Source organism: Parasphingorhabdus sp. NYA22 (genome assembly GCF_976973735.1).
Genome location: NZ_OZ333477.1, coordinates 2,289,183 through 2,750,555, shown reverse-complemented (window position 1 = coordinate 2,750,555; position 461,373 = coordinate 2,289,183). Strand labels below are relative to the sequence as shown.

The window sequence follows — 461,373 nt, the reverse complement described above, 5'->3', positions numbered from 1 at the left end:
AGGCAGGGGAGACGCCGGAAGCAGCATTGGTTCGCGAATTAAATGAAGAGTTGGAAATTGATGTTGACGAGGCGGATATCGAGCCAGTTGCTTTTGCCAGCGAAGCAATCGGGAGCAAGCATCTGGTCCTGCTCCTTTATATATGTCGCAAATGGAGAGGTCCTGTTATCAGCACGGATTCACTGGACCTCCAGTGGTTGCCGGTCGATGCACTTCAAGAACTTCCGATGCCACCGGCCGACGGCCCTTTGGTTCAAAAGCTGTCGTGTAGCCTATAGTGAGCCCGTCTAATTACGCGGTTCGTCCTCACCATTGGCCGACAGCGTCGTAGCGAGGGATATCTGTCCACTCCCCCGGCGCGCAGGTTTCGGCTGGTCGGGATGAGGAGCCCACGCGCAAAGATAGGTAATGGTGACGCTTTCCCGAAATTTGCCGTCGGCCCTTGCTCGAGCGTCGAATAGCATTTGAATGATACGATAGATATCCCGCTTTATCGAGGAGAGGCCGCCGGTCATGATATTGCTACCCCCCACGTCTCTGATGTCTGAAATCAACCGCTGGAGGCTTGAATATCTTAGATTCAAGTTGTCGCTGTCAGCCACTGGCAACGTCAAGCCAGCGCGTGTCATAAGATCGCCAGCCGTCCGCACATCGATCTGCGGATGAATATGCGCAGAAACACGGTCTCCCTCGGCTTCCATGATGACTGATTTGAGCGACGGGAAGCTTTCAGCGCTGACCAGAGCGGCCAGCAGCAATCCGTCGGGAATCAATATCCTGCGACATAAAACCAGTGCGCCCGGCAGGTCGTTGATGGTGTCGAGCGAGCCTATATTGATTATCAGATCGAAGCTGTGATCGGCGAACGGCAGCCGGTCATCATCACATAACACACCGCCGAGGGCCTGAACCATTCGAGGGCCGGAATCAGCGATAACGACGGTCATACCGCGAGTTTCAAGCTCGCTACGGAGCCTGTGTGCCGGTAAACCGAGTATCAGCGCCCGTCGAAATGTGCGTTTCACGACATCCAGTCGTTCCAGGATCTCCTCGACCATGATCTGAGAGAGGAAATCCTCACCATTGGCGCGCCCATAGGCTCGGTCACGGACAAGCCGTCGTCTTTTGCGGTCGAAAACTTCGGGAACATTGACTGTATCGGTCATAAGGTCTTGTGGCTTTAGGGGCGCTGGACAAAAAGATCAAATGACCTTGCCAGCTATCTTCAAGCCCCTGACCGATTTTGCTTTGCCGCCGAGATGTCCCATATGTGGCGTTACAGTAGAGATGGACAATCGCTTTTGCCTGTCTTGCTGGCAGCAGCTGGATTTTCTGGCAAAGCCCTGGTGTGCTGGCTGCGGCTTGCCCTTTGCCTTTGATCGTCCGACCGATAGTCTTTGTGCCAAATGTCTTGCAGAGCGGTCAATCCACGATGGGGTGAGGGCAGTGGTGCGCTATGATGATCAGAGTTCGTTGATCGCGATGCGTCTGAAATATGGCACTCGTTTGGGGCTCGCCAGATTAATCGCTGAACATTTGCAAAAATTCGTTCCGGAATGTGCAGACAAAACGATCATCGTGGCGGTGCCGCTTCATCGATGGCGGCTTTGGAGCCGTGGCTTCAATCAGTCGGTTCTAATTGGCAGAGAGCTGGCCCAAAGAACTGGCATCAAAATGGATTATCGCGCGATTATCCGTAGCAAGGTAACCCCGCCGTTGCGAGGAATGTCCGGAAAGCAGCGACGGAAAACTGTTGCTTCAGCGTTCGCACTTCGTGCTGGTGCCCGATCGCGTCTCGCCGGGAGATTGGTTTTGTTGGTCGACGATGTCTACACAAGCGGCTCGACCAGCAATGCCTGCGCGCACCTTCTTAAAAAAGCGGGGGCCGAACAAGTGCTCGTTTTCTGCTGGGCACGGGTTATAAGCGACATCGAAAATGGCTAGTGTCTTGAAGTGATAGCGATTGCTTGAAAATCTGCTGCTAACCGCCCATTTGAATGGTGATGGCTGAAAGAGTGAAATATGTCGAAAGTTGAAATATACACAAAATTTACCTGTGGCTTCTGCTTCCGGGCAAAAGCTTTGCTAGAAGGCAAAAATGTCAGTTTCGAGGAAACGGACATTTCCATGGGCGGTAAGAAACGCGAGGAGATGATCCAGCGCTCCGGGGGAAGAATGACGGTACCGCAGATATTCATTGATGACCGCCATATCGGCGGTTCGGATGATCTCGCTGCCCTGGACCGGTCGGGCGAACTCGACGCGCTTCTGGCGGGCTGATTCGATTTGAAAATCGCGCTGGCCCAAATGAGCAGCGGCATTGTTCCGGAGGAAAATGCCAACCAGCTCTGTTCGCTCATAGCTGAAGCTGCCGCGGGCGGGGCGACAATGATTTTCACCCCCGAGATGAGCGGGCTGCTCGATCGGGACCGTTCACGGGCGGCAACAGCGATCCGCAGTGAACCGGATGATGTCGTTCTGTCGGCAGTCCGGTCTGAAGCGGAAAAGGCCGGGATATGGGTTCAGCTTGGCTCTCTGGCAATCAGGGATCTCGGAGATCCTGGCGCAAAATGGAAAAACCGGTCCTATCTGATCAACCCTCAGGGTGACATTACCGCGCGCTACGATAAGATTCATCTGTTTGACGTCGATCTGGGGCCCGATGAATCGCAGCGGGAATCCTCAGCCTATGCAGGCGGCCATAATGCAGTGGTGGCGCCGGTCCCTGAAGCAACGCTCGGCTTGTCAATTTGCTATGATCTTCGTTTTCCAGCGCTTTACGAAGCCCTGACCAATGCTGGCGCCGACATATTGTCGGTTCCGGCGGCATTTACCGTTCCCACCGGAAAGGTCCATTGGGAGATATTGCTACGGGCTCGCGCAATCGAGGCTGGTGCCTTTGTTGTCGCGGCGGCGCAATATGGCAGACATGAAGACGGCCGTGCTACTTATGGCCACTCGATGGTAGTCGATCCCTGGGGCGAAATCTTGCTCGACATGGGAGACGGGGCAGGACTGGGCTTTTGCGATCTGGATATGGCAAAGGTACAAGAGGTGCGTTCGCGCGTTCCTGCTGTCGCCAATCGCAAGAGCTTTGAAATGCCGGTAAAAACCTCGTGATAATTTTTGACTTGATCTGCACCGATGGCGAGCATCGATTCGAGGGCTGGTTTGGATCGTCAAATGACTATGCAGATCAACAGCATCGTGGATTGCTGGACTGCCCGGTTTGCGGCAGCGCCAATATTGCCAAGGCCGTTATGGCCCCGAACCTGGGGAGAAAAGGCAATCAGCAACCCGTCGTATCCAGAACAGTGGACGATCGGCCCGAACCCCCGACTGTGGCAAAGCCGGTCATCAACAAGGTGGCCGTGCCGGCGGAATATCAGGAAATGATCGGTAAATTGGTCAAGGCACAAGAAAAGATGCTGGCCAATTCCGAATGGGTTGGCGATAAATTTGCTGATCGGGCGCGCGACATCCACTATGGCGATGCGGACGAAAAGCCGATTCATGGCACGGCATCAAAAGAAGAAGTCGCAGATTTGGCGGAAGAGGGCATCGCAGCGCTTCCTCTGCCTTTACCGGTTTTACCGCCCGAATCGAAAAATTGACTGTGGCATGCGCCCGCCGATGGGGCTAAACCCGTCCTACTACGCGCCCGTAGCTCAGTCGGATAGAGCATCAGATTCCTAATCTGGGGGCCACAGGTTCGAATCCTGTCGGGCGCACCAATTATTCATATTTTTTCTATTATCGCGCCGATTTACTCTCGTTCGGTCAATCGCAGTCATCGCCTCCAAGCGGACGAGTTCGCGAAATTGAAAGGAAATGTCTGCGCCCTTTGCGGCTATTCGTCGGAACAACTCAATGTCTGGTTAGGGCGCAAACGCGAATATGGTGCTGGTTTGTTGATGTTGGTCATAGCTTTAGCCGATGGCTTCTCTCTGCTATGCAATGTCGCGCAAGGAGGTTTCCGTGGAAATTGATGAGGTCATTTCTTTTCTAGAACGACATGCGCCCTTTGATGGTCTGTCGGCGGATATAATCGCTTCGCTCGCCCGCAAAATCGAAATTCGCTATTTCCCGCGCGGAACCGTGATTATCGAGGCAGGCATAGAAAATCTGGCATTGAGTATCGTGCGGTCCGGCGCGGTTGAACTGCGATTGGGTGGCACCGAACTTAATCACCGGTTGGGCGAAGGCGGTGTCTTCGGTTATCCATCGCTTCTGCATCATGAAGTCACCCGCAACAAGGTGATCGCGCTGGAAGATTGCCTGATCTATCAACTTCCCAAAACAGATTTTCTCAAGTTGCTGGAACAGCATGCGGCATTGAAGTGTTTCTTTGCCAAAGATGAAGCTGAACGGCTGCGCCGGGCGGTGGAAGGTCTGCGCCAATCTGAAAATGGTTACGGCGATGCGGCGATGATCGCGGTGAAACTGAAAACCCTGCTGCGCCGCAAACAAGTGGTGACTGCCCGTCCTGACGACACGATCCGTGATGCGGCTAAGCTGATGACCCAGGCTGATGTTTCGACTTTGCCCATTACCGATCAGGGCAGGCTGACGGGTATATTGACCGACAAGGATCTGCGCCGCCGGGTATTGGGTGAGGAGGTTTCTCCGGATGGGACGGTTTCCAGTGTGATGACTCCGGATCCGATAACCATGTCTCTGGACGATGATTTGCTGTCCGCGATGCTGGTTATGTCCCAGAAGAATATCCACCATTTCCCGATCGTTGACGACGCCAACCGGATTGTCGGTGTGATCAGTGCCAGCGACTTGCTCAATCGATTCGGTATGAATGCCCTGCAGGTGGTGGCGGAGATCAAGGCAGCCCCCGATGCGGCGACGGTCGCCATAGCGGCGCAGCGCGTGGGTGCGGTCCTGACCAATATGATCGAGTCCGGGGTCGATGCTGATCATACCGCGCGCTTTGTTTCCAATATCGGAGAGACTACCCATCGCCAGTTGCTCAAATTGGCGCAAGAACAATTGGGGCCGCCTCCGGTTCCCTACGCTCTCGTTGTCTTCGGATCGCTCGCCCGGCAGGAACAGGCTGGCGGATCAGATCAGGACAATGGTTTCATTCTTGATGACAGCTATGACCCCGCCAAGCACGCGACCTATTTCGAACAGCTCGCCACATTATTATGCGATGGACTGAACAGCGCGGGCTATGTCTATTGCCCTGGCGATATTATGGCGACCAACGAGAAATGGCGGCAACCGCTGGCCGTCTGGAAAGCGCGCTATCGGGACTGGATCGACAAACCTGATCCCGAAAATGTCCTGAACACGACGATTTTCTTCGACATGCGATGCGTCGCTGGTGACGAGGATCTCGTCGATGCCCTCCGTACCCGGATTTTTGAATGGAGCAGCGCCAACAGAATTTTTCTGTCTTTCATCGCCCGGGCAGCTTCGAGCACAAAGGTTCCGTTGGGATTCTTCCGTAATTTCCTTCTGCAACATGATGAAAAGGAAGGGGAGGTGCTTGACCTGAAGCATCAGGCGATAACGCCTGTGGTCGACATCGCCCGCGTCTATGCGCTCGCGCTTGGACTGGCAGAGGTGAACAGCAAAGAACGTCTGAAAATGGCAGTCGAACGGAAATGTCTGAGTGAGGAGGCGGCCTCCGACCTCATTGACTGCTTCGAATTTATCCGCAGCGTCCGCTTCCGTCATCAGTCCGATCAGGTCAAACGCGGAGAGGGCCCCACCAATAACCTTCCACCCAAGTCACTGTCCCGGTTCGAGCGGGAGCATCTGAAAGATGCTTTCCGCATAATCCGTAATCATATGGACATTATCAGCCGCAAATATGCCGGCGGGATCCAGTGAAACTGGATTGGCAGAACTGGTTCCATAAAAGGCGCTTTGCGCAGGATTGGGAGCGCGCAAAAAAGGCTGCCATATCCACACCGCTGGAAGCTTATTATGATGTCTTGTTGCCAGAGCAAGTGTCGCTTGATGACACGCCCCTGGTCGCGCTTGATTTTGAAAGTGACGGGCTGGAGAAAGACGCTCAGTTGCTGGAGGCCGGCTGGGTGCGCATCATTGACCGGGCGGTAAAACTGGAAACGGCACAGAAACTCCGCATTCGGGCAGATAACCGACTACAGGAATCATCTGTAGTCATTCACCGCATTACCGATGATGCGGCAGCAGACGGGCAACTGGAGCCAGCAGTTCTGGCCTTGCTGCTGGATGAGCTGAAGGGGTCTGCGATTGTTGCGCACGCGGCGGCGATTGAACAGTCATTTCTGAACACCGTCTGTTTGCGGAGTTTTGGCGTTCCCTTTGTCGGGCGGTTTATTTGTACCATGCAACTTGAGGAACGATGGTTCCCAAAGCAGCGGACGGCAGATGGTCTGCGTCTCGGCAAATTACGCTCACAATATGGCCTCCCTGCATATCGCGCGCATGATGGTCTGACCGATGCGATTGCTTGCGGTGAATTGTTTCTGGCCCAATGCGCGCGCCGCAAAGTCGAAAATCTGTTGCTTAAAGACGTTCTTATGAAGGGCTAGGCTTTCTTCGCGCGCCTATTAGACGAAAGTCTCTCTATCAAATTTCTCCATCCTCTTTAGCCTTGCAGGAGAATGGTCAGAAACCGGCCATGACGTGAAAAAGAATAGGGGAGGATAAGCATGACGGACAAAGACATATCCATTCCGGAGCCGAAGGGTAATCCGGAATCGGACGGCGAAGCCAATGCAAATGAAAAGGCCTATTGGTCGGAAAATATCAGGCTGCTTTGCACATTAATGACGGTATGGTTCGTCGTGTCATTTGGCGCAGGCATCCTGTTCCGTGATTTCCTCGATCAGTTTTCGCTGGGCGGATATCCTCTGGGCTTCTGGTTTGCCCAACAGGGTTCCATCTACGTCTTCGTCCTTCTCATTTTCTACTACACTTGGAAAATGAAGAAGATCGAACGCAAATATGATCTTGATGATTGAGGGAGGTTGACATGGATACACAAACATTAATCTATCTTTTCGTCGGTCTCTCCTTCTCCCTCTATATCGGCATTGCGATATGGACGCGGGCCGGATCGACCAAGGAATTCTATATTGCCGGCGGCGGGGTGCACCCGATCGTCAATGGTATGGCAACGGCGGCTGACTGGATGTCGGCGGCCAGCTTTATCTCGATGGCGGGTATCATCGCCTTTTCCGGCTATGATGGCTCGGTCTACCTGATGGGCTGGACAGGCGGCTATGTGGTGCTGGCATTATTGCTGGCGCCCTATCTGCGCAAATTTGGACAATTTACGGTGCCCGATTTTATCGGCACGCGCTATTATTCAAAAACTGCGCGTGTGGTTGCGGTGATCTGTCTGATCTTTATCAGCTTCACTTATATTGCCGGACAAATGCGTGGCGTGGGTATTGTTTTCTCCCGCTTCCTCGACGTACCGATTACGCTCGGCGTGATTATAGGCATGGGTATTGTGTTCTTTTATGCCGTGCTCGGCGGGATGAAAGGTGTCACCTATACGCAAGTCGCACAATATTGCGTGCTGATCTTTGCTTATATGGTGCCGGCGTTTTTCATCAGCTTTCTGGTGACCGGTAATCCGATACCTCAATTGGGGCTGGGATCGACGGTCAACGACGGCTCGGGGTTATACGTACTGCAGAAACTGGATCTGGTGCTTCAGGACATGGGCTTTGGCGCCTATACTGACGGCTCAAAATCGATGATCGACGTATTCTGTATCACGGCTGCGTTGATGGTCGGTACGGCCGGATTGCCGCATGTGATCGTGAGGTTCTTCACCGTGCCCAAGGCATCAGATGCTCGTAAGTCGGCGGGTTGGGCACTGATCTTCATTGCGCTGCTTTATACCACGGCCCCTGCGATTGGCGCGTTTGCGCGGATCAACTTCATCGAAACGGTTGACCAGACCGAATATGCAGAAGCGCCGGAATGGTTCAAGAACTGGGAAGCCAATGACCTGATCGCCTGGACCGATAAAAATGGCGATGGCAAGATGGAATACCGCGCGGGTGACGCCTTTGCCGGCAGCCCCGAGTTTACCGGTCAAACCGGCAAAAGCGGAGAACGATTGATTGCCAATACAATCAATGTCGAAAGCGAGAATGAGGTCTATGTTGATAAAGACATCATGGTGCTCGCCAATCCGGAAATTGCAAATCTTCCCGGTTGGGTGATAGCTTTGGTGGCCGCTGGTGGCTTGGCGGCAGCGCTATCGACGGCGGCGGGCTTGCTGCTGGTGATTTCATCGTCGATCAGTCATGACTTGCTGAAACAGACCTTCCGTCCGCAAATTACAGAAAAAGGGGAGTTGATGGCGGCACGTCTTGCGGCAACAGCGGCGATCGTGGTGGCGGGTTACCTCGGCATCTATCCTCCGGGATGGGTGGCGCAGGTTGTGGCCTTTGCCTTCGGTCTTGCGGCGGCATCGCTATTCCCGGCCATTTTCATGGGTATCTTCTGGAAATCCATGAACAAGGAAGGCGCGATTGCAGGCATGGTAAGCGGACTGGTATTTACCTTCAGCTACATTGCCTATTTCAAGCTGGTCGCGCCGGAGGCCAATGTAGCAGCGAACTGGCTGTTCGGTATCTCTCCCGAGGGGATTGGTGTGGTTGGCATGGTCATCAATTTCGCTATCGCAATTGCAGTATCCAGAATGACCGCCTCGCCGCCGGTGGAGGTACTCAAGATGATCGATTCGATCCGCGTACCACGCGGAGCTGGAGATGCGGCGGTGCATTAGACTCTTCCAATCCTAAGAAAAAAGGGCGGCGCTTGGCGTTGCCCTTTTTTTTTGCTTAAAGAGAAACAGGAGAAGAAAATGATCTTGTGGATCGCGCTGGCCGCTTCGGTGCTCTATGCTGCCGGTCTCTTTTGGCTTGCGCTAAAGGGGGACAGCGGGCGCTTTCCTTTAGGGCCGCGCGCTCAGTCCTGCGTTTATGGGCTTTCTCTCGGTGTTTATTGCACCAGTTGGACGTTTTACAGCGCGGTCGGAACGGCAGTGTCGAATGGCTGGCATTTTCTGCCAATCTATCTCGGGCCGATATTATTATTCACCATCGGCTATGGTCTGGTTTCACGCACCTTGCAGCTGGGCAAAGCGCAACACAGCACCTCGATCGCGGATTTTCTGTCGACCCGATATGGCAAAAGCGGTTCGGTGGCCGCTCTGGTCACCATCATCGCCACTATCGGAATCCTGCCTTATGTGGCTCTGCAATTAAAATCCGTCGGTCAGACGTTGTCGGCGCTATCGCCCGATATTGGTGGCGTGATCAACTCCGAAGATGTCGTGTTGGGAGTGGCCGCTGTAATGGCGATGTTCGCCATATTGTTCGGCGCCCGGCAGGTCGATCTTACCCAACATAACAGGGGACTGGTGCTGACCATTGCTGTCGAAGCCGTGGTAAAAATGTTCGCTTTGCTGGCAGTCACGTTGTTCGCGGTTCTTATGCTTGCGGGAACAGATGCTACACAAATTGAGGGTGCGCGCAGCTTTGGCGAGATTTTCAAAGTGGAGCAGTTTGATGCCCGCTTTGCAACATTGACCCTAATATCCGCATGTGCGGCCTTATGTTTGCCGCGGCAATTTCATATGACCATTGTCGAGGCACAGAAAGATCGCCCGGACAGGCTGATGCGCTTCGTTTTTCCTGCTTATCTTGTCGCCATTGCCCTGGTCGTATTTCCGATAACGATGATCGGTACATCGATGATGCCGGCGGGCCAGGCAAATCCCGATATGCTGATGCTTGCCTTTCCGCTGAGCACCGGTGCGGATTGGCTAGCGATACTGGTATTCATTGGCGGTTTTTCGGCGGCCACCGGCATGGTGATTGTTACAACCGTGGCGCTGTCCGGTATGATTACCAACGACCTGATCATTCCGCTTTTCTATCGTCGCAGGACCAATCACGCCATATTGAGCCAGTCGCTGCTATGGATCAGACGTCTGACGATCATCGGTCTGCTTTTCCTCGCTTATCTTTATTACCGGACAATCAATAGCGCCACCACACTGGCAGGTGTGGGAATAATTTCTTTTGCAGCCGTTTCGCAATTCGCTCCGGCACTCATCGGCGGACTGTTTTGGAAGACGGGCAATCGTAAGGGGGTCAATGCGGGGCTTTCATTGGGCTTCGGCGCCTGGTTAATATTATTGATAATACCAACCTATCTTGACACAAATCCGGTTTTCCAGATTGCGGATGATATGCTGGTGTCAGCGGTGATCATCAGTCTTTCCCTCAATATTGCCGGGTATCTTATATTCTCCCTGAACACACAGACAAATATCATCGATAAAGCGCAGTCGGCCGCCTTTGTCGGCATGGAATACCGCACAGTTGGTGGTAGCCGTACGCTGGAAAAAATGCGCGTGGCGGATTATCGTCTGCTGTTGCGGCAATTTGTCGGGGATGAGCGCAGTCGTGCAGCGATGAAGCAGCTGGGCGCGCAGCTTGATGGCCGCGCCTACAGCGATCTGGACGTTGCCGACGACGCCTTGATCGAAATGGTCGAGCGACAGCTTTCCGGCGTGCTTGGTGCATCGTCGGCCAGGGCGATTATTGGTTCTACCATGGAGGGCGACCCGATACCGTTGGAACAGGTTGTCGCCATGTTTGACGAAACTTCACAGCGTCTGCAATTTAGCGGGGAATTGCTGCAAACAGCGATCGAGAATATTGATCAGGGCGTTGCTGTTGTCGACAATGAAATGCAACTTGTTGCCTGGAATAGCCGCTATGTCGAGATGTTTGGCGTGGGCGATGACCTGATAGTGGTCGGGCGCCCGATAGCTGATTTGATAGGCAATAATTTGCGCCGCAACGGTTTGAATGATAATCAAATAGAAGCGGAAGTTTCGAAACGGCTCAATCATATGCGAGCTGGTCGTAAACATGGTCAAGAGCGCGAGCAGGCTGACGGCCGAATATTGCGGATATTGGGCAATCCGACCGCGACCGGCGGCTATGTGACCAGCTATACAGATATCACCGCAGACAGGCGGTCAGGGCAGGCATTGGAGGCAAAGGTTGCAGAACGCACTCGACAACTCACCGAAGTCAATATCGCGCTGGAAAAGGCAACCCGCTCGAAAACCCGTTTTCTGGCAGCAGCCAGCCATGACCTTGTACAGCCACTGAACGCCGCGAGGCTATTCACTTCGGCGCTTCATGAAGAAATTGGGGCCGAGCAACCCAAGGCGAGAAAACTGGCGAACGATATTGACCGTTCTATTGAAATGGCGGATCGCCTGTTGCGCGCATTGCTCGACATATCCAAGCTGGATGGCGGCGGTTTGCAACCCGAGATTACTACATTCCCGTTAGCACCGATATTCGATGATCTGCGTTCGGAATTTAACCGTGCCGCAAAGAAAAAGGGGCTGGTTCTGAATGTACAAGAATCGGATGTCTGGGTTAAAACGGACCGTAATCTCCTTCTCAGCATTCTCCAGAATCTAATTTCCAATGCCGTTCGATATACCGAAGCGGGATCGGTTTCACTCGGAGTGGAAATCAAGGCCGGTAAAGCGAAAATCCGGATCGACGATACCGGGCCAGGCATTGATCCTAAGCACCATCAACGCATTTTTGAAGAGTTTCAGCAAGTCGGCACGCAGGCCGATAGGGAAGGTGCCGGGTTGGGTTTGTCCATATCCCAGCGGATTGCACGCTTGCTCGAAACGGAGATTGCTGTGGCATCGACACTTGGGGAGGGGAGCAGCTTCTCTCTCTCCCTGAGACGTGGAAAAGCAAAAATAGCTGACAGAGAGGTACCCAAAGCACGACAAACACGCGCTTCCGATCTGATTGGTAAAACGGTCCTCTACGTCGATAACGATCAAAGTGCTCTGGACAGTCTTTCCGCCCTGTTGGAGGGCTGGGGGTGTGACATACGGACAGCTTTGTCGCCAGAGCAGGCCTTTGACGCTTTTTCAAAGCCGCCTGAACTGGTGATTTTTGACTATCAACTGGACGATGGCTGGACCGGTGACCAACTTTTTGAAAAGCTCTGTGAAAATTGGGGCCAGCGCCCGGCCGGTATATTGGTAACCGCAGAGGATTCCGGCCGGACAAAAGATGCTGCGGTGCGATCGACAGTCGAGCGCTTGCTCAAGCCGGTGCCGCCCGCGGCGCTTCGTGCGCTGGTGAGCCAGACTTTCCGAAAAAGCTGATCTCAGGCCGGTTTAACTTCTGGCAGGTTAACATCCAATTGTTTCGCCACCAGAACCGCTTGCGTACGGCTGATGACATCCAGCTTGCGGAAAATTGCCGTGATATGGGCTTTGACCGTCGCTTCGCTAATCTCCATTTGATAGGCAATCTGTTTGTTGAGCATCCCCTGGCTGACCAGATTCAATATCCGCCGTTGCGCCGGTGTCAGGCTAGCCAACTTATCGAATAATGCCGTATCATCTTCGCTTTCTGTGACATCAGTATCAAACCATATATCGCCATCACGAATTCGGGACAGAGCCCCGCGCATGACATCCAGATCGACCGATTTGGGAATGAAACCCGAGGCGCCCAGACTTTGACACGCCCGCACCACCCGACCTTCTTCACTGGCAGAAACCACTACCACAGGTAAGGCGGGAAATTCGTGACGGAAATCCAGCAGCGCCGTCAGCCCGTCACTGTCCTTCATATGCAGATCAAGGAGTAGAAGATCGGCCGGGCCAGCCGCCGCCGCTATATTGGCCTGCGCCACAGTCTCGGCTTCCACGATATCCGCTTTCGGCCAGACTTTCTGCACCGCCTGACATAATGCACCCCTGAACAGCGGGTGGTCATCAGCGATGATGATGCGGGCCATGGCTTACCTGTTTAACCTTCCTTCGATCAGACTATCAACAACGTCGGGATCTGCAAGAGTGGAAGTATCACCGAGCGCAGCATAGTCATTCTCGGCAATCTTCCGCAGTATCCGCCGCATGATTTTTCCGGAACGGGTCTTGGGGAGGGTCGGCGTGAGGTGGAGATGATCGGGCGTGGCGATGGGGCCAATCTCGATGCGGACATGGCCACGCAGTTCGGCTGTCAATTCGTCCGATGATTCCACTCCGGCGTTCAGGGTGACATAGCAATATATGCCCTGTCCCTTTATGTCGTGCGGATAGCCGACCACCGCCGCTTCTGCGACTTTGGGATGAGAGACCAGCGCCGATTCCACTTCCGCCGTGCCCATGCGATGGCCGGAGACATTGATCACATCATCAACGCGGCCGGTGATCCAGTAATAATCATCCTTGTCGCGCCGGCAGCCGTCACCCGTGAAATATTTGCCCTTATAGGTCGAAAAATATGTCTGGATGAAGCGTTCGTGATCGCCATAGACGGATCGTGCTTGCCCCGGCCAGCTGGCAATGATGCACAGATTTCCACTGGTCGCACCCTCTAGCACAGCGCCCTCGTTATCGACCAGCTGCGGTTTAATGCCAAAAAATGGCTTGCCTGCACTGCCGGGTTTCATAGCATGTGCGCCGGGCAGAGTGGTGATCATGATGCCGCCGGTTTCGGTCTGCCACCATGTGTCGACAATGGGCGAGTTTCCTTCGCCAACTACATCATAATACCAGCGCCACGCTTCGGGGTTGATCGGTTCACCAACGGTACCGAGCAAGCGAATGGACGAGCGGTCGTGCGCCTTCACCGGCGCATCGCCTTCACGCATCAGCGCACGGATCGCGGTAGGTGCGGTGTAGAAAATATTGACCTTATATTTGGCGACTATTTCCCAGAAACGGCCAAAGTCAGGATGATTGGGAATGCCCTCGAACATGACTTCCGTAGCCCCGTTTATGAGCGGACCATAGACGATGTAACTATGCCCGGTGACCCAGCCGATGTCGGCGCTGCACCAGAATATTTCGCCCGGTCTATAATCAAACACATAATGAAAGGTGGTCGCCACCCAGACGGCATAGCCACCGACAGTGTGTAATACACCTTTCGGGGTGCCCGTTGATCCTGATGTGTAGAGTATGAATAACGGATCCTCGGCATTCATCGGTTCGCAAGGACAGTCAGCTTCTACATCTGTGCCGATCTCGTGATACCAGTGATCGCGGCATTCGCTCATCGCTACATCGACGCCAGCATGGCGCACGACCAGCACCGCATCCACCTCCACCCCGTCATGGTCCAGCGCGGCATCAACATTGGCCTTGAGGGGCACGGTCTTTCCTCCGCGCAGGCCTGCATCTGCCGTAATCACAAAACGGCTTTCGCAATCCTCGATCCGCCCCGCCAGCGCTTCCGGAGAGAAGCCGCCAAACACCACTGAGTGGACTGCGCCAATCCTGGAACATGCCAACATGGCAACCGCGCCTTCTACAATCATTGGCATATAAATTGTGACCCGGTCACCTTTTTTGACGCCCATTTTTTTGAGAGCCCCGGCCATTTTGATGACCTCAGCCAGAAGCTCGGCATAGGTCAGTGCGCGCCCGTCCGACTGCGGATCATCGGGCTCAAAAATCAGCGCCGTCACATCTCCCTTGCCAGCTTCGACATGGCGATCGACGGCATTATGGCAGATGTTCAGGGTGCCATCTTCATACCATTTAATATCGACAGGATCGAAGGACCAATTGGATATCCTGGAAGGCTTGGCAATCCAGTCCAGCCGCTCCGCTTGCTTCGCCCAGAATGCATCGGGATCGGATATGCTTTCTGCATATAAGCGGTTATAATCCTCGGATGTGCAATGCGTTGGAGCACCTTCCTGCGGTGAGGAAATGATAGTCTTGCTATCTGCCTTGGCTTTTATATCCAAGCTATCCGACATGATCATCTCCCCATTTCCTATAATATTGAGCTCCATCTATCCGAAAGGTACATAGGATTTGAATGCGACATTGGTCGTATAGACCATTGGCTAATTTCCCTTTGCCAGTTCGCCTGTCATTCTTGCTGAAATATAAGCGAAGGGGAGGATGGCGCATGGCCAAGGCTGCAAGATTTCTGATCAAGGGATTATTACTATCCGCGACGATGCTGAGTTCATCATCTGCATGGGCTCAAAAGAGCGATGTCGATGGCCGGCTGGATCGGTTGGAAACTTTGGTTGCCGGTCTGATTGAACGCTTGGATGCAAAAGAGGGTGCGCCGGCGGCGAGCGATGTCGCCGTTGCGCAACAGGCCCGGCAAGCAATCTCGGAGACGCGGGCCCTCGCTGAAAGAACGTCAGCGGTAGAAACCAAAGTGGCCGAACAATCCTCTGGCGGTAATGGCTTTAATGTTGGCAAAACGCGTGTGACTTACGGCGGCTATGTAAAAATAGACGCCATCTCGCAGCGAACCAGCGGCGGTCAGGTTGAAACGGGTAGCATCGTGCGTGACTTTTTGATTCCCGGTGCCATTCCGGTTGGCGGAACATCTTCCGGATTTGATACTGATTTCAGTGCGCGCCAAAGCCGCTTCATTCTTGAAACCAGCACCGATGTCGGTGACGGACATAAGCTGGGTTCGAAAATCGAGATGGATTTCATGGTCACCAGCGGCGGTGACGAGCGTGTTTCAAACAGCTATACACCGCGTCTGCGGCAGGCCTATATCACCTTCGACAACTGGCTGTTCGGTCAGGCCTGGTCGACCTTTCAGGATGTAGGCGCGTTGCCCGAAGCGCTCGACTTTATCGGACCGACACCCGGTACCGTTTTCAACCGTCAACCAATGGTCCGTTACACAAATGGCGGTCTTCAATTAGCAATTGAACAGCCAGAAACAACAGTGACCAGCCCTACGGGTGGCCGCGTTGTGGCAGGTGACGACAGTTTGCCGGATGTCGTTTTACGCTACAATCATAGCGGCGATTTCGGCCATCTGACCGCAGCCGCTATCGGTCGGGTCCTTCGCGTGAAGCCGGATGATTTCGGGCTGATTTCCGACAGTGCCATTGGCTATGGCCTAAGCCTGTCAGGTAAAGTGAATATTGGTTCGCGCGATGACATTCGTTTCATGGCAACAGCCGGGCAGGGGCTGGGACGCTATATCGGCCTTAATATCGTCAATGATGCCGCATTGCGCGTCGATGGCAGCCTTGATCCGATAGCCACTTATTCCGGATTTCTTGCTTATCGTCATATGTGGACCGACAATCTCCGATCGACAATTTCCGGCAGCTATTTTAAAGCTGATAATCCAGTGGCACTCACGACCAGGGTCGTTACGGATGAAAGCTGGAATGGTTTCGCAAATATAATCTATTCGCCCGTCCCGCCGCTCGATCTGGGAATAGAATATATGTACGCCAATCGTGAACTGGAAAATGGCACAGCGGGCAATCTGCAAAAGGTGCAGGTGTCAGCAAAATATAAATTCTGAATATCCATTTGTCAGAGCGATTGAGATTTTCCAATGATTGGAGCGCCCATGCTCATCATCTCGGGCGCGCCATGATTTCATTGATTCCGATTGATGGATCAATTTATTTGCTAATCGTTTGCGGCTATACTGATCGACACCGCAGTGCCGATAGGGTCCGAACCGGAGCTTGCAAAGGTCAACAACAGATCCGCTCCCTGGGCCTCCAAAGTCACTGGACTGTCGTCGGCAAGGCGCCGTGCAGTGCCGACAATGGACAGGTTTTTTACCAGCAACTGTTTGGACGTAATCGGCCCCTTGAAAATCAGGTTCAACCGTCCCGGCGAGGCGGTGAAGCGGACGGCTTGGCCGTCGTCGGTCTCTCCATCCGAGCGAGTCCACGGCCGCGTTCCATAAATCGCATCACCATTGGCTCGCAACCATGTGCCAAATTGCTTCAGGCGCTTCAATTGTTCGTCCGGGATGGTGGCATCAGTCCCGCGGGGGCCGACATTTAACAAAAGATTGCCATTGCGCGAAACGGCATCGATGAAATCATGAATGAGTGTTTCGGCGCTTTCATAATCAGCATCCGTATCATTGCGGTTGAAACCGAATGAATGGCTCATGCCGCGCGTGGCTTCCCACTTCTTGATCTGGATTTCGGCAAAGGCGGCATATTCGGGCGTACGGAAGTCGCTGTGCGGCACTGGCGGCGGGATGATACCCTCCGATTCCTTGCCACTGCGTTTGCGCAATGACGCCTTGATTTTGCGATCAATCAATTTCCGGACCAACGGAATTTTAAGCAATTCTCGTGGAACGCTCGCCGCAACCCAGCGGTCGTTGACCACGCCATCCGGCACGGCAGAATAATAGTCGGAAAATAGCTGATAGAGCGATTTGGAACGGGTTGGCCAAGATATGTCATTCCAGAGAACCGAGGGTTCGTATTTCTCGATCAATTCGCGAACCTGAGCCATAGCATAGGCTGGATAGTCGCCGCCGGGCGTTGACGAAATGAAGTCGCCGAGGGTGCGCATCGGCCGACGATTGAAGGTCCAGTCGATCCCTCCCGAATAATAGACCCCGAACCGCATCCCGGCCGCGCGTACGGCTTTCGCCAATTCGCCGACGATATCACGGCTTGTGCTCCAGTTCTCTTCGTGCGGATTGGCAATGTCGGACGGCCAAAGCGAAAGTCCGTCATGATGTTTCGTCACAAGCACGACATAGCGGGCGCCTGCATCGCGAAAAGCCTCGGCCCAAGCCGAGGGGTCCCATTGCTTAAGCCCTTCTTCGAATGGCTGTTTGAAATCTGTATAAGGGGCGTCACCGTAATGCGTCTTATGGAACTCGGCCGAGGGCGTTCCCGGCACCTTGGTCGCGTTCCAGTACCACTCAGTATAGGGCACCATCGCAACCGCCCGATCATAGTCTTTGGCAAAAGCTTCGCCAATCGAGCCGAGGCGCGGTGCAAAGCCGGGAATAGCGAAAGCTCCCCAATGGATGAAGATTCCAAACTTGGCATCATTATACCAGTCAGGCACATCGCGTTTAGAAAGTTCCTTAAGGGTAGAGGACGAACTCATTTGAAGGCCCCCCATATTCCCATAGAATAATTCCGTTCGCGCGCGGGAGGCGGCCCGTTTCTTCTTCCCAGCAATATCTTTGGCCAATCCATCAGGCGCAATTGTCGAGCCATTATTTTCCTCCCCATTTCTGCCTCCATCTTCGTGGTGGCTTAATTGTTGTCGGCGTGGCGAGCCACGTCGAGGTACTTTATTCTATTGTCATAGAAAAATCGATAAGACAATTATTATGTAGCTCGAATTTGAAATCACAGGCACCCTCTTCGACAGAACGATGTGCGGCTCCGGGGGGCACCGACCTCGCTCGACTTACCGGAGGTCAGTGATACTAATCCGGCAGCAAGTATGCAGGGACATCGTGATTTCACCATGCATCAGACGCTGGGTATCTGGCTGTATTCCGCTATCTTTCTGATTATCTATACCGATAATTATATGATTATAGACTAATCTATAAATCTCCTATAACATCCGATTCAGGAGATGCTGAAAAGGCATTCCGGATACTAATGATGTGAGACCCGTATAAGCGGGATCACTGTTCTAATTATCGACCAGCAGATCGCTGGCGACGGGAGAGGATGGGTATGCGAAACATTTCATGGATGCTTGCGAGTGTTGCATTTGTAGGGGCGCCGGTTGCGGCACAAACTCAGGATTCGGTGCCGGCGGCAGATCAGCCACCTAGCGCGAAAGCCGATAGCGGACTTGCCGAAATTGTCGTCACGGCTGAAAAGCGTAGTGTCAATCTTCAGGACGTGCCGTTGCCGATTTCCGCCTATACGGCTGATGCACGGCAAATCGCGGGAATAAACACCCTTCAGGATTTTGCGAATTTTACACCCGGCCTCAGCTATTCGGCCAGTAACGACCGTGTTTTTATCCGCGGTATCGGCCGTCAAACGAATACCAACGGCAGTGATCCAGGCGTCTCGACCTACACGGACGGAATATATGATTCCTCGACCAACTCGATCGCCGCATCTGATTTCTTTATCGAACGCATTGAAGTGTTACGTGGCCCACAAGGTACGCTTTACGGACGGAATTCAATCGGAGGTGCCATCAATGCGATCTCCAAGAGACCGACCGAAGAACTGACAGCAGATCTGCGGGGCACGGTGGGCAATTACGGCGTCTATAGTCTGGAAGCTTCAGCATCAGGCGAGGTCGCGAACGGACTTCGGGCGCGATTGGCGGGCGCGTTTTATAACCAGGATGACGGCTATTTCAAAAATGATGCTGGCAAGGGCAGTGAAGGGGGGCGGGGCGAGCGCCGGTATCTTGAGTTGCAACTGGAAGCCGATCTGGGGCCGGACGTGGTTGGCTGGCTCAAACTGTCAACCGGCAGCACCGATCTTAATCCTCGTACTATCAACCGTATCGGCGGCTATGATTTTGCGCCTTATCCTTTTGGAGCAATTATCCCGGGGGCTGCCTTTGGCTATTTAATCCCGGGAGTGGTTACGCTGAACCCGAATCCCCAGCCGCCCGGCGCAGCCGATATCAGGCACTTCAGTGCCGACACGACCCAGACCGAACGTATGCGTGACAATTTCGGTGCGACCGGCGACATAAAATGGACATTGCCAACGTTCGATGTTCGCCTGCTCGGCGGCTATCAGCAATATCGTGCAGAAAATACCTATGAGCTCGATGATACCAGCGTGATTTCCTATACATTCCCGCTTGCTGCCGGTGGAGGGGTTTGCGCTTTCATTCCCGGCTGTGGGCCGTTGACAGTATTTCCTTCCTCACAAGTTGACCTAGGCACCGACAAATCTTTTGGTAGTGGTGAAATCAATCTGACGTCAAACACCAACGGACCGCTGCAATGGGTCGCCGGTGTTTATTATTATCAGGAGACGTTGACGCAGGAAACGCACTTCCGCGCTCCCGATCAGTTGCAACTTCAAACGCCGGCCAATGGTCCCGCCAACCCGTTCAGCGATTTCGTATATGCCGCTTCGACGCTGACCACCAAGTCGATGGCTGCGTTCGGCCAGGTCGACTATCAAATCTCCGACGAGTTCAAAGTGACAGGTGGATTGCGCTATACCCGTGACAAGAAAAGTGGTGACGAATCCTTCCGCATCCTGTGTTTCGGATGCGGCGGTTTCTCTCCCGATCTATACGGTACGGCGACACCGGCGCTCGACATTACGGCGTCGCAAATTTCTACAGCCGCAGCGCCGGGCGTGGCGTCTGCTGTTACGACTGACCCGGCGACAGGTATCGCCAGTCGTGACTTGTCGAACAGTTGGGATGCCGTAACCGGCACGGTCGCTGTCCAATGGCAGCCTACAGACGATGAACTGGCATTTGCGCGCTACAGCCGGGGATATAAATCGGGTGGCTTCAACGCGGGCGGTATATCGGCGCTACCACAAACCGGAGCGGAGCATGTCAACGCCTACGAGATAGGGTATAAACGGACACTTGGGGCAAGGCTTCGGGTTAATCTGGCCGGTTTCTATTACGACTACCAAGGGCTCCAGGTGCCATTGACGGTATCACAGCCGGGAGGCGCACAGCTTACCCAGTTTTTCAATCTCGACAGTTCGAAAAGCTATGGAGTCGAAGCCGAACTGGCCTGGCAGCCGACGGATGCTCTGCAAATGGCGTTCAATTACGGTTATGGCCATTCGCGCGTCGACAGCGGATGCTGTTTTGTCGATGGCGAAGATCCATTGGCTATCCAGCCGGAAGCCCAGCCATCGGGCGCTGCTGTGGCAGGGCAGCAACCGCAAAGTGTTGACGGCGCGCGACTACCCAACGCTCCGCGTCACAAGGTTGCGTTAAATGCCGTCTATAACATCGACTTCGACCCTGGTACGTTATCTTTGTCAGGCAATTATGTTTGGCGCAGCTCCGCATATAGCAACATCTTCAACCGCGAATATAACCGTATGCCGTCTTATGATCAGGTTGACCTGCGCGCGATCTGGACTGAACGTAACGACCGTTTCCGGGTTATCGCATTCGTAAAGAATGTGTTCGACAGCGTGGGTTATGACAGCGCTACCGGCGATCTTCTCGCTTCCTCGCCTACTCTGGAGGTGGCGCAGTCATATTCGCTTACGCCGCCCCGGACGTTCGGTGTCCAGTTCGAAATTCGTTTCCGATAGGTAACGGCGCATGTCGCAATCCCGATCGGCGGCCCGAGAGGAGCTGTCATTTAAAACACGGCTTCTTTACGGCTCGGGTACGATAGCGTTTGGCGTCAAGGATCAGGGCTTCAATGCTCTTCTGATGCTATTCTACAATCAGGTCATCGGCCTCCCGGCTGCCTGGGTAGGGTCGGCGATCATGATCGCGATGATTGCAGATGCGCTTTTCGATCCCTTGCTCGGACAATATTCAGATAATTTCCGCTCCCGTCTGGGGCGGCGGCACCCTTTCATGTATGCAGCGGCTTTGCCTATCGGGATTTTCTACCTGTTGCTCTGGTCGCCGCCCGACGCCTCAGATGCCGTGCAATTTGCATGGCTGGTAGTGACCGCAATTTTTGTGCGCTTTTCTATCAGCCTCTACGAAATTCCGTCTACGGCTCTGCTGGCCGAGTTCACCAGCGACTATGATGAACGCACAAAGCTCGTCGCCGCGCGATTTTTCTTTGGCGTATGCGGCGGCCTTGGAATGACAATCGTGACATTTGGCTATTTTCTCCAGCCGACGCCAGAGCAACCGGTCGGCCATCTAAACGCCGGGGGCTATGGGGTCTACGCCTGGGTAGCGGCAGCCATCATGATGGTATCGGTCCTCATATCGTCGTTTGGCACGCAAAAAGAAGTGCTGAAGCGACCGGCACCGCCACCTCGCGTAGCGATATCGACGTCACAAATGCTGAAGGAAATGCTCGGCATATTGGTGCATCCTTCTTATGTGTCGGTCCTTCTCGCCAGCCTGTTTTTTGCCATCGCCTCCGGAATTAACATGGCTCTGCAAATGTACTTCTCAACCTATTTCTGGGAACTGAGCGCAAGCCAGATCGCCATGGTCGCATCTACCAGCATCGTCGGGATATTCTTCGCTTTCGTCGTGGTCCTGCCTCTGTCCGCGCGGTTCGGCAAAAAGCTGTCTGCGTTGATGATGTTCAGCTTGGCGCTGGTTTCTAACGTAACGCCATTGGTCTTGCGGCTGACCGATCTGTTTCCAGAAAATGGCGAACCGATGTTGTTGTACCTTTTAATGGGTCAGTTCGCGTTTACGATCATGACAACCATCGCAGGCGGAATTCTGGCGGTGTCGATGATTGCGGACGTCACTGACCAAATTCAGCTGGAAACCGGGCACCGGTCCGAGGGGCTGCTCTTTTCCGCATCAACGATGGTCAACAAGGCGGTCTCGGGCATGGGAATTCTGCTAGCGGGTCTATTGCTTGCTTTCGTTAATTTCCCCGACAAGGCACAACCCGGACTTGTCAGCGGTGACGTTCTGCAAAGACTTGCCAGCATCTATATCGGCACAACAGCGCTAGCGACGGTGCTCGCGATTATCTGTCTCGCTTATTACCCAATCAACCGGCTGCGGCATATCGAGAATATCCGGCAACTCAGCGAGAAAACGCTCTGATAACGCCTCAGTACGTGCCGTTAAGCCGAGTCCACTGAGTCCGCGGTATCGGTTTTGATCAACGGCAAGCCGTTGGCGAGTACGGCTTCGGCAGCGTCTAACAACCGCTCGTTCTCAGCGACGAGATCACCGGCTCGGCCGCTTTCGATCCAGCTGTCGAATGCCATACGGCCACCCGCGACCAGCATCGCAGCAACCATTTGCGCGCGACGATCCTCCAAGGGGTCAATCCCAAGCTCGTCAGCAATATAATCCGTCAGCAAAGATATCTGCAGGCGCTGATGATCGAACCAAACCGGTAAGAGATCGGGTTCACCGGCAATGGCTCGCCCGAGATTAATCTGTCCGTCGCCATCGCGCTCATAAGCATGCGCAATTCGAGCGACCTGGTTCCGCCAAAATGTCAGCACCGGTACACCCTGTTCGCGCTGCGTCTTGACTACGGTTTCAAACCGTGTGCCAGCTGTGACCGCGATCTCTGCCGCGAGTTTGCGCTTGGACGAAAAATGCGTGAACAGCGTTGTTATATGGATATCGGCTGCTTCCGCGATCGCAGCCATTGTCGCGTCGGCATAGCCGTGGGTAACGAAAAGGCGCCGGGCGGCATCGACGATACGCTGGCGTGTGCGCGCTTTTGTCGCAGTGCGCCTCGGAAAACTGGTTTTAGATGGTTCGGACATGGGTCCATTATAGTCAATAAACGAGGAAGCGCCAGTTCTAACTTGATCATTCTATCTTTATAGTGTTATCTCCAAAAAAGGGGATTTTAGGAGAGTGATTATGACGATGGATCTGGCGATGCAGAATGAATTCGAAACATGGGTCGAGACAGGCCAGCCGCCGCTCGAGGAGCAACCTATACTGGGGATTGCTGCGCTAATGACGACAGCTGCGTTTGTCGATCCGGTGGCCCAGGTGCCGATCTTCGACGCCATCGCCGCGGCGACTTTGGCCAGCAACGACAGCGCCCAGCGCGCCGCTGAAATTACCGAGGCGTTGCCATGGGTAAAAACCGGAAAGCCGCGTATCGCATTGCCCCGGCCATTGTGGGACGGGTTCTGGAATATTGTTCAGGCGCCGCCGTTGCCGACCGATGGCGAGCTGGATTTGACATTGCAAGTTGTCGCGCTGGGCGACCTTTACGACGATCGGATATTGGATTGCTGCGAAGAGGCACTTCTTGAATTTGACGGGGTGCACGACCTGATTGCCCAACCCGAAGTGCGGCTCACCACTGCCGATCTGGAAAAATACCCGACGGATACGCTGGCGACCGAATTGCTAACGATGTTGAATTCGAACGGATATGATATCGAGGTGATTGATGCCGATAATGTGGTTCTGCCGGGAGACTATCCGGCGCAAAACAGGACCAACCGCCGTATCCTTCAACTTCACGATATCTGGCACCTGGTAGGAGGATATGGGTTTACGGGACCCGGCGAAGTGGCGATTTCGGGCTTTCAGATGGCTCAGTTCGGACAAAATTACTCGACGCGCTTTTTGGCGACTGTCGCGACCAAGTTTTCCAACCATACGCCTGCGGTGATGGATATGTTCCTGTCCGTTACGTTCGATGGCTGGCGTCATGGCCGCGCCACGAAACAATTGATTGCAGTACCATGGCACGAGCGCATTGCCGATCCGATTAGTAAAATCCGCACGGATATGGGAATTCATCCGATCGACAGTAACGCAATGCGGATGATGGACGCCCTTATGCCGGCCGCTTGAATAGCGATTGCCGGAATGATTGAATGAAAGAAGCCGTCCGGCTGCGGATTAATCCGCAGCCGCCGGTGTAGTAGTCGGGCGATATTGCCGAGCGTCGGTCGTAAACTCTGCATGACCATAATCAGCCAGCTGGGCCTTAAGCTTCGCGACCAGTCGGCGATCGGCTATCCCGCGCAGGCCGGGAATATGTGCGGCAAGCGCGTAGAGGCGCATTCTGGCATAGATAAACAGACCCGCCAGAGCGGCCAGAAAAATATCGAAGGACGTAAGCTTCACCCCGATCGACGCGGCTTTCTCCTTGTCGTTGCCCATGAAGCTCTTGACGAAGAACAGCTTCGCGAAAGCACGTTCGAAAGTTTCGTGGGTGCGTGCGCGCAACGAATTATTCGGCCGTAAATCTGCAGCCATGGTCGCCCGCAATAATTCCCCACATGTTTCATCATCATATCCGCTAAGCAGGGTCCCGCTGCGCGCGTTCATGAGGTCTACGATCCCCTGAGGCGTGTCGGCGAGCAGATCTTCGGGAAGGCCGAGAAGAAAGCATCGATAACGCGCCAGTTCCACCATCGCACGTTCCGAGTCCGTGAATTGGTTCCGTCCCTCCGCGATCATTTTATAGGATAAAAGAAAGATCGAAATGAGTCCGGCAGGCATCTGATCGACTTGTGGAATTGGGATGCCGTAAACGCTGACATCCCATTCACCGGGCCGGCGCAAGACGTTTGCACGCACCATCGAATGCATCAATCGCACCATGGCCGCCGCTTTGAAGCCCGGGCCAAAGCGTTCGAGCGCGCCCGGCAGCAGAGAAGTGGTGAAGAAAGTCGCGGTATCCTTGACGCGTCTGGCGGCCGTCTGGGTCGTTAATGTGCCAGTGATCGCCATCGGCAACGCAGCATATTTGTTCATGAAGGTTGCGATGAACGCGCCGCGAATGATGAATGGACCGAAATTTGCGGCTGAATTGCGATCTATACGTGCGCCTTCCTCGACAAGTTTCATGTCCACCCAGTTGGGCGTTCGCTCCATCTCGCGGATCAATTCAACCAGTTCGGGCGGCGCGTCCGGCACATTTTCCACGCCTTGGTCGCAAGCGAGGGTCAGCATGTCGACCAAGGTGCGAAAGCTGTAATCGCGCATCAGGCTTGCATAGGCGTCGGCGGCCACATCCCCGGTCATCGTATAGGCGCGGATGAAATCCAGGCGCTCTGCGTCGGCAAGCAGCGCGTCACGTTCCGAGGCATATTCGCCGGAAAGCGCAGTTGGATCGCCAGCCGTAGCGGTGAAACGTTCGGGAATGATGCGAAAATCGACGTTGCCATACATGGCCGGTGCGCGCTCGCGTTGCGCTTCTACCTTTGTCCAAAGGCTATTCTGTCCCGCGTGCGTCATCAGACTGTTCCTCTCTCGACTTGTTGCCCTTTGGCATATATATCAATTGATATAAATTCAAGCAAAACGGATGAGCATTGACTGATGACAAAAGCCAAACCCTCGGCTCCACCTCTCCGCGCTGCCGTCGATGGCTATCGCAAAGGCGAGGAAACGCGCGCGCGCATTCTTAACGTTGCGCTCACAGAATTTGGTAACAGCGGTTTCTCCAGCGTCACAACACGGCAAATTGCGAAGAAGGCCGGGGTCAACTTGCCTGCGCTAACTTATTATTTTGGAAACAAGCGCGGCCTTTATCTGGCATGTGCACATGCTATCGTCGCACGCTACCGGGACGGGCTGGCCCCGGTTGCCGAGGTCTATTCCGCGACATTGCGGGCACCACTGGTGCCGGATGAAGCCCGCACATTATTAAAGCGTCTGTTCGCGGAACTGGCCCGCTTCCTTCTCTCGACCGCAGGAAACCAAAACCCAGCATTGTTCGTCCAACGCGAGATTGCGAGCCCGGGCCCGGCATTCGAGATTCTTTATGCGGAGCTTTGGCGTCCCGGTATCGAACTGGTGACGAACCTGATCATACAGGCATCGAACGGTCTACTTTCCGAGAAAGAGGCTCAAGTGCGCGCGGTTCTGATGATCTCCAGCCTGACAGGTTTTTTATCGGGACTACCGGTGATTGCGCGTACGGCAGGTAAGGCAGATTACTCGGGGCTCGTAATCGCGGCCTTGGACGGGCAGATTGAGGCGCTCGAGCGAAGGGGCTAGCATTTTCCTTGATGAACCGCTGTTAGGCGTCCCTGTGGAGGACCGCCCTTATTTGCCGTTGGTTGCAGCTTATTCATTACGGACTGGCCGCGCTTCGCCTTCAGGCCAGTGCCACGATGCTCGCTAGTATAAGACGAACAAGATCTGCTTGGCCGCGCGTTCCGGTCTTGGCATAAATCCGCTTTGAATAAAGGCGCGTGGTCTCATGGGTGAGGCCCAGCAGGGTTGCCGCCTCCCTGATCGTCACACCGTGGCTGATATGCAAAGCCAGGCGCGCTTCCTGCAGCGTAAGGCCAAACAGGTTGGCCAAATGCTGACTGCGTTCGGCGCTGCTCGATCGCTCGCCATGAACAAAGGCAATGGCAACGGGCTGGAGCGCACCGGGCAGGTCGGCTGGCGGGTTGGTGAGGAGCATATCCAGCCATGGTTCGTCAGACAGATGTACCGTCCGCACAACGCTTTCTCCCGCCTGCCGCATTTTCAGGAATTTGCGCAAGATGCCTTGTGCATCAGCCTGCTCGGCAATCAGGCGCCCGTCTGGCGATTTGCGCAGGGTTTGCGCTTCCTGCACCAAAGCTTCTGCCTGCTCACTCATGTCAATGATCCGGCCGGACGCGTCGAGCATGAACCAGCCGAAATTGAGCCGCATGATCGCATCGGCCGAGATCCCCGCCTTCAGCCGTTGCCGTTCCAGCTCGGCATGTGTGCCGGCAGCAATCGCCAGATGAGTGGCAAGAGAGCCCAGCAAAGCCCCGTCACTCGCCGAAAAGTCACTCTTTGTCCGCCCAAGCGAAATCCAGATTTGTCCGCCATTGGGCTCGGAAACCCGCATGTTACGAGCAAAGCGGATATCGGCATCCTGCATGAATAATGTCTTGAAGCGACTGTGACGGGGATCGTTTGAGTCGAGAAATTCGTCGAGAGAATAGACCCGATTGAGCCGCATGGCCTGATGCGGGAGCGCCTGGGAGTTTCCGAATTCCTGCCGGTAGATTTCATTTATATCGTCCGAACCACTTTGGAGTGCCGGAATCCGGACAGATTGCAGCCAGTCATGATCGCCCTGAAACAGCAGTCGGGCATAATCAGCGCCGGTTCTGCGGCGCAATTGCTGCAGAAAATCTTCCCAGGGTGGCGCGCCAAGCGTTCCGCGATGCAGAGCTGCGATAAGATCATGTTCTTCGCTGAAAATGATAGCCATTTGCGGCTAATATCCCATTTGGGAACTACATGCCAGTCGAAAGCGGCTATGACCGCCGAGAACGATCAAGGATGGAATAACAAGTGACCCGTATCTTAACCCATTTGGAGCGGCTTGAGGCTGAAGCAATCCACATCATGCGAGAAGTCATGGCTGACGCGCAAAAGCCGGTGATGATGTACAGCGTTGGCAAGGATAGCGCAGTGTTGCTGCATCTTGCCAAGAAAGCATTTTATCCATCTCCCCCGCCGTTTCCTCTATTGCATGTCGATACGACCTGGAAATTCAAGGATATGTACGCGTTGCGCGAAAAGGCCGCCCAGGACGCGGGAATGGAACTGATCGTCCATCACAATGCAGAAGCGAAAGAACGCGGCATCAACCCGTTTGACCACGGTCCGCTACACACCGACATGTGGAAGACCGAGGGATTGAAGCAGGCGCTTGATCTGCACGAATTTGATGTCGCTTTCGGCGGAGCGCGCCGCGATGAGGAAAAAAGTCGCGCGAAAGAGCGTATCTTCTCGTTCCGTACGGCCAGTCATGGATGGGATCCCAAAAACCAGCGACCCGAATTGTGGAATCTCTACAATGCCAAAAAGGCAAAAGGGGAAAGCATTCGGGTCTTCCCGATCAGTAACTGGACCGAGCTGGACATCTGGCAATATATTATGGCCGAGAATATCGAAATCGTTCCGCTTTACTTCGCAGCGCCGCGCCCGACCTACATATATGAAGGCGGCCTGTTCATGGCGGATGATCTGGACCGGCTCGAGAAGGTGATGGGCTACAAGCCTGAAATCACCACTCGTTCTGTCCGTTTTCGCACCTTGGGTTGCTCACCGTTGACCGGTGCCGTCGAAAGCACAGCGTCGACACTTTCGGAAGTGATCCAGGAAATGCTGCTGACCACCACCAGCGAAAGACAGGGCCGCGTCATCGACAAGGATGAAGGCGGTGCCGGCATGGAGAAAAAGAAGCAGGAGGGCTATTTCTGATGACCGAACAGACCGGAAATGATCCGATTTATAAAACCGATGCGCTTATCGCCGAGGATATTGACGCCTATCTTGCCCAACACCAGAACAAGGAGCTGCTGCGTTTCATCACATGCGGCAGCGTGGACGATGGCAAGAGTACACTGATTGGCCGGCTTCTATACGACAGCAAGATGATCTTTGAAGATCAACTGGCTGCGCTGGAAGCGGACAGCAAGAAGTCCGGTACGCAAGGGCAGGAGATTGATTTCGCCCTGCTGGTCGATGGTCTCGCTGCGGAGCGCGAGCAGGGTATCACCATTGATGTTGCCTATCGTTTCTTCTCCACCGAAAAACGCAAGTTCATCGTCGCCGATACACCAGGTCACGAACAATATACTCGCAACATGGTCACGGGTGCATCGACCGCCGATGCTGCTGTCATATTGGTCGACGCGCGCAAGGGGATATTGGTCCAGACGCGGCGCCACTCCTATCTGGCTCATTTGCTTGGCATCAAGAATCTGATCCTGGCGGTAAACAAAATGGATCTGGTCGACTTCAGTCAGGAAACCTTTGACTCGATCGTCAAGGAATATGGCGAATTTGCAGCCGAAATTGGCATAGATAGCTTCACCGCGATCCCGATTTCCGGCTTCAAGGGCGATAATATTACCGAGGCGCCATCGGCAAACACGCCGTGGTACGACGGTCCGGCGCTAATTGCTCATCTGGAGAATATCGAAATCACGGCTACCGTAGCACAGGAAAAGCCGTTCCGTATGCCGGTGCAATGGGTCAATCGGCCCAATCTCGACTTTCGTGGTTTCTCGGGTCTTGTGTCCGGAGGTACGATCAAGCCGGGCGATCCTGTGCGGGTCGTGCCGTCGGGCAAGAACAGCCGGGTGAAGAGCATCGTGACTCTGGATGGCGAACTCGACGAAGCGGTGGCCGGCCAGTCGGTCACGATCACGCTGGAAGACGAAGTGGACTGTTCTCGTGGCGATGTAATCGCTGCGGCGGGGGATCCGCCCGAAGTTTCAGACCAGTTTGAATCCACGATCGTGTGGATGAGCGATGAAGCGCTGAAACCCGGTCGCGGTTACTGGCTCAAGCTCGCCACACAAACGGTCAGTGTGTCGGTGCAGGAGCCGAAATATGAAATCAACATCAACACCATGGAGCATCTTGCGGCCAAGACGCTGGAACTGAACGGCATTGGCGTAACCGAAATCCATACCGACAAGCCGATTGTGTTTGAGGCTTATGCCGACAGCCGGCAGCTTGGCGGCTTCATTCTGGTCGACAAGATTACGAATGCGACCGTCGCCGCCGGCATGCTGCATTTCAGCCTGCGCCGGGCCGACAACGTCCACTGGCAGCCGACAACAATCACGCGGGAAGAGCATGCGTCGCTCAAAAACCAGACTCCGCGCGTCTTATGGTTCACCGGCCTTTCCGGCTCGGGCAAATCCACCATAGCCAACGAGGTCGAGAAAAGTCTCAATCTGATGAATCGCCATACATTCCTGCTCGACGGCGATAACGTGCGCCACGGGCTGAACAAGGACCTTGGCTTTACCGAAGCGGACCGGATCGAGAATATCCGGCGGGTCGGCGAAGTCGCCAAATTGATGACAGACGCCGGGCTGATCGTGCTGACTGCCTTTATCAGTCCATTCCGCGCGGAACGGCAAATGGTGCGCGAAATGCTGCCCGATGCCGAGTTTGTCGAGATTTTCGTTGATACGCCGCTCGAAGTTGCCGAAAAGCGCGACGTGAAAGGCTTGTACAAGAAAGCGCGCAGCGGCAAGCTGAAGAACTTCACTGGTATTGATAGCCCCTACGAGTCTCCGGAAAGTGCGGAAATTCGGGTTAATACCGTAGAGATGACTCCCACAGAAGCTGCCGAATATATCGTCCGGCAGATCATGCCACTGAAATGAGAGATATTATGACCGACGCCGATCTCGCCGCCCATCTTGCGCATGTTGCCGGGCGGATTCTGCTCGAAGTTCGCGACAGTGGAATGTTTGAAGGCAAAGCTCTCGGCAAAGCCGGGGACCAGACCGCCAACGAGTTTCTCGTCCATGCCTTACGTCAGCAGCGGCCCGATGACGGCCTGCTGTCGGAAGAAAGCAAGGATACCGACGAGCGGCTCGGTAAATCGCGCGTCTGGATCATCGATCCGGTCGATGGCACGCGAGAATATGGTGAGGCGCGCTCGGACTGGGCGGTACATGTCGCACTGGCGGTTGACGGGGTTGCCTCGATCGGCGCTGTTGCGTTACCGGGGCAGGATGGCGGCGTTGTACTGCGCAGTGACAAGGTCGGCGACCTTCGCACGCATGAAGGTTCGCCGCGTCTGGTTGTCAGCCGCACCCGCCCGGCAGCAGAAGCGCTGTCCGTAGCAGAACGATTGGGTGGCGAACTGGTACCGATGGGTTCTGCCGGCGCGAAGGCCATGGCGGTGGTGCAGGGGGAAGCGGAAATATATCTCCATTCCGGTGGTCAATATGAATGGGACAGTTGCGCGCCTGTAGCAGTCGCATCGGCCTATGGCCTGCACTGCTCGCGGATCGACGGTTCGCCGCTGGTCTACAATCAGCAGGACACCTATATGCCGGACCTGCTGATCTGCCGAAAGGAATGGACGGAGGCTGTTTTCGATGCGCTCAGCAACTGAATGGCGTGATAACCCGGAGGACCCGAAGGCAAACTTGTCGTTGTGAGTAATTCAGGGGATTATCGTTAGTCACACATTCATGTGGTTTTATTGAGGCGTTGCATCGTCCCGAGGATGGATCAATCAAATTCAGTCAGCGTTCGTCTTCTCACGCTGCTTTCAGAAGCTCGTCCAGCGCATTCCGCATTTTCTGAGGCCGGTCTTCCATTTTCCATAGCCCGAGGCCATCCTCGATCAGCTTTGCGTGACTGCCCAATTCCCGTTCACCGAACATCGCCGCAGTCCCTGCAAGCTTATGCAGCTGTTCCCGGATTTGACGGGTTTCGCCATCGGAAAAGGTGCCTTGTTTTACGAAGCTGACGACACTGTTGATCGCTTCCTCCCGGCGCAATCGGTAGCGCTCGAACAAGTCATCGGAAATCTCGCTTTGGAGCTCTTTCGCGGGGGATTTTTCTTCTTCCGGCTGCTGGGGCGCAAGCCAGTGCTGCAAAACTGATTTCAGATTCGAGATATCAACAGGTTTCGAAATATGAGCCTGCATTCCGGCCTCCAGGCAATTTCGAATATCATCGCCAAATGCGTTTGCGGTGATTGCAACTATCGGCAGGATTTCAGCCGATATTCCGCTTGTCCGGATTATTCGGGTAGCTTCATATCCGTCCATAAAAGGCATCTGGATATCCATCAATACGAGATCGAACGGATTCCCTTCGGATATGGACCGAGTTATTTGTGCGACGGCTTCGGTTCCATCCGACGCCAGTTCGGTGTCATAGCCCAATCGCTTGGTCATGGCCTGAATAAGAATCTGGTTCACATCATGATCTTCCACCAATAGCAGGCGCGCTTTCGCAGAAGATGAATCGATAGCATTGGATTGGCGATGAAGAGGCGTGGGAACGCTTGCCCGGCTGATGTCCTGATCGTGCTTCATGCTTTTTCCTTTCTTTCCGGACTCTCGCCAATTGGTACCCAAGGCTGTCAGGACGGTACTTGGGCCATAATGGAAGACGGTGATTATGAGCTTTGGTTAAGTGCCAATATTTTTGGCAGTTATTGGCAATGGTACCTTCGACGATCGACGCTCGCTGCTTTGCCAGCAATGCCCTGCCGTGAAGTGGGGCTCGAAAACGGACGGCTTGCTTGACGGAACTATCGGGAGAGGGGAGGCCAAATTCCTTGGAATTCCGCCCGTAATGGCTGCTGCACATGTTTTAGTTCGAACTAGAATGGTTAATTATCGAGTGTTTGGTCCGTAATTACATCGAGACATGATCAGGATCGGTTTGATCCAACTCTATCTGTTTCAATTTCTCGCGCCGGGTTGGGTGAGAAATTCAATGGCAAAGGAACTGAAATTGGCGACTATCCTGTTTGCAGATGATGATGCGCTTCTGGGCGATTTGGTTTATCACAAGCTCGAGTCTTGCGGTCATCGGGTCGTGGTAGTGGACAATGGGTATAGCGTCCTGTCCGCTGCGCTCCGAACTCATCCTGATCTCATCATTCTGGATAACCGTATGCCTGGACTTAGAGGTCCGGAGGTCCTGCCCGTTCTAAAGAGACAGGCGAGAACCACGGCAATCCCGGTGCTGGTTTTGACAAGCCAGACGGGTAAAAATGCAATGGCCGAAGCTTTTCGTGCAGGCGCTGCAGACTATATGGTGAAGCCATTTTTGCCACAAGATTTGGCCGACCGTATATCTTCTTTGTTGGGTTCACGGGAAACCTTGCAACAGGTTGGGCAACGCTCATGAAATTCGTTGTGAACCGAATAGCTCGTAAATTGCGGGACAATGAAACCTTTCCAATGAACGTCACGACCGGTGCCACATTATTGTTCGGAACTATTGTTTTGTTGGGAGTGACAATATTTGCATGGAACCTAACCAGGACAACGACATATGAGCGTAATCTTGCGGCCTTTGAAACTCTATCCAAAGATAGCGAACTCGCGCTTACGCACAGAATAGAATCTTACCGGCAAGCGCTGGATAGCGGCGCGGCTTTGTTCACATCGTCCGATCGGGTAGTGAAAAGTGACTGGGAGACTTTCGTTGATATCTTGAAGATTGAAGAAACGCTGCCAGGTATCAACGGAATCGGTTATATCGAGCAAGTATTGCGTTCCCAAGAAAGCGCATTTCTAAACGATCTTTCCGCTCGCGGTGTTACCGGTTTTACGGTCTATCCGCGGACACAATGGTCTGAAATTTTGCCAATCACCTATATCGAACCAATGTCCACCAACAAAGAAGCCGTGGGTCTGGATATCGGCTTCGAGGCCAACCGCCGCTCTGCTGCTTATCAGGCAAGAGATACCGGAAAAGCGACAATCACAAAGCGCATATTCCTGGTGCAGGACAAGGAAAAAAGTGCAGGATTCCTGCTGCTTCGACCGGTGTATGAAAAGGGACGTCCGCTGAATTCCGTATCGCAACGCCGCGCTGCGTTTCGGGGTTGGGTTTACGCACCATTTATCGCATCCCGGTTTATGAAAGGGCTGACCGCAAGCCAGGGCAGCAACTTCGGGATCACGGTTTATGACGGAAAGTCGACGAATGAATCCGAATTGATTTTCGGAAACGAATCTGAACCCAACGAATCTCGTCCGGCTCGATATTCTGTGACAAAAGTGCTGCCGATGATGGGGCAGCAATGGACTGTTGCATGGCACAGTACGCCGGAATTCGAGGCCAATGTCGGAACGCAGGAGCCGAAATTCGTTCTTATTGGCGGACTGGCTCTGGTTCTGGCCTTTGCCACACTTGTGATGTTCTACGCTCGACGTGAAGCTTATGTGAGACAAGAGGTCAAAAACAAGACCCAGATACTGGTCGACAAGGAAAGAGAAATCGTGACCGCATTGGAAGTTGCCGAAGCCGCAACGGGTGCCAAGTCCAAATTTCTTGCCAATATGAGCCACGAAATTCGAACGCCGATGAATGGTGTTATCGGTTTTACGCAATTGTTGGACGATGGTACGCTGAACGAGACACAAAAGAAATACGTCGAGCTGATATCCAATTCCGGTTCGGCGATGATGACACTACTGAATGATATTCTGGATATTTCCAAAGTCGATTCCGGCGCGATGACAATCGCACCCGAACCCTTCGATGTCCGCCATTTGCTGAACAGTTGCGTGAAGATTTTCTCCCCCAATGCGGAAGAAAAACACCTGACAATCCTGGTTGAGGTGGACAAGGATCTGCCACAATGGGTTCAGGTGGATGGTTTCCGGCTGCGGCAGATAGTGATGAATCTATTGGCCAATGCCATCAAATTTACGGAAACCGGATATATAACAATATCTGCCTCGTTCACCGAAACCGATAAGCCCGAACTGGCTATAGCCGTTGCCGATACCGGAGTAGGTATTGCACCTGACCGGCGGGAAGCAATTTTCGAACCGTTCATCCAGGAGGATGATTCAACCGCAAGAAAACATGGTGGCAGTGGATTGGGTCTGACGATCAGCAAACAGTTGGTCGAGCTGATGGGAGGGGAAATACTGCTGGAGAGCTATGTCGGACGCGGTTCGAAATTCACGATACAAATACCCGTGGAGCGGCTTGAGCAGGAAGCATCCAAAAACCTCATCAAATTTCCGATACCACCGGAAACTGAATATAAAAACGGCGTGAATGCAATGCGCATCCTCGTGGCGGAGGATCACGATGTAAATCAGGTGCTGATCGGGGAAATGCTGAGCAGGCTTGGCTATGAATATGAACTGGCAATCGATGGCGCCGAGGCGGTCGCCATGATCAGAAAAGCTGAGTTCGCAGAAAATCAGTATGATCTGGCATTGATGGATTTGCAGATGCCATATGTGGATGGCTTCAAGGCTACCCGAATGGTTCGAGAGCAGGGAATTGATGCAATAACGCTTCCGATCATTGCGCTAACCGCAAATGCTTTTGAGCAAGATATCGAACGTTGCTTCGAGGCCGGAATGCAAGCGCATCTTGCAAAACCACTGGCTATCGAAGCGTTGCGCAAGACAGTGCTCGACTGGGCGGCCTGATGATATGGCTTATGTCGGAACCGTCTAGAATTTAAACCTCGGTAATGTGGGTGGCAGGAAGATTTTTGGGATATTCTGAACCAAGGCGCGCTGGAGCGATGGTTAGGTTTTGGGCTCAGTCAGGCCGGAACAAATACCGTTTCTCCAATGATTAAAGCATGTTCGCGTCGCACCGGGATTTTAGGACGATAAATTCCAGCCGTTACATAATCATACCAGATCAACTTGGGTGTCATTCCTTTTGGTCCCGCACGAAAAAGGATGAACAGGTGCCTCACGTTTTTAACAATGCGGCCGAAAGTGAAGCTATTTTCCCACAGACCGGTTTTGAAACCGGTCAGGGCACCGGCTTTCGCAGCAACATCAAATCGAATATGATCTGGAAACTTGTGCCATCCTTGGTGGTGCTGCTGACGGCTCTTCTGGTACTGGTTTTCGGCTGGGGCCTTGGAATTGCGGAGTTGACGAGCCTTCATCCCTCCTTTGCAGCCATGGTTCCCAGCACTGCGATACTGTTCTCATTATCCTCTGCCTGTCTTGTCCTCTGGGCGATCTTCCCGGGGCAATGGTTCGCAACGGTCTTGATGCGACTTATTGCACTTGTGTCGATGGCGGTTGCTGCAATCAACATCGGCATCATTATCGGCTCGACGGCTTCCGGGATAGATGCCGTCATATGGCGCAGCAATCCGTCTTTTCTAGTAGAGCATATGTCTGTTTCCACATCGCTCTGCTTTTTCCTTTTGGGAATTGCGCTGCTCAGAGTGCCGAAGCAGAGTGGCGGCGACCATCTTTTCAATTATTCGACCACCTTGGGGGCAGGGATCGCCCTGTTGGCATTGATTGCCTATGCTTTTGGCGCGTCCTCTCTTTATGCAGTGGCTTTGTTCACAACGATGGCAATCCATACCACGATCGCATTCGCGATACTTTTTGCCATGGTTCTGCTTGCTCGCCCCGATCGTGGCTGGGTCGCAATATTGCTTGCGGACGGACGTGGAAGCGCCAGCGCCCGGCGGATGATGCCATTTCTGCTTGGTGTACCGTTTTTGCTGAGCCTGTTGGTGAACTGGGGACTCAAGCTCCAGCTTTTCGACGCAAATTTTCAATTGAGTTTACTGGCCGTTGTGACGATGTTGCTTCTTGGGGCTGTTTCAATCCGCGATGCGCGCGCCGATAATCACGCAGAGCGCCTGCAGATAGATACCAGTATGCGACTGGCCTCATCGAAAGCTGCCATCAAGGCCAAATCCAATTTTCTTGCCAATATGAGCCACGAGATACGGACGCCTATGAATGGTGTCATGGGATTTACCCAGTTGCTGCTGGATAGCGATCTGGATGCCGAACAACGTCAATATGCCGAGCTGATCTCGGAGTCGGGCCATTCGATGGTAGCATTGATCAATGATATTCTGGATATATCGAAAATCGATGCCGGGCAGATGACTCTGGCTAGCGATCCGATTGATATTCGGCATGCGATCGAAGGCTCTGTGCGCTTGATGAAGGCCGCCGCAGCACAAAAAGGTCTCAAGCTGGAATCGCAATATGATGAATCATTGCCTCAAACAATCCTCGGTGACCAACTAAGAATCCGCCAGATTCTTTCGAATCTGATAGGTAATGCGGTCAAATTCACGCAGGATGGTGGGATATCGGTTCATGCCAGAAAAATTGGGCTTGGAAATCACGAATTGATTGAATTTGCGATCTCCGACACGGGCATCGGGATTGCTCAGGAGCGTCAATCTGCAATCTTCGAAGAATTTAGCCAGGCAGACGAGTCCACCGCTCGAAAATTTGGAGGCACCGGCCTGGGCTTGGCTATCAGTCGGCAACTTGCGAAATTAATGGGTGGCACGATCAGTTTGCAGAGCGGAATCGGGAAAGGCACCACATTTTTTGTCACGCTGCCGGTCCAGTCTGTGGGAACCGATAAGGAGACAATAGTCGAAAACCGGCTCGATCAGCCAATCGACCAAATCTCGGCTGCAAACCCGCGGAAAATTCTTGTGGTGGAGGACAATCAGATAAATCAGCAGCTCATAAAATCCGTACTGGAAAAATATGGCCATGAATATGTCGTGACGCAGGATGGGCTTGAAGCAATCGAGGCTCTGGAAAAAGCGCGAAACTCGGAGCAACCGTTCGAACTTGTGCTGATGGATATCGAGATGCCGAACCTCGACGGCATCGAAACAACGAAACAAATACGCGCAAAGGGTCTTGTATCCAGTCGCCTGCCGATCATTGCGATGACCGCCAATGCCTATGATCAAGATATTCAAGATGCATTAGCCGCAGGGATGCAAGCGCATTTGGCCAAGCCGCTTAATGTCGTTAAACTTCTCGCGCTTCTCGATGAATGGATGCCTTCAAGCGCCGTGCCTCATTGATATAGTCGCCATTTGGTCGACGGATCGCCGTGCAGAGTATCAGATCTTGCGATTGTCTTTTTGCTGTCAGGATAATTCTTTCCAACAGGGCGCTTCGACTATTCTCGTAACCTCCGAGTCAGTTGCGTTACATGGATCAAATCAGTATGAAGAAACGGAATTAATGGGACTTAACCTTGGACGATATCGAGCTAGAGTCATCGCGCGTGGCAAATTTAACTGCAAAGCAGCGGGAATGCTTGCATCTCGTGGTGCTCCGAAAATCCTCCAAGGAAATCGCCCGAATTCTCGAAATTTCCAAACCGGCAGTAGATCAACGCCTGGTGAGTGCCCGACGGGTGCTCGGTGCGGCAACCCGGGATGAGGCCGCTCTAATATATGCGAGGGCCTCCGGCACCTATGACCGGATACTATATGATCCGGTAGGTGTTCCCTTCGATGGCGATTTCGGTCCAGAAGGATCTCAGGACGAGCGATCAAGTTCATCTATGCTCGAAGAAGTATCAATCCCTTATGAGTTTGATACCGAACATGAATTGAATGTCTGGCCGCAAATCTTGAAGGAGTCGGAAGGTAATTGGGGAACCGCCCAAAGAATAGCCATTATAGTCATTTTGACTATCGGAATTTTGGCGATTGTGTTGATCGGTTTGTCAGTTTCCCAGTCTCTTTCTAGTCTGTTGACAGCCTAGCCACCGACTAGGCTCTCATTTTTTGAAACAGCATGAATCCGTGTTTTACGGAAAGGAAAAGCTATGTCTTATCAAATCAGAATCGCAACCGATCAACTCAAGCAAGATATGCCGCACACCGAGGCCTCCATTGATCAGGCCCTGATTTCGGTGTCCAGCTTGATGGCCACTTTGGTGCAAGCGCGGGTGGACACCGGTGTTCCAGCGGCAACGGGGCAAGTTGCCGTTCGCAGGTTGGCAAAAGCACAAATGGCGCTCGTAGAAGCCAGCAGCGATGTTTTGCGCGTACATGGCGAATTGCAGAAGGTCGGAAGAGAATTTGCTGGCATGGATGTGCATGAATCCTGTCCAGCGGTTCAAGCTGCTGTCGGGTCCGGCAATTTGCGTTCTGTTGCAGCATAAGCCAACAAAGGTTGACTGGAATGCATGGGAATGGTCCATCTAGAGAATGCGAACTCTTGTTTTTTTACTCTTCCTCGGTGCAATCTGCATTTACGCATTGTATCGGGGAGGAGGGCCAGAGCGCTGGGTCGCCTGTATCGTTATCGGCATGGTGGTATTGGATCCGGCCGTTCATATCTTTACGCCGCTTGAATATGCCACACTGGACCCGGGACATCTGGTTATCGATATGGCCGGGTGGCTCGGTCTGCTCGCTGTCGCACTTCGTGCAAACCGCTTCTGGCCGCTATGCGTAGTATCACTCCAAACGATCGCGCTGGTGGCTCACGCCACAAGGCTACTCGATGTGACGATTCATCCAAAAGCCTATATGATCATGCAAATCGCTTCTTCCTATCCTTTGTTGGTTCTGCTGATGATCGGCACGTTTTATCATCAGAGGAGACTGAAAACCATCGGGACCGACAGGTCCTGGCGCAGCTGATCGGGATTATCGAGCCAGATCAGGCCTTCAGGCTATCGGGCGAGCTTCTGGCAGAATTCGGATCAATTGGCCGTATGCTGGGCGAGTCCGACGCCGCGCTCCACCGGGTTCTGGATAGCAATAACGCCGTGGTGAAACTGCTCAAGGCAACCGAAGAATTTATGCTCGCCAAATTGCGTAACGAACTGCCACGCAGGCTCATTTCGGCCACCGATCAGCGGCTCGTGAAATATCTGCAGGCGCGTATGGGCTCCCGGACCACAGAGTTAATGCGCATATTGTTTCTGGATAGTTCACACCATTTGCTGAACGATCAAGAGTTTGGCGAAGGTTCTCCGCAAAGAATATATATTCAGCCCCGCACTATTCTGAAACGTGCTCTGGAACTCGATGCGAGCGGAATCATTCTCGCTCACAATCACCCTGGCGGGAGCGTGACGCCAAGCAAATCAGATATAGAGTTTACAAGGTCCATCAAAGCATTGTGCCTGGAACTGGATATATGCTTGCTTGATCATATTATCATCACGAGCGATCGCTGGGCCAGTTTTCGAAAGCTAAAAATAATATGAGCCTTGAAGGGGAAGCGGATTATGCCGCACTTGCAGCAATCGAACTTCAGACAAACCGGCAGCGGAATTTATACTTCTCGAATTCGCAAATTTTTGGCGATCCCGCCTGGGAGTTGATGCTGGAAGCCTATGTCGCGACCACTGAAAATCGCTGTGTTGACCTGTCTGATCTGGAAAATGATCTGCGTCGGCCGGTTTCGGTTATAACCAGATTGGCAGCAATTCTGGAAGCCGAAGGCTATTTGGAACGATGTCGATCTCACAAAAATCAGCGTCTTGGCTATGTGAAGCTGACAAATGACGCTATTGCCTGGTGCGAGCAATGCTTCGACTTGAAACGTGCTGGACGTTAAGGCCAAGCGGATCAGCGCTAAAAAACTTTCAAATGACGAATTCTCATCAGCATAGTTTCCAGGACGCTAATTAGCCGGTCGTTGAGCAACAATCTGGCGCAGTTTGTCAGCTTATACCGTCTTTGCGATCTCCGTTTAACGGTAAGCTCCCAAGCCTTGGACGTTGAAGGGTGGGACGCCAGGTTAAAGGCCCCCGGATTTTACCGTCATCTTCCCTGAGTTCCTGATATTTCGTCGGGACCGGAGGAGATCACCCCGATCGCACAATATTCAGTATCACATGCGGTTGTGCCGGCACTCAGATTGACATTGGTCATTGGGTTTTCGATGATCATTGGCGCCTATGGCTCAAATGGTCGAGGAACGGCCGGTGAAAGGGCGAACGCGGCTTCCGCTGTGCTGTCCGACGCCAAAGTCCTGATCCATCGCCGTATTGAACTCAAGAGAGATGGATCGATCAAGTCCGATGACTTGCAACTACCCGGTCTTATGCAGGTAAATGAGCAGGAATGTGATGCCGAACTGCGTCAGCAAGAAACGGAATGTGTTTTTCTGATTTACGAAATTCAATAAGGTTGGGGACGATTTGATTGAGGGCTACTGCACACAGCAGGTGACCCAGAGCTTTTTCACGTCATCAGTCCGGTCTTGAGCACTCCGGTTTGTCCATTTCTAGCATTTTCAAAGCGTTGATCGCTTCTTCGACCTTTATCGCAGGAATTGCCAAATTGTTCTCATCGAGAAAATTCAGCACATCGTGGAGCTTTTCAATAAGCCTATGCAAATCAATATTCCTATTTGTTATTCCGCGCGACATTGATCGATTGGAAAGCTAGTGTGCGACATCATATTTCCAGTATCAGTCATTGGGTAAGGATTTGGTTGGCTGGCAAACTCAAGCGAAATATTAGAGGTCAGCGACCAAAAATTCAATATAAACTATACGGTAGCAAAATTATCCACAGAATCTTGTTATATTATTTCAAGGTGGCGTAAGTAATTTATTGCCAATGTACGATAGAACGCATTAATATTTGCAGGTTAGAATTCTATCAAACTTATTGTCTTCGCAATATATTCAGGAAGCAATGCGAAACGCTGTTTGCTTGTCCCGATGTGATGGTTCTCGAAGGATCAGGCCACGGTTGATTCAGGACCGCGGAACTCGTGTTGTCCACCATCACGGTCAATCTGATCGACAGGACAAGCTGTAAGAGACCGATATAGATCGCCAACAAGAGCCTCTAAGGTCAATTGGGTAGGACGAGATAAATCGTCCTACCCAAACTGAGAGCGCATACCAGGTGCACTACGTTCACCAAGATTGAGGCCTGCGGGGGCTGATCAACCTCGGAGGAAAGTATTCAAGCTTTCCTGATGCTATCTATCCGGATTGAAGCGCTATAGATCAATTGATATCCAACCCGATTTGGTGGGATACTGTGATATTAGATCCAAAGTGGTGAGAGTATAGAAGCGTCGTCTGTTACCCATCCGGATTCTATACGGATCATAAGGGCATTCACCGCAACTTGATTGAATATGTTCGGCGGATCGCATTCACTGGTTTGATGCCGCAATAAATATGCCTTTGCAGTCGTTGAGCACAGCGCTGCTACGCGATCACGAAGATCATCTTTCGTCCGAACCGACCAGCCCGGATCACGAGCTAATAGCGAGCTTTTCCGGGACGGGAGAGGTCCAGGCGATGAGTTAAAAAACTCTGCAATGAGACCTTAATTTTGTCCTAACGGACCGTAAATGTCTGTGAAAGAAGTTATGCACGCCGCCGAGCACGGTACAGCAGAACGCAAATTGCTATTTTGGCGCAGTAACGATGGAATGATATGAAACCAAATGAAAGCTATTCGGTCATGATTAGACGGCTGGAACGTTCGGGTTTGACACAAGCTGCTCCCAAGGGCGGTGCCGGCAAGGAAGCTGCTAACAATGGAACGTGGACGGCTACCAACCCGGTGTCTGGCATAGGACTGTCGACCGAAAGGCCGACATTCGACGCGCAGAAGGTAGACAGGATAAAATTGCAAATTGCCTTCGGTATTTATCATATCGACATGGACAGGCTGGCGGCGAAGTTGCTTGATGATGGTGCGGTCTGCGCAAGTCCAGAATGATCTCCGCAAGATTTCGAAATCCCCAAAGCTGACTGGCATTCGCATTGGATGGATGCGGCTATTGTGCGAAATCTCCGGCGAGCGCACCAATCGGCCAGCGTCTGGAGAATGCCGTCCGTCGCATAATTGCGAAATCGGGTATTAATTCACAGAAATTCTGAAAACAAAATTATTGGCACGATGATTGCTTGTCTCTCAGCAGGAGATTTTGAGCAATATATGTTACATCGATCAATCATAGAAAACCGCGCATGGTGCAGTTCACGAAATGTGGACCTGCTATCTGCGCTGCGCAACGAGGAAGATTCCGATTTTCCAATGGTGCAAACGCGGCAGGGATGCGCATCCGCAGGGGCAGGGAACGGTAAAATTTCGCCACTGCCCGGCAACGGCGTGCCGAAATCACAAGACCTGCTGTCCCGCGTACCGCCAGCGGACTGCCTCACCATCACAACCAAGAGCGTCAACGGCCAGATCCATCTGGAAAAATCCGACCCGCTTAATCAGCCGGTCGCATTTGCCCCTTTGCCGCCCGTTCTGCTGGGATTGTAAATGAACATTATCCCAAATATTTCCGCTCTGAAGAGAATTTCAGTCCATGTAAAAGCCGGTGTTCTGCCGTTGGTGACGCTTTTTCTGCTTATCTGCTTGGTCGCGCCGGCCATGGCGCATGTAGCAATTTTTTCGGCATTGGCTTTTGCTGGCGGGTTCGCCTTGCATCTGTTCCGTGCCCCCAAATCTGCGGAAACGGTATTCGAACCGAACGGCGAGAAGCATCCGGTATCCATCGACCGCGAAGAAGTGCCCCAAAGGCCGGGTCTGGCGATCAAAATCGGATACGGACTGTTTCCGCTGGTTGAAGATCGCAAGGGCGCGCCGCTGATGAGCCGGGTAGCCGAAATCCGGCACCAGGTTTGCCGGCAACTCGGCTTCGTTGTCCCGCATATTCCTATCAAAGTGGACCTGTCTCTGGAACCCAACAGCTACCGCATATTGATGGGTGGCATGGTGCTGGGCGAGGGCGTGGCTTGGCCTGATGATATTCTCGCGATTGACGATGGCGGCGTGGATATAGTGATCGCGGGTCGTTCTTGCAAAGACCCGACATTCGGGATGAATGCATCCTGGGTGTCCGCGGGACAGCGCGCTTTGGCAGTCACCAAAGGCTATATTGTGGTGGATGCGCCCACAGTGGTTGCAACCCATCTGAACGATGTCGTGCAGCGCAATGCTGCGAAGCTATTCGGGACCGATGACGCTCAGCAGTTGCTGGATTTCCTCAAGCAATCGTCGCCTCAATTGGTGGACAGCCTCACCCCCGAACCGCTGTCACTCGACGATATTACCGCCATTTGCCGCGACCTTCTCGCTGAGAGGGTGCCGGTCAAAGACTTCGGCAGAATTTCCCTCGCATTGGCGCAGGTCTGCGGTCTGCACGACAAAACCGCTGATGTGGCGGAAGCTATCCGGTCACATATTGGGGATTTGATCGTCCAGCGTCTGGTGCCGGCCGGTCTGCCTCTGCCGGTTATGACGCTGGATGCATCGCTTGAAAACCTGCTTGTCAAGGCGCTGCAGGCCGATGAGGGCGCCAGTTACCCTATCGCCCCGCTGCTGGCGCAGAGAATGATCGGGGCGGTCTATATTGCCATGCGCTCCTTGCCTTCGGAGGTCCGTAACGTCGCGCTGATTAGCTCGCCGATGGTCCGGAAACCGCTCAGCGCTTTGCTGAGGCAGCGCTTCCCGGACCTGTTCATCTTGTCCGACGCTGAATTGCCCGAAGGCAAACCGATCGAACTACTCGCCAGCATCGGCGCTCCGTCATCCAGCCAGACGATGGCTGCCACAGATGCAAATCAAACTTAATGACCAGTCGGGAACATGATATGTTGAAAACAGAAAGCCGCACATTGCAAGCTTATGGGGCAATGCAAATCGACGAGAATAGACTGATTGAAGAAAATCAGTCTTTGGTCACGAAAATCGCCTGGCAGGTAAAATCATTCGCACCCGATCAGATGGAGATTGAGGATCTGATTCAGGTCGGTCTCGTTGCAATGGTAGAGGCGGCAAAAAAATATGTAGATCAAGGACATAGCTTCAGCACCTATCTCTATGTGCGTGTCCGCGGCGCCATGATTGACGACCTCAGATCTACCTGCAATTTGCGCAGAACATCAGTCGACTGGCATAAGAAAGTCCGGCGGTCCCGGGCGAAGCTTTTGCAGGAACTCGGCCATGAACCGACTGATTCAGAACTGGCGCTGGCGATGAATATGGAGCCGGGCGAATTCCGCAAGAATACGGACCGGGCGATCGCTGTCCACGTGGGTTCGCTCGATGAAATTTACTGCGATTCAAGCAGCTGGTTTACCGATGAGGAGGATGATCAGCATGAGAAACTGGAAAAGTCTCAAATGTCTGAATTGCTGTCCTCGAAATTGAAGCTGCTAAACAAGCGCGAGCAGCTTGTGCTCAATTGCTACTTCGTCGAGGAACTGCAGCTTGACGAGATCGGGGCGATCCTTGATGTTTCCGCCGTGCGCATCTGCCAGATCAAAAAACGCGCATTGGAGAAACTTCAGGCCTCAATGACAACAGCCTGAGTATCGCATATGGTCTTCGCCGATAGAACAAGACCTACGCTGTAAGCCAGGATATGTCAGTTTCCCGACAGCGAATATCGAAAATGTCGGTTTTTCGACAGATGTGATGGATTCCCGACGACCCTGTCGACAATTACCGCCTGATATAGCCGTCCATCAAACTGGCACGCCCCTTGCTACGTAGAAGGCGAACACGGAATTTCGGTTCCGGCGTTCAGCCGATAGCGTGAGGGAATAACAATGATCCGCAAACAACTGAATTTTAGTCTGGTCACTAGATTTCGGGAACTTGCTGATCTGCTGGCGGGTGATGATATGATTCACTCGCACCATCAATGCTCGCCTTCTGCCATGCAAATATCCCCCGATATGAGCAAGGCAGGAGGTGAGGTTGAAGGCATTATGGATATCGTCTTGGTTTACCGCGATGGCCCATTTCCCTTCGTTCCGGCTTCCCATACTTAGTCACCCCGTGTCGCATTCGGCGAAGCAGGCAGAAATTTTGGCCTGTCCTGCTTTGTTGAATGGGATGCGAGGTGAATTAGGTTCCGGCCAGGCCGATGAAAAGACCAGTCTCTCTTTATGAATGTCCGAGCGGTGCGCAGTGATGCAATCGTCATTATCAACGGCGGAATCGTCGATGTTTGCGAACTTGCCTATGTCTGATGAGCCTCGATGCGCCGTCGACAGTGCGTGCCTGGCGTGAATTCAAACGGATCATAATCCTTAATCCATCGCCACATCTGCCGTAAAATATCCAGAGGACGTTTATCCTGTTCGGAGAATTTGCAGATGATCTTTTGTTGGGTTCGGAAGCTGATGTCGCAAATTTCTTTACCGGCTTGTCGTCGGCCTCTCGAGATTCCACGCGCTATAATTTCAATTGTGGACCAGCACTTTTCTTCTTCTGACAATCATGAAAACTGATCTGGAAAGCAATCGAATATGACGTTCCCATGCCGCAATCACCGAACCTCCGGTTCCAGAGACTTTGTGAAGACAAGCAATGATTCAGCGGCAGACCCTCATGGTCGGGTTGCAGGGCTTCTGGAAGAACTCGGTGAAACGCTGGGTCTGATCATCAAAAGCGCCCGCCGCGGCGAAGATATGCATGTTTTTCAATATCGGGCGAGCGCACGTAATATTCTCAGCGGTCTGGACAAGGAATTGAACTTCGAGCTAGCCGGAGACCTTTCGCAGACCTTGCGCGTCATGTATAACGAGGCGGCAAAGCGCATTCAGCTGGAAGGAATGGACGCATATGTCGAGCGTATCGAGTCAGCGCGGGAGATGATCCTGGAAATCGAGAAAGCCTGGACCAAAATCATCGCATTTAATTGATAGACAATCTGCCCGGTTAAACTGCAATCCGGCAATCAACAGGCTCTTCCGCTCGCTGGTGGATATTATGCTTGCGCATCTTGTCGATGAGCGTGGTTCTTTTGATGTTGATCGAGCGTGCCGCTCGAGAAACCACGCCGTGCGATCCGTCCAGTGCTGCCATGATAATCCGGCGTTCTTCGTGCTGAAGATGGACATTCAGGTCACGGACAATATTCCCCCGGGGTTCAAAGACCGGCGAAGGCGCTGCGCCATGATAGGGAGTAGGTTGTTCTTGCTCGCGGCTGCTGGACTGACCGGATGCCATGCCGGCAACATCAGGAATGGCCGGTGCGATATCTGATTGGATCAGTTTGGCCACGTCTGCGGCGACAACCTGCTCTCCGGAAAAGAAAACACAGGCCCGTTCAATGACGTTGCGCAATTCGCGCACATTGCCCGGCCAATCGTAATTTTGCATCGCGGCAAATGCTTCTGCGGTAAAAATGGGGAGGGGGCGGCCGTCTTCCTGGTTTTTCAGGAAATGGGCAACCAGAGCAGGAATGTCTTCCGAGCGCTCGTTGAGTGCCGGCACTTCAATCGGAACAACGCAAAGACGATAGTAGAGATCTTCGCGGAAGGCTTTGCTTTTGATGCAATCAGCGAGATTTTTATGCGTCGCAGTGATCACTCTGATGTCGACAGCTATGTCGCGATTGCCACCCACGCGGTTGACGATCCGGGTTTCCAATACGCGCAGCAGTTTGACCTGCATGTCAATCGGCATGTCACCGATCTCGTCAAGGAATATCGTTCCACTGCTGGCTTGTTCAAACAGGCCGACGTGCCGACTTACTGCGCCGGTGAAGCTGCCTTTTTCGTGACCGAAAAGCTCGGACTCGATCAGCTGTTCAGGTAGAGCACCGCAATTGACGGCAATATTGGGGGCGTTTTTGCGGTCTGAAATGGCGTGAATGGCTTCGGCAACGACTTCCTTGCCGCTACCCGAAGGGCCGGTGATCATGATCGAGCTATTGCAGCGGCCGGCAAAGTTGACGATTGCGCGCAACTGTTGCATTTTCGGACTGTCGCCGATCAGCTTCGCAGCAAGCAATGTCTCTATTTTTGAATCGGTCATTCAACTACCCAGATAACAATACACACATATCTCCGAATCGCCGGAGAAGGGTGGTTCGAAGATCCCGCAATCGTCGAACCGTCACCTGGTAAGGTCCCAAATGGACAGAGAACGTTAAATATAAGTTAATGGGGCGTTGCTGGATTAACGACATTCATGCTGATTGGTGCCGATATCGAGCGCTTATCAAGGCCTGGTGTGATGGAAGGGAGCGGTCATCAAACCGAAAGTGCGGGTCGATGAACGCGGTTGGAGAACATGTGGCGGGGATATGGTCTGCCGAGTTCTCAGAACGGAGCGTTGGACAACAGCTTTTCTATCTTGGCTTGGCATTCCTCCGAAACCGCAACGAAGACCATACGCTGATCGGCCGGATTGGAAGACTTCTGCAGCAAACCCTGTTCGGCCATGACGTTGATATACCGCATTGCCGTCGTCATCGGGATGCCGGAGCTGTGCGCGATTGCCGAAACCGTCACCTGCTGGTCTTTGAGGCCGCAGAGATATATGTCGAGACACATATTCCAGCAAGAGTCGGTAAATAGTCCGTTTCCGGTATCCAGTGCGCCGGACTTTAATCGTCCCCATTCCAGAAACTTCTCGGCCCGATCGATCAAATCAGCACTGTCCAGATCTTTGCCATTGGTGAATTGATTGTTGCCGGGCTGATCGCCGGAGTTTGAAATCCGTTTATCGAGAATTTCGAATTTCTCGTTTGCCTGCTTTATCGTCAAGCGAAGCTCATCTAATTCGGCTTTAACACTATTCATTGCTATTACGCTGCAATTTTAGAGTCCTCCAGTCTTGACTACCTTAATAAAGAACAGGCGTACTCGTCTCTTCCCTTGCTCGCCATTACACGCGTATATTCGTGAAATTAGCCAATTCACCGGGAGAGGTAGTGTAGCCTTGTAGCTTATCCACTCTGCAGTCAAATTGTCAACTTGGGCGGTTTGGTGGGCCGCGATATTTTACATCTCCTACAGCCTTAGAGTTTGGCCAAATTTCCCCGGCATGGATGGGAATTGGCAGCGTTGACAAAATATGCTGGGCGATTGCCGACAAGCGGTAGCCGATCCAGGTCTTGGGAAAGTCCAAAAAATAGGCTGAGGTTCCCCGAAAATCTGCTTGCGAGGGGCCACTTGTCGCACCCATGAATTCCCTTTCGCGCCTAGTCATGCGCCAGTCCCAGAAATATTCGAGGATATCCCTTAGTTTTTTGCGAGATTAACCGTCTGTCAACTTATGGTCTCGAAATCGGATGGAAAATCGCGCAATGAAAAGCGCTCGCAGTTCGAGGCTGAGGCTGCGCGTCAATTTGCCTTGGAGCGGTATGATATTCTGGACACGGCTGAAGAGGACAGTTTTGACCATATTACGATGGCGATGAAAATGGCTCTGGACGTCCCCTTCGCCGGGATTTCGTTCATGGATGGAGACCGGCTGTGGTTTAAATCCAAATCCGGCGCGGCGACAACTGATATCCCGAGAGATATTTCTTTTTGCGATTTCGCGATCGCTGAACGGGGGCCGACGATTGTCGAGGACACTCTGCAGGATGAACGTTTTAGCGAGAACCCTGTTGTTATCAACAGCCCCTTTCTCCGTAGCTATATCGGCGTCCCGCTAGTCACGCCGGACGGATATAATATCGGAACGCTATGTGCTGCCGATATTATCCCCAGACAATATAGCGACGAAAAAATCGACCGGATGAAACAGCTGGCAGAGCTGGTTATTCACGAACTGGAATTGCGTCAACAAGCGGAAAAGGATCGGCTGACTGGCGCTCTGACACGGAGCGGGTTTTCGGTAGAAGTGCAAAAGGCAATGTCCCTGTACGAACGGCAGGGGATAAAGAGCACGCTCGTGATCTTTGACGTGGACCTGTATAAAATGGTCAGCAAGCGTTTCGGACGTCCCTCGGGCAACGCATTATTACGATCGATCATCCAGCCTCTGGTCCGGCGGCTGCGGCGGTCGGATTATATCGGCCGTCTGGGTGGGACGCAATTCGCCGTGCTCCTGACATGCACCGTTGAAGAGAAAGCCCGGGAAGCGACGGAAAAAATCCAGAGAGAAATGGAGAAGACCAATACCGAAATCTATTTCGATGTCGGTTTCTGCGAAATAACACCTGCTATGGGCGTTTGTGACGACTGGCTCGATCAGGCGAACATCAACCTTCTCGCCGACAAGCCGGCGGCCGGCAGCGTCATTTGCGAAGAACCAGACAAGCAATATAATATGGCCGGTGGCGCCATCTGATATCCGGGGAACGGGGCAGGGCGGAGTGGCGCTCTTCCATCTCCAAAGCTCACACGAGATCAGGCGATCGACGGGCGATATGACATTGATACCCGTACGATAGTTTGGTTGCCAATTCAGACAATGCATGCCAATTTGCATCAAAGGCGAATAGGCAAGCAAAGGAACTGACCATGGCGACCGCGATCCAGACCAATGAATCCGCAATGGGCGTTGGCCCCGGATTTTCGATCCCCGACCCGCATGATATACCCAGTCTCAAAGGCAAGGTCTCCGATGTCGAATGGCAGCTGCGCTGCGATCTGGCTGCGACCTATCGGCTCTGTGCCATGCACGCCTGGACCGATCTGGTGTTCACCCATATTTCCACGCGGCTGCCCGATGAAGACGGCGAGGAGCGGTTCCTGATCAATCCCTATGGCGTGCTGTTTGACGAGATGACCGCATCGGCATTGGTCAAGATCGATCTCGAGGGCAATATCAAGCAGGACACGCCCTATTTCATCAATCCCGCCGGTTTCACCATTCACAGCGCGGTCCACAGCGCCCGAGAGGATGCGGGATGCGTGATCCATGTCCACACGCCCTATGGCATCGCCGTATCGGTGCAGAAGGCCGGCCTCCGCCGCTACACACAATTTGCGATGCAGGTCCATGATGACCTTGCCTATCATGATTATGAAGGCATCGCGCTCGATCTCGACGAGCGGGACCGATTGATCAATGACCTTGGCGAGAACAACCTGCTGATCCTGCGCAACCACGGTACCTTAACCGTCGGCGAGAATTGTGCGATCGCCTTTCTGCGCATGTATATCCTCGAAAATGCCTGCAAAACGCAAATATTGGCGCAGTCGGTTGGCGGGGCAGAGCATCTACACGAGGATAGTGAAGACATGGGGCATCGCGTGTTTCAGCAAGCGTCTCCCGCATTCCAGAGAGGGTTGGGCGACAATCTGATCTGGCCGGGCCTGATGCGCAAGCTGAAGCGCACCAATCCGGGGCATGATCACTAGGCTCTGACTTTATAGATCAAAGGGAAGGCGGGAGAGTATCTCGACCTTTTTATCCGCGAACACGGCGGACCCCAGTTCCTGTTTCTTCTCCTTCAGGAAGACATCGCGCCTGCGCATCATTTCGATGATCGGGTCATGAAAATGGTGGACGGCTGCGGTGAGCCAGTCGTTGACCAGCGGATCGCCCGGCGCTCCGCTCATGTCGAAATGACGCAGTCGCGAAGCAATGGCTTCTGCCGGCATCATATATTCATAGGTGACCCAGTAATTGGTGGTGAACCAGCTGAGCGGCATGCCGTCGAGCCCGAAACTTAACGCTCCGAAATGGACGACGCCTTGCGTATTCTTGCCATTGGGCAGCTTTGCGGGTGGTTGATAATAAGGTTCGACATCATCGAAGATGTCGAGTGGCAGGAACATGTGAAAATGGCCATGTTCGCCGTCTTCGCGTTCTTCCGGCTTGTGCGCATGGTAGAACCAGCGCGACTTGGTGCCGGGCGCGATACAATCCCCCTTGGGGTAATGTTGATATTGAACGAAAGGGGCGTCTGCCGGTACCACTCTGGGTACTAGCGAGACGCCCTCTTTAGCTATCTGGCCGGTAAGCTCAAATAGCCTTTCTAATGCATTTTCCAATGCGAAATAAGCTGTGCTTACTCGGTAACAGCTTCTTCAGCTGCACAAGTGGCATCGTCAGCTGCACAAGCAGCATCAACAGCAGCGCCTTCAGCAGCACATGTTGCTTCTTCAGCAGCACATGTTGCTTCTTCAGCAGCACATGTTGCTTCTTCAGCAGCACATGTTGCTTCTTCAGCAGCACATTCAGCTACAGCAGCAGCGTCGTCAGCCTGTTCTGCACATGCAGAAAGAGCAGGAACAGCGAGTGCGAGGCCGCCGGCTACAGCGAGCATTTTGCGGAAGTTGGTTTCGGTAGTCATTTAAAATATCCCCTTTGGATGAACTAGACTTTTCCCTTTATCTGGAAAGATACGGGCATGGCAAGCCTATTTCGTAAATATTGCATTAATCTGCAATATTCTGAGCCATTCATCCGGTTTTGGGACGCTCAAGGCTACAAATTGGTTGTTTCAACAGGATATTTTCGCACCCTCAGCTTTCTGAACCACGAATCTTTCCCCACTGTCTGGCGACGGTATAGCCCAGATAACCGGTGCCGAAGAGCGCATAGAGCGGCTCCGGTATGCCGGAGAGATAGGCGTTCATGCCAGCGGAAATGTCGCGCGCCGCCTCTGGGCGGAATGCAGCGATCAGTCCCATCGGGATAGACCAGAGCAACAGCAAATACATGACGTAGAGGAAGCTTGGACGTGCCCGGCTGGTCCAGGGATCGGCCGATTGCGCCTCTGCCAGTATCGCTGACATTTGCACCCGGACTTCTTCCAGTTCCTGACTGCCTTCCAGTTTTAGCAGTTCGAGCTTGGCCCGGTCACGCGCTTCCTTGTCGGGAATGATCTTGTCGATAATCTTGGTTACGGGGCCGATGAGTGTCGAGAGAACGGACATTTTTCTGGTTTCCTTTCGGTGTGTCGGATTTCAAACTTTGTCAAAGTTGGGGCCAAGAACGGGTTTTTGCGGCGGAAGGGAAGTTAAGAAAGAGTCTGAAAAGTTCGGCCGTTCTTGGCAAAGTTTACACTGTTATAGGCAAGATGGTTCTGGCGGAAATCAGCCGATCCGGTTGGCCAGCCAGCCGTACAGGAAGGCCTCGTTGGCAGGACGGTTTTCCGCGAGTTTGATATAGCGGGCGCCCTGCAGGGCCTCGATCGCCTTAAGCAGCACGGTCTCCCCCTGGCGTCCCCGCTTGCGGAGAAATGCGTCCAACGCAGTCACCGTCTTCGCGCCAATCACGCGATCAACCGCAATATCGGGAAAGTCGCCTCCATTGCGGTTCAGCGCATTCAGCGCGCGTTGCAGGAAGCCGCTCGCCGTTCCGGTTCCCATGTTGATCCCGGTGTCGAAAAGTTCGGCTGCTATATCCGGTGCATATCTCGCGATCTGGTCAAAGCCGGGGCGATGCCAATATTTGCGTTTGTAGATCACCGCCGCTTGTGCGCGGGGGAAATGGCGCATGTCGCCGGTATAGCCGTGAGCCCGCGCGACAGCCTCCGTTACGCCCCATCGCGTGGGGCCGCCACGATCGGCGGGATGATCGGAAAAATCGCCTTCAAGCATGATGACCTTGTCGATCAGCCTGTCGATATCGTGAATATTGAACATGGGGGAATCTCCTTTCGGGTTGGAAAGGGTTATATAACCTATTTGGTTAGTTGTAGGAAAGGGGGGCGTTTACCGATTTTTCTTGCGCGATCATACGGGCTGAAAAGCCTGCTATTGCCAGATTTACGTAGGTTTACGGAGTTATTCGGGTTCTGCCAAAGCCTATAAAACGGCAATTGTTGAGATAATTGCAAAGGACCACAGAGATGTCATTACATATTGGCGATACCGCTCCAGACTTTACCACAGACAGCACAGTCGGAACGATTAATTTCCATGAATGGGCAGGGGACAGCTGGGTCTTCTTTTTCAGTCACCCTGCCGACTTTACCCCGGTATGCACCACCGAAATGGGCCGGACGGCGCAACTGGCGGACAAGTTTGCCGCGCGCAATACGAAGCCGCTCGGGCTATCCACGGACACGGCTGCCGAACATCTGAAATGGATCGCCGATGTCAACGAGACGCAGCATACCAACCTGGAATTCCCGATCGTTGCAGACCCGGACCACAAGGTCGCCAAGCTCTATGACATGATCCATCCGGAAGAGAGTGATACAGCGGCGGTGCGTTCCGTATTCATCATCGATCCCGAGAAGAAAATCCGGCTGACGATGACCTATCCGATGAACGTCGGCCGTAATTTTGACGAGATATTGCGGGTGATCGACGCACTGCAACTCTCGGATGCGAAACGCATAGCGACACCGGCAGACTGGCGTCCCGGCAGCAAGGTCATTATTCCTCCGTCGATCTCCGATGATGAAGCGAAAACGCTCTTCCCGCAGGGATGGGATGAACTGCGCCCCTATCTGCGCCTGACCGATATCAGCTGAGGAAAATGAAGATGGAAGACTCCAGTAAAGCCGAGATTCGGGAAGCGGTCGGCATATTCGACAGCGAGAAGCAATTGCAGGCGGCGATTGACGATCTGCTGAGCCACGGATTCAACCGTGCGGAGATTAGCGTGCTAGCGCCCGTGTCGGCCGTCGAGGAAAAGCTCGGCCACCGCTTCAAATCCGTTGCGGAGATCGAGGATGATCCGGAGGCGATGTCAAAAGCCTATGTCCCGGTCGAAACGATCGGCGATGCAGAGGGGGCCGTCATCGGCAGCCTGCTTTATGTCGGCGCCTTTGCCGGGATTGTGCTCGTGGCATCGGGCGGCGCTCTGGCGGCGGCACTGGCGGCGCTCGCCTTGGGCGGAACAGGTACAGCTGTTGGCGTCGCTCTGGCGCGTTTCATCAAGCAGCATCATGCCGATTATATTGCTGATCAGCTGGAAAAAGGCGGCCTGTTGCTCTGGGTGCGGACGTGGGATCAGAAGGACGAGGCAAAGGCTGTAGAACTGCTGTCCGCCCATTCTGCTCACGACGTTCATATTCACGCGCTTCCTGCGTAAATCATCTCTCCGACTACGCAATATTGCGTATCGCGCGGACTATCTTACTCGTCCAGACATGATGCATGACCTGGAAAACAATCCGCCTTGAACTGGCAAGAACCGCTGACCATCCCAATGGCTCGTCAGCCCATGCATATGTCTTTCGCGTTCCCTTGACCGATGAAGGCTTCATTGAACCGGAGGCGCTCAAACAGGCTGAGAAACGGCCTGTCGTGCGTCGGTTCTGGCCGGGGGAAGCCGATCAGAGCGGCGTTGTGATCGCTTCGCCCAAGGGATGGGTCTTCTCCTACAAAGTCGGCGATGACGACGATGAAAGCATTTTCCGGCTGAAGGATCATCCGCTGAAAGTCGGCGAATATCTGACGATCACCGAAACCGATGGCAGCGAGTTGCCGTTTCGCGTCATCAGCTGTCACGAATAGACGGAAAAATCCGATCGTAGGGGGAAATAATATGCTGACGAAATTGAAATTGACCGGATTTATGTCAGCCGCTGCGCTGGCCCTGACTCTTGCAAGCAGTCCTGCCGCAGCGGAATGTGTGATCGGCTCTGCGCCGCTGTTCGATCCTTTTGCGCCCTATAAGGAGCCCGGGGCTATCATTCACGAGGAAAGTGGCTTCATATTTCCGGCGGACATCGCCGGCTTCCGTCGCCAATGTGAAATGACAACAGATTTCTCCGGCAATAATTTCGAGATTGGCTATCTGCGCGATTTCGAAGGTCATGAAATCGAGATTAAAATCGCGATCATTCATCTCGAAGAGTTGAACGCTGAAGATCATTACAAGATCGTAAAACCCGATCTGCTTGCCCAATATTCGAGTGCGGCAGTCGTTTCGGAGGGGGAGTATTTCCTCTCGGGACGCCCCGAAATTGACGGCTATCAAGGCATTTTTGACGGAGACAAGGATTCCGTTCCCTGGCATTTCAGCGTCACCGCGCTGGACTATGGTTACTGGGACGCGCGCTTGACGGCCTCCTATCCACAGGAAATCGATAGCGCTGCGCAAGAGGCGATCATGGAATTGATCACCGCGTTCCAGTGGCAGACTCCTGACGCCGTAGAGACTGAGGAATCAGCGCCATGACACGCATTGCGGTAATCGATGGTCATCCCGATCCAAGCCCCAGTCGCTTCGGTCACGCCATCGTTTCCGCTTATGCCGACGCCGCCATCGCTGCCGGTCATGATGTACGGGTGATCCGGCTTGCCGGCCAGAATATCCCGATCCTCGAAAGCCGCAAGCAATGGCTTGAAGGGGATGTGCCTGAAGCCGTCAGGCCGGGGCAGGATGCGATCAAATGGGCAGAGCATATTGTCTTCTATTATCCGCTCTGGATGGGCGATATGCCGGCGATGCTCAAGGCGTTTATCGAGCAGGCCTTCCGTCCCAATTTCGCTCTCGACTATGGCGAAGAGGGCAGCAAGCAATTACCAAAGAAGCTGCTGCGCGGTCGCTCGGCGCGCCTGATTGTCAGCATGGGCATGCCGGCGCTTTTCTACCGCGCCTATTTCGCCTCGCACAGCGTCCGCAGTTTCGAGCGCAATATTTTGAAGCTGACTGGAATCGCTCCGGTCACCACATCCCTGATCGGAAATGTGGACAGCAGCGACAAGCATCGCACCCGCTGGCTGAAGAGAATCGCGGCCCATGGTGCGGCCGGGAACTGATCAAACGCCTTTTATCCGTATAAACCCTTATACAGGCCCCGTTTGGGTCCCGCTACGCTCCGTCCAACAACATTTCTTCAAAGCGACTGATTTGGGAACAGGAGACAGTTTATGAAATCCGTGCTGCTATATATTGCCGATGACGCAGGCCTCGAGGCCCGGCTTCAGGCGGCGCTTGATCTAACCCGTTCGCTCGGTGGCCACCTCCATTGCCTGCGCGCAAATCCGTATAATTCGCAAGTCGCTTTTGACGGCGTAACCGGCATGTCGGTTATGTATGATGTCACCGAAATGGCGCGCGAGCAGGACAGGAAGCTGCGCGCCGAGATCGAAAAGCGACTGGCTGGCGAAGATGTTTCCTGGGATTATCGCGAAGAAAATATCGATCCCGCGCGCGGTCTGTCGAAAAATTCGGCGCTGGTCGATATCATTGTCCTGAGCTCTGCCGGCGGCGACAAGGAAAATGCGCTGCCGCTCGGAATATTGGGCGACGTATTGCTCAACGCGACGGCTCCGGTCGTGGTCCAGCCCGACGATGTGAAGAAATTTGATGCCTGCGGTCCTGCGCTGGTTGCCTGGAACGGCAGCTTCGAAGCCGGCAATGCGTTGCGTGCCGCGGTGCCTTTGCTGAAAATGGCCAGCGACGTCCATATCCTGACGGTCGAGGAGGACAAGGATCACGATCTGCCGCAGCTCGCCGCGTCGGAATATCTCGCCTATCATGGCATCAAATCCGAAATTCACGCGCCGTCGGCGGGCAAGCAGCCCGTCGATGTCAGGCTTGTGTCGGAAGCGAAAAATGTGAAGGCGGAATATATCGTCATGGGTGCCTATGGGCACAGCCGGGCAAGGGAATTCCTGTTTGGCGGCGTAACGCGCAATCTGCTCAAAGGCTGTGATATTCCACTTGTCGTCTCGCACTGAATGAGAACGCGCGCCGCCAGAGACAGATCAAATTTCCTTATGGCAATCCACGCATTTTGTGTAGGGTCTGTCCGTTCGCAAGCTGCGAATGGACAGTCGAGGGATAGACAGAACAGGTGCGCAAAACGATCGTTCATGGCGCGAACCGGGCATTCGATCCGGATTCTGCCCTATCCGCTCTCCCGAATTGCGTCATGATAGTCGATCGCAACCTGCAGGCAATCAATTGCAGCGCGGTCGGGTTGAAGATATTCGGAGTTACCAGTCTGGCAGACCTGCCGGAAGGCGCGCCTGCGGCGTGTGTGGCACCCGACCATCGCCCGCTGTTCGAAAAAACAATGGATCGCGCATTTGAAGACAGCGTCATTGACCCGTTCGACGTGCACCTGCATCTTCCGGACGGGCGGCTGATATTTGCAGAATGCAATATCGCTGCCTTGGCCAGTCCGAAGGGCGAGATTGATGCCGTCATGGTGTCTTTTCAGGATGTGACGGCGCTGAGGAACACCGAAGGCAAACTGGATCAGGCCAATTCGATATTGAAATCGATCCTGACGACCATACCCGACGCCATGGTGGTGATTGATGAAGACGGGCTGGTCAGTTCGTTCAGCGCCACAGCGGAAAAAATGTTCGGCTATGAGCAAGAAGAGATCATCGGGCAGAATGTCAAAATCCTGATGCCGGAGCCCTATCGGGCCGCGCACGATGGTTATATCGAGCGCTATATCCGGACCGATGAAAAGCGGATTATCGGCATCGGCCGGACCGTTGTCGGGTGCCGAAAAGACGGCACGACATTCCCGCTGCAGCTGGAAGTCGGCGAAGCAAAAATTGGTGAGGAACGCTATTTTACCGGTTTCATCATCGATCTGACCGAGAAAAAGCAGACGGAAGCGGAGCTACAGGCGCTGCAGGCGGACCTGGCCCACGCCTCGCGGCTGAGTGCTGTAGGCACATTGGCTTCTTCGCTCGCCCATGAAATCAACCAGCCATTGACCGCGATCGCCAATTATCTGTCGGCGGCCCGGGACATGATGGATGGCGATTTGGGCGAGAACCGGGAGTTTTTCCGGGAAGCGCTGCAGGAAAGCGTGTCCGAGAGCCTGCGGGCAGGGACGATTGTCCGGCGGCTGCGGGAATTTGTCTCGCGCGGCGAGATCAACCGGCGGGTTTTGTCGATTGCTCAGGTGGTAGAGGATGCAACCGTGCTGGGGATGATCGGCGCGCAGGAACGGGGCGTCGAATTTTCGATCGATATCGCTCCCGATACCGATCATGTGTTTGCCGACCGCGTGCAGATCCAGCAGGTGATGGTCAATCTGATGCGTAACGGGATCGAGGCAATGGCCGACAGCGCCGTGAAAAATCTGCATATCGGCGTGACATCGATTGATGATGGGCGGGTGGAAATTGCCGTATCGGACAGCGGCACAGGCATTGATCAGGAACTGGGAGAACGGATTTTCGATCCCTTTGCCAGCACCAAGGGCGACGGCATGGGGCTCGGTCTGTCCATATGCCGGACGATCATAGAATCGCACGGAGGAACAATCCGTGTCGAACCCAATCCTGAAGGGGGCACGATATTCAGGATCACGCTGGAAAAAGCGGAGCAGGAGCAGAATGATGAGCAGTGAGCGGCTGGTCTATATTGTCGATGATGATGATTCCGTCCGGCGATCGGCGGCATTCATGTTGCGGCATGCCGGATTTAAAGTCGAACCGGTCGAGTCCGGCGTCGACTTTCTCAAACTGGCGAAAGGCGCCGAGCGGGGCTGTGTGCTGCTCGATGTGCGGATGCCGGAAATGGACGGCCTGCAGGTGCAGCAGCAGATGATCAAGGACGGTATCGATATGCCGGTGGTGATCCTGACCGGCCATGGCGATATCGAAATCGCGGTTCAGGCAATGCGGGCCGGGGCAGTCAACTTCCTCGAAAAGCCCTATGAGAAAGAAGCCCTGATCGCGGCTATGGAAGAGGCCTTCGTGCGGCTGGAAGACAGCAATTTGAAGGAAATGGCGGCTTCCGAAGCGAAAGTCCGGCTGGCGTGTCTTACCGGCAGGGAACAGGATGTGCTCGATGGTCTTTTGGCCGGACTGCCCAACAAGACCATCGCTTATGATCTCGGCATTTCACCGCGCACGGTGGAGATATATCGCGCGAATATGATGGAAAAATTGCGGGTGCGCAGTCTGGCCGAGGCCTTGCGCATCGGCTTTGCGGCGGAAATTGGCGAGAATCACGATATCCCGGCGAAATAGCTGATATCAGCTTTTCGGGGTTTTCTTGCGTGACAGGCAGGCATGGCATGGCTTGGCGCAATCATTCTTGCCATCCTCCTGCTCGACCGGAATCGACACATTTCGCACCTCACCATCGGCAGAGCATAGCTGGATCGTCATCACGTCCGATCTTGCCGACAAGGGCGTGGCCGCCATCGGCAGTGCAATCACCGCGATCGCGAACTGGCTGAGCCTGAATGCTCTGATCCGGCCTATCATGATGGCTCATCCTCGTCCTCGTCGATCAATACCCGCTGGGCGGCGCCGTCGAGATCGTCGAACTGGTCGTTGCGGATCGCCCAGAAAAAGAACACAAGACCGCTAAGCCCCATCAGCAGGGCTACCGGTATCAGGATGGCCAGACCGCTCAATTGGCCGCTCCGTTGAGGCGCAGGGCGTTGCCGACAACGATCAGCGACGAAAGCGACATGGCGATCGCCGCGATTAGCGGCGTGACCATGCCGGTCAGCGCCAGCGGTACGGCGATGATATTATAGCCGATGGCAAGCGCGAAATTCTGGTGGACGATCTGCATGGTGCGCCGCGCGACCTTGATCGACAGTGCCACCGGCATCAGCGATTCGCTGGTAAAGACGGCATCGGCGGCCTGTTGGCCGACATCGCTGGCGGAACCCGGCGCAATCGAGACATGGGCCGCGGCAAGGGCAGGGCCGTCGTTGAGGCCATCGCCAACCATCAGCACCTTGTGCCCGCTTGTCGTCAGGCGGGTGATCGCTTCGACCTTGTCCTGCGGCGAGGCACCGGCCTGGCCGGGAATATCCAGAGTGCGCGAAACCAGCGACACCGAGCGGATATTGTCACCGGATATGATCGAAGCGGGCAATCCCAGCGTCTGCAATTTTGCGATTGCTTCTGAAGCATCCGGCCGGATTTCATCTTGCAGTTGCAGAACGACACTCTCGCCGCCCACGGTTAGCTGGCTGGACAAATGGTCCTCGGACTTCTCGGGCTTGCCGAGCATGACTTTTACACCATCCCAGTTTGCGGTCATGCCTTCGCCGGGCAATTCCTGAATGTCGTCCAGAACGGCGGGTTCGATATCGAGCGCCAGCAATCCGGAGCGGATACCCTTGCTGATCGGATGGCGGCTGGCTTGTGCCAGCGCCAGCGTGATTTGCTTTTGGCTGAGGCTCAAGTCATCGAGATTGACCGGTGTCGGCCGGCCGAGGGTGAGGGTGCCGGTCTTGTCGAACAGCGCATAGTCGACGTCTGCCAGACGCTCCAGTGCGCTGCCGTCCTTGACCATCACGCCTTTGCGCAGCAGCGCTCCCGAAGCCACCACCTGTGCTGCTGGTACCGCAAGGCCGAGTGCGCAAGGGCAGGTGATGATCAGCACGGCGACCGCGATGAGCAAGGATTGATGCCAGCCTGCACCGGCAAACATCCAATAGGCGAATGCGAGTAGCGCGAGGCTGTGAACCGCTGGCGCATAGAAGCGGGCAGCCCGGTCGGCGACGCGGACATAGAAAGAGCGATGCTGTCCGGCCTCGTCCATTAGTCGGGCGATGTCAGAAACACTGGTATCTTCACCGGTGGCGGTGACCCGGACTATGACCGGAGATGACAGATTCAGCGTTCCGGCGAGCGCGATATCGCCCTTGCCCCGGGGCTGCGGTTCGCTTTCACCGGTCATCAGTGAACAGTCGAAACTGCTTGAGCCCGATATTATAACGCCGTCTGCTGCGAGGCTTTCACCGGCCGCAACCATCATCCGCATTTCGGGAAGCAGGTCCTTTGCCGCGACCCAGCGGGTTTTGTCATCATCATCCAGCACCATTGCGCCCGGCGCGGTCTGTTTCAGCAGCGCGCCGATGCCTTCGCGCGCGCGGTCCCGCATCATGCCGTCCAGAACCCGCCCGGCGAGCAGGAAGAACAACAGCATCACCGCGCCATCAAAATAGGCATGGGCACCGCCAGTGGCGGTTTCATAAAGGCTGAGACCGGTTGCCAGCAATATGCCGATCGAGATCGGCACGTCCATATTGGTCCGGCCGTAGCGCAGTGCCATCGCTGCAGACGCGAAGAACGGACGCCCGGAATAGGCAATCACCGGAACGGCGATTAGCGCCGAAAGCCAGTGGAACAGATCGCGCGTGACGCCGGTCGCGCCGGACCAGACGCTGACCGACAACAGCATGATATTCATCATCCCGAAACCGGCTACGGCGAGCGCGCGGATCAGCTTGTCGGTGCTGCCCTTTTCTTCGGACAAGGGATTGTCGGCGAGAATCTGCGCTTCAAAACCGAGTGTCTCGATCTTGCGCTTGAGCTGATCGTCATCCAGTTCCGGCAGATGGGTTATTGCCACTTGCTTGGTCGAGAAATTGACCCGCGACGAAATTATGCCGGGCACGTCGCTCAGGCCGTTCTCGATTTTCGAGATGCAACCGGCGCAGCGGATTGCCGGCACCGCAAAGCGGGATACAATCGACGGCGACTGACTGGCGCTGATAGGCGCGATGGCGTTCACCAGATGTCCCGAACCACGCGCATGTTCTTGTCATCCTGAGTGATGATGATCTTCAGTTTCCAGCGGCCCTCGGGCAGGGGCTGCACGCTCTGATATTCGCCCGAGGCTCCCTGGGTGAAGCTGATCTCGAACGGATCGGATTGACCGATCGGATGTTCTGCAATGGCCTCCATTGTCGCTCCTTGTAGGGGAGCGCCATCACCTGTCGTGATCGCGATGCTCGCCTTGCCAGCCTTGCGAAGCGCTGGGGATACCGTCCAGCCGTGCTCTTCCTGATTGCGCGCCTGTTCCAGCCAGTCATTATATTTCTGGCTCGCGACATAGCTGTTGTCGACGACCGTGCCGCTGAATGTCGACAGGGCAAATTGCGCCATGACCAGATTGACAACGACAACCACGGCGAAAAAGGCAACGATGATCGCCGTTGCATGATAGCCGGTGAATTTCTTCACCGCGGGAGTTTTCTCGCTCATTCGCCTGTCTCCGGTCTTTCGAAAAATACTTCGTCGACATCCTTTGCTTCGGGATCATCGGCAGCGGTGACCGTCAGCGCGAATTCTTCCCGTGCCGGTCCTGTGCCGGGGGCTGCAACGTAAAGCCGCAATCTTGCGATGCTATCGGGCGCGACTTTGGTTATCAGAGTCTGTCCCGCGCCTTCCCGCGATCCGGCGTTGGACCACATCACAGCACCTTTAAGTTCGGTCATGCCGATGACCATGTCGCGCGGACGGGCCTCCATATTGCGCAGATTAATCGTGTAACTGTTGCGGACATGGCCGTCGGCAAGCTGGACATAGACCGGGTTGCGGTCATGATTGGCGCTGATGTCGATACGGGTGCGATTGCCCACCGCAAACAGCATTGCCAGTCCGATCGCACCCCAGATCGTCGAATAGAGGATGGTACGGGGACGAAACAGCGTTTTCAGGATCGGATTGTGCGGTTTGCCGGCCTTTTCCAGCTCGGCATCTTCCAGCGTGGCATAGTCGATCAGTCCGCGCGGACGTCCGACCTGATCCATCACGTTGTCGCAGGCGTCGATGCAAAGCGCGCAGGTGATGCAGCCGATTTGCGGTCCTTCGCGGATATCAATCCCGGTCGGGCACACCGCCACACATTGATTGCAGTCGATGCAGTCGCCGAAGCTACCCGGCTGGGCTTCCGCTTTTTTCACGCTGCCACGCGGTTCGCCGCGCCAGTCCTTATAGGTAACGGTCAGCGATTTCTCATCCATCATCGCGGTCTGGATGCGCGGCCATGGGCACATATAGATGCAAACCTGCTCGCGCATGAAACCACCGAAAATGAAAGTCGTCAGGGTCAGCACAGCGACCGTGGCATAGGCGACAAACGGGGCCTCGCCGGACCAGAAGTCGACAACCAGAGTGGGCGCATCGGCAAAATACATGATCCAGGCGCCACCGGTCCAGAAACCGATGAACAGCCAGATCGACCATTTCAGCAGGCGCTTGCCAATCTTCTTTGGTCCCCAGGGCGCATCCTGCAGCCGGAACTGGGCGTTGCGATCGCCGTCAATCGCGCGTTCGACATGCTGAAACAGGTCGGTCCAGACGGTTTGCGGGCAGGAATAGCCGCACCATGCCCGACCGACAGCCGAGGTGACCAGAAACAGCCCGATCCCCGCCATAACCAGCATACCGGCGACATAGTAAAATTCATGCGGCCAGATTTCGATGCCGAACATGTAAAAGCGCCGGTTGGCAAGGTCGACCAATACGGCCTGGTTCGGTGCGTAAGGCCCGCGATCCCAGCGGATCCATGGCGTGACATAATAGATGGCGAGGGTGATCGCCATGATCACCCATTTCAGCCGCCGGAATGTGCCATTGACCGCCTTGGGAAAAACACTCTTGCGCGATTCATAGAGCTTCAGTTCTGGATCGAGAATTTCTTTAGGATTGCTCATTGCTTGTGACCTGTTCGATCGTATCCTGTTGGATGCTTTCCAGCGCGGGTAGCGTCTCGCCACCGCCCAGAGAATGGACATAGGCGGCGAGCATGCGGATCGTTGCCGGATCAAGCCTCTGGCCCCAGCGTGGCATCACGCCGTAGCGGGCATTGGTGATCGTGTCGGTAAGCGAAGCACGGTCAAGCCCGTAGAGGCTGATCGCATCGGTGAGATTAGGCGCGCCCTGAGTGCGGTCGCCGGTGCCATCGACGCCGTGACAGACAGCGCAATTGGCTTCGAACAACGCCGCTCCACGCGTCGCCGCCTTGCTTTGCTTCTCACGACCGGACAAAAGCCGGACATAAGAGACGAGATCCTGGATTTCATTCGGCTGCAATATACCGTCTCGGCCAAAAGCAGGCATTTGCGAGAAGCGGGTCTGGTCATGATCCGGATTACGGATACCGTGGATCAAGGTATATTCGATCGTTTCGAGATCTCCGCCCCAGAGCCAGTCATCGTCATTGAGATTGGGATAGCCCTTGGAACCCGCAGCACCGGAGCCGTGGCATTGCACGCAATGGACCTTGAACGCCGACCGGCCGCCTTCAATCGCCTGTTGCATAAGTTCGGGACTGCCGTTCAGTTTGCGGATATCGGTCGAAACCAGAGCCTGCCGGATCGGTTCGAGCTGCTTTTGCCGCTCCGCTACCTGCATTTCATAATCGCCGCGGCTGCTCCAGCCGAGCAAGCCTTCGCTGGCCGAGTTGAGCATCGGTATCGCAGGATAGAGAATGACATAACCGATTGCCCAGACGATCGTGGCGTAGAGCGTCAGCAGCCACCAGCGTGGCATTGGCGTGTCGAGTTCCTCGATGCCGTCCCATTCATGGCCTACGGTTTCGGTTCCGGTCGGTTGATCGACGCGTCTTTTATCCGACATCATTCTTGTCCTCGTCAAAAATCATATGGGCGGCTTCTTCATGATTGCGTCCGGCGCCGGGACGAAAGGTCCATCCGACCAGGGTCAGAAAAACCAGTGTCATGAACAAAAGCCCCCAGCTATCGGCGAAATGGCGCAGCGCTTCGTAGTTCATCGGGGCAGCTCCTGCGCTTCACCCGCCTCGAAATCGACCAATGTGCCGATCATCTGCAAATAGGCGACCAGAGCGTCCATTTCGGTGAGCTTGTCCGGATTGCCGTCAAAGTCGCGGACCTGTACCTTGGGATAGCGTTTCTCGAGTTCGGTCGAACTGGCCATCGGGTCGGCCTGAGTTTGCAGGTCTTCGTCCGCTTTCTCGATTGCTTCCTCGGTATAGGGAACGCCGACCCGCTTCATGGCGCGCAAATGGTCGGTCATGTCGCCTGTTTTCAGCTTCTTTTCGGCTAGAAAAGCATAAGGCGGCATGATCGATTCCGGTACAACAGCGCGCGGGTCGGTCAGATGCTGGACATGCCATTCATCCGAATAGCGACCGCCCACCCGGGCGAGATCCGGCCCGGTGCGTTTGGAGCCCCATTGGAACGGATGGTCATACATCGATTCCGCCGCCAGCGAATAATGACCATAGCGCTCCACTTCGTCGCGGAACGGCCGGATCATCTGGCTGTGGCAGGAATAGCATCCTTCGCGGACATAGATATTGCGTCCGGCTAGTTCCAGCGGGGTGTAAGGCCGTACCCCGTCGACTTTCTCGACCGTATTGTCGATCCAGAAAAGCGGGGCGATTTCCACGATCCCGCCGATCGCCACGGTGACCAGAGAGAGTACCGCCAGCAAGGTAATGCTGCGCTCGATTTTCTTATGCTTTTGCGTGAGTGTGGTCATGTTCCTGTCTCCCTCACTCTGCCGGGGCCGCAACGAGCGGCTTGTCAGCGAATTGGTCATAAGGCGTTTCGGTCATCGACTTTTCATCGCGGACCCTGCCTGCAATGGTCATCCAGACATTGTAGACCATGACCGCAGCACCTGCGAGATAGAGCACGCCGCCCGCTGCGCGGATCAGATACATCGGGAACATTGCCGAGACGACTTCGCTGAACGCGTAGACGAGATAGCCATCGTCACCATATTCGCGCCACATCAGGCCCTGCATGATACCGGCGACCCACATCGAAGCGACGTAGAGCACGATACCGATAGTCGCGAGCCAGAAGTGCCAGTTCACCATCCGCAGGCTGTACAGTCTTGGCTTGCCCCAGAGTCGCGGCACCATGAAGTAGAGTGCGGCAAAGGTGATCATGCCGTTCCAGCCGAGTGCACCACTGTGCACATGGCCGATGGTCCAGTCGGTATAATGCGACAGGCTGTTGACCGACTTGATCGACATCATCGGACCTTCGAAGGTGCTCATGCCGTAAAAGGCGAGGGCGAGGACCATCATCCGGATGATTGGATCGGTGCGGATCTTGTCCCATGCGCCGTTCAGCGTCATCAGGCCGTTGATCATGCCGCCCCAGCTTGGCATCCACAGGACGATCGAGAAGACCATGCCCAGCGTCTGCGCCCAGTCGGGCAGCGCGGTATAATGAAGGTGATGTGGACCGGCCCAGATATAGAGGAAGATCAGCGACCAGAAGTGGATGATCGACAGGCGATAGCTGTAGACCGGCCGTTCTGCCTGTTTCGGCACGAAATAATACATCATGCCAAGGAAGCCGGCGGTCAGGAAAAATCCGACTGCGTTATGGCCATACCACCATTGCGTCAGGGCATCCTGTACACCGGCAAAGGCGCTGTAGCTTTTTCCCCCGAGCAGGCTGACCGGCATGGCCAGGTTATTGACCAGATGCAGCATCGCTATGGTTAGAATGAACGCCAGGAAGAACCAGTTGGCGACGTAAATATGCGGCTCGGAGCGTTTGACGATCGTGCCGATAAATACGGCTGCATAGCTGACCCAGACGATGGTGAGCCAGATATCGACATACCATTCGGGCTCGGCATATTCCCTCGACTGGGTGACACCCATCAGATAACCGGTGGCGGCCAGCACGATGAACAGCTGGTAGCCCCAGAAAACAAAACGGGCGAGGCGGGGGAAGGCCAGCCTCGCCCTGCAAGTGCGCTGGACGACGTAGAAACTCGTCGCAATCAGCGCATTGCCTCCGAAAGCAAAAATAACGGCAGATGTGTGAAGCGGGCGGAGACGCCCGAAGGTGGTATATTCCAGACCCAGATTGAGCACCGGAAAGGCAAGCTGCAGAGCTATGAACAGTCCGACGGCAAAACCCGCCATGCCCCAGAACAGGGTGGCGATAACCCCCCAGCGGATCGGATCGTCGTCATATTTGCCGGGATCGGCGGGCGCTTTCAATATCCCGCGCCCGATGGCGGCATAATCCGCCTTGCTGACTGTAACCCAAAGCGCAATCAGGCAGGCGATCATGATGATCGCCATATGCACGGCAAATCCTCCATCCACCGCCAATACCATCGCAACGAATGCCAAAAATACGAGCAGGAACCACCCGCCGGCTTTCACCAATAATTTGTCCATAACGACCTTCCCCGTTTAGTCGGAATGCCGCTACCAGCCCACTGCAGAACGCGACATAGGTAGAGTTACGTATACGGTTCGGCGAAAAGGAACAAGATGTCAGTCGACCGCGATTTTTGCCCAGACCGGTAAATGGTCGGATGCCTTGCGCGCCGAAGGGCTGTCGTGGACCCCCGCCTCGAACGACCGTATGCCATCCGAGTGCATGATCCGGTCGAGTGTCGCGATCGGGCTGCGGGAATGAAAACTCCGGCCGCATTCCACCATCTCGAACGCCTTGCCAAAATCCTTCAGGCAGCCGCCGGCGGCGCTCCATTCGTTGAGATCACCCATCAGCAGCACCGGCACATCTTTCTGCTTTTCCTGTGCCAGCCTGATGATCGCAGCGGCCTGTCGTCTGCGCCACAGGCCGGATAAGTCAAGATGCATGCCGAAAACCGCCAGCTGCTGGCCCGCCAGTTCGAAATGCGCCATGATCGCACCGCGCGGCTCGAGGCAGGGGATATGCATGATATCATGGGCGATCACCGTCGCGGATTTGCGCACCAGTATCGCATTGCCGTGCCAGCCCATGGAATCGGTCTGGACGTCGAGCGGAATGGCGCGAAAATCGCTGTGCATTTCCAGCAGGTTTGTCGGAATGGCTGCTGCCCGCGCGCCAAAGCGGCGATCAGCCTCTTGCAGTGCGATGATATCGGCATCGATTTCGTTCAGCACATCGATGATCCGGCGCGGGTTGCGCCTTCGATCCGTACCTATGCCCTTGTGAATATTGTAACTTGCGACCTTCAACATCTCGGCTTGCTTGTCCGATCAGAAGGGATTGATGGTGAAGCCTTGCTGTTGCAGCAAAGCATGGGCGGTCATCGCGGAGAGGGACATTTTTACGCCCGGGAGAAGATCGGCGTTGGTAATGCCGTGGGCCGCCGCGCTTTGCCCGCAGAGGTAAAATTCCACGCCATGTTGCTGTAATTGCGCGATGGCGGCGGCACTGGCATTCTCCTTGCCGTCTTTGTGCGCCGCGAAAAATTCCTGATTGGTCAGGTCGATGGAAGCTCCGCCATGGACGACGATAGCGAGATGGATGTTCTCCTGCGGAACGCCGGCAGCCACGTGCATGTTGATGAAACGGGCAGCGCTTTCGATCGTGCGGTTGATCTTGTCCGGATCAGCAGCAGTGGAAACGTCGAAACTGATCTTGAATATCGCGTCTTTCGCTACCGGCTCGCTTTGCTGAACCGGCGCGGTCGGACCGAAATCCGCGAACACCGGTCCGGGCTTGAAATTTTCCATCTGGGCCGATGCGGGCTGGGCGAGTGCCAATAGTGGCAGCAGGGCGAGGCGGGATATTTGCATTCTGGTTCCTATTCATTCCGGATGTGAGGCATTCTTGACGTCGCGTCAGTAGCCAATCGCCTGACCATCTTTGCGCATTTCGGTTGCGCCCGTGTAGACGCCGGTTGCGGCGTCACGGGTGATGGCCTGATAGCCGCCAAACATAATGCCGTCGTCAACGATTTTGACAACATGACCCATGGACTTGAGCCGCTCGACGGTTTCGGTTGATATGCCCGGCTCGACATAGAGTATACCCAGAAGATCGGCTTCGGTTCCCGCCAGATCGTCAGTCGGCTGGCGGCCGCCGTCATGGTTCAGGCGCGCAGCATCGCCGGCTTCCTGCAGGTTCATGTCATAATCGACCAGATTAACCATCACCTGGACATGACCCTGGGGCTGCATGCCGCCCCCCATCAGGCCAAAGGACATGAACGGTTTGCCGTCTTTCTTCATGAAGGCGGGAATGATCGTCTGGAACGGGCGCTTGCCCGGCGCATAGGCGTTGGGGTGCTTGGCATCGAGCGAATAGAGTTCGCCGCGATCCTGAAACATGAAGCCGAGGCCGTCGGCAACGAGTCCGCTGCCCATGCCGCGATAGTTTGACTGGATCAGCGACACCATCATCCCGTCCTTGTCGGCAACGGTAAGATAGGTCGTGTCGCCTTCGCCTTCGAGCTTGGGCTCGCCAGGGCCGAAGCCGGGCGTGGCTTTCGCCGGATCGATCAGCGCGAAACGCTCCTTGCCATAGGCGTCCGAGAGCAGCCAATCCAGCGGGGCAGGGGAGACATCCGGATCAGCGTAAAAGCGCGCGACATCCTCAAAGGCGAGGCGTTTGGATTCGGTGATATAATGCAGCACCTCGGCGCTTCCCCGCGGCCATTGGGTCAGGTCGACATTCTTGAGGATATTGGCCATTTGCAGCGCCGCGAAACCCTGAGAGTTTGGCGGCAGCTCGCACAGTTCATAGCCTTTGCGATAGGTAACACAGCCGGGTTCTACCCACAGGCTGCTGTGCGCGGCGAAATCCTCGTAACGCAGATTGCCGCCAATCCGCTTGAAATAGCTGTCGATGGTTTTCGCAATGTCACCCTTGTAAAAGGCATCGCGGCCGCCGGTGGCGATTTTGCTCAGCGTATTGGCGAGATCCGGGTTTTTGAAAATCTCCCCCGCTTTGGGTGCGCCATTCTTGAAATAGGTGTTCCGCGCATTGTCGAAATCACCGATCATATCGAGGCTCTGTTCAAACCGATCGAGATTTCTTTCGAGATAATGACCGATCACGGGCGCGACCGGATGGCCTTCCTCGGCATAGGAAATGGTCGGCGCAAGGATATCGGCCATGCTCAGCTTGCCGAACTTGCCGTGCATTTCGAACCAGGCGTCGACCGTCCCGGGAACGGTGATCGGCATCGGACCGAATGGCGGAATCGTCTTGCTACCCTCGAGCTGCTTGATGAACTGCTTGTAGCTGGTTCCCATCGGGCTTTTGCCCGACCCGTTCAGGCCATATAATTTCTGCGTCTTCGGTTCCCAGATGATGGCAAACAGATCGCCGCCAATGCCGTTGCCGGTCGGCTCCATCAGGCCCAGCGCCGCATTGGCGGCAATCGCCGCATCGACCGCAGAGCCACCTTTTTTGAGAATATCGATAGCGATCTGGCTGGCCAGCGGATGGGCGGTCGCCGCCATACCATGCTGGGCATAGACCGGACTGCGCGACCATGCCTCGCCAACCGGCCTTCCGCCTGCGCCAATATCAAGCGCCGGCTTCTCCGGAGCCGCTGTTTCCTGCGCGGCGGCAGGACTGACCGTGAAAGCAGCCAGGGCAATGGTCGAAAGAAATAGGTTGCGCATGTTATCATCCGTCTTGAAGGGGCACGTGCCTTGCGCGGTGCGAGGCCAATGAGATACCCACTCTAACCAGTCTGCTTCCCGCATCAAGTAGGAACGATCACCAGTGTCTCAATTTGAATATCCACTTCTGGATATTGGCGGGAATTTAGCTTGATTAAACCCAACGCTCGACCAGAAGCGCAAAAAGGCGGGCACTGGAAAGGTAAATCAGCCAATCAGCTTCCTCCGCCGTAACGCAGTATTAACCATATTTCGATAGCCCTTACACCCAGAGCGCGAGGCTTTTTGCCGAAGCGCGTGCGGGGGGCATCATAATGCAGCCATTGAATCGCTTGCTTCATCATGAAGAAAAGCAAAGCGCCGACTCAAACCCATGGACAGGCGGTTATGTCGCTGACGGCTTTGAACCGGTGGCCGATGCTTTTCAGGCATCGATCTTGTCGGGCGCGGCGCTCGGCGCTGCGTGCACCATCATGCATGGAGGCGAAACAATTGTAGATCTGCATGGCGGTTGGAAAGACCGGTCGCAAAAGCAGGTCTGGAGCAGCGATGATATCGCGATGGTCTATTCGCTGACCAAGGGCCTGACCGGGATGGCCGCAGCCGTTGCCGTCTCGCGGGGGCTTTTTGCTTACGACGAACTGGTCGCTGATATTTGGCCCGAGTTTGCCGCCGAGGGCAAAGAGGCGGTCACGGTGGGCGAAGCGCTGTCCGAGCAGGCGGGTCTTGCCGCGATCGATTATAAACTCAGCCTCGAGAATATTGGCGATGAAGCGGCGATCTGCGCCGCCATCGCACGCCAGAAACCCAATTGGACGCCGGGCGACTATTCCGGCAACCACGCCTATACACTCGGTTGGATCGCCAGCGAGCTAATCCACCGCCGCGATCCCGAAGGACGGCGCCTACCCCAGTTCTTCGCCGAGGAAATTGCCGGAACGCTCGGTGAGGACGTCTTCGTCGGCTTGCCCGATAGCTTCGACCGCAATCGCATTGCACGGATTGAAGGGTTCGGCATGCAGGATCTTTTTATCCATCACACCACCATGCCGTGGCCGCTCACCTTCGAGATGTGCCTGCCGGGTATGCTGGCATTCCGCACCCTGAATAACCCTCTGATCCTTGAAGGTCCGGGGGCGCTGGATTGTGAAGCGTTCTGGGGCGTCGGACAAGGGGCTGCCGGCGGCATGGCTTCGGCGCGCGGATTGGCCGCGCTGTACAACGCTTTTGCTGAAGGCGGTGGAAAACTGGGCATCACGCCCGAGGTGATGGATAGCCTTGCCAAGGGCCATCGCCCCCCACGCAAAGGGTTAAAGGACCAGGTGCTGACCGCCGACATGTATTATTCCTATGGCTTCGAAAAACCTTTCAAAGAGTGGGAATATGCTCGCACTCGAAGCGCTTTCGGTAGCTTCGCGGTGGGCGGATCGCTTGCCTTTTGCGATCCTGACGACGGGGTTGCCTACGCCTGGATAACCAACAAGCTCGGCACCGGGAAATGGGACGATCCCCGCGAGAAGATGGTCCGGGATGCATTTTACGCCTGTTTGGAGAACCGCTCATGAGCATTCGACACGTCGTTTTATCCGATCTTCACCTGGGCGCGCGCGACAGCTTGCTGACGCATGTCGATCATAGCGGAGCCATTGCCGAAGGCCCATCGGACGTTCTGGCTGCCTTTGCCAATGGTCTTAGCGAAACGCTGGGTGATCAGGAAAAGCCGCAGCTCGTCCTGCTGGGCGATGCCCTTGACCTCGGCCTGTCGCCTTTCGGCGACGTTTCAAAGAGTTTTCTGCAGCTTTTGGACGCTTTTTACCCTGCGGACGGCCCCGATCTGTTTGATCGCGAGATCATTTATGTCGCCGGCAATCATGACCATCACCTGTGGCGCATTGCGCAGGACAATAGCTTTATTTCCGCGCTAGAGAACGGGGAAATGCCCGGCGATCTGGAAGCCGTCACCAGAATCTTTGGCACACCATCGCACCATTGCCGCTTGATGGAATCCCTGTTCATGCACCGGCCGCATTTGCATGATGCGTCGGTCAGAATAGCCTATCCAAACTGGGGGCTCTGGGACAGCGGAACCAAGCGTGCGGTAGTCATGCATCATGGGCATTATCTCGACGGGATGTATCGTGCGCTTTCGAATATGCGCGCGTTCATCGGAGATGGTGAGGCGCGTCCCGCCACAATGCGTCAGCTGGAGCAGGAGAATGGTCCGTGGATTGACTTCCTGTGGTCCGACCTGGGCAGTGCCGGCGAAATCGGCAGCGACGTGGGCTCACTTTACGAGGTGATGCTGAGCGCAGGGGCCAGCCATGATTTTGCCGAATCTATAGCGCGGCGGATCACGGGCGGTTTGCACGCAAAGCTTGGTCTCAACCCGAAAATGCCGCTTAAATATGGAGTCACGCTGGATAATTTGATCCGGGCCGGCGTCGATCTGACGGCAGGTCGCGCGGCTGAGCGGCAACGCTACGGTTACGGGAATGTGCTGGGTGAAGCCGCGATCGAGGATCTAGGCTGGTATCTCGGCACGCCGCTGGCGACCGAAATGCAACAAGAATTGCCGGACATGCCGCACGAACTTTCCTTCATTTTCGGGCACACGCACAAGCCGTTCCAGGACGAGCTGCTGGTCGATGGCTATAAAGTACCGGTCGGTATTTTCAACACGGGCGGCTGGGTATTGGACGAGCCGACCCTTATGCCTGTGCAAGGCTGTGCCGCGATGCTTGTATCTGATGAGCTGGAAGTCGCTTCGCTGCGGCTGTTCAACGATCCAACCGACGGTGAAATTGCGCCGGTGCGTGTCGAAGGCAACGGCCGCGTGAATCATCTGGTCGACTATGCCGCCGAACGGGTGGAGCGTGCTTCCGCACATTGGGAAGGCTTTTCCCGCATCGTCCACGCCCGCATTGTGGAAGAGGCTGATAATCGGGCCCGCCAATTGCTGGAGCGATCCAGTGAACAGTTGCTGGAGGCAGCAGAATGACCATGCAAAACCGTATCGCACGCAGCCTGGATCAGGCGAAATCGCATTATACCGTTCTCGTCGTCGGCTCGGGTTATGGCGCAGGTGTTGCCGCCTCGCGACTGGCAAGGGCAGGGCAGGACGTGTGCATTCTGGAACGAGGCAAGGAAATGCTTCCCGGTGAATATCCGGACAAGTTATCGGATGCGCAGGGAGCCATGCAATTCAACGTCAAAGGCGGGCGGATCGGGTCGCCGGACGCGCTGTTCGAAGTGCATGTAAACGACGATCAATATGCGCTCGTCGGATGCGGCCTCGGTGGCACATCGCTTATCAACGCAAACGTATCACTGGAGTTGGACAAGCGCCTGCTCGATCAGGAGCATTGGCCCGCCGTCTTCCGGGAAAATCCCCACGCAATCGATCCCTATTACGAGCGCGCGCGTGAGATGCTCTCGCCAAATGTCTATCCTGAGACGCACCCGACACTGGGCAAGCTGGAAGCACTTGAACATTCGGCCCGCGCAATGGACAAGCGCTTCTACAAGACTCCGATCAACGTGACGTTTGAGGACAAGACCAATAAATTCGGCGTGCCTCAGCCAGCCTGCACCAATTGCGGCGACTGTGTTTCGGGCTGCAATGTTGGCGCCAAAAACACCACGCTGATGAATTACCTGCCCGATGCCGTCAATCATGGAGCGGAGGTCTTCACGCAAGCCAACGTGCTATGGATCGAGCGCGATGGAGATGTCTGGCGCGTGCATGTCCAGCACAATGGTGAGGACACAGCTGATACGCCACTGAGCATTACCGCCGACCATGTCGTTCTTGGCGCAGGTTCGCTCGGCTCTACCGAAATCCTGTTGCGGTCACGAGCAAAGGGGCTGTCGCTTTCGGACCGGCTCGGGGCAGGTTTCTCGGGCAATGGCGACGCACTCGGCTTCGCCTATGACAGCTATTTCAAGTCTGAACAGGACGGCGATAGCATTACCGCTGGCCCGATTTACGCAATGGGCGTCGGCACATCGGATGCCGCACCAGAAGCCTATCCCGGCCCATGCATTACCGGTGTCATTGACATGCGGGACAATGACGATCCCGCCAAGGGGCTGGTAATCGAGGAAGGCGTGGTTCCCGGCATCCTTGCAGCCGCATTGGGCCCGGCTTTTTTCTTCGGTGAAGCGCTGGCCGACGGTTTTACCCGTTTTGGTTTCGATCAGATCAAACCGCGCCTGCTGGACGCAAAGGCAATGGGTGAAGCGGTTCAGACCGATCCCGCCAGTATCGCAGAGTGGGCCTATAAAGGCCCGATGGCGCGTACCCAGACCTATCTGGTGATGAGCGTAGATGATAGCGGTGGCGGCCTCGCTCTCGAGGATGACCGCATTGTCATTCATTGGTCCAAGGCGGGCGAACAGCGAGCCTACCGCCGGGATGACGACAAGATGCGCGAAGCGGCTGAGGCGATCGAGGCGCAATATTTCTCCGACCCGCTCTGGTCCGAACCGATGGGACGCAAGCTGATCACAGTGCACCCGATCGGCGGATGCGGCATGGGCGATGATGCCATGTCAGGCGTTGTCGACGACAGCTGCCGTGTTTTCGCGGGCACCAGCGGGACTGACGTCCATCCGGGTCTTTACGTGTGTGACGGTGCCGCGCTCCCCGCGGCAGTTGGGGTCAATCCATTGCTGACGATCACAGCAGTGGCCGAACGCGCGGTGGAGAAGCTGGCTCTCCGCCAGGGTTGGACCATCGACTATGCGCTAGACGCGGAAACACCCCTTGCGCAGGAGATACCTGCGAAAGCCGAGGTGGCTGCTGAGACGCAATTGGTTGTGCATGGTGACGGTCTGAAGCTGTCCATCGCCAAATGGGTAGGTGGCTATGCCATCGGGCCGGTCACCGATGCGGTTACCCAAGCGTCCAGGCATTTCGAAAGCGGCGCCATCGATGATGGGAAAGCCGCTATCCGCAAGCTGGTGCAAGAACATCCCGAGGCCATGAGCCCGGGTTTGGCCTTCACCGAGACCATGGCGGGCCATATCAGCGCTACCGGTTGTCACCATCGGCCCTGCGGACATTCTGAACGAATTCGAGACGATTACGTCAACGGCGCGGCCTGGGGACAGGCGGAAAGCGGTGCATGCAGCTTCCGGTTGACGGTCACGACTGACAATCTCCACCGCATGATCGACGACCCGCAGCACCGTTCACGGATAACGGGCGAAGTGCTGGTTAGCGCAATCTCGCCGGATCCGTTGCCGGTGCGTGAAGGTGTTTTCCGCCTGCTTGTTGCCGATCCGGACAAGGCAGAGAGCTGGAAAATGCTCTATGACATGGTGCTCGAAGGACCAGATGGTCCGATCCATTTCCACGGTTTCAAGACATTGGAGCAGCGCGGAAAGTCGGATCCCTGGACCGACCTGACGACTTTGTTTATCACTCTCCGCCGCGGCGACGACGCGAATGGCGAGTTGATAGGGCGCGGCGTGTTAAAGCTCGGAATTGACGAGTTCATGCAGCAATTGAATACGATCACTGTCCATGATGCGGACACGTTGGTCGGCCATGTCATCAATCTCATCCCCCGCGCCCGCAAGGCCATAGAAGCCTATTTCGTCGCCAAATTTGGCGGTTTCTTCGCGATGACCATATTCCGCGCCTATGGCGGGATGCTGGCGACGCTCAACGATTTTGCGAGCACGGACGCTGAATCCTTGTTGCCGCGGACAATGCACCTGCCGCCGCCCGAGCGCCATGTCGTTGCAACCGGTGACGGCGTAAATATCGGCCTGACCCGCTATCGCGGTGGATCACGAGGTCCGCTGGTGCTGGCACCGGGATTTTCCGTGCGGGCGTCCAGCTTCGCCACCCCGACGGTTGACGAGAACCTCACAGAGAGCCTTGTTGCGCAAGGCTATGATGTATGGTTGTTCGACTATCGCGCCAGCGCGGATTCGGGCAACGATACCGAACATCCTCCCGAATTCACTATCGACGATATAGCCCGCCACGATTGGCCTGCGGCGATCGCGGAAATACGTTCGGTGACCGGGGCCGATAGCGTCCAGGCATTGGCGCATTGTGTCGGTTCGATGAGCCTGTTGATGGGCATAGGCGCTGGCTGGGTAACGCACGTCCGCTCGCTCATCGTTTCGCAGCTCACCCTGCATCCGGTGACCGATTGGCTTAACTATATGAAGGCTGATCTTGGCGTAGCGGGCATGCTCGGCCAGATTTCTCTGCTGGACGGGCACATCGATTTCGTTAGCCAAGGCACAGAGACCGACTACGAAATTGATGCGATCGCGTACCAGATGCCCGTCCCTGAAGGCCAGGCATGCAAGAACCCGACGTGCCGCCGCGTTTTCGGTGTCTTTGGCCCAAGCTGGGACCATCGCCAACTGGGCCATGATACGCATCTAGCGCTAGGCAGCATGTTCAGCCGCGTCTCGCTGTCACCATTCAAACAGTTGCAGGAGATCATGCGCAAGGGGTTGGCCGTCGATGCGGATGGCAAGCCGGCTTACACCGATGACGACGCCGCGCGCCGTCTGGCCTTGCCAATAAGCTTCCTCTCGGGGGCTACCAACCAGATCTTCTATCCCGAAAGCGGACAGCGCACGCGGGCCTGGCTGTCGCAGCACAACGGCAAATCCTTGTACCGCCACCGGATAATTCCCGATTATGGCCACATGGATCTATTCATCGGCAGGAACGCGCATCGCGATGTGACCCCGTGGATTCTGGAAGAACTGGAAAGGCTTGATCAACAGGCCGCACCCGGAGCAGATCGCAAGACCGGCTGACGCGGTCCCATTTCGGTTGTGAGACCTTCGGTTAAATCCGGTGCGATGATCATATCGCCTTCGCGAGTTTCCTCACTGCCCCGTTCGAGCGCAGATGACTCCCATGAACCTGATGTAATTTGGGTTAGCGCAGTCGCGCGAAGCGACAGCCCAGCGATTTCGAGAATATATTGTTTAGGCGCAGTCCGCTAAGTAGGGTGTCCAGCAGTGTCCAGCGGACTATCGATCAGCTCAAGGCGCGCTTGAATTCGATCAGTTCCGATTTTGGTTCGGGCGTGGCCGCTTCCGGACGGCGTTCCGCTTCCAGATGGCGTTCCTCGGCATTCTCGACACGGTTTCGGCCACTCGACTTGGCCCTGTAGAGCGCAGCATCGGCTCGTCCGAACATCTGCTCGTAGGTCTCCCCATCACGCGCTGTGGCCACACCAAAACTCGCAGTCAGACGGACATCATTGCTCAGGCCGGAATGCTGGAGACCTTCGAATGCCTGCCTGATTCGGTCGGCCAACTGTTCAGCAGCGTTATTAGGGCAATTCCAGATCGCGATGCAGAATTCCTCCCCGCCGATTCGGCCGGCCGTGTCGCATCCACGCACCATCTTTCGAATGAGTTTGCCAATGCCCGCGATCGCCTGATCGCCCGCCTGATGGCCCCAAATGTCGTTTACCTTCTTGAAGTGGTCGATATCGACCACCACCAAGCTGAGCGGGCGTCCTTCCGTCTGCGCACGTGGGAGAAGATTCCGCATCGAGTCTTCAAACGCCCCCCGGTTGCGTAGCCCGCTTAGGGCATCGCGCTCACTGCTTTCACGCAGGACGGTAGTCCATTCGGCGATCGTCGCACCCATCAGAACCATCGCGGTGGCAATGGATTTTATCCCGAGCACGAGCCCGATCAGCGAATAGTAGATCGAGTCCCGGTAGATGTCCGCAGAGATCGATTGCTCGAACATCAGGGTCGTGACGGGTCTGATGAAGAAATCGGCTGCTTGAAATGCCATGACCGCTATAATCGCGACATCGATCAAATTACGGCGGGGTGCCATAAGGAGCGTCGTCACTCCCATGGTGAACATGGCCCCATAACCCATATTGACCAGGACCAGTCGGGGACCGACATCGTCGGAGAGGCTCACCATCAGCCCCAGCACCAAGGCGCTGATCACGTAAACGACTGCAAAGCTGCCCAGATGGATCCGCAGCCCGGCGCGCTCACACACCGATGCCACAAATATAGTCGTGCCAAGACTGTAGAGCGCCTGCGTCGTGTGAAAGAGGTAGAACGCGTCGCGGGGAAGGAAATGGGTGGCCAAGAACCCCAATGTGAACAGGCCACTGGAAATGGCAAAGCCAAGCACGTGACGCTTCATTCGTCCCATACGCCAAAAAACCGCGAATGTCGCTGCGAAGAACAGCGACATGAGCGGAGTTACCAGTCCAAGAATTTGCGTTTGCATTGACTCGTCGTGCTCCTTGCGCTGCGGCTTAGACCAATAAGGTTAATGACGCGTTTCGGAGACTCACGTCGTCCACGGATTTTTGGCTGTCTCATGCAATTGACTGTTGCGACGAGCCCAATTTGCCTCGCACCCTCCAGCGCTCTATCCGCGCGCGGTTATTCTAACTCACGTGGGATACGTTCGAAGGACATGCCCGAGGGCCGCATAATAGGCCTATAGCATGAAGAGCATTTCCAAGGCTTCTCCGGCAAACGTCCGCTTTCCAACCACTTGCGGTCAATCTCCATCAAAGCCGATGTCCGCTTTCGGAGGCGGTTTCAACCGGTCAGGCACGTCCCGGTATCGGGTTGAAGCAGCGGCGCGAAAATAACTGCGCAATTTTACTCCGAACGGATCAACCCCGCCTCGCGCATCAGCGTCTCCAGCTTTATGCCGCTAAAACCATAAGCCGTTTTATAGGCTTCATATTGCTCGAGATATTTGGGGGACGGTTTGTTCTTCTTGATGGCTGTAATCAGCGTGTTTTTTTGTGTGTGCTCGGTAGAGACGAAATCGATGACATCGACCTGATAGCCCTGTGACCGGAGCAGCATCACGCGGCTGTTGTCGGTGATCAGGTCCGCCTGTTTTTGCAGAAACAGGCCGTGGGAGATGAATTTGCGGTTCGCGGTCTCGCTCTTCTGCAGGTCGACCAGAACCTCGTGCTGGCAGCAGGGGGCGCAGACGATCAATTTGGATTTCGACCTTATGCCATAGAATAAGGCGTCATCCGTCGCCGTGTCGCAGGCGTGCAAGGCGATGATTGCATCATAATAGCCCTGAACAAAATCCTCCGCTTTCATATTGTGAAAGGCCAGATTTTCAAAGCCGGATGCCTGCGCCGCTTCATTGCAGAGATCGACCATCTCCGAGCGCGTATCGACGCCGTCGATCTTGGGATTGAGCCCGGCTTTTGCGAGCTGATCATACATCGCGAAGGTCAGATAACCTTTGCCCGAACCGATATCCAAAACCTTGACCCGCTTCTGCTTTACCGCCTGGGTCCGCTCGATCCGCTCGATGAAAATCTCGACAAAGCGACAGATCTGACGATATTTCGCATATTTATTGGGCTTGATCTCACCGGCGTCGTTTGAAACGCCGAGCGCCTTCAGAAACAGGCTGTCGCTTTTGATGAGGTAGTTCTTGTCGCGGTTATGGGGTTTTGTGTCGGTCATCGGCTTGGCCATAAATAAATCTGCCGGAATTGATAGTATTTTGGTGGATGATCGATTTCGGCATTTCGGGCCGCCGGTCGAGGGTGGCTGTCGTCGGCTGGAAAGCGATGCTTGGTCTGTACCGGCTAGCCCTGACGAAGACAAATGTTTCGAACAAGCCGGTCAGCCTGTCTTGCGCACCGGCTCTCGATTGAGGATAGGATCTTCGTTTTGGAGCTGGATTGCTTTCCTCAGGGGGGCAAGGCTGACTGGTCTGCTGAGCAGAAACCCCTGCAATGCATCGAATCCGAGTGTCCCGGCGAGTATCTTTTCCTCTTCGGTTGCGATGCCCTCGCATACCGTGCTGGCGCCGAGAGCTTTGGCCATATGGATGATCGAGACAAGGAAATCGATCAGGTGCGGCCTTTCATTGATAGTGTTGATCAGAGAGCGATCTACTTTCAGGACATTCACAGGAAGATCCAGCAACGTCCTGTAATTCGCATAACCACTGCCAAAGTCGTCCAACGCAATTTTGATGCCTGCTGCGCTCAATTCTTCGAGGTTGCTGCGCGCAGTTTGCGACTTGTCCATGACTGCAGTCTCGATAATCTCGATCAGAACCGCGCTGGGGTCGATTTTATATTCCTCCAGAATATCGAGAAGGTTCCTTGCATATCCAAGCGAAGCGACATCACTCGGACTCGCATTTACCGAGAAATAGTCGATGCTCCCGTTATCCAAAAACTCGGCGAGCTCGGTGCATGCCCGTCTGAGTACGATTTGGTCCAGATGGACCAACAGGCCCAATCGCCCGGCAAGCAAAATAAATTCGTCCGGCAAGATGGGGCCCAGTTCCGGATGCGTCCAACGCGCCAAAACTTCTACACCCCGGATGCGTCCTTCGCGAGCATCGAAAATCGGCTGGTATACAGCCGATATCTTGCCATGCTCGATTGCCGTTCTCAGGCCGGCTTCCAGCTGTCGCAACCGCAAGTCATCTGCATGGTCCGAAGCCTCGAATATTCGAATACGCCCTTTGCCGGCTTTTTTGGCCTTCATGAGAGCAAGATCGGCATAATGCTTCAACTCGCTGAGATTCTTTGTGTCGAACGGGTAGCGTGTAAGACCGAGAGAGCCCGATGCATCTACGTCTCGTTTAAATTCACTGATGGGACGAAAGACATGATCGGCCATTCGCTGAAGCTGTTCTTCAACCTGCTCTGTTGACTGCCCGGCGCACTCCAGCAGCACTGCAAATTCGTCACCGCCCAGACGGGACACGGAGAAAATGGAGCCCATGGCTTTCAACCTGTCAGCCACTTGGCACAGCACCCGATCGCCCATTCGGTGTCCGAATGTATCATTTATATGCTTGAAATCGTCGAGATCGATATAGGCGAGCGTAAATGAGCCGGACCGCTCGTCATAGCGCTTGGAAAGCAACTGCAGGTCGGACTGGAAGCCGAGACGGTTTCCGACTTTTGTCAGCGGATCGGTCTGGGCGAGACTTTGGGCATCTTCGCGATCACGTTCAAGATCCCGCAACCGCTTTTCATATTGCTTGGCGTGGCCGTCTGCCTTGCTTTGCAACTGAGACAGCAAGAGGTTGTTCGTTTCCTGGGCCGTCTTGTGTTCTAAACGCGCTTTCCTGAGATCTTCCGGGCTCGCCACGGCTTCGATAATCACCCCGATCAGGCCGGGCTTTCCATCTTCAAGCGTTATGGGAAATTTTCGTGTGAGTGCGAATGTACCTTCGCCAATTTCTTCGAAACTCGTACTTGTCTGCCCGCTGAACACGAGATCGTCTTCTCTCCAGAAGACGTCGATTTGTTCTTCATCGAAAAGGCTCGTGTCGTCCCGCCCGATGAAGTCGTCGATACCGATCAGAGTGACGAAAGCCTGATTGCCGTAAATCCAGGTATGGTCCGCAGCCTTGGCGAAAACTGGCAGCGGCAGCGCATCCAGCATCTGTTTGATTTCAGTTGCGGGCAGCATCGCTCAAGATGATCCTGTGATCGCTGCCGTGCGACAGGCCGAGGGCCGGAGGAACCGGAATCTTTCATCAATCACGACTTGGGTGTTTTTCGACCGTGTTGAAGCTGGCTTTGCAATCGCAATCAACCTCTTTGCGATTATACTGGAAGAAAAGCCGCACACCCGTTCTGTTAGCGGGCCGGGTTTACGTTGCTGCTTCCTTGTCGGCTCGAACTCCATTCAACTCGCCCCTCTCTGCACAATCCCCTTCTGAAAGTACGGTCATAAGCTCAAGGAGTTAAACTGAAATAAATATAGAGCCAACGGCCATGGTGATTAGATAATCAAATGACAGCTTGGCCCCCTTTTCACCGAAATAGACTGAACTCGATTTCGACAACTATCCGGGGATGGCAAGCTTCCATTCCCGGATCGGCGGCAGAATGTCCGGTCTGGCCGGTCCACCGCCTCGAAGCAGACTGGCCCTCGCGACCCCGTTGCTTGCCTCAGGATATGACGGATTATGTGCGTCTGCTGTCGGGATGAAGCGGATATTGCTATTGCAGGCTTGCAGCGTGAAGATCACGGACCAGGTAGAAACCGTCATTGCGATATCACCGAGCCATCACAACGCTTGACTTAATCCCGAACCCACCTATGTTGCATTGCAGCAAGGGCGGCAATATCGATTGACCGTCTGGCGGAAGTTCTGCGTGAGAGATGACAAGATCATCTCGAACCTATCGCCTTTATTGCTTCTTTCTTTCCGGCAGCCTGATCACGCGGGTCGTCTTAACAGACGGCGAACACGCGTATAGCTTCCATGCTGTGCGCTGGAAACTTGCTGCTATTACAAGGTATATAAAATTGACTAAATTTTCTGATTTCGCATTGGCGGAACCTATTCAAAAACGCGTGGCCGAAGGCGGCTACACCACTCCTTCGCCGATCCAGCAGCAGGCCATTCCGCCAGCGCTTGAAGGCAAGGATATTCTCGGCATCGCACAAACCGGTACCGGCAAGACCGCAGCTTTCTCGCTGCCGGCCATTCACCACCTGTTGACCGATAAACGGCGCGCTGGTCGCTTCGAATGCCGGATGCTGGTACTGGCGCCAACCCGCGAACTCGCTCGGCAGATTGCCGACAGCATGACCGGCTATTCCAAAGGTCTCGGCCTTTTCGTAACCTCCGCTTTCGGCGGCGTGCCGATCAACCGGCAGAAACGCATCCTGGAACGCGGCGTCGATGTATTGGTCGCAACCCCCGGTCGTTTGCTTGATCTGATCGATCAGCGCTATCTGACTCTGTCCAAGGTCGAAATCCTGGTGCTCGACGAAGCCGACCAGATGCTCGATCTCGGCTTCATTGTTCCGCTGAAGAAAATTGTTCCGATGCTGCCAAAGCAGCGCCAGAGCCTGTTCTTCTCGGCAACCATGCCGAAGACCATCTCGCAGCTGGCCGATCAGTTCCTGACCAACCCGGTCCAGGTATCGGTTGCACCGCAGTCGACAACGGCCGAGCGGGTTGACCAGAAGGTCACCTATATCAATCAGGACGACAAGCAGCGCTTGCTGAAGGATTTCATCAACAATGAAAATCCCGACCATATGCTGGTGTTTACCCAGACCAAACATGGTGCCGACAAGGTTGTGAAAAACCTGATGGCCGTCGGTATCCACTCCGCTGCTATCCACGGCAACAAGAGCCAGCCACAGCGCGAACGTGCTTTGGGTGACTTCAAGAAGGGCAAGATCAACATTCTTGTCGCCACCGATATTGCCGCGCGCGGTATCGATGTCGATGGCATTACCCATGTCATCAACTTCGACATGCCGAATGTGTCCGAGCAATATGTCCACCGGATCGGCCGGACAGCGCGGGCAGGGGCAAGCGGTATTTCCTACTCGCTGGTGGCTCCGGACGAGCGCCAGTTCCTGCGCGATGTTGTCAAACTGACCGGCGTGAAGCCCGACGTCATTCCATTGCCGGAAGGCTATGACGAACCGCCGCGCGAAGAAGTTGCTTCGCGTATCTACGGCCAGAAGCCGAAGAAATATGGCGCGACGCCAAGCCGCAACGGACCTCCGAAGAACAAGCATAGTGCCCGCAAGGGCCGTCCCGGTGGCGGTGGTTCGGGTCGCGGTGGACCAGGTTCGAGTGCGGGTGCCGGCGCCAAGAGCGACGGACCGAAGCATTGGAACAATGGAGCAAAATCGTTCAAACGCCGTCAGGCGCGCAACGCCGACGCCTAGGCTTTCAGGAAATTAGCGCCTTGCTTTCGGCAAGTGCGCTGATTTCCTCATCACCCATATCCAACCAATCCCGAAGCGCGGCGACATTATGTTCGCCGCGTTTTGCGGTTTTGGCATCGGCGTCAATACCGCTTTTCGATTTCGAGAAGCGATAGGGCGACTGGACGGTGCGGCGGGCATTGCCGTCATCGTCGGTCACATCGACCACGACTCCATTGGCTTTGACGCTGGGCTGTTCATAGATACCCGGACCAAAGGGAAACACTTCACCCCAGGCGAGGTTAAGCCGGTCGAGGGCGGCGGTCAGCGCATCGAAACTGTCGTAAGACAGGATGTGCGTCTCCATCGCTTCATTGCGCAGCCGCACTTTTGTGGGAATGTCCGCACTTTTTGGCGTTGGATCCTGCAAGCCGTCTTTCGTCGAAAACATGATCCACAGCCATTTCATGTCACCGGTAATCAATATCTGGCGCTTTTCAGGCGCTTCCCAGACCAGAGTCTCAGGCGCTTTCGGCCAGATATCGTCGAGCGCAAAATGCGCATAGTCATCAGCGGAGTGCAGCACGTTGACCATGGCAAGATCGATATATTGGCCTTCACCGGTCTGGTCGAGTGTGCGCAAAGCCGACAATATCGCGATAATCCCGTGCAGAGAACTGTAACTGTCGGCCATTGCAAATTGCATGTCCGTCGGTTTGCCGCCGCTCATCTCTGCTTGCCGGGCGATTATGCCACTTTCGGCATGTAGCACCGGTGCATATGCTGCGCGCCCGCGTTCTGGACTATTCTGGCCGTAACCCGAAATGGAGAGCATCACCAAGCGGGGATTGACCTTCGACAGGTCGGCCCAGCCGATGCCGAATTTGTCCATGACGCCGGGACGGAAATTCTCGACGACAATATCGGCCTGCGCGGCCAGCTTGTGGATCAAGTCGCGAGCGCCTTCGGCTTTCAGGTCGACGCAGATATTCTTCTTGCCGATATTCAGCTGCAGATAATTGCCGCTGACCCCGCTGTCGCGTTTGGCAAGCTTGCGCGTCACATCGCCTTCGGGCGGCTCCACCTTGAGCACTTCCGCGCCGAGATCGGAGAGCATGCGCGTGGCATAAGGTCCCGCCACAACGCGCGAAAAGTCGAGGACTTTGAGCCCCGCTAAAGGAAAATCTGCCATTATTGCCTGACGTTAGAGTTTCATCTGCTGTTTCATGGTTTTTTCCGTACCCGCGCCATATGGGGGAAGGAAACCAGCAATTTTGGCAATGTTGATCTTCGGCTGACGATAGACCGCCTTGGCGTGACTGAATTCCTTGAAGCCATCCGGGCCGGTATAAGCGCCCATACCGGAGGGGCCGACCCCGCCGAACGGCAGGTCATGCTGGGCAATGTGGAAGATCACGTCGTTAACGGTGACACCACCGGAGATGGTGCGGTCGAGTACTCTGCGCTTGTCGCTCTCGGTCTCTCCAAAATAATAGAGTCCCAGCGGCCGGTCGTGATCGTTCACATAGTCGATCACTTCATCAAGATTGCGATAGGTTTTGACCGGGAGGATCGGGCCGAAAATCTCTTCCTGCATCACCCGCATGTCGTCGTTGACATTTTGTAGCACGGTCAGCGGCATCTTGTTGCTGTTGGTATTGGAAAAGTCCTCGTCACCGGGATTGACGATCGTCTGCTTTGCGCCCTTTTGGACCGCATCGTCGATCAGCCCCTGCAGCCGTTCCTTGTGGCGGCCGTTGATCACCGAGGTATAATCGTCATTGGCGATCAGGGTCGGATATTGATTCGCTACATTCGATACAATACCTTCGACAACGGCATCTTCCTTGTCCTGCGGGACGAGCAGATAGTCCGGCGCTAGACAGATTTGCCCTGCGTTCATCATCTTGCCCATGGCGATGCGCTGGGTTGCTTTCTGGATATCCGCATCCGGTCCGATGATCGTCGGCGATTTTCCGCCCAGCTCCAGCGTCACGGGTGTGAGATTTTGTGCGGCGGCCGCCATCACATGTTTGGCGATCCCGCCACCGCCAGTGAAGATCAGATGATCCCACGGAATTTCCGAGAAGGCCTTGCCGGTTTCCGGTCCGCCGGTGATCACGGTCATTTCCTCTGGCGCGAAATATTCGGCAACGAGTTTCTTGACCAGCTCGCCGGTCTCGGGACAGAATTCGGAAAATTTAATGATCACCCGGTTGCCGGCGCCAAAGGCACCGATTGCCGGATCAAAGGCAAGATTGATCGGAAAATTCCAGGGGGCAATGACACCGACCACGCCCTTGGGTTGAAATTCAACCTGGCCGCTGGCACCCAGCAGGCCGAGCGGGAAATCCATCTTGCGTTTCTCGGGGCGCATCCATTTTTTCAGGTTTTTCTTGTGATCCTTGGCATGGCCGACAATCGACATCAGGTCGGTCATCACGGTCTGGACGCTGCTGCGATGGCCGAAGTCATTGGATACGGCTTCGCAAAGCGCATCCTTGTTTTCGATGATCATCCTGGCCGTGCGGTTGATCCGGTCCATCCGGGAATCATAGCTCACCGGCAATTCGGCATGAAACGCATCGCGCTGTGCCTGAAAAAGCTTCATGATCTCGTCTTTGCTGACTTCGCCTGCTGCTGCTTCCAATGCTTCCATATCTGCTCTCCAAAGGGCAGGGCTTCAACGCCCCGTCACAATCCATTTCAATTGACCACTTAAACTTTTTTTTGACGGCTTGTCGAGAGCGAACCGTCTATTTTGCTAGCGCGTCGATTGCTGCCGCCGTCTCTACGAGCTGTTTTGCCTGTTTGAGGTGCAGCAGTTCGGTCATCTTGCCGTCGACAACGATGACGCCCTTGCCGGCGTTGACCGGATCCTTGAACGCCGCGATGATAGCCTCGGCTTCGGTAATTTCCTTTGCATGAGGGGCAAAAACCCAGTTGGCGGTTTCAATCTGCGCCGGATGGATCAGTGACTTGCCGTCAAAGCCGAGTCTCTTGGCTTCGAGACATTCTGCCTCGAGGCCGCCGGGATCACTGAAATCATTATAAACGCTATCGATGACATCGAGACCATAAGCGCGCGCTGCGATAACCGTCTGGGTCATGACGGAGCCAAAAACGGCGCGATCATGGTCAGCGTGCATTTCTTTTGCCAAATCGTTGAAACCCATGACGAAGCCGGTCAGCCGCTGGTGCGCGCCAAGCGCCGCAATTTCCGCGAGATTGAGTATGGCCAGCGGCATTTCGATCATCGCCCATAATTTGGTGTCTAGGGCAGCGTCGCATTCATCCATTAAAGCGCTGATCTGGATGATATTATCTGCGCTCAATATTTTTGGTACAAGCACGGCGTCAGCCTTGGCGAGACAGGCCTGTTTGAGGTCCTGGGCAAACCACGGCGTGTCCGTTGCGTTGATGCGGACGACAAGCTCCCGTTTGCCATAGTCGCCGGATTGCAGCGCGGCGCAAGCGTTCGCGCGAGCCTCTTCCTTGGCATCGGGTGCCACGGCATCTTCCAGATCGAAGATGATCGTGTCGGCGGCCAGGGTTTTCGCCTTTTCCAGCGCCCGCGTATTGGATGCGGGCATGTAGAGGCAGGAACGGCGCGGGCGATATTTGATTTGGAGCATGGAACATCCGTATCATTTCGCCAGCCAGACGCAAAGCTAGTTAATCTGAGCATATATACGCTTTGTTAACCATAGGCTTTTAGGACATTTTTAACCCAATTTGAAGACCCGCCAAGACAGGCGATGACTAGAGGAACCGGCGTATCATGAAGCTGATTATCCAGATCCCCTGCTATAATGAAGCGGAAAGCCTGCCTGAAACGCTGGTCGCCCTGCCGCGCCAGATCGACGGGATCGATAGTATCGAAATTCTAGTCATCGACGACGGCAGCAAGGATAATACCAGCGACGTCGCGCGCCGGTTCGGCGTTCATCATATCGTCCGGCACCGGACCAACCGCGGTCTGGCGGCCGCTTTCCAGTCCGGGATCAACAAGGCGCTGGCCGAAGGCGCAGATATTATCGTCAATACAGATGCCGATAATCAATATGAAGGCCGCGATATCTGCAAGCTGGTCGCGCCGGTTCTGGCCGGTGAAGCCGATATCGTCGTGGGAGACCGCGGCGTACGCGACAATGCGCATTTCGGGCCTTTCAAACGGCTGCTGCAGATGTTCGGCAGCGCGACGGTCAAGAGATTGTCCAACACCCATATCACCGATGCGGTCAGCGGCTTCCGGGCGATCAGCCGGGCAGCGGCGCAGAAGATAAATATTACCTCCAGCTTTTCCTACACCACAGAAATGCTGATTCAGGCAGGACGCAAACGGATGGCGATCGTGTCGGTCCCGATCCGGACCAACGGGGCCATCCGGCCATCGCGGCTGTTCAAATCGGTGCCGCAATTCATCACCAACACCGGCGCGACCATGATCCGCTCTTATGCGATGTATAATCCGCTGAAAGTGTTTGTGATGGCTGGGGCGGGACTATTCTTGCTCGGTGCCATGCCGATCGTGCGCTTCCTGTGGTTTTTCATCAACGGCGAAGGGCAGGGGCATCTGCAATCGATTGTGATCGGCGGATCGCTGATGACACTTGGCGTGGTCGCGATCATGTTCGGCGCGGTCGCCGATCTGATCGGGCGGAACCGGCAGTTGCTGGAGCAGACTCTGGAACGGTTGCATAATTTGGAAGATAAGTTTGACGGCAAGGCCCGTCATACCGAGACTGTCGCGACGAATATGGAAAATGATGCAGTAGCCAAGAAAAAGCGGGCCTGATATGGCTTTGGTGCTTCCAGATCTTCCAAATTGGCGCAATCGGCTTCAGCCGGTTCAGCAGTGGTTGCAGCGATATCGCAAGTCACTCACCATATTGGCGACCATCATCTTCTTTGCTGGAATCATCTGGTCCATCCGCGACCTGAAACTCAACATCGATGATTTAGCCATCGGCCCGCTGGCGCTGCTCGCCTTCATTCTTGTTCCGCTGTCACTTCTATACGGCGGGGTCGGATTGCAGCTTCTGGCCAAGGTCTCGGGATTGAAAATGGCAGCCTCTTTTGCATTTCGTCGGTCGGCTTTGGCCCAGCTTGCCGAGATATTACCCATACCAGGTGGCGCCATCGTTCGTGCCGGCGCGCTTGTGTCGATTGGCGCCAAAGTGGGCGAGGGGGCGATCCTGGTTCTGGCGGCGGCGTTGCTCTGGATCGCGATTGCTGCGACTGGTGCTGGCTTTGCCATATATGCCAACGCAGAATCTTGGGGCTGGGCGATCATAATCTCAGGATTGTTCGTCACTGCTCTGATTATAATCTGGATCGTCAAAAAAGCTGGCTGGTCTGCTGCATTGCAAATCCTGGTCCACCGGCTTTTCGGCATAGCGCTGACCGCCCTGCGGATCGTTTGCGCGTTTGCGATTATTGGAGCTGTGCTTCCCGTTGAAAGCGGACTGATCTTCGCCTTTGCCACGATTGCAGGATCGGCTGCTGCTATCGCACCGGCCGGACTTGGTGTCAGCGAAATTCTTTCAGCAGCTCTGGCTCCGATTGTCTCCGTCGGTCCGGCAACCGCATTTCTCGCCGTAGCCTTGAACCGCATTATCGGATTGTCGGTCACGGCATTGTCGGTTCTGGCCACAGGCGGATTCACCAAGGCCAAGGCAGGGGGCAAAGTCGTTGGATAAAAATCTTGTCTTCATTGCTTCCGGCGGACGGACCGGAACCCAATTTCTCGGTGATCTTCTGGCGACGATTATCGATGACTGCTGGTCGGAACATGAAGCGGATATGTTCGCCGGCTTTACCGCAAAATCCTGGCAACGGATTCAGGATTTCGGTTTGTGGCATATGATCGTTGGTCGCGCTTTTGGTCAAACCGGATTGCGCGCAGCAGGCACGAAATTCCTGTTGGGAAAGGGAGACATTGAATCCCAAGCAGGAAAACTGCGCCGCCAGCGTGTCAATTATCATAGCCGGATCGAGCAATCCCTGATCATTGAAAGCTACTGGCGCTGGTGGATGTTCTCCGGACAGATGGGGAAAATCTGGCCTGGTGCAAAAACCGTTGGAATCATCCGCGACCCAAAAAGCTGGATCAGTTCTTGGCTTGCGCATGATAAATCTCATTCTGGAACGCCGTGGACCTACTATTTCCCGCCAGGCCCGGTTACGCCGGCCCGGATCGGAGATGTTGATTGGACCGATCGCTGGGACAGTCTCAGCCCGGTCGGCCGTTTGGCATGGGAATGGCGCGAAATTTACCGACGTCTGGATGCGGCATCACAATTAGATCAAAATACGCAGTTGTTCCGCTTTGAAGATCTGTTTGATCCAAAAACCGGAGCGATGCAAAAACTGGTCGATTTCGCATCTGCGCACCCGGGCAAACAATATGTTACCGGCAATATTGACGATATAATGCCGCTGGTCCGCAATGCCAGCAGCAACCGGAAAGATGCTTGGAAAAGCTGGTCCCAGCAGGACAAGGCTATCGTTGACGAGCTTTGTGGTTCGCTGATCGACAAATATGGCTATACTTCAATGGATAGCGCTTTGTCTGCCAAGGAAATCTCCTTTGTCCAGTGACTATTCCCAGACAAAACTGTGGATCGAGAAATCCAAATGAGTGCTGCCAATATGCATGATTACCAAAGTGCAAACCGGACGCGCCTGATTTCGGGAGTATTGATTGCGGTTATAGCCTGCCAAGGCTGGCTGATCTTTCAAAAAGCGATCAACTGGGACGAGTTCCTGCACTTCGGGCAAATCTATGAACTGGCCGACGGCCGGCTCAGCGGAAGCCTGCAATCGCTACACAGCCGTTTGTTCGGCTGGGCGGTGATGGTCTCGCAAGACGTCATCACTCAAATTCAGGCGGCCCGTATCGCCATGCTGACCTGCGCGGTGTTGACGGCCGCATTCGTCGTCGTAATGGCCGGCCGGCTGGTCAATAAAGAGACCGCGCTGTTGTGCGGGCTTGTCTATTTGACAGCCGGTTTTGTATTCACCAATTCCATTACCTATCGCCCCGATCCTGTGGCAGCGGCGGCCTTGATGGGCGCACTCTCTCTGGTCGCATTTGGTTCCTTTTCGTGGAAGCGTGTCATTCTGTCCGGCCTGCTTGTCGGTTTTGCTGGCGCCCTGACGATTAAAAGTGTGTTCTATGCACCGTGTTTTGCCGCTGTCGTTTATCTGCAGTGGCGTAATGCCGACAGCGCTCGCGCCAATATCGTTTATCGGGCGGCAGCGCTACTTGCGGTTGCCATGGTCTTCTTTGTCCTGATAATCGGATTGCATGGGTCCACCTTGTCAGCTGCTCCGGTCCAAGGGAGCGGTCTGGGTAGCAAAGTGCTTAGCTTTTTGCGCTTTTTTGAGTTTGAACAGGTGCGTTACGTTTTTGCAGAGATGGCGTTGGCACCGTTAGTAACCCTTGGCCTCATTCTGCTTGTCCCGGTCGCACGCGGATTGTCGGGCAATGTAAAAATTCTGTTGCTGGGCCTGTGCGGACCACTGCTGTGCATATTCTTCTATCGCAACACCTATCCCTATTTCTTTACGTTTTTACTGCCGCCCATTTGCGTTGCGATCGCACCGGTGCTTGACAGGCTGGTCGGGCGTTATGGTGTCTTATCGGTCATCTGCATTGCGTTATTCGGCCCGGTTCTTTTACTGACTCAGGAGCCGTATGGGACGCTTGAACGACAACACGCGGTTATAAAGGAAATCGAAAGGTTGTTTCCTGAACCAACGCCGTATTTGTCTTTTTCTAGCTATGTTCCACAATATCCTCGGCAATTTCGATCGCTCTTGTCGGGCCCCGGTTTGCGAAACTATCGGAAGCAACGTAATGGCGAGATCACACGTGACATCGAAGCTGGCCATATCGCATTCGTTATCGTCACGGATGAGGTGCTCGACTCAGTCTATAAAAACGAGAGGTTAGGCGAATTTTTGCCTGAACGAGATGTCAGGGCGCTCCAAACAAATTTTCTGAAACATAGTGAAAATATATACATACTGGGGCGCGAAATCTGTCCGCAGCGCAAAGAGCAACTAGTTCAAATCTATCGCAGAGGGTCTTATTCGCTGGAGGGTGGTGATTTGGTGATCAACAAACAACATCTTTCCGACGGCAATAGTATTTTTCTATCTGCGGGGACATATGCCGTAAACTATGGGCAGGGTGGCTGCATCAAATTGTGGGGATTGAACCATGTCCCGGTGCTACCGGAAAGCTTCTTGTCAGGACCGATAGGTGGAGGGTACTGATTTTGGTAGGACACTCTGTATCTCCCGACATTCGGTTCATTACCCGCAAATGGGCGCCGGCCATGGGCGGGATGGAAACCTATTGCATCCGTCTGACCGGGGAACTTTGCAAGACGCATCGGCTGGACATAATCGCTTTACCCGGAAAGCCGGATGGCGATGTGCCGGCACCGGGCGCTTTGATCGGTTTTGGACTGAAGACGGCGATACGCCTGTTGTTCGCTAAACCTGCAAAAATCGTCCATCTCGGTGATGTAGCGATCTGGCCGTTGGGTTGGATTGCGTCGCTGCGCCATCCGAAGAGCCGCATCGTTTTGTCTGCGCACGGATCGGATTTGAACTATGCGACAAAAGATACACTTTTGGGGCGCCTTTATGCTGCATATATCAAGATTGGCGCGCGGCTGCTGGGGCGCTCGCGGCTGATTGCCAATAGTGACTGGATCGCCGAATTGGCTCGGCAATTGGGGTTTCAAGATGTCACTAAGGTCGCGCTGGCCACAGACATCCGATCAAACATTCCCGCCGGTCCGCATAATGAAAGTCTGTTTTTTGCTGGCCGGATCACGCCTAGCAAGGGCTTGTCCTTCATCGTCAACCAAGTACTCCCTCGGATCGAGAGCCCGCCCAGAATTAAGGTTGCCGGCACAATCTGGGATGAGGAGGAAGCCAAGATACTCGAATCACCATTGGTCGATTATCTGGGCAGTCTCGGCCGCAATCAGCTAATCGCTGAATATGGACAATCGATGGCCGTCATCGTTCCCAGTCAGGGTAAGGAAGGCTTCGGATTGGTTGCAGCAGAAGCCGCCGCTTGCGGGGCTATTGTCATCGCCTCCGATCATAGCGGCCTGGCTGAAGTGGTAACGCCCGATATCGGCCTGCTCGCCGACAGCGATTCTCCGGAGCAATGGGCCGCGGCGATCGAGAAAGTCCGCTCCTGGACAGATGAAAAACGCTCTGCTTTCACCAACGGTTCGCAGTTGATTGCAAGCACGCGTTATGGTTGGGACCGGGTGGCGAGGGAAACAGCCGCCGTTTACGACAAAGTTTAAGGACGTTGTTCAACTCGCCAATCTTATTTCGCTAGCCGCCTGCCGATTATCCGGCTGGTCCGGCCAGATCCCGCGTGTGTCATAGACCACCTTGCTCGCGCGTTCGTCGAGCGGGATGGATTTGAACATGTCGTGATCGGTGAGGGTGATCATGACCGGGCAGGTTTCGAGCGCCTGGTCGATATCGATCAGCTCGGCACCGGTGCCTTCAAAGGCTGCCGGTAGCTCGCTGGCATAAGGCTCGACAATTTTTACGCGCCCGCCATAGCGCCGCGCCAGCTTGGCGGCGATCTTGAGGGCGGGGCTCTCGCGGAAATCATCGATGTTGGCTTTGAATGCCAGGCCGAAGCAGGCGATCGCTACGCCGGGCAGTTCGTCGATCATCAGCGAAGCCTGTTCCAGCACATGACCGGTCTTGCCGTCATTCACTTCGCGGGCGATGCGGATCAGCGGCGATTGTTCGGGCGCGCTGTGGATGATGAACCAGGGGTCGACGGCAATGCAATGGCCGCCGACGCCGGGGCCGGGTTGCAGGATGTTGACGCGGGGATGCCGGTTGGCGAGGCGGATAACCTCCCATACGTCGAGGTCCATATGATCGGCGATGATCGAAAGCTCGTTCGCAAAGGCGATATTGACGTCGCGATAGCTGTTCTCGACCAATTTGGTCATTTCCGCAGCGCGCGCCGAGGTTGTCACCAGTTCGCCGCGGACAAAGCGGCGGTAAAAGCCGAGCGCCTTGCGCGCGCAACGGGGCGTGACGCCGCCGATGCTGCGGTCATTCTGGATCAGTTCCTCGAGGATTTTCCCCGGCAGCACCCGTTCCGGGCAATAAGCGATGGCAATGTCTGGGATGTCATTGGTCAGACCCGGAACCTTCAGGTCCGGACGCAATTTCGCGATCAGGTCCCGCATCTTTTCGGTGGTGCCGACAGGGCAGGTCGATTCAAGAATGACTGTGTCGCCCGCTTTCAGCGCAGCGGCGATATTGGTGGCCGCTTCCATGACATAGCTGGTGTCGGGAATATGATTGTCGCCAAAGGGTGTCGGCACCGCGATGACGAAGACATCGGACGGTTCCACTAGCAGCGAAGCGCGAAGTGTCCCGCGGGAGACAACGCCTTGCACCAGTCCGTCCAGATCGACTTCTTCGATATGGATGCGGCCCGAATTGATCGTGTCGACGACCTGCTGATTGACGTCGATGCCAAGCACCGGGCAGCCGGAACGGGCAATCACGGCTGCGGTGGGCAGTCCGATATAGCCGAGACCCATGACGCAAACGCTTGGTTTTTCTTCCGATAACATGTGAGAAGCCACTCCGCAGTGCGCCAATCTGGCGCGGTTTACCTCCCGATTCATTAGCCGATCATCGTAAATATTTTGGTAAGATGGCGGCTTGCCCAGAAATATTCAGGCGGAGAGGCTTTTATCGATGATGTCGGCGATTTGCTGGCTGGCCGTGCCATCGCCAAAGGGATTGTGGGCGCGTGCCATGGCAAGATAATGCGCCTCATCGTCCAGAAGCCGGGTGGCTTCCGCCAAGATGACGTCCTTGTCCGTCCCGACCAGTTTTGCGGTGCCGGCTTCCACCCCTTCGGGGCGCTCCGTTGTATCCCGCATCACCAGCACCGGCTTGCCAAGCGCTGGCGCCTCTTCCTGTACGCCGCCACTGTCGGTCATCATGAAGTGGCAATGGTTGAGCAGACTGACGAAATTCGGATAATCCAGCGGCTCGATCATCGCGACATTGTCGAGGTCGCCCAGGGCATCCTGCATGATCGCCCGTACTTTGGGATTGAGATGAACGGGGAAAATCAGTGCGACGTCCTTTCGCTCGGCGATTGTCCGGAGCGCCTTGGCAATATTGGTCAGCCCGTCACCCAGATTTTCCCGCCTGTGACTGGTAACCCCGATGATTTTGCGATCAGAAAACTTCTCGTATAATCCAGCAAGCTTGGTATCCAAACGGCTTGGATCATTGAATTTATCTACCGTAGCCAGAAGGGCATCGATCACCGTATTGCCGGTGATATATATCTGCTCCACCGGAATATTTTCCTTTTTGAGCGCGTCTGCAGACGTCTGGGTCGGGGCAAAATGCTGATCGGCAATCGTGCCGATGATCTTGCGGTTCACCTCTTCCGGCCAGGGATGGTATATATTGTAGCTGCGCAGACCGGCTTCGACATGGCTGACAGGAATCTGACGGTAATAGGCTGCCAGCGCACCGCACATGGCGGTAGCCGTATCTCCCTGAACCACGACCCGCCGCGGCTTTGTTTCATCCAGTATTTTGCCGATACCGGTCAGGAGCCTGGCTGTCAGATCGTCGAGGTTCTGGTTAGCCTTCATCAGGTCCAGATCGAAATCCGGCTGGATGTCGGCAATATCCAGAACCTGGTCGAGCATTTCCCTGTGCTGGGCTGTCACGCAGGTGAATGTTTCCAGATTGTTTCGTTCTGACAGCGCCTGAACGACCGGGAACAGCTTGATCGCTTCCGGTCTGGTGCCAAAAATGGTCAGGATTTTCGGTTTGCTCACGGTCTTTTTTGTCATTCCGGCTGCTTAATCACTTTTGGCTAAAATTTTCATAATGATATCATCCGCAAAAAGCGTTGACCCTTACGTTCGGCTAGCCCAATCGCACTTTTATGGATTGGTTTGAAATCAAAAACTGGCTGGAACTGTCAACCGGACTGGCTCGCGACTCTCTGCACGTTTATGCGGGCGTAGGGGTCCAGCTGTTTGTTGCGCTCATTCTTCGTCGTTCATTGGCCAGCCCGGTGCCGTGGCTGTTTGTAGTCTTCGCTGCCTTCGCCAATGAATTTTATGACTATAGCGTGGTGCAAGCGCCACAAAATCGCGAGCCGGTATATTTTGACGAAGCCGTCAGTGATATCTGGAACACCTTGTTGCTGCCGACATTGTTCCTGGTGATTGCCAGATTCCGGCCGAATTGGCTTACTGGCAGCGTTGCAAAGAATAGAAAGCCGGTTAGCGCGGACGGCGACCGTCAGTCCAGCTAGCCTTCACCCTCAAGCGTCTGCGCGATTTTTTTGACATTTTGCGATTGTCCGCGGGGCAAGATCATGACTTTGTTTTCATGAGTGACAATGATCAGGTTTTCCACGCCGTGAACCGCGACTTCCAGCGCGTCGCTGTGGATCAGATTGTTGCTGGAATCGATTGTCACGGCTTTGCCGATTATTGCGTTTGACTGTTCGTCCTTGCTGGAGATTTCGAACAGGGCATCCCAGCTCCCGACATCCGACCAGCCGGGGTTGACGGGAGTCACCGCGACCCGGTCCGATCTCTCCATGATCGCATAATCGATCGAGTCAGAAGGCGCCGATGCAAATGCGTCCGGGTCAGGATGACAAATTCCTTTATCTGTCTGTTGGCTATCCATGGCGGCCCGACAGGCGACAAGAATCTCGGGTGAATATTTTTCCATCGCCGCCAGATAGCTGTCGGCTCGGAACAGGAATATTCCGGCATTCCAGTGATAGCCACCTTCGGCGAGCATTTTTTCGGCATTTTCGAGATTTGGTTTCTCGACAAATCTTTTTGCCGACAAGCTTCTGGTGCTTCCGACGATAGCATCGCCTTCCTGGATATATCCATATCCGGTAGCTGGCCCGGTGGGTTCGATTCCGAATGTCATCAGCCAGCGGGATTGTGCAACCGGTATAGAAGCCAGAACGGATTTCTGGAAGGCCGCGAGATTCTTGATGATATGGTCGCTGGGCATCACCAGCAACAAATCCGCCGGGTTTTTAGCAGCAAGCGCGGCCAAGGCGATTGCCGGAGCGGTATTGCGAGGGCAGGGCTCGAGGATGATCTCGCCTCCTGTTGCGCCGACTTCCTGCATCTGTTCCTGCATGATCTCGATATGTCTGGCAGACCCTACGATGACCGGCTTGCGATAGAGACTCTGTTCCGCACAGCGCTGGAGCGTCAACTGGAACATACTCAGCGGGCCAGACAGATTGAGGAACTGCTTGGGCTTCTCCGGTGTCGAAAGCGGCCATAACCGCGTTCCGGAACCACCGGACAGGATGACGGGAGTAATCAGCGGATTTTGCTGCATGTTCAATATCTCACGTCATCGTACAAGCGATGAGCGACCTTCCGTTTTTGGCAAGATCGATATCGGCAAATCGCGGACAGATTCCGCATTCCCCCGCCTTGATCAATTTGCCACGTACAGTGACCGACCCTTCCAGGGGTATGACTTGCCATTCCTTGCTCGCGATCTTCGAAATGATCGCGTCGTCTGTGCCGACAATCTGGAACAGACCAAAGGGCGAGGTGCCAGAGAGGCTAACGGTCTCGTCCGGCGGGATCTCGCTTGCGTATTTCATATTATAAGGTGCCAGCTTGGCAACCCCGATCGCTTCCTCCAGATGGAGTTCGCGCGGGCGACCATAATCGTACAGGCGATAGGTGATATCCACGTTTCCCTGGACCTCGATGAGCGAGATGCCAGGGCCAATGGCATGAATGGTTCCCGCGGGCACATGAAAATAATCACCCTTCTTGACTGGCTTCCAGTCAATGAGTTGCTCAATTTCGCCCAATATCGCTGCGGTTCTCAGTTTCGTGGCGCTGACGGTTTTTTTCAGGCCAAGACCCAGAACGGCATCCGGTTCCGCATCAAGAATATACCAGGATTCTTCCTTGCCATGGGGAAGTCCAATTCTGCGCGCCTGCCGGTCGTTGGGATGGACCTGGATGGACAGCTTTTCACTGGTGAAAAGATATTTGACCATGAGCTGCGGGCTGATGCCCTTCGGCGCTTCAAACCAGATTTCGCCGATTTTCTTTCCGCTTCCGCCATCAAAGATGTCCGGTAGAACTTCCTGACCCCAGGGTTTCTCTATGAATTTCCTCTTTAACTTCATGGTCTGAAATTAGGGCTCACTGGTTTCTCCTGACACTGGTGTGTGATAATCCTGTCTGCGCAATTTCTGGCGGATTGTAAATGTTTCGCAAATTGACGGGCCGGCATAGCGAGTATCTATCAATGCCAATCTCATTCAAAGCCCTCGAATATCAGATCCCATAAGATGAAGAATCTCGCGGCTTGTGGCTGGTTGGCTGGCACAGGTCAAGTTTACATAAATTGCGCCATATCCATCTGTCTCATGCAACCGATTATGCATATGCATCGTTTGGCACGGATCGCATATCTCCGATTTTCTGGCTTAAACGTTGCCAGTTTCGGGACAATCTCCATTAATAATCGATTTTAAAGTAGTTGGCTAAACAGCTCCTGTTCGGTAAACGCCTAATTCGGCGTCGCAGCTTTGAGAATCTAAAGCCAGCTTTGAGAGCCAAATGATCAAGAATATCACTGCCGTCATCGCATCGTTGCTAGAAAAGATTGCCCAGCTATCTCGCTGGAAAAAGAGAGCAATCGTATTGCTACTGGATGTTCTGCTGTGCGTGCAGTCGATCTGGATAGCTTATTCCCTGCGCATTGGCGTTTGGGTCTTGTGGGATATCGCTATCCAGAAAATCGTGCTGGTTTGCCTGCTGCTGATGATTCCCATCTTTATCCTGAGCGGGGTATATAACGCCATTTTCCGCTATGCCGGCACTGGCATGATGAAAACTCTGGTGCGTGCTTTCGCAATCTATTCCGTAATGATCGGGTTTGCTTTCGCTGTCGCGGGTATCGACGGCGTGCCCAGGACCATCGGGCTTATTCAACCAGTGGTATTCTTCATCCTGGTCGGCTTTTCAAGAGTGTCCGGACGATATCTGATGGTCGATATTCTCGGCAGGAACAGTTTCGCTGGCGAGGTGAAAAATGTCCTGATCTATGGTGCCGGCAGCGCGGGTCAACAGCTCGCGGCATCGATGCGTTCAGAACCCGCCATGCGACTATGCGGCTATATTGATGATGATCATCGGCTCGACGGCCAGAGGCTGGACGGAGATAAAGTCTTCTGGAGCGGGCATCTGCCAGATCTGATCAGAAAACAGAAAATCACCGATATCCTGTTGGCTTTGCCACGGATCAACCGCCGGAAACGCCGCGCCATTGTCGATCAGGTCAGCGAATTTAAGGTGCATGTTCAAACATTGCCGAACATACAGGAAATTATTTCCGGCAAGATTGCATTCAGCGATATTCGCGAGCTGGAGATCGAAGATTTGCTTGGACGTGAACCGGTTCAGCCGAATGAACTGCTGTTTGGCAGGACCATTGTCGGCAAGACCGTATTGGTGACCGGTGCCGGAGGATCGATCGGAGGGGAGCTTTGCCGGCAGATCGCAAAATCGGGTGCCCATCGTCTGGTGATGCTGGATATTACCGAATATGCGCTTTACGAAATCGAGAAAGAATTGCGAAAAACGGTCGCCGGTCAAGCTGCAACGAAGCTCGAACTGATCCCGGTTCTGGGTTCGGTCGTTGATGCGGAAAGGCTGGACGAGATATTCGCAGCGTGGAACCCCGACACGGTATTTCATGCCGCTGCCTATAAGCATGTGCCGCTTGTCGAGGCCAATCCGATAGAGGGCATCCGCAACAACATATTGGGAACGAAGACGCTGGCTGCTGCGGCTCAGGCGGCAGAGGTCAAGGATTTCATCCTGATCAGTACCGATAAGGCGGTTCGTCCAACCAATGTCATGGGGGCAACCAAGCGTGCTGCCGAGCAGATAATCCAGAATTTCGCAAATGCTGCCGGCGAAACCAGATTTTCCATGGTGCGATTTGGCAACGTCCTCGGGTCCAGTGGTTCCGTGGTGCCGCTATTCCGTAAACAAATAGAGCAGGGTGGCCCGATCACCCTGACGGATCGCAAAGTAACGCGCTATTTCATGACTATTCCCGAGGCGGCGCAACTGGTCATCCAGGCCGCCGGCATGGCCAAGGGCGGTGAAGTGTTTGTTTTGGACATGGGCAAATCGGTGAAAATCCTGCACCTGGCTGAAACACTGGTCCGGCTGTCCGGACTGACTGTCCGAAATGACGCCAACCCGGATGGCGATATCGAAATTGTTGAAGTCGGCCTGCGCGCGGGCGAGAAGCTCTATGAAGAACTGATCATCGGCAATGATCCGCAAAAGACCCTGCACCCCCGGATAATGAAGGCTCATGAATCTTATCTTGCGGAAGATATATTGAACGACCTGATCGCGGACTTGCTCGATTGTCGCGATCCGAAGCTTGCCGTGACGACGCTCAAGTCGCTGGTGCCGGAATTTGATCACGGCCGGGACAATGATGATAATCTGGAAGAAGCTTCCTGAAATCAGGCTCGGCGGTGGTCCGGAGCCGAGTTATTCCGATCGATAGATCAGGTCTTTAACAGCCCGAACGGCACAATCCGGTTCTGGGCATCATGCCCGATTTCCGCGCGGCCCAGATAGGCGATAGCATTGCTCCCGGCCCATCGCTTGATAATCGCCTCGGGATCCTCGCCGAATGGCCGGTCGTTTTCGGGAATGTCGTCGACTCTGCCCAATTTTATGCCGGTCAGGCCGATATCAGCCAGATTGCTGCAAAGGTGAAACATCGCGCGATCAAAGGCGTAGAGATATTCGGATATCTCCTCGACGATGAGAATATGATCGCGCAGATCCGGTATCAGTTTTGTGCCGGTCATCATGGCGAGCGTCATTAAATTGAAAGCGGCGTATTTCTGGCCGCTGATCAGGCCGGGATCGAGCGCATCCGCCTTCCTGTGGACAATCCAGTCCAGCGCTCTGGCGACGGCTTGCTCGCCGTCAGCTCTGCCAATATCGGATGGCATGGGGCCATGTGCAACTTCCCCGATACCAGCGCGGTAGAGTGCGCCAAGCAGGTTGCCGGCATCGCTATATCCCAGATAGATCTTGTTGTTGGCGACGCTGTCCAGCCGTTGGACGGCCGCTTCCGCGATACGGGCGGCACCATAGCCGCCGCGGGCAAACCATATCGCATCGATGTCCGGATCATTGGCCAGAGCGAGGAAACTGTCGGTGCGTTGCTTGTCGCTGCCGGCAAAATGGCCGTCTTCAAAGAAACATTGTTCATCAAAGACCAGCTCGGCGTGCGGATGGGTCCGGGCCGCGAGCGCGATGACGCGACTGGCAGCGTCCTTGGTGAATGGGGTCGACGGCGCACAAATGCCGATGCGGACTGGTGAGGAGATCGATTTTGTTCCTTGCGCCATTGCCAAATAGAGAGAGAAGCAATAGCGCGAAAAAATGACTGAAGACAAATCCTATTATTTTTGCGGTATCGGCGGCTCCGGAATGCTGCCTTTGGCAATGATCGTCAAAGCGGCTGGCGTGCAGGTTGCAGGATCGGACCGGGCGCTGGATCAGGGCCGGTTGGCGGACAAGTTTCAATGGTTGCAGGACAGGGGGATCAAGCTGTTCCAGCAGGATGGCAGCGGCCTGGTTGATGGTAGTCAGATATTGATCGCCTCCGCCGCCATCGAAGAGACCGTGCCCGATGTGGCGCGTGCCATTGCACTGGGTTGCAAGCGGATGACCCGCGCCGAATTGCTGGCCGGGCATTTCAATGCCGTGCCACGCAGCATCGCCGTTGGCGGTACCAGCGGTAAATCGACGGTCACCGGGATGATTGGCTGGATATTGACCGAAGCCGGCCGTGATCCGACGATCATGAACGGCGCAGTGATGAAGAATTTCGTCAATGCCGACGCGCCCTTTGCCAGCTCTCGTGTCGGGGCCGGCGGGCTGATGGTGAGCGAAGTTGACGAAAGCGATGGTTCCATTGCTTTGTTCGATCCTGAAATTGCGGTGCTCAACAATGTCAGCCTCGATCACAAGAGCCTCGAAGAGCTCAGAATATTGTTCGGAGACTTTGTCGCGAAATCGCGCCATGCGATCTGGAATCATGACGATGCAGAATCACGCGCGCTGATTGACGCGGGCAAACTGGCGAAAGCCAGCAGCTTCGGATTTCTAGAAGGTGCGGACTATCAGGCTGTGCAAGTCGAGGAAAAATCGCTGGGTAGCGCTTTTGTGATGCGGACCGGCGGGAAGGAATATCCGGTTTCGCTGCAAGTGCCCGGCAGGCATAATATTGCCAATGCTCTGGCGGCGATCGCGGCCTGTTCTGCAATCGGGGTGCCGATCGAAGCTGCGGTAACGGCAATGGCGACGTTTCAGGGGCTGGCCCGACGTTTTGATATCGTGGGGAGCACGGGCGATATTACCGTGATCGATGATTTTGGTCACAATCCCGATAAAATCGCTGCCACTCTTCGGACTCTGAAGGCTTTCCCCGGCCGGGTCATAGCCTTCTTCCAGCCGCATGGTTTTGGACCGATACAAAAAATGGGTGCAGAGCTGTCTACCGTTTTTTCCGGGCATCTTGATGGTGATGACCGCGTCATTCTATGCGATCCGGTCTATTTTGGCGGCACGGTCGATCGATCGCTGGGCAGCAAATCGATTGTCGATGCGATAAATGCTGGCGGCGGCAGGGCAGAATATATCCCCGCCCGGCCGGATTGTGGTGATAAAATGGTGGAGCTCGCCAAATCGGGTGACCGAATCGTCATCATGGGCGCCCGCGACGACACATTACACGGCTTTGCCGAGTCGATTCTGGCCGAGATTGCCCGGGATTGATCTGACTGGCAGAGAGACGGATGTCCCATATATGGAATTGATCTCGTCTGTTTCAGAATGATCTAAAATATTATCCCGGTGGCATATCGCCAATTCCCGCGGCTGGAAGTTCTATCGTTGCCCAATACACCGGCTGTCTTCGTGCCTCGGCTGCGATTGGACTTTGCCCCACGTTGCCGATGCTGTATATTCAACCATATCGCGAGTCACAGGGTCGCAAATCTGTGAAATCCGCCCTTTGAGGTCCTCAATTGCCGTGTCACGCCACGATAATTGGCAAGGATTTTGTTAACTATTATTTAGAAACAGTTAAGCTTCCCGCCCCGCCATCGCGTGTGGTTTGGAAAAATGCTTTAATTACAGCGACTTAAAAATCTGCAACCGTAACATACTGTAACATTAGCCGTGTCTAACTGCCTTTTGCCGCCATGCTCCGCCACAAAGGATAGGCAAGTGGGGCAATACGGCTTTTGCCTGTGGTAACCCAATTAAGCGCCACAGTTGCCCTGGCATCGGTGCGATATTCTGGTCAATATCGTACCGATTGTTCCCGATGGAGCGGGTAGACTTTCTACCCGCTCCATTATCGGACAAACGCCTCACGGTCTCCCTCTTGCAGATTAGTGGTTGGGATGCGTCATGCAGTTAGTTGGTACGATATTGTGGAAAGTGACAACCGATTATTCTCGGTTGCTCCGTTATTCCAGCATAATGCCACTATCCATCTTGGCCGTCATGATAATCATCATATTGCCTGCGCTGGCTTCCGAAGCATTCGCGACCGATCCGACAGCAGCTTCACAACATGGCCGCGCCACGGCAGTTGCCAGTGCGCAAGTGATCAAGCCATTCACAATGACCCCGACGGTGCAGGGCGAGACCAACGCGCAGGTTTCCGCGATCACCGTGTCGCGCCGCACGACGTTTCGCGATTGCGAAATTCTTCTGGGCGCCGATGCCAACAGAGGTCCCGGTGAATCTTGTGAACTACGCCTGATCGAATTGCATTGATTAGACAAACGACACGAATGGTTATGCCGGCAGATAAAATGAGCAATAACGCCCTTAATTATGAAGTTGAATTGCAGTAAACAGTTTATAACGGGAAAAGACGATGCAGACATCCAATGCGAAATATGAGGCTTTTGCGGTCCGAAGCGACCGCCGGGGCCATCGCGCTACCGCAAGGCCAAGTGCCATGTCGTGCGCCATTGCATTGGCGCTTGTCGCAATTCCGCTGCCGGCATTTGCCGAAGCTGACCCGGGCGAGAATATCGCCATCGCACTTTCGAGCAACATTGTTGGAAGTCCTGCCGGAAATGGCGGGGCACTCGCAACCGTTCCAGGAGCCGTTGTCGACTTCTTCGTATCCGTTACCGGGCCCGGGAAGAGCGGATCTCCTGCCGCGTCCTTTGCTGTCACCGATAAAGTTCCCGAACATCTTTCCCTGTTTGTCGGTGATCTGGGTCACAGTGGCACTGGTCCTGCAGTGTTTAAGGACAATGACAGCGGTCTGGAATTCAGCTTTGACGGTCTTTCCAGCGCAAAGGATTCTATCGAATTTTCCAGCGATGGCGGCAGAACGTTCGATTATATTCCCGTCGCAGATACCGATGGATTTGATGCGAATGTCACGCATATCAAACTCCGGCCGAATGGCGCTCTGCTGCCGACGGTTGGTAAGTACGAACGGTTTTCCCTACGTTACCGAATGAAGGTCAAGTAAATGACAAATATGATCGAATCTGGTACTTCTTCCGCTCCCCCATCGGACAATATCGTCGTGGACGAGGACCGCAGAAAACAAGACCGGCATATTGCCATGTTGAGGCTTGCCAAGATCAAGGCAGAAGCGGGAGAAGGCTGGGGCTTCATAAAAAACCTTTCGGCCACCGGCATGATGGTCGAAATCCATCCCAATTTTGAACTCGGTGACACGGTCTCCGCCCTTTTGACCGAGGAGCAGGAATTGACCGGCACGGTACGTTGGCGCAAAAAGGCGCTGGCTGGCATCGAATTTTCTACGCCGATCGATATGGCCAAGGTGCTTTCCAAACCCAATGATGCAAAGCAAGGCCGGGTTTCGCGCCTGCCGCGGATCGAGATGAAGCATCCGATCAACATCTATCAGGGGTCTCGTCTGGTCCATGCCGATATTTGTGACATTTCCCCCGCAGGCATTTGCGTCAGAACAGAACATATTTTTGAAATCGGCAAAAACCTCCGGCTTTCGGTGCCCGATCTGCTGGACATAAGCGGCACTGTGCGCTGGCAATCAGGCGCGCGTGTCGGGATCGTATTTTCTCAGCGACTTCCGCTTGATGACCTGATGGTCTGGTTGTCCACCTTCTATCGTGCGGCCCGTATCGATACCGGTGAACTTGCGGTGCTCAACAAGGGTTCCGATACGGTCGGCTCGGTGAACTCCGGCGTAGATTGTCTTCCCTTCCAGGTCATTGGCCACGATGATCTCGGGAAAGAGATTTTGATCGATACACTATATTCAGCGACCGAAGCCCTGACCCAGTTCAAAGCGACATCGAAATTTTTCTACCGGGTGAGCATCAGAAATGCTGACAATGAAGAGCTGTCAATCGGCACTATTGTTCTGCGCGCTTTTGATGAAGAGCGGGCGGCTGCCAAGGCTTAGCCAAATCAGGTAATGCTAAGGCCGGACGGCGGCAAAGCCCCATAATTGGCGGGGCCAGTTCCTACCTAAAATAGTGCGTGACGGCCTGGGTGACCTGGTCGGATATCGCTGCTGCGCTTTCGGGGAATGTGCGAAGCATACTGGTTCTCGGCTGCATGCCCGTCGATAATATCCGGGATCGCACAAGCCTTGCTTCATCTTCGGAACCCAGATGATGGAATACGGTCATTGCCGCAAGCAAAGCCAGCGGACTGTGTTGCGAAAATTCGGTGAGCTTGCGCGAAAGCGCGAGCGCTTCTTCGTCCTTGCCCAGATTAAATGCCGCGTAGGTTTGAGTGGTCTCGGCTTCGAAGCGCATCGGACAATTCGGACTGAGCTTCGTGGCAAGCTTCGCAGCTTCATGGGCGGCGGCAAAGTCACCTTTCAGCAATAGAACAACGGCCTGTGAATTATAGGCTTCGGCGTAGTTCGGACAAAATGCGATGGCTTTGGCATAATGGTCCAGCGCGCCATCGATATTGCCGCTGAATCGTTCCGCCCGGCCACTTACAAGATGGGCGAAGGGATCGAGGGGATCACATCGCAATGCCTGTTCTCCGAGTATCAGCATGTTATGAATAGCGGCATTCTCGTTCCCGCCTTGCGCAAGATGGTACAGGCCCAGGCCGTGAATATAGGCGGTGCCGGCATGGGCGCGTGCGAATGCGGGGGCTCTCGCACGGGCAAATTCAAAATGGTCCAGCGCCATTTTCAGGTCCATTCTGGCCCCGTTTACGGTCGACATCCCCAGATGATAGGCTTCCCATCCGGTCAGCTGATCAGGAGCCGTCAGTTTCGCATATGCCGCTTCGGTATCGCTGATCGACAGATCGATCGCGGCAATGATATCACGCACCATTTGGGCCCGCAGATCATGAATATTTGTGAGCCGTGCATCATAGCGCTCTGCCCAGACGACCCGATGCTGTCTGGTTCCGGTGAGCTCCACGCCGACCAGCATCTGACCGTCGACCAGTTCGACCCACCCGGTAAGAACATAGTCGACACCAAGTTCTTCGCGCATTTTTGCAAGATCGGGAAGATTGGCGTCGAAGCGAAAGCTGGATGCGCGCGCGATCACGAAAAGCCATCGTAACTGGGATAGCGCGGTCGTGATGTCTGCGGGCAGGGCCTCGGGCAAGCAGCTATGTTCTGCCATGTCACCGATTTTGTAAAACGGTAGCACGGCGATGACAGGCGGCTTTCCGGCTTGATCAATCAGCGCATCCGTCACTTTCGGACGGGCTGCTGCAACGAGCGAATTTGTCGGGGACGAGACCGTCTCGACGCGGGCAGCAAAGCGAAATCCCCGGCCATAGACAGTCTGGATTATCCGCTGCTCCTGGCCGTCATCGTCCAGAATTCGACGCAGGACCTTGACTTGGCTGGAGAGGGCGCTGTCCGAAATATTTCGGCCGTTCCATAGATGCTGGACCAATTCCTCTTTCAGCATCAATTTGTCATGATTGTTTACTAACATGGACAATATAGCCAGAGTTTGTGGTTGAATAGCGACTTTCTCGCCTTTCCGGAGCAGGTCGAAACGCTCGGCATCCAGTTCGAATTCTAGGAAACGATATTTCATGTCATTACTTCAAACTTCCTTTTCCATCCTAGAATCCAGACTCTATCCAGATTTGATGGTTTGAATAGTCCCCCATCCCAAGCTATGTTACAATATGTTACGCCCAGTTTTAGGGCCGAATTGTGTATCAATAATAACCCGATGCCTATAGACTGATCTAGGTAAGGACAATAATCAACCTATGGATGATGCCGCTGCATTGCAATTATGTCTGGAACGCGACCGGCTGTTGAGCGACGCCGAATTTGCACGCTCACCGAGCATGTGCAAATTATTGCGGTTTCTGGTGGACTATAAATTGTCCGGGAACAGCGTCCCGCTGAAAAGCTATACAATCGCTACCGATGCACTCGGCCGTGATGCGGATTTTGACACGCAGACCGATAGCTATCCGCGTGTCCAGATGGGGCGGCTGCGCCGGATGCTCGACAATTTCTATTTGCGCAAGGGGGGTGAAAACCGGCTTGCCATCGCTCCCAATAAATATGAAATCATCCTGGAGCCCAATGTGGCACCTTCGGGTCATGAGGGACATCTGATCGGACAGGGTACGGATTCGTCCGCGCCGGATGGCAAGAAATCGAAACGCCCCGAAATCGAAGCGCGTCCTCCGGTTGAAAAACAGACCGAAAGTCAGCGTGGTTGGTACAGGGGCTTTTTGACAATTCTCGGCGTCTCCATCCTGTTGGTAGCGATCGGTATCCCGGCTTATCTTCTTTGGCCTGCTCAGGTTGAGGATGAGATCGCCTATCCAAGAATTGCACTGGATTTGCCCGATGGGGCTTCCGGCGTGCGTGCATCGGAACTCTCCGAATCCGTCGGCAACCAGCTGGTCCGTGGCCTGAACGGGTTTAGCGGGTTACGGATATTTGATGCCAAATCCGGCCAGCCGGAAAAATCCGACTATGTGCTGCGGCTGCGCTTTCTGGAGGCCACAGCAGATAAAATAGAATTGCGTTTGCTGGATGGGCAAAGCGGTGAGATATTGTGGTCGAGAGAGTTGAATACATCGAATGAACGAGCCTTCAGGCTGGAACTGGATCAGGCCATCATCGCATTGGCAGGCCCTTACGGGGAAATCGCGCAGACGGAAATTTCCAAACTGGAAAACGACTATTCTGCAGGATATCCCTGCCTGCTCCAGTTCGACCTTTATATCCGCTATCGCGAACCGCGAAAACTGGAGCCTCTGAAAAAATGTCTGGAGAAATCGGTCGAGCGCTTCCCCAATGATGCCCATCTTTTGAGTGTGTCGGCCTTCGCGCGAAATATGTCGGAACGTTCCAACCCGGGCATCGGAGGCAAGGGCGCCGGCATGCTGCTCGCCAGACAGGCCGAGGCGCTGGATCAGAATAGCGCTGCCGCGAATTTTGCTGTGGCCCAGTCGGCCTTTTTCGCCGGAGATTGCGCGACTGGTCTGGCCTGGGGCAAGAAGGCCGTTGCACTAAATCCTCTGAATTCCCGGATAAGCGGATATCTCGGCCTCTATATGATCGGCTGCGATTATCCGGAAGGTGAAAAATATGCAGCGCAAGCGTTGGAGCTGGATCCCAATGCCGATCTGGCGATTGCAGCAGCTGTAGCCCTGCAAATGTTGAAGAGGGGTGATGCAATAGCCGCCCGCGAATTAACCACAGAATATCTGGCTTCATCGCCGAGAAAAGAGCCGGCACTTGAGCTAACTTATATGCTGTCTTCGGCTATGCTGAATGACAAGGATGAGGCGCGGCGCGTTTGGAAAACGATGGCAACAGACTATGGGTTATCCGAAAACAGCCCGCCGCGGGAAGTGCTTGACCAATGGATAGATAGTCCGACACTGATCAATGAAATCATGACGATCATGAATCGCTCGGGCATGTTTGAAAAGTAGCAACGTTCGACCGGTGTCTGAAATCCCGGTGATGGATTGCATCGAGTGTGTTTCTTTTCCGGCCTGTCACCGCTTTCCGCGGGTCACCATTCCATCAATATATTTTATCATTATTGATCAGCCCCGGTTGTTTATCAGCTCCCTGTAAAAATGAATCGAAATTATGTGATCGATTTGTTACTAGTTTTGCCACGTCAAATTTGGAATATTTGGCATGCGTTTAGGGAAGCAGTTCCCAACGACAGGAGGGGACGTAATGCCGGGGGTGTTATTGGCGTATTTATCTTATATTTTGGCATTTTTCCTAATATTGGTGATTGCCTATCTGGTTTTTAGACTGCGAAAACTGCGCATGGACTTGCAGGCCGTCCAGACAGAACTTGAGGGTTGTCAGCTGACGCTTGAAATATCGGAAGATGTCGGACGCTTTGGATCTTGGCATGTGGATGCGAGGTCCAATACCGTCAAATGGTCAGACTATATTTTCGACATGCATGAACGTCGCCATTCGCTCGGCCACCCGCTTCTGGAAAATGCGATCCATTATTATCATCCGGATGACCGGCCGATGGTTCAGGAAGCAGTTTCGCGTGCGCTGGATGAAGGCGCGGATTTTGAATTTCGCGCAAGAATTCTCACCGAGAATGGCAACGACCTTCCGGTGCTGGCGAGAGGCACATGCCAGATTGGCGGAGACGGGGAGGTATTGGGCATTTTCGGCTGCTTTGTCGATCTAAGCACCCCCGAGGAACGAAAACTCAAATGATTTCCGCCATTTAATTGCGAACTACTCGCAACTATCTTATAGGATACGGGTTTATATAACAGAAGCGTCCCGCTTGCCCCTGAAAGTTTTTCCTGGAGCAAGGCGCCGTATCGATGGAGGAATCTTGCCAATTTTGACCGAAGCGGAAAAGCTTCAACTTTGTTTGGAGCGCGATCGGCTGCTGTGCAGTTCCGAATTTGCACGGTCCCCGACCATGAGCAAGCTGCTTCGTTTTCTCGTCGATCACAAGTTGCTGGAAGAAGGCAAGCCTTTGACGGCTTATGCCGTTGCCGTGGATGCGCTTGGCCGCGACGACAGTTTTGATACCCAGATTGACAGCTATCCGCGGGTGCAGATCGGACGGCTGCGCCGCATGCTCGATCATTTTTACCTGCGTGAGCAAAGCGCAAACCGCCTCTATATTCCCTATCAAAACTACGAAATCATGCTGGGATCGAATGAGGCAGTCAAAGCGTCCGACCTTCCACCAACCGAAAGCCTCCCGGCCGGGAACTTGCCAGTCGATCCGGAGCAGAATGACGAGAGACCCGGAGATCCGTCCATAGAACCCGATATTGCCACTGGGAGTTTTACCGAGCGGTTGGCTGCCATAAATCGCGGTTATATTGTGGCGATTTTTGCAGCTCTGGTGCTCCTGGCCACCGCGGCATTTTTCTATCTGCAAAAGAGCGATAGCGAACCGGAGGTCGCCATTGTCTATCCAGCGGTCATTGTGAAATCGACGGAAGGGATCACCAATTCTGCATCCCGCGCCACATCGGAAAGCATTCACAGCCATCTCGTCGGAGCGCTGGAAAAGTTCGATCAAGTACGCGTTTTTGATGAAAATTCTGATCCCGCCAACTCCTCGCAATATCTGCTCGAATCCTCGAGCTTGGATGATGCGGGTGATCGCGTTCAGCTTCGCCTTGTCGACAGCGTCACCAGAGAAGTGATCTGGTCGAACCGAATCGAGGCTACCAGTAATGAAGAACGCGAGGCAGGTCTGGACCAGGCCGTGATCAATATCGCTGGCCCCTACGGAAAGATCGCCCAGCACGAATTGTCGAAATATCGTGTCGATTTTACGCCGGGCTATCCGTGCCTGCTGCAGTTTCATCAATATATGCGTTACCGCGACGAAGTGCTGCTGGAGCGCGTATTGAAATGTATGAACGCATCGGCGCAAAAATTCCCCAATGATTCCTATTTGATGAGTGTGTTGGCTACGGCCAAAAATGTAGCAGAAAAATTCGACCTTGCTGACGCGATTGACGGCTCGCGGGAAGATTTCGCTACAAGAGCCGCAAAAATCGACAATAATAGCGCATCCGCCACTTTTGCTGTGGCGCAGAGCGCTTTTTATGAAGGTGATTGTCGCAGAGGAGCATTGTGGGGAGAGCGGGCTGTCGATCTCAATCCGCTAAATTCCCGCATCATGGGTTATCTGGGCATGTATATGCTGGCCTGTGACATGCCGGAAGGGGAAGCCTATGCAGTCAAGGCTTTGCAAATGGATCCGAACGCGGAACTGGCGATCGCAGCGACGGTGGCGATGCGAAAATTGGGCCTTGGGGATGCCAAGGCAGCGCAGGAATTGTCTTCAAGATATCTGGATTCGATACCGGGAGCCGCGCTTGGGCTGGAAATTAGCTATATATTGTCGTCAGCGATGCTGGGTGAAAAAGAGGATGCGCGACAGGTATGGCGGCAGTTGGCAGAGCGTTCCGGTTTCCCGGAAACCGCAGAACCGGGCGACGTCCTGGGCAAGTGGATCACCGATCCAGACGTTCTCCGCAAGCTTGAAGCGGAGTTCAAAATTGCTGCGCTTTACTAAGAGTTAGAGGCCAAACTTTCGATATAATGGCAAGCCGGCGATCGGAGATATATCCGGAATCGCTAGACGCTTTCCAGTGCCCGCTTGAGCGCCGCCAGCATTTTTTCGCGGTCCTGATTGGTCCGTTGCTCGGATAGTTTTTCTTCTACCTCTTCGCGCAACGCTGCAAGTTTGGAAATCCAGTCACGCGAAGCGGTCAGCTCGCCAGCATCGGGCCGACCGGCCGTCAGGCGGGTTGCCGCTGAGCCTGGCTGCAATTCCCAAGTCTCGCCCAGTTTCGGGATGATCGTTGCCGGCAAATCCGGAATGCTGCCGAGAGCTTCGGCGAAACCCGCGAGAGCGCTCTGCTCTCCATGGACCAGAAAGATCGACCCTCTGATCGGTGTGCGATCCTTAACCCATTCCACCAGACCGCCACGGTCGGCATGGTTGGAATAGCCTTCAAGCGTGGCGACCTGCGCCTTGACCATGACATCATTGCCGGAAATACGGACGCGCTTTGCGCCATCCCGGAGCACCGCGCCCAAGGTTCCGGCAACCTGAAATCCGGACAGCAGCAGCCGGGACTGTCTTCGCGGCAGGTTGCGGATCAGGTGATGCCTGATCCGGCCGCCGGTGCACATGCCCGATCCGGCGATGATAACGACCCCGGTCATCCGGTTGAGCTTCTTGGATTCCGCTGTATTCTGGATGAATCGAATATTGGTTCGTTTCAACATGTCGGTACCGCTGTCGCGATAGCGCATCACCGCCATCGTGACTTTCTGGGCCAGAGGAGAATCCAGAAACACATTTATCGGGGGCAGGCGCCCGGATTCGAACAGGGCATCGAAATCCTCGAGTATCGCCTGGGTGCGTTCGAGCGCGAAAGCGGGGATCAGCACGTTGCCGCCCGCCGCCATCACTTCCTCGACATGGCGCGCCAATGTTTCGCGGCGCTCGCTGACTAATATAAGCTCGCGGTCCCGGTCACCATAAGTCGATTCACAGATCACATGATCATAGCCACCGATTTCCGAGCTTGTACAATTGATCGATCGACCGGGCCCGATATCGCCGGAGAAGAGCAACCGCTGTCCGGCGATGTTGATCTCTATCGAAGCCGATCCGACGATATGCCTTGCATCCCAGAAGCGAAAGGACACGCCATTGCCGAGATCATTTTCTGCACAAAAGGTAACCGCACGGACATTCTTGTGCAGTTTCGCGATATCCTTGCCATCATAGAGGGGAATGAACGGTGGCAGGCCAGCGCGGTCCGCCCGGCGGTTGCGACGCTCGGCATCGGCGGCCTGCAACTTGGCCGCGTCCTGCAGAAGCGGTTTGATAATGTCGGCGCTCGGCGCAGTGCAATAGGTCTTCGCCTTGCAGCCACTGGCGTAGAGATAGGCTAGCCGGCCGCTATGATCGAGATGGGCATGAGTCAGCAGCACCGCATCGATTTTTTCCGGATCAAAGGGAAGCTGTTCATGGTTCAGCGCTTCGAGCGAACGGGTGCCCTGAAACATGCCGCAATCGACCAATATGGTCTTGCCGGCACCGGTGACTTCGAAACAGGAGCCGGTGACGGTTCCCGCCGCACCATGAAATTTAATCGTTACACCACTCATCTTGATATTCCTCTGAGAAAGCGGTTTCCAAGATTAGTGCGCGACGAATAGCGGGATCGGGCAGTCGCGGAACAGATTGCGCGTCACGCCGCCAAACAGAAACTCGCGCGCCCGGCTGTGGCCATAGGCGCCCATCACCATGTAACCGGCGTTCAGCGTATCGACCGTGGATAGCAGGACGGCCTGTACCGAAGATTTGTCGGCCGCGAGTTCGTGAATCTTCGACTTGATGCCATGTCGTGACAGATATTCCGACGCTTCCAGAGGCGGTAAATCGTGATCCTTTTCTTCCTCGACGACGACGATGTGCACATCACTGGCGAGTTTGAGCAGAGGCACGGCCGCACGCAGGGCGTTTCCGGCCTCGAAACTGCCATTCCAGGCAACCACCACCGGACCGGCCGCATCGAATTTCTTTACACTGTCCGGCTGGACAACGACCGGAATATTGGTGCTGAAAATTACGTCACCCAATATGCCGAGGGGCTGGGTATTGTCTTTCATGCCGCTACAGGAACTGAGCACGATCAAATCGGTCAGGGCCGAGTGGCGTGACAGCCCTCTGGCTGGTTCTGCATTGGCGATCTGATAGTCCCACGGAACGTCTTCGCCCGCCAACCGCTTTTCGATTTCCGCCTTGAGCAGCGCATCGGCTTCCTCTGCATATCTGCTTATGTCGTACATGACCGACATGCCGGTAACGCCATCGAAAGCCATCTGCGGTTTATAGGGATTGGCACGCAGGCAATGGAGATGCCCGTCCAGAGCGCGGGTCAAATCCAGCGAAGCCTGATAACGTGCATCAAGTCCGGAATCATCATTTACAAAAAGCAGAACGGATTTCATGTTGTTTCTCCTAATTCGAAAATCTTGTCTGCGAAGGCCATCTGGAAAAATGATTTCTTCTCTGAAAGCTATCGCTAAATCACTGTTGTCGTGAATGCAGGAAGCGCGGCCTGCCAACCATCCGTAGTGTTACCTAGCGGCGGCATGAAATTCCTCACCGAGATATAAATGGCGTACGAGCTTGTCCTCCAGCATGGCCTCCGGTGTACCGTCAAACACGATCTGTCCTTCGTGGAGGACATAGACCCGGTCCAGAATATCGACCATCTCGCGCACATTCTGATCGGTGATTAATATGCCGACATCATGGCGTTCGAGATTGGCAATCATCGCCTTGATATCCCGCACCGACATCGGATCAATCCCGGCAAAGGGTTCGTCGAACAGCATGATACTCGGATTGGCCGCCATCGCCCGGGCGATTTCACATCGGCGTCTTTCGCCGCCCGAAAGCGCCCGCGCCGGCGTGTTGCGGACATAGTCAATATGGAATTCTTCTAGCAGGGCATCCAGTTTCTGCGTTCGCGAAGCCGGATCGTGCTCGAAGAGCTCGAGCACAGTCCTGACATTCTGCTCTACCGTCAGGCCGCGGAAAATCGAAGCTTCCTGCGGCAAATATCCCAAACCGCGAAGCGCACGCTGATCGAGAGGCAATCTCGTTATATCTTCACCATTTAGAAAAATATGCCCCGAGTTTATCCGCAATAATCCGAGAATCGAATAAAAGGTCAAGGTCTTGCCCGCGCCGTCGCGGCCAAGCAGGCCGACAACCTCCGATGGCCGGACTTCGATCGAAACATTGTTCAGGACCGTCTTCTTTCCGAATTTTTTGGTGAGCGAGACGACCGATAATCCGGTGCCTTCCAGCGCTGCTGCTTCCGGAAAATGTGGCAAAGTTGGTAGAATGATTTGCTTCAATGGCTCGCATTGCCCCGGTTGGAAAGCGGTTAGGGTAGGAGGCGAGGGGGTGTAACCATATCAGGGAGATTACGTATCTTTCCATGGAACGAAGGCAAAGCAGGGCAGGCCGGTTTTCCGCACTCTCCGTACAGGCTTTAATCTTACAGACCGTCGGCCAATTCATCCCTGAATTTCGGATGGGCCAGGCCAATCAGTGCATCTGCCCGCTGATGAAGTGATTTGCCCTTCAGGTCGACCGAACCATATTCGGTGACCACTATATGCGTATCGTTGCGGGGGGTCGTGACCGGCCCGTCCAGCCGGGGAACGATGCGCGAGACTGTGCCGTTGCGCGCCGTCGACTGGCAGGCGATAATCGACTTGCCACCTTTCGATGCGTTGGCGCCGCGTACGAAGTCGAGCTGACCGCCCGAACCGCTATATTGCCGTCCCATCATATGTTCCGAATTGCATGCGCCACCGAGATCGATCTGCAACGTTGCATTGACCGAGACAACGTTCCTGTTCTTGGCAATATGGCGGGGATCGTTGACGATATTCACCGGGGCGCTGTGGAACGCCGGATTGTCATCGAGGAAATCATAAAATGCCCGGTCACCCATGGCGAAAGTGAAGACGCTGAGACCACGATAGGTGGTCTTCGCCTGATTGGTGACCGCGCCGCAATGGATAAGCCCGGCCAGGGCAGGGGTCATCAGCTCCGAATGGATGCCAAGATCCTTGCGATCGTGGAGTAAGGCGCAAACCGCGCCCGGAAGCGCCCCTATGCCCATTTGCAGACAGGCTCTGTCGTCGATCATGTCCGCGATAATGGCAGCTACCTTTGCGTCTACCGCCGATATTTCGGGCGGATGAACCTCGGTTATTGGCGTGCTGTTTTCGACAATCGCATCGACTTCCGACACATGCAGCAGGGAAGCGCCGAACACGCGCGGCATATTGGGATTGACCTCGACCACCAGCTTTTTTGCGCTGCGAGCGGCGGTGGTGGAATAGTCGTTGCTGGTGCCAAAGGTGAACCAGCCATGCTTGTCCATCGGCGATACGGTCGTCACAAAAAGATCGAGCGACACTTCTTGTTCAAATAGCTGGGGGGAGTCGCTGAACGCGACCGGAACAAATTCGAGCGGACTTTTCTCGCCCGGCTGCTTTGTGCTGAGCAATTTCCGGTCAACAGAACTCAGAAACATGCAGCGTGGACGGATACGGCCCAATAGGTCAGGCCGCAGCACCGTATCACCGGCATGATCCATTGAATGGAAATACCATAGTTTTAGATCCTCTACAGCGCCATTTTCCGCCATGTCGGCGATTGCGCCGAGCAGTGCCGGCGGCTCAGCAGTCGCCATGCCCATTGCCATATGCGCTCCGGACTTTAATCCTTGCACAGCCTCGGCGGCGGTCCTGATCCGGGATTTATATGCTTCTATATGCGTCATTATCAATGCCTCGGATGGAGAGAAAACTGCCGGAACGGCCGGCTGCTGACAGACCGGATAAACGCCACTCGAGTCAATAGGGACCATTACGGATATTTGCAGAGATACGTTGGTTTACGGATGGCGAGCGTATCGCGACACCGGCTAGATTAGCTTCATCAAATTTCAAATTCCCCCTGGTTCCTTGAAAGGAAATCCCATGTCCGATGCAGAATCATCTGCCACGCAACCGACTCCCGCAGAACCGATCCGCCCTGACCATGCGGTGGTCGTGAGTAACAGCATACCGCTGACCACCCGCACCGGCTTCGAGTTTCATGTCCGGCCCGTCGAACCATCTGACAAGGAAGCTCTGGCAGAATTTTTCACGCACGTTTCAAAAGACGACCTGCGGTTCCGCTTTCTCTCCGCGATCCCGGAAGTTCAGGGTGCCTTGCTCGACGATCTGGTAGACGTCGATCATGAACACAAGGAAGACTATCTCGCCTTCGATATTGATGACAAGACCATCATCGCCAGCGCGATGGTGGGTGCCAGCGAAGACAAGTCGGAAGCGGAGGTCGCCCTTGCCGTGCGCAGCGATTATAAGCATCGCGGGATGAGCTGGACCTTTCTGAAATATGCGATTGACCAGTCACGCAAAAGCGGAATCAAGAAACTTCAGTCGATCGAAGCCCGTGAAAATCATGCGGCGATCGAACTGGAAAAGGAAATGGGTTTTTCTGCGCGATGCTTCCCGGGCGACCCCACGCTCATGCTGCTGGAATTTGATCTTACGGCTGATCGTCCCGCAGCCTGACGCGAGTCTTATCGCAAATTTGCAAACGGGCGGAGATTAGTTTCTCCGCCCGTTTGCAAGCCCGTTCACTTTGGCGAGCGCTTCATTCGATCAGTGATTCTGAATATAATTCCGGCAGCGCTGAAATATCTGTCAGGCTTCATGTTTGGTGAGCATTTTTGCCAGCGGTTCTTTGTCTTCCGGCCCAAAGTCCTTGGGAATCTCCGCCAGCAGGCGCGCGCTCGTTTCGGTGTTCATATGCTTCCGGATAACGCCCAATGCGCGCGGCGCGGCAACCAATATGATGCCTGCGTCTGATCCCGACATGATTTGTTCGATCCGCTGGGTCATCTCCAGAACAAAGCGGTCTTCTTCCTGTTGTTGCAGGTCTGTCTGCTCATGTGCGCCGCGGCTGGGAGATTTGCTTTGAAAACTCCGTCCAGGCCTGTCCGTACCGAGTTCCGAAGTGCGCAAAGAGGGGTTTTTATGCTCCTCGATTAGCTCCAGTGCCGGGGCAAAAGCCTCCCCGATGTTCTTGAACATCGCCATGCGGGAACCGTCTACTGCGATTACCTTGCTATCCTTGCGCACCAGCATTTCAATCTCCCGTCGGCTTATTGCCTGCTGACTTTCTAGGATGGAGAGAGTTTGGCGGCGATAGGTATTGTTACGGACCGGCCTGACTGGCCTTACGAATAATTACGTAAAGACAAATCAACGCCCCACTCCGAGAATGACATCTTACCAGCCGCTGCAGCGGCCACATCAGGAGAACCGACCATGACGGATCATGCAACGATTACCAAAGCCGCTGCCAGGGCAAGCGCGCTGCTGATGACTTTGTTGTTGTTCGCCTGTGCCACCGCAACTCCCTATCAGCCCCAAATCGCCGGACAGCGTGTCTCCGGTGGCTATTCGGAAAATCGCATAGACAATACGCATTATCGTGTGCGTTTTGCCGGAAATACGCTGACTTCGCGCGATACTGTAGAAGGCTATCTCTTATACCGGGCAGCGGAACTCACGGTTCAAAACGGATATGACTGGTTCCGGATCACCGACCATACGACGGAAACCGATCGCCAAACCTATATCGAGCGTTCCCCTCGCTACGAACCCTATTACGGGTCGATCTATCTGAACTGGCGTCCGCACTGGCGCTATTATCGCAGCGGCGTCTGGTCGACATGGCATCCTTATGGCCGTGATCCTTTTTGGTCCTTCGATACCGATGTACGGACGGTCGAGCGGTACGAAGCCGAAGCGGAAATTGTGATGAGCCGTGGTTCGATGCCCGCTGACGCCACGCGCGCGTTCGATGCCCGCAAGGTTCTGCAGGATCTCGGACCCTCGATCAAACGGCCCGAAGAGAAATAGAAAAGAGGAAGTCTTCCGACCGCGCGAAAATGCTCCGTAACGAGCACGCGCGGGCAGGGACAGCGAGGCGGCGATGCAAGGTCGCGTTCGGTGGAAAAGCTAGGGGATTTCCAAGTGCGCAGTCAGCTTTGTAAAAAGGACTGCAAAGGAACCGCCCAGATTATCCGTTATACCTTGTCGGCATAGAGCAGACGGCCCGGTCCCAGTCGTTCCAATATGACCGGGAGATCGCCTTCGGAAAAGGCAAAGCAGCCTTGGCTGCGGCCCAGTTTTCCGTGGGCGTCCACCATTTCCGGTTCTGCATACCAAGCGCCGTGGATCACAATCGCGCGCGGTTCGGCCAAGTTATTACTCGGGTCGAGACCTTTCAGGCGACGGGATGTACCGTGTTTGCCGACATAGGACTCGCTGGTCATATAGCTGCCACCGGATGAGGCTTCGGACCCCGGCACGTTGGAAAATTCCTGCAGCCAGCCGGTGTGACGGAGATCGGAACCCTTGCCATGCGCTACCAGAAAGGACTGTGTCGTTCCGTTTGTCATGTCGACAATATGGAAACGCTCCTTCGCCGAGTGCAGCGAATAGTCGGCAATTCCGATTCTGTCGGTGTGCAGCAAGGATGACTCATGAGCCGCCATTGCTGCCTTGGCGCGGTCGATCAAACCGAGCGGACCGGTCTGCGGGGAGATCTTCGGACGCGCCGGTAACGGCGTGACGATCTTGCTTGCTGCTTGCGATCGGGAACTGAGCCCATAAGCCGCGCCGGTTAAGCCAACGAGACTGGCGGTGATAAAATTTCTTCTGTTCATCGTTCGTCCATAGCAGATTTTTCCTGTACCCAGGATTAAGTATCAATACTTATTGTAGTGCCTGCCAATAGCCTGAAGAGGAATCGTATGAGAATATTTATAACAATATTGAGCGGATTTCTGCTCTCCGCCTCCGCCGTTGCGCAGCCAGTAGATCAAGCAGTAGAAGATATCCGGGATCATCTGATCTGGACCGAACCGCAAATTGTACAATTGCAGCAACTCGTGGATGCACGCGCATCAGAGGGGCTGGGAAACTGCACGATCAGCGATTTTAGCCAGCCGAATTCCGCCAGCGATCCCTATCGGCGATCCAGGCTGGCTTCGGTCGCTGCGAACGAGTTGATGAAAGCCTATCTCGAGGGATGTTCTCCAGCTTCGGCCAGGGCAAAGTGGAATATCAGTAGCGATGACCGCTATATCGATACGCAGCAATTGCTGCTGAAGGCTCTGGTTCGCAATGACCTTGTCGGCTATTTTGAAGCGCTTCGACCGCGCAATCCGCATTATCAGGCGCTGCGCGAAGCCTATGCGACTGAAGTTGACGCAGAGAAGCGCGCGACATTGGCGTTGAACATGGAACGATGGCGCTGGATGCGGCTGGCCATGGGTCAGAAATATCTGTTGGTAAACGCCGCGAGTTTCGAAGTGACTTTGTGGGAAAATGATCAGAAACTCAAAAGCTGGCCGGTTATCGTCGGCAAGACCAAGTCCCCGACGCCGATTTTTGAAGCCACGGTCAGCGGCGTGATCCTGAATCCCTGGTGGGAAATCCCGACATCGATTGTCGCGGAAGGCATCGGATCAATGGTGCGCAACAACCCGGCGGCGGCGCGTCGGAAAGGCTATGTCTTGCAAAACGGCCACTATCGCCAGCGCCCCGGACCCGGCAATGCGCTCGGGCAGATGAAGCTGGTCATGCCCAACTCGTACAGCGTCTATTTGCACGATACGCCTTACAAGAACCGTTTTTCCGAACCGGTGCGGACCTTTAGTCACGGCTGTATCCGGGTTGGCGGCGCCATCGATCTGGACAAGACATTGCTCGAAGGAGCGGCGACGCCAGAGCAGATTGACGAAATATTGGCGAGCCGGAAAACCACCAAATTGTCGCTGACAAAAGCGATCCCGATCTACATCGCCTATTTCACGGCAGAGGGAGCGGAAGACGGCACGATCCGCTATTTTCCCGACATTTATAAAAGGGATGATTTGAAACTGGCGCAGAACGAGCCCCGCCTGGATTGCGCCGCATAGGTGCATTTTATGATCGGTCGAGGCATCTTCATTCCGTGAGATAAGAGCATTTTGGTGTAATCATCCTCGAGCGCGTTGCTCGGATAGCCATTACGTCCGCATTATTCAGAGTTACATTCATCGCCCTTGCGCGTCGCCCTTGTTCTGATGAACAGGGTATCGGCGCTCGCGTCGGGTCAAGCTGCCGATCAACGCGCCCGTCGCCAAGCGAGACCAACGGCAGCTTGATCCGGGCATTCGCCATAATAACCGTTTTTGTCATCTTCCTATCGGCGCTTGTAACAAGCTTATGGCGTCTGGCTGCCCTATCCAATTTTCATATTCAATGAAGTTACAGGGGGCCTGAATGCGCTTTTCCAAAGTCGTCGCGATGTCGACAATCGCCTTTAACACCTGCTTGCTCGCGCTCGCTTCTGCGCCGGCAGCGGCGCAAGGTGACCAGGATGTCAAAAATGCCATGGATCAACTGAGTGCAGGGCAGGCCGAAGCGGCCTATTCCGCACTCAAGCTCCGGGAAGCCAATCGCGCCGGGCAACCGGATTATGATCTCGCGCTTGGTCTGGCCGCACTGGAGAGCGGTCGCCATGGCGAAGCAATTATAGCGTTCCAGCGGATATTGGCACAGCAACCGGACAATGCGCGAGCGCAAGCCGAACTGGCCCGGGCCTACGCTGTGGCCGGTGACATTGATACGGCACGCGCTGAATTCGCAACGGTTCGCGGTGATCCCTCGATTCCTGATCCGGTGCGTAACCGGATTGATGGTCTGGTCAGGACATTGGACCAACAGATCGCCGGCGGGGCAGCGGAGATTACCGGCTATCTCGACGTTGAAGGCGGGTATGACAGCAACATCAATACCGCGACCGACGCGATTTCGATCACCTTGCCGCTCTTCGCATTTCTCGGACCGGCCACGCTCAACGGGCCAGCCCGCGAACAGGATGCCGGATTTTACCAGATCCAGGGCGGCTTGTCCGGCTCGACACCGCTTAGTCGCCAGACGCGCCTGTTCGGCTCGGTTCTGGGCAACTGGCGAGACAATGTCGACACACGTTTTGTCGACCAGGCATCTGCCGTCGGCACAATCGGAATTGCCCATAGCCTTGCCAACGGGGATGTCATTTCCCTGTCCGGACAGGGCCAGAGATTCTGGCTTGGTCATAGCGGCTACCGAACCAGCGTCGGCGGCGATATACGCTATACCAAGCGGCTGTCGGACAACCGCGCCTTGTCGTTCAGCGGGCAATATTTCCGGCTGAACTATGACGGCAACCCGCTGCAGGATGCCGAGCGTTTCTCTGGCAGTATCACTTATGCTGACGACAATATTTACGGCGGCATTGGCGGCGGCAAGGAGGAAACCCGCCGTGCCGGTGCCGACCAGCTCAGCTATGCCTTCGTCAATGCCCAACTCGGCGGCGAATTCGATCTGGGCGACAAGGCGGCAATTATCGCCGGGGCCAGCGTCGAGCACCGTGACTATGATGCACGCGATCCGCTCTTTCTCAAAGGCCGCAAGGACACGCAATATGATGCGTCGCTTGGTGTCCGGTACAAATTTACCGACGCCCTGAGTATCCGCCCACGCGTTACCTATACCCGCAACGACAGCAATATCGGCCTCTATGATTACGACCGCTGGACCGCTTCGGTCGGCGTTCGGCTGAGCTTCTAGTTTCAACAGAATATTCATTGGGAGACAAACCATGACCCAGATTAACCAGAGAAATACCAGCTTGCTGACCGACGTCAAACTGGCCGGTGCGAGCGCCTTGGTGACCACCCTCGCTGCCCTTCTTATCCCCTGTTCGCCGGTTTGGGGTGCCGAGATGGTTTATGTCTCCGCCAATGCCGGGAACCCCTCCGCCCAAAATGGCACGGGTGACCAGCAAATCTCGTCGGGTATGGTGCAGTTGAAGCTTGATGACGGAACAATGGTGAGCATCGTCGGGCCGGCGCGCTATTCGATTGATGCAAGCGGTCAGCTGGAAGTTGCCAGTGGCAGTTTTACGGCATCTGCTCCGAAAGGCGGATCTCCAAAACCGATATTGGCTGGCACTGGCAGCCAGATTACCCTGCGCTCCGGCAGCAGTGCCAGCGGCAAGATCGCTTCCGATGGCAGCTTCTCCGGCTTTGCGCTTTCGGGATCGATGGCGATTGCCAGTAACGGCAAGAGTCGCGATTTCAGGGCCGGAAATGCCTTCCGTGCCAGCACCGGTTCGGGACCATCGGCCACGGTGACCGCAGGCGCACAGCCCAACCGCAGCAGCGGACGCACCGCTTTGCAGCAAGTCCGGCAAGCGCAGCAAACTGCCGCTCAATATCTGGCTAATGCCAGCCAGACCACGCCGACGTCGCTGGGCTTTGCCGGCGTGCCGCAAACCCAGGCCTTCACTCCGGGAACGTTGCAGTCGGCGACCACGCCTGCTCAGTTTCAGGCCATTGTCCAGGCCCAGACCGGCGCACTCGATCCTGCAATTGCCTTGCAATTTATCACAGAGATTTTGGCTGCCGCCAGCAATGGCAATCTGGGGACTTACAGCGGGCTGACGCCAGCGCAAATCCAGGCGTTGCTGTTCAATCTGCAGAGTTATGGCGCACCGTCCGGTATTTCACAGTTCCAGCTGGAAGAATTCTTGCGCGCTTTGGGCGCCGCCGGATATTCTGTCACCGGGATTAGCGGCAGTGGTCCCAGCTTCGGATCGCTTGCCGATTTGCTGGCTCTGGTATCATCGGGTGGCATGATCCCGCCCGGTGATGCGACGGTCCAGGCACTGGTGGATCTGCTGTTCGCCAACGCCTTTCCTCCAGGCCTCGATGTCGACGAGATTGCCCGGCTTTTCCGTCTGGCAGGCTATACTGTTCCGCCGCAATTTGGTGGCGGTACGGGCGGCACTCCTACGCCTTCTCCGACACCTACCCCCACACCTACTCCAACTCCAACACCCACACCCACACCTACCCCGACACCGGGGCCGACGGAGACGCGTAGCAACCAGCTGACCTATGCATTCGGTGCCACCGGACTGGTCGACTTCGGACTGGGGGATATCGATTTGGCCGACGGAAAGATCGAGAAATTCACGAGTATTTTTAACGGGACCACGGCTCTGGGTGACGCGGAAGTCGCGGAATTTGGCTCCTTCGATGATGTGGCATTTGCCCGCTGGACGAATGGCACGATCAACGGGATCACTTATGGCCCCAATCAGGGCTTTCACGTCATGTCGGGTACGGCGTCAACATCGTTCAACCGATCCGGCATGCTGACCTATGATCTGGCAGGATCGACGCGTGTGACCTTGTCCGACGGCAGCGCCGCACCCGGTACATTTTCCGGAATGCTTGCGATATCGGCGGGAGGGATAAATCCAATCGGCTGGGATCTGGAACTGAATGTCGGCAACTATATGTGGCAAACTTCTACGGTTGGCGGGGCAGCAGACCCCTCCCAATCCAACTATGTTATCCAATCCGATTTAACTTTTGGCGGTGCTGTAGCGATCACAGGGTTTGGCGGCGATGCTTGCAAGGGCACTTGTAACGGCAATGTGAGCGGCCAGCTTTATGGGGCCGACGGCGCCTATGCCGGACTTGCATTCAACGTGAATGACAGCTCTTCAGACGGTTTCGTGCAAGCTATCGGGCTTGGTATATTTGCGCTGAACGGCAGCGGAACAGGTGTTTCTCCGCCGGCAGGCTCCGTCCGCGAGAGCCAGTTTATCTCTTACGCGGCAGGAGAGAAAGTCGGAATTGACCGCCGGCTGGGCCAGGTAACCTATGGCGCCAGCGGTGCCCCGATCGGCTATGTTTCCAGCGCGGAGGAAAATCCTGACATTGGTACCGCAAAAGAATTTGAATCGGGCGCAGCCGGCGACATAATCGCCTGGACACGTTGGGCAGACGGCAAGACCGGCGGAAAATTCTATGCGTTTGAAAACGGTTTGGATTATATCGACCGCAATGGCTTCCACATCGTAACCGGGACGCCAGCAACCAATTTGCCCACATCTGGCAAAGTCGATTACAGCTTGATTGGCGCGACCAAACCAAGCGTTCGCGCCGGGGGACTGGGAAGCTTTGAAGGCAGTCTATCCGTCGCTTTCGGTGCGGAAACCCTGGTCGGGGTCAGTGCGCAAGTGGACATGCATGGCAACAGCTACACCTTCGGTACGGCGGGTGGGAGCGCGGATCCGACCAACGGTGGCATGGTGGTCGGCATGGATGCGGACGCCATCGGGCGCTTTTCATCCTATAATCTGAAGGCAAACGGTTCGGGTTCGATCTGCAATGGTGAATGCAATGCGGTCATCACCGGGTTCTTGGCCGGTGTGGGCGGTAAGCACGCGGGCTTCAGCTATACTTTCGGCTCCGGAGGGGCATTTTCGCAAGTGGATGGTGTGGCGGCTTTCGCGGCCCCCGGCGCAGCAGCGACCGTTAACAGTACCAAGATGGACTGGGCTGGCTGGGCCAATCCTGCAGCTAATATTGGTCGTAACTTCAATTTCGGCGATCCGGTCACAGCGAGATTAAACGATATTTCCGACCTCAAGAAAAATCTCGGTTCGCACTTCTCGTTCAAATAGTCGGATGGTCAGCGACCCAGATACCGGCCCGTCGATAAAGATTGCGAGATCATTCGACGGGCCGGTTCAATTTCCAAGCGACCTTAACAGCCTTTGTCATCTCTCTAACAGGAGGTGTAACTGGCACATCCAGCGCTTCTGCGTATTTTTGATCGGGCATCGAGCGGACCACCGCTCATTTTCTTGATAGAATGCGAAGGGGATTATCATCATGACCACGAAGCCAATATTTTCCACAGCACTGACTGCAATTGCCATGGCATCCATTGCCGTTTCAACAGCGCCTGCCGCCGCGAAAGAACAGAGCGTCGAGGTTGTAAAATGCGATGCATCCTATGGAACGATTGCAATCACCGATGGCGACACTCAGGGCTGGAGCAAATTCGGCCTGTCCAGTCCGCGCGGCATGCTGGGCGCAATCGTTCAGGAGTCAGGATGTTTCACTCTCCATACCGGAGCTGACGGCCAACCCACCAATTATCTGATGTCTGCTATTGCCGGTTCCCAGGAAGAAGTGGACCAGACAATGAATGTTGCAAAAACTGCGCTGACCGAAGGTCTGGTCCGGTCTGGAGCAGCGAGCACGGTCCTCAGCAAGGTTCCGATGGGCGGCGCGCTGATGGGGATGTTCGGCGGTCTTGGCGGCAAGAAGAAAACCATCACAGCCGGCCTGCGACTGATGAATCCGGCCAATGGCCAGACATTGATTGCCGGAAGCGGGCAAAGCAAGAAATCGACCATCAAGGTTTTGGGCCGAAGCGACTGGGTGTCAGCCAGCCAGGGGCAGTTCGGACAATATGGCAGCTCGAAGGATGGCAAGATGGTCACCAGTGCTTTTATCGAGGCGTTCAATGGCCTGGCATCGCAGGCCGGAGCCCTTGCTGCGGTACAGCAAACCGCCACTCCAGCCGCGACCGCCAGTACAAGCTATACAGTAGCCGTCGAGACAAAGATGCTTGCTAGCGCTTCGGACTCTGCCGCTGAGGTCCGCGCCCTGCGCGCCGATACACAGCTGGTTCCCACCGGCAACAAAGCGGGGCTGTTCGTCGAAGTCACCGACAATTACGGCACCAAGGGATGGGTTTCAGTCGAGGACCTGCGCTAAAGCGACCCGAGCGCAGGAACGTCGCTGATTGGGAAGGGCGTCCTCCACCCCGGAGGGCGCCCTTTTGCTATGGTTCTAATCGCCGATCAGAATGAACGGTGCCCAGACGGCGGGATGGGATGCCCCCGGTACGCTCGGATCATCCATCAAATCCAGTTGTGCCTGTCGCAGAGCTTCGGCGCGGTCCATGCCTCCGGCAGCATTTTTCACAGTGTCCACCGTTAGCCTGGCCGCGGCATCGTCACGAACGCGCCAGTGTGAAAGAAGCAATGATCTGGCCCCGGCATAGGCGAATGATTTGGCTAGTCCTGAATAAGTCGGCGTTCCAACGCCGGAACCGGAAGCCGAGTTGCAGGCCGACAATATCACCCAATCGGCGTCCAGCCTCAACTGCCCTATTTCCGATGCGGTCAGCAGGCCATCATCCGTGCCTTTATCCGTTTGCGGTGGCGTGAATACCAAAGCGGGCTCACCCAATCCCCGCAACTCTCCATTCACCAGCCCGTGGGTCGCAAAGGCGAGAACAGAATAAGGACGCAGGTCCATCGACTTAATCAGCTTTTCGGTCGCTTCATCACCGGTAATGACCCGAGACAAGTCCCTGCCGAGAGCTTCACTGATATTTGATAGTTCAAGCGTTGCGGAGGGCAAGCTGGGAAGATCGCGCACTTCGCTGACATCGACATTTCCGCTCCGCAACAGATTGGCGAAGACAACCGGACCGTCTTTGGCGCCAGAAAGCGACGGCGCGCCAAACCCTGCAAAACGGATTTCCCGTTGCCGGGAAACCGGGGGCTGGACGAGGTCATTCACACTCATCGGATTGCTGACAGCAAAGCGCTTTATCAGCCATGTGATATCAGTATTGGCCGTCTGCTCGGATACCGGCTCCATGATCAACAGCGATGCAGGAAGCGCCGCCAGAATACCCGCGCTGATCAGGTGTATCTCGTTCTTGTCCTGCAAAAGTTTTTCGACTTTGGGAGGAAAATAATACCGATATAGCGCGTGGGCGCTTTCCATCGCAAATGGCGTTGATTGCCCGGCATCTTGCGAGACGCTTTTCCGGATATCCAGCACCCACTGGTTCAGTTGTCCGGGAGTGGCGGACGTTTTCTGCCAAACATAATCATTCTGCGTGACAGCTGCGACATAGACTCCGTCCAATGCGGGCGTCACCATCACCAGCGGCGCGGATTTGAGCGCGGACTGTACCTTCTCCAGAGCGACGGGTTCCGGCTTTACCAAGGCCCAATATTGGGGGAGGGCGGTCTCGATCCTGGCTGACAGCTCGGCAATTGCTTTGCTGTTTTTCTCCCGTTCGAGAAGAAGAGCGGCTTGCTTCGGCTGATCGCCTTCTGTCGTTGCCCTAGTAAAGCTGGCATCGATTTTCTTGCCGTTTTGCACCAGGTCCTGAAGCATTCGGACCTCGTCCCCGAAACCGGCTTTCTCCGCCACAGACCTTGCCGTCAAACTGCCCGAGACGCTGCTCAGATCGGCAAACTGGGAGAGTTGCATGGCGTCGAAACTCTCCGCCATATTATCCTGGCGGGCCATGATGCCGGCAAATCTTGCAAATTGATCCGTCAGTCCTGTGTCATCCGCAAAATATTCATCGATCGACACCGCGCGATCCAGTATTTTCCGGCGGACTTCCCGATATGCGGCAATTGCCTCGGATGATTTGTTTTCCGGACGTTCGAACGCATTTGCCAGTTCGGTTCTCATAACCGCGAATTTGAATTTCTCCGCTACCGGAAATTTGGCAACCACATCCGCCTGTGCTTCGATCTCGGTCATTATAATTTGTGCTGAATCGTAATTTTCGTTCAACAGATAGTTGTTTACAAGTTCCAGGCGCAATTCGGCGACCGCCGGGTGATTGTCCGGGAGCGCGGACAGAGTCAGTTCCAGCGCTTTTTCAAGATAGGCCTGGCCTTCTTTCAACTGTCCCAGACGGGTGCTGAGCAGTCCGGCCTTGGCAAGGCTATTGCCGGTAAAGCGGCTTTGACTGTTGCCGGGGCTGTTGCCAAAAATACGGGCCGCTTCATCAAACATCGCAACCTGGTCCAGACTGGGCTCGGACTTTGACAGGCAGTCGGCAAGGTTGGTCAGCGTGATCGCCGTATCACGTTTGTCGCGACCCAGGATTTCGGTTCGCAGGTCCAGCGCCCGGCGGAGCAGCGGTATCGCCTCGCCGCAGCGTCCAGCGCTGCTCAGGGCCGAGCCGAGATTATTCAAGGCACCGGCATAAACCGAATGCTGGTCTCCCAGTCGATCCTCGGCATATTGGGTGGCCAGCCGGTTTTCCTTGAGTGCCAATTCGGTATTGCCTGTGGTATTGACCACGGCGGCGAGAGACATCCAATAGGTCACGGCCAGCGTATTATCCGCATCGGTTGGATCCTGAATGGCGGTCGCAATGTCGACCGCCTGCCGGATTTCAACCACGGCTGATTCATAATCGCCGAGCCGGAACTTGGTGCTGCCGATATTGAACAATGCCGCCGCATAGCCTGAGCTTTCTGTGCCATCGGTTTCCCGCCGGATATCCAGAACTTTCTGCTGGATTGCGAGTGCCTCTTCGGCTTTTCCGGTCATGCTCAGAACAACACTGATGTTGTTCAGCGTCGAGATCATCTGCTTGTGGTTATTTAAATTTGCTGCGTCCAATGCAGTCTCTGCTGCACGGAAATTTGCGAGGCTTTGATCAAAGTCCTGGAGATAAAAATAGGCGCCGCCGAGTGCCCCCAATGCCGTGGCTTTGCCGAGTGGACCAACCGCATCATCCGATGTTGCTTCTTCGAGCATAGTCTGGATTTCTGCAATGGCAACTTTCGGTTCCCGGGAAACATCGCGATCCGCCAATGCGATCATTCTGTTGTTTAACGTCTCGCCATTCTCGGCTTGCGCATGGACGGGAGAAAACCCGGTGAAGAGCAAAAAAGCGAACCCCAAAAATCTAGATGCCATTTTGTGCAACCTATCCCAGCATTGCTGATTATCGCCTGGCCATTGCTGGCAAAGTGCAAATCTATTAGCGCCCATGCCAATCCTATGAAAGAAATTACATGTTTGCAAACTGTTGCTTCCGGTTTTCTAACAGCATTTGTCACTGCATTATCTTGAGATGATAATGCTAAGAGCCTAGCTATGATTCAACAGCACTTGAGAACGAGCCAAATTCATGCCGGGTCTTAATATTTTGCACATCGAGGATGACGCACAGACGGCGGAGATGGTTTCTGTCGCGTTGGCCAAGACGGGTGCGAAAGTCATTTGGGCAGCCGACGGGAGCGATGGCCTGCGCCTTGCTGCCGGTTCGAAATTCGATCTTGTGATTCTCGACCGGATGCTGCCGGATATGAGTGGCATTGATATCATTGGTAAATTGCGAGAGGCGGGCGTTGATGTTCCGGTGTTGATGCTGTCGGCTCTGGGCCGGACGGAAAACCGGATCGAGGGGCTGGACGCCGGGGTTGATGACTATCTTGCTAAACCCTTTGAACAGGAAGAGCTGATCGCACGGGTCCGCGCTCTGCACCGGCGGGCCAGCGGCCAATCCCATAGCGCTGTGATCATTTTCGGTGACATGGAATGCCATATAAAGGCGCGCACCGCGCACCGGCAGGGCAGGCATGTCGCGCTCAGTCCCAAAGAATTCGAGCTGTTCAGATATTTCATGCAAAATGCCGGGGAAATTGTAACCCGCGAAATGCTGCTACTCAATGTCTGGAACCTGAAATTCGATCCGCAGACCAATGTCATAGACGTCAACGTCGGACGGCTTCGGCGCAAGCTGGAAGAGGATTTTGACAAACCGGTACTGGAGACGATCTGGGGCGCAGGCTATCGGCTCCACGCGGTTTGAACATGGGCATTTTCTCTTCCTTGTTCGGGCGCTTGAGTTTGATCGTCATCATCGTGTCGATCTTGTCGTCGGCTGCCTTGTTTGTGATGACCGAATGGATCGTGCGAACGGAATCTCAAGAGCAGATTGCGCGCAGCGTCGACACGGATATCGCCGGTCTCGCTGACATTTACATAACCAGCGGTCCGGCTGAGCTCCGACAGCGGATCACGGACCGGCTGCAATTGCAGTCGTCTGATGACAAGCGCTATTATCTGCTGGCTTCGCCAAGCGGCCTCGTAATCATCGGCAACGTCGGATCCTGGCCGGAATTGTCGTCGGAAAATTCCGAGGCAGGGTTTATTCAACTGGAAGACGGCACGCAAATCTTCGCTCGTGCCACGCAGTTGAACCCGGATCTAAAGCTGCTTGTTGGCCGGGACACATCGGCCCAGTCGGCTTTGCTCGGGCGGGTCAGAACCGCTTTTCTCATCGCGGGCCTTTTGCTGGTCCTTATCTTTTTTGTAATCGGTTATTATTCTACCCGCCGGCTGAAGAACCGGCTCGGAACCATAAATGATGCATTCCGCGAAATTGGTGCAGGGAACCTGGCCGTCACTATACCGGTCGACAGACGGGGCGACGAACTTGACCAGCTATCGCAACACAGCAATGCCATGACCAGGCGTCTGGCTTCCCTGCTCGCCGCGCACCGGGATATTTCAGACCATACGGCGCATGAATTGCGCACGCCGCTCATGCATCTGGATAACCGCTTGGTAGCGGCGATGGGTCAGAGCAGAGACCCTCTGCACGGCGAAACACTCGGTCGGGCAAGACAGGATATTCGCGATATTATCACCATGCTGGACTCCCTGCTCGACATAGCATCCAGCCGCGCACAAAAAGGCGACCGGAGCGGCTTGTCACAATGCGATATCTCGGAGATTGCAACCGAAATCACGGAGCTGTTTGCCGAAAGCGCCGAGGATTTGGGGATAAGGTTCAGTACTGACATCAGCCCCGGGGTCAATATGATGGCCAATCCCGCCCATATTCAGCGGATATTGTCCAACCTGCTCGACAATGCCCTGAAATATACCCCCAAAGGCGGCGAGGTGGAACTCGTCCTGAGGCCAGGGCCTGTCATCACGGTGCGAGATAATGGTCCCGGCATTCCAGAGAATATGAGAGAGAAAGTTTTCGAACGCTTTGTCCGTGTTGATGTTAGCGGGGCGAGGGGGCATGGCCTTGGCCTTGCTCTGTCACAGGCACTGGCCGAGCGGAACGGGTTGGTCATTGACTGCCGGGATGCGCAACCTGGAGCGTTGTTCGAGATCAGACCGGAAGGGAGTGATTGATCTAATGTACCGATATTGTTCGATAATTGCACTTGCCGGGTCGGTTTCGATCCTGTCTGCCTGCACCGGCGTCGCTTCGGGCGCGGCTGCACAGACATCTCCCGGTCAGGCTGATGTCGCCAGGCCTGCGGCTGATGCTAGCGCGGTGATGCGGACGGCCGATGCAATCATTGCAGGGCAGGCGGGCGAGAAAAATTCCGATGCAGCGGTGCTCCGCATTGCTGCACAAACGCTCGAAAGCCTTGGAGCCAGGCCCGACGGGGATCAGGAAAACAATCTCTCGAAAAGCTGGAGCGAACAGGCGAGTCTGATCGATCCTTCGACCACGCCACCGGTCTACCGCGGCCGGGCGCTTGGGCCATCCTATAAAAAGGGGATTGTCTCGGCAGGATCGCGGGTCAGTATCGACCAGATTTTTCTCGCAGGAAAAAAGGCATCGGTGGCCCTGGTATCAGCTTCACCCAAACCGATGTCGATCGAGATTAGCGATGGCCAGGGCAAGAATATTTGCACCCGACGCACTTCATCAAAACCGGCAAATTGCGAATGGCTGCCCCTTTTTACTGAGAGATATAAGATAAATATCCGGACCAGCGAGAGCCGGCCGGTAACCTATTATCTGGTATCGAACTAGGCTGGCATCGAACAGCGTTGCGAGAAGTTGTTCCGGACCAGGAGTGAGGTAGAAGCACTTGGTGCCGGTATGAGCATTCATCAGGAGTTTTATTTCTGGTATCGTCGGCGTTGGTGTTCCAGCCTGTCTCGGCATCGCCTGAGGACAACGCAACCCGCATAGTAAATCAACGGGATCGGGATGCCGAGCACTTGCGGTTCATTCTATTGGATCGCAAAACCAATAATTATCCCAGAAAGCCCGATATTGACGGAGAAGTAGAGAGATTCGTCGAGAGCGAGGGACTGGATGTAGCCTTTTTCCTTTGCTCGAATTCTTAAAAGTTACGTTTCAGATTGCGTCAATTCTGCACGGAAAAACCTATGCGCGGGAAATGAACAACGACCTGGCCGGTCAGGGGATCTTCGCGGCTGATCGAGACATGATGATCGGACGAGCCGACAAGCACTCCATTGACCGCGTCGCGCCCGTAGTCGTCGGCGGCAACGGCCACCCGCTTACCTTCGAGTTTGGCGTCCCGAGGCGCAACCTCCCCGGCCATCGGCTCGGATGCCTGCGCGATATCGAGTGCGTCCTCGCGGCTCATCTCTGATCTCTCGCCATGACCGATCGCCTCTACCCGATCCAGCCACTCTGGCACGTGAGTCATGCTCTCGAACAGGCTTGCCGCTGGGGGAAAGGCAGACCGGATGAACCACAGGTTGTAATAGCCATTCGCATCCACCAGGCCGGCGCGGTCACCGGTCAGGAACCTGCGTCCATCTGCAAGCTGGTCGGACAGCAAGGCGACATGTGCCCGCAATTGCGCTTCCATGTGGGGAATAGCTGCCTGCATGGCGGCTGGGTCAAACGGGCGCCCGGAAAGGGCTGCGCGGTCGTTGATAAAAGCGGCCGGGACTTTGTCGCCGAGCCCGCCGAAGATGATCGCGACCGCTGCCTGGAATAGCGCGCGGTCTGACCACATCGCATTGGCATGTGCCAGGCCGTGGTCGCCCTGCGGAAACAACGTCGGTTCAGGAAAACGCCGTTCAAGTTCCCGGACGATTAGCTGGCTGTCACAATATATGTCTGCACCGATCTGCATGACCGGAATACGGCGATATCCGCCGGTCAGTGCAACAAGTTCAGGCTTGGGCATGATGACCGGTTGATCGACCGCAGCCCACGCGAGATTCTTGATGCCAAGGCAAACGCGCACTTTCTCTGAAAATGGCGAACTATCATATTGATGAAACAGAATGTCAGGCATCGTGGACCTTTCCGGTATTGCCACCAATCGATGCAGGATTTAACCGAAGCGGTCAACTTGGTCCCCAAGGCGAGGGTGAAATTAGTCGCTGCCGGGTTTTAAACCTTCGCCTCAGGTCGTACCGGTAATCGGATTTTAGGCCCTGCCTGCGCCAGCGAGTGCGTGCGGGCGCAACGCAGAGAAAGAATTGCATGAGCGCTAAAGTCTGCGATTGGGTCGCTGGCATTACCGCAAATCTTTTGATCGCTCATGGGAGAGGGCCGGAGATGGTAAAAGCCCGACATCGGCTTGTGCCGGTGTTGTTGGCAGGGCTGTCGGAATGCTTAAAACTAGCGCCACAGATGGTCAGCCGAAGGCCGATGCGCTCACGGCGCTAAACGCCTGTTATGTCCTGGCGATGGAGCGCTATGTCGATACGAGGATTTCTTCCGATAGCCAGGGATTGGAGCTATGTATTGATTTGCTGAAGGCATTGCCGGTTCATCATCGTTCTCTGGGCGGTTTTCTGGAGAATGTGGGGGAAAATAGGGCTGCCTATGATCGCGGCCTTAATGACCAGATAGGCAACAAAGTGCGAGCGGCATGTCCCGACGCCGCGACGGTTCGTCTTGGCGCATATGCATATTTTGCTTGGTTTCACGCAGGGTTCGCGAAAACGGACCATAAGGTCAACAACAGCATACCGGCCGATGAAGATTCTTGACGATAGTCATCGGTCGGGCCTATTGTAAAAATTATCGGGTGGAGATTGTCCGTCGTCAGATAATTTGAGACATATGCCGGTTTAAAATAGGCGAGTATTTGGTTCCATCTGGTTGGTTGATATTAGGCGGCTTGTCTGCGGTATTGCAAGCGCCGATGTTCGATGGTTTTTCGTTTGATCCTTTCTCGCTGTTTGATGATGGATTCCGCTCTGCCAAAGTAGGCATCGGCGGGTGTGACGTTTTTCAGGCTTTCGTGATAACGCTGGTGGTTATAGTGCTCGACGAACGCCTCGACCTGCGCTTCGAGATCGCCGGGCAGATAATAATTTTCGAGCAGGATGCGGTTTTTGAGGGTCTGGTGCCAACGCTCGATCTTGCCCTGGGTTTGCGGATGGAACGGTGCACCGCGAACGTGGCGCATCTTCTTGTCGGCCAGATAATCAGCGAGCTCTCCAGCAACATAGCTGGGCCCATTGTCCGATAGCAGACGCGGTTTATGCAACACATGCGCCGACGCACAGCCTGATGCCTCAAGAGCCAGCTCCAGCGTATCGGTGACATCTTCTGCGCGCATGGTCGTGCACAGCTTCCAGCTGATAATATAGCGGCTGTAGTCATCGAGGATCGTCGACAGATAATACCAGCCCCAGCCAATGATCTTGAGGTAGGTAAAATCAGTCTGCCACAGCTGGTTGGGCGCCGTGGTCTTGTCCTTGAACTCGCTGGCGGCTTTCATGACGATGAAGTTCGGGCTGGTGATCAGGTCATGGGCCTTGAGCAGGCGGTAAACACTGGCTTCCGACACGAAGTAGCGCTGTTCATCAGTAAATGTCACAGCCAGCTCTCGCGGGCTCAGCTCGCAGCGTTCCAGCGCCATATTCAGGATATTGTCCTGCACCTCCTCCGGGATCCGGTTCCATGCCCGGCGCGGGCCGGGACGCCGATCTTCCAGCGCCTCTTCGCCGAACCGCTGGTACAGATCATACCAGCGGTAGAAGGTAGGCCGGGCGATGCCCAGCCTGTCGAGCGTCTGCTTGGCAGGCAGATGTGACCGCTCGACGATGCGGATGATCTCCAGCTTTTCGGATGCGGGATACCTCATTCGTCGTCGCCCCCATCCCCGATCATGCTTTTTTTCAGCAGGCGCATCTCGAGCATCTGTTCAGCGACGACCTCCTTCAGATCGCGGGCTTCCTTCCGAAGATCACGGACCTCGTCGCTATTGGCAGCGCGCGCCGTATCGCCAGCGAGCCTGCGCTTGCCGGCTTCCATAAAATCCTTCGACCATTTGTAATACACGCCCTGCGCAATACCTTCGCGGCGGCATAGCTCGGCAATGCTATCCTCGCCGCGCAGACCTTCCAGCACGATCCGTATCTTTTCTTCCGCGCTATATTGTTTGCGCGTTGCTCTGCGGATGTCTTTCACCACCCGCTCCGCGGGGGCTTTTGAGTGTTTTGCTTTCATCTTCGTTCCTTACAGTCACTGCGATGAAACCAAAACACTCACTTATTTTATGCAGCCAGTCTGTCTATTGAATGCTGACGGCGGACAGTCTTGCATTTAAGTGGATCGATAAAACGCACCTTCGCCTGCCATCTAACCGACCGGCGGGTTCAAGCGATTTAGCGCACCTATGATTTCACAATGCTCGGCAGAACCTCCCGAGCATGAGGTTGCAAACAACTTAAGAGCATCCCGTAGCGATGTCAGTTGAACTATTTGGGTATCAATCTTTTCCAAATGCTCTTGCGCAATTTTTGCGGCCGCTTCGCAGTCTTGTTTTGGGCTATCTGATATTTCCAGAAGTGATCGTATTTCATCAATAGAAAACCCAAATCCGCGACTGTGACGGACGAATGACAATCTCCGAACATCGCTTTCCGCATATGTCCGCCTACCCGATGCCGTTCGTGCAGGTTCGGGTAACAGTCCTATATCTTCGTAATAGCGTACTGTGTTTACCTTGGTGCTGGTTTTTTGCGCTAGGTCACCGATCATCATATTGGTCAAATCATTTTCCTTATACGGCCTATTTAAATTAATGCTTGCTTCTACAGTAACTGGAGGTTGTAAGGCAAGCTCATGAGCATGGAAGAAACAGATGAATGCGGCTGCACGGGCGATCCAAAAAGAGCACAGGATGACCCGGCATATCGGCGGGCATTATGGATTGTCATTATCCTCAATATCGGCTTCGGCCTGTTCGAGATTGTCGGTGGATTTATCGCTGACAGCCAAGCACTGAAGGCCGATGCCCTTGATTTCCTGGGCGATGGATCGATAACCCTTGTTGGACTGTTTGCACTTGGCTGGACTGCGGTCCTACGGTCACGTGTGGCATTGATTCAAGGAATTTTCCTTGCCCTTTTGGGTATGGGCGTCATCGGCTTTGCCCTCTTGCGGGCGATTGACCCGGGGGTTCCCGAGGCCGGAATTATGGGAGCACTGGGGTTTTTAGCGCTTGGCATAAATGTGGTGTCTGCCTTTGTTCTTTCGCGCTTTCGCGAGGGCGATGCGAATGTCCAAGCAGTCTGGCTTTTCAGCCGAAATGACGCGATTGCAAATGTCGCCGTAATCTGTGCAGCGGGTCTTGTGGCGTGGACCGGGAAATCCTGGCCTGATATTGCGGTGGCCGCGATCATCGCTTTGATTTTTATCCATTCCGCTTACCAGATTTTGCAAAATGCGTTAATCGAACTTCAAGATCATAAAACGTCGGCGGACAATCCGGCGTGATGCATCTCATCAATCTTCGCACCGCTTCATTGTCCTTGCTGTTTCTAATTGCGGCATGCCTGCCATTCTCTGCCCAAGCCAATGCGGGAGATGTCCAAACCATATGGCGCCTCCTGGACTATATCGCCGTTGATTATCCCGGCGCGGTTGAAGACGGGAAAGTGATCAGCGAGGCGGAATATGCCGAAATGATTGAATTCTCAGAATCGGCAGCCAAGCGTATTACGGAGTTGCCAGCAGCCAGCGACCGTGCTGCGTTGATCGCACAAGCCAATGACATGAAAATCGCCATTGCCGACAAGGCACCAGCGGACAAGGTTGCGCAAGATGCCCGCTTGCTGGCGAGCAATTTGTTGCGCGGCTATCCCGTCCCGCTGGCGCCTCACAATACGCCTGACTTGCAGAACGGCGCACGATTATACGCGCAAAATTGCGCGAGCTGTCATGGGCTTTCGGGCAACGGGCAAGGGCCTGATGCGCGGGGCCTCGATCCGGCACCAATTGATTTCACGGATGCAGAACGCGCGCGTCAGCGCAGCCTGTTTGGTTTGTATCAGGTGATCGGACAGGGCCTTGATGGAACGGCCATGCAAAGCTTTTCCGATCTGCCCGCGCAGGACCGTTGGGATCTGGCAGCATATACTGGCAGCTTTGCGTTCGATGATGTAGCGCGAGGAGAAAAGATCTGGGAAAGTGATGCCTCCATTCGCGCGCAATTCCCCGATCTGACAGCATGGTCAAGCATGACTCCTGTCATACTTGCTAGCAAGGTCCGGCCAGACAAGGCCGACGCTGTTTTCGCGTTCTTGCGCCGCCATCCAGAGGCGATTGCAAAAGCTTCTGGTGGATCGCTTGACCTCGCTCGCACAAAACTGGACGAAAGCCTGGCCGCGTACCGCGCCGGTCAGAAAAGTGCGGCTAAGGATTTGGCACTTTCTGCCTATCTGGATGGTTTCGAGCCATTTGAGGCCTTACTCGGTACGCGCGACGCAGACTTGCTCAGCAGTATTGAGCGATCAATGGCCCAGCTTCGCGATGCCATCGATAAAAACCGGCCCGTGTCCGACGTCGAAAGTCAGATCAAAACTCTCAAAGTGCAATTTGCACAGGCGGAGGCTATCCTTGTTCCTGACAATGCAAGCGGCGCATCGGCTTTTGTCGGGGCATTCACCATCTTGCTGCGTGAGGGACTGGAAGCGATCCTTATCATAGTCGCTATGATAGCATTTCTTCGCAAGGCTGAACGCCCAGAAGTCATGTCCTATGTTCATGGTGGTTGGATCACGGCCCTCATTGCTGGCGGAGTGACCTGGTTTGCCGCAACCTACATCATCGGGATTAGCGGAGCCAGCAGAGAGCTCACCGAAGGTTTTGGGTCACTTTTTGCCGCTGCCATCCTTCTGTTCGTCGGACTCTGGATGCATGGTAAATCGCGAGTTGATGAGTGGCAGCGCTATATCCGCGAAACAATGAACAAGGCTCTGTCGCGAGGCTCGGCCTGGTTCCTATTCGGCCTTGCATTTCTGGTTGTTTATCGGGAAGTTTTTGAAACAATCCTGTTTTTCGCGGCGCTTTGGAGCGATGACACTGGCGTATCGATTATTGCCGGTTCGGGAGCAGCCCTACTTCTGCTGGCTGCCCTCGCCTGGGCTATGCTGCGCTACAGCCGCAAACTGCAGATTAGAAAATTCTTCGCTTATAGTTCGGCATTGATGATTGTACTGACCGTGGTGTTGACAGGAAAAGGCATTGGCGCTTTGCAGGAAGCCGGTATGCTTGATGTTACGCCGCTTAAGGATTTTCCGCGAATATCGATGCTTGGCATCTATCCAGCACTCCAGCCCATTTTGGCTCAGGTTTTGGTTGTCGCTGTTATTGGTCTGGGATTCTGGTTGATCGGCAAGGGACATGATGGTGAGCGGCCAAAGGATAGGCATACGGTATGAATGCCCTTCAAGCCGATAACATTATTATTAGGAATGTTTAACATGGTGAATAGACGGTCTGTGATTGGTGCCGCTGTGCTTGGCGGTGGAGTTATTGCAATTGGAGGCATGGCGACCCGCCAATTCATCGGAGGCCAGGGGGCCGCATCTGTGCGAGCGACTTCAGGTCGCTCTTTACTTATACCGCCGCTTTACTCGGGAGAACGGGAAAATGGCATCCGCGTATTCGATCTGAAACTGCAACGCGGTGTTTCTCAGTTTCTCGAAGGTGTGCAAACTCCGACGATAGGCATCAACCAATCCTATCTCGGCCCAACACTTGAAATGTATGCCGGGGAAACCGTTCGCATGAACGTCAGTAGTGACCTTTCCGAAACGGCTACCGTGCATTGGCACGGCTTTCACTTGCCTGCCCGTGCCGATGGCGGGCCGCATCAACCGATAGCGCCCGGCAGCACATGGTCGCCAAGCTTCGTGGTGAAGCAGCGGGCATCAATGTTCTGGTATCATTCCCACGCGCACCGTCGGTCCGGTCCGCAGGTCTATCAGGGACTGGCCGGGGCCATCTATGTTCGCGATGACGAAAGCGAGCGGCTCGACCTGCCGAATGACTATGGCGTCGATGATATTCCACTGATCGTTCAGGACCGCGCCTTCAACCGCGATGGCAGTTTTGCTTATTCTACATCGATGCGCGATGTCATGATGGGGATGATGGGTGATACTCTGCTTGTAAACGGGATCGTCGATCCGGTTTACGAAGCCCGCAGCGACTTGTTGCGGATACGCCTTCTCAATGGCTCGAACGCGCGGTTCTATCGCTTTGGATTTGATGATGGGCGTCCTTTCATGCAGATAGGAAGCGATGGCGGTCTCTTCGAACAGCCTTATCGTACAAACAATGTCGTTCTCGCCCCGGGTGAGCGAGCGCAAATTGTCGTCGATCTGAGCGATGGCAGGCCAACTATCCTCCGTGCAGATAGCCTTGAAACCATGGGAATGATGGGGATGATGGGCGGCGGTATGGGAAACCGCGGTATGCGCGATAGTGGCGACCGGATGGGAGGAAGCGGCGGGCGCCGGGAAGGCATGATGGATGAACGACGACGCTTCACCGTGCTTAACATTCGGCCTGCAGCTCAAAGACGGCAGACCATCGTAATGCCAAGCCGACTGATTGCACTGGCACCGGTTGAACCGGAAACTGCCATCAAGACGCGACGATTTATGCTTCAAATGGGCATGGGTATGAACATGATGCGCGGTGGCGGCTTTACGATCAACGGCAAATCCATGGATATGCAGCGCATCGACGAGACGGTAAAAGTCAACACGACAGAAATCTGGCAGATAGAGAATGCTTCGATGATGGCGCATCCCTTTCACATTCATGATGTGCAGTTTCGTGTGCTGGACCGCGATGGTCGTCAACCAGGTCCGCAGGATCGAGGGCTGAAAGATACAGTGGTGGTTGCGCCGCGTGAAGTCGTTCGAGTACTATTGCGCTTTGAAGAATATACCGATTCAGAACTACCCTACATGTATCATTGTCATATTCTCGAACATGAAGATGCCGGAATGATGGGGCAATTTTTGGTTAAGGCGTGAACTTTCGTGCTCTGTCCCCCGTCAGCATTCAATAGACAGACTGGCTGCATAAAATAAGCGAGTGTTTTGGTTTCATTGCAGTGACTGTAAGGAACGGAAATGAAACCAAAACACTCGAAAGCCCCCGCGGAGCGGGTGGTCAAAGATATCCGCAGAGCGACCCGCAAACAGTATAGCGCGGAAGAGAAGATCCGGATCGTGCTGGAGGGTCTGCGCGGCGAAGATAGCATTGCCGAGCTATGCCGCCGTGAGGGTATCGCGCAGGGCGTGTATTACAAATGGTCGAAGGACTTCATGGAGGCTGGCAAGCGCAGGCTGGCTGGCGATACTGCCCGCGCTGCCAATACTGATGAGGTGCGCGACCTTCGTAAGGAAGCCCGAGATCTGAAGGAGGTTGTCGCTGAACAGATGCTTGAGATGCGTCTGCTTAAAAAAAGCATGATCGGGGATGGGGAAGGCGAAGAATGAGATATCCTGCATCAGAAAAGCTCGAGATCATCAGGCTGGTCGAGAAAAGCCATCTGCCTGCCAAGCAGACGCTCGACAGGCTGGGCATCGCCCGGCCTACCTTCTACCGCTGGTATGATCTGTACCAGCGGTTCGGCGAAGAGGCGCTAGAAGATCGGCGTCCCGGTCCGCGCCGGGCATGGAACCGGATCCCGGAGGAGGTGCAGGACAAGATCCTGGATATGGCGCTGGAACGCTGCGAGCTATCGCCCCGCGAGCTGGCGGTGACGTTTACCGATGAACAGCGCTACTTCGTGTCGGAGGCCAGCGTTTACCGCCTGCTCAAGGCCCACGACCTGATCACCAGCCCGAACTTCATCGTGATGAAGGCCGCCAGCGAGTTCAAGGACAAGACAACGGCGCCCAACCAGCTGTGGCAGACTGATTTTACCTACCTCAAGATCATTGGCTGGGGCTGGTATTACCTGTCGACGATCCTCGATGACTACAGCCGCTATATAATCAGCTGGAAACTGTGCACGACCATGCGCGCAGAAGATGTCACCGATACGCTGGAGCTGGCTCTTGAGGCATCAGGCTGCGGGCAGGCGCATGTGCTGCACAAACCGCGCCTGCTATCGGACAACGGGCCAAGCTACGTTGCGGGTGAACTTGCGGATTATCTGGCCGACAAGAAGATGCGCCACGTTCGCGGTGCACCGTTCCATCCGCAAACCCAGGGCAAGATCGAACGCTGGCACCAGACCCTCAAAAACCGCATCCTGCTCGAAAATTATTATCTGCCCGGCGATCTCGAAGCGCAGGTCGAGGCGTTCGTCGAGCACTATAATCACCAACGTTATCACGAGAGCCTGAAAAACGTCACACCCGCCGATGCCTACTTCGGCAGGGCAGAATCTATCATCAAACAACGAGAAAGGATCAAACGAAAAACCATCGAACAAAGGCGATTGCAATACCGCAAGATCGCCGCCTAATATCAACCAACCAGATGGAACCAAATACTCGCCTATTTTAAACCGCCATATGTCTCAAATTATCTGACGACGGACACCTGTCGACGATCCTCGATGACTACAGCCGCTATATAATCAGCTGGAAACTGTGCACGACCATGCGCGCAGAAGATGTCACCGATACGCTGGAGCTGGCTCTTGAGGCATCAGGCTGCGGGCAGGCGCATGTGCTGCACAAACCGCGCCTGCTATCGGACAACGGGCCAAGCTACGTTGCGGGTGAACTTGCGGATTATCTGGCCGACAAGAAGATGCGCCACGTTCGCGGTGCACCGTTCCATCCGCAAACCCAGGGCAAGATCGAACGCTGGCACCAGACCCTCAAAAACCGCATCCTGCTCGAAAATTATTATCTGCCCGGCGATCTCGAAGCGCAGGTCGAGGCGTTCGTCGAGCACTATAATCACCAACGTTATCACGAGAGCCTGAAAAACGTCACACCCGCCGATGCCTACTTCGGCAGGGCAGAATCTATCATCAAACAACGAGAAAGGATCAAACGAAAAACCATCGAACAAAGGCGATTGCAATACCGCAAGATCGCCGCCTAATATCAACCAACCAGATGGAACCAAATACTCGCCTATTTTAAACCGCCATATGTCTCAAATTATCTGACGACGGACACTCATCCTTCGGATATTCTCATATCTACGGCACAAAATCTGCAGGCCGGTGTTATGGTCGCCGGGGCTTTCGGGCGGAGCCGAACCCATGAATATCTGTTCGGCGGTGTTACCCGAAATTTGCTTCTAAATTGTCCACTCCCGTTATTATTGGTCTCTTAGCTTGATCTGATCGCTCTTGGAAGCAGGGTTTTACCTTGCTGGATGGGTAACAACCAAAGACGATAGTGTTAAAAAACCTTCGATAACCGCTCATTGCTGGTTCACTACTCTAAAATTGACGGCATGGCTCTTTCAATGATGGACCGCGTGTCAATGACCGCGGTGGAAGCACCAAAAAGATTACTGGGTCGATCAAATCTTAACTTGCAAAAAGCTTCAGCAACGGGATTGTCCGCATTTATGATTACTGCTGCCTGAGCGGTCATTGCAAGACGTTCGACGATGTTTCGGGCATCATGCTCCACCAGGCTACCAAATTCCAGAGTTTTCAGGTGATCGTCATAGGAAGGATAGCGCCCGCTTGCAGAAAACAGAAATTCCCGCAGACTGTCGAGCGCTTGGGGTTCGCGTTCCATTGCGCGCAAGACATCCAGCGCGATCACATTTCCCGAGCCTTCCCAGATCGCGTTCAGCGGAGACTGACGGAAAAGGCGCGGCATCGGACCAGTTTCGACATAGCCTGTTCCGCCCAGACATTCCATTGCTTCATACACCATCGCGGGCGCACGCTTGCATACCCAATATTTTGCAATAGGCGTAAGCAGACGGGATAGCGGGTCCGCCATATCAAATGTTGCAGCGACCTGGAAGGCGAGAGCGGTGGCGGCTTCGCTTTCTACAGCGAGATCGGCCAGCACGGACATCATTGCCGGTTGCTCGATTAACCGGCGCTGCATGACGGTGCGATGAGCGGTATGCCACAGCGCTTCGGTAATTGCGGCACGCATTGTGGAAGCTGAACCCACTATGCAATCAAAACGGGTATGCTGAACCATCTGAATAATGGTTTTCACGCCTTGACCCTCTTCGCCAAGACGCTGCGCATAAGCACGATGATACTCGATTTCCGCAGATGCGTTGGAGCGATCACCAAGCTTGTCCTTGAGCCGGATTACGCGAAACCCTGCGTTACGCTGGCCATCAGGCGTCCAGCGCGGAACGATAAAGCAGGTCAGACCATTATCTGTGTAGGCTAGCGTCAGGAATGCGTCGCACATGGGCGCAGAACAGAACCATTTATGCCCAGTTAGTTGATAAGCACCATCTGCATATTCCGCCCGTGTCGTGTTCGCGCAGACGTCCGATCCCCCCTGTTTTTCGGTCATCGCCATTCCGATTGTGACACCCTTTTTTTCAGGTGCTGGTCGGACAACGGGATCGTAAAGTGACGATGTGATCCGCCCGATCCACTCATTTCCGACATCTGGGTCACGTTTCAAGGCGGCGACGGCGGCGTAGGTCATGGTCATGGGACACCCGGTGCCAGCATCAACTTGCCCGAGCAGGAAACTCAACGCTGCGTGAAGAACATGGCCTGCTTCGGTTCCATTCCAACCGGCGGCGGCCACGCCTTCGCCGAGGCCAAGCGTCATCAGTTGATGGTAGGATGGGTGGAATTGCACTTCATCGATCCGTCTTCCTTGACGGTCATGGGTGTCAAGCACGGGCGGGTTTCGGTTGGCCGCTTCTCCCCAGCCAATGACTTCGCTGGAACCAGTGCGTATGCCAAAGCTGGTAAGTCGTTGCTTGTGAACTTCGCCTCCCGCCATTTTGACTGCATCGACCAGCGCCTGATCTGAGCCAAACCGGTCAAATGCTTCTAGCGTGGGCGGTTGGTTTGTAACCTCATGGCTTTCAAGACTGTCTATGGGGCGTAGAGAGGTCATGACGATATCATTTCTTTGCAGGTTTTTTGCTGGTTTCGCGGCGACCTGGGTTTCTTTGCACATCATCTCCTTGGTCAATGCCGAGCGTCCATGCCGGCGGGTCGCTGGCAGGGAAGCTTTCACGCAGCGCTTCATCAACCATATCGCTCTTTTTTTGTAACGCTATTTTCCGTCGACTATTTACCACTTTCAGCTCCTCAGATGAGATCATACCGATGTCAGCCATCATGGCCCAAGCTTTTTTGTACGGCCCATTGGGGTATAACAAGATCGCCAATCCCCAGAGATTCGTTCGTTTTGGCGATTGATACGGCAGGGTCCTGCTCATTGCCCGCAAGTGCGCGTATAGCATCAATAGTCTCCGGGATCACGATGGCTTGGTTATCAACCATATAGCTAAAATATAGATCGGTTCCGTCAACTGTCAGCAGATCACGCCATATCGCCACTTCATAGAGATTGGCGTGGCGACGTCCATTTTCAGCCATCCACTCCTTCACCACATTTATTGCCGATAGTCCCGTGCGGCTGTCGATTAGCAGTATCCGCGATGATTGGGATAGCGCGTCAAGAACAGCCGCTTTTGTGGCCGCTCTCGCCATTTCGACGTACCAGGTGTGAAGATGAGCGAGCGTTTCGGGCACCCGGACTGCGATCGTTGTGACATCGAGATCCGGATCAACAAGTCTGGCATCAGGCCCCTGATGGCTCGGGACTTCGGGCTCAGGAACAAGCGTATTCATGATGCCGCCAAGATGGCTTTCCCATGGGTCGGTTGCGCGACGCATCAGTGTTCCGCGCGCTTTCTTCAAGAGGCCCGCGTTCTTGAGGGTTCCCAATGTGCGAACGATAGACGTTGTATTGCAGCTAACCACGCGCGTTGCGCTGCGTCCGATCGTACTGGAATAGCTTGATTCTGCTACAAAGGAATGGCCGGTTACATCATGTTTTTCACCGCCTTGAACGATGAAGGGCCGCTTAAGTTTGCGATATAATTCGGCATTCTCAGCGCCTCGGTGCTTGGGCGTACAATCGACAATGATGTCGCTTGATTCCACAAGATCGGTCAATAGTCCGTTAGTGGGTAAGCCTGCCGCCTCCATAGCTGCGCTGGCTTCTGCTGTGGCCGCGAAAAGCGGGATGCCCTGGCTTATAATCTGGGCAATGCGCCAATCTGTCGCGACATCAGCCACGCCCGATAGTATCATGTCGGACTGTAGTCTTATTGCGGTGGCCGTGCGGCTACCGATCACGCCATATCCGACAATTGCGACTTTGATCTTATGATCGTCTGCCATTTCTCTGTCTCTTTCCAATCCAGTTAAAAATGTTGCCCATGCCTTGAGCTACAAGAGCAGTTCTGCAATCCCGATCCGGGATGTTTCGTGCGGAACGGCGTCTGTCGAGATGATATCTTTGGCAAGTTGGTTTAGCTGCCAATAGGTGCTGCCGGTAAACAGGGCATGCACAGTCAATATATAGGGTCTACGGAAACCCCGCGCGATCAGGGCTTCGGCGGTTTCGATCATCGTTCGCCCTGATGAAATAATATCATCGACAAGCACCGGAGCCAGGCCTGCATAATCGCTCAAGTCCGGCACCAATATCTCGACCTCGTGATCACCGAGGCGGTTTTTATTGAGAACGAGGCGCTGTGCGCCTGCTCGTTCTGCAACAGCCTCAACCCATTGCTGGCTTTCGGAATCAGGGCCCACCACGAGAGCATTCTCGACATTGTCCCTGATCCAGTCGGCTAAAAGGGGCGCAGCATGTTTGACCTTGGTTGGTATGGTGAATATTTCTCCCAGATCCGCTATTCGGTGCAGATGAGGGTCAATCGTGATCAAACTGTCGAAGCAATCTGATAGCAGCTTGGCAAAATGCGTGGAGGATATGGATTCCCCCTCCTGAAATCTCTTGTCTTGCCGCATATAGGCCAGATAGGGCGCAATGAGGCGCACGGTTTTTGCGCCCAGTTCACGCGCGGTTTTCGCCGCAAAAATAAGCTGCAGTATCTGATCATCGGGGCGAGCGAGGGTGCAAACAAAATCCACATCTTTCCCCGTCACATCATCGGTCAAACGAATATAAGATTCCCCGTCAGGGAAGTGACGGGTTTCCAATGTACCCAGCGCGGAGGAGGATAGTCTGGCAAGATCGGCCGCCAAGGTTTCATTGCCCGGCAAGGGGATAAAAATGCGCATGGTTACTCCTCTATTTTCAATATATCTGGATTGGCAGCAGCATATTCCAGCGCATAATCCAGGGCGCCCTTGGCTTCGGCATGGACCGTGAGTAATGGCTGACCGTTCGTAACACGCTCGCCGAGGCGGACCTGCATGACAATCCCTGCGGCCTTTTGGCGCGGGGCTCCGGCCAATTTTGCTAATCGCGATAATTTACGATTGTCGATGGAGGATATCTTGCCGCTGCTCTGCGCCAACAGGGGGCAGGTCAATGGAGCGACCGGGGGCGTGCGCATGCCGCCTTGCGCCTCGCAAATCGCCTGAAATTTGTTCCATGCCCGGCCATCAACCAAGGCGGCCTCCGCCGCAGCAAGCCCGCCACCATCGTCCACGTGATTTGCCAGCTCCAGAGCCTGTGCGGCAATTAATATTGCCCGCTTCCTCAGGTCTTGCGGTGCATCCGGATTGTTTTGCAGGACAGATAAAATGTCATGCGCCTCAAGGGCAGGGCCAATGCCGCGTCCCACAGGTTGAGAGCCGTCTGTAAAAACACATCGTGTCTCCAACCCAAAATTGGCCGCGACAGCGGAAAGATGCTCACCCAATATTTTGGCCTTGTCCAGCGAACGGACTTTGGCAGTCAGACCAACCGGTAAGTCAAGGACGACATGGGTGGCACCGGCAGCAATTTTTTTAGATAAAACAGATGCGATCAACTGTCCTTCTGTATCAATATCAAGAGCCCGCTCGATGCGGATCAAAATATCATCTGCCGGGCTGAGATTGACGGCGCCGCCCCAGGCAATACAGGCGCCTTGCTCTTCCACCACGCGGCGCATTTGATCGATATCCAGATCAACCGGGGCGAGCGTTTCCATCGTATCGGCAGTACCTGCAGGAGATGTAATGGCGCGCGATGACGTTTTTGGCATTGTGAAGCCCAGACTGGCAACTATCGCCACGACAATCGGTGTGGTGCGGTTGCCCGGCAATCCGCCGACACAATGTTTGTCCAGAATCATCGGAGCGTCCCATGACAAACGTTCTCCTGCGCCCACCATTGCCTTGGTTAAATGGCATATTTCTTCAATGTCGAGCGGGAGAGCCGAACATGTTGCGATAAACGTTGCCAAATGGATATCTGCGTAGTGTCCAGCGGCAATATCGCCAATAATTCCCTGAAAGGCCGGTTCGTCTAAGCGCCCCCCATAAATTCTGCGTCTTATATCTGCCAACGATCCTACAGTTGGTGCATGGCTAACCGAAATAAAAGTTCCGTCGTCAACCCCAAGCTTCGTCCAGGCGGCCTCGGATAATCCAGCTTCTCCGGTTGTTAGCCAGTCATTCTCGACTTGAAAAAGTGTTGCGAGAATTTCACGTCCCGAGACAGACGTTAGACGCACGCGCGATCGGGAAGTCAGGCCTTCCGATATGCAAACCGGACAATCGGTGCGCATAAGCACGATCACCTCATCCTGGGTGTAGAGACTGAGACGCTTTGATTTCAGCAAATTATGGGCTTCAATGTGGTTGCCGGTCGACATGACATTTAACCTTCCAAAAAATAACGATCAGTCGAATCAACGACGGTGCTGTTCCAGCCCAACTCTTCTCCAATCCGCATCCGCAAAGCATCTGAGGCCTTAGGTTCTCCGTGCACCACAAAAGTTCGGGCAGGAGCGTGCTTGAATCCGGACAGCCATTTCAGGATTTCGTCTGAATCTGCGTGGGCCGATAACGCCGGAAGGCTTGCAATTTCAGCGCGAATCGGGAGCCACTGACCGAACATTTTGACGCTTTCAGCGCCATTCAGCAGTTTTTCGCCGCGCGTTCCCCCCGCCTGATAGCCTGAAAACAGGATTGTGTTTCTGCTGTCCTGGCCAAAGGCCTTGAGATGATGGAGAACGCGTCCGCCGGTAAGCATGCCGCTAGCGGCGATCACTACCTTGGGCGTGGTATCACGCGTTATGCGTTTGGAATCATCGACTTCGCGCAGATAGGTTGCAATATCGCAAGACTGCTTGCAAACGTCTGGCGAGAGGCGATGATCATCCAGATGGCGGCACAGCAAATCTGTTGCGTTAATCGCCATGGGACTATCGAGGAAAATCGGAACGATTTTTATTCTTCCGGCCTGTTTTAGTTTCCATAGGTAATACATGATCAATTGGGCGCGCCCGACAGCAAATGCCGGAATAATGACTGTTCCGCCCCTTCGGACCGTTTTTTCGATGACGTCTCCAAGAGCTTCCATTGGGTCATTTTTGGGGTGGGTTCTGTCTCCATAGGTCGATTCCACAAGCACATAATCGGCCGCCGCGACGGGCTCGGGATCGAGCATGAAGGGATCACCGTAGCGCCCAATGTCCCCCGAAAAGACGATTGTCTTACCGCCCCAATGAAGCTCGGCATTGGCCGCTCCCAAAATATGCCCGGCTCGGCGCAGCTTGACCTGTCCGCCACCCGGAAGTTCAATTTCCTTGTGGAACGGGATGGGCCGCAACTGTTTCAGGGCAGCTTCGGCATCTTTGATGGTGTACAGCGGCAGCGCGGGCGCATGTTTGGTATATTTGTGCTTGTTCGCCAGAAACGCATCTTTCTCCGCAATGAAAGCGCTGTCTTTTAAAAGTATTTCGCAAAGATCAACGCTTGCTGATGAACAGAAGATTGGGCCTTCAAACCCCTCGCGGACTAATTTCGGAAGATAGCCGCTATGATCGAGATGCGCGTGGGTGAGAATAATGGCATCGATGCTTTTTGGAGAAACCGGAAACGGTTTCCAGTTGCGCTCGCGTAAGGGCTTATATCCCTGGAAAAGTCCGCAATCGACCATGATCCGGCGTCCGTCATTTTCGATAAGATGGCGAGATCCGGTTACCGTCCCGGCTCCGCCAAGACTATGCAATGTGAGCGTCATACGATTTTCTCCTCATTTTTTGAGCCCGATGAGTCTCTCCGCAATATCTGCGGGTCACCCTGCTCGTCGACGGCATCCAATTCTTCCTGTGATAGGAGGGAACCCCGATCGATTTTGAGCAAACCTGCAGCGGAGGCGACCGCATGCGCCCAAGTGCAACGATTGGCGAACAACATGCCAAAAACATCCAATGTGCCGCCTCTGGACAAATATCCCAACGCTTTGGTTTGGCTCGGCCCGCCATCAAGCCGCCTCAATAGACCCAACATTGGCTCCGGTCTCGTGTGCGAGATTATTATCCGCGGAAGATTTGTGGGAAACAGCACATGCAAATCTTTGTCTAAAACAGCATATTTCCATTCGATCTCGTCGCGCGCCTCCCGAAACCGCCCCGGTTCCAAAATGACCGTAATTGAGCAGTTTATCCCGCGTTGCCCGAGCCGTTCGCGCGCCTGTCTTGCTTGTTGCAATTGATAAGCGCCGATAGCGACCAGTTGTACCTGCGCGTTTGTAGCATCGCCCTCAAATTGTATTGCGCCCTTCGCCATCGCAAATTCAGCCTGTTCACCTGAAAAGAGGATTGGCACATCGCGCTTGGCGGTTACCAGGCACGCAATTTGGCCATGCGTTCGGTAGACCGAGCGCAGCGCTGCAACCGCGCTATTGGGATCAACAGGGAATATAACGCGAGATACATCTGACATTTCCCCCAGCAATGCTTCGGGCAATGTCGGGTCTTGATGCGACTGCTCATTTTTTGCGTTTTCCCAAGTGTGGGAGGTTGCAATGAGTGGAACGCTGATCCAGCCTGGTGGCTGGAGCAGTTCGTGCTGGCGGCGCGAGAAAATTATTTCCTGTCGCAATGCGCCAAGCATTTTCATCGCAAAAGCTTCGTAGCTCACAGCGATATTGATCCCGCCTTTGTTACCCAAGGCCGCACTCATAACCGCTTCTTCGTTGAGTGCCGTTATGACGGCTCCATCAACCGCCTCCGGAGTCCCAGATTCAGGCAAGTTCACGCGGTGGTGCAGAAGCTCAAGCGCGCGCGGCATGTGGTTGCTTCTTAGCTCGTCTGGATTGCCAATACGTGGTCGTAGCTTCGGGTTGGCGCGGACAATATCGACAAAATATTCATCGATCGCATCCATCGCGCAGCGTTCGCGCTGACTATTGACATCGGTCCAATTTGGCACGGGTAGGCTGGGCAGTTCGACGATCCGGCGTGCTAGTGAATTCTGACTTTCTCTTGGCCGAGACTGCTTTTCATGGACCGCCAAAGCATTAACGGCTGTTTCCAGCGTGTCAGCCGGGACAAACAGCTTTCTAGCGCCTTCGTGAAATTCAGCTCGTGCGGCTGCATTTTCGGACGGGTTTCCCGAAAGTGGCAGGTTATGTGATCTGTTGGTTCCAGCTCCCGGAAAGCCAAATCCTTTTGTGCAGCGCGCGATAATATAGGGAAGGGGAGCTGGATAGGCCTGCTTTGATCTAATAAATCGGCTGAGCCTTTCTTCCGCTTCCAATATCGCCATCGCATAGGCGAGAGGGTCATGACCGTCGATCAGTATTGGATCATATCCAGCGAGGCGAAGATGAGCTTCAAGCCATTCAGCCCCGCCTTCCTGGCCGATTTCGGTTCTCTGCTCAATCCGCCGGCCATTGAGGACCATGATCGGCACCGCCAAACCGCTATCTTCGGCTCGCCACCAGCGCGGAGACCAGTCGGACCCGCGCTGTTCTTCAAATGCGCCGTCACTCAAAAAGGCAACAAGTCGCTCTCCCGGCAACGGCATATGGACATATTGGAGTTCGGAAAAGCCCAAATAGCCGCCTTCTGAAACACCGCCGGCAGTGTTTGGGCCGACATGGCTCCCCAGCGGTACCGCGGGTCTTCCATCAGCGCTCATCGCATAGCTGTAAAAGTCTGAAACGAGACGGGAAAGCCCGGTCTCGCTGCGCTCATAACGACCGATTTGTGCAGGGGACAAGTCCCCGGTCAGCGTGTTGATTGCCTCTATTGCAGCAACACAGTGACCCTGACCAAGCGTCCAGGCACGCGTGTGTCCAGACAGGGCGTTGGCAAGTAAATAGCCAACAAACCCGATGGCAACATTGAGGGCGCCGCCAGTATGACCTTCAGGGTTTCGTTTAAATGCGTCTGCCGGCAAATCGGTACCGCTCATATCAACCCGGGAGGCATAGGTCATATGGGCGGTGAGCCACATCGCGGCGTTGGCCAATCGGTCGACCGCTACAATCAATGTCTCTGCTTGGGCGGAATCCGTAAATCCTTGCCAGTACTGACGTTTTGCGAAAAATTCATCTGTACGCGCAATTGTTGCAGCGCTGTGCTTGATGACGCCAAATCCTGTGCGCCAGTCGTTTGATATGTTTTTTGTCAATGAAAACCCTCCTCAAACGTCACGGTTGCCGTATGTGAACGGCTTAAATGGAACAGCATTGTGAATGTTTATCTGGAATCGAGAAGGTGCAAAAATGGTGTCGCCACCACAGTTAAAAGTGGAGCGACCGCGCTGGGTTGGAGGAGGAGCCCGGCCGCCCCTGAAGAGTCGGTTTTCGAAACTGCTAATAAACATGCTCTAAACCAACCTCCAAATTGTTTGCCGTACCCTATTCGACTGCACTATTCTGGCTTGGCATATTCGTTCGCTCACCAGCAAATGCCGCTTATGAGCGCTGAAAGTCACCCCGCACTCTTGCCTGCAGAGAGCGTGGGTTCATTGGCCGCATTCCCAGCCAGCTTTTTGCTGTCTTGACTAGCAAACCCGTTGAAAAATTTTTCAAATTCAACAGGGAAAGGAAATACAATTGTGGAACTGCGTTCTCCAGCGATTTCGCCAAGCGCGCCAAGATAACGCAGTTGCATCGCTTCAGGGTGACCGGATAGCGTTTCTGCAGCTTCCAAAAGCTTTTGCGCTGCCTGCTGTTCTCCTTCAGCATTTATCACTCTTGCCCGGCGCTCACGTTCGGCTTCAGCCTGTTTCGCCATCGCGCGAACCATGGATTCATCTATATCGACATGCTTGATTTCAACATTGGCAACTTTGATGCCCCAGGAGGTTGTTTGGGTGTCGATTATCTCTTGGATATCCTTGTTGAGTTTGTCTCGCTCCGTGAGCATCTCATCAAGCTCATGTTTTCCAAGTACCGATCGCAAGGTGGTTTGTGCGAGCTGGCTGGTTGCATCGATAAATTGCTCCACCTGAATTATCGCGCGTTCAGGATCAACAACCTTAAAATATATGACAGCATTGACATGAACCGACACATTATCGCGTGAAATAAGATCTTGCGTTGGTACATCAAGGACGATGGTTCTTAAATCCACGCGGGAAAGAGTTTGAACAAAGGGAATAATAAAAATCAGACCGGGGCCTTTGACTCCTGTGAAGCGGCCTAGCGTGAAGACGACCACGCGCTCATATTCGACCACAATGCGGATAGCGCTAGCGCCAACTGCAAGCAGGATGAACAGCAAAGCGGAAAACGTAATAAGATTGTCTGTCATGGTTTTCTCCTGTTCTTCGGAGTAATCAGCGCCGGGTGATGATCGATATCAACCGGTTTATTGTTAAGGACGCACTGCGGCGCTTAATGTTACAGTTGATCAGAACTCGCCAGACGGTTTGAAGCTAAAAAAGGCTACTACGACGCAGCTGGGCTTTGAGGAGTGGGGCGACCGCTGGGGAAGGCAGTGCGCGATCGCCCCTAAAGATACGGTTGTCGGAATTGTTGGCCAACATCCCGCCAACCGATCTCTATATTTGTGCCAATGCCGTTTTTATTCGCTCATCTCGCCATTTTAAGGATCTGAATATAACGGCGCTGGGCCGTTGGCAAAAGTTGTGGGAGATCCAATGAATATATTCTGACATTCTGTGCTACAGAAGAAATAAGTCCAGCCCTCATATTCTTCAGCGGCGACCGCTTTTTCCAACGTAAATTTGCGTTTGCAGACCGGGTCTTCAACGGTGATATCCATCAGCTGACCTTTTCAAGAAGTGCAGCGATATTGCGGTGTGGGAAACAAGATATCATGATAATTCTCTCCCATTTTGGTAGGCACCAACAAGTTCGGCCACGTGACGTGCAATCATTAATTCTTCATCCGCCGAACTGATCTCCACGGTAACTGAGCCATGTTTTGGAGATAGCAGTGGCTTATTGGCTTTATTTTTTTTCGGATCGATTATGGTTCCAAAGCATTGCTCCAATGGTTTGCAGATCTGGTACCGTATTTCTGGAGAATGTTCACCAATTCCGCCGGTAAAAATCAAACGATCAATGCCGCCCATGGCGGCTACCAATGCGCCGAAGTGACGGCGCGCTTGATAGCAAAAAAAAGCTATCGCTTCTTCGGCAGATTTACCGGCATTGGTTGCAACAAGAATTTGGGCATCACCGCTTGTTCCTGATTGTCCAAGCAAACCCGATCTGTTGTTTAGCAGATCGGCCAGTTCATCGGACGTCCAGCCCTCTTCCTTTAAGAGATAAAGGATAAGTCCAGGGTCAATATCGCCGCTTCTGGTGGCCATTGGAAGACCTGATAACGGGCTAAAGCCCATGGATGTATCTATCGTCCGCCGGCCATGCACTGCCGCCATACTGGCGCCCGCACCAAGATGGGCGACCACAATACGGTCCTTCAGAGCTGCTGCTCCTTCTCGCCGCTCTAGTTGGTAGAGCGTAGATTCATAGGAAAGGCCATGGAAGCCGTACCGGCGAATAACACCGTCGTCCATATTTAGCGGCAGACCAGTTCGTGCTGCATTTTCCGGCATGTTGGAGTGAAAAGCAGTATCAAAGCACGCAAATTGTTCTGCGCGGGGTAGCCGTGTTCGAACCGCTGCAATAGCAGCAAGATTTGCAGGTAGATGCAGAGGAGCTAGCGGTATTAGGCGCTCCAGTTCAGCTTCGATAACTGAATCCAATGCGAGAGGCGAAACAAAATCTGGACCGCCATGTACTATTCGATGACCAACAAGCGATATTTTCCAAAGTTCTGCGTAATTTTCCAGCTGATTGAGAATATTTTCAATGGCTGAGCCATGGTTTTTGCTCGAACTTTTTGCATTCCAAAGAGATGCGCTGTCAGCCAAGCGCGCGGATGAATGGCCCTGTGCCTTTCCAATTTCCGTGACCTTCCCGCGCAATACCGGTTCGATGTTATTACCCAAACGAAAGACTGCAAATTTGACGCTTGATGAACCACAATTGATCGTCAACAGATGCGGCAGGGGGCTAGGCCGGGTTTGTTGTTGTCCTTCCGCGTAGGGCGCTTTTTTGCGAATAGTTTTTATCATCTTTCCCTTTGCTCCTGCACGACCCGCTAATCGCAAGGTCTTCCCGGGAGATTGGCAATCTCCGGAAATTATAGGTGTGACAGGTTTGTGGCGCGCGATATCTGCCGGAAAGCGCTATACGCTTCGGACCAGAGAAGCCGGCCACGCTTGGATCACAAGACCCTTCAACCGGCGATTAGCTCTTAGAACAGCACGATTTTGAACTAACCTCGGGCTTATCTTCCATAACTTGTTCCTTACCGGAACAGCAGCACCCTTTGCTCTGGGGTTCGACCGGATCGGTAGGTTTAATAATGGGTTTGAGTATTTTTCTCGGCGCGGAGGTTTTGGGATCAGTTGTTATATTGTTCATGGCTTTTCTCCTTTGCAAGTCTTTCAAACAGTTTGATTTGTTCGATCAGCGCCAAAATAATTGGTGTCGTTAGTAATTAGGACGCACATGGAGCCATCGCGTTACACAGCCGAGGAAGAAGTCAGGCTGTTTCCATGCTCGGCTTCTTCCCCTCTAATGCGCCTCAGTTATCGTGGCTATTTTTCAGGGTCCATCATAAGTTCCTGCTGTAGCATCAGCCGCTCCATCATTTGATGCATCATGCCCATATGCTGCTTCATCTTCTGCATATGTGCCGGGTCCATAGCCATAGGTCCTTTGCCCTGCGCCATCATGCCGCCTTCGCTCATTTTAGCTTTCATGGAAGCCATATGGGCCTTCATTTGGGCCATATTCTCTGACATCAGCTTATTGCGTTCAGCCGGTGTTTTTGCCGTTGCAGCCTTGTCTTTCATCATTTGCATTTGTGCGCCATCTTTTGACATTGGCATGTCATGTTTATGTGCAGGTGCTTGCGGTGTCTGGGGCGCTGCATAGGCAGCGGAACTTGCCAGCAAGGCGAAGGCCGCGATTGAAATAATAGTGGGGGATTTCATGTCTATTTTCCTTTTTTACGTTGTGGTTAGAATGACGGGTTTGGTCGTGAAACGTTACACTTGGATAGTCAGTTGTTGGATCATGGACGCGGTGCTCATCGGCGGCTACCGCCCCGCCGCTCCATGCACCCGGGCACTCGCCCGCTCCCACGGCCAGCAGCCATCCAGCTCCACATCAATAGAGAAGCTCAGAAAGGTCCGGATAGTGACAAGGGCACCAAGAACTGCGATGTTCGTCAGCGATGGTTCGAGCACAAGAGAACGCAGGATGTCCGCAGCTACTAAAAGCTCAAGCGCAATCAATGTGCTGCGGCCAAGTTCACGGCGGAACGAAGTATAACGATCTTCCATATTGTGACGAACAACTGAGGCAATTGCCTTCACTACGCTCCAGACAAACCCGCCCGCGATCACGGCCAGCGCCGCCATCTCAAGGCCTATGATGGTCCAGGTGACCAAGTCGTCAATAGCAATCCCGATCATGTCATATCCTGTCCAATAATCAGCCTGCCGCTGATGAAAACGATCCAGCAATCGGGTGTCATTTGATTGCCTTCGTGATTTGGCGTAGGCGCAGGCACGTGGCTTCGGTGACAGCGGTGCCGAACGCTTAAAAATGGCGGGGTTGGTAACGAAGCTGTTACACAGCGCCCGTTGGTAGTTGGGTTAGCCAAAGGGCATCCCGGCACTCATTGCTGGTTTCGCTTGAAGCGCGCTCGCCTGACAAATCGTCTGCAAATCACATTCATGGACACAGCTTGCATGAGCGAGACTAATTTTACGGCCCAAGGCCTTCCGCGAGCGGTGCAATTTCACACGAAGCGTACTTGCTGACAAACCAATGTCTTTCGATATCTTCGTCCGGCCTTCTGCGCATAGATCAGCCCGTTCGATCAATTTTTTATAATTTGGATTAAGCTTGGGTAGATTTTCCTGGATGCATGGAAAGTCTGTTTCAGGTTCCTCCTCTGCCGGCCCCCAGAGCGTCAAGAATGTGGTATATTCGTTTAATTTCCTAGTCTCTTGACTCCGCTTTCTGAAATGATCTGAAAGAACGGAACGCAATATGCTGGAGAGCCATCCGCGAATTTTCCCGCAGTTTTGAAGGTCATCTGCCCGCGTCAAAACTCGGACGAAAAAATCCTGCAAAACATCCTGTGCATCTTGTTCATTCCGGATGTGTCGCAGGAGAAAATGATAGATACGATCTTTGGATTCCACCAGCGCCTCGTTCACTAATCTTCGATTTTTCGAAATGGAACTCGTGATCTGGGTAGACATGTTTATTCCTCCTCAATTGCAGTCAATTTCTTGGTGTCTGTTCGCCTTAAAATTAGTGTTTCTATTGATTTATACGCTTGGGAGATGCCGCCCCCTCAAAAAAAACGGCTGATTACGTATAATTACTGAGGGGTGAAGCGCAGTGGGCCGTATGAGTAAATGGTGGAAAGCGAAGAATATTAGCCGACGTAAACTCGTCAGGATGCAAACATCTTGATTGCGGTTTCTCGCAGCTGAAGGAGAGAATCTATGTGTTTGTCAGCAGAAGTCAGTTTTGGTGCGGCCGCCCTCCTCATCCCAGCGGGGGCGCTTTGCATCCATCGGGCTTACAGAACGGACAAAAGTTACTTGCCAATTGCGGCTTTGCCGCTGCTTTTCGGACTCCAACAATTTTCAGAAGGAATTGTTTGGGTTGCTGGCGCGCAAAATAATATTGCGCTTATTACGCAGGCATCGCTGGTCTATATGTTTTTCTCTTGGCTCGCATGGCCAGTCTGGATCCCGGTTTCGACCTATTTCCTGGAACCTGCTCGGCGCAAACCGCTTTATCTGGGCTTTGCTATATTGGGCGCAATGCTGGGCGGGCTGCAATATTTTCCATATTTTGCTCATCAAGGATGGCTGGAAACGAAGTTCCTCGATCATTTGATTGTGTATCAAGGCAAGGAGTTGCTCGATTTTGTCGCTGGCCGAGAGATTACCTATTTGATCTATGTAACAGTCGTGATTGGCCCGCTTTTATTGTCCTCTATTCGTGATGTCCGTATCTTTGGAGCACTCGCAGCCCTGGTTCTAGCAGTCACATTCATATTTTTCTCCTATGCCTATGTGTCGGTATTTTGCTTTGGTGGCGCGTTGATGTCGGCTTATCTTGTCTGGATGATATTCCGCGGCCGCGAGCGTCCCGGCTTGGCCGAGAATTTAGCGCACGGAGATTCCCAGGACAGCAATATTGTTGATAAAGTACCAATATAATCAGGAGCTGTTGATCTCTGCGATTGGCTCCAGCTCTAGCTTGCCAGATGTATGGTTTGTTTCACTTTGCGGTTCCATGAAGAATGCCTCGCGTGCGATATGTTATCGTAAAAATTGGTGTTCGATAGGAGCGTGGGTGGTGTTGACCAAAATGCTTCATCAACTCAATAGGCAGCGATTTAAGAAAATAGTGTAATATCGTACCGCCGCTCGCGTCCTTGTTTTTGTCCAGCTGATGCCGTGAAATATGTAACGCGGCTGACTTGATCGAAGGGAAAGCAGAATGGTTAAAGATAAAAAAGCGTATCTTGTTGGCGGCGGGATAGGGTCTCTTGCTGCTGCTGCATTCATGATTAGGGATGGCGGCATGCCAGGCGCAAATATAACCATCTTTGAGGCAATGGCTGTTTTAGGAGGAAGCCTAGATGGCGCTGGGGATCCAGAAAAAGGGTATGTAATACGTGGCGGCAGAATGCTCACAACCGATAATTATGAATGCACATGGGAACTTTTCAAAACGATTCCCTCAATTCAAGATCCGGACGTATCGGTCTATGATGAAACTATCGCCTTCAACTTGCGGATGAAAGCGCATTCCAAGGCACGACTGGTCGATCATAATCGCTCGATTTTGGATGTCAGTTCCATGGGCTTTAGCATGTCAGACCGGATGGAGCTGCTAAAACTGACGCAAGCAAGCGATGAAACGCTCGGGACCAGCATTATAACAGACTGGCTTTCCCCGGCGTTTTTTACGACCAATTTCTGGCACATGTGGCAGACGACTTTTGCTTTTCAACCTTGGCATAGCGCTGTTGAATTTCGGCGGTACCTCCATAGGTTTATGAAAGAATTTTCAAGAATTGAAACGCTCGCGGGCGTGAAGCGCACCGAATATAATCAATATGACTCACTCGTCCTCCCGCTTTTAAATTGGCTTGAGGCAAAAGATGTGCGGTTTCTTCACGACACTATGGTGACAGACGTCTCGCTCAAAACTGACAAATCCATGATCACAGTTACTGATATCAAGCTAAATCAAGACGGCGCGGAGAAATCCATCGCGGTCAATGAAAATGACATCGTCATCTTCCAAAATGGCTCAATGACCGATGCCTCCAGCCTTGGCTCGATGACAAGCGCTCCCGATAAACTAACAAAAGCCGATAGTGGCGGCTGGGCCCTTTGGGAAAAACTGGCCGAAGGCCGACCGGATTTTGGCAATCCTGCGGCATTTAATTCGAGTATTCCGGAGTCCTATTGGGCTTCCTTTACCGTGACGCTGAAAGACCCATCATTTTTTGATCAGATGGAGGCTTTTTCTGGCAATAAGGCTGGCACCGGTGGTTTGGTTACGTTCAAGGACTCCAATTGGCTTATGTCAGTTGTGTTGGCCCATCAGCCACATTTCATCAATCAGCCGAATAATATTCAGGTGTTTTGGGGTTATGCATTGCACCCTGATCGGATAGGCGATTTTGTAGCGAAACCCATGTCCGAGTGTACCGGAGAAGATATACTTCGGGAACTTTGCGGTCATCTCAACTTTGATATGAATACGACTTTCCAAAACGCAAACTGTATTCCGTGCCGGATGCCCTATATTACCAGCATGTTTATGCCGCGGGCGTTGACCGATCGTCCGCTCCCAGTCCCGAAAATATCCAGCAACCTCGGATTTGTAAGCCAGTTTGTAGAAGTACCTGAAGATGTAGTTTTTACAGTTGAATATTCTATCCGAGCTGCCCAGATGGCCGTGTACCAACTCATGGATATAGAGATGGAAATCCCGCCAATCCGCCACCACGATAAATCTCTGAAGGTCAATATTGATGCCGTAATCAAGTCCTTCAAATAGGGCCGGATATCCAGGATTGCCTGGTTAAACTCTGATATGCATTGAACATTCCAAACCAGTCCTGTTTGTGGGCAGTAATTCAGTCCAAAATTGCTTGACCTATAAACTAAGATCATTGGGATGATTGCCTTTATTCAACCGCTGTAGGAATGAGCCAAATCATTGGGCATCTTAACCAGCTGGCTAGCTTCGGAAAGCCTCTAGGCCTTCAACTTCATTGGATCGGCGCAGACGGACTGTAATGAAACGCATTTCTTCGCGTCCTTCATAGTATTGTTCGAAGAATGTTTCCGCAGCCGCTGCTTCGCAGCTGCATGTCCGCAGTCTATAAGGAAATGGCTCAATATGTATCCATTAGCCCATCATGTCGTCGTTCCACTACGCTCTAGCCGACGCTCAGGTCCAAAAAGCCATTCGCGAGGCTCATCCAAGACGGCCTTCATTTGCAGTTTACCATTCCTGTTGGCAGGTTTGGTTATCAATTCTGCATCTGCCGCTGCGCAAGTGAACGTCTATGACTCCGAAGAATTATCGGTTGATGTTGCCATTGATGCCTCTTCGGTGTTGTTTGTTCAGAGCAATTCCTGGTTTGGCGAGCCCGAAGCCAATATTGGTGTTGATAGCAAAAACTGGGCGGAATTTGCGATCGAACCGCAAATATACTTCAAAGTGAAAGATATTTTTGGAGGAGAGCTGTCTGCTGCGGCTTCCGTGGTCAGCACAAAAACCTATGGGGAAAGTGCGGACGGTTTCGCCGCAGGCCTCAACGATCCGGGTAAGACAACATTGGAGAAGCTCTATGTTGGATGGAAAACTGAATTGGGCGTCGATGACTTTATCGAGGTGATCGGCGGCGATTTTGACTATCAGATTGGTACCGGATTTCTGGTCAAGGATGGGGGGCGCGACGGCGGCGATCGAGGCGGTTTTTATCTCGGCGCGCGGAGTGCTTCCAGAAACAGTGCATTGGTGCGGGTGAAATATGATAACCTGCAGGTAGAGGGTTTTTATCTCGGCAACAATCCTGGCCGTGGCGGAATTAAGGCCCATGTCGGAGGGGTTAATGCTGAATATAGCATCCCGGACCGTTTCTCGATTGGCGCGACATACATCCAGGTGGCTCACTTTGATGACCCTCTTTTAGCAAACACAGCTGAAAACCTGAAGACTTATGACGTTCGCGGTTCTGTCAATGTCAACGATCAACTCAAGCTGTCCGGTGAATATGCGAAGCAGCGCGGCGCCGCTTTTTACCGCGGCCAGGGTTGGTATCTACAGACTGATTATACGGTCGATAGTCTGCCGTTCACGCCGACAATTACATATCGCTATGCGGTTGTTAGCGGCGATGACCCCAACACCCCTCAGAACGAAGAATTTATTCCGCTGGCATATGGCTTCACCGATTATGGCCAATGGTATCAGGGTGAAATTGCCGGGAATTGGATATTCGGAAACTCAAATCAGAAAACTCACATGATAAAGGGCTCTGCGGCGTTAAGTGACAAGGTTTCGCTGACTGGATCATGGCTGAATTTCACACTGGACGAACCTGAAAAACTAGGTGTCACAGACAGCGCTTTTGGTAACGAATTTGACCTTTGGCTCGATTGGCAAGCCTCAGAACGATTGTTCCTGTCGGCTGCTGCTGCGGTGCTGGTGCCACAAGACGGGGCCAAGCAATTTACTGGCGGCAGCAAAACATGGGCTCATTTCATGCTCTATGCGAGTGTTTCATTTTAAAAAAATAGGCGGCTTCAACATGACCGACAAGACCGATAGAGCTCCGACAAAAACCAGATCTTTCAAATTCCCAACCGCATATACGATCCTCTTCGCCCTGATTGCCCTTGCCGCAGCTGCAAGTTGGGTCGTTCCAGCGGGCCAGTATGACCGAATTGAAAGCGTTGAACTGGGACAGGAGGTTCCGGTTCCCGGTTCCTACAAGCCTGTTGAGGCCAACCCCCAAGGCGTCGTTGATGTTTTTCTAGCCCCAATTGGAGGCTTTTACGATTCTGATACCGGGAAAGCCCGTGCGATTGATGTCGCCCTATTCGTGCTAATAATCGGTGGATTTCTAGGCGTCGTGAACAGCACAGGGGCAATTGAGAAAGGCATTGCACGAGCCATGCAGCGACTAAAGGGGCATGAAATTTTGATGATCCCCATATTGATGGCGCTGTTTGCTGTAGGGGGCACGACGATTGGGATGGCTGAAGAGACGCTCGCATTTTATGCGCTGCTTATCCCGGTGCTGATTGCTGCGGGCTATGACAAGGTCGTTGCGGTTGCGGTGATATTGTTGGGTGCCGGCATTGGCGTTCTGGGCTCAACCATCAACCCATTTGCCACCGTGATTGCATCCAATGCCGCTGGTATTCCGTTCACAGATGGCTTGGCCTTGCGAGCCATATTGCTTGTCCTAGGTTGGACAGCGTGTGTGGCCTATGTCATGCGCTATGCTGCCCGTGTCAAAAAGGATCCGTCAAAATCGATTCTGGCAGACTTGGCTTCGCCAGTTGATACGCCTTCAACAGACGAAGTGACGGAAACCGACAGCGACAATCTGTCGTGGTCTCAATTCGCTGTTTTGGGCATCTTCATATTAACATTCGCTGTGATGATCTGGGGTGTATCCTCCCAAGGTTGGTGGATGGACAAAATGTCTGCCCTGTTTCTGTTCGCTGCCATTGTTGTGGCTTTGGTCACCTGGATGGGTGAAGAAAAATTCACCGGATCGTTCGTCAGCGGCGCCCGCGATTTATTAGGTGTGGCGCTTATCATCGGCATCGCCCGGGGCATTGTTGTGATCATGGACGCCGGAAAGATAACTGACACGATATTATTCGCTGGCGCGGACCTTCTCAGCGGCCTTTCCCCCGTGGGCTTTGTGAATGTGTCGTTTGGGATAGAATTGGTTTTATCCTTTTTTGTTCCGTCATCCTCAGGTCTCGCGGTGCTTACAATGCCCATTATGGCTCCTCTGGCAGACTTTGCCCAAGTTGATCGCTCATTAGTGGTGACAGCGTATCAATCGGCCAATGGCCTTGTAAATCTTATCAATCCAACCTTTGCAGTTGTTATGGGCGCGCTGGCCATTGGCGGGGTCCCCTACAACCGGTGGCTTCGTTTTATGTGGCCGCTTTTGGTTCTGCTAACTGTACTCATCATGGCAGGGCTCAGCATTTCCGTGATAGCCGCTTGATGTTGGTCCATTCTGGACAAACAGATGCCGTCAGTTGGTTTTCTGAAGACTTTGAGAACGGCTTTACGAGTTTCGCGGTACTTTCTGATTCTCAAACGAATAGTTTTAGGATTGAATTTTTGCATTTTCAAAAAACGAAAAAAGGAAATTAGTCATGACCGGATTTGGTGTTCACTCAGAGATTGGTAAGCTTCGTAAGGTGATAACCTGCCAACCAGGTTTAGCGCATTCGCGGCTAACCCCGGAAAATGCTGAAAGGCTGCTGTATGATGATGTATTGTGGGTTCAAAAAGCGCGAACCGATCACGCCGATTTCAGAATGAAAATGACTGATAGAGGCGTCGAAGTCTACGAATTCAGCGAGCTTTTACGGGATATATTGAAGAAGGTTGAGGCGCGCGCGTGGGTCCTTGATCGTCGCATTACAGAGGATCAGGTGGGAATAGGTCTGATTGGCGAGCTTCGGGCTTGGTTGAACGAGCTTGCCGCTGATCAGCTGGCCCAGTTTCTAATTGGAGGCATCGCTGTTCATGATGTTCCTTTTGCAGTGCACGGTATGTTCGGAAGCTATTTGGGCGTTGACGGATTCATAATACCGCCCTTGCCAAATACGCAATTTCCGCGCGACAATAGCTGCTGGATAGGAAAGGGATTGACTCTGAATCCAATGTATTGGCCAGCCCGCCGACCCGAAACCCTTTTGGTCGCAGCGGTTTATCGTTTTCATCCAGCTTTTTCAGAGGGAGACTTTAAAATATGGTGGGGAGACCCTGACACCGACCACGGTCCGGCAACTCTTGAGGGAGGTGATGTCATGCCTTGGGGTGACGGAACGGTTCTTATTGGAATGGGCGAGAGGACATCCCCACAAGCAGTCGGGCAAGTTGCGCGTTCCTTATTTCAAAATGATGTCGCTACACGCGTTGTTGCCTGCCAGATGCCGCGATCGCGCAGTTCAATGCATTTGGACACTGTTTTTACCCATTGCGACAGAGACGTCGCGACTGCCTTTGTTGAAGTCTGCGATCAGATTCAATGCTACAGTTTGAGGCCTGGCGACAAGCCGAATGAAATCGATTTCAGGACAGAAGATAAGCATCTCTTCGAAATCGCCGCCGAAGCCCTTGGCATTAAAAAGCTAAATATCGTGCAAACTGGAGGCGATGCCTATCAGCAAGAGCGAGAACAATGGGACGACGGTAACAATGTAGTGGCAATCGAGCCAGGGGTCGTCATCGCTTACGACCGAAACACTTCGACCAATACTTTGCTTCGCAAAGCAGGCGTCGAAGTTATCACGGTGAAAGGTTCTGAACTTGGCCGCGGCCGCGGCGGCGGACATTGCATGACCTGTCCGGTTTGGCGCGACCCAGTAGAATTTTGAACAGGTTGATCACTTAACTCCATTTTGAGGACACTATAAATGCCATATAATTTAGCAGGTCGCAGCTTCCTGAAGTTGCTCGATTTTGACGAAAAAGCAGTCCAGTATTTGCTGGATTTGGCACGCGATCTGAAGCGTGCGAAATATGCGGGGACTGAGCATCAACATCTCAAGGGTAAGAATGTATGCCTAATTTTCGAAAAGAGTTCGACAAGGACAATGTGCGCATTTGAAGTTGCTTTGATGGATCAGGGCGCCGGATATACCTATCTCGGGCCATCAGGTTCTCACATCGGCCATAAGGAAACAATGAAGGACACCGCCCGTGTGCTGGGCCGCATGTATGATGCGATAGAATATCGCGGCTTTGGTCAAGATACAGTAGAAGTGCTTGCCAAATTTGCCGGTGTACCAGTGTATAACGGATTGACTGATGAGTTTCATCCAACCCAGATGCTTGCCGACCTCATGACGATGCTAGAGCATGGAGGTAAGCCGTTGAATCAAATTTCCTATGCGTTTGTCGGAGACGGGCGCAGTAATGTTGGGCATTCGCTCATGATTGCAGGATGCATGATGGGCATGGATGTGCGGATTGGCGCACCGAAAGCGAATTGGCCGACCGACGAATATGTCAAACCGGCACGAGAGTTTGCCGAAAAATCGGGCGCCCGGCTGACTATTACGGAGGATCCGGTTGCGGCCGTTGCGGGTTGTGATTTTGTCAGTACTGACGTCTGGGTCTCAATGGGAGAGGCAGAGGATGTCTGGGCCGAGCGCATCAAGCTGCTCATGCCCTATCAGGTCAATAAAGCTTTGATGGACGCCACCGGCAATCCCGCCGCCAAGTTCATGCATTGCTTGCCCGCTTTTCATAATGATGAGACCGAAATCGGCAAAGACATATTCAAAAAATTCGGGATCACTGAAATGGAGGTTACAGACGAAGTTTTTGAGTCACCTGCAGGCATCCAATTTGATCAGGCTGAAAACCGGCTTCATACCATCAAGGCAATCCTTGTCTCGACGATCGGAGCATAGGTCATGCGCATAGTAGTTGCCCTAGGCGGGAATGCACTGCTCCGGCGAGGACAGGCCCTTACAGCAGAAAATCAACGTGAAAATGTCAGGATTGCCGCCAATGCGCTTGCCCCGATCGCCGCTGAACATGAGCTAGTTATAACTCATGGTAATGGGCCTCAAGTGGGCCTTCTCGCGTTGCAAGGCTCGGCTTACAAGCCTGATGAAGTTTTTCCATTGGACGTGCTTGGCGCGGAAACAGAGGGAATGATTGGCTATATGATTGAGCAGGAGCTGGCCAATCTTATGCCCAACGGCAAGCAATTTGCCACCGTTTTGACGATGATTCAGGTTAATGCGGATGATCCAGCATTTGCAGAACCAACAAAATTTGTTGGCCCTGTATATGCAAAGAGCGAAGCGGACCAGCTTGCTGCTGAGAAAGGTTGGCGGGTAAAGAAGGACGGGAACGGGTGGCGGCGAGTTGTGGCGTCCCCCCGGCCTGTCAGAATCCTCGAGATTGAACCTATTAGCTGGTTGATTGAAAAAGGTGCTATTGTGATATGTGCCGGTGGGGGAGGGATTCCTGCTGTGCAAAATACCGAGGGCAAGCTTGAAGGCGTTGAGGCCGTAATTGATAAAGATTATGCGAGCGAACTTCTGGCAAGGAAGCTCAATGCTGATCTCTATATAATGGCAACCGATGTCGAGGCCGCCTATTCAGATTGGGGCGGGCCGACACAACGCGAAATCCGTCGTGCGACGGTCGATGGAATTGGGGCTTACGATTTCCCTGCTGGCTCAATGGGACCGAAAGTCGATGCAGCTCAGATGTTTGTGAGCGCGACCGGACGAAAGGCGGCCATAGGCGCTCTCAGTAATTTAGCGGCAATTGTTGGAGGATATGCAGGGACAACTATTGCTGCCGATGGCCCTGCACTTGAATGGGGTGACACAGACAAAAAAGGGAAATACTCATGAAGATACTCATAGTTCTGACCTCACATGATACGCTGGGCGAAACGGGCAGAAAAACTGGCTTTTGGCTTGAGGAGTTTGCCGCCCTCTATTATGTTTTTAAGGATGCCGGCGCGGATATTATCCTGGCCTCGCCTAAGGGCGGACAGCCGCCGATTGATCCAGTAAGTGATGAAGAAGATGCACAAACCGCGGCGACCAAGCGATTTAAAGCCGACAAGGATGCGCAAAAAGCACTGGCTGAGACCGAGATCTTGGCTCAGGTCAGCGATACGGGTTTTGACGCCATTTTTTATCCGGGCGGACATGGCCCGTTGTGGGATTTGGTACAAGACGCCGACAGCAAACGCCTGATCGAGAGTTTCGCCGCCAGCGGCCTGCCCATCGGTGCCGTCTGCCATGCGTCCGCTATATTCAAGCACACCAAAAGCGTGGATGGTACACCGCTGGTTATGGGCAAACGTGTTACTGGTTTTAGCAACACAGAAGAGGCGGCTGTTGGCTTGACTGATATCGTACCGTTCCTCGTCGAGGATATGCTTGCTTCAAATGGTGGCCGCTATGAGAAAGGCGACGATTGGGAGTCATTTGTAGTGATCGATGAGAAACTCGTGACCGGCCAGAATCCGGCCTCTTCCGCAGACGCGGCCCATAAGTTGTTGTCGCTGCTGTAAGATAGACAAGCTTGCAAAGTTCACTGCAGCTAATATTTCGATTGTTTCAAAATGCAAAAATGTACTGGAAATCGATCTGGCTTTCCGTCTGGAACTTGCAACCGATTATACAAACGAGACAATTTTTCACAGCAAATGTGTTTGTGTCCACGGTGACTACAGCTCCGGAAAATTATCTGCCAATGTCGGGCATAAAAGTTTTCCATTCCCGTTGGCTCTCCCGGTGTAACGAAAGTTTCGCTGCGGCGTCTTTAGGGCATGAGGGTTGTAACCTCGGTTAATGCCAAAGGTTTTATATGGGTACCGTGCGTTCTATCATATTTTATATAGCATGGGCGCTATGGACCGCCCTGTTTGGATTAGCTATTCCCTTCCTCTGGCTGAGCGGCTCACCTCCCAAAATCATCCGGATGCTTTCAAGGTTCTGGGCGCGCGGTATACTTATTATGCTTTCTGGTATTGTGGGACTAAAATACGTATTATGGAACGGAAAGAGCGGTCCATCAGGGCCTAGCCTGATCATTTCAAACCATCAATCGATGTGGGAAACCCTAGCCGCGTTGGTTTTATTTCCAGATGTCGCAATTGTTGCCAAGCGCGAGCTCCTGCGTATCCCTGTTATGGGCTGGTATTTGCGGCGTTCACCGATGATACTGATCAATCGTGACGCCGCCGCCAATGCTCTACGCCAGATGGTGGATCAAAGCCGGGCAGCTGTAGCCGCGGGGCGCTCCGTGCTCATCTTTCCTGAAGGGACACGCAAGCGCGTCGGTGCGCCCATCGAGTTTAAACGCGGCGTCGAGCTGCTTTACAAGATGCTTGACGTGCCTTCTATCCCCATGGTTGTAAATTCTGGCTCGTTCTGGGGGATTGGCGGTGGCCCGTTGCGGCCGGGCGTCATCACTGTAGCCTTTGCGGCACCCGTCGATCCCAAACTAAACTCGCGAGATTTCATGAAAACGACCACCGCTTTGATGGAGTCAGAGAAGGCCATCATCGACTATCATTTTGACATCAAATAAGAAACGAGACAGTTAAATAACCAGCAAAACCCAAATTTCCATCTAGAAAAAGCTATGCTGTAATATTGTGTAGTTCCGATACTAATAGCCTTAAGGCCTCCGTCTAGCGAACCTTTTGCAATGAGTTCCTGTGGTACTCTGGACGGCCAGTACAGCATATTTGTGCAGGAGCCTGGCCACTCGTCATGGAAAATGTCATAGTCTATGGGCCACCAAATTCACCATCAAACGAAGGAATGGAATGAAAACAGGGTCGGAGATACGCAATGGTGCTCAGCATGCAAATGCGGCCTGTTCATGCATTACGCTTGACCAAGAAATGTTGGTAAAAATACTAGATGAAAACGCCGGCTCGGAAGGTTTCGGCGTTAGCTTGGCGGCCTCGCACCCCTATCTTTTTGCGAACTCGCCGGTCTTCATGTCACTCGAAACAATGGCGGCAATGAAGGCGGTCGTCGAGGCTGTTGAAGCGGCTGTCGCGCTGCCGCCGTTTCGTGCTGCAGCACTCGAATGGGCGCCGGATATCTCTGCCGCAGACTTTGGGCCCGCTGGCGCGCTGATGGGCTATGACTTTCATCTCACCGAAGCCGGGCCCGTTCTGATTGAAGTCAATACGAATGCGGGTGGTGCGTTTCTCAACGCTATTCTCGCCAAGGCCCAACGGGTCTGTTGCTTCGAGGCGGGTTTGGGTATCGATCCATCCCGGCCAAAGCAGGATTTTGATCTCGAGATCGTCGCCATGTTTGAGAGTGAGTGGAAGCACCAGAGACGCAGCGGGCGTCCGGCGGTAATTGCCATCGTCGATGATGAGCCCGAAACGCAGCATCTCTATCCAGAATTGTTGCTGGCAAAGGCGGTGCTAGAAAAGCACGGTTTTTCAGCAATCATTGCCGACCCGAAAACGCTAGTGGGTTCTGATGACGGACTATCAGTTGACGGGGTTCATATCGATCTTGTCTATAATCGACTGGTCGATTTTACGCTCGACGAACCGGACCATAGAGCGCTCAGGAACGCTTATTTGCACGGAAAGGTTGTCGTCACACCTAACCCGCATGTGCATGCTATGTTTGCCGACAAACGCAATCTTGCGCTGCTTTCCGATGCCCCGTTACTTGCTCAAGCGGGATTGGTGGCAGGGGAGGCTAAGATTCTCAAGTCTGCCGTTCCAAAAACTGTGCTCGTCACTGGTGATAATGCGGACGCACTTTGGGCCGATCGCCGCAATTTGTTCTTCAAGCCGGCGCGCGGCTATGGCAGTAAGGCCGCCTATCGTGGAGCCAAGCTGACCCGCAAGGTTTGGTCCCAAATCATCGCTGGAAACTATATCGCTCAGACCTATGCCCCGCCGAGTTTCCGCCGTGTCGAGCGCGATGGCAAAATGCTGGAGATGAAGATCGATGTGCGGCTTTATACTTATGAGGGAAACGTGTTGTTGATTGCGGCGCGCTTGTACCAAGGGCAAACGACCAATATGCGGACGCCGGGCGGCGGGTTCGCGCCTGTACTGGAGACACCAAACTAACGACCATATTATAACATAGGAATTTCAACCTCCCGGCAGATATTTGCAGCATACGTGATGTACAATTGACAATTACGATATACCCGGTGGTTGAATATAACCTAATCGTTGTTGATTTCCGGGATAATGACGCTGGTTCGGTCAACCCCTGCATTTCCGGTCCGCGTGTTTCGTGCTGATACGATCAGCTCATAGACGCCGCTTGTAGGCAAGGTAAAATCGCCTCCATAACGGCCCGGTGCTTCAATGAAATCAAGCTTGCCGCTGGCGATTTTGCGGCCGACTTGATAGGCCGTGACTTCAACTTTATAGTCTTTAGCATCCCAAAGGCCACCGCTGGTAATCGGACAGCCGCACATGAGCATGGTTGAACTCATAACCTCGATTGTTCGGCTACCCTTAGCGCTGTGCGTATTAGGTTGTGGTGCGATAATGTTGACGGCCAAACCGGGTAACTCGACTACCCAACCATCTCCGCTGGTAACGGGCTGTCCGGGAACAATCCAGCGTTGTGACGTGACCCGACTGCTGGCTTGCATCTGAGCCAAGGGACCAAAGACTTCCGCCGTTACGCGCGTGGGTTGCGACAGATCAAGCTGCGTGGAGAACGCTGCGGCGTCTGGCGTGGCGCGCATCGGGCTTCGCCCCGTCGATTCCATAATTTGTCTGGTATTCCCCGTGCCGCCGGCCGTTATCCAATCGGCCAGTACGTTCCCGCTTTCTGCATCGCGCAACACAATCCGGGCTCCGCCCATCTGATCACCGACAAATTTGGCGTCCTGACTTATAACCCGCACCACCACTTCCGTCGGTTCGGCAAGGGCTGGCGCTGACATACCCAAAATGCCGACTGTGATAATCTTGTATAGTTTTGCAAATTTCGTTTTTGCGCTCTCTTTCCATCCATAAAGGCACTTTGTTATTTGCCCTAACGGTCAATTGCAAATTGGCCCGGCCCTTTGTCATAAAATTAAAGCGATGCGCCCATGATAGCGATATTCTTGAATAGCGGTTGGGTTTGTGGTTCATGGCATAGCCCGTTAGGATGCGGTCCCCCGCAAGATCGAGATAGAGCCAGTGACTGAGTTGAAGCATGCCAGTTCTTCGACATTCGCAAATCCGGCCTCGGTCATCAGAGGGATGAGCGCACCATCCGCATTGGGTTGGGTGTCCAACACGCCATCAAGCTTCTGGATAGTCATCCTGAAAAGCTTGCGCATGAACCATGAACGCTGTTCACCATAATCGGCGATGAAAAGCAGTCCGCCAGCACCGAGCACGGAACGTATCTCCCGAAGCAGGCGCTTTTTTTCGCCCAACGGAACCTGGTGGAGGACAAGACACAAGGTGGCCTTTGTTGGGATCGGCCAGTCTGAAACCTCGGCTCTTGAGAAATGTGCAACTTTGAAGGTCGGATGGATGTTTTCGCGCACAGCCTTGGTTTGCGCTATGTCGATAGCTGCTTTATCGGGGTCGATACCGAAATAGCTTGTAATGGGATTGTGTTGCGCAAGAAGTATGGCGAGACTGCCTGTTCCTGCTCCAATATCGAGGACAATATCGTTATTTTGAGGGGAAAGGAATTCGATAAGCTTGTTGCGCCAGAGCGTTTCACGTGTGGTTAGTGCAACGCCTAGATCATAAAGCGGTGTAAGCAGATGATGGCCTGCAGCTGGCGTATAGTTCTGATCCGGACTTTTTTGCTGGTTGGTCATTTGGGCTCTCCCCCATCTACCTTCACGCGGGTCGGTGCGGGCGGCAGAGTGCGAAACGGTTCGGCAAGTTGCGCCAGATAGTCTGTCGGATAATCCGCGCGGCCGTCTATCCCGACCGCACCTGCCCGAATTTCGTTGCTGCTCCGAAAGCGCGCGGTGCCGAGCACGATGTCCCAAATCGTCAGGAACAATCCAAAATTGACATCGCCATGCTTTTCGGAGGCAAGATGGTGATGCCGATGCACGGGTGACACAGCCCAGAGAAACCTGAGCGGACCTACGCGCATGTCAACATTCGAATGCTGCAAGTGAAGCTGGATTGCCACGGCGAATGCGCCAACTATTGCAATGTCTCCGGGAATACCAAGCAGCAGCCACGGAAGCGCTCCCGCCGAAATCTCAATCAGCTGGTGTACTGGGTGTTTCAATAGACCATTGAAACCGTAAAGCCGTTGAACCGAATGATGGACAGCGTGAAAGCGCCAAAGAAAAGCAAGACGATGGCTCGCAAAATGCGCGAGCGAGATACCTGCATCCAACAAGAAAACCGCCAACATCAACTGCGCCCAGAACGGTAAGGCTGAGGGCCACAGCGAAGGCCATGGGACAAGACTCGCAAATAACGGCAGTATGAGCACCAGAACGATGATCGAAACCTCATTCACGACCGCATGGGCGATGTCCCGCGCGCCATCGTCATGAGCGCGATTCCAAACAGGTTCAAACGGCGCAATCCTTTCAGCCACGAGAGATGTTGCAATCGCTAAGAGTAACAGGACAATTAGCCACAGCGGAGAGTGATTCGACGTAATGACCCAGATGGCACCCCCTAGGAAACTAAGAAAATATGTGGGAGCATAGAATATTTTGAACAGGAACATGGGCAGAACTCCATCAAGTTGGAGCCTTTTTCTGGCATCAGTGAGATGCAAAGTCTTGAACGTTTCAACGGACGTATTCCGCGAATGATTGTCCTTCAGCGAACTATCGTTATGTCCAACGAACTAAGGCCTGCGGACGGTGTAACGCCGAACCATTCTACAAGGCGGCGTGTGAAATGCGCTTGATCGGCAAAATTGCCTGCGGCCGCAGCATCGGCCAGATTATTTGATGTGCTCAGTGCATCGATAGCACGCTGCAGCTGAAGCCATTGAACGAGCTTTGTAGGCGGGACGCCAAAATCGTGGACAACTATTTCTCGCAAGCGCGATGCAGAAAGCCCCAAGGCTTTTGCTAGCATGCGCGGCGAGGTGATCGCTTCATTGCCCAGAAGTGCGTTCGCCAATCTCCCGTCGATCGGACCAGCTTCATTTCGGCGGCTATATTTCATAGCCCACAGTTTAGCCTCCTCGGAGTTTTTGATTGCCACTAATTCCCGCGATTCATCGTTCAGCAGTCGCCTGAATTCGCGCCCAGCATCAAGGTCGAAAATTCCTTCCAACAGCGGGTCGAAATAAATCGTTCGGACGGCAGTTCCAACAGGTCCTATGCTGTGCCACATACTGGCAGGGATCAACATGGCCTCACCGCATGCTAGGTGAGACACCATGCTCCCTTGGATCTCCATTTCGTCGTCAATCGCAACGCTGATTTGATGGGCAATGTGCCGGTGCGGACGATTGTCACCGATCCGGGCATCAAGCCAGGCCCATCCAACCCCAAGCGTCATCGCGCCAGACCAAGATGCAGCCACACGGTTCACCGTACGTCCATTGCTATCGATTTCGCAAATATTCGCCACGGTGGAATCCACTCACGGGCTGCAACGTCGTCGTGCCATTGAATGAGCCATCCCGTATGAACAAATTTTCTTATTTCGCGTATCACCTGAATAGCACCCTTTCGTCAAAGCCAAGTCGGATATAATCTATATCCGTCGTCTGAACAGCCATGCGCCTGAACTAAGCGTAGTGATGGCGATCAGCGCCATGGGCCAGCTATGATCAAAAATAACTGGCAGCGGCGCATCCTTGAGAAACACAGCTTTGCAAATAACGATGAAATGACGGATGGGATTGGTTTCTGCGATCCATTGGAGAAAATCCGGCATATTTTCCACTGGTGTTGCATAGCCAGAAATTAGAACAGCAGGCACCATATAAACAAACAAGCCGACGATAGCCTGTTGCTGCGTGGCGGCGAGAGAAGAGATAAACAGGCCGATACCGATGATGGAGGCCAGATAGATGATCATCGATAGATAAAGCAGCACCAGCGAACCTCTTACCGGAACGTCAAGAACGAGCGTCCCAAGGACTAACATGGCAGTTGCGCTTGTAATAGCGATGAGCAATGCTGGCGCAGTTTTGCCAATGAGTATTTCTAGCGGCTTGAGAGGAGATACCAGCAATTGTTCAAAAGTACCCATTTCGCGTTCTCGCGCAATAGTGAGAGCTGAGATCATAAATCCGACAATGGCGGTCATTACGGCGAAAAGGGAGGGAACTGCGGACCAAATTGGTTTTAGATTTGGGTTGAACCAGATGCGAGAGACGATCCTGGTCGGAGATACAAACCCGCGATCGGCCAACCGTTCTCTATTATAGTTTTCCAATATCTGTGAAACATAACCGATCAAGATCTGTGCCGTGTTCGAACGCCTACCATCCAGAATAATTTGGATATTTGCCTCTTCGCCCGCCCCCAGTTTACGCGAGAAGTCTGGACCAAACTGAATAGCCATCGCCGCACTTTTGGATTCTATCGTGGAGATGATTTCCGCTGAGCTTTGTAGATATTCAATCTTGCTGAAGGTGTTAGAACCTTCCAGCCTGCCAATGAGTTCTCGTGATTCAACGCCAGTATCCTGATTATATATAGCAATCGGCACGTTGCTGACATCTTGCGTTATGGCAAAAGCATATATGAGCAACAAAAAGGGAGGGGAGAACAGAACCACCCAGCGGGTTTTGGGATCGCGCGCGTTGGTCCACAATTCTTTGATGATTAGAGCCAAAATACGGTGCCACATCTGCTCTAATCCAACGTCGTTCGTGTGACGCGTGCCGTTATGGCAAAGATTAGCACGGCAAAAAGCCCCAGACCAATGAGATCAGGCCCAATGACGGACCAGACATCGCCTGACAGAAACAAAGTTTGCAGGCTTGAAACGAAATAACGCGCCGGTACGGCATAACTGATCATGCGCAGGGCCCAGGGCATGCTGTCAATTTCGAATACAAAGTTTGAAAAATAGAAAGCTGGAAGAAACGCGCTCAATATCGACACTTGTGCCGCTACCAGCTGATTGCGGGTTATAGTCGAAATCAAAAGCCCTTGCCCTAGCGAGCAAAGCATGAATACGGATGACGTAAGAAGCAACAGCAAGAATGACCCCCGGAAAGGAACGTCGAAAACCAAAATTGCAGTTATCACCGACAGGACCATCGAACCCAGTCCGAGTAGAAAATAGGGAATAATTTTTCCGATGATGAGTTCAGTAATGCCAATGGGCGTGGCCAATAATGCTTCCATGGTCCCCCGTTCCCATTCGCGCGCAACTACCAGCGCTGTCAACAATGCCCCTATCATCGTCAGCGTGATTGCCACCGACCCCGGGACTAGATAATTTTTGCTGGAGACTTCAGAATTATACCATATTTGCGGTTCAAGACTGGCGAGAGGAGGCCCGCGCGACTGACCGCTGCTGATAGACACCTGCTCAAGCCAGTTCGCCCAGAGGAGTTGTACATAATTATTAACAAGATAGGCGGTGTTGGGATCACTACCATCGACAATGACCTGTATCGGCGCTGTATCGGCACGATAAACAACCCGCGCAAAATCTTCTCTTAGTATAATGATTCCATTGAGACGACCGGCGACGAGATCTTGTTCGAAGAAGCGCCGATCACGGCTGGTTTCCACTTGGAAAAATCGTGAATTTTCTAGAGACGCCTTAAAACTTCCTGTTTCAGCCGTTGGTTGTTCGATCACTAAGCCAACATTAAATGATCGGGGGTCAAATGTTACGCCATATCCAAATAGAAACAACAGCAGGAGAGGTAATATGACTGCAATCATTATCGTGCTGGGATCCCGCAAAACTTGAAGAGTTTCCTTCCGGGTTAGCCCGACCATCCGTGTCATGGAGACTGGCAGAGGGAAAAAACGTCGGCTCAAGTCTGTTCTCTCTGGCGGTCGTCTTTTTCCACCAGCGCGATGAAAGCATCTTCTAGTGTCGGCTCTGGAATATCTTCTGAACGTGCACTGGCTTTCAGCTCATCGGGAGCGCCAGCAGCGATCATTCGTCCGCGATAAATTAGCGCCATGCGGTCGCAATATTCTGCTTCTTCCAAAAAATGTGTGGTTACAACGACGGTAACGCCATTTGCGACCATCGCATTAATGTGTGACCAGAATTCCCGGCGCGTCAGGGGATCAACGCCGGACGTCGGTTCATCCAGAAACAACACGTCAGGTTCGTGTAAGACGGCACATGCCAAAGCAAGTCGCTGCTTATAACCCAATGGCAACATGATTGCGTTTGTTTCCAAATAGGAATCCAGGCCAAAAGTCGAGACGAGCCTATCGATCGCCTCACGGCGCTTCTTCCCAGTCAACCCATAGATTCCAGCGAAAAAGTCCATATTTTGGCTCACACTCAGATCACCATATAAGGAAAATTTCTGCGCCATATAACCCAGGCGTGCGCGGGCTTTGCTCGGTGCCTTCTGCAAGTCCATACCGGCAACACGTGCAAGACCTTCCGAGGGACGTAAGAGACCGCATAGCATCTTGAAGGTGGTCGATTTGCCAGCTCCATTGGGTCCTATCAAACCATATATTTCCCCGCGTTTCACTTCGAAACTTATGTTGTCTGTGGCCGTAAAATCACCGAAACGGCGGGTTAGTCCCATTGCTTCAACGGCAATTTCGTTTTGGTGCACATTAGTCGATTGTAATTTCAAAAAGGGCGAGGGCTGTTTTTGGCCGCCGCCCATGAGGTCCATGAAAGCATCTTCAAAGCGAGGCGGTGTGGAAGCCATAAAAGCGGCTTCGCCTGCTGATAAATCCGATGGCAAAGGCGTTATCGCTCCCTTTGCAGTTACGATACGAATATTTCGCCCCTGAATGACGCCGTCCAAAACAGCTCTGTTTTCCAGAGCGCGGGCTAGTACTAACCTTCTGTCTCCTCCTATGTTGCTTAAGAGAAAGGCTCGTCCTTGAACTCGGTCCGTAAGTGCGTCCGGCGGACCATCATATATAAGTTTTCCTTCATTGAGCAGCATGACTGAAGTGCAGCGTTCCGCCTCGTCCAGATAGGCTGTACTCCAGATCACACCAATTCCCTGATCGACCAATTCGTAGACCATTTGCCACAATTCCCGCCGTGACAAAGGATCGACACCAACACTTGGCTCGTCGAGCAAAAGCAGGCGAGGCGTTTTGATCAAAGCACATGCGATCCCAAGTTTCTGTTTCATTCCCCCAGATAATGCGCCTGCCAGGCGCTTTGTGAACGGCCTCAGACCAGTAAACTCCAACAGTCGCTCAAAAGTGGCAGCGCGCTGCGGCCCGGTTACTGACCTCAAATCAGCGTACAAATTGAGATTTTCAAAGACAGTAAGATCGTCATAGAGGCCAAAGCGCTGGGGCATATAGGCAACAACCTCGTGAACCGCATTGGGCTCCTTTAAAGGATCAAAGCCGCAAACTTCCAGTTTGCCTTCACTCGGCCGCAAAAGACCAGAAATGAGGCGCAGGAGAGTTGTTTTCCCGGCACCATCTGGTCCAACCAGACCCGTCACTCTTCCCGGTTTAATTTGACTCGTAAGATCCGAAATCGCGGGAATATTAGCGTTCTCAAATTGCTTGGAGAGATCGCTTATCGTAACGAGTGCTGTGTCATGCTTCACTGTCTGGCCGCAGGTTTTAGAATGACCGTGACGGGCATGCCCTGTTTGAGACGTGAGCCGGGATCTTCAACAATGATTCTGACACGGTATACCAAACTCGTGCGCAGTTCTGGCGTTTCCACCGTTTTGGGCGTGAATTCAGCAACTGGGGAAATAAATCCGACTTTTCCAGTATAAATTCCGCCGGAATCCGTTTGGACTTCTGCTTTCATTCCAGGTTTGACGCGGTCCAGGTCTGGCTCCGCCAAGAAAGCGCGCACCCAGACCGGCGAAACCAAAGATACCGAAACTATTGTTTCGCCGGCTCCGATTATCGAACCGGGTTCTCTGACCCTTGTCAATATGCGTCCGCCTGAAGGCGCAATGAGATTGGCATCTTTTAGCCGTCGTTCAGATAGGTTGAGCGCCGCCTTTTCCGCGTTAAGCGCAGCCTGGGCTCGTTCAATGTCTTCGGAGCGGGGCCCTATGCGCGCCAATTTATATGCCTTTTCCGCAACCTCTTTTGTGGCAGCGGCGCGGGCTCTTTCGGTCTGGGCTGTTTCAAGGCCTTGCGGGGAGACAAAATCACGGTCCGCCAAAAACTGCTGACGTTTCAGGGTGTTTTCGGCAAGCGAGAGGGAGGCATTTGCTTCGGCTAGAATGGCAGCGGCTTGATCAATTTCTTGAGGACGGGTTCCCGTTTGCAGTGCTGCCAATTGTGCCGCCTGACCGCGGACTCTGGCTTGCGACAAACTCACGTCGTCCTCGTAATCTTGCGGTTCAAGAATGGCTATCAGCTTTCCGGCCTTAACAGTGTCGCCTTCTTCGACATTGACTGCACGAAGCCTGCCGGGAACTTTGAATGCCAGGTTAACTTGGCGGACATCGACATTGCCATATAGAACAATATGCCCATCAGTCTGGTGATCGTCTCGGAGTATATAGTAAGCATAAGTCCCAACCGCGATTAGGATCAAAAGAGCTATTAGCGCATATATGCGGTTTCTCGTTATCATTGGTCTACCGTGTTTAACTCCAGTGAGAATTTGATCTGCGCCAAATTTTGAACATATATTTGGTTCGCGTCGAAGTCAGGCCGCAAGGTTTTTTATCCGATGCGGATTTTCGTATCGCTTAAGAAAACATAAGGCGGAATATCGAGATTTCGCGGCGCAGGGCCGCGGCGAACGCGCCCGGACAGATCGTAGAGCGACCCGTGGCAAGGACAAAACCAACCTCCATATTTCCCCCGAGCGTCCCCCTCTTTTTGACCAAGAGGGATACAGCCGAGATGGGTGCAAACACCTATCATAATCAGCCACTCGGATTTCTGAACCCGCGCGCTATCGCTCAAGGGATCGATCAAGCCTGGATTGGCGTCATCTGCTTGCGTTCGGGCAATATCGATTGCCCTGCGCCGGACGATAAATACTGGCTGATTACGCCAGCTGACCGTTACTCGCTGCCCAGGTTCGATTGACGAAAGATCAACTTCAATCGAGGAAACCGCCAATATGTCTGCCGACGGGTTCATACTGTCAACAAGAGGTATGGCCGATGCGGCAACCCCCACTGCTGCAAAAGAAACTGGCGCGATATGGATGAAGTCTCTCCGCCTGATACCGGCGGAATCTAAATCGATCTCTTTTCCGGCGATGGTCTCCATCACGGCCTCTTCGGACTATTCCCAGCATTACGATGTGCCGCTATTGCGACTTTGCCAACTCGGTTCATGATCCATCCTGACCGATGGGAACTGTCGCCGATTTACTGCCCCATCGCGGAATAAAGCGAGGGACCTTAGCTGCATAGCTGCGATAAACATCTCCCAGTTGCGCTTCGACTTCGCGTTCTTCTTTAAGTGCGAGCCGCCAGTACATGATCAGCAATATGGGAAACATTGCCAGCGTCAGCAGGGTTGGCCACTGGAATAGAAATCCAATCATGATCATCACAAAACCGACATATTGTGGATGTCTTATCCGCGCGTAGGGGCCTGTTTGTGCCAGTTCGCCGCTATGCTGCGCTTTGTAAAGAACGCGCCAAGCTACGGAGAGCAAATAGAATCCGCCGCCGATGAAGATGAAACTTAGCAGATGGAAAGGCCCAAAATGAGGATTAGCCTCCCATCCAAAAATCATTTCCAGCAAATGACCGCTATCATGCGCAAACCAGTCGATATTGGGATAGTTGGATTGCAACCAGCCTGCGAGGAAGTAAATGGTCAATGGAAAGCCGTACATTTCTGTAAAAAGAGCGACAATGAATGCGCTAAAGGCCCCAAAAGAGCGCCAATCTCGCTTTGTCCGAGGTTTGAAAAAACTAAACGCAAAGATGATGAAGATGGCCGAGTTGAAGACGACCAGAAACCATAGCCCGTAGGCAGACATATCCATTATCATTCCCCCACCTTGTCAGGGATAGATCCTTGATCAGGATCGCCGCGCTTGGCACCATGCCCGCCATGCCCGCCATGCCCGCCATGCCCACCATGCATGAAACTATGCATGACAACGCAAACAAGCAGCAGGCCGCCAAGCAGCAGATAGTCGCCTGGGATATGGGCTTGATGCTCAAAATATAGAGCAAAGGCCGCTATTGCCAAAAACCCATAAAATACAAATTTGGCGCGGGAGTTGGATGGCTGTGACGCGGATGACTTGTGTTGGTGTTGCATGATATGATACCTCCGTTTTCATAATCGCACGGGCGCGGCATTCCTAAAAAATCCGACGCTCATAGATTGCTCATGGGAATAGACGTTAGAAAACGCGTTGCGTTACAGTCGACAACTCAAATTCGCCAACTTTGGACAGCCGTGGCGCTTGATATTTGTGCTCGTCCGTCAGAATATCTAGTCGGCGTGACCTACTCCATGCTCACACCAGACACATTGGCATGCAATATGATCACAGCTTGGATCATGAAGTGGGCGGCGAAATTGCCGCCGTGCAAGCGGGAATATGATTTTCGTAAGAAGAGAGGGTTGATACAGACGATGCAACCTTGCAGATGCATTTGAATGGCTAATGTTCCGCAGCGCCAATCGTGCCCCGCGGTCACCCGCGGCATTGTACAGGAAACGGTTGCTAATGCCGATTTTCAATAGTGGCAGGAGCTGCGCGCGCCACAAACGGGTGTAATCAGTGCCATCAATCAAGCTCTGGGCCGCCAAAATGCCCGAGCGCAAGGCATACCGCATTCCAAAGCCTGCAAGCATATCCTGAAAGCCAGCTTGTTCGCCAATCAGCGGATGGCCGCCTTGCATTGCCGTGTTGGGGATACGGAAATTTCCAAATCCACCGAACGCGCGCGGAGAGTTCATTTTCAGTCCGGTTTTTTCTTCGAAAAACTTTACAGAGCGCGCCACGTGCACCGCTTGATTTTTAAAGCCGCTGAACATGCAGCTTGCTAGCGTACCCCGGCCATTGTGGACCAGCAAATAGGCATAGCCATGCGGGGCAAGCTTGTTATCAAAAACAATATGATTGCTGTCGGCCTGATCGGTTTCGAATATATAGCCTGCTGCAATTGCATCGGCTGAGCGGGGTCCGATTGCGGAGACAGCGGGCCCTTCGATACTTGTTGCGCGCTCACCAAAACGAATGTCGACGCCGACTGAAACAGCCTGATCGAGCAATCCTTGCTCAAGGCTGTCCTTCTGACCTCCGCGCTGTACGAGATAGTATAGCGGACGATCACCGATTATCGGGTAATCTTTACCGCGATAATCATAAGCTGTCCCTTGAAAGACGGGGTGGGCGCTGAAACTTGTTTGGATCCCTGCTTCGTTTAGTTCGTCCAGCACATCGCGCTTGCCGCTCCAGTTTTCAAGACCTTGGTAATCGCCGTGAAACCTGCTGCCGACCGTCTTATGCCATTCACGCACTATCACTTTGCGCCCGGCCCGCGCGAGCAGAATGGCACAAGCCAGACCTGCCGGGCCGGCACCGACAATAGCAATCGGCTCGCTTCGGGATATCAAGCCATTCGATGGAAGATCCCCAGCCATGCTATTGAGTTTCTCCTTTGGAGCCTAGCTTGGGATCCATCGACCTATGCGTGCACCGGTGCTGCATGGATACCTTCCAGACGGATCCGTTTCAGTAATAGTGCATTGATGGCAACCAAGGCCGAACTGCCTGACATGGCGAGCGCTGCAACCTCGGGACTTATGATGAAAGGATAAAGAACGCCGGCGGCCATCGGAAAAGCGATCACATTATAGGCAACGGCCCAGAATAGATTCTGATGCATTTTTCGCAATGTTGCGCGCGATAATTCGATCGCACCCAGAACATCATAAGGGTCACTTTTCATGAGTACCACATCGGCGCTTTCGATTGCGACGTCTGTACCAGCTCCAATGGCGAATCCGACGTCGGCCTGGGTAAGGGCAGGAGCGTCATTGACGCCGTCACCGACCATACCTACTCTTTTGCCCTGATCCTGCAGTTCTTTAACCTTTTCGGCCTTTTGTCCCGGCAAAACATCAGCCAGAACGGTCGTAATGCCAAGGCCGGAAGCAATACGTTCGGCCGTCGCCTGGTTATCGCCGGTTAGCATGGCGACCTCCACGCCGCGTTTGCGTAGCATTTTGACCATAGCAGCGGCCGTTGGACGCGGCGCGTCGGAAATTGCAATGAGGCCAGTAAGCTTGCCGCCTTTGGCAATGTGAACAACGGTCTGGCCCGCTCCTTGCAGTCGCGCCGCTTCGGCTTTGAGTTCGCTCATCGAAACTTCACGTTCATCCATAAGCCTTCTATTGCCAAGGAGTACTTCTTCGCCATCAAGCTCGGCGCGCGCGCCTTTACCTTCGATATTTTCAAACGCTGCCAATTTTTGCTTTGGCAGATCACCAGCGCGCTTTGTTATGGCCTGTGCCAAGGGATGATCAGAACCTTGCTCGACGGTTGCCGCCATCGCAAGCACCTCATCGATGGACACTTCAGAAGATGTAACAACCTCGACCACTTCGGGAGCACCCATTGTCAATGTTCCGGTTTTATCAAAGACGATAATATCGAGTTTTGTGGCGTCCTCGAGGGCACTGGCATTTTTGAAAAGAATACCGTTCATCGCACCGAGCCCTGTGCCAACCATAACGGCCATGGGCGTTGCGAGACCAAGAGCGTCAGGGCAGGCGATTACAAAGACAGTAATGGTCAATGTCAAAGCGAACAAAAGAGGTTGCCCGAGCCACCAAAACCAGACGGCAAAGGTTGCAAGACCGATAACAACAGCGATCAGGACCAGCCACTGGGAGGCTTTGTCGGCTAGCAGCTGGGATGGGGCCTTTGAATTTTGGGCTTCCTGAACCAGTTTGACGATTTGCGCCAGCGCGGTATCGGCGCCAACCTTGGTCGCGCGATATTGAAAGCTACCGCTTTTGTTGATCGTTGCGCCAAAGACATTGTCTCCCGGCTTCTTGTTGACGGGCATGGATTCGCCGGTCAACATTGATTCATCGACGAGCGTTTCGCCCTCCAGAATTTCTCCATCTACCGGAATTTTATTGCCTGGCCGAATGACTACCACATCATCTTTGAGCACTTCGGCAGTTGATATTTCAATTTCCTTGCCTTCACGCAATACAGTAGCTTTCGGCGGCGCGAGGTCCATAAGCGAGCGAATAGCGTTGGACGCGCCCGCGCGTGCGCGCATCTCGAGCCAGTGTCCCAGCAAAATGAATACTAAAAGCACCGCTACAGCCTCAAAAAACTGAACCCCAGGGAAAAAGAATGTTGATCCGACGCTGAAAAAATATCCGGTGCCGACAGACAAGACGACGAGCACCGCCATATTAAGCACACCGTTACGAAGCGCGCGCCAGGCGGCGATAAAGAACGGCCAGCTCGGATAAACTATCGCTGCGCTGCCAAGGAAAAATAACCAAAGATCCAGGCGCAGCCCGAGTGGAGGAGCTGGCGGTGTAAACAGTCCGCCCATTGGCGAATAAATGAAAATGGGAATAGCAAATATCAGCGCAATCCAGAAGCGATTGCGCATGTCTTTTACCATGTCGGCCATATCCATACCGCCGCCATGACCCATTTCATGAGCGGTATGATCGGTTGCGGCCTGCTTGTCATCTTCGCTCAGCTCAGCGGCTTTTTTACCATGACCGTTGTGTTTCGTATGATCAGCAGAGCCGGTCTTTGGTTGTTCTTTTTCGCATAGATGCTTTGGCAACAGTTCTCCGCCGCAGTGATAGCCGCATTCGGCAATTTTTGTTTCGATTTCTACCAGCCCTATTTCTTTTTCATCGAAAGTTACGGTGGCGCTGCCGCTGGCATAGTTTACGGATGCTTTTTCTATTCCCCTTAACTTGGAAAGCTGTTTTTCAACGCCCTGTGAACTTAACGGTGAAATCAACCCCGATACTTCAATTACAGCGGTCCGCATATGTATCCCTCTTTGATTTTTCATCTTTTTGGCGGTTCATGTCCAAATGACAGCATATTTTCACGAAAGACCATGGTTGGGCAGATAGCGCCCAACAGCGATCCTCGAACCGACAGAAAGATAGACGGACTGGGATGAGCTTCGTTACAGTCGTAAGATAGTTTAGCTCAATCCAAGGGAACGGCGTGGGTTGCGTGCGAACAATCGCAATTGAGAAATCCATGCACAGGACAGGTTTCACATGTTTCTTTCAATCGATCGCGCAGCGCTTGACGCGCGCGGTGCAGGCGTACCCGCAGATTACTTTCGCTGATGTCCAAGGCGGCGGATACACTCTCGCGCGCTTCGCCAACGATATCAACACGCCAGAGAATATCGGCATAATCGGATTTCAAGGTCGGTAGGAGCTGATATAGACAAATGCAAATCATGCGATCTAATTCATGTTCCGCTTCTTCGCTATCCATCAGCTTCTCAAAGTTTGCATATTCCTTTTCAATGACGCGTCGTTTGCCCTGAGCACGATAGTGGTCGATCAAGGTTGTATGGAGTACTTTGCGCATCCACCCTCTTAATTTTTCGCTGTCTCGTAAATCATCAATGCGATCCAGAACTCTGACATAAAAATTCTGCAGCACGTCCGCTGCTTCGTCTCTATTTCCAAGCTTATAGACCAAAAACCGAAGGAACTCCGATTGCACCTCAGCCATGACCTTATGCACAGAATAATCCTCTCCCGATTCTTTGTCTTCAGATGCCATATTCACTCCCGGCAAGCAGCGCTTGGTCGCTTCACGCCTGTATATCGTCTTGTCCACAATGCTCAGTGGACCGGATTATCTGGTCGTTGTCAAACTGTAACAAACCCGCTTCGTTGACGTCCCTCACATTGACGCAAGAGATTTAAAACGGGCCAAAAAGCCCTGACTTGCGATTACAGACAGATAGTGAGGACAGAAAATGTGGACATATCTTCTATCAAAATTTCTTTCCGGTTTTATAAAAACCGGTGCCCTGCGTGTAATCTTTCCAAACGGAAAGGAACAGCAATATGGCCCAGACTGCAAAAATCCAATAAGTATCAAAATACATTCACGCAGTCTGCCCAGAAAGCTATTCCTCAACCCCGAGCTTATTTTGGGCGAGGCCTATATGGACGGTTCGCTGACCGTAGCAAATGACGATATTTATGGATTGCTGGAGTTGTTGATCAACAACCAAGCATTGCAACGCCCAAGCTGGTTTTCTCGCAAAGTTACCCTTTATCGGCAATTTCATCGATATTTCGCGCAACATAATCCATTGACCATCGCCCGCAACAATGTGGCCCATCATTATGATCTTTCGAAAGATTTTTATCGGCTCTTTCTGGACGATGACATGCAATATTCCTGCGCATATTTCACCGGACCCGATGACAGCCTGGAAACCGCACAGGAAAACAAGAAAAACCATATTGCTGCCAAGCTAATGCTAGAGCCGGGTCATCATGTGTTGGATATAGGGTGCGGTTGGGGCGGATTGGGCCTTCACCTGGCCAAAGAGCACGGGGCGCATGTAACCGGGGTTACGCTGTCATGTGAGCAACATAATGTTGCCCTTGAGAGGGCAGGAAAATTGCAGACAAGTGCCCGCGCAGAATTTCGTTTGCAAGATTATCGAGAAGTCACCGAAACCTTTGATCGCATAGTGTCGGTCGGTATGTTCGAGCATGTTGGCATACCCCACTATTCGGAGTTTTTTTCCAAGTTACATGGCAGTCTTGCGGAGGATGGTATCGCGCTGCTCCATTTTATTGGCCGAGCCGATGGTCCTGGTGCGACAAATCCATGGATTGCTAAATATATATTCCCTGGAGGATATTCTCCGGCTCTTTCCGAAGTAATGGCCGCTGCTGAACGCTCAGGTCTATATGTTACAGATGTCGAAGTTTTACGGCTCCATTATGCCGATACACTGAAAGCATGGCGCGACAGATTCGAACAAAAAATTGATGAAGTTAAAAAAATCTATGATGAACGATTCTGCCGGATGTGGCGTTTTTATCTGGTCGTCAGCGAGCTCGCATTCAGGCAAAATGGCCATGTGGTTTTTCAGGTTCAATTAGCTAAAAAGCAGGACGCTGTCCCGCTTACACGCGACTATCTCGTACATTCGCAACCGCAGGACGGATATTCAAGGCGTGCTGCATGATCCGGGAGTTTGGTAGGAAGGCTTGGAGGCACATTTAACATAAGTGTAACAAATCATCATTTGCCACGTCATTATAATTGAACCCAATCGAACCGTTCCCGATGTTTAGGAACGCCGGCGGTTTGAGCCATCACCATGTATCCAGTCACATAGGGAAATTTTGGAGAATTTCAGATGAACGATGCCGAAAATGATAATGCAGACAAAGAGATTATCACGATGTACGCCCCAATATTCCGGCAGAAGCTTGCCAGGCTGGAAGCGCATGGCCAGCAAGACACTGCCGAAGCGGATGAATTGCGCACAGTATTATCACGGATTGATCGTGCACAATCCTGCGCTCAGCGTGAACCGACGATAGTCCGTCATGAGATTAACCGTCACCGAGAACATCAAGCTGCCTGACTCTGACTGGGCGGAGTAACCCAAGCATTAGTTGCGTTGGCCTGCAATTTAACTAGCGACCGCGGAATCCCGAAGAACCTCTTTACCGCAAAGGAAAGAACCAGTGTCAATGAACAATGAAATGGAATTAAAAGGGGTTTTCAAGGCCGAACAGCTGGAGCAGTTAAAAAGTCTTTGTGCCATTACCGATCTGGCAGTCAATAAGGCAGTTTCTCGCGTTCTGACAACGACATATTTTGATACGCCCGATCATGCTCTGCACAAGCACGGCTATTCATTGCGTGTTCGCAAAATCGGCAAGACTTATACCCAGTGCCTGAAACGGCAGAGCGAACCTCTGGGCGCCATCATGGGGAGAACAGAATGGGAGGCTGAATTGCCGGATCAAATCCCACAAATTGATCTTCTTGAAAATAAGAAAATCCGGACCAAGTTAAAACGATTGGCCGATGACAATCTACAAGCTGTTTTCCAATCCGTTGTTAGGCGGCAGTCCCGTAAACTCAAATTTGAAGATGGTACGACAGTGTCGCTCGACATCGATGTCGGCGAAGTCACCGCAGGCGAAGCAGCCCAGCCAATTTGTGAATTCGAGCTCGAACTTTTAAGCGGTTCAGCCGCTCGCATATTTGAACTTGCGGCAACTATTAATCAGACAGTCCCGTTCCGGACCAGCACTGTGAGCAAAGCAGCGCGTGGCTATTCATTGTTGTCCAAGGAAGAGCCACGCGCTCAAAAATGGCAGCAGTTTAAGCTGTTGAAAAGCTTCACTGGAGAACAGGCGTTTGTCGACAATCTTCAGCAGACAATCAGCTATCTGCAAGCCAATGAAGCGTCGGTTCTGCTGGACGATGCCGAGGGCATCCATCAAATGCGGGTTGCCTTGCGGCGTTTGCATGCAGGCTTGGAGATTTTTCAGTCCAATATTGCGCCAGAAAAATATGATTGGATCATGACCGAAGCAAAATGGCTTAGGGATGAGCTATCGGCAGCGCGCAGCTGGGATGTTTTCATCGATGAATTTGTAGCACCGGTCGCCAAAATTCCCAGACCGGCCATCGGATTTGAACTGCTTTTGTCGGCTGTCGAGAATGAAAGAGTTCTTCATCGCAAACAAGCCCGCAGCGCAATCAATTCCGCGCGCTATACGGAGTTTATTCTAGGGCTTAGTACATGGCTTTATAGCGACATCTGGCGGGATAGCGCACCCTCTCCAAAAGCAATGGACCTGTCAGCGGCGGCGAGAAAATTTTGCGTAAAGCAACTGAAGAAGCAGAATAGAATTGTGCGCAAAAACTGTCAAAAGCTTAAGAAAATGTCTGAGGAAGAGCGGCATAATCTAAGATTAGTTATGAAGAAACTGCGTTATACCATTGATTTTTCTGCTAATATTTATCCAGATAAGCAAGTTCTGAAATTTCAGAAAACGCTTAGTCCCATTCAAAGTCGGATGGGTTATTTGAATGATGTCCTGGCTGCGGAACTGCTCGTCGAGAAAATGCTGAGTGCGGAACCCAATGCTGCCACGCCAGCATGGTTTTATACCGCTGGCATTGTCATCGGATGGCACCAACGCGAAGCTAAATTTACCGAAAAAAAGCTCTTCAAGGATGTAAACCGGTTCCTCGATACCAAAGCTTTCTGGGATAGAAAATGATACCGATGCAGAATCGGAACGCGAGGGCAGGCCGGTTCAAACGATATCAAAATGAGGCTCCGCTATGAGCGGTGTGATGGTCCTTGTCATTTTGGGCGTCTTCATTGCTCTGTTGTTTGATTATTCTAACGGAATGCAAGACGCTGCCAACATGTTGGCTACGGCAATTGCCTCGCATGCAATGACGCCAATACAGGCAATTATTCTAGTGTCCTCGTTCACTTTTCTTGGTCCGATCATTGGAGGAACTGCGGTGGCCAATACGATAGGCAGCTTTGTTGATGTTTCCGATCTTGGGAATATTATTTCACTGACTGTCATACTATCAGGTCTGGGCGGTGCGATTATCTGGAATTTTCTAACCTGGTGGTTTGGACTTCCCGTCTCCTCTTCCCAAGCTCTTGTGGGAGGTCTCGTAGGGGTGGTAATTGTCGCTGCGGGTCCAGGCCATGTCGTCTGGGGTTTTGAGCTAACTGACGGCTTTCATCTCAAGGGTGTCGCCAAGATAGTGGGAGCTTTGTTTCTTTCACCCATTCTGGGGTTTTTCCTGGGCGGCCTATTACACCGCATCATGGTCTTCGCCTTGCGGGCCGCTAAGCCATCGGCCAATAAATATCTTCGCGCCTTTCAATGGCTGACAACGGCGGCTCTGGCCTTTTCTCATGGAACAAATGATGCCCAGAAAGGCATGGGTGTGATTGCCATGATCCTGGTCCTGGGCGGCGTCAGCGGGCAGTTCTATGTGCCGTTTTGGGTTATTTTGGCGAGCGCAACAGCGATCACAATAGGCACGCTGACAGGCGGTTGGCGCATTGTGCGTACGCTGGGTTTCGGGATCTACAAAGTTCGGCCAATCCACGCGTTGGATGCACAATTGACGTCAGCTGGCGTGATTTTGGCGGCATCTGCTCTCGGAGCGCCTGTTTCCACCACCCAGGTGGTCAGCACTGCAATTATGGGCGTTGGCACATCAGAGCGGCCGAAGTCAGTTCACTGGGGCACTGCAAAGCATATCTTCGGGACATGGTTGATCACGATACCTGGCGCTGCGAGCGTTTCCATTGCCATTTACGGATTGATCCAATTGGCTGGAAAGTTTTTTTGATGGAAAACCATATATGGCAGGCTCCCAAATCCGGAAAAGTAGCATTTTGCGCGATTGGCCCAATGGACTTCTGGCAAAGCTCGCGTCTAAGACAGCACATCTGTGTTTCTCAACGGGGCTTTTGGGAAATTAGTCAAAGATGATTAACGATGCCCCTCAAATTTCTCATCTGATGCTCTTTGGCCAAAGCCTGGCCCTTGGCTTTTTGGTCGGATTGGAGAGACAGCGCCATGAAAATTCCATCGCAGGGCTACGGACTTTCACATTAATCGCACTTGCTGGTTCGCTGGGCGGCTATATCTGGGCGCAAACTGATTCTCAGATTGGCGCCTGGACGCTTTTGATGCTTGTCGCCGCCTGTCTGATGATCGCCCAAATAAAATCCCGGTCTGAAGAGCCAGATACCACGACGGTAATCGCTGCGCTAATTACCTTTATACTGGGTTATATTTTATGGATTGGCCATCCGTTGTTGCCCGCCGCGATTGCTGTGACAATGACTGCGTTGCTCTATTTCCGTAAAGAATTGCGAGAGGTACCGCAAAGGTTGACCAAACAGGAAATAATATCGTTTTTCCAATTCGCAGCGATCGCGGTTATCTTATTGCCAATATTACCGAACAACAATTACGGCCCTTACGAGGTATTTAACCCCTATCAAATCGGTTGGCTGGTGGTCCTCATTAGCGGGCTTAGCTTATTGGGTTATCTCGCACTTAAAATATTTGGGCATAAGTCGGGCATCGCAATTGCCGGGATTTTGGGAGGCATGGCTTCAACGACGGCAACGACCCTTGTCTATGCTAAATATAGCAAGGAACAGGCCGGGTTCTCCAACATTGCAGCAACCATTATATTATTGTCCCACCTGGTTCAGCTCGTTCGCATTGGAATTATCGTGGGCTTACTGGAGTTTATGCTGATGCCTCTCATGCTGCCATGGCTGATAGGGGGCGGGGTGGCGGGCAGTCTGTTCGTTTTGTGGTCGTATCGCAGGATTGAAGATTCAAAGGAGCCCTTACCGGCAGTATCAACACGAAATCCAGCGGAAATCGTGAGCGCGGGGATCTTTGCACTTAGCTTTGCCGGGATATTATTTCTTGTCGCCTGGATGAATGATGTCTTTGCAGAAGCCGGTGTTTTCCTAGTGTCCTTCCTATCAGGATTGACCGATATTGACGCCATAACAGTTTCAAACCTGAAACTCGTGTCGGATAATATTCTTGATCCCAATATTGCCGTTTACGCAATCATATTGGCCTTCTTCGCCAACCTTATTTTCAAACTTGGGATAGTTTTTGTGTTTGCCGACAAGAAACTACGACGCCCCATTTTAACCGGTTATCTGGCTTTGGTATTTGGTATCTCGGCAGGAGTTCTGATCAATGTTTATATCTGAACCGAATAAGGCATGCCGTTGGCAATATCGGGTAAAGCTGGCCGAATGCCAGCTATATACGCGACCAGGGCACGGCTTTCCGCCAACAACGAAAAAGCCACGAGACGGGGCAACTTGGCTTAGTCAAGCCAGCAACGATTGGACAGGCTATGCAATCTGAAACTGAAAGCACAAAAACAAAACGGATTTCGCGCCTCTCGAAAATTATAAACTCCGTGTTCCCGCGAACGCCGGACTTCTATTCAATGCTTAATGATCAATGTGATGTCGTTGTGCAGGCAATGGAAATGCTGGCCGCCTATATGCAAACAGGAGAGCAGAAACGAGCCAATGATGTGCGGAGACTGGAGCACGAAGGGGATATTTTGAAAATAAGAAACATAGATACCCTTAACCGCTCTTTTTCAACGCCGTTTGATCGCGAGGACATTTATCGGGCGATCACCTCGATCGATGAGGGTTTAAATTATGCCAAGACGACCGTGCGGGAAATGGAGATTCTTGGGATCGAACCCGATGCCCAAATGCTCGAAATGGCGAAGCTTCTTCAATCCAGTGCGCAAAAGCTTCAAAGCGGTTTCGCCACTTTGAAAAAGGACCCTAGCTTGGCCGAACAAAGCGCTGCGGCCGTTCAAAAAGTGGAAAGACAGGTTGAAAAACTATATCGCAACGCGCTTTCTCAGTTGTTCGATGCAAAATACTATTCCGCCAAACCCCGGGCAGAACAATCCAGCAATCAAGATGAGTTTTTGCATCTATTGGATCCTTTGGAGGAGGCCGATTGCAGGGCAGTGGCTAGCGGTTTGGCCTATGTAATGGAAGTTTTGAAGCGGCGGGAAATCTATCGCCATTTGTCAAACGCATCCGACCATTTCGCCCATGCCGGCGATATTCTGCACAACATAATCGTAAAAACAGCGTGACCATTTCTGTGCAAATTGAGATGATTTTTGGAAAGGTGACAAGATGAGTAAAAAGGAAAAAAAGACCAAAGGGATCGGCAAAGAAAACTATAAGGCCGCTTTGCAACGCCTGCAGTTGGAATTGGTCAAGTTGCAACGACATCTGATCAAAAATGATCTCCAGATTTTGATTATTTTTGAAGGTCGGGATGCGGCAGGCAAGGACGGCGTGATTAAACGGATAACCGAGCATTTGAGTCCGCGTGAAACGCGCGTTGTGGCATTGGGCAAGCCTTCGGACAGAGAACTTCGTTCCTGGTATTTCGAGAGATATGTAGCTCATCTTCCATCGAGCCAGGAAATGGTTTTGATGAATCGAAGTTGGTACAACCGGGCCGGCGTCGAACGCGTCATGGGCTTTTGCAGCGAAACGGAATATGAGAATTTTATGAAATCAGTAGTTCCTTTTGAGCAGATGCTGATCGGGTCCGGGATGCAAATCTACAAATATTATCTAGATATCTCAAAAGACGAGCAGGAACGGCGCCTGCGTGATCGTCGGGTAGATCCTTTAAAGCAGTGGAAAATTAGCCCAATAGATGAAGTCGCCATTGAACATTGGGACGATTATAGCGAAGCGCGCGATGCGATGTTCCGCCGGACCCATACTGAAATATCACCATGGTTCGTGGTCAAAGCGGATGATAAAAAAACGGCACGATTGAATATTATTGGCCACCTGATGTCGCTCGTTGATTGCCCGGACAAGGATAAGCACGCTGAGCAACCTGACGCTGAAATAGTCTTTCCGTTTGATGAGATATATCTGCAAAATAAAATCATTGCGTCGTGATGGCACTCAATGGTCCGGATGGGATAAATTTCTGCCAAAACACGTTGCGGATTTTTCCTTGGACGCGAGTTCCATCGTGAGCATATCCATTGTTTTGCAGATCATAATAGTGATGCTTCTTTGGGCAATATGCTTTCCCTTCATATCCTGGGGTATAGAATTTGCCCCGCATCTTACATTTGCTGCCTTTCGCGCGATCCTGTCCGGTTTGGTTTTGATTATACTAGCGTTCGCTTTGCGGCAGCCATTGCCACAAAATTGGAATGACTGGAAAATCATCGCCATAGTGGGGATTGGAGCAACCAGTTTCGGCTTTTTGGGGATGTTTCACGCAGCGGAATTTGTCTCTCCGGGTATTGCGACGGTAATTTCAAATGCACAGCCTTTACTAGCTGCAATTCTCGCAGTCTTTATATTGAAGGAGCGACTGACGCGTCTAGGCGTGTTGGGCATGTTGTTGGGTTTTAGCGGAATTATATTCATAGCGTTGCCAGGATATCTTTCCAGCGAGAATAATAGCTATGCGATTGGCGTAGCCTATATTATTCTCGCTGCCCTGGGCATTACGATTAGCAATGTCTGGATTAAAAAACTAGCTGGGTCAGTCGATGCATTGATGGCGATGGGTCTGCAGCTTCTTATCGGCAGTATTCCCCTTGCTATCGCAGCATTGGTTTTTGAAGATCCAACAGCTGTAAAATGGTCATACCAATTCATATCGATACTCGGAATTCTCAGTGTTTTTGGTACTTCGTTGGTCTACTGGATGTGGTTTTCTATCCTCGAAAAGACGTCCTTAAACCAAGCCAATAGTTTCAGCTTTTTCATCCCGATTTTTGGCTTGGCACTGGGAGTTGTATTTTTCGGAGAGCGTATCGCTTTTCTCCAATGGATTGGGATTGCTCTAACTATAGTAGGTGTTTCAATGAGCTTCATGCTGGGATCAGCCCAGAAACGATCGATAACATGACAGACATAACTGGCCATTCATCCAGGGTGCTGGGTTGGAGCGCTGCTTTTCAGAACTATTTTTTCTGCCTGAAACCCGGTTATTGGCGACTGCTAGTATGAAAAATACCAAAACAATGACAGGGAGCGTTCAATCGCTCACATTTTCGCGGCGCGCTACTCTACTGGGCGGTGCCTCATTAGGCATAGGCGCCATTCTCCTAGCCCGCATGGGCTATATCTCCGTTGTCGAAAATAGCCGTTTCAAATTACTGTCAGAGAGCAACCGTGTAAATTTTACGCTCATACCGCCGCGCAGAGGTTGGCTTTTAGATCGCAACGAAAAGCCTATCGCAAACAATAAAGCCGATTTTCGTGTCGATTTAAATCCCAGTCGCGTGAAGGACAAGGAAACGACGATCGCAACGCTTAGCAAATTGTTGAGGCTGGATACCGAAGAGGTCAGGCGAATAAACACTCAATTGGCAAAGACAAATAATTTTCAGCCAATTCATATTGCCTCAGGTCTTGATTTGGACAGCTTCGCTGCAGTGACTGTCCGCTTGCCAGACTTACCCGGAGTTTCAGCTAGTCGCGGCTTTTCAAGAAATTATCCACCTGGAGCGGCCGTCGGGCATCTTGTCGGCTATGTTGGCACGCCATCGGCTGAAGAATATGAACAAGATCCTTCACCTATTCTGGTCACGCCGGGGTACAAAATTGGCAAGGATGGGCTAGAAAAGAAATTTGAGGCAGCGCTGCAGGGAAAACCAGGAGCTAAGCGGGTAGAAGTTACGGCAAGAGGAAAGATTGTACGCGAACTGGAAGCGCGCCCTGATATCCCAGGCAAGTCCATTCAGCTGACGTTAGATATTGATGGCCAGCGTTATGCTGCACGAAGATTGGGCGAGGAATCCGGTTCGGTTGTTGTTCTGGATAGCCAAACGGGGGAGATTTTGACGATCACGTCTATGCCCTCGTTCGATCCCAATACCTTCTCGGATGGTATTAGTCAGAATGAATGGCAGATGTTGTCCGGCGATGATCATGTGCCTCTTCGGGACAAGTCCCTTCGCGGTCTTTATCCGCCTGGATCAACAATCAAGCCAATGGTCGCATTGGCGCTCCTAAAGGAAGGGGTGAGAGCAGATGAAACGATTTTCTGCACTGGTCGCTTGAAAGTTGGCAATAGCTTCTTCCATTGCTGGAAACGAGGCGGGCACGGGACCGTCAACATGGCCAAAGCCATATATCAAAGCTGTGATATCTATTTCTACCAAATGGCTCTTAGAGTGGGAATCGAGCCCATAGCGGCGATGGCAAAAACACTGGGGCTGGGTCTAAAATATGATCTGCCAGTCTCATCGCAAAGCTATGGCACGGTACCTGATGCACAATGGAAGGAGCGCAAATATAATCGAAAATGGCAAGCCTATGATACGGTCAATACGACGATCGGTCAGGGGTATATGCTTGCCAATCCGCTGCAACTGGCGATCATGGCCGCCAGAATTGCTTCTGGGCGCAATATCGTTCCTTCATTGTTACCCAACAAGAACAAGCGGCTACCTCAAAGTCTTGAAATTTCGACAGAACATCTTGCTTTTGTTCGCAGCGCGATGGGAGATGTGGTTAGCGAAATAGGCACAGCGCGCCGCGCCGCGCTGCCTATCCCGGATGTGAAGATGGGCGGTAAAACGGGAACCGCACAAGTAAGGCGTATAACGATGGCAGAACGGGCAGGGGGCGTTCGGTCCAACGCTAGCCTGCCTTGGAAATTCCGCGATCACGGACTTTTTGTTGCTTTCGCGCCCGTCGAAAATCCCCGATATGCAATATCTGTCGTTGTGGAACATGGCGGCGGCTCGGGATCCGCCTATCCGATTGCGCGCGATGTCATGACGTTCTTATACGAGCAAGAAATAGCAATGGATGCCCTGCTAAAACTCGAAGCCGATTGGGGCGGAGATATTGAAGAGCGGATGGCTAAAAGGCTGGCAGAATATAAAGCATCCAAAACCGTCACAGCAACGGACTGACAAGTCGCGCAATATTTTGGACTAGTTTGACTGGCACGGCGCGTTGATTCCAGACTTCCTGACTTAGTCGCTCACTCGCTGCGATATTTTTGCTTTGTTCCGCGGCCAGCATCCTCGCTAGTTTTTCATCGTAGATTATCAAACTGGCTTCGGCGTTTAACTGAAATGATCTGATGTCAATATTGGTAGAGCCAACAACACATATTAGATCGTCTACCATAATGTGTTTTGCGTGAAGCAAGCCGTCACCATATAGATAGATGGTTATGCCTGCACGCAGCATCTGATCATAATATGAGCGCTGAGCAAGGCCCACCAAGATGTTGTCCGAAGCCCTAGAGAGTATAAGATTGACTTCAACTCCTCGTAAAACTGAAGTTTCAAGTGCTTCTACCAAGGCAACGTCCGGTATGAAATAGGGGGTTGTGATAACGACGCGCCGCCGCGCGCTATATATTAGGGCCACAACCAATCGACCTGCGCCGGTAACGGGAAAATCCGGCCCGCTAGGCAGCAGTTGAGCCATTATCGATCCTTTGCCATGACGATGCGGAAAATATGCCGCGTCATCCAGAACCTGCCCAGTTTCAAGATACCAATCTGCTGCAAACACAGCTTGCATTTCAAGCACTACGGGGCCTGCGACATGCACAACAAGCTCGCGGTTGAACAAACCGGGTGCATATTCTGCATCAATGATATTTTGAGAACCAATATAACCAATAGACGCATCAATAATCGCAATTTTTCTGTGATTACGCAGATCAGCACGGGCAGAACGTCGACGCAAAAAAGTCACCGGCAACGCCCGTGCTACTTGGACGCCTGCGCTCATCAGACGATTGCGAATGGCGCGCGCCCATCGGCGTGAACCCAAGGCATCAATAAGAACCCTGCATTCGACACCCCGTTCGGACGCTCTTGTCAGCGCATCAATCACTTTTGATCCTGTGCGGTCGTTTGCAAAAATATAACTGAGAAGATGAACGTGATGATTGGCTCCATTGATATCCGATATGAGTTGATCAACGGTGCGGTCATAATCTGAAAGAAGATCAATCTTATTACCGCCCAGTATTGGAAACTGTCCCAAATTCTGGACCAATTTGGCAGCGGGAGCATATGTTTCGGGTAGAATCGGATGAGAACAGAACTTAGAATGGCTGATTTCATCAGTTGCGTTTGCCAACAATTGCCGAGCTTTTTCAAAACGCTTCCGCCGCCATCGTGGGTAGGTAGGCCTGCCGATTAGTAGATAAATTATCAGTGCCGGAATAGGGATGAAAAAGGTGACAAACAGCCAACCACGTGCCGCTCCAGGGGACCGCCTTAGCGGAACGACAATCAGCATGATTATTCGGATCATCCACTCAACCAGAACGTAACCAATTGCCAAAGAATCAATAATTTCCTGACTCATTTGGCAGGTTCGATCTGTGTCGCCGTATGTCTTATCCACCTGAGCATGTTTTTGTGCCAATTTCCTTTAGATTATTGGTGCATAAAATTCTGGACCGCCTGTGCCAGCAGCATCGTTTGGCGGACGGATCAACCTCAAATCGCAAAAGACTCGATCAGTTCTTCATCGCCAGAATGATCTCGTTGAGGCACCATTGTGGATTTCGCAACAACGGGTGATGGTCACCATTTTCTAAAATCCGTAATTTCCAGCGCGAACGATTGGACAATAATTTTTGAACTCCCGAAAGTGGAGCGGTTGTGTCTGCGCTCCCATGCAAGCAATAGACGCCGCATTCAGGATCCAGTCTGTCAGCATCAGCGAACAGATCATGGCCATATACGCCGTCCCATAAAGAAGAAGTGTACGATCGCCATGTGTGGCGGGTCAGGTCCTCAACGACTTCAGGCGGCATATCACGCAGCACGTAGGGGAGAAACCAGCGCAGCACCCAACGTGTCACCATACATGCAAGCGCTGCAAAGGCGATGTTGGTCGTAACATATCGCTCCGCTAGATGGCTTTCGCTAAAATATTTGATGGCACCTTCTTTATCGCCGAAATAGGGAATACTGAACAGGATCAGACGTTTTACCAAATGAGGAAACCGGGCGCAAAAGGCGATTGCGACTATTGCCCCGAATGAATGCCCAACGATAGTGATTGCTTTTTGGCCGTGTACAATCTGATAAAGTTCTTCGACATGGCGATCCACCGTATATTTGGTCCATGGTTTTGGGGATTTTCCATAGCCGAGCAGATCAACCAACAAGAGCCGGTGATTAACCGTCAATGGGGCTATGCGCGATCTCCAGTAACGCGTTGAGCCCGCGATGCCATGCAAGAAAACCATGGTTGCGCCTTCATCACCAAGGCTCTCGCTATAGAGCATAGTATCCAAAGCCTGCCATGCTGAGCCGAGGATATTGCCTACCGGGTATCCAATTTCGCGAAATAATAACGCTGCATATCACTTTCATAAGATGTGCCTTCCAACATCTCCAAGATAGATTTAGCAACCAAAAGATCAGGCAAATTATTGATGGGACATCATCCTCGATTCAAATCAATTTCTGACTGACATTTTGGTCTTGAAGTTCCCTAATGAGACAAGAGAAGCGGTATCGCACTATTCTGTAGCATATGCCGGGTAACGCCGCCGAAGATCATTTCGCGTGTTCGCGAATGGCCATAGGCGCCCATAATTATACATGATGCTTCAATGTCGCGGGCTGCAGATTCTAGAGTCTCTTCGATCGAAGTTTTCGTATCAAGGTCTCTCAGTTCGGCGTGAATTCCATGCCGGGATAAAAATATACCTGCGTCTTCTGCGGGAAACTCGGAGGAAGCCTCATCAACCGTAACCAGATGAACTTTTGAGGCTCTGGAAATCAGCGGCAAACTATTTCGGAGCGCATTGGCAGCCTCTGCCGACCCATTCCAGGCAATCATCATTGGTCCAGTGGGATCGAGGACTGGTGCATCATTAGGAATAGTTAAGACCGGAATGGGGATATGAACGGATAGATCGGCCGCCACGTGGCTCAGCTTTCCATCATCGCCTGGTCCGCTACCAACGATGACGATATCAGCCAGTCTTGCTGCCAATATCAATTCGCCAACTAGATCGCCTGTGCGAACATACCAATCCCAGGAAGCCCCTTCTTTAGAGAGCTTTGCTTCAATTTCTGTTCGACGGTCCTTGGCTGCTCCTTCGGCATCACGCAGCATTAATCCGTAGGTCATACCAGACGCTTCTCCTGCCCATAGTACGTACGGAAGCGGCAATATTTGCGCGCAGCTCAGATGAGCTTTTTGATCGCGCGCGAGGGCCAATGCCGATTGCAGGCGGCCTTCCATCCCTGAATCGCCGATAATGGGTAGAAGAATGGTTTTCATAGTGGTCCTTTCAGCAGGCCGCGATTGGGCGGCTTGACGAGAATAATGACGGTTGTGCCGTCAAAACGTTACAGTTTGCCGTTGGATCGGACGAACCCGCGAAGATTCTCTAAAGTGCGGTGTAAACACTAGCGGAAGAAAATATATCCCAAACTTTACCGCAACGTGCGCCAGGACATTAAGATCGAACTGTTCACCGGCAGTGTAACGAAATGAGCAAACCTGCGTCTGTATTGGATACCGCCGGAAATTCACTCTTGGCAGCGCTCGCCTGTCGGGCTGGTAATTTCTTGGGGTCTGCAGACCGGACAGGGCTATTTTTAGGCGCTAATTCGGCAGCCTTCTAGACAGACTAATATACTGATTATTGGAACGGAGAATAAAATGGGTACGTTTGGATGGGGAGTGGCCGTGATTATGGTCATTGTAGTTTCTTGGATATTCTACAAATATCTTGCTCCAAAAGGTTGGCGCGAATGGGCAGGGGCAGGTTTGGTGCAAGCATTTATTATCGCGCTATATGCCGAAATGTATGGATTTCCGCTGACGGTCTACCTCGCCATCCGCTTTTTTGGCTTGGACAGAGATTATGTAAGTTACAGCTTCTGGTCAACAATGCTCAACTTCAGCGAAACTGGAATGTTTGCGGCGATGATCTTGGGCTATATCGTTGCATTTTTTGGAATAGGGCTTTTCATCAAAGGCTGGCGAGAAGTTTATCTTGCCCGTCAGGAAAGCCGGCTGGTTACGACCGGCCTATACAAGTTTGTCAGACACCCCCAATATACTGGCCTTTTCATTGCCTTGTTCGGCGAAGGGGTCATTCATTGGCCTACCATATTCTCGATCAGCCTGCTCCCGGTTATAATGATTGCTTACTATTTCCTCGCACGTAAGGAAGAGCGCGATATGCTGCGGAAGTTTGGCGATGACTACCGTGTCTATCAAGCTAAAGTACCCATGTTCTTTCCGCGTTGGGGACAGTGGAAAGAAATGAAGAAAAGTTCTCAAGGCTCATGACATAAAATCCAGCATTTGATGGTGGAGGGAATTGGCATTGGGCGGAATTTGCTGCTGATAAATATGCTGCGCATATCCGGATGATGATATGATACTGAATATTGTAATCATCGCAGCTATAATCTTAGCTAGCGTGTTACAGTTTTCTCGAAGTTTTTCGCAATCCTCTTTGTGGCGGGCAACGGTTACTCCACTGGCTTCAATCATCGGTAGCGGGTTTCTCGTTCTCGCCCCCATCTTGGTCTATGCTTACGGAAGCAAAGCCCCTCTTGTGATGGGCGCGTTGGTCCTTGGAGCCTATCTTTTTGGGAGCGCTATCCGCTTCAATATAGCCGTCCGAAACGCCCCGGTTTCCTTTCATGATTTTATCGCAGAGAAGCTGGAAATAGGCGCTTCCTGGGCGCTCGCTTTCGCCTTCATGATATCTGTTACCTATTATCTCAATCTCTTTGGTGCATTCGGGCTTAGTCTAACGCCTTTCGACAGTGCTGCGAATGCCAAGCTCCTTTCCTCCGTCATTTTTGTGATCATTTTGGCAGTTGGTTATACGCGCGGGTTTTCTGCGCTTGAGAAAATGGAATATGCTGCCGTCACAATTAAACTTGCTATCATCGCAGGTTTGTTATTGGGCCTCAGCTATTATTGCTACGCCAAAGCAGTCAGTTCAACTCTGGTCCTTCATCCACCCCAATTGACCGGCTGGGCGGCCATAACACTCGCTTTTGGCTGATTATTACCGTCCGAGGGTTTGAGACCTCACGGTATCTAGGCGACGAATATAGCGCCGCCGTTCGGGTTAAATCGATGCAGCTTGCCCAAATGGTCGCCGCCGCAATTTACATGATCTATATCACGTTGTTCGCATTGTCATTTGAGCATGAAGAATTCCGGCTAACTGAAACGGCAATCATTGACGTGATGGGAATTGTTTCTCCAATATTGCCCTGGATATTGGTAGCCGGGGCGTTGGCTGCACAATTCAGCGCCGCCATAGCCGATACAAGCGGTTCTGGCGGTCTGATTGCAGAATTGACAAAAGGCAGGATTAGCTCGCGTAATGGCTATGTGTTGCTCGTAATCATAGGTTTGGTATTAACCTGGAGCGCGGATGTGTTTCAGATTATCAGCTATGCGTCTCGCGCCTTCGCGCTATATTACACTCTGCAGGCAGCAATCGCTGCTCGAATGGCATTTCTCCTTCCAAAGCACAGATGGCACGGCTGTCTCTTCGCACTGCTTGTGATTTTGGGTGTTCTGATTGTTGGGTTTGGCGATGCTGTCGAGGTCTGATGCTTGCAATTGCAAGTTGAGGCTTGATACGAATGAATCACTGCATTTTTTGCCACGGCGACATGGCAAGGCTTTGTTGATCGTGTTGGAGTTGATTGTTTATCCAAACACTAGCTAACATTTTTACTCCGTCGGCGTTTCAATGGCCAGCGTTTGATGAGTAGTGTCAAACCCGACATCGACATTACGACACCGCCGAATGCAAAGGCTATCAGCCACCAGCTGTTGAAGTTTTCATGATTTTTCCAGTCCATTATGTGAAGTGACCAGAAGAAGTCGTAAAATCGCCAAGTAGTACTCCTGACAGCAGAAATTTCCCCTGTAGCCAAGGGAATGAAAATCCTCACGTCATCAATTGTGCTCACTTGCCATGCGGGCAAAGCGCCCCGATACTCTATGGAATTTTGATTGATCTTGGCAACTGACGTAAAATCAGGCTGTCTGCCGATCCATGCCTTCTCCGCAATATTGAGGGCTTCCTGCTTCCCAATCGGCCCGCGTAGATTACCCGTGAGGCCATCAAAAAGATATGTCTTTTCCTCCATATCAATTGCTTCGGCAACAGGTTGGCCCGACAGCATACGGTAGCGCAAGGAGCGTATGGGGCCATTGATTTCTGCCCCTAAAGCTCTAGGAGAAACGAGCCCGCTGATATTTCTGATTGGTTCCACCTCGCGTGATACCAAATGTTCGCTCCGTACGGTTCCGATAGGTACGATGCTCATGATAGAACCGCTAACGAACCAGAGCAGCAATTGTGCGCCGATGATCAGGGCGAGCCATTTATGTAGTTTACTCGCTTTTATGTGAATCTTGGTCGACATCTATCCCCCCGATAAATCGCAGACTATAACTTGACGTCGGGTCTTATTGAGCCTTTTTGGGAGCGCGCGAAGAAGAATGGTACCGCAGAATTTTCCAGTTGTCGCCTTCACGAACTAACACCGACGTCGCGATGCCGGTGCGCTCGATTTTACGATCATCCTGCAAAACTATCACATAGCCATAAGTCTCTGTTGCAAAAGCGGTATTCTCAACCTGAGTTAATGAGACTGTCGGCTGCGTGAAAGTAAAGCTTTTCACATGACCTAATTCGGGACCCAGATGATGTTCCAGATAATGGAGAAATGTTCCTTCAGCCTTACCATTTTCGAATATTTGAGATTCTTCTGAAAACAGCGGCTTCATCTTTGAAGCATCAAGCTTTTGAATGGCGTCCCGGTATGCGGTTAGAACATTTTCTGGAGAGGATCGCGTTGAATTTTGAGGTTCCGCTTCTATTATGGTCGTCTTGCTATCAATTTGGGTGTCGCTTGATTGCGCCGCGAGCGCACTGGCTGGTGCGAGAGCGAGCAAGATTGCATTTAAAATTTTCATAGTTTTATCCATTGGTTATTGTTCCGAGTCTTTTAACAAAGCACAGGGCCATTCCAGCAGTTTTGCCAAGTTTGCATTCCAACTCACCCCTTTCATGCATACTAAACCGCCCATATATGATTGTTAAAATTGGAAACATGGCGACTATCAGAATCGCCGGCCAGTGATTTAGAAACCCAATCATTAGAAAGCAGTTTTCCTATTCATTCTTCCTCGTTCTTATTTGATGACTGATTCCGCCCTCCACGCATAAACAGAAACATCGGAATACATGCCAGCAGCACGATGCCAAGGAGTAGATATACGCCAGGGATATGGGCCTGGTGTTGATGGGTCATCAAATAGCCGCCAATGACTACAGCGCCGAGAAAAACGACAATATAGGTGAGCGTTAACGCAAAACGGCGGGTAGCCGGCTCGTTATTTTTCATCCAACTTTCCTTCGAACGGAACCACTTGAAATCCTGCTAGAACCAGAAACGGATGCCGACAACATAGTTAGTGACCGACGGATCTTCACCCGCTGCTAATGCAAAGTCCCGGCTTCCACCGATCTTCCACTCCTGATCAATTCCAATATAGGGCGCAAATTCTCGCGCAAATTCGTAGCGCAGCCGCAGCCCCACTTCCAGCCGGTCCAGACCAGCACCGACGCCCAGTTCGGGAATGTCTTGAGCGGCAAGACTAACCTCTGCACGCGGTTGCAAAATCAGGCGCTGGGTAATTTTCTGGTCCAACTCGCCTTCGATACTTGCTGTCATATCGCCTTTGTTGGAAAGAAACAGCGCAGCATCGACTTCGAAAAGATAGGGCGCGAGACCTTGAATACCAATCACCGCGTGGGTACGTTCGGGACCTGTCAAATCCTGTTTAATACCGGCCTGTAAATCGAAAAATGGTGCAATTGCCTTGCTATATAGCGCTTGGATTTCTGCGCTCTCGATGGCTTCTCCAAAACTGCCTTCACCTTCACTTTTGAACCAGAACTTTTCGAGATCGCCGCCATAATAGCCCTGCACGTCCCACAAATAACCGTCTTTACCTTCCCGGGCTCGGTACTCTAGACGGTCACCTTGAAACCAGAATACTGGCGTACCGCTAACCTCTCGGGCAACGCCAGCACGTGAAGCGGCCATTGCCTCTGCGCCAACAAACTGATCAGCGGCATATGTGGGCCCTTCAAACGCTTCCGGGGGTGGCGGCGCATTTACGGGCAAATCTAATGGCATGTCATGACCGGCATGAGGGTCGGCCTCTTCTGACTGCTGGTTCATTTTGCCATGATCCATTTGGCTGTGATCCATTTGAGGATCACTCATGGAATCCATTTGCATATCCTGAGAGGCATCCGCTTCGTCGACGCCTTCATGTGGCAGGCCTTCATGATCCATTTCATCATGATTGACGGGAACATCATCCTGCGCCGTTTGGGCCGCATCCATGTTATGGCTTGCATGGGGATCGGGTTCGTCGGCCAACGGCTTTTCATCAGGGTCAACCATAGCGGGCATATTATGTCCATCATGATTTTGCGCAAACGCGATATTGGGCATTGCTGCGCTTGACAGCAGGAGAGCAAGCATCATTTTCATGATTTGTCTCCATCCAGCGGGCGCACGGTGACGACCTGAAACATCCCGTTATGCATGTGATAGAGCAAGTGGCAGTGAAACGCCCAATCGCCCGGTTCATCCGCCGTGAGATCAAATTGGGCGCTGCCGCCTGGTTGCACAATAACCGTGTGTTTTAGTGGCTGACGGTCCCTTTGAGCGCCATTTACCAGTTCGAAGAAATGGCCGTGCAAGTGGATCGGATGCGCCATCATCGTATCATTGACGAGCTTGACCCGGACCCGTTCATTGAACGCGAAGCGGATGGGATCATCTGTGACGGCAGAAAATTTCTTGCCGTCAAAGGACCACATATAGCGCTCCATGTTCCCGGTTAGGTGAATTTCCTTAATCCGTGTGGGTGTTCGGACTGTGTTGGGTTTGGCGGCTACCAATTGTTTATAGTTGAGAACGCGGTGGCCAACTTTGTCGAGACCGATACCTGGATCACCCATGCGATCGACGGGGTTCATTGCGACCATATCGACGCCGGGGCCGACCTTGACCGAAGGCGGCAATTTGGACGTATCACGCATATTCATGCCGCCCGACATATCCATATCGGCCATTGCCGCACCAGCAACAGCGCCGCTAGCTCCATGTGCCGAATGATCCATTCCACCTTCACCGTGCCCGGACATGCCCATATCCTCCATGGTAAGCAGCGGTGGATCACGAAGCGGGGGAACGGCAGCACGTGCGCCTGGGCGACTTGCGAGCGTAGCAAGACCCATACCTGAGCGGTCCATTGATTCAGCGACGATTGTATAGGCGTCGCTGCTTCCAGGTTCGACGATGACGTCATAGGTTTCGGCATTGCCAATCTGGAATTCGTCCACCTGGACAGGCCGCACATTCTGACCATCAGCTGAGATGACGGTCATTGGCAGGCCGGGAATACGGATATTGAAAAACGTGGCAGCAGCCCCGTTGATAAAGCGCAAACGCACACGTTCGCCCTTCTTGAAAAGATATTCCAGACCATCTTCAGGACCATGTCCGTTGAGAAGATAGGTATAGGTTACGGCAGATATATCGCTGATATCGGTTGGCATCATCCGCATTTTTGCCCACATCCGGCGGTCATCGGCCGAAAGGGGATAGTCATCTGTCATCGTGCGCTGATTATAATTAAAATAGCCTTCGCCCTTTTTGAGTTTGGCCATGATCGTGTGCGGATTCATGGGTGACCAGTCAGACAGCATTACTACATAATCCCGATCATATTCTGCGTCCGGCTCTTTAGGATCAATAATTATCGGGCCATAGTGCCCCATCGGCTCCTGCAACGTATGAGCATGCCACCAATAGGTGCCTGCCTGTCGGATTGGGAATTCATAGCGGAACGTTTTGCCTGGTTCGAGCGCTGCCATCGTTACGCCTGGCACACCGTCCATTAAAAATGGAACGAGCAATCCGTGCCAGTGAATGGAAGTGCCTTCAGAACTATCATTGACCATGTCAACGACCAGGTTCTGACCCTCTTTGAGACGCACAAGCGGTCCTGGAACAGTGCCATTTACGGTAACGGCTGGTCCGTTGCGCTTGCCAGTTTGGAATGCCGCATCAGCTACGGTCATTTTCATGTATTCGCCGGAGAGAACATCACTGCCTTTGCGGGCTAATGTGCCTCCATTGGCAGCGCGTGCCCAGCCTGGCATCGCTGCGGATAGTCCTGCAGCCCCACCAAGCGCGAGCGATGAAGTAATTAATTTTCTGCGGTCGAGGGAAAGCATAAATTCTGTCCTGAATAGAGGTCTGTGTTCAACCTCATTACGCGCCCAGATGCTTTATCCCTCAAAACTTTTGGCTGCATCCCGCAATTTATTTCGCGCGCGGTAAATTCGCGATTCAACCGCCTTTTCCGAAATGCCTAGAAGAGCAGCCGTTTCGGCCTGACTGCGTTCGTCAAAGGTCACCAAAACGAAAGGCTCTCTTAAAGAATGGGGAAGGGTGGCAATTTTTTCTTCCATCAGAGAGAGCATCTGGCGTGATTCCAGGTCAGAAGATTGATCAGGTGTTTCGTCAGCGGTCTCTAGTTCGTGCTCCTGGCCGCTTCCAAACTCGAAAAAACGACGCACTTTGCGCCGCCTTAAATGATCACGACATTTATTAAGAGTAATTCTGGTTAGCCATGGAGCCAACTCGCGGCTCTGGTCAAATTGACCTATTTTGAACCATGCTGCGGCCATTGCCTCCTGGACAGCATCTTGCGCTTCGTCTGAATGATGCAAGGTTCTAAAAGCAATATTAAGCAAGCGCGACCCATGACGTTGCATCAAGACTCCAAACGCTCTTCGATCACCCTTGGCCGATCTACTTGCAAGGACCTCGTCCTGTTCATCTGAAATTGGCTGATCCATTCCAGATTATTCAAAGAATTTCATTGCTGATCAGCAGTAAGTGCATCGCTCACATGACGGTCGAACGCCGCTTGCTGATTGGGCGATAATAGCGAACGCATTTCAAAAACATGCGAGATCGTTGCTTTTTGTAGCTCCCCCATACGGTCATGCACATCTTCTACCGCCAATGCGACTTTAGGGCCAAATTCGTGTTCTTCCTCCATAGCGGTAGCAAGCTTGCCATTGGCCGCGCGCAGCGATAGCTCCAAAGTTCGGCGCTTTACCGCAAATTTGTCCTCCATTTCGTCGAGGTTTTTCATTTGGGTTTCTGAAAGACGGAGCTCTTGATGAACAAAACCATGAAGGCTGGCGCTTTCACCATTTCGCGCTAACCATTTATTGGCTGCTAAAGACCCCAAAAATCCAGCAGCCAGTGCCAGAAAAATCAGGAGAGCAATGCGAAAAGGCCCCATTCTCATGGTGAAACATGTAGCAATGTGGCTGGTGAATAGTCAGGCCCATCGCTCAAATAACTGGAGCTACTGCTCGCCATAGCTTCATCTCCCCCACTCATCACGCCGATGCTAAGCGCGGTAACCAGCATGATAGCGGCCAAGCCATTACGGCCCCTAGCCAGCTGTCTGCTTTCGATTTGAGATACACGGGACCAAATTCCAGCCTCGAAATCTGGACCGATACCAGGTAACCTTTGATGGCCCAGCTCCTCGATTATTTTACTAAATTTGTCAGTCATTCAGCTTTCCTTCCAAAACCGCGTTACTAGATACTTTACGCGTGGGGCAGATAAAACCCTCAATAAAATTTTGAGGGGAATGAAAGTTTGCTGCGTAATAGTCACATAGCAGCATCGAAACAAACTGCTAGATTTGGAGCTCAATATGCACTGGCGTTCGATCGGTTTGGTACTGCTTTTAATTCTCACGCCCGCTTCGGCATTGCAGGCGCATGAGGCGCATCGCAATAATGAGCCTGATCCCGTGGCCCAATCGACCGAACACAACGCCGCTGATGAAAGCATGGCATCGATGCAATCTGGAGATATGACAGATCCACATGCCGAACATAACCACAAAGCAGCAACCGACAAAAGCTTCGATCTCATCGATTTTCTCGGTCGCTTACACCCTATGGCGGTTCATTTCCCAATCGCTCTTTTCCTGGTTGCCGCATTGGCCGAGCTTATCATGATTATTAATCCGACGGCAGGTGTAGGGAGTTCGGTTCGGTTCCTCGTCTGGATCGGTGCAGCCGGCGGCATTGTGGCTGCAATTTTGGGCTGGCTCGCAGGCGGCATACGCATGAGTGATCGTTCGGAGATCTTGGGACTTCACAGGTGGACAGGCACCGGCATCGCCATAACCGGCATATTGCTCGCTCTTTTGTCTAATGCTCCCGCAAACTCGGGCAAACGCACAGTGTTCCGCGTCGGGCTGGCGGCCGTAGCACTGGCGATACTATTTCAAGGCTATTGGGGTGCAGAGATGTCGCTCGGCCCCAACCATATGGGAATGTAGAGGAATACTTATGACCAAAAGCTTATCTATTAAATCTTTACGCAAAGCAGCCAGTGGTATGACGCTCGCGTTGCTGGCAGCCTGCACAACAGCGGTAAGCGCCGCCCCAATCGTTATGTACCGGGATGCTGGCTGCGGTTGCTGTTTGAAGTGGGCGGATCATGCCGAGAAAGGCATGGACCGGACGATCACGGTTAAAGACGAAGCCAATATGCGGGCGCGTAAAACCGCTTTGGGCGTTCCGCCCATGCTGGCTTCTTGTCATACCGCTGTTATTGACGGATATGTCATCGAGGGCCACGTCCCAGCAGCTGATATCAAGCGATTGCTCGAAACCCGCCCTGCTGGCGTTAAAGGGATTGCCGTAGCAGGCATGCCGGTCGGGTCACCGGGCATGGAATATGAAAATCAAACACAAGCTTACCAGGTCATCGCCTTTGGCGCTGATGGGCAGAGTGTGTTCACAAACTATAATTGAGACGAACAACCTAGAAGGGAAATATAATGAATAAACTAGCAGTTATCGCCAGCGCAATCGCTCTGGTTTCAAGCGGTGCAGCTTTGGCGCATCAACACAAAGCCGGTACTTCTCACAAGGCCGGCGCTTCTGAGACGCAGAAATGTGAAATGATGAAGGACGGAAAAAAGATGCCAGGCATGATGCAAAAAGGTGCTGACGGCAAAATGTCCTGCCAGATGATGGATCATTCGAAGATGGATCATAGCAAAATGGGCCATGGTCCGGCCAAAACAGAACCCGCCAAGCCGGAATAGTTAAACCCGCTTAGGGTCGCAGGATGGGTCCGGAGTTTTAGAATTTCGATTTTAAGGCTTCGGGCCGGTTCCTACTTTCCCATTTTGCCAAACAAGCTGACGAGTTCGGCAATTTTTTCCTTTTGGTCAGCTTTGTTTCCCGACGTGAGGGCTTCTTCAACGCAATGATTGGCGTGAATCTCCAATATTTTCATTTTTGTGGCGCGCAACGCAGCCTCCACAGCAGAAAATTGTTGGAGAATATCGATGCAATAGCGACCGTCCTCCATCATTTTAGCAATACCGCGAACCTGACCTTCAATCCGGTGCATCCGGGATATTTCTCGAGTGAATTTTTCTGTCATATTTTCCTAATCCCTTATTTCAGTGGTGGCTTAATCAAAAGATTTTTTCCAGGTTCCATTACCTCTCTTGACTATAAAACTATACCCCACTATAGTATATTGATCAACAAAAAATGATTGGAGCGTAATATGTCCGATATCTCAACTGGAAAACAAATTCTAATCCTGGGGTGGACTCTGAGTCTGTTCCTGCTCGTCAGCTATCTAATATGTATTGGTTTTGGTATTATCGCACCTGATTGGGCGCATATGCATGAAGCCTGGGCGCCTTGGCTCCCTGGTTTTGAATGGCTGACATGGCCGGGCTTTTTGGCCGGTGCTGTCGGAAGCTTTGCGTATGGCTGGTATATCACGCTCTTCGTAATCCCGTTGAAACGCTTTTTTGAAAAACGGATTGGAAATTCCGCTAATGGCTGAGGTCACTCCTTCCCCCCATGGCCTTTCAGGCCATGACCGAAGCCCGTCCGGCTCCTCAGATCCTGTCACAGATCCCGTCTGCGGTATGACTGTTGAGCCGGATAAGACCGAGCATCATGCATATCATGATGCTCGGGATTATCATTTTTGTTCTAACGGATGCAAAACCAAATTTGTTGCAGATCCAGAACATTATATTTCGGGAAAGCATCGCGAGATGCGGGATCAAACGCCAGCAGGGACTATCTATACATGTCCTATGCATCCGGAAATCCGGCAAGACGGACCTGGCTCATGTCCAATTTGCGGCATGGCCCTTGAGCCGGAGGAATTTTCTTTAGAAACCGGCCCTGACCCTGAATATATCGATATGCGCAGGCGCTTTTGGGTCAGCGCGATATTTTCCATCCCCCTCTTCATATACGCAATGGGGGATCTCATCCCCGGCAAACCATTCGAGGGCCTGTTTGAACCAGGGGTAGCTCAGTTGTTGCAGTTTTTGCTGGCAACACCGGTAGTCCTCTGGGGTGCTTGGCCTTTCTTCGTTCGCGGTATCCAATCAGTCAAAACCATGAACCTCAACATGTTTACTCTGATCGGGCTCGGCGTAGCTGTTGCCTATATATTCAGCGTTGTTGCAACCTTTCTGCCAAATATCTTCCCAGCCGCGTTTCGCGGGCACGATGGCGGCGTTGCTGTCTATTATGAAGCCGCTGCAGTCATCACCACTTTGGTCCTTTTGGGACAAGTACTGGAACTGAAAGCACGCGGGCAGACATCGAGTGCCTTGCGGGCACTGCTGGAACTGGCACCGCCAATTGCTTTACGCGTTGGTGCGGATGGGTCTGAAAAAGAAATATCGCTCGACCAAGTGCAGTCCGGTGACAGCCTGCGCGTCCGTCCGGGCGATAAAATACCCGTCGATGGCATTATTGCCAAGGGCTCCAGCACGATTGACCAATCGATGATCACGGGCGAGCCAATCCCGGTCGCCAAAGCCGAAGGAGACGAAGTCACCGGCGGGACAGTCAATCAGACCGGCAGTTTCATTATGACAGCTGAGCGTGTGGGTAAAGACACGCTGCTCGCCAAGATTGTCCAGATGGTAGCGGAAGCACAGCGCAGCCGTGCGCCCATCCAGAAGCTCGCGGATTCAGTTGCCGGCCTTTTTGTTCCGGTAGTCATTCTCATCTCGATTATCACGTTCATCATCTGGGCGATTTGGGGGCCCCATCCCGCTCTTGCTTATGGATTGGTCAATGCGGTCGCGGTTTTGATCATTGCGTGTCCCTGTGCGCTTGGTCTTGCAACCCCGATGTCGATCATGGTGGGCACAGGTAAAGGTGCGCAGAACGGTATCTTGATCAAAAATGCCGAGGCGCTGGAAACTTTGGAAAAGATTGATACCATCGTGGTCGACAAGACTGGCACACTGACCGAGGGCAAGCCCAAACTGGTCTCGGTAGAGCCCGCGCATGGTTTTGATGGCGATGAAATGCTGGCACTTGTTGCTGCAATTGAAATGGCGAGTGAACACCCGCTGGCCGCCGCGATTGTAACTGGCGCAAAGGATAAGGGCCTTTCGTTTGAAGCAGCAACCGACTTCCAGTCGGTTACTGGGGAAGGTGTCGAAGCAACTGCGCAGAACCTGCGCGTTGCCATCGGCAATGAAAAGATGATGGAAAGGCTCGGTGCGAGCAGTGCTGATCTAATTGCTAAAGCGCAAGATGGACGATCACAGGGCCAGACTGTCATGTTTGTAGCCGTGGACGGGAAGCCTGCCGGTCTCATCGGCGTTGCAGACCCCATCAAACCGACAACTGTTGATGCGATTAAGGCTCTTCACAACGCCAATATTCGCGTGGTGATGCTCACAGGAGATGCAGAAGCGACCGCGCAAGCCGTTGGGAAGCTCATTGGCATTGATGAAATTCATGCCAATGTATCACCGGAAGATAAACACAGGGTCATCAGCGAGTTACAAGCCGCCGGCAAGAAGGTCGCAATGGCCGGTGATGGTATAAATGACGCGCCTGCTTTGGCTAAAGCCGATGTGGGTATTGCGATGGGGACGGGGACCGATGTAGCGATGGAAAGTGCCGGAATCACCTTGGTAAAGGGCGATTTGGGCGGCATTGCCAAGGCCCGTCACCTCAGCCAGCTCACAATGGGCAATATCCGGCAAAACCTCTTTTTCGCCTTCATCTATAACGGACTTGGCGTACCCGTCGCAGCAGGCATTCTCTATCCTTGGTTCGGAATATTGCTCAGTCCGATGATTGCGGCGGCAGCGATGAGCCTCTCTTCAGTGTCGGTTATCGGAAATGCGCTGCGCTTGAGACGACAGAATTTATAGAACCTTCATAACCCCGCAGCGAAAGAATGGTAAATTAATGTCCGTAAAATGGGTGCTTCGAAACAAAACGCTATGGCGCATTATCCGCAGCCTAATGCGTTGGGTTTTGTCACGCTCAGCTAGAACAATATTATTGAGCCGGGGACTGACCTTATCAGATGGCACGACAAGGCGCTGGTTCCGGAAGAATGTTAATGACTTTCTCAACACCCTCGATCCTGAAGTGCAGTTTCAGCGTAGCATCGCCGATCTGGACAAGTTACCCAACATCGGGAACCGACTAATGGTCGAGTTCGCCATTTATACCGCAGCCAGCTATCGCGTGATGCTAAAGCTTGGTATATCGAAGGCTTCGGCTCGGCAGACAATATCCGATATTGGGTGGGATGTGTATGCATCTCTCCTGCGGCTTTCTTCGTTCCCGTTTCGATTGGTTACGCGCGATCCTGCAAAGCGTCTGCGATGGACAATCCAATCACTGTTACGCTTCCCGTTCACCGCTCCCGGCGCACCAGGATATGCGGTCAAGCACTGGTCGGATGATCAAAATATCTACACCCATTTCACCCATTGTCCGCCGCAAAGCTTTGTTAGAAAGCTTGTGCAGGAAACCGGTGATCAGGGAGATATGGACGCGTTTTACGATAGTTGGTGTATGTACGACTGGCCAGGATCAGATGTCATCGCAAATGATGGCCAGCGCGGCCATTATCGGCGCAAACAAACACTATCTCGCGGCGATCCGGTGTGTGATATGTGCTGGGCCGCGCAAATTGATCCTGCGGATCGACAGGTCGCAAATGGACAATGACAACTACACCCCGCCATTGGGTTACAAAATCCTGACGCCACTCTATGATCTCGCTATCCGGTATTTGACGCGGGAAAGCGCATGGCGTTCAGCGCTGGTAAAACAGATCAATCCGCTTCCAGGCGACAGGATATTGGATGTGGGATGTGGGACCGGCAGCCTGCTTGCTGTTTTGGCGGAGCAGTGCCCAGAAGCCGATTTTATCGGGCTTGACCCGGACATAGCGGCACTCGAGCGCGCATCCAAAAAAATAGACAGTGCCAATATTCGGTTGATTCCGGGGTTCTTGTCAAAAGAAGCTTTGCCCAAAGGATGGCAGCCTACAAAGATAACATCCAGTTTGATGTTTCATCAGGTGGCGCTCGAAAAAAAGAACGAGATAGCCGAAATCATGCGCAGCCTGCTTATGCCCGGCGGAGAACTCCACATTGCAGATTATGCAATGCAGAAGTCACCACTGATGCGCGCTGCCTTTCGAATGACGGTGCAGCAGCTGGATGGCGTTGAAGATACAAGGCACAATGCTGAGGGTATATTGGAAAGAATATTGGTGGCACCGGGATATTTGACGGAAAAAACACAAAGTTTCGCGACAGCAACGGGTTCCATTTCACTGTTTAAAGCAAAGTTTGTCGCTTCATGAAATTTGACAAAGCGCCCGAGGTTCATATCGCCACATTCGGATTTTTCACGTCCTTCATTTGGGAAATCCTGCAAATGCCATTCTTTGATGTGGGATCGGCAGGCTATTGGCAGAGAACGCTGGGCTGTACCCGGGCAACATTTGGCGACGTGGGAATATTGGTGCTCGCCTACACGGCAGTTTCGATAATAACGCGGAACCGGAACTGGCTGCATTCTCCAAAATACTGGATGATCAGTATTTATCTACTGACCGGACTGGGGATTACGGTAATTATTGAAGCAATGGCCACCAGCGTGCCACGTGAATGGGGATGGGGCTGGCGATATAGCGAACTCATGCCTTTGGTGCCCGGTACGAATATAGGCCTTGTTCCCGTCCTTATGTGGATATTCATCCCGTTGATCACGCTTTGGTTTGCAAGGCGTCAACCGCAGCCATAACTTCCGCACATCTCAAAGGCGAAAATAGATGCAAAAAAGTTCCTATAACAAAAATAGTTTATCGCTTGCGGGTACGGTAGCCATGGGGACCGGGGTTATGATCGGTGCGGGAATCTTTGCACTGACGGGTCAGATTGCCGAATTATCCGGGCCACTCTTCCCGCTTGCCTTCCTGATTGGCGCAGTGATTAGCGGCTTTAGCGCCTATACCTATATCAAAGTATCCAATAAATATCCGTCAGCTGGCGGAATCGCTACGATCCTCAAAAAATCCTATGGGCCGTCGACTATTACTGGCGCGGCGGCGTTGATGATGGCCTTTTCGATGATCATCAACGAAAGCCTGGTTGCCAGGACTTTCGGGACTTATACGCTTCAACTGTTCGATATAGGCCGCGATTCCGTTCTGGTTTCGATACTGGCAATAGGGCTGATCATCTTCGCATTTATCGTCAACATCGCCGGTAACAAGATTATCGGTGCGATATCTGGAATCACTGCGATTCTAAAAATCGGCGGTATATTGATTTTTTCCCTCACCATTCTTTGGGCATCCGGGTTCACGTTCGAGTTTACGCAAGCTGCGCCAAGCGAAGCAACTTCGCCAACCGGCTTTATTGCCGGGATTGCACTGGCAATATTAGCGTTCAAGGGATTTACCACAATTACGAATAGCGGCGGCGAGGTCGTTGACCCCAAGAAAAACATTGGTCGCGCTATCATGATCTCATTAGGGATATGTTTGCTAGTATACATGACCGTGGCGCTCGCTGTGGGATCGACGTTGAGCATTAGCGAAATTGCCGCCGCCAAAGACTATGCTTTGGCAGAGGCGGCGCGGCCTGCTTTTGGCGACTATGGAGTATGGTTCACGGTTGCCGTTGCCATCATCGCAACAGCATCGGGTCTCCTTGCCAGCGTCTTTGCCGTATCGCGCATGCTTGCGATGCTCACAGACATGAACCTGATCCCCCATCGCCATTTTGGAATGCCCGGTGACGTGCAAAAGCACACGCTTGTCTTCACAGTTATCGCCGCGGGTCTATTAGCTGCGTTTTTTGATCTGACTCGAATAGCGTCCCTAGGAGCTATATTTTATCTGGTCATGGACATGGTTATCCATTGGGGCGTTTATCGCCATCTCAAGGATGATGTCGGCGCAAAAGCATGGGTTTTGCTTAGCGCTATCATTTTGGATTTGATTGTCCTTGGAGCATTCCTGACCATGAAAGCAGCTAGTGATCCAATGATCATTGCTATTTCTTTCGCTGGCATTGCAGGTTTTTTTGCTTTCGAGAAATATTATTTGTCCACCCGGCGTACCGATGATGAAGCCAAACCCGGCATGGAAGGGCATTCCCATTGATCTGGACAATTTTTCTTGGTCTGTCGATGTTTGGAATAACCGGATTTATCCACTTTCAAGTTATCCACCGGACGCATCAATGGCTCAAATCAACAAGCTTGGGTAAAACCCGTAAATTGGTGATTGGGCTTTATGCCGCAGCCATTGCACATATTTCGGAGGCTGGCCTTTACGCCATTGCATTTGTAGCTGGATCCAGTGCTGGTCTTGGCAGTTTTAAGCCGGCGGATATCTCATCAATGGAAATTTTCTATTTTTCATTGGTGAATTATACATCCCTTGGCCTCGGTGATATTTATCCAACCGGTCATTTGCGGTTTCTGGCAGGTATAGAATCTTTGAACGGATTTTTGCTGATCAGCTGTTCCGCATCGCTTATTTTTATATTGATGACCGAAACGGAAACTAGTCCGGCATAATAGCTGAGGCAAAGCTCCGCGAGGAACGGCTTTTGGATGATTGAAAGAGGCATGATGAAGTACAGACAGCAAACCCGCGGAGCCAAATCGCGACTTCCTTTGCTAGTTTTTCCTGTCTTGGCGTTGCAAACCCCCGTTTTTTCGCTTCAAGCCGAACCAATCACGTTCTCAGAAGCGGTCGAATTGGCAGAGACAGCGACGCCGGCAATCGAGGCTCGGTCGCTCGTCATTGAAGCGGCACAGAGCGCCGCGATTGCCGCCGATCAACTTCCAGATCCGAAGCTTAGCCTAGACATAATGGATCGGAGAATTGCAGGCCCATTCGAGTTTTCTCCGCGCCCTGGTCGTGACGGGTTTCCAAGGCAAAGGATCGGTATCAGCCAGGATATTCCCAATGGCGCAAAAAGACGCGCCCTAGCCGGTCAGGCGATCGCGGACATAACTGTGGCAAGAGCCAATAAGGAAGCTTTGGTTCAGGATGTGCAGCTTTATTCTGCGCTTTCCTGGATCGATCTCTATTACGCCCAGCGGCGGCTCCAAATACTGGAAGTCTTGCAGCAAAGCCTCAATGAAGTGTCGGCAACGGTTGGCGCGCGCCTTGAATCAGGGACCACACGTCCAGCTCAAGCGTTCGAGCCGGAACGGCTGATCGCAAAACTGGCTGACCGGCGCTCGCTGCGCGCCGCCGATATTGAAAAGGCCCGGGCAATGCTCGCGCGGTGGACCGGCATCGACCGCCCCGAAACCCAAGGCAATCTCCCTGAATTCACCATCGACCGGGAAGCTCTTGTAAGCACGATCAAGGAGCTACCCATTCTGGACATTCAGGATGCGAAAGTAGAACGGGCGGACGCCGACGTGGAACTGGCGCGAGCGCAAAAGCGACCCGACTTCAGCGTGAATGCCTCTTATGTGCATCGCCGACCGGAATATGGCGAATATGTCTCGGTTGGTGTAACGATCGATCTGCCGTTATTTGCAAAAAAGCGGCAAAATCCGATAATTGACGCCCGGATACTGGAAGCTAGTGCCGCCCGTTTGGAGGCGAATGATCTAGAGCGACAATTGCAAGCCGAGCTCTCCAGCGACCTCGCTACAAACCGGTCTTACCGGGAAAACTGGGAACGCTCCAAAAACACGCTTTTGCCACTGGCCAAAAAACAGGCTGAACTGGAACGGGTCAGCTATGGCGCCGGCCGCGTTGATCTGGACACCGCGCTTAATGCAGCCGTGGCTTTTGCCGAAGCAGAAATCGATCTGCTCGACCGGGAAGCGACACTGGTTCGCGACACGGTTCGCATCAAATATACCTATGAGAGGAACCAGCCATGACGCTGACATCCATCCAAGACAATAAATGGCGCGTGATTGTTCTTGCTGCGGTTCTGGCCGCTGGGGGCGGCGGATATTGGCTCGGCACCGGCGGGTCCGGCGAAAGCAGCGAAACCGCGGCTACGCAGGGCGAAGGGGAGATACTCTATTATTATGATCCGATGTTTCCTCAGCAGAAATTCGACAAGCCGGGCAAGTCTCCGTTCATGGATATGCAGCTTCTTCCCAAATATGCTGATGAAGCCAGTGATGGGAATGCCAGCGAGCCGGGGATCACCATTGCTCCGGATATTGCGCAAAATCTGGGTATCCGCACCGCTGAGGCGTTGGTTGGAAAAATTGAGTCCAAACTCCGTGTAACGGGAACAATCGAGTTTAACGAACGCGATGTAGCCATTGTTCAGGCCAGGTCGGGCGGATTTGTCCAGCGCACCTATCGCCGTGCACCTAGCGACATTGTGCCCGCCGGCGCTCCCTTGGCAGACATATTGGTGCCCGACTGGGGCGGCGCACAGGCAGAATATCTTGCGTTAGCACGAAGCGGCAATGATCGTTTTGCCGCTGCGGCCAAGGAAAGAATGCGGCTGCTCGGCATGCCGGATGATCTGATCCGCCGGGTAGAGCGAAGTGGAAGGCAGCAAAGCGTTTACACGGTGTCGGCGCCCATCGGCGGGGTGATCGAAAGCCTGAGCGTAAGAGAAGGTATGACCTTGGCTGAAGGCCAGCCGCTGGCACAGATTAACGGACTGAATACCGTATGGCTGAATGTTGCCATTCCCGAAGCAAGAGCATCGGAAATACGTGTTGGACAGCGCGCAGTTGCTGAACTGCAAAGCTTCCCCGATATCGAATTTGCGGGCAAAGTTATCGCCATTCTTCCGTCCGTCGAAAGCGGCAGCAGGACGCTCACAGGACGGATCGAACTAGCCAATAAAGGCGGACGACTTCGTCCCGGCATGTTCGCTACCGTAGATATGGGTGACACGGGCAGTCCCGCTATTCTGGTCCCAACCGAAGCGATTATCGCAACTGGAACGCGCAACTTGGTAATGCTAGCGAATGGCAAGGGTCGATATCGTCCGGCGGAAGTAAAAACTGGCCGCGAAGGCGGCGGGCAAACGGAAATATTGGCCGGCCTGTCACCAGGTGAAAAAGTGATCGTTTCCGGCCAGTTTCTGGTCGATTCAGAAGCGAGCCTTTCAGGGATCAAAGTGCGTCCGATTGAGGGTGAGCAGAAAAGCGCGCCCATGGAAATGCCCGGTTATCAAACCTCCGGCAGAATTGAAGCGATCAAAAGCGGCGCGGTCACCTTGTCGCACGAACCGGTGCCCGCCCTCAAATGGCCAGCCATGACGATGGACTTCAAACTTGCCAAACCGGGATTGTTGCGCGGTTTTAAAAAAGGCGACCTCGTCGCCTTTCGTTTCGAGCAAATGAAAACCGGATCAACCATCACCAGCATTAGCCGCGCAGAGGCCAGCCAATGATCGAAAAGGTCATACGCCTCAGTGTGAAAGCACGCATATTTGTCCTGTTGATAATGGCGGCATTACTGGCCTCGGGTATCTGGGCCGTCAGAACCATGCCGGTCGATGCCCTGCCGGACCTTTCCGATGTTCAAGTGATTATTCGCACCCCCTATCCCGGGCAGGCACCGCAGATCGTCGAAAACCAGGTAACTTATCCTATCACAACCACAATGCTGTCGGTTCCGGGGGCGCGCGCGGTGCGCGGCTATTCATTCAATGGAGACAGCTATGTCTATGTGCTGTTCGATGACAGCACCGATCTCTATTGGGCGCGTTCACGGGTTCTGGAATATCTCAATCAGGTTCAGGCCGATCTGCCGACCGGCGTTGTCCCGACGCTGGGGCCAGACGCGACTGGTGTCGGCTGGATCTATGAATATGCCCTTGTTGACCGGACGGGGCGCAATGACCTGTCTCAGCTGCGTTCGTTGCAGGACTGGTTCCTTCGCTATGAGCTGCAGACCATTCCCGGCGTTGCGGAAGTCGCGTCGATTGGCGGTATGGTCAAACAATATCAGGTCGTGCTTGATCCTGACCGGATGGTGTCTCTGGGGATTGAGCAGGACAGCGTGATCAAGGCGATCCAGAACGCAAATCAGGAAGTCGGCGGTTCGATCGTGGAACTGGCCGAACGCGAATATATCGTGAGGGCCAACGGCTATCTGGAAAATCTAGATGATTTCCGGGCCATTCCCTTAAAGACCGCACGCGGCGGTGTTCCCGTCACCTTGGGCGATATTGCGCGGATTCAAATAGGCCCCGAGATCAGACGCGGGATAGCAGAACTGAACGGTGAAGGAGAAGTGGCTGGCGGCGTCATCATCTTGCGTTCGGGCAAAAACGCCCGCGAGACAATTGCTGGCGTCAAAGAGAAACTTGCGACGCTAAAGCAGAGCCTGCCGCCCGGAGTCGAGATTGTGACGACCTATGACCGTTCCGAACTGATCGACAAGGCGGTCGACAATCTCACCACGAAATTGCTCGAAGAATTCATCGTCGTTGCCATAGTCTGCGCATTGTTCCTTTGGCACGCCCGCTCCGCACTCGTGGCAATTTTAACCCTGCCGCTTGGTATATTGATCGCTTTTCTGGTGATGCGCTTTCAGGGGATTAACGCTAATATCATGTCGCTTGGCGGAATTGCCATTGCCATTGGCGCGATGGTTGATGCCGCCATTGTCATGATCGAGAACGCGCACAAGCATCTTGAAAAATGGCAGAATGACAACCCGGATGCCAAGATGCCGGGCGAAAAGCGATGGCAACTGATCGTTGACGCGGCGGTTGAAGTTGGCCCCGCGCTATTCCTCAGCCTACTGATCATCACCTTTTCATTCCTGCCGATTTTTACTCTGGAAGGACAAGAAGGACGATTATTCTCTCCTCTGGCATTCACAAAAACCTACGCGATGGCGGGGGCTGCCATTCTCTCGATCACCTTGATACCGGTTTTGATGGGCTATTTCATTCGCGGAAAAATACCGTCCGAAGAGAAAAATCCGATCAGTCGCTTCCTCATGAAAATCTATAGGCCAGCACTCGACTGGTCGCTCAAAAGCCCGAAGAAACTGCTCGTGATCGCGCTGCTCATCTTTGCTACCAGCGCTTGGCCGATCAGCCAGCTTGGCGGCGAGTTCATGCCGCAAATGGATGAAGGCGATTTGCTTTACATGCCTAATGCCCTGCCGGGGCTATCTCCGGCGAAAGCCTCTGAACTGCTTCAACAGACCAACCGATTGATAAAATCGGTGCCTGAAGTGGAAACAGTGTTCGGTAAAGCTGGGCGCGCCGATACAGCAACTGATCCTGCCCCGCTCACCATGTTCGAGACGACCATCCATTTCAAGCCGAAGGAGGAATGGCGCGCGGGCATGACGTCGGACAAGCTGATCGAGGAACTCGACAAAGCCGTCAGGGTGCCCGGACTGGCCAATTTCTGGATACCGCCGATCCGCAACCGTATCGAAATGCTCTCGACCGGGATCAAAAGTCCGATCGGGATCAAGGTCTCGGGTGATAATCTCGAAGCAATCGACAAGGTCGCCCAGAAAATTGAGGGCGCGGCCAAAAAGGTCGATGGTGTCAGCTCGGCGTTGGCGGAAAGACTGACCGGTGGGAGCTATATCGACATTGATATCGACCGCGCTGCTGCCGCCCGTTACGGACTCAATATTTCCGATGTCCAGTCTGTCGTATCAAGCGCCATTGGGGGCAAGAATATCGGCGAAACCGTCGAAGGGCTGGCACGCTATCCGATCAGCGTCCGCTATCCGCGAGAGATACGGGATAGCCTGGAAAACCTGCGAAATCTTCCGGTTCTCACGCCATCCTTGCAGCAGATTACCTTGGGCACTGTTGCCGACATTGACATCAGTTCCGGGCCGCCGATGCTGCGCAGTGAAAATGGCCGGCCATCAACCTGGATATATGTCGATACCAGGGGGAGAGATCTCGTATCGGTGGTCGCAGACTTGCAAGCGGCTATTGGCAAGGAGGTTGATCTGCCGCCCGGCGTCAGCGTGGCTTATACCGGGCAATTTGAATATCTGCAGCGCGCAACCAATCGGCTGATGGTGGTCGTGCCCGCCACTTTGGCGATCATCTTCTTCCTGCTCTATCTGACTTTCCGCCGTTTCGATGAAGCGTTGCTGATCATGGCAACCTTGCCATTCGCATTCACCGGCGGACTATGGCTCCTCTATTGGATGGGCCTCAACCAGTCGATTGCAACTGCGGTTGGTTTTATCGCGCTTGCGGGTGTGTCGGCTGAATTTGGCGTGGTGATGCTGATCTATCTGAAACAGGCACTGGAAGCGCGCGGCGACAAGCCGGACGCGGAGCAGGTGAAACAGGCAGTGCGCGAAGGCGCGTTGCTACGGATAAGGCCAAAGGCGATGACGGTCGCGGTGATTCTGGCAGGCCTGTTCCCGATCCTGATAGGCGAAGGCGCCGGGTCGGAAATTATGCGCCGGATTGCCGCTCCGATGGTCGGCGGCATGCTGAGCGCGCCTTTGCTTTCGCTATTTGTGGTGCCCGCAGCATATTATCTGCTTCGCAAACGTGAGTTCGCTCGCAGCGAGCACTGACCTTTTTGTTCCTGAAAATCGACGATCTGTCGGTTTGGCGAAAAGGCCAGTGTTGGCGGTTGCAGCCAGCCTAACATCTTCTCATGCATATTGCCCTGCGGGTGTCCTTTGTACCAGTAACATTTGTAGAGCAAACTCAAGTTAGAGTCCCTGGAAGTCCTGGGAATTTCATAAATGGCTGTCGAAACGTGTCATAGTTTGCAGGAATTTTATCAACAATATCAGGAGTAGGGTAGTCTGTATTCCACTGACAAAAATCGCACCCCGCCGCTATCGGATTTTTCGAAAAAGGGAAAATTGGTTGATCAATGAGATCGCTTATCTTTATTCACTTTTGTAAGTGAAGCAGACGTCGGCATAGAGGGTTGTAGACCTCTCCATGCTCGTCACTTGCTTATCTATGTGCTTCGGATAAAGTGCCATTATTGAAAATTTCAGAAAATTCGTATAACTGTCACTTTATGACAGTATAGGGAATTATATGAATAGGCTGATTCAATGTGTAATTGACGCTAATTATGCTGATCAAATTCTAACCGAAAAGCAACTAGCGCGTATTTTGGGCGGTAGCGACAACAGTCGCTACGGTTTGGTAAAGCGCGCGATGCAAGCAGGGGATCTGGTAAAAATCAAACGCGGTCAATATGTTCTGGCGGATCGACACCGAAAATACCCAGTTCACCCATTCCGTCTAGCACAGGCATTAGTGGTGGGCAGCTATGTATCAATGGAAAGCGCACTCGCTTTTCACGGATGGATTCCCGAAGCGGTATTTGCGACGGTCAGTGTGACGCCAGGACGCAAATCTACTGATGTTGACCACTCTGTTTTTGGAAAATTTGCTTTTCGCCCCCTCGCACTAAACAAAACCGGATTTCTTGAAGGAGTTGAACGCCAGACCATCAGTAATCAAACCGTGCTGGTGGCAAAGCCGCTGCGCGCCCTATTCGATCTGATCGCCCTCAAGAAATACAAATGGCAAGGAATGGGGTGGATTAGCAGCGGAATGCGTATTGATTCAGAATATCTGCTGAGAACGCCCCGGAAGGATTTTTATACCTTGAGGCGCGTTTACAAGCACAAAGCGGTTCTGGAATTTCTAAATCATCTTGAGCAGCATGTGGTGGCTCTGAAAGTGCAGGAAAATATCCAAAAAGACGAAGGTTTGTTGAAATGAATGATATTATTCGAACCCGGTTGGCCAGCTACAAACCTGCCAACGATATTGAGGAGGAGAATGCGGCGAAGGAGATCATTCAGGAAATCGCACTTTATGGGCTTTGGCGGGCAAAGTTTTTTGACGTCGCGGTTTTCCAAGGGGGCACAAGTCTGCGAATCCTCCATAAGCTTCCGAGGTTTTCAGAAGACCTGGACTTTATGCTACTCAAACCCGACGCAGATTTTGATTGGTCTCCATTTCTGAAAATCCTGACTGAAACTTTCGAAGAATATGGTCTCAAACCAGAGACGGTTTCAAAAGAACAGATGGAAAAGCGCATTCGCCGACCTGTGATCAAGGACAATTCCATTGCAAATCAACTGGATTTGTCATTTCCCAATAGCGACCCGCGCCGCAAGTTGAAGATTAAACTCGAAATTGATGTAGAGCCTCCTGCTGGCTCCCAAGATGAATATAGTTTCCTAGACTTTCCGGTCGACTACGAAGTGCGTCATCAAGACATGGCATCCAATTTCGCGCTGAAAATCCATGCGCTACTGTGCCGTGAACATTTAAAAGGCCGCGATTGGTTCGACTTTTCCTGGTATGTAACGAAAGGCGTTTTTCCAAACTTGCCACATCTTGAAGCAGCTTTGGTTCAATTTGGTCCATGGGCTGAGGAGGATGAACTTACGGTCAACTCGAAATGGCTTGAAAAAGCCATGATCAATAAAATTCAGTCAATTGATTGGGAAGTGGCCGCTGAGGATGTCAGGCGGTTTCTGCGCCCCGCAGAAGCAGAATCCTTGAAGCTGTGGAGCGAGAGGTTTTTTAATTCCAAATTGAGTAAAATGATCAATAATGAAAGGCCTGCTTAGTGGTTGATAGCTTTCATGAGAGCAAAGCCAATGAAAGCTGGTAGTTGAATCGGTTCTTTTTTGCTCCCCTAAATTAGTTTCCACTCACTTCAGCGATTGCTCATCAAACAGCGAATTGATGACGGGGCAATCAGGAACCTCTCCTCCTGCGCATCGCGAGGACATGTCCGATAAGGTTCGTTCAAGTTTCTTGAGGTCTGATATTTTACTCTTGATGTCCGCAATACGCTGCGTTGTTACATCCAATACTTCGCCGCAAGTATAGTCATCAGAGTCCACAAGGTTAAGCAGTCCGCGCAATTGCTCGATTGAAAAACCCAGTTCCCGGCTGCGCAATATGAACTTCAACCGTCTTTGATCGTCCAAGGAATGTACGCGATGGCCGCTTTCGGTTCGATCAGGTTCGTGCATCAGAGCGATCTTCTCGTAATAGCGTATGGTCTCCAAATTGCATCCGGTTGATTGGGCCAATTTTCCGCGCTTCATAGACTGCATGATAAAACCTCTTGATCCTGTAGTTACTACAGGGCGTATAACCGGTTCATGAGCGAGATAACAGAGCAACAGGTACAGCCGGGGACGGGAGAGAAACTGGCTGCCGGCGGCGGACTGGCCAGTGCAATAGCTGGTCTGATTGGTGCATCCTGCTGTGTGTTGCCAATCATATTGTTCAAAATAGGCGTCGGCTCTGCAGTGATTGGCAATCTGATATTTTTTGCTGACAAAACGGAATATTTCCTGATTGGAGCGCTGTTGTTCATCACGCCGGGAGTCATCGCATCGTTCTGGGGTGGAAGAAGACCCGGAAAACGAGCGATCCTCATGTTTGGCCTTTCCGCTTTTATCGTCCTTCTTGCCTATATTTTACCGAGCTTTGAGGGTGACATTTTGCGCCTGTTGGGAATTCGCTGATGGAATTGCGTTCAATGATAACATGCCCAAAATGTGGCCATGCCGAAACCGAAACTATGCCAACCGATGCTTGCCAGTTTTTTTATGACTGCAAGGGATGCGCTGTTGTTTTGCGTCCGAACAAAGGAGATTGCTGCGTTTTCTGTTCGTTCGGAACCATTTCTTGTCCTCCCATTCAGGAAGCCCGAGCCAATGGCGGTTCGGCTTGCTGCTAGACGGATTGCACTTACAGCAGTGATATAAGAATCCAGCATTTTGAGAAATGGCGGAAAATTGGTCGGGACGAGAGAATTCGAACCTCCTACCCCACACCCCCAGTAAGGCCTGCTCGAATTGATCCGATCATCTTTATCCAAGGTTTTTCCATCAGAGTACGTTCTTTGCTTTAGAAAACCACTACGCGAATCCATCCTATTCTTTAGATTTCAAGTGGTCCTTTACTGAGGAATAATCCTCCTGTCCGCATGCGGATTTGAATTGTGATACAATCCATGAATGAGCGATCCAGATCCAACGACATTGAAAACTGTGGCGACACCAATTCGAAGCCGTATGGACCTTCTCTCCCGCAATAAACGTCTTGACGGGCTTGAGCGCCTGGGCGCTTATCGTGAGCTTAATCAACTTGTAAAAGACCTCGATGCAACTGTCGATGAATTTTCTCGCGACGAGAAATCGTAATCGGATAGCATCTCAATCTATAGCATTTATCATTGATCGATATTTGAGCGAGAAGGTTCGTCAACGTCTGCCTGTGATATTTTTGTCCTCCAAGCGTTAAAGAATCTCTCATCCATCAGTTTGGCAAAATTGAAGTTTTCTCATTTGCTACCCAAAACGCTACCCAGGTTGCAAATATTGCAACTCTGAATTTCGGATTTTTAGAAAAATCTTTATTATCAACGTATTATGGTGAGCCCTGCTGGGTTCGAACCAGCGACCTACTGATTAAAAGTCAGTTGCTCTACCGACTGAGCTAAGGGCCCCTCAACAGGCTGGTGCAGTGCGCCAGCCCTTGGGAAGCGCTTCCCTAGGGGCGCTTTGTTTCATGGTCAAGCGGCTTTGGCGCTTTTTTCCCTTGTTTTCTGGGTCGCCGGTTGCGGGCGTCCAGCTGGGCGATCGTCCTGCCGGTCAGGGGATCGCGCCAATCGCCCGCAATCTCCGCCGCAGGGCGCAGGACAAAGCTGCGTTCGCGCATCAGCGGATGGGGGATGGTGAGGGCCGGTTGATCGCTGGCAAAGGTGCCGCCGCTCCACAAAATGATGTCGAGGTCGAGCACCCGCCGCGACCAAGCCTGACCGCGGCGACGGCCAAATTCTGATTCGATACGCTTGAGCAGGGCCAGCAGGGCAGGCGGCGGCAATGTCGTTTCGACGATCGCGACTCCATTGGCATAGCTGCGCTGGGACGGTCCGACCGGGCGCGAGGCGACGGTGCCGGAGGTTTCGACCATGGTCAGGCCTTGTCCGGCCAGCCGCTGTCCAGCCGCGGCAATTATGGCGCGCGGCGCGCCAAATTGCTGGTGGCGCTGGTTCGAACCCAGGGCGATCAGGTAGAGCATATGCGGCAATCTGGCTCCTGTGCGACGTAGAGATTAAGGGAACGGGAACAAATGGTTCCAAGCGGGCGGATCGGCTGCTATCATGAGATCAATAGCAAGGAAATCAAGGAGAAGCTTCGTGAGTCAGCATTATATCACTTTGTCGGGCGTGGTCCTGTTGTCACTCGTGGCCGCCGGATGCAGCCAGGAAGGCATATCCCCGGGCGAAGTCAGCGGCAATGTCGCGCGGGCGGCGCTGGTCGGCGCGGACCAGACTGAATATGGCGAAGTGATTGCGGCGCAGGGCGACAATGGTCTGATCATCAACATCAAGGCCCAGGGCATGTCGCCTGGTCCGCATGGCGTGCATATTCACGAGACCGGCAAATGCGAAGGTCCCGATTTCAAATCCGCTGGCGGCCACTGGAATCCGGGCGTGAAACAGCATGGCTTTGACAATCCGCAAGGAGCGCATGCGGGCGATTTCTTCAATCTGGACATTGGCGCAGACGGAACCGGCGCGCTGGAAGCGACCATAGCCGGCGCAACGCTCAGCGATGGCGACTATGCCCTGCTCGATGCCGATGGCGCGGCTTTCGTGGTGCATGAAGGTCCGGATGATCTGAAGACCGATCCCTCCGGTGAAAGCGGCGGCCGGCTGGCTTGCGGCGTGTTTGTCGGCGGCCGCTGATCCAGTCCTTTGTTGGTAAATGTAGAGTAGTTTGATGAGCCAGTCCGTGTTGTTTGTCTGTCTTGGCAATATTTGCCGTTCGCCGCTGGCCGAAGCGGCCTTGCGGCAGGAATGCCTGCGTTCCGAGTTGAATATCATTGTCGATTCTGCCGGCACCGGCGACTGGCATGTCGGGCAGCCGCCAGACGAACGCGCGCAGGCCGTTGCGGCGCGGAATGGCATGGAAATCGGGCATTTTCGGGCGCGTCAGGTGAAGGCAGCGGATTTTCGCGATTTTGATCATATCATCGCGCTGGACAACCAGAATTTGCGCGATCTGAACGCATTGCGTCCGGCGAAAGCGGTTTCGCAACTGTCGCTACTCTTCGATCATGTCGCGGGCAGGGCGGGCGAGGATGTCGCCGATCCCTATTATGGCGGCGACAGTGATTTTGACCAGACCTGGGCGGAAGTGACTGAAGCGGCCCGGAATATCAGGCAATGGCTTGCCGCGGGCTAGAGAGTCCCGGCGGCCACTGCTTCTGGAAAATTTTTTCGATAATCGGCTGGCCCGATAGAAGCTATCTATCGAATCTGACGGGATTATTTTGCCAAGCCAAGGCGGTTTCCCTTGAAAAAAATGCGCTATTACCCGATATTGTAACCTATAGAGCCTGTTTTTCGGCTCGCCAATTTGAGGAGTATGCAATTATGGCTTGGCAAGATCCAAGAACAACCTTCGGGCAGGCCCCTGTGGGCACCGCTCCGCAGACCGAGGTCGCGTTCGACGCGGGCCTGCGCACTTACATGCTCAAAGTCTATAATTACATGGCCAGCGGCGTATTGCTTACCGGCATCGTCGCGATGCTGTTCGCCAGCTCCGGTCTCGCGCAGGACATCATGTTCGGCGGCGGGCCGCTGAAATGGGTGATCATGTTGTCTCCGCTCGCGATCGTATTCGCGATGAGCTTCGGGCAGAATAAATTCTCCACATTCACGCTACAGGCGATGTTCTGGGGCTTTGCCGCTCTGATGGGCATGTCCATGTCGACCATATTCCTGGTCTATACGGGCGCATCGATCGCGCAGACCTTCTTTGCCACGGCAGCCGCCTTTTTGGGCCTGAGCCTTTATGGTTATACGACCAAGAAAGATCTTTCCGGCTGGGGCAGCTTCCTGATCATGGGCGTGGTCGGTATTCTGGTCGCGATGGTGATCAACATTTTCCTGCAGTCGACGATGATGCAACTCGTGATCAGTGCGATCGGTGTTCTGATTTTCGCGGGCCTTACCGCCTACGACACGCAGCGGATCAAGAGCATGTATGCTTATGTGGCGGGAACCGACATGGTCGGCAAGACCGTGGTCCTGAGCGCACTCAGCCTCTATCTGGACTTTATCAACATGTTCCAGTTCCTGCTCTACTTCATGGGTGGGCGCGAATAGGCCGATTTGGCTCACTAGAGATTATCGGAAAAGCCCGGCAGGAAACTGTCGGGCTTTTTCTTTTGCCACTTCGTCGAGATTTGAGCGCAAATGCTGGACATTTATAAGCGTGAATCATAAGGAAACGGCTGTTGTTTTGGGAGAATATCACAATGCCGCGTTTGAAGGATATGCGTCTTATATTGGTAGCCGGCGGATTGGCTCTGCTTGCCGCCTGTCAAACGCCGCCGCCTCCGCCGCCGCCAGCTCCGGTTGTGCAACCACAATATACGCCGCGCGCGCCGACACCGCCATTTGGCGCGAGTAACCTGTCGATCGTACCCTCGCTTCGAACCGACGGACTGCGCGAGACAATCAATCGTGATCTCGGACCGCTCGAGACCCTATGGCATGTCCGGGCTGCACTGAATGTTGCCGCGCTCAGCTGCACCGGGCCGCTCTACGAGCGCCTGGTTGACGATTATAATGCGTTCATCAAGAATAACAGCGCTTCGCTGCGCAATGCCAACAACGCGATTATCAGGAAATTCCAGCGGGACACCGGCAGCGGTTACAAGACCGAGCATGACCGTCACCAGACCCAGCTCTATAATTACTGGTCCTTCTCGCCGCTGCGCCGGCCCTTTTGTGATCAGGCCGTGCAGATCAGCCAGCGTGCTATCGTGACCAAATCCGCCGATCTCAACCTGTTTGCGGAACAGGCCTTGCCGGAACTGGAAAAGCCGTTCACCGATTTCTATCTCGCCTATGAGGAATATGAACGCGATCTTCAGGCTTGGCAGGTTCAATATGGGCAGCCGGAAGCTGTCGCTGAACAGCCGGCCGTTGAACAGCCCGTTCTCGATTACGAGCAGCCCGCTCCCGGCGAATGAATGGCCTTTAAGTGGTTATAGAAAAGGCCAGACGGGACGCTCCCTCTGGCCTTTTCTTTGTCTTGGGCAGGGCGCGATCAGCCGTTTTCGGCGATCAGCGATTCATCGATGGCCTTTGCCGCTTTATGGGCGTCCCGTTCGGTCAGCCGCTTGGCGTAAGCGACAAAGCTGTCCCGCTTGGGCAGGGTGCCGAATTGCGTGCCCCATATGACCTGCGCGCCGAAATAGACATCGGCCATGGTAAAGCGCGAACCGCAGACGTAATCGTCCGCCTGAAGCTTGCTATCGAGGACATCGACCACCCGGTCATAATTGCCATAGCCAGCCGTCATCTCTTTATCTTGCGCGACCTCGAAACCGAGTGTCTTGTTGGTGATCGCCGCTTCGATCGGCCCCGCCGCGAAGAATAGCCACCGGTAATGATCGGCCCGTTCCGCTGCCGTCGGTGCGAGACCGGCATCGGGGAACGCTTCGGCCAGATAAGCGCAGATAGCTGCGCCTTCGGTCACGATCCTGCCGTCATGATCAATCGCCGGCACCTTGCCCATCGGGTTGATCTTCAGATAGTCCTCGGCCTTCATCGACGTGCCATATTCGAGCAGTATCTGCTCATAGTCCGCACCCGCTTCGTGTAGCGCCCAGCGCGCAATCTGGCCGCGCGACATCGGGTTGGTGTAAAATTTCAGGGTCATTTCAATCTCCTTCTTGTTCGGAATTTTCTATATGGGCTCTGTATTTTTCCCGCTGCTGGCGAGAGAATTCTTCCAGCGATCTTTTCGGGTCCGCTTTGTAGTTTGCTCCGGTCGGTGTGAATCCGGAAATGCGATCGAGCCGGAATGCCCGGAAGTCATCTCGCAATTCGCACCACCCCACCAATGTCCAGACCTTGCCCCAGAACCACAGGCCAAGCGGCTGGACGTTCCGCCGGGTCGGCGAACCATCTTCGTCGCTATAATCCAGAGTTACAATTTCCCGGGCATCGATAGCATGTTCGCAGCGGTCGATCAGCTCTCCCGATTGTCCCGCCAGTCCGGTGCGCGGTGAAAATATTTTCGTGTCGCCGACGCGGCTGCGCTCGGCTTCCGGCAACACCGCCTCGATTTTGACCAGCGCCTCTTCCGCTGCGGCAATCATCGCCGTGCCACCCCAGGCCCTGACCATTCGTGCGCCGGTGACCAGGGCAACGATCTCGTCGCGGGTAAACATCAATGGCGGCAAGTCGAAGCCGCTGCGCATGATATAGCCAATGCCGGCTTCCCCCTCGATAGGGACACCAGTGGATTGGAGGTCGGCGATATCACGATAGATTGTGCGTTCGGAGACCTCGAGGCGATCGGCCAGATTGGCAGCGGTCACGAGCCGACCACCGCGCAGATATTGGACAATCTGGAACAGGCGGTCGGCTCTGCGCATCAGTTGCTATACTTGAAGATACCGAGGCTGTTGCCCTCCGTATCCTTCGCGTAGAAGAAGGCGCCCGACGGAATCGAAATGACCTCCGATACCACTTCGCCGCCGCTGGCCTTGACCCGGTCCATAGCGTCGGTCAATTCTCCGGGGGTAGAAAGATGCGCAGTGACACCGTCTCCCGCTGTCGCAGGCTTGCCTTCATAGAGATGGCCGCACATCGCGCCATTGATGCTGGGGATCATCTGCATCGTCTGCGGGCCTTCATCATTTTCGACGAGGCTGGTCTCTAGGACAGCTTCGTAAAATTTCTTCGCACGGTTCAGGTCGGTTGCTGGGATCTCCACCCAAACCAGTCGATCACGGGTCATCTCGGTCATTTGCTTGCTCCTTCTCTTTGGTTGAACAAGTACCCGATATCATAGCCCTACTGACAGCATCCTGTCAGGAGTGATTCAATATTTACAGATATCATCCGCTCGCCGTCGAACGACATGGGATTTTTCTCCGGATCCATGCACGAATCTCCTTTGTCCGGATTCCCCGTTATCTCGGCCAAATATGCCATAGCGGCGTCTTCCGTCTGCTTGTCTCGCTTGTTCGGTTTGAGTAGACGCATCCCGGACTGCCGCGCCAAACGGGAGGGCATTGATGATCAAGCATTTCTTTCTGATTTCCAAAAAGCCGGAAGTGTCCGCCGAGGAATTCCGGAGATATTACGAGACATATCATGTGCCGCTGATCAAGCGCTTGCTCCCGATGTTTGCGCATTATCAGCGCCATTATCTGGACCGGTCAGAAAGTCGCATCGATGCCGAGCAAGCCGATCCCGGTTTTGATGTGATCACCGAAATCCATTTCGCCGCCTAGGCCGATTATGACGCGTTTCTGGCAAAAACCTCCGATCCAGCCGTGCTTGACGAAATCCGCGCAGACGAAGCCAATTTCCTGATCAGCGATGCCACCCGGTCCCTGCGGATGGATAGCAGCAGCTAGGTTCGTTGGGTTTGAATTGGTTTAGCACAAAATGCGCATGACGAGGTCTGGGTCAGGTCGCCTCGCTCGCGTCAAATATTACAGTATCGAAACAGTCATGGCTGAATGTTTCAAATCGGGGTTGCGAGGATATAGATGGAGGAGGGCTTCGTCCTGCCAACAAATTCTTGTTTTTACTAATCATCCTAATAAGGTGAGAAAAATTTGGGGGCATGGCAAAGCTAATGAAGCATTTCTATTTGGCGCTTATCTGCGTTGTTTACTTGATATCGGGAACATCCGCCAAAGCGTCTGCCGATCTGCAGTTCGAGCAACCCGGAACATGGGTGGAGTCTGCGGACCTTGATCAGGTTCTGCGCGAAAATCCGGAGAGCGAAGCCATATTGGTGATTCTGGATATCCAACGGCAACTGGAACACGGCAAAGTCTCCTCTTATCATGATGTGGCCGTGCGCATTGATTCGACGAAGACGATGTCGGACATGTTGTCGCTGTTCAGCCCGGCCTGGCATCCGGATCAGGGCGATTTGATTGTCCATCGCTACGAGATTGTCCGGGGTGCCGAAGTCATCGATCTGACAAAAGTCGAGAATATGTTCGATGTCATCCGGCGCGAGAAAAACCTGGAGCGGCAGCAGATCAACGGCATGCTGACCGCTATCTCGCAAATCGAGGACCTGCAACTGGGTGATATCGTGCGGATGAGCTTCACCGTTACGACCGCCAATGAAGCGCTTGCCGGACGCGTGCAGGCTGCTGGCGGCTTTGCGTCGGAAGATGTCAAAGTCGATTTTATCCGTCAGCGGATCCGCTGGCCGGACAAGATGGATGTCAAATGGCGCGGTTCCAAGGCAGAAATTGCACCAGTGAAAACCAGCGAGAACGGCTGGACGAATCTGGAAATCAATTATCGCGCAAAAGAACCGGATGTCGCAATCCCGGATAATGCCCCGATGCGCTTCAAGGATAGAAATCTCTTTGAAGTGGCCAGCTTTGCGTCGTGGAATGACGTGTCGCGCGTAAACGCGGCTCTATATCCAAGCAACGACGGTATCATCAAGGGCGGCTCTCTAGAGCAGGAAATTCAGGCGATTGCTGGCCAGACCCGCGACAAGAGGGAAAGGGCGGCGCTTGCACTGCGCCTCGTCCAGGACAAGATCCGCTATCTCTACAACGGCATGGGATTTGGCGACTACAGCCCCCAAAAACCGGAGGAAACCTGGAAGCTGCGCTATGGCGACTGCAAGGCGAAGACCTATCTGTTGCTGGCGATCTTGCGGCGTCTGGATATCAAGGCCGTGCCGATGCTGGTCCACACCAGCCAGCGCGATATCGTTTTGGAGCGATTGCCCTCTTTTCAGGCGTTCAATCATATCATTGTGAAGGCAGAGATCGACGGTACGGTCTATTGGCTCGATGGCACGGGAAGTGGCACGCGCATGGACGATATGATCAATTCTCCGACCCATCGCTATGGCTTGCCGAGTGTGAAGAATGGCGCCGAACTGGAAGAAATTCCCATTCGTCGTCCTGGCCGGCCCTATCAGGCGGTCACGGTCACCTATGATGTGACGGCTGGAACGGAGCTGCCTGCTGCTTTTGAACTTCGGGCGACGCTTCGCGACAGTGATGCGACCGAACTGAAAGATGCCATCGCGCAATTCTCGGAAGAAAAGGTCAAGGAGTTGCGCGAGGAAGCCGCTCTTCAATATGTGCTGGACGGGCTGGTCTATGAAACGACCTTCTCCTTCGATGAGGATCAGGAAACCGGATATTTGACAGCCAAGGGGCTTGCCTATCTCGATTGGGATATCAAGACCGACAAACACCGGCACGAATTGTGGAGTGTGTCCGACAATTTCAAAGTTGAGAAAACCCGTGATGACGAGGAATTGCGGGGATTGCCGGTCAATCTGAGCTATCCGAGATATTTCAGATATCAGGCCAACTATAATTTGCCCGAAAGATATTCGGAAGCGTCCCTCGATGGTCTGCCGGAAGACAGCTCGGAAATCGGCGGATTCCAGTTCAGCCGCACTGCCCTTAAAAACGGCAACCAGATTGTTTCAAAGGAAGAATATTACACGGGCCGGTGGGAATTGCCGGCCGAGGAATTTGAAACCGAACGGCGAAAGCTCTCGCGTCTCAACAGGGAGAATGTAAAAATCATCTTGCCGGAAGACAGGGTATTGCCATGGCGGGAAGTGGAAAATTTCAAGCTGTCGGCTCAGGCGGCTGGCCATCGCGAGGCATTCGACAGACATGTTGCAAATGCTAGCGATGACGATGATTCCGCCTTCGTCAATCGGGCCTATTTCTACCAGACTCTGGGTGAATATGAAAATGCGATCGCCGATGTGCAGAGCGCCCTGGCGATCAATTCCGATGCGGAAAATTACAAGTGGCTGGGCGATCTGCAACTCGGCTCGGATCCGGCAGCTGCCATCGCCGCTTATTCGCAAGCGATCGAGATCAAGCCGGCCTATTTTGACGCCTTGCTCGAACTGATCAGACTGCATGTGCGACTGGGCGAATATGCACACGCGCATGCGGTGCTGGAGCGGGCGAAAAACGCGGGCCTGACCGAGACCAGCGTCGATTCCATCCATATCGAGATTTTGCAGGCCGAAGGGAAATTTGACCAGGCCCTGCAAATCATAAACGATCTGGTCGAGGAGGAACCCGACAACGCAAGCTATCTCTCGGACCGGTGCCTGTTGCGGGCAATGGAAAAAACGGAACTTGATCTGGCGCTGGCAGATTGCACCAATATGATCGAATTGGCCAAACGCAGCGCTTATTATCATTTCATCCGCGCCTTGGTCTATTATCAACGCGGTGAATATCAACTGGCGATTGATGATCTTGGCAAATCGATCAAGGTCAGTGATCGTCAGGGCTATGTCTATCATCTCAGGGCACGCGCGCATCGCAAACTGGGGCAGATCGCTGCCGCCGATGATGACGCAAAGACGGCGCAATTCCGCTATAAATATGCAGGCTGGTATTGGGGCCATTTCTCGGATGACCCGGCCTTCGTCCAATGATCTGCGCCAGAACATAAAAAAACGGCGTGGGATCAGCCACGCCGTTTTTTCTGTATGAAGGCTTTGCGACCCGTTTCCGAAGCGAACTACTTCGTCTCGCTGTCGGCCTTTTTCTTGGTCGGGGCTTTCTTTTTCTTCGCCTTGGGCGCGGCAGCCGTAACTTCGAAGGTCAGGGCATTGTCCTTAAGGTGGACCTTGACCTCGCCGCCGTTCTTGAGCTTGCCGAACAACAGTTCCTCGGCGAGCGGCTGCTTGATCTTTTCCTGGATCAGGCGCCCCATCGGACGGGCACCGTATAGCTTGTCATAGCCGCGCTCGGTGAGCCATGCCTGCGCATCTTCGTCGAGCGTGATATGGACATTCTGGTCGGCCAGTTGCAGTTCGAGCTCGAGAATGAATTTCTCGACCACACGTGCCACCACTTCGGTCGGCAGATAGGCAAAGGGAACGATCGCATCCAGACGGTTGCGGAATTCCGGGGTGAACATTTTCTTCACCGCCTCTTCGCCCGCATCTTCCTTGGACATATTGCCAAAGCCGATGCCTTCTCTCGCCATGTCGGACGCACCGGCATTGGTCGTCATGATCAGCACAACATTCCGGAAATCGACCGTCTTGCCGTGATGATCGGTCAACTTGCCGTTGTCCATCACCTGCAACAAAATGTTGAACAGGTCGGGATGGGCCTTCTCGATTTCGTCGAGCAGCAACACGCAATGCGGATTCTGGTCGATGGCATCGGTCAGCAGACCGCCCTGATCATAGCCGACATAGCCCGGAGGCGCGCCAATCAGGCGGGAAACGCTGTGGCGTTCCATATATTCGGACATGTCGAAGCGCTTGAGCGGAATGCCCATGATTGATGCCAGTTGCTTGGCGACTTCGGTCTTGCCGACGCCGGTCGGGCCGCTGAACAGATAATTGCCGATTGGCTTTTCCGGTTCGCGCAGCCCCGCACGGGACAATTTGATCGCGCTGGACAGTTTCTTGATCGCCTCGTCCTGGCCAAAGACCACGCGCTTGAGATCTTTCTCCAGATTCTCGAGCGTTTTCTTGTCGTCCTTGGATACGGATTTGGGCGGGATCCGCGCCATTGTCGCGATCACGGCTTCGATATCCTTGGTCGTGATCATCTTCTTGCGGCGCGAAGGCGGCAACAGCATCTGCATCGCACCGACTTCGTCGATCACGTCGATCGCCTTGTCCGGCAGTTTGCGGTCGTTGATATAACGGGTGGACAATTCCACCGCCGATTTCAGAGCATCGGGCGAATAGCGGACCTTGTGATGGTCTTCGAAAGCCCCGCGCAAGCCGGCAAGGATCTTGATCGTATCCTCGACCGATGGCTCGTTGATGTCGATTTTCTGGAAGCGCCGCAGCAACGCGCGGTCCTTCTCGAAATGGTTGCGGAATTCCTTGTAAGTGGTTGATCCGATGCAGCGAATGACACCGCCGGAAAGCGCCGGCTTCAGCAGGTTCGACGCATCCATCGCGCCGCCGCTGGTAGCGCCGGCACCGATAACGGTGTGGATTTCATCGATGAACAGGATCGCGTCCGGCATTTTTTCCAGCTCGGAAACAACCTGCTTCAGCCGCTCTTCGAAATCACCGCGATAGCGGGTCCCGGCGAGCAGCGAGCCCATGTCGAGCGAGTAGATGACCGCCGGAAGCAACACTTCCGGTACATTGCCTTGTACGATCCTTAACGCCAGACCTTCGGCAATCGCGGTTTTACCAACGCCGGGCTCACCGACATAAAGCGGGTTATTCTTGGAACGCCGGCACAATATCTGGACTGTCCGGTCAACTTCCGCCTGCCGTCCGATCAACGGATCGATCCGGCCATCCGCAGCTTTCAGGTTCAGGTTGACGGTAAACTGGTCGAGCGCCGTTTCTTTCTTGTTCTTCTCTGCCTTGCCCTCTTCACCGTCCATGCCGGACAATTCGGCCGGCTCTGGTGTCTGGCCGCCTTTGCCGACACCGTGGCTGATAAAGCTTACGGCATCGAGACGGCTCATGTCCTGCTGTTGCAGGAAATAGACGGCATAGCTTTCCCGCTCGGAAAACAGCGCGACCAGTACGTTGGCGCCGGTGACTTCATCCTTGCCGGAAGACTGGACATGCAGGATCGCGCGCTGGACCACGCGCTGGAATCCGGACGTGGGGGAGGGATCGATGGTCTTCTCGACCTTCAGCGAATCCAGTTCGCTGTCGAGATAGAGAATGACGGCGTCTTCCAGTTCACCCAGATCGACACCGCAGGCGTTCATCACTTGAGACGCGTCGCCATCGTCGACCAATGCGAGAAGAAGATGCTCCAACGTCGCATATTCATGGTTGCGGTCAGCAGCATTTTTCAGCGCCTGATGCAGGGTTTTTTCGAGCGATTCCGCGAATGATGGCATATACTTTACTCCAAATTTGGGACGGTTTTAACGCCCCGCTTGCCGAAACGGATGCTGTCCATCCGGTTTCGGGCTTTAACCAATTGCTTGCCCTCTAGATCGTGACCCGCGCCTTAAACGTCAAGGGCGCCGCGCTTCTGATCTGCAAACATCCGGCCAAGGCTGCCAGTTTCTCGTCTCTCTTCTCCTATACGGTCCAAATTGGAACGTCTGAACCCGACTATTATTAAACAAGGTTAACAAATGCTTTAACGAAAGCCAGCCTTTATCACTTTTTGAACAGATTATCTGCGCTGGCCCGATGAGACACAGCGAAGTTTTTCTTGGCTTCGCAGCGGCTTATTTCCGATTTCAACAGGGAAATCCGTTTTTCCAGTTCGTCCACCGACAACGGGTCGAGATCCTGTTTGACCATCAAGGTCACGGGATCATTGGCGTTGCGCGGCAAATTATCATCATCATCCATGAATCGACATACCTCCTGCAGCCTAATGTTGACCGCTCGCGCTTTGCTGTCAATAAGGGCGGCAAACAAGGGGGGTCGCAAATTTCCCGGGGGACAATCAATGCCTGTATCTGAACTGCTGCAAAAAGAAATGACCGCTATCGCGATTAGCGAACCTGGCGGACCGGAAGTCTTGAAATCGGTAACGGTGGAGGTTCCGCAACCGGCGCACGGTGAAGTGCTGATCCGGGTGGCGGCTGCCGGGGTCAACCGGCCGGATGTCATCCAGCGCATGGGTTTCTATCCTGTTCCGCCGGGGGCCTCGCCGCTGCCGGGTCTGGAAGTCTCGGGCACTGTCGTGGGACTGGGCGAGGACGTCGGGATGGAATGGATCGGCCGCAGGATTTGTGCGCTGACCAATGGCGGCGGCTATGCCGAATATTGTGTCGCGCCGGTCGGACAATGTCTGGAAGTGCCGGAAAGCCTCACCATGGTCGAAGCGGCTGCGCTACCCGAGACATTATTCACGGTTTGGGGCAATTTGTTCAACCGCGGTTTTGCCCGCGAAGACGAAACGGTGCTGGTCCATGGCGGCACCAGCGGTATCGGCACGATGTCGATCATGCTCGGCAAGCTGTTCGGCCTCAATGTCATCGTCACCTGCGGCAGCGATCAGAAATGCACTGCCGCCAAGCAGATCGGGGCCGATCATGCGATCAATTACAAGAGTCAGGACTTTGTCGAGGAGATCAACAAGATCACCGACGGAAAAGGTGTCGAAATCGTGCTCGACATGGTGGCCGGCGACTATGTCGCGCGCAATCTGCAATGTATGAAGGAAGATGGCCGTCATGTGACCATAGCGGTGCAGGGCGGACTGCAGGCGACGATCAACATGGCCCATGTCATGATGAAACGGCTGACCCTCACCGGTTCGACGCTGCGGCCACAGTCGGCAGAGCGCAAGGCGCTTATGGCAGATGAAATATATCGCTATGTCTGGCCGGATGTGGAAGCGGGCAAATTGAAGCCGGTGATGGACGAAAGCTTTCCGCTCGCCGATGCCGCCAAGGCACATGCTCATATGGAAGCTGGCGATCATATCGGCAAGATCGTGCTGATCGTCGAATAGCTTCATGAGCGGTGCAATAGACTTTCACGGAGCAAAAGTAGCCTGCTTCATTGATGATCATATCCTGGTCTATCGCCGCGACAACAAGCCGGACATTCCCTTTCCCGATATGCTCGATTTACCGGGTGGCGGGCGCGAAAATGGCGAGAGCGGCGCGGAATGCGTCGCCCGTGAAACATTTGAAGAATTCGGCATAAGCATCGCCACTGATCGTTTTGAACCTGTGCAATCCTACCCGAACTGGCGCGGGTCCGGTCATGTGGCGCTGTTCTTTGTCTGCCGCCTGTCACCTGAAATACTGAAGGATATAATATTCGGTGACGAGGGGCAGGGCTGGACAACCATGCCTGTCACCGAATTTCTCGCCAGCGATCAAGCCGTTCCGCATCTGCAAACGCAGGTGGAGATGTTCCTGAAAAGCTAGGTACCTCGTCACCAAAGCTTCATAAAAGCGGGACTTTGCTGTAACAATCGGCTGCTAGGGCCGGGCCCATGGGATAGTCTCCATGGGAGTTTTTATGGCCAAGCATTTTCCCCCCTTCACCAAAGCCGATATTCCGCTGCTCGACGTTGATCGCTATGAAGCGCGGCTCAAGCGCAAGCCGCGGGTGCATGCGCGCGACCGCACCCGGTATCGGACGATCTGGATTTCGGACATCCATCTCGGCACGCGCGGCTGCAACGCCGACTTGCTGATCGACTTTCTCGATCATGTCGACAGCGATACGCTCTATCTGGTCGGCGATATCATTGACGGCTGGCGATTGAAGAAGAAGTTTTTCTGGCCGGACGGTCATAATGATATCATCTGGCGGATATTGAAACGGGCGCGGCGCGGGACCCGCATCGTCTATATTCCCGGCAATCATGACGAAATGTTCCGCCAGTTCACCGGTTTGAGCTTTGGCGGTGTAGAGATCCGGCGGTCGGCGATCCACGAAACCGCCGATGGTCGCCGCTTGCTGGTGTTGCACGGTGATGAGTTTGACACGGTGATGCTCGCCCATCGCTGGCTCGCCGTGATCGGCGACGCGGCCTATGTGACATTGATGCGGGTCAACTGGCTGGTCAACAAGGTTCGCACCTGGCTGGACCTGCCTTATTGGTCGCTGTCGAAAATGGCCAAGCACAAGGTCAAGAATGCGGTCGAATTTATCGGCCGCTATGAGGAAACCGTGGCCAAGGCGGCGGAAAGTCGTGGCGTCGACGGCGTGGTCTGCGGTCATATCCATACCGCCGAACATCGGGTGATCAAGGGCATCGAATATTATAATGACGGCGACTGGGTCGAGGGCTGTACCGCTCTGGTCGAATGCGACGACGGCAATATGCAGATTTTGCACTGGGCAGACGAAATCAAGGCGCGCAAGGAGCGCGAGGAGCAGCCGGCCCGCCTGACGTCGGTTGACGGCGGCGGCATGGACCAGGCGGCGTGAAGGTCGCACTGGTAACGGATGCCTGGCATCCGCAAGTCAACGGCGTGGTACGGACCCTGGATACGGTGATCGGGTTGCTGCGCGAAAGGGGCCATGAAATAATGGTGATTTCGCCCGACCAATATCGTTCGATCCCGGCGCCGAGCTATCCGGAAATCCGCCTAGCGTTCGCCCGGGCCGAGACCATTGGTAAGCGGATCGCCGCCTTTGGCGCGGACGCGGTACATCTGGCGACCGAAGGCCCGCTGTGCATCCAGGCGCGCCGCTGGTGTCGCCGAAAAGGATACCCGTTTACAACAGCTTATCACACGCAGTTCCCGGAATATCTCGCCAAGAGAACGAAATTGCCGCCGCGCCTGTTCTGGCCCTATATCCGCTGGTTTCATCGGGGATCGGAAGCGATCATGGTCTCGACAGAGAGTGTCCGCAGCCAACTACAGAGTGAAGGGCTGTCCCATATCCATCACTGGAGCCGCGGCGTCGATTTGCAGAATTTTCGCGCCGATGCGCCGCCGCCACCAGAATATGGACATCTCGCCCGGCCGATCCAGCTCTATGTCGGGAGGGTGGCGATAGAGAAGAATATTGCGGCTTTTCTCGACAGCGATCAGCCGGGTTCGAAAGTCGTGGTCGGTGATGGACCGGCGCTGGAGGGTCTGAAAGCCCGTCATCCAGAGGTCCATTTCGCTGGCAGAAAAACGGGGCAGGAACTGGCCGGCTATTATGCCGGAGCGGATGTCTTTGTCTTTCCCAGCAAGACCGATACGTTCGGCCTGGTGATCATCGAGGCTCTTGCCTGTGGCACGCCGGTAGCGGCCTTCCCGGTGACTGGTCCGGTCGACATTTTGACGGCGGAAAGCGGTGCCATGGACGATGACCTGAACGTCGCGATACAGCGTGCGCTCACTTTAGACCTTGCCGATTGCATCGCCCTTGGCGAGCAATATAGCTGGGATGCGAGCGCCAGCCAGTTTTTGAACGGTCTGGTTTCACAGGACCGGCGTGTGGATTGTCATATGTCGCGGCGGATCCTCGCAAAGGCAATATTTGCGAGGGTTTAGCCAAATATCTTGCCGACTCTCTCCAGATAACCTACATAAGCTTCCAACAGGCCGTCTCCGCAAGGGGGCGGCCCTTTATTTTTATATCGTCGCTGGCGTAAAAACGCCAGTTATCAGAAGGATGCCATCATGGCCGAACAAGCAACCCCTCTCATGCAGCACGCAACCGCCAGCTGGCTGGTGGACAATACGGCGCTCAGCTTTGACCAGATTGCCGAATTTTGCGGCATCCATATTCTCGAAGTCAACGCGATGGCCGATGATCTCGCCAGCTCCAAATATACCGGACGCGATCCGGTACAGGCGCATGAGCTGACCCATGAAGAAATCGAAAAAGCCGAAAAAGACCCGAATTACCGCATGGTCATTCAAAAGGGACCGGACCAGATACGCCGGACCAAGGGACCCCGCTACACGCCGGTTTCCAAGCGTCAGGACAAGCCCGATGGTATCGCCTGGCTGCTGCGCAACCACCCGGAGATTTCCGATGCGCAGGTTGGCAAGCTGATCGGCACCACCCGGACCACGATCAGTGCGATCCGTGATCGCGAACATTGGAATATCGCCAATATCGCACCCAAAGATCCCGTGACCCTCGGCCTCTGTTCGCAGCGCGAGCTTGATACCGTGGTCGCCAAGGCCGCCAAAAAGGCCGGTATCGAGCCGGAAATGGCGGATGACACCAAGCTCGGCGGCGACAAGGAAGCGCTGATTGCCGAACTGCACGAAGAACGCGCGCAAGCGGTTCGCGACGCAGAAGCGGCATTGTCGGGTGAAAGCGACGAAGAAGCGGCACCGGTCGAGCATACAGCAGAAACGCTCTTCAAGGATCGCTAGGCGACAGGCTTTTTGTCTGAACTGACAATCTAGCGGAATATGGTGATTGCCAGCGCGAGAGCGCTGGCTTTTTCCGTTTAAGCAGTGAGACCTGGTGTCTCCAGCCCTATCAAAAACCGGGTTTAACTATCCGGTTAAACTGCCTTGCGCATCTACTTGCCATGGGTCTATGACCGATCCATGGATGCTCCCAGAAAACCTCCCGCTTATGATGCCATGCTTGCCGATCACGGGTTCGACCCGATTGAATCGGACGGCCTGACCTATCCGCTCGGCGATTACGAACCGAAATTTGGCGAATATTTTGAACTGATGCCCGGCATCGGCTGGACCCGTACGCCGGTGCCCGGCCCGCTCGGCCATATCAACAACTGGATATTGGCGGACCGGCACGAAGACGGCAGCGAGGGATTTGCGATAGCCGATACCGGCCTGTTTATGCCGCAGGTGATCGACGCCTGGAAGCATCTGTTCGACGAAGGCGCGCTGCACGGGCAGAGCGCGACCAAGATCATTGTCACCCATTATCATCCCGACCATGTCGGCTGCGCCGGATGGCTGGCCAACCGGTTCAAGGCGCCCCTGCACATGAACCGCACCGAGTGGCTGCTCACCCGCATGTTGCTCGCCGACAAGCGCGACGGCGTGCCGCAGGAGGCGCTCGACGAATGGCAATTCTGTGGCTGGGAACAGAATCTGATCGACGATTTTGCCAAAAAGGGCTGGGGCCGTTTCGCCCGCGCCGTTTCCGATCTGCCGATCGGCCATATCCGGATGGAAGAGGGCACAAGGCTACGCACCGGCGACCATGAATGGCGGGTGATGATCGGCAACGGTCACACGCCCGAACATGCCTGCCTGATAGATGACAGCGCCAAGGTGATGATCTCCGGCGACCAGATATTGCCGCGGATCACCTCCAATATCTCGACCATGCTCAGCGAACCGACCAGCGATCCGCTCGGCGAATGGCTGGCCAGCATCGCGCATTTCCGCGCCGAACTGGACAATGACCTGCTCGTCCTGCCAGCCCATGGCCGTCCGTTTCTCGGCGCGCACCAGCGGCTCGATGCGCTGGCCGAGCGCCATAATGAAGCACTCGATGATCTCGAACAGGGCCTGCGCGAGAGCCCCAAGCGAGTGGTCGACAGCTTCCCCTATCTGTTCCGCCGTCCGATCACGCCGGACGTCATCGGCATGGCCAGCGGCGAGGCGATGGCGACGCTCCGGCATCTGGAATATACCGGCCGCGCCCGTCTCGAAATGAAAGACGGCACCGCCTGGTATAGCGCGGCATAATCTCCGCGATCGGTAAATCTGCTAAGCGCTATTCCGGGTCAAAGGGCGGTCGTCTTGGCATCCGCTGGCGGTTCGACCTCGTCGCTGGTGCAGTGCAGGGCGTAGCCGCGCAGGAATATCGCCAGAGCGACCAGTGACACAAACCCCGCCAGCCCGAACGGCGCGCCGGGCAAATAGTAGATACTCCCCGCCACTGTGAAAGCCGCGAAAACGGCGGCGAATAGCGGCGGGCCGATGACCGAGGCCATGCTTTGCAGGCTGGCCACAGCGCCCTGCAGCTCGCCCTGCGTTTCATCGGACACCGCGTTGCTCATCAGGCCATTGATCGAGGGCTGGAATAATCCCTGAAGCGAGCCGACCGGAATGGCCAGGAAGATCAGCCATCCCTGATCGGGGCCGGCGACGACATAGAAGACCGAACTGATCGCCATGGACAGTGCGGCGATGATCACCGCATTACGCTCGCCGATGCGCGGGATCAGCACCCGGATCAACAGACCCTGCACGATCGCGGCGCCGAGACCGACGCAGGCGAGCGCCATACCCACGGTCCATTCGCTCCAGCCAAAGGCTTCCATCGCGTAAAAGGCGAAGATGATCGGATAAACGACATGGGCGGTCATCCAGACCGTCAGCGCGGTGGCATACCAGAATACGATCTTGTTCTGCCCGTGCAGCCCCCTGAGCGCGACAACAGCATTGGCGCGGGCAATGTCGAACGGCCGCCGTTTTTCCGGAGGATGGCTTTCCTTGAGCATGAAAAAGCCGAAGACCAGATTGAGCGCAGCGAGCGCGGCCGCCGCAAAAAAGGGCAGGCGGGTTCCATATTCGCCCAATATGCCGCCAACAGCCGGACCGATGATGAACCCCAGCCCAAAGGCTGCGCCGATCAGGCCGAAATTCTGTGCCCGTTTTTCCGGAGGGGAAATATCGGCGATATAGGCATAAGCGGTGCTGAAACTGGCACCCATGACTCCGGCGATGATCCGCGCGGCAAACAGCCATAATATCGAAGCGGAGAATCCCATCAGCATATAGGCGATGGCATAGCCGCCGAGCGCGCCGAGCAGCACCGGTCGCCGGCCAAAGCGATCAGACAGATTACCGATGATCGGGCCGAAGACAAATTGCATCGCGGCATAGGCAAAAGCGAGCCAGCCGGCATAGACCGCCGCTCCTGAAAGCGTGTCTCCGGTGATGCTCGTGATCAGCTTCGGCAGAACCGGCATGATGATGCCAAAGCCGAGCATGTCGATCAGCACGACGAGAAAAACGAAGACCAGCGATGATTTGGCTGCGGGGGTGGGATGGGAATCGTCCATGCAGCTTTGCCCTACACGCTCGGCAAAAGGAAAGGGAACCCATTATCGCGCAATTTTCATTGTCTGTTCGCGCCGGTTGACTTACATAAATGTCAATGACTGAAACCCATCCTGACCAGGCACCGATCTGGAAATCGCATTATAATCATCCCACGCCATGGGATCAATTCTACTCGCCCCTGTCGATGCCCGGAATGTTCTTCCGCTCGGCCGGCCGGCGCGGGGACGCGAATCTGCTCGACTTCATGGGACGAAAATACAGCTATAGCGAAGTCGCTGCCGGTGTGGTCCGCGTCGCCAAGGGGCTTCAGGATATGGGCGTTGGCAAGGGCGACCGGATCGGCCTGTACCTGCCCAACGTGCCGCATTATGTCAGCGCCTATTATGGCGCGATGGCAATCGGCGCGACGGTCGTCAATTTCTCGCCGCTCTATACTGTCGAGGAACTCAGCCATCAGGTCGAGGATAGCGGGACAAAAATCCTGTTCACGCTTTCGGCGACCGCGCTGTTCCCGACCGCCTATCAGGTGCTTGAACAGTCCAGTCTCGAACGGCTGGTGGTCGGCAGCATTGCCGGTGCGTTGCCAGCCGGCAAGGCGCTGTTCTACTCGCTGTTCCGGCGCAAGGAGAATAGTCCACAACCGGATGATGTCCGGATCACGCCTTTTTCCGAATTGATCGACAATGACGGCCTCTACAAAGCGCCGAATATCCGTCCGGACAAGGATATCGCGCTGCTGCAATATACCGGCGGTACCACCGGAACGCCGAAGGGCGCGATGTGCAGCCACCAGAATCTGACCGCCAACGCGCGGCAGATCAACGCGATTGATCCTTATCTCGACGACGCCGACCGGCTGATGGGCGTGCTGCCCTTCTTCCACGTCTTCGCCAACAGCGCCGTGCTCAACCGCACGGTCGAACGCGGCGGGGAAATTGTCATGCTGCCGCGGTTTGACGCGAAGCAGACATTGAAGGCAATCAGCCGGACCAAGATCACCGCAATGCCCGGTGTGCCGACCATGTATCAGGCTTTGCTCGACCATCCCGATATCGATAAGGCCGATTTCTCGTCGCTCAAAGTCTGTGTTTCGGGTGGAGCGCCGCTGCCGCTGGAATTGAAGCAGAAGTTCGAGGCAAAGACCGGCGCCAAGCTGATCGAAGGCTATGGCCTGACCGAAAGCTGCGGCGTGGTCAGCGCCAATCCCTATGCGGGGCACGACAAGACCGGCACCATCGGCCAGCCGGTTCCCGGCACATTGGTCAAGCTGGTCGACAAGGCTGATCCGGCAAAGCCAGCTCCCGAGGGCGAACCGGGGGAACTGATATTCTCCGGGCCGCAGGTGATGCAGGGCTACTGGAATTTGCCCGAGGAAGATGAAGAGGTTTTCATCGACGGCTTCCTGCGCACCGGCGATGTCGCAACGATTGACGAAGACGGCTTTATCAAGATTGTCGACCGGCTCAAGGACATGATTTCGGTCGGCGGATTCAAGGTCTTCCCGAGTCAGGTCGAGGAGGTCCTCTACAAACATGAAGCGGTCAAGGAAGCCCTGGTGCTCGGCGTGCCCGATGCCTATCGCGGCGAAAGCCCCAAGGCTTATGTCGCGCTGGAACCGGACATGTCCGTCACCGGCGAAGAATTGAAAGACTGGCTTAACCCGCAACTGGGCAAGCATGAACGGGTGGTGGATGTCGTGATCCGCGACAGCCTGCCCAAGACCATGATCGGCAAGCTGGACCGCAAGGCTCTGCGGGCTGAGGAACTGGACTAGGACCGACGTCTCAAGCGGCAGTTATCCTGTTGTAGTGCGGAGTTTTCCGGCTTTTTTCGAAACGAAAACCTGCGATTTGGCGGTATAGTTTTTCACCGCATATAATTGTTTGTCTGCGGCCTCGAGCAGGCTGTTGGCGGTCGCTCCGTCGATCGGCCATGTGGCGATGCCGATGCTGGCTCTGACCCGGATGATATGTTCCTGAACAACGCAGGGCGGGACCAGAGCGGCCAGCAAATGGTCCGCGCAGGCGGCGTCGGAGATAGTCGAGTCCGGCGACAGCAAAATGGCAAATTCATCGCCGCCCATTCGCGCGACAATGCCGTTTTTGCCGCAGGTTTCGCGAAGCCGTCTGGCTACTTCGACCAGCAGTTGATCACCGACCGCATGGCCGAACCGGTCGTTGACTGGCTTGAACGCGTCGAGATCAAGCAGGGCGACGGTGAATGTGCGCTCGTGATCTTCTTCCTCAATCTGGCGGGCGAGATTTTCAGCTAGGATCCGGCGATTGAATAGGCCGGTCAGCGGATCGGTATGCGCCAATTCGCTCATATCATGTTGCAGGATCAGCATGTGAATGAACTGGTCATTCTGCTGGGTGATCAGGCGGTACAGGAATGTCGTTACCATGATCAGGCTGGCTGCGGCAGACCAGGCCAGAGGATCGCCCGACAGCAGCAGGATGATCGTGATCGGTACGATCCCGATGATTATATTGAGGATCGCCGCCAACCGTATCGTCGCCAGCGTATAAATGGTGGTCAGCGAACCCATGGCGAGGGTGAAGGGATAGAAAAGCTTCATATCATCTGGCGCATTGACGTAGCTGAGCACACACCAGATGCTGACGAGAACGCATATCGTTGCGGAAAAGAACGTTGCCTCGCCAATGAACTGGCGTGCGAGATCGGGGCTGGCCGAAGCATTACGGTCCTTGATCAGCGAAATGAAACCGATCAGGCAAAAGCTGCCCATGGCGAGCGGCATTCCATAGCGGATCCAGGGTTCTGCGCCGACGCTGGAGGCGTAAAGTACGAAGGGAATGGTCAGGAACATTGCCAGAAAAAGGGCGCGGGACTGGCTTTGCAGGCGCGTTGCGCTCAATATCGCAAATTCGTCGCGGACAGATTCCGGGATCGGCGGGATAATTTGTCTTAAAAACTGTCGAATAGTTGAATGCATGCAGGCTTGCTAACGACCAAATGTAAATGTCGCGTTAAGGTAGCTGCCTTTCGCCCGACATCAGCTTACAAGCCGCTTGCAGCAGGTTTTCAGCTCCACCGTTTACGTCGAATTAACCAAGATTGTTATACATGATCCGGTCTGAAATCCAACGCGGGAGTCATCATGTCCTTTGAAAACGCTAGTTCGATCGTCCCTACCCATATTGTCGCAGGAGAGGCGGTGAAGCGCGGCGCAAGCGATCCCAGTCTGCCGCAAAATGACAGCCAGGAAGAGCGCGCACAGCGCCGGGAACAGATCAACGCGACCTCGACGCAATATCAATGGACAACCGATATCGCCAGCTTGCCCGGCGTGCCTCTGGCCACGCACGTGCCGCCCGATGACCAGCCATCGATCGAGTGGTGGTTCAAGGTGCTCGAAGTCGGCATCGCGATACTGGAAAACGTCAAGGCGGTGCTGCTGAAGCCGATATTTTCCGGTCTCGACGAGGCGGCGAAGAAGATTATCAGCGACGCGCTCGCAGACGCCAGCGAGATCACCGGCAAGGTGGAAGCATTGCGCGAGAAACAACGGGTGGCAAATGCCGGGCCGAGCCTCGAGAGCAGCATCGAAGAAGCCGTTCAGGGGGCAGATATTGAAGAACTGAAGGCGCATGACAGCGCCCTGCGCGACATTATCACCGTGATTATCGATTTGCTAAAATCCGAAGACGCTGCGCACACGCGGTCGATCGAGGCCTATCGTGATCTTTATCAGACGCTCCCGGTTCCCGGCATCGCCTACACATTTCAGAATGATGATGAATTCGCCCGGCTGCGGGTGGCCGGACCCAATCCGATGTTGTTGCAAGGCATCGAGCAGATTCCGGAAAAATTCCCGGTGACAGCAGCGCAATATGCTGCTGTGATGGGTGGAGACGATTTGGCAACAGCGCTCGCCGATGGCCGGGTATTTCTGTGTGATTACACCGACCTGGAGGTGCTTGTTGCCGGAGTCTGGAAAGGCCATGCGAAATATGTCTACCGGCCGATGGCGCTGTTCGCGGTCCCCTCAGGCGGATCGTCGATCAAGCCGGTCGCAATCCAGTGCGGGCAGGACAACAGCCAATATCCGGTGATGACCCCGTCGGATGCTTCGTCGGAAAAATGGGGTTGGGAAATGGCAAAATTTGTCGTCCAGGTCGCCGACTGCAATTATCACGAACTGTTCGTCCATCTCGCCGGTACGCATTTGGTCAGCGAAGCCATTGCGGTGGCAACCCGTCGCAATCTCGCCAATGTCCATCCACTCTGGTCATTGCTCGTGCCGCATTTTGAGGGAACGTTGTTCATCAACAATCTGGCGGTAAAAACCCTGATCAACAAGGGCGGCCCGATCGACGACTTTTTTGGCGGCACGATCGAGTCCAGCCAGCTTGCCGCCGTCCAGGCGCGCCTGTCTTTCGACTTTTACAAGAAAATGACGCCGGTGGACTTTGCCGAGCGGAACGTGGCCGATCCGGCCAGTCTGCCGGACTATCCCTACCGCGATGATGCATTGCTGGTCTGGGATGCGATCCACGACTGGGCCGCGCAATATATCAACATCTATTATGCCGATGACGAGGCCGTGACCGGTGACAGCGAACTGGCCTTGTGGGTTTCATCGATAGCTTCGGAGGGCCATATTGTCGGCTTCAGGCCGATTATCTCCCGCGCCCAGCTGACCGACGTCTGCACGATGATCATATTCACCGCCAGCGCCCAGCATGCTGCGGTCAATTTCCCGCAGCGTACATTGATGACCTTTGCCCCCGCCGTTACCGGAGCGGGCTGGACTGCCGCGCCCACCGGGCAAACGGGCCACAGCAAGGGAGAATGGATCGAATATATGCCTCCCATGTCACTGGGATTGCTGCAATTATCCTCGCTGGAATTGTTGGGTTCGGTCTATTACCGTCCGCTCGGCGATTATCGCACCAACCGCTTTCCCTACAAGTCATGGTTCCAGGACCCGGTCATTACCGACGATGAAGGTCCGCTGGCGCGTTTTCAGGCCGGTTTGCGAGCGGTCGAGTCCAGGATCATCGCGCGCAACCAGCGGCGGATGCATCCCTATGTCTATCTGCAACCGAGCCAGATTCCGACCAGCACCAATATCTAGGTCCTGACGAGCGGCGGAAATTTCCAACAGGCAGGCGCGCGGTCCGGATCAGTCGGGGCTGCGCGCTGCCAAGATGCGCTTATTTCGTTTCTCTACCGCCTGAAATGCCTTGAAAACGCCAAGATTCGGATCGGTTTTGCCGGTTTTGCCCAGATTTTCCAGCTGTTCGTAGAACCAGAAAATGACCGCGAAACTGGCGACTGCCTTGATCATCTGAAACCGCATGAGAAAGCCGAGCCAGTCGGGGATCAGCCGAAGCTCGTCCTCGTACCGTGGCAATGCTTCCAGATCTTCCAATAAACGCTTTGGCGCATCGGTCATCACGCACATCGGGCGCCCCAGTCCGATCAGATCGGCGGCACCGCTGGAGAGCGCGGATTCCATCGCCGCCCGGGTCCGGAACCCGCCGGTCACCATCAGCGGCACCTTGACCGCATCCTGCATCGCTTTTGCGAAATCGACGAAATAGGCTTCCCGTGCCTTGGTGGATGGCGCGACATTCTGCTCCTCTTTCTCCTCGATCCCGTCGGCGCCCATCAGCGCGGGCTGCTCGTAGGTGCCGCCGGATATTTCGACCAGGTCGACGCTGGCCTCCTCCAGCCACTGTACTACCTGCAGGCTATCCTCGAAATTAAACCCGCCCTTCTGGAAATCGGCGCTGTTGAGCTTGACCGAAATCGCGAAATCGGGACCGACGGCGGCGCGCGTCTTTGCCACCACCGCGAGCAGGAAGCGCGCCCGGTTCTCCAGACTTCCGCCAAATTCGTCGGTCCGCTGATTTGACCGGGGGCTGAGAAAACTGCTCAGCAGATAGCCGTGAGCGGCATGGATTTGCGCGCCGGTAAAACCCGCCGCCTGACAGGTTTTTGCCGCCAGGGCAAAGCGGTCGACCAGTTCCTCAATCTCTCCGATCGTCAGCGCAACCGGCTCGCCAAATTGCCCGCCGGGCAGGCCGAGCTTGACCGCTGATGGTGCCTTGGGATGTTTGTTGACATTGCTTTGCGTCTGCCGCCCGGCATGGCTGATCTGGGCCCAGAAATGATTGCCATTGCGCGTCGCCGCCTGCGCCCAGCTTGTCAGCGCCGCCATCATCGCGTCATCGGCCGGTCGGTCGATGACAACATTGCCCGGGCGCTCCAGATGATCACGATCGATCTGGATATTGCCGCTGAGCAGCATCCCAGCACCGCCGTCGGACCACAGTCCGTATAGCCGTTCCAGTTCCGCTGTCGGCACGCCGTCCGGCGTGGCCAAGCCCTCGGTCATGGCAGCCTTGGCAATCCGGTTGGGCAGGGTGGCTCCGCAAGGAAGGTGCAGTGGACTGGAAAGCGAGATGGTCATGGAAAAGCCCCGAACTTGAATTGCGAATAAAAACTGATTCTGTCGCATATTGCAATTTATGGCAAGCGGAAGCGCATATTTCCGACATAAAATGCTGGAAAACCGATTATTTGGCTTTTGCTAGAAATAGGTATAGTGTTGCTAATGCATCGCACGGGGAAAACTTCCGGCGGTGGCTTGAGATGATATTCTGAGGGGAATGGAAATGGTCGCAACAGCGTCTCGAAAATCGGTAAGCAAGCATCCAGCGCGTCACGACGTGCATCATCATAGCGTCCGGTGGGACAAGAAGATGAGCAACAATTGTGCGGCCGCGTTGCTCGTCTACACGATGATGCAGATTTTCTTCGTGCTCGGCTTTATCGAAACCAGAGGCATGTCAATCGCACCCTATTTCGGGCTGGTCGTGCTGGTGGCCGTGATCATTCCCTTTTGCCGCAATTTTGAAAAACGCTGGTCGGAAATGGGCAACAGCGGTCTGTCGGAGCAAAGTCTTGCGGCGAAATTCCGCGCCGATCAGGTGCTTCTGTGGCTATTGGCCCTCGGCCTGCCACTGCTGTTTGCCGCTTTGATCAAAATCTTCGCGCCAATGGTTTAACCCGGAGCCCAAAACCAGGCGCTATAAAGCTATAAACCAGCGACGCTTTCTTCACCATTTGGCACCAGATCGTTGACCTTGCTGGGTGCCGCACCTATGTCCAGCTTATGCTAAAACCTTCCGAAGCGCAGGACCGCGCCGACGCCCTCATTTCCCAAGCCAAAAAAGCCGGCGCCGATGCTGCCGACGCCATCTATGTATGCGACGCGGCAACCCAGGTTCAGATGCGCCTCGGCAATCTGGAAGATGTCGAACGGTCCGAAGGCGAGGAAATCGGCCTCAGGGTGTTTGTCGGCAAGCGTTCGGCAACCGTGTCCTCGTCCGACATGGACCCGCAGACCTTATCCGATCTGGTCGGAAGGGCGCTCGATATGGCCAAAGAGGCTCCGGAAGACCAATTTGCCGGCCTCGCGCCAGAAGAGCTGTTGCTGAAAACAGAGCCCCACGCAATCGAAGGCGATGACGGGCAGGACCCCGATCCCGAATTTTTGCGCGAACTCGCGCTCAAGGCCGAAGATGCTGCGCGAGCTGTCAAGGGCGTAACCAACAGCGAAGGCGGCGGTGCCAGCGCCGGACGGAGCATCGTTGCGCTGGCCACCAGCCACGGCTTTTCCGGAGCCTATTCCACTAGCGGCTATAGCCTGTCGGCGAGCGTTATCGCCGGAGAAGGCGATGGCATGGAACGCGACTATGCCTATGACAGCGTACGTTTTCTGGAAGATCTGGATGCTGCCGAAGAGATTGGCAAGGAAGCCGGAGAGCGCGCCGTTTCAAGGCTCAATCCGGTCAGCTTCAAATCCGGCGCCATGCCTGTTGTCTACGATCCCCGCGTCGGCAACAGCCTGCTTGGTCATTTTATCGGCGCTATTTCGGGCAGCGCCATTGCGCGCAAAACCAGTTTTCTGCTGGATGCGCTCGATAGCGAGGTTTTCGATAGCTCGCTGTCGATCATCGACTGCCCGCATCGCAAGCGCGGTCTCCGGTCGAAGGCGTTTGACGGCGAAGGATTGCCGACGGCGAAAACAAAATTGATCGACAATGGCCGATTGACCCAGTGGATCATGGAAAGCGCCTCGGCGCGGCAGCTTGGCCTGCAGCCGACCGGCCATGCCTCGCGCGGCATCGGCGGCGCACCCGGCGTGTCCGTGACCAACCTGCATATGGGCAATGGTTCGGTCAGCAAGGCGAATCTGATAAAAGACATAAAGCATGGCGTCTATATAACCGAACTGATCGGCATGGGGGTCAATCCGGTGACTGGCGATTATAGCCGCGGCGCTGGCGGTTTCCTGATTACCGATGGCGAGATCGGACCACCGATTTCCGAAATCACCATTGCCGGTAATCTGAAAGATATGTTCAAGAGCCTGATTGCCGCCGATGATCTGGAATATCGCTATGCCGGCAACGTTCCGACATTGCGCACCGACAGTATGACGGTGGCGGGCGGCTGAGCAAATCCGCTAGTGGTGAACCTGCCTCACTACATCTATCGGACCATAAGCGCCCTTCGACAAGCTCAGGGCTAACGGAGAAACGCGTGGCTGATATAGATTTTGACCGGGTTATCGCGATCGCCAAGGAAGGCGGAGCGCTTGCCATGCGCCACTGGGCTCTCGGCAAGAAGGAAGCCAATATCTGGGAGAAATCTCCGGGACAGATCGTCAGCGATGCCGATCTCGCGGTTGACAGCTTCCTGCGCACAGAGCTGGAAAAACTGGTGCCATCCGCCGGCTGGCTTTCCGAGGAAACCCATATCGATCACAGCGGCGCCGGCGATGAACTGACCTGGGTGGTCGACCCGATAGACGGCACCAAGGATTATGTGGCCGGGAAGACCGGCTGGTGCGTATCGGTTGCCCTCGTCCAGAATGATGCGCCGATATTCGGGGTGCTGGATGCGCCGGCGATGGAGGAGACGTGGGTCGCCAAGGCTGGCAGCCACACCGAGGTCAATGGCCGGACCATCGTCGCGAGCTTGCGGTCCCAATATGAAGGTTGCCGCATCCCCGCCGAAAGCTTGCCGCCGGAAATGAAATTCACTGTTGTGCCAAAGCCGAATAGTATCGCGCTGAGGATGGCGATGGTCGCCGACGATCGGGCCGACGTCGTTGCCTCCACGCGCTGGGGCCATGAATGGGATATTGCCGCCGCCCATGTCATTGCCGCCGAAGCGGGCGCCAGCGTCACCAATGCCCTGGGCGAAACCCTGGTGTATAACGGCACCCACGGCAAGGCGCTCGGTGTGTTGTGCTGTTCGCAGAATCTATATGCGGAAGCGGTGCAGCGGATCGGCAGATATGTAACCGAAAATGGCGCCAGCCACTAGGTCCGAGCTCTAGGCAGGTCGGGTCGCGCGGGTTCTTGTCCACAAACCATGACGGTCGCGCGGGGCCGAATTTACCAGTGCCTGGCCGAAGGCCTTCACGATCCAGCCCAGTTTCTTGCCCTTGCTGGTATATATCCGCTGATCGAGCGAAGCGCCGGCGCTCTGCTTGATCGCGCGGGCAATATCGCCGTAAATCCCTGCTGCCGCCAGCACCGCCCAGCGGGACCGGAACGGCAGGCTGGAGGCGCCGACGCGCGCCGAGGCTTCATAGTCGCCCGCCAGATCGCATAGCCGATTGACCAGCGCAACCAGTGCATCCCGATGCGCGGGGTCCATGATCCGGTCCGGATCAATACCGGCTTCGGCGAGCCAGTTTCCCGGCAAATAGCATCGGCCGGCTGCCGCATCCTCGGCCACGTCGCGTGCGATATTGGCAAGCTGGAACGCCAGACCCAGATCACAGGCCCGGTCGAGCACCTCCTGATCCCGTGCCGACACGCCCATCACCACCGCCATCATGCAACCGACCGCACCGGCAACATGATAGCAATATTGAAACAGGTCATTCTCGGTTTCCGGTCGCCAGCCGCGCGCATCCAGAGCAAAGCCGTCGATCATGTCGTCAGCGAAATATTTGGGAATATGGCATTCCTGCGCGACCACACCAAAGGCGTCAAACGGCGGATTGCCGGTTTGCTCGCCGCCATGCGCTCGCGCGGTCATCATCCGCATGGCCGCTATGGTTTTCCCGGGATTGGCTATGGGCGACATGCCGTGACCATGATCCTGACCATCGGCAAGATCATCACAGGCCCGGCACCAGTAATAGAGCAGCCACGCCCGTTCGCGTGTTTGCCGAGAGAAAAGCTTGGAAGCACGGGCGAAGGATTTTGACCCGCGTTCGATGCTGGTTCTGGCGTGGAGGACGAGATTCTTGCGGTTCATGATGGTGATGAATGGAAGGCCGTTCGCACCGAGCCAGTCGCAGTGCGTCTGGTGAGGGAAAACGGTCCTTCGACAGGCTCAGGAAGAACGGACAGGTTATTCACGCCAGATCCTCCAGCATCAGCTCTGCCGTCGCTTTTGCACTTCCCACCACACCCGGAATGCCTGCGCCGGGATGGGTGCCCGCGCCGACAAAATAGAGATTGTCGATCACATCATCCCGATTGTGCACCCGGAACCATGCGCTTTGGGTGAGCAGCGGCTCGAGACTGAAGGCGCTGCCGAGATGGGCGTTGAGATCGGTGCCGAAATCCTGCGGCGTATAATGGAAGCTGGTGACAATCCGGTCGTGAATATCGGGGATCAGGCGATGGCCGATTTCATCGAGAATGCGTTTCTCGTAGATCGGCCCCATTTCCTCCCAGTCGATCGGCAGCTTGCCCTGATGCGGCACCGGTGCCAGCACATAGAAAGTGCTATGCCCTTCCGGCGCCATTTCCGGGTCGGTGATCGTCGGATGGTGGAGATAGAGCGAGAAATCGCTGGGCAGTACGCCATTGTCGTAAATATCGTCGAGCAGGCCTTTGTAGCGCGGTCCGAACAGGATCATATGGTGCGGGATGCCCGGCCAGCTGCCCTTCAGGCCGAAATGGACGACGAACAGCGACGGCGAATATTTCTTCTTCTTCAGCTTTTCGGTGACGCTGCTACTGCGATGTTTGTGTCCGAGAAGATCGCGATAGCTGTGCATTACGTCCGCATTCGAGGCGACCGCATCAAAGCGCTCGCTCCAGCCGGATTTGCAGGTGACGCCCGATGCGCGGTCGCCGATCGTATCGATTTTCGTCACCGGATCATCCAGCCGGATCACCCCGCCGATCCGTTCGAAATGCTTGACCATCGCGGTTACCAGCATATTGGTCCCGCCCTTGGCAAACCAGACGCCGCCGAGCCGTTCCAGCTTGTGGATCAGGCCGTAAATCGCGCTGGTCTTCATCGGATTGCCGCCGACCAGCAGCGACTGGAAAGACAGAAATTCGCGCAATTTCTCGTTTTTCACAAAGCCCGAGACCTTGGAATAAACCGAGCGATAGGCTTCATATTTCATCAGGGCAGGGGCCGCCTTGATCATCGATTTGAAATCGAGGAACGCCTTGGTGCCGAGCTTGACATAGCCTTCCTCGTACAGCCCCCCGCTATATTCCAGGAATTTCTTGTAACCCTTGACATCATCGGGTTCGATCGCGGCGATATTGGCGTAAAGCTCCTCGGGATCGTTGACATAATCGAAATTGGTGCCGTCCGGCCAGTTGAGCCGGTAGAAAGGCGATACCGGCATCAGTTCGATATCTTTGGCCATGTCGTTGCCGGTCAGTTCCCACAGTTGCGACAGGCAATCGGGGTCGGTGATGACCGTCGGGCCACCATCGAAGATAAAGCCGTCCTTTTCCCAATAATAAGCGCGCCCGCCCGGCTTGTCGCGGCCTTCCAATATGGTTGTCTGGATGCCGGCGGACTGCAGCCGGATGGCCAGCGCGAGGCCGCCGAAACCGGAGCCGATGACGGCGGCTTTTTTGAACAATTCATTCTGGGATTTTGCAACTTCACTCATCGAATAATCAAACTCATCTATATTTTAGCAGAAGCGGGATTGCGCGGGAAACGGGAATGGGCGGTTTGCCGGTCAACAGGCTGATCTGATCCATCTTGGTCGACTTTCCGGCATAGAAACGGGCGAGCAATTGCTCGTCCTTGGCATAGGTATGTTCCAGTGTCTTGTAACGTTTATCGGGTTCAGCGCCAAGAAACAGAAAGGCGCATAGCAGCCGGTAGAATTTTCCGTTTTTCCAGTGCTCCGTCGCCAGATCGCGCAGCATCTTGTCGAGAGAGCTCTGGGTGATTTCGGGCATCTCGGCAATGAGTATCGCGGTCTTCACCGCCATTGGTAGCGAGTAACTGGTGATCGGCTGGATCAGCGCCGCCCGCGCACCGGCACGCGCATCAACGCCGATATTGTCCTTCCAGAAAGCATCAAAATCACCGCCATAGATGACCGGAAGCTGGCCTTGTTCTGCGCTTAGTACCGAATCGATCTCCCAGTCCTGACTGGCCGCATATTCGGTAATACGGTCATGCGAGGTCGCGCTGTCGAGGTTCGGACTGTCCGCATAATAAGTGTCTTCGACAAAAATCTCGGTATCACTGAACGGCAGGCAATAGATGAAGCGGTAGCCGTCAATCTGCTCGACCGTTGCGTCCATGATGATCGGACGTTCAAGCCCGTGCGGTTTTTTCAGCCTCAGCATCTGACCGCAAAATTTCTGCCAACCGGTTTCCAGCGCCGAAATATCGCCGCCGCCGCGAACATCTAGCACCGCGTTTGCCTTGATCACGGTGATGTCTGCCAGTTGCACCCGACCGGCCTCAACCTTGTCGGCTCTCTTTCCGGTAATCAATGAGTCCGAAGGCAATCGCTCCCGCAGTTCCCGATCGAGATTGGCCGATTCAATCGAGTAATAGCCGTTGCCCAAACGGCGGCTATATTTCGGAAAATGCACATCATAATTGTCCCACTGGCGCGAGATCAGCGGATCAACCAGCCAGCGATGCTCCGGCTCGACATCGCTTTCGAAAAAGGACCAGATATGATTGCCGCCAAAATGATCTTCTGCCTCGATCAGGGCAACATCCAGTTCCGGCCGCAATTTTGCCAGCGCAAGTGCAACCAGCCCGCCCGCCAGCCCGCCGCCAGCAATAGCCAGATCATAGGGGTTCGGAGATCGCGCAGGCTTCGGCATCAATATGCCTTAGCCGATGGTGCGGGCAGGGGAAAGCCTGTCTGAAAGCATGTAGGCCGTTCGTTTATTACCGCTTGCTCCGGCGTGATCCGCGCCATATTCCCCTGCCATGGACTATGGCCTTGCTATCCTGATCTCTGCCATCGCAATGACGCTTATCGTCGGCGGTCGCTATCTGCTGAGCAGCGGATTTTTTGCGTGGCTGACCAATCGGGTGCGGCCGGGTCATTATGAACAGCTGAAACCGCAGATTGGCCGCGAAATACGCTGGTCCCTGCTGTCCGCCGCGATTTACGGTGTGCCCGCCGGAATCGTCGCGTGGGGCTGGCAAAATGCTGGCTGGACCAGGATTTACACCGACCCGAGCACATATCCGTTGTGGTATCTGCCGCTGTCTTTTTTCCTCTACCTCTTTTTGCATGACACATGGTTCTACTGGACCCACCGGCTGTTCCACCGTCCGCAGTGGTTCAAGGTCGCCCATGCGGTCCACCATGACAGCCGTCCGCCAACCGCCTGGGCAGCGATGAGCTTTCATCCGGTCGAGGCGATCAGCGGTGCCGTCGTCATTCCCGCTCTGGTGATCGCGATCCCGATTCATGTCGGCGTTTTGGGTTTGGTATTGCTGACCATGACGGTTATGGGCGTAACCAATCATATGGGATGGGAAATGTTTCCGCGCTGGCTGGTGCGCGGGCGATTGGGCAAATGGTTGATAACCGCTACCCATCATGAGAAACATCATGAGGCATATCGAGGTAATTATGGGTTATATTTTCGCTTTTGGGACAAGGTCTGCGGCACGGATATCGGGCTTGCCGATGCTGGGAGCGGTTTCGGTGCTGCTAGCGGGAGCAAGCGCGTCGGCGAGTGAAGCGCCGGCTGCGGTTGCACCGGTCATCTCTGCCTCGATTGATCTGGCGATTACCGGGCTCCGCTCGGAAAAAGGCAATGTGCTGGTCTGTCTGAGCGCAAATCCGGAATATTTTCCGGACTGCACCAAGGATAAAAATGCCCGCAAGCTAAAGGTTTCCGCGACCCAGGCCGATAATATCCAGATTGCCGGGGTAAAACCTGGAACTTATGCCGTGGCCTTGGTTCATGACGAGAATGCCAATGGAAAAATGGACCTGCGGCTGTTCCTGCCGCGTGAAGGTTTCGGCTTTTCGCGCAATCCGAAAATCGGCATGGGCCCGCCCAAATTCAAATCGGCACAATTTACCGTTGGCACCGCTGACGCCCATTATGCAGTACGGATGAAATATATCCTGTAATCTGGCGAAAATTAACCGTTACCTAGGGTTCTGGCGGCATTCTGCCACGACAGACTAGGAGTTGCGTTAAATGTATCAATCCAGACAAGCGTTTTTCAACCAGACTGATGGTTCCGAACAGTTGCGACTGTCGGAAATCCTCGGCGCCTTTTCTTACGCGCTGGATCTGACCGAAGGCCAGCCCGCCGGCCACAGTATCCGGGCCTGCTGGATTGGAACGCAAATAGCCATGGCGCTGGGCTTGAAGGGCGCCGCATTGCGCGATGTCTATTATGCAGTGCTGCTCAAGGATCTCGGCTGCAGCAGCAATGCGGCCCGGGTCAGCGAGATGTTCGTTGGCGACGACCGCAAGCTCAAGCATGATTTCAAACTGATTGGTCCGCGCCCCGAAGATTTCGGCGCCTTCCTCGGCAGCGCGGTGGGCGTTGGTGCAGACCCGGAGATTCGGGATCAGGCGCTGGGCAACCTTGCCGAAAATGTCGGCGAGATCATGACCGATATCATGGCAACCCGCTGTTCGCGCGGTGCGGATATCGCCCGGCGACTGCGCTTGTCCGAGGATGTCGCCCAAGCCATTGCCCATCTTGACGAACATTGGGACGGCGGCGGGCTGCCTCTGGGCCTATCGGGCGCCGATATCCACCTGGGTGGCCGGATCGCGCTCCTGGCGCAAGTCGCCGATGTCTTTTACAGTGCCAGAGGCAAGGACGCAGCGCTGGATGAAATCCGCAATCGAGCGGGAAGCTGGCTCGACCCGCAACTGTGCGCTCTGTTCGAGAAATTGTCCGAAACCAGCGGCTTTTGGGAAGAGCTGGCACTCGACGATCTGCCCGAACAATTGTGGGCGCTCGAACCGGCGGAAGAATATATCAATGTGGACGAGGATTATCTCGACGATATCTGTTTTGCCTTCGGCTATGTCATTGATGCCAAGAGCCCCGATACAGCCGGCCATAGTGCGCGGGTAGGGATGATCGCAGACCAGATTGGTGAAAAACTGGGAATGGGAGCGGAATCGCGCCGGGTGCTGCGCCGCGCCGCAATCCTGCATGATGTCGGAAAGCTGGGCGTCAGCAGTGCGATTCTCGAAAAACCCGGCAAGCTCGATTCACAAGAATGGGAAACCATGCGAGCCCATGCGGCCCTGACGACAAATATCCTCGGCCAGATCGGCGTGATGAGCGGCATGGCAATGATCGCCGGTTCGCATCACGAACGACTTGACGGAAAAGGATATCCGCTGGGCCTTGACGAACGCAGCATCGCGATGGAATCCCGCATCATCACAGTCGCGGATATCTATGACGCGCTGACCGCCGACCGGCCTTATCGCGCCGCCATGTCGTCGGAAAAAGCCATGGATATCTTGCAGGAAGAAGTGGGCAGTGCGGTGGATGAGCAATGTTTCAAGGCGCTTCAGACCGTTATCGAACAGGGCCTGCTAGAATAGCAACGCTTTGCCAAAGACGATTGGTCTCCTATATTGGGATGGAACCGTTATGCGGTCAGCGCGTTAAACCATCGCGCAACCAATAGGGAACCAGTCTTGAAACATTCGAACATATTTCGCCGTGCCGCCGTTCTTTCTCTCGGTCTCGGCCTGTCTTCCCCGCTTATGGCTCAGGAAGAGCCTGCGCCGGTGCCGGTCGAAGAGTCGGTTTTTGACGGCGACTATCTGACCGCGGGCATCGGTGTCGCGATTGGTTCCAGCTACGAAGGATCTGACAATTACACCGTTTCTCCGTTGCCGGTTGTCTTGGGCAGCTTCGGCGGCGTCGATTTTCAGCCGCGTGGCCCCGGCATTGCGCTCGATTTCATTCCCGACCGTGATGGCGCGAAAGTTGATTTCATTTTCGGACCCGTGATACGCGCTCGCTTTGATCGGCACAATTCGATCGAGGACGAAGTCGTCAAATCTCTTGGCAAGCTCGACTTTGCGGTAGAGGTCGGTCCTTTTGCCGGCGTCCAGGTGAACCGGTTGCTCAATCCCTATGACTCGCTGACGGCGCAGGTCGATCTGCGCTGGGATGTCGCCGGTGCGCATGATGGTATGGTGGTCTTCCCCAGCCTGACCTATTTCACGCCGCTTAGCCGCGGTGTCGCGACCAGCTTTTCGATCAATGCGGAATATGTCGACGATAACTATGCGGACTATTATTTCAGCATATCGCCGACCGGATCGGCGGCCAGCGGCCTGCCGACCTTCACGGCTGACAGCGGCTGGAAAAATGTCGGCGCGACCATGCTGACCGCAGTCGATCTGGACGGCGACGTGACCAATGGCGGGTTCAGCATGATCTTCCTCGGCGGCTATTCCAGGATGCTGGGCGATCCGAAACGTTCTCCGGTTACCTCCATCCGCGGCAGCGCCGATCAATTCTTTGGCGCTATTGGCCTAGGTTACACTTTTTAGGAAGCCCCCCGAAGGGGGCTACCCGGTCAACCCGCTTATGGCTCTGCCTTGCTTCCGCTGTCAGGAGTGTCCGTCTTTGCGGCAACCGCTTTGTCATCCTTGTCTTTGGCGCGCGCGGCGGGCTTTGCCGGCTTTTCCTCAGCCTCGACCTTCGCGGCAACGACCGGAGCGGGCTCTTCGGTGACTTTCGTCGCACCCGACACCAAGTTTTCGAGCGACGAACCATCGAGTCCCAGTTCCTTCATCAGGCCGTCGATCACCGGCGCCTGGGCGCGATAGGACAGGGCGGCAGAAACCGCATCGGTCGCAAGATTGCCGCTGCTTCCGTTCCCGGCTCCGCCCTTGCTGGCTATGCCGTTTCCGCCACCACCATTCTGGTTGATGCCGTCGAGTTGCACGATCTTGATAGAATCGATTGCCTCCATCGGCTTGGCGGATTCCCGGATGACCTCGGGCAATACCTTGAGCAGTGCCATTTTCGTCTGCAGCGAGATTTGATCGGAGGACAATATATTCGCCGCTTCGTTGATCGCACGTTGTCCGGCAGCTTCGACCTCGAAACGCACGCGCGCAGCCTCGGCGCGAAGCTTCTCTGATTCTGCTTCGCCTTCTGCATCTAGGCGCATGGCGGCGGCCCGGTTTCCGGCGGCTTCCTTTTCCGCTTCCGCCTGGACCTTCACGCCAATCGCCTGACGCTCGGCCTGTTTAGAAGCCTCGATCAGCTCGATGCGCTTGTCGCGGTCAGCGATTTCGGTTTCACGCGCACTGGTGACCTGTTCCTCGGCGGCGACGGCTTTGGCGCGAGCGGCATCCGCTTCGGCCTTGGCCTGGCTTTCTTCGCGCGACTTGTTCTGGATCGCGATCTGTTGTTCCTGACGGGCGATTTCGATCGCCTGGGTCTGGGCAATTCTCGCCTCTTCGACGGCGCGGTCGGCCTCAATCTGGCTGCTGTCGACCTGCTGTTTCGCCTTGATCTGGGCGTCTTTCGCTTCCCGTTCGCGGCCGGCCTGTTCCCGGGCGACTTCCGAAGCCTGAATAGCCCGGCGGACCTCGACTTCCCGTTCTTGTTCCAGCCGCGCAAATTCATTGTCCCGGCTGATTTCAAACGAACGCTGGTCGGCCTGCAGGTTCTTCGTCTCGATCTGCACGCGGGTGTCCTGCTCGATATCGTTGCGCGCTTTCTTGCGCAGCTCGATCTGCTCGGTCAGTTTCGTCAGGCCCTCGGCGTCGAAAGCATTATTGGCGTTGAAATGTTCGATGCTGGTCTGATCAAGACCGGTGAGCGACACCGATTCCAGTTCCAGACCGTTCATCGCCAGATCGCTCGACGATGCCTGTTGCACCTTCTGGACGAAATCAGCACGCTGCTCGTGCAGTTCATTCATGGTCATGCCGGCGGCAACCGAACGCAGGGCGTCGACAAATTTCCCTTCGACCAGATCTTTCAGCATCTCCGGCTGCATCGTCCGCAGGCCCAGTGTCTGTGCCGCCATCGCGAGGGATTGGGCATCCTGTCTGACGCGCACATAAAATTCCGCCTTCACATCGATCCGCAAGCGATCAAGCGTGATCAGCGCATCGACATTGTTGCGTTCGACCGCCAGTCGCACTGTGTTCATGTTCACCGGCATGGTTTCATGGAACACAGGGAACACCATTGCGCCGCCGTTCATCACAACTTTCTCGCCGCCAAAACCGGTCCGGACGAAGGCAATCTCCTTGGACGCGCGTTTGTACAAGCGGGTCAGGATCAACGCAAAAATGAGCAGTCCGACCAGGGGAGCGCCGGCATAAATTGCGATCTGGCTTACATTTTCAAGCATATACTCTCTCTTCCTTTTGATGATGCTCGTTGATCCGGCATCGGTTTTTCTGCGTCTTCAATTCGACGGGCTTGTTGCCATTCGGACTATCAAGTTTCGTTCAGCCAACGGGTGCCAACCGCAACGGCCTTGAAAATATCACCTTCGCGCCGCACCAGCAGCACTTCTTCGCCGGTGACGAATATCCCGTCTTCATTATCCGGTTCGACCATCAGCGCGTGGCCGTGCCCGTGGCGGTCTTTCACCTTGGCGCGGGCCGGATAACCCGGCTTGGCTGTGCCGATATCGATAATCGCGCGACGCCCGGTGAGATCATCGATCGATACCGCCGTGGTCTCGTCCCCCGGCAGGATCCTTGCCAGCGGTTTCGAGAGCAGGCCGGTCAGAGGCAGAGCAACAAGCAGAGCGCCGGTCACGGCCAAAAAGGGCGACAATAATCCGCCGGAAAGCGATTGCACAAATTGCTGTCCTGCAAATCCGGTCATTCCGAAGATCATCAGAAACAGCACCAGCAATATCATGAACGGCAATCGTCCCCATCCCAGGAAAGAGAGAAGTCCGCCCGCTACGCCGGCACCATCGACATCGCCATCCATATCAATATCGCTATCGAAGCCGCCAAAGCCGATTAGCTGCAAAAGACCGAGGGCGACCATCAGGACCAGGGCTGCCGCGAAAACAATGTTTTCGTCTGCTAGCCAAAATTCGATCACCGTCCTGCCCCCTTAATAAACTGTCTAATAAGCCCGCATTGAAAAGAAAATACAGGATTCGGTCAATGTAATTCGGTCGCTCTAGCCTCTTTTGCTAATATTCCGCTGGCTCTCGACAGAAGCGGATATCGCGACTAACATCACGCCATTCCCCGGGGAGTCGTTTGACTGAGAGGGGCGCGTAACGTCGCCCGACCCGCAGAACCTGATCCGGCACCGTGTAAACGGGCTTACCGGCGGAGGGAGGGAGCGGTTATCGGGGCCTCCCGGATACGCGCTTTCTTCATCAGGACAGAAGGAGAGACGCGATGGGTAGTGCAGGCAATATAACCGGGTGGATCACCCTATTCTTTGGCTTATACGGTCTGGCTGCTGGCGTCGGCGAATTTCGCAATCCCGGTTTCTGGTCCAAGATGGTCCGCGAAATCCAGACGAGCAGCGGGCTCCAGTTCGTCACCGGCATAGTTGTCCTGAGCCTCGGCGCGATCATCTATCTTTTCAATCCCTTTAACCCGGCCGACTGGCTGTCGATCCTGATCACCGTCATCGGCGGCTGGGTCGTGGTCGAGGGGCTGTTGATCCTCGCACTCGGCGACTGGTTCATGGGTCTGGCCGGTCGCATGATGGCCAATGGATCACGCGCATGGGCGATCTTCGCGATCATCTTCGGCCTTGCCGCTATTTTCGCCGGTTTCGTCCGGCTCCAAGTTTAACCTCTACAGAAAGCAGAACATTATGGCTGACCTCCCCGCAAAAACCGAAATCGGCGTGACCACCGGCCCGATCAGCGGCTCGAAAAAAGTCCATGTCGCGGCGCATAGCGGCAGCGGCATCCGCGTGGCGATGCGCGAGATTCATCTCGAGGGCGGCGAAGCGCCGATCCGCGTCTATGACACCAGCGGGCCCTATACCGATCCGCAGGCCCTGATCGACATCAAAACCGGCCTCAACGAATTGCGCAGCCCGTGGATCAAGGCGCGCGGCGATGTCGAAGAAGTCGACCAGCGCGAGATCAAGCCGGAAGACAATGGCCAGCTCGGCCCCGACCGCTCCGGCGGCGTCGCGCCTTTCCCCAATGTCCGCCGCAAGGTGCTGCGCGCCAAAGCCGGCGCCAACGTCAGTCAGATGCATTACGCGCGTCAGGGCATCATCACCCCGGAAATGGAATATGTTGCCGAGCGCGAAAATCTCGGGCGCGAGCGGCTCAAGGAATATAAGCGCGACGGCGAAAGCTTTGGCGCGTCGATCCCCGACTATGTCACGCCCGAATTTGTCCGCGACGAAATTGCACGGGGCAGGGCGATCATTCCCAACAATATCAACCACCCGGAATCCGAGCCGATGGCGATCGGGCGCAATTTCCTCGTCAAGATCAACGCCAATATCGGCAACAGCGCGGTGGCTTCCGACGTCGCCAATGAAGTCGACAAGATGGTCTGGTCGATCCGCTGGGGCGCCGATACGGTCATGGACCTTTCCACCGGCCGCAACATCCACGACACCCGCGAATGGATCATCCGCAACAGCCCAGTTCCGATCGGCACCGTGCCGATCTATCAGGCGCTGGAAAAAGTCGGCGGCGTCGCCGAGGACCTGACCTGGGAAATCTTCCGCGATACGCTCATCGAGCAGGCCGAGCAGGGCGTCGACTATTTCACCATCCACGCCGGCGTCCGTCTGCCTTATGTGCCGATGGCGGCCAAGCGCGTCACCGGCATCGTTTCGCGCGGCGGATCGATCATGGCGAAATGGTGCCTCGCCCATCACAAGGAAAGCTTCCTCTACGAACATTTCGACGACATCACCGAGATCATGAAGGCCTATGACATCGCCTACAGCCTCGGCGACGGCCTGCGCCCCGGCTCGATTGCCGACGCCAATGACGAGGCGCAATTCTCCGAGCTTTATACGCTCGGCGAACTGACTCACCGCGCGTGGAAGTCGGACGTGCAGGTGATGATCGAGGGCCCCGGCCATGTGCCGATGCACAAGATCAAGGAGAATATGGAAAAGCAGCTCGAAGTCTGCGGCGAGGCACCCTTCTACACGCTCGGCCCCCTCACGACCGACATTGCGCCCGGCTATGACCATATCACCAGCGGCATCGGCGCCGCCCAGATCGGCTGGTACGGCACCGCGATGCTCTGCTATGTCACGCCCAAGGAACATCTCGGCCTGCCCGACCGCGACGACGTCAAGGTCGGCGTCATCACCTACAAGCTCGCCGCCCACGCAGCCGATCTTGCCAAGGGTCATCCGGCGGCACAGGTCCGCGATGATGCGCTGTCAAAAGCCCGCTTCGAGTTCCGCTGGCGCGACCAGTTCAACCTCAGCCTCGACCCCGAAACCGCGATGCAATATCACGACCAGACGCTTCCCGCAGAAGGCGCCAAGACCGCGCATTTCTGCTCGATGTGTGGTCCGAAATTCTGCAGCATGAAAATAAGCCAGGAAGTCCGCGACTTCGCCAGCAAACAGAACCAGAGCGCCGAAGGCTTTATCGCCTCGGAGAAACTGGGTGCCGACACCGCAGCCGCCAGCAAGGCCGCAGCGGAAGAAGGCATGCGCGAGATGGCGAAAGTCTATAAAGACAAGGGAGATCGGTTGTATTTGCCGGAGGATGAGGTGAGCGAACCGGCGGAATGATAAGGCGCACATGGGGGCTGGCTGTGTGCTCCGTCGCACTGGCCGGCTGCGCCGCACAGACTGCTAACGTAAACTGGAACCTTGCCGGGGGCGCCTTTACCGCCGGGGAGGGGGTTGCCCCGATGGTTTTTAACCGGAAGGACGCTTCCCGGTGTGCGGGCCTGTGGATGCTGCACGGCAATGCGGTGGATGATGGCGCGTTTTCGATGGAAGTCCCCCGCGCCTTTCCGGAAGAATTGCGGCTGCCCTACGCGATCAATGCCGTCCAGTTTTTTGGCGAGGACGGGCTGAACGAAGTGGCCTATCGCGAGGCCGCCGATCTCGCCGAGTCCCAATTGCGCAAGGTTCTGGCCGGGGACAGGAAGGCGTTCCGGCTCTATTTCGAAGCCCTTGGCCGCTGTTCCACGCAACCGGAGGCGGTCGGTGATGCAGCCGGAGATGCGATAGATGCGCCTGCGGGTGATTAAGACAGGAGTTGCGGAGTGATCATGAGCGGAATGGCAAAGAGCAAGATATGGATAGCAGCGGCGTCGCTGCCTCTGCTGGCATCCTGCGGTGGCGGGGCTGGCGAAGCCGGGCCATTAGACGAAGTCGCTGTTACGGCGCGATCGGCGCCGGTGGCGCAGGAATTTCAGCAGAAGCTCAAGGCACAGCTAGTTGCAGCGCTGACAAATAGTGGTCCGGAAAGCGCGGTTTCGGTATGCAGCCAAGTCGCGCCCGCTATCGCTGCTACGGCGTCCGAAGAGAGTGGCGCTGAAGTCAGCCGCATCGCCCGCAGAAACCGCAATCCCGACGCCGGCGTGCCCGCGGCGATGCAAAGCCAATATGACGCTCTTGCCGCGCAGCCGCTGTCAGACGGCAAGCCCGCCGTGCAAATCTGGCGCAGCGGGGAGGGCGAGAATGCCCGCATCCACTATCTCAGCGCCATCCCGATGCAGGACCAGCCCTGTTCCGTCTGCCATGGAACGGCCGTCGACCCGGCGCTGAAGCAGCATATCGACAGCCTCTATCCGGGCGATCTCGCCACCGGTTTCAAGCCGGGCGACCTGCGCGGCGCGATGCTGATCAGCTGGAAAGCGGATGCGTTTCAATAACCAGATAGCGCGCCGCCGTGCGACTATCGTCATCCTGAACTCGTTTCAGGACCTCGCGAGATCGGGCACTGCCGTCTGGGGTCCTGAAACGAGTTCAGGATGACGAGGGAATATCATGCCCCGCCCAAACCGCCCCGCCCGCTTGACGACAGCCAACCGGAGAGCGCAGTATATCCCCCTGCAACGGCCAGCTTTTCCACTAGTGAGTCGCTGCAACCAGAGGGGGACAATATGCACAAATTTCTGATCGGCCTGTCTTTGCTGGCCATGGCTGCGCCACCGCTACAGGCGAAGGACGCAAAACAGGACTTCATGCCGGAAGATGCCGGGAATCTCGCCTTCCAGTCAGCGGTTGGCTACGCCGATGCGGTGATCGCCGGGGACAAGGTCTATCTGTCCGGCGTGATCGTCACGCCAGAGCCCGGCGAGAGCGACCTGAAACCCGCCTTCACCCGCGCCTTCGACCGGCTCGGCCGGACGCTGGAACGGGCCGGGGTCAGCTGGGACGATGTCGTCGACCTGACCAGCTATCACATCAACCTGCAAAGTTCGATCAACGAAATGGTCGAGGTGAAAAACCTCTACATCAAAGCCCCGTTCCCGGCGTGGACCGCAATCGGCATCAGCGCGCTCTACGAGGCGGACGGGGTGGTCGAGATCAAGATAGTGGCGCAGCGGCGCGCGGAGTGAAGTGACTAAGCCCCTCCTCTTCAGAGGAGGGGTTGGGGTGGAGGATGTCAAATGTCAGCCATTTGTGGTAGGTAAATTCCACACGAAGACACGAAGGCGCTAAGATAGATTTTGCTTAAAATGCAATGTGGCTACGACCTAAAAAATCGCCAAACGGAACCGGGCGACGCGCTCAAAAAGATACCGGAACTGAAGGCGGCTTGAGTTTCGTGTACTGAGTAAACTGTCACCGTAACTGCAAGGCAAATATTCAGCAAAAATCTCCGAGCTGCACGACATGGCGCAAATCATTCGGACCGAATTTGCGGATGGCTCTCGCATCGTCCTCCACAGCGGCATTTTCGGGAATGCCACCGGCCGCGTTTGCAACCAGAACATAAGAGTGGCCAGCTTTCCGACGTATTGTGTAAGCGAAGACCCTTTCATACGAATTGCCGATACTTATTACCTCGCTTCCGCCAAGCTTTTCCAGAAGGATTGGCTGGAGATTGGAGAGCACCGTGTCTAGTGACCAGGATACAGTTTTCTGGCCACCTTCTAAATAAGTTGTAGGAACCTCGTAGAGTTTAATCACCGCCGGTTCAATTTCTACTGCCAGCTGACCCGTATTCTCAATCGCGTATTTACCTTGAGGGTAACAGAATTCGTCGCTCGGGCCTGCGTCGTTCTTGTCTACGAAAGTAATCGTAGTATCTGCTGTTGGAACAGATGCGACACCCAGAGCGATATTCCCCAGTTTAAGCGCCTTGGTTTGGCTATCCAAATAGTCCGTACCCACGTACAGCGTCCAAAGCCCCGCAACGAAAATCACTAAATATTTCGCCACCAAATCGAATGCAGCGCGCGTTTCTGGATTCCTTAGTCCCATTATATCTCTCCGGTTTCGGTCTTGTGTAGGATACAAACATGAGGTGGCATATGTCATGATTTCTGTGCTGGAGCCCGTGATTAGGGTCACGATTAAGAGGACTAACAAAATATTGGTAGAAAATAATAACAGTATGCCCTCGAAATACTTGCGGCAATCTCCAACAACCTTTGTTAGACACTCCCACTTAACCCACTGTCCGTCCTATGATTTCGGTGAAATTGCACTTTTAACAGAATATTACGCTGAGGCTTCCCCACCAAGCAACCTTCCCCCCACCGAAGAGTAGCCCCAACATGAAACAAACCCTCTCCCTGATCCTCCTCGCGCTCTTGGCGGCCTGTTCATCGCAGTCCTCCCCCGACGCCGAGCCGGCCGCGGACGAGACTGTTTCTGTGACACCCGCACCGCCGGTGGCGCCGGAGAAGCCAGTCCCCGCACCCGATCCCGCGCCATCGGCAAACACGCTAACGCTCGCCGGTCTAGGCGATCTGCGCATCGGCGAGCCGGTTCCCGCCACCAGCAGCTGGAAAGCCGAAGGCGTGCAGGCGTCCGATGGCTGCCTCGTGATGGCCTCGCCCGATTATCCTGACGCCTATGCGATTGTCGAAGCGAACAAGGTCCGCCGGATCACGATCAGCGAGGGTTCACCGGTCAAGCTGGTCGAGGGCATTGGCCCCGGCGCCAGCGAAGCGACGGTGAAGCAATATTTTGCCTTCCCCGCCACGCCGCATAAATATGGCGACCCGCCGGCCAAATATCTGACCGCCCCCAATGCCGCCAGCGGCGATCCCGCTCTACGCTTCGAAATCGGCAGCGACGGTACGGTCAGCCAGATCCACGTCGGCACGATGCCGGTGCTCGGCTATGTCGAGGCCTGTTCCTAGAAATTCCCGGCGGGTGTTGCGTGTCGCCGCCATTCCCCCTAGTTTTCATGATATTGTAGAACAGGCATAATAGAGGGGCCAAACATTGAATAAACTACTGAAAAAATCCGCTAGAATATTGGGTGTGTTGGGGCTTTCTGTCGCCTGCGTCGGATGCGCCGCTGGTGTGAAAGGCACGCCGGGTATGAAGCTCTATTCCGCGGGCGACCATCAACAGGCTGTGCCGATGCTGATGGAAGAAGTGAAAGCGGGCGAGGTGTCCGCACGTTACCCGCTAGGCCTTGCTTATCGTGATGGCAATGTCGTCGAACGTGATCCGGTAAAGGCTGAAATATTGCTGACTGGCGCCGCCGTTGGAGGAGACCCGCGTGCCGTTGCTGAAGTTCGCAAGATGCTGCGTGATGACGAGCGTTGCCCGAAAGACAAGGAACTCCATAATCTATGGGGCTCTATGGTGATGTATCGTAACCTTATCACAGGCGTCTATGAATTCAACAACGCGCCACGCAACAGCTTGCGCAGAATGGCGGAAATCTATGCAGACCCGTGCGAGGGGCGTCCGGTTCAGGCCGAAGCTGCGAAAAGTCTGAACGCGGTGTCGATGGGGAGCCGGCGCATTTGGGTATATGTCCCAGGTTAAGCAGGAATAGCGGCATCAATGCACTAGATCAGTTATCAAACCAGCACCGGCAGACTCCCGCCAAACCCAAAAAAAGCCGCCCCGAAAGGGACGGCTTTTCTGTTGGCGCTGCTGCGTAGGAGGGAGAGGGAGAGCAGGCAGCGCCGTGGTTCAGGGAGGGGTGGGTTAGACCTTGTCGCCGAGAGCGCCCTTGACGGAGCCCTTGATCTGCTGGGCCTTGCCCTTGGTTTCCTGAGCCGCGCCTTTGGCACGGGTCTCGGGGTCATTGCTGTTCTGTTTGGCTTTGCCAACGGCTTCGTTCACATTGCCTTTTACTTTGTCTACGAATTCGCCCATTTTCATGGTCCTTCTGTTTGGCCGGTTGTCCGGCCCTTGGGGGATGCAGGCGTTGTTGCCGGCACAATATATATAAGCACGAACCGCCCGTTCGTTCCCGCCGCAACAGCAGACTGGCGCTCGTAAAAAACGGACTGGCGCTTTGCCGGATATCGGTGGCGTCGCGCAGGCACTACGCCGACTTTGGAGCGGCCGAGAGCAACCCGGCTCGATCCCAATATTCTCGATCAGGACACATTCGAATTCGCCAGCGGTTTTACTTTGCTCATGCTTTGACAGCGAGCGCATATTTGTTATGATTGGCCCATGTCTTCGATGGCATTTGCCGCGATATTTCGAAGATACCAACCCGGGGGGGTGTTCAGTGACAGAAGAGACTGGTCCAGTTGAACCTGATGTCGGCGATAATGGCAGCACGTCGCCGCGCTTCGATTATCAAAAGATTTTCGACAAAGGCAAGTCGATGCTCGGCAGCACCGCATGGCTATCCTCGCTCGCCCTGATCATGGTCGCCTTCAGCCTGACCTTTCTCGTCTATAATGACAAAATCTGCGGCATCGACAAATTGGACAAGGACGGGTTCAGCAAGATTCAGTTCAGGGCTCCAAACAGCACATGCGACAGCGGTACGGTGCCGTCTGGTCCGCTCAACACCAACCGGTCCACTGCTGCAGGGGCAGCGATCGCCGGAGGCAGCGGCACAGACCCTGTGGCCGCGCGCGCGGAGGTCAGCGCGCTCAGCCTGAGCCGCGAATTGAAGCAGATCGTGACCGATATCCGGACCAGCAACGGGCTGTCCGGCGATGCGCTGCTTACGGCGGCGGCCAAGGCTGAAATCGAGGACCGGATCAGCGAGAACGACCTGCTCGCCGACCTGCGCGAAAAGGCCCGGAGACGCGAAGGCCTGTTCGTCAGCTATGGCTCGCCGCGCAAGACAACCGTGCCGGGATATCCGCAACCCGATGGCTGTCAGGTCTATGCGAAGAAGAAAGACGCCGGCAAATGGCTGGTGATCGAGGGCCCCAACGGCAACGAAATTGTCCGCTATGCCAATGAATCGCTGCCGGACGAGATTGGCGGGCGACCGGTGGTGACCGAAGTCCAGGTCAATGGCAAAGACGCGGTGCGGCTCAACATCGACCTGACCGGGATCGAGGATAATTATACCGTCGTCTATGCCAAGGAAGCCAGCGAAGTGGAACGAAACAAGCGGAAATGCTGAACGCCAGTCCGCTTGGGCCACGGCCGATGAGGTCGAGCAGCGGCAGCTGACCGGTATCGGTGGCGGCGATCGGAAAAGGCGAGGAATAGCGGGCGGCTTGACCGTTTTTTAACCATCGCACCTTATCCCCGCGGACCTGACAAACAACAGGAACCACCGGGCGATGGATAGCCAGCCGTTTACCAGCGATACGATAGACGCGCTTGCCGCTGCCTATCCGCTTGCGCCGCGCCATCTGCAGCACCGGATTGCCGACCATCCGCTGCTGCAGCTCGATGCGCTGGCTGCGCTCGCCCGCCGGCTGCGTCCGGAATCGATCGAGTTTAACGCCGCCACCGACCTGCCGCTCGGCATAAGCAACGACGAAACGCCCTATACCGGCCTCGATGTCCACGAAACGATCGACAGAATCGAAAGCTGCGGCTCCTGGGTTTTGCTCAAGACCATCGATCAGGACCCGGCCTATGCCCAGTTGATGCACGATGTGCTCGGCGCGATCGAGCCGGTGGTCGAGCCGCGCACCGGCGCAATGATGCGGCTCGAGGGCTTTATCTTCATCTCCTCGCCGCAAGTGGTGACGCCCCTGCATTTCGATCCCGATTATAATATGCTGTTCCAGGCGCGCGGCAGCAAGACGATGACATTCTTCCCGGCCGGCGACAAAGAGATGATCAGCGACCGCTTCTTCGAGCAATATTTCAACGGCGGCCCGCGCAACCTGCCGTGGCAGGAGGAATGGGCCGAGCGCGGCCAGCCGATCACCGTCACCCCGGGCGAGGCGATCTATGTGCCGATCCTCGGCCCGCACTGGGTCAAGGTCCATGACGAGGTCTCGGTCTCGCTGTCGCTGACCTGGCGCAGCGAGTGGAGCTTCCACCACGCCGACGCCTGCCGCTTCAACAGCCGCCTGCGCAAGCTCGGCCTGCGCCCGTCCTCGCCGCAACTCTACCCGGCGGACAACCGCCTCAAAAGCTACAGCCAGCGCGCGCTGGTTCGCGCCGAACGGATGATGGGGCGCGGGTAGGACAGGGGCGTGTGATGGGTCAAACAAGTCCGTTCGCCCTGAGCTTGTCGAGCCGAAGGCGACCGCAGGTCAACGACGGTGGCCACACAAAATCCCAGCCCACACCTGAGCCCGAAGCCGCAAACCCATCACCCCAAATTACTGATAATTCACATCGACAGCAAACTGGCCGCTATAGGCGCCGGGCAGCTGGTCCGGATTGATGTGCAGGATCGCGCCGAACTGGACTTCTGCCGAGCCGCCGGTCATCTGGATCTGCGCGCCCGAGCCGCCGGGATAGGTGAGCTCCGCACCGATCGGCTGACCCGGCCCGTTGAGATAGAATAAGGGCGCGTAGCTGATGGCGACGGTCGCGTCGCTGCCGCTGAGCGACAGCCGCGACCAGCTGAACGAGCCGGTGCAGATCATCGTTCCGCAATTGCGCGCGCTGGCCAGCGGATCGAGGACCACGCTGCCGCCACTGCTGCCCGCGATGATGCTACCGAAGTCGAGCTCGAGCAGCACCGCAAACTGGATCGGGCTATAGACCTGCGCCTTGCTGTCGGCGCTGGCGCTCTCCGCCATCGCCGCCGACGGCACCAGCGCGCCGCCCACGGCAGCCGCCACCACCCAATATCGCATCATCCCTCTGGCCATGTCCCGTTCCCCCGAACCCTGTTTCGCAAAATTTGCAGGGGCTTACATAATGTTACAGCTGTGCAAATATCGTGCACCAGACTGGTTAAACCGGCCTTTACCATGATGGGGCGGGGCAGGGCGCCCCCCGTTCGCCCTGAGCCTGTCGAAGGGCCGCGTCTGTGAGGCAGGTTGGTTCTTCCCACCCATGCTTCGACAAGCTCAGCACGAACGGAACGGGTGCGGCAAGATCAGGCGCGTCCACCACTCCGTTCGCCCTGAGCCTGTCGAAGGGCCGGCGTCTAGGAGGCAGGTTGGTTCGCGTCGTCATCCTGAACTTGTTTCAGGATCCCTCTCGACTGCGCGCCTGCCGAACGAGGTCCTGAAACAAGTTCAGGATGACGAGCCTCCACCACCCCCGTTCGTCCTGAGCCTGTCGAAGGACCCGGCACCAACCGGACTGAAGTTCCTATTCCCCCTCCGCCGCGATCATCGCGAACAGCTCCGCCCCGGTCAGCGTCTCGCTATCCCCGGCAAAGCTGTAATAAGCCGGCTTCTCGTCGATAAACACCTGCCGCCGCAAGCGCAGCCCGGCATCCTTGTCGGTCGCGTCGTCGAACAGCCCGGCGCAAACCATATGCTCGCCCGAACCCTTCAGGCGATAGAAGAGATGCGAGCCGCAATCCCCGCAAAAGGCCCGCTCCGCCCATTCCGACGAGCTGTAGACGGTCATCCGCTCCGCCCCGTCGATCAGCACGTCCGTCCCGCAATCAATCTCGACAAACGGCCCGCCACCCCAGCGCCGGCACATCCGGCAATGACAGGCATCGACATGGCTGGCGGCCTGTGTCGCGGTGATGGTGATGGCGCCGCAGAGGCAGTGGCCCTGGCGTTGGGTTGGTTGGGGGGTGGTCATGGTCGGGCCTCTTGTTTTGGGTGGGGGGGAGGATATCAAAAGGCGATTGCTTTTGCATGGGGTAATAATGAGGGGCGGGGGGAGCGGGATTGGATTGATGCTAAGGCTCAGGCCATCCTCTTAGAGGGTTGGGTTGGGGGCTCTCATCTGATTTCCTTGGGAAAGAACGAGGAACTAGTGCAACGGCGCCAGATATAAAATCACAACTTCTGTATGTGGCATCTCAATATTGTAACAGATCGCCGGATGAGATGAAAGGTGACGCCAATTCTCTAACGTTGAGTTGCAGCGAACCTTGATAGCGGTTCGCTTAAGGATAGTTCGATTAGGCGATCGATCCTATATGCATTTGGTGCAGGCAGAGCTTCTGCTATCCGTCTTAATTGGTTTGTGAAGCTTGTTAACCATGAGCCCTCTTGGTCAACTAGCTGGGAGAAGTTATAATATCTTTGCCCTATCGCACGGATTAAATTGGCCTGTGTTTTCCCTGAACACTTCATCACGGCTTGAGCCAATTTTTTTGATTGTACCTGGGTAAGAAAGGGTCCGCTTGCCACCGAAAATTTTTCAGAATAGTCTGTTATTACCGCTTGAAAGATTTCCTCGTTGCCCTCGAGGTTGTTGATTAGCATTTTGAGGTTTTCGACACGACCTTCATCAGAGAGTAATTTAGACTGCCGTTCCAGATATTGAAAAATAACTCTGAAGCTCTCATCGCCAAAGTTCATAAATCCTAACCCATGTGCACTACCATATTTCAACGAGTCCCGTAGATCGTCTGAAAGTGCAGGTAGGTCTCCAGCTTTATATAGATCATCAACATATCGTTTGCTTTCACGAATGATTTTATCCAGCGCTCTTCTGTCCAATTTGGCTTTATGCATTTCAATCATAATTCCAAATACGTGCACGATCACTCCTGCATCGAGGTATTCACGATTTGCAAATCGTATTCGGAGCCTGTTGTAAGCGGTCTGTATTGTCTCGCGATCATGGTCTAGATAGTGCCACAGTATCCTCCATTCAGGGTGTCGCTCTGGATCCGTGGTTTCTCGGATGTCATTTAGTCCCCGGTCCAATAGTTCAATATCAGATAAGCCGTCGCATATTTTTCGAACGAAATATTCATTGTCCAGATAAAGGGTAAATATCTCATCGCGAGAAAATAAGTTTGCGAGTTTAACGACTGAATTTACGGGCTTGGCATCATCTTTTTCAAAAATCCCAGCATATTGAAATTCCGATCGCTGTGCGAATTCGTTGCGTTTCAAACTTCCGGTTTTCCAAGCGATGGCAAAAATTTGAAACTGTCGAAAAATTTTTTGCTTTTGAGTTTTTGATATCCAATCAAGCGAGTTGATGTGTTCAAATATCTCCTCAAATTCAAAAATAATCTGCTTCAAAACTCTCAGGTTCTTTGATTGGATTCTTTGAAAAGTATCTTCAATTTCATCTACGGCATCGAGCAGAAAGCCCGAATATTCACCGGAAACTTCAGAGGAGATTGATGCTATTGTAGATTGGAAGTCGGGATAAATTGAAACTACCTTGCCGATTGTTTTTTCTCTAATTTCTGAGAAATTGCCCTTTTTTTCTAAATAAGAATAATCTCCGATAAGTATTACATGCTTTTTCTCATGTTCAACCAAACCATTGAAATATCCAAGTACCTCTTCAATATCACAATTAGTTCTTTCCAAATCGTCGACGACGATAGCCTGAATTCCATCTATTTCGAACAGGTCGCTCATTTCTAAATTGATATCAAAACGAAATACGCCAAGTGCGCTGCGGGCCAGGCTGCCAAGCGCCTTGGCTGTTTTGTCTCCCAACAAAGGATATGCTGAATAAACTATTTTTTCCTGAATCTGCTTTAGATTAGATGTTCCGTAGATCGAAATTATAGCAGTGGAGTTTGTTCGAAACGCTTTGCTTTCTTTGACATAGTGGGTCTTGCCGCAACCCCAATCTCCGGTGACCAACAAAGCGCCAAATGGTGGTTTAGACAAGTAAGAAGTGAGTGTATCCTCAATGTGCTTGTTTTTCATTTCTATCCTATCAGGTCAATATTTTAACTTTGTGCAAGTTTACTCATGCTAATTTTGGTAATTAAAACGCCTAATTAACTAAATAGACGGTTTTTCATAAATTTGTACCGAAGTATATTCTTCGATCTTCTCTGGCTTTCACAACCCCAACTCCCGCGCAATCATCGCATCGCTAAAATAGGCCCGTTCGCAAATGATCCGGTCCGTCCCCGGCGCAAACTCAAAGCTTGCCGCCATGCGCACCCGAAACGCTTTGCCGGTCGGCTCGATCACCCGCTCGCCGATGGTCAGCGGGCCGAGATGGGTGCCGGTGAGCCAGAATTCGACCAGCACGACATGCTCGCCCGCCGCGCCGATCGCGATCACTTCATTGGCCTGGTCGGGAAAGGGCGTGCGCGACATCGCGAAATATTTGCGCACCGCTTCCTCGCCGTCGAATATGGTGCCATTGCCGTATAATTCATAGCGCGGATGCGCGAACGTATCGATCACCGCATCCCATTCATGGGTGATCTCCAACGCCATATGATCGCGCACGACCTTCAGCCGTGCTTGTTCGAGGTCGGTCATATTTTCGCTCTCCCTTGTTTTGTTGCGGAGGGTTTCGCGCAGCGGGGAGGGGAATGCAATCGGGTTTGTGGGGGTGGGGGAAACCGTGGTCATGAAACACCCCACTCGTCATCCTGAACTTGTTTCAGGACCCCTTAAGGCAGGCGCGCAGTCGAGGGAGGTCCTGAAATAAATTCAGGATGACGAAGGGGGGAGGGCCACATTGCATTCTGCGTTCAACTTGACATTTTTCAAAGCCGTCATATATAAATGACAATGTATCAGGTCGAGCAAACGGAAGTGTTTGAAGACTGGCTAGACAGCCTTCGCGACCCAATGGCAAAGTTCAAAATTGCCAAGCGACTGGTCCGGATAAGATCCGGGTTGCTCGGGGACTGGAAATCGCTTGGTGACGGAGTGAGCGAGCTGCGAATTCGATATGGGCCGGGTTATCGTCTATATTATACGATGCGCGGCCAGACCGTGGTTTGTCTGCTCTGCGGCAGCGACAAGAAGGGGCAGGCAAAGGCGATAGCGAAAGCCAAGGAGATGGCGAAGCAGATTTGAAGCAGGTGCTTAATCCCTGTTTTGGCAACATAGGACATACTTAAATGACCAAATCGCAGACCAAGCCCTTTGATGCGGCGAAATATATTACCGAGCCAGCCCATGTTATCGAGTTGCTCAACGACGCTCTGGATAGCGGCGAGGCCGGCTATATTGCCGCTGCGCTTGGCGCCATTGCCCGGAGCGAAGGCATGACCATGATCGCCGGGAAATCCGGTGTGAAGCGGCAGGCGCTTTATCGTTCGCTTAGCGAGGACGGCAATCCGACGCTGGAAACCTTGCTCGGTGTGCTCGGCGCTATGAACCTGCAGTTGGCGGTGAAGGAAATTGAGGCAAAGGCTGCGTAGAAAAACCTCGTCATCCTGAACTCGTTTACCTTCGGTGGCCTGCGGCTCAGGACCTCCATCCATTGCGCGCCTGCCTTGCGGGGTCCTGAAACGAGTTCAGGATGACGGAGGAGGGGGAGGTCCTGAGCCAAGGATCACGGTGGTCAACTTGTTCGGGACTTCGAGCAAAAATTCCAGCCCCTCCTCTTCAGAGGAGGGGATTTAGGGGTGGTGGCGATGCGCAAGCATCGCTCGCGTCAGCGAACAAGGGAGTGCGGCAGTTGGTGTCTCTGATTGTCGGGGATTGCGCTTTGCTGGGAGAAACCACCCCAGCCCCTCCTTTAAAAAGGAGGGGCTTAACTCATCAAAAAACCGCTTTCCTACACCGCTCCCGATGTGCCCTAATCCCCGCCATGTCCGACTCCCGCCCCGATCCCCGCAGCGCCGCGGTCCAGAGCCGCCGCATTTCCCGCATCCCCGCTTTCACGCCCGTCCCGCTACGACCGCGCCCCGATGGCTGGTCGCCGGTCCGGCAGGCGGAATTTATCGGCTTGCTGGCGCAGACCCGTTGCGTCAAAAAGGCGGCGTCTCTTGTCGGGATGAGCCGGGAGAGCGCTTACCGCCTGCGCCGCAAGCCGGGAGCAGAGGAATTTGTTGCGGCCTGGGACGCGATATTGGGCGTGCCGGGCACTCCCAGAGCAAAGGTCACACTAGAAACGCTGTTCCAGCGGATCAGACAGGGCAGCTACCGCCCGATATTGCGCGGCGGCCGCTATGTCGGAACGATCCAGAAACCCGATAATTCCGCGCTTTTGGCGCTGCTCGGGCGGCTCGACCGGCTGCTGCCGCCGGAGCAGGATCGGGGCGCAGAACCGGAAGGTTACAGAAAACAAAAGCGCCCGTCTGTGTAAAGTTCGGGGAGCGGCGTGGCGGGAAAAACGTGACTCGGACTTTTTTTCGCCGCAAGATGGACCGGTCCCCCGCGCGACAGACGAGGAGAATATCGATGGAACAAGTGATCACCGCAACCCTCTGGTTCGCCGCGGTCTCGGTCGGCATCATGGCGGGCGTTTATTTCACCTTCTCGGTGTTCGTCATGCAGTCGCTCGACGCGCTGGAGCGCCCGGCGGGGATGCTGGCGATGCAGTCGATCAACCGGATCATACTGCGGTCGCTGTTCCTGCCGCTATTTTTCACCAGCAGCCTCGCCTGTCTGTTGCTCGCGGTCTTTGGCGTGATGCAGTGGGGCAGCGCCGGTGCCTGGCAGATGGTGATTGGCGGCGCGCTCTATATCGTCGGCATGCTGGTGGTGACGATGATCGGCAATGTCCCGCTCAACAATGCGCTCGAGGCCACCGCCGCCAATGGTCCGGACGCCGAAGCGATGTGGGTCCGCTATATGCAGCGCTGGCTACCGTGGAACCATGTCCGGACGATTAGCTGCGCGGTGTCGCTGGTGCTGCTGATCGCCGCGATTGCCGAGCGGTAGCCGTCACGAGGCGACCGGCGGATATCAGAATGATCCCGGCACCTCGCGCTGGGCCGGCGTTGGCCGGGCCGGCATCAGCAGTTCGCGGGGCAGGGACAACGGTGCGCGCTGCGCCGATGCCGCTCTGGTGGCGCTGCTGGTTGCGCCGTCAAGCACGCCCGCGATCGGGGTGCAGGCGGCTCCGGCAAGAAAGCCGAGCGCGCGGGCTGTTGACGCTTCGGCGGGATCGCCAAGCGGCAGGCTGATATCGTCCGCCGCCTGACAGCTGTTGGTTAGCGAACTGGCCAGGCCGTCAAAATAATTGGCATTGCCGTCGGCATTCTCGGTGGCGAAGGCGATGATCCGGATGCGGTCGTCGCAGGCGCTGCGGTCGAGGCCGATCTGGCCAACCGGCTTGCCAAAGGTGTTGCTGCCGACCAGCGCCATATTGGCGTCGTGATAGGGGATCATCGCGTTGATCACCAGCTCGCTGGCCGATGCCGAGCCGCCGGTGGTGATGAAGGCGATGCGGGTCGGGGCGATCGACTGGGCCCTGGTCTGGAAGTTGCGGGTCTCATCATTGGCCGATTTGCTGGCGCGGAAGCGGGTCACGCCCTGGACCTGGTTGGTGAAGCGGTCGCGGCCGAGCAGATCGGCGAACAGTTCGGCGGTCCGCACCAGCCCGCCGCCATTATAGCGCAGGTCGATGACCAGCTCGGTCACACCGGCGTTGCGGAACTGCAGGAAAGCATCGCGCAGCTGCTGCTCGGCGCTGTCGATGAAGGTGCGCAGATTGATATAGCCGGTCATGGTGCCGCCATTGTCGATGATCTGCACGCCATAGCGCGGCGAGACCGGCTGGATGTCATAGTCGGCCTTGCTGACCGTGGTCGTGGTCTCGACACCCGCCGCGTTGCGGAAGCGCAGCACGCGACTGGTGCCCGCTGTCGAGGGGCCGAGCGCGTTGCTGACCGCGCCGGCACCGCCCTGCGCAAACAGCGAGGTCACGGTCTCGAGATTGCCGGAGCTGGTCCCGATCGCGAGCAGCTCGGCGCCGCGATCAAGTCCGGCGGCGAGCGCGGGCGCGCCTTCAAAGGCGTCGAGAATATAGACCCGCGACGCGTTGCTGTCATAGCTCAGCCTGATGCCAAAGCCCGCGGTCGCGCCGGAATTCAGGAAGGCATTCTCCTCGGCGATCGAGGTGATATAGGTGAAAAACCGGTCCCGTCCCTGATTGCGGGCGGTGGCGGTGAGGGCGTCGATATAATCCTGCACCGATGCATAAGGGGTCGGGCTCAGGCTGCCGGGCAGGGTTTCGGGAAAGAGATACCATTCGTTGATCTGGTCAAACGCCCAGTTCTGACGGCTTTGTAGCGAGCAGGTTGTCCCGGTCGGCGTTGGCGTTGATCCGCCACCACCTCCGGGCGGCAGGCTGACATTGTTGTTGCCGCCTCCGCCGCCGCCACAGGATGCGAGCAATGCTGCCAATGCCAATATCGAACCGGATTTCCGCAATGCCATGCTGCCCCCATTTGCCAGACTGAACGAAGGTCAAGCGCGAGAGGCTTAACCCGATATGATCGACACTGATAGCGTTCGGGCCAATTGTCCACATAGAAAAAATCCGCCGGCATCGCTGCCGACGGATAGTTTTTCCTCCCCAGGAAAACGGTTTGGATCAGGTGCCCCGCAAAGGGGGCTGGGGGCACCTGAACTCTGGCTGTTTAGCCGAACTGGTTCATCGTGTTGTGCGCACCACCGGCTTTCAGGGCGGCGTCACCGGCGAAATATTCCTTGTGATCATCGCCAATGTCGCTGCCGGACATGTTCTGATGCTTTACACAAGCAATCCCTTCGCGGATTTCCTTGCGCTGTACGCCGAGGACGTATCCGAGCATGCCAGCTTCGCCGAAATATTCCTTGGCCAGATTGTCGGTCGACAAGGCTGCGGTGTGATAAGTCGGCAAAGTGATCAGGTGATGGAAGATACCGGCGCGTTTCGATCCATCGGCCTGGAAGGTGCGGATGCGCTTGTCAGCCGCTTCACCCAGTTCGGTGTCATCATATTTCGCGTCCATCAGGCCGTCACGTTCATATCCGGAAACATCGAGACCTTCTGCAGCCATCGCATCATAGACCTGCTGACGGAAGTTCAGCGTCCAGTTGAACGAAGGCGAATTGTTGTAGACCAGCTTTGCATTCGGAACGACTTCACGCACCCGGTCCATCATGCCGGCAATCTGCTCGACGTGAGGCTTCTCGGTTTCGATCCAGAGCAGGTCGGCGCCATTCTGCAGCGAGGTGATGCTGTCGAGAACGCAGCGGTCTTCGCCGGTGCCCGGTTTGAACTGGAACAGGTTGGAAGGCAGGCGCTTCGGACGCATGAGCTTACCGTCGCGGTTGATGATGACATCGCCGTTCTTCGCGGTGGCGGGATCAATTTCTTCGCAATCGAGGAAGCTGTTATACTGGTCACCTAGATCGCCCGGTTCGTTGGAAACCGCAATCTGCTTGGTCAGGCCAGCACCCAGAGAGTCGGTGCGGGTGACGATGATGCCGTCAGTTACGCCCAACTCGAGGAAGGCATAGCGGCAGGCGCGGATCTTCGCGAGAAAATCTTCATGCGGCACGGTAACCTTGCCGTCTTGGTGACCGCACTGCTTTTCGTCGGAAACCTGGTTTTCGATCTGCAACGCGCAGGCACCGGCTTCGATCATCTTCTTGGCCAGCAGATAGGTGGCTTCGGCGTTACCGAAACCGGCGTCGATATCGGCAATGATCGGAACAACGTGCGTCTGGAAATTCTCGACCTTGTCCATTGCCGCTTTTTCAGCCGCTGAATCACCGGCGTCGCGCGCTGCATCAATGTCGCGGAACAACAGGTTCAACTCGCGAGCATCGGCCTGACGCAGGAAGGTGTAAAGCTCTTCGATCAATGCAGGGACAGACGTCTTCTCATGCATCGACTGGTCGGGCAAAGGACCAAATTCGCTACGCAGCGCGGCAACCATCCAGCCGGACAGATACAGGTAACGCCGTTTGGTATCGCCAAAATGCTTCTTGATCGAAATCATCTTCTGCTGGGCGATAAACCCGTGCCAGCAGCCCAGCGACTGGGTATATTTTGAGCTGTCGGCATCATAGGCTGCCATGTCTTCGCGCATGATCGCTGCGGTATATTTGGCGATGTCGAGGCCGGTCTTGAACCGGTTCTGCAACTGCATCCGGGCAACGGATTCGGCATCGATACCGGTCCATGCGCCATTTTGGCTGTTGATAAGATTGTCGGCTGAACTTTTGAAATCTTGATAGGACATAATATTCTTCCTTAAACTGGGGAGGCGGTTATACGTTATGCTGTAAAAATATTTGCAGCGTCTGAGAGACTGTTTGGCCGAGTTTAAGGGATTGTTCCAGAGAATCTTGTCGATTTATGAGTCGGAATGTATGAGAAAGCCGGATGTGGAGTGTAATGTTGTAAATATATTTACACTCGCTGTCTGCCAGCTTAAGCGCCAGCGCTTCACATGCTACGATCGGACGATGGGCTTCTCGAAGCTGCGGCTCGTGCCGTTATTTGGGAAGCTCAGCAACGACCGGTCCGCTTGCCCATCGCGATCCTGAAACGAATTGAGGATGTTGGATAACATGAGTCTGACAAGTCGGTGCTTCTCGAAAAAGGGGAAGGGCGGTCAATCAGGCCTATATCAGCTCTGATACCCGAACTTTTCGATCCACGGCTCGACCACGGGGATAACCGGTGCGAGATGGTCGCGATATTTTTCCCATCGGCCGCTGGCACGTTGATAGATCGGCTCTGTCACTTGCGAATAGCTCGCCGTGGTGATCAGCCCTCGCGACTTGGCGGTCCGGCTGTGGTCGAGCACATTGTCATCCCATTGCAGGTCGAGAAAATCAAACAGGGGGCGGACCTCGGTGGCGACATCTTCGACCAGCTGCTCATAGACAATCGGATGGACGCTCGCCGGAAATAAGGCCAGCGAGGTCTGCCAGTGCCGAAAGGCCAGATCGTATAATTGCGCTGTATTTTCCAGTCGGAGGAAATTGGCCATGGCCGAATTGAGCCGGAAATTTGCCATGAAACAACTGAGCACCACGTCGCAGGGGTGGCGCAGAGCGAGGATGATCTTCGCCTTCGGAAACAGACGCTGGATCAGCGGAAGCCGGTAGAGGAACAACGGTGACTTATCGACCAGCAACTGGCCCGGAGCGAGTGGCTGTATTTTCTCGACCTCGGTGAAATAATCGTCGCGCGCCTTGGCGATGGCCTCGCTGTCCATTCCGGCCAATGCCGACAGCCCGCCCAGAGCTTCTTCAACGCGATTCAGCGGCGGCTGCTCTTCCATCACAACCGTGTCCGGATGGCCCATCAGGATGGTGTCGAGCAATGTGGTCCCGGACCGCGGGAAGCCGACCAGAAAGACCGGATCGGGACGCTCGTCGGTGATTTCGGCTTTGCGCCATGAATCGCGCCAGTCCGGCGTGAGCATATTGATCTCCTGCGCCAGTTGCTCGCGCAACTCTCTGGCGCGATCGAGCGGGGCGGTCGGATTATCCTCATAGGCCAGTATATTGGCTCGCGTATAGGTATCGAAGGCCTCGTCGGTCCGGCCGAGCCGGTCGAGCAGCGTGGCCCGCGCATGGGTGGTTCGTATGGGTTCCACATCGGCAGGGACTGCATCGAGCCTGGTCAACGCTTCTTCAAACCGCTTGGCCCGGCGCAGTTGCAGGGCTTCGACATAAGCCAAAGGTTCCGGCGCGATCCCGTTCCTGCGCGCCAGCGCAATAAGCGGCGCGAATTCTTCCTCGCGATTGGTATGTTCATACTGGATGGCGAGACCGAGATAGGCGTCCAGCTCTGTCGGATCGAGTTCGATGGTCCGTAAATAGGCGCGCTCGGCGTCTGCGGTACGCCGCAACACGCCATATTCGATAGCGAGTTTTAGCTGATAGTCGGCAGAGTTCGGATCGCGGTCTGCGGCCTTGAACAATGCAGCGAGAGCCTCTTCCTGCCTGAGCTGCATCTTGTAGAGCAGATAAAGCTGATAGGGCAGGCGGGCGTCGTCCGGGAATTCGTCAATCGCCTTGACCAGTTCCGCTTCCGATTCATCGACGTGATCGAGAGCGACCAAGGCGTCGGCCAGATTGAGCCGGGCGGGCGCGGCACGCGGATCAAGTTCGATCGCCCGCCGCAGCGCTTTGACTGCGCCTTCATAATCGTCAGTTCCGGCGCGCGCGTTGCCGAGATTGTTCCAGCATTCGAAATCATCCGGATGGTCGGCGAGGACAAGTTCATAGGCTGTGATGGCATCGGCAAAATGCTCGAGCTTCTGTGCCAGAAAGCCGCGATAACGGGCAACCCGCAGGCTCTCGTCCGCCTGTGCCAGTTCGGCGGTTGCCACTGCCAGCGCTTCGGCGTCCCTGTCTTGATCCATCAATATCGCGACAAGATTGCAGGCGATCGTGATATCTTGCGGCATCAGCGCGTGCGCTTGCGCGAGATGACGCGCCGCGGCCGGTAAATCCTGCAGCCGGGCGCAGACCATGCCGAGAAACGCATTGATCGGCACCATATCAGCGGCATCTGCTTGCAAGCCTCCCTCCGCGATCGATCGGGCCTTGACCAGATCACCACGCTGGGCGGCCAGTATCGCTTGATCCAGCGTGGAACCGCTATCTTGATCTTGATTAGGGGAGGTTTTGCCAACCATCTGCTGTTCCGATCTCGTTGCTGGTTGGACCGCTATAGATGTGCCGGTCCCAAAAAGAAAACGGAGGACTCCCGTCGGGGAGCCCTCCAATATGATAGATCAGCTCCGCTTTAAAAGTCGAGCGTAACGCCAGCGAAGATATAACGCCCAAGCGTGTCATAGGTCGCCGGATAGGTGTTGCCGTTGCAAGGGCCCGTTGGGCACAGGTTCGGGGTTCCACCACCGCCGGAGGTTACCAGGGGCGGCTCCTTGTCAAACAGATTGTTGATACCAAGGCGGAAGGTGAATTGCTCCTTCAAGTTATAGGTGAGCACCGCATCGATATAGCTGTACGACGAGATCCTTGTGCCAGGGCCAGCGTGATCAGTCTGCCCACTTGGGTTCAGAGCATCGAACGATGAAACCGTTTCAGCCTTCACCTTGCCGATAAAGCGCCATTGCGCCGATACGCCGAAGCCCGAATCCGTTTTCAGCGACACGCGAGCCTTGTGGCGCCAGCGCGGAAGCGGCGCACCTGCATCGGATACGCCGCCAACGCTACACGTCGGCCCGTAGAGGCCTGCACAGTCGTAGGAAACCGCGCTGCCGTCGCCGTTGGTTAGACCATTTTCGACCTCGTATGAGTCGAGATAGGTTCCGTTCATCGACAGCGAGACCGTACCAAAGCTGACTGGTACGGAATAGTTACCCGCAATTTCGATACCAGATGTCTGGAGGCTACCGACATTGTTTGGCAGATCAACCGTGAAGCCGCCGGGTGTCAGCCAGAGCGAACCTGCAGCGTCGCGATTGACGAGAGCGCAGGAGTCAGGCGTGAAGGTTGCGGTCGCATTGGTCACACAATTGTTGAGCACCGCGTCAACACCAAAGCTGCGGATCGCATCGTCGACCTTGATATTGAAATAGTCGATCGTCAGCGACAGTCGCGGAATGAAGTTCGGTTGAAGAACCACGCCTGCCGTCCAGGTCTTTGCCGTTTCAGGCTGCAGGGTCGGATTGCCGCCGAGCAGACCGTTATACTGTCCGGCCGGGTTCGGTGTGACGCCCTGGCCTACAATAAGGCCCTGCGCCAGACAGCCATAATCGGTTGCAGAGATGGTAATCCCGGCACAAGGATCATTCGAACCACTCAGTCCGACAGCTGATGTCCGGAACTGCTCCTGGATATTTGGTGCCCGAACAGCCTGGTTGTACATCGCACGGAAACGGATGTCCGGGATCGGTGCAAGCTCGGCACCGATCTTGAACGTATTGGTATTGAACGACTGGTCCACAGTGGTTTCATAATGCGAACGACGATAGCCAGCGCTAATCTCGAACGTATCGACAATGCCATTCTGGATCACGGGAATCTGCGTTTCAGCAAAGAATTCCAGTACGTCAAAACCACCCGAAAGCGGCAAGGTAGCGCCGCCCTGACCGGACAAGTCACCGGTTGCAAAGCCGTTGTCCACTTCCAGTTCAAGCGTCTCTTTCCGCCATTCACCGCCGATATTGACCCGTACGCCATCTTCGGCCCACGGAAAAACCATACCATAGTTCGTAAGGTCGCCTGTGAACGAGACATTGGCCACTTGCTCGGTCGTTTCACCAGACTGGAAGCCGGATACGTTCAGATAATTGACAGCCGCATCGCTGGCTCCGCCTTCACCGGCAAAAAGATCATAAGGTACGCAGTTCGTGTCACCGGCAGTGATCAGTGAACGGCAGACAACCTGTCCCTGTGTCGCGCTGCCGGGACGATTGTCGGTTACCGCATCAAGCGCACGGGTCAGCCGTGCGATCGAGAACTCGTTCGAGTAGACTTGCGAGTAATCAACCTTACCATATTGGTAATAAGCATCGTAGCTCCAGACGTCCGAGATATCGCCGTTCGCGCCGAGAACACCGCGGAACGTCGTATGGCCAAGATTGGACTGACGCGGACCGCCTTCGAGGTTGCGACGGAGGGTTAGTGCGTAGCCCTGATTATAAGTTCCGCCCTGGCCGTCTGCAAAGTCGATCGGAGGAGCGGTCGGATCGGGATTGTACGGAGCAGTGGTCGCTGTCGGGAATGTCCCGACAAAGCCGCTGATCAGATTGTCCGTGTCGCAGATGACGGCTGCCTGTGCGGCGGACATCAGCGGGTTATCGCAGTTCAACGTCAATGTATTGCCAAAGTTACCCGACGGCGCAATTTGTGCCACCGTCTTGTTGTCCATGAACTGGAATTCCATATAGGGCCGGAAGGAATCGCTGACTTCATATTTCACAAAAGCACCGGCGGTGAAACGCTCGTCGGGACGCTGGAAGTGGTTGAAAGGCGCAAAGTTGAAGACGCCCAATCCGTTTTCGAAACCGCCATTTGGTGCAAAAGTATAGAATGTCGAAGTGCCGGTCGTTACCGCTGTGTCAAACACCAGTATATTGCCATTTGGTGTTGTTGCCGAACCGCCGCAGTTGTTGGCGCCGCTACCGGTATTCTGCAGGACGCAGGCGCTGAAGTCGCGCTCCGACTGGGTTACCGCCTCGATTTTGCGATAGCCGCCATAGATCATGAAATGACCGCGGTCATCGGCGAACTTCGAGCCGAAAGCTACGGTTGCATCGATGGACCCGCCATCGGAAATGCCGCCGTCCGGATAGGGGAACCCTCGCGCATCTAGGAAGGGGCGGACGAACTTGTTGTTATTGTCATGCTGGTAGAAGCCATATTGTGCATCTACCCGGAAGCCTTCAAATTCATCGTCTATGATGAAGTTCACAACACCGGCAACAGCATCAGCACCGTACACCGAGGATGCGCCGCCGGTCAGGACTTCAACCTGTTTGAGCATAGCAGCCGGAATGATGTTGATGTCGGCTGCAGAGCCACTGGCCGGTGACGGATCGCCCGGTACAATGCGGCGACCGTTAATCAGCGCCAATGTGCGGTTGGAGCCGAGGCCGCGAAGATCGACCGTTGCGGTACCGTCCGCGCCATTGGCGAGAGACGATGCCTGGCTGGCAGAAACGGCTGGCAAAGAGTTCAAAATATCTTCGACGCGGGTTACGCCCTGCAATTTGATATCTTCACTGGCAACCACGGTAACTGGCGAGGGTGAGTCGACGCCCGGGCGCGCAATACGCGATCCGGTGACCACGATGAGCGTTTCCGTTTCCGTTTCGGCTTCGGCGACATCCGTTGCCTGGGCAAATGAGGGTGTTGAGGCAAGTGCAATACTCAGCGCCAGTGGCGCGGCGGCATATCTCAGGTTTGTGTGGTTTCTGTGAGTCATTGATCTTCTCCCTGCTGGACTGAACAGATAGTGGATGGTGACCATCTCTTGTGGCCAATCATCAGTATTCAGGTCAAAAATTTGCAGGAGTAGTTGTCTATTCTCTGAAAATTCCAACCTTCAGACTGTCACCTGTATTGCACCGGTAACTCACCTGTCCTAACAAAATCGGTAGGGGGTTATTCGAATTTTCGACAAACGTTTCATTTTTGCAACAGCCCGAAAGGAGAAGCTTTTTACATCGTGTTGCAACCGGATTGATGATCGGAATGAGACTCCGTGGGTTTGCTTGCTGTTCGGGCTATTTTTCTTTTTCCGATTTTGCCGCGCCAGCCGTGACGCGAATTCTGGCGAAAGAAATAATTGCCACGGCAAGCAAAGGCAGTTTCTCAAAATCGTAGATTTTTGAACCACCGAATCACACTTCAGTCTTTCCTACAGTTAACCAAATGGGTTATTTGTACCCCTATGACAGATAGAAAAGCACCGCCAAACCCTGATACCCCCGACGAGTCGGAGGGAGTTTTTCACCAACTGGATAGGCATGGTCACGACCCGGATGCCTATGACTGGGTCCCGGTCTTGCGCAAACGACGCAAGGACGGCTGGACACCGGAACGCCAGCGGGCGTTTATCGGCGCGCTGGCCGACAGTGGCGAGGTGTTAGCATCGGCGCGCAGTGTCGGGATGTCGGATACCGCCGCGTATACGCTACGCAGAGCACCGGGGGCGGAGGGTTTCGCCGCTGCCTGGGAAGCCGCATTGGCGGCGTCTTCGGGCCGGCTGGTCGATATTGCGTTCGACCGCGCCATCAATGGCGTCGACGACGAGATAATCGATAAGGAGGGCAATCACATCTATACGAAGCGGAAATATAATGACCGCTTGCTGATGTTCCTGATCCGCGCCCATGCTCCGCAACGCTATGGCAATGCGCATCGTGATGGTCGCGCTGCGGGCGACCGGCAGGACATGGTTCCAGCAATTCCGCCGGTCGCGGAAGCGTTGAAATTGCTCGGGCCCGAACCGCCGGCTAAACCGGAAAAGCTGCTGTCGCCGGAGGAACTGGATGATGCGCTGGAAATTGCTGATATCATGGACGGAAAATTACCGCACTGGCAGCGTCAGGACCGGATTGGCGATGAAGAGGAGTCTGCTGCATCATCGGACGTGAAGCGACTTACCATCAATAAGCTGCAAATATCTGATAATGAAAAAGAAAAAGGCAGCGAAGAGTAAAGATAGCTGTTCAGTAAACCCCGTTCTTGGCCGCAACTTTGACAAACTTTGAGATCGATATGTCTCCGTTCTGCTCTATTACAATGGCCATATCAGCGGAATGATCGCGATCGAGGTGATCGCTATGAGTATGGTTAGTGGCAGGCCATAGCGGGCAAAATCGAGGAAGCGATAGCCACCGGCACCATAGACCAAAGTATTGGTCTGATAGCCGATCGGAGTCAGGAAGCTTGCGCTGGCGGCAAACATCACGGCGATGACAAAGGGCCGTGGATCGACGCCGAGGGATATCGCGAGCTGGATGGCGATCGGGGTGACAACGACGGCAACGGCATTGTTGGTCACCAATTCGGTCAGCATCAGGCTCAGCAGATAGATGGCCGCGAGAGCGTAGATTGGCGGGAAGCCAGACAGCCAGGGCGTTGCCGCCTCGACCAGCATCTCCACCAGACCGGCATTTTCAAGTGCGGTACCAATCGCCAGCATCGCTACGATCAGGCCGATAATCCGCCAGTCGACCGAGGCAAAAGCCTCGTCCGGCTCGATACATCGCGTGACCAGAACCGCGGCCATCCCGAGTACGGCAAGTCCGGCAATCGGCATAATGTCCAAAGCGGCGGCGAGGACGACAGCAAGGATCACCGCAATAGCGATCGGGGCTTTATGGTGCCGGAAACCGCGGGCCTTGGGTTCGCTGACATTCATCAAATTCTCGCCTTCGACCAGACGGCGAATATTGGCCTTTGCGCCTTCGAGCAGCAACGTATCGCCGATCTGCAATTTGGTGCTGTCATATTGTTCAGACAGATTGCTGCCCTTGCGGTGCATGGCAATCGGGTGAACACCATAGCGCTGCGGCAGGGCTGCATCTTTCAGGCTGTGACCGATCAGATGGGCATCGGGGAGCAACAATATCTCGGCCAGAATCGATCGGTGCGAGGACATGGGAACGAATTGCTGCGTGTCGTCGCTCTTGGTCAGCGGCAGCTTTCCACGCTCGCGAATGGTCATCACGTCCGCTTCATTGGTGTGGAGCACCAGTACATCACCTTTCCGGACCACATATGTCGATAGGGATTTGCGGATCGACACGTCGTTGCGGACGACATCGATCAGACGCCGTTCGCCGCTGCGGAACAGGTCGATCTCGCTCGCTATCTGTCCAATATAGGGCGATGTGCCAATGACGAAGATCGACATGGTATAGCGTTTGGCTTCATTCTCATCGAGCAACGAGGACATCGTGTCGCGTTCCGGCAGAAAGCGGCGGGTCAGGGCGAGATAGGTCACGCCGACCAGCGCGACGACGATACCGGCGGGGGCGATCTCGAATATCGAAAAGCCGGCCAGACCGTTCTTCTGGGCAACACCGTCGACCAATATGTTGGTCGACGTGCCGATCAGGGTGCAAGTGCCGCCCAAAATTGCGGCAAAGGAAATCGGCATCAATATCTTCGAGGGGCGCTCGCCGAGTTCCCTGGCTAGGGTGATTCCGATCGGTATCATCATCATGACCAACGGCGTGTTGTTGGTGAAGCCCGACAAGGCTGCGATCGCGACCAGGAGTAGTCCGGTCGCCAGCACCGGCGAGCTCCTGGCCAGCCCGGTAACCTTCAGCGCAAAGGCTTCCAGCGTTCCGGTCCGCACCAAAGCGCCGGAAATGATGAACATAGCCGCAATCGTCAGCGGGGCAGGGTTGCTCATCGCCGTCAATATATCGTCGGTCGAGATTAGCCCGAGAACGAGAAGAAGGCCCGCCGCGCCAATGGCGGTCACCTCCGGAGGGCGAATTTCTGTCGCGAAGGCAATCAGCAGCAGCAGCAGTATCAGGGCGACCAAGGCCGGAGAATATGGCGCGAGAACGTCAAGCATGAACAGGTCCGATAAATGGCGCGCGCCGGATAGCGCAAACCCCAGTAAAAGCCTACGCGAGCCAGCGCTAGCGAGAAAGCGCAGCGCCGCACAAATTATTGTTTGGCTATCGCAAGTTTTGGTTCATGGGCGATTTCGTTTCGTGGCCCACAGGCGCATGATTCTGTCGATCAATATCGGAACATTTCATGGATCAGCAGCTCGTAATAATTTGCGCTTTGACTTTCTCAATCCATCTGATCGGAGCGCTGGCCTATTCGGCCCGTATTGCCGGTGTGCGAACCGGGCGAATCGCGGTCTCTTTTGCCTTGTTCAATGTATTGGTTCTGGTGTCGCGACTGTCAAACAGCTTCCTCGGGCCTTTCCTGGCAAAGCGGATTGAAAATGGCCTGGCCAATGGCACGGGTGAGGGGCTCCTCACCGATTTCAGGCTGGTTCTGCTGGCGGCGACTGCCGCGACCATCGTCGGCGCCTTGCTCATCCCCACCGTACAACGCTGGTTCAGCAGCGCCATATTGCAGTTCCACGAGCATCGCTCGATGCCACGCCTGATCTGGCATGCTCTGACCAAGGGCGGGATCGGTTATGTGGGGAGAACCGCCACGGTGCCCAAGCGAGTGCATATCAGCGACTTGCGAAAACCGCGCGGCGTATCGATTACGATCATCGTGCTGAACATAGTGGCGCAGGCCTTGCTGACGGTCGGTGTCGTCGGATCGCTTTATGCCGGTTATCTCAATCCCGAATACCGGGTCACGGCATCGCAGCTTTCCGCCGTTATCAACGGATTTGCAACTATCCTGCTGTTTGTAGTGATCGATCCGCAATTGTCGGTGATGACCGACGACGTCGTGAGTGGCCGCGTCAGTCAGCCGATGTTCCGGCGGACGATCACCTGGTTGTCGCTAAGCCGGGTTGGTGGGACGTTGGTAGCGCAAGCATTGCTGCTGCCGTCTGCATTGCTCGTTGCCTATATCGCAGGCGTAGTCTGATGGATCGATACCCCCTTGGTTCATAAGACGCCTGCAGCAGCTAGCTCACCGCTGGAATGATCCACACCATCGACATTACCACGACCGCCAGCAGCAACGACGCCGCCAGAACAATTCTGACATTGTGGGGCGCGCGGGGTTTGTTGCTTGCCTCGCGTTCGGTGACTTCTATCTGATCGCCATGTTTTTCCATGTTCTGCTCCTTTGCCGTACCCAAAATAGCGAAGGCAACCATAACATAAATACCCGCTTATGGGCAGGTTTACGGCTTTTTGGGGTCGAACGGCCAGTTGATGACGCCGCCAGCGATCAACGCCCACCAGATGAAAACGGGCTGAAAGGCAAGGCGTGGGCCATGATAGAGCCAACTCGCAGTCTCTCCACCGATCGCAATATTGTTGATGGCGTGGTTGATATTCGCAGGATAGACACAGAGTGCATAGAGCGCGAGGCCAATGCCCGCAGCATAGCGGGCGCGTGGAACGATTTTGGGCGGGATCAGCAGGCCGATGGCGCCGGCGATCTCTGCAACGCCAGTAAACAGGATGACTTGCTCTGCAAACGGCACCCACTCCGGCGTGATCGCTAGAAACCCTCCCGGAGACCGGATATGGGCGATTCCGGCAACCAGATAGAATATTGCCAGCAGCCATCGGAAAAAACGTCTGGTTAGTGTCTCTTTTCGCCGGGCCTGTTCCATTAGCGACGGCCCATGCGCGCTACCACGGTGACAAAGAACGCCGTCGACCAGCCAAGTAGAATGAAGCCGTTGAGCCCCTCGATCGCGGCAATCATCTGCCATTTTATATCCAGACCGTCGCTATTATAGCCGGTGGTGGAATAGGTGATGGTTGAAAAGTAGATTGCTTGTTCGAAGGTCGGAATGGCATCGACCAGCCGGTAGACGATCGCATAAGCCCATATTTCAATGCCGTGCAGCACGAAGAGGCCGAACACCAGCGCGAGCGTCACGACAATTCCGTGCGGTGACATCGGGTGGATATGCTCGGCCGCCTCTTCGCGTGCCTCGATCCGCAGAAAACGGCCCAGACCAAAGACGCCAACGCCGTGGATGAGTACGGTCAGAAGGACCATGAAACCACCGACGGCGAGTTCTGCAAGCATCGAGCTTCAGCCGCCCCAGGGGGCAGGAGGGACCGCGATGGATTTGGACAGATCAAATTCCACCCGGAAATCGCGTCCGTCTGCTGATTCCGGCCGGCGCAGTTCGTAGGCAAACTTGGCATCGCCTTGGCCCGGTTCGCTCACTTCTATCGCCCAGACATTGGTCACCGACTGATCAAGGCCATTGGCTTTGAACGAAGCGATCGATTCTGCGTCGACGGGAAACTCCTGTCGATCCGCCGTACCTTCGCTCTCCGTATCACCGCCATAATTGGTCACATCATCGAGGCTGCCGTCTTCATGACGATGGCGGTGCTTTAGACGGAGACCCTGATCAGTGCGTGTGATGATCCATGTGCGAGAGCGGTCCCACTCGCTCTTACCCTCTGCAATATGGAAAGGAATCTGGATCTCGTTCAAATCACAGGACGCCGCATGCATGATCATTGGCTTGCCCGCCATATCGGCATCGGCTTCCTGATCAGACACCAAAGTTCCGGCATAAGCCTTGCCGCAGAGCAAGCTCAGTCGCTCGAAAAACAAATCCTGCGGCGATGGTTCCGGTGCCGGAGTGGAAGGTGAATCACACGCAGCGAGCGGGACACAGAGGAAAAACACTGCAGCGAAGATCAATTTGGACTGTTTCATCGGTGCAATTGCTACACAATTTCTGTCGGCCATGAAATAGCAGAAATTGATCTGTTTGCTTATTAACGAATAGGCTGCTATAAGCTCTACAGCTAATAAATCGCGTTACGAAGAAATCTAGGTTTCGCAACCCCTAAGGTCGCATACTCTTTTTCCCATTTCTCGAAGTTGGCCAATCCCGTCCGGTTCTGCATTTCGCATAATCGGGCATAATTAAGTTATGAATAGGAATAAGACTATGCCTACAGGCACCGTAAAATTTTTCAACACCGACAAGGGCTATGGTTTCATCGCTCCTGAAGATGGTGGCGATGATAGCTTCGTGCACATCACAGCAGTTCAGGCTGCCGGAATGCAGTCGCTCGAAAAAGAACAGCGTTTGACATATGATGTTGAAACCGGAAATAACGGCAAGAAAGCCGCTGTAAACTTGCAGCAGGCTTAAGCCTCACACCGAATACGGGAAAGGGCGGGAGTGCTTGGCACTCCCGCCCTTTTTTTGTCTTGAATCTGTCTGCAGCTAACTCCAGTCGAAGGACAGGCTACCGCGATTATACAATCCGGCGAGTAGATCCATCACATCATCCGATGTTCGCCATTCGGGGTTGATGACGAATTGTTCCTGAGCGCACAGCATTTCGGCCAGCGATGCCGTTTGATGGGTGCAGGGATAGCATTCTCCGTCGACGAATAGCAGCAGCTTTCCTTCGTCTTCGCGAACGAAGGAAAAGCGGCTGGCGGGATTGCGGAACAGGGGATGATCGGCGGTCAGTAACGAGCGCAGATGTTCTGTCTCGATCGGCTCCTCGGGACGCCAGTCGGTTTCCGGATATCTCGGCGTGCTGCTATATTCTCCGAACCATTGCGCGAAAGCCGCGCGGTCAGTCAGCTTCTCAGTAAGCATGGCGTGTAGTCGGTCGATAGCGGTGGCGGGTATTTCTCCGGGATTGTTCTGGACCGTCAGGTCAGGATCGCAATAGCGGTCATCATCGGTCATTCCGAGCAAGAGGTCGTCACACCAGTTGCCGATCAATTCCTTTCGCGACGGCGAACGAAAACCGATGCTATAAGTCATGCAATCGGCACCGACGGCAACGCCATTGTGGGCGATTCCCGGCGGAATATAGAGCATGTCGCCGGGGTTCAGTACCCATTCCTCCGCGACATCAAATTCGGCGAGCAGCAGGAGGTCTTCGTGCGATCGCAGAGGTGTCTGATCGTCACACATGCCGCCGATTTGCCACTGGCGCTGGCCGAGACCCTGGATCAGAAAGACATCATAATGGTCGAAATGCGGGCCAACCCCGCCGCCATCGCTTGCGTAGCTAACCATTACATCATCTATCCGCCAATTGGGGATGAAACGAAACGGCTCAATCAGCGCGGCGACATCCGGGATATGTTGGTCAACTGCTTGCACCAACAGAGTCCAGGGAGACTTGCCCAGCTCGCCAAAGCGCGTTTCCGGCAAGGGGCCGTTTTCGGCGTTCCAGTCGTCGCTCGATTGGGTGATCAGGCGCGATTCCACATGATCTTCGCAAGCAAGGCCGCCGAGCTCATCAGGGGAAAGCGGATTGCGCCACGACTGCCACGGATTGCGGATCAGCAGCGGACGTTTCTGCCAGTAATCGCGAAGAAAAGCGGCTGTATCAAAATTGTTCAATTGCATTGGCACGCGCTACACAATTTCGGGCGGGACCGGTAGTGATACCGGTAAGGATTAAGTTACGTTGCTCAATCTGCTCGCCGCTGCCAAGGGGGAGCATGACCAAACTGATCCTTTTCAACAAACCCTTCGGCGTGCTGCCGCAATTCACCGATCGCGGGAGCGAGACGAAGCGTCCGACGCTTTCAAACTTCATTGACCTGCCCGGCGTATATCCTGCTGGCAGACTCGACCGGGACAGCGAAGGGCTGATGATGCTCACGAATGACGGAAAGCTGCAGGCGCGGATATCCGATCCGAAATACAAGACACCGAAAACCTATCTTGTTCAGGTTGAGGGTGACGTTGCGGAAGAAAACCTCGCCATGCTGCAGCAGGGCGTCGAGTTGAAAGACGGATTGACCAGACCCGCCGAGGTCGAACGGATCGACGATCCGGAGCTGTGGGAGCGCGATCCGCCGATCCGGGTCCGCAAGAGTGTGCCCGATTGCTGGCTCAAGCTGACCATCAGTGAAGGCCGAAACAGGCAGGTGCGCAGGATGACAGCGGCTGTGGGGCACCCGACCTTGCGGCTGGTGCGGTGGAGTATTGGCGACTGGTCGCTCGAGGGATTGCAGCCCGGCGAATGGCGGGCCGACGAATAGGCGATTTGCGCTTGCCCGCTTTTTCGATACAAACAGCTATCGAGCGAGGGGCGAAACAGTGAAAAAGACGATCCGTATCATATTGCTGCTACTGGTGCTGGCGGGGGCGGCTTTCTTCATTTTGCGGACGCCGGACACCGATCGTACAGAGATGATCGCCAAATATGGCAATGAAGCGTCGCGCTTCGTCGACGACGGCCATGGGTCAAAAATTCATTATCGTGACGAGGGCAACAAGGACGGCCCGGCGCTGCTGCTGATCCACGGATCGAACAGCATGATGCAGACATGGGAGCCGCTTGTGGCTTTGCTTGGCGACAAATATCGGCTGATTTCGCTCGATCTTTATGGGCATGGCCTGACCGGTCCCAATCCCACCGGTGCTTATGACGCCGACACCAACATAGCGGCGGCGGTTCGGGTGCTCGACACTGTCGGTGTGGATAAAGCCTATTGGGTCGGTAATAGCATGGGCGGCTGGTTGACCTGGCGCGCCGGGCTTTCCGTGCCGGACCGGACATCGGGGCTCGTTCTGATCGATGCCGCAGGTGCGCAGGTAGAGCAAAAGATTCAGCCTTATCTTGGCGCCAGACTGGCGCAATCATCGATCGGGCAATTATTACTGCCGGAAATCACACCGCGTTTTCTGGTTAAATCCTCGCTGGAGGAAAATTTTGCCCGGCCCGAGCTGCTGACCGAAGAGCTGGTCGACCGTTATTGGGAATTGCTCCGCTTCCCTGGCAATCGCAAGGCGGCGGTCGATCGCGGGAAGACGCCGCGCGAGCCGGAAAAATGGGCCGAAGTCGGCCGCCTTAAGATGCCGGTACTGCTGCTCTGGGGAGAGCAGGATAAAGTCATTCCCTTGTCCCACGCCCGTGCCTTTGCAGCCGCAATCCCCGGGAGCAAACTGATCACCTATGCCAATGCCGGGCATTTACCGATGGAGGAAACTCCGGAACAGGTTGCGCGGGACATTGATGTCTGGATCCAAAGTCTGGACGCAGAGGTCGCTGCGTCGGAATAAAGGCTATTTCGCACCTGATTGCCGCCACTGGTCTGACGCTTGGTCAATTTAAACTGTGACGTCGGGCAGACTCCAGTCGATCGGATCCATTCCATTTTTCTTCAGAAAATCATTGGTCTTGCTGAAATGTTTGCATCCGAAAAAGCCATTATACGCAGACAGCGGCGAGGGGTGAGGCGCTTTAAGCACCAGATGATGGCCGCCCTGTTCGATGCTTTGCACGAAGGCCGCCTTTTTCTGTGCATAGCTGCCCCATAACAGAAACACGACGGGTTCCGATTTGGCGGCAATCAGCCGTACGATCGCATCGGTAAACTCTTCCCACCCCTTGCGGCGATGTGAGGCCGCATTGGCCATCTCAACCGTCAATACGCTGTTGAGCAGCAACACGCCCTGCTGCGCCCAATGCTCGAGAAAACCGTGGGCAGGGCGCTTCAGGCCGAGATCACTTTCCAGTTCCTTGTAGATATTGACCAGTGACGGAGGAGGACGGACGCCCGGCTGCACGCTGAAACACAGACCGTGTGCCTGGCCCGGACCATGATAGGGGTCTTGCCCCAATATAACGACGCGCACTTGGTCGAGCGGCGTCAGGTCAAGCGCGCGAAAATATTCTTCGCCTCTGGGGTAAATCTCCTTGCCCGCCGCTTTCTCCTGCAGCAAAAATTCCCGTAAAGTGGCCATATAATCGCTGGCAAATTCTCCGGCGAGGGGGGCTTTCCAGCTTTCGTCGAGTTTTATGCGATCATCCATATCCCGCTAATAGCAACAGGTTATTGATAGGCAAAGCAGGATCAACCCCGCTTGCCAGTTTCGCCTGGGGAGATTACCGTCCTGCTGAAGCGCCACTAGAAAGCGCAAACGCACAAGGAAAAACATCTGCCCATGACCGACAGCAATATTCCCGTCATTTCCGCAACCGGCCTGTTCACGCCGACAGACAGCATCAGCAATGAAGAACTGGTTGCCAGTTTCAACGCCTATGTCGATCTTACCAATCACGCAAATGCTGACGCGATTGCGGCAGGCGAGGTGGAAGAACTGCCGCACAGTTCGGTGGAATTTATCGAGAAGGCTTCGGGTATCAAATCGCGTTTCGTGCTTTCCAAGGATCCGATCCTTGATCCGGAGGTGATGTGCCCGCGTTTGCCCGAGCGTTCGAACGAAGAAATCTCGGTCCTTGCGGAAATCGGTGTCAAAGCCGCACTGCAGGCACTGGAACGGGCAGGGCGCAAGCCGGAAGATGTCGATGCCGTGCTTTGCGCATGCTCGAACCTCCAGCGCGCCTATCCTGCTATCGCTGTCGAAATTCAGGCCGCGCTAGGCATGGAAGAAGGCTTTGGCTTTGACATGAACGTTGCCTGTTCCTCCGCAACTTTCGGTATCCAGACTGCTGCTGATTATATCCGTTCGGGCAGCGCCAAGTCGGTGCTGGTGATCAATCCGGAAATCTGTTCCGGCCATCTCAACTGGCGCGACCGGGACAGCCATTTCATCTTCGGCGATGTCGCAACCGCCATCTTGATCGAGTCCAGGGATATTGCGCCGGCGCAACATTGGGAAATCGTCGGTACGAAATTAAAAACCCAGTTTTCCAATAATATCCGCAACAATTTTGGTTTCCTCAACCGCACCAATCCGGAGAGCCGTGACGACAAGGACAAGTTGTTTGTTCAGGAAGGGCGCAAGGTGTTCAAGGAAGTCGTGCCGATGGTCGCCAACATGATCAACGAGCAGACGGAACGGCTGGGCATTGAAGCCGCCGAGTTGCGCCGTCTCTGGCTGCATCAGGCGAATGCCGGTATGAACCGCCTGATCGCCCAGCGGGTGCTGGGTCATGAAGCGAGCGACGATGAAAGCCCGACCGTCCTCGACACATATGCCAATACGTCTTCTGCCGGTTCGATTATAGCATTTCACAAGCATAGCGATGATTTGGTTGACGGAGATATTGGGCTGATCTGTTCATTCGGAGCGGGTTATTCAGCAGGAACGGTTTTTGTGCGCAAGGTTGCGTGATCGGGGAGATTTGAGATGACGATGACAGGCCAGTGCCTTTGCGGCGCGGTAAGCTACAAGATCGAAGGCGATCTGCAGATGTGCGGCGTCTGTCATTGCAAAAACTGTCAGCGACAGGCCGGAAGCTCCTATTCCGTGCTTTTCGCGGTGGCGGATGACCAGATCGAGATCAGCGGCGACCTGACAACCTATGACGATCATGCCGAGAGTGGTAATGTCGTCCATCGCCATTTCTGCGGCACCTGCGGTTCGCCGGTGAAGACGTCGCTTCCGACCCAGTCTGGCATGACTTATATCAAGGCTGGAACGCTGGATGATACGAGCGTGCTGCATCCGCAAATCCATTTCTGGACGGGTAGCAAACAGGCCTGGGTCGAAATTGATCCTAATGTCCCGCAAATCGAAGGGAATCCGGGATGATCCTCACCCGGCGAGTAACAGTCGCAGTCATGGCCTTCGCGATGCTCCAAGGCTGCGTCGATCCTGTGGAACAACGACAAGCGGATGAGGCCGACGTCGGTGCTGAGCCTGCTCCAATCATTCTTCAGCCGGACGGTGTTTCGCAGGGAGAGGATATGAGCTTCCCTTACGGCACTGAGAAATCCAAAATTATCGCAATGCTCGAACGTTTTGGTGTGGTCCATCAAAGCACGAACGAGGAGTGCCGTGCCGGTCCGATGGAATCCGTTTCCTCTCCCGCGACAGGCCTGACCGCCAATTTTCAGGATGGCGAGCTGGTTGGCTGGTTCTACGACGGTGACGGAAAATTGGCGCACACTGCTCAGGATATCACCGTCGGATCGACCCGTTCTGCTCTGGAACAAGCGATGCCGATCGAAATGCAGACAGAGAGCACGCTGGGCATCGAGTTTTTCTCCGGCTCCGGAGTAACCGGGTTTATCGGCGGGTTCCTTACGGATGACAGCGAAAATGCGACTATCGAGAGCCTTTATTCGGGCACCAATTGCTTTTTTCGCTGACCTTTTGAGGGTGCGATTTCGGGGTATGATATGATCAGTTTACGGGCGCGCTTGCTGTTCTTCATCGTCCGTATTTCGGGCTTGAAAAACTATCTGCTCAAGCCTGGCAGGGCGGAGAAATTTATCGCTCGAGACCATGCACGCGGTCCGGCATTGCCCGTTCGCTGGCTGCGCAAGCATTGCGACATCGAAAAAGCCGAGATTGATGGACAACCACTATACCGGCTAAGTCCGAAGGAGAATGGCAACTCGCTCCACATCTTCTATCTGCACGGCGGCGGCTATGCGTTCAACATTGTTTCGCTGCACTGGCATTTCATCAAAAAACTGATTCGCAGAACCGGAGCAAGCGTCACCGTCCCGATCTATCCGCTATCGCCGGAGAATAAATGGGACAGCAGTTATGCGATGGTGATGGAGGCGTTTGAACAGGCGGTTTCTCGCTATGGTGCGGAGAATATCGTTGTGATGGGCGACAGCGCAGGTGGCGGCTTCTCGCTCGGACTGTCCCAGATGCTCCGCAATCATGACAAGGCTTTGCCGAGCAAACTGGTGTTGCTCAGTCCCTATCTTGATAAGACCGCTGCCGATCCGACGCAGATAGAATTGGAAAAAACCGACATATTGATCTCGATCGAGGGTATCCGGCGCCTCGGCTCATGGTGGATGCGCGAAGGAGAAGATCCGGCGATGTTCCCGGCCAGTCCATTGTTCGCTCCGGTTGACGGATTACCGCCGATGCTGGTGTTTGCGGGGACCGATGAAATGTTGCTGGCGGACTCTTTGCGGTTGAAGCAAAAAGGTGATGAAGTTGGCGCGCAGATCGAACTGAAACTCTATGATCACATGCAACATGTCTGGATGCTTTTGCCTATTCCGGAGGCAAAAACGGCTTTGGACGACATTGTGGAATTCCTACTCGCCCCGAAAGTTTAGTTCGAGAAGGACGCCATTGGGTTCGGTGAAAAACAACTGTTTCAGTTGGATCGACGGGATGTCGTTGAGTCTGTAGTCGATCCCGTGAGCCTCGAGCCGCGCGATGAATGCCTGATGGCCGCTACAATCCAGTGCCACATGATGGATCGCGCCGGTGGTCGGCCCTGTCTCTGTTTTACGGCGATAGGCCTGCTGCATCTCCTTGGAATTTATGTGAAAAATCGCGCGACCGCTATCATCGTAGAGCCACTGGACATGTTCGGGTGGCAGCGGTTTAGGGCCATTTCGTACATCAAGATCGAACATCTCGACAAAAAACCGTACGGTTCCTCCGAGGTCATCGGTGATGATATTCACATGATCAAGTGCGTTGAGTTTCATCCTAGCCCTTCAACTTGCGGCCGCGTTCGATGATGGCGAGCCGCCGGTTCTCGACTTCATCCATCGAGACTCCAGCGTTGTATGGCACCGATATCTGATGCTCATAAGCCATGCCATCTGCAAGGTTGCGGTCGAAGCCGGTCATGATCAGGTCTTTGTACACCTTCAGAAAGTCACGATCGATGCTTGTCATGTCGCGTGCCAGTGCCAAGGCCGCCAGCATAAGCTCGTCGGGTTCATAGACATGGTTGACGAGGCCCCAATCACAAGCGGTCCGGGCGTTCAGAAACTGGCCGGTGAAGCTGAGTTCGCAGGCGCGGGACAGGCCAATGAAGCGGGAGAGTTTCTGAGACAGGCCCCAGCCCGGCGTTATACCGACCCGCGCGTGGGTGTCGGCGAAGCGGGCATTGGTTGAGGCGATCCGGATATCACAGGCCAGTGCCAGCTCAAACCCGCCTGTGATGGCAACTCCGTTGATTGCGCCGATCACCGGTATTGGCATTTCGGTCAAAGCGAAAATCGGGTTTGTGGCACCATCCCGATCATTGGCCGGACCAAGGCCCGATTCTCCCAGCTCTTTAAGATCAAGGCCAGCGGTAAAGGCACGGTCTCCCGCACCGGTAACGATCAGGGCATGGATGGTCTTGTCGTCGCGAACATCCTGACAGGCACTACAAAATTCGGCTCGCAATGCGTTGGACAGCGCATTCATCGCTTCCGGACGATTGAGCGTGATGGTTGCAACACCATCAGACTTCTCCAGCAATATCAAAGCCATCAGTCGCTATCTCCTGCTTCATATTTTTCAGCGATTTGCGCGCCCATCGCGCCGGTCATCGCAAAACATTGTTCGGGATCGCTCTGCCGAAGTTCTGCAATCTTCAGTTCCATGCCTTCGGCGATGATGAGCTCAGGAACATTATTGGCCACAGCGTCAAGAATCTGCTGCGCACAATCATCCGGTTCCATGCCGTTGTCGATCGCGGCATCGGATTTCCCGCGGCGCTCGCCCTCTTTGGTTAGTGCGTTGCGCGACACATTTGTGCGGATCGAGCCGGGCAGGATATTGGTAACATGGATATTATGCAGCTGTTCGGTTTCGGCGCGCAAGGCATCCATATAGCCGATCAGTCCGTGCTTGGCGGCGCAATAGGCGGTGCGCAAGGGTACGCCGACGCGGCCCGCGACCGAGCTGATTCCGACAATATGACCGCCGCCAGCTGCAATCATGTGGGGCAGCAGCAGCTGGGTCAGCCAGATCGGCGCGAGAAGATCGATATTGATGATCGTCTTGTGGATATCCGGAGGCGTGTCCAGCGCCAGACTGCGCTGGCTGATGCCGGCATTGTTGACCAGAATATCAACCTTGCCCTTCCAGTTGCGCGCTTCTTCAACCTTTGCGGGCAGGGCGTCGTAGTCGGTCGTTTCGAAGGGCAGAACCAATGTGTCAGTCTTGATGTCGGCTGCGACTTGTTCGAGCGCGTCGGTGCGGCGTCCCGACAATATGATATGTGCGCCTTGTGCGGCGAAGGCTTTTGCCAGGGCCTCGCCAATTCCGGAGGAAGCCCCGGTGATCCAGACAATTTTACCGTCAAATTTCATAATTCCGTTCCCTGTTCGACCGCTTTGGATTTCTTCCAGCCGACATAGCATAACGCCAGCATGATCACATTTCCCACAGCGTCAAGCAGCCCGATGCTGGTGAACACAGGATCGTGGAAGGTGAAATAATAATTGAACCCGAAAAACGGTACTAACGCTATTCCGTAAATCAGAAAGGTCAGCGACGAAAAGCGGGAAAAGGCTGCAAACAACCCCGACAAGAAAGCTTGTGCGCCAAAGCAGGCGATCACGAAAGGCAATATACGTCCGCTCTCGCGATATTCCGGCAGCAATGTCGTATCAATCACATGTTGCGGAAACAATGCAGCCCATCCGCCCAGGATGAAGAACACCAGCGCAATGAAAAACTGAATGCGCTTGGGTGTCATCTCCATTCCGTCGGTTAGGCGTTTTTGCTCAATTTTGGCGCGTCATCGCCAAGATCTTCGAACCATGCCTCGACTTCGCCGTTCAGCTTGATCAGCAGCGGATTGCCCTTGCGATCCATGGTCTTGCCCGCCTGCACCTTTACCCAGCCTTCGGAAACGCAATATTCTTCGATATTATGTCTGCGGTCGCCGCGAAAATTTATCCCGATACCGCGAGATAGCAATTCGCCGCCATAATGCGGGCTGCGGGGATTAATGGCAAGATGGTCGGGCGGGGTGTCCGGTCCGGCTGCTGCGCTATTGGCGGGGTCGGATTGCTGATCTTCGGTCATTTTGTTTCAATACTCCAATTTGCTTGCGGCGCTTTGCCACAAACAGGCGGATAATCAAGTGTTCCCGGCTCACAGACCGGGGACATTCTGTCAGTTGAACACATCCTTGATATTTTCACCCGCTTTTGGATCGGGACCGAACCGGTTGTCTCCACGGGTTCCTTCAAGGCACATGAATACCAGCACGATCAAGCCGCCGACGAGCGGAATAAAATTCAGCAGCACAAGCCACCCTGATTTGTCCTGATCGTGGAATCGGCGAACCTGTACAGCCAGAGAAGGTATGATAATCGCGAGGTAAAACACGCTGAGCAGAATGGAACTTGAACTCCAGCTTGCCATCTCAAAGCTGTCTGCTGGATCCGATACGGTCGTGAAGCTGCCGGTCACTAGCCCCAGTCCCACGCCGACGATCAATATCAGCAGGATAAACATCCAATATTCTTTGCGCCGGGAGCGTCCGCTAAAATCCGCATAGCGCCGCAGTGGCATCAACATCCATTCCATGAATTTTCCCCTCTCAAGCCTCGAAGCATCAGAGGTTACGCAAAAAATCAGGATTATCAAGTGGTGGATGACATGCTGATGATTCTTAGCACAAGGCCGTGACGGCGGTTAGCGAAGCTATATTGTTATGAACGACATGTTTCCGGGGGAACCAGTGGAGCCGATATGCAACTGAGTGATCCCGGCCCAAGCTGAGATTGACGTCCGTGATTCATATTTGTCTTTTGCTGCGTGTTATAGAAAAAAGGCGGCCTTGCGGGCCGCCTTTTTTATAATTTCTGCTGATTTAAGCTGCCGCTGCCTGACGGGACGCTTTCTTGCGATCGTTCGGATCGAGATAGCGTTTGCGCAGGCGGATGTTCTTTGGCGTGACTTCGACCAGCTCGTCATTGTCGATATAGGCGATTGCCTGTTCGAGCGTCATCACCTTTGGCGTGGTCAGGCGAATGGCGTCTTCCTTGCCCGAGACGCGGAAGTTGGTCAGCGCCTTGGACTTCATCGGATTGACGTCGAGATCGCCGGGCTTGGCGTTTTCGCCAATGATCATGCCTTCGTAAACCGGGGTCTGTGCGCCGATAAACAATACGCCGCGCTCTTCGAGCATATTCAGCGCATAAGCTGCGGTGTTGCCGGTTCCGTTGGATACCAGAACGCCAACCGGACGGCCTTCGATAACGCCCTTATAATCGTCATATTTTTCAAACAGACGGTTCATCAGGCCGGTGCCGCGGGTGTCGGACAGGAATTCGCCGTGATAACCGATCAAACCGCGCGAAGGGGCGGAGAAAGTCAGGCGGGTCTTGCCGGCGCCGGATGGGCGCTGTTCGGTCAGTTCCGCTTTGCGGCGCTGCATCTTGGAAACAACGGTGCTGGAATATTCATCATCAACGTCGATGACGACGGTTTCATAAGGCTCCTGGCGTTTGCCATTTTCTTCGCGGTAGAGAACGCGAGGACGGGAAATGCCCAGTTCAAAACCTTCGCGGCGCATCGTTTCGATCAGCACGCCGAGTTGCAATTCGCCGCGGCCCGCAACTTCAAAGCTGTCCTTGTCGTCGCTTTCGGTCACTTTGATTGCAACGTTGGATTCTGCTTCGCGTGCCAGGCGATCGCGGATCACGCGGCTGGTGACCTTGTCACCTTCACGACCGGCAACCGGGCTGTCATTCACCGCAAAGCGCATCGAAAGTGTTGGCGGATCGATTGGCTGGGCAGCGATAGGCTCGGTAACAGCAATGTCGCATATCGTATTGGAAACCGTTGCTTTTGTAAGGCCAGCGAGGGAAATAATATCACCTGCCTTGGCGCTTTCCACAGGGACGCGCTCGAGGCCGTTAAACGCCATGATCTTGGTGGCGCGGCCGGTTTCAACAACATTGCCGTCCATATCGATTGCGTGGATTGGCATGTTGATGTCGATTTTCCCGCTTTCGACTTTGCCGGTCAAAATGCGGCCGACGAAATTGTCGCGGTCGAGCAAGGTGACCAGAAACTTGAATTCCGCATCTGGATCAACGTCGGGCTCCGGTACATGTTCGATGATCTTGTCGAACAAGGCAGAAAGATCGCCCTCGCGGACATCAGGGGTCTCGCCGGCATAGCCGTTGCGGCCACTGGCAAAGAGCGCCGGGAAATCAAGCTGTTCATCATTGGCATCGAGATTGACGAACAGGTCGAACACTTCGTCGAGCACTTCTTCGGCGCGGCCATCGGGACGGTCAATCTTGTTGACGACGACGATTGGCTTCAGACCGAGGGCCAGAGCCTTGCCGGTGACGAATTTGGTCTGCGGCATTGCGCCTTCGGCGCTGTCGACCAGCAGGATCACGCCATCGACCATCGACAGGATGCGTTCCACTTCACCACCAAAGTCGGCATGGCCCGGGGTATCAACAATATTGATCCGCGTGCCTTTCCATTCGACGCTGGTGCATTTTGCGAGAATCGTGATGCCGCGTTCTTTTTCAAGATCGTTCGAATCCATCGCGCGTTCTTCGACACGTTCATTGTCGCGAAATGTGCCGGATTGGCGGAAAAGCTGGTCAACCAGGGTTGTTTTGCCGTGATCAACGTGCGCAATGATTGCGATATTGCGAAGGGACATATTAGATTCTACCGTTAGAAGAGGAAAGGGCGGCCATAAGCAAAGCCCCGATATTGCCGCGCCCTTAGCCTGTTTGGTGCTGCACCGCAACATCAGAAAGCTTGCCAAATCGTCTTGAGCCATCCATTTGCCGCAACCAAGATGCAAACCGTCCGCCTGATCCTCAATGATAAATTCATCTGGCTGCTAAGCGGAGCGGTGCTTTTGGCGACGCTGCTGCCCGTGCAGGGAGCAGCAAAAGATATAGCCGGGATATTGTTCAACGCAGGGATTTTTGCGGTCTTTCTGCTCCATGGCATCCGTCTCGAACGGCATGAAGTGCGCGCCGGTCTGGGCAACGTCCGGTTGCAGGGGACGATATTCATCTGGGTATTTGGCGTGATGCTGGGAATCGGGTTGCTGCTGTCAAAGGCGCTCGATCAGGTTCTGCCTGCCGATGTTGCGCTGGGATTTCTGTTTCTGGGCGTGCTGCCGTCCACTGTGCAATCGGCCACCAGCTATTGTGCTATTGCCAGAGGAAATGTTGCGGCCTCTGTGGTCGCCAGTGCCTTCATAAATCTTGTCGGGGTGTTTTTATCGCCATTATTGTTCGCACTGCTGGCCAGCGCAGCTGGCGTGGACATAACCTCTGAGACGATCATCAAACTGGCCGCGATATTGGTGCTGCCGTTTGTGCTCGGCCAGACCTTCCAGAAATGGCTGCGACCCTGGGTGATGCAGCACAAGGATCTGACCGGTTGGATCGACAGGGGGGCGATTGCGCTGGCGGTCTATGTGTCCTTTTCCGCAGCGATCATCGCCGGGATGTGGAGCCGGGTTAGCGGCATGGAATTCGTCTGGCTAGCCGCTGCGCTGTTGTTCTGGCTGGGGCTGGCCTTTGGCGGCACGTGGATGCTCGGCGGGTTGATGGGTTTTGCCCGTGGTGACCGGAAAACTCTGCTGTTTTCCGGCGCGCAGAAGAGCGTTGCCATTGGTGCGCCGCTGGCGGCGATCATCTTTGCCCCGGAGCGGGCGGGCCTGGTGATATTGCCGCTGATTTTTTACCATCTCGCGCAATTGTTCCTGTCGGCTCCGGTGGCCGTGCGCTTGGCCGGTGACGAGGACTAGCGAAACATCGCCCGTTCGCACTGAGCTTGTCGAAGTGCCTCTATCGCCATGCGCGGTCCTTCGACAAGCTCAGGACGAACGGGAAAATCTAAAGTTCTCTTAGTGCTCTGGCCGGCTTGGCGGACAGCACCGGAATAGATCCCAGCAAGCCAATCCCCAGCGTTGCAACCGCGCCGATGCCGAGCGTCAGCAGAACAATTCCCCAATCGGGCTGCCAGGTAAATTCGAAAATCTGGGTGATCACGAACCAGCCGGCAAACAGGCCGAGGCCAAGAGCCACCATCGACAACAGAAATGCTAGCAGCGCATATTCTATCGCCTGCACCGTCAATATCTGCGCGCGGGTGGCGCCAAGCAATTTCAGGATCACGCTGTCATAGACCCGGGCTTGGCGGGAGGCCGCAATGGCGCCGATCAACACGGCGATGCCGGAGAAAATCGCGATTGACGCGGCAGCGGCAATGGCGGTGGCCATCTGGTCGAGAATGTCACCGATCTGGGAGGCAATCTCCTTGACCTTGACCATCGAAATGGAGGGGAATTCCTGAGGCAAGATACTGAGCAGGCTGTCTTCTTTTGCCGTCTCGAGCTGGATCGTCGCGGCGACATTATGCGGCACATTGGCCAGCACGCTGGGCGGGAAAACCAGTACATAGTTGAATCCGAAATTCCGCCAGTTGACCTTGCGGAAGGATGCTACTTTGGCCGGTATTTCGACGCCGAGCAGGCTGACGGTCAGGCTGTCGCCAATCTTCAGGCCCATGGCCGCGCCTTGTTCTTCATCGACCGAAACCAGCGGCGGTCCGTCATAATCTTTCGGCCACCATTCGCCCTCGACGATTTCGCTGCCTTCGGGGATGGTCGCGCTATAGGTGAGACCGCGATCGCCGCGCAGCACCCATGCGCCCTCGGGGAGGGTTTCCAGTTCGGACACCCGCTGGCCGCCAAATTCGGTGATCGTTCCGCGCAATGTCGGCACTATATTCACTTCGGCATCCTGCGAGGTTTCGGCGACTTTGGCGCGGAATTCATCCGCGCGTTCGACCGGGATATCGAGGACGAAAAAGCTCGGCGCATCGCGCGGAACGGTCGAGCGGATTTCATTGGTCAGGCTGGTCTGGATCGCGGCGAGCGTCGCGAACAGGGTCAGGCCCAGTCCCAATGCCACTACCAACTGTCCGGTTTGCGCACCGGGACGGTGGAGGCTGGTCAGGGCGAGACGCAACAACGGATGTTTCGGCCGCGGCGCCTTGCTCGCCAGCCATCGGATCAGCGCGCCCAAGCATGTAAGCAGCAGCAATATCGCGGCTGCCGCACCGATGAAAGAGGCTGAAAATAATGGCTCATTGGCTGTGCCGAGCGCCAGCGCGATGATCGCTGCAATCGCCAAGCCAACGCCAATCCAGCTCTGCCGGTCAATCTGTCTCCAGGACTTGCCTTCGCCGCGGATGATACCCGCCGCCGGGATTGTCTTTGCCCGCGACAGCGGGGGCAGGGCGAAGATAATCGCTATCAGCAATCCGTAGAGCGCGCTGACCAGCAGCGGCAGCGGATAGAGGGCAAATTCCGGTTTGATCGGCAGGACATCGCCCGCAATCTGGATGATCGCGAGCGGAGCCAGCGCCCCAACCACGAGACCAAGAGCAATCGCGCCGATAGCCACCGTCATGATCTGGATTAGATAGATGCGGAAGATCATCGCACTGTCGGCGCCGAGAATCTTGAGCGTGGCAATCGCGCCCTGCTTGCCGCGCAAGTAGGAGGCAACACCATTGCCGACACCGATGCCGGCGATGACCAGCGATGCCAGACCGACCAGAGTCAGAAACTGGCCCATCCGCTCGATAAAGCGGCGGGTGCTCGGCGCACCATCATCGCGCGTTTTGATTTCCCACGAGGCGTTGGGGAATTGTTCGGAAAGCCGGTCGCCGACCTCGCGGGGAATGGCGGTGGCGGGCAGTTTGAGCCGATATTTGCTCTCAAACAGGCTCCCCGGCTGGATCAATTCGGTAGCGCGCAGACTATCCAGCGAAGTGATCGCCACGGGTCCGAGCGACAGACCTTCGCTGAGCCTGTCCGGCTCTTCGGATATGACGCCCGATATGGTGAAGCTGGCTTCGCCAAAATCAATTTTGTCGCCGGTTTTCAGCGACAGGCGCTGCATCAGTGCAGGGGTGACATAGATATCCTGCGGCTGTGGCGCAGAAACGGTCTGGCCATTCTCCAGCGTGAATTTGCCATAAAGCGGATAGCTGTCATCGACGCCTTTTAGTTCGACCAGTTGCGTGTCGCTGCCGTCCGGCAGTCGCGCCATGGCCTGCATTCGCAGCGTTTCGGACAACGTTCCGGCCTGCTTGAGGGCCGTGAGTTCTGCGCTGGTGGCTTCGCGCTGGGCAACCGCGATCTCGAGATCACCGCCCAATATCGCCTGACCGCGATTGGCCAGTTCTTCGGTAATCGCATTGGTCAGGCTGCCAATGGCGGCCAAAGTGGCGACGCCGAGGAACAGGCAGACGATCAGCAGACGCAGTCCGGCAAAACGGCCGCGCAGATCGCGGCGGGCAATCGTCCAGGCTTTGCCCAGTTCAGCGCTCACGCGGCGCTGTCCCGTTCGATCAGGCCGTCGCGCAGTTCGATGATCCGGTCGCAGCGTTTGGCCAGTTCCGGATCGTGGGTGATGATCAGCAGCGTCGCCGCCGTGGCTTTCTGGCGATCGAACAGCAGGGTGATGATTTTATCGCCGGTGGTGCCGTCAAGATTGCCGGTCGGTTCGTCAGCGAAGATGATAGTCGGCCGCGACGACATGGCGCGGGCGATGGCCACGCGCTGCTGCTCGCCACCGGAAAGCTGGGTGGGGTAATGGCCGAGACGGTCGCCGAGGCCGACAGCGGTGAGTTCCTTCGCCGCGATTTCAAAAGGATCGGGTTGGCCATCCAGTTCGAGGGGCACGGCGACATTCTCCAGCGCCGTCATCGTCGGGAGCAGGTGAAACGCCTGCAATACAATGCCGACCCGGCCGCGCCGCGCAACCGCCAGCTGATCCTCGTTCATCGTGCCGAAGTCGGCTCCGGCAATATTCACCTCCCCGCCGCTTGCCCGTTCGAGGCCGGACAGGATCGCCATCAGCGATGATTTGCCCGAACCCGACGGCCCTAGCAATGCAACCGTCGTTCCCTCTTCGATCTGCAGATCAATACCGCGCAAAATATCGACGCGTGCTTTCCCTTCCCCCAAAGACAGGGTGACATTCCGGGCTGCAATGGCGATATGGGGTTCAACTGCGGCGGCGTCGCTCGGTGCGGCGTTTTTCTGGATCATGGGGGTAAGGATATCCGATGTTGAAGAATTTATTTGTATATGGGTTCACACTGGCATTTCTGCAACTTTTGATCGCTTGTGGCCCCGCGCCGGAAGAGGCGCAAGCTGTTCCAGAGGACGTAGCAACGGTCTCGACGGAAACCGGCGGCGATCCAATGGCAGAAGCGAAAGACGCTGAAATCCTGGTCGTTGCTTTTGGTGACAGCCTTTATGCCGGCTATGGCCTGGACCAGAAAGAGGGCTTTGCGCCGGAACTGCAAGCAGCGCTGACGACGGCCGGCAAGGATGTCCGGGTTCACAATGCTGGCGTGTCAGGCGACACCACGGCTGCGGGACTGCGGCGGATGGATTTCGTCCTCGATAGCCTGCCGCGAAAACCGGATCTGGTGATATTGGGACTGGGCGGCAATGACCTGCTCAGGGGGCTGAAACCCGCAGATACCCGGGCCAATATGGAAGCAATGGTCAAGAAGTTGCAAGATCGCGACATAGAAGTCATGCTCACCGGTATGCTGGCCCCACCCAATCTCGGAGCAAAATTCAGTGATGAATTCAATATCATCTATCCCGCACTGGCCAAAAAATATGATGTCGCGCTCTATCCGTTTTTCATGGATGGCGTGGTGGGACATCCTGATCTTTTCCTGCCCGATGGCCTGCACCCTACTGCCGAAGGCATTGATATCATCGTCGGCAAAATCGCGCCGCAGGTTGGGGAATTGCTGAAAGATTGAGCTTTGTAGAAAATGGAAGAGTTGGAAGCATGTTGCGCAGTTTTGTAAAAACTGTATTATTTTACTAATACAGCAGTTGAAACGCTTGAAAAGCGGTGCATTTGCATCCATTTATAGAGAAAGCCCCGCATTGGTGCCGGGCAGGGAGGCTGAACAGCATGGTGACCGAAACAATCACAGCGACCGACGACCTGAAATTGACTCCGCCGGATCCGGTGGTGCCAGTCGCTCCTGAAAAAGCCGGCGGCCTTGTGTCCATTGGCGACGAGGTAAAGTCCAAGCTCGAAGAAAAAGTTGACTCTTTTATCGACGATCTGATCGCTCAGGATCAAAATAGTCCCGAATTTGGCAAAAAAGTGGACCAGATTACCAATATGGGCCGCAAGGAAATCGCCGAAGCGGCGGGCCAGTCGAATCGCTTTCTTGATCGCCCGATCCGTTCGATGGACGAAGAAAGCGGCATCGGTTCCGATCTCGCGGAACTGCGCCGTACCGTCGAAGATCTTGATCCGGGCAAGCGCGGCAATCTGACCGCGAAACGGAAGATTTTTGGAATCATTCCCTTCGGCAACAAGATGCGCAACTATTTCGACGGCTATAAAAGCGCGCAGGGTCATATCGGCTCGATCCTCGACCGGCTTCGTTCCGGCAAGGACGAATTGCTGATGGACAATGCGGCGATTGATGTCGAACGCAAGAATCTCTGGGCGGCGATGGGCCGGCTGGAACAGATGATCCACGTCTCCAAGGTCATGGACCAAAGGCTCGAAGACAAAGCCGCCGAACTGGACGCCACCGATCCGGCCAAAGCCAAGGCTATCCGGGAAAGCGCGCTTTTCTATGTCCGTCAGCGGACCCAGGACCTGCTGACCCAGATGGCGGTCACCGTGCAGGGCTATCTCGCGCTCGATCTGGTCAAGCGCAACAATGTCGAGCTGGTCAAAGGCGTTGACCGGGCCAGCACAACCACTGTGGGCGCTCTGCGCACCGGTGTTACCGTGGCCCAAGCGCTGACCAACCAGAAACTGGTTCTCGACCAGATCACCGCGCTCAACACCACAACGGCGGGCGTGATCGACAGCACCAGCGAGATGCTGAAAAACCAGACCGGCCAGATTCACGAGCAAGCCGCATCCTCGACCATTCCATTGGAAACGCTGCAACGCGCTTTCCAGAATGTCTATGACACGATGGACAATATCGACACGTTCAAGTTGAAAGCATTGGAAAATATGAAGTTGACGGTCAATTCTTTGTCCGGCGAGATCGAGAAGTCGAAAGGCTATATTGCGCGATCCGAGGGACAGGCGAAGGCTCAGCTGGAAGCTCCAACGGAAAACCCCCTGTCGGCATTGGAGGAATAGAGACTGGTGTCGGAGAGTAATCAGCAAATTTTGGCCGGTGCGACGCGGGCGTTGCGGGACTCCCAGTTCCGGCGTTCGATTGGCAATCGCTCCCATCAGCTGAAGCGCGGCCATTTCTTCAAGAAGCTCGGCCGCGCCGCCATGTGGACGGTCGGCGTGCTGGTCGGCGCCAGCATCATCGGCGGGATATTGAGTGGCATCGGTTTCTGGGGCGTGATGATATCTGCCGGACTGATCGCTGGCGGCATCTGGGCGTCGATGAAGTTCCCGAAGATGAAAATGCCGACTCCGGAAACGATTATGAAGTCGGATCTGAAATCGCTGGCCGGAAAGACCGAAATCTGGCTGGAAAACCAGCGCCCGGCTCTGCCGGCGCCAGCGGTCCAGATCGTCAACGGCATCGGCGTCCAGCTGGACATGCTGTCTCCGCAATTGAACAAGCTGAATGAAGGCGATGCTGCTGCTTATGAAGTGCGCAAGCTGGTTGGCGAGCATCTGCCGGAACTGATCAACGGCTATCGGGCGATCCCGCCCTCGATGCGCGGAAAAGCCAATGATAGCGGCAAATCGCCCGACGAGCAGTTGATCGGTGGCCTGTCGCTGATCGAGAAAGAAATCTCCGGCGTCACCCAGCAGATCGCGAAAGGTGATATCGACAATCTCTCGATCCGCGGCCGCTATCTCGAGCTCAAATATGACAAGAGCGCCGAAGCCGAATGAATCTCGTGGCTTCCGGGTAATCGCTTCTCTCTGTCTCTCATTGATCAGGATTGCCCATGGCCGCATCGCATCTTCAGCCATTTGACGCTGCCGCCATTCTGGTTTCGCTGGCAGCGATACTCGGTTATCTGAACCACAGGTTCCTGAAACTGCCGTCCTCGATCGGACTGACCATCATGGGCGCAGTCGCTTCGCTGATGGTGATCGGGATCGACTGGCTGCTGCCGGGCAGTTCGATGTCGGGCAATGTTTTGAATTTCCTCGCGGATATCGATTTTCACGACACTTTGATGGAAGGGATGCTTTCCTTTTTGCTATTCGCCGGCGCGCTGCACGTCGACTGGGCGGACATGAAGCGGGGGCGCTGGCCGATATTGCTGCTGAGTACGCTGGGCGTCGGCATTTCGACCATCATCGTCGGCAGCGGTTTCTATTTTATCGCCGGATGGTTCGATATCGAAATCGGCTATTTATGGTGTCTTGTATTTGGCGCGCTGATCAGTCCGACTGATCCGGTCGCGGTGATCGGCGTTTTGAAGCGCGCTGCGGTGCCACCAACCTTGCAGGCGACAGTGGCTGGCGAAAGCCTGTTCAACGACGGTGTCGGGGTTGTCGTATTCGGTATTCTGTTGACAGCGGCGCTGGGTACGTCGGAATTTTCCGCAGGCCATGCTGCGCTCGACTTTGCCAAAGAGGCCGGCGGTGGCGCAATGCTCGGCGCTATTGTCGGCTGGCTGGGCTTCCGGGCGATGCGTTCGATCGACGAATATAATGTCGAGGTGATGATCTCGCTTGCGGTGGTCATGGGCGGCTATAGTCTGGCGCATTTTCTCCACGTCAGCGGGCCGGTAGCGATGGCGGTGGCGGGCCTTTTGATCGGCAATGCCGGCGTCAAGCTGGCGATGAGCGATACGACGCGCGACTATCTGCTCAAATTCTGGGCCCTGGTTGATGAATTGCTCAACGCGGTGCTGTTTTTCCTGATCGGTCTCGAGGTCATCGCGGTGGCACCCACGCTGGTGCTTATCCTGACCGGTATCGTCACTATCCCGCTGGTAATCGGCGCACGCGTTGCAGGGGTCGGGCTGCCCTTGCTCGCTCTGCGTCCATTCCAGTCGCTGGGGAATATGGCGATCCCGACCCTGGTCTGGGGCGGTTTGCGCGGCGGCATTTCGATAGCGCTGGCGCTGTCGCTTCCGGAAGGACCTGCGCGCACCGTCATCCTGTCGGTGACCTATGTTGTCGTCTTATTCTCGGTGATCGTGCAGGGCGGAACGATCAGCGGGCTGATCGATCGGCTCAAGCAGCGCAACAAGGATATCACCCAGGCTGACGCGGAAGAGGCAAGGGCGGAAAGCCAGTAACCGTATCGCGACAATGGTTCCTTGTTTTTTGAGCCTTTTGGTGGACCTGCGTGCCATGAATCGCGGATATCCAAATGTTTCGATCCCGGAAGTTTTTCTGGATAGTAAAGCGACAATAGTTGCGCACAAAAGATCCAGGACAGGAACGGCAGTAATTTTCTTCGGCAGGACTGAACCATCTCCAACAAGCTGCGTAGGTTTGGGTGAAGACACATGTTCCCCAACGAAGGAAAAGCCCATGAAAGACCTGAAACTCGGCGAAAACGGCGAGCCACGCCAGACCGCAACCGGCGATGATGATATCATGACCACCCAGCAGGGCATGCCGGTATCGGACGACCAGAACAGCCTGAAAGCCCATTCCCGCGGCGGCACGATGCTGGAAGACCAGGTCATGCGGGAGAAGATTTTCCACTTCGATCACGAACGCATCCCCGAGCGCGTCGTTCATGCGCGCGGCTATGGAGTGCACGGCCATTTCGAACTGACCGACGCCATTCCCGAACTGTCCAGCGCCGATATTTTTCAGCGGGTTGGCGAGAAAACACCACTGTTCTGCCGTTTCTCGACCGTTGCCGGCAGCAAGGGCTCTCCCGACGTTGCCCGCGACGTGCGCGGCTTTGCCGTCAAATTCTACACCAAGGAAGGAAACTGGGATCTGGTCGGCAACAACATCCCGGTCTTCTTCATTCAGGACGCGATCAAGTTTCCCGACCTGATCCACTCGGTCAAGCCGGCACCTGATCGCGGCTTCCCGCAGGCGCAGAGCGCGCATGACAATTTCTGGGACTTTGTCACCCTGAGCCCCGAATCCATGCATATGATCATGTGGGTGATGTCCGACCGCGCCATTCCCCGGTCGTTGCGTTTCATGGAAGGTTTTGGCGTTCACACTTTCCGTCTGGTCAACGCTGACGGCAAATCAAACTTTGTCAAATTCCACTGGAAACCGAAGCAGGGCATGCAGTCGGTGGTCTGGAATGAGGCGCTGAAAATCAATGGCATGGACCCCGACTTCCATCGCCGCGATATGTGGGAGGCGGTTGACTCCGGCGACTTTCCGGAATGGGAACTGGGCGTGCAGGTGTTTGACGACAAATTCGCCGACGAGTTCGAATTTGACGTGCTCGACCCGACCAAGCTGATCCCCGAAGAGCAGGTTCCGGTCCGGATCATCGGCAAGATGGTGCTCGACAATAATGTCGACAATTTCTTCGCCGAGACCGAGCAGGTGGCATTTTGCACGCAGAATATCGTGCCGGGTATCGACTTCACCAATGATCCGCTGCTGCAGGGACGGAATTTTTCCTATCTCGACACCCAGCTGAAGCGGCTCGGCAGCCCGAATTTCACCCATATTCCGGTGAACGCGCCGAAATGTCCGGTGCGCCATTATCAGCAGGATGGCCATATGGCGATGACCAACCCCAAGGGGCGGGTCAATTATGAGCCGAATAGCTGGGACGAAGGCGAGGGGCCGCGCGAGGATCCGGCAAGAGGTTTCAAGAGCTATCCGGAAGAGGTGAGCGGCACCAAGCAGCGTGTGCGTTCGGAACTCTTCGCCGATCATTATAGTCAGGCCCGGCAATTTTATATCAGCCAGACCCCGGTCGAGCAGGACCATATTGCCGCTGCCATCACCTTCGAACTTTCGAAAGTGGGCAAAGAAGCGATCCGGGAACGGATGGTCGGGCATTTGCGCAATATCGATGCCGATCTGGCGCAAAATGTCGCCGACGGCATTGGCATGGAAAAGCTGCCGGAGAAGATCAAACCCGCGCGCAAGCCGGTTGACGATTTGCCGGTTTCGGATGCGCTCAGCATGCTCAAAAATCCGCCAGAGAGTTTTTCGGGTCGCAAGCTCGGTATCTATATCGCGGAAGGCGGCGACGCCGATCTCGTCAAAGCGCTGGAGAAGGCGACGGAGGACGCTGGCGGCACATGCGCCATAATCGCGCCGCACGTCGCTGGTGCTAAATTGTCAGACGGCAACGTCATGCCGGCCGACGAGAAAATCGATGGTGGCCCGTCGGTGGTGTTCGATGCGGTTGCCCTGGTGATGTCGGAGGACGCTGCGCAGAAGCTGGCGACCAACAAGCCGAGCCAGGACTTTGTCAGTGATGCCTTCGCCCATGTGAAGTTCATCGCATATTCCCAAGGCGCGATGCCGCTGCTCAAGGCGGCGGGAATCGCCGACAAAATGGATGACGGTGTCGTCGAGATCGGAGCGAAGAAGGACGCTGCGGACTTCCTGACCCAGTGCAAGCAATTGCGTTTCTGGGACCGGGTATCGGGCTAAAAGAAAGTCAGAGCTGCAGCGCTTGCGACGAAAGCCGTCACGCTGCGGCGCAACAATAGCAAAACCGTCGAAGCGGCAAGCGATCATTCGTTTGTCGCTTCGATGCGTTTGAGGCCGAGCAGGGCGGTCAAGGACTGCACGTCAAAGCGCTGTCGATGCAAAAATCATCATGAAAAAGGAAAAACTGGATCCCCCGTGAGGATTCGAACCTCAATTAACGGAGTCAGAGTCCGTGGTATTACCATTATACGACAGGGGAGTGCCGGTGCGGGGCAATAGGCATGGAGCGGGTCAGGGTCAAGCCTTTTGGTGGCTTTCAGTCTGTAACAATTTTGCGGGGTAGCTTATCGCGGTAATAGGTGCCGGACAGGCCGGCCTCATTCGACTGGTCGCTATTATGTTTGGCATGGGAATCGTGTGCCGGTTGCCATCTGGCTAACGTCCAATCTGTCCCGATATTCCGCCCAGGTCAGTTCTTCGTGGCTAAATTTGCGCCCGCACATGATATTTTCCGTTCGACTTGGTTACCGCCCCTTGCGTCAAAGCGGCTGCGGCGTTATCTTTACAGGCAAGTACCGGCGGTATTATCCGATCCGGAGAACATAAGAGTACGGTCATGGCGGATCAAGCATCCCCATCGCCGCAAGATACAAAAGGCGGATCATCCGCAAGGAAATCCCGCCCGAAACATGCGGCGACACATAATGGACAGAGTCGGGTTGCGCCTCCTGTTCACCCAAATGCAGGGCGCTGGCCCAAATTGCGGTCCTATGCAGCGATTGATCTGGGCACCAACAACTGTCGGTTGCTGGTAGCAAAGCCGTCTTCGGACGGCTTCATTGTTACCGATGCCTTTTCGCGCGTTGTGCGACTGGGCGAAGGACTTGTCGAATCCGGAAAGATCAGCAGTCGCGCGATGGACAGAGCGGTCGCCGCCCTGTCGATCTGCGCCGACAAGCTGCGGCGCCGCAATGTGACGCTCGCGCGGTCGGTGGCTACCGAGGCCTGCCGGCGTGCCAGCAATGGCGACAAATTCATCGAGCGGGTGCGGCGGGAAACCGGGATTGCGCTTGATGTGATCACCGCAGAGGAAGAAGCGCGGCTGGCGGTACTCGGCTGTCATATCTTGCTCGAACCGGGCGAAGGGCCGGCGCTGATTTTCGACATTGGCGGCGGTTCGACCGAACTGGTTCTGGTCGACACAAGCGGTTCGGCACCGGAGATTCTCGACTGGCAGAGCGCGCCATGGGGCGTTGTCTCGCTGACCGAAAGCGAGAAGTTTGATGGCGACAACCCGGTTGCGCGGCGCGAGGCTTTTGCTGCCATGCGGGCGCGGGTTACGGATAGTTTCGCCAGTTTTGCAGCGCGCTTGCCTCGGCTCGACCAATGCGATTACCGACTGCTCGGTACGAGCGGTACGGTGACCACGCTGGCCAGCCTGCATCTGAAACTGCCGCAATATGACCGCAAGGTGATCGACGGTCTGATTGTTCCGACGGAATCAATGCGGGAAATCAGCACCATGCTGGCCCATGCCTCACCGGAAGAGCGGGCGGATATTCCGTGCATTGGCAAGGAACGCGCCGATCTGGTGGTCGGCGGATGTGCCATTCTGGAATCGATCCTCGATATATGGCCGGCCAGCCGCGTTGGCGTGGCGGACCGCGGCATTCGCGAAGGCATATTGCGTTCGCTGATGTCGGCCAATGAACGGAGTTCGGTGCGATGAGCCGGGGCAGATCAGGAACCAGACAGAAGGTCAAAACCGCCAAGGGCCGCAAAATCGGTTCCACGCGCTGGCTCGAGCGCCAGCTCAACGATCCTTATGTCAAACAGGCCAGAGCCGAGGGCTATCGCTCTCGTGCGGCCTACAAGCTGCTTGAACTCGACGAGCGCTTCAAGCTGGTGCGCAACGCCAAGGCTGTGGTGGATCTCGGTATCGCGCCGGGTGGCTGGGCCCAGGTGATGCGCAAATATGCGCCCAAGGCTGCGGTCGTCGGTATCGATCTGCTCGACGTCGATCCGATCGAGGGGGTTACCATCTTCAAGATGGACTTCATGGATGATGCCGCGCCGGACATGTTGATCGAAGCGCTGGGCAGCGCGCCGGATCTGGTCTTGTCCGATATGGCCGCCAATACGGTCGGGCACCAGCAGACCGACCATTTGCGGACCATGGGCCTGGTCGAGGCGGGTGCCTATTTTGCAGTTGAAAATCTGCAGGAGGGCGGTGCTTTTGTCGCCAAGGTATTGGCCGGCGGAACCGACAATGACCTGCTGACTCTGCTCAAAAAACATTTCACCGTGGTCAAGCATGCCAAGCCACCGGCAAGCCGCAAGGGCTCGTCCGAATGGTATGTGATTGCCCAGGGGTTCAAGGGCAGGGCAGACGAAACCTAGTTTGCCGCCCGCGCCTTCGCGACCATTTCCTTCAGTCCATCATAGCCGACGGCGCCGACTTCCGACTGGTTGCCGACGACCCAGGCTGGCGTGCCGGTGAAGCGCAATTGTTGTGCCGCAGCGATATTTTCCTGGATTTCCTTTTTGGCTTCAGGCGAAGCGATAAAGGCGCGAGCGGCCGCCATGTCGAGACCGATCTCGTTGGCAGCAGCATTGATTGTCGAGGGTGTCGGGCGACCGGTGGCAAACATGGTCTTGTGAAAGGCGTAATATTTGCCCTGTTTGGCCGCCGCCAGCGCCATCAGTGCGGCGTCGTTGCTTGATTCGCTGAGTATGGGCAATTCGCGGAACACGACTTTGACATTTTTGTCTTCGGCAATCAGCCTGGCGACATCACGCTCTGTCTGTTTGCAATAGGGGCAGTTGAAATCGGAATATTCGACAACGATCACATCGCCATCGGGATTGCCGGCAAAGGCGTTGCCAGCGAACGGTTTTTCGATCTGCGCCCGGACGGTATCGATCGCGCCGGTCTTCTGGCGGTTCTGCAATATTTCCACCGCTTCCGGAATGATTTCGGGGTTCTTGAGGATATAGTCGCGGACAATCGCCTCGATCGCTTTCTGTTCCTGGGCATTGATGCCCGCTGCCAGCGCGGCTTCGCTGGCTGCTTCGGTCGAGCTACTGCTGCCGGCCTGCCAGAACCAGACGCTCACTGCCGCCGCTATGGCCAATCCACCACCCGCCATAATCATCCACTTTCTGTTTGAAACTTCATCCACAATCAGGTTCTTTCCTTGAAGCATGGCATTGGCCATGGCCGCGAGGCTTGTCCAGCCCAAATGGCCAGAACCAGCGCATCACGACTTAGCGGCGGCGGCTGTTCTTTTCAAATTCGGCCTTGGCGATGAACGAAATATCCTGCGCCCGGATCCAGTCAGGCGTGTTTTCCGTGATGCCGGACATGGCGACTTGTGAGCTGCGGATGGCACCGGCATAATTGCGCTCCAGCAAAGCGCTTTCCGCTGTAGCCAGTTGCGCCCGCGCGATATCACCCTTCTGTGAATAGACCACGCCCAGCTGATACCAGGCGAAGGGATTGCGGTTATCCTTGTGCACGGCGGCTTTCAAAACCGTCTCTGCCTCGTCCAGATATTGCGGATCTTCGGTGGCGATCAACGCATGGCCGAACAGGCTCGCTATCAGGGGCTGGTTATTGGTCAGCTGCACCGACTTGCGCAGCGACTTGAGCGCTCCGTCCGGATCGCCGGACTCGAGCAGGATCTGGCCCTGCAGCTCGAGAAAATAGGGGTCTTCCGGCGCCGCCTTGAGCAGATTGTCTACTTCGTAGAGGGCGCGGTCCGGGTAAGCGCTTTTGTGCCAGGCATAGGCCCGGGCATAGCGGGCAGGGACCGACTGGTCGCTTTCGGGATATTTGCGCAAGGTCACGACAGGGTCAGCGGTAAAGCCAAGCAGCTTGGCCTTGACCCGCTGGAACCGGGATTCGATTTCCGGGTCGGATGGCTTGTCCCAGGCGGGATCCTTTTGATAAACATCCCTGAGCAGCGTTACCCGTTCGCCGGAAAGCGGATGGGTCCGGCCGTAGCTATCCTCCTGGGGAATGCCGAGACGGAATTCATAATTTTGCAGCTTCTTGAAAAAATCGATGGACCCTCTGCCGGATATGCCGGCTTCACCGAGATAACGGGCGCCGGCGGAATCGGCAGATCGTTCCTGCACCCGGCTGAACGCCAGAAACTTGCCCATGGCCGCTTGCTGGCCTGCGGCCAATATGCCCATGCCGGCGTCACCGGCTCCGGCAGCAATGGCTGCGGCACCAAGAACCAGGCTGAGAATGGTGATTCCGGTCGCGGTTTTCGCACCTTCATCAAAGCGGATGATATGTCCGCCGGTGATATGACCGAGTTCGTGGGCCATGACGCCTTGTACTTCATTGGCGCTGTCGGCGGTTTCGATAAGGCCGGAATAGAAATAGATGCGCTGGCCGCCGGCGACAAAGGCGTTGATCTGATGGTCGTTGATCAGAACGACCTCGACCTCGTCGGCATCCAGTTCGGAAACGGCCACCAGCGGCGACACCATGTCAGTGAACAGGGCTTCGGTCTCGGCGTCGCGCAAGATCGACTGGGCGGCAACGGGTTGTACAGCGATCGAGATAATCGCCAGAAATGCAACCATCAGACGGGTCACCCGGTCTGCGGCAGGCAGACCGATGCGGGAAAATGAAACAGCAAAAAAATTGCGCATGAAATTCCTTAGCATGAAAGTCTGGTTGGAGCCTTTTCTCCTGCCATCAACTGCCTGAACCGCGGATGAAAACCATAGCGTCCCCGCCAGAAACATCTGGCGGGGACGCTATATTGTCAATCATCCAAAGGTGCGCTGCCACCAGCCCTGACGCGGAGGTCCGTCGCTGGACTCCGTCGCGTCGCTGTCGGACGTTTTCGCTACGGCTTCGTCTTTAGGCTTGGCTACGGCTTCGTCTTTAGGCTTGGCTACCGCTTCGTCTTTAGGCTTGGCAGTGGCTCTCGGCTTCCGCGGCTTGGCAGGTGCTTTTTCCTTGGCTTCTTTCGGAGCTTCGGTTGCTGCCTTGTCAGTCGCTTCGGCGCTATCCGCCTTTTTGGCCCGTGATCTCGGCGCGCGTTTTACCGGTGCCTTTTTCTCTACGGTTGCGTCAGCGGCTTCGCCCGTTGCTTCGGCGGCCGGTGTGGCTGCTACTGCCGGCTTGGCCTTGCGCGGTGCACGGCGGCGTTTCGGCTTTTCCTCGGCCGCTTCGGCTGCCGGCTCTGCGTTTGCTGCTGGCTGCTCAGCCGGCGCTTCGCTTTTGGCAGAGCGACGTCTTGCGCGCGGCTTGGCTTCGGCTTTCGCATCACCAGCGGTTTCGCTTTCCGCTACCGGTGCAGCATCCGCCTTGCGGGCGCTGTTGCGGCGCGAGCGAGGTTTCGGCTTCTGGGCCTGTTCGCCAGCATCCGTGTTGTTCGGCTGCGCGGCGGCTTCGGCATTGTTCTCGCCGGAGCTTCCACCATTATTGTCGGTGGAGTTTTCGCCGCCATTCTCGCCGCCATTCTCGCCGGAAATCTCGGATGTACCGGCTTCTCCACGATCACCACCGCGGTTGCGTCTGCCGCGCCGACGCCGTTTGCGCTTCGGCCGTTCTTCGCCGTCGTTGCGGTCGCTACGTTCCGTACGCTCGCCACGTGCTTCACTTTCGACATTCTCCGCCTCATCGACCTCATCGACCTGATCATCATCGTCGTCATCGATAATGGGCTCGAACTTCGGCATATTCTTTGGCGGGCTGCCGGAGGTCTGGATTTCCATCCGTGCGCCTTCGGTTTCGCCATCGGGCACGATTTCGATCGAGACGCCGTAGCGTTTTTCGATGTCCTCGATTTCATGACGCTTGCTGTTCAGCACATAGATGCACGCTTCCTGGCTGGTGCGCAGGCTGATCACGCTGGCCTTGCCCTTGGCGGCTTCTTCTTCGAGCAGGCGGAGAGCGGAGAGGGCGGAAGACGAAGCTGTCCGTACCAGTCCGGTGCCTTCGCAATGCGGGCAGACCTTGGTTGAGGCTTCAAGCACGCCGGTGCGCAGACGCTGGCGGCTCATTTCCATCAGGCCAAAGCTGGAGATCCGTCCAACCTGGATCCGTGCGCGATCGTTTTTCAATGCATCGCGCATCGCCCGTTCGACTTTGCGTACATTGCCGTTGCGGTCCATGTCGATGAAATCGATCACGACCAGTCCGGCCATGTCGCGCAGTCGCAATTGGCGGGCAATTTCGGCGGCGGCTTCCATATTGGTTTTGACGGCCGTCGCTTCGATCCCGTGTTCGCGGGTCGAGCGTCCGGAGTTGATGTCGATCGACACCAGAGCCTCGGTCGGGTTGATCACCAGATAGCCACCGGATTTCAGCTGGACTTCCGGCGAATACATGGCCGACAGCTGATCCTCGACACCATAGCGCTGGAACAGCGACACCGGATCGGCATAGCTCTTCACCCGCTTGCTATGGCTCGGCATCAGCAGCTTCATGAAATTCTTCGCGGCGGTATAGCCGCCAGCCCCTTCGACCAGAACTTCCTCGATCTCGCGATTGTAAATGTCGCGGATCGCGCGTTTGACGAGATCGCTGTCGCTGTGGATCAGGCTCGGTGCCGTCGCGCTCAGCGTCTTCTCGCGGATTTCGTCCCAGAGACGGGCGAGATAGTCAAAGTCGCGCTTGATTTCCGGCTTGGTGCGGGAAAGTCCGGCGGTGCGGACAATACAGCCCATGCTGGTCGGCAGGTTCAGGTCGGCAATGATCGTTTTTAACCGCTTGCGATCGCCAGCGTTGTTGATCTTGCGGCTGATTCCACCACCGTGGGAGGTGTTCGGCATCAGCACGCAATAGCGGCCGGCCAGACTGAGATAGGTGGTTAGCGCTGCGCCCTTGTTGCCGCGTTCTTCCTTGACGACCTGTACGAGCACAACCTGCCGCCGCTGGATAACGTCCTGGATCTTGTAGCGTTTGCGCAGGGCCATGCGCTTCTGGCGCGCCTGGTCGCTGGCTTTCGGCATGCTGCCTTTGCCACGACCCTTCTGGCGACCACCGCGTCCGCGACGGCCTCCGCTTTTGCCTTTGTTCTCGCCATTGTCTTCGCCATTATCTTCGGATGAATCGTCCTCGGACTCATCATCCTCGTCGTCATCTTCATCGTCGCCGTTTTCTACCGGGATTTCGCCTTCGGTAACGTCGATCGTATCGACGCTTTCATCCTGATCGACTTCGACCAGAGCGGTATCGAGTTCCTCGGTGGCTTCGCTGCGGACCATGTCGGCAGGAGAATCTTCTTCTTCCTCTTCCTGGGCGCGAAGAGCGGCTTCTTCTGCCGCGTGTTCGGCTTCCTCGGCGAGCAGCGCTTCGCGATCTTCTCTCGGAATCTGGTAATAGTCGGGATGGATTTCGGAAAAGGCGAGAAATCCGTGGCGGTTGCCACCATAGTCGACAAAAGCGGCCTGCAGCGACGGTTCGACGCGGGTTACTTTTGCTAGATAGATATTGCCTTTAAGTTGTTTGTGCTCGGAAGATTCAAAATCGAATTCCTCAATCTTGTTTCCCTTTACGACCGCCACCCGGGTTTCTTCCTGGTGGCGCGCGTCGATTAGCATGCGCGTAGTCATTCAATAGTCTCCTGGCAGGGAGCGCCGGATCAGAGCCCGGCGGGTCCATGCGATATAATAGGGATGACGTTTCTGTGCGCGCGTTCCTTTGATGAGGGGCGGGCGGCGTCATCCGGTTGATTTGAAATATTTCAGATAAAAATGCGTCTGCAACCACTGCATGGCTCTGGCCGTTAGCCAAAGTCTTTCCGCCCAAGGAAGCGCCTCCGAAACGGAGAGCCTCTAAGCCGGAGATTTCATGCCTCATGTTGCGTCAACCTGGTAGATGCCGAATGATTTTCGGCATTTAGACGAACCGTTCCAGGATTCTTCCCGAAAGGTTCAAACAGTCTGCTAGCACCGCTCGCGCTGATCGGCAACACAAACTGTGACAAAGCGGAAACATCCCGGGCAATATCTGCCCGCAATGAAACGTGCCTAATGCACCGTTAACCGCGTCATTTTACGGCGCCTTACGAAAGCATCCTTAATGCCGTCTTCACTCCAATCAATGGCGTGAAACATTCAGGAAGCCGCAATATATGAAAATTGACTGGACCCTAAAGGCACGTAGGATGCATAAGCGGACCATGGCACTGGCAACAATATTGGCATCCGCACTGGTGACGATCACTCCGGCCCAGGCAGGCTCGGTCAGCAGGATCGAAGCCAATGGTTCGCAAATCACCATCTCTTTTGACGATCTGGTGGAAGGGGCATCGGCCTTTTCCCTGATCGGGCCAGACCGTATTGCGATAGACGTGCGTGGCGGCAAGGCCGGACGCGGTGGCTCTGCGGCCGGTATTGTCAAATCGGTACGCCAGGGACAATATAATCCCAATACGGCGCGGATCGTGTTCGATCTGGACCGCCCGGCCGTAATTACCAACGGCAGCTTCTCCAAAGATGGCAAAATTCTGAATCTAAGTCTGCAATCGGTCGGTCAAAACCAGCTGGCGAGTGGGCGGCTGTCATTTCTGCCGCCGGTGAATTTCCGCGCCGAACCGCCGAAGAAGAATTACAGCGTCAAAGTGCCTCTCGGCAAGCCGCTGGATTCCGTCCGTTTGCCGAAAATTTACGGACCGAATGATCGGAGCAGGCCGCTGGTCGTTATCGATGCCGGCCATGGCGGGCATGATCCGGGAGCGATTTCCCCGCACGGGAATGCGCGCGAGAAAAACGTGACTCTGGCAATTGCGAAGGCAATTCGTGACCGGCTGGTCGCGGGCGGCAGGGTCCGCGTGGCGCTGACCCGTGATAGTGACGAGTTTCTGGTGCTGGAGGAACGTTACGGCATTGCCCGCAGGCTCGGCGCTGACCTGTTCATGTCGATCCATGCCGATGCGGCAGGCAACGAGACGGCTTCCGGAGCCACTGTCTATACTTTGTCCGAAGTTGCTTCCGACCGCGAAGCGGCCAAGCTGGCGGCGCGGGAAAACAAGGCCAATATCATCAATGGCATTAATCTGGGCGGCGCGACGCGGGACGTATCGTCGATCCTGATCGACCTGACCCAGCGTGAAACCATGAATGTCTCTGCCGATTTTGCGAAATTGCTGCACCGCGAAAGCAGCCGGCAGATGGCTTTCCGCAAAATCCCGCATCGTTATGCGTCCTTCGTCGTGCTCAAGGCACCCGACACACCTTCGGTGTTGTTTGAAACCGGATATCTGACCAACAAAGATGATGTGGCGTTCCTGAATTCCCGTCAGGGCCGGACCAAGGTTGCCTCGGGTGTGGCCAGCGCAATCGAGTCGCATTTCGCCCGGAAACTGGCAATGCGCTAGACGGATCTGGCCGGGCAAGATTGTCCGGCCGTCCTGTGGCGAGGCGGTGCGCGTTTTTCATCGATAATCGCTGGAAAATGGATGCGAGCCGGTTTAGATAGCGCAGCCTATGGTAAATGAAGCGTCAGATACGGCTGGAGAAAGTCTCGCCTATAAGCTCGAACGAAGCACGGGCAGTTTTTTCGAGCGGATCGAAAGATTCTGGCAGAAGAAGTGGTTCCGGCTATTTGTAGCCTTTATAGCCCTCTGTGTGCTCGGCTGGCTGCTCGTCTGGCTGATATTTGCCCGGGACTTGCCGGATGCCACGGCGCTGCAGACCTATGAACCACCCTTGCCGACAATGGTCCGCGCTTATGATGGCGAGCCGGTCCACAGCTATGCTCGCGAACGGCGCGTGCAGCTGGAATATTCCGAATATCCGGCACTGCTGGTGCGCGCCTATCTGGCAGCCGAAGATCGCACCTTCTTTGAACATGGCGGACTGGACTATCCCGGTATCGCCACTGCTATTCTCACCAATATCTCGAATAGCGGGCGTCCGGTCGGGGCCTCCACCATCACCCAGCAGGTCGCGAAGAACCTGCTGCTGAGCAGCGAAGTCTCCTATCGCCGCAAAGTGCGCGAGGCGATCCTGGCCTATCGGATCGAGGATGTGCTGACCAAGGAGGAAATACTCGAACTCTATCTCAACCAGATATTCCTCGGCCGCAATGCCTATGGCGTGCAGGCTGCCGCGCAAGCCTATTTCGGCAAGGATGTCGACGCACTCGCCCTCCACGAAATTGCCTATCTGGCGATCCTGCCCAAGGGCCCGTCCAACTATCGCCCGGAAGTGCACGAACAGCGCGCGATCATCCGGCGCAACTGGGTCTTGGGCGAAATGCAGGAGAATGGCTGGATCACGCCAGCGCAACATCAGGCCGCGATTGCGCAGCCGCTTGGCGCGATTTCCCGTTCCGGTCCCCGGTTCGAACGAGTGGGTGGCTATTTTATCGAGGAAGTCCGTCGCCAGCTGATCGAGCAATTTGGCGAGAATGAAAAGGCAGGCCCTTACAGCGTCTATTCCGGCGGTCTCTGGGTGCGTACATCGCTGAACCCGGAATTGCAGGAATATGCCAAGGATGCCCTGCGCGGCGGGCTGTTGCGCTATAGCAGCGGCAAAGGCTGGAGCGGTCCGATCAACAAGATCGAGATGGACGAGCAATGGGCTCAGCGCCTGTCCTCGACCTTCATCAACACGGATTATGCCAACTGGCGGATCGCGGTTGCCATCCGGCCGACCGGCGGCGGTGCTGAAATCGGCTTTACCGATGGTACCACGGGCCGGATAAATTCGGTTCCGAGCGCCTTGAAAGCTGGCGATATTATCGCTGTAAGCCCCGTGGGCGGCAGCAGTTACCGGCTGGAGAATGTGCCCGAAGTCTCTGGCGGCATGGTTGTGCAAAACCCTCGCAATGGCCGGATATGGGCGATGCAGGGCGGCTTTGACGACCGGATGAGCTCGTTCAACCGCGCCACCCAGGCCGAGCGGCAGCCAGGTTCGACGATCAAGCCCTTTGTCTATGCCACGGCGCTGGAACAGGGCATGACTCCTGCGACCCTGATCGAGGATGCCCCGTTCTGCGTCTATCAATCGGCTTCTCTGGGGCGCAAATGTTTCCGGAATTTCGGCAATTCGCGCGGCGCTGGCCAACAGACTTTGCGTTGGGGTGTAGAGCAATCGCGCAACCTGATGACCGTGCGCGCCGCCAATGATTCCGGCATGGAAAATGTTGTCAGGACGATCAAGACCATGGGTATTGGTGACTATAAGCCCTATCTGGCTTTCGCCCTGGGCGCTGGCGATACCACGGTGATGAAGCTGACCAATGCTTATTCCATGCTTGCAAATCACGGGCGTGAGCTGAAACCGACGGTGATCGACTTTGTCCAGAACCGTCAGGGCGAGGTCATCTTCCGCGCCGACAAGCGGGTCTGTGAAAATTGCAATTTGCGCGACTGGGACGGAGAGCCGATGCCGCGGCCGCGTCCTGCCGGAAAACAGCTGATGGATCCGATGACCGCTTATCAGATGATCGACATTTTGCAGGGTGTGATCACCCGCGGCACCGCGCAGAATTTGAGAAGCCTCGACCGGCCTCTGTTCGGCAAGACCGGTACAACCAGCGGTCCGACGAATGTCTGGTTCGTCGGCGGTTCACCTGACATGGTCGCTGGCGTCTATCTCGGCTATGATCAGCCGCGCAACATGGGCGGCTATGCCCAGGGCGGCACGCTGGCCGCGCCGGTCTTCCGGCGTTTTGCCGAACGGGCGATGGCGGGCATGCCGAAAACGCCATTTGTTGCTCCCAAAGGCGTCCGGATGGTCCGCGTCGACCGCAAGACCGGCAAGCGGGTGTTTGGCGGCTGGCCAACCGATGATCCCAAATCTGCGGTCATCTGGGATGTCTTCAAGCCCGAGACTGAACCACGCCGTTCGATCCGCAAGGACGAGCTGCTGGCCCGGCTGGAAGCGCGCAAGGCGCAGCTGATCGCGGAACAGGCCGCAGCGCGGGCACGGGCTCTGGAAGCCAATCGCAATCGCGGTCCGGCACAGAATGACGACGAGTTCCTTCAGGCTGAAGGCGGAATTTATTAGCGGTAGCAGGTCCCCGGGCGGATGCTGAAAGCATCGGACATTGTGCCTGAGCAAGGCATCGCCACCGTCGGCGTTGAAAGCGTCGCGGCCCTTTCCGACATTACCGCCGATGCCTTTCGCGACGATCCGTTCAACAGCTGGCTGTTCGGCGGCTTCGAACCGATGAAACGGACTTTTTCCGGTCTGGCACAGCACATCTACGCACCGAATGGTTTCTGCCAGATATTGAGCGAGGACGGCGAAGGCCGTGCAGCCGCGATGTGGCTGATGCCCGGTGACAAGGCCGATGCATCCATGGCGGGGATGCTGCAGACCTATTGGGGCCTGTTCGCCAGCGGTGGCTGGGGCGCGCTGATGCGTGGCAAGGCCGCAGGCGAGGCGATGGAAAAACATCATCCGAAGGAGCCGCATGCCTATCTGTTCACGGTTGGCGTTGCCAGCGCGGGACGGGGCAGGGGATTGGGCCGCCGCCTGATCCAGCCGGTCCTTGATGCCTGCGACCGCACGGGCACGATGGCCTATCTGGAGAATAGCAATCCGGCCAATCGGCGCTTCTACAACAGTCTCGGATTCGAGCGGGTTGAGCTATTTCACGCAGCGGCCGACAGTCCGCCGCTGGAAGCGATGAAGAGGCTCCCCCGATAGGGCGACGGCGCGCATCTGCAATATCTGCAATAATAGTGAAATAATTCTGTAATTCAAAAGTCACTGAGCGACAGTAGATGCCTTGTTCAAGAGGTCGCACAGAGATTTCCAGTGCGCAATCAACCTTGGACAAGGGAATTATAGATGAAAACGAAACTTGCAATATTGACAATGGCCACGCTGGCTTTGGCCGGCTGTGAAAATCAGGCTGGCAACAGTGGCGGCGGCGGAAGCCGGGACCAGATCCGGATCGTCGGATCCTCGACCGTGTTTCCCTTCGCCAAGGCTGTGTCGGAAAATTTCCTCACTATGGGCAGCTTCAAGGCTCCGGTGCTGGAATCGACCGGAACCGGCGCGGGCATGAGCCTGTTCTGTTCCGGTGTTGGCGCCGATACGCCCGATATTGAAAATGCATCTCGCCGGATGAAGGCCTCCGAATTTGAACTGTGCCAGACAAACGGTGTCACCGACATCGTCGAAATCAACATCGGCATCGACGGCATCGCTGTCGCCCAGTCCAAGGAAGGCCCAGGCTTTGCACTGACTCCCGAGCAGATTTACAAGGCGATTGCAGCCAAGCCGTTCGGCAAGGAAAATACCAGCAAGAACTGGTCGGATATTGATGCTTCGCTGCCGGCCATGCCAATCAGCGTTTACGGCCCGCCATCGACATCTGGCACCCGCGATGCGCTGACCGAGCTGATCATGGAAGTCGGCTGCAAAACCGATGCGGCGACCAAGGCGCTCAAGGAAAGCAACAAGGACGAATATGAAGCCATCTGCCATGATATCCGCACAGACGGTCCTTATCTGGACGCGGGCGAAAATGACAATCTGATCGTCCAGAAGCTGAAATCCAATCCCAATGCGGTCGGCATTTTCGGCTACAGCTTCCTCGAAGAAAATCTCGACACAGTACGGGGCATCGCCATTTCCGGCGTTGAGCCAGCCTATGACGCGATTGCATCCGGTGAATATCCGGGCGCGCGGCCGCTGTTCATCTATGTGAAAAAGCAGCATGTCGGCGTGATCCCCGGCATTCCGGAATTTGTCATGGAATTTGTCAACGCCGGAACACGCGATGGCTATCTGGTCAAGGCTGGCCTGATCGCTTCGCCGGACGCGACCCGGACATCGATGGTGGAAGCGGCGAAAAACATGCCGCTGCTGACCAAAGACATGCTGAAATAAGCGAACCCGCTTCGCTTGATCCACAGATAGACTGCCACGCGAACTAGATATTTCGTGGTGTATATCCCGAGGGGCTGTTGGCAACAACGGCCCCTTTTTTCCAGGGCGGAACGCGGCTTCGGCAGCGCGAATGGCGCCACCAAAGCCACCAATATGCAATAAGATTGCTTTTTATATGACATTTTTGTTACAATGAAGGAAATCGCAACAAGGAACTCTGATGAATCTTAGCACTGCCCAGCATACCGTGTCCGCCTTTGATGCGGAAATTCACGATCTTCGGGCAATGGTGCTGGAGATGGGAGACAAGAGCACCAGTGCCATCGTCCGGGCGATCGAAGCGCTTGAACATAATGATCTGGCGCTGGCCAAAGCCGTCATTGCCGACGATAAAGAGATCGACGAGCTGGAACGGCGGATTGATGCCCTGTCGATCCAGACCATCGCCCTGCGCGCGCCGATGGCCGACGATCTCCGCCATCTGATTGCGACCTTCAAGATTTCCAGCATCGCCGAGCGGATTGGTGACTATGCCAAGAATATCGCCAAGCGTGTGCCGCTGGTCGCCGAATCCACCCGCAAGATCGAACCGGCTTCGCTGCTGCCCTCAATGGCCAATATCGCCGCCGAGCTGGTGCGGGATTCGTTCAAGGCTTATGCCGACGGCGACGCTGATCTGGCGGTTTCGGTATGGGCGAGAGACCAGACGCTGGACCATTTCTACACCAGCATCTTCCGCGCGATCATCACCTATATGGTCGAGAACCCCGCCTTTATCAGTGAATCCGCGCATCTGCTGTTCATCGCGAAAAATCTCGAGCGGATTGGCGATCATGCCACCAATATCGCCGAACTGACCTATTTTGCCGAAACCGGGCGGCAGATGCCGGATCGCAACAAAGGCGACAATGTCGGCACGATCTGGGCCGACCAGCAGCCGTCAACCTAGGTTGACAGCCGCCAGTCGGTAAAGATCATCCGGATCAGAAGCTGATCTGGAAACGTCCGGCGAAAGCATCGACATTATAATTGCCGTCGCCCGCAGCGAGGATCGCTGCGTTGCTGTAATCAATCTTCGAGTAGGACAGCAGGAAGCGGACATAGTCGATTGGCGTCCAGATCAATGACGCCTGATAAGCGTCCTGCGCGCCGCCAACGAACCCGCCATCGGTCAGATCAAGCCGGTCATAGCGGACATTGACCTGCCAGGCGCCGAGGCCGCCCTGGCCGACCGGATTGGAAACCTTGACGCCCTTGAACACGCCTTCCTTGTAGCCGCGCGTGTCGTCGGTCAGGAAAAAGCCTGCCTCGACCGCACCGCCGAAGAAGGTCGGGTCGGCGAGCGCGCCGGTGCGGTTCAGATTGAGCCAGTGGCCCTCTGCCGTCGCGTGGAAGCGACCGGAAATAACCGCTGCCTCGAGCCCGTAGCTGGTCTCTGACTCGGCATCAGCAATATTGCCGGTGTCGATGAAGCGGGTGTCGGTGAAATGGACCGCCGGACGCTGGCGATAGCGGGCCGAACTGATCGCGTCGCCGAGGTCGCGATAATGGTAGGACGCCCCGAAATGGGTCTGGACCTCGCCGAATTTCGGCATCGCCACCGCGCGGACATCAAAGCCGATACTGTCATTCTCGTCATCATTCAGGTCACCGATATTGTCGGTGAACACGCCGGCCTGGAACAACAGATCGGACACGCCATATTGCGCCGAAAGCCCGACCCGGCGTTCAAAGCCGAAAGCATCGGTATAGCCGGCGCGCTCGATAAAGCTGGTATCGTTGCTGCTCGACAGCTCTTCCAGTCCCTGGAAATTATTGTGCTGGCCCGCCGTTACCGTCAGCCCGCCATTGTCATAGGTCAGAAAGGCATCGGTCAGGTCAATCTCGTTGCCGGCGAAATCCGCTTCCAGCTTGTAGCCGAAGCCGCCCGGCATCGATCCCGAAACGCCGAGCCGGATCCGCCGGGCTTCATTGGCAAAGCCAAGGCCGTCATCGACGATGCTGTCCGGCGCATTGACCGTACCAAAGTCATAAAGCATGCGGCCGCGCGGCTTGAAGCTCCAGCCGTCCTCGCCCTTGATTTCCGGCGCGCCTTTGAAGGCGATCTTGACCGGCTTCTGCTCTGCCAATTTCTCTTCGGTCGCGGCCAGTTTCGCCTCGGTCGCCGCGATTGCGCTGGTCGAAGCGACCTGGCTCTGCTGCACATTGCCGAGCTGCGCCTTCAGATCGGCGACCTCGCGCTCGAGCTGCTCCAGCTTGCTGAGCAGCGCGGCAGCCTGTTCGTCGGAAATCGGCGTGGCCATGGCAGCAGCAGGACAAAGGGCAATCGCCGCGGTCCCGGCCAGCAGGCCAATGGTCTTGAGCATAGGGTTGGTCATGAGATAGCCTGTCTGTTGAGGATCATGTTTCAATTGATGAGCGATCTATGACGTTAGCGTTGCCCTTTCATGGCAAATTTATTGCATGTTTGTGACAGGCCGGGCGGGGATTTGAAAGCGGATTTCCGGACCGGTAGGGCAGCGGCGGTGCCGCCTCAATCGGCGACCGGCAGCCGTCGCTTGCCCTTGGTGCGGCTGGTCAGATGATAGCGGTGGCAGCGATCACAAAGATAGGGACGCAGGTCGATGGTGGCGATCTGAGCTGCCGCGAGAGCGTCCGCCTCGCTGGCAAAGCGCTTTTTCTTGCGGCAGATGGCGAGGCGGGTGCGCATGGGGTGGATTTAGCGGCTTGCGGAGAGGCGGGCAAGCTACCCTTTCCTCCCTGCCGCGTAGCGGTGGGGAGGGGGACCGTCCGCGGGATGGTAGAGGGGCGATTGGGCTTGGCGGTGGTTTTGGGGATCGGGATGATTCTTGGAAGGTTGTTATTGCCGTGCGCGCCCCTCCGTCAGCCGTTCCGGCTGCCACCTCCCCATCGCTTCGCGACAGGGAGGAAAATGGGGGGCTCCAACAGGCTTTCCTACACATGCCTCGCTATGCCATATTCCCGAATGGCTCTTTGACAATCAAATCCTCATCTCCCCTATCTGCAAAAGCGGAAAGGGAAGGCTTGTCGCTGCCCGCTGCTTTCCCATTGCCACCTTGTTCAGCCTTGCTGCTCCGAAACTGAACAAACGGGTTTTGCGGGCCTGAAATGCTGCCTAAATCCCGCCCGAAAAACCCCGGAAGTTTTCAAATTCATAACAGTGTAAAGTTTGTAAAGTTCGATTGCCGCAGCCGCAGAAAATCACGGGCCGATCTGTCGGACGCGAGGCGGACGTTTCCTGCTGACATTGCTCTGCGCCCCTGCTAACGGCTGGCCATGACCGAACCATCCTCACCCCGGGCCTATAAACAGTCCCATATCCGCAATTTTTCCATCATCGCCCATATCGATCATGGCAAATCGACTCTCGCCGACCGGCTGATCCAGCAGACCGGCGGGCTGACCGCGCGGGAAATGAGCGAGCAGGTGCTCGACAATATGGATATCGAGCGCGAGCGCGGGATCACGATCAAGGCGCAGACGGTGCGGCTGCATTACAAGGCGAAAAATGGCGAGGATTACGAGCTCAGCCTGATGGACACGCCGGGCCATGTCGACTTTGCCTATGAAGTGTCGCGGAGCCTGGCGGCCTGCGAGGGCGCTTTGCTGGTGGTCGACGCGGCGCAGGGGGTCGAAGCGCAGACTCTGGCCAATGTCTACCAGTCGATCGAGCATGATCACGAGATTATTCCGGTGCTCAACAAGATCGATCTGCCGGCCGCCGAGCCGGAGCGGGTGCGGCACGAGATCGAGGAGATCATCGGGCTCGACGCGTCGGATGCGGTGATGGCGAGCGCCAAGTCGGGGATCGGTATCGAGGATATATTGGAGCAGATTGTTGCCAAGATTCCGCCACCGGGCGGCGACCGCGACAAGCCGCTCAAGGCGATGCTGGTCGACAGCTGGTATGATCCCTATCTCGGCGTGGTCATCCTGGTGCGGGTGATCGACGGGGTGCTGACCAAGGGGCTGAAGATCAAGTTCATGGCCCAGGGCACCGAGCATCTGGTCGACCGGGTCGGCTGTATGCGGCCGAAGATCGAGCAGTTGCCGGAACTGGCGGCGGGCGAGATCGGCTTTATTACGGCGCAGATCAAGGAAGTCAGCCAGACCGCGGTCGGCGACACGATCACCACGGTGAAAAACCCGGCGCCCGAGGCTTTGCCGGGCTTCAAGGAAGTGCAGTCGGTGGTTTTCTGCGGATTGTTCCCGGTCGATGCGGCGGATTTCGAGAAATTGCGCGAGAGTATCGGCAAGCTGCGGCTCAACGACGCGAGCTTCACCTTCGAGATGGAGACCAGCGCGGCATTGGGGCAGGGGTTCCGCTGCGGTTTTCTCGGGCTGCTGCATCTGGAGATCGTCCAGGAACGGCTGACCCGCGAATATGATCTCGACCTGATCACCACCGCGCCGTCGGTGGTTTACCGGATAGTGATGAACGATGGCAGCGAGCAGTTCCTGCACAACCCGGCCGACATGCCGGACGTAGTGAAGATCCGCGAGATCGAGGAGCCGTGGATCGAGGCGACCATCTATTGCCCGGACGAATATCTCGGCGGCATATTGAAGCTCTGCCAGGACCGGCGCGGGGTGCAGAAGAACCTGACCTATGTCGGCGACCGCGCGCAAGTGGTCTACGAACTGCCGCTCAACGAGGTGGTGTTCGATTTCTACGACCGGCTGAAGAGTATTTCGCGCGGCTATGCCAGCTTCGACTATCACCAGATCGGTCTGCGCACCGGCCAGCTGGTCAAGATGAACATCATGGTCAACGGCGATCCGGTCGATGCGCTGAGCATGATCGTCCACCGCGATGCCGCCGAATTCCGCGGTCGTTACATGTGCGAACGGCTCAAGGACCTGATCCCGCGCCATTTGTTCAAGATACCGATCCAGGCCGCGATCGGCGGCAAGGTGATCGCTCGCGAGACGATCTCGGCGATGCGCAAGGATGTGACCGCCAAATGCTATGGCGGCGATATCAGCCGCAAGAAGAAGCTGCTCGACAAGCAGAAGAAGGGCAAGGCCAAGATGCGCGAATATGGCAATGTCAGCATCCCTCAGGAGGCGTTTATCGCTGCGCTGAAGATGGGTGACGAGGGCTAGGCAGTCGTACCAGACGGTTCCCGAGAAACACTGTTTCGCAGCATTTCCTTTTACCATTCATGGTAAATATTGTTGAAACTATATGTAACATCTCGTATGTTGCACATGCGAAACACGCATCAGGGTCGCATCTGATTTGCGGGAATCACACGATGTTCGGTTTTTTTGAGTCAAATTATCGCCGGGCGAAGGATGCCCGGGAGGTCAAATTATATTTCTCCAAATATGGCGAGCGCGCTGTTGATATTCTGGTGGAGCGTGCAAGCGATAGTGGCCTCTCACGGCGAGACCGGCGTCATTGGCGACGGCTTGCGCGGAAGGCACGACGGCGACAGGGCGAACCGGTCAGCCAGCTAAATATGAGCTGAAATCATCCGCTGTCCCGCTGATAGGGGCAGGCTGTGATATCTTCCGGCGCAATCGCCGGACCCTTGGCGCGGAACCGCGCGAAATAGCCGCCCAGTTCCGGCCGTTCCATGAAACCAACCAGTTCGTAACCGACCGCCTCGAATTCGCAGAATAGCTGTTTCGGTGGAATGCCGTGCTGCGTCACATCGCGGTTGACGTCGACCACGATCACTTCTCCGGCGCCATGACCGCCGCTCTTGTTTAGCAGGGCCGGGCGCAGGCGCGCGAGAAAGGCGTAAGGCTCGCGCACTTCGTGATACATATGGACGAGGAAAATCCGGTCGAAACTGTTCTCCGGCAGCCGCGGATCGTCGGGCGCACCAAGCTTGATCGAGACATTGTCAAGGCTCTCCCGATTGACCCGCTCGGCCAGCCGGTCGATCGCTTCTTCGTCAATATCCTGCGCCAGCACGCGCCCGGCCGCGCCGACCTTCTCGGCCAGCCGCACGGTGTAATAGCCCTCACCCGCGCCGATATCGGCGACCGTCATGCCCGGCTCCAGTCCAGCCGCCTTCATGATCTCCTCGGCCTCGCCCCGCTTGTCGCGCGCGGTCTCGGTTGACCATTCATTTCCACCAAGTTCCGACACTGGCCGCGAAGCCGGCGGATAGGCACGCGCGGTTTCGGCGCGATTGGCGTCTGCCTCGGGCACCCGTTTGCAGGCGCCGAGAGGCCCGGTGAGCAGCGTTAATGCAGCCAGGCCAGCAATCAGGCGGGCGGGCGGTAGCGCGGTTCTGGCGGCAATATTTTTCATCGCCGAAAGACTAGGCGAGCGAGCGTTGCGGTTCAATCCCTGTTTGCCCACTGGACCTCCGCTTGTCACTTTGCCGCTGCGCCGGTCAGCAGCGGCTCGCGCAAAAGAAATGCGCGAGACAAAAAACGAGCGGACGCCGGCAGAACCGGCTGAAGGGTCACACGGGTCACACCCCCTAAAGCGCAAAAACAGCCGGAGCAGTTAATCCGCTTGAAACGGTCGTTAATCCGCCGTCTTTTGCCGAAATTCGCGCTGCCTTTATCAGGCAGTCGCAATCGCCGCCATGGGCGTCGCGTGACTGCTGCTGACATATGTGAACGAAGGATCGGCCGACATTTTGCCTCGGTTAAAAGCGTCAGGATAATGATTGAGGTGGGTGTAGGAAAGGGTTTTGCGGCTCCATTGGTTTTAGACGGCTCGCAAAAGCCTGAAGCAGTATCATCACCTCATTCATCCGGTAAGCCCGCCAACAATTTATCCAGAGTCGCAGGATATTCGCGGACGCGGATTCCGGTGGCGTTGTAAATTGCGTTAGTCACCGCAGCCGCCGCGCCACATATTCCCAGTTCGCCGATTCCCTTTGCCTGAATCGGGCTCGCCCATTCGTCCCGTTCCTTGAGCAGGACGACCTCGATTTGCGGCACGTCGAGATTTACCGGAATATGATATTCCGCGAGATCATGGTTGACGATATGGCCGTCGCGATCGTCGAACGCCATCTCCTCGGTCAGGGCGCTGCCTATCCCCCAGATCATGCCGCCATAACATTGCGACGTGGCGGTTTTTTCGTTGAGGATTCTGCCGGCTCCGAACACTCCGAGCATTCGTTTCACCCGCGTTTCGCCGGTCACTGCGTTCACCGCCACTTCGGCGAAATAGGAGCCATAGGTCGCCTGTTGCCAGTCTTCCAGCGTCTTGCCGGGTTCGATATGTCCGGTCGCTGAAATCTCTTCTCCGTCCAGTATTTCGGCAAAGGGTCGCGCCTTATCGCCTGTTCCTGCTTTGCCATCGGCAAGTGTCAGGTCAGTCTCTTTGCCGCCCAGCTTGTCGGCGAGTTTCTTGCGAATTTCCTCGCAGGCCAAAAAGACTGCGGAACCGGAAGACGACGCGCCCCAGGATCCGCCTGATCCCGGCCCGGCGGGGAAGTCGGTGTCGCCCAATCTGGTTTCGACCCTGTTCGCCGGCAAGCCGAGCATGTCGCAGGCAATTTGCGTCAAAATGGCGTAGGTGCCGGTGCCGATGTCGGTCATGTCGGTTTCGACGACGGCGCTGCCATTTGCGAGCAGCGTCACCTTCGCTTTTGCTTCCGAGAGAATGTTTACTCTGGCAGCGCCGGCCATCCCGTGGCCGATCAACCAGTCGCCTTCGCGCATTTGTCCGGGCTTCGGATTGCGCTTTCCCCATCCGAAAAGTTTCGCGCCTTCATCGAGCGCTTCGGTGAAACGACGGGAGGAATAGGGAATGTCCTGTTCCGGATGCCGTTCCGGAATATTGCGCTTTCTGAGATCGACCGGATCGATGCCTGCGGCTTCAGCGAGTTCGTCCATGGCATTTTCGAGCACCTGCATGCCGACCGCTTCGCCCGGCGCGCGGACGGAACCGCCGCAGGTGCGATTGACGCGGGCCACTTCGATACCGAGCTTGCGGTTCTCGCCGCCATAGAGGAAATGGGTTGCCTGTGTGACGGGTTCGTAAAATTCTTCGCCTGGTAAATTGGACACCAGACATTCGTGACCAAGGCCGGTCAGAACGCCGTCTTCGCCGCATGCCAGCCGGACATGCTGCCGGGTTTCGGAGCGACGCATCGTTGTTTCAAAAACCTGTTGCCGCGAAAGCGCTACGCAGACTGGCCGCCCGATGTCTTTTGCAGCAATGGCTGCAGCAACGGCTTCCGGCGACAGGCCCAGCTTCGAGCCGAATCCGCCACCGACAAAGGGCGACAGCATCCGGATGTTTTCCGGAGCAATATGCAGCGCGTCGGCCAGTTCGTTGATATTGAAGTTGAGCATCTGGTAGCTGCCTCGCAGGGTCAGCTTGTCCCCCTCCCAGCTGGCGATGGCGCAATGCGGTTCCATCGCGGCGCTGTTATGGCCGGGTGTGCGATAGACCTGATCGACGGTGAAGGCGGCGTCGCGCATTGCCTGATCGAGGTCGCCCTGATCGAGCTGATCATCTTCGGGTTCGTCCGTGTCGGTGTCCGGCGCCTCCGGATCGAAAGCGGCATTACCTTCTGTCTCATAGCTGATTTTTAGCTCGTTGGCAGCGTGGCGCGCCTGTTCGAATGTATCGGCAACCACGAGGGCAATCGGTTGACCGAAATAATCGACCTGCTTGGATCCTTGCGGGGGTGCTTCATTCGCACCGCCTTGCGCTGGACGTCGCAGCAAGCGATCATCGGTAATGATTGCGTGAACCGTATCGTCAGTCAGTATCTGGTCGCTCGCAACATCGGTAACCCGGCCCTTGGAGATGGTCGCACGGACCAGCACACCATAGACCATGCCCGGAATGTGCCATTCGTGGGCGTAGGTTGCCCGACCGGAGACCTTAAGCGGTCCGTCGGGGCGGTCCATCGGCGTTCCGACCAGCCCCTGGCGCATGTCGTCGAGCCGGTTACGGGTGTCCGGCTTGTCCATTTTGTGGTGCGCGGTCATACTGCTGCTCCTGCTTGCGTGGCTTCTTTCAGGATGGAAATCAAGACGCGTCTGGTGAGCGGTATCTTGAAATCATTGCTGCCATAGCCGTGCGCTTCGGCGAGCAGCCGGTCGGCAGCCTTGTCGAACAGTTCGGCGGTAGGCTGTTGGCCGACCAGCAATTCTTCCACCGCCTCGTCGCGCCAAGGCTTGTGCGCCAATCCGCCGAATGCCAGCGCGGCGCTGGCTATTGTGTCACCGTCCATTTTTATCACGGCTGCAACCGAGCACAGAGCAAAGGCATAAGAGGCGCGGTCGCGGACCTTCTGGTAAATTTGCTTGCCTTCAACAGGTGGCGGCAAGATGACTGCAGTAATCAAATCGCCCGCCTCCAGGATATTATCCTTCTCCGGGTGGTCGCCGGGCAGGAGGTGAAAGTCCTGGATCGGCACGAGACGGATGTCGCCCGCGCTATTTTCAATCTCCACCTGCGCATCCAGCGCCGTCATCGCGACGGCCATGTCGCCGGGATAGGTGGCGATGCAGGCGTCGCTCGCCCCCAGGATGGCGTGAATACGGTTGAAGCCGTTCATCGCCTGACAGCCGGAGCCCGGCTCGCGTTTGTTGCACGGCATAGAGGTATCGTAGAAATAATAGCAGCGGGTGCGCTGGCACAGATTACCGCCGGTGGTCGCCTTGTTGCGCAGCTGGCCGCTGGCTCCGGCTAGGATCGCGCGTGACAGGACGGGGTAGTCGCTGCGCACGCGTTTGTCGGCGGCGCAGTCGCTGTTGGAAACCAGCGCGCCAATGCGCAGCCCACCGTCGTCGGTCGTGCTAATTTCCGAGAGGTCTAGCCGGTTGATATCAACCAGCTTGTCTGGTGTCATGACTTCCAGTTTCATCAAGTCCAGCAGATTGGTCCCGCCGGCGATAAAGGTCGCGCTATTCGCTGCCTGCGCGGTGGCATCGGCGCGGTCGGCTGCTCTTGCATAGTCGAATGGTTTCATGATTGCTCTCCGGCGGCCTCACGGATCGCGTTGACGATATTGGGATAGGCGGCGCAGCGGCACAGGTTGCCGCTCATCCGCTCCGATATTTCTTCATTGCTCAACTCTTCGGGACTTTCGAGATCGTCAGACACGAAGCTAGGCCACCCCGCCTTGGCTTCCTCGATCATGGCCGTGGCCGAACAGATCTGCCCCGGTGTGCAATAGCCGCACTGGAAGCCGTCATGCGCGACAAAGGCGGACTGCAGCGCCGACAGGTTGTCCGGCTGTCCAAGGCCTTCGATGGTCGTAATTGCGTCGCCGTCGTGCATGCAGGCGAGCGTAAGGCAAGAATTGATGCGTCTACCGTCGACTATTACCGTACAGGCGCCGCACTGGCCGTGGTCGCAACCCTTCTTTGTGCCAGTCAGTCCCAGATGGTTGCGCAGCGCATCAAGCAATGTCACGCGGCTGTCGGCTTCCAGCTTGTGCGTTTTTCCGTTCACAACAAGTTCGGTGGTTTCCATTTGACGGCGTCCTTCCCAAGAGTGGCGACGTGACATGCGCAAACTGGTCAGAGACGAGGTCTCGTATCTTCGATGATGGTCAGTTGACGGGTCGATATCGCGTAAAGTCTGCCTATCTTACGTTTTCTCCTGACTTTTGGTTCCACCACAAGTGACTTCAGGGACGATTTTCCGATTTTTGTGTCTATCTCGCGAGGTCGCTGAATCGGGATGTGACTGGGATCGAAACGGCCTGCAATGTCATATTTGCCGTTCGTGCTGAGCTTGTCGAAGCACGCCTATCGTCTCACACGGTCCTTCGACAGGCTCAGGACGAACGGCATGTTCCCCTGCGTTAGCAGGGGGCCATCTCGTATCTTTGCCGGTTTAAAGGATGGAGGGGGGAGCAGCGTTCAGGATGCCGCGCAGCTCGATCTACTACCAATGTTTGTCGGCTGTATTTTGGAGATGGACCCCTGCCTGCGCAGGGGCACAAGCCTCCCTAATCCACATCCTCGACATCAACCGCTTCGCCGGTCACCTTCTGTGACAAGGTGGCAGCGATGAAATCGTCCAGCGCACCGTCGAGCACATCATTGGGCGCGCTGCTAGTATGGCCGGTGCGCAGGTCCTTGACCATCTGGTATGGTTGCAGGACATAGGAGCGGATCTGGTGGCCCCAGCCGATTTCGGTCTTGGCTTCATATTCGCCCGAGGCCTCGGCTTCGCGGCGCTGCAGTTCGGCTTCGAACAGACGGGCTTTCAGCATGCCCATCGCGGTGGCGCGGTTCTTGTGCTGGCTGCGGTCATTCTGGCTGGCGACGACAATCCCGGTCGGCTGGTGGGTGATGCGGACGGCGCTGTCGGTGGTGTTGACGTGCTGGCCGCCGGAGCCGGACGCGCGATAGGTATCGATCTTGAGGTCGCTCTCGTTGATCTCGACCTCGAAACTGTCGTCGATCACCGGATAGACCCAGACGCTGGAAAAGCTGGTGTGGCGCTTGGCGGCGCTGTCGAACGGCGAGATGCGGACCAGCCGGTGGACGCCGCTCTCGGTCTTGGCATAGCCATAGGCATTCTCGCCCTTGACCTCGATTGTGGCGGATTTGATCCCGGCCTGATCGCCGGCCTGATAATCGACCATCGAGACCTTGTAGCCGCGCGCCTCGGCCCAGCGCTGGTACATGCGCAGCAGCATTTCGGCCCAGTCCTGGCTTTCGGTGCCGCCGGCACCGGCGTGGATTTCGATATAGGTGTCGAGTCCGTCGGCTTCGCCGGAGAGCAAGGCCTTGACCTTGTCGCGATCGGCGCGGGTGGCGAGCTTTTCGAGCGTAGCGGCGCCCTCATCGGCGAGAGCGGCATCGCCTTCTTCCTCGGACATCTCGATAAACTCAAGCGCGTCGTCGCGTTCCTGCTGGATTTCCTGCGCGGCGCTGATCGATTCATCGAGGCGGCGGCGTTCGGTCATCACCGCCTGGGCGGCGGTCTGGTCGTCCCACAGGGTCGGATCCTCGACGCGGGCATTGAGCTCGTCGAGACGGCGCAAGGCAACATCCCAGTTGAGGGCGGTCTTGATCAGGGCAAGAGCGGCGTCGATCCGGTCGACATAGGCTTGCGCGTCGGCACGCATGATAATCTCCAAAACTATTGGCAGCAGCGATTAGACGATATCGGCGGGAAGTAAAGTATTGTGGGGCAGGGAGAGTTGGTTTTGCAGCACATCCTGCGAGACAGCGATTTGCTGCCGAGACTGTGCTTTCTGTGATAGGATAGGGACAGGATCAGGAGATTAGCGGCATGACGATCGAGAATTTTACCGACAAGGACGTGCCCGACCAGAGCGGGCGCGTCTTTTTTGTGACCGGTGCGAATAGCGGGCTTGGCTATCAGACTGCCAAACTGCTCGCGGGCAGGTGCGCGCGGGTGCTGCTGGGTTGCCGGTCCGTGGAAAAGGCAGAAGCGGCGATAGCCGATATTCACTCTGTCTATCCGGAGGCGGATATGCGGTTCATTCCTCTGGATCTGGGGGATCTTAAATCCATTCGCAGCGCGGCGAAGCTGGTGGCAAAAGAGCCAAGACTGGATGTTCTGGTCAACAACGCCGGGATCATGATGCCGCCGCGCGAGGAAACGGCAGACGGTTTTGAATCGCAATTCGGCGTCAATCACCTGGGTACGTTCGCGCTGACCGGACTTTTGCTTGAGAAGCTTGCGGAAGGGCAGGAGCCCCGGGTTGTGATCACCTCCAGCATGGCGCATCGCAGCGGCCGGATCGATTTTGACGATAGCAATGCGGAGCAAAGCTACAGCCGCTGGGGCCGCTATGCGATGAGCAAGCTGGCCAATCTGCTGCACATGTACGAACTTGACCGGCGGCTGCGCGCGGCCGGTTCCCCGATCAAGGCGGTTGCCTGCCATCCGGGGGTGGCGGATACCGAACTGGCCAAGAATTTTCCGGGTTTCATGGTGTCTTTGTTCAAGCCGGTGTCGAGCCTGTTCATGAACAGCGCGGCGCAAGGGGCGTGGCCGACGCTGGCCGCCGCTGCCGGCAATGATGTCGAGGGCGGTGAATATTTCGGGCCCAGCCGTAACGGCGAGTGGACCGGACCGGCCCGCGAAGTGCAGCCCCGCCCGAAAGCCAAGCGGATCGAGCCGGCGAAACGCCTGTGGGATATTTCTGAAGAAATGACCGGTGTTAAATATCCGGTTTGATTCTCAAATCCCCTGAAATCCGCTATTTCCTTTGCTTTCAGGAGCTTGTTGCGTTAGCTTAAGCCCGGGAGGACAGGTTTAAACACTTCGCCCGAGGGGAAATGGCTTGTTCGATGAAATGATGGGTAGCGACGGAGACGTTCGCGAACCCTATGTCGCCTATAAAGGCTGGCTGGACGACGAAGATGCCAAACGGCTCCATCGCAAATCCGAGGATGCGGAGGCCTTTTTCCGCCGGACCGGTATAACCTTTAACGTCTATGGTGAGGATGAAGGCGACGAACGGCTGATCCCGTTCGATGTTATTCCGCGGATATTGTCGGCCAGTGAATGGCGTAAATTGTCACGCGGGATCGAGCAGCGGGTCAAGGCGATCAACGCCTTTCTTTATGATATCTATCACCGCCAGGAGATATTGCGTGCGGGCCGTGTGCCGATCGAACTGATCGCCAACAACATTGCCTTCCTGCCGCAGATGATCGGCGTCAATCCGCCTGGCGGCATATATACCCATATCATCGGCACCGATATTGTCCGTACCGGGCCCGGCGAATTTTACGTGCTCGAGGATAATGCGCGGACGCCTTCCGGGGTGAGCTACATGCTGGAAAACCGGGAAACGATGCTGCACATGTTCCCCGAGCTGTTTGCGAAGATCGGCGTGCAGGAAGTGAGCAGCTATCCTAACAATCTGCGCCGGTCGCTGGCCGCCTGTGCGCCGCCGAAATGCGAAGGCAAGCCGGTGGTTGCTGTCCTGACTCCGGGCATCCACAACAGCGCCTATTTCGAGCACAGCTTTCTCGCCGATCAGATGGGCGCGGAATTGGTGGAGGGCCATGATCTGAAGATTGTTGACGGCCGTGTCGCGATGCGAACTACTCAGGGCTATACTCCGATTGATGTGATTTACCGGAGGATCGATGACGATTATCTCGATCCGCTGAATTTTCTGCCCAACTCGATGCTCGGCGTGCCCGGGATCATGGATGTCTATCGTTCCGGCGGGATTACCATCGCCAATGCGCCCGGCACCGGCATCGCCGATGACAAGGCGCTCTATTCCTACATGCCGGACATTATCGAATTTTATACTGGCCAGAAACCGCTGCTGGAGAATGTTCCGACATGGCGCTGTTCGGAGAAGGACCAGCTGGAATATGTGCTGGAGCATCTCGCGGAACTGGTGGTCAAGGAAGTGCACGGATCGGGCGGCTATGGCATGCTGGTCGGGCCGGCGGCTTCCAAAAAGGAAGTCGAGGATTTTCGCGCCAAGCTGATCAGTAATGCCAGCAATTATATTGCCCAGCCGACGCTGGCGCTTTCGACTGTGCCGATTTTTACCGAAAAGGGCCTGTCGCCGCGGCATGTTGATCTGCGGCCGTTCGTGCTCGTGTCTCCCGATCGTATCGATATTACGCCCGGCGGCCTGACCCGCGTGGCGATGACCGAGGGATCTCTGGTGGTCAACAGCAGCCAGGGCGGGGGGACCAAGGATACTTGGGTGCTGGAAGAATGAGGGGGCAGGGATTATGCTAGGCAAAACCGCCGCCAGTCTGTTCTGGATGTCGCGTCTGCTAGAGCGGACAGAGAATAGTGCGCGCCTGATCGAAGCGGGCTTCCGGATTGCGCTGACCCACTCGTCTTCCGCGGCCGATGAATGGGCTTCCATCCTCGCGTCGTCCGGAACCAAGAAGAGCTATCTGGCGAAACATGCCGATTATAGTTCGACAAAGGTGATCGACTATCTTTTGCGGGACAAGGATAATCCCGGTAGCGTCATCTCGCTGATCAAACAGGCGCGGGACAGCGCCCGTACCGGGCGGATTGCCCTGACACGGGAAGTCTGGGAAGCAACCAACGAAGCCTGGATGAATTTGAAAACGGCTTTGGCCAATCCGGTTGACGAGCGGGATTTACCAGATGTTCTGGCGGTCATCCGCCAGCAGAGTTCACTGGTCCGGGGCGCTGTTCTAGGCACTATGCTGCGCAATGACGGGTTTAATTTCATCCGGCTCGGCACGTTCATAGAAAGGGCGGACAGTACCGCCCGGATATTGGACGTGAAATATTATTTGTTGCTGCCCTCGATCGCGCAAATCGGCACCGCCGTCGACAATGTCCAATGGGAGACTATCCTGCGCTCGGTATCCGCGCAACGGTCCTATCGTTGGCTCAACGGTTCGGATATCAGCGCGTTGAGCGTTGCTGAATATCTGATCCTTCACCGGCAGATGCCGCGTTCGCTGGCTTTCTGCTATGAACAGATTTCCGATAATCTCGGTTATCTAGAACGCGAATATGGATGTGATGTGTCATCGCACCGTCTGGCGAGAGATATTTGCGACCGTTTGCTCGGACAGCCGGTAAAAACTATATTTGAAAATGGTCTGCACGAATTCATCATTGAATTCCTCGCGGCAAATAACGGCCTCGCCGCACAGATCGAGAGCGATTATAATTTTCAGGACAGGATAAACTGAATATGCTGCTGAAAATCAATCACGAAACCCGTTATAATTACGATAATCCCGTGCAATACGGGCTGCAACAGTTGCGCCTTCGCCCGAAGGAAAGACCCGGTCAGCGGATAATCGACTGGAATATCGAAATTGAAGGCGGATCGCTGGAATTGTCGTTCGAGGATCAGCACTGCAATCATGTCGATCTGATCAACATAGAACGCGGGCGCAACGAAATTGTCATCCGCTGCACCGGCGAGGTTGAAAATACCGATGGTAGCGGCGTTATCGGCAGCCACGCGGGATTTGCCCCCTTGTGGTATTTCAAGCGGGCAACAGCGCTTACCAGGCCAGAGGTCGAAACCGCCAAATTGATCGCATCGCTGGACCAGGATTATGACAATGACATCGCCCGGTTGCACGCGCTGTCAGCGCTAGTTACCGACAAGGTCGCCTACCAGACTGGCAAAACCGATGCAGAAACAACCGCAGAGCAGGCGCTCACGGTTGGTGGTGGCGTCTGTCAGGATCATGCCCATATCTTCTGCACGGCGGCGCGCTCGCTGGGCTTTCCTGCGCGTTATGTCTCCGGATATCTGATGATGAGCGATCGGGTCGATCAGGACGCCACGCACGCATGGGCCGAGGCCTATGTCGAGCATATCGGCTGGGTCGGCTTTGACATATCCAACGGCTATTCACCGGATGAACGCTATGTCCGGGTCGCCACAGGTCTGGATTATCGCGATGCATCGCCGATATCCGGTCTGCGCTATGGTGCGGGCAATGAGGATATGATTGTAAGCCTGCAGGTGCAGCAGTAGAGGGGCGGCAGATCATTGCGATGATTCTTATAAGGGATAACCGATAGTAATGACTTATTGCGTGGCACTGCGGATGAAACGCGGCCTGGTTTTCATGTCGGATACGCGCACCAATGCCGGTGTCGACGACATTGCCCAGGTCAAGAAACTGACCAGTTGGGAAGTACCCGGCGACCGGGTCATTACCTTGCTTTCGGCGGGTAATCTGGCGACCACTCAGGCGGTTGTCAGCTTGCTGGACGAACGCGGTAAACATCCCGACGACCGCAATCCATCGATCCTGCAGGCGCCATCGATGTTCCAGGTCGCGACGATCATTGGCGACACCTTGCGTGAAGTGGTTAAAACCTATTCCCGCGAAGGTCAGGAAGCCAAGTCGCCCTTTGGCGCAACGCTAATTCTCGGTGGCCAGATCCACGGCAGCGATCCCCGACTGTTCATGATCTATCCGGCTGGTAACTTCATTGAAGCGAGCGATGACAGTCCCTTTTTCCAAAGCGGTGAAACCAAATATGGCCGCCCGATTCTGGTCCGTGGTTTCGACCCGGAGATGTCCTTTGAAAATGCCGTGAAACTGTTGCTGGTCTCTTTCGATTCGACCATAAGAGCCAATCTGGCGGTGGATTTGCCGCTCGATATGCAGGTCTATGAAGCCGACAGTTTTGCGATTACGCACGAGCAAAGGGTCGCAAAAGACGATCCCTATTTCCAGACGATCTCCGAGGGATGGGGCGATGCACTGAGAAGCGCGTTTCAGTCGCTGCCCGACTTCAGCTTTAAAACCTAACCGAAGCGTCTTTTCCCCGCCATCGCCCTGTGCGCCATCGCCATCGTGGTGAGCTGTGCGTTGACCCGGATGCAGCTCGGCATCACGCTGGCATCGGCGACATAGCAATTGGTCGTATTGTGCACCCGCTGGTTGAGATCGACGACGCCCTTGCGCGGATCCTCGTTGATCGCATTGCCGCCGTGCGGATGGGAACTGGACAGGACGACATCATCCGGTTCGACGATTGCCTTCTCGTAAAAGGCATCAATTTCTTCATGGCTCATATCGCTGGTCAGCGTCTGGCCGCGTAGCAGGGCAGGATAGACCTCGATCGCGCCGTTGAGGAAATGGACTTTGGTCATCGTCGCCAGCGCCCGGCGCAATAAAGCCAGTTCCTCCTCGCCGATTTTCAGCTTGAGCTTGCCATCCTTCATATAGCCCAGCCGGTCTGCCGGAAACAGGACGCCCGCCGACACCAGCCGATTATAATTTCTCATCCGCTCGTAATGATCTTCGAACCAGCCCGGCACCAGCATCGCCATGCTCATCGGCGGCTGGAAATGGCTCTCGATCAGAAAATCGCCGCGATCGATATAGGTCGCCATCTGGTCTTCGTTCCATGCGTTGACCTGCGTGCCTTCGGGCATCAGCGCGACCACCGGACAGGCGATGTTGAGCGAGATATTGCTGCCCGATTGCAGGATGCCGCTATTGTAGAGCAGATTGCTGGACGCGAGCGCGCCCGCGGCGACGACCACACCTTTGCGGGCGCGAATGGTGCGCTTGCCACCACCCTTCAACCGGATCTCGACGGCGTCGGCGACCCGCTTGCCATTGGCACCCTCGGTCCACAATATTTCGGTTGCTTCGGCCCGATCCAATATGCGGGCCGGCTTGATACGCGCACCGCTGGTCGCATGGGTCAAATAGCTTTCCGGCATGGCTTTTTTCCGGCCATAAGGGCAGCCCGTGTTGCAATAGCCGCAATAGATGCACTCACTATCAGGCGTCGGGGGACCGTAATTTTTGCTGAACCATGCGGTAATCGCGGTCCGGTCTTTCGGGTCAGTCGATTGTGCAGCATATTTGTTCCAGCCGTCGACCAGATGCGGGCCATTATTACGGCCGGTGATCGCGTCTATTTGCGTGACTTCGAGCGCATTCTCGACCGCATCATAGCTCGCAGCCAGACTGGCTTCGCTTATCGGCGCGCCGAGCCTAGCCCAAGTGTCATAAACATCTTCTGCGTCCGGATGAACGAGGCCGGCCTGTTTCATGCGCAAGCAAATGCCGTTGTTGATCACGGTAGAGCCGCCAACCACACGGCCCTGAAATACGATGATGTCCCGGTCGGCGGTTGTTTGCAGGCCGCCATCCTTGAACAGGCGCGCGGTCATCCGGGCTTCTTCATGGGTCAGGCGGGACGACGGATAATGGCTGCCGGCTTCGATGATAAGCACTTCATGACCTTCGTCGGACACCGCCGCTGCGGCAACGGCGCCGCCAGCGCCCGATCCGATTACGATGACATCGGTTTCTTCCGGGACGGCGCCATGGCCGACAAAGACCGCTGCAGTCAGATCCCGGCGCGTGTCGCGGCGAACCGGTCGTTCGCCCGGGGCAGAGCGGTCACGCTGTCCCGGTAGTTCGAAATCGAGGTCGGCGAAGATCGGATTGTCGTAATTTTCCTCTTCATCGCCATGTTGCCAGTGGCCGTAATAGCCGGCCAGAATGACGCCTTTGGTGCGGGCAATATCCTGAAGGAAATCGATCCGCGATTTTTGCAGCCGTCTGCTGATCAGTTTCTTGCGTATGCGTGGAGAAGCGGCGAGAAAAAACGGACCACCCAGAACGGCCAGCAGGCCATAGAGCGCCATCCGGATTTCATCCGGCTTGTTGCCTTCGATATTGGTAAAATGTTCCTGCAGGTTTTCGACCACCTGGTCGGCAGAAATCGCCATCTTCCGGTTGTAGAACAACGCCTCCGCCATCGCCTTGATCATCAGCGCCTGCAGTCGGTTAAACGGCTTTTTCAACTTTCATCTCCCAAGGTGCGACCCGGGGTATATCTCGTTTTATCTAGTCTTGTGCGGTATCGCCTACCAAGTCGATGCCGGATACATCTGCACATCCGACCGCCTTGAACCGGCGGCTAGCAGAAGTGTCGCCGAACAGAAACGCGCAGATTTCTTGGCCATTGTCCAACCTGTCCTATCATTTAGCGCAGGATAACAGGATATTACGGTTTTTCTATCCCTGTTTTCGAAGCAGTTGTGATGAAGGCCACTACTGACGAGAGCAGATATGATAATATAGACAATCTGATAGCCATCGAGGGTTTGTCATGCATATTAAGGCTCACCGTTTTACCTCCGCACTGGTCGCCGCAACATTGATCGCGGGCCTTGTCATTCCGTCACCCGCGTCGGCGCAATTTGGCGGCTTGTTCAAAAAGCCGTCATCTGCTGACCGGTCGTCGGACGACAGGAACAAGGGCGATGACTGCGCCACCGATGCAAAAAGCTCGATCGGTAAATCGATACTGGGCAATATGATCGGCGATTTTACGCGCCGGGCAACCCGGGGCATGGGCGTCGCCGGATCCTATGTTCCGCAAGCGGAAGTCGCGGACACGCTGACCAATTCCATCGCCTGCCGGCTGCATCCTGACGAGCAGTTACAGGCGGCAGAGGCGACGCGAAGCGTGACCCGCTCCGGGGAGCTTGGCGTCAGCTCGCAATGGACGAGCGAGACCCGGCCCGGCGTGTCGGGCAGTTCCACCGCGACCGCCAAATCACAGACGGCGGACGGTACAAGTTGCATGACCATCACAGATATTGCTATCGTCGATGGCGAAGAAACCCGTGTGTCCAAGCGGATGTGCAAAGCTCCCGGAGAAACACGATATATAGTCGTGGCGTAAAATATGAGAAACAAGATCAAAGCCGCTATTGTTGTCGCCTCGCTTTTTACGTTGGGCGCGACTGATGTGAAGCCGAGAATGGACCCGGACAATCCGACCTGTCCGAGCGCTCCGAACTGGTCGTCCAACACCAAGATGGTGCTGACGCCGAAAATGATCGGCGGCACCAAGGTCTTGCTGGCCGAAGGGGCCGTCGATACAGGACTGCCCGAGCGGATGCGCAAGATGCTGACGGACAATCCGGATATTTCCGAAATCTGGCTGCGGTCTTCCGGCGGTAACGCGAGAGCGGGCAATGAAGCCGGCCGGGTGATCCGGGAATCCGATGCCCTGATCATCACCCGCATTCCCCAGGGCTGGACCTGTTTCAGCGCATGCAACTTTGTCTTCATGGGGGGCAGGGCAAGGATCGTCGAGCCCGGCGCCCATTTCATGGTTCACATGTTCACCATGACCAACGACCGCAACGCGATCAATTACAGCATCGAAATGGGGACCGATTCGACGGTCGGCCTGATCGGCGAAGTCGAACAGCAAAGCGCTCTGATGGCCACCGAGGATAATGATTTCCTGATTCGTATGGGCGTGTCGCGGAAACTATTGTCCGAAATCATGTACAAGACCAATGCCGTAAAAACCGAGGACGGCGACCAGTCGACCCGCCGCTGCCTGACCAACGAGGAAGCGCTGCGCTACAATGTCGCTAATGTCGGCGGCTAGGCTTCTCCCCACAGAATAACGGCCTCCCGAAAATGACAGCGCCCTTTTGCTTTTCTTTTGAAATTATGGCGTTAGCATGAGCTTTAGCTAATCGGGCCAGCGAATGGGGAAGGCAGGACTATGCGTCATATTGCGATCATCGGATCCGGACCTGCAGGCTATTATTCGGCGGAAGCCGCGCAGAAGATGTTCGGTGACGATGTCGCGGTCGACATTATCGATCGCTTGCCCGTTCCTTTCGGCCTGATCCGCACCGGTGTCGCGCCCGACCATCAATCGATCAAGGCCGTGTCGCGGCGCTACGAGAAAACCAATCTCGGCGACAATGTGCGCTTTGTCGGCAATGTCACCGTCGGTGAAGATATCAGTGTCGCGGAATTGCAGAAATTATATGATGCCGTCGTGCTTGCGACTGGTGCACCCAATGACAGGGTTCTGGATATACCCGGTAGCGACCTGAAAGGTGTTATCGGCAGCGCCGCCTTTGTCGGCTGGTACAATGGCCATCCCGATTTCAAGGATGTCGATCCGCCGCTCGACGCCAGGTCGGTCGCGGTCATCGGCAACGGCAATGTCGCGCTTGATGTCGCGCGGATATTGGCAAAGACCGCAGATGAATTTTCCGGCAGCGATATTGTCGGCCACGCTCTGGATGGCCTGAAACAGAGCAAGGTTGAAAAGATCACCTTTCTCGGACGGCGCGGACCGCATCAGATTGCAATGACGCCGAAGGAACTGGGCGAACTGGGCCAGTTGGAACGGGCCAGACCGGTAGTCGAAGCGGCTGATTTTCCTGAGCTGGACGACGATGCCATGCTCGATCCGGGCATGCGAAAATCGGTCACCCATTTGCGCAATTTCCAGATTATCGAAGACGACGCGCAGCATAAACCGATCGAGATTGTCTTCGACTTTTTCGCCATGCCGGTTGCAATTCAGGGCGATGGCAAGGTGGAGAAGCTAGTCGTCGAAAGAACCGAACTGGACGAAGAACTGCGGTCCATCGGCACCGGCGAGCGCTACGAGCTCGATTGCCAGATGGTGATCAGCTGCATCGGCTATCGCACGCCGCCGATCGAAGGCGTGCCCTATGAAGATGGTCGCGGCCGTTTCGCCAATATCGACGGACGGATTTTGCCGGGGCTCTATTGCGTCGGCTGGGCCAGGCGTGGACCATCCGGAACCATTGGCACCAACAAACCCGACGGCTTTGCGATCATCGACGCGATTGCCGAAGATATCGGCGCCGGTGACAGCAAGGAAGGCCGCGCCGGCCTCGACCGGCTGTTTGCAGAGCGCGGCGTCGAGGCGGTCACCTTCCGCGACTGGAAGAAAATCGAGGAAGCCGAGATTGCGCGCGCAAGAGAGGGCTCACCACGCGAGAAATTTACCGATATCGCAGATATGATCGCGGCGCGGGACTAGCCGGGCAACCATTCTCGCAATATCGCGTTCACCTTTTCCGGGGCTTCCTGCTGCACCCAGTGGGAGACGCCGGGCAAGCGGTGCAGTTCGAGATTCGGTACCCACTCTTCGGTGCCGTCGGTGCAGCGGATGTCGATCGCGGCGTCTTCTTCGCCCCAGATCATCAGCGTTGGTACGTCAACCCTACCATCGCCAATCTCACGGACATCCTTGGTACGCAGGAGGGCGCGGTAGTAGTTTATCATCGATCGCAACGCGCCGGGGCGACTGGCGGCGTCGGCATAGATTTGCAACTCGCTATCCGGGAAACGGCTTTTGTCGACCGCCATATTGGAAAATGCTTCTTTGACGGGTTGGGCTCGATCTCTCCCGAGCATTTTCTCCGGCAACCACGGCAGCTGGAAAAAGAAAATATACCAGCTTTTCTTGAGTTGATACCAGTGCCGCATTTCCCGCTGGGCGCATTTGGGATGGGGCACGTTCATGATCACCAGCCTGGTTAGCGGACGAATCTTTTTGATCGCGAAATGCCAGGCGATGATCGCACCCCAGTCATGCGCGATAAGGGTGACTTCTTCCGCGCCACTGGCATCGATTAGCGCGGCGACATCCTGGACGAGGGTGTTCAGGCGATAAGAATCCACACCGTCCGGTTTTGTCGAACCGCCATAGCCGCGTAGATTGGGTGCCCACACTTTATACCCCATTTCGACCAGCAACGGGATTTGGTGACGCCAGGAATAATGCAGTTCGGGAAAGCCGTGCAGGCAGAGGGCCAGTTTCTTTCCTGTACCAGCTTTTGCCACTTCAAAAGTCAGGCCATTGGCTTCGACCGATTGTATCGTGATGCCGCTCGCCGGTTCCGGATTCCATGTGAATTGATCTGTCATGAGCTTTACTAGCATCAGCGGACTTTAACCATCCAGTTAAATCTGTTACGCATGCACAAAATAATAAGGAGAGAGTCGATGCATGATATGGTAATTCGTGGTGGTACGGTTGTTGATGGTACGGGCGGCGCGCCCTTTGTCGCCGATGTGGCGATTGATGGTGACCGCGTTTCGCTGGTCGGAACGGTCGCGGCGCAAGGCCGTGAAGAGATTGATGCATCGGGAAAATTCGTCACTCCCGGCTTCGTCGATGTGCACACCCATTATGACGGCCAGGCGACCTGGGATGATGAGATGGCGCCATCAAGCTGGCACGGTATCACCACAGTCGTGATGGGCAATTGCGGTGTCGGCTTTGCGCCGGCGCGGCCTGACCGTCACGAATGGCTGATCAATCTTATGGAAGGCGTCGAGGATATTCCCGGTACCGCGCTGGCCGAGGGCATGAGCTGGAACTGGGAAACCTTCCCCGAATATCTGGACGAGCTCGAGAGAATGCCGCGCACAGTCGACGTCGCGACCCATGTCCCGCATGGCGCTGTGCGCGCCTATGTGCTGGGTGACAAGGAGAAGCCCGGTGCGGTTCCGACCGACGACGAGATCGAACAGATGTCGAAAATTGTCGAGGATGGCCTGAAAGCCGGTGCTCTCGGCTTCTCGACTTCGCGGACGATCCTGCATCGCAGCATCGATGGCGAGCTGGTTCCCGGCACGACCGCGACGAAGGAAGAATTGATCGGCATCGGCCGCGCAATGGGCCGGGTCGGCTATGGCGTGTTCGAGATGGCGAGCGATCTCAACAAGGAATGGGACGAATTTGGCTGGATGGGCGATCTCAGCCGCGAAACCGGCATGCCGGTGACCTTCGCGGCGCTGCAGTCGATCGCCAAAGACCAGTCGCTCGATGAGCAGATCGCCAATATGCGTGCAGAAAACGACAATGGTGCCAATATCGTTGCGCAGATCGCGTTGCGCGGAAACGGCATTGTCATGGCCTGGCAGGGCACGGTGCATCCCTTTGTCCGGCATCCAAGCTGGGTAGCGATGGAAGAGCTGAGCTGGGACGAGAAATATGCCAAGCTAAAGGATCCGGCGTTCAAGGCACAATTGCTGAGCGAAGCCAGCACCCCGCCGGAACAGGTGGACATGATGCCGGTCTTCACGATCATCACGCAGGGCTGGCCGGTCCAGTTCGAAATGGATCTGGATTTCAACTATGAACCCCAAGCCGACGAAAGCATCGCTTCTCGTGCCGCCGCCGCTGGCAAATCCGGCGCGGAATATGCCTATGATCTGATGATGGCGGATGACGGCAAAGGTTTCATATATCTGCCCTTGCTCAACTATATGGACGGCAATCTCGATTTCCTCGAGACCTTGCAGCAGGCGGATGACACGGTAAACAGCCTGTCCGACGGCGGCGCGCATTGCGGCACCATCTGCGATGCAGCCAGCCCGACTTTCATGCTCGAACATTGGGTGAAAAACCGCAAGCGCGGCACGATCAGCATCGAGAATGCGATCAAGCGGCAATGTCTGGATACGTCACGCCTCTATGGTCTGAACGATCGCGGTGTGCTGAAGCCCGGCTATCTGGCGGACGTGAACGTGATCGATATGGAGCGGATCAAGCTTGGAAAGCCATGGTTGGCTTTCGATCTGCCTGCGGGCGGCAAGCGTTTGCTGCAAAAAGCCGATGGCTATGATTATACGATCAAGTCGGGGCAAGTAACCTTCAAGGGAGGTGTCGTGACCGACAAGCGTCCGGGCGGCCTGATCCGTGGTCCGCAGATGGTGGAGATGCTCGAAGCGGCGGAATAATTATAGGAGCGCAGCCGGATCACCGGCTGCGCTCCTATATCAGCTTTCGATATTAAAATCCGGTCCAGCGTAGGCGGACAAAGGCACTTCTGCCTGCGCCCGGCAGACGGGCGCCCAAGGCTACGTCCGAACCGCTTACGCGATTATAGCCGGCCAGATGTTCGGTATAATTTTTATTGAACAGATTTTCGACACTGGCGTCGAGCGTGAAACCCGGCGTCAGTTCGACATGGCCGAATAATCCCGCCAGCAAATAGCCATTGCTCGGCTGTTCGTCATTGGTAGCGGAGACCTTGTTCTGATCAGCAAAGATCTGCAGTTCCGCACCGACATGCCAGACTTTCTCCTGCCAGCTCAGAGCGACGCGGGCGTTTGGTGGTGCTATCCGATAAAGACTGTCTGTAATATCGCGACGTTTCGCCCGGACGTAGCTTGCGGTGCCATCCAGATTCAGCGGCCCGTTGATATTCCAGCCGAAATCCAGGTCGGCGCCGTAAAACTCCGCATCGACATTGCCGAAACGCAATGGCGTCGAATCGCCGTTCATATTTGCGACCATTTCCACCGGAGAGTTGATGATGCCCGGCGTGTCATCATAGGCTACGCCCTGAATGAAATCATCGACGCGACGATAAAATAGCGTTGGCCGAGCATAGAAGCGTCTATCCTGATAATCGAAACCAATTTCGGCGATCCAGGCTTTTTCATTTCCGAGATTCAAATCGCCAACATAGATATTGCCGTCGCCAAGGCCGCCGCTTGCGCCGGTCGGCAACCATGAGAAGCGTTCGATGGCATTGGCGACACGGGTTTTATATGCAAGCGACAGGCGGGGCTTGAAACTCCCCATATCGCTCCAGAAACGCGCTGCCACGTCTATTGTTTCGCCGGACCATGTGCGATCCGAAGCGGCGAAGCTGGTGGCGAGCATGCGCGGGCCCATAGGAATAGCGCTGCCCAAAAACGGTGAAGCCGCCTCCATCCGGTGATGGTCAAAGCGGGCGCCGATTTCGGCTTCAATCTGCCAAACTGCTAAACGGCTCTCGATGAAGCCGCCGACCCGGCTGCCCGAAATATTATTGAGCGATGTCAGGAAAAAGTCTGTGTTCATCGGATTGGTGATCCGCACATCCTTGTCCATAATTTCCACATCTGCGCCCAATCGAACATGCCGATTCGGGGTTCCGATGCGCAGGGCGGCGGAAGACGTATTGGTGTCGGCGTCGGCATAAGTTGCCCTCTGATCCATCGGACTGGCAGGTCCCTGCCGCAGAGAAAAATTGTCCATCAGATGTCGAATGGCGACATGGCCCGCTTCCACTTCCAGATAGAGTTTGTCGCTGAGCTTGCCTTCATAGGCGAGGCTCAGAAAGTCGGTGTTGAAATACTGGATATCCATCGGGAAAGGCGGGTTGCCAGTCGGGTCGGTTTCCTGACGGCGATAAGACAGGGTCAGGCTGCCGTCGCCGACTTTCAAGCCGGCATGAGCGCCATAATTCAGGCGTTCAAAGCTGGATGACGCAATCGTACCGTCCGGGAACTGCAGATCGTCGCCTTTCTCGTAGGACGCTATGACACCCAGTTTGACGCGTTCACTGGACAGGCTGACAAGTCCTCCCATCAGATAGCTGTTGTCGCCGCTGCGATAGCCGGCGGTCAGGTCGGCGTGGGGTTGCATCGCAGCGCTCTCGGAGAACTGCGCCTCCTTCAGAATGGCATTCACGCCACCGCCAAGGCCCGGGCCCTTGCGAACCGGGCTGATGCCGCGGTCGATTTCGATCCGGTCGACCAGAGCCATGGGAGCATAGTGAAGCGGCGGGTCCATCAAATTTGGGCCGCCTGACGAAAAGCGCTGACCATTGACGCGGACCAATATCCGGTCGCCAAATAGACCGCGATATTGCACCTGGCCGGACAGGCCGCCATTGTCGATCAAGGCTGCGCCCGGTGCGCGGGCCACCAGCGATGCTGCGTCAGGGGTGGAAATGATTTCCTTGTCGCGTTCGATTTCGTCGGTGGTCGCGGCGTCGCGCTGGCCGGTGACAATGATATCGGTGAGCGGGTTGGCTTCGGCAAAGGCAGGAGAGGCGAGGGCGAGGTTCGCCGTAAAGGCGGTTAATATTGTTCTATTCATGATAAGTCCCAAACGGCCATGTCCCACTGCGTGGGAGGGCCGCAAAAAATGCAAATGGTGCGATCACTCACCCATCAGGGTGACGATCGCGCGCTATTTCAGATGTTTTGGGAAATTACCGGGGGCCCGGTTGCCGGCGGGACATTGATCCGGTTGCGCAGCGCGAAGCGGCGCGGTTCGGACGGTTCGTGCGTGGCCGGAGCCAATGGAGAGATTGCGATCTCTGGTGCGGACGAAGCCAGGCCAAGGGACGTGCCACCGGCGAAGGCACAAGCAGGCGTTGATTGTTCCGGTTCGGGTTCCGGGGTGCTCTCGTCCTGCTGGCCATAGACCAGCGTAAGCAGCGCAAAGTCCGGATTGTCCGGCGTGATCACCAGCTTGCTATCGGCGTGGCCGGAGCAAAGCTTTATCGCAAAGCCGCTCTCGGTGTGCGTGGGCATGAAGCCTTGTGGAGCAAGCGCGCTGATGATTAGCGCGAACAGTGCAAGCAATGCAGGGACCATGGCTTTTGAGCGAGGTCGGAAAGAGGCGGGCCGTTGGGTCATTGTCCTTGGCTGGTGCTATAATTTTGCTTGACCAGAAAGGCCAGTGAAGATTGGTTGCACGGCAACCGTATTTTTTTGCCATTCATTGAACAGCGGACTGCAAGTCATGCTTACACGGGATGGTAGCAGCGCCGTCCGGCAGAAATGGGGAGGCCGGTTGTTGACTGCAGACTGGTCCGATGGCCCAAACTATCGGTTGAGTTTGCTGAGGCAATTCCTCTACCTAGTTGGAACAAGAACGCAATTTGCGACCAGCCCCCGACGAAGGGCTGCTGGAGGGTTTTGCATAGTATAGTTTTGGGGGCAGTGATGAAAAAGGGTTTGTTCAGGCTTGGTATTGTTGCATTTGCACTAAGCAGTTCTTCGATTGCGTATGCAGGGGCGAGTCAGGATTTCGCCGGTTGCGATGGTCTGAAAAAGCCGAAGAAAAAAGATGATGGTATGCGCGGTGCCGCTATCATCAAGGGCTATTCCGGGTTCGGGGGATATAATACGGGCGCGCTGCGCACTATCAACAGCTGTGATCGCGCCCTGAGCAGTGACAAGCTGCGTCCTTCTCAGACAATGCGCCGGGCCCATCTCCTGCGCGCACGTGCGGCGGCAAACCTCGAACTGGGGAAGGCTGAGGACGCTTTGACCGATCTGGATGCGGCAGCATTAGAAGTCGCCGGTGAGGCCAATAGTATTTTCTTCCGTCGCAGCATGGGGGCATCCTTGCAGTTGCTGCGCGCTATTGCCAAATTCAGTTTGGGTGAAAAACAGGGAGCGGTTGCATTGGCAGAACAGACATCTGCACTGCGGCCCTATGCACTGCAGGTTCAGATGGCATCGGCGTTGATCCGACATAAGGGCCGCCCGGTTGGCGTTCAATCAGCATCGCCATGGGCCGATCTGCTCCGACTCGCCCCGACCTGGGGCAGCCGGTTGATGGCGCAAGAAGCCGAAATAGGAAATTTCGCAAGCGTGGCCGAAATAGCAGACAGCGTTTCGATAGAATGGCCCAAGGGGCCGATCACACCTTTCGCGTTCCTGCAAAGGCAAGGTGTCGGAGCAGAGTTGACGGAGGCGCTCCTTACGAGCCTGCACGTCGCTTATGCACGCGCCGCGAGCGGAGATGCGATCGGTGCGCAAGCAGAGCTGGACCTGATCAGCAACAAGCTTGCTGAGGTCGATGACGGATCCGAAGGCGCGAGCCCCATTCTGAAAATTGTCACAGACCGCATTGTCGATCCCTATGCCCGACTGATCGAGGCCCGTATAGCCATTTCGGAAGGCCGGATTGAAGGCGCGCGGGCCAAGATCGGCAGTGGCGAGATTATTGCAAATGCGGCAACTTTGGAATTTTTCGACGCGGCGCGTGCAGCAAGCCCCGACGCTGCCTCGATCGAAATTCCGGGCACCGAAGGATTGAGGGAAAAGCTGGAAAATAGGCGGAAGGATGATCTGGGCAGTCTGGCAAGTGTCGTTTTGATCGCCCCGGAATCGGATCGCGTGGTGATTGATTACGAACAATCACGCCCGAATATTCTAGGAGCGCTTGTCGGTGGAATATTCTCGATGGGTACAAGCCTGCTTGGCGGCATAGACCGTACAGCGGGCTTCCGCTCGAAAGATAATGACGACGGTACGATGACGGTCGAATATACGGGGATAACAACTTCCGGCCCGATGGTGCAGGAAATGACTTTGTTGCGGGCCGCTGAACTGGCGCAAAAGGCCGCCAAGCCGCAATTGGTGATAGTCAGTCGCAATGATTACACGCGGTTCCAGACAATGAGACAGTATAATGTGGAAATTAGCCGCACGCCGATCGGCTATAAAAGCGAATTAACGATTCGCTTCCTTGATGGTCAGGAAAGTATTCCTACCGCGTTTGATACCCTGAAGATCATCGACGACCTGGGCCCGCTTTATTACGGAAATTAGCTATTCGAACGAAATCACGGCCCGACAAGCTCTGCCAACGAAAAATCAGTTGAGCTCGACGTTCCGAATGGTGCCAAGCCGTTAGACCCGCATTGGCATCAGCACATAGAGCGCCGTCGACTTGTCATTCTCGCGAATGAGCGTCGGGGCGCTGGCGTCGGCCAGATGCAGCTCGACGGTGTCGCCTTCGATCTCGCCGAGAATATCCATCAGATATTTCGAGTTGAAACCGATTTCGAATGTGTCGTCCTTGTAGGAGCCCGGCACTTCTTCTTCGGCCTTGCCATTTTCGGGCGAAGTAACGGACAGCGTGATCTTGTCATCGCCGAGCGCCATTTTGACGGCGCGGGTTTTTTCGGTGGCTATGGTCGAGACGCGGTCGACGCCCTGGGCGAAGCTTTTCGCGTCGATCTTGAGCAGCTTGTCATTGCCCGTGGGGATGACGCGCGTGTAATCGGGGAAAGTGCCGTCGATCAATTTGCTGGTGAGGATCGCGGTGCCGAGGGTGAAGCGGATCTTGCTCGCCGACAGGTCAACCTGAACCGACGATTCATTATTCTCGTCGAGCAATTTGCGCAGTTCATTGACGCATTTGCGCGGGACGATCACGTCGGGCATGCCTTCTGCACCAGCGGGCCGGGGCAGGGTAACGCGGGCGAGGCGATGACCGTCGGTCGCGGCGGCTTTGAGTACCGGCGTTTCCTCGTCCTGCACGTGCAGGAAAATACCGTTGAGATAATAGCGGGTTTCTTCGGTCGAGATGGCAAAGCGGGTCTTGTCGATGATCTGGATCAGCGAAGAGGCAGGCAATTCGAAGCTGGTCGGCAGTTCGCCTTCGGCAATGACAGGAAAATCATCGCGGGGAAGCGTCTGCAGATTGAAGCGCGCGCGACCGGCGTTGACCTTCATCTTGCCATCGGCGGCGTCCAGCTGGACCTGCGAACCGTCTGGCAGCTTGCGGGCGATGTCGAACAATGTGTGCGCGGAAACCGTGGTCGATCCCGCGGTCTCGACCTGGGCTTCGACGGTTTCGACAACCTGGAGATCAAGATCGGTCGCCATCAGCTTGATGCTGCCGTCGGCGCTTGCTTCGATCAGCACGTTGGAGAGAATGGGGATGGTGTTGCGCCGCTCAACCACGGACTGGACATGGCCCAGGCTCTTTAGCAATGCCGCGCGTTCAATGGTCGCTTTCATAAACCGTCCTTCTTGTTCCCGATCGTCCGTCGATTTGGCTGTGCATCAGACTCCGCACAGCGTCACGGATAGTTCATGGCTTCATTAACAATAAAGTGCCGCAGGGCAAGCCTGATCGCCGTCAACGTCCGATAATGCCGTGAAAAACTGTGGAAAAAAGCAACAAGGCGGCTAAAGCCGCAGTGGCAGGGGATGGATTTGGCCATTTCGGGACAGAGCAGGGTTAATATGAGCGGCATCGATACCAACGGAAAACGACTGTTTATCGCACGGCATGGCGAGACGATCTTCAATCTGGCTGGCCGGATCCAGGGCGATCACGTTCATACGCCGCTGACCCGGACCGGATTTGCCCAGGCGGACGAGATGGGCAAGGCGCTGGCGCGCCATCTGGCTTCAGAGCAGCCGGCGCTGGATCTGATTGCTTCCGACACCGATCGGGCGCTGCAGACGCTGTCGGTGGTGGCCGAACATGTCGGCGCGGACTGGCATCAGGCGCGCAGTGATGCACGGCTGCGCGAGATAGACATGGGTGAATGGGGCGGTGTCTGGTATCGTGATCTGGCCGGCAAGCTGGAAATCGACGAGACGGAACGGTTATTTGTCACCGTTGCTCCCGGTGGCGAAGATTATCGTGCTATCGCAAAAAGGCTGGAACATTGGCTTGGCGAGCAGGAATTTGCTCGCGATGCGGTTTTGATCAGTCATGGCATGACCAGCCGGGTTTTGCGGGGCTTGCTTGTCGGTGCTGATCCGCATCCGCGCTTTGGCGCGCCGATTGCCGAAGGCTTGCCCCAGGGTTCGATCGTCCAGATCAGGGACGGCGTCGAGGACGTGTTTCACATTGGTGGAGGGGAAGGGGAGAAGGCTTGAAAAAGCATTATATTCTCCTGGCCTTGGCCCTGTCGGTGATCTCGATCCCGGCGGCTGCGAAGGATTCGCTTGGTATTTTCAACAGCTGGGGCGCGTTTCGTGATCCGGAAATTCCGCGCTGCTACGCGATTGCGGAGTCGGAGGAAATTAGCGGAAAGGCAGAACGCAAATCCTTTGCCACCGTCGGTTTCTGGCCCAGCCGTACGATTAGGCGGCAATTTCATGTCCGGTTGAGTCGAGACCGGTCGACCAATAGCCGGCTGATAGTCAGTATCGCCGGTCGCCGGTTTCAGCTCACTGCCAGTCGCTCGGATGGCTGGTCGCAGGACAAACGCATGGACGCCGCGATCATTGCCGCGATCCGTTCGGCCACCAGCATGACCGTGGAAAGCGTCGGACGTGATGGTAAGCCAATTGTCGATGCTTATCGGTTACGCGGCGCGGCGACGGCAATCGACGCAGCATCATTGGGATGTTCGCGGTTGCGGTAGATTTTCCCTGGGACTCACCCTATATGCGCTCCCATGCAGATTCCCGGCCATATTGATCCCGTTCCCTTGCCCGCCAAGGTCACTCCGCGTGCAGACGGCCGCGTTGACCTCATAGGTCTCAGCGTTTCGCAAATTCGCGACGTGCTGATTGTTGCGGGACTCGAGGAGAAGCAGGGAAAACTGCGCTCCAAGCAGCTGTTCCACTGGATGTATCATCGCGGGATCAACGATTTCGCGCTGATGACTGACATGAGCAAGACCCTGCGGCCCTGGCTGGCAGAGCGTTTTGTCATCGGCCGCCCGGAAATCGTCGAAGCGCATCTGTCGGAAGACGGTACCCGCAAATGGTTGCTCCGCTCTGCCGACGCCCAAGATTATGAAATGGTCTTCATTCCTGATGAGGATCGTGGAACGCTTTGTATTTCCAGTCAGGTCGGCTGCACGCTCAATTGCCGTTTCTGCCATACCGGCACGATGCGGCTGGTACGCAACCTGACGCCTGGCGAGATTGTCGGTCAGGTGATGCTGGCGCGTGATGCGCTGGGCGAATGGCCGAAAGGCGTGATGGATTTTGCCGAAGAAGGTGAAGCGGAGAATACCAAGGAATATAATCAGGCTTACAAGTCGGACGGTCGTCTGCTGACCAATATCGTGTTGATGGGCATGGGTGAGCCTTTGTATAATTTTGAGAATGTCCGTGATGCGATGAAGATCGTGATGGATGGCGACGGACTAGCGCTCTCGCGTCGCCGGATCACCCTGTCGACCAGCGGCGTCGTGCCGATGATCGCGCGGGCCGGAGCGGAGATCAACGTGAATCTCGCGATTTCGCTGCACGCAGTGAATAAGGAAACGAGGGATGAAATCGTCCCGCTCAACCGCAAATATTCGATCGAGGAACTGCTGCAGGCCTGCGCTGATTATCCTGGTGCCAATAACGCTCGGCGGATCACCTTTGAATATGTGATGCTCAAGGACAAGAATGACAGCGATCAGGATGCCCGCGAGCTGGTCAATCTGCTGCGCAACTATGATTTGCCGGCGAAGGTCAATCTGATCCCGTTCAACCCCTGGCCCGGTTCGGATTATGAATGTTCGACGCCCGAACGGATTAAATCTTTCTCGAAGATCATTTTCGATGCCGGAATCAGCGCGCCGATCCGGACTCCGAGAGGTCGTGATATTATGGCGGCCTGTGGCCAGTTGAAATCGGCCAGTGAAAAGAAAAGCCGGGCCGAACTGGACCGTCTGGCCGAAGAGAAGCAGGCCGCTCTGGGCTAGACGGCGGCTATTACGTCAATCTCTACCATAAGATCCGGCAGGGCCAGCGCCTTGACTTCCAGCGTGGTGTCTGCGGGATATGGGGACTTGAAGTAGATTTTGCGCGCTTGCACGATCTTGGCGAAATTATCCATGTCGGTCAGGTAGATGGTTACCTTGACGATCTTGTCGCGGCTGCTGCCCGCCGCATGAAGCACGCGATCGATATTGACGAAAACCTGTCGCAACTGGGCATCGAAATCCGCAACGCCGACGACCTGGCCCTGTTCGTCTATTGCGGCCTGGCCGGAGAGAAAGAGCAGGTCACCGACCCGCCATCCCGGTGATATGGCGTAAGGCGCCAGTGGATCAGTATCCAGTTTGATGACCTGTTTCGTGGCGCTCATGATGTCCGCTCTCCTCAATAGTGATATCCTGTAGCAGGTTAGTGGCGACAAAAAGCGGATGCCATAAAAAAAGGGGCGAGCATCGCTGCCCGCCCCATTGTTCGTTATTAATCCGGCTGGATTAGAATTTCATGCCGAGGCTTACGAGACCCTGATTACGGGAAACGCCATCTTCGTAGTTGCTGTAGCGATATTCGCCGCGAGCGAACATATTCGCGCTGAGCTGATATTCGACACCGGCACCGACACGAACGCCGTCGCCATTTTCGCCACCGAATCCGGGGGAAGAAACGCGAGCATTGGTATAGCCTGCTTTTGCGTAAAGCAGAGCGGCGTCACCAACAACGAAGCCTAGACGGGCGCCAGCGTAAAGATCACGGCCAGCTTCGAGACGGCCTCCTGCATTGGAAATGTTGCCGGTGGACTCGGTTGCTTCCAGTTCGGCGCCATAAACAACGTTTCCGGACTGGATGTCATAGCCAAGTGTGGCACCATAAAGGAAGCCATCAACATTATCGAGACCGGCAATGTCGAGATCGATATTATCATATCCAGCTATTGCTGTAGCTTTTACGCCGGAAAAATCACCTTTTTCCTGAGCCATTGCGGGGGATGCAAGCACAGATGCTGCAATAGCGACTGCTATTGTTACATTTTTCATTATTTTAGGTTCCTTGATTTTGCGATTAAATGACCGCTAATTTTTTAAACTTAGATTGTTCTTCCGCGGTCGAATATGCATATAAGTTTACAAACCTGAATGACAACTGCATGGCTCGATTAAATCTGTCACAAATGACATTCTATCCAGCTGTGTTGTGAATATGCAACAGTCGGTGGTGGTAACGAGAGGCTTGGCAAGGCCGAACTAGCGGTTAGAGTATAAATATGCCGGAGCATCCCATCATCGCTGTCCAAGCCCGCCATCACCTAACGACCCGAATTTGGCACTGGATCAACGCGCTCTGCCTGTTGGTGCTGCTAATGAGTGGCCTGACCATCTTCAATGCCCATCCGCGGCTCTACTGGGGCGAATATGGTGCTAATGATGACTATGCCTGGATGGCTGTCGGTTCATCTGATCGCGTGGGTTACCTCCGCTTTGGTGAAATGCGGATCGAAACGACCGGGGTTCTGGGAAACTGGCAAGACAGCGAGGGCAAGACGCAGAAATGGGCTTTCCCCGGCTGGGCAACCATTCCTTCAAGTTACAGTCTGGCCGATGGCCGGCGTTGGCATTTCTTTTTTGCCTGGATATTCAGCGTTGGATTGACGCTGTTCATGATCCGGTCGCTGTGGAGCCGGCATATCCAGAAAGACCTGCATATGCGCAAGGAGGAGTGGCGGCCGTCGCACATCTGGCGATCCCTGCGTGATCACAGCAAGATTGCGAGAATCCGGCAATCGGCGACGAAGCCATATAATGTCGTCCAGAAATTGACCTATATCGGCGTGATTTTCATTCTGCTGCCGCTGATGATATTCACGGGTCTCGCCATGTCTCCGGCGATGGACGCAAACTGGCCGTTGCTGACCGATCTGTTCGGAGGCCGCCAGTCGGCCCGATCGGTTCATTTCATCACCGCATTTCTGTTGGTCCTGTTTTTTCTGGTTCACATCGTGATGGTGCTGCTTTCCGGACCGATCAGGCAAACGATGGCAATGATAACCGGCGGACGCGAAATGGGGGCAGGGCAATGACCATCATTACCCGGCGGAAACTGATTGCCAGCGCCGCGATCGGCGCAGGGGGGCTGTTGTCCGGTTGCGATGCTTTGAATCGCAGTGCGGCTTTTCAGGATGTTCTGGCGAGCGCGGAAACTGCCAATTTTGCCGTTCAGCGCGCCTTGGGAGACAGGATGGAGCTGGCCAGCGAATATAGCATTGCTGATCTCTCGCCGACCTTCCGGGCCAATGGCAGCCGCGATCCCGGGACCGCAGACTATACAGCCAGCGCGGCGCAGCGCTTCGCCGATTGGCAACTCAGGCTGACCGGCTTGTTCCGCAAACCACAGCAATTCAGCCTTGCCGCCCTGCAATCCATGCCACAGCGGACCCAGATCACCCGCCACGACTGCGTCGAAGGCTGGAGCGCAATCGGTCAATGGACGGGCGTGCCGCTAAAAATCCTGCTCGATCTGGCGCAACTGCGGGAGAGCGCCCGCTTTCTGGTTTTCCATTGTGCCGACAGGCTGGGCGGGCGGCCATATTATGAAAGCATCGACCTGCTCGACGGCTTCCATCCGCAGACGATATTGGCCCATCGATTGAATGGATCGCCGTTGCCGGTCGCGAACGGAGCGCCGCTGCGGCTCAGGGTCGAGCGTCAACTGGGCTATAAGCATGCCAAATATGTAACCGGAGTTGAGGCTGTTGCGTCTCTGGCTGGAATCGGCGAGGGAAAAGGCGGCTATTGGCAGGATGTTGCCGGCTATGAATGGTATGCAGGTATCTGAATCATAGAGTTTTTGCTGTTCCTCAGGAGTGAATTTATGTCGATATTGGGTCGGTTTTTGAATAACGTTGTTGAAAAAGGGTCCGTCACGGTTACCCATGCGGACGGAACAACCGAAGCGTTCGGGAATTCAACCCCGGGCTATCCCGATGTCGGCATCCGTCTCGCCGACAAGAATGTTGTGCGGCAAATTCTGCTCGATCCGCGACTGGGTGCGGCCGAGACGTTCATGGATGGGCGCCTGATTGTCGAAAAAGGCGATATTATGGAACTGGTGCAGCTTTTGCGCGCCAACAAACCTTTCGAACGCGGCGGCAAGTTGAAGGATCCGGGGGTCTTCAAGAAAATCCGTGATCGGGTTGCGGCTGGTCTTGACGGTATCAACCTTCCTGGCCGATCGAAGAATAATGTCGCGCATCATTATGATATCGGCAATGATCTCTACGACCTGTTTCTCGACGATGATCTGCAATATAGCTGTGCCTATTGGGACTTTGACCGGCACGGACCGGATATGACGCTGGAGCAGGCGCAGGCCGACAAGAAAGCGCATATCGCCGCGAAGCTGGATCTGAAGCCGGGGCAACGGGTGCTTGATATCGGCTGCGGTTGGGGCGGTATGGCGCTTTATCTGCACCGCAATACCGGCGTTGAGGTGCTCGGCATCACGCTTAGCGAAGAGCAGTTAAAAAAAGCGAAGGAGCGCGCCGAGAAGGAAGGCGTTGCGGACAAGGTCAAATTCGAGTTGATCGACTATCGCGACCTTGCGCAGCGCGATCCGGGTAAGTTTGACCGGATCGTCTCAGTTGGCATGTTCGAACATGTCGGCACGCCGCAGTTCCGGACGTTCTTCCGCTGTTGCGCCAATCTGATGACCGACGACGGCGTGATGCTGCTGCACACGATCGGGCGGATGGGCGGTCCTGGAACGACTGATGCCTTCACCCGCAAATATATCTTTCCGGGCGGCTATATTCCGGCGCTGAGCGAGACACTGGAGGCGAGCGAACCCTATCGTTTGATCGCGACCGATGTCGAAAATCTGCGCCTGCATTACGCCTTCACATTGCGCGAATGGTATAAGCGGACGGTACAAAACCGGGAAAAGATCATCACCCTCTATGATGAACGCTTCTACCGGATGTGGATTTTCTATCTCGCCGGCGCGACCGCTGCTTTTGAAAATGGCGGCATGTGCAATTACCAGATCCAGTTCAGCCGCGCCCGCCGGACTTTGCCGCTGACGCGGGATTATATCGGAGAGACCGAGAAGAATTTGACGGCTTGACGGAGATTCCTGCTATTCGGGATAGCGCTGGTTCATCAAATCCCAGTTGTTGCGGATAAGCTGCTGCAGCACCGACAGGTCGACCTGTTCGAGGCGGTTGATATAGAGGCAGGATTTGCCGACACTATGCTTGCCAAGCAGGCCCAATAGCCGGTCCTGCTCGGTTTGCGCATCAGGCGTGCAATAGGCGCCCATCAAATATAGGCTGAGCTTCGCCTTGCGTGGGGAAAATCCGATGCGCAGCGACGTTCCTTCTCGTCCGCTGTCATATTTATAGTCATAGCTTCCGAAGCCTATGATGCTCGGTCCCCACATTTTGGGTTCTTCGCCGGTGATACGCTGGAACATCGCAACCAAAGCATGGGCCTCGTCCCTTCGCCGTTCGGGTTCGGCTTTGGCAATAAAGGCATCAACCTCTGCGTCGGTCTGCCGGGTCTTGTTCGTCGCTTTCGCCATATCTCTCTCCGCCTTTGGTCCATATATCATATTGCGCCGAAAATTGGAGCCTGTTAGGCGGCCAAGCTCAACTGGGCTTCATAGTTTGAAAGACGATAAAATGAGCGATTCCGTTAAGCGTGTGGTTTTGGCCTTTTCCGGCGGCCTGGATACCAGCGTTATTCTGAAATGGTTGCAGCAGGAATATCAGTGCGAGGTGGTCACCTTCACCGCCGATTTGGGGCAGGGCGAAGAACTGGGCCCTGCGCGCCGTGTTGCCGAAACGCTCGGTGTCAAACCGGAACATATTTTTATCGATGATCTGCGCGAAGAATTCGTCAAAGATTTCGTCTTTCCGATGATGCGCGCCAACGCGCTGTACGAGGGCCTTTATCTGCTCGGCACCTCGATCGCGCGGCCGCTGATTTCCAAGCGCCAGATCGAAATTGCCAAGCTTACCGGAGCCGACGCTGTGGCCCATGGTGCAACCGGCAAGGGCAATGACCAGATTCGCTTCGAACTCGGCTATTATGGCCTTGATCCGGACGTGAAGGTAATTGCTCCGTGGCGGGAATGGGATCTGACCAGCCGGACCCGGTTGATTGAATTTGCCGAGAAGCATCAAATTCCGATCCCTAAGGACAAACGCGGAGAATCGCCATTTTCCTGCGATGCCAACATGCTGCACACATCTTCTGAGGGCAAAGTGCTCGAAGATCCGTGGGAAGAAGTTCCCGATTATGTCTATTCGCGGACCAATAATCCCGAGGATGCGCCGGATAAGCCGGAATATATTACCGTTGATTTCGAGCGCGGCGATGGCGTCGCGATCAATGGCGAGGGCATGAGCCCCGCGACCTTGCTCGAGAAGCTCAATGATTATGGTCGTGAACACGGCATCGGGCGTCTGGACCTGGTCGAAAACCGCTATATCGGGATGAAATCGCGCGGCATGTATGAAACGCCCGGCGGAACCATCTATCATGCAGCCCATCGCGGCATCGAGCAATTGACGCTGGATCGGGGCGCGGCTCATCTGAAGGATGAACTGGCACCGCGCTATGCCGAGCTGGTCTACAACGGCTTCTGGTTCTCGCCGGAACGCGAGATGCTGCAGGCGGCGATTGATCACAGTCAGGCGCGGGTTAACGGCACGGTACGCCTGAAGCTCTACAAGGGGTCGGTCGACGTGGTCGGACGGAAATCCAAGGATAGTCTGTACAGTGAAAAAGTTGTGACATTCGAGGATGATGCTGGCGCTTATGACCAGAAGGATGCAGAAGGCTTCATCAAGCTCAATGCGCTTCGTTTGAAATTGCTTGGCAAACGCAATGGCTAGGATTTGCAGCGCTCGTCGCGGAGTTGCCGGGCTGTCGAGGCAGAATGTCTCCACAGCTTCTCAGCATATACTGTGATTATGTCATGTTGATTCCGCTTCTCATCCTCGTTGCCGGTTTCGTCATATTGATTGTTGGCGGCGAGCTACTGGTTCGCGGCGCCGTCCGCGTGGCGGAGCGGGCAGGGATGTCCGAGCTTCTGATCGGTTTGACCATCGTCGGTTTCGGCACGTCGGCGCCGGAACTGGTGGCCAGCGTCGAAGCTGCGCGCGCCGGGTCGCCTGGTATCGCCTGGGGCAATATTGTCGGTTCCAATCTCGCGAACAGCTTGCTGATCCTCGGTACAGCCTCGCTGATCTTGCCGATGGTGGTGCCGAGAGGCCCGTTGTGGCGCGACGGCGGGCTGGCGTTGATCATGACGGTTGTTCTTTGGCTGGTTGCCAGCACGACCGGCATGACGGTTGCCGTCGGTACTGCCTTTCTGGTCTTGCTGACTGGCTATCTCGGCTATGCCTATTGGGCGGAGCGGACACAACCGGCCGGCGCCAGTGCTTTGCACGAAAAAGCCGAAGCTCTCGAGCTCTCAGACACGCATTTGCACGACGTGCAGCCGATCTGGCGATCCATCATGGTATTGCTTGCCGGGATCGTCCTGATCGTGCTCGGCGGTCGATGGCTGGTCGAAGGTGCTGTTGATCTCGCGCGTCTGGTCGGCATGAGCGAAGCCGTGATCGGGCTGACGGTGATCGCAATCGGCACGTCTCTGCCGGAACTCGTGACCTCGGTGGTCGCTGCCTATAAAGGCGCAAGTGCCGTCGCACTGGGCAATGTGCTGGGCTCTAATATTTTCAATCTGCTGCTGATTGGCGGCGTCACGGCTGTAATCGCGCCCGGTACGATCCCGGGAGAAATCAGCAATTTCGGATTGCCTGTGCTGATCGCGGCTTCGGTTTTGCTGCTGATATTCGCGGCTACCGGCCGAAAGATAACGCGCTGGGAAGGCGGGATATTGCTCGCCGTCTATCTGGTCATGCTCGTTTATAATATTGTCGCCGTTTGAATCAGGCGTTGCAATCTCGAGAATCTGTCCCTAGATAGCAGTCATCCCGACATTGTGAGATTTTGAGGGGCTGGCGCTAAGGGGCCGGTAGCGAATTCGCATTGTATGTAGACATGAAGGACTTGGATTGACCGATATAGCCGCCCTGACAGATTTGATTAAGCCGGAAGCAGATGCTTTGGGTTTTGATCTGGTGCGGGTACAGTTTGTATCGGGAGCGGAAGAGCCCACTCTACAGATCATGGCTGAACGTCCGGAAACCGGGCAGCTGGGTATTGATGACTGCGCCGCCTTGTCTCGCCGGATTTCGGCAAAATTCGATGCTCTGGAAGAAGAAGGCCGCGACCCGATTGACTATGCCTATAGGCTGGAAATCAGCTCGCCGGGTATTGATCGGCCGCTAACCCGCGCAAAAGATTTTGAGAACTGGTCCGGTCAGGAAGCGCGGATCAATCTGATCGAGGCAATCGCCGGCAAGAAACAGCTCCGCGGCCTGCTCGAAGGTATTGAAGGCGATATAATAAAGATTGACGATCGTGAGACGGGAAGTCAGGAGACGCCCCTTACGAATGTCCATAGTGCAAAATTGATTCTGACCGACGCGCTGATCGCTGCAACCGTTCCGGTTTCAACGGATGGTGCGGACGAAATAGAAGAACAGACTTTAGAAGAACAGGAAGACTAATCATGGGCAGTGCTATTTCAGCCAATAAAGCCGAGTTGCTTGCTATCGCGACCGCCGTTGCGACGGAAAAAATGATCGACAAGACGATCGTGATCGAAGCGCTGGAGGAAGCCATCCAGAAGGCTGCTCGCGCTCGCTATGGCGCAGAGAATGACATTCGCGCCAAGTTCGATGTCAAAACCGGCGACTTGCGTTTGTGGCGGGTTGTTGAAGTGGTCGAGGAAGTCGAAGACTATTTCAAACAGGTCGATATCAAGCAGGCTGAAAAGCTGGAGCCAGGTTCCAAGGTCGGCGACTTCATCGTCGATCCGCTGCCGGAAGTCGATCTCGGCCGTATTGATGCGCAGTCGGCCAAGCAGGTCATTTTCCAGAAGGTCCGTGACGCTGAACGCGAGCGGCAATATGAAGAATTCAAGGAACGCGGCGGCGAGATCATCACCGGTGTGGTGAAATCGGTCGAATTCGGCCATGTGGTCGTTGATCTGGGTCGCGCAGAAGGCGTGATCCGCCGCGACCAGCAAATTCCGCGCGAAGCCGCCCGGGTTGGTGATCGTGTTCGCTCGCTGATCCTCGACGTACGCCGCGAAAACCGTGGGCCGCAGATTTTTCTATCTCGCGCCCATCCGGATTTCATGAAGCATCTTTTTGCTCAGGAAGTCCCGGAGATTTACGACGGGATCATCGAAATCAAGGCTGCTGCCCGCGATCCTGGCTCTCGCGCCAAGATCGGTGTGATCAGCCACGATAGCTCAATCGATCCGGTCGGCGCATGCGTCGGTATGAAGGGTAGCCGCGTACAGGCTGTCGTTCAGGAAATGCAGGGCGAGAAAATCGACATCATCCCATGGTCGGAAGATATCGCGACATTCGTCGTCAATGCCTTGCAGCCCGCTACCGTGAGCCGTGTGGTTATCGACGAGGAAGAAGGTCGCATTGAAGTCGTCGTTCCTGACGATCAGCTCAGCCTTGCCATTGGTCGTCGTGGCCAGAATGTCCGCTTGGCTTCGCAGCTTACCGGCCTTGCCATCGACATCATGACCGAAGCGGACTCGAGCGAAAAACGCCAGGCTGAATTTGCCGCCCGGACCGAGATGTTCCAGGAAGACCTGGATGTTGACGAAACATTGTCGCAATTACTGGTGGCCGAAGGCTTTAGCGAGCTGGAAGAAGTTGCCTATGTTGCCCCGGAAGAAATTTCCAACATCGAAGGCTTTGACGAAGAACTGGCAGCCGAACTGCAGAACCGTGCCCTCGAGGCGCTGGAACGGCGCGAAGCGGCGGCGCGTGAAAAACGCACCGAACTGGGCGTTGAGGACGCTATTGCTGAATTGCCCCATCTGACCGAAGCCATGCTGGTGACGCTGGGTGAAGCAGGTCTCAAAACGCTCGACGATGTTGCCGATCTCGCGACTGACGAACTTGTTCTGAAGCGGAAATCGGAGCCGCGCCGTCGCAATGACAACCGCAAGCCCGAGCCCGATGGCGTCTTGGCCAAATATGGCCTGACCGAAGAGCAGGGCAACGAGATCATCATGGCCGCGCGTGCGCACTGGTTTGAAGATGAAGACGAGCCAGCAGCTGCTGCTGTCGAAGAAACCGGGGAGGACGCAGATGCGGAATCTCCCCAATGAGACGCGGTCTAAACCTCTAGATCAAGCGCCATATCGTAAATGCATTTTGACTGGGGAAAGTCTTCCCCAGGAGGAATTGATGCGTCTTGCGATGGGGCCCGCTGGGCAAATTGCACCTGACGTCCGCGCGAAAGCGCCGGGTCACGGTGCATGGATTGGCGTTGATCGTGCCGCGCTGGAAGCGGCGCAGGCCAAAGGTCAGCTGAAGGGCGCGCTGGCAAGAGCGTTTAAAACCGGTCAGCTCGATATTCCCGACAATCTTCCCGAGCAGCTTGAAACAGCGCTCGAACGCTCCACATTGGACCGACTGGGTCTGGAGGCGCGGGGCGGAACGTTGCTGACCGGTTCCGAAAAGATCGAAACGGCCGCACGCCAGGGCGATCTCAATATGCTGCTCCACTCGTCCGATGCCGGACGCGATGGCTGCGCCAAATTGGATCAGGCATGGCGGGTTGGTAGCGACCGGGAAGGCGAAAATATTCGTGGTCTGATATTGCCGGTGGACCGGCAGGGGCTTTCTGTGGCATTGGGCCGCCAGAATGTGGTGCATATCGGTATTACCGACAAGCGCGCAGCGGGGCGGATTTCGCACAGCCTGAAGAGATGGCTACACTTTATCGGTTCTGATAAAGTTGATGATGATGCCGAAAAGAAAGTTGCGTGATCCGGTCGAGAAAAGCTGGATAAGATATTGCAGTAATTACTATTTTAAGGATTAAGTCTGTTCGATGAGTGAAGATACAAAAGATACGCCAAAACCTGCACGCAAACCCCTTGGGTTGAAGCGTTCGGTTGAACCCGGCGAAGTCAAACAGACGTTCAGCCACGGACGCACCAACAAGGTTGTGGTCGAAGTCAAACGCAAAAAGCTGGTTGGCAAGCCTGGCGCCGTGGAAGCGGTGAAGGAAGTCGTTAAGGAAACGCCTGCGCCCGCTCCGGTAGCGGCTCCGGCTCCAAAACCTGCTCCGAAAAAGCAGCCGGCTGCGCCCAAGGCGAATGACGGCCTGACTCGCCAAGAGTTGCAGGCGAAACTGCTGCGTGAGGCAGAAGAAGCGCGTCTGGATGCGATGCAGGAAGCTCGCAAACGCGATACGCGCGAAAAGAAAGAGCAGACCGCAGACGAGAAGAAGCGGACTGAAGACAAGCGCAAGGCCGAAGAAGAGCAGGCGCGCAAGGCACAGGAAGAAATCGCTGCTGCGGAAAAAGCCGTTGCTGAAGCGCCGGCTGAAGCTGCCGCTGAAACCCCTGCGGTGGAAGCAACCACTGCGGCAACACCTGCCGCAACGGGTACTGCGCGGCCACCGGCACGCAAATTTACGCCAGTAGAAGCACCAAAACGGCCGAAGCCGGAAAAAGAAAAGCAGAAAGCTGGACGCGACGACCGCAACGATCGTCGTCAATCGGGCAAGCTCACCGTCAACCGCGCCTTGCGCGGCGAAGATGGTGCTGCGCGGGCACGCTCGCTGGCAGCGTTGAAACGCGCACGCGAAAAAGAAAAACGGTCCATGCGGTCAGGGCGCCCAAGCGAACCGCGGGAAAAGCAGATCCGCGATGTCATCGTGCCGGACGCCATTACCGTACAGGAACTGGCCAAACGTATGGGTGAAAAGGGTGCGCAACTGGTCAAATCCCTGTTCAACATGGGTTCGATGGTCACCGTCAACCAGACGATTGATCAGGATACCGCAGAATTGCTGGTCGAGGAATTCGGTCACAACATCCAGCGTGTTTCCGAGGCCGATGTTGAAATCAACACCCAGGCCGATGTCGATCCGGAAGAAACGCAGAAGCCGCGTGCTCCGGTTGTGACGATCATGGGCCACGTCGATCACGGCAAGACCTCGTTGCTCGATGCGTTGCGCGGAACCGATGTGGTTGCGGGCGAAGCTGGCGGCATTACGCAGCATATCGGTGCTTATCAGGTCACCATGAAAAATGGCGACAAGGTGACTTTCCTTGATACGCCTGGCCATGAAGCGTTTACCGACATGCGGATGCGCGGCGCCAATGTCACGGATATCGTGATTTTGGTGGTGGCTGCCGATGACGGCCTTATGCCGCAGACAATCGAAGCGATCAACCACACCAAGGCCGCTGGCGTGCCGATGATTGTCGCGATCAACAAGATCGACAAGGAAGGCGCTGACCCGACAACGGTCCGCACCCGTCTGCTCGAGCATGAAGTGATCGTCGAAGAAATGTCGGGCGACGTGCTCGACGCCGAAGTCTCCGCGCTCAAGAAAATCGGCCTCGACGAACTGATGGACAAGATTCACGTTCAGGCCGAATTGCTGGAACTGAAAGCGCGTCCTGACCGTCCTGCCGAAGGTACGGTTGTGGAAGCGAAGCTTGATGTCGGTCGCGGTCCTGTTGCGACTGTGCTGATCGAACGCGGTACATTGAAACGCGGCGATGTCTTCGTCGTCGGTTCGCAGACCGGTAAGGTCCGGGCGATGATCGATGACAAGGGCAAGCAGGTCAAGGAAGCTGGACCTTCCATGCCGGTTGAAGTGCTGGGTATCTCCGGTGTTCCATCCGCTGGCGACAAGCTGACCGTGGTCGAGAATGAAGGCCGTGCCCGCGAAGTTGCAGCCTATCGTGCGGAACAGCAGAAGCTGAAACGGACCACACAGGCACCGACCAGCCTCGAGAATATGTTCTCTGCAGCGGCGAATAGCGCAGTGGAATTCCCGGTACTGGTCAAGGCCGATGTTCAGGGTTCTACCGAAGCTATCGTTCAGGCGCTGAACAAGATTTCGAACGACGACATCAAGGTGCGGATCTTGCACAGCGGTGTCGGAGCGATCACGGAATCGGACGTTACTCTGGCCGGAGCCAGCAAGGCACCGATCATCGGGTTCAATGTTCGTCCCAATGCCAAGGCGCGTGAAATCGCCAAGCGCGATGGGGTCCGCTTCAAATATTTCGATATCATCTATGATCTGACCGACGATATCCGTGCCGAAATGGCCGGTGAACTCGGCCCAGAGAAGATCGAGAATGTGGTCGGTCGTGCGGAAGTCAAGGACGTGTTCAAGTCGGGCAAGAAAGACAAGGCAGCCGGCTTGCTGGTTACCGAAGGTTCCTTGCGCAAAGGCCTGTTCGCCCGTCTTACCCGCGACGATGTCATTGTCAGTGCAACGACCATCGCGTCGCTGCGCCGCTTCAAGGACGATGTCGAGGAAGTCCGCGCCGGCATGGAATGTGGTGCCGTTCTGGAAGATACCAACGATATCAAGCCAGGCGATATGCTCGAAGTCTTCCAGGTCACGGAGAAAGAACGGGTTCTTTAATGCAATCGTCATCCCGGATTTGATCCGGGATCCAGCGGGGATGGGCACGTAGTTCGTGCTTGTCCTTCTTGGATGCTGAACCGGGTTCAGGATGACGAATTTGAGGCTTAATAATTGTGGCAAAATATAATGACACGTCTCCCGAAGGCCGATCGGTCCGCTTGCTGCGCGTCGGCGAGCAGGTCCGGCATATCCTGTCGGAACTGCTGACGCGCGGCGAAGTGCATGATGCGGTGCTGACATCGCATAGTGTCAGCGTCACCGAAGTGCGCATGTCTCCGGATTTGCGCCACGCTACGGTGTTCGTGAAGCCGTTGCTTGGTGCGAACGAAGCGGACGTGCTGAAGGCGCTGAAAACCAACACCGCGTTTTTCCAGAAGGAAGTCGCGAAGCGGGTGCAGATGAAATATGCGGCCAAGCTGAAATTTCTGGCGGACGAGAGCTTTGATACCGCCGAGCATATCGAGAGCCTGCTCAGCAATCCCAAGGTTGCGCAGGATTTGTCGAAAGAGGCTGACGAAGACTAGATCCGTTCGTCCTGAGCTTGTCGAAGGAGGGTTTCAGGACGCAAAAGTGCTTCGACAGGCTCAGCACGAACGGTTATTAAGCGGAGCCTATGGCCAAACTCTATTTCTATTATGCCTCGATGAACGCTGGCAAGTCGAGCAATCTGCTGCAGGCGGCGTTCAACTATGGCGAGCGCGGGATGAAGGTGATGCTGTGGACCGCAGCGATCGACAATCGCGCGAGCTTTGGCGCCATTGCTTCCCGGATCGGCCTGCATGCGGATGCGCATCGCTTTGGCGAGGATACGGATCTGTTTGCCGCAGTCAGCACCGAGCAGGATGAAGGCAAGCTGGCCTGCGTGATGATCGACGAAGCCCAGTTTCTGACCGAAGGACAAGTTTGGCAACTGGCGCGATTGGCGGATGAAGCTGGAATCCCGGTGCTCTGCTATGGCCTGCGGACGGATTTTCAGGGCAATCTATTCCCGGGATCGGCTAAGCTTCTGGGCCTTGCCGACAGTCTGGTCGAGCTGAAAGCCGTGTGCGAATGCGGGCGGAAGGCGACAATGAATCTGCGCATTGATGAAGCGGGCAGAGCCATCGCTGCCGGGGCACAAACGGAAATTGGCGGCAATGAAAACTACATTGCGCTGTGCCGAAAGCATTTTCGGGAGCGGCTGAATGGTTGAACTATCCGCAACGCTGGAACAGGGGCCGGTCCGCGTCGAACCGCTGGCCGAGCATCATCTGGAACCGCTGCGCGCGGCTTGCGCTGAAGATCAGGATATATGGGACATCTATCCCGTTTCCATGCTCGACGAGAATTTCGACAAGGCAATAGAGGCCTTTCACGATACTACCAACTGGGTGCGCTTTGCGGTGATCAAAAGCGAAACCGGCAGGGTTGTTGGCATGACTAACTACATCAATCCAGATCCATTCGGCGTGGTCGAAATCGGCGGTACCTATATCGCGCCGTCAGTGAGGGGCAGCGGTTTCAACGACATCATGAAAAAGTTGATGATCGATCACGCCTTTGACAATGGCTTCACCCGGATTGAATTTCGTGTCGATACCCGCAACAAACGCTCGATGGCAGCGGTGCTGAAACTCGGCGCTACACATGAAGGAACGCTGCGCAAGAACCGGATTACCTGGACGGGTTACATCCGGGATACTGCGGTTTTCGGGTTGCTCAAGGAAGAATGGAGTCGGTGAAGATGAGGCTTCTGATCCTTGCCCCGGCGTTGTTGCTGGCAAATACAGCAAGCATTGCATGTGTTGATGTCGGGGATCAATCCGGCGCTGCTTCCATTCCGTTGAATTCTGCCTCAGCTGAAGGATTTGTTCCCGATGGCTGGTATCTGGAGAAATCCGTCGAGGGCGACCTGGATAAAGACGGCCTAGCGGATCTGGCGCTTATCATCCGGCAGAATGACCCGAAACTGTTCATCGAAGGCAATGGTTTGGGCACAGAACGATATGACGGTAACCCGCGCACAATCGTGGTGGCGTTAACGCAAGCGGGTGGCGGATATTTACGGGTCGCTCAGAACGACCAGATCATCCCCGTTACCGGCGGCGCGATGATCGATGATCCGATTGACAACGCCTCCGATGGTTCGCTGACTATCGACAAGGGCGTCATGCGGTTGAATATCAGTTTCTGGGCCAGCGCCGGGACCTGGGACACGTTCAACCGGACATTTTCCTTTCGGCTGAAGGGTGCGCAACTGGGGCTGATCGGCTATGACAATCATCATGTGCACCGTGGGTCCGGAGCATTGAATATTGTCAGCATCAATTATCTGACGCGGCGCAAGAAAACCGAAACCGGAAGTATTGAAGATGATCATGTTCCTGAAGTGTGGAGCAGGATCAGTCGCAAGCCGCTGATCCTTTTCGATGATATCGGCGATGGTTTCGCTTTTGATCCCGATAGAAACTAGTTTTTTCAGACAGGATATAGATTGACGATGGAAAAACCCCATGGCTGGATCATCCTCGATAAGCCGCTCGAACTTGGCTCGACGCAGGCTGTCGGGGCGGTGAAGCGGAATTTGCGCGAGGCCGGCTTGCTCGGTAAGGGCAAGAACAAGCTGAAAGTCGGCCATGGCGGAACGCTGGATCCGCTGGCGACCGGGGTTTTGCCGATCGCGATCGGCGAGGCGACCAAGCTGTGCGGGCGGATGCTGGATGCAACCAAAATTTATGAATTTACGATCGGTTTCGGCAGCGAGACAGAAACGCTCGATGTCGAAGGGGCTGTGACCGAGACGTCCGACCACCGGCCTTCCCTGGCTGACATTGAAGCCGTACTGCCGCAATTTACCGGGCCGATTGAACAGATACCACCGAAATATTCGGCGCTGAAGATTGATGGCAAGCGGGCTTATGATCTGGCGCGGGCAGGGGTTGAGGTCGAGATGAAGCTGCGGGGGGTGACGATATATTCTCTTGCAGTTCGTCATCCCCGCGAAGGCGGGGACCTCGGGCCGCATAGCGAACTGCCCGAGGCAAACGGCCCCGGCCTTCGCCGGGGTGACGGGCCATTAGATGAAATCACCCTCACGGCCACCGTCTCCAAAGGCACTTATATCCGCTCGCTCGCCCGCGACATTGCGCGCGCCTTGCACACCGTCGGCCATGTCACCATGTTAAGGAGGGCCAAGGCCGGTCCCTTCACGCTGAAACAGGCGATTTCGCTGGACAATCTCAACGAAATCGGTAAGGGCGCGGACATTACAGACTATCTTTTGCCGCTTGAGGCAGGGCTGGACGACATCCCGGCTTTTGACCTCACTCCTGATCAGGCAAAACTGCTTCGGCAAGGCATGACGCTGGACGAACAGGAAATGATCGGGAACCCCGCACTCAACGGGCTTTTTCTGGCGACAGAGAACCAAGGTTCTCCGGTTGCGCTGGCCGAGCTTGTTGATGGTACCGTCAAGGTGGTTCGCGGGTTCAATATGTGAATGATGTTCGAAGGAAAAATATATGACGATTACCGCAGAAAAAAAACAGGAACTGATTGCCAAATTCGGCCAGACAAAGGGCGATACCGGTTCCCCGGAAGTTCAGGTTGCAGTGCTCACCGAGCGCATCGTGAACCTTACCGAGCATTTCAAAGGCCATCACAAGGATAACCACTCCCGTCGCGGATTGCTGATGATGGTCAACAAGCGGCGCAGCCTGCTCGACTATCTTCGCAAGAAAGACGTTGAGCGTTATGCCAAGCTGATCAAGGACCTTGGTCTCCGGAAATAAGAGTTTTGAAAGCGGCTCCCAAGCGGGGGCCGCTTTTGCATTGGGTATCGCGGCAATAAGGCAGCGATATCTTTCGACAGGGCACAAATGGCCCCGAACCGCTGTTCAGCCGGATTGCTGGACACAAGAAAGCCCCCGCACTGCATAGGGCAAGCGGGACAAAGGAAAATACGAATGTTTGATATCAAAAAAGTTGAAATGGAGTGGGGCGGACAGACCCTCACCCTCGAAACGGGCCGTATTGCCCGTCAGGCTGATGGCGCAGTACTCGCGACCCTCGGTGAAACGGTTGTGCTGTGCGCAGTTACCGCCGCCAAATCCGTGCGCGAAGGGCAGGACTTCTTCCCGCTCACCGTTCACTATCAGGAAAAATTCTCAGCCGCCGGTCGTATTCCGGGCGGTTTCTTCAAGCGCGAAGGCCGTGCGACGGAAAAAGAAACGCTGACATCGCGTTTGATTGACCGTCCTTGCCGTCCTTTGTTCCCAGAAGGTTTCTACAACGAAATCAACGTGATCTGTCAGGTGATGAGCTATGACGGCATCAACGAGCCCGATATCCTCGCCATGGTTGCAGCTTCTGCTGCGCTGACCATCTCCGGCGTTCCGTTCATGGGCCCGATTGGCGCGGCTCGTGTCGGCTACAAAGAAGGCGAATATCAGCTGAACCCAAGCATGGAAGAAGTTGCTGAAGGCGAACTCGATCTGGTTGTTGCCGGAACGATGGGCGCTGTAATGATGGTTGAATCGGAAGCGCAAGAGCTTTCCGAAGAAGTCATGCTCGGTGCTGTGCAATTCGCCCATGACGCGTCCAAGCAGGTTGCTGGCCTGATCATCGATCTGGCTGAACAGGCTGCGAAAGAGCCCTGGAAGCTTGATGCCGGTGACGACAATAGCGACATCAAGGACGAACTGCGCAAGCTGGTCGGAAAAGATATTGCTGCGGCTTACAAGAAAACCGACAAATCAGAGCGTAGCAACGCGCTGAACGCGGTTCGCGACAAAGCCAAAGAAAAATATGCCGATGCAGACGGCCAGACCCAGATGACCGCCGGCAAGATGGTCAAGAAGCTGGAAGCTGAAATCGTTCGTGGCGCCATCATCAAGGACGGTACCCGCATCGACGGTCGTAAGCTCGATCAGGTTCGCCCGATCGAAGCCATGGTCGGCTTGCTGCCACGGACCCACGGATCGGCGCTCTTCACCCGCGGTGAAACACAGGCAATCGTGACCACGACTTTGGGCACCAAAGACGCCGAGCAGATGATCGACGGTCTTGACGGTCTGAGCTACACCAACTTCATGCTGCACTATAACTTCCCTCCTTATTCGGTTGGAGAAGTTGGACGTTTCGGATTTACCAGCCGCCGCGAAACCGGCCATGGTAAGCTCGCATTCCGCGCGCTCCGTCCGGTATTGCCGACAGTGGAAGAATTCCCGTACACGATCCGCGTTCTCTCGGACATCACCGAGTCCAACGGTTCGTCCTCGATGGCGACCGTTTGTGGCGGTTCGCTTGCGATGATGGATGCTGGTGTGCCTCTGGCGCGTCCGGTTTCCGGTATTGCGATGGGCCTGATCCTCGAAGGCGAAGAATTTGCGGTTCTTTCCGACATTCTCGGCGACGAAGATCATCTCGGCGATATGGACTTCAAGGTTGCGGGTACCGAAAAGGGTATCACGTCCTTGCAGATGGACATCAAGGTAGCCGGCATTACGCAGGAAATCATGAAGTCTGCTCTGGAACAGGCCAGTGGCGGTCGTGCTCATATCCTCGGCGAAATGAGCAAAGCGCTTAGCGGCACCCGTACTGAAATGTCCGAACATGCTCCGCGCATCGAAACCTTGCAGATCAACAAAGAGAAGATCCGCGACGTAATCGGTACCGGCGGTAAAGTGATCCGCGAAATCGTTGCTGAAACCGGCGCGAAGGTCGACATCGACGACGAAGGCCTGATCAAGGTTTCTTCTTCCGACAAATCCCAGATTGATGCGGCAATTGCATGGATCAAGGGCATTGTTGAAGAAGCCGAAGTCGGTAAAGTCTATGACGGCAAGGTTGTGAACCTGGTCGACTTTGGCGCATTCGTGAACTTCATGGGTGGCAAGGACGGTCTCGTCCACGTTTCCGAAATCAAGAATGAGCGCGTCGAGAAAGTCTCTGACGAACTTAGCGAAGGCCAGGAAGTCAAGGTCAAGGTCCTAGAAATCGATCAGCGCGGCAAGGTTCGCCTGTCGATGCGGGTTGTTAATCAGGAAACTGGTGAAGAACTCGAAGACACGCGCCCTGCTCGCGAACCACGCGGTGACAAGCCTCGTGGTGGCCCACGCCGTGATGGCGGTGGTCGCGGACGCGATGGTGGTGGACGTGGCCGTGATGGCGGCGGACGTGGCCGGAACAATGACGGTCCGAAAGAGGGCGGCGGCGATATTCCATTGCCTGCCTCGATCACCGAAGACTAGATTTTCACAAAATCAAACAGCAAGGGGCCCGGAGCGATTCGGGCCCTTTTCTTTGTCCGGAATATTTTCGCCAAATTCGCCAGATTAATGTCCAGTAAAGCTGCGACCGAACAGGGAGTGTCACTCTGCTCCAGCGGCTTTTTTTGCTTTGTTCTTGGCTGGATGAAAACAAGCGGTTAAGAGGTCTGCCATATGACAAAACACATTCTCAAATGGGCCGTTATAGGTCTCTCCGCCACGGCGCTTTCCGGTTGTGCAATGCTTGGTGGCGGCGGTAGCGGTCGCGGTGCCGACACCCGTTATGTCGCTCGCGATGTCGACACGCTGTACAATGCTGCAAAAGACCGGCTTGACCGCGGGCAGTACAAGATTGCCGCTGCGCTGTTCGACGAAGTCGAGCGCCAGCATCCCTATTCCCCCTGGGCCCGCCGCGCGCAGCAGATGAGCGCGTTCAGCTATTATCTCTCGGGCGATTACAACAAGGCGACGGAATCGGCTCGCCGTTTCCTGTCAATCCATCCGGGTAACAAGGACGCGGCTTACGCTTATTATCTGATTGCGCTCTGCTATTACGAGCAGATCGGCGATGTGACCCGCGACCAGAAGATCACCGAACAGGCGCTGGCGACTCTCGGCGAGGTTGCCCGTCGCTATCCCAATTCCCGCTATGCCGCAGATGCCCAGCTGAAAATCGATCTGGTCAATGACCATCTGGCTGGCAAGGAAATGGAAATCGGTCGCTTTTACCAGCGTCGCGGCAAGTGGCTGGCCGCCACGATTCGTTTCCGGACGGTGATCGAGAAATATGAAACCACCACCCATGCTCCGGAAGCGCTGATGCGGCTCACCGAATCCTATCTGGCGCTGGGTGTCCCGGTGGAGGCCAAGAAAACGGCCGCTGTGCTGGGCGCGAACTATCCTGGCACCAAATGGTATGAGCGCGCTTATGACCTGATCAACAAACATGATGCGACATAAGATCATATGTCGCTGCAATGCGTTGCAGCCAAGGTAAACGTGTTTTAAGAGGGACCTGTGCTGCAGTCCCTTTCCATCCGTGATATTGTACTGATCGAAGCGCTCGACCTGGAATTCGGGTCGGGTCTTACGGTGCTGACCGGCGAGACCGGTGCCGGTAAATCGATCCTGCTCGACAGTCTCGGGCTGGCGCTCGGCAACAGAGCGGATAGCGGTCTGGTCCGCCAGGGTACCGGAAAAGCGCAAGTCACAGCCAGTTTTGAAGCGCCCGCTGAAGGCAGCAAGCTGGCTGCTACTCTGGCTGAAAATGATATTGAAATCGAACCCGGCGAGCCGCTGATCATCAAGCGATCGGTCAAGGCTGATGGCGGCAGCCGCGCCTTCATCAATGACCAGCCCTGTTCGGCGACCTTGCTCCGCACTGTGGGCGGGCAACTGATTGAAATTCATGGTCAGCATGATGATCGCGGTTTGATCAATCCCAAGGGGCATCGGGCGTTGCTGGATGCTTTTGCCGGTGTTGAAGGCAATTCCGTGGGCGTGGCTTATGAAGCCTGGCAGACCGCGAAAACGGCGCTGGAACAAGCAAAGCAGGACCAGGAAGCTGCGGAAAACGACCGGGAATATCTCGAACATAGCGTAGCAGAACTTTCCAAATTCGCACCGCAACCGGGCGAAGAACAGGAACTGGCGCTGGACCGGGCAACGATGATGAAGGGCGAGAAACTGACCGGCGATCTCGAAGCGATTCGTGCGGCCTTTGACGGCTCCAACGGCGGGCTGGCCTCGCTCCGGTCTGCGGCACGACGACTTGATATGATTGCCGACGATCATCCCTTGCTCAAGGAGGCGCTGGAGTCGCTGGACCGGTCGATTATCGATGCCAGCGAAGCCGAGGAAAAGCTAAATGATGCGGCGGCTGCACTGAGTTTCGACCCGCAGCGACTCGATGATATGGAGACCCGCCTGTTCGATCTGAGGGGCCTGGCGCGCAAGCATCGGGTGGAACCCGACAGGTTGTCGGATCTGCTGGATGACCTGCAGAACATGCTGGCGGCGATCAGCGACGGCGGTCGGTCACTGGAAGAATTGGAAGCATCTTTAGTCCGGGCGAAGCAATCCTATATTGCGGCGGCGGAAAGCCTGCGGTCCAAGCGGAGCAAGGCGGCGAAGGCGCTCGACAAAGCGGTGGCCGGAGAATTGGCACCGCTCAAACTGGACGCGGCGAGATTTGAGACTTTGCTTGAACTATTACCTGAAGAGCATTGGAATAAAAGCGGAATGGACCGGATCGAGTTTCTGATCTCGACAAACCCCGGCGCGCCACTGGCCCCTCTAGGCAAAATTGCGTCAGGTGGTGAACTTTCCCGGTTCATTCTCGCCTTAAAGGTCGCATTGGCCGAAGAATATGGCCTGAAAACCATCATTTTTGACGAAGTCGACCGCGGCGTCGGTGGCGCGGTGGCCTCGGCGATCGGCGACCGGCTGTCGCGACTGTCAAAGGGTGCGCAACTGCTGGTCGTGACCCATAGCCCGCAGGTTGCTTCCAAGGGTGACGCGCATATGCTGATCAACAAGTCGCTCAGCGGCACCGTATCGCGCACCGATGTCAGCGCGCTGGACGATGAAGGACGGCGGCAGGAGATTGCGCGGATGCTGTCGGGTGCCGATGTGACCGACGAGGCGAGAGCGCAGGCGGATCGGTTGCTGGAGGGGGTTTGATGAATTGGGAGACGATACTCGCTAGTTCTTTGGTTGCCGCTCTGGTGGCGTCAATAGTTAGTTTGATAGGCCATTTTATTTCAAGGAAAAATGCCACTTTGGCCGCTTCCATTTCCGCAGAAAACGCTTCGTTGGCTGCCAGTATCTCAAGAGAAAATGCATCGTTAGCTGCTGAGATTTCCAAGCAAAATGAAAAATTGAGAGCAAATCTTCAATCTAATGTAAAACTCGCAGAATTTCGACAGAATTGGATAAATGATCTCCGTACGGACATGGCCAAAATCAATTCTATAGGTGTAACACCTTCAGCAGATCACTCAAAGAACTTGGATTTTTATGACTTGATGGCCCGGATTCAACTGAGGATGAATCCAGAAGATGAAAATTATGAAGATTTGAATGACTGCCTCTATGATCTTTTGAATAAAAGTGTTGAAGAGAAATATGGCGCGTCTCCTAAGTTCATCCACGTTTCACAAAAAATATTGAAGCGTGAATGGGATACTCTCAAAGCCGAAATAGAATCTGTGTCATCATCTGCAAATGACTAGTAATATTCCTTCCGAAGCAGATGCTGCGAACGAACTGATGCGTCTCGCGCGGACGATCGCCAAGCATAACAAGCTCTACCACGCCGAAGACACGCCGGAAATTTCCGATGCGGATTATGATGCGCTGGTGCGGCGGAATAACGAGTTGGAGGAGGCCTTTCCGCATCTGGTGCGGGAAAATAGTCCGAACAGGCTGGTCGGGGCGGCGGTGGCGGCTTCGCCTCTGTCCAAGGTAAAACACGAACAACGGATGATGAGCCTCGACAACGGCTTTTCCGACGAGGATATCGCCGAATGGCTGGCGCGGGTGCGGCGGTTCTTGAATCTGGACGAGGGCGCGCCGGTGGCGGTGACGGCGGAGGACAAGATTGACGGGTTGTCCTGTTCGCTGCGCTATGAAAAGGGCGAGCTGGTTCTGGCGGCGACGCGTGGGGACGGGCAGGTTGGTGAGGATGTTACCGCCAATGTGCGGATGATTTCGGATATTCCGGCGACCTTGTTTCCCCGCGAAGGCGGGGATCCATCTCCCGATGGTGCTGCCGAGGCGCGAGCGGGAGATGGGCTCCTGCCTTCGCAGGAGCACACAGTTCCCGACCTTTTCGAGATCCGTGGTGAAGTTTACATGGCCAAGTCCGATTTTGCCGGGCTCAACGAGCGGCTGATGGACGAGGGCAGGGCCGATGCGGAGGCCAAGGGCATTGACTTTGATCCGGAGAAAATCCGCCAGTTCGCCAATCCGCGCAATGCCGCTGCCGGTTCCTTGCGCCAGAAGGACGCGAATATCACCGCCAAGCGGCCGCTGAAATTCTGGGCGCATGGCTGGGGCGTGCATAGCGAAGTACCGGGCGAGACGGCGTTTGACGTCATGAAGGCGATCGAAAGCTGGGGGGTGCCGGTATCGCCACTAATGAAACGGTTTGAAACACTCGACGACATGCTCGCCCATTATCGCCATATCGAGGCGGAGCGGGCGGACTTGCCTTATGATATCGATGGCGTGGTTTACAAGGTCGACCGGCTTGACTGGCAGCAGCGGCTCGGCTTTGTCGCCAAGGCGCCGCGCTGGGCATTGGCGCATAAATTTCCGGCGGAACAGGCGCAGACGACGTTGGAGAGCATTGATATCCAGGTCGGACGCACGGGCAAGCTGACCCCGGTTGGCCGACTGAAGCCGGTGACGGTCGGCGGCGTGGTGGTTTCCAATGTGACGCTGCACAACCGCGATGAAGTCGAGCGGCTTGGCGTGCGCCCGGGTGACCGGGTGGTGATCCAGCGGGCAGGGGACGTGATCCCGCAGGTGGTCGAGAACCTCACCCGCGACGAGAAACGCGAGCATTATCATTTTCCGGATCACTGCCCCGAATGCGGCAGCGAAGCCGTCGCCGAGGAAGGCGAGGTTGATGTGCGCTGCACCGGCGGGCTGATCTGTCCTGCGCAACGCTTCCAGCGACTGGCGCATTTTGTCTCGCGGGTTGCGCTCGATATTGACGGGCTGGGCGAGAAGAGCATTGCCGAGTTTATCGAAGCAGGCTGGCTTGAAAGCCCCGCCGATATTTTCCGCCTGCACGAGCATCGGGACGAGATACTGGCGCGCGAGGGCTGGCAGGACAAGTCTGTGGATAATCTGTTGGCGGCTGTGGAAAAGAAACGGCATCCGGATGCGGCAAGATTGCTGTTCGGGCTGGGGATAAGGCATATTGGAACTGTGACGGCAAAGGATCTCCTGAAGAATTTCAGGACGCTGCCGCGTTTGCGCGAAATTGCGGAGATTGCGCAAGGGTCGGAAAAATACCGTTTGTCGCGAGCGCAGTCGAGAGACGGGGAGGCTGGGGCAGGTGTCTCGACTTCGCTCGACAAGAACGGACCGCGGCACAAGACTGATGAAGCCGGTGATGCTGCCTGGGCGGAAATCATCTCGATCGATGGCGTGGGTCCGACCGTGGCGGAGGCGTTGGCCGATTTCTTCCACGAACCGCATAACCGCGCCGTCTGGGAAGATCTGCTCGGCGAAGTCTCACCGCCGGATTATATCGTCGAAACCCGTGATAGCGCGGTGGCCGGGAAAACGGTCGTCTTCACCGGCAAGCTGGAAACCATGAGCCGCGACGAAGCCAAGGCGCAGGCCGAGGCTCTCGGCGCCAAGGCCTCCGGTTCGGTCAGTGCGAAAACCGATCTGGTGGTCGCCGGACCGGGTGCGGGATCGAAAGCGAAGAAGGCGGCTGAGCTGGGGATTGAGGTGATAGACGAAGCGGCTTGGGCGGAGATTGTGGCCGCGGCGGGTTAGGCGGTTGCGAGAACTGTCCTCAGCGATTGTTGAAAGGGATTGGCGTTGAAATTTCTAGCGATAGCCATGGCGCTTTCTATAGTAGGTCTTTCACCTTTGCACGCACGGGATAGCATCCCGTCCGAACCACTGACGATAGGAACCTCCTATCTGGTCTCGACCCATGGGGTCGAACGACGTGTGAATGTTGTGCTGCCAGCCGATTATGACAATAGCGACAAGGCTTATCCCATATTGATCATGCTTGATGGCGGATTGCAGCAGGATTTTTACCTGAGCCTGGGCATGGAACGCTGGAACCAGCTTTGGCAACGCAGCGCGCCGGTCATCTTCGTCGGTGTCGAAACCGTCGATCGTCAGCGCGAGTTGCTGCCGCCAACCGGTTCAAAGGCCGAAATGGTACGCTATCCTACAGCAGGAGAAAGCGCTGCTTTTCGCAAATGGTTATCGACCTCGATTCTGCCCTTGGTAAGGGATCAATATAGGGACGACGGCCGCGCATTTCTGGCGGGGGAGAGCGCTGCCGGTCATTTTGTCGCCGAAACCTGGGCGGTCGCGCCAGCCTTGTTCGATGGCTATGCGGCCCTGTCGCCCAGCCTGCAATGGGATAACCAGAGCCTGTCGCATAGTCTGGCTGGCATCGAGAAGCAGGATCGGCCGCCATTGTTCATCTCGCTTGCCGATGAAGGCGGGGAAACCGAGGAGGGGGTGCTTCGCTTTGTCTCGGAGGCAGGCTCCAACCTGTGCTTTGCCGACCGGCGCACCGAATTAGCCCATGCCAATACGCTGCACGGTTTGTTACCGGAAGCATTGCAATATCTTTTGCCGACAGAAGCCGACTGGCTGGAGGAATATGGTCTGACATTGCGTTGCAGTGATAAAATGGGCGACTGAACAAGGCTGTGGCGTGGTTCGATTGCTTCGCAGGCTTGTAAAAGAGCTACCGTTCACTCCGCGCTTTCCGGAAACCAGCGCATCACGCCGCCCTGGAACGGGGTCCAGCGCCCGGTTCGGATACCGGCCTGTTGCAGGACGTCGCTGGTCCAGTTGTTGCAGGTGTAGAAGGCGCTGTAATGGCCGTTCGCCGCGTAGAACAGATCGTCCTTGCCATAGCCAGCAGACGGTTGGGAGCGATAATGGTCGTCGAGGACGAACCGCGCTTCGATCGCGGTGGCGATTTTCCGATATTCCGCTTCGCTGACGATCAGGCGGCGGCGGTAAAAGGGATAAGCCTGTGGATATTTCAGGTGATAGACGTGGATAAGCACATCGTCGCTGCCGAAGACGGCGCTGATCGCGTCGCGTGCGTGCAGGTCGCTCCATTCGCGGGTATTGCGATAAACCCCCGCATGGCCCCAGCCAACCAGGATATGGCTGCCGTAAAACGAGGGGGCTTGTAAATGTTCGGGGCGGACGAGCGGCGTCCAGTCATGGACATCGCTCCAGATCGGCATGATGATCCCGGTGTGCAGGCCGTTGGTCTCGATGAACAATTCGATGCCGTCATCGGGGCTTTGCCAGTCCTGATTGGCGGGCAGCAGGCTGCCGGCCAGCGCCGCGAGCAGATAGGCGGCAATGATCGCACCCGATGCAACCACACTGCGTTTCAACCATTTAATCGCGGTAGTTGCCATGGAAACCTTTTCTGCTGTAGGATGCCGCATGCTCGACACTCCCGAAACCGAAACCCCCGAAACCCATGTCTATGACAAGCCGCCAGCGCACGCAAATGCGGACTGGACGATCGATCAGAACTGGCAGGCCTATTCGGCGGAAGACCACGAGACCTGGGATATATTGTTCGCTCGCCAGCAGAAAATGCTGCCGGGCCGGGCGGCGCAGGCGTTTCTCGACGGCATCGACATATTGAAGCTGTCGCAACCGGGCATTCCCGATTTTGAGGAGCTCAACCGGATCTTGATGGACGCCACAGGCTGGCAGGTTGTCGCCGTGCCCGGTCTGGTGCCGGACGAGGTGTTTTTCGACCATCTCGCCAACCGGCGCTTTGTCTCGGGCAATTTCATCCGGCGGCGCGACCAGCTCGACTATTTGCAGGAACCGGATATTTTCCACGATGTCTTCGGCCATGTGCCGATGCTCGCGGACCAGCGCTTCGGCGACTATATGGCGGCTTATGGCCGCGGCGGGTTGCGGGCGTTGAAATTCGGGACATTGAAACAGCTGGCGCGGCTTTACTGGTATACCGTGGAATTCGGCCTGATCCAGGAAGCCGAGGGCTTGCGCATCTATGGCGCCGGCATTGTCTCCAGCTATGGCGAGAGCGTCTTTGCGCTGGATGATGCCAGTCCCAACCGGATCATGTTCGATCTCGAGCGGGTGTTGCGCACCGAGTACCGGATCGACGATTATCAGCAGAATTATTTCGTCATCCCGAGCCTCGACGAGCTGCTGCGGGTGACGGTAGAGACGGATTTCAAGCCGCTTTATGACAAGATTGCCGGGCTGCCGGATATCAAGATTGCCGAAATTTTCGAGGGTGACGTGGTGCTGACCGAAGGCACGCAGGCCTATGCGCGGTCGCAGGCCGGGGAAGCCACTGTCGTGTGATTATGCGTGTACCTGCGCAGGCAGCTATCCATCTCCCGAAATTGCGTTTTGACGGACTAGTCCTGGATGGGCCGCTCGGCGTTAGAAAGCTTCGCCGAAGCTTTCGTCGCCTGCGTCCTTCGCAGGGCTACGGCTAACATTCCCCGAAATAATCCGAGGCCAGCGGCGACTTCTTGCGGTGGGGTTTGCGGACCCAGCCGTATTTTTTCGATTTGACCAGTGTCAGGCTCGGCCATTCATTGGCGAGTTGCGTGTGCTTGAGGCGAAAGCCCTCGCGGACATAAGCGCGCACAACTTCGGCTTTCTGGCGGCTCAGCAGGCCGGCGAGTAGCAGCACGGTCCCGGCGCCGGACGCGGCAGCGATTTGCGGGGCTAGCGCAACCAGCGGGCCAGCGAGGATATTGGCGATGATCAGGTCGAACGGCGCGCGCTGTTTGAGCGCGGGATGATCGAGGCCATTGCTCTGGACCAGCCGGATCTGGCTGCGGCGATTGCCCAGCGGAATCGCGTTGAGCGCGCTATTTTCATGGGTAACCGTCACCGCGACCGGATCGATATCGCTGGCGATGATTTTCGCATCTTTCCACAGATGGTGCGCGGCAAAGGCGAGCAGGCCGGTGCCGGTACCGACATCGGCGATATTGCGAAACCGGTGGCCGGTTTTCTTGAGCCGATCGAGGCTTTGCAGGCAGCCCATGGTGGTTTCATGATGGCCGGTGCCAAAAGCCTGTCCGGCATTGATGCAGATATTGGTCAGCTTGGGATTGTCGGATGGCTGGTCGCTCGACGTATGAACGTGAAAGCGTCCGGCGCGCAGCGGCTCGAGGCCCTGCTGGCTGAGCGTGACCCAGTCCTCGTCGGCGAGTAACTCAACAAGCGGCTGAAATTTTCCGGCTTTGGCTGATGGCGACAGTTGCAGGAGATTTTCGATCAGCGCGGTGTCCGGCTCGGCCTGGCAATAGACGTCGATCATCCATTCGTCGGGACGACTGACATCGGTCTCGCTGGCGACAATGGTGGGCGTTGAATCGCTGGAGGAAATGAACAGGTTGTCCGCCGCCAGCGCGCGTGCTTCGGCGCGGGTGCAGGGGATCGAAACCTTCCAGGTTTCGCTCATCGGAGCGACCGCTCAGGCATTTACGTTTTCCTGTTCCAGCTTGTCGCTGGCTTCCATCCAGCGGGCTTCGGCCTTGTCGAGCTTGTCCTGGGTTTCGGCGCGGAGCTTCATCAATTCAGTCATCGACAGGTCGGCGTGTTTCGGTTCTGCGGTCGCGGGATCGAACATCGCGCGGTCGATGGCGGAGACTTCCTCGCCGAGAACTTTCATCTGCTTTTCCGACGCGGTGACGGTCTTGCGCAATTCGCCTTGTTGCTTGCGCCGTTCGGCGGCTGCGCGGCGTTCTTCCTTGCGGTTGCCGCCGCTGGCCTTGCCGCCCGATGATCCCGGCTGATTCTTGCCGAGGACGAAATCGGTATAATCCTTGAGCGTGCCGGAAAATTCCTCTGCCTTGCCGCTGTCGACCATCACCAGACGATCGGCGGTGAGCTCCAGCATATGGCGGTCATGGCTGACCAGGATGACGGCACCGCTATACTCATTGAGCGCGTGCACAAGGGCTTCGCGGGCGTCGACGTCGAGATGGTTTGTTGGCTCATCGAGAATCAGCAGATGCGGGGCATCGCGGGTGATCATCGCCAGAGCCAGACGGGCGCGTTCGCCGCCGGACAGCTTGCCGACCAATATCGTCGCCTTGTCGCCGGAGAAACCGAAACGTCCCAGCTGTGCCCGGACGGCGCCCGGTTTCGCTTCTTTCATCAGGCGGGTCATATGTTCGAGCGGGGTGTCCGAGGTGTCCAGTTCCTCGACCTGATATTGGGTGAAATAGCCGACGGTCAGCTTGCCCGATTTGTTGATCGAGCCTTTTTTCGGTTCGAGCTGGCTGGCGAGCAACCGCGCGAGCGTGGTCTTGCCGTTGCCGTTCCTTCCGAGCAATGCGGTACGATCGTCGGGATCGAGCCGCATATTGAGGCCGGACAGAATTATATTGTCGCCATAGCCTACGGAAGCGTCGTCCAGCGTGATCAGCGGCGGTTTCAGTTCTGCAGGGCTGGGGAAATGGAAGGTCAGCGAGGGATCGTCGATCGCTTCTGCAATCGGCTGCATGCGGGCGAGCGCCTTGACGCGGCTCTGCGCCTGTTTCGCGCTATGCGCCTTAGCGCCCCAGCGAGAAACATAGGATTGCAGCTTATCGCGCTGGGCGATCTGTTTTTCGCGCGAGGAAGCAAGCTGTGCCTGACGCTCGGCCCGCTGTTTCTCGAACGCATCATAGCCACCGGGATAAAGGGTCGTGGTGCCGTGCTGCAGATGGAGAATATGGTCGACCACATTGTTGAGCAGATCGCGCTCATGGCTGATCACCAATATGGTGGCCTGATAGCTGGTCAGGAAATTCTCCAGCCACAGGGTTGCTTCGAGGTCGAGGTGGTTTGACGGCTCGTCGAGCAGCAGGACTTCGGGCTGCGAGAATAATAGCGCCGCCAGCGCCACACGCATCCGCCAGCCGCCGGAGAAACTGTCCATCGGCTGCTGCTGCGCCGCTTCGTCAAAGCCCAGTCCGATCAGGATCTTCGCCGCGCGCGCCGGAGCGCTATGCGCTTCGATCATGTTCAGCCGTTCGTGGATTTCGCCGATCCGGTGCGGGTCGGCTGCTGTTTCGGCTTCCTCAAGCAGGGCGGCGCGTTCGGTGTCCGCTGCCAGAACGGTGTCCAGCGGACTATCCTGTCCGGCGGGCGCTTCCTGGGCAATATAGCCCATGCGTGCGTCCTTGGGCATGTCGACACTGCCGTCGTCGGGCTCGAGAAATCCTGCAATGACCTTCATCAGGGTCGACTTGCCCGCGCCATTGCGGCCGATCATGCCGACGCGCGCGCCGGGGGGCAGCGCAGCGGTCGCGCCATCAAGGATCACAGTGCCGCCGAGGCGCACGGTTATATTACTGAAATTAAGCATGGGGAGCCGTTAGCGGAGCTTGCGGCCTTTTGCTAGCGTCGTGAGACGGGAAAATCGTCGCGGTACATATTGCCGCATATCGCCGTTGTTCTCGCGTCCAACCCTGTTTTTTCGATATTTTGACAGAAAGATGGAATTGCATTTCTGCTTTGGGCAACTGCACTAGCCAGCTACAACCATGCTTCCGAAGCTCGCCTTGCGGCTTCCTAAGGGCAATTACGAATGGGCAATCTTTATCCTGAGCATCACTAAGATATTATGATCGAAAAAGAATCCGAACTCCGCATCCGGAAATTCTATTGGCCATGCTGACGGAACTCTCTGGCGAGTGGCTGATATACCGTGACCTTGCGATCGCATTGGCGGCGGGCTTGCTGATCGGTGTCGAGCGCGGATGGACGATGCGTGACGAGCATAAGGGCGCGCGGGTTGCCGGGATACGCACCTTCGGTCTGATCTCCGGCTTTGGCGGTCTTGTCGCGCTGATTGCACAAAGCCTGAACCTGATCATGGCGGCGATCCTGCTTGCCGGCATAGTGATCATGCTGGGGTTCAGTCACGCCAGGACGATCCGCGAGCCGGACGGGCGGAGCATCACCAATTTCGTGGTGTCGCTGCTGACGCTCTGTCTCGGTCTGCTGGCAGGCAGCGGCTATCCTGCACTGGCCATGGCCGGAGCGGCGATTACGACCGGGCTGCTGTCGATGCGGTCTGAATTGCACGGGCTGCTGGGCAAGCTCGGCTCAACCGACATCAATGTCATGATCCGCTTTGCCCTGATCGCGCTCGCGGTTCTTCCTTTTTTGCCGGACCGCGATTTCGGGCCTTATGAGGCGTTCAACCTGCAACAATTGTGGTTTGTTGTCATATTGGTCACCGGCCTTTCCTTCGCCGGCTATGTCGCCAACCGGATATTTGGCGAGGCGCACGGCACGGTTGTGACCGCTGTCATCGGTGGCGCCTATAGTTCGACTGCGGTCACCGCTTCGCTGGCCCAGAGACTGCGCGGCGAAGACAGCAACAGACGCACATTGTCGGCGGGTATCGCGCTGGCCTCGGCGGTAATGTATGTCCGGGTATTGCTGCTGACCTTCATACTCGCGCGTTTTGCCTTTCTGCCGCTGGCGATGATCCTGACACCGGCTGCGCTGGTCGCGGCGGTCATCGGTTTATTGCTGCTGCGTCGCAGCGGCGCTGCCAAGTCGGATGAAAGCGTGGAAACCCGCAATCCTGTGCGCTTGCTGCCCGCTTTCTTCTTCGCGCTGACGGTTGCGGCTATGTCACTGGCCGCGCGGTGGGCGGAGGCTGAATTCGGCACCAGCGGGATCGCTTTTCTGGTCTTGATCATGGGATCGTTTGACGTCGATGCCGCGATAATTACGCTCGGGGCGCTGCCGCCGGACACGATATTATCCAATCTTGCCGGCTTTGTGCTGGCGATGACCGTATTGGCCAATATGCTGTTCAAGACCGGCGTGGCCGGCTTTACCGCTGGCTGGAAGAAAGGGCGCTCTGCCGTCGCAGCGCTGGCCGCGAGCAGCATAATTCTGGCTATCGCCGGTCTGGTGAGTTTTATGGCGTTTGATATTCACTTCTGATGGCTGGAACTCCGCCTAGCTGTTCTGCGCCAGCCAGATCGTATGCTTTGCGCCTTTGCCATTGCTGCGGGCTGGGACCGTGTTCACATCGACCGCGAAGCCGGATTTGTGCAGGCGCGAGGTGAATCTTGTGTCGCCTTCGCTCGACCAGATTGCCAAAATGCCGTTGGAGCGGAGCGCCTTCTTGGCCGTGGCCAGTCCCGTCATGCTGTAAAGCCGGTCATTGGCTTCATGGGTCAGGCCATCCGGTCCATTGTCGACATCGAGCAGAATCGCATCATATTCGCGGACTGCCTTGTTGATGACATCGCAGACGTCGCCGGTTGTGATGGTAACGCGGCTGTCATCCAGACATTTTTGCGACAAATCAGCCATTGGCCCCCGCGCCCATTTGACGATGGCGGGGATTAGTTCGACCACTTCGACATGCGCCTGCGGTGGCAAAGCCGACAGAGCGGCGCGCAGGGTAAATCCCATGCCGTAGCCGCCAATCAATATGCGAGGGTTTTTCACCCCGAGGCGTTTGCAGGTGAGGGTGGCCAACGCCTCTTCCGATCCGCTGAGCCGGCTGTTCATTAGTTCGATGCGGCCAAGCATGATCGAATATTCATCTGCGCCCTTGAGTTCGCGGCGGAACAGGCGGAGTTCGTCGCCGCCGGGGATGGGGGCTGTGTCGAGAAGCTCGCGGGCGATCATCGGACAAAGCTCGCGCCATTGGCGTCAAGCACCGCTCCGGTCATGCTTGGCGGCGCCTCAAGCGCGCACCATCTTGCTATTTCGGCGATTTCTTCTGGCTGGGCGACGCGGCCGAGCGGAATGTCGGCGAGCAATTTGTCACCGCCACGGCTTTCGAGATAATCTTCGGCCATGCCGGTCATGGTGAAACCGGGGCAGAGGGCAAAGGCCAGTATCTCGTTCTTCGCATAGGCTCTGGCGATGGTCTTGGTCATCGCGACCATGCCGGCCTTGGACGCGGCATAATGCCAGTGATCCGGGCTGTCCCCGCGATAGGCAGCGCGGCTGGCGATGTTGATGATCCGGCCCGGTACGTCGCGCTGTTGGAAATGCAGGACGGCATGGCGGCACAATTCGGCTGAAGCGGTCAGATTGATGGTCATCGTCCGGTTCCAGCTTTCCAGCCAGTCATCGCTCGCGATCGGATTGGGTTCGAACAGACCGGCATTGTTGATCAGCACGTCGATGCGACCATCGAGCCGGTCCAGCGCTTCTTCCCAAAGCCGGTCAGCGGAACCTTCCTGAGAGAAATCAGCCGCGAGCAGGCCATTTTCGCCTGTCGTGCTCTGGCCGACGGTCGTGACATTGTCCCGATCCAGCGATTCGACGATGGCCTTGCCTATGCCCCGGCTGGCTCCGGTCACCAATATATGGGTTTTTATCTTGCTCATGCCGGATTGATTAGAGCCACTCGGTCCGCGCGTCCATGGATGATGCAGATTTCATGATTTGCATCCCCATCGCAAATATTTGCACTAATAAATTGTCTAAATAGAGCGCATCCGGTTTGCATGATACGTGGTTTTCGCTAAGGGAATGGTTCGATTTCAAAGACTCCGGCACGACCCGGAGAGATTGTTCAGGGGAATATAATGTCCGGCGTATCAGGTTCAGCATCGAACAGACCGCTTTCACCGCATCTGCAGGTGTATAAATGGGGGCCGCATATGCTGGTGTCCATTCTCCATCGGGTCACCGGCGACGGCATGGCGCTTGTCGGCGTTCCGCTGCTGGTCTGGTGGCTTTACGCCATTTCCGCCGGTCCGGAGAGCTATGACTATTTCCTCAGCTGGTTCCACTGGTACTATATTGGCTATATTGTTCTGGTCGGCATGAGCTTCGCCTTTTTCGAGCATATGTATAGCGGGCTGCGTCATTTCGTGCTGGACGCTGGCGCCGGCTATGAATTGCAGACCAACAGAATGTGGTCGATTGCCGTGCCTCTGGCCGCGATCCTCACCACCGGCGCGATGTGGCTCTACATCGTTTCCAAGAATATTTTATAGATTAGGAATCGGAACATGGGTTCAGGAACCAATATCGGCCGGGTACGCGGCCTCGGATCGGCGCAAGAAGGCGCGCATCACTGGATAGTGCAGCGGGTCACCGCGGTCAGCAATTTGCTGCTGGTCCTGTGGCTGGTCTTTTCGCTCGTCCGGCTGCCGCAATATGGGCATGAACTGATGATCGAATGGCTGTCATCGCCGCTTGTCGCCGTGCCGATGATATTGATGCTGGTCAGCATTTTCTGGCATCTGCGTATCGGATTGCAAGTCCTGATCGAGGATTATGTTCCGGATCATGGCGTAAAATTCGGCTTGATCGTCCTGCTCAACTTTTTCGCCATCGGCGGCGCGGCACTGGGGATTTTCTCGGTCGCGAAAATAGCCTTTACCGGAGTGGCCGCATAATGACTGATACTTCCACCCAGCCTGCTTACAAGATCATCGATCACACCTATGACACCGTTGTTGTAGGCGCCGGAGGTTCCGGCTTGCGCGCGACCATGGGCGCTGCGGAATCCGGGCTGAAAACGGCCTGTATCACCAAGGTGTTCCCGACTCGCTCGCACACGGTTGCGGCGCAGGGCGGTATTGCCGCTTCACTGGGCAACAACACGCCCGATCACTGGCAGTGGCATATGTATGACACGGTCAAGGGCTCCGACTGGCTCGGCGACCAGGACGCGATTGAATATCTGGTGCGCGAAGCACCGCAGGCGGTTTACGAACTCGAACATGCCGGCGTACCGTTCTCGCGCAACGAAGACGGCACGATCTACCAGCGCCCGTTCGGCGGCCATATGCAGAATATGGGCGAGGGGCCTCCGGTCCAGCGCACCTGTGCTGCTGCCGACCGTACCGGCCACGCGATGTTGCACGCGCTCTATCAGCAGAGCCTGAAATATGACGCGGATTTCTTTATCGAATATTTCGCCATCGACCTGATCATGGAAGAGGGCCCCAATGGACCGGAGTGCCGGGGCGTGATCGCCCTGTGTCTTGAAGACGGTTCGATCCACCGCTTCCGCAGCCACGCTGTGGTACTGGCGACCGGCGGTTCAGGCCGCTGCTATTTCAGCGCGACTTCTGCCCATACCTGCACCGGTGACGGTGGCGGCATGGTGCTGCGCGCTGGTCTGCCTTTGCAGGATATGGAATTCGTCCAGTTTCACCCGACCGGTATTTACGGAGCGGGCGTGCTGATCACCGAAGGCGCACGCGGCGAGGGCGGTTATCTGACCAACAGCGAAGGCGAGCGTTTCATGGAACGTTATGCGCCGAGCGCCAAGGATCTGGCCAGCCGTGACGTTGTTTCGCGCTGCATGGCGACGGAAATCCGCGAAGGCCGCGGTGTCGGACCGGAGAAGGATCATATCTATCTCCATCTCGACCATATCGCGCCGGAAGTGCTGGCCGAACGGCTGCCGGGTATCACCGAAACCGGCAAGATTTTCGCCAATGTCGACCTGACCCGCGAAGCGCTGCCGGTGGTGCCGACGGTCCATTATAATATGGGCGGCATACCCTGTAACTATCATGGCGAAGTGATCAACCCGACCAAGGACGATCCCGATGCGATTGTACCGGGCCTCTATTCCGTCGGCGAAGCAGCCTGTGTTTCTGTCCATGGCGCAAACCGTCTGGGCTCCAACTCGCTGATCGATCTCGTGGTCTTTGGCCGTGCGACCGGTCTGCGGCTCAAGGAAAAGCTGGTGCCGAACGCGTCGCACAAGCCTTTGCCTGCGAACTCCGCCGATCTAGCGCTGCAACGCCTCGACCATTTCCGCAACGCCAAGGGACCGATCCCGACCGCCGACCTGCGCCTTGAAATGCAGAAGACGATGCAGGCGCATGCCGCTGTGTTCCGGGACAATGTCTTGCTCGACGAAGGCGTCGCGGCGATGGACAAGGTCAATGCCAAGCTTGCCGATATCGGCGTCACCGATCGTTCTTTGATCTGGAATACCGATCTGATCGAAACGCTCGAACTCGACAATCTGATGAGCCAGGCGATGGTCACGATGAAAGCTGCCGCCAACCGCAAGGAAAGCCGCGGCGCGCACATGCAGGAAGATTATCCCGATCGCGACGACAAGAACTGGATGAAGCATACCGTAATCACCTTCGAAGGCTGGGGCGGCCAGGGCGGCAAGAGCGAGATCAGCTATCGTCCGGTGCATGATTATACACTGACCGACGAAGCGACCTATGTGGAACCGAAGAAGCGGGTTTACTGATCTCCGGCGAAGGTAAAAACCAGCAATGATGGTTGTCGCCCCGGCGCAGGCTGGGGGCCAACCCGGTCATGCGTGTGGGACGGCTGCTTCCTCACCGCACCATTGGTTTGGGTGCTAGCCTCCGCTGGCATGACAGGCTGGAACTGTTAAATATCGCTCACAAATCCTTCCAACCACTTCCCGCCACCGTCCAATCCCGATAGAAGCGCCCCATGATTGCGCCCATGCTCCCCTCCTTTCTGCTCGTGGCCCTGCTGGTCGAACTGACGCCCGGTCCGAACATGGGCTGGCTGGCTTTGCTCAGCGCCAGCGAGGGCAGGCGGGCTGGCTTTGCCGCTACCGCCGGGATTGGTCTGGGGCTTGCTATTATCGCTGCTGCATCGGCACTTGGACTGGCGCAACTGGCGCATGCTTCGCCGGTGATATTCAACCTGCTGCGCTATGCCGGAGCGGCGTTTCTGTTATGGCTGGCGTGGGAGGCATGGGGTGAACAACGGGAAGTGGCGCCTTCCGCTTTTCACAAAAACGGCTCGGCGGCAAAACATTTTCGTCGCGGGTTGATCATCAACCTGCTCAATCCAAAAGCCGCTCTGTTCTTTATCGCAGTACTGCCGGTCCACGTTGTCGCCAATGGCTCTGTTGCCATGCAGACGGCTCAGCTTTCGATCGCCTATGTGGCGATTGCCACATCGATTCATATCACCATCGTATTACTCGCGGGCCGCGCCCATGGCTGGCTCACCACCGGTCCTTATGCACAACTGGTGCGGCGCGGATTTGCCGTCATGCTGGCCGCTATCGCTCTATGGTTTTTTGTTGATACGTTTTAACAGGATCATGAGGGCCACGTGATGCGGTCGAATACGCTAGCCAAAATGGACCACATATATATCCTGATCTAGGACACCGAAGGCGGAGGCATGCAACCTTGGCTGACCGCCATCCCCTTCAAAAAACTGCGTCGCGCAAATCCGGCGGACAGCGCCTGTTCGTAGCGTTCCCTGGCCGCATTGGATCCGGATACCTCACGGACTATGCCGCGAAAGGGAATGAAGCCGCCCAATATGCCGCCGGCAACCCGGCTGACACCGCGTTCGCGCTTTTCGGCGCGCGAAAGCCGGGTGTCTTCGTTGATGTCGGGGCCAAGCATCGGTCGCAGACTGGCTATTTCGGTCGTGATGGCGCGGCAACCGCTGATGCCGGTAAGGTCATAAGGCGCTCTCTGGATTTCGAGCAAACGCGGAGGGATCTTGTCCTTTTTCAGATTCAGGTCTTTGGCCGGTTGCGTCACCGCGTCCTCGACATGATTGACCATCGGTCGTTCAACATTCGGCGGTGTTGCCCGTAAAGGTTGGCCGGCCAGTGACAGGGCCGCCAGTCCGAACACAGCAATATATCTGGCTGACGCCATGATATTTCTCCCTTGTTGCCCCCAAGGTTGATTTACGGTCGGGCGGGTGCCTTGCATCCCCTTTGCAGGCCGACGCCTTTCAGGAAGCCGCGCCGGACGGTGCCGGCATAGACCGCGACGTTATAGCGCCGCCGCTCGGCGTTCGCGCCGGTAACCTCCCCGATAATTCCGCCGAACGGGATGATCGAACCGACAGCGCTACCCGCAACCCTGGCAGCCGTTTCTTCGCGTTTCTTGCCCAGGCTCTTGTCGACTGTTTCATTCACGTCGGGGCCGAGCACTGCATTGAGTTCGCGGACCTCCGCGATGATCGCGGCGCAGCCGCGTAAACCATCGAGCGAATAAGGGTCGTCCTGGATATCCAGCAGTTTTTGCGGTACTTCCTTGCCATCAAACGGCTCGGTGACCTTGTTACCCGCGGCTTCCAGTGTCGAATCCTGCTGCGCGCCATTTTGCGCCAGCACTGCCGTTCCCGGAATAGTAACGGCCAGCAACAGGCTGGCAAATTTGCTTATATTTCTCATTTCAATCCCCTGACCGCGCCGGTTATCGAAATCTCAGATTGTCGCGGTTCAATTGATCTACCGCCGTGACGCCCATTAGTTTCATGTCGCGTTCAATTTCAGCTTGCAGCAAAGAAAGGATTCGCTCAACCCCCACCTGTCCGGCAGCGGCAAGGGCATAAAGATAAAGCCTCCCGCCCGAGCAGGCCTTGGCCCCGACGCTGAGCGCCTTCAGAACATGGCTGCCACGGGTGATACCGCCGTCGCAAATCACGTCGAGCTTGTCACCGACGGCATCGCAAATCTCGGCAAGCTGGTCGAACGGCGCACGGCTGCCATCCAGTTGGCGTCCGCCATGGTTGGAGACCATGATTGCGGTGGCGCCAATATCGACCGCGCGCTTGGCATCGGCGACCGACATGATGCCTTTCAGGCAGAATTCACCGTCCCAGTCTTTTGCGATCTCTTCCGCCATCGCCCAGTCGAGCGACTGGTCGAGCATGTTGGTGAAATAATCGGCGACGGAATTGGGGACGCTGCTGCCCTCGGACACATGGTCTTTCAGGTTTGACAGCTCGAACTTCTCGCGGAACATATAGTTCAGGCCCCAGGCCGGTTTTGCGGCATAGCTCCAGAAACTGGTCGGGGTGATCCGGGGCGGGCTGGTGAAGCCGGAGCGCAGACAGCGCTCGCGGTTGCCTCCGACAATCGTGTCGACGGTCAGGGTCAGTGCATCGAACTTCGCGGCCTTGCAGCGCTCGACCATAGACCGGTTGAGGTCCTTGTCCTTGTGAACATAGAGCTGGAACATTTTCGGGGTGCTGATGCTTTCGCCAATTTCCTCGATACTCACCGTGCCCAGCGAGGAAATGCCGAAAAATGTTCCGAACTTCTCGGCGGCGCGGGCAACGGCATGCTCGCCCTGCCAGTGAAACAGGCGTTGAAGCGCGGTTGGCGAGAGGAACAGAGGCATGGCCAGCTTCTGCCCCATCACTGTCGTGCTCATGTCGATATTTTTCACGCCGGTGAGAACATTGGGCACCAGATCGCAGCGTTCATAGGCCTGGGTGTTGCGCCGTCGGGTGACTTCGTCGTCTGCTGCGCCATCGATATAGTCAAATATCGGAAAAGGCAGGCGTCTTTTGGCGAGCGCGCGGAAGTCGTTCACATTGTGGCAATCGGAGATATTCATAACGGCCTTTCGATTGGACGCACGTGCGCCTCTGCTCGTCGCAGGATGGATGTTGATCAGGCGGGGAGTTTAGACGAACGCGCGCGTCCCGCAAGCAACCTTTGTTGCGATGGAAGAGGGAGAAATTAGAGTGGAATTACAAGAAAGCGAAAGTGCTCCGGGAAAGCCGGAGCGATCGCCCGGTCGGAAATTCCTGATGGTCCTGCTGATGGGGTTCTTGCTGACGATACCATTATTCGCCACCTGGCTGCTGGTGTACGACCGGCAAACCCAGAGCGAGACTGCACAGCAATCGATTGTATCGGGATGGGGCGGCGAACAGGTGTTTACTGGGCCAAAACTGGTGTTGCCTTATAGCGTTGCGGTCCAGGAGACTGTCGAGCAGAATGGCAAGAGCGTCACTCGCACCAACATCGTGCAACGCGAATTATTTCTGGCGCCGGAAAAGGTGACGCTGGACACTGCTCTTAAAACCCAGACCAAGAAGCGCGCGATATATGAAGTCGTGGTCTACGATACCAATGTCATCGGATCGGCGGTGTTCAAATTGCCCGATGACTTCGAACGCAACGGGATCGCAAAGTCGGATATTGATTTTACGCGGGCGGAGTTGCGGTTCGGATTGTCCGATGCGCGCGGGCTGGCGGGCGACAATAGCGTGGCGGTGGACGGGGAAAAGCTGACGCTCAAACCCGGAAGAGGGCTCGGCGAAACCGGAAATAGCGGTTTTTATGCCTGGGTTGATGCCAGCGGCTTGATCGACGGCGGGATGGCGACAGATTTTGCCGTTCGCTTCAAAGGCAACGAGAGCCTGACCATCGCGCCGCATGCCGGTCTGACGGAATGGACGGTCCAGTCAAAATGGCCGCACCCCAGCTTCACCGGAAGTTTCCTGCCGGAAACGGAGGAAACCAAAGTTACGGCCAAGGGCTTCGAGGCGAAATATGTCATCACCAACCTTGCTCTGGGAACATCGCTCGTTTCAATGCAGCCAGGCGAGCAGGTCTATCCCGGAGCGGCATTGCAGACGGATCGTTATCGACCAGACGGCGGCAGTGTTGCCGCCAGCGCAACGGTCAACCTGATCCAGCCGGTTGATCTCTACGGTCAGGTGGACCGGGCTGCGAAATACGGCTTTCTGATCATCGGCTTCACATTCGTCGCGTTCCTGCTGTTCGATCTGATCGGCGGCGTGCGGATCTCGTCAGTGCAATATATACTGATCGGTGCGGCGTTGGTGTTGTTCTTCGTGCTGCTGCTGGCCTTTGCCGAGATAATCGGTTTTGCGCTGGCGTTCGTTGCCGCATCGGCAGCAACGATCGGCCTGATCACCGCTTATTCGGCTTCGGTATTGTCGAGCTGGCGAAGGGCCGGACTGGTTGGTGGATTGCTTGCAGGTCTCTATGGCGCAATCTATATCCTGCTCAGTCTGCAGGCCTATTCACTGCTGATCGGATCGCTGCTGATATTCGCGGCACTGGCCGGGGTGATGTTCGTTACCCGGAGGCTTGACTGGTCCAGCAGTCTGAACCGGGGCAGGGCATAGGATAAAGACGGGCTCCGGCGTGATGCCGGAACCCGTAATTTCTAGACCGCGCCTCGTGCGAAAGTATCGCAGGAGGAAGGATCGCCGGTCTGCAATCCCTTGCGCAGCCAGGCCATGCGTTGTTCGGAAGATCCATGGGTGAACATGCTTTCCACCGGTTGCTGTCCAGATCCCCGCATCAGCGTATCGTCGCCAATAGCATGCGCCGCGTTCAGGCCTTCCTCGACATCGCCGGGCTCCATGCGGTCGGCATTTTGCGCCGCCCAGACACCGGCATAACAGTCCGCCTGCAATTCCATCCGCACCTGCAGTGCATTGCCTTCGGTCTTGCTCGCCGTGCGCTGGGCGTTGCGCACCTGATCGGCGACACCGGTCAGATTCTGGATATGATGACCGACTTCGTGCGCAATCACATAGGCTTGGGCAAAATCGCCCTTGGCGCCCATGCGCGTGGACATTTCGCGGAAGAAACTGGTGTCGAGATAGACGCCCTGATCCGCCGGACAATAGAAAGGTCCCATAGCCGCCTGGGCAGCGCCGCAGCCGGATTGTCCGGACTGGTCATAAAAGGTGAGGGTGGTCGGCTTGTAGCGTTGGCCCTGTTGCTGGAACAGTTTTGCCCAGGTCTGCTCGGTCGAAGCGAGCACCTGACAGGCAAAAAGTTCCTCCTGCGTGTCACAGGCGACATTCGCGCCGGAGCTTTCTGAATTGAAGCCGCCCGCGCCCGTATCGCCGGCCAGTTGCAGGCCGCTGCCGCTGAAATAGAGGAAAGCCGCCGCTGCGCCGCCAATCAGCAATATCGTCCCGCAGCCCATTTTCCGCCCGAGCAACATCGGCAGAAAACTCAGGAGCAGTCCCAGGCCTCCGCCGCCGCCACCGCCAATACCCCGACCGCCACCGCGGCCCTGATCGCGAACATTCTTGCTCGGGTCCAGATCGTCTAAACGCATCACTTGTCTCCTCGTACAATCCCAAATCGCCTGATTCCAAAAAAAGCGCAAGCGCCGCTGATTTCTTTTACAAAAGCATTGCAGTCCGGTGCGACAGTTTTAAGGTTGCGGCAAAGGAGAATTTACATGTTTCTAAAGGGTAAGACCGCACTGATTACCGGCAGCACTTCGGGCATCGGTGGCGGATATGCGAAAGCGCTCGCAGCCGAAGGCGCAGCGGTGATGATCAACGGCTTCGGCGATGCGGGTGAGATCGAGTCCCTGCGTCAGGAACTGGAATCGCTCAGCGGCACAAAAGCTGCCTATAGCAATGCCGACATGACCAAGCCGGAAGAAATCCGGAAAATGTGTGCCGATTGCGCAGAGCAATTGGGCGCGGTCGACATATTGATCAACAACGCCGGTATCCAGTTTGTCTCTCCCGTGGATGAATTCCCGGAGGAGAAATGGAATGCGGTGATGGACATCATCATGAACAGCGCCTTCCACACCACCAAGGCGGTGCTGCCGGGAATGAAGGAGAAGGGCTGGGGCCGGATCATCAACACCGGATCGATGCACAGCAAGGTCGCGAGCCCTTATAAATCCGCGTATAATGCGGCGAAGCACGCGATCGACGGCTTCGGCAAGACCGTTGCTCTGGAAGTGGCGACGAACGGCATTACGGTTAACACCATCTCGCCGGGCTATACCTGGACGCCGCTGGTCGAGGGGCAGATTCCCAATACCATGGAAGTGCGCGGCCTGACGCGGGAGCAGGTGATCAACGATGTCCTGCTGGCGCCGCAACCAACCAAGGAATTCGTCCAGATCGACCAGATCGCCGCGCTGGCGATTTTCCTGTGCAAGGATGAGGCGCGGTCGATCACCGGCGCGAATATTTCGATCGACGGGGGCTGGACGGCGCAGTGACCGGAGGCCGCTCTTGGATATGGGCGCACGAGACTGATAAGGGCTGGATAAATTTTGGGACTGACAAGCGCCTTTGCGCAGCTTAGTCTTGATTTGAAAAATATGGATTGGGGATGATGATGCGGAAATTTACGAAATTGGGATTGCTGGCGGCGGCTTCGATACTGGCGACAGCTCCGGCACAGGCAGACAGCTTGAAGGATGCGATTGCCGCGGACATGCCGTCCCTGATGGACATCTACCGCGATCTGCACAGCAATCCCGAACTGAGCGGGGAAGAAGTCCGCACCGCCGCAAAACTGGCCGCCGAAGCCCGGCGTCTTGGCTATACCGTCACCGAAAAAGTTGGCGGCACCGGCGTGGTTGCGGTCATGGAAAATGGCGAGGGGCCGACGGTGATGCTGCGCGCCGATATGGACGGCCTGCCGCTCGAGGAAAAAACCGGGCTGGCTTTCGCATCCAAAATCCAGGCTAAAACCCGTCAGGGCAATGACACGTTCGTGATGCACGCTTGCGGCCATGACACGCATATGACCGGCTGGGTCGCCACCGCCCGGCAACTGGCCGCGCGCAAGGCGGAATGGTCCGGCACTCTGGTAATGATCCTGCAACCGGCCGAGGAAACAGGCGAGGGCGCCATGGCGATGCTGGAGGATGGTCTCTACACCCGTTTTCCCAAACCCGATTATGCGCTGGCCTTCCATGATGCTGCTGGCGCCCCCGCCGGATACATCGGCTATGCGCCCGGCTTTGCGCTGGCCAATGTCGACAGCGTCGATATCCAGGTCAAGGGTGTTGGCGGCCATGGTGCCTATCCGCACACAACCAAGGACCCGGTCGTGCTGGCCAGCCGGATTGTCGGTTCCCTGCAAACGCTGGTGAGCCGCGAGATTGATCCGCAGGACCCGGCGGTTGTGACGGTCGGCAGTTTCCAGGCCGGTTCCAAACATAATATCATTTCGGACGAGGCATTGTTGCTGATCACCGTGCGCAGCTATGGCGATGCAACCCGGGCCAAGCTGCTCGACGGGATCAAGCGGATTGCACGCGGCGAGGCCATTGCGGCAGGAATGCCCGAGGACCGGATGCCGGTTGTAACCTTGCGCGAGGCAGAATTCACACCCGCGACTTATAATAGTCCCGAATTTTCTATCGAAATGGCAAAGTTGTTCGAAACCCGCTTCGGCAAGGATCGCGTCGTGCAGTCAAAACCGGTCATGGGTGGCGAGGATTTCAGCCGCTACCGCCGCGCCGACGAAAATATCAAGAGCATGATCTTCTGGGTCGGTGGTGTGCCGATGGCCGAATATCAGGCATCGGTGGCGGAAGGGACAAAATTACCGTCGCTGCACAGTCCCTTCTGGGCACCCGACGCAGAAACGGTGATCACGACCGGCGCCGAGGCGCTGACCGCGGCAACCTTGCAGATCATGAAGAAATAGATGGGTTGGTGGTGCCTCGTCCTTGTGTCGCTGGTAATGTCCGGCACATCGGTGGCCGCGCAGCCGTCTGTCGTAACCGGCCCGGGCTATTTCGAAGGGCGCTGGGCCTTCCTCGATGAAGACTGCAAGGCGTCAACCAACTGGACGATGATATCCGGTGGCAATTTCGTTTCCGAGGACTTGGTCGGGACTTGGACGTGGCAGGAAGGCGAGCTGGTTTTGAGCCTCAACGATCTTGCGGTTGATGAGGAGACCGGCGAGGCGGGAGGGCGTTTCCGGATGGATGGTCCCGTCAATATCGTCGATCAGGATCGTTTTGATTTTACCATCGCTCCGGACGTTTATCAGATGCAGCGCTGCCCCGGATAATTAATCGCTATTGCGAATAAGTTGCAATATATTGATCGATAAATCCGATTGTCCCGGATTAAAAAATTAGATGGATTGGCGCTGCCTGGAGGCGTAGTCTTTGCGCAATCCGATTCCCGAAATCGGTATAAATTCAATAACACCAATAGGAGAAGACCATGGGACTTGCGGGAAGCAAAACCGAACAGAATTTGAAAGACGCCTTTGCCGGAGAAAGCCAGGCCAACCGTCGTTATCTCTATTTCGCCCAGAAGGCCGACATCGAAGGCTATAATGATGTAGCCGCCGTATTCCGGTCAACCGCAGAAGGCGAAACCGGCCACGCCCATGGTCATCTCGAATTTCTTGAAGAAGTTGGTGATCCGGCAACCGGCCTCGCGATTGGCGCGACTTCAGATAACCTGAAATCGGCTGTTGCGGGTGAAACCCACGAATATACCGATATGTATCCGGGTATGGCGAAGTCGGCCCGCGAAGAAGGTTTTGACGAAATCGCCGACTGGTTCGAAACGCTCGCAAAAGCGGAAAAGAGCCACGCTGGCAAATTCCAGAAAACTCTGGATACGATGGACGCTTAAGCGCTTCATCCAAAGGATTGTAATGTCGCCGCCTGCTTCCTCCGGAACGGTGGCGACACAATCTTTCCATTTGTAGATTCCGCCTGCGGGCGACGGGAAGCATATCATGACTGAAGGCAGTTTGGGCGCGCCGGTGCGGCATCCGATTCCATGGCAGGAAGAATCCTACTATGACGAAGAGGCGCTGGATCAGGAAATGCGCAGGGTCTTCGATATTTGCCATGGTTGCCGCCGTTGCTTCAATCTGTGCGACAGCTTCCCGCAACTCTTCGATCTGATTGACGAAAGCCGGAATGAGGAAGTCGAGGATCTGAGCGCTGGCGATATCAACAATGTCGTCGAGGCCTGCACGCTTTGCGACATGTGCTTCATGGTCAAATGCCCCTATGTTCCGCCGCATGAATTTAACCTCGATTTCCCGCACCTGATGCTCCGCCATCGGGCGGTTGAAAACCGCAAGGGCAAGACCGGGTTCATCGACAAGCAGCTCGCCGAAATCGATCGCAATGCCAAACTGGCCGGGACATTTGCTGGTGCTGCCAACTGGGCAACCAAGCAAGAGAACGGACTGACCAGAGGGGTGCTGGAGCGCGTCGCCGGCATTGACAAGCGCGCGCATCTGCCGGAATTTGAGGATGTGCCGCTGACATTCAAGCATGTCGGTCACGGGCCGGTCGCCAACGCGGATGCTCCAGCCTTCGGCCGGAAAGCGGCGATTTACGCTACCTGCTATGGCAATTTCAACGACCAGACAGCCGGCAAGGCCGCGCTCGATGTGCTGTCCCACAATGGCGTGCAGACGCGGGTGGAATATCCTGCTTGCTGCGGGATGCCGAAACTGGAAAATGGTGATCTGCCTGCGGTGGCCTCGTCCGCCGAGGAGGTTGCTGCCTTTTTCGAGCCTATTATCGATGAAGGCTATGACATCGTGGCGCTGACGCCGAGCTGTGCGCTGATGATGAAATTCGAATGGCCGCTGATTCTGCCGGACAATGCGGCTGTCGCCAAGCTCGCCAAGGCGACGCGTGATCTGAGCGAATATGTTGTCGAGATTGCCGCAGACAAGGGTCTGGTCCCGATAGAGCCGATGGACGCGAAAATAGGCATCCATTTTGCCTGCCACAGCCGGGCCCAGAATATGGGGCCGAAAGCGATGCAGATGCTGAAGCTGATTCCCGAAGCCAAGCCGTCGATCACCGAGCGCTGCTCTGGTCACGGTGGCAAGTGGGGGATTTTCAAGGAAAATTTCGACAAGGCGGTCAAGGTCGGTCGCCCAGCCGCGCGCGCGGTAGCGAAAGGCGATCCGGATTATATGGTCAGCGAATGTCCACTGGCCGGTCCGCATCTCAAGCAGATCATGGAGAGCGGTGGTCAGCAGAATGTGCCGGAGCGGATCGGTCATCCGATAGAATTGCTCGCCAAGGCTTATGGTTTCTGACGCTTCGCTTCGTCGGCCTAGGCCGGACAGACTGATAAGATTTTTGAGGATAAAATATGCCCCGCGACACCCATCAGATTACGAGTGAAGACATTATCTCGCTCGAGGATTACGAGCTGATCCGGAAGGACAAGCGGCAGGAGTCGATCCTGCGCAAGAAATTCCGGCGGATCGCGATCGGACCTTATGCGACGATCCAGTTGGAAAGCTGGGAGAGCATGTGGTTGCAGATCCAGGAGATGCTGCGCATCGAAAAGGGCGGGGAAGAGCAGCTGGTTGACGAACTGGCCGCCTATAATCCGATGGTTCCGAATGGATCGGAATTTACCGGAACCCTGATGTTCGAGATCGATGAGGAAGAACGCCGCACCGCTTTCCTCAAGACCTTAGGCGGCGTCGACCGGCATATTCATCTCATTATCGGTGACGAGAAAGTTACTGCCGAACCGGAGCAGGACATCGACCGCACCCGGGCTGATGGCAAAGCCAGCGCCGTGCAATTTGTCCATTTTCCGCTTACCGGTGAACAGGCCGATAAATGGAAAAGCATGGATGGGCAGGTGATGGTTCAGATCGATCACCCCAATTATGGCCATGCCGCGATTATCAGCGATGAATGCCGCCGCGATATGGCTCGGGATCTCGACTAGTTTTCGTCGGTGTCAACCGGGGTCCGACCGCCGCTGCTGTTGCGTTCGATCGGATTCTGGAGACTTCCCAATTCACCTGGCCGGGGGCTGCCTGACGAGGGCTCGTTGCTGCCGCCAGATGACCGGCTTCTCGATTTCTTGTTGTCCGACTGATATCCAGCAATGACGTTATTGTCTTCGTCCCAAGGCTGTTCTTCGCTCTCGCTGCCGGCAACGACCATTGGTTCGCCGAAGACAAAATTCTCGTCGTCGGTTGTTTCGCTGTCTTCATTCTCCCAGCCATCGTCCGATACCGGGGCGACGGGCTGGACCATTTCCTGCACTTCGACCGGGACTGGCTCGACTGGCTTCGGCTCTTCCGACGGCGTGATGAAATAGATCACCAGTCCGGTGGAAGCGACAAGCAGGATAGATTCTTTGAGCATAGCAGGCACCAATTTCTTTCAAATTCGCTAAAGGAAATAGCCGGATGCGGTTAAGAAACGTTTACCCGAGGGTAGCGGAGCAAAACGGCGACGGCGGCTGCAACGGCATTTGATAGAAATTGATCGATTGCGCTGAATGTTACAACAGAGGCCGATGCGGCTTGAAATCTTGTAAATAAATTTACATAGGAGCAGCATGACAGTCCAGAAACTTTATGCCGGTGCGGCCATCAAACGGCTTCGCCGCAGCGCTGCAATGACCCAGGTCGCGCTCGCTGAGGCACTCGATATCTCGCCCAGCTATCTCAATCTGATAGAACGCAACCAGCGCCCCCTGAGCGCCCGCCTGATGCTGCTGCTGGCGGAAAGGTTCGACTTTGATCCACGGCAATTGATCGCGGCTGAGCCGGGTGGCGGCATTGACGCGATCCGCCAGCGCCTTGCAAATCCTCTGTTTGAAGACCTGTCCATCGATCGATCGGAGCTGGAAGAATGGCTTATCGCGTCGCCCAATACGGCGGAAGCCTTTGTCCGTCTTTTTGACAATCGCAAGACAGGCGACGAGACAGGGGAGAGCAATGCGCCCGACCCGATCCAGGCCGTCCGCCGCGAAATTGAACGCTGGCGCAACCATTTCGCCGATCTCGATTCGATGGCCGAGCAACTTGCCGATGAACTGCGCCTTGGCGCCGGCGATCTCTATGGTGCGATAACCGAGCGGCTGCGGGTCAAGCATCAGCTGATGATCCGTATTCTGCCGGAAACGGTACTGCCCGACAAGTTGCGCCGACTGGACCTTCACGCCCGGCAACTGCAGCTTTCCGAAATGCTCGACCCGGCTTCTAGGACGTTCCAGGCCGCGCTGCTGCTCGGCCAGATCGAGGCGAAGGGAGAAATAGATGCGCTGGCGGCGGGAGGAAAGTTTACCGACCGCGCGGCGGAGAAACTGTTCCGGCGTCACTTGTCCGGCTATTTTGCTGCTGCATTGATGATGCCATATGGCCGTTTTCTGAAAGCGTGCGAACAAAGTGGCTATCGGATCCAGCTACTCCAGCGCCGGTTCGGTGCCGGTTTCGAGCAGGTCGCCCATCGTCTGACCACCTTGCAGCGAGTCGGCTCGCGTGGCCTGCCGTTTTTCATGGTCCGGATCGACCGGTCCGGCATGATCTCGAAACGCTATGCCGGGGCCAGCAATGCGCCGCTGGTGGAAAGCGCCCATCGCTGTCCGCTGTGGGATATTCACCGCGTATTCGAACAGCCGGCGGAAATACGGTCTCAACTGGTGGCTCTGGAAGACGGCTCGACATGGTTCACCCTGTCGCGAGCGGTGCAGGGCATTGGATCCGGCGCCGGTGGGCATACGCCTGCCTTTGCCATCGGGCTTGGGGTTTCCGCAGATGTTGCGTCCTCGCTCCATTATGCGCGCGGCAAGGACCTGAGCATAGAGCAAGCGGATGCGATCGGGTTGGGCTGTTCTGCCTGTACCCGGCCGCAATGTTCCCAGCGGTCAGCGCCACCGCGCAGCCGGGCGCTTAAATTTGACGAGCGGGAACGCGGTTTGACGCCATTTGATTTCGTCAATGATTAGGCCCTGAGCCCCCGGAAACAGCCTAACACCTGCGTTTACCATATTGCCCGACTGTCGGTATATTGAACAATATTGACGAAATAGAGCGCCTGCGCGCATTTTATTCTGTAAAATTTACCGACAGATAACGAATTCTCCTTATGGCCGAATATGTCCAAGGAAAGACGGCGCGCGATATGATCCGATTGTTCAAACATTATATTCCATACCCAGTCATTTTTCTGGGCTTGATTGATTTCGTGCTGTTGCTTTCAGCGGCGGAAGTCGGCTGGATATTGCGCGCCCATCAGATCGAAATGGCGGTCGGCTCTGTCTTTGACCGCCCGGGACCGATATTCAGTTTTGCCTTTGCCCTGCAACTGGCACTGATTGCGGTTGGTGTTTACGGACCCGAAGCTCTGCAATCACTCCGTTTTGCTGCTGCCCGTATCCTGGTGGCAATTTCTCTGGGCGTGATTTTTCTGTCTTTGCTGGCATTTGCGTTGCCCGGTATCACGCTCTGGCGCTCCAATTCCCTCTATGCGATGATATTGGCCATCGCCTTTTTAATGGTGATCCGCATTTTACTCGGTACCATGCTCGACAGCGACATTTTTAAACGGCGCCTGCTCATTCTGGGCGCCGGTCCGAGGGCCGGGCGTATTGCCGCGCTGGAAAAACGCCCCGAATGCGGCTTCATCATTGCCGGCTATGTCGCGATGAACGAAGGCGCGACCCTGATCGACAGCGCGATACGCCGTCAGGATATCGTCAATTTGCCACAACATGTGATCGATCTCGAGGTGAGCGAAGTCGTGCTGGCGCTCGAGGAGCGCCGCAATGCGCTTCCCGTTGCCGATCTGCTCACGATCAAGACGACCGGCGTTCACGTCAATGACCTGTCAAGCTTTCTCGAACGCGAAACCGGACGCGTCGATCTAGATAGTGTGAACCCGAGCTGGTTCATTTTCTCCGACGGTTTTTCGTCGGGGCGCAGGCTGTCGACCACATTCAAGCGGGGATTCGATATATTCCTGAGCTTCCTGTTGCTGCTTCTGACGGGACCGGTGATTTTGCTGTTCGCGCTGCTTATCAGGCTGGAAAGCCGCGGCGGTTCCTTTTTCAAGCAGGAACGAGTCGGGCTTTATGGCCAGAAATTCAACATTCTGAAACTCCGCTCGATGCGCGCTGATGCGGAGCCGAATGGCAAGGCGATCTGGGCGAGCGAGAACGACCCTCGGATCACCCGTATCGGCAACTTCATCCGCAAGGTTCGCATCGACGAACTGCCGCAGGCCTGGAGCGTATTGAAAGGCGAGATGAGCTTTGTCGGCCCCCGTCCCGAACGGCCGCAATTTGTTGACGATCTGCAAACGCAAATGCCTTATTATGCCGAGCGACATATCGTCAAACCGGGGATCACTGGCTGGGCGCAGATCAATTATCCCTACGGGGCGTCGACCGAAGACTCCCGGCACAAGCTGGAATATGATCTCTATTATGCCAAAAATTATACGCCCTTTCTGGACCTGCTGATCATCTTGCAGACCATAAGGGTCGTATTGTGGCCAGAGGGCGCGCGCTGAAATGGTGTCGCTTCTCGATTATATCAGCATATTCGGACATGGCATCGCCGCCGCCCTTTTTGGCGCGCTGGCGATCTGGCAATTCCAGCGCAAGGTTGACCGCAATAACAAGCAGATCTGGCTGATCATTGCGATCGCGCTGACCAGCTTCTGGGCGCTTTCGATCGCTGTCGAGGGATATCTGTCACCGATTTCCCGATTTGCAGAAACCGTGCGGAATTTTGGCTGGCTAGGCTTCATGTTCATTCTGCTGCAAGCCGGGGAAGGGCGCGATGAACCGAAGACGGTCAACAGCATCTATGCCGCACTGGCCTTTGTGCTGGTCGGCCAGATGCTGGTCGATTCGCTGATTCCCGCATTTTCAGGAAGTCCGCGTCTTGAAGGCGTAACCCTATATACTTCTCTGGTGTTGCGGATGATCTTCGCCGTCGGGGCGTTGGTGCTGGTTCACAATCTCTATTCGATTTCAGCGCCGGAAACGCGTTGGGGCATCCGGCTGCCAATGGCCGCGCTGGCCGCGATCTGGACCTTTGATCTCAATCTGTACACGATCACCTATCTGACCCAGAGTACACCGTTGGAACTGCACGCGATGCGCGGTCCGATGATGGCGGTGATTGCGCCGATCCTGGCCTTGGCATCGTTGCGCAATACCGAATGGAATCTGAAGCTTTCTCGCAGCGTCGCGTTCCGTTCGCTGTCGCTGGTCGCCATCGGCAGCTATCTGCTGATGATGGTCGTGATCGCCACGGCGCTGCAGATCGTTGGTGGTGACTATGCGCGCCTGGCCCAGATCAGCTTCCTGTTCGGTGCGACCATTGGTGCCTTGCTGCTGCTCCCGTCTGGCCGTTTTCGCGCTTGGCTGAAGGTCAAACTGGCCAAAAATTTCTTCCAGCACCGTTATGATTACCGGTCGGAGTGGATCCGTTTTACCGATACCATCGGCCGTCCCGGCGCGGATAGCGCGCCGTTCCACGAAAGGGTGATCAAGGCGATCGCCGATATAACCGAATCGCCAGCCGGCATATTGCTGGTGCCTGACGAATCCGGCCAGCTGGTACTGCAATCGCGATGGAACTGGTCGTCGATCGAAGTCCCGGCGCGCGCGTGCACGGGAAAGACGATTCCTTTTTTCGAACGGACCAGTCATATCGTCGAATTTGATACGCTGCGCGCGGGTCAGGATAACAAGTGTGACGCCGCAGCCATCCCCGACTGGATGAGCAACGATGACCTGGCATGGGTGGCGGTTCCGCTGGTGCATTTCGATCGGCTTGCCGGTTTGATGCTGCTTGCGCGCCCGCGGATCGACCGCAAACTGGATTGGGAAGATCTGGATATGCTCCGCGTGGTCGGTCGTCAGGTGGCTAGCTATCTGGCCGAATCGCGCAGTCAAGAATCCCTATCGGAAGCCCAAAGATTTGATGAATTCAATCGTCGGATGGCGTTCATCATGCATGATATAAAAAATCTCGTCAGCCAGCTCAGCCTGCTGGCGCGCAATGCCAAGCGCCATGCCGATAATCCCGAGTTCCAGGCGGATATGATCGAAACCTTGCAGGATTCGGCCGACAAGATGAATGGCCTGCTCGAACGGTTGTCGCAGCATAACAAGAGCAATCCGGAAGAGCCGAAGTCGGTCAAGGTGGCCGATCTGATCCGTTCGATCATCGAGAAGAAACGGCTGTTGCATAGTCTGGAAAGCAGCCATGTCGATGATCTTACGATCTTTGCTGATCCCGCCCGGGTTGAACAGATCTTGGGCCATTTGATCCAGAATGCGATCGATGCCAGCACGAACGACCAGCCGATAACCATCAACGCGCGGCGCCGGGACCTCAGCGTGGCAATTGAAGTATGTGATCAGGGCACGGGCATGTCAGCCGAGTTTGTCCGCAGCCAGCTTTTCAAGCCATTCTCGTCCAGCAAACAGGGCGGGTTTGGAATCGGTGCCTATGAAGCCCGCGAGCTGGCGCGAGCGATGAACGGGCGCCTGGAAGTGGAGAGCACGGAAGGCGTAGGCAGTCGCTTCACGCTGCTGCTGCCGCTTGCCAAACATTTACCGAAAGAAATTTCAGCAGACGAAAGGGCCGCATGATGCCGGACAAAGAGCAACCGAAAAAAGAGAAGCTGCTGATCGTCGAAGACGATCCCGGTCTGCAAAAACAACTAAAATGGGCTTATGACGATTTCGAGGTCATTATCGCCGGTGACCGTGAAACCGCTATTGAAAAACTGCGCTCGGAAGAGCCGGATGTCGTGACGCTTGACCTTGGCCTGCCACCGGATCCCGATGGCACCACCGAAGGCTTCGCGACAATGGAGGCGATATTGAGCCTGAAGCCCGATACCAAGGTCATCGTCGCTTCCGGCCATGGTGAGAAAGCCAGCGCCTTGCGGGCCATCTCCGGCGGGGCATGGGATTTCTATCAGAAGCCGGTCGACATCGACGAGCTGGGCCTGATTGTCCGGCGTGCCTTTCACGTGCGCAACCTCGAGCAGGAAAATGCCATCCTCGCGGCAAAGAACAGTAGCGAGGGATATATATTGGGCGAGATTATCACCGGTGCGCCCGAAATGCTGAAAGTGGCGCAGATGGTCGAACGTGTGGCCAACACCAATGCTTCGGTAATGCTGCTGGGTGCCAGCGGTACCGGCAAGGAATTGCTCGCCAAGGGCCTGCATGATGCGAGCGATCGTCGTGACAAGGCCTTTGTCGCGATCAATTGCGCGGCCATTCCCGAGAACCTGCTGGAATCCGAATTGTTCGGTCATGAAAAAGGCGCGTTTACCGGTGCGATCAAGACGACCGAGGGAAAGATCGAACAGGCTGATGGCGGTACGCTGTTTCTGGATGAAGTCGGCGATATCCCGCTTCCCCTGCAAGTGAAATTGCTGCGCTTTCTACAGGAGAGGGTGATCGAGCGGATCGGCGGACGCAAGGCCATTGCCGTCGATACGCGCATCGTTTGTGCGACCCATCAGAATCTGGAAAAGATGATCAAGGACAATGCCTTCCGCGAAGATCTCTATTATCGGCTTGCCGAAATCGTGATCAAGATCCCGCCTCTGTCCGGACGCTCGGGTGATGCCAGCCTGCTGGCGCGGCATTTCCAGAAGAAATTTGCCGCCGAGATCAATCCGGCAGTGAAAGGTCTGGCGCCCGATGCCCTGGCAGCGCTCGAAGCCTGGCACTGGCCGGGCAACGTCCGCGAACTGGAAAACCGGATCAAGCGCGCGGTGATCATGGCCGATGGCAAGATGATCAGCGCCAATGATCTCGATCTGGAAGTGGATGAAGATGCGGCAACCGATCTGCTGAACCTGAAAGCGGCTCGCGAGGCGGCCGACCGCTCGGCGATCCTGCGCGCGATTTCCCAGACCAGCGGAAATATTTCCAATGCGGCCAAATTGCTCGGGATTAGTCGCCCGACTCTCTATGATCTGCTCAAACAATATAAGTTGCAGCAAGCAAGCTGAAACATGGTGACCGATTTTATCCAGAAACTGCGCTTGGGCAGCAAGCCGGTGATTTTTGCGGCTGCGCTAGCGGTGGCCATGGTCGGCGTCCCGACTGCCATCTATGGCGCCAGCGAAGGCAATGAAGAAGCGCGGGCAGCGTTCGCCAAGGCCGAGCAGTTTCGGGCCAGGCGCGATGTACGGTCGGCGCGGATCGAATTGATGAATGCGATCAAGGCCGATCCGGAATGGATTGATGCGAGGGTGGCGCAGGCCGAGGTCTTGCTGGGTCTCAGGGACGGCGTTGGCGCCGAGGCAGAACTGGACTGGGCGGTGCAGCTGGGGCTCGACCCCGCCGCGGTCCGGCATCTCTATGGCCACGCCTATTCCTTGCAGGGCGAGGCGCAAAAGGCGCGGGATCAGCTGCTGACCAACGATATTCCACCAAAGAATCAAGGCTATGCTGCGCGGATCATGGGCAAGGTTGCCCTGCAAATGGGTGATGAGCAGCTGGCTGGCGCAGCCTATAACCGGGCTATGGAACTGGATGGGCAAAACCCCGACCTGTGGGTCGATATTGCCCGCTTCCGGTCACGGTCCGGAGATCAGGCCGGGGCGACCAACGCGGTTGACGAGGCCGTAAAGCTCGACCCTGCCAATATCCGGGCGCTGCAATATCGCGGCGAGTTATTGCGCTTCCAGTTCGGACTGGGTGCCGCTTTGCCCTGGTTCGAGCGGGCGCTGGAGCTTGACGCTAACGATGTGCCTCTGCTGACGGAATATGCGGCAACGCTGGGCGATATGGGCCGGATGACCGATATGCTGGTGGTTGCGCGCAAGATCATTGCGCTGGACGGAAAGAATCCGCGTGCCTTCTTCATGCAGGCGGTTCTCGCCGCCCGGGCCGGCAAATATAATCTGGCGCGACGGTTGATGCAACAAACCGGCGGGGTGATCGACAATGTCCCGGCGGTGTTGCTGGTGCAGGGCATCATTGAACATGCCGAAGGCAATCACAACGCGGCCGTCGACAAGTTTCAACGTCTGGTCTCGATCCAGCCGAACAACCGGCAGGCGCAAAACCTGCTGGCCCGGTCGCTCTATCTTGCGGGCAGTGCGGCTGATGCGGTGGACGTGCTCAAACCGCAGGTCAATCGCAGCGGCGCCGACCCTTACGCCTTGTGGCTGGCGGGCCGCGTGCTGGAATCGATTGACGAGCGCGGTCAAGCCGCCGGCATAATGAATCGCGCCGCTATCCATGATTTTGGCCGGGAGAGCGCCTTCATGGCGGAAGCCCCGCTGAGCGTGCTGCGCGCCGAGGCGCAACGCAATCCGAACGATGCACGGGTGGTCGTGCCCTATATTCGCGCGCTCTACACCGCGGGTGATTATGATGCCGCCTTTGCCGAGGCCAAGCGGCTGCAGGAGGGCAATCGCGGAGCGAGCGCAGCGCATATACTGGTCGCCGATGTCGCCGCGACCATGGGCAATTATGTCGAGGCACTCGATGCGCTGGAGCAGGCCCGCAGCATCCGTTTCTCCGAACCGGTGATGCTACGCCTGATCGAGGTGTTGCGCGCCAAAGGAGAGATGCAGCAAGCGGGCGAAGATCTCGCGCAATATCTCAACTATAATCCCAGCAGTATCGCAGGATTGCGCTGGATGGCCTATGCCCATCTCGAAACCGAGAGCTGGACGGTCGCAGCCCATATTCTGGAAAATCTGCGCAAGCGGATTGGCGACAATGATGCCTTGATCATGGCTGGACTGACGCAGGCTTATACCGGTCTGGGGCAGACCAAAGAGGCCATTGCCGCGGGCCGGATCGCCTATCGCGTGCAGCCATCAAGCCCGGTGGTAACGCATCTTTACGGTCTGGCCTTGCTGGCGGACAGTGCTCGCCAAAAGGACGCCATCAGCCTGCTCAAGAAGGCAGTGGCGATCGTGCCGGACAATCCGGTCTACCGGAAAAGCCTGCGGCGTGCCTATGCGGCGCAGCGCGCAGATCAGGACAAAGTCAAAAGCTGAAGGACGTTCAGGCGTCGCTTTTCAAAAGATCATCGATCGACAAATCCAGCCGCTTCATCTGACGCTCGACCGGTGGCCAGATATTCTTGATGAAATCTTCTCTCTGGGCGAGGCGCAGACGGTTTTTGGCGCCAGCCGCTACGAACATGCCAACGCCGCGTTTTACCGTAACAAGACCGTCTTCCTGAAAACCCTGATAGGCTTTGGCGACGGTGAGGGGGTTGGCGCCCTGTTCGGCGGCAAAGACGCGCACCGACGGCAGCATATCGCCTTCGTTATAATCTCCATCCAATATGGACTCGGATATAATGTCCCGCAATTTCAAATAGACAGGTTTGCTTGAATTGTTCATGCTGCTGCACTGCCATAATACAGCGAAGCGGGCAAGGTGTAAGTTCCGCCTTTTCCGCCATTTAGTAGCGGATGAAACGATCTATTCTGCTGGAGGCGGGGCCCATTTCGACAATATGGCGCCCAGTTCCGGCCTGGGCCGCTCCGTCGGCTCGTCGGCGCAGGTTCCGAAATAGAAAAATCCGGCAATTTTTTCCGGTGCCTGGCCGAACAGGTCCCGTACGTCATCGTTAAACGCCGGCCAGCCGGTGATCCAGCTGCCAACAAATCCCATGGAATGGCCCGCGTGCAGCATGTTCATGGCGAAAGCGCCGCAGCTTAATTCCTGTTCCCAGAGCGGGATCTTGGTTGATTCTACCGGGGACGACATCAACACGAGCAAGGTCGGCGCATGACAGGCCATGGATTCCAGCGACTCCAGTTCTATCCGCCCGGCAGCCGGCCTTTGCTTCAAATATCCGCTATGAATCCCTTGCGCGAGCCGCGTGCGCTGGTCATCGCCGACTGATATCACACGCCACGGCGCCAGCTTTCCATGATCGGGCGTGCGCATGGCGATGGAGACAATTTCCTCGATCTGCGCATCGCTGGGGCCAGGGGCTACCATGTCGCGCGGTCGTCCGGACCGGCGGGAAGGCAGGTAAGCGGCAACGCTGCTCAGGTCGTTGAATTTATTTTCATTCATTCTGTCCACTTTGGAAGTGATGGTCCGGATTGCAAGCAGATTTCCCGATAAAACCAGTCACGCTTGTAACAATGTGCTTCACTTGCGCAGTTTTTTCATTAGGGTGCGGGGCAACCGGGCTGCCTTGGTCAGCCCAGACCAGAATATCGGGGAGTTAGTATATGTCGGGTGGTTACGCTGAATCAGGTGATGCGCGAGGAACATTCCTCGGCCATCCCAAGGGTCTTTTCGTTCTGTTTTTTGCAGAAATGTGGGAACGTTTTTCCTATTACGGCATGCGTGCGCTGCTTATTTTCTATCTCGTTCAACACTGGATGTTCTCGGATAGCGAAGCGAGCGTCATTTACGGTGCCTATGCTGCTTTGGTTTACATCACACCGGTGGTTGGCGGATATCTAGCTGATCGTTATCTAGGGCAGCGCAAGGCAGTTGCCTTTGGTGCTTTGCTGCTCACCTTCGGTCATTTTCTCATGGCGTTCGAAGGAGATGGTGCAGGACAGGCTGATCCGGCCATCAACATCTTCTGGTTGGCGCTGGCCTTCATCATCGTTGGCTCGGGCTTTTTGAAAGCCAATATTTCGGTCATCGTTGGCCAACTTTATACGCGCACCGACATACGCCGTGATCCCGCCTATACGATTTTCTACATGGGCATCAATCTCGGCGCTGCACTAGGCGCAATCGTAGCCGGTTGGCTCGGTCAGACTTATGGCTGGTCCTACGGCTTTGGCGCGGCAGGAATTGGAATGCTGCTTGGCCTGGTAGTGTTTGTCTGGGGAAAGCCATTGCTGGTTGGTCGTGGTGAACCCAATGATCCGCAGGTTCTCGAAAAGAAAGTCGGCGGCATTAAATTCGAATGGCTGCTTTATATCCTGAGTTTCCTGACGGTTGGTCTGGTGTGGTTGCTGATCCAGTATCAAGCGCTGGTTGGTTCGCTGTTGGGAATTGCCGGAGCGATACTGGTTATCTATGTTCTTTACACAGCGGTGACAAAATTGGCGCCGGAGGACCGTGATCGTATCTTCGCGGCGATGTTCCTGATTTTCGGTTCGATTCTTTTCTGGGCGTTGTTCGAGCAAGCCGGTTCTTCTCTGAACCTATATACTGATCGTAGCGTTGACCGGAACATATTGGGTATCGAAGTTCCGGCATCTGTATTCCAATCGATCAATGCGATTTATATCGTACTGCTGGCACCTGTGTTCGCCCTACTTTGGACGATGCTTGCACGCAAGGGACTGGAACCTTCTGCACCCGCCAAGTTTGGTCTGGGGCTGATTCAGCTTGGCGCAGGCTTCCTCGTCCTGGTCGCCGGCGCACTGGCTGCGGGAACCGGAAACCTAACGCCGGTCCTGTTCATCTTCCTTATCTACCTGCTGCACACGACCGGTGAGCTTTGCCTGTCTCCGGTTGGTTTGAGCGCGATGAACCGCCTGGCTCCGTCGCATATGGCGAGCCTGATCATGGGGACATGGTTCTTTGCATCGGCCACCGGTAACTTCGCTGCCGGATTGATCGCATCCGCCGTCGGTGCGGAAGGTGCCGGCCCCGAACGGGTTCTCGAGGTCTATTCCACTGTGGGCTGGGTTGCTGTCGGTGTTGGTGTTGCAGTGATCGTGATTTCGCCGTTGATCAAGAAGCTGATGCATCTGGATACACTGGCCGATGACAATGTCGGTGACGATCTGGAAGGTCAGTCGGAATTTGGCGACCCGCAATCTGCCGGCATCCATCCTACGACGAAACCATAAGACTAAGGGGCTATCTATGAAATATCGGGCTTTGCTGGCGCTGCTTGCTGGCGGATCGCTGTTGGCTGGCTGCACGGCCAACGCAGCGGACACAAATTCGGCCAGCGCGGCGACGCCCGCGAAATCGAGCAAGCCCGTGAAGGTCGCATTCCCGTCGACCTACAGCGCATATCCTTCGACTCCGACTGCCATCACCGGCGTGACGATCTATGACGGTGAAGGCGGCCGGATCGACAATGGCACGGTGTTCATGGCGGGCGGGAAAATTTCGTCTGTCGGCGGTCCCGAAACGGCAATTCCTGCGGATGCAACAATATTGGATGGCTCTGGCAAATATGTGACGCCAGGCATCATCGACGTGCATAGCCATCTCGGCGACTATCCAACCCCGAGCGTGTCAGCCCATAGCGACGGCAATGAAGCGACCTCGCCGGTGACCCCGGAAGTCTGGGCGGAACATAGCGTCTGGCCGCAGGATCCCGGTTTCTCACGGGCGATGGCCAATGGCGGCATCACCGCGTTGCAGATCCTTCCCGGTTCGGCCAATCTTTTCGGTGGCCGCTCGGTAACGCTCAAGAATGTCCCTGCGCGAACCGTGCAGGCAATGAAATTCCCCGGCGCGCCATATGGCATGAAAATGGCCTGCGGAGAAAACCCCAAGCGCGTTTATGGCAGCCGCAACCGGATGCCGTCGACCCGCATGGGCAATCTGGCGCTGAACCGGCAGACATGGATCGACGCGCAGGATTATCGCGACAAGCGCAACGCCGGCAAGACCCAGAAGCGGGACCTCGGCAAGGAAACACTGGCTGGTGTGCTGGATGGCGAAATTCTCGTTCACAACCATTGCTACCGGGCCGACGAGCTTGCCCAGATCATCGATATGTCGAAAGAGTTCGGCTATAAGGTCACTGCATTCCATCACGCTGTCGAAGCCTATAAAATTGCCGATATTCTGGCAGAAGAAAACATTTGTTCCGCTGTCTGGGCCGACTGGTGGGGTTTCAAGATGGAAGCCTATGACGCGATTCCCGAAAATGCGGCGCTGTTGCAAAAGGCCGGGGCTTGCGTGATCGTCCATAGCGATGATGAAAACCAGATCCAGCGGCTCAATCAGGAAGCGGCCAAGGCGCTCGCCGATGGCAGGGCGATGGGCATAGACATCAGCGACGCGCAGGCGATCCGCTGGATCACGCTCAATCCGGCAAAGGCGATGGGCATTGATGAAATGACCGGCAGCCTGAAACCCGGCAAGATGGCCGATCTGGTTCTCTGGAACGGCAACCCGCTCAGCGTATACGCACGGCCCGAAAAGGTCTGGATCGACGGGGCGCTGATGTTCGACAGTGGCGATGCGAAACGCCGTCCGGTCAGTGATTTTGAACTCGGCCAGCCCGGTGAAGGAGACGTAAAATGAAACATTTTACCCTATTGCTTGCCTCCGCTGCGGCCCTGATCGCTGCTCCTCTTGCTGCGCAGACCACTGCGATTACCGGCGGCAAGGTCGTGGTTGGCGACGGCAGCGCGCCTATTGAAGGCGGCACGGTGCTGATCCGCAACGACCGCGTTGTCGCTGCCGGTGCCAATGTGAATATTCCCGCCGATGCGCGTCGCATTGACGCGACCGGAAAATGGGTGACGCCTGGTATATTTGCCGGGTTTAGTCGCGTCGGTCTGGTCGAGGTCGGTGCGGTCACCCAAACCAATGACATGAACGCCAGCAAGTCGCCGTTCTCGGCCGCGCTCGATGTTCAATATGCGATCAATCCCTTTGCCTCGGCCGTTGCGGTAAACCGCGCCGCGGGGGTGACACGCGCCGTCGTTTCACCCAGCACAGCCAACTCGATCTTTGGCGGGTTTGGCGCGATTGTCGATCTCGGGCAGGATGAAAATCCGATCACCAGAGCGCGGGCGTTCCAATTTGTCGAACTGGGCGAAACCGGCCACAGCCGCGCAGGCGGCAGCCGCTCTGCCTCTCACATCTATTTCCGCGCCCTGCTGGACGAAGCGCGCACCTATGCGCGCAATCCGGCGGCGTTCGACAGCGATCTGCTCAAGGCATCGGATGCGAAGGCGCTGCTGCCCGTCATCAACGGCAGCACCAAGCTGCTTGTCCATGTCGAAAGCGCCAATGACATTCTGAAAGTGCTGGACCTGCGCAAGGATTTTCCGGCACTGAAAATCGTATTGGTCGGAGCCAATGAAGGCTGGCGTGTCGCCAATCATATCGCCGCCGCCGGTGTGCCGGTTCTGGCATCGGCGCTGAGTGATCTGCCCTACGGCTTCGAGGATCTGGCTTCGACCCAGTCCAATATCGGGCGGATGAAGGATGCCGGTGTGAAGGTCGCCATCGGTATGATCAACGACCGCGATGCGCACCAGTTGCGCTATTCCGTGCAATATGCCGGCAATCTGGTTGCGCTCAACAAGGTGCCGCGCGCTGCCGGGTTGAGCTGGGACGAAGCTTTTGCCGCGATCAGTTCCGTACCTGCGGAGATTATGGATATGGGCGGGCAACTGGGGTCTCTCAAGGCCGGTCGACAGGCCGATGTCGTGATCTGGACCGGTGATCCGCTGGAGCTATCGACCCAAGTGGAGAAGGTGATTATCGACGGTGTCGACCAGTCACTGAGCAATCGACAGATGCGTCTACGGGATCGTTATTCCGATCCCGCTCCGGGCGACTTGCCAAAGGCTTATGACCACTAGAAGCTAGAGCCGCACCATCGACATCATCCTGTCGCCATAGCGGAGGCCTGCCGTACCGCCGACGGGCGCAGCTTTTTCCAGTTCGTCGAGATCCGCTTCGGTCAGTTTGATTTCGACGGCGGCCATACTGTCTTCCAGTGTTGCCCGTCTTTTCGAGCCAGGGATCGGCACGATGAAATCGCCCTGGGCCAGCAGCCAGGCAAGGGCGATCTGAGCGGGCGAACAGTGGTGCCGTCCGGCGACTTCTTTGACCACATCGACCAGTTTCATGTTCACAGCAAAATTTTCTTCCGAATAGCGCGGATCATTGCGACGATAATCATCTTCCGGCAGATCGTCCCGGCTGCTGATCTGGCCGGTCAGAAATCCGCGGCCCAGCGGGCTATAGGGTACAAAACCGATGCCAAGGTCCTGACAGACCGGCAGGATATCTTCCTCGACGCCGCGCTCCCACAGGGAGTATTCCGACTGCAATGCGGCGATCGGATGGGTGGCATGGGCCTTTTTCAGCGTTGCGGCTCCGGCTTCGGACAGGCCGAGATATCGGACCTTGCCCTCTTTCACGAGTTCGGCCATCGCGCCAACCGTCTCCTCGATCGGGACATTGGGGTCGACGCGGTGCTGGTAGAAGAGGTCGATGGTTTCGACCCCGAGCCGGCGCAGTGATCCTTCGCAGGCGCGCCGCACATTGGCCGGACTGGAGTCGACACCGTTCACTTGCCCGTCGTTTATAGCAAAGCCGAACTTGGTAGCGATGATCAGCCGGTCGCGCCGGCCGCTAATGGCCTGACCGAGCAATTCTTCATTGATATGCGGACCGTAAACTTCGGCGGTATCGAAAAAGGTGACGCCCAGTTCGATCGCGCGGTCAATGGTCGCGAGGCTCTCGGCCCTGCTCGCCATACCGTACATACCCTTGCCAATCCCGGCCATCGGCATGCAGCCGAGGCCAAGAGCGGAGACTTCCAGTTCCGGTCCGAGTTTGCGATATTTCATGTCAAATCTCCTTCGCTTCTGGCGATTGTCGCGGTCACGCTCATGTCCGCGCTGACATTGGCGACGGTCCGCATGATATCAGGAAAGGTCTCGATCGCCAAAAGCAGAACCAGCGGTTCGATGGGTATGCCCATGGCGATGCAAATGGGTGCAATCGAGGTGATGAAGCTGATGGAGCCGGGCAGGCTGACAGCGCCCATCGTGGTGATGGCTGCTACGACCACGCCAATAGCGAGAACGCCAATCGACAATTCTATGCCCATCAGATGGGCGATATATATCGCGACGGCCAGATTCATGCAGGGGCCGGTAGCGCGGAACAGCGCGACCGAAATCGGCAGTACGACATCTGCCGAACGATCGCCGACGCCCATGGCCTTGACGCCGCTAACCATCGCCGGCAGCGAGGCGAGCGAGCTTTGGGTAGAAATTGCGACTGACTGAGCCGGCGCGGACGCCTTAAAAAATGCAATCGGTCCTCGCTTGCCGCCGACAAAGGTCAGGACATAGCTGAATATCCAGACCACTGCGCCGATGCTGCTGACGATCAACACATAATGAAGCAGCGCCCCAAAGGCTGCCAAGCCTGCATTCGCGCCGACCCCTAAGGCCAGAGCGAAAACACCGAGCGGAGCCAGCGCCAGCACCCACTGGATGAGGATCAGCAGAGCGTTGGCAACCGCGTTGAAAAACTGGTCGAGCATCAGCCGTTGCGCTTCGGGCAATCGGGTGATCGCGAAGGCAAAGGCGAGAGCAAAGACCATCAGGGGGAGAACGGCGTCCTCTGCCGCCGCGGCAATTGCATTTGTCGGTATCAGCGCGCGGAGAAATTCGCTGAACGGAGGGACGTCTCCCGGTGCGGCGGCATCGCCAAGCGCCGAACGCAAGGCCGCTGCGGCATCACCGTTAAGCGGGAAGAGCTCAAGCAACGCCGGCGTTACCAGAGCGGCCATGGCGGATGAACACCATAAGATGAATATCATGAATCCTATCGCGCGGGCGGTCATCCGCCCGGCGCGGGCCATCGATGCTGCCTTGCCGATGCCAACGATCAGCAAGGTGAAAACGAGCGGGATCACCGTCATCCGCAACGCGTTGAGCCACATGTTACCTACGACATCGGCGGCTTCGACCAGCAATCCATTCTCCGGACCGACGAAGAGTCCGATTAATATGCCGAGAACAAGGGCGAGGAGAATGATCAGTGCTTTTTTCAAAATTCTTCCTCTTCGGATTCCCAAGCAGACCATCAACCATGACAGGCCGGTGCTGGCAAGGGGTGATTATGTGTAATTTTTGCTATCGCTTTCATTCGCCCTTGGTCTCCAGCCGGTCCATCGGCTAGAGACAGGCGTAACGGGCGCGACGATGGTGGGACATAAGTAGATATGACAAAGAAGTTTTTCGGTACCGACGGGATACGCGGCCTGACCAACAAGCATCCGATGACGGCAGAGATCGCCATGAAAGTGGGGCAGGCCGCCGGTCGCCATTTCCAGCGCGGCGATCATCGTCACCGGGTTGTCATCGGCAAGGATACGAGGCTGTCCGGCTATATGATGGAAAATGCTCTGGTCGCCGGCTTTACCAGCGTTGGCATGGATGTTGTGCAGGTCGGACCGTTGCCGACCCCCGCTGTTGCCCTGCTCACCCGTTCGATGCGCGCCGATCTCGGGGTGATGATCTCCGCCAGCCACAACGCCTATTACGACAATGGCATCAAACTGTTCGGTCCGGACGGGTTCAAACTGTCCGACGATGACGAGTTCAAGATCGAGGCCTATCTCGAGGAAGATGCCAAGCTGGCAATGCCGGCAGATATCGGGCGGGCCAGGCGCTATGAAGATGCGCGCGGCCGCTATATCCATGCGGTGAAAATGTCCTTGCCGGAGCATATCCGGCTCGACGGGCTCAAGATTGTCTGTGATTGTGCGAACGGTGCCGCCTATCAGGTTGCCCCTTCGGCCTTCTGGGAACTGGGTGCCGAAATTGTGCCGCTAGGTATCAGTCCCAATGGTCTGAACATAAACGACAAATGCGGTTCCACGGATGTTGCGATATTACAGGAAACGGTGGTTTCATCCGGCGCGCATATCGGCATAGCGCTGGACGGCGATGCGGATCGACTGATCGTGGTTGATGAAAAAGGGCAGGTGGTTGACGGCGATCAGCTGATGGCCCTGATCGGGTCGAGCTGGAGCCGCAACGGGTTGCTCCGTGGTGACGGGATTGTCGCCACCGTAATGTCCAACCTCGGGCTGGAAAGATTTCTGAACAGCCAGAATCTGGATCTGGTGCGCGCGAAAGTCGGCGATCGCCATGTTCTGGAAGAGATGAAAAAGGGCGGTTACAATGTCGGTGGCGAGCAATCGGGGCATATGATCCTGCTCGACCATGGTACCACCGGCGACGGCACTGTCGCTGCCTTGCAGGTGCTCGGCGAACTGGTGGAGAGCGGCAAACCGGCAAGCGAATTGCTGCATCTTTTTGATCCGGTCCCGCAATTGCTCAAGAATGTTCGCTATAGCGAGGGCCAGCCGCTCGAGAGCGAAAAGGTCAAGGCCGTGATTGCCGAGGCAGAGAAGGAACTGGAAGGCTGCGGTCGGCTAGTGATCCGCAAATCGGGAACCGAACCGCTGATCCGGGTGATGGCGGAAGGTGATGACGAGGCACAGGTCCATGCAGTGGTCGACCGGATTTGTGCGGTGGTAGAGGAGGTTGCGGGCTGATGCTGGCAATGCGTCCCGATTGTGAAAGCTGTGGCACGGATTTGCCGGCCGAGCAGGCTGGAGCATTGATCTGCAGTTTCGAATGCACATTTTGTGGCAGGTGCAATGACGAACAGCTCCACAATATCTGCCCCAATTGCGGCGGTGCGCTGACACAAAGGCCGACCCGGTCAGAGGCGCTGCTGGTCAAATATCCGGCTTCGACTGAACGGAAATACAGATCATGATGAGTTTTCTCGATGCTATGGATGCCAGAACCATCGTGGTTCTCGGTCTGATCCTGCCACTCCTGTTCTCGCTGCTTTTGTTTTTCTTCGCACGCGGGTTTTTCCGTCGGTTCTGGCTTCCTATCCTGTTGATCGTCGGGGCCTTTGAATGGTTCCTGATCGTGCAAGTCGGGCCGTTGTTCCTGTGACCGGAAATTGTTCGCGAATATTGTCGATCGCCGGTTCGGATAGCGGTGGCGGCGCCGGCATCCAGGCGGATATCAAAACCATTACCATGCTCGGCGGCCATGCGATGACTGCGATTACCGCGATCACCGCGCAGAATACGCTTGGCGTTCAAGCGGTTCACCAGGTGCCGACCGCGATGATTTTGCAGCAAATTGAATCCGTGGTCAGCGACATTGGCGTCGATGCGGTCAAGATCGGGATGATCGGAAGCGCCGAAGCGGCCCGGGCAGTGGCGGATTATCTGGAGAAGCTCAGCATAGCGGTAGTCTTCGACCCGGTGATGATCGCGACCAGCGGCAGCGCGCTGGCGGACAGCGATACGATCGCGGCCTTCGACAAGCTGATGGACGTTGCATCGGTGGTTACGCCCAATTTGCCGGAACTGGAGGCGCTGGGCGGCAAGGACGAGATATTGAGCCATGGTTGCCATCTGGTGATCAAGGGTGGTCACGGAGACGGTTCTGTGGTCGTGGACGAGCTTTATGCACCCGGCGGCCTGATCAGACGGATCGAGGGCAAACGACTGGATACGAACGAAACCCATGGCACCGGCTGCACCTTTGCCAGCGCTCTGGCTTGCGGGCTGGGCAGCGGGCTGGATTTGAATGCGGCATTCGAACAGGCAATATCTTTCACCCGCATCGCGATACTGGAAGCACCCGGTCTTGGCGAAGGCAGTGGTCCGCTCGGCCATCAGTTTGTTACCGACTTTCAGGATGAGCAACGATGATCGCTGGCGTCGACGAGGTGGGCAGGGGACCGCTGGCAGGTCCCGTCGTCGCTGCCGCTGTCATCCTGCCTGATAATCACAGCATTGCGGGACTGGACGACAGCAAGAAGCTGACGGCGAAAAAGCGCGCACGATACGAAGTGGAAATCATGGAATGTGCCCGCTTTTCGGTGGCCCAATGTTCCGAGATCGAGATTGACGAAATCAATATATTGCAGGCGACCATGCTGGCGATGACGCGGGCCGTGGAGGGTCTGGATGCGGTGCCCGATCATATACTGGTCGATGGTAATCGCTTGCCCAAATGGGGCTTCTCAGCCGAAGCGGTGATTGGCGGCGATGCTCTTCATCCCTGTATTTCTGCCGCTTCCATAATCGCCAAGGAGTTTCGTGACCGGCTGATGATTGCTGCGGCCGAACAATATCCGCAATATGGCTGGGAACGTAACAAAGGCTATGGCACGGCGGAGCATCTGGCCGCGCTAAGGCATTATGGACCGACGCCGCTGCACCGCAGGAGCTTTGCACCGGTATCCCAGATGGAATTGATCTAGGCCTCAACCTTCGCTGGCTTCGGAGCAATCTTGCGTTCTGCCAACACCCATTCGCCGCTTTCGCTTTTGATATATTTGGGCTGGCGGGTCACATTCCAGACCAGACCCATTTTCTCCAGCAGAAGCAGGACATAGCCAGCGATGTCAATTTCCCACCATGCCATGCCCTGAAAGCTTGCCCGGGGGTGCTTGTGGTGATTGTTGTGCCAACCTTCGCCGAAGGTCAGCAGCGAGAACAGAAAGCTGTTTTTCGATGTGCCGACGCCTTTGGTGTGGCGCTGTGATCCGACAACATGGGCGTAGCTGGAAATTCCGAGGGTGATCTGCAGGACCACGAATGTGCGGAAATAGCCGCCGATCAAGATCGTGCCGAGGACATGGTCCCATCCACCAAAGACAAGGCCCCAGATGCCGGGAAAGATGATCAGCGAGAAGACCAGCCAGAACCAGCGTGTCTTGTGCAGCCAGAGCACGACTTCATTGTCGGCAAGTCCCTTGCCATAGATGCTGGTGTCGGTGACACAATCGTCCATGAACCAACCGAAATGCGAGTGGAACATTCCCTTCAGCCTGCTTGTCTTGCGACCGCGGCCATCGAGCCAGGGGCTGTGGACATCGCCCACTTCATCGCTATGCGCATGGTGGCGGCGATGGTCGGTGGCCCAGCGCAGCACTGAAGACTGGATCGACATTTGTGCCATTGCGCCGAGAATATATTGCATCGGTACCGAGGTTTCAAAGGACTTGTGCGAATAATAGCGGTGAAAGCCAAGCACGATGCCGAGCATCAATACGATATATCCCGCGATGAAGGCGGACCATTCGACCCAGCCGGTATCATAAGTAAACATCCACCAGACAGCGGCAATCGATCCGAAAATTTTTGATCCGAAAACAATCGCATATTCCTTGCGTTTTTCGCGCCCGGCTTCGCCGCCGACAATTACACCGGGATGCGGACGAGGTTCATCGCTCTGCTGAGAAATGCCATTCTCTTGCTGATATTTATCGCGAAAATTACGTGCCATCTGTTCACCGACCCCCGGACTGTTACGCTGTGGACCTTTACTGTTGATTAAGCATATAGCCGGAACGCGGCTTTTTGTGAACCAAATTTGAATTTCGACGATTTCCCGATTTTGAACAAATAAACTTCCCGAACGAGTCTTTTACGCCACACCACTAGGGATTGAGTCTCGCGAGTCAGCTCTGACTCCATATCTGGTGACGGACTCGTTTCGTTCTCCCGGCCAGGTTTCTGTTAACCATAAAGATACGCCTTTAACCTATGTTAACGGCCTTGACCGCCAGCCATTTGGGACTCACCGTTGGCGCTGTTGAAAAAAGGAATAGAGTTTCATGGGGATTATCGAGCGCATTCAGGCGCCCAAAACACGCACCGCGCCAAGCGCTGGAACACGCACTGCAAAGAAATCTGTCGAGCTGCCATTGGGGCAGATACTGAAGATGGATTGCATCACCGCGATGGCATCACTTCCCGATGCTTCGGTCGATATGGTCTTCGCCGATCCACCCTATAATCTGCAGCTTGGCGGTGATCTCTATCGTCCGGAAGGCGGGCAGGTGGATGCCGTGGACGACGCCTGGGACCATTTTGACAGCTTTGCCGCCTATGATGCCTTCACCAAGGCCTGGCTGGCGGAAGCGCGCCGTATTCTCAAGCCCGACGGTTCTCTGTGGGTGATCGGCAGCTATCATAATATCTTCCGGGTCGGCGCTTCGCTTCAGGATCTGGGCTACTGGATCCTCAACGACATCATCTGGCGCAAGGCCAATCCGATGCCCAATTTCAAGGGAACCCGCTTCACCAATGCGCACGAGACATTGATCTGGGCGTCGAAATCGGAAAAATCGAAATATACGTTCAACTATCGTGCGATGAAAAATCTCAATGATGAATTGCAGATGCGCAGCGACTGGGTGATGCCGATTTGCGGTGGCCAGGAACGGCTGAAACGCAATGGCACCAAGGCGCACCCGACCCAGAAGCCGGAAGCACTGCTTTATCGGATCATGCTGGCAACGACCAATCCCGGCGATGTCGTGCTCGACCCCTTCTTCGGTACCGGCACTACCGGCGCGGTTGCGAAGCGACTGGGCCGCGAATGGATCGGTTGCGAGAAAGAAGACAGCTATTGCGAAGTCGCAGAACAGCGCATCGCCGAAGCTTTGCCGCTCGACGAAAGCTCGCTCAAGACGATGCAGTCCCCCAAATCCAAACCGCGGGTTGCTTTTGGCACCTTGGTGGAAACCGGCTATCTGAAGCCCGGTGACGAACTGTGCAGCAAGAACCGTAAATTCAAAGTCAAGGTCCGGGCGGATGGCTCGGTTATCTGGGACGGTGAGGAAGGCTCGATCCACAAAATCGGCGCGACCGTACAGGATGCGCCCAGCTGCAATGGCTGGACCTACTGGTATTACAAGGACGGCAAAGATCTGAAGCCGATCGACAATTTGCGGCAGACCTATTTGCTGGCCACCGAACCCTGATATGGGCGGTGCGATGGAAGATCTGGAAGCATGTGGAGCGGATGCGAGGCTTTATCTGAAGCCTGTTGGATTGGTCGATAGCCCGCAATGGCATGCGGACAAAAACCAACAATTAAACAATAGTTTAGTTTGGTTTTCTCAGATTGAATATTTGATAGTCGAAGCAGGGAAGTCGAACCTGAGGGGGCTGGTCAATATTACCCAATGGCCGGAATGGTCGAAAGACCTTCCGGAGCCATTGGCGATACGGGCAGCCACTTTATTTGCCAATCTGACCCGTCAGCATGACGCTCTGCAATGTGGGGATCGGACCCTCCGCTTCGATCAGCCGCATGTCATGGGCATATTGAATATCACTCCCGACAGTTTTTCCGACGGCGGCAAGCATCAGGACGATCCCGGGAAGGCTGCCGAAGCCGGTCTGGCGATGACGGTCGCTGGCGCGTCGATCCTCGATATCGGCGGAGAAAGCACCCGGCCCGGTGCGGACCCGGTATGGGAAGGCGACGAAATCAAGCGGGTTGTACCGGTGATCGAAAGACTGGCCCATTGTGGTGCCGTTATATCCATCGACACGCGCAAGGCTGCGGTGATGGAAGCGGCGATCACGGCGGGCGCGCATCTGATCAACGATGTGTCGGCGCTTTTGCACGACAAGAGATCGCTTGAAGTGGCCGGAGTGTCCGGCCTTCCGGTTGTGCTCATGCATGCCCCGTCAAGCGGCAAAAATCCGCACAAAAGTGACGGATATGGCAATATCGTGACGGATACGCTCGATTGGCTGGAACAACGGATTGCCGATGTCGTCGCTGCGGGCTTCGAGCGCGAGAAGATCATCATCGATCCCGGCCTCGGTTTTGGCAAGTCACTGGCCGACAATCTCGCTCTGATGAACAATATCGCGATGTTCCACGCGCTTGGTCAGCCGCTACTGATAGGCGCCAGTCGCAAACGGATGATCGGTGCCCTGTCAAAGGAAGCGCCGGTCGACCAGCGCCTCGGTGGCTCGATCGCCTTCGCTCATCACGCTATCCAGCAGGGTTCACAAATTGTCCGGGTGCATGATGTGCCCGAAACGGTTCAGGCGCTGCAAGTCTGGCGCGGTATGCGGGACGCCGGTGTTACGGCACCTGTTTGACCGCCCACGCAGTACAGTCTGCAATCGAATGGCCAAAGACCGAAGACGCGGCTAGGTTGTGCTCGTCTTGACATTGCAAGTGACGGGGAATCGGATTGAAACTACGGTCTGACCAGATGGTTCGAGAGATTGTCATCGTCGGTGGCGGCACCGCGGGCTGGATGACTGCCGCCGCACTATCCCGCAAGTTGGCTGGAACCCGAGCAACAATCAAATTGGTGGAGTCGGCTGAAATCGGTACGGTCGGTGTGGGCGAAGCAACGCTGCCGCAAATCCGTGACTTCAACCGGATGCTCGATATTGACGAAGCAGAGTTGATGGCGCGGACCAGCGCGACGATCAAATTGGGTATAGAGTTTCGCGACTGGGGCCGGACGGGCGATCAATATATTCACCCCTTCGGCGTTCACGGAGAAACGATCGGTCCCGCCGACTTTCATCATTATTGGAGCAAGGAGAATGCAACAGCTGATGCGGGCGATTTCGGTCGCTATTGTCTTGCCATTTCCGCGGCGCGGAAGCAGCATTTTGACTTGCCGCCTGACAATCCGACTTCGCCGCTGCAAGCATATTCCTATGCGTTTCAATTTGATGCCAGCCTCTATGCCGCGTTTTTGGCAGACTATGCAAAACAGCGCGGGGTCGAGCGGATCGAAGGCAAAGTTGTCACAGTCGGGACCGACGGCGAGAGCGGCTTCATCCAGTCGGTAACCTTGGAATCCGGACAGCTGATACCGGGTGAGCTTTTTATAGACTGTTCCGGCTTTCGCGGGCTGTTGATCGAGCATGAAATGGAAACCGGTTTTGACGACTGGAGTGACTATCTTCCTTGTAACCGTGCCTTTGCCATACCGTGCAAAATTGTTGACCCTGTCGGACCTTATACGCGTTCCACGGCGCGGGCTGCGGGCTGGCAGTGGCGGATCCCTTTGCAGCACCGTATCGGCAACGGCCTTGTCTATTGCAACCGCTATATGAGCGATCAGGATGCGGTGGACATGTTGACGACTAGTCTCGAGGGAGAGGCGATTGCCGAGCCCAAGCAGCTTTTTTTCAAAACCGGCAAACGCAAAAAATTGTGGAATAGGAATTGTGTGGCGATCGGTCTGTCCGGCGGATTTCTCGAACCGCTGGAATCGACCAGCATCGATCTGATCCAGAGCGGTATATTGAGCCTGACCGCGCTATTTCCGGAGAAGCGATGCGCATCGTCGGATGTTGATGAATATAACCGGTTGATGGATCTTGAATTCGATCGGGTCCGGGACTTTCTGATGCTGCACTATGTTCTCAACGAGCGTGAGGAACCGTTCTGGCGGGATATGCGGAATATCGCCCGACCTGACAGTCTGAGCGAGAAAATCGAAGCGTTCAAACGACGCGCCATAGTTCCGCAATATGATCATGGCCTGTTTCAGCCGGCGAGTTGGCTGTCGGTATTCATCGGCCAGAATTTGTTGCCCGAAACCTATGACCCGCGGGTTGATGCAATGTCGGATGATGACCGTACCGGCCATCTCGCGCGTATCCGATCCACGGTTGAAAGCAACGTCGGGCGGATGCCCGAACATCTGGCGTTTATCCGGAAATATCGGGCGAGCTTTGCCGGCGCGCAGGCCGGCCAGGCATGAGCGGCGTTGAACGGCGCGTGCGACGGATTGCGATTTTCGGCAAAAGCCACGAACTGTGGCCAGTCGCTGCTCTGCTTGCGAAAGACTTGCCCGCCGATATCGAATTGATCGTCGTGGAAGACGGGCGACCGGTCGATCCGGCTGCGGTGACAATCCGTCTCGATGATATATCTCTCGCCCGGCTCGGGATCGGCCCGGATCAGCTCAAAATGACCGACAGTGCGATATTTTCTCTCGGCATGGAATTGCGGGGCTGGCAGGGTGACGATAGTCGGTTTTTCCTGACCGGTTCGGGAAACCTGCCTCCGATTCTCGATATTCCTATTCATCAGATCATGCTGCGTGCTGCGCTGGCTTATGACCAGCCCGACCGGTTTGCCTATCTCTACCAGCCCTTTCGTCTGCCGGCTCGGGCAATGGAAGCGGGCAGCTTTGCTTTTCAATCCACCGATCCGCGTTCGCCGCTGAGCATGTTAAGGCCGACGGTCCAGATCGACCGAGCCGATTATGCGTCATTGCTGAGAAACAGCGTGACTTCCGGAAAAAGCGAGATTGTCGAGGCCAGGCCCAAGGCTATAGAAATGTCTGCAGCAGACCAGTCAATCGATCGGATTGCGTTGGACAGCGGGCAGGCGATCGAAGCCGATTTCTATATCGATGTTTCTGGAGCAGTGGCCAGGTTGACGAACGGTTTCTCTCGTTCGGACTGGCATTCCCTTGCCGAAGCGATTCCGTTCGACCGGATATCGTCGGCGCGAGGGTCCAAGCTACCATCAGGATCGGAACGGCACGTTGTCGCACAGGCATTCAAGGGTAGGCTTACGATCACGACGCCGCTGCGCAACGGTTCCATCGTACGGCATCTCTATGCATCCAGCCTTCCTGGCGGAGAAGAAGAGCGGGAGCTTGCCGGTCCGGATGCGAAAGTGGCGCCTTTTGAACCGGGATTTGTCGGACAGTCCTGGACCGGTAATTTCGTGCGTCTGGGAGGCGCGTCTGCCTCCTTCGGACCGTTTCTATCGGCGGACATGATGCTATTGCAGCATCAGGCAATGATCTTGGCGGACCATCTTCCCACGCGCAGCAACATGACCGTCGAGGCAAGGGAATATAACCGGCGGCATCTGATAGTGGCAGAACAACTTCGAGATTTTGTGCTGCTTCCTTTTGCCCTCAATCGCCGGAATGATGCACCATGGTGCAGAATTCTGGAAGAAAAGATGCCCGAAAGCCTGATCAGGAAAATCGAACAATTCCGCAGCCGAGGCAGGCTTGTCGCTTATGATGGCGAGATGTTCGACGAGCAGAGCTGGATCGATCTGATGATCGGTTTTGGTTTGATCCCCGATCGCATCGATCCGATAGCGCTCTCGCTTGATATGACGGATATGGCGCGCCGGTTGAAAAATCTCAGCCGTGCCTTTGATCAGGCGCTTGCGGCAATGCCGTTGAAGGAGGACGTCGAGCCCTAGTCCGCCAGCTCAACCTGACGAACATCGTAGCCGGCCTTGTTGAGGTCGGCGATCAGGCCTTCCAGCTGTTCGCGGTCTTTCGCTTCGCATTCAATATCGGTGATCAGCCCCTTGGCCGGCAGATTGGTGAAAACCCGTTGGTGATAGACCTCGATGATATTGACTTCATGCTCGGCAAATTGCTTCACGACATTGTAAAGCGCTCCGGGCTGGTCGCGCAGGTGCAGGCGGAGGCGGGCCAGACGGCCAGACCGAGCGAGATCGCGAAGAAGAACGTTCGCCAACAGACGTGTATCGATATTGCCGCCGCACAATACCAGACCGACCTTCTCGCCCTTGAATTTTTCCTTGTTGCTCAGCAATGCGGCGAGACCGGCCGCTCCCGCGCCCTCGACCACGGTCTTCTCGATTTGCAGCAGCAAGCTGACCGCGCCTTCCAGCTCGGCTTCGCTGACCAGCAAAATCTCGTCGACATATTTCTTGATGATCGCGGCGGTAAATTCGGATGGATTGCGTACCGCAATGCCTTCGGCCAGCGTATCACCGCCAGCAGTGACGGTTTTACCGGTCAATTTTCCGTACATGCTGGGGTAAAGCGCCGCCTGCACGCCGGTCATCTTGATATCCGGTTTAATGGCGCTGGCTGCAGTCGCCATGCCGGAAAATAATCCGCCGCCACCAATGGGTATGATCAAACGGTCCAGATCAGGAATGGCCTCGAGCATTTCGATCGCTACCGTGCCCTGACCGGCCGCAACATGCGGGTCGTCAAAGGCATGGATATAGGTCAGGCCGCGCTGTTCGGAGAGCAGCATCGCTTGGGCATAGGCTTCATCATAATTGCTACCGAAAATGACGATCTCGGCACCATGGCCGCGGGTCTGTTCGACCTTTACCATCGGTGTCGTGCTCGGCATGACGATCGTTGCCGGGATGCCGAGGTTCTTGGCGTTATAGGCCAGGCCCTGGGCGTGATTACCAGCCGAGGCGGCGATTACCCCGGCCTTGCGTTTGCTCTCGTCCATCAGCAGCAGCGCGTTCAGCGCGCCGCGTTCCTTATAGGCAGCGGTGAATTGCAGATTCTCGAATTTGAGAAAAACTTCTGCGCCGCTCAGCTCGGAAAGAGTGATGCTTTTCAGCGTCGGGGTGTGGACGATCCGGTTCTTGATCCGGGCGTGCGCCGCTTTCACATCCTCAAAGTCGAAGGAAGGAAGGGCGGGTGTCTGCATATCATTCATATCGTCTGTGCCCCTAACGCATCTGGTCATGGAGGGAAACAATGATTATGGCCGTTCAACAGCTTAGGGAATATTATGGCGAAAATTGCATTTATCGGGATCGGCGTGATGGGCGGGCCCATGGCCGGGCATCTTGCCGCAGCAGGGCATGAGCTCACAGTCTACAACCGGACCAGAGCGAAGGCGGAGGCATGGGTTGCCGAAAATGGCGGCGCGATCGCCGAAAATCCTGCCGAGGCTGCCCGCGACAAGCAGATCGTGATCACCTGCGTCGGCAATGATGATGATCTTGCATCTGTCACCATGGGACGTGACGGGGCCTTTTCGACCATGGCGTCGGCCGCTCTGTTCATCGATCACACCACAGTGTCCGCCCGCATTGCCCGGCAATTGTCGGTAGAAGCGGAAGGTCGCGGCATCCATGTCGTCGACGCTCCGGTTTCCGGCGGCCAGGCCGGAGCGGAAAATGGCACATTGTCGATCATGTGCGGCGGCAGCGCGGAAGCATTTGCCGCAGCCGAACTGATCATGGCAGCTTATGCCGGACGGATCGTCCACGTCGGTCGCACCGGAGCCGGCCAGACCACAAAAATGTGCAACCAGATCGCGATTGCCGGCGTGCTCGAAGGCCTGTCGGAGGCGTTGCGCTTTGCCCAGGCCAGCAAGCTGGATCTCGACAAGGTCTACGAAGCCATTTCCGGCGGCGCAGCGCAAAGCTGGCAAATGGACAATCGCTGGGCGACCATGGCCGAGGACAAATTTGATTTCGGTTTCGCCGTCGACTGGATGCGCAAGGATCTGGGACTGGCGATCGAGGAGGCCCGGACCAACGGCGCGACCATCCCGGTGGCGGCGCTGGTCGACCAATTTTATGCAGAAGTGCAAGCCGCAGGTGGCGGACGCAATGACACGAGTTCATTGGTCTCCCGCCTTCCGAAAAGAAAATAGCAAAGGCGAATATCATGGGCGGTTTGCGGAAAAATATTGGCGGGTTATTCGGCGCGCTCGCGGCAGGCCTGTTCCTGACCCCCGGCGCTGCGCAAGCCGATAGCCTGATTGAAAATGTCAACGGCATCACCCTCGACAGCGAGGGCAAGGTCGTCCGCTTCGTCGCCATGCTTGTCGACGACGACGGCAGGGTGAAGCAGCTGCTCAACCGGAAAGACAAGCGGCCACGCGAGGTGGATTTCCAGTTTGACGGCAAGGGCCGGACGCTGATCCCGGGATTTTTTGACGCCCACGGCCATGTCATGGGCATGGGATTTGGCGCTCTGACGCTGGATTTGTCCGACAGCAAAACGCTCGCCGAGGCGCTCGCCAAAATCGCCCGATATGCAGCGGACAATCCGGGCCGGCCATGGATCATCGGCAATGGCTGGAACCAGGAAGTCTGGGGACTGGGGCGCTTTCCCAACGCCGCAGAACTGGACGCAGTGGTTCCCGATCGTCCGGTATATCTGTCGCGGGTCGACGGTCATGCGGCCTGGGTCAATGGCGCAGCGATGACCGCCGCAGGTGTTTCCAGCTCTTCGAAATCGCCCAGCGGCGGCACCATCGAAAAGGCCGGTGGCAAGCCGACCGGTATTTTTGTTGACGCGGCGATGAGCCTGTTTGATCAGGCTATCCCGGCGCCGCGAGCGGTGGAGCGCGATCTCGCACTGGCCAAGGCACAGGAGATATTGCTGGCCAACGGGGTAACGTCGATCGCCGATATGGGCACGACCATGCAGGACTGGCAAAGCTTTCGCCGGGCAGGGGACGCCGGCCAGCTGAAAATCCGGATTATCTCTTATGCTTCCGGTATTGACGATATGATCGCTATTGCCGGACCGGCACCGTCGCCCTGGCTATATGACGACCATCTCAAACTGGCAGGGGTCAAATTATATCTCGATGGCGCGCTGGGATCGCGCGGCGCTCTGCTGAAACAGCCTTATACCGACAAGCCGGGCGAAAGCGGGCTGGCGATGCTGAGCTCGGCGCAGCTCAAGAACAAGATGAGCCGCGCGGCCATGGACGGTTTCCAGACCGCAGTGCATGCGATTGGCGACAAGGCCAATGAGGAAACCCTTTCGGCGATCGAGGAGCTGCAAGCTACTTATAAAGGCGATCGTCGATGGCGGGTGGAGCATGCGCAGATTATCGATCCGGTCGATATCGGCCGCTTTGCCGCTACCGGAACGATTGCCTCGATGCAGCCGGTGCACCAGACATCGGACCGGTTGATGGCGGAAGCCCGGCTCGGGCCTGGGCGGCTCGATGGTGCCTATGCCTGGAAATCCTTGCGCGATTCAGGTGCTGTTTTGGCGTTCGGAACCGACGTTCCGGTTGAATCTCCCAACCCGTTCGCCGGACTGGCTGCGGCGATGACCCGGGAAGATGCCGCCGGCCAGCCCTTTGGCGGATGGATGCCCGCGCAACGATTGAATCGCGAACAGGTCTGGCAGGCCTATACATATGGCGCGGCTTTTGCTGCATTTGCAGAAGATCGTCTGGGTACGCTGGAGCCGGGGAAAAGGGCGGATTTCGTGATAATCGATCAGGATATCATGTTGGCAACGCCGGCGCAGATCCGGCAATTACAGGTATTGCAAACCTGGATCGCCGGCAAACCCGCCTATATCCGGAACTAACAGTTTTTGCCCACTCGTCGGTGAATTGGTCAAGGCGATCAACCAATGTCGCGATATGGTTGCGACGAATCACAAATTAGGGTAAATTGCTACGCACGAAGGGTGATATCCAGAGGGGATCCTTCGTAATTCAACAGGGCGCATGGAAGTTCAGTTTTGAGCTTTTAATTTTTCGACAAGACCTGATTGGAGCAAATATATGAAATTCGGTAAACTGGCTGCCAGCCTCGCAGCACTAACTTTGGTTGCGTCACCCGTTGTGGGCCAATCGAGCAACAGCGTTTCACCGGCTGTGCAGCGAACTAGCGCCAATTCGGCACCTTTGGAAAAGCTGGAAGGCGAGAATGGCATATTGATCGCTCTTCTTGCAGCGGCTGCGGTTATCGCCGGCATCATCATCATCGCCGATGATAATGATCCGACAAGCCCCTGAGGTGTGACACATCATTCTGAAAACGGGGCGATTCTCGCCCCGTTTTTTGGAATTCCGCCGGCCCGGATTAATATGAATGAATGTGGTAAATCGCCTTTTCATTTTGTTTGTCGCGCTGCATATTGCCCTTGTCGATTCTCTAGAACGTAACAAAAGGCTGGCTTTGTGACTGCACCCGTTCGCTTCCCGCGATTCTTTGTGACAAACCCCAGCCCATGCCCCTATTTGCCCGGGAAAAGCGAACGTAAGGTTTTTACCGAGCTCAACGGAGCCCATACCGAAGAACTGAATGATGCGCTCGGCCGGATCGGATTCCGTCGCAGCCAGAATGTTGCCTACCGCCCCAGTTGTCTGGATTGCAAGGCCTGCGTTTCGGTTCGGGTACTAGCCGATGAATTTCGTCCCAGTTCCACGCAAAGAAAATTGATCCGGCGCAATCGCGATCTGGTTGTCGAAGCCTGCGAACCCTGGGCCACTGACGAGCAGTTCCAGCTGCTTCAGAAATATCTCGCCAAACGCCATCCGGGCGGCGGCATGGCCGAAATGGACGAGATGGACTATTCCGACATGGTCGAGCAATCGCCGGTCAAAAGCTTTGTGATCGAATATCGCGAGCCAACCGATGATGGCAGCAAGGGCCGCCTGGTCGGAGCCTGCCTGACAGACCAACAGGGCGATGGTCTTTCGATGATCTACAGCTTCTTCGACGCAGACCATGGCGAACGCGCCGGTCTCGGAAATTACATCATCATGGATCATATCCTGCGCGCCAAGACCGCCGGATTGCCCTATGTCTATCTCGGTTACTGGGTCGATGGCTCGCCGCAAATGGAATATAAGGTCCGTTTTCGTCCGCTCGAGCGGCTTGGGCCGGATGGATGGCAGAGATTTGATCCCGCCGCATTGCTCAAGTTGCAATGTCCCAACTGATCTACCGATAATCAGATAGGCACCCATAGAAAAGCCTGCCAACCGGATGCGGTTGGCAGGCTTTTTATATATTATATAGGGTTCAGCTGATCAGTCGTACATGCAGCGTGCCTGCTGGCAGCCTTTCAGCGGCACGGCCTTTGGTGCCGGCTTCCAGACTTTCTTCGCTGCCGGTTTCCAGCGCTTCTTGTGCTGCGGCTTGGAATAGATCACTTCTTCTTCGATATAGGTCGTCGTCGTTGTGGTCGTAACCGGTGCGGACTGGATGACAATAGTTGTGATCATCGGTTGCTGTGCCGGCGGATAATAATAGCCGGGGCTATAATATCCGTTCCAGCCGCTGGGATAGGTGGGATGGCCTTGCTGCGGTTGCGGACGGCGATGCTGGACCGGCGGATATTCGCGTGGATATTCGCGGCGCTGGCTGGTCTGTTGCTGGTCATAGCCATATTGCTTGAGCAGCTTGCGGCAGCGATCGGTTCCCTGATCGATAGCAGCGCCCGCGACGGCACCCACTCCGCCGCCGATCAATGATCCGGCAAGACGGTTGCCGCTGCCGGCAATACGGTTACCGGCAAAAGCCCCGATGGCACCACCGACGATGGCACCGCCGATGCCGCTGCTTTTCTTGCAACGTTCGAGATAGGCCAGTTCTTCCGAGCGCTGACGGTCATAGCCGCGATCATCCGGATACGGGGCATAATGGTCGGACCCGGTCTGTCTTTCCGCAGTAGAGCCCCAATGCGGAGACATGTTGCCGTCACCGATAAATGTGCCGGAATATTCGCCTTCATAGACCTGACCTTCGGCATCACGATAAGTGCCCTGCCATTCACCCTGATAGCTGCCGTCTTCGCGATAGGCACCTTGCCAGTCGCCCTGATAGGTTGACTGGTCGCTGTGATTATAGGCGCGCGGCGTTGCCACTACCCGGTCGTCGCCGGTGAATACGCCAGGGTCATAGGAAGCATGTCCATCGCGATAGCCGTCGTGATAACCCTGATTATACCGATCCCAGTCGACATTATAGCGTGCGTCCTGGACCACGCCACGGCGATCGGTCAGCACCGCGTCGTCATAATAGCGCGACCAGCCATAGCCATAATTGGGCTGGCTGAGGCCGTAATAGCCAAAGTTTCCGATGAAATAGCTTGGCTGGATGTAGGTACTGGGAAGGCGGAAACCACGGTGGGGTTTGCGATAGCTGCGATCATAGCCCATCCGGCCACGGCGAACATAGCTGCTCGCACCGCGATTGCCTCTCATCTGGCGCATGTCGCCCCGGCGTTGCATGCTCTTGGCCCCTGCTGCGGGGTTCGCCAATGCGGTCGCCGAAGCAAAGGAGAGGTCAACCATCGGCATTGCGGCATCATCAGATGTCGAGTCGATAGCTGCAATGGCTGATCCTGGTGCCACCGCCAAAACACCGGCAAGGCCGGTAAGTAAGAAGGTCTTCATGGTTAACAACTCCCTAGTTTCAGACATGCATAAAGCGTGTCCGACCGAAATCTGGTTAATGAACATTTACCATTTTTCGGGGGCTTTGACCATTAGCGGCTTGTAAAATAGAGTGGATTTAGCGCTTTGTCTCGAAATGGGGCAATTTGGTTACCGCAGGCTTAACCAAGATTATTAGCGATTGCCTCGATCAGCCGGGCTATTCCGGCTTCGTCTTCCGGTCGGAAATGATCGGGCAGGGGGCTGTCGAGATCGAGCACGGCGATCACCGCGCCGTCTTTCAGAACCGGCACGACCAGTTCGCTCCGGCTATCGGCGTCGCAGGCTATATGGCCGGGAAAGGCGTGGACATCGGCGACCCGCTGGACTTCGCCCGTCGCGGCGGCAGCACCGCACACGCCAGCACCGATGGCGATCCTGATACAGGCCGTCTTGCCCTGAAAGGGGCCAAGCACCAGTTCGTCGTCGATGACTCGATAGAATCCGGCCCAGTTCAGCCCGGGCACATATTGCCAGATCAAGGCGGAGATATTGGCCATATTGGCGATCGCATCCGGCTCACCATCCACCAGAGCGGTGGCGAATGATGTCAGATCAGCATATAATTCTGCTGCGGGTTGGTCCGGGTCGATCGATATATCCAGCATGGGTCTGTTCCGCCTTTCGGGCTAGGTTTCCGGTTTCCTCACCGGATCATATTTTCCAAACCAGCCTGTGAGAGTGCCGACCGTGGCGACAAGCTGGTCTGGTCGTCGATCAACAAGATGGGATGCAAAGGGTGTCCGCACAAGCATCGCGTCGAGATTCCGAAAATCATTTTGCTGAACCGGCGTCCCTTTGAACATGGCTCAGTCGAGGTCCGGCTTTCCCCGTGTCTTCTTCACCGACGATTTTTTCTTCTTCGTATCGACACGCCGGGCCTTGGCGGCTCTGCTCGGGCGGGTTTTGATCCGCCGGGCATCGCGCTGATAGGCCTGTTCGATCATCTCTGCCACGCGGCGGCGGGCTTCTGCACGATTGGCTTCCCGGGTACGATATTCGCGTACCGTAAGTACCAGTTCACCGGCTATGGTCATCTTGCGGCCCGCTAGTATTTTCAATTTGCGAAAGGCGTAAGGCTCGAGCCGCAGCGCGTAGATATTGACCCGCATCTGGACCGCCGTCGCCACCTTGTTGACATTCTGGCCGCCAGGACCACTGGCGGCAAGAAACGTTTCGGTGATCGCGCTTTCGGGAATATCAACCATATAAGGTTACTAGCGTCATGTGTCGTTGCGCGACAGACCTTGTTAACGAAGCTTACCATAAGCGGTAAAAACAGCGTCGCTTTTGTACATATTTGTCACAAATTCCGGCCCCATTAGACCAAGTCTCGACAATTCCAGCTCGGAAACAGCAAAAAGTTAATTTTTTTTTCGGCTGGGCGGGGAGTCCTGAAACGACTCATTTCTGCGGGTTACAGAGTCTTTCGACTCCCCGCGACTCGTGCTGAATCCTACCTTAGGGAAAAATTAACCTTTTACGTTCATTCATCTTATGGTTAATAAATGATCCATCAGGTCGGCACAGCGGTCGATCTGGGACAAGTAATTAAGAAAAAAGGGGCTGCCTGATGCGCGTGCTGCTGATTGAAGATGAACCAACGACCGCAAAAGCTATCGAGCTGATGCTGACGACGGAAGGTTTCAACGTATACACCACGGACCTGGGCGAAGAAGGCCTCGATCTCGGCAAGCTCTATGATTATGACATCATATTGCTCGATCTCAACCTGCCGGACATGCATGGTTATGATGTGCTCAAGAAGCTGCGCGTTGCAAAAGTGCAAACGCCCGTTCTCATTCTTTCCGGTATCAGCGAAATGGACAGCAAGGTCCGTAGCTTTGGTTTCGGTGCCGATGATTATGTGACCAAGCCGTTCCACCGGGACGAACTGGTTGCCCGTATCCATGCGGTTGTGCGCCGTTCAAAAGGCCATTCGCAGAGCGTTATCCGCACTGGCAAGCTGGCGGTCAATCTCGACGCCAAGACGGTCGAAGTCGATGGCAATCGTGTCCATCTGACCGGCAAGGAATATGCCATGCTCGAGCTGCTCTCCCTGCGAAAAGGGACGACGCTGACCAAGGAAATGTTCCTTAACCATCTCTATGGCGGGATGGACGAACCGGAACTCAAGATTATCGACGTGTTTATCTGCAAGCTGCGCAAGAAACTGTCGCTGGCTTGCGGCGGTGAAAATTATATCGAGACGGTCTGGGGCCGCGGCTATGTCCTGCGGGATATGGAAGAAGAACTGGCGCCAACCGCGCAAGTCGCCTGAACGCTCGAAAACCGATTATAAAAAGTCTGTGCATCAGACCAGAAAACGGCGGGACCTATCGGTTCCGCCGTTTTTCTATGAGGCTGTGTCGAGATACCATCGTTCCGAACCCTGCAAGGCCAGAGCGGTCAGCTTGTCTGAATAATAGGCACCGGTGTCGATGCCGATGCGATTCCCGTTTTCCACGACATCATCGGTGATCGTATGCCCGTAGACGATGACCTTTTCATGGGCGTCCTGTGCGGAAAGAAAGTCCTCGCGGATCCAGCGCAAATCTTTCTGCCGCTGCTCCGAAAGCGGGATACCGGGGCGAATGCCCGCGTGCACAAAAGCATAGTCGCCGATAATGATATGGTCTTCGAAGCCTCCGATAAAATCGATATGTTCCCGGGGAAACAACTCCGGGATGCGCTTCGCCAATTGCGCCATATCCAATCCGATATATTCCTTCATGGTGATCTCATAGCTAAGGATCGTTTCGCGTCCGCCGATACGGTTGAAGAAACGCACGGATTTCTCATCGCCGGTGGTTGCTGCAAGATAGACTTCTTCATGGTTCCCCATCAGGAAGCGGACATTGCGCAACTGTTCCTTCACCCGCATCGCCGTGTCGAGCACGCCGGCGCTGTCCGGACCGCGGTCCACCAGATCGCCCAGAAAGATGATCTCGCTTTCGGCCTTGTCCCGTTCGCCGTCATCCTTGCTGATCTTGTCGAGCAGCTGCAGCAACAGATCATTGCGACCATGAATATCGCCAATCGCATAAACCCGCCGCCCCTCCGGAATGGTCGCGTCATCGATCGGTCTGGAGGCTTTTTTTCTGCGTAGAAGACGGTTCAGCATGATGCTAACAAATGTGTCCTGAGAAACGGGGTTTCAAGAGCGGAATAGTATATTACTGTTCCGGACAACAATATAGCGCAAACAGCCTGAACGGCTGCTGATTATTGTCAGCTTTCCACAACAAAGCTGAGCCCGGCTTTCTCTTCCAGACGCTTGACCAGCTGTTTGCCCATCAGCGCGCCCGGGGTCCAGACACCACCGCCTTTTGCGATCTTGTCCTGAGCCAGGCAGAGCGCCGATTCAGCGATCATCTTGGAGGTAGAGCCATAGCCGGGGTCCTTGTCGCCCTTGACGCACAAACTAGCGGCTTCGCCGTCTGCGGTTTCGCCGAGGAACAGGAGGTCATAATAACCATTTTCGCGCTGTTCCTTGGTCGGACCTTCACCCGGCTTGGGTGCATCATCGCCGCCGAACGGATTAGCTTTTGCGACCATTTCCGCGGCCTGCTTGCCGAGATCACCCGCGCTGGTGACAACCATTTCATCATATTTGAAGTCTTCGCCAAAAGGGAAGTCGAGCAGGAAATTGGTCCGGTGGACATTTTTCGTGTTGATCGCCGCCATGATGAACGGTGCGACCCAGCTGTCGATGGTCTTGTCATATTTCGGGATCAGCATATTCGGTTGATCCGGACCTTCGAAACCGGGGGTCAGGCCAAAGCTGCTCGCCAAAATTTTGACGAGGCCGGGATTTTTGGCGATCGCCTTCATCGTTTCCTTCAGGCTCGCTGCGGTTCCGCCGGAAAATGTGCCTTCCATGGCGCGCACGCGTCCCTTGACGCGACTTGCAGGTTTGCCGAAGCGCTTGGTTATGTCTTTCTGCAGCATCAGCACGCCGAGATCGAACGGGATCGAGTCAAAGCCGCAGGAAAAGCAGATTTGCGCGCCTGATTTTTCAGCCGCTTCCTGATGCTTGTCGATCATTTCGCGCATCCAGCCCGGCTCGCCGCACAGATCGACATAGTGGGTGCCGTTCTTGACGCAGGCGGCAACCAGTTCGTCGCCATATAGCTGATAGGGGCCAACCGTGGTCAGCACGACCTTGGTCCGGCTCGCCATCATGTCGATCGACGCGGCATCATCGGAATCGGCGACAACGAGCGGTGTATCCTTTGGCGCGCCAATGAGGTCGCGGACCTCTTCCAACTTGTCGAGGCTACGTCCGGCCATCGCCCATTTCGGAGCGTCTTTGCCAGTGCCATATTGCTGCGCCATATATTCAGCGACCAGACGGCCAGTATAGCCGGTTGAACCATAGATGATGACATCAAATTCTTTTGCTACGGACATAACGGGCTCTCCTGCAGATTGTTTAATCGATGAGTTAATTGGTCTCGCTATGGCCTAGAGTTTGGCCAGAGTCACACCCTTTTGCCGCATATATTTGCCGGAGCGGTCAGCATAGCTGGTCTCGCACGGCTCGTTGCCCTTGAGGAACAGAAACTGGCAGGCGCCTTCATTGGCATAGATTTTTGCGGGCAGGGGGCTGGTGTTGGAAAATTCCAGGGTCACATGACCTTCCCATTCCGGTTCCAGCGGGGTGACATTGACGATGATCCCGCAACGGGCATAGGTCGACTTGCCGAGGCAAATCACCAGCACGTCGCGGGGAATGCGGAAATATTCCACGGTCCGGGCGAGGGCGAAGCTGTTCGGCGGAATGATGCAGCAGTCGGTCTTGCGATCGACGAAGCTGTTCTCGGCGAAATTCTTGGGATCGACGACGGCGTTATTCACATTGGTAAAAATCTTGAACTCGTCCGACACCCGGGCGTCATAGCCATAGGAAGACAAGCCATAGCTGATACATCCTTCCCGTTTTTGTCCCTCTACAAAGGGCTCGATCATGGCGGAATGTCTCGCTTCGTTGCGGATCCAGCGGTCGGATAATATGCTCATATCAGTTTCCTGTTGGTGGTCATGGACGCACTACGTTCCAGTTTATCGGGCCGTCAACCCCGCTGATCCGGCGCATGTCGGAGGCGCGCCACATCACCCATGGTTTGGTGGCATAGTCGGGCGGGAAAAAATTGGCTTCGAGCCAGAAGGTGCGGTCGAGGCCGCTGCTGATATTGTAAAGTTCCTCGAACTCTCGCGATACCGCGATGATGGCACGTTTCTCGCTATGGGATTCGATCTGGTTGAGAAATGTATTGAGCTCGCTGAGCACCAGAGCGCGGCCAGGGCGTTCGCCGCAACCATTGTCAAAGGCCAGCCGGACGGCGGGCGGAAGCATATTCTCTCCACGCGGGACGGTGGTGACAAATATCGTCGCCTGATCTGTAGCGAGGCGACAGAGTGAATAATTGTGGAGCGCGCCATAGCGTATACCGGCTTCGCGGGCGCCCTCGATATTGGTTGCGAAGTTCGCGTCGCGTTTGTCCGCGCCTTCGGTGGCCTGGATATAGGCAAAGTCGACGCCGGTCGCGCCTGCGACATGCCATATGATCTTGCCATGGCTTTCATCGACCGAAATTCCCTGCACGGGATACTGGTCGCGCGACGGCGCCCAGCTGACCGCAATATTGCGCAGCACGAAGGCGATGACCAGCAACACCACGATAATCATCGCAAGGCTGATCACATTTTTTCTCATGTCTCGATTGGCCACCCTGGTTCCCTGATACGCAGCGGAAGAATCACTAATTCTTGATATGCAAAACGCAGATTAATGTGAAGAGCCGCCGCGCGGTCTTGAAGTCGACGTCGATCTTGCCTTCGAGCCGCTCTACCAGCAGTTCCGCGCCCTGATCGTGCACCCCGCGCCGGGCCATGTCGATGGTTTCGATTTCCGCAGCGCTGGCTTTGCGGATCGCCTGGTAATAGCTGTCGCAAATTGCGAAATAATCCCGAATCGGTCGCCGGAACCGGCCAAGAGCGAGGATCAGTGTTTCCAGAGGTTCACCATTCTCGCGGCCAATGGAAATAACCAGTCGGCCTTCCTGCACGCTCAGTTGCAGTTGATAGGGACCAGAATAGCCATCATCATGCTGTTTGAGCGGTTTGAAATAGTTTTCCTCGATCAGATCGAATATTGCGATCCGTCGTTCCTGTTCGATATCGGCATTGCGCCACAAGATGGTAGCTTCGTCCAGTTCGACGGATATGATGCGCGGATCGGCCATTGCGCCCTGTTGCCGGAGCGCCGGTCTCAGGACAAGGGTTTTTGCAGTGCAGCACGACAAGAGTTTTCTTTCCACAGGATTGTCCCCGAGAGTTTACTAAATTTTTCCTAGCGGCCCTTGCCGAGAATCGATTCAGGGTGGATGAGGCGGCATGGCTGAATTGATGCGTTTCCAGAATGACGAAAGTGATGAACAGCGCCTGCCGCGTAATGTCGAGGCAGAGGCGACGTTTCTGGGCGCGCTGCTGATCGACAACAGAGTTGCCGAAGATGTGCAGATCAAGTTGCGGTCGGAACATTTCTACGAACCGCTGCATGGCCGGATTTACGAACAGGCTTTGAAATTGCTCGACAAGAATATGGTGGTTACTCCGGTGACGCTGAAGCCCTATTTCGAGTCGGACGAGGCGATGAAGGCGCTGGGCGGGCCTTCCTATCTCGCAAAATTGACCGGAGATGGTGCCGGTCTGATCGGTGCCCGTGATTTTGCCAATCAGATTTACGATCTGGCGCTGCTCCGCGAACTGGTCAGTGTCGGGCGAACCCTTGTTGAAAGCGCTCTCGATACCAGCGAGACCGTCGATCCGAAGGAGCAGATCGAAGAAGCGGAAACGGCTTTATACCGGGTTTCCGAAGGCGAAGCGCAGGAAGGCGGCGTACGATCGTTCCTGCAAGCTTCGACCGAGGCGCTAACCAATGTCGAACGGGCTTTTAACAGCGGCGGCAAAGTGTCCGGGATCACCACCGGTCTGACCGATGTGAATGCCAAAATGGGCGGTTTGCACAGGAGCGATCTGCTCATTCTTGCGGGTCGTCCGGGCATGGGCAAGACGTCGCTCGCCACCAATATCGCCTTCAATGCGGCGAACCGCTATTTGCGTGATATGAATGACGGGATTGCGCCAGAAGATTCACTGGGGGCCAAGACCGCTTTCTTCAGCCTGGAAATGTCCGCCGACCAACTGGCCACCAGAATCCTGTCCGAGCAGGCCGAGATCAGCTCGGAAAAACTGCGCATGGGCGCAATCAGCCGGGACGAAATGCACCGCCTTGCCATGGCTTCGCGGGAATTGCAGGATCTGCCGCTATTCATCGATGATACGCCGGCGCTGACCATTGCCGCATTGCGGACACGGGCACGGCGGTTGCAGCGGCGTCAGGGCATCGGCCTGATCGTGGTCGATTATCTCCAGTTGCTGCAAGGCTCCGGTCGGGCCAATGACAACCGGGTCAATGAAATTTCGGAAATCAGCCGTGGCCTGAAGACGCTGGCGAAGGAACTGCAAGTTCCGGTGATGGCGCTATCACAGCTGAGCCGTGCGGTGGAAAGCCGCGAAGACAAGCGGCCGCAACTGTCCGATCTGCGCGAGTCCGGTTCGATCGAGCAGGATGCCGATATCGTCATGTTCATTTTCCGCGAGGAATATTATCATATGGCGGTGAAGCCGGATGTGCCCGACGCCAATTCGACGCCCGACCAGATCAAGAAATATGAGGATTGGGAACGCGATCACGTCCAGGCCGAGGGCAAGGCGACGGTCATCGTCGCGAAAAACCGTCAGGGTTCGACGGGCAATATCCAGCTGAGCTTCATCGCGGAATTCACGAAATTCGGTGATCTGGCCTATAGCGAAGCACCGGACGAATATTAGGCAGGCCCCGGCCGAAGAACCGCTTTTTGCTGAATTAACGCAAAACTAAAAAATCGGGTCGTTCACGCCTTTGTCGTCGGCATCCGGCAACGGGGTCACATCTTCGTGAATGCCGCATTCGGACTTGTCCCATCCACGCCAGCGTCCGGCACGGGGATCTTCGCCGGGCATGACCTTTGACGTGCAGGGCGCGCAGCCGACCGAGAGATAGCCTTCCGCCTCCAGCGGATGACGCGGCAGAACATGCTTCTCAAAATAGGCTTCGAGATCATCCTTGATCCAGTCGCCGAGCGGATTGATTTTCAGCCGGCCATCGTCAATCTCGAACCGCGGAATATTGTTACGGGTTACCGACTGGAACGCCTTGCGTCCCGAAATCCAGCTATTGAGACCGGCCTTGGCGCGAGCCAAAGGTTCAACCTTGCGAATTTCGCAGCAGCCGTCAGGGTCATAGGACCAGCGCAGGCCGTTTTCGTCCTTTTCCGCCAGCACCGCGGCATCGGGCGCGACGATATTGGAGTTTTTAATTCCCAGCAGCTTGATCAATGTATCGCGATATTCCAGCGTTTCCGGAAACATCTTGAGCGTATCCACAAAGGTCACCGGAATGGTCGGATCGACCGCTGCAACCAGATGGAGCAGCACCGCGCTTTCGGTACCGAAAGACGAGACCACGGCGACTTCGCCCAACTGGCGCTCGTCGAACAAAGCCTTGAGCATGGTGGTTGTGTTAACGCCTTCGAACCGCTGGTTCAGGGCATCGGCATCAGCCTGGGTGTAATCGGGTCGAACATCGATCGTGTCGATCTTGCGTGCTGCCTCAGCCATGACGGAGCCTCCAGATGGGGGTGCGCTGGTCCGACGTTGCCTGATAGACGTGCTCGTAGCGCTGAATCGCCTCTTCCATCAGCTTCGGGTTGATCGGCGAATCCGGAGCGAAGGCGTCGAATCCGCAACGACGCATATGGGAAACCTGATCGAGCAGTACATCACCGCTGGCCCGCAGTTCGCCGGTATAGCCCGACTCGCGCAGGATCTGCGCCGCGGAATAGCCGCGACCGTCACCAAAGGCAGGGAAGTCGATTTCGATCAGCGACAGACGGTCGAGAAACGGTAACAGGATGCGGGCATCTTCGCCGGCCTCGATGCGAACGGCTGTGGCGTTCGACTGGTCCAGGAAAGAGTCGAGCGAAACCGCTGGCTCTTCATGCACTTCATCATCGCGTAAACGGATAGGATCAACCATATATAGCCTCCTTGAACCGGGCCATGCCGACACGGCGATAGGTATCGATAAACCGTTCTCCATCCTCGCGTTGTTCGAGATAGAGATCGGTGACGGTTTCGATCGCGTCGATCACGCCATCTTCGGTAAAGCCGGGCCCGGTAATCTTGGCGAGACTGGCATCTTCCGCGCCCGAGCCGCCAAGCAACAGCTGGTAATTTTCCGTGCCTTTGCGATCGACGCCCAGGATGCCGATATGACCGGCATGATGGTGGCCGCAGGCATTGATGCAGCCCGAGATTTTGAGCTTCAGTTCGCCCAGTTCCCGTTGCCGGCCAAGATCGGCGAAACGCTCGCTGATTTTCTGGGCGAGAGGGATAGAACGGGCGTTGGCGAGACTGCAATAATCAAGGCCGGGGCAGGCGATGCTGTCGGTAATCAGGTCGAGGTTGGCCGGAGCCAGTCCTGCCTCGTCCAGTTTCTGCCAGATCGCGTAGAGGTCGCTCTTCTTGATATGCGGCAGCACGATATTCTGGCTGTGCGTGACTCGTAGTTCGTCAAAACTATATTGCTCGGCGAGATCGGCCATCAGATCAATTTGCTTCGATGACGCGTCGCCGGGAATACCGCCGCGCGGTTTCAGGCTGATCGTCGCAATCGCATAGCCGGGCTGCTTGTGCCGGGAGGTGTTCTGATCGACCCAGAGCGCAAAATCGGGATCGGACAGGTCAATGTCATTGCTTGCCTGCTGATCAAACGGCGGGTTCTGAAAATATTGGGTGATCCGCGCCAGTTCTTCAACCGGGGGATTGAGGCCCAGCTGTTTCATATGGGCGAACTCTTCCTCGACCTGGCGGGTATATTCTTCCTTGCCCAGTTCGTGCACGAGGATCTTGATCCGTGCCTTATATTTATTGTCGCGCCGCCCGTAGCGGTTGTAGACGCGCAGGCAGGCCTCGGCATAGCTGATCAGTTCGTCTGCAGGAACGAAGGCGCGGATTTCCGGAGCGACCATCGGGGTCCGGCCCATGCCGCCCCCGACGAAGAATTTCGCGCCCAGTTCGCCCGCGTCATTATGGACCAGCTGGATACCGATATCATGCAGCCGCATGGCTGCGCGGTCTGTGTCGCTGGCGATCACGGCGAATTTGAATTTCCTGGGGAGATAGGAAAATTCAGGGTGAAAGCTTGACCATTGCCGCAACAATTCTGCCCAGGGACGCGGATCGGCTATTTCGTCAGCAGTTGCACCGGCGAACTGGTCGGAAGAGATATTGCGGATGCAATTGCCGCTGGTCTGGATCGCATGCATTTCGACCGATGCCAGATCGGCAAGGATGTCAGGCGCGTCTTCCAGCTTGATCCAGTTATACTGGATATTCTGCCGCGTGGTGAAATGGCCGTAGTCGCGGTCATATTTGCGCGCGATATGGCCGAGCATGCGCATCTGCTTGCTGCTCAGTGTGCCATAAGGAACCGCCACGCGCAGCATATAGGCATGGAGTTGCAGATAGAGGCCGTTCATCAGCCGCAGCGGCTTGAACTGATCTTCGGTCAGATCACCGGCGAGCCGGCGTTTCACCTGGTCGCGGAATTCCTCGACCCGCGTGTCGACCATTTGCTGGTCATATTGGTCATATTGATACATGTCAGATCACCCATTCGCCGGCGTCGGGATCGGCCGGTTTCAATGTAAGGTCGGGACGAACGGTCGGGCCGAGTGCGCGCACCCGATCCTTGATGTGACCCGGTCGCGGGCCTTCATCGGTCTGTTCGGCGTCGATAATATATGGCGAGTTCACCCGGCGAGCGGCTTCTTCGCGATGGAGGATTGCTTCGCCCTGATCTCCCACATCGGTGGCGTCCTTGACGAAGCGCGACCAGTCGAGGCCGGTCCACCAGATAACGTCACCGGTTTTGAGATCATTTCCGGTCAATATATTCATGCAATCACTCCCGCCATCTGCGCAAATTCACGAAATTTATCTTCGGCATCGCCGTAGCGGGCGACTTCGCCGACGACCAGCAACGCCGGGCTCTGGACATTTTCCCGCCGGACCATATCGCCAAGGTCGGTCAGCAGGGTGCGGAGCGCCCGAAAGTCGCTGCGTGTACCGTTTTCGAGCACGGCAACCGGTAATTCAGGCGCAGCACCGTCGGCGATCAGCTTCTCGACAATCGCTTCGGCATTGGCGACGCCCATATAGATGACCAAGGTGCGGCCCTTGCCGGCCAGTCCGGACCAGTTCTGGTCGGACAGGCCCTTGCATTGCCCAGCAACGAAAGAAACAGCGCTGGAAGCATCGCGGTGGGTGAGGGGCATACGCGCTTGTGCGGCGCAGCCGAGCGCAGCGCTGATACCGGGAACGACTTCAACCGCAACACCGGCAGCGATGCAATCATCCGCTTCTTCGCCGCCGCGTCCGAAAATGAACGGGTCGCCGCCCTTGAGCCGCACAACCACATGACCTTTGCCTGCTTCGGCGATCAATATATCGTTGATCTGGTCCTGCGGCACGCTGTGCAGCGAGCGTTTTTTCGCTACCGAGATATAGCGTGCGGTTGGCGATGCGAGATCCAGAATGTCGCGGCTGACCAGACCGTCGTGAATGATCACATCGGCGCGCTGCAGAAGTTTTGCCGCCTTCAAGGTCAGCAGATCGGGGTCACCTGGACCGGCTCCGACCAGATAGACTTTGCCCGCAGTGGGCGTCCTGTTTGATATTTTTTCCATGAATGCGATATGCGCGCATCAAGCGGGATGTTCAAAACAGAAGTTTTTGGGGACGCCTAAGCTCAGCTATTTCGCGGATGGCGGTTATTCTTCTTCGGCTGTGTTTTCGTCCTTCATGCCAATGCCGATCCTTGCTCTGGCTTGTTCCGCCTCCATCGAAACGACCGGATAGGCGCAATAATCGGCGGCATAATAAGCGCTGGGCCGATGATTGCCCGATAGGCCGATCCCGCCAAAGGGGGCTTCGGACGAGGCGCCGACGGTCATTTTATTCCAGTTGACGATACCGGCGCGGCTGCTCGACCAGAATTGGTCATAATGTTGAGCGGTTCCGCCGATAAGCGCAGAGGACAGGCCGTAGCGGGTGTTATTGGCTTCGGCGATGGCTTGTTCGAAGTCCGCGACGCGAACAACCTGCAGGATCGGTCCGAATAGTTCGATATCCGGACGTTCCTCGAGCTCTGTGACATCGATGATCCCGGGCGTCAGAAAAGGGCGACCCGCAACCGGTCTCGCCATATGTTTGATCGGCTTGCCGCCGTGGCTCATCAGGGCGAGGAAGCTTTCGGTAAGGCCATCGGCCGTTTCATTGTCGATCACCGGCCCCATGAACGGGGCAGGCGAGGCAAAGGGTTCATCGATGATCAGGCGATCAGTGATCCGCTTCACTTCCTTGATGATACGGTCGTAAAGCTCGTCTTTGACGATCAACCGGCTCGCCGCCGAGCAACGCTGGCCGGCGCTGAGAAAGGCCGACTGCACGATCAGGACGGCGGCGCTATGGATATCGTTGGTGTCCCAGGCAATGATCGGATTATTGCCACCCATTTCCAAAGCCAATATCTTGTCTGGCCGGGATGAAAACTGGCGGTTGAGCGCGATACCGGTCCTAGCTGAGCCGGTGAACAACACACCGTCCAGCCCTTCATTCGCGGTCAGTTGCTTGCCGGTCGCCGGGCCACCGTGCAATATATTGACGACGCCTGCGGGCATTCCCGCCTTTGCGAACGCATCCACCATATATTGTCCGACGGCCGGCGTCTTCTCTGAAGGCTTGAAGACAATCGTATTGCCGGCAATCAGCGCCGGAACAATATGGCCATTGGGCAGATGGGCGGGAAAATTATAGGGGCCGAGTACGGCAAGAACGCCATGCGGCTTGTGGCGCAAGGCAGCGCGCATATTGGGCTGGCTCGGTAACTGGCGTTGCGGGGTGCGGTCGGCAAAGGCCCTGACCGAAATATCGACCTTGTTGATGACGGATTCGACTTCCGTCCGGGATTCCCAAAGCGGCTTGCCGGTTTCGCGGGAGATCAGCTCGGCCAGTTCATCACTACCGGCGCGGATGCGATTGGCGTAGCGCCGGACCGCTTCGATTCGTTTGACCAGCGCAGTGGCAGCCCAGCCTGGCCATGCTTCGCGCGCACTGTTCACGGCAGCATCAGCGTCTCCACTGGTGCCGGTCCAGAGGGTCGCTCCGGTTGCTGGTTCGATTGATATCAGGTCGCTCAAATTGGCCTCTGTTTTCTACGCATTAGTTCTACAATAAACCATATATGGCACATCTCTCGCGATAGACCATAGGGCTTGAAGACTTAGCGCCCCCATGATGAATTCTTTCGGAACGCCATCAGGTTTTGGAACATCGGTCACCCATTGCGCAGAGCAGCCCCCATCGCACGGATATCATTGACCTTTTCCGAAAGTGGTGCCCAATTATCATCGTCGGCAATGGCGTCCCAGATCGATTCAACCTCCTCGATATGCATCGAACAAGGTTCCGGTTTCTGCCAATATTCGCTGGAGGGCTGTCGTGTGCGTGCGCGATCGGCGATCAAGGTCCGAAATTCGGCAAATTCGGGTGACTTATCTTCTGGTCGGGCCAGATGTTCGCTTTTCCCCCAATCAAAGAAAAACTGGTCAATCTGGATGGTTTTTTGTGCCAGACCCATTTCCGCGGCGACAACCAGATCGCGGTCGCTTTCAAAACCCTCGGATTTGACGCCAAGCCGCCAGCAGAAATGCTCGGTAAAAGCAGTGCCATAGGCCTTGGGGAACGTTTCCAGCGTAGCGACGAGCGGATCGCTATCGGAAATCAGCCGCAGGGCGCTGGCAAATTGGGCCAGATTCCAGTGCAGCGCTTCCGGTTGTCTACCGAAACAATAAAGCCCTTCATGATCGAAATAGGCGGCGGTGAAACCGGGCTCCCAATATGGCGTGAAGCGCCACGGGCCATAGTCAAAGCTTTCGCCGGTGACATTGATATTGTCGGTGTTGAGCACGCCGTGGACGAAGCCGACGGTCATATAGGCACCCGCCAGCTTGGCGACTTCCTGCGCAGTTCTGGCGAATAATTCCGTGGCAGGGTCATCGGTCTGCGCGCCGCCATAATAATTCGCGAGGCAATAATCGACCAGCGCGCGCATGAGTTCTTCATTCTTCTCATAGGCAATGCGCTGGAACGCCCCGATCCGGATATGGCTATGGCTCAATCTGGTCATCACCGCCGATCGCGTGGGGGAGGGCTCGTCGCCGCGCATCAGTTTCTCGCCGGTCTCGACCACCGAAAAAGTTTTCGAGGTGTTGACACCGAGCGCTTCGAGCATTTCCGTTGCGAGAATTTCGCGGACTGCCCCCTTCAGCGTTAGCCGGCCATCACCGGTCCGGCTCCACGGCGTTGTGCCCGAGCCTTTTGTGCCCAGATCCATCAGCCTATTTTCATGATCACGAAGCTGCGCGAACAGAAATCCCCGGCCATCGCCGATTTCGGGATTGTAATTGCGGAACTGGTGACCATGATAGCGCAGCGCCAGTGGCGGATCGAGATTGTCTGGCAGTGGCCGGAACTTGCCGAAATGGTCGAGCCATTGTTGCTCGTCCAGACCATCCAGCCCGACGCTCTTGTCCCACCGGTCATTTCTGAACCGCAGGATATGTTCGGGAAAATTGGCGGCAGCGACGGGATCGCCGATCTTTTCTCCCAATCGGGTGATCTGGACATCGGCTTGATAGTCGGCCTTGCGGGGTTCTGGTTGCGGTTTGTATGGCATTTTTTTACAGTGGCGGCTAATCGGTTGCGCAGCAAGTGGCAAGACGAGGCGAGGGGCAGGATGAGCGAAGAAAATTCTTATCAGGATATCTATTGGGAAGCCGATGACGGGCTGAAACTGCACGCCCGCGATTATCCCTCCGATAGCGATAAAACGCCGGTGATCTGCATCCCGGGTTTGACCCGCAATGCGCGCGACTTCGATCATCTCGGTGCGGGGTTCAGCGGCGGGCGCCGGATCCTCATGCTGGATCTGCGTGGCCGTGGTTTGAGCGAATATGCCAAAGAAAGCAGCACCTATAATCCGAAACAATATGTCTCCGACATCATCATGCTGATGGACGAGCAGAAGATATCGAAAGCTATATTCTTTGGCACGTCGTTGGGTGGTGTGGTCACGATGGTCATGGCCAAAATGTACCCCGAACGTGTTGCCGGCGCGTTGTTGAACGACATCGGCCCGGAACTGGACCAGAAAGGCCTCGACCGGATTGCCGACCATGTCGGACAGGGAAGAAGCTTTGACACCTGGGCCCATGCCGGGCGCGATATGGCGGAAAATAGCGCTGATATTTTCCCGGATTTCACGCTGAAGGACTGGATCGAGTTCGCCAAGAAAGTCTACCGGATGAACAGTTCTGGCCGGATCAAGCTGGATTATGACATGAAGATCGCCGAACCCTTCGACAGCAAGGGTGGCGGCAGCGGTGCCTTGTGGAACGCGCTGGAGAATATGCAGGATATTCCGACTCTGATCTTACGCGGCGAGCTATCGGACCTGTTCAGCGAACGGGTTGCCCGCAAAATGCTCGACAAACTGGACAAGGCCGATCTGGTCACGGTCCCGCGCGTCGGCCACGCTCCGACGCTCGAGGAGCCGGCCTCGCTTGACGCGATCAACCAATTGCTCCACCGCATCGACTGATTAATTTTAGACAGCCGGGCACCAGAACTACATGAAACCAGCCAGGATTTTGCATCTGCACAGCACGTTCAATCTGGGCGGCAAGGAAGCGCGCGCGGTCCGGCTGATGAACCATTTCGGTGCGGCTGCGGAACATGTGATATTATCGGCACAGGCAGACAGCCTGTCCGCTCGCGATGCCATCGATCCCAGGATCAAGGTGGCTTTCCCGACGGATGCACCGTCGCTTGCGGGAAAGCCGTCGCTGAAGCGCTATCGCGCGTTCGTCACCTATTTCCGCCAGTTCGATCTGATATTGTCCTATAACTGGGGATCGATGGACGGCGTGATGGCGCGGACTTTATTCTCCCGGATCGA

The 461,373-nt window shown here is 55.3% G+C and carries 424 protein-coding genes, 3 tRNA genes and 1 pseudogene (2 of these 428 running past the window's edge); 248 read left to right on the top strand and 180 right to left on the bottom strand.

The window, feature by feature from the left end; translation table 11 throughout:
- Positions 1-278 carry the 3' portion of a (deoxy)nucleoside triphosphate pyrophosphohydrolase gene (locus ACWFTY_RS13175; protein WP_447524647.1) on the top strand. 133 nt of this gene lie to the left of the window's left edge, so 278 of the gene's 411 nt are visible here — the last part of the coding sequence; its start codon lies off the left edge, out of view; its stop codon occupies positions 276-278.
- 9 nt (positions 279-287) lie between these two features.
- Here ACWFTY_RS13175 and ACWFTY_RS13170 read toward each other — a convergent pair whose 3' ends face one another.
- Positions 288-1,166: a methyltransferase domain-containing protein gene (locus ACWFTY_RS13170; RefSeq protein ID WP_447524646.1), complete on the bottom strand. Its 879-nt coding sequence runs from the start codon at positions 1,164-1,166 to the stop codon at positions 288-290.
- Between the two features lie 40 nt (positions 1,167-1,206).
- Here ACWFTY_RS13170 and ACWFTY_RS13165 point away from each other — a divergent pair, with 40 nt between their 5' ends.
- The 10 genes from ACWFTY_RS13165 to ACWFTY_RS13120 all read left to right on the top strand — a co-directional run bounded on the left by ACWFTY_RS13165 (position 1,207) and on the right by ACWFTY_RS13120 (position 12,196).
- A complete protein-coding gene (locus tag ACWFTY_RS13165) occupies positions 1,207-1,944 on the top strand; it encodes a ComF family protein (protein ID WP_447524645.1) in 738 nt (245 codons plus the stop codon).
- Positions 1,945-2,022: 78 nt separating this feature from the next.
- Positions 2,023-2,280, top strand: coding sequence for a glutaredoxin 3 (gene grxC, locus ACWFTY_RS13160; protein ID WP_447524644.1), 258 nt, complete (start codon positions 2,023-2,025; stop codon positions 2,278-2,280).
- 6 nt (positions 2,281-2,286) lie between these two features.
- Complete coding sequence (locus ACWFTY_RS13155) at positions 2,287-3,120, top strand: carbon-nitrogen hydrolase family protein (protein ID WP_447524643.1); 834 nt, start codon at positions 2,287-2,289, stop codon at positions 3,118-3,120.
- Complete coding sequence (locus tag ACWFTY_RS13150) at positions 3,117-3,614, top strand: DUF1178 family protein (protein WP_447524642.1); 498 nt, start codon at positions 3,117-3,119, stop codon at positions 3,612-3,614. The genes ACWFTY_RS13155 and ACWFTY_RS13150 overlap by 4 nt, the downstream gene beginning before the upstream one ends.
- Before the next feature lie 43 nt (positions 3,615-3,657).
- Positions 3,658-3,734: transfer RNA gene (locus tag ACWFTY_RS13145), tRNA-Arg, on the top strand.
- 244 nt (positions 3,735-3,978) lie between these two features.
- Entirely contained in the window at positions 3,979-5,850 is a 1,872-nt protein-coding gene (locus ACWFTY_RS13140) for a DUF294 nucleotidyltransferase-like domain-containing protein (protein WP_447524641.1), read from the top strand.
- Complete coding sequence (locus tag ACWFTY_RS13135) at positions 5,847-6,539, top strand: exonuclease domain-containing protein (RefSeq protein ID WP_447524640.1); 693 nt, start codon at positions 5,847-5,849, stop codon at positions 6,537-6,539. The genes ACWFTY_RS13140 and ACWFTY_RS13135 overlap by 4 nt, the downstream gene beginning before the upstream one ends.
- A 120-nt stretch (positions 6,540-6,659) precedes the next feature.
- Positions 6,660-6,971, top strand: a complete 312-nt coding sequence (locus ACWFTY_RS13130) for a DUF4212 domain-containing protein (RefSeq protein WP_447524639.1) — start codon at positions 6,660-6,662, stop codon at positions 6,969-6,971.
- Between the two features lie 11 nt (positions 6,972-6,982).
- Entirely contained in the window at positions 6,983-8,758 is a 1,776-nt protein-coding gene (locus ACWFTY_RS13125; protein ID WP_447524638.1) for a sodium:solute symporter family protein, read from the top strand.
- A gap of 78 nt (positions 8,759-8,836) precedes the next feature.
- Entirely contained in the window at positions 8,837-12,196 is a 3,360-nt protein-coding gene (locus tag ACWFTY_RS13120) for a hybrid sensor histidine kinase/response regulator (RefSeq protein WP_447524637.1), read from the top strand.
- A 2-nt stretch (positions 12,197-12,198) separates the two neighbouring features.
- Here the strand turns inward: ACWFTY_RS13120 and ACWFTY_RS13115 are convergent, their stop codons facing one another.
- Positions 12,199-12,837, bottom strand: coding sequence for a LuxR C-terminal-related transcriptional regulator (locus tag ACWFTY_RS13115; RefSeq protein WP_447524636.1), 639 nt, complete (start codon positions 12,835-12,837; stop codon positions 12,199-12,201).
- Between the two features lie 3 nt (positions 12,838-12,840).
- Entirely contained in the window at positions 12,841-14,811 is a 1,971-nt protein-coding gene (gene acs, locus ACWFTY_RS13110) for an acetate--CoA ligase (protein WP_447524635.1), read from the bottom strand.
- A 155-nt stretch (positions 14,812-14,966) separates the two neighbouring features.
- Here acs and ACWFTY_RS13105 point away from each other — a divergent pair, with 155 nt between their 5' ends.
- Complete coding sequence (locus ACWFTY_RS13105; protein ID WP_447524634.1) at positions 14,967-16,349, top strand: DcaP family trimeric outer membrane transporter; 1,383 nt, start codon at positions 14,967-14,969, stop codon at positions 16,347-16,349.
- 110 nt (positions 16,350-16,459) lie between these two features.
- Here ACWFTY_RS13105 and ACWFTY_RS13100 read toward each other — a convergent pair whose 3' ends face one another.
- The gene (locus ACWFTY_RS13100; RefSeq protein WP_447524633.1) at positions 16,460-17,920 is read right to left on the bottom strand and encodes an alpha-L-fucosidase; all 1,461 of its coding nucleotides are present in this window, start codon (positions 17,918-17,920) and stop codon (positions 16,460-16,462) included.
- A 587-nt stretch (positions 17,921-18,507) separates the two neighbouring features.
- Here ACWFTY_RS13100 and ACWFTY_RS13095 point away from each other — a divergent pair.
- Positions 18,508-21,048 carry a TonB-dependent receptor gene (locus tag ACWFTY_RS13095; protein ID WP_447524632.1) on the top strand — a complete coding sequence of 847 codons (2,541 nt, stop codon included), beginning with the start codon at positions 18,508-18,510 and terminating at the stop codon, positions 21,046-21,048.
- Positions 21,049-21,058: 10 nt separating this feature from the next.
- The gene (locus ACWFTY_RS13090; protein ID WP_447524631.1) at positions 21,059-22,495 is read left to right on the top strand and encodes an MFS transporter; all 1,437 of its coding nucleotides are present in this window, start codon (positions 21,059-21,061) and stop codon (positions 22,493-22,495) included.
- Positions 22,496-22,515: 20 nt separating this feature from the next.
- Here the strand turns inward: ACWFTY_RS13090 and ACWFTY_RS13085 are convergent, their stop codons facing one another.
- Positions 22,516-23,175 carry a TetR/AcrR family transcriptional regulator gene (locus tag ACWFTY_RS13085; RefSeq protein ID WP_447524630.1) on the bottom strand — a complete coding sequence of 220 codons (660 nt, stop codon included), beginning with the start codon at positions 23,173-23,175 and terminating at the stop codon, positions 22,516-22,518.
- Between the two features lie 100 nt (positions 23,176-23,275).
- Here ACWFTY_RS13085 and ACWFTY_RS13080 point away from each other — a divergent pair, with 100 nt between their 5' ends.
- Entirely contained in the window at positions 23,276-24,229 is a 954-nt protein-coding gene (locus ACWFTY_RS13080; RefSeq protein WP_447524629.1) for a Coq4 family protein, read from the top strand.
- A gap of 48 nt (positions 24,230-24,277) precedes the next feature.
- Here ACWFTY_RS13080 and ACWFTY_RS13075 read toward each other — a convergent pair whose 3' ends face one another.
- Positions 24,278-25,621 (bottom strand): oxygenase MpaB family protein, encoded by a 1,344-nt coding sequence (locus ACWFTY_RS13075; RefSeq protein ID WP_447524628.1) that lies wholly within the window; start codon positions 25,619-25,621, stop codon positions 24,278-24,280.
- An 84-nt stretch (positions 25,622-25,705) separates the two neighbouring features.
- Between ACWFTY_RS13075 and ACWFTY_RS13070 the strand changes: the two genes are divergently transcribed.
- The gene (locus ACWFTY_RS13070; RefSeq protein ID WP_447524627.1) at positions 25,706-26,386 is read left to right on the top strand and encodes a CerR family C-terminal domain-containing protein; all 681 of its coding nucleotides are present in this window, start codon (positions 25,706-25,708) and stop codon (positions 26,384-26,386) included.
- Between the two features lie 100 nt (positions 26,387-26,486).
- Here ACWFTY_RS13070 and ACWFTY_RS13065 read toward each other — a convergent pair whose 3' ends face one another.
- Positions 26,487-27,587, bottom strand: a complete 1,101-nt coding sequence (locus tag ACWFTY_RS13065; RefSeq protein ID WP_447524626.1) for a helix-turn-helix transcriptional regulator — start codon at positions 27,585-27,587, stop codon at positions 26,487-26,489.
- Positions 27,588-27,670: 83 nt separating this feature from the next.
- Here ACWFTY_RS13065 and cysD point away from each other — a divergent pair, with 83 nt between their 5' ends.
- The 3 genes from cysD to ACWFTY_RS13050 are packed head-to-tail and all read left to right on the top strand — an operon-like array spanning position 27,671 to position 31,250.
- Complete coding sequence (cysD, locus tag ACWFTY_RS13060) at positions 27,671-28,585, top strand: sulfate adenylyltransferase subunit CysD (protein ID WP_447524625.1); 915 nt, start codon at positions 27,671-27,673, stop codon at positions 28,583-28,585.
- Positions 28,585-30,510 carry a sulfate adenylyltransferase subunit CysN gene (gene cysN, locus ACWFTY_RS13055; protein WP_447524624.1) on the top strand — a complete coding sequence of 642 codons (1,926 nt, stop codon included), beginning with the start codon at positions 28,585-28,587 and terminating at the stop codon, positions 30,508-30,510. Before cysD ends, cysN begins: the two co-directional genes overlap by 1 nt.
- Positions 30,511-30,518: 8 nt before the next feature.
- The gene (locus ACWFTY_RS13050) at positions 30,519-31,250 is read left to right on the top strand and encodes a 3'(2'),5'-bisphosphate nucleotidase CysQ (RefSeq protein WP_447524623.1); all 732 of its coding nucleotides are present in this window, start codon (positions 30,519-30,521) and stop codon (positions 31,248-31,250) included.
- Positions 31,251-31,398: 148 nt separating this feature from the next.
- On the opposite strand, the gene ACWFTY_RS13045 is transcribed toward ACWFTY_RS13050, so the two are convergent.
- Positions 31,399-32,184 carry a response regulator gene (locus tag ACWFTY_RS13045; RefSeq protein WP_447524622.1) on the bottom strand — a complete coding sequence of 262 codons (786 nt, stop codon included), beginning with the start codon at positions 32,182-32,184 and terminating at the stop codon, positions 31,399-31,401.
- 352 nt (positions 32,185-32,536) lie between these two features.
- Between ACWFTY_RS13045 and ACWFTY_RS13040 the strand changes: the two genes are divergently transcribed.
- The 14 genes from ACWFTY_RS13040 to ACWFTY_RS12975 all read left to right on the top strand — a co-directional run bounded on the left by ACWFTY_RS13040 (position 32,537) and on the right by ACWFTY_RS12975 (position 46,264).
- Positions 32,537-33,007 carry a response regulator gene (locus ACWFTY_RS13040; protein ID WP_447524621.1) on the top strand — a complete coding sequence of 157 codons (471 nt, stop codon included), beginning with the start codon at positions 32,537-32,539 and terminating at the stop codon, positions 33,005-33,007.
- Between the two features lie 53 nt (positions 33,008-33,060).
- Positions 33,061-35,280, top strand: coding sequence for a CHASE domain-containing protein (locus ACWFTY_RS13035; RefSeq protein ID WP_447524620.1), 2,220 nt, complete (start codon positions 33,061-33,063; stop codon positions 35,278-35,280).
- 269 nt (positions 35,281-35,549) lie between these two features.
- Positions 35,550-37,679, top strand: a complete 2,130-nt coding sequence (locus ACWFTY_RS13030) for an ATP-binding protein (RefSeq protein ID WP_447524619.1) — start codon at positions 35,550-35,552, stop codon at positions 37,677-37,679.
- A gap of 176 nt (positions 37,680-37,855) precedes the next feature.
- Positions 37,856-38,371: a sigma factor-like helix-turn-helix DNA-binding protein gene (locus ACWFTY_RS13025; RefSeq protein WP_447524618.1), complete on the top strand. Its 516-nt coding sequence runs from the start codon at positions 37,856-37,858 to the stop codon at positions 38,369-38,371.
- Positions 38,372-38,434: 63 nt separating this feature from the next.
- Positions 38,435-38,773, top strand: coding sequence for a hypothetical protein (locus ACWFTY_RS13020; protein ID WP_447524617.1), 339 nt, complete (start codon positions 38,435-38,437; stop codon positions 38,771-38,773).
- A gap of 288 nt (positions 38,774-39,061) precedes the next feature.
- Complete coding sequence (locus ACWFTY_RS13015; protein ID WP_447524616.1) at positions 39,062-39,829, top strand: JAB domain-containing protein; 768 nt, start codon at positions 39,062-39,064, stop codon at positions 39,827-39,829.
- Complete coding sequence (locus ACWFTY_RS13010) at positions 39,826-40,182, top strand: hypothetical protein (RefSeq protein ID WP_447524615.1); 357 nt, start codon at positions 39,826-39,828, stop codon at positions 40,180-40,182. The genes ACWFTY_RS13015 and ACWFTY_RS13010 overlap by 4 nt, the downstream gene beginning before the upstream one ends.
- Before the next feature lie 303 nt (positions 40,183-40,485).
- A complete protein-coding gene (locus tag ACWFTY_RS13005) occupies positions 40,486-40,755 on the top strand; it encodes a hypothetical protein (protein WP_447524614.1) in 270 nt (89 codons plus the stop codon).
- 1,274 nt (positions 40,756-42,029) lie between these two features.
- Entirely contained in the window at positions 42,030-42,317 is a 288-nt protein-coding gene (locus ACWFTY_RS13000; RefSeq protein WP_447524613.1) for a flagellar biosynthesis anti-sigma factor FlgM, read from the top strand.
- Positions 42,318-42,443: 126 nt separating this feature from the next.
- A complete protein-coding gene (locus ACWFTY_RS12995) occupies positions 42,444-42,869 on the top strand; it encodes a hypothetical protein (protein ID WP_447524612.1) in 426 nt (141 codons plus the stop codon).
- Complete coding sequence (locus tag ACWFTY_RS12990) at positions 42,870-44,183, top strand: FHIPEP family type III secretion protein (protein ID WP_447524611.1); 1,314 nt, start codon at positions 42,870-42,872, stop codon at positions 44,181-44,183.
- A 20-nt stretch (positions 44,184-44,203) separates the two neighbouring features.
- Positions 44,204-44,923 (top strand): sigma-70 family RNA polymerase sigma factor, encoded by a 720-nt coding sequence (locus tag ACWFTY_RS12985; protein ID WP_447524610.1) that lies wholly within the window; start codon positions 44,204-44,206, stop codon positions 44,921-44,923.
- A 240-nt stretch (positions 44,924-45,163) separates the two neighbouring features.
- Positions 45,164-45,388 (top strand): hypothetical protein, encoded by a 225-nt coding sequence (locus tag ACWFTY_RS12980; protein WP_447524609.1) that lies wholly within the window; start codon positions 45,164-45,166, stop codon positions 45,386-45,388.
- Between the two features lie 528 nt (positions 45,389-45,916).
- Positions 45,917-46,264, top strand: a complete 348-nt coding sequence (locus ACWFTY_RS12975; RefSeq protein ID WP_447524608.1) for a flagellar protein FliS — start codon at positions 45,917-45,919, stop codon at positions 46,262-46,264.
- A gap of 16 nt (positions 46,265-46,280) precedes the next feature.
- On the opposite strand, the gene ACWFTY_RS12970 is transcribed toward ACWFTY_RS12975, so the two are convergent.
- Together ACWFTY_RS12970 and ACWFTY_RS12965 are read right to left on the bottom strand one after the other, a co-directional pair.
- Positions 46,281-47,381 (bottom strand): sigma-54 interaction domain-containing protein, encoded by a 1,101-nt coding sequence (locus tag ACWFTY_RS12970; protein WP_447524607.1) that lies wholly within the window; start codon positions 47,379-47,381, stop codon positions 46,281-46,283.
- A gap of 287 nt (positions 47,382-47,668) precedes the next feature.
- A complete protein-coding gene (locus ACWFTY_RS12965) occupies positions 47,669-48,115 on the bottom strand; it encodes a helix-turn-helix domain-containing protein (RefSeq protein WP_447524606.1) in 447 nt (148 codons plus the stop codon).
- Between the two features lie 511 nt (positions 48,116-48,626).
- Here ACWFTY_RS12965 and ACWFTY_RS12960 point away from each other — a divergent pair.
- Entirely contained in the window at positions 48,627-49,649 is a 1,023-nt protein-coding gene (locus ACWFTY_RS12960) for a sensor domain-containing diguanylate cyclase (protein ID WP_447524605.1), read from the top strand.
- Positions 49,650-49,822: 173 nt separating this feature from the next.
- The gene (locus ACWFTY_RS12955) at positions 49,823-50,665 is read left to right on the top strand and encodes a class II aldolase/adducin family protein (protein WP_447524604.1); all 843 of its coding nucleotides are present in this window, start codon (positions 49,823-49,825) and stop codon (positions 50,663-50,665) included.
- A gap of 9 nt (positions 50,666-50,674) precedes the next feature.
- Here the strand turns inward: ACWFTY_RS12955 and ACWFTY_RS12950 are convergent, their stop codons facing one another.
- The 4 genes from ACWFTY_RS12950 to ACWFTY_RS12935 all read right to left on the bottom strand — a co-directional run bounded on the left by ACWFTY_RS12950 (position 50,675) and on the right by ACWFTY_RS12935 (position 52,900).
- Positions 50,675-51,301, bottom strand: a complete 627-nt coding sequence (locus tag ACWFTY_RS12950; RefSeq protein WP_447524603.1) for a DUF6969 family protein — start codon at positions 51,299-51,301, stop codon at positions 50,675-50,677.
- A gap of 17 nt (positions 51,302-51,318) precedes the next feature.
- A complete protein-coding gene (locus ACWFTY_RS12945) occupies positions 51,319-51,603 on the bottom strand; it encodes a hypothetical protein (RefSeq protein ID WP_447524602.1) in 285 nt (94 codons plus the stop codon).
- Positions 51,604-51,775: 172 nt separating this feature from the next.
- Positions 51,776-52,189, bottom strand: a complete 414-nt coding sequence (locus ACWFTY_RS12940) for a holin family protein (RefSeq protein ID WP_447524601.1) — start codon at positions 52,187-52,189, stop codon at positions 51,776-51,778.
- Positions 52,190-52,348: 159 nt separating this feature from the next.
- Entirely contained in the window at positions 52,349-52,900 is a 552-nt protein-coding gene (locus ACWFTY_RS12935; RefSeq protein WP_447524600.1) for a glycoside hydrolase family 108 protein, read from the bottom strand.
- A gap of 206 nt (positions 52,901-53,106) precedes the next feature.
- Here ACWFTY_RS12935 and ACWFTY_RS12930 point away from each other — a divergent pair, with 206 nt between their 5' ends.
- The 8 genes from ACWFTY_RS12930 (at position 53,107) to ACWFTY_RS12895 (ending at position 59,164) form a co-directional block, all read left to right on the top strand.
- A complete protein-coding gene (locus tag ACWFTY_RS12930; protein ID WP_447524599.1) occupies positions 53,107-53,736 on the top strand; it encodes a peroxiredoxin in 630 nt (209 codons plus the stop codon).
- An 11-nt stretch (positions 53,737-53,747) separates the two neighbouring features.
- Positions 53,748-54,299 (top strand): hypothetical protein, encoded by a 552-nt coding sequence (locus ACWFTY_RS12925; protein ID WP_447524598.1) that lies wholly within the window; start codon positions 53,748-53,750, stop codon positions 54,297-54,299.
- A gap of 65 nt (positions 54,300-54,364) precedes the next feature.
- A complete protein-coding gene (locus tag ACWFTY_RS12920) occupies positions 54,365-54,724 on the top strand; it encodes a hypothetical protein (protein WP_447524597.1) in 360 nt (119 codons plus the stop codon).
- 31 nt (positions 54,725-54,755) lie between these two features.
- On the top strand, positions 54,756-55,391 hold the full coding sequence (locus ACWFTY_RS12915; RefSeq protein ID WP_447524596.1) for a hypothetical protein: 636 nt from the start codon (positions 54,756-54,758) through the stop codon (positions 55,389-55,391).
- A complete protein-coding gene (locus tag ACWFTY_RS12910) occupies positions 55,388-55,975 on the top strand; it encodes an NAD(P)H-dependent oxidoreductase (RefSeq protein WP_447524595.1) in 588 nt (195 codons plus the stop codon). Before ACWFTY_RS12915 ends, ACWFTY_RS12910 begins: the two co-directional genes overlap by 4 nt.
- 111 nt (positions 55,976-56,086) lie before the next feature.
- Positions 56,087-56,899 carry a universal stress protein gene (locus ACWFTY_RS12905; RefSeq protein ID WP_447524594.1) on the top strand — a complete coding sequence of 271 codons (813 nt, stop codon included), beginning with the start codon at positions 56,087-56,089 and terminating at the stop codon, positions 56,897-56,899.
- 116 nt (positions 56,900-57,015) lie between these two features.
- Positions 57,016-58,539: a PAS domain S-box protein gene (locus ACWFTY_RS12900; RefSeq protein ID WP_447524593.1), complete on the top strand. Its 1,524-nt coding sequence runs from the start codon at positions 57,016-57,018 to the stop codon at positions 58,537-58,539.
- The gene (locus tag ACWFTY_RS12895) at positions 58,529-59,164 is read left to right on the top strand and encodes a response regulator transcription factor (RefSeq protein WP_447526894.1); all 636 of its coding nucleotides are present in this window, start codon (positions 58,529-58,531) and stop codon (positions 59,162-59,164) included. The genes ACWFTY_RS12900 and ACWFTY_RS12895 overlap by 11 nt, the downstream gene beginning before the upstream one ends.
- Positions 59,165-59,170: 6 nt before the next feature.
- On the opposite strand, the gene ACWFTY_RS12890 is transcribed toward ACWFTY_RS12895, so the two are convergent.
- The 13 genes from ACWFTY_RS12890 to ACWFTY_RS12830 form a co-directional block, all read right to left on the bottom strand.
- A complete protein-coding gene (locus tag ACWFTY_RS12890) occupies positions 59,171-59,404 on the bottom strand; it encodes a hypothetical protein (RefSeq protein ID WP_447524592.1) in 234 nt (77 codons plus the stop codon).
- Positions 59,401-59,556, bottom strand: a complete 156-nt coding sequence (gene ccoS / locus ACWFTY_RS12885; RefSeq protein ID WP_447524591.1) for a cbb3-type cytochrome oxidase assembly protein CcoS — start codon at positions 59,554-59,556, stop codon at positions 59,401-59,403. Before ccoS ends, ACWFTY_RS12890 begins: the two co-directional genes overlap by 4 nt.
- A complete protein-coding gene (locus tag ACWFTY_RS12880) occupies positions 59,553-61,676 on the bottom strand; it encodes a heavy metal translocating P-type ATPase (RefSeq protein WP_447524590.1) in 2,124 nt (707 codons plus the stop codon). The genes ccoS and ACWFTY_RS12880 overlap by 4 nt, the downstream gene beginning before the upstream one ends.
- Entirely contained in the window at positions 61,673-62,149 is a 477-nt protein-coding gene (locus ACWFTY_RS12875) for a FixH family protein (protein ID WP_447524589.1), read from the bottom strand. The genes ACWFTY_RS12880 and ACWFTY_RS12875 overlap by 4 nt, the downstream gene beginning before the upstream one ends.
- Entirely contained in the window at positions 62,146-63,603 is a 1,458-nt protein-coding gene (gene ccoG, locus ACWFTY_RS12870) for a cytochrome c oxidase accessory protein CcoG (protein WP_447524588.1), read from the bottom strand. The genes ACWFTY_RS12875 and ccoG overlap by 4 nt, the downstream gene beginning before the upstream one ends.
- Positions 63,590-64,528, bottom strand: coding sequence for a cytochrome-c oxidase, cbb3-type subunit III (gene ccoP / locus ACWFTY_RS12865; protein WP_447524587.1), 939 nt, complete (start codon positions 64,526-64,528; stop codon positions 63,590-63,592). Before ccoP ends, ccoG begins: the two co-directional genes overlap by 14 nt.
- On the bottom strand, positions 64,518-64,682 hold the full coding sequence (locus ACWFTY_RS12860) for a cbb3-type cytochrome c oxidase subunit 3 (protein ID WP_447524586.1): 165 nt from the start codon (positions 64,680-64,682) through the stop codon (positions 64,518-64,520). Before ACWFTY_RS12860 ends, ccoP begins: the two co-directional genes overlap by 11 nt.
- Positions 64,679-65,413, bottom strand: a complete 735-nt coding sequence (gene ccoO, locus ACWFTY_RS12855; RefSeq protein WP_447524585.1) for a cytochrome-c oxidase, cbb3-type subunit II — start codon at positions 65,411-65,413, stop codon at positions 64,679-64,681. Before ccoO ends, ACWFTY_RS12860 begins: the two co-directional genes overlap by 4 nt.
- Positions 65,414-65,426: 13 nt before the next feature.
- Positions 65,427-67,085, bottom strand: a complete 1,659-nt coding sequence (ccoN, locus tag ACWFTY_RS12850; RefSeq protein WP_447524584.1) for a cytochrome-c oxidase, cbb3-type subunit I — start codon at positions 67,083-67,085, stop codon at positions 65,427-65,429.
- A 99-nt stretch (positions 67,086-67,184) separates the two neighbouring features.
- A complete protein-coding gene (locus ACWFTY_RS12845; RefSeq protein ID WP_447524583.1) occupies positions 67,185-67,880 on the bottom strand; it encodes an endonuclease/exonuclease/phosphatase family protein in 696 nt (231 codons plus the stop codon).
- A gap of 18 nt (positions 67,881-67,898) precedes the next feature.
- A complete protein-coding gene (locus tag ACWFTY_RS12840) occupies positions 67,899-68,441 on the bottom strand; it encodes a DsrE family protein (RefSeq protein WP_447524582.1) in 543 nt (180 codons plus the stop codon).
- A 45-nt stretch (positions 68,442-68,486) separates the two neighbouring features.
- Positions 68,487-70,277: a gamma-glutamyltransferase gene (gene ggt, locus ACWFTY_RS12835; RefSeq protein WP_447524581.1), complete on the bottom strand. Its 1,791-nt coding sequence runs from the start codon at positions 70,275-70,277 to the stop codon at positions 68,487-68,489.
- A gap of 83 nt (positions 70,278-70,360) precedes the next feature.
- Positions 70,361-70,492 (bottom strand): hypothetical protein, encoded by a 132-nt coding sequence (locus tag ACWFTY_RS12830; RefSeq protein ID WP_447524580.1) that lies wholly within the window; start codon positions 70,490-70,492, stop codon positions 70,361-70,363.
- 99 nt (positions 70,493-70,591) lie between these two features.
- Between ACWFTY_RS12830 and ACWFTY_RS12825 the strand changes: the two genes are divergently transcribed.
- Genes ACWFTY_RS12825 through ACWFTY_RS12815 form a run of 3 tightly spaced genes read left to right on the top strand, consistent with a single transcriptional unit; the run spans position 70,592 to position 77,069 of the window.
- A complete protein-coding gene (locus ACWFTY_RS12825; protein ID WP_447524579.1) occupies positions 70,592-71,842 on the top strand; it encodes a serine hydrolase domain-containing protein in 1,251 nt (416 codons plus the stop codon).
- Positions 71,839-73,275 carry a metallophosphoesterase gene (locus ACWFTY_RS12820; protein ID WP_447524578.1) on the top strand — a complete coding sequence of 479 codons (1,437 nt, stop codon included), beginning with the start codon at positions 71,839-71,841 and terminating at the stop codon, positions 73,273-73,275. Before ACWFTY_RS12825 ends, ACWFTY_RS12820 begins: the two co-directional genes overlap by 4 nt.
- Positions 73,272-77,069 carry a GMC family oxidoreductase N-terminal domain-containing protein gene (locus tag ACWFTY_RS12815; protein ID WP_447524577.1) on the top strand — a complete coding sequence of 1,266 codons (3,798 nt, stop codon included), beginning with the start codon at positions 73,272-73,274 and terminating at the stop codon, positions 77,067-77,069. The genes ACWFTY_RS12820 and ACWFTY_RS12815 overlap by 4 nt, the downstream gene beginning before the upstream one ends.
- A 226-nt stretch (positions 77,070-77,295) precedes the next feature.
- On the opposite strand, the gene ACWFTY_RS12810 is transcribed toward ACWFTY_RS12815, so the two are convergent.
- On the bottom strand, positions 77,296-78,525 hold the full coding sequence (locus ACWFTY_RS12810) for a GGDEF domain-containing protein (protein WP_447524576.1): 1,230 nt from the start codon (positions 78,523-78,525) through the stop codon (positions 77,296-77,298).
- Positions 78,526-78,908: 383 nt separating this feature from the next.
- Positions 78,909-79,745 carry a class I SAM-dependent methyltransferase gene (locus tag ACWFTY_RS12805; RefSeq protein ID WP_447524575.1) on the bottom strand — a complete coding sequence of 279 codons (837 nt, stop codon included), beginning with the start codon at positions 79,743-79,745 and terminating at the stop codon, positions 78,909-78,911.
- Between the two features lie 47 nt (positions 79,746-79,792).
- Between ACWFTY_RS12805 and ACWFTY_RS12800 the strand changes: the two genes are divergently transcribed.
- Positions 79,793-79,939, top strand: a complete 147-nt coding sequence (locus ACWFTY_RS12800; protein ID WP_447524574.1) for a hypothetical protein — start codon at positions 79,793-79,795, stop codon at positions 79,937-79,939.
- Here ACWFTY_RS12800 and ACWFTY_RS12795 read toward each other — a convergent pair.
- Complete coding sequence (locus ACWFTY_RS12795) at positions 79,908-81,695, bottom strand: EAL domain-containing protein (RefSeq protein WP_447524573.1); 1,788 nt, start codon at positions 81,693-81,695, stop codon at positions 79,908-79,910. The two genes, ACWFTY_RS12800 and ACWFTY_RS12795, sit on opposite strands and share 32 nt — an antisense overlap.
- Positions 81,696-82,568: 873 nt before the next feature.
- Between ACWFTY_RS12795 and ACWFTY_RS12790 the strand changes: the two genes are divergently transcribed.
- Positions 82,569-83,954: a DEAD/DEAH box helicase gene (locus ACWFTY_RS12790; protein WP_447524572.1), complete on the top strand. Its 1,386-nt coding sequence runs from the start codon at positions 82,569-82,571 to the stop codon at positions 83,952-83,954.
- Between the two features lie 4 nt (positions 83,955-83,958).
- Here ACWFTY_RS12790 and ACWFTY_RS12785 read toward each other — a convergent pair whose 3' ends face one another.
- The 3 genes from ACWFTY_RS12785 to ACWFTY_RS12775 all read right to left on the bottom strand — a co-directional run bounded on the left by ACWFTY_RS12785 (position 83,959) and on the right by ACWFTY_RS12775 (position 87,568).
- Positions 83,959-85,125: a CaiB/BaiF CoA transferase family protein gene (locus tag ACWFTY_RS12785; protein WP_447524571.1), complete on the bottom strand. Its 1,167-nt coding sequence runs from the start codon at positions 85,123-85,125 to the stop codon at positions 83,959-83,961.
- Between the two features lie 12 nt (positions 85,126-85,137).
- Positions 85,138-86,592 carry a coniferyl aldehyde dehydrogenase gene (locus tag ACWFTY_RS12780; RefSeq protein WP_447524570.1) on the bottom strand — a complete coding sequence of 485 codons (1,455 nt, stop codon included), beginning with the start codon at positions 86,590-86,592 and terminating at the stop codon, positions 85,138-85,140.
- A gap of 97 nt (positions 86,593-86,689) precedes the next feature.
- Positions 86,690-87,568: an HpcH/HpaI aldolase/citrate lyase family protein gene (locus ACWFTY_RS12775; protein ID WP_447524569.1), complete on the bottom strand. Its 879-nt coding sequence runs from the start codon at positions 87,566-87,568 to the stop codon at positions 86,690-86,692.
- Positions 87,569-87,714: 146 nt separating this feature from the next.
- On the opposite strand from ACWFTY_RS12775, the gene ACWFTY_RS12770 reads away from it, so the two are divergent.
- From ACWFTY_RS12770 to ACWFTY_RS12750, 5 genes are all read left to right on the top strand, one after another.
- A complete protein-coding gene (locus ACWFTY_RS12770; RefSeq protein ID WP_447524568.1) occupies positions 87,715-88,731 on the top strand; it encodes a glycosyltransferase family 2 protein in 1,017 nt (338 codons plus the stop codon).
- A 64-nt stretch (positions 88,732-88,795) separates the two neighbouring features.
- Positions 88,796-89,635, top strand: coding sequence for a hypothetical protein (locus ACWFTY_RS12765; RefSeq protein WP_447524567.1), 840 nt, complete (start codon positions 88,796-88,798; stop codon positions 89,633-89,635).
- The gene (locus ACWFTY_RS12760) at positions 89,628-90,536 is read left to right on the top strand and encodes a hypothetical protein (RefSeq protein ID WP_447524566.1); all 909 of its coding nucleotides are present in this window, start codon (positions 89,628-89,630) and stop codon (positions 90,534-90,536) included. Before ACWFTY_RS12765 ends, ACWFTY_RS12760 begins: the two co-directional genes overlap by 8 nt.
- 36 nt (positions 90,537-90,572) lie before the next feature.
- The gene (locus ACWFTY_RS12755; protein ID WP_447524565.1) at positions 90,573-92,219 is read left to right on the top strand and encodes an ArnT family glycosyltransferase; all 1,647 of its coding nucleotides are present in this window, start codon (positions 90,573-90,575) and stop codon (positions 92,217-92,219) included.
- 2 nt (positions 92,220-92,221) lie between these two features.
- Complete coding sequence (locus tag ACWFTY_RS12750) at positions 92,222-93,274, top strand: glycosyltransferase family 4 protein (RefSeq protein WP_447524564.1); 1,053 nt, start codon at positions 92,222-92,224, stop codon at positions 93,272-93,274.
- Between the two features lie 9 nt (positions 93,275-93,283).
- On the opposite strand, the gene wecC is transcribed toward ACWFTY_RS12750, so the two are convergent.
- Positions 93,284-94,582, bottom strand: coding sequence for a UDP-N-acetyl-D-mannosamine dehydrogenase (gene wecC / locus ACWFTY_RS12745; RefSeq protein WP_447524563.1), 1,299 nt, complete (start codon positions 94,580-94,582; stop codon positions 93,284-93,286).
- Between the two features lie 105 nt (positions 94,583-94,687).
- Positions 94,688-95,833, bottom strand: coding sequence for a non-hydrolyzing UDP-N-acetylglucosamine 2-epimerase (wecB, locus tag ACWFTY_RS12740; RefSeq protein ID WP_447524562.1), 1,146 nt, complete (start codon positions 95,831-95,833; stop codon positions 94,688-94,690).
- A 95-nt stretch (positions 95,834-95,928) separates the two neighbouring features.
- Here wecB and ACWFTY_RS12735 point away from each other — a divergent pair, with 95 nt between their 5' ends.
- A complete protein-coding gene (locus tag ACWFTY_RS12735; protein WP_447524561.1) occupies positions 95,929-96,303 on the top strand; it encodes a hypothetical protein in 375 nt (124 codons plus the stop codon).
- Here the strand turns inward: ACWFTY_RS12735 and ACWFTY_RS12730 are convergent.
- Both ACWFTY_RS12730 and ACWFTY_RS12725 read right to left on the bottom strand, forming a co-directional pair.
- The gene (locus ACWFTY_RS12730) at positions 96,300-97,367 is read right to left on the bottom strand and encodes a mannose-1-phosphate guanylyltransferase/mannose-6-phosphate isomerase (RefSeq protein WP_447526893.1); all 1,068 of its coding nucleotides are present in this window, start codon (positions 97,365-97,367) and stop codon (positions 96,300-96,302) included. The two genes, ACWFTY_RS12735 and ACWFTY_RS12730, sit on opposite strands and share 4 nt — an antisense overlap.
- Positions 97,368-97,377: 10 nt before the next feature.
- On the bottom strand, positions 97,378-98,181 hold the full coding sequence (locus tag ACWFTY_RS12725) for a class I mannose-6-phosphate isomerase (protein ID WP_447524560.1): 804 nt from the start codon (positions 98,179-98,181) through the stop codon (positions 97,378-97,380).
- Positions 98,182-98,617: 436 nt separating this feature from the next.
- On the opposite strand from ACWFTY_RS12725, the gene ACWFTY_RS12720 reads away from it, so the two are divergent.
- Complete coding sequence (locus ACWFTY_RS12720) at positions 98,618-100,543, top strand: polysaccharide biosynthesis protein (protein WP_447524559.1); 1,926 nt, start codon at positions 98,618-98,620, stop codon at positions 100,541-100,543.
- A gap of 47 nt (positions 100,544-100,590) precedes the next feature.
- Here ACWFTY_RS12720 and ACWFTY_RS12715 read toward each other — a convergent pair whose 3' ends face one another.
- Entirely contained in the window at positions 100,591-101,448 is an 858-nt protein-coding gene (locus ACWFTY_RS12715; protein WP_447524558.1) for an LD-carboxypeptidase, read from the bottom strand.
- Positions 101,449-101,482: 34 nt separating this feature from the next.
- Between ACWFTY_RS12715 and ACWFTY_RS12710 the strand changes: the two genes are divergently transcribed.
- The 4 genes from ACWFTY_RS12710 (at position 101,483) to ACWFTY_RS12695 (ending at position 105,530) form a co-directional block, all read left to right on the top strand.
- Positions 101,483-102,880 carry a Mur ligase family protein gene (locus tag ACWFTY_RS12710; protein ID WP_447524557.1) on the top strand — a complete coding sequence of 466 codons (1,398 nt, stop codon included), beginning with the start codon at positions 101,483-101,485 and terminating at the stop codon, positions 102,878-102,880.
- A 711-nt stretch (positions 102,881-103,591) separates the two neighbouring features.
- A complete protein-coding gene (locus ACWFTY_RS12705) occupies positions 103,592-103,891 on the top strand; it encodes a hypothetical protein (protein ID WP_447524556.1) in 300 nt (99 codons plus the stop codon).
- 103 nt (positions 103,892-103,994) lie between these two features.
- Complete coding sequence (locus ACWFTY_RS12700) at positions 103,995-104,606, top strand: hypothetical protein (RefSeq protein ID WP_447524555.1); 612 nt, start codon at positions 103,995-103,997, stop codon at positions 104,604-104,606.
- The gene (locus ACWFTY_RS12695) at positions 104,607-105,530 is read left to right on the top strand and encodes a PilZ domain-containing protein (RefSeq protein ID WP_447524554.1); all 924 of its coding nucleotides are present in this window, start codon (positions 104,607-104,609) and stop codon (positions 105,528-105,530) included.
- A gap of 61 nt (positions 105,531-105,591) precedes the next feature.
- On the opposite strand, the gene ACWFTY_RS12690 is transcribed toward ACWFTY_RS12695, so the two are convergent.
- Positions 105,592-107,154 (bottom strand): winged helix-turn-helix domain-containing tetratricopeptide repeat protein, encoded by a 1,563-nt coding sequence (locus ACWFTY_RS12690; RefSeq protein ID WP_447524553.1) that lies wholly within the window; start codon positions 107,152-107,154, stop codon positions 105,592-105,594.
- A gap of 181 nt (positions 107,155-107,335) precedes the next feature.
- On the opposite strand from ACWFTY_RS12690, the gene ACWFTY_RS12685 reads away from it, so the two are divergent.
- The 3 genes from ACWFTY_RS12685 (at position 107,336) to ACWFTY_RS12675 (ending at position 111,630) form a co-directional block, all read left to right on the top strand.
- Positions 107,336-109,027: a tetratricopeptide repeat protein gene (locus tag ACWFTY_RS12685; protein WP_447524552.1), complete on the top strand. Its 1,692-nt coding sequence runs from the start codon at positions 107,336-107,338 to the stop codon at positions 109,025-109,027.
- A gap of 352 nt (positions 109,028-109,379) precedes the next feature.
- Entirely contained in the window at positions 109,380-109,793 is a 414-nt protein-coding gene (locus tag ACWFTY_RS12680) for a PAS domain-containing protein (protein ID WP_447524551.1), read from the top strand.
- Between the two features lie 214 nt (positions 109,794-110,007).
- Positions 110,008-111,630 (top strand): hypothetical protein, encoded by a 1,623-nt coding sequence (locus ACWFTY_RS12675; protein WP_447524550.1) that lies wholly within the window; start codon positions 110,008-110,010, stop codon positions 111,628-111,630.
- A gap of 62 nt (positions 111,631-111,692) precedes the next feature.
- Here the strand turns inward: ACWFTY_RS12675 and ACWFTY_RS12670 are convergent, their stop codons facing one another.
- The 4 genes from ACWFTY_RS12670 to ACWFTY_RS12655 form a co-directional block, all read right to left on the bottom strand.
- The gene (locus tag ACWFTY_RS12670) at positions 111,693-113,240 is read right to left on the bottom strand and encodes an MBL fold metallo-hydrolase (RefSeq protein WP_447524549.1); all 1,548 of its coding nucleotides are present in this window, start codon (positions 113,238-113,240) and stop codon (positions 111,693-111,695) included.
- A gap of 33 nt (positions 113,241-113,273) precedes the next feature.
- Positions 113,274-114,086, bottom strand: coding sequence for a universal stress protein (locus ACWFTY_RS12665; protein ID WP_447524548.1), 813 nt, complete (start codon positions 114,084-114,086; stop codon positions 113,274-113,276).
- A 129-nt stretch (positions 114,087-114,215) separates the two neighbouring features.
- Positions 114,216-114,980 carry an LPS export ABC transporter ATP-binding protein gene (gene lptB, locus ACWFTY_RS12660; protein ID WP_447524547.1) on the bottom strand — a complete coding sequence of 255 codons (765 nt, stop codon included), beginning with the start codon at positions 114,978-114,980 and terminating at the stop codon, positions 114,216-114,218.
- A gap of 167 nt (positions 114,981-115,147) precedes the next feature.
- A complete protein-coding gene (locus ACWFTY_RS12655; RefSeq protein WP_447524546.1) occupies positions 115,148-116,446 on the bottom strand; it encodes an acetyl-CoA hydrolase/transferase family protein in 1,299 nt (432 codons plus the stop codon).
- 199 nt (positions 116,447-116,645) lie between these two features.
- Here ACWFTY_RS12655 and ACWFTY_RS12650 point away from each other — a divergent pair, with 199 nt between their 5' ends.
- Positions 116,646-117,245, top strand: a complete 600-nt coding sequence (locus ACWFTY_RS12650) for an N-acetyltransferase family protein (RefSeq protein ID WP_447524545.1) — start codon at positions 116,646-116,648, stop codon at positions 117,243-117,245.
- Between the two features lie 132 nt (positions 117,246-117,377).
- Here the strand turns inward: ACWFTY_RS12650 and ACWFTY_RS12645 are convergent, their stop codons facing one another.
- Positions 117,378-117,821, bottom strand: coding sequence for a host attachment protein (locus ACWFTY_RS12645; protein WP_447524544.1), 444 nt, complete (start codon positions 117,819-117,821; stop codon positions 117,378-117,380).
- Between the two features lie 183 nt (positions 117,822-118,004).
- Between ACWFTY_RS12645 and ACWFTY_RS12640 the strand changes: the two genes are divergently transcribed.
- On the top strand, positions 118,005-118,601 hold the full coding sequence (locus tag ACWFTY_RS12640; protein ID WP_447524543.1) for a CC0125/CC1285 family lipoprotein: 597 nt from the start codon (positions 118,005-118,007) through the stop codon (positions 118,599-118,601).
- Positions 118,602-118,768: 167 nt separating this feature from the next.
- On the opposite strand, the gene ACWFTY_RS12635 is transcribed toward ACWFTY_RS12640, so the two are convergent.
- Complete coding sequence (locus ACWFTY_RS12635) at positions 118,769-119,410, bottom strand: murein L,D-transpeptidase catalytic domain family protein (RefSeq protein ID WP_447524542.1); 642 nt, start codon at positions 119,408-119,410, stop codon at positions 118,769-118,771.
- Between the two features lie 87 nt (positions 119,411-119,497).
- Between ACWFTY_RS12635 and ACWFTY_RS12630 the strand changes: the two genes are divergently transcribed.
- The 4 genes from ACWFTY_RS12630 to ACWFTY_RS12615 all read left to right on the top strand — a co-directional run bounded on the left by ACWFTY_RS12630 (position 119,498) and on the right by ACWFTY_RS12615 (position 126,361).
- Positions 119,498-120,667, top strand: coding sequence for a L,D-transpeptidase family protein (locus ACWFTY_RS12630; protein WP_447524541.1), 1,170 nt, complete (start codon positions 119,498-119,500; stop codon positions 120,665-120,667).
- Positions 120,668-121,013: 346 nt separating this feature from the next.
- Positions 121,014-122,345, top strand: a complete 1,332-nt coding sequence (locus ACWFTY_RS12625; protein ID WP_447524540.1) for a surface lipoprotein assembly modifier — start codon at positions 121,014-121,016, stop codon at positions 122,343-122,345.
- Between the two features lie 31 nt (positions 122,346-122,376).
- On the top strand, positions 122,377-125,256 hold the full coding sequence (locus ACWFTY_RS12620; RefSeq protein ID WP_447524539.1) for a hypothetical protein: 2,880 nt from the start codon (positions 122,377-122,379) through the stop codon (positions 125,254-125,256).
- Between the two features lie 211 nt (positions 125,257-125,467).
- Positions 125,468-126,361: an SH3 domain-containing protein gene (locus tag ACWFTY_RS12615; RefSeq protein ID WP_447524538.1), complete on the top strand. Its 894-nt coding sequence runs from the start codon at positions 125,468-125,470 to the stop codon at positions 126,359-126,361.
- A 75-nt stretch (positions 126,362-126,436) separates the two neighbouring features.
- On the opposite strand, the gene ACWFTY_RS12610 is transcribed toward ACWFTY_RS12615, so the two are convergent.
- Complete coding sequence (locus ACWFTY_RS12610; protein ID WP_447524537.1) at positions 126,437-129,334, bottom strand: CHAT domain-containing tetratricopeptide repeat protein; 2,898 nt, start codon at positions 129,332-129,334, stop codon at positions 126,437-126,439.
- 214 nt (positions 129,335-129,548) lie between these two features.
- Here ACWFTY_RS12610 and ACWFTY_RS12605 point away from each other — a divergent pair, with 214 nt between their 5' ends.
- From ACWFTY_RS12605 to ACWFTY_RS12595, 3 genes are read left to right on the top strand one after another with little or no spacing between them, the layout of a single operon-like run.
- Positions 129,549-130,232: a response regulator transcription factor gene (locus tag ACWFTY_RS12605; RefSeq protein WP_447524536.1), complete on the top strand. Its 684-nt coding sequence runs from the start codon at positions 129,549-129,551 to the stop codon at positions 130,230-130,232.
- 2 nt (positions 130,233-130,234) lie between these two features.
- A complete protein-coding gene (locus ACWFTY_RS12600) occupies positions 130,235-131,572 on the top strand; it encodes an ATP-binding protein (RefSeq protein ID WP_447526892.1) in 1,338 nt (445 codons plus the stop codon).
- A gap of 4 nt (positions 131,573-131,576) precedes the next feature.
- Positions 131,577-132,206, top strand: a complete 630-nt coding sequence (locus tag ACWFTY_RS12595) for a hypothetical protein (protein ID WP_447524535.1) — start codon at positions 131,577-131,579, stop codon at positions 132,204-132,206.
- A 340-nt stretch (positions 132,207-132,546) separates the two neighbouring features.
- On the opposite strand, the gene ACWFTY_RS12590 is transcribed toward ACWFTY_RS12595, so the two are convergent.
- Complete coding sequence (locus ACWFTY_RS12590; RefSeq protein ID WP_447524534.1) at positions 132,547-133,455, bottom strand: glutathione S-transferase family protein; 909 nt, start codon at positions 133,453-133,455, stop codon at positions 132,547-132,549.
- Between the two features lie 211 nt (positions 133,456-133,666).
- On the opposite strand from ACWFTY_RS12590, the gene ACWFTY_RS12585 reads away from it, so the two are divergent.
- A complete protein-coding gene (locus tag ACWFTY_RS12585) occupies positions 133,667-134,158 on the top strand; it encodes a hypothetical protein (protein WP_447524533.1) in 492 nt (163 codons plus the stop codon).
- Between the two features lie 122 nt (positions 134,159-134,280).
- On the opposite strand, the gene ACWFTY_RS12580 is transcribed toward ACWFTY_RS12585, so the two are convergent.
- A protein-coding gene (locus tag ACWFTY_RS12580) for an IS3 family transposase (protein ID WP_447524532.1) occupies positions 134,281-135,626 on the bottom strand; the annotation gives its coding sequence in 2 pieces (ribosomal slippage) (positions 134,281-135,296 and positions 135,296-135,626; 1,347 coding nt in all).
- Between the two features lie 132 nt (positions 135,627-135,758).
- On the bottom strand, positions 135,759-136,163 hold the full coding sequence (locus ACWFTY_RS12575; RefSeq protein WP_332041292.1) for a MerR family transcriptional regulator: 405 nt from the start codon (positions 136,161-136,163) through the stop codon (positions 135,759-135,761).
- Between the two features lie 81 nt (positions 136,164-136,244).
- On the opposite strand from ACWFTY_RS12575, the gene ACWFTY_RS12570 reads away from it, so the two are divergent.
- The 6 genes and pseudogenes from ACWFTY_RS12570 to ACWFTY_RS12545 all read left to right on the top strand — a co-directional run bounded on the left by ACWFTY_RS12570 (position 136,245) and on the right by ACWFTY_RS12545 (position 142,724).
- Entirely contained in the window at positions 136,245-136,898 is a 654-nt protein-coding gene (locus ACWFTY_RS12570; protein WP_422343021.1) for a cation transporter, read from the top strand.
- Positions 136,899-137,248: 350 nt separating this feature from the next.
- Positions 137,249-138,844, top strand: a complete 1,596-nt coding sequence (locus ACWFTY_RS12565; protein WP_447524531.1) for an FTR1 family protein — start codon at positions 137,249-137,251, stop codon at positions 138,842-138,844.
- Positions 138,845-140,452 (top strand): multicopper oxidase family protein, encoded by a 1,608-nt coding sequence (locus ACWFTY_RS12560; protein ID WP_447524530.1) that lies wholly within the window; start codon positions 138,845-138,847, stop codon positions 140,450-140,452.
- A 99-nt stretch (positions 140,453-140,551) separates the two neighbouring features.
- Positions 140,552-141,897, top strand: a protein-coding gene (locus ACWFTY_RS12555; RefSeq protein WP_447524529.1) for an IS3 family transposase whose coding sequence is annotated in 2 segments (ribosomal slippage) — positions 140,552-140,881 and positions 140,884-141,897 — 1,344 coding nt in all. Because the reading frame shifts where the segments join, the coding sequence is not laid out codon by codon here.
- A gap of 74 nt (positions 141,898-141,971) precedes the next feature.
- Positions 141,972-142,487 (top strand): annotated as a pseudogene (locus ACWFTY_RS12550) (transposase); the annotation flags it as partial.
- Between the two features lie 24 nt (positions 142,488-142,511).
- The gene (locus tag ACWFTY_RS12545; RefSeq protein ID WP_447526891.1) at positions 142,512-142,724 is read left to right on the top strand and encodes a universal stress protein; all 213 of its coding nucleotides are present in this window, start codon (positions 142,512-142,514) and stop codon (positions 142,722-142,724) included.
- 104 nt (positions 142,725-142,828) lie between these two features.
- Here the strand turns inward: ACWFTY_RS12545 and ACWFTY_RS12540 are convergent, their stop codons facing one another.
- From ACWFTY_RS12540 to ACWFTY_RS12480, 13 genes are all read right to left on the bottom strand, one after another.
- Positions 142,829-144,529 (bottom strand): acyl-CoA dehydrogenase family protein, encoded by a 1,701-nt coding sequence (locus ACWFTY_RS12540; protein ID WP_447524528.1) that lies wholly within the window; start codon positions 144,527-144,529, stop codon positions 142,829-142,831.
- Positions 144,459-144,680, bottom strand: coding sequence for a hypothetical protein (locus tag ACWFTY_RS12535; protein WP_332041259.1), 222 nt, complete (start codon positions 144,678-144,680; stop codon positions 144,459-144,461). Before ACWFTY_RS12535 ends, ACWFTY_RS12540 begins: the two co-directional genes overlap by 71 nt.
- Positions 144,670-145,749, bottom strand: coding sequence for a type II glyceraldehyde-3-phosphate dehydrogenase (locus ACWFTY_RS12530; protein ID WP_335660974.1), 1,080 nt, complete (start codon positions 145,747-145,749; stop codon positions 144,670-144,672). Before ACWFTY_RS12530 ends, ACWFTY_RS12535 begins: the two co-directional genes overlap by 11 nt.
- Before the next feature lie 48 nt (positions 145,750-145,797).
- The gene (locus tag ACWFTY_RS12525; protein ID WP_447524527.1) at positions 145,798-146,655 is read right to left on the bottom strand and encodes a ribose-phosphate pyrophosphokinase; all 858 of its coding nucleotides are present in this window, start codon (positions 146,653-146,655) and stop codon (positions 145,798-145,800) included.
- A 2-nt stretch (positions 146,656-146,657) separates the two neighbouring features.
- The gene (locus ACWFTY_RS12520) at positions 146,658-148,181 is read right to left on the bottom strand and encodes a thymidine phosphorylase family protein (protein WP_447524526.1); all 1,524 of its coding nucleotides are present in this window, start codon (positions 148,179-148,181) and stop codon (positions 146,658-146,660) included.
- A gap of 5 nt (positions 148,182-148,186) precedes the next feature.
- Positions 148,187-149,554 carry an MBL fold metallo-hydrolase RNA specificity domain-containing protein gene (locus tag ACWFTY_RS12515; protein WP_447524525.1) on the bottom strand — a complete coding sequence of 456 codons (1,368 nt, stop codon included), beginning with the start codon at positions 149,552-149,554 and terminating at the stop codon, positions 148,187-148,189.
- Positions 149,551-151,953: a phosphoketolase family protein gene (locus ACWFTY_RS12510; RefSeq protein ID WP_422343032.1), complete on the bottom strand. Its 2,403-nt coding sequence runs from the start codon at positions 151,951-151,953 to the stop codon at positions 149,551-149,553. The genes ACWFTY_RS12515 and ACWFTY_RS12510 overlap by 4 nt, the downstream gene beginning before the upstream one ends.
- Before the next feature lie 302 nt (positions 151,954-152,255).
- Positions 152,256-153,080, bottom strand: coding sequence for a slipin family protein (locus ACWFTY_RS12505; protein ID WP_422343033.1), 825 nt, complete (start codon positions 153,078-153,080; stop codon positions 152,256-152,258).
- 294 nt (positions 153,081-153,374) lie between these two features.
- Positions 153,375-153,554: a YHS domain-containing protein gene (locus ACWFTY_RS12500; protein ID WP_422343034.1), complete on the bottom strand. Its 180-nt coding sequence runs from the start codon at positions 153,552-153,554 to the stop codon at positions 153,375-153,377.
- A gap of 52 nt (positions 153,555-153,606) precedes the next feature.
- Positions 153,607-154,875, bottom strand: a complete 1,269-nt coding sequence (locus ACWFTY_RS12495; protein ID WP_422343035.1) for an acetate/propionate family kinase — start codon at positions 154,873-154,875, stop codon at positions 153,607-153,609.
- 528 nt (positions 154,876-155,403) lie between these two features.
- The gene (locus ACWFTY_RS12490) at positions 155,404-155,802 is read right to left on the bottom strand and encodes a hypothetical protein (protein ID WP_335656575.1); all 399 of its coding nucleotides are present in this window, start codon (positions 155,800-155,802) and stop codon (positions 155,404-155,406) included.
- A gap of 105 nt (positions 155,803-155,907) precedes the next feature.
- Positions 155,908-156,336, bottom strand: coding sequence for a DUF1622 domain-containing protein (locus ACWFTY_RS12485; RefSeq protein WP_335656574.1), 429 nt, complete (start codon positions 156,334-156,336; stop codon positions 155,908-155,910).
- A 132-nt stretch (positions 156,337-156,468) separates the two neighbouring features.
- Entirely contained in the window at positions 156,469-157,083 is a 615-nt protein-coding gene (locus ACWFTY_RS12480) for an RNA polymerase sigma factor (RefSeq protein WP_447524524.1), read from the bottom strand.
- 249 nt (positions 157,084-157,332) lie between these two features.
- Here ACWFTY_RS12480 and ACWFTY_RS12475 point away from each other — a divergent pair, with 249 nt between their 5' ends.
- From ACWFTY_RS12475 to ACWFTY_RS12430, 10 genes are all read left to right on the top strand, one after another.
- The gene (locus ACWFTY_RS12475) at positions 157,333-158,058 is read left to right on the top strand and encodes a DUF6629 family protein (protein WP_335656572.1); all 726 of its coding nucleotides are present in this window, start codon (positions 157,333-157,335) and stop codon (positions 158,056-158,058) included.
- A 283-nt stretch (positions 158,059-158,341) separates the two neighbouring features.
- Positions 158,342-159,916, top strand: a complete 1,575-nt coding sequence (locus tag ACWFTY_RS12470; RefSeq protein WP_447524523.1) for an oleate hydratase — start codon at positions 158,342-158,344, stop codon at positions 159,914-159,916.
- A gap of 462 nt (positions 159,917-160,378) precedes the next feature.
- Positions 160,379-161,659 carry a hypothetical protein gene (locus ACWFTY_RS12465; protein WP_447524522.1) on the top strand — a complete coding sequence of 427 codons (1,281 nt, stop codon included), beginning with the start codon at positions 160,379-160,381 and terminating at the stop codon, positions 161,657-161,659.
- Between the two features lie 19 nt (positions 161,660-161,678).
- Entirely contained in the window at positions 161,679-163,121 is a 1,443-nt protein-coding gene (locus ACWFTY_RS12460) for a YfcC family protein (protein ID WP_335656569.1), read from the top strand.
- Positions 163,122-163,275: 154 nt separating this feature from the next.
- Positions 163,276-164,505 (top strand): arginine deiminase, encoded by a 1,230-nt coding sequence (locus ACWFTY_RS12455; protein ID WP_335656568.1) that lies wholly within the window; start codon positions 163,276-163,278, stop codon positions 164,503-164,505.
- Between the two features lie 39 nt (positions 164,506-164,544).
- The gene (gene argF / locus ACWFTY_RS12450) at positions 164,545-165,546 is read left to right on the top strand and encodes an ornithine carbamoyltransferase (RefSeq protein WP_335656567.1); all 1,002 of its coding nucleotides are present in this window, start codon (positions 164,545-164,547) and stop codon (positions 165,544-165,546) included.
- 3 nt (positions 165,547-165,549) lie between these two features.
- Positions 165,550-166,506 (top strand): carbamate kinase, encoded by a 957-nt coding sequence (arcC, locus tag ACWFTY_RS12445; RefSeq protein WP_335656566.1) that lies wholly within the window; start codon positions 165,550-165,552, stop codon positions 166,504-166,506.
- Positions 166,503-167,177 carry a type 1 glutamine amidotransferase domain-containing protein gene (locus ACWFTY_RS12440; RefSeq protein WP_335656565.1) on the top strand — a complete coding sequence of 225 codons (675 nt, stop codon included), beginning with the start codon at positions 166,503-166,505 and terminating at the stop codon, positions 167,175-167,177. The genes arcC and ACWFTY_RS12440 overlap by 4 nt, the downstream gene beginning before the upstream one ends.
- Positions 167,178-167,473: 296 nt before the next feature.
- Entirely contained in the window at positions 167,474-168,199 is a 726-nt protein-coding gene (locus tag ACWFTY_RS12435; RefSeq protein WP_422343039.1) for a lysophospholipid acyltransferase family protein, read from the top strand.
- Between the two features lie 241 nt (positions 168,200-168,440).
- The gene (locus ACWFTY_RS12430) at positions 168,441-169,724 is read left to right on the top strand and encodes a hypothetical protein (RefSeq protein WP_335656563.1); all 1,284 of its coding nucleotides are present in this window, start codon (positions 168,441-168,443) and stop codon (positions 169,722-169,724) included.
- Between the two features lie 101 nt (positions 169,725-169,825).
- Here the strand turns inward: ACWFTY_RS12430 and ACWFTY_RS12425 are convergent, their stop codons facing one another.
- The 14 genes from ACWFTY_RS12425 to ACWFTY_RS12360 all read right to left on the bottom strand — a co-directional run bounded on the left by ACWFTY_RS12425 (position 169,826) and on the right by ACWFTY_RS12360 (position 184,442).
- Positions 169,826-170,560, bottom strand: a complete 735-nt coding sequence (locus ACWFTY_RS12425) for a hypothetical protein (RefSeq protein WP_422343041.1) — start codon at positions 170,558-170,560, stop codon at positions 169,826-169,828.
- A gap of 204 nt (positions 170,561-170,764) precedes the next feature.
- Positions 170,765-171,439, bottom strand: a complete 675-nt coding sequence (locus ACWFTY_RS12420; protein ID WP_335656561.1) for a class I SAM-dependent methyltransferase — start codon at positions 171,437-171,439, stop codon at positions 170,765-170,767.
- Positions 171,436-172,320: a sterol desaturase family protein gene (locus ACWFTY_RS12415; RefSeq protein ID WP_335656560.1), complete on the bottom strand. Its 885-nt coding sequence runs from the start codon at positions 172,318-172,320 to the stop codon at positions 171,436-171,438. The genes ACWFTY_RS12420 and ACWFTY_RS12415 overlap by 4 nt, the downstream gene beginning before the upstream one ends.
- A gap of 95 nt (positions 172,321-172,415) precedes the next feature.
- Complete coding sequence (locus tag ACWFTY_RS12410) at positions 172,416-173,180, bottom strand: AraC family transcriptional regulator (protein ID WP_422343043.1); 765 nt, start codon at positions 173,178-173,180, stop codon at positions 172,416-172,418.
- Positions 173,181-173,306: 126 nt separating this feature from the next.
- On the bottom strand, positions 173,307-174,410 hold the full coding sequence (locus tag ACWFTY_RS12405) for an ABC transporter permease (protein ID WP_422343044.1): 1,104 nt from the start codon (positions 174,408-174,410) through the stop codon (positions 173,307-173,309).
- A 5-nt stretch (positions 174,411-174,415) separates the two neighbouring features.
- On the bottom strand, positions 174,416-175,519 hold the full coding sequence (locus ACWFTY_RS12400; RefSeq protein ID WP_335656692.1) for an ABC transporter permease: 1,104 nt from the start codon (positions 175,517-175,519) through the stop codon (positions 174,416-174,418).
- A 38-nt stretch (positions 175,520-175,557) separates the two neighbouring features.
- Positions 175,558-177,297: an ATP-binding cassette domain-containing protein gene (locus ACWFTY_RS12395; RefSeq protein ID WP_422343045.1), complete on the bottom strand. Its 1,740-nt coding sequence runs from the start codon at positions 177,295-177,297 to the stop codon at positions 175,558-175,560.
- The gene (locus ACWFTY_RS12390; protein ID WP_447524521.1) at positions 177,294-178,253 is read right to left on the bottom strand and encodes an efflux RND transporter periplasmic adaptor subunit; all 960 of its coding nucleotides are present in this window, start codon (positions 178,251-178,253) and stop codon (positions 177,294-177,296) included. The genes ACWFTY_RS12395 and ACWFTY_RS12390 overlap by 4 nt, the downstream gene beginning before the upstream one ends.
- 131 nt (positions 178,254-178,384) lie before the next feature.
- Complete coding sequence (gene petA / locus ACWFTY_RS12385) at positions 178,385-178,942, bottom strand: ubiquinol-cytochrome c reductase iron-sulfur subunit (protein ID WP_422343047.1); 558 nt, start codon at positions 178,940-178,942, stop codon at positions 178,385-178,387.
- Between the two features lie 64 nt (positions 178,943-179,006).
- Complete coding sequence (locus ACWFTY_RS12380; protein ID WP_447524520.1) at positions 179,007-179,672, bottom strand: methyltransferase family protein; 666 nt, start codon at positions 179,670-179,672, stop codon at positions 179,007-179,009.
- A 2-nt stretch (positions 179,673-179,674) separates the two neighbouring features.
- Positions 179,675-179,953 carry a DUF2933 domain-containing protein gene (locus ACWFTY_RS12375; RefSeq protein ID WP_447524519.1) on the bottom strand — a complete coding sequence of 93 codons (279 nt, stop codon included), beginning with the start codon at positions 179,951-179,953 and terminating at the stop codon, positions 179,675-179,677.
- A 177-nt stretch (positions 179,954-180,130) separates the two neighbouring features.
- On the bottom strand, positions 180,131-181,288 hold the full coding sequence (locus tag ACWFTY_RS12370) for an NAD(P)/FAD-dependent oxidoreductase (protein ID WP_335656552.1): 1,158 nt from the start codon (positions 181,286-181,288) through the stop codon (positions 180,131-180,133).
- 44 nt (positions 181,289-181,332) lie between these two features.
- The gene (locus ACWFTY_RS12365; protein WP_335656551.1) at positions 181,333-183,681 is read right to left on the bottom strand and encodes a heavy metal translocating P-type ATPase; all 2,349 of its coding nucleotides are present in this window, start codon (positions 183,679-183,681) and stop codon (positions 181,333-181,335) included.
- A 167-nt stretch (positions 183,682-183,848) separates the two neighbouring features.
- Positions 183,849-184,442, bottom strand: a complete 594-nt coding sequence (locus ACWFTY_RS12360; RefSeq protein WP_447524518.1) for an RNA polymerase sigma factor — start codon at positions 184,440-184,442, stop codon at positions 183,849-183,851.
- Positions 184,443-184,641: 199 nt separating this feature from the next.
- On the opposite strand from ACWFTY_RS12360, the gene ACWFTY_RS12355 reads away from it, so the two are divergent.
- The 9 genes from ACWFTY_RS12355 (at position 184,642) to mrdA (ending at position 195,182) form a co-directional block, all read left to right on the top strand.
- Positions 184,642-185,874: a class I SAM-dependent methyltransferase gene (locus ACWFTY_RS12355; protein ID WP_447524517.1), complete on the top strand. Its 1,233-nt coding sequence runs from the start codon at positions 184,642-184,644 to the stop codon at positions 185,872-185,874.
- Positions 185,875-186,048: 174 nt separating this feature from the next.
- A complete protein-coding gene (locus ACWFTY_RS12350; protein ID WP_422343052.1) occupies positions 186,049-186,279 on the top strand; it encodes a hypothetical protein in 231 nt (76 codons plus the stop codon).
- Between the two features lie 109 nt (positions 186,280-186,388).
- Positions 186,389-187,936 (top strand): CYTH and CHAD domain-containing protein, encoded by a 1,548-nt coding sequence (locus ACWFTY_RS12345; protein WP_447524516.1) that lies wholly within the window; start codon positions 186,389-186,391, stop codon positions 187,934-187,936.
- Positions 187,937-188,000: 64 nt separating this feature from the next.
- Positions 188,001-189,041 carry an anion permease gene (locus ACWFTY_RS12340; protein ID WP_447524515.1) on the top strand — a complete coding sequence of 347 codons (1,041 nt, stop codon included), beginning with the start codon at positions 188,001-188,003 and terminating at the stop codon, positions 189,039-189,041.
- A gap of 139 nt (positions 189,042-189,180) precedes the next feature.
- Positions 189,181-190,440, top strand: coding sequence for an MgtC/SapB family protein (locus ACWFTY_RS12335; RefSeq protein WP_447524514.1), 1,260 nt, complete (start codon positions 189,181-189,183; stop codon positions 190,438-190,440).
- A gap of 149 nt (positions 190,441-190,589) precedes the next feature.
- Positions 190,590-191,363 carry a DUF47 domain-containing protein gene (locus tag ACWFTY_RS12330; RefSeq protein ID WP_447524513.1) on the top strand — a complete coding sequence of 258 codons (774 nt, stop codon included), beginning with the start codon at positions 190,590-190,592 and terminating at the stop codon, positions 191,361-191,363.
- A 43-nt stretch (positions 191,364-191,406) separates the two neighbouring features.
- Complete coding sequence (gene ppk2 / locus ACWFTY_RS12325; protein WP_447524512.1) at positions 191,407-192,195, top strand: polyphosphate kinase 2; 789 nt, start codon at positions 191,407-191,409, stop codon at positions 192,193-192,195.
- Entirely contained in the window at positions 192,185-193,165 is a 981-nt protein-coding gene (locus ACWFTY_RS12320) for a DMT family transporter (protein WP_447524511.1), read from the top strand. Before ppk2 ends, ACWFTY_RS12320 begins: the two co-directional genes overlap by 11 nt.
- Before the next feature lie 97 nt (positions 193,166-193,262).
- Positions 193,263-195,182, top strand: a complete 1,920-nt coding sequence (mrdA, locus tag ACWFTY_RS12315; RefSeq protein WP_447524510.1) for a penicillin-binding protein 2 — start codon at positions 193,263-193,265, stop codon at positions 195,180-195,182.
- Here the strand turns inward: mrdA and cls are convergent.
- The 3 genes from cls to ACWFTY_RS12300 all read right to left on the bottom strand — a co-directional run bounded on the left by cls (position 195,166) and on the right by ACWFTY_RS12300 (position 198,540).
- Positions 195,166-196,662, bottom strand: coding sequence for a cardiolipin synthase (gene cls / locus ACWFTY_RS12310; protein WP_447524509.1), 1,497 nt, complete (start codon positions 196,660-196,662; stop codon positions 195,166-195,168). The genes mrdA and cls overlap by 17 nt on opposite strands.
- Before the next feature lie 94 nt (positions 196,663-196,756).
- On the bottom strand, positions 196,757-197,533 hold the full coding sequence (locus tag ACWFTY_RS12305) for an alpha/beta fold hydrolase (protein ID WP_335656539.1): 777 nt from the start codon (positions 197,531-197,533) through the stop codon (positions 196,757-196,759).
- A 209-nt stretch (positions 197,534-197,742) separates the two neighbouring features.
- Complete coding sequence (locus ACWFTY_RS12300; protein ID WP_447524508.1) at positions 197,743-198,540, bottom strand: universal stress protein; 798 nt, start codon at positions 198,538-198,540, stop codon at positions 197,743-197,745.
- Positions 198,541-198,924: 384 nt separating this feature from the next.
- Here ACWFTY_RS12300 and ACWFTY_RS12295 point away from each other — a divergent pair, with 384 nt between their 5' ends.
- The 3 genes from ACWFTY_RS12295 (at position 198,925) to ACWFTY_RS12285 (ending at position 200,850) form a co-directional block, all read left to right on the top strand.
- Positions 198,925-199,560 (top strand): methyltransferase family protein, encoded by a 636-nt coding sequence (locus ACWFTY_RS12295; RefSeq protein WP_335656537.1) that lies wholly within the window; start codon positions 198,925-198,927, stop codon positions 199,558-199,560.
- Positions 199,561-199,648: 88 nt separating this feature from the next.
- Entirely contained in the window at positions 199,649-200,290 is a 642-nt protein-coding gene (locus ACWFTY_RS12290; RefSeq protein ID WP_447524507.1) for a hypothetical protein, read from the top strand.
- A gap of 110 nt (positions 200,291-200,400) precedes the next feature.
- Entirely contained in the window at positions 200,401-200,850 is a 450-nt protein-coding gene (locus ACWFTY_RS12285; protein WP_447524506.1) for a hypothetical protein, read from the top strand.
- A gap of 110 nt (positions 200,851-200,960) precedes the next feature.
- Here ACWFTY_RS12285 and ACWFTY_RS12280 read toward each other — a convergent pair whose 3' ends face one another.
- The 8 genes from ACWFTY_RS12280 to ACWFTY_RS12245 form a co-directional block, all read right to left on the bottom strand.
- Complete coding sequence (locus ACWFTY_RS12280; protein WP_335656535.1) at positions 200,961-201,674, bottom strand: PepSY domain-containing protein; 714 nt, start codon at positions 201,672-201,674, stop codon at positions 200,961-200,963.
- Positions 201,675-201,717: 43 nt separating this feature from the next.
- Positions 201,718-202,227 (bottom strand): YybH family protein, encoded by a 510-nt coding sequence (locus ACWFTY_RS12275; RefSeq protein ID WP_335656534.1) that lies wholly within the window; start codon positions 202,225-202,227, stop codon positions 201,718-201,720.
- Positions 202,228-202,430: 203 nt separating this feature from the next.
- On the bottom strand, positions 202,431-202,658 hold the full coding sequence (locus tag ACWFTY_RS12270; RefSeq protein WP_447524505.1) for a DUF2933 domain-containing protein: 228 nt from the start codon (positions 202,656-202,658) through the stop codon (positions 202,431-202,433).
- 36 nt (positions 202,659-202,694) lie between these two features.
- Positions 202,695-203,819, bottom strand: coding sequence for a copper resistance protein B (locus tag ACWFTY_RS12265; RefSeq protein WP_447524504.1), 1,125 nt, complete (start codon positions 203,817-203,819; stop codon positions 202,695-202,697).
- Entirely contained in the window at positions 203,816-205,573 is a 1,758-nt protein-coding gene (locus ACWFTY_RS12260; protein WP_447524503.1) for a copper resistance system multicopper oxidase, read from the bottom strand. Before ACWFTY_RS12260 ends, ACWFTY_RS12265 begins: the two co-directional genes overlap by 4 nt.
- Before the next feature lie 54 nt (positions 205,574-205,627).
- Positions 205,628-206,200 carry an RNA polymerase sigma factor gene (locus ACWFTY_RS12255; protein WP_447524502.1) on the bottom strand — a complete coding sequence of 191 codons (573 nt, stop codon included), beginning with the start codon at positions 206,198-206,200 and terminating at the stop codon, positions 205,628-205,630.
- A 20-nt stretch (positions 206,201-206,220) separates the two neighbouring features.
- A complete protein-coding gene (locus ACWFTY_RS12250; protein WP_447524501.1) occupies positions 206,221-206,661 on the bottom strand; it encodes a periplasmic heavy metal sensor in 441 nt (146 codons plus the stop codon).
- The gene (locus ACWFTY_RS12245) at positions 206,658-206,936 is read right to left on the bottom strand and encodes a hypothetical protein (RefSeq protein ID WP_447524500.1); all 279 of its coding nucleotides are present in this window, start codon (positions 206,934-206,936) and stop codon (positions 206,658-206,660) included. Before ACWFTY_RS12245 ends, ACWFTY_RS12250 begins: the two co-directional genes overlap by 4 nt.
- A 133-nt stretch (positions 206,937-207,069) precedes the next feature.
- Between ACWFTY_RS12245 and ACWFTY_RS12240 the strand changes: the two genes are divergently transcribed.
- Genes ACWFTY_RS12240 through ACWFTY_RS12230 form a run of 3 tightly spaced genes read left to right on the top strand, consistent with a single transcriptional unit; the run spans position 207,070 to position 208,491 of the window.
- On the top strand, positions 207,070-207,717 hold the full coding sequence (locus tag ACWFTY_RS12240; protein ID WP_447524499.1) for a DUF2231 domain-containing protein: 648 nt from the start codon (positions 207,070-207,072) through the stop codon (positions 207,715-207,717).
- A gap of 10 nt (positions 207,718-207,727) precedes the next feature.
- Entirely contained in the window at positions 207,728-208,195 is a 468-nt protein-coding gene (locus tag ACWFTY_RS12235; protein WP_447524498.1) for a DUF411 domain-containing protein, read from the top strand.
- 26 nt (positions 208,196-208,221) lie between these two features.
- Positions 208,222-208,491, top strand: a complete 270-nt coding sequence (locus tag ACWFTY_RS12230) for a hypothetical protein (protein ID WP_447524497.1) — start codon at positions 208,222-208,224, stop codon at positions 208,489-208,491.
- A 71-nt stretch (positions 208,492-208,562) separates the two neighbouring features.
- Here ACWFTY_RS12230 and ACWFTY_RS12225 read toward each other — a convergent pair whose 3' ends face one another.
- Positions 208,563-208,835: a metal-sensitive transcriptional regulator gene (locus tag ACWFTY_RS12225; protein WP_447524496.1), complete on the bottom strand. Its 273-nt coding sequence runs from the start codon at positions 208,833-208,835 to the stop codon at positions 208,563-208,565.
- Between the two features lie 129 nt (positions 208,836-208,964).
- Here ACWFTY_RS12225 and ACWFTY_RS12220 point away from each other — a divergent pair, with 129 nt between their 5' ends.
- The 12 genes from ACWFTY_RS12220 (at position 208,965) to ACWFTY_RS12165 (ending at position 223,274) form a co-directional block, all read left to right on the top strand.
- Positions 208,965-209,252: a hypothetical protein gene (locus ACWFTY_RS12220; protein WP_447524495.1), complete on the top strand. Its 288-nt coding sequence runs from the start codon at positions 208,965-208,967 to the stop codon at positions 209,250-209,252.
- Entirely contained in the window at positions 209,245-211,608 is a 2,364-nt protein-coding gene (locus tag ACWFTY_RS12215; protein WP_447526890.1) for a heavy metal translocating P-type ATPase, read from the top strand. Before ACWFTY_RS12220 ends, ACWFTY_RS12215 begins: the two co-directional genes overlap by 8 nt.
- 133 nt (positions 211,609-211,741) lie before the next feature.
- Complete coding sequence (locus ACWFTY_RS12210; RefSeq protein WP_447524494.1) at positions 211,742-212,419, top strand: hypothetical protein; 678 nt, start codon at positions 211,742-211,744, stop codon at positions 212,417-212,419.
- Complete coding sequence (locus tag ACWFTY_RS12205; protein WP_447524493.1) at positions 212,409-213,062, top strand: class I SAM-dependent methyltransferase; 654 nt, start codon at positions 212,409-212,411, stop codon at positions 213,060-213,062. Before ACWFTY_RS12210 ends, ACWFTY_RS12205 begins: the two co-directional genes overlap by 11 nt.
- Positions 213,059-213,505 carry a hypothetical protein gene (locus ACWFTY_RS12200; protein WP_335656520.1) on the top strand — a complete coding sequence of 149 codons (447 nt, stop codon included), beginning with the start codon at positions 213,059-213,061 and terminating at the stop codon, positions 213,503-213,505. The genes ACWFTY_RS12205 and ACWFTY_RS12200 overlap by 4 nt, the downstream gene beginning before the upstream one ends.
- 28 nt (positions 213,506-213,533) lie before the next feature.
- Positions 213,534-214,871: an APC family permease gene (locus ACWFTY_RS12195; RefSeq protein ID WP_335656519.1), complete on the top strand. Its 1,338-nt coding sequence runs from the start codon at positions 213,534-213,536 to the stop codon at positions 214,869-214,871.
- Positions 214,868-215,290: an ion channel gene (locus ACWFTY_RS12190; protein WP_335656518.1), complete on the top strand. Its 423-nt coding sequence runs from the start codon at positions 214,868-214,870 to the stop codon at positions 215,288-215,290. Before ACWFTY_RS12195 ends, ACWFTY_RS12190 begins: the two co-directional genes overlap by 4 nt.
- A gap of 36 nt (positions 215,291-215,326) precedes the next feature.
- The gene (locus ACWFTY_RS12185) at positions 215,327-216,622 is read left to right on the top strand and encodes a TolC family protein (RefSeq protein WP_447524492.1); all 1,296 of its coding nucleotides are present in this window, start codon (positions 215,327-215,329) and stop codon (positions 216,620-216,622) included.
- Complete coding sequence (locus ACWFTY_RS12180) at positions 216,619-218,109, top strand: efflux RND transporter periplasmic adaptor subunit (RefSeq protein WP_447524491.1); 1,491 nt, start codon at positions 216,619-216,621, stop codon at positions 218,107-218,109. The genes ACWFTY_RS12185 and ACWFTY_RS12180 overlap by 4 nt, the downstream gene beginning before the upstream one ends.
- Positions 218,106-221,237, top strand: coding sequence for an efflux RND transporter permease subunit (locus ACWFTY_RS12175; RefSeq protein ID WP_447524490.1), 3,132 nt, complete (start codon positions 218,106-218,108; stop codon positions 221,235-221,237). Before ACWFTY_RS12180 ends, ACWFTY_RS12175 begins: the two co-directional genes overlap by 4 nt.
- Positions 221,238-221,718: 481 nt before the next feature.
- The gene (locus ACWFTY_RS12170; RefSeq protein ID WP_447524489.1) at positions 221,719-222,414 is read left to right on the top strand and encodes a type IV toxin-antitoxin system AbiEi family antitoxin domain-containing protein; all 696 of its coding nucleotides are present in this window, start codon (positions 221,719-221,721) and stop codon (positions 222,412-222,414) included.
- Complete coding sequence (locus ACWFTY_RS12165; RefSeq protein ID WP_447524488.1) at positions 222,411-223,274, top strand: nucleotidyl transferase AbiEii/AbiGii toxin family protein; 864 nt, start codon at positions 222,411-222,413, stop codon at positions 223,272-223,274. Before ACWFTY_RS12170 ends, ACWFTY_RS12165 begins: the two co-directional genes overlap by 4 nt.
- Positions 223,275-223,358: 84 nt before the next feature.
- On the opposite strand, the gene ACWFTY_RS12160 is transcribed toward ACWFTY_RS12165, so the two are convergent.
- The gene (locus ACWFTY_RS12160; protein WP_447524487.1) at positions 223,359-223,760 is read right to left on the bottom strand and encodes a MerR family transcriptional regulator; all 402 of its coding nucleotides are present in this window, start codon (positions 223,758-223,760) and stop codon (positions 223,359-223,361) included.
- 57 nt (positions 223,761-223,817) lie between these two features.
- Here ACWFTY_RS12160 and ACWFTY_RS12155 point away from each other — a divergent pair, with 57 nt between their 5' ends.
- From ACWFTY_RS12155 to ACWFTY_RS12145, 3 genes are all read left to right on the top strand, one after another.
- A complete protein-coding gene (locus ACWFTY_RS12155; protein WP_447524486.1) occupies positions 223,818-224,186 on the top strand; it encodes a hypothetical protein in 369 nt (122 codons plus the stop codon).
- Positions 224,186-224,401, top strand: a complete 216-nt coding sequence (locus ACWFTY_RS12150; RefSeq protein WP_447524485.1) for a GDCCVxC domain-containing (seleno)protein — start codon at positions 224,186-224,188, stop codon at positions 224,399-224,401. The genes ACWFTY_RS12155 and ACWFTY_RS12150 overlap by 1 nt, the downstream gene beginning before the upstream one ends.
- A 280-nt stretch (positions 224,402-224,681) precedes the next feature.
- On the top strand, positions 224,682-224,867 hold the full coding sequence (locus ACWFTY_RS12145; RefSeq protein ID WP_447524484.1) for a hypothetical protein: 186 nt from the start codon (positions 224,682-224,684) through the stop codon (positions 224,865-224,867).
- Between the two features lie 229 nt (positions 224,868-225,096).
- On the opposite strand, the gene ACWFTY_RS12140 is transcribed toward ACWFTY_RS12145, so the two are convergent.
- Both ACWFTY_RS12140 and folK read right to left on the bottom strand, forming a co-directional pair.
- Positions 225,097-225,172 (bottom strand) — tRNA-Lys (locus ACWFTY_RS12140).
- A gap of 44 nt (positions 225,173-225,216) precedes the next feature.
- Positions 225,217-225,747, bottom strand: a complete 531-nt coding sequence (folK, locus tag ACWFTY_RS12135) for a 2-amino-4-hydroxy-6-hydroxymethyldihydropteridine diphosphokinase (RefSeq protein WP_447524483.1) — start codon at positions 225,745-225,747, stop codon at positions 225,217-225,219.
- Positions 225,748-225,865: 118 nt separating this feature from the next.
- On the opposite strand from folK, the gene ACWFTY_RS12130 reads away from it, so the two are divergent.
- The 4 genes from ACWFTY_RS12130 (at position 225,866) to ACWFTY_RS12115 (ending at position 228,714) form a co-directional block, all read left to right on the top strand.
- Positions 225,866-226,417, top strand: a complete 552-nt coding sequence (locus tag ACWFTY_RS12130; protein ID WP_447524482.1) for a superoxide dismutase family protein — start codon at positions 225,866-225,868, stop codon at positions 226,415-226,417.
- Positions 226,418-226,451: 34 nt separating this feature from the next.
- Entirely contained in the window at positions 226,452-226,916 is a 465-nt protein-coding gene (locus ACWFTY_RS12125) for a low molecular weight protein-tyrosine-phosphatase (RefSeq protein ID WP_447524481.1), read from the top strand.
- Between the two features lie 191 nt (positions 226,917-227,107).
- Positions 227,108-227,842: a Bax inhibitor-1/YccA family protein gene (locus tag ACWFTY_RS12120; RefSeq protein ID WP_447524480.1), complete on the top strand. Its 735-nt coding sequence runs from the start codon at positions 227,108-227,110 to the stop codon at positions 227,840-227,842.
- A gap of 152 nt (positions 227,843-227,994) precedes the next feature.
- Positions 227,995-228,714 carry a hypothetical protein gene (locus ACWFTY_RS12115; RefSeq protein WP_447524479.1) on the top strand — a complete coding sequence of 240 codons (720 nt, stop codon included), beginning with the start codon at positions 227,995-227,997 and terminating at the stop codon, positions 228,712-228,714.
- A 77-nt stretch (positions 228,715-228,791) separates the two neighbouring features.
- On the opposite strand, the gene ACWFTY_RS12110 is transcribed toward ACWFTY_RS12115, so the two are convergent.
- The 3 genes from ACWFTY_RS12110 to ACWFTY_RS12100 are packed head-to-tail and all read right to left on the bottom strand — an operon-like array spanning position 228,792 to position 230,501.
- Positions 228,792-229,412 carry a glutathione S-transferase family protein gene (locus ACWFTY_RS12110; protein WP_447526889.1) on the bottom strand — a complete coding sequence of 207 codons (621 nt, stop codon included), beginning with the start codon at positions 229,410-229,412 and terminating at the stop codon, positions 228,792-228,794.
- Positions 229,408-230,127: a helix-turn-helix transcriptional regulator gene (locus tag ACWFTY_RS12105; protein ID WP_447524478.1), complete on the bottom strand. Its 720-nt coding sequence runs from the start codon at positions 230,125-230,127 to the stop codon at positions 229,408-229,410. Before ACWFTY_RS12105 ends, ACWFTY_RS12110 begins: the two co-directional genes overlap by 5 nt.
- A complete protein-coding gene (locus ACWFTY_RS12100; protein ID WP_447524477.1) occupies positions 230,127-230,501 on the bottom strand; it encodes a VOC family protein in 375 nt (124 codons plus the stop codon). The genes ACWFTY_RS12105 and ACWFTY_RS12100 overlap by 1 nt, the downstream gene beginning before the upstream one ends.
- A 271-nt stretch (positions 230,502-230,772) precedes the next feature.
- Between ACWFTY_RS12100 and ACWFTY_RS12095 the strand changes: the two genes are divergently transcribed.
- Positions 230,773-230,991 (top strand): EthD domain-containing protein, encoded by a 219-nt coding sequence (locus tag ACWFTY_RS12095; protein WP_447524476.1) that lies wholly within the window; start codon positions 230,773-230,775, stop codon positions 230,989-230,991.
- Between the two features lie 338 nt (positions 230,992-231,329).
- Entirely contained in the window at positions 231,330-234,164 is a 2,835-nt protein-coding gene (locus tag ACWFTY_RS12090) for a DUF3857 domain-containing protein (RefSeq protein WP_447524475.1), read from the top strand.
- Between the two features lie 86 nt (positions 234,165-234,250).
- On the opposite strand, the gene clpA is transcribed toward ACWFTY_RS12090, so the two are convergent.
- Both clpA and ACWFTY_RS12080 read right to left on the bottom strand, forming a co-directional pair.
- Entirely contained in the window at positions 234,251-236,569 is a 2,319-nt protein-coding gene (gene clpA, locus ACWFTY_RS12085; protein WP_447524474.1) for an ATP-dependent Clp protease ATP-binding subunit ClpA, read from the bottom strand.
- A gap of 268 nt (positions 236,570-236,837) precedes the next feature.
- A complete protein-coding gene (locus ACWFTY_RS12080; RefSeq protein ID WP_447524473.1) occupies positions 236,838-237,035 on the bottom strand; it encodes a DUF1192 domain-containing protein in 198 nt (65 codons plus the stop codon).
- Positions 237,036-237,135: 100 nt separating this feature from the next.
- Between ACWFTY_RS12080 and ACWFTY_RS12075 the strand changes: the two genes are divergently transcribed.
- From ACWFTY_RS12075 to ACWFTY_RS12050, 6 genes are all read left to right on the top strand, one after another.
- Positions 237,136-238,146 carry an NAD(P)H-quinone oxidoreductase gene (locus tag ACWFTY_RS12075; RefSeq protein WP_447524472.1) on the top strand — a complete coding sequence of 337 codons (1,011 nt, stop codon included), beginning with the start codon at positions 237,136-237,138 and terminating at the stop codon, positions 238,144-238,146.
- 4 nt (positions 238,147-238,150) lie between these two features.
- On the top strand, positions 238,151-238,570 hold the full coding sequence (locus ACWFTY_RS12070) for an NUDIX hydrolase (protein ID WP_447524471.1): 420 nt from the start codon (positions 238,151-238,153) through the stop codon (positions 238,568-238,570).
- A 94-nt stretch (positions 238,571-238,664) separates the two neighbouring features.
- Positions 238,665-239,582: a UDP-2,3-diacylglucosamine diphosphatase gene (locus tag ACWFTY_RS12065; RefSeq protein ID WP_447524470.1), complete on the top strand. Its 918-nt coding sequence runs from the start codon at positions 238,665-238,667 to the stop codon at positions 239,580-239,582.
- Entirely contained in the window at positions 239,579-240,643 is a 1,065-nt protein-coding gene (locus ACWFTY_RS12060) for a glycosyltransferase family 4 protein (RefSeq protein WP_447524469.1), read from the top strand. The genes ACWFTY_RS12065 and ACWFTY_RS12060 overlap by 4 nt, the downstream gene beginning before the upstream one ends.
- Before the next feature lie 153 nt (positions 240,644-240,796).
- Positions 240,797-241,480 carry a DUF1013 domain-containing protein gene (locus ACWFTY_RS12055; protein WP_447526888.1) on the top strand — a complete coding sequence of 228 codons (684 nt, stop codon included), beginning with the start codon at positions 240,797-240,799 and terminating at the stop codon, positions 241,478-241,480.
- Positions 241,481-241,660: 180 nt separating this feature from the next.
- A complete protein-coding gene (locus ACWFTY_RS12050; protein ID WP_447524468.1) occupies positions 241,661-242,779 on the top strand; it encodes an MBL fold metallo-hydrolase in 1,119 nt (372 codons plus the stop codon).
- A gap of 38 nt (positions 242,780-242,817) precedes the next feature.
- Here ACWFTY_RS12050 and ACWFTY_RS12045 read toward each other — a convergent pair whose 3' ends face one another.
- On the bottom strand, positions 242,818-244,101 hold the full coding sequence (locus tag ACWFTY_RS12045; RefSeq protein ID WP_447524467.1) for a TCR/Tet family MFS transporter: 1,284 nt from the start codon (positions 244,099-244,101) through the stop codon (positions 242,818-242,820).
- Between the two features lie 89 nt (positions 244,102-244,190).
- Between ACWFTY_RS12045 and ACWFTY_RS12040 the strand changes: the two genes are divergently transcribed.
- The gene (locus tag ACWFTY_RS12040) at positions 244,191-245,876 is read left to right on the top strand and encodes a long-chain-fatty-acid--CoA ligase (protein WP_447524466.1); all 1,686 of its coding nucleotides are present in this window, start codon (positions 244,191-244,193) and stop codon (positions 245,874-245,876) included.
- A 21-nt stretch (positions 245,877-245,897) separates the two neighbouring features.
- Here the strand turns inward: ACWFTY_RS12040 and ACWFTY_RS12035 are convergent, their stop codons facing one another.
- The gene (locus ACWFTY_RS12035; RefSeq protein WP_447524465.1) at positions 245,898-247,058 is read right to left on the bottom strand and encodes a diguanylate cyclase domain-containing protein; all 1,161 of its coding nucleotides are present in this window, start codon (positions 247,056-247,058) and stop codon (positions 245,898-245,900) included.
- A 165-nt stretch (positions 247,059-247,223) separates the two neighbouring features.
- Here ACWFTY_RS12035 and ACWFTY_RS12030 point away from each other — a divergent pair, with 165 nt between their 5' ends.
- On the top strand, positions 247,224-249,203 hold the full coding sequence (locus tag ACWFTY_RS12030; protein ID WP_447524464.1) for a lipoxygenase family protein: 1,980 nt from the start codon (positions 247,224-247,226) through the stop codon (positions 249,201-249,203).
- A gap of 48 nt (positions 249,204-249,251) precedes the next feature.
- Here ACWFTY_RS12030 and ACWFTY_RS12025 read toward each other — a convergent pair whose 3' ends face one another.
- Positions 249,252-250,544 (bottom strand): NADH:flavin oxidoreductase/NADH oxidase family protein, encoded by a 1,293-nt coding sequence (locus tag ACWFTY_RS12025; RefSeq protein ID WP_447524463.1) that lies wholly within the window; start codon positions 250,542-250,544, stop codon positions 249,252-249,254.
- Positions 250,545-250,743: 199 nt separating this feature from the next.
- Here ACWFTY_RS12025 and ACWFTY_RS12020 point away from each other — a divergent pair, with 199 nt between their 5' ends.
- From ACWFTY_RS12020 to ACWFTY_RS12010, 3 genes are all read left to right on the top strand, one after another.
- A complete protein-coding gene (locus ACWFTY_RS12020) occupies positions 250,744-251,142 on the top strand; it encodes a hypothetical protein (protein WP_447524462.1) in 399 nt (132 codons plus the stop codon).
- Between the two features lie 107 nt (positions 251,143-251,249).
- A complete protein-coding gene (locus ACWFTY_RS12015; protein ID WP_447524461.1) occupies positions 251,250-252,596 on the top strand; it encodes a TldD/PmbA family protein in 1,347 nt (448 codons plus the stop codon).
- 86 nt (positions 252,597-252,682) lie between these two features.
- A complete protein-coding gene (locus tag ACWFTY_RS12010; RefSeq protein ID WP_447524460.1) occupies positions 252,683-253,471 on the top strand; it encodes an inositol monophosphatase family protein in 789 nt (262 codons plus the stop codon).
- A gap of 9 nt (positions 253,472-253,480) precedes the next feature.
- On the opposite strand, the gene ACWFTY_RS12005 is transcribed toward ACWFTY_RS12010, so the two are convergent.
- The 3 genes from ACWFTY_RS12005 to crtY form a co-directional block, all read right to left on the bottom strand.
- Positions 253,481-254,416 (bottom strand): phytoene/squalene synthase family protein, encoded by a 936-nt coding sequence (locus tag ACWFTY_RS12005; RefSeq protein WP_447524459.1) that lies wholly within the window; start codon positions 254,414-254,416, stop codon positions 253,481-253,483.
- 100 nt (positions 254,417-254,516) lie between these two features.
- Positions 254,517-256,028 (bottom strand): phytoene desaturase, encoded by a 1,512-nt coding sequence (locus tag ACWFTY_RS12000; RefSeq protein ID WP_447524458.1) that lies wholly within the window; start codon positions 256,026-256,028, stop codon positions 254,517-254,519.
- A 13-nt stretch (positions 256,029-256,041) separates the two neighbouring features.
- Positions 256,042-257,214: a lycopene beta-cyclase CrtY gene (gene crtY / locus ACWFTY_RS11995; protein ID WP_447524457.1), complete on the bottom strand. Its 1,173-nt coding sequence runs from the start codon at positions 257,212-257,214 to the stop codon at positions 256,042-256,044.
- Positions 257,215-257,323: 109 nt separating this feature from the next.
- On the opposite strand from crtY, the gene ACWFTY_RS11990 reads away from it, so the two are divergent.
- The 4 genes from ACWFTY_RS11990 to ACWFTY_RS11975 all read left to right on the top strand — a co-directional run bounded on the left by ACWFTY_RS11990 (position 257,324) and on the right by ACWFTY_RS11975 (position 260,901).
- Positions 257,324-258,088, top strand: a complete 765-nt coding sequence (locus ACWFTY_RS11990) for a sterol desaturase family protein (RefSeq protein WP_447524456.1) — start codon at positions 257,324-257,326, stop codon at positions 258,086-258,088.
- Positions 258,054-258,488, top strand: a complete 435-nt coding sequence (locus ACWFTY_RS11985; RefSeq protein ID WP_447524455.1) for a DUF2141 domain-containing protein — start codon at positions 258,054-258,056, stop codon at positions 258,486-258,488. The genes ACWFTY_RS11990 and ACWFTY_RS11985 overlap by 35 nt, the downstream gene beginning before the upstream one ends.
- 70 nt (positions 258,489-258,558) lie before the next feature.
- Positions 258,559-259,938 carry an HD domain-containing phosphohydrolase gene (locus ACWFTY_RS11980; protein ID WP_447524454.1) on the top strand — a complete coding sequence of 460 codons (1,380 nt, stop codon included), beginning with the start codon at positions 258,559-258,561 and terminating at the stop codon, positions 259,936-259,938.
- Positions 259,939-260,034: 96 nt separating this feature from the next.
- A complete protein-coding gene (locus ACWFTY_RS11975; RefSeq protein ID WP_447524453.1) occupies positions 260,035-260,901 on the top strand; it encodes a MipA/OmpV family protein in 867 nt (288 codons plus the stop codon).
- A 35-nt stretch (positions 260,902-260,936) separates the two neighbouring features.
- On the opposite strand, the gene ACWFTY_RS11970 is transcribed toward ACWFTY_RS11975, so the two are convergent.
- Positions 260,937-262,724 (bottom strand): flotillin family protein, encoded by a 1,788-nt coding sequence (locus ACWFTY_RS11970; RefSeq protein WP_447524452.1) that lies wholly within the window; start codon positions 262,722-262,724, stop codon positions 260,937-260,939.
- An 89-nt stretch (positions 262,725-262,813) separates the two neighbouring features.
- A complete protein-coding gene (locus ACWFTY_RS11965; RefSeq protein ID WP_447524451.1) occupies positions 262,814-263,437 on the bottom strand; it encodes a YqiJ family protein in 624 nt (207 codons plus the stop codon).
- Between the two features lie 308 nt (positions 263,438-263,745).
- Between ACWFTY_RS11965 and ACWFTY_RS11960 the strand changes: the two genes are divergently transcribed.
- The 5 genes from ACWFTY_RS11960 (at position 263,746) to ACWFTY_RS11940 (ending at position 267,867) form a co-directional block, all read left to right on the top strand.
- Positions 263,746-264,150 (top strand): hypothetical protein, encoded by a 405-nt coding sequence (locus tag ACWFTY_RS11960; protein ID WP_447524450.1) that lies wholly within the window; start codon positions 263,746-263,748, stop codon positions 264,148-264,150.
- A 22-nt stretch (positions 264,151-264,172) separates the two neighbouring features.
- Positions 264,173-266,083, top strand: coding sequence for a phosphomethylpyrimidine synthase ThiC (gene thiC, locus ACWFTY_RS11955; RefSeq protein ID WP_447524449.1), 1,911 nt, complete (start codon positions 264,173-264,175; stop codon positions 266,081-266,083).
- Positions 266,080-266,550 carry a hypothetical protein gene (locus ACWFTY_RS11950; protein WP_447524448.1) on the top strand — a complete coding sequence of 157 codons (471 nt, stop codon included), beginning with the start codon at positions 266,080-266,082 and terminating at the stop codon, positions 266,548-266,550. The genes thiC and ACWFTY_RS11950 overlap by 4 nt, the downstream gene beginning before the upstream one ends.
- Before the next feature lie 21 nt (positions 266,551-266,571).
- Positions 266,572-267,177, top strand: coding sequence for a c-type heme family protein (locus ACWFTY_RS11945; RefSeq protein WP_447524447.1), 606 nt, complete (start codon positions 266,572-266,574; stop codon positions 267,175-267,177).
- Between the two features lie 231 nt (positions 267,178-267,408).
- Positions 267,409-267,867: a Rid family hydrolase gene (locus ACWFTY_RS11940; RefSeq protein WP_447524446.1), complete on the top strand. Its 459-nt coding sequence runs from the start codon at positions 267,409-267,411 to the stop codon at positions 267,865-267,867.
- Positions 267,868-268,117: 250 nt separating this feature from the next.
- On the opposite strand, the gene ACWFTY_RS11935 is transcribed toward ACWFTY_RS11940, so the two are convergent.
- Positions 268,118-268,735, bottom strand: a complete 618-nt coding sequence (locus ACWFTY_RS11935) for a hypothetical protein (protein ID WP_447524445.1) — start codon at positions 268,733-268,735, stop codon at positions 268,118-268,120.
- Between the two features lie 296 nt (positions 268,736-269,031).
- On the opposite strand from ACWFTY_RS11935, the gene ACWFTY_RS11930 reads away from it, so the two are divergent.
- Together ACWFTY_RS11930 and ACWFTY_RS11925 are read left to right on the top strand one after the other, a co-directional pair.
- Positions 269,032-269,622, top strand: a complete 591-nt coding sequence (locus ACWFTY_RS11930) for a hypothetical protein (RefSeq protein ID WP_447524444.1) — start codon at positions 269,032-269,034, stop codon at positions 269,620-269,622.
- 85 nt (positions 269,623-269,707) lie between these two features.
- Entirely contained in the window at positions 269,708-270,262 is a 555-nt protein-coding gene (locus ACWFTY_RS11925) for a hypothetical protein (RefSeq protein WP_447524443.1), read from the top strand.
- Positions 270,263-270,427: 165 nt separating this feature from the next.
- On the opposite strand, the gene ACWFTY_RS11920 is transcribed toward ACWFTY_RS11925, so the two are convergent.
- Positions 270,428-270,598, bottom strand: coding sequence for a CsbD family protein (locus tag ACWFTY_RS11920; protein ID WP_447524442.1), 171 nt, complete (start codon positions 270,596-270,598; stop codon positions 270,428-270,430).
- Positions 270,599-270,962: 364 nt separating this feature from the next.
- On the opposite strand from ACWFTY_RS11920, the gene ACWFTY_RS11915 reads away from it, so the two are divergent.
- Both ACWFTY_RS11915 and ACWFTY_RS11910 read left to right on the top strand, forming a co-directional pair.
- Complete coding sequence (locus tag ACWFTY_RS11915; RefSeq protein WP_447524441.1) at positions 270,963-271,820, top strand: hypothetical protein; 858 nt, start codon at positions 270,963-270,965, stop codon at positions 271,818-271,820.
- Positions 271,821-271,983: 163 nt separating this feature from the next.
- The gene (locus ACWFTY_RS11910; protein ID WP_447524440.1) at positions 271,984-272,844 is read left to right on the top strand and encodes a cupin-like domain-containing protein; all 861 of its coding nucleotides are present in this window, start codon (positions 271,984-271,986) and stop codon (positions 272,842-272,844) included.
- Positions 272,845-272,982: 138 nt separating this feature from the next.
- Here the strand turns inward: ACWFTY_RS11910 and ACWFTY_RS11905 are convergent, their stop codons facing one another.
- The 4 genes from ACWFTY_RS11905 to ACWFTY_RS11890 form a co-directional block, all read right to left on the bottom strand.
- Positions 272,983-273,480, bottom strand: coding sequence for a DUF4402 domain-containing protein (locus ACWFTY_RS11905; RefSeq protein WP_447524439.1), 498 nt, complete (start codon positions 273,478-273,480; stop codon positions 272,983-272,985).
- A 448-nt stretch (positions 273,481-273,928) separates the two neighbouring features.
- Positions 273,929-274,375 carry a GFA family protein gene (locus ACWFTY_RS11900; protein WP_447524438.1) on the bottom strand — a complete coding sequence of 149 codons (447 nt, stop codon included), beginning with the start codon at positions 274,373-274,375 and terminating at the stop codon, positions 273,929-273,931.
- A gap of 272 nt (positions 274,376-274,647) precedes the next feature.
- Entirely contained in the window at positions 274,648-276,423 is a 1,776-nt protein-coding gene (locus ACWFTY_RS11895) for a hypothetical protein (protein WP_447524437.1), read from the bottom strand.
- 138 nt (positions 276,424-276,561) lie between these two features.
- Positions 276,562-276,993, bottom strand: a complete 432-nt coding sequence (locus ACWFTY_RS11890) for an ester cyclase (RefSeq protein WP_447524436.1) — start codon at positions 276,991-276,993, stop codon at positions 276,562-276,564.
- Positions 276,994-277,242: 249 nt separating this feature from the next.
- On the opposite strand from ACWFTY_RS11890, the gene ACWFTY_RS11885 reads away from it, so the two are divergent.
- From ACWFTY_RS11885 to ACWFTY_RS11870, 4 genes are all read left to right on the top strand, one after another.
- A complete protein-coding gene (locus tag ACWFTY_RS11885) occupies positions 277,243-277,539 on the top strand; it encodes a type II toxin-antitoxin system RelE/ParE family toxin (protein WP_447524435.1) in 297 nt (98 codons plus the stop codon).
- Between the two features lie 44 nt (positions 277,540-277,583).
- A complete protein-coding gene (locus ACWFTY_RS11880) occupies positions 277,584-277,886 on the top strand; it encodes an addiction module antidote protein (protein WP_447524434.1) in 303 nt (100 codons plus the stop codon).
- A gap of 392 nt (positions 277,887-278,278) precedes the next feature.
- A complete protein-coding gene (locus ACWFTY_RS11875; RefSeq protein ID WP_447524433.1) occupies positions 278,279-278,776 on the top strand; it encodes a hypothetical protein in 498 nt (165 codons plus the stop codon).
- A gap of 95 nt (positions 278,777-278,871) precedes the next feature.
- Positions 278,872-279,354 carry an anthrone oxygenase family protein gene (locus ACWFTY_RS11870; RefSeq protein ID WP_447524432.1) on the top strand — a complete coding sequence of 161 codons (483 nt, stop codon included), beginning with the start codon at positions 278,872-278,874 and terminating at the stop codon, positions 279,352-279,354.
- Positions 279,355-279,378: 24 nt separating this feature from the next.
- Here ACWFTY_RS11870 and ACWFTY_RS11865 read toward each other — a convergent pair whose 3' ends face one another.
- The 4 genes from ACWFTY_RS11865 to ACWFTY_RS11850 form a co-directional block, all read right to left on the bottom strand.
- Positions 279,379-280,854 carry a S41 family peptidase gene (locus tag ACWFTY_RS11865; protein ID WP_447524431.1) on the bottom strand — a complete coding sequence of 492 codons (1,476 nt, stop codon included), beginning with the start codon at positions 280,852-280,854 and terminating at the stop codon, positions 279,379-279,381.
- 203 nt (positions 280,855-281,057) lie between these two features.
- Complete coding sequence (locus tag ACWFTY_RS11860) at positions 281,058-282,650, bottom strand: isocitrate lyase (protein WP_447524430.1); 1,593 nt, start codon at positions 282,648-282,650, stop codon at positions 281,058-281,060.
- A gap of 390 nt (positions 282,651-283,040) precedes the next feature.
- Positions 283,041-285,065 (bottom strand): tetratricopeptide repeat-containing sulfotransferase family protein, encoded by a 2,025-nt coding sequence (locus ACWFTY_RS11855; protein ID WP_447524429.1) that lies wholly within the window; start codon positions 285,063-285,065, stop codon positions 283,041-283,043.
- Between the two features lie 110 nt (positions 285,066-285,175).
- Positions 285,176-288,322 carry a TonB-dependent receptor domain-containing protein gene (locus ACWFTY_RS11850; protein WP_447524428.1) on the bottom strand — a complete coding sequence of 1,049 codons (3,147 nt, stop codon included), beginning with the start codon at positions 288,320-288,322 and terminating at the stop codon, positions 285,176-285,178.
- Positions 288,323-288,790: 468 nt separating this feature from the next.
- Between ACWFTY_RS11850 and ACWFTY_RS11845 the strand changes: the two genes are divergently transcribed.
- The gene (locus ACWFTY_RS11845; protein ID WP_447524427.1) at positions 288,791-289,561 is read left to right on the top strand and encodes a hypothetical protein; all 771 of its coding nucleotides are present in this window, start codon (positions 288,791-288,793) and stop codon (positions 289,559-289,561) included.
- Between the two features lie 78 nt (positions 289,562-289,639).
- Here the strand turns inward: ACWFTY_RS11845 and ACWFTY_RS11840 are convergent, their stop codons facing one another.
- Complete coding sequence (locus tag ACWFTY_RS11840; protein ID WP_447524426.1) at positions 289,640-291,433, bottom strand: SLC13 family permease; 1,794 nt, start codon at positions 291,431-291,433, stop codon at positions 289,640-289,642.
- 188 nt (positions 291,434-291,621) lie between these two features.
- On the opposite strand from ACWFTY_RS11840, the gene ACWFTY_RS11835 reads away from it, so the two are divergent.
- The gene (locus ACWFTY_RS11835) at positions 291,622-292,425 is read left to right on the top strand and encodes a lipid II flippase Amj family protein (RefSeq protein ID WP_447524425.1); all 804 of its coding nucleotides are present in this window, start codon (positions 291,622-291,624) and stop codon (positions 292,423-292,425) included.
- Positions 292,426-292,465: 40 nt separating this feature from the next.
- Here ACWFTY_RS11835 and ACWFTY_RS11830 read toward each other — a convergent pair whose 3' ends face one another.
- The 4 genes from ACWFTY_RS11830 to ACWFTY_RS11815 form a co-directional block, all read right to left on the bottom strand.
- Positions 292,466-292,618, bottom strand: a complete 153-nt coding sequence (locus ACWFTY_RS11830) for a hypothetical protein (protein ID WP_447524424.1) — start codon at positions 292,616-292,618, stop codon at positions 292,466-292,468.
- Between the two features lie 69 nt (positions 292,619-292,687).
- Complete coding sequence (locus tag ACWFTY_RS11825; RefSeq protein WP_447524423.1) at positions 292,688-293,125, bottom strand: DoxX family protein; 438 nt, start codon at positions 293,123-293,125, stop codon at positions 292,688-292,690.
- Positions 293,125-293,550 carry an ion channel gene (locus tag ACWFTY_RS11820; RefSeq protein ID WP_447524422.1) on the bottom strand — a complete coding sequence of 142 codons (426 nt, stop codon included), beginning with the start codon at positions 293,548-293,550 and terminating at the stop codon, positions 293,125-293,127. Before ACWFTY_RS11820 ends, ACWFTY_RS11825 begins: the two co-directional genes overlap by 1 nt.
- A 6-nt stretch (positions 293,551-293,556) precedes the next feature.
- On the bottom strand, positions 293,557-294,198 hold the full coding sequence (locus tag ACWFTY_RS11815) for a hypothetical protein (RefSeq protein ID WP_447524421.1): 642 nt from the start codon (positions 294,196-294,198) through the stop codon (positions 293,557-293,559).
- 238 nt (positions 294,199-294,436) lie between these two features.
- Here ACWFTY_RS11815 and ACWFTY_RS11810 point away from each other — a divergent pair, with 238 nt between their 5' ends.
- Complete coding sequence (locus ACWFTY_RS11810; protein WP_067200226.1) at positions 294,437-294,643, top strand: cold-shock protein; 207 nt, start codon at positions 294,437-294,439, stop codon at positions 294,641-294,643.
- Between the two features lie 75 nt (positions 294,644-294,718).
- Here the strand turns inward: ACWFTY_RS11810 and ACWFTY_RS11805 are convergent, their stop codons facing one another.
- Positions 294,719-295,867, bottom strand: coding sequence for a JmjC domain-containing protein (locus ACWFTY_RS11805; protein WP_447526887.1), 1,149 nt, complete (start codon positions 295,865-295,867; stop codon positions 294,719-294,721).
- A gap of 95 nt (positions 295,868-295,962) precedes the next feature.
- Between ACWFTY_RS11805 and ACWFTY_RS11800 the strand changes: the two genes are divergently transcribed.
- Both ACWFTY_RS11800 and ACWFTY_RS11795 read left to right on the top strand, forming a co-directional pair.
- Complete coding sequence (locus tag ACWFTY_RS11800; protein ID WP_447524420.1) at positions 295,963-296,508, top strand: pseudouridine synthase; 546 nt, start codon at positions 295,963-295,965, stop codon at positions 296,506-296,508.
- 58 nt (positions 296,509-296,566) lie between these two features.
- Positions 296,567-297,532, top strand: coding sequence for an alpha/beta fold hydrolase (locus ACWFTY_RS11795; protein WP_447524419.1), 966 nt, complete (start codon positions 296,567-296,569; stop codon positions 297,530-297,532).
- A gap of 48 nt (positions 297,533-297,580) precedes the next feature.
- Here ACWFTY_RS11795 and ung read toward each other — a convergent pair whose 3' ends face one another.
- Positions 297,581-298,285 (bottom strand): uracil-DNA glycosylase, encoded by a 705-nt coding sequence (gene ung, locus ACWFTY_RS11790; RefSeq protein ID WP_447524418.1) that lies wholly within the window; start codon positions 298,283-298,285, stop codon positions 297,581-297,583.
- Positions 298,286-298,417: 132 nt separating this feature from the next.
- On the opposite strand from ung, the gene ACWFTY_RS11785 reads away from it, so the two are divergent.
- The 4 genes from ACWFTY_RS11785 to ACWFTY_RS11770 are packed head-to-tail and all read left to right on the top strand — an operon-like array spanning position 298,418 to position 301,467.
- Positions 298,418-299,551 (top strand): beta-ketoacyl-ACP synthase III, encoded by a 1,134-nt coding sequence (locus ACWFTY_RS11785; RefSeq protein WP_447524417.1) that lies wholly within the window; start codon positions 298,418-298,420, stop codon positions 299,549-299,551.
- A gap of 15 nt (positions 299,552-299,566) precedes the next feature.
- A complete protein-coding gene (locus tag ACWFTY_RS11780) occupies positions 299,567-299,971 on the top strand; it encodes a GFA family protein (protein WP_447524416.1) in 405 nt (134 codons plus the stop codon).
- Positions 299,968-300,531, top strand: coding sequence for a hypothetical protein (locus ACWFTY_RS11775; protein ID WP_447524415.1), 564 nt, complete (start codon positions 299,968-299,970; stop codon positions 300,529-300,531). The genes ACWFTY_RS11780 and ACWFTY_RS11775 overlap by 4 nt, the downstream gene beginning before the upstream one ends.
- Before the next feature lie 30 nt (positions 300,532-300,561).
- A complete protein-coding gene (locus tag ACWFTY_RS11770) occupies positions 300,562-301,467 on the top strand; it encodes an alpha/beta hydrolase (protein ID WP_447524414.1) in 906 nt (301 codons plus the stop codon).
- On the opposite strand, the gene ACWFTY_RS11765 is transcribed toward ACWFTY_RS11770, so the two are convergent.
- The 7 genes from ACWFTY_RS11765 to typA form a co-directional block, all read right to left on the bottom strand.
- Positions 301,447-301,848, bottom strand: a complete 402-nt coding sequence (locus tag ACWFTY_RS11765) for a VOC family protein (protein ID WP_447524413.1) — start codon at positions 301,846-301,848, stop codon at positions 301,447-301,449. The genes ACWFTY_RS11770 and ACWFTY_RS11765 overlap by 21 nt on opposite strands.
- A 1-nt stretch (position 301,849) precedes the next feature.
- On the bottom strand, positions 301,850-302,626 hold the full coding sequence (locus ACWFTY_RS11760) for an enoyl-CoA hydratase (protein ID WP_447524412.1): 777 nt from the start codon (positions 302,624-302,626) through the stop codon (positions 301,850-301,852).
- Positions 302,626-303,450: an SDR family NAD(P)-dependent oxidoreductase gene (locus ACWFTY_RS11755; protein WP_447524411.1), complete on the bottom strand. Its 825-nt coding sequence runs from the start codon at positions 303,448-303,450 to the stop codon at positions 302,626-302,628. The genes ACWFTY_RS11760 and ACWFTY_RS11755 overlap by 1 nt, the downstream gene beginning before the upstream one ends.
- Positions 303,447-303,839: a hypothetical protein gene (locus tag ACWFTY_RS11750; protein ID WP_447524410.1), complete on the bottom strand. Its 393-nt coding sequence runs from the start codon at positions 303,837-303,839 to the stop codon at positions 303,447-303,449. The genes ACWFTY_RS11755 and ACWFTY_RS11750 overlap by 4 nt, the downstream gene beginning before the upstream one ends.
- A 14-nt stretch (positions 303,840-303,853) precedes the next feature.
- The gene (locus tag ACWFTY_RS11745) at positions 303,854-304,171 is read right to left on the bottom strand and encodes a DUF3297 family protein (protein WP_447524409.1); all 318 of its coding nucleotides are present in this window, start codon (positions 304,169-304,171) and stop codon (positions 303,854-303,856) included.
- Positions 304,172-304,261: 90 nt separating this feature from the next.
- Positions 304,262-304,678, bottom strand: coding sequence for a DUF805 domain-containing protein (locus ACWFTY_RS11740; protein WP_447524408.1), 417 nt, complete (start codon positions 304,676-304,678; stop codon positions 304,262-304,264).
- A 286-nt stretch (positions 304,679-304,964) separates the two neighbouring features.
- Positions 304,965-306,782, bottom strand: a complete 1,818-nt coding sequence (typA, locus tag ACWFTY_RS11735; RefSeq protein WP_447524407.1) for a translational GTPase TypA — start codon at positions 306,780-306,782, stop codon at positions 304,965-304,967.
- Between the two features lie 114 nt (positions 306,783-306,896).
- Between typA and ACWFTY_RS11730 the strand changes: the two genes are divergently transcribed.
- Positions 306,897-307,889: a bile acid:sodium symporter family protein gene (locus ACWFTY_RS11730; protein ID WP_447524406.1), complete on the top strand. Its 993-nt coding sequence runs from the start codon at positions 306,897-306,899 to the stop codon at positions 307,887-307,889.
- 88 nt (positions 307,890-307,977) lie between these two features.
- On the opposite strand, the gene ACWFTY_RS11725 is transcribed toward ACWFTY_RS11730, so the two are convergent.
- Both ACWFTY_RS11725 and ACWFTY_RS11720 read right to left on the bottom strand, forming a co-directional pair.
- The gene (locus ACWFTY_RS11725; protein WP_447524405.1) at positions 307,978-310,485 is read right to left on the bottom strand and encodes an ABC transporter permease; all 2,508 of its coding nucleotides are present in this window, start codon (positions 310,483-310,485) and stop codon (positions 307,978-307,980) included.
- Entirely contained in the window at positions 310,482-311,207 is a 726-nt protein-coding gene (locus ACWFTY_RS11720; protein ID WP_447524404.1) for an ABC transporter ATP-binding protein, read from the bottom strand. The genes ACWFTY_RS11725 and ACWFTY_RS11720 overlap by 4 nt, the downstream gene beginning before the upstream one ends.
- Positions 311,208-311,224: 17 nt before the next feature.
- On the opposite strand from ACWFTY_RS11720, the gene ACWFTY_RS11715 reads away from it, so the two are divergent.
- The 5 genes from ACWFTY_RS11715 (at position 311,225) to ACWFTY_RS11695 (ending at position 317,688) form a co-directional block, all read left to right on the top strand.
- On the top strand, positions 311,225-311,941 hold the full coding sequence (locus ACWFTY_RS11715; RefSeq protein ID WP_447524403.1) for an arylesterase: 717 nt from the start codon (positions 311,225-311,227) through the stop codon (positions 311,939-311,941).
- A 158-nt stretch (positions 311,942-312,099) separates the two neighbouring features.
- Positions 312,100-313,305: a toxic anion resistance protein gene (locus ACWFTY_RS11710; RefSeq protein ID WP_447524402.1), complete on the top strand. Its 1,206-nt coding sequence runs from the start codon at positions 312,100-312,102 to the stop codon at positions 313,303-313,305.
- Positions 313,306-313,311: 6 nt separating this feature from the next.
- Positions 313,312-314,025 carry a hypothetical protein gene (locus ACWFTY_RS11705; RefSeq protein WP_447524401.1) on the top strand — a complete coding sequence of 238 codons (714 nt, stop codon included), beginning with the start codon at positions 313,312-313,314 and terminating at the stop codon, positions 314,023-314,025.
- A gap of 56 nt (positions 314,026-314,081) precedes the next feature.
- Complete coding sequence (locus tag ACWFTY_RS11700) at positions 314,082-315,389, top strand: cation:proton antiporter (RefSeq protein ID WP_447524400.1); 1,308 nt, start codon at positions 314,082-314,084, stop codon at positions 315,387-315,389.
- Positions 315,390-315,627: 238 nt separating this feature from the next.
- Positions 315,628-317,688 (top strand): catalase, encoded by a 2,061-nt coding sequence (locus tag ACWFTY_RS11695; RefSeq protein ID WP_447524399.1) that lies wholly within the window; start codon positions 315,628-315,630, stop codon positions 317,686-317,688.
- 185 nt (positions 317,689-317,873) lie between these two features.
- Here the strand turns inward: ACWFTY_RS11695 and ACWFTY_RS11690 are convergent.
- Positions 317,874-317,947: transfer RNA gene (locus ACWFTY_RS11690), tRNA-Gln, on the bottom strand.
- Between the two features lie 357 nt (positions 317,948-318,304).
- Between ACWFTY_RS11690 and ACWFTY_RS11685 the strand changes: the two genes are divergently transcribed.
- Both ACWFTY_RS11685 and ACWFTY_RS11680 read left to right on the top strand, forming a co-directional pair.
- The gene (locus ACWFTY_RS11685; protein ID WP_447524398.1) at positions 318,305-319,417 is read left to right on the top strand and encodes a Ppx/GppA phosphatase family protein; all 1,113 of its coding nucleotides are present in this window, start codon (positions 318,305-318,307) and stop codon (positions 319,415-319,417) included.
- On the top strand, positions 319,414-320,088 hold the full coding sequence (locus ACWFTY_RS11680; protein WP_447524397.1) for an RlmE family RNA methyltransferase: 675 nt from the start codon (positions 319,414-319,416) through the stop codon (positions 320,086-320,088). The genes ACWFTY_RS11685 and ACWFTY_RS11680 overlap by 4 nt, the downstream gene beginning before the upstream one ends.
- Here the strand turns inward: ACWFTY_RS11680 and ACWFTY_RS11675 are convergent.
- The 3 genes from ACWFTY_RS11675 to ACWFTY_RS11665 all read right to left on the bottom strand — a co-directional run bounded on the left by ACWFTY_RS11675 (position 320,085) and on the right by ACWFTY_RS11665 (position 325,272).
- The gene (locus tag ACWFTY_RS11675; RefSeq protein WP_447524396.1) at positions 320,085-320,870 is read right to left on the bottom strand and encodes a DsbA family protein; all 786 of its coding nucleotides are present in this window, start codon (positions 320,868-320,870) and stop codon (positions 320,085-320,087) included. The genes ACWFTY_RS11680 and ACWFTY_RS11675 overlap by 4 nt on opposite strands.
- Positions 320,871-320,955: 85 nt before the next feature.
- On the bottom strand, positions 320,956-322,356 hold the full coding sequence (locus ACWFTY_RS11670; protein ID WP_447524395.1) for a M48 family metalloprotease: 1,401 nt from the start codon (positions 322,354-322,356) through the stop codon (positions 320,956-320,958).
- Between the two features lie 120 nt (positions 322,357-322,476).
- Positions 322,477-325,272: an Rne/Rng family ribonuclease gene (locus ACWFTY_RS11665; RefSeq protein ID WP_447524394.1), complete on the bottom strand. Its 2,796-nt coding sequence runs from the start codon at positions 325,270-325,272 to the stop codon at positions 322,477-322,479.
- Between the two features lie 521 nt (positions 325,273-325,793).
- On the opposite strand from ACWFTY_RS11665, the gene ACWFTY_RS11660 reads away from it, so the two are divergent.
- The 5 genes from ACWFTY_RS11660 to phoU all read left to right on the top strand — a co-directional run bounded on the left by ACWFTY_RS11660 (position 325,794) and on the right by phoU (position 332,461).
- Positions 325,794-327,038: an N-acetylmuramoyl-L-alanine amidase gene (locus ACWFTY_RS11660; RefSeq protein WP_447524393.1), complete on the top strand. Its 1,245-nt coding sequence runs from the start codon at positions 325,794-325,796 to the stop codon at positions 327,036-327,038.
- Between the two features lie 109 nt (positions 327,039-327,147).
- Positions 327,148-329,676, top strand: a complete 2,529-nt coding sequence (locus ACWFTY_RS11655; RefSeq protein ID WP_447524392.1) for a penicillin-binding protein 1A — start codon at positions 327,148-327,150, stop codon at positions 329,674-329,676.
- Between the two features lie 21 nt (positions 329,677-329,697).
- Positions 329,698-330,321, top strand: coding sequence for a GNAT family N-acetyltransferase (locus tag ACWFTY_RS11650; RefSeq protein ID WP_447524391.1), 624 nt, complete (start codon positions 329,698-329,700; stop codon positions 330,319-330,321).
- Between the two features lie 144 nt (positions 330,322-330,465).
- Positions 330,466-331,512, top strand: a complete 1,047-nt coding sequence (locus ACWFTY_RS11645) for a substrate-binding domain-containing protein (RefSeq protein ID WP_447524390.1) — start codon at positions 330,466-330,468, stop codon at positions 331,510-331,512.
- Between the two features lie 220 nt (positions 331,513-331,732).
- Positions 331,733-332,461, top strand: coding sequence for a phosphate signaling complex protein PhoU (gene phoU / locus ACWFTY_RS11640; protein ID WP_447524389.1), 729 nt, complete (start codon positions 331,733-331,735; stop codon positions 332,459-332,461).
- 34 nt (positions 332,462-332,495) lie between these two features.
- On the opposite strand, the gene ACWFTY_RS11635 is transcribed toward phoU, so the two are convergent.
- The gene (locus ACWFTY_RS11635; protein ID WP_447524388.1) at positions 332,496-333,890 is read right to left on the bottom strand and encodes a porin; all 1,395 of its coding nucleotides are present in this window, start codon (positions 333,888-333,890) and stop codon (positions 332,496-332,498) included.
- Between the two features lie 155 nt (positions 333,891-334,045).
- Positions 334,046-334,222 carry a hypothetical protein gene (locus ACWFTY_RS11630; RefSeq protein WP_447524387.1) on the bottom strand — a complete coding sequence of 59 codons (177 nt, stop codon included), beginning with the start codon at positions 334,220-334,222 and terminating at the stop codon, positions 334,046-334,048.
- 587 nt (positions 334,223-334,809) lie between these two features.
- Here ACWFTY_RS11630 and lepA point away from each other — a divergent pair.
- Positions 334,810-336,639, top strand: a complete 1,830-nt coding sequence (gene lepA, locus ACWFTY_RS11625) for a translation elongation factor 4 (RefSeq protein WP_447524386.1) — start codon at positions 334,810-334,812, stop codon at positions 336,637-336,639.
- 152 nt (positions 336,640-336,791) lie between these two features.
- Complete coding sequence (locus tag ACWFTY_RS11620) at positions 336,792-337,007, top strand: hypothetical protein (RefSeq protein ID WP_447524385.1); 216 nt, start codon at positions 336,792-336,794, stop codon at positions 337,005-337,007.
- Between the two features lie 2 nt (positions 337,008-337,009).
- Here ACWFTY_RS11620 and ACWFTY_RS11615 read toward each other — a convergent pair whose 3' ends face one another.
- The 5 genes from ACWFTY_RS11615 to prfB form a co-directional block, all read right to left on the bottom strand.
- Positions 337,010-337,801, bottom strand: coding sequence for a class I SAM-dependent methyltransferase (locus tag ACWFTY_RS11615; protein WP_447524384.1), 792 nt, complete (start codon positions 337,799-337,801; stop codon positions 337,010-337,012).
- Positions 337,802-338,247: 446 nt separating this feature from the next.
- Complete coding sequence (locus tag ACWFTY_RS11610; RefSeq protein WP_447524383.1) at positions 338,248-340,455, bottom strand: xanthine dehydrogenase family protein molybdopterin-binding subunit; 2,208 nt, start codon at positions 340,453-340,455, stop codon at positions 338,248-338,250.
- Entirely contained in the window at positions 340,452-341,441 is a 990-nt protein-coding gene (locus ACWFTY_RS11605; protein WP_447524382.1) for an FAD binding domain-containing protein, read from the bottom strand. Before ACWFTY_RS11605 ends, ACWFTY_RS11610 begins: the two co-directional genes overlap by 4 nt.
- Positions 341,438-341,947: a 2Fe-2S iron-sulfur cluster-binding protein gene (locus tag ACWFTY_RS11600; RefSeq protein ID WP_447524381.1), complete on the bottom strand. Its 510-nt coding sequence runs from the start codon at positions 341,945-341,947 to the stop codon at positions 341,438-341,440. The genes ACWFTY_RS11605 and ACWFTY_RS11600 overlap by 4 nt, the downstream gene beginning before the upstream one ends.
- Positions 341,948-342,428: 481 nt before the next feature.
- Positions 342,429-343,556 (bottom strand): peptide chain release factor 2, encoded by a 1,128-nt coding sequence (gene prfB, locus ACWFTY_RS11595; protein WP_447524380.1) that lies wholly within the window; start codon positions 343,554-343,556, stop codon positions 342,429-342,431.
- A 167-nt stretch (positions 343,557-343,723) separates the two neighbouring features.
- Here prfB and ACWFTY_RS11590 point away from each other — a divergent pair, with 167 nt between their 5' ends.
- The 5 genes from ACWFTY_RS11590 (at position 343,724) to ACWFTY_RS11570 (ending at position 348,708) form a co-directional block, all read left to right on the top strand.
- On the top strand, positions 343,724-344,638 hold the full coding sequence (locus ACWFTY_RS11590) for an oxidoreductase (protein WP_447524379.1): 915 nt from the start codon (positions 343,724-343,726) through the stop codon (positions 344,636-344,638).
- Positions 344,639-344,756: 118 nt separating this feature from the next.
- Positions 344,757-346,154: a circularly permuted type 2 ATP-grasp protein gene (locus ACWFTY_RS11585; protein WP_447526886.1), complete on the top strand. Its 1,398-nt coding sequence runs from the start codon at positions 344,757-344,759 to the stop codon at positions 346,152-346,154.
- 13 nt (positions 346,155-346,167) lie between these two features.
- On the top strand, positions 346,168-347,118 hold the full coding sequence (locus tag ACWFTY_RS11580; protein ID WP_447524378.1) for an alpha-E domain-containing protein: 951 nt from the start codon (positions 346,168-346,170) through the stop codon (positions 347,116-347,118).
- Positions 347,119-347,120: 2 nt separating this feature from the next.
- Positions 347,121-347,921 (top strand): transglutaminase family protein, encoded by an 801-nt coding sequence (locus tag ACWFTY_RS11575; RefSeq protein WP_447524377.1) that lies wholly within the window; start codon positions 347,121-347,123, stop codon positions 347,919-347,921.
- Between the two features lie 49 nt (positions 347,922-347,970).
- Positions 347,971-348,708, top strand: coding sequence for a peptidase (locus tag ACWFTY_RS11570; RefSeq protein WP_447524376.1), 738 nt, complete (start codon positions 347,971-347,973; stop codon positions 348,706-348,708).
- On the opposite strand, the gene ACWFTY_RS11565 is transcribed toward ACWFTY_RS11570, so the two are convergent.
- A complete protein-coding gene (locus ACWFTY_RS11565) occupies positions 348,705-350,726 on the bottom strand; it encodes a GMC family oxidoreductase N-terminal domain-containing protein (protein ID WP_447524375.1) in 2,022 nt (673 codons plus the stop codon). The genes ACWFTY_RS11570 and ACWFTY_RS11565 overlap by 4 nt on opposite strands.
- Before the next feature lie 308 nt (positions 350,727-351,034).
- On the opposite strand from ACWFTY_RS11565, the gene ACWFTY_RS11560 reads away from it, so the two are divergent.
- The 3 genes from ACWFTY_RS11560 (at position 351,035) to ACWFTY_RS11550 (ending at position 353,758) form a co-directional block, all read left to right on the top strand.
- On the top strand, positions 351,035-351,613 hold the full coding sequence (locus ACWFTY_RS11560) for a hypothetical protein (protein WP_447524374.1): 579 nt from the start codon (positions 351,035-351,037) through the stop codon (positions 351,611-351,613).
- A gap of 3 nt (positions 351,614-351,616) precedes the next feature.
- Entirely contained in the window at positions 351,617-352,333 is a 717-nt protein-coding gene (locus ACWFTY_RS11555; protein WP_447524373.1) for a hypothetical protein, read from the top strand.
- A 120-nt stretch (positions 352,334-352,453) separates the two neighbouring features.
- Complete coding sequence (locus ACWFTY_RS11550; protein WP_447524372.1) at positions 352,454-353,758, top strand: FAD-dependent oxidoreductase; 1,305 nt, start codon at positions 352,454-352,456, stop codon at positions 353,756-353,758.
- Here ACWFTY_RS11550 and ACWFTY_RS11545 read toward each other — a convergent pair.
- The gene (locus tag ACWFTY_RS11545; protein WP_447524371.1) at positions 353,755-354,648 is read right to left on the bottom strand and encodes an alpha/beta fold hydrolase; all 894 of its coding nucleotides are present in this window, start codon (positions 354,646-354,648) and stop codon (positions 353,755-353,757) included. The two genes, ACWFTY_RS11550 and ACWFTY_RS11545, sit on opposite strands and share 4 nt — an antisense overlap.
- A 78-nt stretch (positions 354,649-354,726) precedes the next feature.
- On the opposite strand from ACWFTY_RS11545, the gene ACWFTY_RS11540 reads away from it, so the two are divergent.
- The gene (locus ACWFTY_RS11540; RefSeq protein WP_447524370.1) at positions 354,727-356,469 is read left to right on the top strand and encodes an N-acyl-D-amino-acid deacylase family protein; all 1,743 of its coding nucleotides are present in this window, start codon (positions 354,727-354,729) and stop codon (positions 356,467-356,469) included.
- A 52-nt stretch (positions 356,470-356,521) separates the two neighbouring features.
- Here ACWFTY_RS11540 and ACWFTY_RS11535 read toward each other — a convergent pair whose 3' ends face one another.
- Together ACWFTY_RS11535 and ACWFTY_RS11530 are read right to left on the bottom strand one after the other, a co-directional pair.
- Entirely contained in the window at positions 356,522-358,603 is a 2,082-nt protein-coding gene (locus tag ACWFTY_RS11535; RefSeq protein WP_447524369.1) for a TonB-dependent receptor plug domain-containing protein, read from the bottom strand.
- Positions 358,604-358,701: 98 nt separating this feature from the next.
- Positions 358,702-359,106, bottom strand: coding sequence for a hypothetical protein (locus tag ACWFTY_RS11530; RefSeq protein ID WP_447524368.1), 405 nt, complete (start codon positions 359,104-359,106; stop codon positions 358,702-358,704).
- Positions 359,107-359,457: 351 nt separating this feature from the next.
- On the opposite strand from ACWFTY_RS11530, the gene ACWFTY_RS11525 reads away from it, so the two are divergent.
- Complete coding sequence (locus ACWFTY_RS11525) at positions 359,458-361,074, top strand: hypothetical protein (RefSeq protein ID WP_447524367.1); 1,617 nt, start codon at positions 359,458-359,460, stop codon at positions 361,072-361,074.
- A gap of 81 nt (positions 361,075-361,155) precedes the next feature.
- Here ACWFTY_RS11525 and dnaN read toward each other — a convergent pair whose 3' ends face one another.
- The gene (dnaN, locus tag ACWFTY_RS11520) at positions 361,156-362,271 is read right to left on the bottom strand and encodes a DNA polymerase III subunit beta (RefSeq protein ID WP_447524366.1); all 1,116 of its coding nucleotides are present in this window, start codon (positions 362,269-362,271) and stop codon (positions 361,156-361,158) included.
- A gap of 228 nt (positions 362,272-362,499) precedes the next feature.
- On the opposite strand from dnaN, the gene ACWFTY_RS11515 reads away from it, so the two are divergent.
- The 3 genes from ACWFTY_RS11515 to rlmN are packed head-to-tail and all read left to right on the top strand — an operon-like array spanning position 362,500 to position 364,916.
- On the top strand, positions 362,500-363,144 hold the full coding sequence (locus ACWFTY_RS11515; protein ID WP_447524365.1) for a histidine phosphatase family protein: 645 nt from the start codon (positions 362,500-362,502) through the stop codon (positions 363,142-363,144).
- Complete coding sequence (locus tag ACWFTY_RS11510) at positions 363,141-363,635, top strand: hypothetical protein (protein ID WP_447524364.1); 495 nt, start codon at positions 363,141-363,143, stop codon at positions 363,633-363,635. The genes ACWFTY_RS11515 and ACWFTY_RS11510 overlap by 4 nt, the downstream gene beginning before the upstream one ends.
- 33 nt (positions 363,636-363,668) lie before the next feature.
- A complete protein-coding gene (gene rlmN, locus ACWFTY_RS11505) occupies positions 363,669-364,916 on the top strand; it encodes a 23S rRNA (adenine(2503)-C(2))-methyltransferase RlmN (protein WP_447524363.1) in 1,248 nt (415 codons plus the stop codon).
- Here the strand turns inward: rlmN and ACWFTY_RS11500 are convergent.
- Both ACWFTY_RS11500 and ACWFTY_RS11495 read right to left on the bottom strand, forming a co-directional pair.
- Positions 364,913-365,302, bottom strand: coding sequence for a RidA family protein (locus ACWFTY_RS11500; protein ID WP_447524362.1), 390 nt, complete (start codon positions 365,300-365,302; stop codon positions 364,913-364,915). The genes rlmN and ACWFTY_RS11500 overlap by 4 nt on opposite strands.
- 121 nt (positions 365,303-365,423) lie before the next feature.
- Positions 365,424-365,963 (bottom strand): outer membrane protein, encoded by a 540-nt coding sequence (locus ACWFTY_RS11495; protein ID WP_447524361.1) that lies wholly within the window; start codon positions 365,961-365,963, stop codon positions 365,424-365,426.
- Between the two features lie 227 nt (positions 365,964-366,190).
- On the opposite strand from ACWFTY_RS11495, the gene ACWFTY_RS11490 reads away from it, so the two are divergent.
- From ACWFTY_RS11490 to ACWFTY_RS11480, 3 genes are read left to right on the top strand one after another with little or no spacing between them, the layout of a single operon-like run.
- A complete protein-coding gene (locus ACWFTY_RS11490) occupies positions 366,191-367,003 on the top strand; it encodes a cytochrome b/b6 domain-containing protein (protein ID WP_447524360.1) in 813 nt (270 codons plus the stop codon).
- Positions 367,000-367,758 (top strand): molybdopterin-dependent oxidoreductase, encoded by a 759-nt coding sequence (locus ACWFTY_RS11485; RefSeq protein ID WP_447524359.1) that lies wholly within the window; start codon positions 367,000-367,002, stop codon positions 367,756-367,758. The genes ACWFTY_RS11490 and ACWFTY_RS11485 overlap by 4 nt, the downstream gene beginning before the upstream one ends.
- A gap of 36 nt (positions 367,759-367,794) precedes the next feature.
- Positions 367,795-369,045, top strand: coding sequence for a class I SAM-dependent methyltransferase (locus ACWFTY_RS11480; protein WP_447524358.1), 1,251 nt, complete (start codon positions 367,795-367,797; stop codon positions 369,043-369,045).
- A gap of 12 nt (positions 369,046-369,057) precedes the next feature.
- Here the strand turns inward: ACWFTY_RS11480 and ACWFTY_RS11475 are convergent, their stop codons facing one another.
- Entirely contained in the window at positions 369,058-369,501 is a 444-nt protein-coding gene (locus ACWFTY_RS11475) for a DUF1801 domain-containing protein (protein ID WP_447524357.1), read from the bottom strand.
- 100 nt (positions 369,502-369,601) lie between these two features.
- Between ACWFTY_RS11475 and ACWFTY_RS11470 the strand changes: the two genes are divergently transcribed.
- From ACWFTY_RS11470 to ACWFTY_RS11385, 18 genes are all read left to right on the top strand, one after another.
- Positions 369,602-370,819 carry an argininosuccinate synthase gene (locus tag ACWFTY_RS11470; RefSeq protein ID WP_339690964.1) on the top strand — a complete coding sequence of 406 codons (1,218 nt, stop codon included), beginning with the start codon at positions 369,602-369,604 and terminating at the stop codon, positions 370,817-370,819.
- 83 nt (positions 370,820-370,902) lie between these two features.
- Positions 370,903-371,877 (top strand): calcium/sodium antiporter, encoded by a 975-nt coding sequence (locus tag ACWFTY_RS11465; RefSeq protein WP_447524356.1) that lies wholly within the window; start codon positions 370,903-370,905, stop codon positions 371,875-371,877.
- A 127-nt stretch (positions 371,878-372,004) separates the two neighbouring features.
- Entirely contained in the window at positions 372,005-372,562 is a 558-nt protein-coding gene (gene rimP / locus ACWFTY_RS11460) for a ribosome maturation protein RimP (RefSeq protein ID WP_447524355.1), read from the top strand.
- A gap of 2 nt (positions 372,563-372,564) precedes the next feature.
- On the top strand, positions 372,565-374,193 hold the full coding sequence (gene nusA, locus ACWFTY_RS11455) for a transcription termination factor NusA (RefSeq protein WP_447524354.1): 1,629 nt from the start codon (positions 372,565-372,567) through the stop codon (positions 374,191-374,193).
- Positions 374,174-374,857 carry a DUF448 domain-containing protein gene (locus ACWFTY_RS11450; protein WP_447524353.1) on the top strand — a complete coding sequence of 228 codons (684 nt, stop codon included), beginning with the start codon at positions 374,174-374,176 and terminating at the stop codon, positions 374,855-374,857. The genes nusA and ACWFTY_RS11450 overlap by 20 nt, the downstream gene beginning before the upstream one ends.
- A 64-nt stretch (positions 374,858-374,921) precedes the next feature.
- The gene (gene infB, locus ACWFTY_RS11445; protein ID WP_447524352.1) at positions 374,922-377,486 is read left to right on the top strand and encodes a translation initiation factor IF-2; all 2,565 of its coding nucleotides are present in this window, start codon (positions 374,922-374,924) and stop codon (positions 377,484-377,486) included.
- 116 nt (positions 377,487-377,602) lie between these two features.
- Complete coding sequence (rbfA, locus tag ACWFTY_RS11440) at positions 377,603-378,013, top strand: 30S ribosome-binding factor RbfA (RefSeq protein ID WP_447524351.1); 411 nt, start codon at positions 377,603-377,605, stop codon at positions 378,011-378,013.
- An 89-nt stretch (positions 378,014-378,102) separates the two neighbouring features.
- The gene (locus ACWFTY_RS11435) at positions 378,103-378,681 is read left to right on the top strand and encodes a thymidine kinase (protein ID WP_447524350.1); all 579 of its coding nucleotides are present in this window, start codon (positions 378,103-378,105) and stop codon (positions 378,679-378,681) included.
- The gene (locus ACWFTY_RS11430; protein WP_447524349.1) at positions 378,674-379,210 is read left to right on the top strand and encodes a GNAT family N-acetyltransferase; all 537 of its coding nucleotides are present in this window, start codon (positions 378,674-378,676) and stop codon (positions 379,208-379,210) included. Before ACWFTY_RS11435 ends, ACWFTY_RS11430 begins: the two co-directional genes overlap by 8 nt.
- Before the next feature lie 2 nt (positions 379,211-379,212).
- Complete coding sequence (locus tag ACWFTY_RS11425; RefSeq protein WP_447524348.1) at positions 379,213-379,941, top strand: hypothetical protein; 729 nt, start codon at positions 379,213-379,215, stop codon at positions 379,939-379,941.
- Positions 379,942-379,968: 27 nt separating this feature from the next.
- Complete coding sequence (truB, locus tag ACWFTY_RS11420; protein ID WP_447524347.1) at positions 379,969-380,967, top strand: tRNA pseudouridine(55) synthase TruB; 999 nt, start codon at positions 379,969-379,971, stop codon at positions 380,965-380,967.
- Positions 380,968-380,989: 22 nt separating this feature from the next.
- On the top strand, positions 380,990-381,259 hold the full coding sequence (gene rpsO, locus ACWFTY_RS11415; protein ID WP_447524346.1) for a 30S ribosomal protein S15: 270 nt from the start codon (positions 380,990-380,992) through the stop codon (positions 381,257-381,259).
- A gap of 174 nt (positions 381,260-381,433) precedes the next feature.
- Positions 381,434-383,719: a polyribonucleotide nucleotidyltransferase gene (gene pnp, locus ACWFTY_RS11410; protein ID WP_447524345.1), complete on the top strand. Its 2,286-nt coding sequence runs from the start codon at positions 381,434-381,436 to the stop codon at positions 383,717-383,719.
- A gap of 192 nt (positions 383,720-383,911) precedes the next feature.
- Positions 383,912-384,697: an outer membrane protein assembly factor BamD gene (locus tag ACWFTY_RS11405; protein ID WP_447524344.1), complete on the top strand. Its 786-nt coding sequence runs from the start codon at positions 383,912-383,914 to the stop codon at positions 384,695-384,697.
- Positions 384,698-384,754: 57 nt separating this feature from the next.
- A complete protein-coding gene (gene recN / locus ACWFTY_RS11400; RefSeq protein ID WP_447524343.1) occupies positions 384,755-386,419 on the top strand; it encodes a DNA repair protein RecN in 1,665 nt (554 codons plus the stop codon).
- Positions 386,419-386,970 carry a hypothetical protein gene (locus ACWFTY_RS11395; RefSeq protein WP_447524342.1) on the top strand — a complete coding sequence of 184 codons (552 nt, stop codon included), beginning with the start codon at positions 386,419-386,421 and terminating at the stop codon, positions 386,968-386,970. The genes recN and ACWFTY_RS11395 overlap by 1 nt, the downstream gene beginning before the upstream one ends.
- On the top strand, positions 386,963-389,254 hold the full coding sequence (ligA, locus tag ACWFTY_RS11390; protein ID WP_447524341.1) for an NAD-dependent DNA ligase LigA: 2,292 nt from the start codon (positions 386,963-386,965) through the stop codon (positions 389,252-389,254). The genes ACWFTY_RS11395 and ligA overlap by 8 nt, the downstream gene beginning before the upstream one ends.
- Positions 389,255-389,320: 66 nt before the next feature.
- Entirely contained in the window at positions 389,321-390,148 is an 828-nt protein-coding gene (locus ACWFTY_RS11385) for an alpha/beta hydrolase (RefSeq protein ID WP_447524340.1), read from the top strand.
- 53 nt (positions 390,149-390,201) lie between these two features.
- Here ACWFTY_RS11385 and ACWFTY_RS11380 read toward each other — a convergent pair whose 3' ends face one another.
- On the bottom strand, positions 390,202-390,918 hold the full coding sequence (locus ACWFTY_RS11380; protein ID WP_447524339.1) for a TIGR02117 family protein: 717 nt from the start codon (positions 390,916-390,918) through the stop codon (positions 390,202-390,204).
- On the opposite strand from ACWFTY_RS11380, the gene phhA reads away from it, so the two are divergent.
- The gene (phhA, locus tag ACWFTY_RS11375) at positions 390,917-391,822 is read left to right on the top strand and encodes a phenylalanine 4-monooxygenase (protein ID WP_447524338.1); all 906 of its coding nucleotides are present in this window, start codon (positions 390,917-390,919) and stop codon (positions 391,820-391,822) included. The two genes, ACWFTY_RS11380 and phhA, sit on opposite strands and share 2 nt — an antisense overlap.
- Before the next feature lie 133 nt (positions 391,823-391,955).
- Here phhA and ACWFTY_RS11370 read toward each other — a convergent pair whose 3' ends face one another.
- Both ACWFTY_RS11370 and ACWFTY_RS11365 read right to left on the bottom strand, forming a co-directional pair.
- On the bottom strand, positions 391,956-392,939 hold the full coding sequence (locus ACWFTY_RS11370; RefSeq protein WP_447524337.1) for a 50S ribosomal protein L11 methyltransferase: 984 nt from the start codon (positions 392,937-392,939) through the stop codon (positions 391,956-391,958).
- A gap of 12 nt (positions 392,940-392,951) precedes the next feature.
- On the bottom strand, positions 392,952-394,832 hold the full coding sequence (locus ACWFTY_RS11365) for an ABC-F family ATP-binding cassette domain-containing protein (RefSeq protein ID WP_447524336.1): 1,881 nt from the start codon (positions 394,830-394,832) through the stop codon (positions 392,952-392,954).
- A 305-nt stretch (positions 394,833-395,137) separates the two neighbouring features.
- On the opposite strand from ACWFTY_RS11365, the gene ACWFTY_RS11360 reads away from it, so the two are divergent.
- Positions 395,138-396,430, top strand: coding sequence for an MgtC/SapB family protein (locus ACWFTY_RS11360; protein ID WP_447524335.1), 1,293 nt, complete (start codon positions 395,138-395,140; stop codon positions 396,428-396,430).
- 15 nt (positions 396,431-396,445) lie between these two features.
- Here the strand turns inward: ACWFTY_RS11360 and ACWFTY_RS11355 are convergent, their stop codons facing one another.
- Both ACWFTY_RS11355 and ACWFTY_RS11350 read right to left on the bottom strand, forming a co-directional pair.
- Positions 396,446-397,126: a spermidine synthase gene (locus ACWFTY_RS11355; RefSeq protein WP_447524334.1), complete on the bottom strand. Its 681-nt coding sequence runs from the start codon at positions 397,124-397,126 to the stop codon at positions 396,446-396,448.
- The gene (locus ACWFTY_RS11350; protein ID WP_447524333.1) at positions 397,123-397,836 is read right to left on the bottom strand and encodes an SDR family NAD(P)-dependent oxidoreductase; all 714 of its coding nucleotides are present in this window, start codon (positions 397,834-397,836) and stop codon (positions 397,123-397,125) included. Before ACWFTY_RS11350 ends, ACWFTY_RS11355 begins: the two co-directional genes overlap by 4 nt.
- Before the next feature lie 201 nt (positions 397,837-398,037).
- Here ACWFTY_RS11350 and sdhC point away from each other — a divergent pair, with 201 nt between their 5' ends.
- The 4 genes from sdhC (at position 398,038) to ACWFTY_RS11330 (ending at position 401,515) form a co-directional block, all read left to right on the top strand.
- On the top strand, positions 398,038-398,451 hold the full coding sequence (sdhC, locus tag ACWFTY_RS11345) for a succinate dehydrogenase, cytochrome b556 subunit (protein ID WP_447524332.1): 414 nt from the start codon (positions 398,038-398,040) through the stop codon (positions 398,449-398,451).
- A 15-nt stretch (positions 398,452-398,466) separates the two neighbouring features.
- Positions 398,467-398,856: a succinate dehydrogenase, hydrophobic membrane anchor protein gene (sdhD, locus tag ACWFTY_RS11340; protein WP_447524331.1), complete on the top strand. Its 390-nt coding sequence runs from the start codon at positions 398,467-398,469 to the stop codon at positions 398,854-398,856.
- Entirely contained in the window at positions 398,856-400,685 is a 1,830-nt protein-coding gene (gene sdhA, locus ACWFTY_RS11335; RefSeq protein WP_447524330.1) for a succinate dehydrogenase flavoprotein subunit, read from the top strand. Before sdhD ends, sdhA begins: the two co-directional genes overlap by 1 nt.
- Positions 400,686-400,897: 212 nt before the next feature.
- Positions 400,898-401,515 (top strand): LysE family translocator, encoded by a 618-nt coding sequence (locus ACWFTY_RS11330; protein ID WP_447524329.1) that lies wholly within the window; start codon positions 400,898-400,900, stop codon positions 401,513-401,515.
- Between the two features lie 68 nt (positions 401,516-401,583).
- On the opposite strand, the gene ACWFTY_RS11325 is transcribed toward ACWFTY_RS11330, so the two are convergent.
- The 3 genes from ACWFTY_RS11325 to ACWFTY_RS11315 are packed head-to-tail and all read right to left on the bottom strand — an operon-like array spanning position 401,584 to position 403,791.
- Entirely contained in the window at positions 401,584-402,096 is a 513-nt protein-coding gene (locus ACWFTY_RS11325) for a hypothetical protein (RefSeq protein ID WP_447524328.1), read from the bottom strand.
- Between the two features lie 32 nt (positions 402,097-402,128).
- Positions 402,129-402,620, bottom strand: coding sequence for a hypothetical protein (locus ACWFTY_RS11320; RefSeq protein WP_447524327.1), 492 nt, complete (start codon positions 402,618-402,620; stop codon positions 402,129-402,131).
- 22 nt (positions 402,621-402,642) lie between these two features.
- Positions 402,643-403,791, bottom strand: a complete 1,149-nt coding sequence (locus tag ACWFTY_RS11315; protein WP_447524326.1) for an alpha-hydroxy acid oxidase — start codon at positions 403,789-403,791, stop codon at positions 402,643-402,645.
- 130 nt (positions 403,792-403,921) lie between these two features.
- Between ACWFTY_RS11315 and creD the strand changes: the two genes are divergently transcribed.
- The gene (gene creD, locus ACWFTY_RS11310; RefSeq protein WP_447524325.1) at positions 403,922-405,337 is read left to right on the top strand and encodes a cell envelope integrity protein CreD; all 1,416 of its coding nucleotides are present in this window, start codon (positions 403,922-403,924) and stop codon (positions 405,335-405,337) included.
- Positions 405,338-405,378: 41 nt separating this feature from the next.
- On the opposite strand, the gene ypfJ is transcribed toward creD, so the two are convergent.
- Positions 405,379-406,287 (bottom strand): KPN_02809 family neutral zinc metallopeptidase, encoded by a 909-nt coding sequence (ypfJ, locus tag ACWFTY_RS11305; protein ID WP_447524324.1) that lies wholly within the window; start codon positions 406,285-406,287, stop codon positions 405,379-405,381.
- A 126-nt stretch (positions 406,288-406,413) separates the two neighbouring features.
- Between ypfJ and ACWFTY_RS11300 the strand changes: the two genes are divergently transcribed.
- From ACWFTY_RS11300 to ACWFTY_RS11275, 6 genes are all read left to right on the top strand, one after another.
- Positions 406,414-407,199, top strand: coding sequence for a 3-hydroxybutyrate dehydrogenase (locus ACWFTY_RS11300; protein WP_447524323.1), 786 nt, complete (start codon positions 406,414-406,416; stop codon positions 407,197-407,199).
- Positions 407,200-407,315: 116 nt separating this feature from the next.
- A complete protein-coding gene (locus ACWFTY_RS11295) occupies positions 407,316-408,641 on the top strand; it encodes an amidohydrolase (RefSeq protein ID WP_447526885.1) in 1,326 nt (441 codons plus the stop codon).
- Positions 408,642-409,010 (top strand): hypothetical protein, encoded by a 369-nt coding sequence (locus ACWFTY_RS11290; RefSeq protein ID WP_447524322.1) that lies wholly within the window; start codon positions 408,642-408,644, stop codon positions 409,008-409,010.
- Positions 409,011-409,168: 158 nt separating this feature from the next.
- Entirely contained in the window at positions 409,169-409,588 is a 420-nt protein-coding gene (locus ACWFTY_RS11285) for a rubrerythrin family protein (RefSeq protein WP_339824029.1), read from the top strand.
- Between the two features lie 106 nt (positions 409,589-409,694).
- Complete coding sequence (locus ACWFTY_RS11280) at positions 409,695-411,026, top strand: heterodisulfide reductase-related iron-sulfur binding cluster (RefSeq protein ID WP_447524321.1); 1,332 nt, start codon at positions 409,695-409,697, stop codon at positions 411,024-411,026.
- Between the two features lie 56 nt (positions 411,027-411,082).
- Positions 411,083-411,676, top strand: a complete 594-nt coding sequence (locus ACWFTY_RS11275) for a DUF3501 family protein (protein ID WP_447524320.1) — start codon at positions 411,083-411,085, stop codon at positions 411,674-411,676.
- Here ACWFTY_RS11275 and ACWFTY_RS11270 read toward each other — a convergent pair.
- Entirely contained in the window at positions 411,673-412,101 is a 429-nt protein-coding gene (locus tag ACWFTY_RS11270) for a hypothetical protein (protein WP_447524319.1), read from the bottom strand. The genes ACWFTY_RS11275 and ACWFTY_RS11270 overlap by 4 nt on opposite strands.
- Before the next feature lie 196 nt (positions 412,102-412,297).
- Here ACWFTY_RS11270 and ACWFTY_RS11265 point away from each other — a divergent pair, with 196 nt between their 5' ends.
- The 5 genes from ACWFTY_RS11265 (at position 412,298) to ACWFTY_RS11245 (ending at position 420,741) form a co-directional block, all read left to right on the top strand.
- Positions 412,298-413,689, top strand: coding sequence for a helix-turn-helix domain-containing protein (locus ACWFTY_RS11265; protein ID WP_447524318.1), 1,392 nt, complete (start codon positions 412,298-412,300; stop codon positions 413,687-413,689).
- Between the two features lie 176 nt (positions 413,690-413,865).
- Positions 413,866-415,254 (top strand): TIGR03013 family XrtA/PEP-CTERM system glycosyltransferase, encoded by a 1,389-nt coding sequence (locus tag ACWFTY_RS11260; protein WP_447524317.1) that lies wholly within the window; start codon positions 413,866-413,868, stop codon positions 415,252-415,254.
- A gap of 1 nt (position 415,255) precedes the next feature.
- Positions 415,256-417,352 carry an XrtA/PEP-CTERM system histidine kinase PrsK gene (gene prsK, locus ACWFTY_RS11255; protein ID WP_447524316.1) on the top strand — a complete coding sequence of 699 codons (2,097 nt, stop codon included), beginning with the start codon at positions 415,256-415,258 and terminating at the stop codon, positions 417,350-417,352.
- The gene (gene prsR / locus ACWFTY_RS11250; RefSeq protein ID WP_447526884.1) at positions 417,352-418,734 is read left to right on the top strand and encodes a PEP-CTERM-box response regulator transcription factor; all 1,383 of its coding nucleotides are present in this window, start codon (positions 417,352-417,354) and stop codon (positions 418,732-418,734) included. Before prsK ends, prsR begins: the two co-directional genes overlap by 1 nt.
- 3 nt (positions 418,735-418,737) lie before the next feature.
- Entirely contained in the window at positions 418,738-420,741 is a 2,004-nt protein-coding gene (locus ACWFTY_RS11245) for a hypothetical protein (RefSeq protein ID WP_447524315.1), read from the top strand.
- Positions 420,742-420,748: 7 nt separating this feature from the next.
- Here ACWFTY_RS11245 and ACWFTY_RS11240 read toward each other — a convergent pair whose 3' ends face one another.
- Positions 420,749-421,093, bottom strand: a complete 345-nt coding sequence (locus ACWFTY_RS11240) for a GntR family transcriptional regulator (RefSeq protein WP_447524314.1) — start codon at positions 421,091-421,093, stop codon at positions 420,749-420,751.
- Positions 421,094-421,174: 81 nt separating this feature from the next.
- Positions 421,175-421,777: a nitroreductase family protein gene (locus tag ACWFTY_RS11235; protein ID WP_447524313.1), complete on the bottom strand. Its 603-nt coding sequence runs from the start codon at positions 421,775-421,777 to the stop codon at positions 421,175-421,177.
- A 161-nt stretch (positions 421,778-421,938) separates the two neighbouring features.
- Here ACWFTY_RS11235 and ACWFTY_RS11230 point away from each other — a divergent pair, with 161 nt between their 5' ends.
- Genes ACWFTY_RS11230 through ACWFTY_RS11220 form a run of 3 tightly spaced genes read left to right on the top strand, consistent with a single transcriptional unit; the run spans position 421,939 to position 426,237 of the window.
- Complete coding sequence (locus tag ACWFTY_RS11230) at positions 421,939-423,528, top strand: peptide MFS transporter (RefSeq protein WP_447524312.1); 1,590 nt, start codon at positions 421,939-421,941, stop codon at positions 423,526-423,528.
- A 16-nt stretch (positions 423,529-423,544) separates the two neighbouring features.
- Positions 423,545-424,945 carry an amidohydrolase gene (locus tag ACWFTY_RS11225; RefSeq protein ID WP_447524311.1) on the top strand — a complete coding sequence of 467 codons (1,401 nt, stop codon included), beginning with the start codon at positions 423,545-423,547 and terminating at the stop codon, positions 424,943-424,945.
- The gene (locus ACWFTY_RS11220; protein WP_447524310.1) at positions 424,942-426,237 is read left to right on the top strand and encodes an amidohydrolase family protein; all 1,296 of its coding nucleotides are present in this window, start codon (positions 424,942-424,944) and stop codon (positions 426,235-426,237) included. Before ACWFTY_RS11225 ends, ACWFTY_RS11220 begins: the two co-directional genes overlap by 4 nt.
- A 3-nt stretch (positions 426,238-426,240) precedes the next feature.
- On the opposite strand, the gene ACWFTY_RS11215 is transcribed toward ACWFTY_RS11220, so the two are convergent.
- Positions 426,241-427,233 carry an aldo/keto reductase gene (locus ACWFTY_RS11215; protein WP_447524309.1) on the bottom strand — a complete coding sequence of 331 codons (993 nt, stop codon included), beginning with the start codon at positions 427,231-427,233 and terminating at the stop codon, positions 426,241-426,243.
- The gene (locus tag ACWFTY_RS11210; RefSeq protein ID WP_447524308.1) at positions 427,230-428,450 is read right to left on the bottom strand and encodes a dicarboxylate/amino acid:cation symporter; all 1,221 of its coding nucleotides are present in this window, start codon (positions 428,448-428,450) and stop codon (positions 427,230-427,232) included. The genes ACWFTY_RS11215 and ACWFTY_RS11210 overlap by 4 nt, the downstream gene beginning before the upstream one ends.
- Positions 428,451-428,621: 171 nt before the next feature.
- Between ACWFTY_RS11210 and glmM the strand changes: the two genes are divergently transcribed.
- From glmM to ACWFTY_RS11185, 5 genes are read left to right on the top strand one after another with little or no spacing between them, the layout of a single operon-like run.
- Positions 428,622-429,962 carry a phosphoglucosamine mutase gene (gene glmM, locus ACWFTY_RS11205; RefSeq protein ID WP_447524307.1) on the top strand — a complete coding sequence of 447 codons (1,341 nt, stop codon included), beginning with the start codon at positions 428,622-428,624 and terminating at the stop codon, positions 429,960-429,962.
- Positions 429,962-430,189, top strand: coding sequence for a DUF1272 domain-containing protein (locus ACWFTY_RS11200; protein WP_447524306.1), 228 nt, complete (start codon positions 429,962-429,964; stop codon positions 430,187-430,189). Before glmM ends, ACWFTY_RS11200 begins: the two co-directional genes overlap by 1 nt.
- Entirely contained in the window at positions 430,186-430,377 is a 192-nt protein-coding gene (locus tag ACWFTY_RS11195) for a hypothetical protein (protein ID WP_447524305.1), read from the top strand. Before ACWFTY_RS11200 ends, ACWFTY_RS11195 begins: the two co-directional genes overlap by 4 nt.
- Positions 430,374-431,147, top strand: a complete 774-nt coding sequence (gene thiD, locus ACWFTY_RS11190) for a bifunctional hydroxymethylpyrimidine kinase/phosphomethylpyrimidine kinase (RefSeq protein WP_447524304.1) — start codon at positions 430,374-430,376, stop codon at positions 431,145-431,147. The genes ACWFTY_RS11195 and thiD overlap by 4 nt, the downstream gene beginning before the upstream one ends.
- Positions 431,144-431,701, top strand: a complete 558-nt coding sequence (locus ACWFTY_RS11185) for a ribonuclease HII (protein WP_447524303.1) — start codon at positions 431,144-431,146, stop codon at positions 431,699-431,701. Before thiD ends, ACWFTY_RS11185 begins: the two co-directional genes overlap by 4 nt.
- Here the strand turns inward: ACWFTY_RS11185 and ACWFTY_RS11180 are convergent.
- Positions 431,698-432,729, bottom strand: coding sequence for an acyl-CoA desaturase (locus tag ACWFTY_RS11180; protein ID WP_447524302.1), 1,032 nt, complete (start codon positions 432,727-432,729; stop codon positions 431,698-431,700). The genes ACWFTY_RS11185 and ACWFTY_RS11180 overlap by 4 nt on opposite strands.
- Before the next feature lie 331 nt (positions 432,730-433,060).
- Between ACWFTY_RS11180 and ACWFTY_RS11175 the strand changes: the two genes are divergently transcribed.
- The 4 genes from ACWFTY_RS11175 (at position 433,061) to ACWFTY_RS11160 (ending at position 438,453) form a co-directional block, all read left to right on the top strand.
- Positions 433,061-434,212 (top strand): DNA methyltransferase, encoded by a 1,152-nt coding sequence (locus ACWFTY_RS11175; RefSeq protein ID WP_447524301.1) that lies wholly within the window; start codon positions 433,061-433,063, stop codon positions 434,210-434,212.
- Between the two features lie 13 nt (positions 434,213-434,225).
- Positions 434,226-435,350, top strand: coding sequence for a dihydropteroate synthase (folP, locus tag ACWFTY_RS11170; protein WP_447526883.1), 1,125 nt, complete (start codon positions 434,226-434,228; stop codon positions 435,348-435,350).
- Between the two features lie 95 nt (positions 435,351-435,445).
- The gene (locus tag ACWFTY_RS11165; protein ID WP_447524300.1) at positions 435,446-436,981 is read left to right on the top strand and encodes a tryptophan halogenase family protein; all 1,536 of its coding nucleotides are present in this window, start codon (positions 435,446-435,448) and stop codon (positions 436,979-436,981) included.
- Positions 436,978-438,453, top strand: a complete 1,476-nt coding sequence (locus ACWFTY_RS11160) for a tryptophan 7-halogenase (RefSeq protein WP_447524299.1) — start codon at positions 436,978-436,980, stop codon at positions 438,451-438,453. The genes ACWFTY_RS11165 and ACWFTY_RS11160 overlap by 4 nt, the downstream gene beginning before the upstream one ends.
- Here the strand turns inward: ACWFTY_RS11160 and ACWFTY_RS11155 are convergent.
- The gene (locus ACWFTY_RS11155; RefSeq protein WP_447524298.1) at positions 438,450-439,691 is read right to left on the bottom strand and encodes a threonine ammonia-lyase; all 1,242 of its coding nucleotides are present in this window, start codon (positions 439,689-439,691) and stop codon (positions 438,450-438,452) included. The two genes, ACWFTY_RS11160 and ACWFTY_RS11155, sit on opposite strands and share 4 nt — an antisense overlap.
- 75 nt (positions 439,692-439,766) lie before the next feature.
- On the opposite strand from ACWFTY_RS11155, the gene ACWFTY_RS11150 reads away from it, so the two are divergent.
- The 4 genes from ACWFTY_RS11150 (at position 439,767) to ACWFTY_RS11135 (ending at position 443,687) form a co-directional block, all read left to right on the top strand.
- A complete protein-coding gene (locus ACWFTY_RS11150; RefSeq protein ID WP_447524297.1) occupies positions 439,767-440,639 on the top strand; it encodes an NAD(P)-dependent oxidoreductase in 873 nt (290 codons plus the stop codon).
- Between the two features lie 14 nt (positions 440,640-440,653).
- Complete coding sequence (locus ACWFTY_RS11145; protein WP_447524296.1) at positions 440,654-442,324, top strand: amidohydrolase; 1,671 nt, start codon at positions 440,654-440,656, stop codon at positions 442,322-442,324.
- 199 nt (positions 442,325-442,523) lie between these two features.
- Entirely contained in the window at positions 442,524-442,757 is a 234-nt protein-coding gene (locus ACWFTY_RS11140; RefSeq protein WP_447524295.1) for a hypothetical protein, read from the top strand.
- A gap of 165 nt (positions 442,758-442,922) precedes the next feature.
- Positions 442,923-443,687, top strand: coding sequence for an arginyltransferase (locus ACWFTY_RS11135; RefSeq protein WP_447524294.1), 765 nt, complete (start codon positions 442,923-442,925; stop codon positions 443,685-443,687).
- Positions 443,688-443,777: 90 nt separating this feature from the next.
- Here ACWFTY_RS11135 and ACWFTY_RS11130 read toward each other — a convergent pair whose 3' ends face one another.
- The 3 genes from ACWFTY_RS11130 to arfB form a co-directional block, all read right to left on the bottom strand.
- Positions 443,778-445,145: an RcnB family protein gene (locus ACWFTY_RS11130; RefSeq protein WP_447524293.1), complete on the bottom strand. Its 1,368-nt coding sequence runs from the start codon at positions 445,143-445,145 to the stop codon at positions 443,778-443,780.
- Positions 445,146-445,306: 161 nt separating this feature from the next.
- Entirely contained in the window at positions 445,307-445,792 is a 486-nt protein-coding gene (locus ACWFTY_RS11125; protein WP_447524292.1) for a GAF domain-containing protein, read from the bottom strand.
- 201 nt (positions 445,793-445,993) lie between these two features.
- A complete protein-coding gene (gene arfB, locus ACWFTY_RS11120) occupies positions 445,994-446,392 on the bottom strand; it encodes an alternative ribosome rescue aminoacyl-tRNA hydrolase ArfB (RefSeq protein ID WP_447524291.1) in 399 nt (132 codons plus the stop codon).
- Positions 446,393-446,757: 365 nt separating this feature from the next.
- Here arfB and ctrA point away from each other — a divergent pair, with 365 nt between their 5' ends.
- Positions 446,758-447,465, top strand: coding sequence for a response regulator transcription factor CtrA (gene ctrA / locus ACWFTY_RS11115; protein ID WP_100094627.1), 708 nt, complete (start codon positions 446,758-446,760; stop codon positions 447,463-447,465).
- Between the two features lie 75 nt (positions 447,466-447,540).
- Here ctrA and ACWFTY_RS11110 read toward each other — a convergent pair whose 3' ends face one another.
- The 5 genes from ACWFTY_RS11110 to ACWFTY_RS11090 form a co-directional block, all read right to left on the bottom strand.
- A complete protein-coding gene (locus ACWFTY_RS11110; protein ID WP_447524290.1) occupies positions 447,541-448,308 on the bottom strand; it encodes a metallophosphoesterase family protein in 768 nt (255 codons plus the stop codon).
- 107 nt (positions 448,309-448,415) lie between these two features.
- Positions 448,416-449,597 (bottom strand): saccharopine dehydrogenase family protein, encoded by a 1,182-nt coding sequence (locus ACWFTY_RS11105; RefSeq protein WP_447524289.1) that lies wholly within the window; start codon positions 449,595-449,597, stop codon positions 448,416-448,418.
- Positions 449,598-449,651: 54 nt separating this feature from the next.
- The gene (gene dcd / locus ACWFTY_RS11100) at positions 449,652-450,206 is read right to left on the bottom strand and encodes a dCTP deaminase (protein WP_447524288.1); all 555 of its coding nucleotides are present in this window, start codon (positions 450,204-450,206) and stop codon (positions 449,652-449,654) included.
- Positions 450,207-450,225: 19 nt separating this feature from the next.
- Entirely contained in the window at positions 450,226-450,903 is a 678-nt protein-coding gene (locus tag ACWFTY_RS11095) for a glycoside hydrolase family 25 protein (RefSeq protein WP_447524287.1), read from the bottom strand.
- Positions 450,904-450,949: 46 nt separating this feature from the next.
- Positions 450,950-451,432 carry a UPF0262 family protein gene (locus ACWFTY_RS11090; RefSeq protein ID WP_447524286.1) on the bottom strand — a complete coding sequence of 161 codons (483 nt, stop codon included), beginning with the start codon at positions 451,430-451,432 and terminating at the stop codon, positions 450,950-450,952.
- 151 nt (positions 451,433-451,583) lie between these two features.
- Here ACWFTY_RS11090 and ACWFTY_RS11085 point away from each other — a divergent pair, with 151 nt between their 5' ends.
- Complete coding sequence (locus ACWFTY_RS11085; RefSeq protein WP_447524285.1) at positions 451,584-453,083, top strand: replicative DNA helicase; 1,500 nt, start codon at positions 451,584-451,586, stop codon at positions 453,081-453,083.
- A gap of 45 nt (positions 453,084-453,128) precedes the next feature.
- On the opposite strand, the gene ACWFTY_RS11080 is transcribed toward ACWFTY_RS11085, so the two are convergent.
- The 7 genes from ACWFTY_RS11080 to ACWFTY_RS11050 form a co-directional block, all read right to left on the bottom strand.
- Positions 453,129-453,911 carry a phosphoadenylyl-sulfate reductase gene (locus ACWFTY_RS11080; RefSeq protein WP_447524284.1) on the bottom strand — a complete coding sequence of 261 codons (783 nt, stop codon included), beginning with the start codon at positions 453,909-453,911 and terminating at the stop codon, positions 453,129-453,131.
- Positions 453,904-454,329, bottom strand: coding sequence for a DUF934 domain-containing protein (locus tag ACWFTY_RS11075; RefSeq protein WP_447524283.1), 426 nt, complete (start codon positions 454,327-454,329; stop codon positions 453,904-453,906). The genes ACWFTY_RS11080 and ACWFTY_RS11075 overlap by 8 nt, the downstream gene beginning before the upstream one ends.
- On the bottom strand, positions 454,322-455,956 hold the full coding sequence (locus ACWFTY_RS11070) for a nitrite/sulfite reductase (protein WP_447524282.1): 1,635 nt from the start codon (positions 455,954-455,956) through the stop codon (positions 454,322-454,324). The genes ACWFTY_RS11075 and ACWFTY_RS11070 overlap by 8 nt, the downstream gene beginning before the upstream one ends.
- A 1-nt stretch (position 455,957) precedes the next feature.
- Positions 455,958-456,254, bottom strand: a complete 297-nt coding sequence (locus ACWFTY_RS11065) for a DUF2849 domain-containing protein (RefSeq protein WP_447524281.1) — start codon at positions 456,252-456,254, stop codon at positions 455,958-455,960.
- Entirely contained in the window at positions 456,251-457,042 is a 792-nt protein-coding gene (cobA, locus tag ACWFTY_RS11060) for a uroporphyrinogen-III C-methyltransferase (protein WP_447524280.1), read from the bottom strand. The genes ACWFTY_RS11065 and cobA overlap by 4 nt, the downstream gene beginning before the upstream one ends.
- Positions 457,043-457,126: 84 nt before the next feature.
- A complete protein-coding gene (astD, locus tag ACWFTY_RS11055; RefSeq protein ID WP_447524279.1) occupies positions 457,127-458,554 on the bottom strand; it encodes a succinylglutamate-semialdehyde dehydrogenase in 1,428 nt (475 codons plus the stop codon).
- Between the two features lie 137 nt (positions 458,555-458,691).
- Positions 458,692-460,092 (bottom strand): protein adenylyltransferase SelO family protein, encoded by a 1,401-nt coding sequence (locus ACWFTY_RS11050; protein WP_447524278.1) that lies wholly within the window; start codon positions 460,090-460,092, stop codon positions 458,692-458,694.
- A gap of 60 nt (positions 460,093-460,152) precedes the next feature.
- Here ACWFTY_RS11050 and ACWFTY_RS11045 point away from each other — a divergent pair, with 60 nt between their 5' ends.
- Entirely contained in the window at positions 460,153-461,016 is an 864-nt protein-coding gene (locus tag ACWFTY_RS11045; protein WP_447524277.1) for an alpha/beta fold hydrolase, read from the top strand.
- Between the two features lie 31 nt (positions 461,017-461,047).
- Positions 461,048-461,373, top strand: partial view of a glycosyltransferase gene (locus tag ACWFTY_RS11040; RefSeq protein WP_447524276.1) — the beginning only. Its footprint extends 820 nt past the window's final position; 326 of the gene's 1,146 nt are visible here — the first part of the coding sequence; the start codon lies at positions 461,048-461,050; its stop codon lies beyond the right edge, outside the window.

What these genes read in the sequence shown, in the direction of transcription:
- ACWFTY_RS11850 (WP_447524428.1), bottom strand. Translation starts at nt 288,322, where the DNA reads ATGACTCACAGAAACCACACAAACCTGAGATATGCCGCCGCGCCACTG.
- ligA (WP_447524341.1), top strand. Translation starts at nt 386,963, where the DNA reads ATGACTAGTAATATTCCTTCCGAAGCAGATGCTGCGAACGAACTGATG.
- ACWFTY_RS11535 (WP_447524369.1), bottom strand. Translation starts at nt 358,603, where the DNA reads ATGAATAGAACAATATTAACCGCCTTTACGGCGAACCTCGCCCTCGCC.
- folK (WP_447524483.1), bottom strand. Translation starts at nt 225,747, where the DNA reads ATGCTCTACCTGATCGCCCTGGGTTCGAACCAGCGCCACCAGCAATTT.
- ACWFTY_RS12755 (WP_447524565.1), top strand. Translation starts at nt 90,573, where the DNA reads ATGAGTGCTGCCAATATGCATGATTACCAAAGTGCAAACCGGACGCGC.
- ACWFTY_RS11260 (WP_447524317.1), top strand. Translation starts at nt 413,866, where the DNA reads ATGATCCGATTGTTCAAACATTATATTCCATACCCAGTCATTTTTCTG.
- ACWFTY_RS12945 (WP_447524602.1), bottom strand. Translation starts at nt 51,603, where the DNA reads ATGACTACCGAAACCAACTTCCGCAAAATGCTCGCTGTAGCCGGCGGC.
- ACWFTY_RS11820 (WP_447524422.1), bottom strand. Translation starts at nt 293,550, where the DNA reads ATGCTTGCAGAACTCGCCGTCGGTGGTTTCATGGTCCTTCTGACCGTA.
- ACWFTY_RS11980 (WP_447524454.1), top strand. Translation starts at nt 258,559, where the DNA reads ATGTATCAATCCAGACAAGCGTTTTTCAACCAGACTGATGGTTCCGAA.
- ACWFTY_RS11970 (WP_447524452.1), bottom strand. Translation starts at nt 262,724, where the DNA reads ATGCTTGAAAATGTAAGCCAGATCGCAATTTATGCCGGCGCTCCCCTG.
- ACWFTY_RS11105 (WP_447524289.1), bottom strand. Translation starts at nt 449,597, where the DNA reads ATGTCCGTAGCAAAAGAATTTGATGTCATCATCTATGGTTCAACCGGC.
- ACWFTY_RS11145 (WP_447524296.1), top strand. Translation starts at nt 440,654, where the DNA reads ATGGGCGGTTTGCGGAAAAATATTGGCGGGTTATTCGGCGCGCTCGCG.
- ccoO (WP_447524585.1), bottom strand. Translation starts at nt 65,413, where the DNA reads ATGACCACACTCACGCAAAAGCATAAGAAAATCGAGCGCAGCATTACC.
- ACWFTY_RS11500 (WP_447524362.1), bottom strand. Translation starts at nt 365,302, where the DNA reads ATGAGCGCCACGAAACAGGTCATCAAACTGGATACTGATCCACTGGCG.
- ACWFTY_RS11425 (WP_447524348.1), top strand. Translation starts at nt 379,213, where the DNA reads ATGAGGCTTCTGATCCTTGCCCCGGCGTTGTTGCTGGCAAATACAGCA.
- dcd (WP_447524288.1), bottom strand. Translation starts at nt 450,206, where the DNA reads ATGAGCATATTATCCGACCGCTGGATCCGCAACGAAGCGAGACATTCC.
- ACWFTY_RS12980 (WP_447524609.1), top strand. Translation starts at nt 45,164, where the DNA reads ATGATCCGCAAACAACTGAATTTTAGTCTGGTCACTAGATTTCGGGAA.
- ACWFTY_RS11285 (WP_339824029.1), top strand. Translation starts at nt 409,169, where the DNA reads ATGGGACTTGCGGGAAGCAAAACCGAACAGAATTTGAAAGACGCCTTT.
- ACWFTY_RS11380 (WP_447524339.1), bottom strand. Translation starts at nt 390,918, where the DNA reads ATGCGGCATCCTACAGCAGAAAAGGTTTCCATGGCAACTACCGCGATT.
- ACWFTY_RS11290 (WP_447524322.1), top strand. Translation starts at nt 408,642, where the DNA reads ATGGGTTGGTGGTGCCTCGTCCTTGTGTCGCTGGTAATGTCCGGCACA.
- ACWFTY_RS11840 (WP_447524426.1), bottom strand. Translation starts at nt 291,433, where the DNA reads ATGCTTGACGTTCTCGCGCCATATTCTCCGGCCTTGGTCGCCCTGATA.
- ACWFTY_RS12205 (WP_447524493.1), top strand. Translation starts at nt 212,409, where the DNA reads ATGGACAATGACAACTACACCCCGCCATTGGGTTACAAAATCCTGACG.
- petA (WP_422343047.1), bottom strand. Translation starts at nt 178,942, where the DNA reads ATGGAGACCATCGCCGGAAAAGAGATCGATTTAGATTCCGCCGGTATC.
- ACWFTY_RS11090 (WP_447524286.1), bottom strand. Translation starts at nt 451,432, where the DNA reads ATGGCCGATCCGCGCATCATATCCGTCGAACTGGACGAAGCTACCATC.
- ACWFTY_RS11050 (WP_447524278.1), bottom strand. Translation starts at nt 460,092, where the DNA reads ATGCCATACAAACCGCAACCAGAACCCCGCAAGGCCGACTATCAAGCC.
- ACWFTY_RS12845 (WP_447524583.1), bottom strand. Translation starts at nt 67,880, where the DNA reads ATGTTGAAGGTCGCAAGTTACAATATTCACAAGGGCATAGGTACGGAT.
- ACWFTY_RS11860 (WP_447524430.1), bottom strand. Translation starts at nt 282,650, where the DNA reads ATGTCCTATCAAGATTTCAAAAGTTCAGCCGACAATCTTATCAACAGC.
- ACWFTY_RS12275 (WP_335656534.1), bottom strand. Translation starts at nt 202,227, where the DNA reads ATGAAAATTTTAAATGCAATCTTGCTCGCTCTCGCACCAGCCAGTGCG.
- ACWFTY_RS12640 (WP_447524543.1), top strand. Translation starts at nt 118,005, where the DNA reads ATGACGGATCATGCAACGATTACCAAAGCCGCTGCCAGGGCAAGCGCG.
- ACWFTY_RS11890 (WP_447524436.1), bottom strand. Translation starts at nt 276,993, where the DNA reads ATGACCGACCTCGAACAAGCACGGCTGAAGGTCGTGCGCGATCATATG.
- ACWFTY_RS12235 (WP_447524498.1), top strand. Translation starts at nt 207,728, where the DNA reads ATGACCAAAAGCTTATCTATTAAATCTTTACGCAAAGCAGCCAGTGGT.
- ACWFTY_RS11695 (WP_447524399.1), top strand. Translation starts at nt 315,628, where the DNA reads ATGAAAGACCTGAAACTCGGCGAAAACGGCGAGCCACGCCAGACCGCA.
- ACWFTY_RS12370 (WP_335656552.1), bottom strand. Translation starts at nt 181,288, where the DNA reads ATGGCTGGGGATCTTCCATCGAATGGCTTGATATCCCGAAGCGAGCCG.
- ACWFTY_RS12805 (WP_447524575.1), bottom strand. Translation starts at nt 79,745, where the DNA reads ATGACCGACACAAAACCCCATAACCGCGACAAGAACTACCTCATCAAA.
- ACWFTY_RS12300 (WP_447524508.1), bottom strand. Translation starts at nt 198,540, where the DNA reads ATGAAAACCATTCTTCTACCCATTATCGGCGATTCAGGGATGGAAGGC.
- ACWFTY_RS12990 (WP_447524611.1), top strand. Translation starts at nt 42,870, where the DNA reads ATGAACATTATCCCAAATATTTCCGCTCTGAAGAGAATTTCAGTCCAT.
- ACWFTY_RS13045 (WP_447524622.1), bottom strand. Translation starts at nt 32,184, where the DNA reads ATGAAGCACGATCAGGACATCAGCCGGGCAAGCGTTCCCACGCCTCTT.
- thiC (WP_447524449.1), top strand. Translation starts at nt 264,173, where the DNA reads ATGGCTGACCTCCCCGCAAAAACCGAAATCGGCGTGACCACCGGCCCG.
- ccoP (WP_447524587.1), bottom strand. Translation starts at nt 64,528, where the DNA reads ATGTCGGATAAAAGACGCGTCGATCAACCGACCGGAACCGAAACCGTA.
- ACWFTY_RS12595 (WP_447524535.1), top strand. Translation starts at nt 131,577, where the DNA reads ATGTACCGATATTGTTCGATAATTGCACTTGCCGGGTCGGTTTCGATC.
- ACWFTY_RS11230 (WP_447524312.1), top strand. Translation starts at nt 421,939, where the DNA reads ATGTCGGGTGGTTACGCTGAATCAGGTGATGCGCGAGGAACATTCCTC.
- ACWFTY_RS11780 (WP_447524416.1), top strand. Translation starts at nt 299,567, where the DNA reads ATGACGATGACAGGCCAGTGCCTTTGCGGCGCGGTAAGCTACAAGATC.
- prsR (WP_447526884.1), top strand. Translation starts at nt 417,352, where the DNA reads ATGCCGGACAAAGAGCAACCGAAAAAAGAGAAGCTGCTGATCGTCGAA.
- ACWFTY_RS13100 (WP_447524633.1), bottom strand. Translation starts at nt 17,920, where the DNA reads ATGAGTTCGTCCTCTACCCTTAAGGAACTTTCTAAACGCGATGTGCCT.
- ACWFTY_RS11075 (WP_447524283.1), bottom strand. Translation starts at nt 454,329, where the DNA reads ATGGTTGATCCTATCCGTTTACGCGATGATGAAGTGCATGAAGAGCCA.
- ACWFTY_RS11655 (WP_447524392.1), top strand. Translation starts at nt 327,148, where the DNA reads ATGGTAAATGAAGCGTCAGATACGGCTGGAGAAAGTCTCGCCTATAAG.
- ACWFTY_RS11825 (WP_447524423.1), bottom strand. Translation starts at nt 293,125, where the DNA reads ATGGAACAGGCCCGGCGAAAAGAGACACTAACCAGACGTTTTTTCCGA.
- ACWFTY_RS11220 (WP_447524310.1), top strand. Translation starts at nt 424,942, where the DNA reads ATGAAACATTTTACCCTATTGCTTGCCTCCGCTGCGGCCCTGATCGCT.
- ACWFTY_RS11320 (WP_447524327.1), bottom strand. Translation starts at nt 402,620, where the DNA reads ATGAGAAATATAAGCAAATTTGCCAGCCTGTTGCTGGCCGTTACTATT.
- ACWFTY_RS11280 (WP_447524321.1), top strand. Translation starts at nt 409,695, where the DNA reads ATGACTGAAGGCAGTTTGGGCGCGCCGGTGCGGCATCCGATTCCATGG.
- ACWFTY_RS12255 (WP_447524502.1), bottom strand. Translation starts at nt 206,200, where the DNA reads ATGGATCAGCCAATTTCAGATGAACAGGACGAGGTCCTTGCAAGTAGA.
- ACWFTY_RS11585 (WP_447526886.1), top strand. Translation starts at nt 344,757, where the DNA reads ATGATGGGTAGCGACGGAGACGTTCGCGAACCCTATGTCGCCTATAAA.
- ACWFTY_RS11895 (WP_447524437.1), bottom strand. Translation starts at nt 276,423, where the DNA reads ATGAAAAACAAGCACATTGAGGATACACTCACTTCTTACTTGTCTAAA.
- ACWFTY_RS13020 (WP_447524617.1), top strand. Translation starts at nt 38,435, where the DNA reads ATGTCTTATCAAATCAGAATCGCAACCGATCAACTCAAGCAAGATATG.
- ACWFTY_RS13065 (WP_447524626.1), bottom strand. Translation starts at nt 27,587, where the DNA reads ATGGCTATCATTTTCAGCGAAGAACATGATCTTATCGCAGCTCTGCAT.
- ACWFTY_RS12505 (WP_422343033.1), bottom strand. Translation starts at nt 153,080, where the DNA reads ATGACAGACAATCTTATTACGTTTTCCGCTTTGCTGTTCATCCTGCTT.
- ACWFTY_RS12725 (WP_447524560.1), bottom strand. Translation starts at nt 98,181, where the DNA reads ATGAAGTTAAAGAGGAAATTCATAGAGAAACCCTGGGGTCAGGAAGTT.
- ACWFTY_RS12475 (WP_335656572.1), top strand. Translation starts at nt 157,333, where the DNA reads ATGTGTTTGTCAGCAGAAGTCAGTTTTGGTGCGGCCGCCCTCCTCATC.
- ACWFTY_RS13165 (WP_447524645.1), top strand. Translation starts at nt 1,207, where the DNA reads ATGACCTTGCCAGCTATCTTCAAGCCCCTGACCGATTTTGCTTTGCCG.
- ACWFTY_RS12575 (WP_332041292.1), bottom strand. Translation starts at nt 136,163, where the DNA reads ATGATGATCGGTGACCTAGCGCAAAAAACCAGCACCAAGGTAAACACA.
- ACWFTY_RS12970 (WP_447524607.1), bottom strand. Translation starts at nt 47,381, where the DNA reads ATGACCGATTCAAAAATAGAGACATTGCTTGCTGCGAAGCTGATCGGC.
- ACWFTY_RS12525 (WP_447524527.1), bottom strand. Translation starts at nt 146,655, where the DNA reads ATGCGCATTTTTATCCCCTTGCCGGGCAATGAAACCTTGGCGGCCGAT.
- ACWFTY_RS11545 (WP_447524371.1), bottom strand. Translation starts at nt 354,648, where the DNA reads ATGACAGATCAATTCACATGGAATCCGGAACCGGCGAGCGGCATCACG.
- ACWFTY_RS11315 (WP_447524326.1), bottom strand. Translation starts at nt 403,791, where the DNA reads ATGAATATCTCCGATTGCCACAATGTGAACGACTTCCGCGCGCTCGCC.
- ACWFTY_RS12605 (WP_447524536.1), top strand. Translation starts at nt 129,549, where the DNA reads ATGCCGGGTCTTAATATTTTGCACATCGAGGATGACGCACAGACGGCG.
- ACWFTY_RS13130 (WP_447524639.1), top strand. Translation starts at nt 6,660, where the DNA reads ATGACGGACAAAGACATATCCATTCCGGAGCCGAAGGGTAATCCGGAA.
- ACWFTY_RS12180 (WP_447524491.1), top strand. Translation starts at nt 216,619, where the DNA reads ATGACGCTGACATCCATCCAAGACAATAAATGGCGCGTGATTGTTCTT.
- ACWFTY_RS12515 (WP_447524525.1), bottom strand. Translation starts at nt 149,554, where the DNA reads ATGACGCTCACATTGCATAGTCTTGGCGGAGCCGGGACGGTAACCGGA.
- argF (WP_335656567.1), top strand. Translation starts at nt 164,545, where the DNA reads ATGCCATATAATTTAGCAGGTCGCAGCTTCCTGAAGTTGCTCGATTTT.
- ACWFTY_RS11430 (WP_447524349.1), top strand. Translation starts at nt 378,674, where the DNA reads ATGGTTGAACTATCCGCAACGCTGGAACAGGGGCCGGTCCGCGTCGAA.
- ACWFTY_RS12365 (WP_335656551.1), bottom strand. Translation starts at nt 183,681, where the DNA reads ATGCGGACCGCTGTAATTGAAGTATCGGGGTTGATTTCACCGTTAAGT.
- ACWFTY_RS12960 (WP_447524605.1), top strand. Translation starts at nt 48,627, where the DNA reads ATGGTCTCGAAATCGGATGGAAAATCGCGCAATGAAAAGCGCTCGCAG.
- ACWFTY_RS11275 (WP_447524320.1), top strand. Translation starts at nt 411,083, where the DNA reads ATGCCCCGCGACACCCATCAGATTACGAGTGAAGACATTATCTCGCTC.
- ACWFTY_RS12070 (WP_447524471.1), top strand. Translation starts at nt 238,151, where the DNA reads ATGAGCGGTGCAATAGACTTTCACGGAGCAAAAGTAGCCTGCTTCATT.
- ACWFTY_RS12065 (WP_447524470.1), top strand. Translation starts at nt 238,665, where the DNA reads ATGGCCAAGCATTTTCCCCCCTTCACCAAAGCCGATATTCCGCTGCTC.
- ACWFTY_RS12690 (WP_447524553.1), bottom strand. Translation starts at nt 107,154, where the DNA reads ATGAAATATCGTTTCCTAGAATTCGAACTGGATGCCGAGCGTTTCGAC.
- ACWFTY_RS11765 (WP_447524413.1), bottom strand. Translation starts at nt 301,848, where the DNA reads ATGAAACTCAACGCACTTGATCATGTGAATATCATCACCGATGACCTC.
- ACWFTY_RS11160 (WP_447524299.1), top strand. Translation starts at nt 436,978, where the DNA reads ATGAGCGGCGTTGAACGGCGCGTGCGACGGATTGCGATTTTCGGCAAA.
- sdhD (WP_447524331.1), top strand. Translation starts at nt 398,467, where the DNA reads ATGGGTTCAGGAACCAATATCGGCCGGGTACGCGGCCTCGGATCGGCG.
- ACWFTY_RS12335 (WP_447524514.1), top strand. Translation starts at nt 189,181, where the DNA reads ATGATTAACGATGCCCCTCAAATTTCTCATCTGATGCTCTTTGGCCAA.
- ACWFTY_RS12380 (WP_447524520.1), bottom strand. Translation starts at nt 179,672, where the DNA reads ATGGATATGTCTGCCTACGGGCTATGGTTTCTGGTCGTCTTCAACTCG.
- ACWFTY_RS12480 (WP_447524524.1), bottom strand. Translation starts at nt 157,083, where the DNA reads ATGTCTACCCAGATCACGAGTTCCATTTCGAAAAATCGAAGATTAGTG.
- ACWFTY_RS12270 (WP_447524505.1), bottom strand. Translation starts at nt 202,658, where the DNA reads ATGAAAAATAACGAGCCGGCTACCCGCCGTTTTGCGTTAACGCTCACC.
- ACWFTY_RS11450 (WP_447524353.1), top strand. Translation starts at nt 374,174, where the DNA reads ATGCGGAATCTCCCCAATGAGACGCGGTCTAAACCTCTAGATCAAGCG.
- ACWFTY_RS12425 (WP_422343041.1), bottom strand. Translation starts at nt 170,560, where the DNA reads ATGTCAGCGCCAGCCCTTGCCGAACCGACGGAAGTGGTGGTGCGGGTT.
- phhA (WP_447524338.1), top strand. Translation starts at nt 390,917, where the DNA reads ATGCTCGACACTCCCGAAACCGAAACCCCCGAAACCCATGTCTATGAC.
- ACWFTY_RS11740 (WP_447524408.1), bottom strand. Translation starts at nt 304,678, where the DNA reads ATGGAATGGATGTTGATGCCACTGCGGCGCTATGCGGATTTTAGCGGA.
- ACWFTY_RS11265 (WP_447524318.1), top strand. Translation starts at nt 412,298, where the DNA reads ATGACAGTCCAGAAACTTTATGCCGGTGCGGCCATCAAACGGCTTCGC.
- ACWFTY_RS11070 (WP_447524282.1), bottom strand. Translation starts at nt 455,956, where the DNA reads ATGTATCAATATGACCAATATGACCAGCAAATGGTCGACACGCGGGTC.
- ACWFTY_RS12985 (WP_447524610.1), top strand. Translation starts at nt 44,204, where the DNA reads ATGTTGAAAACAGAAAGCCGCACATTGCAAGCTTATGGGGCAATGCAA.
- ACWFTY_RS12890 (WP_447524592.1), bottom strand. Translation starts at nt 59,404, where the DNA reads ATGATAGGCCGGATCAGAGCATTCAGGCTCAGCCAGTTCGCGATCGCG.
- ACWFTY_RS11270 (WP_447524319.1), bottom strand. Translation starts at nt 412,101, where the DNA reads ATGCTCAAAGAATCTATCCTGCTTGTCGCTTCCACCGGACTGGTGATC.
- ACWFTY_RS11800 (WP_447524420.1), top strand. Translation starts at nt 295,963, where the DNA reads ATGACCAAACTGATCCTTTTCAACAAACCCTTCGGCGTGCTGCCGCAA.
- ACWFTY_RS11530 (WP_447524368.1), bottom strand. Translation starts at nt 359,106, where the DNA reads ATGGTCCCTGCATTGCTTGCACTGTTCGCGCTAATCATCAGCGCGCTT.
- ACWFTY_RS12905 (WP_447524594.1), top strand. Translation starts at nt 56,087, where the DNA reads ATGAAATCCGTGCTGCTATATATTGCCGATGACGCAGGCCTCGAGGCC.
- ACWFTY_RS12400 (WP_335656692.1), bottom strand. Translation starts at nt 175,519, where the DNA reads ATGGTCGGGCTAACCCGGAAGGAAACTCTTCAAGTTTTGCGGGATCCC.
- ACWFTY_RS11495 (WP_447524361.1), bottom strand. Translation starts at nt 365,963, where the DNA reads ATGAAAAATGTAACAATAGCAGTCGCTATTGCAGCATCTGTGCTTGCA.
- ACWFTY_RS11575 (WP_447524377.1), top strand. Translation starts at nt 347,121, where the DNA reads ATGCTGCTGAAAATCAATCACGAAACCCGTTATAATTACGATAATCCC.
- ACWFTY_RS11935 (WP_447524445.1), bottom strand. Translation starts at nt 268,735, where the DNA reads ATGGGACTAAGGAATCCAGAAACGCGCGCTGCATTCGATTTGGTGGCG.
- ccoN (WP_447524584.1), bottom strand. Translation starts at nt 67,085, where the DNA reads ATGGACAAATTATTGGTGAAAGCCGGCGGGTGGTTCCTGCTCGTATTT.
- ACWFTY_RS12610 (WP_447524537.1), bottom strand. Translation starts at nt 129,334, where the DNA reads ATGGCATCTAGATTTTTGGGGTTCGCTTTTTTGCTCTTCACCGGGTTT.
- ACWFTY_RS12285 (WP_447524506.1), top strand. Translation starts at nt 200,401, where the DNA reads ATGATCTATATCACGTTGTTCGCATTGTCATTTGAGCATGAAGAATTC.
- ACWFTY_RS11685 (WP_447524398.1), top strand. Translation starts at nt 318,305, where the DNA reads ATGGCGGATCAAGCATCCCCATCGCCGCAAGATACAAAAGGCGGATCA.
- ACWFTY_RS11570 (WP_447524376.1), top strand. Translation starts at nt 347,971, where the DNA reads ATGACTTATTGCGTGGCACTGCGGATGAAACGCGGCCTGGTTTTCATG.
- ACWFTY_RS12495 (WP_422343035.1), bottom strand. Translation starts at nt 154,875, where the DNA reads ATGATAAAAACTATTCGCAAAAAAGCGCCCTACGCGGAAGGACAACAA.
- ACWFTY_RS12120 (WP_447524480.1), top strand. Translation starts at nt 227,108, where the DNA reads ATGGCTTGGCAAGATCCAAGAACAACCTTCGGGCAGGCCCCTGTGGGC.
- ACWFTY_RS11350 (WP_447524333.1), bottom strand. Translation starts at nt 397,836, where the DNA reads ATGAGCAAGATAAAAACCCATATATTGGTGACCGGAGCCAGCCGGGGC.
- ACWFTY_RS11940 (WP_447524446.1), top strand. Translation starts at nt 267,409, where the DNA reads ATGCACAAATTTCTGATCGGCCTGTCTTTGCTGGCCATGGCTGCGCCA.
- ACWFTY_RS11175 (WP_447524301.1), top strand. Translation starts at nt 433,061, where the DNA reads ATGGGGATTATCGAGCGCATTCAGGCGCCCAAAACACGCACCGCGCCA.
- ACWFTY_RS12650 (WP_447524545.1), top strand. Translation starts at nt 116,646, where the DNA reads ATGTCCGATGCAGAATCATCTGCCACGCAACCGACTCCCGCAGAACCG.
- ACWFTY_RS12715 (WP_447524558.1), bottom strand. Translation starts at nt 101,448, where the DNA reads ATGGCGCAAGGAACAAAATCGATCTCCTCACCAGTCCGCATCGGCATT.
- prfB (WP_447524380.1), bottom strand. Translation starts at nt 343,556, where the DNA reads ATGCGTGCCGACGCGCAAGCCTATGTCGACCGGATCGACGCCGCTCTT.
- ACWFTY_RS11615 (WP_447524384.1), bottom strand. Translation starts at nt 337,801, where the DNA reads ATGAAAAATATTGCCGCCAGAACCGCGCTACCGCCCGCCCGCCTGATT.
- ACWFTY_RS11140 (WP_447524295.1), top strand. Translation starts at nt 442,524, where the DNA reads ATGAAATTCGGTAAACTGGCTGCCAGCCTCGCAGCACTAACTTTGGTT.
- ACWFTY_RS11910 (WP_447524440.1), top strand. Translation starts at nt 271,984, where the DNA reads ATGGATAGCCAGCCGTTTACCAGCGATACGATAGACGCGCTTGCCGCT.
- ACWFTY_RS11365 (WP_447524336.1), bottom strand. Translation starts at nt 394,832, where the DNA reads ATGCTTAATTTCAGTAATATAACCGTGCGCCTCGGCGGCACTGTGATC.
- pnp (WP_447524345.1), top strand. Translation starts at nt 381,434, where the DNA reads ATGTTTGATATCAAAAAAGTTGAAATGGAGTGGGGCGGACAGACCCTC.
- ACWFTY_RS11830 (WP_447524424.1), bottom strand. Translation starts at nt 292,618, where the DNA reads ATGGAAAAACATGGCGATCAGATAGAAGTCACCGAACGCGAGGCAAGC.
- ACWFTY_RS11110 (WP_447524290.1), bottom strand. Translation starts at nt 448,308, where the DNA reads ATGCTGAACCGTCTTCTACGCAGAAAAAAAGCCTCCAGACCGATCGAT.
- ACWFTY_RS12305 (WP_335656539.1), bottom strand. Translation starts at nt 197,533, where the DNA reads ATGCTCTATAGCGAGAGCCTTGGTGATGAAGGCGCAACCATGGTTTTC.
- typA (WP_447524407.1), bottom strand. Translation starts at nt 306,782, where the DNA reads ATGTCCCTTCGCAATATCGCAATCATTGCGCACGTTGATCACGGCAAA.
- cysN (WP_447524624.1), top strand. Translation starts at nt 28,585, where the DNA reads ATGACCGAACAGACCGGAAATGATCCGATTTATAAAACCGATGCGCTT.
- ACWFTY_RS11710 (WP_447524402.1), top strand. Translation starts at nt 312,100, where the DNA reads ATGGTGACCGAAACAATCACAGCGACCGACGACCTGAAATTGACTCCG.
- ACWFTY_RS13120 (WP_447524637.1), top strand. Translation starts at nt 8,837, where the DNA reads ATGATCTTGTGGATCGCGCTGGCCGCTTCGGTGCTCTATGCTGCCGGT.
- ACWFTY_RS11960 (WP_447524450.1), top strand. Translation starts at nt 263,746, where the DNA reads ATGGGTAGTGCAGGCAATATAACCGGGTGGATCACCCTATTCTTTGGC.
- ACWFTY_RS11465 (WP_447524356.1), top strand. Translation starts at nt 370,903, where the DNA reads ATGTTGATTCCGCTTCTCATCCTCGTTGCCGGTTTCGTCATATTGATT.
- ACWFTY_RS12895 (WP_447526894.1), top strand. Translation starts at nt 58,529, where the DNA reads ATGAGCAGTGAGCGGCTGGTCTATATTGTCGATGATGATGATTCCGTC.
- ACWFTY_RS12675 (WP_447524550.1), top strand. Translation starts at nt 110,008, where the DNA reads ATGAGCAAGCTGCTTCGTTTTCTCGTCGATCACAAGTTGCTGGAAGAA.
- ACWFTY_RS11630 (WP_447524387.1), bottom strand. Translation starts at nt 334,222, where the DNA reads ATGCGCACCCGCCTCGCCATCTGCCGCAAGAAAAAGCGCTTTGCCAGC.
- ACWFTY_RS12590 (WP_447524534.1), bottom strand. Translation starts at nt 133,455, where the DNA reads ATGCCTGACATTCTGTTTCATCAATATGATAGTTCGCCATTTTCAGAG.
- arfB (WP_447524291.1), bottom strand. Translation starts at nt 446,392, where the DNA reads ATGGTTGATATTCCCGAAAGCGCGATCACCGAAACGTTTCTTGCCGCC.
- ACWFTY_RS11870 (WP_447524432.1), top strand. Translation starts at nt 278,872, where the DNA reads ATGGAACAAGTGATCACCGCAACCCTCTGGTTCGCCGCGGTCTCGGTC.
- ACWFTY_RS11080 (WP_447524284.1), bottom strand. Translation starts at nt 453,911, where the DNA reads ATGGCTGAGGCAGCACGCAAGATCGACACGATCGATGTTCGACCCGAT.
- ACWFTY_RS11755 (WP_447524411.1), bottom strand. Translation starts at nt 303,450, where the DNA reads ATGAAATTTGACGGTAAAATTGTCTGGATCACCGGGGCTTCCTCCGGA.
- ACWFTY_RS11845 (WP_447524427.1), top strand. Translation starts at nt 288,791, where the DNA reads ATGACAGATAGAAAAGCACCGCCAAACCCTGATACCCCCGACGAGTCG.
- ACWFTY_RS11245 (WP_447524315.1), top strand. Translation starts at nt 418,738, where the DNA reads ATGGTGACCGATTTTATCCAGAAACTGCGCTTGGGCAGCAAGCCGGTG.
- ACWFTY_RS12055 (WP_447526888.1), top strand. Translation starts at nt 240,797, where the DNA reads ATGCAGCACGCAACCGCCAGCTGGCTGGTGGACAATACGGCGCTCAGC.
- ACWFTY_RS11880 (WP_447524434.1), top strand. Translation starts at nt 277,584, where the DNA reads ATGACCAAATCGCAGACCAAGCCCTTTGATGCGGCGAAATATATTACC.
- truB (WP_447524347.1), top strand. Translation starts at nt 379,969, where the DNA reads ATGGAAAAACCCCATGGCTGGATCATCCTCGATAAGCCGCTCGAACTT.
- ACWFTY_RS11235 (WP_447524313.1), bottom strand. Translation starts at nt 421,777, where the DNA reads ATGAATGAAAATAAATTCAACGACCTGAGCAGCGTTGCCGCTTACCTG.
- ACWFTY_RS11125 (WP_447524292.1), bottom strand. Translation starts at nt 445,792, where the DNA reads ATGCTGGATATATCGATCGACCCGGACCAACCCGCAGCAGAATTATAT.
- ACWFTY_RS11580 (WP_447524378.1), top strand. Translation starts at nt 346,168, where the DNA reads ATGCTAGGCAAAACCGCCGCCAGTCTGTTCTGGATGTCGCGTCTGCTA.
- prsK (WP_447524316.1), top strand. Translation starts at nt 415,256, where the DNA reads ATGGTGTCGCTTCTCGATTATATCAGCATATTCGGACATGGCATCGCC.
- ACWFTY_RS11660 (WP_447524393.1), top strand. Translation starts at nt 325,794, where the DNA reads ATGAAAATTGACTGGACCCTAAAGGCACGTAGGATGCATAAGCGGACC.
- ACWFTY_RS12795 (WP_447524573.1), bottom strand. Translation starts at nt 81,695, where the DNA reads ATGCTGGATGCGCTGCCGCTGCCAGTTTTCGCCAAGGCTGCGGACCAT.
- ACWFTY_RS11225 (WP_447524311.1), top strand. Translation starts at nt 423,545, where the DNA reads ATGAAATATCGGGCTTTGCTGGCGCTGCTTGCTGGCGGATCGCTGTTG.
- phoU (WP_447524389.1), top strand. Translation starts at nt 331,733, where the DNA reads ATGAATCTTAGCACTGCCCAGCATACCGTGTCCGCCTTTGATGCGGAA.
- ACWFTY_RS11865 (WP_447524431.1), bottom strand. Translation starts at nt 280,854, where the DNA reads ATGGCATTGCGGAAATCCGGTTCGATATTGGCATTGGCAGCATTGCTC.
- ACWFTY_RS12780 (WP_447524570.1), bottom strand. Translation starts at nt 86,592, where the DNA reads ATGGAAGCATTGGAAGCAGCAGCAGGCGAAGTCAGCAAAGACGAGATC.
- ACWFTY_RS12075 (WP_447524472.1), top strand. Translation starts at nt 237,136, where the DNA reads ATGCCTGTATCTGAACTGCTGCAAAAAGAAATGACCGCTATCGCGATT.
- ACWFTY_RS12520 (WP_447524526.1), bottom strand. Translation starts at nt 148,181, where the DNA reads ATGTCGACCGGCAACCACATTGAAGCCCATAATTTGCTGAAATCAAAG.
- ACWFTY_RS11945 (WP_447524447.1), top strand. Translation starts at nt 266,572, where the DNA reads ATGAGCGGAATGGCAAAGAGCAAGATATGGATAGCAGCGGCGTCGCTG.
- ACWFTY_RS12440 (WP_335656565.1), top strand. Translation starts at nt 166,503, where the DNA reads ATGAAGATACTCATAGTTCTGACCTCACATGATACGCTGGGCGAAACG.
- ACWFTY_RS12260 (WP_447524503.1), bottom strand. Translation starts at nt 205,573, where the DNA reads ATGCTTTCCCTCGACCGCAGAAAATTAATTACTTCATCGCTCGCGCTT.
- ACWFTY_RS12720 (WP_447524559.1), top strand. Translation starts at nt 98,618, where the DNA reads ATGATCAAGAATATCACTGCCGTCATCGCATCGTTGCTAGAAAAGATT.
- ACWFTY_RS12045 (WP_447524467.1), bottom strand. Translation starts at nt 244,101, where the DNA reads ATGGACGATTCCCATCCCACCCCCGCAGCCAAATCATCGCTGGTCTTC.
- ACWFTY_RS11900 (WP_447524438.1), bottom strand. Translation starts at nt 274,375, where the DNA reads ATGACCACCCCCCAACCAACCCAACGCCAGGGCCACTGCCTCTGCGGC.
- ACWFTY_RS12490 (WP_335656575.1), bottom strand. Translation starts at nt 155,802, where the DNA reads ATGAAATCCCCCACTATTATTTCAATCGCGGCCTTCGCCTTGCTGGCA.
- ACWFTY_RS12435 (WP_422343039.1), top strand. Translation starts at nt 167,474, where the DNA reads ATGGGTACCGTGCGTTCTATCATATTTTATATAGCATGGGCGCTATGG.
- ACWFTY_RS12695 (WP_447524554.1), top strand. Translation starts at nt 104,607, where the DNA reads ATGACAAATATGATCGAATCTGGTACTTCTTCCGCTCCCCCATCGGAC.
- ACWFTY_RS12560 (WP_447524530.1), top strand. Translation starts at nt 138,845, where the DNA reads ATGCCCTTCAAGCCGATAACATTATTATTAGGAATGTTTAACATGGTG.
- ACWFTY_RS12825 (WP_447524579.1), top strand. Translation starts at nt 70,592, where the DNA reads ATGCAGCCATTGAATCGCTTGCTTCATCATGAAGAAAAGCAAAGCGCC.
- ACWFTY_RS11560 (WP_447524374.1), top strand. Translation starts at nt 351,035, where the DNA reads ATGCATATTAAGGCTCACCGTTTTACCTCCGCACTGGTCGCCGCAACA.
- ACWFTY_RS13000 (WP_447524613.1), top strand. Translation starts at nt 42,030, where the DNA reads ATGAAACCAAATGAAAGCTATTCGGTCATGATTAGACGGCTGGAACGT.
- ACWFTY_RS11715 (WP_447524403.1), top strand. Translation starts at nt 311,225, where the DNA reads ATGTTGAAGAATTTATTTGTATATGGGTTCACACTGGCATTTCTGCAA.
- ACWFTY_RS13015 (WP_447524616.1), top strand. Translation starts at nt 39,062, where the DNA reads ATGCGTAGTATCACTCCAAACGATCGCGCTGGTGGCTCACGCCACAAG.
- ACWFTY_RS11470 (WP_339690964.1), top strand. Translation starts at nt 369,602, where the DNA reads ATGAGCGATTCCGTTAAGCGTGTGGTTTTGGCCTTTTCCGGCGGCCTG.
- lepA (WP_447524386.1), top strand. Translation starts at nt 334,810, where the DNA reads ATGACCGAACCATCCTCACCCCGGGCCTATAAACAGTCCCATATCCGC.
- wecC (WP_447524563.1), bottom strand. Translation starts at nt 94,582, where the DNA reads ATGTTATCGGAAGAAAAACCAAGCGTTTGCGTCATGGGTCTCGGCTAT.
- ACWFTY_RS12215 (WP_447526890.1), top strand. Translation starts at nt 209,245, where the DNA reads ATGGCTGAGGTCACTCCTTCCCCCCATGGCCTTTCAGGCCATGACCGA.
- ACWFTY_RS12875 (WP_447524589.1), bottom strand. Translation starts at nt 62,149, where the DNA reads ATGAGCGAGAAAACTCCCGCGGTGAAGAAATTCACCGGCTATCATGCA.
- ACWFTY_RS13050 (WP_447524623.1), top strand. Translation starts at nt 30,519, where the DNA reads ATGACCGACGCCGATCTCGCCGCCCATCTTGCGCATGTTGCCGGGCGG.
- ACWFTY_RS12170 (WP_447524489.1), top strand. Translation starts at nt 221,719, where the DNA reads ATGAATAGGCTGATTCAATGTGTAATTGACGCTAATTATGCTGATCAA.
- ACWFTY_RS12155 (WP_447524486.1), top strand. Translation starts at nt 223,818, where the DNA reads ATGAGCGAGATAACAGAGCAACAGGTACAGCCGGGGACGGGAGAGAAA.
- ACWFTY_RS11155 (WP_447524298.1), bottom strand. Translation starts at nt 439,691, where the DNA reads ATGAATGATATGCAGACACCCGCCCTTCCTTCCTTCGACTTTGAGGAT.
- ACWFTY_RS12470 (WP_447524523.1), top strand. Translation starts at nt 158,342, where the DNA reads ATGGTTAAAGATAAAAAAGCGTATCTTGTTGGCGGCGGGATAGGGTCT.
- ACWFTY_RS11770 (WP_447524414.1), top strand. Translation starts at nt 300,562, where the DNA reads ATGATCAGTTTACGGGCGCGCTTGCTGTTCTTCATCGTCCGTATTTCG.
- ACWFTY_RS11215 (WP_447524309.1), bottom strand. Translation starts at nt 427,233, where the DNA reads ATGAAATATCGCAAACTCGGACCGGAACTGGAAGTCTCCGCTCTTGGC.
- ACWFTY_RS11395 (WP_447524342.1), top strand. Translation starts at nt 386,419, where the DNA reads ATGAATTGGGAGACGATACTCGCTAGTTCTTTGGTTGCCGCTCTGGTG.
- ACWFTY_RS12925 (WP_447524598.1), top strand. Translation starts at nt 53,748, where the DNA reads ATGGAAGACTCCAGTAAAGCCGAGATTCGGGAAGCGGTCGGCATATTC.
- ACWFTY_RS11065 (WP_447524281.1), bottom strand. Translation starts at nt 456,254, where the DNA reads ATGAATATATTGACCGGAAATGATCTCAAAACCGGTGACGTTATCTGG.
- ACWFTY_RS12735 (WP_447524561.1), top strand. Translation starts at nt 95,929, where the DNA reads ATGGATTGGTTTGAAATCAAAAACTGGCTGGAACTGTCAACCGGACTG.
- ACWFTY_RS12105 (WP_447524478.1), bottom strand. Translation starts at nt 230,127, where the DNA reads ATGCGCAGAGCCGACCGCCTGTTCCAGATTGTCCAATATCTGCGCGGT.
- ACWFTY_RS12095 (WP_447524476.1), top strand. Translation starts at nt 230,773, where the DNA reads ATGATCAAGCATTTCTTTCTGATTTCCAAAAAGCCGGAAGTGTCCGCC.
- ACWFTY_RS13085 (WP_447524630.1), bottom strand. Translation starts at nt 23,175, where the DNA reads ATGTCCGAACCATCTAAAACCAGTTTTCCGAGGCGCACTGCGACAAAA.
- ACWFTY_RS12635 (WP_447524542.1), bottom strand. Translation starts at nt 119,410, where the DNA reads ATGAACAGAAGAAATTTTATCACCGCCAGTCTCGTTGGCTTAACCGGC.
- ACWFTY_RS11555 (WP_447524373.1), top strand. Translation starts at nt 351,617, where the DNA reads ATGAGAAACAAGATCAAAGCCGCTATTGTTGTCGCCTCGCTTTTTACG.
- ACWFTY_RS11920 (WP_447524442.1), bottom strand. Translation starts at nt 270,598, where the DNA reads ATGGGCGAATTCGTAGACAAAGTAAAAGGCAATGTGAACGAAGCCGTT.
- ACWFTY_RS11355 (WP_447524334.1), bottom strand. Translation starts at nt 397,126, where the DNA reads ATGATCGCCCGCGAGCTTCTCGACACAGCCCCCATCCCCGGCGGCGAC.
- ACWFTY_RS12685 (WP_447524552.1), top strand. Translation starts at nt 107,336, where the DNA reads ATGGATGATGCCGCTGCATTGCAATTATGTCTGGAACGCGACCGGCTG.
- ACWFTY_RS12375 (WP_447524519.1), bottom strand. Translation starts at nt 179,953, where the DNA reads ATGCAACACCAACACAAGTCATCCGCGTCACAGCCATCCAACTCCCGC.
- ACWFTY_RS11950 (WP_447524448.1), top strand. Translation starts at nt 266,080, where the DNA reads ATGATAAGGCGCACATGGGGGCTGGCTGTGTGCTCCGTCGCACTGGCC.
- ACWFTY_RS12700 (WP_447524555.1), top strand. Translation starts at nt 103,995, where the DNA reads ATGCAGACATCCAATGCGAAATATGAGGCTTTTGCGGTCCGAAGCGAC.
- ACWFTY_RS12225 (WP_447524496.1), bottom strand. Translation starts at nt 208,835, where the DNA reads ATGACAGAAAAATTCACTCGAGAAATATCCCGGATGCACCGGATTGAA.
- cobA (WP_447524280.1), bottom strand. Translation starts at nt 457,042, where the DNA reads ATGGAAAAAATATCAAACAGGACGCCCACTGCGGGCAAAGTCTATCTG.
- ACWFTY_RS12670 (WP_447524549.1), bottom strand. Translation starts at nt 113,240, where the DNA reads ATGAGTGGTGTAACGATTAAATTTCATGGTGCGGCGGGAACCGTCACC.
- ACWFTY_RS13075 (WP_447524628.1), bottom strand. Translation starts at nt 25,621, where the DNA reads ATGACGCACGCGGGACAGAATAGCCTTTGGACAAAGGTAGAAGCGCAA.
- ACWFTY_RS11605 (WP_447524382.1), bottom strand. Translation starts at nt 341,441, where the DNA reads ATGAAACCATTCGACTATGCAAGAGCAGCCGACCGCGCCGATGCCACC.
- ACWFTY_RS12785 (WP_447524571.1), bottom strand. Translation starts at nt 85,125, where the DNA reads ATGGCAGATTTTCCTTTAGCGGGGCTCAAAGTCCTCGACTTTTCGCGC.
- ypfJ (WP_447524324.1), bottom strand. Translation starts at nt 406,287, where the DNA reads ATGCGTTTAGACGATCTGGACCCGAGCAAGAATGTTCGCGATCAGGGC.
- ACWFTY_RS11385 (WP_447524340.1), top strand. Translation starts at nt 389,321, where the DNA reads ATGGCGCTTTCTATAGTAGGTCTTTCACCTTTGCACGCACGGGATAGC.
- ACWFTY_RS12100 (WP_447524477.1), bottom strand. Translation starts at nt 230,501, where the DNA reads ATGACCGAGATGACCCGTGATCGACTGGTTTGGGTGGAGATCCCAGCA.
- ACWFTY_RS12340 (WP_447524515.1), top strand. Translation starts at nt 188,001, where the DNA reads ATGAGCGGTGTGATGGTCCTTGTCATTTTGGGCGTCTTCATTGCTCTG.
- ACWFTY_RS13105 (WP_447524634.1), top strand. Translation starts at nt 14,967, where the DNA reads ATGGCCAAGGCTGCAAGATTTCTGATCAAGGGATTATTACTATCCGCG.
- ACWFTY_RS12115 (WP_447524479.1), top strand. Translation starts at nt 227,995, where the DNA reads ATGCCGCGTTTGAAGGATATGCGTCTTATATTGGTAGCCGGCGGATTG.
- ACWFTY_RS11515 (WP_447524365.1), top strand. Translation starts at nt 362,500, where the DNA reads ATGAGCGGCATCGATACCAACGGAAAACGACTGTTTATCGCACGGCAT.
- rpsO (WP_447524346.1), top strand. Translation starts at nt 380,990, where the DNA reads ATGACGATTACCGCAGAAAAAAAACAGGAACTGATTGCCAAATTCGGC.
- ACWFTY_RS11370 (WP_447524337.1), bottom strand. Translation starts at nt 392,939, where the DNA reads ATGAGCGAAACCTGGAAGGTTTCGATCCCCTGCACCCGCGCCGAAGCA.
- ACWFTY_RS12000 (WP_447524458.1), bottom strand. Translation starts at nt 256,028, where the DNA reads ATGAGTGAAGTTGCAAAATCCCAGAATGAATTGTTCAAAAAAGCCGCC.
- ACWFTY_RS11490 (WP_447524360.1), top strand. Translation starts at nt 366,191, where the DNA reads ATGCCGGAGCATCCCATCATCGCTGTCCAAGCCCGCCATCACCTAACG.
- ACWFTY_RS12040 (WP_447524466.1), top strand. Translation starts at nt 244,191, where the DNA reads ATGTCAATGACTGAAACCCATCCTGACCAGGCACCGATCTGGAAATCG.
- ACWFTY_RS12405 (WP_422343044.1), bottom strand. Translation starts at nt 174,410, where the DNA reads ATGTGGCACCGTATTTTGGCTCTAATCATCAAAGAATTGTGGACCAAC.
- ACWFTY_RS11435 (WP_447524350.1), top strand. Translation starts at nt 378,103, where the DNA reads ATGGCCAAACTCTATTTCTATTATGCCTCGATGAACGCTGGCAAGTCG.
- ACWFTY_RS11480 (WP_447524358.1), top strand. Translation starts at nt 367,795, where the DNA reads ATGTCGATATTGGGTCGGTTTTTGAATAACGTTGTTGAAAAAGGGTCC.
- ppk2 (WP_447524512.1), top strand. Translation starts at nt 191,407, where the DNA reads ATGAGTAAAAAGGAAAAAAAGACCAAAGGGATCGGCAAAGAAAACTAT.
- ACWFTY_RS11550 (WP_447524372.1), top strand. Translation starts at nt 352,454, where the DNA reads ATGCGTCATATTGCGATCATCGGATCCGGACCTGCAGGCTATTATTCG.
- ACWFTY_RS12035 (WP_447524465.1), bottom strand. Translation starts at nt 247,058, where the DNA reads ATGCATTCAACTATTCGACAGTTTTTAAGACAAATTATCCCGCCGATC.
- ctrA (WP_100094627.1), top strand. Translation starts at nt 446,758, where the DNA reads ATGCGCGTGCTGCTGATTGAAGATGAACCAACGACCGCAAAAGCTATC.
- ACWFTY_RS13080 (WP_447524629.1), top strand. Translation starts at nt 23,276, where the DNA reads ATGACGATGGATCTGGCGATGCAGAATGAATTCGAAACATGGGTCGAG.
- ACWFTY_RS11750 (WP_447524410.1), bottom strand. Translation starts at nt 303,839, where the DNA reads ATGACACCCAAGCGCATTCAGTTTTTCATTGCGCTGGTGTTCTTCATC.
- ACWFTY_RS13115 (WP_447524636.1), bottom strand. Translation starts at nt 12,837, where the DNA reads ATGGCCCGCATCATCATCGCTGATGACCACCCGCTGTTCAGGGGTGCA.
- ACWFTY_RS12245 (WP_447524500.1), bottom strand. Translation starts at nt 206,936, where the DNA reads ATGACTGACAAATTTAGTAAAATAATCGAGGAGCTGGGCCATCAAAGG.
- ACWFTY_RS12910 (WP_447524595.1), top strand. Translation starts at nt 55,388, where the DNA reads ATGACACGCATTGCGGTAATCGATGGTCATCCCGATCCAAGCCCCAGT.
- ACWFTY_RS12800 (WP_447524574.1), top strand. Translation starts at nt 79,793, where the DNA reads ATGATCGATTTCGGCATTTCGGGCCGCCGGTCGAGGGTGGCTGTCGTC.
- ACWFTY_RS11590 (WP_447524379.1), top strand. Translation starts at nt 343,724, where the DNA reads ATGACGATCGAGAATTTTACCGACAAGGACGTGCCCGACCAGAGCGGG.
- ACWFTY_RS11670 (WP_447524395.1), bottom strand. Translation starts at nt 322,356, where the DNA reads ATGCGCAATTTTTTTGCTGTTTCATTTTCCCGCATCGGTCTGCCTGCC.
- ACWFTY_RS11885 (WP_447524435.1), top strand. Translation starts at nt 277,243, where the DNA reads ATGACAATGTATCAGGTCGAGCAAACGGAAGTGTTTGAAGACTGGCTA.
- ACWFTY_RS11665 (WP_447524394.1), bottom strand. Translation starts at nt 325,272, where the DNA reads ATGACTACGCGCATGCTAATCGACGCGCGCCACCAGGAAGAAACCCGG.
- ACWFTY_RS12265 (WP_447524504.1), bottom strand. Translation starts at nt 203,819, where the DNA reads ATGAAAATGATGCTTGCTCTCCTGCTGTCAAGCGCAGCAATGCCCAAT.
- ACWFTY_RS12150 (WP_447524485.1), top strand. Translation starts at nt 224,186, where the DNA reads ATGGAATTGCGTTCAATGATAACATGCCCAAAATGTGGCCATGCCGAA.
- ACWFTY_RS11085 (WP_447524285.1), top strand. Translation starts at nt 451,584, where the DNA reads ATGGCTGAATTGATGCGTTTCCAGAATGACGAAAGTGATGAACAGCGC.
- ACWFTY_RS11775 (WP_447524415.1), top strand. Translation starts at nt 299,968, where the DNA reads ATGATCCTCACCCGGCGAGTAACAGTCGCAGTCATGGCCTTCGCGATG.
- ACWFTY_RS11810 (WP_067200226.1), top strand. Translation starts at nt 294,437, where the DNA reads ATGCCTACAGGCACCGTAAAATTTTTCAACACCGACAAGGGCTATGGT.
- ACWFTY_RS11700 (WP_447524400.1), top strand. Translation starts at nt 314,082, where the DNA reads ATGGCCGCATCGCATCTTCAGCCATTTGACGCTGCCGCCATTCTGGTT.
- ACWFTY_RS11835 (WP_447524425.1), top strand. Translation starts at nt 291,622, where the DNA reads ATGGATCAGCAGCTCGTAATAATTTGCGCTTTGACTTTCTCAATCCAT.
- ACWFTY_RS12730 (WP_447526893.1), bottom strand. Translation starts at nt 97,367, where the DNA reads ATGCAGCAAAATCCGCTGATTACTCCCGTCATCCTGTCCGGTGGTTCC.
- glmM (WP_447524307.1), top strand. Translation starts at nt 428,622, where the DNA reads ATGACAAAGAAGTTTTTCGGTACCGACGGGATACGCGGCCTGACCAAC.
- ACWFTY_RS12250 (WP_447524501.1), bottom strand. Translation starts at nt 206,661, where the DNA reads ATGAGAATGGGGCCTTTTCGCATTGCTCTCCTGATTTTTCTGGCACTG.
- ACWFTY_RS11785 (WP_447524417.1), top strand. Translation starts at nt 298,418, where the DNA reads ATGACCGACAGCAATATTCCCGTCATTTCCGCAACCGGCCTGTTCACG.
- ACWFTY_RS11645 (WP_447524390.1), top strand. Translation starts at nt 330,466, where the DNA reads ATGAAAACGAAACTTGCAATATTGACAATGGCCACGCTGGCTTTGGCC.
- ACWFTY_RS12625 (WP_447524540.1), top strand. Translation starts at nt 121,014, where the DNA reads ATGCGCTTTTCCAAAGTCGTCGCGATGTCGACAATCGCCTTTAACACC.
- ACWFTY_RS12530 (WP_335660974.1), bottom strand. Translation starts at nt 145,749, where the DNA reads ATGGCAGACGATCATAAGATCAAAGTCGCAATTGTCGGATATGGCGTG.
- ACWFTY_RS11150 (WP_447524297.1), top strand. Translation starts at nt 439,767, where the DNA reads ATGGCGAAAATTGCATTTATCGGGATCGGCGTGATGGGCGGGCCCATG.
- ACWFTY_RS12840 (WP_447524582.1), bottom strand. Translation starts at nt 68,441, where the DNA reads ATGCAAATATCCCGCCTCGCCCTGCTGCCACTATTGGCACTCGCCCAG.
- ACWFTY_RS12050 (WP_447524468.1), top strand. Translation starts at nt 241,661, where the DNA reads ATGGATGCTCCCAGAAAACCTCCCGCTTATGATGCCATGCTTGCCGAT.
- ACWFTY_RS11815 (WP_447524421.1), bottom strand. Translation starts at nt 294,198, where the DNA reads ATGAAACAGTCCAAATTGATCTTCGCTGCAGTGTTTTTCCTCTGTGTC.
- ACWFTY_RS12665 (WP_447524548.1), bottom strand. Translation starts at nt 114,086, where the DNA reads ATGAAATCCGTTCTGCTTTTTGTAAATGATGATTCCGGACTTGATGCA.
- ACWFTY_RS12125 (WP_447524481.1), top strand. Translation starts at nt 226,452, where the DNA reads ATGAGCCAGTCCGTGTTGTTTGTCTGTCTTGGCAATATTTGCCGTTCG.
- ACWFTY_RS12145 (WP_447524484.1), top strand. Translation starts at nt 224,682, where the DNA reads ATGAGCGATCCAGATCCAACGACATTGAAAACTGTGGCGACACCAATT.
- ACWFTY_RS12005 (WP_447524459.1), bottom strand. Translation starts at nt 254,416, where the DNA reads ATGAACCGCAAGAATCTCGTCCTCCACGCCAGAACCAGCATCGAACGC.
- ACWFTY_RS11130 (WP_447524293.1), bottom strand. Translation starts at nt 445,145, where the DNA reads ATGAAGACCTTCTTACTTACCGGCCTTGCCGGTGTTTTGGCGGTGGCA.
- ACWFTY_RS12080 (WP_447524473.1), bottom strand. Translation starts at nt 237,035, where the DNA reads ATGGATGATGATGATAATTTGCCGCGCAACGCCAATGATCCCGTGACC.
- arcC (WP_335656566.1), top strand. Translation starts at nt 165,550, where the DNA reads ATGCGCATAGTAGTTGCCCTAGGCGGGAATGCACTGCTCCGGCGAGGA.
- ACWFTY_RS11610 (WP_447524383.1), bottom strand. Translation starts at nt 340,455, where the DNA reads ATGACCGCGCACCACAAAATGGACAAGCCGGACACCCGTAACCGGCTC.
- ACWFTY_RS13170 (WP_447524646.1), bottom strand. Translation starts at nt 1,166, where the DNA reads ATGACCGATACAGTCAATGTTCCCGAAGTTTTCGACCGCAAAAGACGA.
- ACWFTY_RS12775 (WP_447524569.1), bottom strand. Translation starts at nt 87,568, where the DNA reads ATGCTCCAAATCAAATATCGCCCGCGCCGTTCCTGCCTCTACATGCCC.
- ACWFTY_RS12220 (WP_447524495.1), top strand. Translation starts at nt 208,965, where the DNA reads ATGTCCGATATCTCAACTGGAAAACAAATTCTAATCCTGGGGTGGACT.
- ACWFTY_RS11525 (WP_447524367.1), top strand. Translation starts at nt 359,458, where the DNA reads ATGAAAAAGGGTTTGTTCAGGCTTGGTATTGTTGCATTTGCACTAAGC.
- ACWFTY_RS12815 (WP_447524577.1), top strand. Translation starts at nt 73,272, where the DNA reads ATGACCATGCAAAACCGTATCGCACGCAGCCTGGATCAGGCGAAATCG.
- ACWFTY_RS12655 (WP_447524546.1), bottom strand. Translation starts at nt 116,446, where the DNA reads ATGACGCATATAGAAGCATATAAATCCCGGATCAGGACCGCCGCCGAG.
- ACWFTY_RS12930 (WP_447524599.1), top strand. Translation starts at nt 53,107, where the DNA reads ATGTCATTACATATTGGCGATACCGCTCCAGACTTTACCACAGACAGC.
- ACWFTY_RS12295 (WP_335656537.1), top strand. Translation starts at nt 198,925, where the DNA reads ATGGGTACGTTTGGATGGGGAGTGGCCGTGATTATGGTCATTGTAGTT.
- ACWFTY_RS13070 (WP_447524627.1), top strand. Translation starts at nt 25,706, where the DNA reads ATGACAAAAGCCAAACCCTCGGCTCCACCTCTCCGCGCTGCCGTCGAT.
- ACWFTY_RS12195 (WP_335656519.1), top strand. Translation starts at nt 213,534, where the DNA reads ATGCAAAAAAGTTCCTATAACAAAAATAGTTTATCGCTTGCGGGTACG.
- ACWFTY_RS11300 (WP_447524323.1), top strand. Translation starts at nt 406,414, where the DNA reads ATGTTTCTAAAGGGTAAGACCGCACTGATTACCGGCAGCACTTCGGGC.
- ACWFTY_RS12355 (WP_447524517.1), top strand. Translation starts at nt 184,642, where the DNA reads ATGTGGACATATCTTCTATCAAAATTTCTTTCCGGTTTTATAAAAACC.
- ACWFTY_RS12200 (WP_335656520.1), top strand. Translation starts at nt 213,059, where the DNA reads ATGAAATTTGACAAAGCGCCCGAGGTTCATATCGCCACATTCGGATTT.
- ACWFTY_RS12940 (WP_447524601.1), bottom strand. Translation starts at nt 52,189, where the DNA reads ATGTCCGTTCTCTCGACACTCATCGGCCCCGTAACCAAGATTATCGAC.
- ACWFTY_RS12820 (WP_447524578.1), top strand. Translation starts at nt 71,839, where the DNA reads ATGAGCATTCGACACGTCGTTTTATCCGATCTTCACCTGGGCGCGCGC.
- crtY (WP_447524457.1), bottom strand. Translation starts at nt 257,214, where the DNA reads ATGCCGAAGCCTGCGCGATCTCCGAACCCCTATGATCTGGCTATTGCT.
- ACWFTY_RS12915 (WP_447524596.1), top strand. Translation starts at nt 54,756, where the DNA reads ATGCTGACGAAATTGAAATTGACCGGATTTATGTCAGCCGCTGCGCTG.
- ACWFTY_RS12330 (WP_447524513.1), top strand. Translation starts at nt 190,590, where the DNA reads ATGCAATCTGAAACTGAAAGCACAAAAACAAAACGGATTTCGCGCCTC.
- folP (WP_447526883.1), top strand. Translation starts at nt 434,226, where the DNA reads ATGGAAGATCTGGAAGCATGTGGAGCGGATGCGAGGCTTTATCTGAAG.
- ACWFTY_RS12620 (WP_447524539.1), top strand. Translation starts at nt 122,377, where the DNA reads ATGACCCAGATTAACCAGAGAAATACCAGCTTGCTGACCGACGTCAAA.
- ACWFTY_RS12015 (WP_447524461.1), top strand. Translation starts at nt 251,250, where the DNA reads ATGCTAAAACCTTCCGAAGCGCAGGACCGCGCCGACGCCCTCATTTCC.
- ACWFTY_RS11990 (WP_447524456.1), top strand. Translation starts at nt 257,324, where the DNA reads ATGGACTATGGCCTTGCTATCCTGATCTCTGCCATCGCAATGACGCTT.
- ACWFTY_RS12185 (WP_447524492.1), top strand. Translation starts at nt 215,327, where the DNA reads ATGATTGAAAGAGGCATGATGAAGTACAGACAGCAAACCCGCGGAGCC.
- ACWFTY_RS11045 (WP_447524277.1), top strand. Translation starts at nt 460,153, where the DNA reads ATGAGCGAAGAAAATTCTTATCAGGATATCTATTGGGAAGCCGATGAC.
- dnaN (WP_447524366.1), bottom strand. Translation starts at nt 362,271, where the DNA reads ATGAAAGCGACCATTGAACGCGCGGCATTGCTAAAGAGCCTGGGCCAT.
- ACWFTY_RS12860 (WP_447524586.1), bottom strand. Translation starts at nt 64,682, where the DNA reads ATGAACTACGAAGCGCTGCGCCATTTCGCCGATAGCTGGGGGCTTTTG.
- ACWFTY_RS11600 (WP_447524381.1), bottom strand. Translation starts at nt 341,947, where the DNA reads ATGGAAACCACCGAACTTGTTGTGAACGGAAAAACGCACAAGCTGGAA.
- ACWFTY_RS12415 (WP_335656560.1), bottom strand. Translation starts at nt 172,320, where the DNA reads ATGTTCCTGTTCAAAATATTCTATGCTCCCACATATTTTCTTAGTTTC.
- ACWFTY_RS11720 (WP_447524404.1), bottom strand. Translation starts at nt 311,207, where the DNA reads ATGATCCAGAAAAACGCCGCACCGAGCGACGCCGCCGCAGTTGAACCC.
- ACWFTY_RS12430 (WP_335656563.1), top strand. Translation starts at nt 168,441, where the DNA reads ATGAAAACAGGGTCGGAGATACGCAATGGTGCTCAGCATGCAAATGCG.
- ACWFTY_RS12500 (WP_422343034.1), bottom strand. Translation starts at nt 153,554, where the DNA reads ATGGATATCACCGTTGAAGACCCGGTCTGCAAACGCAAATTTACGTTG.
- ACWFTY_RS11760 (WP_447524412.1), bottom strand. Translation starts at nt 302,626, where the DNA reads ATGGCTTTGATATTGCTGGAGAAGTCTGATGGTGTTGCAACCATCACG.
- ACWFTY_RS11095 (WP_447524287.1), bottom strand. Translation starts at nt 450,903, where the DNA reads ATGAGAAAAAATGTGATCAGCCTTGCGATGATTATCGTGGTGTTGCTG.
- ACWFTY_RS12160 (WP_447524487.1), bottom strand. Translation starts at nt 223,760, where the DNA reads ATGAAGCGCGGAAAATTGGCCCAATCAACCGGATGCAATTTGGAGACC.
- ACWFTY_RS11745 (WP_447524409.1), bottom strand. Translation starts at nt 304,171, where the DNA reads ATGACCGAAGATCAGCAATCCGACCCCGCCAATAGCGCAGCAGCCGGA.
- ACWFTY_RS12360 (WP_447524518.1), bottom strand. Translation starts at nt 184,442, where the DNA reads ATGGCATCTGAAGACAAAGAATCGGGAGAGGATTATTCTGTGCATAAG.
- ACWFTY_RS11295 (WP_447526885.1), top strand. Translation starts at nt 407,316, where the DNA reads ATGATGCGGAAATTTACGAAATTGGGATTGCTGGCGGCGGCTTCGATA.
- ACWFTY_RS12935 (WP_447524600.1), bottom strand. Translation starts at nt 52,900, where the DNA reads ATGTTCAATATTCACGATATCGACAGGCTGATCGACAAGGTCATCATG.
- ACWFTY_RS12020 (WP_447524462.1), top strand. Translation starts at nt 250,744, where the DNA reads ATGGAAATGGTCGCAACAGCGTCTCGAAAATCGGTAAGCAAGCATCCA.
- ung (WP_447524418.1), bottom strand. Translation starts at nt 298,285, where the DNA reads ATGGATGATCGCATAAAACTCGACGAAAGCTGGAAAGCCCCCCTCGCC.
- ACWFTY_RS12350 (WP_422343052.1), top strand. Translation starts at nt 186,049, where the DNA reads ATGAACGATGCCGAAAATGATAATGCAGACAAAGAGATTATCACGATG.
- ACWFTY_RS13090 (WP_447524631.1), top strand. Translation starts at nt 21,059, where the DNA reads ATGTCGCAATCCCGATCGGCGGCCCGAGAGGAGCTGTCATTTAAAACA.
- ACWFTY_RS12645 (WP_447524544.1), bottom strand. Translation starts at nt 117,821, where the DNA reads ATGCTGGTGCGCAAGGATAGCAAGGTAATCGCAGTAGACGGTTCCCGC.
- ACWFTY_RS11855 (WP_447524429.1), bottom strand. Translation starts at nt 285,065, where the DNA reads ATGGTTGGCAAAACCTCCCCTAATCAAGATCAAGATAGCGGTTCCACG.
- ACWFTY_RS11635 (WP_447524388.1), bottom strand. Translation starts at nt 333,890, where the DNA reads ATGACCAACCCTATGCTCAAGACCATTGGCCTGCTGGCCGGGACCGCG.
- wecB (WP_447524562.1), bottom strand. Translation starts at nt 95,833, where the DNA reads ATGACAAAAAAGACCGTGAGCAAACCGAAAATCCTGACCATTTTTGGC.
- ACWFTY_RS12165 (WP_447524488.1), top strand. Translation starts at nt 222,411, where the DNA reads ATGAATGATATTATTCGAACCCGGTTGGCCAGCTACAAACCTGCCAAC.
- ACWFTY_RS12920 (WP_447524597.1), top strand. Translation starts at nt 54,365, where the DNA reads ATGACCTGGAAAACAATCCGCCTTGAACTGGCAAGAACCGCTGACCAT.
- ACWFTY_RS11930 (WP_447524444.1), top strand. Translation starts at nt 269,032, where the DNA reads ATGAAACAAACCCTCTCCCTGATCCTCCTCGCGCTCTTGGCGGCCTGT.
- ACWFTY_RS11185 (WP_447524303.1), top strand. Translation starts at nt 431,144, where the DNA reads ATGATCGCTGGCGTCGACGAGGTGGGCAGGGGACCGCTGGCAGGTCCC.
- ACWFTY_RS11360 (WP_447524335.1), top strand. Translation starts at nt 395,138, where the DNA reads ATGCTGACGGAACTCTCTGGCGAGTGGCTGATATACCGTGACCTTGCG.
- ACWFTY_RS12025 (WP_447524463.1), bottom strand. Translation starts at nt 250,544, where the DNA reads ATGACCATCTCGCTTTCCAGTCCACTGCACCTTCCTTGCGGAGCCACC.
- ACWFTY_RS11405 (WP_447524344.1), top strand. Translation starts at nt 383,912, where the DNA reads ATGACAAAACACATTCTCAAATGGGCCGTTATAGGTCTCTCCGCCACG.
- rlmN (WP_447524363.1), top strand. Translation starts at nt 363,669, where the DNA reads ATGCAGATTCCCGGCCATATTGATCCCGTTCCCTTGCCCGCCAAGGTC.
- ACWFTY_RS13125 (WP_447524638.1), top strand. Translation starts at nt 6,983, where the DNA reads ATGGATACACAAACATTAATCTATCTTTTCGTCGGTCTCTCCTTCTCC.
- ACWFTY_RS12535 (WP_332041259.1), bottom strand. Translation starts at nt 144,680, where the DNA reads ATGATGGCTGACATCGGTATGATCTCATCTGAGGAGCTGAAAGTGGTA.
- ACWFTY_RS12955 (WP_447524604.1), top strand. Translation starts at nt 49,823, where the DNA reads ATGGCGACCGCGATCCAGACCAATGAATCCGCAATGGGCGTTGGCCCC.
- ACWFTY_RS12630 (WP_447524541.1), top strand. Translation starts at nt 119,498, where the DNA reads ATGAGAATATTTATAACAATATTGAGCGGATTTCTGCTCTCCGCCTCC.
- ACWFTY_RS12710 (WP_447524557.1), top strand. Translation starts at nt 101,483, where the DNA reads ATGACTGAAGACAAATCCTATTATTTTTGCGGTATCGGCGGCTCCGGA.
- ACWFTY_RS12090 (WP_447524475.1), top strand. Translation starts at nt 231,330, where the DNA reads ATGGCAAAGCTAATGAAGCATTTCTATTTGGCGCTTATCTGCGTTGTT.
- clpA (WP_447524474.1), bottom strand. Translation starts at nt 236,569, where the DNA reads ATGCCATCATTCGCGGAATCGCTCGAAAAAACCCTGCATCAGGCGCTG.
- ACWFTY_RS12600 (WP_447526892.1), top strand. Translation starts at nt 130,235, where the DNA reads ATGGGCATTTTCTCTTCCTTGTTCGGGCGCTTGAGTTTGATCGTCATC.
- ACWFTY_RS11330 (WP_447524329.1), top strand. Translation starts at nt 400,898, where the DNA reads ATGATTGCGCCCATGCTCCCCTCCTTTCTGCTCGTGGCCCTGCTGGTC.
- ACWFTY_RS12420 (WP_335656561.1), bottom strand. Translation starts at nt 171,439, where the DNA reads ATGACCAACCAGCAAAAAAGTCCGGATCAGAACTATACGCCAGCTGCA.
- ACWFTY_RS11540 (WP_447524370.1), top strand. Translation starts at nt 354,727, where the DNA reads ATGCATGATATGGTAATTCGTGGTGGTACGGTTGTTGATGGTACGGGC.
- ACWFTY_RS11485 (WP_447524359.1), top strand. Translation starts at nt 367,000, where the DNA reads ATGACCATCATTACCCGGCGGAAACTGATTGCCAGCGCCGCGATCGGC.
- ACWFTY_RS11200 (WP_447524306.1), top strand. Translation starts at nt 429,962, where the DNA reads ATGCTGGCAATGCGTCCCGATTGTGAAAGCTGTGGCACGGATTTGCCG.
- ACWFTY_RS12770 (WP_447524568.1), top strand. Translation starts at nt 87,715, where the DNA reads ATGAAGCTGATTATCCAGATCCCCTGCTATAATGAAGCGGAAAGCCTG.
- sdhA (WP_447524330.1), top strand. Translation starts at nt 398,856, where the DNA reads ATGACTGATACTTCCACCCAGCCTGCTTACAAGATCATCGATCACACC.
- ACWFTY_RS11180 (WP_447524302.1), bottom strand. Translation starts at nt 432,729, where the DNA reads ATGGCACGTAATTTTCGCGATAAATATCAGCAAGAGAATGGCATTTCT.
- ACWFTY_RS12345 (WP_447524516.1), top strand. Translation starts at nt 186,389, where the DNA reads ATGAACAATGAAATGGAATTAAAAGGGGTTTTCAAGGCCGAACAGCTG.
- ACWFTY_RS12290 (WP_447524507.1), top strand. Translation starts at nt 199,649, where the DNA reads ATGATACTGAATATTGTAATCATCGCAGCTATAATCTTAGCTAGCGTG.
- ACWFTY_RS11805 (WP_447526887.1), bottom strand. Translation starts at nt 295,867, where the DNA reads ATGCAATTGAACAATTTTGATACAGCCGCTTTTCTTCGCGATTACTGG.
- ACWFTY_RS13010 (WP_447524615.1), top strand. Translation starts at nt 39,826, where the DNA reads ATGAGCCTTGAAGGGGAAGCGGATTATGCCGCACTTGCAGCAATCGAA.
- ACWFTY_RS11325 (WP_447524328.1), bottom strand. Translation starts at nt 402,096, where the DNA reads ATGGCGTCAGCCAGATATATTGCTGTGTTCGGACTGGCGGCCCTGTCA.
- ACWFTY_RS12705 (WP_447524556.1), top strand. Translation starts at nt 103,592, where the DNA reads ATGCCACTATCCATCTTGGCCGTCATGATAATCATCATATTGCCTGCG.
- ACWFTY_RS11875 (WP_447524433.1), top strand. Translation starts at nt 278,279, where the DNA reads ATGTCCGACTCCCGCCCCGATCCCCGCAGCGCCGCGGTCCAGAGCCGC.
- mrdA (WP_447524510.1), top strand. Translation starts at nt 193,263, where the DNA reads ATGAAAAATACCAAAACAATGACAGGGAGCGTTCAATCGCTCACATTT.
- ACWFTY_RS11620 (WP_447524385.1), top strand. Translation starts at nt 336,792, where the DNA reads ATGTTCGGTTTTTTTGAGTCAAATTATCGCCGGGCGAAGGATGCCCGG.
- ACWFTY_RS12460 (WP_335656569.1), top strand. Translation starts at nt 161,679, where the DNA reads ATGACCGACAAGACCGATAGAGCTCCGACAAAAACCAGATCTTTCAAA.
- sdhC (WP_447524332.1), top strand. Translation starts at nt 398,038, where the DNA reads ATGTCCGGCGTATCAGGTTCAGCATCGAACAGACCGCTTTCACCGCAT.
- ACWFTY_RS11680 (WP_447524397.1), top strand. Translation starts at nt 319,414, where the DNA reads ATGAGCCGGGGCAGATCAGGAACCAGACAGAAGGTCAAAACCGCCAAG.
- ACWFTY_RS12030 (WP_447524464.1), top strand. Translation starts at nt 247,224, where the DNA reads ATGTCCTTTGAAAACGCTAGTTCGATCGTCCCTACCCATATTGTCGCA.
- ACWFTY_RS11475 (WP_447524357.1), bottom strand. Translation starts at nt 369,501, where the DNA reads ATGGCGAAAGCGACGAACAAGACCCGGCAGACCGACGCAGAGGTTGAT.
- ACWFTY_RS12280 (WP_335656535.1), bottom strand. Translation starts at nt 201,674, where the DNA reads ATGTCGACCAAGATTCACATAAAAGCGAGTAAACTACATAAATGGCTC.
- ACWFTY_RS11905 (WP_447524439.1), bottom strand. Translation starts at nt 273,480, where the DNA reads ATGGCCAGAGGGATGATGCGATATTGGGTGGTGGCGGCTGCCGTGGGC.
- acs (WP_447524635.1), bottom strand. Translation starts at nt 14,811, where the DNA reads ATGTCGGATAGCTTGGATATAAAAGCCAAGGCAGATAGCAAGACTATC.
- ACWFTY_RS13035 (WP_447524620.1), top strand. Translation starts at nt 33,061, where the DNA reads ATGAACGTCACGACCGGTGCCACATTATTGTTCGGAACTATTGTTTTG.
- ACWFTY_RS11195 (WP_447524305.1), top strand. Translation starts at nt 430,186, where the DNA reads ATGATGAGTTTTCTCGATGCTATGGATGCCAGAACCATCGTGGTTCTC.
- ACWFTY_RS12230 (WP_447524497.1), top strand. Translation starts at nt 208,222, where the DNA reads ATGAATAAACTAGCAGTTATCGCCAGCGCAATCGCTCTGGTTTCAAGC.
- ACWFTY_RS12455 (WP_335656568.1), top strand. Translation starts at nt 163,276, where the DNA reads ATGACCGGATTTGGTGTTCACTCAGAGATTGGTAAGCTTCGTAAGGTG.
- ACWFTY_RS13095 (WP_447524632.1), top strand. Translation starts at nt 18,508, where the DNA reads ATGCGAAACATTTCATGGATGCTTGCGAGTGTTGCATTTGTAGGGGCG.
- ACWFTY_RS11240 (WP_447524314.1), bottom strand. Translation starts at nt 421,093, where the DNA reads ATGAACAATTCAAGCAAACCTGTCTATTTGAAATTGCGGGACATTATA.
- ggt (WP_447524581.1), bottom strand. Translation starts at nt 70,277, where the DNA reads ATGCGCAACCTATTTCTTTCGACCATTGCCCTGGCTGCTTTCACGGTC.
- infB (WP_447524352.1), top strand. Translation starts at nt 374,922, where the DNA reads ATGAGTGAAGATACAAAAGATACGCCAAAACCTGCACGCAAACCCCTT.
- nusA (WP_447524354.1), top strand. Translation starts at nt 372,565, where the DNA reads ATGGGCAGTGCTATTTCAGCCAATAAAGCCGAGTTGCTTGCTATCGCG.
- ACWFTY_RS12175 (WP_447524490.1), top strand. Translation starts at nt 218,106, where the DNA reads ATGATCGAAAAGGTCATACGCCTCAGTGTGAAAGCACGCATATTTGTC.
- ACWFTY_RS12680 (WP_447524551.1), top strand. Translation starts at nt 109,380, where the DNA reads ATGGACTTGCAGGCCGTCCAGACAGAACTTGAGGGTTGTCAGCTGACG.
- ccoG (WP_447524588.1), bottom strand. Translation starts at nt 63,603, where the DNA reads ATGAGCAATCCTAAAGAAATTCTCGATCCAGAACTGAAGCTCTATGAA.
- ACWFTY_RS12810 (WP_447524576.1), bottom strand. Translation starts at nt 78,525, where the DNA reads ATGCAAACGCAAATTCTTGGACTGGTAACTCCGCTCATGTCGCTGTTC.
- ACWFTY_RS12570 (WP_422343021.1), top strand. Translation starts at nt 136,245, where the DNA reads ATGAGCATGGAAGAAACAGATGAATGCGGCTGCACGGGCGATCCAAAA.
- ACWFTY_RS12615 (WP_447524538.1), top strand. Translation starts at nt 125,468, where the DNA reads ATGACCACGAAGCCAATATTTTCCACAGCACTGACTGCAATTGCCATG.
- grxC (WP_447524644.1), top strand. Translation starts at nt 2,023, where the DNA reads ATGTCGAAAGTTGAAATATACACAAAATTTACCTGTGGCTTCTGCTTC.
- ACWFTY_RS11650 (WP_447524391.1), top strand. Translation starts at nt 329,698, where the DNA reads ATGCTGAAAGCATCGGACATTGTGCCTGAGCAAGGCATCGCCACCGTC.